The organism is Mesorhizobium sp. L-8-3 (assembly GCF_016756615.1).
GTDB lineage: Bacteria > Pseudomonadota > Alphaproteobacteria > Rhizobiales > Rhizobiaceae.
Window position 1 is genome coordinate 1362501 of the sequence record NZ_AP023262.1, and the last position, 455436, is coordinate 1817936.

General features: G+C 64.4%; 427 protein-coding genes, 4 tRNA genes, 2 rRNA genes and 24 pseudogenes. 287 read left to right on the plus strand and 170 right to left on the minus strand.

The annotated features are described in order from the left end of the window. The first annotated feature begins 278 nt into the window (after window positions 1–278). The 3 genes from JN302_RS06260 to JN302_RS06270 all read left to right on the plus strand — a co-directional run bounded on the left by JN302_RS06260 (window position 279) and on the right by JN302_RS06270 (window position 3603). Window positions 279–3158 (plus strand): 23S ribosomal RNA (locus JN302_RS06260). Window positions 3159–3338: 180 nt separating this feature from the next. Next, window positions 3339–3453, plus strand: a 5S ribosomal RNA gene (gene rrf, locus JN302_RS06265). A gap of 73 nt (window positions 3454–3526) precedes the next feature. Further along, window positions 3527–3603, plus strand: a tRNA-Met gene (locus tag JN302_RS06270). Here the strand turns inward: JN302_RS06270 and JN302_RS06275 are convergent. Further along, window positions 3560–4690, minus strand: coding sequence for a recombinase family protein (locus JN302_RS06275; protein WP_244846593.1), 1131 nt, complete (start codon window positions 4688–4690; stop codon window positions 3560–3562). The two genes, JN302_RS06270 and JN302_RS06275, sit on opposite strands and share 44 nt — an antisense overlap. On the opposite strand from JN302_RS06275, the gene JN302_RS38980 reads away from it, so the two are divergent. After that, window positions 4652–4852 carry a hypothetical protein gene (locus tag JN302_RS38980; RefSeq protein WP_244846215.1) on the plus strand — a complete coding sequence of 67 codons (201 nt, stop codon included), beginning with the start codon at window positions 4652–4654 and terminating at the stop codon, window positions 4850–4852. The genes JN302_RS06275 and JN302_RS38980 overlap by 39 nt on opposite strands. On the opposite strand, the pseudogene JN302_RS38985 reads toward JN302_RS38980, so the two are convergent. Beyond that, window positions 4853–5221 (minus strand): annotated as a pseudogene (locus tag JN302_RS38985) (recombinase family protein); the annotation flags it as partial. 506 nt (window positions 5222–5727) lie between these two features. On the opposite strand from JN302_RS38985, the gene JN302_RS06280 reads away from it, so the two are divergent. The 12 genes from JN302_RS06280 (at window position 5728) to JN302_RS06335 (ending at window position 17624) form a co-directional block, all read left to right on the plus strand. After that, window positions 5728–5804, plus strand: a tRNA-OTHER gene (locus JN302_RS06280). 587 nt (window positions 5805–6391) lie between these two features. Beyond that, window positions 6392–7468 (plus strand): alpha/beta hydrolase family protein, encoded by a 1077-nt coding sequence (locus JN302_RS06285; RefSeq protein ID WP_244846216.1) that lies wholly within the window; start codon window positions 6392–6394, stop codon window positions 7466–7468. A 22-nt stretch (window positions 7469–7490) separates the two neighbouring features. Next, window positions 7491–7799: a subunit of meta cleavage enzyme gene (locus JN302_RS06290; protein WP_202332328.1), complete on the plus strand. Its 309-nt coding sequence runs from the start codon at window positions 7491–7493 to the stop codon at window positions 7797–7799. After that, the gene (locus JN302_RS06295) at window positions 7792–8613 is read left to right on the plus strand and encodes a DODA-type extradiol aromatic ring-opening family dioxygenase (protein WP_202332329.1); all 822 of its coding nucleotides are present in this window, start codon (window positions 7792–7794) and stop codon (window positions 8611–8613) included. The genes JN302_RS06290 and JN302_RS06295 overlap by 8 nt, the downstream gene beginning before the upstream one ends. A 4-nt stretch (window positions 8614–8617) precedes the next feature. After that, window positions 8618–9754: an FAD-dependent oxidoreductase gene (locus JN302_RS06300; RefSeq protein WP_244846217.1), complete on the plus strand. Its 1137-nt coding sequence runs from the start codon at window positions 8618–8620 to the stop codon at window positions 9752–9754. Window positions 9755–9763: 9 nt separating this feature from the next. After that, the gene (locus tag JN302_RS06305; RefSeq protein WP_202332330.1) at window positions 9764–10534 is read left to right on the plus strand and encodes an alpha/beta fold hydrolase; all 771 of its coding nucleotides are present in this window, start codon (window positions 9764–9766) and stop codon (window positions 10532–10534) included. A gap of 53 nt (window positions 10535–10587) precedes the next feature. Beyond that, on the plus strand, window positions 10588–11583 hold the full coding sequence (locus JN302_RS06310) for a TRAP transporter substrate-binding protein (protein ID WP_210382588.1): 996 nt from the start codon (window positions 10588–10590) through the stop codon (window positions 11581–11583). Then, the gene (locus JN302_RS06315; RefSeq protein ID WP_202332332.1) at window positions 11570–13495 is read left to right on the plus strand and encodes a TRAP transporter large permease; all 1926 of its coding nucleotides are present in this window, start codon (window positions 11570–11572) and stop codon (window positions 13493–13495) included. Before JN302_RS06310 ends, JN302_RS06315 begins: the two co-directional genes overlap by 14 nt. A gap of 40 nt (window positions 13496–13535) precedes the next feature. Then, window positions 13536–15875, plus strand: a complete 2340-nt coding sequence (locus JN302_RS06320) for a xanthine dehydrogenase family protein molybdopterin-binding subunit (RefSeq protein WP_202332333.1) — start codon at window positions 13536–13538, stop codon at window positions 15873–15875. Further along, complete coding sequence (locus tag JN302_RS06325; protein WP_202332334.1) at window positions 15872–16345, plus strand: CoxG family protein; 474 nt, start codon at window positions 15872–15874, stop codon at window positions 16343–16345. Before JN302_RS06320 ends, JN302_RS06325 begins: the two co-directional genes overlap by 4 nt. Then, a complete protein-coding gene (locus tag JN302_RS06330) occupies window positions 16342–16836 on the plus strand; it encodes a (2Fe-2S)-binding protein (RefSeq protein WP_202332335.1) in 495 nt (164 codons plus the stop codon). The genes JN302_RS06325 and JN302_RS06330 overlap by 4 nt, the downstream gene beginning before the upstream one ends. Further along, window positions 16833–17624: an FAD binding domain-containing protein gene (locus tag JN302_RS06335; protein ID WP_202332336.1), complete on the plus strand. Its 792-nt coding sequence runs from the start codon at window positions 16833–16835 to the stop codon at window positions 17622–17624. The genes JN302_RS06330 and JN302_RS06335 overlap by 4 nt, the downstream gene beginning before the upstream one ends. 12 nt (window positions 17625–17636) lie before the next feature. Here the strand turns inward: JN302_RS06335 and JN302_RS06340 are convergent, their stop codons facing one another. After that, window positions 17637–18629, minus strand: coding sequence for a helix-turn-helix domain-containing protein (locus JN302_RS06340; RefSeq protein WP_202332337.1), 993 nt, complete (start codon window positions 18627–18629; stop codon window positions 17637–17639). Between the two features lie 140 nt (window positions 18630–18769). Between JN302_RS06340 and JN302_RS06345 the strand changes: the two genes are divergently transcribed. The 4 genes from JN302_RS06345 to JN302_RS39565 all read left to right on the plus strand — a co-directional run bounded on the left by JN302_RS06345 (window position 18770) and on the right by JN302_RS39565 (window position 21822). Then, entirely contained in the window at window positions 18770–19615 is an 846-nt protein-coding gene (locus JN302_RS06345) for a 3-keto-5-aminohexanoate cleavage protein (RefSeq protein ID WP_202332338.1), read from the plus strand. Between the two features lie 196 nt (window positions 19616–19811). Further along, entirely contained in the window at window positions 19812–20786 is a 975-nt protein-coding gene (locus JN302_RS06350) for a TRAP transporter substrate-binding protein (RefSeq protein ID WP_202332339.1), read from the plus strand. A 60-nt stretch (window positions 20787–20846) separates the two neighbouring features. Continuing rightward, window positions 20847–21614 (plus strand): SDR family NAD(P)-dependent oxidoreductase, encoded by a 768-nt coding sequence (locus JN302_RS06355; RefSeq protein ID WP_202332340.1) that lies wholly within the window; start codon window positions 20847–20849, stop codon window positions 21612–21614. Between the two features lie 85 nt (window positions 21615–21699). Beyond that, window positions 21700–21822, plus strand: a complete 123-nt coding sequence (locus JN302_RS39565; protein WP_274609257.1) for a hypothetical protein — start codon at window positions 21700–21702, stop codon at window positions 21820–21822. Between the two features lie 178 nt (window positions 21823–22000). Here JN302_RS39565 and JN302_RS06360 read toward each other — a convergent pair whose 3' ends face one another. Then, window positions 22001–22936, minus strand: a complete 936-nt coding sequence (locus tag JN302_RS06360) for a LysR family transcriptional regulator (protein WP_202332341.1) — start codon at window positions 22934–22936, stop codon at window positions 22001–22003. 185 nt (window positions 22937–23121) lie between these two features. On the opposite strand from JN302_RS06360, the gene JN302_RS06365 reads away from it, so the two are divergent. From JN302_RS06365 to JN302_RS06410, 10 genes and pseudogenes are all read left to right on the plus strand, one after another. Then, on the plus strand, window positions 23122–24282 hold the full coding sequence (locus JN302_RS06365) for an alpha/beta hydrolase family protein (protein WP_202332342.1): 1161 nt from the start codon (window positions 23122–23124) through the stop codon (window positions 24280–24282). Window positions 24283–24307: 25 nt separating this feature from the next. After that, the gene (locus tag JN302_RS06370) at window positions 24308–25249 is read left to right on the plus strand and encodes a VOC family protein (RefSeq protein WP_202332343.1); all 942 of its coding nucleotides are present in this window, start codon (window positions 24308–24310) and stop codon (window positions 25247–25249) included. A 19-nt stretch (window positions 25250–25268) separates the two neighbouring features. Further along, the gene (locus tag JN302_RS06375; RefSeq protein WP_244846218.1) at window positions 25269–25622 is read left to right on the plus strand and encodes a Rieske (2Fe-2S) protein; all 354 of its coding nucleotides are present in this window, start codon (window positions 25269–25271) and stop codon (window positions 25620–25622) included. Further along, entirely contained in the window at window positions 25619–26749 is a 1131-nt protein-coding gene (locus tag JN302_RS06380; protein ID WP_202332344.1) for an FAD-dependent oxidoreductase, read from the plus strand. The genes JN302_RS06375 and JN302_RS06380 overlap by 4 nt, the downstream gene beginning before the upstream one ends. 22 nt (window positions 26750–26771) lie before the next feature. Next, window positions 26772–27923 (plus strand): MFS transporter, encoded by a 1152-nt coding sequence (locus JN302_RS06385; RefSeq protein ID WP_202332345.1) that lies wholly within the window; start codon window positions 26772–26774, stop codon window positions 27921–27923. A 2-nt stretch (window positions 27924–27925) separates the two neighbouring features. Further along, window positions 27926–28732 (plus strand): cyclase family protein, encoded by an 807-nt coding sequence (locus JN302_RS06390; RefSeq protein WP_202334211.1) that lies wholly within the window; start codon window positions 27926–27928, stop codon window positions 28730–28732. Between the two features lie 8 nt (window positions 28733–28740). Further along, a complete protein-coding gene (locus JN302_RS06395; protein ID WP_202332346.1) occupies window positions 28741–29325 on the plus strand; it encodes a cupin domain-containing protein in 585 nt (194 codons plus the stop codon). A gap of 51 nt (window positions 29326–29376) precedes the next feature. Further along, the gene (locus JN302_RS06400) at window positions 29377–30342 is read left to right on the plus strand and encodes a fumarylacetoacetate hydrolase family protein (RefSeq protein WP_202332347.1); all 966 of its coding nucleotides are present in this window, start codon (window positions 29377–29379) and stop codon (window positions 30340–30342) included. 3 nt (window positions 30343–30345) lie between these two features. Continuing rightward, complete coding sequence (locus JN302_RS06405) at window positions 30346–31314, plus strand: NAD-dependent epimerase/dehydratase family protein (protein ID WP_202332348.1); 969 nt, start codon at window positions 30346–30348, stop codon at window positions 31312–31314. 756 nt (window positions 31315–32070) lie between these two features. After that, window positions 32071–32289: pseudogene (locus JN302_RS06410) on the plus strand (ArdC-like ssDNA-binding domain-containing protein); the annotation flags it as partial. Window positions 32290–32334: 45 nt separating this feature from the next. Here JN302_RS06410 and JN302_RS38990 read toward each other — a convergent pair. From JN302_RS38990 to JN302_RS06435, 8 genes and pseudogenes are all read right to left on the minus strand, one after another. Next, a pseudogene (locus tag JN302_RS38990) lies at window positions 32335–32494 on the minus strand (IS6 family transposase); the annotation flags it as partial. A 4-nt stretch (window positions 32495–32498) separates the two neighbouring features. Continuing rightward, entirely contained in the window at window positions 32499–32783 is a 285-nt protein-coding gene (locus JN302_RS38995) for a hypothetical protein (protein WP_244846219.1), read from the minus strand. Beyond that, a complete protein-coding gene (locus JN302_RS06415; protein WP_342215983.1) occupies window positions 32783–33685 on the minus strand; it encodes an IS4 family transposase in 903 nt (300 codons plus the stop codon). The genes JN302_RS38995 and JN302_RS06415 overlap by 1 nt, the downstream gene beginning before the upstream one ends. Window positions 33686–33904: 219 nt before the next feature. Next, a pseudogene (locus JN302_RS06420) lies at window positions 33905–34459 on the minus strand (IS6 family transposase); the annotation flags it as partial. A gap of 61 nt (window positions 34460–34520) precedes the next feature. Next, window positions 34521–34907: pseudogene (locus JN302_RS06425) on the minus strand (3,4-dihydroxy-2-butanone-4-phosphate synthase); the annotation flags it as partial. A gap of 181 nt (window positions 34908–35088) precedes the next feature. After that, window positions 35089–35568, minus strand: a complete 480-nt coding sequence (locus JN302_RS06430) for an Lrp/AsnC family transcriptional regulator (protein WP_244846220.1) — start codon at window positions 35566–35568, stop codon at window positions 35089–35091. 30 nt (window positions 35569–35598) lie between these two features. Then, window positions 35599–35658: pseudogene (locus JN302_RS39000) on the minus strand (winged helix-turn-helix transcriptional regulator); the annotation flags it as partial. A 318-nt stretch (window positions 35659–35976) separates the two neighbouring features. Beyond that, window positions 35977–37224, minus strand: a complete 1248-nt coding sequence (locus JN302_RS06435; RefSeq protein WP_202332349.1) for an IS110 family transposase — start codon at window positions 37222–37224, stop codon at window positions 35977–35979. Between the two features lie 494 nt (window positions 37225–37718). Here JN302_RS06435 and JN302_RS06440 point away from each other — a divergent pair. From JN302_RS06440 to JN302_RS06505, 14 genes and pseudogenes are all read left to right on the plus strand, one after another. After that, window positions 37719–38153 (plus strand): annotated as a pseudogene (locus JN302_RS06440) (ATP-binding protein); the annotation flags it as partial. Between the two features lie 233 nt (window positions 38154–38386). After that, window positions 38387–39153: pseudogene (locus JN302_RS06445) on the plus strand (IS5 family transposase). Window positions 39154–39340: 187 nt separating this feature from the next. Continuing rightward, window positions 39341–39706, plus strand: coding sequence for a VOC family protein (locus JN302_RS06450; RefSeq protein WP_202332350.1), 366 nt, complete (start codon window positions 39341–39343; stop codon window positions 39704–39706). Window positions 39707–39723: 17 nt separating this feature from the next. Beyond that, the gene (locus JN302_RS06455; RefSeq protein WP_244846597.1) at window positions 39724–40269 is read left to right on the plus strand and encodes a flavin reductase family protein; all 546 of its coding nucleotides are present in this window, start codon (window positions 39724–39726) and stop codon (window positions 40267–40269) included. Window positions 40270–40350: 81 nt separating this feature from the next. Continuing rightward, window positions 40351–41220, plus strand: coding sequence for a branched-chain amino acid ABC transporter permease (locus tag JN302_RS06460; protein ID WP_202332351.1), 870 nt, complete (start codon window positions 40351–40353; stop codon window positions 41218–41220). 97 nt (window positions 41221–41317) lie between these two features. After that, a complete protein-coding gene (locus JN302_RS06465; RefSeq protein ID WP_202332352.1) occupies window positions 41318–42235 on the plus strand; it encodes an ABC transporter permease subunit in 918 nt (305 codons plus the stop codon). Then, window positions 42232–42957 (plus strand): ABC transporter ATP-binding protein, encoded by a 726-nt coding sequence (locus JN302_RS06470; protein WP_202332353.1) that lies wholly within the window; start codon window positions 42232–42234, stop codon window positions 42955–42957. The genes JN302_RS06465 and JN302_RS06470 overlap by 4 nt, the downstream gene beginning before the upstream one ends. After that, window positions 42950–43669 (plus strand): ABC transporter ATP-binding protein, encoded by a 720-nt coding sequence (locus JN302_RS06475; RefSeq protein ID WP_202332354.1) that lies wholly within the window; start codon window positions 42950–42952, stop codon window positions 43667–43669. Before JN302_RS06470 ends, JN302_RS06475 begins: the two co-directional genes overlap by 8 nt. A gap of 17 nt (window positions 43670–43686) precedes the next feature. Continuing rightward, window positions 43687–44454 (plus strand): enoyl-CoA hydratase/isomerase family protein, encoded by a 768-nt coding sequence (locus JN302_RS06480; RefSeq protein ID WP_202332355.1) that lies wholly within the window; start codon window positions 43687–43689, stop codon window positions 44452–44454. A gap of 3 nt (window positions 44455–44457) precedes the next feature. Then, window positions 44458–45222: a creatininase family protein gene (locus tag JN302_RS06485; RefSeq protein ID WP_202332356.1), complete on the plus strand. Its 765-nt coding sequence runs from the start codon at window positions 44458–44460 to the stop codon at window positions 45220–45222. A gap of 236 nt (window positions 45223–45458) precedes the next feature. Then, window positions 45459–46589: an LLM class flavin-dependent oxidoreductase gene (locus tag JN302_RS06490; protein WP_202332357.1), complete on the plus strand. Its 1131-nt coding sequence runs from the start codon at window positions 45459–45461 to the stop codon at window positions 46587–46589. Between the two features lie 30 nt (window positions 46590–46619). Next, a complete protein-coding gene (locus tag JN302_RS06495; RefSeq protein ID WP_202332358.1) occupies window positions 46620–47399 on the plus strand; it encodes an enoyl-CoA hydratase/isomerase family protein in 780 nt (259 codons plus the stop codon). Window position 47400: 1 nt separating this feature from the next. Then, complete coding sequence (locus tag JN302_RS06500) at window positions 47401–49269, plus strand: AMP-dependent synthetase/ligase (protein ID WP_202332359.1); 1869 nt, start codon at window positions 47401–47403, stop codon at window positions 49267–49269. 377 nt (window positions 49270–49646) lie between these two features. Further along, entirely contained in the window at window positions 49647–50771 is a 1125-nt protein-coding gene (locus JN302_RS06505; protein ID WP_244846221.1) for an ABC transporter substrate-binding protein, read from the plus strand. A 56-nt stretch (window positions 50772–50827) separates the two neighbouring features. On the opposite strand, the gene JN302_RS06510 is transcribed toward JN302_RS06505, so the two are convergent. Together JN302_RS06510 and JN302_RS06515 are read right to left on the minus strand one after the other, a co-directional pair. Then, complete coding sequence (locus JN302_RS06510) at window positions 50828–51691, minus strand: AraC family transcriptional regulator (RefSeq protein WP_244846222.1); 864 nt, start codon at window positions 51689–51691, stop codon at window positions 50828–50830. Window positions 51692–52464: 773 nt separating this feature from the next. Continuing rightward, window positions 52465–52920 (minus strand): Lrp/AsnC family transcriptional regulator, encoded by a 456-nt coding sequence (locus JN302_RS06515; RefSeq protein ID WP_202334215.1) that lies wholly within the window; start codon window positions 52918–52920, stop codon window positions 52465–52467. Between the two features lie 136 nt (window positions 52921–53056). Here JN302_RS06515 and JN302_RS06520 point away from each other — a divergent pair, with 136 nt between their 5' ends. Next, the gene (locus tag JN302_RS06520; RefSeq protein WP_202332361.1) at window positions 53057–55537 is read left to right on the plus strand and encodes a transketolase; all 2481 of its coding nucleotides are present in this window, start codon (window positions 53057–53059) and stop codon (window positions 55535–55537) included. 478 nt (window positions 55538–56015) lie between these two features. Here JN302_RS06520 and JN302_RS06525 read toward each other — a convergent pair. After that, window positions 56016–56453: pseudogene (locus JN302_RS06525) on the minus strand (transposase); the annotation flags it as partial. On the opposite strand from JN302_RS06525, the gene JN302_RS06530 reads away from it, so the two are divergent. From JN302_RS06530 to JN302_RS06580, 11 genes are all read left to right on the plus strand, one after another. Continuing rightward, window positions 56428–56499: transfer RNA gene (locus JN302_RS06530), tRNA-Arg, on the plus strand. The pseudogene JN302_RS06525 and the gene JN302_RS06530 sit on opposite strands and share 26 nt — an antisense overlap. Before the next feature lie 336 nt (window positions 56500–56835). Then, on the plus strand, window positions 56836–57798 hold the full coding sequence (locus JN302_RS06535) for an ArdC family protein (RefSeq protein WP_202332362.1): 963 nt from the start codon (window positions 56836–56838) through the stop codon (window positions 57796–57798). Continuing rightward, complete coding sequence (locus JN302_RS06540; RefSeq protein WP_202332363.1) at window positions 57795–58199, plus strand: DUF2958 domain-containing protein; 405 nt, start codon at window positions 57795–57797, stop codon at window positions 58197–58199. Before JN302_RS06535 ends, JN302_RS06540 begins: the two co-directional genes overlap by 4 nt. Before the next feature lie 144 nt (window positions 58200–58343). After that, window positions 58344–58526, plus strand: coding sequence for a hypothetical protein (locus tag JN302_RS39005; RefSeq protein WP_244846223.1), 183 nt, complete (start codon window positions 58344–58346; stop codon window positions 58524–58526). Between the two features lie 124 nt (window positions 58527–58650). Continuing rightward, on the plus strand, window positions 58651–60816 hold the full coding sequence (locus JN302_RS06550) for a ParB/RepB/Spo0J family partition protein (protein WP_202332364.1): 2166 nt from the start codon (window positions 58651–58653) through the stop codon (window positions 60814–60816). Between the two features lie 94 nt (window positions 60817–60910). Further along, on the plus strand, window positions 60911–61384 hold the full coding sequence (locus JN302_RS06555; protein ID WP_202332365.1) for a hypothetical protein: 474 nt from the start codon (window positions 60911–60913) through the stop codon (window positions 61382–61384). 82 nt (window positions 61385–61466) lie between these two features. Next, on the plus strand, window positions 61467–61733 hold the full coding sequence (locus tag JN302_RS06560) for a DUF6117 family protein (RefSeq protein WP_202332366.1): 267 nt from the start codon (window positions 61467–61469) through the stop codon (window positions 61731–61733). 175 nt (window positions 61734–61908) lie between these two features. Continuing rightward, on the plus strand, window positions 61909–62292 hold the full coding sequence (locus JN302_RS06565) for a DUF4326 domain-containing protein (protein WP_202332367.1): 384 nt from the start codon (window positions 61909–61911) through the stop codon (window positions 62290–62292). A 9-nt stretch (window positions 62293–62301) separates the two neighbouring features. Continuing rightward, complete coding sequence (locus JN302_RS06570; protein WP_202332368.1) at window positions 62302–66675, plus strand: strawberry notch family protein; 4374 nt, start codon at window positions 62302–62304, stop codon at window positions 66673–66675. Then, window positions 66675–66980: a hypothetical protein gene (locus JN302_RS06575; protein ID WP_202332369.1), complete on the plus strand. Its 306-nt coding sequence runs from the start codon at window positions 66675–66677 to the stop codon at window positions 66978–66980. The genes JN302_RS06570 and JN302_RS06575 overlap by 1 nt, the downstream gene beginning before the upstream one ends. Then, window positions 66980–68113, plus strand: a complete 1134-nt coding sequence (locus JN302_RS06580) for a DUF7146 domain-containing protein (protein WP_202332370.1) — start codon at window positions 66980–66982, stop codon at window positions 68111–68113. Before JN302_RS06575 ends, JN302_RS06580 begins: the two co-directional genes overlap by 1 nt. Here JN302_RS06580 and JN302_RS06585 read toward each other — a convergent pair whose 3' ends face one another. The 9 genes from JN302_RS06585 to JN302_RS06625 form a co-directional block, all read right to left on the minus strand. Beyond that, window positions 68114–68362 (minus strand): DUF982 domain-containing protein, encoded by a 249-nt coding sequence (locus JN302_RS06585; protein WP_202332371.1) that lies wholly within the window; start codon window positions 68360–68362, stop codon window positions 68114–68116. Window positions 68363–68385: 23 nt separating this feature from the next. Beyond that, window positions 68386–68688, minus strand: a complete 303-nt coding sequence (locus tag JN302_RS06590; RefSeq protein WP_202332372.1) for a DUF982 domain-containing protein — start codon at window positions 68686–68688, stop codon at window positions 68386–68388. 304 nt (window positions 68689–68992) lie between these two features. After that, on the minus strand, window positions 68993–69946 hold the full coding sequence (locus tag JN302_RS06595) for an ABC transporter permease (RefSeq protein ID WP_202332373.1): 954 nt from the start codon (window positions 69944–69946) through the stop codon (window positions 68993–68995). Further along, window positions 69936–70874: an ABC transporter ATP-binding protein gene (locus JN302_RS06600; RefSeq protein ID WP_202332374.1), complete on the minus strand. Its 939-nt coding sequence runs from the start codon at window positions 70872–70874 to the stop codon at window positions 69936–69938. The genes JN302_RS06595 and JN302_RS06600 overlap by 11 nt, the downstream gene beginning before the upstream one ends. Next, on the minus strand, window positions 70871–72058 hold the full coding sequence (locus JN302_RS06605; protein ID WP_202332375.1) for a COG1470 family protein: 1188 nt from the start codon (window positions 72056–72058) through the stop codon (window positions 70871–70873). The genes JN302_RS06600 and JN302_RS06605 overlap by 4 nt, the downstream gene beginning before the upstream one ends. A 51-nt stretch (window positions 72059–72109) precedes the next feature. Further along, window positions 72110–73480, minus strand: a complete 1371-nt coding sequence (locus JN302_RS06610) for a DegQ family serine endoprotease (RefSeq protein ID WP_202332376.1) — start codon at window positions 73478–73480, stop codon at window positions 72110–72112. Between the two features lie 104 nt (window positions 73481–73584). After that, the gene (locus tag JN302_RS39010; RefSeq protein WP_244846224.1) at window positions 73585–73722 is read right to left on the minus strand and encodes a hypothetical protein; all 138 of its coding nucleotides are present in this window, start codon (window positions 73720–73722) and stop codon (window positions 73585–73587) included. 154 nt (window positions 73723–73876) lie between these two features. Then, the gene (gene groL / locus JN302_RS06620; RefSeq protein ID WP_202332378.1) at window positions 73877–75505 is read right to left on the minus strand and encodes a chaperonin GroEL; all 1629 of its coding nucleotides are present in this window, start codon (window positions 75503–75505) and stop codon (window positions 73877–73879) included. A 57-nt stretch (window positions 75506–75562) separates the two neighbouring features. Continuing rightward, the gene (locus JN302_RS06625; protein ID WP_202332379.1) at window positions 75563–75877 is read right to left on the minus strand and encodes a co-chaperone GroES; all 315 of its coding nucleotides are present in this window, start codon (window positions 75875–75877) and stop codon (window positions 75563–75565) included. Between the two features lie 342 nt (window positions 75878–76219). Here JN302_RS06625 and JN302_RS06630 point away from each other — a divergent pair, with 342 nt between their 5' ends. Then, complete coding sequence (locus JN302_RS06630; protein ID WP_244846225.1) at window positions 76220–76567, plus strand: hypothetical protein; 348 nt, start codon at window positions 76220–76222, stop codon at window positions 76565–76567. Between the two features lie 22 nt (window positions 76568–76589). Further along, the gene (locus tag JN302_RS06635; protein ID WP_202332380.1) at window positions 76590–76859 is read left to right on the plus strand and encodes an usg protein; all 270 of its coding nucleotides are present in this window, start codon (window positions 76590–76592) and stop codon (window positions 76857–76859) included. A gap of 26 nt (window positions 76860–76885) precedes the next feature. Here JN302_RS06635 and JN302_RS06640 read toward each other — a convergent pair whose 3' ends face one another. Next, window positions 76886–77101 carry a hypothetical protein gene (locus tag JN302_RS06640; RefSeq protein ID WP_202332381.1) on the minus strand — a complete coding sequence of 72 codons (216 nt, stop codon included), beginning with the start codon at window positions 77099–77101 and terminating at the stop codon, window positions 76886–76888. Window positions 77102–77295: 194 nt separating this feature from the next. Here JN302_RS06640 and JN302_RS06645 point away from each other — a divergent pair, with 194 nt between their 5' ends. The 3 genes from JN302_RS06645 to JN302_RS06655 all read left to right on the plus strand — a co-directional run bounded on the left by JN302_RS06645 (window position 77296) and on the right by JN302_RS06655 (window position 78831). Then, complete coding sequence (locus JN302_RS06645) at window positions 77296–77766, plus strand: Hsp20 family protein (protein WP_202332382.1); 471 nt, start codon at window positions 77296–77298, stop codon at window positions 77764–77766. 104 nt (window positions 77767–77870) lie between these two features. Beyond that, window positions 77871–78380, plus strand: a complete 510-nt coding sequence (locus tag JN302_RS06650) for an Hsp20/alpha crystallin family protein (protein WP_202332383.1) — start codon at window positions 77871–77873, stop codon at window positions 78378–78380. Between the two features lie 109 nt (window positions 78381–78489). Beyond that, window positions 78490–78831: an NADH dehydrogenase ubiquinone Fe-S protein 4 gene (locus JN302_RS06655; protein WP_202332384.1), complete on the plus strand. Its 342-nt coding sequence runs from the start codon at window positions 78490–78492 to the stop codon at window positions 78829–78831. 52 nt (window positions 78832–78883) lie between these two features. Here JN302_RS06655 and JN302_RS06660 read toward each other — a convergent pair whose 3' ends face one another. Both JN302_RS06660 and JN302_RS06665 read right to left on the minus strand, forming a co-directional pair. Next, complete coding sequence (locus JN302_RS06660) at window positions 78884–79246, minus strand: SPW repeat protein (protein WP_202332385.1); 363 nt, start codon at window positions 79244–79246, stop codon at window positions 78884–78886. Between the two features lie 537 nt (window positions 79247–79783). After that, window positions 79784–80272: a tyrosine-type recombinase/integrase gene (locus tag JN302_RS06665; RefSeq protein ID WP_244846227.1), complete on the minus strand. Its 489-nt coding sequence runs from the start codon at window positions 80270–80272 to the stop codon at window positions 79784–79786. Between JN302_RS06665 and JN302_RS06670 the strand changes: the two genes are divergently transcribed. Then, complete coding sequence (locus JN302_RS06670; protein WP_202332387.1) at window positions 80218–80505, plus strand: toprim domain-containing protein; 288 nt, start codon at window positions 80218–80220, stop codon at window positions 80503–80505. The two genes, JN302_RS06665 and JN302_RS06670, sit on opposite strands and share 55 nt — an antisense overlap. 352 nt (window positions 80506–80857) lie before the next feature. Then, window positions 80858–81778 carry a DUF2493 domain-containing protein gene (locus JN302_RS06675; protein ID WP_202332388.1) on the plus strand — a complete coding sequence of 307 codons (921 nt, stop codon included), beginning with the start codon at window positions 80858–80860 and terminating at the stop codon, window positions 81776–81778. 534 nt (window positions 81779–82312) lie between these two features. Here the strand turns inward: JN302_RS06675 and JN302_RS06680 are convergent. Next, window positions 82313–82711, minus strand: coding sequence for a transposase (locus JN302_RS06680; RefSeq protein ID WP_446720713.1), 399 nt, complete (start codon window positions 82709–82711; stop codon window positions 82313–82315). Between the two features lie 264 nt (window positions 82712–82975). Here JN302_RS06680 and JN302_RS06685 point away from each other — a divergent pair, with 264 nt between their 5' ends. The 8 genes from JN302_RS06685 to JN302_RS06720 all read left to right on the plus strand — a co-directional run bounded on the left by JN302_RS06685 (window position 82976) and on the right by JN302_RS06720 (window position 93450). Beyond that, on the plus strand, window positions 82976–85957 hold the full coding sequence (locus tag JN302_RS06685) for a molybdopterin-dependent oxidoreductase (protein WP_202332389.1): 2982 nt from the start codon (window positions 82976–82978) through the stop codon (window positions 85955–85957). 9 nt (window positions 85958–85966) lie between these two features. Further along, window positions 85967–86812, plus strand: a complete 846-nt coding sequence (locus JN302_RS06690) for a 4Fe-4S dicluster domain-containing protein (RefSeq protein ID WP_202332390.1) — start codon at window positions 85967–85969, stop codon at window positions 86810–86812. A 141-nt stretch (window positions 86813–86953) separates the two neighbouring features. After that, complete coding sequence (locus JN302_RS06695; RefSeq protein ID WP_202334216.1) at window positions 86954–88864, plus strand: acyl-CoA synthetase; 1911 nt, start codon at window positions 86954–86956, stop codon at window positions 88862–88864. 104 nt (window positions 88865–88968) lie between these two features. Then, a complete protein-coding gene (locus JN302_RS06700; RefSeq protein WP_202332391.1) occupies window positions 88969–89403 on the plus strand; it encodes a VOC family protein in 435 nt (144 codons plus the stop codon). Beyond that, the gene (locus JN302_RS06705) at window positions 89400–90077 is read left to right on the plus strand and encodes a VOC family protein (RefSeq protein ID WP_202332392.1); all 678 of its coding nucleotides are present in this window, start codon (window positions 89400–89402) and stop codon (window positions 90075–90077) included. Before JN302_RS06700 ends, JN302_RS06705 begins: the two co-directional genes overlap by 4 nt. 77 nt (window positions 90078–90154) lie before the next feature. After that, on the plus strand, window positions 90155–91117 hold the full coding sequence (locus tag JN302_RS06710; protein ID WP_244846229.1) for a fumarylacetoacetate hydrolase family protein: 963 nt from the start codon (window positions 90155–90157) through the stop codon (window positions 91115–91117). A 323-nt stretch (window positions 91118–91440) separates the two neighbouring features. Beyond that, a complete protein-coding gene (locus JN302_RS06715; protein WP_202332393.1) occupies window positions 91441–92181 on the plus strand; it encodes a TetR/AcrR family transcriptional regulator in 741 nt (246 codons plus the stop codon). Between the two features lie 225 nt (window positions 92182–92406). Further along, window positions 92407–93450, plus strand: coding sequence for an alcohol dehydrogenase catalytic domain-containing protein (locus tag JN302_RS06720; protein WP_274609275.1), 1044 nt, complete (start codon window positions 92407–92409; stop codon window positions 93448–93450). A 225-nt stretch (window positions 93451–93675) separates the two neighbouring features. On the opposite strand, the gene JN302_RS06725 is transcribed toward JN302_RS06720, so the two are convergent. Then, window positions 93676–94422, minus strand: coding sequence for a TetR/AcrR family transcriptional regulator (locus JN302_RS06725; protein WP_244846230.1), 747 nt, complete (start codon window positions 94420–94422; stop codon window positions 93676–93678). A 57-nt stretch (window positions 94423–94479) separates the two neighbouring features. Here JN302_RS06725 and JN302_RS06730 point away from each other — a divergent pair, with 57 nt between their 5' ends. The 8 genes and pseudogenes from JN302_RS06730 to ltrA all read left to right on the plus strand — a co-directional run bounded on the left by JN302_RS06730 (window position 94480) and on the right by ltrA (window position 106300). After that, window positions 94480–95523 (plus strand): efflux RND transporter periplasmic adaptor subunit, encoded by a 1044-nt coding sequence (locus JN302_RS06730; RefSeq protein ID WP_244846231.1) that lies wholly within the window; start codon window positions 94480–94482, stop codon window positions 95521–95523. Further along, window positions 95520–96599 carry an efflux RND transporter periplasmic adaptor subunit gene (locus tag JN302_RS06735; RefSeq protein WP_202332396.1) on the plus strand — a complete coding sequence of 360 codons (1080 nt, stop codon included), beginning with the start codon at window positions 95520–95522 and terminating at the stop codon, window positions 96597–96599. Before JN302_RS06730 ends, JN302_RS06735 begins: the two co-directional genes overlap by 4 nt. Next, complete coding sequence (locus tag JN302_RS06740) at window positions 96596–99682, plus strand: efflux RND transporter permease subunit (RefSeq protein WP_202332397.1); 3087 nt, start codon at window positions 96596–96598, stop codon at window positions 99680–99682. Before JN302_RS06735 ends, JN302_RS06740 begins: the two co-directional genes overlap by 4 nt. Before the next feature lie 206 nt (window positions 99683–99888). Continuing rightward, window positions 99889–100359 carry a hypothetical protein gene (locus JN302_RS06745; RefSeq protein WP_202332398.1) on the plus strand — a complete coding sequence of 157 codons (471 nt, stop codon included), beginning with the start codon at window positions 99889–99891 and terminating at the stop codon, window positions 100357–100359. Window positions 100360–100692: 333 nt separating this feature from the next. Further along, window positions 100693–101706, plus strand: a complete 1014-nt coding sequence (locus JN302_RS06750) for an alpha/beta hydrolase (RefSeq protein ID WP_244846232.1) — start codon at window positions 100693–100695, stop codon at window positions 101704–101706. 84 nt (window positions 101707–101790) lie between these two features. Beyond that, a pseudogene (locus JN302_RS06755) lies at window positions 101791–102691 on the plus strand (patatin-like phospholipase family protein); the annotation flags it as partial. A 1294-nt stretch (window positions 102692–103985) separates the two neighbouring features. Further along, entirely contained in the window at window positions 103986–104387 is a 402-nt protein-coding gene (locus JN302_RS06760) for a single-stranded DNA-binding protein (RefSeq protein ID WP_202332400.1), read from the plus strand. A 653-nt stretch (window positions 104388–105040) separates the two neighbouring features. Then, window positions 105041–106300 carry a group II intron reverse transcriptase/maturase gene (gene ltrA, locus JN302_RS06765; RefSeq protein ID WP_244846233.1) on the plus strand — a complete coding sequence of 420 codons (1260 nt, stop codon included), beginning with the start codon at window positions 105041–105043 and terminating at the stop codon, window positions 106298–106300. Window positions 106301–106386: 86 nt separating this feature from the next. Here ltrA and JN302_RS06770 read toward each other — a convergent pair whose 3' ends face one another. Next, complete coding sequence (locus JN302_RS06770; RefSeq protein WP_202334219.1) at window positions 106387–106635, minus strand: HU family DNA-binding protein; 249 nt, start codon at window positions 106633–106635, stop codon at window positions 106387–106389. Window positions 106636–107123: 488 nt separating this feature from the next. Between JN302_RS06770 and JN302_RS06775 the strand changes: the two genes are divergently transcribed. The 7 genes and pseudogenes from JN302_RS06775 (at window position 107124) to JN302_RS06795 (ending at window position 111248) form a co-directional block, all read left to right on the plus strand. Beyond that, the gene (locus JN302_RS06775; RefSeq protein WP_202332402.1) at window positions 107124–107291 is read left to right on the plus strand and encodes a hypothetical protein; all 168 of its coding nucleotides are present in this window, start codon (window positions 107124–107126) and stop codon (window positions 107289–107291) included. A gap of 365 nt (window positions 107292–107656) precedes the next feature. Continuing rightward, window positions 107657–107920, plus strand: coding sequence for a DNA -binding domain-containing protein (locus JN302_RS06780; RefSeq protein ID WP_202332403.1), 264 nt, complete (start codon window positions 107657–107659; stop codon window positions 107918–107920). 127 nt (window positions 107921–108047) lie between these two features. Beyond that, window positions 108048–108371: a transcriptional regulator domain-containing protein gene (locus tag JN302_RS39015; RefSeq protein ID WP_244846606.1), complete on the plus strand. Its 324-nt coding sequence runs from the start codon at window positions 108048–108050 to the stop codon at window positions 108369–108371. After that, entirely contained in the window at window positions 108292–108840 is a 549-nt protein-coding gene (locus JN302_RS06785) for a DUF2285 domain-containing protein (protein WP_244846234.1), read from the plus strand. Before JN302_RS39015 ends, JN302_RS06785 begins: the two co-directional genes overlap by 80 nt. Window positions 108841–109208: 368 nt before the next feature. Next, window positions 109209–109652 (plus strand): annotated as a pseudogene (locus JN302_RS39570) (tyrosine-type recombinase/integrase); the annotation flags it as partial. An 80-nt stretch (window positions 109653–109732) separates the two neighbouring features. Next, window positions 109733–110053 carry a tyrosine-type recombinase/integrase gene (locus JN302_RS39575; RefSeq protein ID WP_274609258.1) on the plus strand — a complete coding sequence of 107 codons (321 nt, stop codon included), beginning with the start codon at window positions 109733–109735 and terminating at the stop codon, window positions 110051–110053. A 3-nt stretch (window positions 110054–110056) separates the two neighbouring features. Continuing rightward, a pseudogene (locus JN302_RS06795) lies at window positions 110057–111248 on the plus strand (IS91 family transposase). 439 nt (window positions 111249–111687) lie between these two features. Here JN302_RS06795 and JN302_RS06800 read toward each other — a convergent pair. From JN302_RS06800 to JN302_RS06815, 5 genes and pseudogenes are all read right to left on the minus strand, one after another. Next, window positions 111688–112443, minus strand: a complete 756-nt coding sequence (locus tag JN302_RS06800) for a substrate-binding domain-containing protein (RefSeq protein ID WP_244846608.1) — start codon at window positions 112441–112443, stop codon at window positions 111688–111690. Between the two features lie 144 nt (window positions 112444–112587). After that, window positions 112588–112722, minus strand: a pseudogene (locus JN302_RS39765) (transcriptional regulator); the annotation flags it as partial. 38 nt (window positions 112723–112760) lie between these two features. Further along, entirely contained in the window at window positions 112761–114260 is a 1500-nt protein-coding gene (locus tag JN302_RS06805; protein ID WP_202332405.1) for a tripartite tricarboxylate transporter permease, read from the minus strand. 12 nt (window positions 114261–114272) lie between these two features. Beyond that, on the minus strand, window positions 114273–114692 hold the full coding sequence (locus JN302_RS06810) for a tripartite tricarboxylate transporter TctB family protein (protein WP_202332406.1): 420 nt from the start codon (window positions 114690–114692) through the stop codon (window positions 114273–114275). A 74-nt stretch (window positions 114693–114766) separates the two neighbouring features. Continuing rightward, the gene (locus JN302_RS06815) at window positions 114767–115813 is read right to left on the minus strand and encodes an ABC transporter substrate-binding protein (RefSeq protein ID WP_244846235.1); all 1047 of its coding nucleotides are present in this window, start codon (window positions 115811–115813) and stop codon (window positions 114767–114769) included. A 235-nt stretch (window positions 115814–116048) separates the two neighbouring features. Between JN302_RS06815 and araD the strand changes: the two genes are divergently transcribed. Genes araD through JN302_RS06830 form a run of 3 tightly spaced genes read left to right on the plus strand, consistent with a single transcriptional unit; the run spans window position 116049 to window position 119470 of the window. Further along, a complete protein-coding gene (gene araD / locus JN302_RS06820) occupies window positions 116049–117791 on the plus strand; it encodes an L-arabinonate dehydratase (RefSeq protein WP_202332407.1) in 1743 nt (580 codons plus the stop codon). 11 nt (window positions 117792–117802) lie between these two features. Beyond that, entirely contained in the window at window positions 117803–118732 is a 930-nt protein-coding gene (locus JN302_RS06825) for a dihydrodipicolinate synthase family protein (RefSeq protein WP_202332408.1), read from the plus strand. A gap of 27 nt (window positions 118733–118759) precedes the next feature. Beyond that, entirely contained in the window at window positions 118760–119470 is a 711-nt protein-coding gene (locus JN302_RS06830) for a ribonuclease activity regulator RraA (protein ID WP_202332409.1), read from the plus strand. Between the two features lie 394 nt (window positions 119471–119864). Here the strand turns inward: JN302_RS06830 and JN302_RS06835 are convergent. Further along, window positions 119865–120347: pseudogene (locus tag JN302_RS06835) on the minus strand (IS91 family transposase); the annotation flags it as partial. A 604-nt stretch (window positions 120348–120951) separates the two neighbouring features. Here JN302_RS06835 and JN302_RS06840 point away from each other — a divergent pair. From JN302_RS06840 to JN302_RS06865, 6 genes are all read left to right on the plus strand, one after another. After that, window positions 120952–121470: a hypothetical protein gene (locus JN302_RS06840; protein WP_202332410.1), complete on the plus strand. Its 519-nt coding sequence runs from the start codon at window positions 120952–120954 to the stop codon at window positions 121468–121470. A 106-nt stretch (window positions 121471–121576) separates the two neighbouring features. Then, window positions 121577–122452, plus strand: coding sequence for an ectoine/hydroxyectoine ABC transporter substrate-binding protein EhuB (gene ehuB, locus JN302_RS06845; RefSeq protein ID WP_244846236.1), 876 nt, complete (start codon window positions 121577–121579; stop codon window positions 122450–122452). A 9-nt stretch (window positions 122453–122461) separates the two neighbouring features. Then, entirely contained in the window at window positions 122462–123121 is a 660-nt protein-coding gene (locus tag JN302_RS06850) for an amino acid ABC transporter permease (protein WP_202332411.1), read from the plus strand. Further along, complete coding sequence (locus tag JN302_RS06855) at window positions 123111–123770, plus strand: amino acid ABC transporter permease (protein ID WP_202332412.1); 660 nt, start codon at window positions 123111–123113, stop codon at window positions 123768–123770. The genes JN302_RS06850 and JN302_RS06855 overlap by 11 nt, the downstream gene beginning before the upstream one ends. Before the next feature lie 23 nt (window positions 123771–123793). Next, entirely contained in the window at window positions 123794–124543 is a 750-nt protein-coding gene (locus JN302_RS06860; protein WP_274609259.1) for an amino acid ABC transporter ATP-binding protein, read from the plus strand. A 10-nt stretch (window positions 124544–124553) separates the two neighbouring features. After that, the gene (locus JN302_RS06865) at window positions 124554–125567 is read left to right on the plus strand and encodes a succinylglutamate desuccinylase/aspartoacylase family protein (protein WP_202332413.1); all 1014 of its coding nucleotides are present in this window, start codon (window positions 124554–124556) and stop codon (window positions 125565–125567) included. On the opposite strand, the gene JN302_RS06870 is transcribed toward JN302_RS06865, so the two are convergent. The 4 genes from JN302_RS06870 to JN302_RS39025 all read right to left on the minus strand — a co-directional run bounded on the left by JN302_RS06870 (window position 125534) and on the right by JN302_RS39025 (window position 128277). Continuing rightward, the gene (locus tag JN302_RS06870) at window positions 125534–126058 is read right to left on the minus strand and encodes a GNAT family N-acetyltransferase (protein WP_202332414.1); all 525 of its coding nucleotides are present in this window, start codon (window positions 126056–126058) and stop codon (window positions 125534–125536) included. The two genes, JN302_RS06865 and JN302_RS06870, sit on opposite strands and share 34 nt — an antisense overlap. A gap of 228 nt (window positions 126059–126286) precedes the next feature. Then, window positions 126287–126859 (minus strand): acyl-homoserine-lactone synthase, encoded by a 573-nt coding sequence (locus JN302_RS06875; RefSeq protein ID WP_244846237.1) that lies wholly within the window; start codon window positions 126857–126859, stop codon window positions 126287–126289. A 116-nt stretch (window positions 126860–126975) separates the two neighbouring features. Beyond that, window positions 126976–127704, minus strand: a complete 729-nt coding sequence (locus JN302_RS06880; protein WP_202332416.1) for a LuxR family transcriptional regulator — start codon at window positions 127702–127704, stop codon at window positions 126976–126978. Window positions 127705–127887: 183 nt separating this feature from the next. Next, entirely contained in the window at window positions 127888–128277 is a 390-nt protein-coding gene (locus JN302_RS39025) for a helix-turn-helix domain-containing protein (RefSeq protein ID WP_244846238.1), read from the minus strand. A 350-nt stretch (window positions 128278–128627) separates the two neighbouring features. Between JN302_RS39025 and JN302_RS06890 the strand changes: the two genes are divergently transcribed. Then, on the plus strand, window positions 128628–129617 hold the full coding sequence (locus JN302_RS06890; protein ID WP_244846239.1) for a pyridoxal-phosphate dependent enzyme: 990 nt from the start codon (window positions 128628–128630) through the stop codon (window positions 129615–129617). 12 nt (window positions 129618–129629) lie between these two features. Here the strand turns inward: JN302_RS06890 and JN302_RS06895 are convergent, their stop codons facing one another. After that, window positions 129630–130682: a PLP-dependent cysteine synthase family protein gene (locus JN302_RS06895; RefSeq protein WP_202334225.1), complete on the minus strand. Its 1053-nt coding sequence runs from the start codon at window positions 130680–130682 to the stop codon at window positions 129630–129632. After that, window positions 130676–131575, minus strand: a complete 900-nt coding sequence (locus JN302_RS06900; protein ID WP_244846240.1) for a GHMP family kinase ATP-binding protein — start codon at window positions 131573–131575, stop codon at window positions 130676–130678. The genes JN302_RS06895 and JN302_RS06900 overlap by 7 nt, the downstream gene beginning before the upstream one ends. Window positions 131576–132021: 446 nt before the next feature. Between JN302_RS06900 and JN302_RS06905 the strand changes: the two genes are divergently transcribed. The 24 genes from JN302_RS06905 to JN302_RS07020 all read left to right on the plus strand — a co-directional run bounded on the left by JN302_RS06905 (window position 132022) and on the right by JN302_RS07020 (window position 152807). Next, a complete protein-coding gene (locus JN302_RS06905; RefSeq protein ID WP_202332417.1) occupies window positions 132022–132294 on the plus strand; it encodes a helix-turn-helix transcriptional regulator in 273 nt (90 codons plus the stop codon). A 20-nt stretch (window positions 132295–132314) separates the two neighbouring features. After that, the gene (locus JN302_RS06910) at window positions 132315–133178 is read left to right on the plus strand and encodes a replication initiator protein A (RefSeq protein ID WP_202332418.1); all 864 of its coding nucleotides are present in this window, start codon (window positions 132315–132317) and stop codon (window positions 133176–133178) included. A gap of 403 nt (window positions 133179–133581) precedes the next feature. Beyond that, window positions 133582–134076 carry a DUF2840 domain-containing protein gene (locus JN302_RS06915; protein WP_202332419.1) on the plus strand — a complete coding sequence of 165 codons (495 nt, stop codon included), beginning with the start codon at window positions 133582–133584 and terminating at the stop codon, window positions 134074–134076. Further along, on the plus strand, window positions 134073–134633 hold the full coding sequence (locus tag JN302_RS06920) for a S26 family signal peptidase (protein ID WP_202332420.1): 561 nt from the start codon (window positions 134073–134075) through the stop codon (window positions 134631–134633). The genes JN302_RS06915 and JN302_RS06920 overlap by 4 nt, the downstream gene beginning before the upstream one ends. Window positions 134634–134668: 35 nt before the next feature. After that, window positions 134669–134995: a DUF736 domain-containing protein gene (locus JN302_RS06925; RefSeq protein ID WP_202332421.1), complete on the plus strand. Its 327-nt coding sequence runs from the start codon at window positions 134669–134671 to the stop codon at window positions 134993–134995. Window positions 134996–135298: 303 nt separating this feature from the next. Next, window positions 135299–136039 (plus strand): lytic transglycosylase domain-containing protein, encoded by a 741-nt coding sequence (locus JN302_RS06930; protein WP_342215926.1) that lies wholly within the window; start codon window positions 135299–135301, stop codon window positions 136037–136039. Next, window positions 136036–136284 carry a hypothetical protein gene (locus tag JN302_RS06935; protein WP_202332423.1) on the plus strand — a complete coding sequence of 83 codons (249 nt, stop codon included), beginning with the start codon at window positions 136036–136038 and terminating at the stop codon, window positions 136282–136284. The genes JN302_RS06930 and JN302_RS06935 overlap by 4 nt, the downstream gene beginning before the upstream one ends. After that, window positions 136281–138017: a relaxase/mobilization nuclease domain-containing protein gene (locus tag JN302_RS06940; RefSeq protein ID WP_202332424.1), complete on the plus strand. Its 1737-nt coding sequence runs from the start codon at window positions 136281–136283 to the stop codon at window positions 138015–138017. The genes JN302_RS06935 and JN302_RS06940 overlap by 4 nt, the downstream gene beginning before the upstream one ends. Before the next feature lie 111 nt (window positions 138018–138128). After that, window positions 138129–138380, plus strand: a complete 252-nt coding sequence (locus tag JN302_RS06945; protein ID WP_202332425.1) for a type II toxin-antitoxin system Phd/YefM family antitoxin — start codon at window positions 138129–138131, stop codon at window positions 138378–138380. A gap of 2 nt (window positions 138381–138382) precedes the next feature. Then, window positions 138383–138826 (plus strand): PIN domain-containing protein, encoded by a 444-nt coding sequence (locus JN302_RS06950; protein ID WP_202332426.1) that lies wholly within the window; start codon window positions 138383–138385, stop codon window positions 138824–138826. Window positions 138827–138967: 141 nt separating this feature from the next. Continuing rightward, complete coding sequence (locus JN302_RS06955; RefSeq protein ID WP_202332427.1) at window positions 138968–141007, plus strand: conjugal transfer protein TraG; 2040 nt, start codon at window positions 138968–138970, stop codon at window positions 141005–141007. Window positions 141008–141010: 3 nt separating this feature from the next. Next, on the plus strand, window positions 141011–141463 hold the full coding sequence (locus JN302_RS06960; protein WP_202332428.1) for a ribbon-helix-helix protein, CopG family: 453 nt from the start codon (window positions 141011–141013) through the stop codon (window positions 141461–141463). 295 nt (window positions 141464–141758) lie between these two features. Next, the gene (locus JN302_RS06965; protein ID WP_244846241.1) at window positions 141759–142772 is read left to right on the plus strand and encodes a LysR family transcriptional regulator; all 1014 of its coding nucleotides are present in this window, start codon (window positions 141759–141761) and stop codon (window positions 142770–142772) included. A gap of 190 nt (window positions 142773–142962) precedes the next feature. After that, the gene (trbB, locus tag JN302_RS06970) at window positions 142963–143967 is read left to right on the plus strand and encodes a P-type conjugative transfer ATPase TrbB (protein WP_202332429.1); all 1005 of its coding nucleotides are present in this window, start codon (window positions 142963–142965) and stop codon (window positions 143965–143967) included. Continuing rightward, window positions 143964–144308: a TrbC/VirB2 family protein gene (locus JN302_RS06975; RefSeq protein ID WP_202332430.1), complete on the plus strand. Its 345-nt coding sequence runs from the start codon at window positions 143964–143966 to the stop codon at window positions 144306–144308. Before trbB ends, JN302_RS06975 begins: the two co-directional genes overlap by 4 nt. A 14-nt stretch (window positions 144309–144322) precedes the next feature. Then, complete coding sequence (locus JN302_RS06980) at window positions 144323–144586, plus strand: VirB3 family type IV secretion system protein (RefSeq protein ID WP_202334228.1); 264 nt, start codon at window positions 144323–144325, stop codon at window positions 144584–144586. Between the two features lie 8 nt (window positions 144587–144594). Beyond that, entirely contained in the window at window positions 144595–147099 is a 2505-nt protein-coding gene (trbE, locus tag JN302_RS06985) for a conjugal transfer protein TrbE (RefSeq protein WP_202332431.1), read from the plus strand. After that, window positions 147096–147848 (plus strand): P-type conjugative transfer protein TrbJ, encoded by a 753-nt coding sequence (gene trbJ / locus JN302_RS06990; RefSeq protein WP_202332432.1) that lies wholly within the window; start codon window positions 147096–147098, stop codon window positions 147846–147848. The genes trbE and trbJ overlap by 4 nt, the downstream gene beginning before the upstream one ends. An 11-nt stretch (window positions 147849–147859) precedes the next feature. Next, window positions 147860–148282, plus strand: coding sequence for a putative entry exclusion protein TrbK-alt (trbK-alt, locus tag JN302_RS06995; protein ID WP_202332433.1), 423 nt, complete (start codon window positions 147860–147862; stop codon window positions 148280–148282). After that, entirely contained in the window at window positions 148279–149661 is a 1383-nt protein-coding gene (trbL, locus tag JN302_RS07000; RefSeq protein ID WP_202332434.1) for a P-type conjugative transfer protein TrbL, read from the plus strand. Before trbK-alt ends, trbL begins: the two co-directional genes overlap by 4 nt. Next, window positions 149658–150347 (plus strand): conjugal transfer protein TrbF, encoded by a 690-nt coding sequence (trbF, locus tag JN302_RS07005; protein ID WP_202332435.1) that lies wholly within the window; start codon window positions 149658–149660, stop codon window positions 150345–150347. The genes trbL and trbF overlap by 4 nt, the downstream gene beginning before the upstream one ends. Further along, window positions 150344–151387 (plus strand): P-type conjugative transfer protein TrbG, encoded by a 1044-nt coding sequence (gene trbG, locus JN302_RS07010; RefSeq protein ID WP_202332436.1) that lies wholly within the window; start codon window positions 150344–150346, stop codon window positions 151385–151387. Before trbF ends, trbG begins: the two co-directional genes overlap by 4 nt. Next, window positions 151384–152577, plus strand: a complete 1194-nt coding sequence (locus JN302_RS07015; RefSeq protein ID WP_202332437.1) for a TrbI/VirB10 family protein — start codon at window positions 151384–151386, stop codon at window positions 152575–152577. Before trbG ends, JN302_RS07015 begins: the two co-directional genes overlap by 4 nt. After that, window positions 152574–152807: a DUF2274 domain-containing protein gene (locus tag JN302_RS07020; RefSeq protein WP_202332438.1), complete on the plus strand. Its 234-nt coding sequence runs from the start codon at window positions 152574–152576 to the stop codon at window positions 152805–152807. The genes JN302_RS07015 and JN302_RS07020 overlap by 4 nt, the downstream gene beginning before the upstream one ends. Here JN302_RS07020 and JN302_RS39030 read toward each other — a convergent pair. Continuing rightward, on the minus strand, window positions 152804–153328 hold the full coding sequence (locus JN302_RS39030; protein WP_244846243.1) for a hypothetical protein: 525 nt from the start codon (window positions 153326–153328) through the stop codon (window positions 152804–152806). The two genes, JN302_RS07020 and JN302_RS39030, sit on opposite strands and share 4 nt — an antisense overlap. Here JN302_RS39030 and JN302_RS39895 point away from each other — a divergent pair. Next, the gene (locus tag JN302_RS39895; RefSeq protein ID WP_446720740.1) at window positions 153245–153496 is read left to right on the plus strand and encodes an SAVED domain-containing protein; all 252 of its coding nucleotides are present in this window, start codon (window positions 153245–153247) and stop codon (window positions 153494–153496) included. The genes JN302_RS39030 and JN302_RS39895 overlap by 84 nt on opposite strands. A 42-nt stretch (window positions 153497–153538) precedes the next feature. Next, window positions 153539–154414 (plus strand): hypothetical protein, encoded by an 876-nt coding sequence (locus JN302_RS07030; RefSeq protein WP_202332440.1) that lies wholly within the window; start codon window positions 153539–153541, stop codon window positions 154412–154414. Here the strand turns inward: JN302_RS07030 and JN302_RS07035 are convergent. Beyond that, window positions 154399–155245, minus strand: a pseudogene (locus JN302_RS07035) (methyltransferase domain-containing protein). The gene JN302_RS07030 and the pseudogene JN302_RS07035 sit on opposite strands and share 16 nt — an antisense overlap. A 111-nt stretch (window positions 155246–155356) precedes the next feature. Here JN302_RS07035 and JN302_RS07040 point away from each other — a divergent pair. The 3 genes and pseudogenes from JN302_RS07040 to JN302_RS07050 all read left to right on the plus strand — a co-directional run bounded on the left by JN302_RS07040 (window position 155357) and on the right by JN302_RS07050 (window position 158393). Next, on the plus strand, window positions 155357–156496 hold the full coding sequence (locus tag JN302_RS07040) for an ABC transporter substrate-binding protein (protein ID WP_202332441.1): 1140 nt from the start codon (window positions 155357–155359) through the stop codon (window positions 156494–156496). Next, a pseudogene (locus JN302_RS07045) lies at window positions 156497–157560 on the plus strand (FecCD family ABC transporter permease). Further along, entirely contained in the window at window positions 157554–158393 is an 840-nt protein-coding gene (locus JN302_RS07050) for an ABC transporter ATP-binding protein (protein ID WP_202332442.1), read from the plus strand. Before JN302_RS07045 ends, JN302_RS07050 begins: the two are co-directional and overlap by 7 nt. Before the next feature lie 46 nt (window positions 158394–158439). Here the strand turns inward: JN302_RS07050 and JN302_RS07055 are convergent, their stop codons facing one another. Beyond that, window positions 158440–159318, minus strand: coding sequence for a GNAT family N-acetyltransferase (locus tag JN302_RS07055; RefSeq protein WP_202332443.1), 879 nt, complete (start codon window positions 159316–159318; stop codon window positions 158440–158442). Window positions 159319–159549: 231 nt separating this feature from the next. Here JN302_RS07055 and argE point away from each other — a divergent pair, with 231 nt between their 5' ends. The 7 genes from argE to dapD all read left to right on the plus strand — a co-directional run bounded on the left by argE (window position 159550) and on the right by dapD (window position 167604). Beyond that, window positions 159550–160674 carry an acetylornithine deacetylase gene (gene argE / locus JN302_RS07060; protein ID WP_202306144.1) on the plus strand — a complete coding sequence of 375 codons (1125 nt, stop codon included), beginning with the start codon at window positions 159550–159552 and terminating at the stop codon, window positions 160672–160674. Window positions 160675–160690: 16 nt separating this feature from the next. Next, window positions 160691–161614 (plus strand): 2-hydroxyacid dehydrogenase, encoded by a 924-nt coding sequence (locus JN302_RS07065; protein WP_202306142.1) that lies wholly within the window; start codon window positions 160691–160693, stop codon window positions 161612–161614. A 13-nt stretch (window positions 161615–161627) separates the two neighbouring features. Then, window positions 161628–161984, plus strand: coding sequence for a cupin domain-containing protein (locus JN302_RS07070; RefSeq protein ID WP_202306140.1), 357 nt, complete (start codon window positions 161628–161630; stop codon window positions 161982–161984). 186 nt (window positions 161985–162170) lie between these two features. After that, window positions 162171–163214, plus strand: a complete 1044-nt coding sequence (locus tag JN302_RS07075) for a tartrate dehydrogenase (protein WP_202306138.1) — start codon at window positions 162171–162173, stop codon at window positions 163212–163214. A 19-nt stretch (window positions 163215–163233) separates the two neighbouring features. Beyond that, a complete protein-coding gene (locus JN302_RS07080; protein ID WP_202306136.1) occupies window positions 163234–164709 on the plus strand; it encodes an NAD-dependent succinate-semialdehyde dehydrogenase in 1476 nt (491 codons plus the stop codon). A 409-nt stretch (window positions 164710–165118) separates the two neighbouring features. Further along, entirely contained in the window at window positions 165119–166495 is a 1377-nt protein-coding gene (locus JN302_RS07085; protein ID WP_202306134.1) for an aspartate aminotransferase family protein, read from the plus strand. Between the two features lie 101 nt (window positions 166496–166596). Beyond that, a complete protein-coding gene (gene dapD / locus JN302_RS07090) occupies window positions 166597–167604 on the plus strand; it encodes a 2,3,4,5-tetrahydropyridine-2,6-dicarboxylate N-succinyltransferase (RefSeq protein ID WP_202306133.1) in 1008 nt (335 codons plus the stop codon). Between the two features lie 39 nt (window positions 167605–167643). Here dapD and JN302_RS07095 read toward each other — a convergent pair whose 3' ends face one another. The 4 genes from JN302_RS07095 to JN302_RS07110 form a co-directional block, all read right to left on the minus strand. Further along, window positions 167644–168132 carry an Lrp/AsnC family transcriptional regulator gene (locus tag JN302_RS07095; RefSeq protein ID WP_202306132.1) on the minus strand — a complete coding sequence of 163 codons (489 nt, stop codon included), beginning with the start codon at window positions 168130–168132 and terminating at the stop codon, window positions 167644–167646. Window positions 168133–168140: 8 nt separating this feature from the next. Beyond that, window positions 168141–169214 (minus strand): tartrate dehydrogenase, encoded by a 1074-nt coding sequence (locus tag JN302_RS07100; RefSeq protein WP_202306131.1) that lies wholly within the window; start codon window positions 169212–169214, stop codon window positions 168141–168143. Next, window positions 169196–170173 (minus strand): DMT family transporter, encoded by a 978-nt coding sequence (locus JN302_RS07105; RefSeq protein ID WP_210382589.1) that lies wholly within the window; start codon window positions 170171–170173, stop codon window positions 169196–169198. Before JN302_RS07105 ends, JN302_RS07100 begins: the two co-directional genes overlap by 19 nt. 64 nt (window positions 170174–170237) lie before the next feature. Next, window positions 170238–171563: an NAD(P)/FAD-dependent oxidoreductase gene (locus JN302_RS07110; RefSeq protein ID WP_202315026.1), complete on the minus strand. Its 1326-nt coding sequence runs from the start codon at window positions 171561–171563 to the stop codon at window positions 170238–170240. Between the two features lie 275 nt (window positions 171564–171838). On the opposite strand from JN302_RS07110, the gene JN302_RS07115 reads away from it, so the two are divergent. The 14 genes and pseudogenes from JN302_RS07115 to JN302_RS07180 form a co-directional block, all read left to right on the plus strand. Beyond that, on the plus strand, window positions 171839–172873 hold the full coding sequence (locus tag JN302_RS07115; RefSeq protein ID WP_446720714.1) for an ABC transporter substrate-binding protein: 1035 nt from the start codon (window positions 171839–171841) through the stop codon (window positions 172871–172873). 41 nt (window positions 172874–172914) lie between these two features. Beyond that, window positions 172915–173910: a FecCD family ABC transporter permease gene (locus JN302_RS07120; RefSeq protein WP_446720741.1), complete on the plus strand. Its 996-nt coding sequence runs from the start codon at window positions 172915–172917 to the stop codon at window positions 173908–173910. Next, window positions 173907–174671 (plus strand): ABC transporter ATP-binding protein, encoded by a 765-nt coding sequence (locus JN302_RS07125; protein WP_202306128.1) that lies wholly within the window; start codon window positions 173907–173909, stop codon window positions 174669–174671. Before JN302_RS07120 ends, JN302_RS07125 begins: the two co-directional genes overlap by 4 nt. A 942-nt stretch (window positions 174672–175613) precedes the next feature. Next, the gene (locus JN302_RS07130; protein WP_202332445.1) at window positions 175614–177278 is read left to right on the plus strand and encodes an ABC transporter ATP-binding protein; all 1665 of its coding nucleotides are present in this window, start codon (window positions 175614–175616) and stop codon (window positions 177276–177278) included. A 38-nt stretch (window positions 177279–177316) separates the two neighbouring features. After that, entirely contained in the window at window positions 177317–178984 is a 1668-nt protein-coding gene (locus tag JN302_RS07135) for a peptide ABC transporter substrate-binding protein (protein ID WP_202306124.1), read from the plus strand. 76 nt (window positions 178985–179060) lie between these two features. Beyond that, window positions 179061–180011 (plus strand): ABC transporter permease, encoded by a 951-nt coding sequence (locus JN302_RS07140; RefSeq protein WP_202306122.1) that lies wholly within the window; start codon window positions 179061–179063, stop codon window positions 180009–180011. Window positions 180012–180039: 28 nt separating this feature from the next. After that, window positions 180040–180918, plus strand: a complete 879-nt coding sequence (locus tag JN302_RS07145) for an ABC transporter permease (RefSeq protein WP_202306119.1) — start codon at window positions 180040–180042, stop codon at window positions 180916–180918. Window positions 180919–180976: 58 nt separating this feature from the next. Next, complete coding sequence (locus tag JN302_RS07150) at window positions 180977–182287, plus strand: NAD(P)/FAD-dependent oxidoreductase (protein WP_202315022.1); 1311 nt, start codon at window positions 180977–180979, stop codon at window positions 182285–182287. A 79-nt stretch (window positions 182288–182366) separates the two neighbouring features. Continuing rightward, window positions 182367–183791 carry a threonine synthase gene (gene thrC, locus JN302_RS07155; protein ID WP_202332446.1) on the plus strand — a complete coding sequence of 475 codons (1425 nt, stop codon included), beginning with the start codon at window positions 182367–182369 and terminating at the stop codon, window positions 183789–183791. A 30-nt stretch (window positions 183792–183821) separates the two neighbouring features. Next, window positions 183822–184793 (plus strand): homoserine kinase, encoded by a 972-nt coding sequence (locus tag JN302_RS07160; RefSeq protein ID WP_202306116.1) that lies wholly within the window; start codon window positions 183822–183824, stop codon window positions 184791–184793. Then, window positions 184784–185971, plus strand: coding sequence for a glycine C-acetyltransferase (locus JN302_RS07165; RefSeq protein ID WP_202332447.1), 1188 nt, complete (start codon window positions 184784–184786; stop codon window positions 185969–185971). Before JN302_RS07160 ends, JN302_RS07165 begins: the two co-directional genes overlap by 10 nt. An 11-nt stretch (window positions 185972–185982) precedes the next feature. Next, window positions 185983–187017: an L-threonine 3-dehydrogenase gene (gene tdh, locus JN302_RS07170; protein ID WP_202332448.1), complete on the plus strand. Its 1035-nt coding sequence runs from the start codon at window positions 185983–185985 to the stop codon at window positions 187015–187017. A gap of 200 nt (window positions 187018–187217) precedes the next feature. Further along, window positions 187218–187430: an FAD-dependent oxidoreductase gene (locus tag JN302_RS07175; RefSeq protein ID WP_202332449.1), complete on the plus strand. Its 213-nt coding sequence runs from the start codon at window positions 187218–187220 to the stop codon at window positions 187428–187430. Between the two features lie 30 nt (window positions 187431–187460). Continuing rightward, a pseudogene (locus JN302_RS07180) lies at window positions 187461–187691 on the plus strand (transposase domain-containing protein); the annotation flags it as partial. 328 nt (window positions 187692–188019) lie between these two features. Here the strand turns inward: JN302_RS07180 and JN302_RS07185 are convergent. Beyond that, the gene (locus JN302_RS07185) at window positions 188020–188907 is read right to left on the minus strand and encodes an alpha/beta fold hydrolase (protein WP_202332450.1); all 888 of its coding nucleotides are present in this window, start codon (window positions 188905–188907) and stop codon (window positions 188020–188022) included. A 99-nt stretch (window positions 188908–189006) separates the two neighbouring features. Here JN302_RS07185 and betI point away from each other — a divergent pair, with 99 nt between their 5' ends. Beyond that, window positions 189007–189612 (plus strand): choline-binding transcriptional repressor BetI, encoded by a 606-nt coding sequence (betI, locus tag JN302_RS07190; protein WP_202332451.1) that lies wholly within the window; start codon window positions 189007–189009, stop codon window positions 189610–189612. Between the two features lie 365 nt (window positions 189613–189977). Here betI and ltaE read toward each other — a convergent pair whose 3' ends face one another. The 4 genes from ltaE to JN302_RS07210 form a co-directional block, all read right to left on the minus strand. Further along, complete coding sequence (gene ltaE, locus JN302_RS07195; RefSeq protein WP_202332452.1) at window positions 189978–191012, minus strand: low-specificity L-threonine aldolase; 1035 nt, start codon at window positions 191010–191012, stop codon at window positions 189978–189980. A 73-nt stretch (window positions 191013–191085) separates the two neighbouring features. Then, entirely contained in the window at window positions 191086–192141 is a 1056-nt protein-coding gene (locus JN302_RS39770; protein ID WP_202332453.1) for a cupin domain-containing protein, read from the minus strand. Next, window positions 192141–193151 (minus strand): 4-hydroxythreonine-4-phosphate dehydrogenase PdxA, encoded by a 1011-nt coding sequence (gene pdxA / locus JN302_RS07205; protein WP_202332454.1) that lies wholly within the window; start codon window positions 193149–193151, stop codon window positions 192141–192143. Before pdxA ends, JN302_RS39770 begins: the two co-directional genes overlap by 1 nt. Beyond that, the gene (locus JN302_RS07210) at window positions 193148–194215 is read right to left on the minus strand and encodes a four-carbon acid sugar kinase family protein (RefSeq protein WP_202332455.1); all 1068 of its coding nucleotides are present in this window, start codon (window positions 194213–194215) and stop codon (window positions 193148–193150) included. The genes pdxA and JN302_RS07210 overlap by 4 nt, the downstream gene beginning before the upstream one ends. 74 nt (window positions 194216–194289) lie before the next feature. Between JN302_RS07210 and JN302_RS07215 the strand changes: the two genes are divergently transcribed. From JN302_RS07215 to JN302_RS07225, 3 genes are all read left to right on the plus strand, one after another. Then, window positions 194290–195168 carry a LysR family transcriptional regulator gene (locus JN302_RS07215; RefSeq protein ID WP_202306107.1) on the plus strand — a complete coding sequence of 293 codons (879 nt, stop codon included), beginning with the start codon at window positions 194290–194292 and terminating at the stop codon, window positions 195166–195168. A gap of 282 nt (window positions 195169–195450) precedes the next feature. Then, entirely contained in the window at window positions 195451–196659 is a 1209-nt protein-coding gene (locus JN302_RS07220; protein WP_202329080.1) for an ISAzo13 family transposase, read from the plus strand. A gap of 294 nt (window positions 196660–196953) precedes the next feature. Beyond that, window positions 196954–198276 carry an NAD(P)/FAD-dependent oxidoreductase gene (locus JN302_RS07225; protein WP_202306105.1) on the plus strand — a complete coding sequence of 441 codons (1323 nt, stop codon included), beginning with the start codon at window positions 196954–196956 and terminating at the stop codon, window positions 198274–198276. A 286-nt stretch (window positions 198277–198562) separates the two neighbouring features. On the opposite strand, the gene JN302_RS07230 is transcribed toward JN302_RS07225, so the two are convergent. Then, window positions 198563–199501 carry an ornithine cyclodeaminase family protein gene (locus JN302_RS07230; protein WP_202306103.1) on the minus strand — a complete coding sequence of 313 codons (939 nt, stop codon included), beginning with the start codon at window positions 199499–199501 and terminating at the stop codon, window positions 198563–198565. A gap of 237 nt (window positions 199502–199738) precedes the next feature. Between JN302_RS07230 and JN302_RS07235 the strand changes: the two genes are divergently transcribed. The 3 genes from JN302_RS07235 (at window position 199739) to JN302_RS07245 (ending at window position 203320) form a co-directional block, all read left to right on the plus strand. Beyond that, window positions 199739–200605 (plus strand): GNAT family N-acetyltransferase, encoded by an 867-nt coding sequence (locus tag JN302_RS07235; RefSeq protein WP_202306101.1) that lies wholly within the window; start codon window positions 199739–199741, stop codon window positions 200603–200605. Between the two features lie 20 nt (window positions 200606–200625). Then, window positions 200626–201795 (plus strand): alanine racemase, encoded by a 1170-nt coding sequence (locus tag JN302_RS07240; RefSeq protein WP_202332456.1) that lies wholly within the window; start codon window positions 200626–200628, stop codon window positions 201793–201795. A 70-nt stretch (window positions 201796–201865) separates the two neighbouring features. After that, a complete protein-coding gene (locus tag JN302_RS07245; protein WP_202332457.1) occupies window positions 201866–203320 on the plus strand; it encodes an aldehyde dehydrogenase family protein in 1455 nt (484 codons plus the stop codon). A 200-nt stretch (window positions 203321–203520) separates the two neighbouring features. Here JN302_RS07245 and JN302_RS07250 read toward each other — a convergent pair whose 3' ends face one another. The 3 genes from JN302_RS07250 to JN302_RS07260 all read right to left on the minus strand — a co-directional run bounded on the left by JN302_RS07250 (window position 203521) and on the right by JN302_RS07260 (window position 206695). Beyond that, window positions 203521–204177, minus strand: a complete 657-nt coding sequence (locus JN302_RS07250; protein WP_202332458.1) for a GntR family transcriptional regulator — start codon at window positions 204175–204177, stop codon at window positions 203521–203523. Between the two features lie 80 nt (window positions 204178–204257). Continuing rightward, the gene (locus JN302_RS07255) at window positions 204258–205628 is read right to left on the minus strand and encodes an aspartate aminotransferase family protein (protein ID WP_202332459.1); all 1371 of its coding nucleotides are present in this window, start codon (window positions 205626–205628) and stop codon (window positions 204258–204260) included. Then, window positions 205628–206695 (minus strand): phosphotransferase, encoded by a 1068-nt coding sequence (locus tag JN302_RS07260; RefSeq protein WP_202332460.1) that lies wholly within the window; start codon window positions 206693–206695, stop codon window positions 205628–205630. Before JN302_RS07260 ends, JN302_RS07255 begins: the two co-directional genes overlap by 1 nt. Window positions 206696–207243: 548 nt before the next feature. Here JN302_RS07260 and JN302_RS07265 point away from each other — a divergent pair. From JN302_RS07265 to JN302_RS07290, 6 genes are all read left to right on the plus strand, one after another. Further along, on the plus strand, window positions 207244–207933 hold the full coding sequence (locus tag JN302_RS07265) for a haloacid dehalogenase type II (protein WP_202332461.1): 690 nt from the start codon (window positions 207244–207246) through the stop codon (window positions 207931–207933). A gap of 152 nt (window positions 207934–208085) precedes the next feature. Then, entirely contained in the window at window positions 208086–208262 is a 177-nt protein-coding gene (locus tag JN302_RS07270; protein WP_202332462.1) for a hypothetical protein, read from the plus strand. A 72-nt stretch (window positions 208263–208334) separates the two neighbouring features. Continuing rightward, window positions 208335–210518 carry an FAD-dependent oxidoreductase gene (locus tag JN302_RS07275; protein WP_202332463.1) on the plus strand — a complete coding sequence of 728 codons (2184 nt, stop codon included), beginning with the start codon at window positions 208335–208337 and terminating at the stop codon, window positions 210516–210518. Window positions 210519–210857: 339 nt separating this feature from the next. Next, window positions 210858–211526 (plus strand): haloacid dehalogenase type II, encoded by a 669-nt coding sequence (locus JN302_RS07280; protein ID WP_202315021.1) that lies wholly within the window; start codon window positions 210858–210860, stop codon window positions 211524–211526. Window positions 211527–211530: 4 nt separating this feature from the next. Continuing rightward, window positions 211531–212601: a phosphotransferase enzyme family protein gene (locus tag JN302_RS07285; protein ID WP_202332464.1), complete on the plus strand. Its 1071-nt coding sequence runs from the start codon at window positions 211531–211533 to the stop codon at window positions 212599–212601. Between the two features lie 36 nt (window positions 212602–212637). Continuing rightward, window positions 212638–213966 (plus strand): aspartate aminotransferase family protein, encoded by a 1329-nt coding sequence (locus JN302_RS07290; protein WP_202306061.1) that lies wholly within the window; start codon window positions 212638–212640, stop codon window positions 213964–213966. Between the two features lie 74 nt (window positions 213967–214040). Here JN302_RS07290 and JN302_RS07295 read toward each other — a convergent pair. Continuing rightward, window positions 214041–214442, minus strand: a pseudogene (locus tag JN302_RS07295) (ornithine cyclodeaminase family protein); the annotation flags it as partial. Window positions 214443–214483: 41 nt separating this feature from the next. Here JN302_RS07295 and JN302_RS07300 point away from each other — a divergent pair. The 3 genes from JN302_RS07300 (at window position 214484) to JN302_RS07310 (ending at window position 216146) form a co-directional block, all read left to right on the plus strand. Next, a complete protein-coding gene (locus JN302_RS07300) occupies window positions 214484–214801 on the plus strand; it encodes a hypothetical protein (protein ID WP_202332466.1) in 318 nt (105 codons plus the stop codon). Window positions 214802–215238: 437 nt separating this feature from the next. Further along, a complete protein-coding gene (locus JN302_RS07305; RefSeq protein WP_202332467.1) occupies window positions 215239–215625 on the plus strand; it encodes a hypothetical protein in 387 nt (128 codons plus the stop codon). After that, window positions 215622–216146, plus strand: coding sequence for an RES family NAD+ phosphorylase (locus tag JN302_RS07310; protein ID WP_202332468.1), 525 nt, complete (start codon window positions 215622–215624; stop codon window positions 216144–216146). The genes JN302_RS07305 and JN302_RS07310 overlap by 4 nt, the downstream gene beginning before the upstream one ends. A 53-nt stretch (window positions 216147–216199) precedes the next feature. Here the strand turns inward: JN302_RS07310 and scpB are convergent, their stop codons facing one another. After that, on the minus strand, window positions 216200–216817 hold the full coding sequence (scpB, locus tag JN302_RS07315) for an SMC-Scp complex subunit ScpB (protein ID WP_244846617.1): 618 nt from the start codon (window positions 216815–216817) through the stop codon (window positions 216200–216202). A gap of 6 nt (window positions 216818–216823) precedes the next feature. Here scpB and JN302_RS07320 point away from each other — a divergent pair. The 3 genes and pseudogenes from JN302_RS07320 to JN302_RS07330 all read left to right on the plus strand — a co-directional run bounded on the left by JN302_RS07320 (window position 216824) and on the right by JN302_RS07330 (window position 219125). After that, window positions 216824–217523, plus strand: a protein-coding gene (locus JN302_RS07320) for an IS6 family transposase (protein ID WP_202332469.1) whose coding sequence is annotated in 2 segments (ribosomal slippage) — window positions 216824–217372 and window positions 217374–217523 — 699 coding nt in all. Because the reading frame shifts where the segments join, the coding sequence is not laid out codon by codon here. Between the two features lie 63 nt (window positions 217524–217586). Next, window positions 217587–217775 (plus strand): annotated as a pseudogene (locus tag JN302_RS07325) (DDE-type integrase/transposase/recombinase); the annotation flags it as partial. Between the two features lie 75 nt (window positions 217776–217850). Continuing rightward, entirely contained in the window at window positions 217851–219125 is a 1275-nt protein-coding gene (locus JN302_RS07330) for a TRAP transporter large permease (protein WP_342215986.1), read from the plus strand. Window positions 219126–219235: 110 nt separating this feature from the next. Here JN302_RS07330 and JN302_RS07335 read toward each other — a convergent pair. The 3 genes and pseudogenes from JN302_RS07335 to JN302_RS07345 all read right to left on the minus strand — a co-directional run bounded on the left by JN302_RS07335 (window position 219236) and on the right by JN302_RS07345 (window position 220756). After that, window positions 219236–219948 (minus strand): IS5 family transposase gene (locus JN302_RS07335; protein ID WP_446720715.1). Its coding sequence is split into 2 segments (ribosomal slippage): window positions 219236–219660 and window positions 219660–219948, totalling 714 coding nucleotides; the frame shifts between segments, so codons are not numbered across the junction. A 16-nt stretch (window positions 219949–219964) separates the two neighbouring features. Then, window positions 219965–220144: pseudogene (locus JN302_RS07340) on the minus strand (ISL3 family transposase); the annotation flags it as partial. Window positions 220145–220369: 225 nt separating this feature from the next. Beyond that, window positions 220370–220756: a hypothetical protein gene (locus JN302_RS07345; protein ID WP_342215927.1), complete on the minus strand. Its 387-nt coding sequence runs from the start codon at window positions 220754–220756 to the stop codon at window positions 220370–220372. 187 nt (window positions 220757–220943) lie between these two features. Between JN302_RS07345 and istA the strand changes: the two genes are divergently transcribed. Next, a complete protein-coding gene (gene istA / locus JN302_RS07350) occupies window positions 220944–222128 on the plus strand; it encodes an IS21 family transposase (RefSeq protein ID WP_446720742.1) in 1185 nt (394 codons plus the stop codon). Next, on the plus strand, window positions 222128–222985 hold the full coding sequence (gene istB, locus JN302_RS07355) for an IS21-like element helper ATPase IstB (RefSeq protein ID WP_202332471.1): 858 nt from the start codon (window positions 222128–222130) through the stop codon (window positions 222983–222985). The genes istA and istB overlap by 1 nt, the downstream gene beginning before the upstream one ends. A 329-nt stretch (window positions 222986–223314) precedes the next feature. Here istB and JN302_RS39055 read toward each other — a convergent pair. After that, window positions 223315–223995 (minus strand): annotated as a pseudogene (locus JN302_RS39055) (IS630 family transposase); the annotation flags it as partial. A 76-nt stretch (window positions 223996–224071) separates the two neighbouring features. Then, the gene (locus tag JN302_RS07370; protein ID WP_202310900.1) at window positions 224072–224380 is read right to left on the minus strand and encodes a YciI family protein; all 309 of its coding nucleotides are present in this window, start codon (window positions 224378–224380) and stop codon (window positions 224072–224074) included. A 214-nt stretch (window positions 224381–224594) separates the two neighbouring features. On the opposite strand from JN302_RS07370, the gene JN302_RS07375 reads away from it, so the two are divergent. From JN302_RS07375 to JN302_RS07400, 6 genes are all read left to right on the plus strand, one after another. After that, entirely contained in the window at window positions 224595–225791 is a 1197-nt protein-coding gene (locus tag JN302_RS07375; protein ID WP_202310902.1) for an ABC transporter substrate-binding protein, read from the plus strand. A 131-nt stretch (window positions 225792–225922) separates the two neighbouring features. After that, a complete protein-coding gene (locus JN302_RS07380) occupies window positions 225923–226798 on the plus strand; it encodes a branched-chain amino acid ABC transporter permease (protein WP_202310904.1) in 876 nt (291 codons plus the stop codon). Then, window positions 226798–229344, plus strand: coding sequence for a branched-chain amino acid ABC transporter ATP-binding protein/permease (locus JN302_RS07385; protein ID WP_202332472.1), 2547 nt, complete (start codon window positions 226798–226800; stop codon window positions 229342–229344). The genes JN302_RS07380 and JN302_RS07385 overlap by 1 nt, the downstream gene beginning before the upstream one ends. Further along, a complete protein-coding gene (locus tag JN302_RS07390) occupies window positions 229341–230672 on the plus strand; it encodes an FAD-dependent oxidoreductase (RefSeq protein ID WP_202332473.1) in 1332 nt (443 codons plus the stop codon). The genes JN302_RS07385 and JN302_RS07390 overlap by 4 nt, the downstream gene beginning before the upstream one ends. Window positions 230673–230711: 39 nt before the next feature. Beyond that, window positions 230712–231593, plus strand: a complete 882-nt coding sequence (locus JN302_RS07395) for an SDR family NAD(P)-dependent oxidoreductase (RefSeq protein WP_202332474.1) — start codon at window positions 230712–230714, stop codon at window positions 231591–231593. Beyond that, window positions 231583–232353, plus strand: coding sequence for an SDR family NAD(P)-dependent oxidoreductase (locus JN302_RS07400; RefSeq protein WP_202310911.1), 771 nt, complete (start codon window positions 231583–231585; stop codon window positions 232351–232353). The genes JN302_RS07395 and JN302_RS07400 overlap by 11 nt, the downstream gene beginning before the upstream one ends. Before the next feature lie 2 nt (window positions 232354–232355). Here the strand turns inward: JN302_RS07400 and JN302_RS07405 are convergent, their stop codons facing one another. From JN302_RS07405 to JN302_RS07415, 3 genes are read right to left on the minus strand one after another with little or no spacing between them, the layout of a single operon-like run. Then, window positions 232356–232841: a nuclear transport factor 2 family protein gene (locus tag JN302_RS07405; protein ID WP_202310912.1), complete on the minus strand. Its 486-nt coding sequence runs from the start codon at window positions 232839–232841 to the stop codon at window positions 232356–232358. A gap of 22 nt (window positions 232842–232863) precedes the next feature. After that, window positions 232864–233658, minus strand: a complete 795-nt coding sequence (locus JN302_RS07410; protein ID WP_202310913.1) for a hypothetical protein — start codon at window positions 233656–233658, stop codon at window positions 232864–232866. Then, window positions 233655–234524, minus strand: a complete 870-nt coding sequence (locus tag JN302_RS07415; RefSeq protein ID WP_202310914.1) for a CoA transferase subunit A — start codon at window positions 234522–234524, stop codon at window positions 233655–233657. The genes JN302_RS07410 and JN302_RS07415 overlap by 4 nt, the downstream gene beginning before the upstream one ends. A 163-nt stretch (window positions 234525–234687) precedes the next feature. On the opposite strand from JN302_RS07415, the gene JN302_RS07420 reads away from it, so the two are divergent. Both JN302_RS07420 and JN302_RS07425 read left to right on the plus strand, forming a co-directional pair. Further along, window positions 234688–235872 (plus strand): acyl-CoA dehydrogenase family protein, encoded by a 1185-nt coding sequence (locus JN302_RS07420; protein ID WP_202310915.1) that lies wholly within the window; start codon window positions 234688–234690, stop codon window positions 235870–235872. 4 nt (window positions 235873–235876) lie between these two features. Next, window positions 235877–236965, plus strand: a complete 1089-nt coding sequence (locus JN302_RS07425) for an acyl-CoA dehydrogenase family protein (protein ID WP_202310916.1) — start codon at window positions 235877–235879, stop codon at window positions 236963–236965. A 4-nt stretch (window positions 236966–236969) separates the two neighbouring features. On the opposite strand, the gene JN302_RS07430 is transcribed toward JN302_RS07425, so the two are convergent. The 3 genes from JN302_RS07430 to JN302_RS07440 form a co-directional block, all read right to left on the minus strand. Further along, window positions 236970–237764 carry an enoyl-CoA hydratase/isomerase family protein gene (locus tag JN302_RS07430; protein WP_202310918.1) on the minus strand — a complete coding sequence of 265 codons (795 nt, stop codon included), beginning with the start codon at window positions 237762–237764 and terminating at the stop codon, window positions 236970–236972. A gap of 42 nt (window positions 237765–237806) precedes the next feature. Next, window positions 237807–238610 carry a glucose 1-dehydrogenase gene (locus tag JN302_RS07435; RefSeq protein ID WP_202310920.1) on the minus strand — a complete coding sequence of 268 codons (804 nt, stop codon included), beginning with the start codon at window positions 238608–238610 and terminating at the stop codon, window positions 237807–237809. A gap of 62 nt (window positions 238611–238672) precedes the next feature. Continuing rightward, the gene (locus tag JN302_RS07440; protein ID WP_202310922.1) at window positions 238673–239473 is read right to left on the minus strand and encodes an enoyl-CoA hydratase/isomerase family protein; all 801 of its coding nucleotides are present in this window, start codon (window positions 239471–239473) and stop codon (window positions 238673–238675) included. A 259-nt stretch (window positions 239474–239732) separates the two neighbouring features. On the opposite strand from JN302_RS07440, the gene JN302_RS07445 reads away from it, so the two are divergent. The 8 genes from JN302_RS07445 to JN302_RS07480 all read left to right on the plus strand — a co-directional run bounded on the left by JN302_RS07445 (window position 239733) and on the right by JN302_RS07480 (window position 248491). Further along, window positions 239733–240362: a TetR/AcrR family transcriptional regulator gene (locus tag JN302_RS07445; protein ID WP_202310924.1), complete on the plus strand. Its 630-nt coding sequence runs from the start codon at window positions 239733–239735 to the stop codon at window positions 240360–240362. A 56-nt stretch (window positions 240363–240418) separates the two neighbouring features. Further along, a complete protein-coding gene (locus tag JN302_RS07450; protein WP_202332475.1) occupies window positions 240419–241531 on the plus strand; it encodes an IS630 family transposase in 1113 nt (370 codons plus the stop codon). 1 nt (window position 241532) lies between these two features. After that, window positions 241533–242261 (plus strand): SDR family oxidoreductase, encoded by a 729-nt coding sequence (locus tag JN302_RS07455; protein WP_202310928.1) that lies wholly within the window; start codon window positions 241533–241535, stop codon window positions 242259–242261. Between the two features lie 92 nt (window positions 242262–242353). Further along, window positions 242354–243571 carry an acyl-CoA dehydrogenase family protein gene (locus JN302_RS07460; RefSeq protein ID WP_202310930.1) on the plus strand — a complete coding sequence of 406 codons (1218 nt, stop codon included), beginning with the start codon at window positions 242354–242356 and terminating at the stop codon, window positions 243569–243571. A 16-nt stretch (window positions 243572–243587) separates the two neighbouring features. Then, complete coding sequence (locus tag JN302_RS07465) at window positions 243588–244649, plus strand: phosphotransferase (RefSeq protein WP_202310932.1); 1062 nt, start codon at window positions 243588–243590, stop codon at window positions 244647–244649. Window positions 244650–244661: 12 nt separating this feature from the next. Continuing rightward, window positions 244662–245843: an acetyl-CoA C-acyltransferase gene (locus JN302_RS07470; RefSeq protein ID WP_202310934.1), complete on the plus strand. Its 1182-nt coding sequence runs from the start codon at window positions 244662–244664 to the stop codon at window positions 245841–245843. Between the two features lie 14 nt (window positions 245844–245857). Further along, on the plus strand, window positions 245858–247474 hold the full coding sequence (locus tag JN302_RS07475; RefSeq protein ID WP_202310936.1) for a class I adenylate-forming enzyme family protein: 1617 nt from the start codon (window positions 245858–245860) through the stop codon (window positions 247472–247474). Window positions 247475–247477: 3 nt separating this feature from the next. Beyond that, the gene (locus tag JN302_RS07480; protein WP_202310938.1) at window positions 247478–248491 is read left to right on the plus strand and encodes an NADP-dependent oxidoreductase; all 1014 of its coding nucleotides are present in this window, start codon (window positions 247478–247480) and stop codon (window positions 248489–248491) included. A gap of 687 nt (window positions 248492–249178) precedes the next feature. Here the strand turns inward: JN302_RS07480 and JN302_RS07485 are convergent. The 3 genes from JN302_RS07485 to JN302_RS07495 all read right to left on the minus strand — a co-directional run bounded on the left by JN302_RS07485 (window position 249179) and on the right by JN302_RS07495 (window position 250500). Beyond that, window positions 249179–249412, minus strand: a complete 234-nt coding sequence (locus JN302_RS07485) for a DUF6429 family protein (RefSeq protein WP_202310939.1) — start codon at window positions 249410–249412, stop codon at window positions 249179–249181. Between the two features lie 298 nt (window positions 249413–249710). Further along, window positions 249711–249917 (minus strand): hypothetical protein, encoded by a 207-nt coding sequence (locus tag JN302_RS39060; protein ID WP_244846244.1) that lies wholly within the window; start codon window positions 249915–249917, stop codon window positions 249711–249713. A gap of 265 nt (window positions 249918–250182) precedes the next feature. Then, window positions 250183–250500, minus strand: a complete 318-nt coding sequence (locus JN302_RS07495) for an ArsR/SmtB family transcription factor (protein WP_202310941.1) — start codon at window positions 250498–250500, stop codon at window positions 250183–250185. A gap of 240 nt (window positions 250501–250740) precedes the next feature. On the opposite strand from JN302_RS07495, the pseudogene JN302_RS07500 reads away from it, so the two are divergent. Next, a pseudogene (locus JN302_RS07500) lies at window positions 250741–250952 on the plus strand (ATP-binding protein); the annotation flags it as partial. A gap of 275 nt (window positions 250953–251227) precedes the next feature. Here the strand turns inward: JN302_RS07500 and JN302_RS07505 are convergent. The 3 genes from JN302_RS07505 to JN302_RS07515 are packed head-to-tail and all read right to left on the minus strand — an operon-like array spanning window position 251228 to window position 252960. Further along, window positions 251228–251998 carry a YggS family pyridoxal phosphate-dependent enzyme gene (locus JN302_RS07505; RefSeq protein ID WP_202332476.1) on the minus strand — a complete coding sequence of 257 codons (771 nt, stop codon included), beginning with the start codon at window positions 251996–251998 and terminating at the stop codon, window positions 251228–251230. A gap of 8 nt (window positions 251999–252006) precedes the next feature. Further along, a complete protein-coding gene (locus JN302_RS07510; protein ID WP_202310943.1) occupies window positions 252007–252708 on the minus strand; it encodes a glutamine amidotransferase in 702 nt (233 codons plus the stop codon). A gap of 15 nt (window positions 252709–252723) precedes the next feature. Further along, window positions 252724–252960 carry a thioredoxin family protein gene (locus tag JN302_RS07515; RefSeq protein ID WP_202310944.1) on the minus strand — a complete coding sequence of 79 codons (237 nt, stop codon included), beginning with the start codon at window positions 252958–252960 and terminating at the stop codon, window positions 252724–252726. Window positions 252961–253073: 113 nt separating this feature from the next. Here JN302_RS07515 and pdxR point away from each other — a divergent pair, with 113 nt between their 5' ends. The 6 genes from pdxR (at window position 253074) to JN302_RS07545 (ending at window position 256997) form a co-directional block, all read left to right on the plus strand. Next, window positions 253074–254507, plus strand: a complete 1434-nt coding sequence (gene pdxR, locus JN302_RS07520; RefSeq protein ID WP_202310945.1) for a MocR-like pyridoxine biosynthesis transcription factor PdxR — start codon at window positions 253074–253076, stop codon at window positions 254505–254507. A 128-nt stretch (window positions 254508–254635) separates the two neighbouring features. Beyond that, a complete protein-coding gene (locus tag JN302_RS07525) occupies window positions 254636–254803 on the plus strand; it encodes a hypothetical protein (RefSeq protein WP_202310946.1) in 168 nt (55 codons plus the stop codon). After that, window positions 254775–255416 (plus strand): DJ-1/PfpI family protein, encoded by a 642-nt coding sequence (locus JN302_RS07530; RefSeq protein WP_244743058.1) that lies wholly within the window; start codon window positions 254775–254777, stop codon window positions 255414–255416. Before JN302_RS07525 ends, JN302_RS07530 begins: the two co-directional genes overlap by 29 nt. A gap of 56 nt (window positions 255417–255472) precedes the next feature. After that, window positions 255473–255841, plus strand: a complete 369-nt coding sequence (locus JN302_RS07535; RefSeq protein ID WP_202310947.1) for a VOC family protein — start codon at window positions 255473–255475, stop codon at window positions 255839–255841. A 41-nt stretch (window positions 255842–255882) separates the two neighbouring features. Then, a complete protein-coding gene (locus JN302_RS07540; RefSeq protein WP_202332477.1) occupies window positions 255883–256290 on the plus strand; it encodes a hypothetical protein in 408 nt (135 codons plus the stop codon). Beyond that, a complete protein-coding gene (locus tag JN302_RS07545; protein WP_202310949.1) occupies window positions 256287–256997 on the plus strand; it encodes a helix-turn-helix transcriptional regulator in 711 nt (236 codons plus the stop codon). The genes JN302_RS07540 and JN302_RS07545 overlap by 4 nt, the downstream gene beginning before the upstream one ends. A 107-nt stretch (window positions 256998–257104) precedes the next feature. Here the strand turns inward: JN302_RS07545 and JN302_RS07550 are convergent, their stop codons facing one another. Beyond that, entirely contained in the window at window positions 257105–257263 is a 159-nt protein-coding gene (locus JN302_RS07550; RefSeq protein WP_202310950.1) for a hypothetical protein, read from the minus strand. A gap of 381 nt (window positions 257264–257644) precedes the next feature. Between JN302_RS07550 and purH the strand changes: the two genes are divergently transcribed. Together purH and JN302_RS07560 are read left to right on the plus strand one after the other, a co-directional pair. Then, window positions 257645–259261: a bifunctional phosphoribosylaminoimidazolecarboxamide formyltransferase/IMP cyclohydrolase gene (gene purH / locus JN302_RS07555; RefSeq protein WP_202310951.1), complete on the plus strand. Its 1617-nt coding sequence runs from the start codon at window positions 257645–257647 to the stop codon at window positions 259259–259261. A gap of 259 nt (window positions 259262–259520) precedes the next feature. Next, a complete protein-coding gene (locus JN302_RS07560; protein WP_244846245.1) occupies window positions 259521–259949 on the plus strand; it encodes a thermonuclease family protein in 429 nt (142 codons plus the stop codon). A gap of 369 nt (window positions 259950–260318) precedes the next feature. Here JN302_RS07560 and JN302_RS07565 read toward each other — a convergent pair whose 3' ends face one another. Further along, window positions 260319–260894 carry a DUF4865 family protein gene (locus JN302_RS07565; RefSeq protein WP_202310953.1) on the minus strand — a complete coding sequence of 192 codons (576 nt, stop codon included), beginning with the start codon at window positions 260892–260894 and terminating at the stop codon, window positions 260319–260321. Between the two features lie 87 nt (window positions 260895–260981). Here JN302_RS07565 and JN302_RS07570 point away from each other — a divergent pair, with 87 nt between their 5' ends. Continuing rightward, the gene (locus tag JN302_RS07570) at window positions 260982–261839 is read left to right on the plus strand and encodes a LysR family transcriptional regulator (protein WP_202332479.1); all 858 of its coding nucleotides are present in this window, start codon (window positions 260982–260984) and stop codon (window positions 261837–261839) included. A gap of 47 nt (window positions 261840–261886) precedes the next feature. Here the strand turns inward: JN302_RS07570 and acs are convergent, their stop codons facing one another. Continuing rightward, window positions 261887–263851, minus strand: a complete 1965-nt coding sequence (acs, locus tag JN302_RS07575) for an acetate--CoA ligase (protein WP_202310954.1) — start codon at window positions 263849–263851, stop codon at window positions 261887–261889. 305 nt (window positions 263852–264156) lie between these two features. Here acs and JN302_RS07580 point away from each other — a divergent pair, with 305 nt between their 5' ends. After that, entirely contained in the window at window positions 264157–264429 is a 273-nt protein-coding gene (locus JN302_RS07580) for an usg protein (protein ID WP_202310955.1), read from the plus strand. A 142-nt stretch (window positions 264430–264571) separates the two neighbouring features. Here JN302_RS07580 and JN302_RS07585 read toward each other — a convergent pair whose 3' ends face one another. Further along, window positions 264572–265606, minus strand: coding sequence for an aldo/keto reductase (locus JN302_RS07585; RefSeq protein ID WP_202310956.1), 1035 nt, complete (start codon window positions 265604–265606; stop codon window positions 264572–264574). A 32-nt stretch (window positions 265607–265638) separates the two neighbouring features. After that, entirely contained in the window at window positions 265639–266823 is a 1185-nt protein-coding gene (locus JN302_RS07590; protein ID WP_202310957.1) for an MFS transporter, read from the minus strand. A gap of 120 nt (window positions 266824–266943) precedes the next feature. On the opposite strand from JN302_RS07590, the gene JN302_RS07595 reads away from it, so the two are divergent. Continuing rightward, on the plus strand, window positions 266944–267855 hold the full coding sequence (locus JN302_RS07595) for a LysR family transcriptional regulator (protein WP_202332480.1): 912 nt from the start codon (window positions 266944–266946) through the stop codon (window positions 267853–267855). Between the two features lie 29 nt (window positions 267856–267884). On the opposite strand, the gene JN302_RS07600 is transcribed toward JN302_RS07595, so the two are convergent. Then, window positions 267885–268547 carry a YggS family pyridoxal phosphate-dependent enzyme gene (locus JN302_RS07600; protein ID WP_202310959.1) on the minus strand — a complete coding sequence of 221 codons (663 nt, stop codon included), beginning with the start codon at window positions 268545–268547 and terminating at the stop codon, window positions 267885–267887. 159 nt (window positions 268548–268706) lie between these two features. On the opposite strand from JN302_RS07600, the gene leuS reads away from it, so the two are divergent. From leuS to JN302_RS07615, 3 genes are all read left to right on the plus strand, one after another. After that, entirely contained in the window at window positions 268707–271352 is a 2646-nt protein-coding gene (gene leuS, locus JN302_RS07605; protein ID WP_202310960.1) for a leucine--tRNA ligase, read from the plus strand. Next, entirely contained in the window at window positions 271339–271911 is a 573-nt protein-coding gene (locus tag JN302_RS07610) for an LPS assembly lipoprotein LptE (protein ID WP_202310961.1), read from the plus strand. Before leuS ends, JN302_RS07610 begins: the two co-directional genes overlap by 14 nt. A gap of 82 nt (window positions 271912–271993) precedes the next feature. After that, complete coding sequence (locus JN302_RS07615) at window positions 271994–272899, plus strand: 1-acyl-sn-glycerol-3-phosphate acyltransferase (RefSeq protein WP_202310962.1); 906 nt, start codon at window positions 271994–271996, stop codon at window positions 272897–272899. A gap of 144 nt (window positions 272900–273043) precedes the next feature. Here the strand turns inward: JN302_RS07615 and JN302_RS07620 are convergent, their stop codons facing one another. Both JN302_RS07620 and fsa read right to left on the minus strand, forming a co-directional pair. Continuing rightward, the gene (locus JN302_RS07620) at window positions 273044–273859 is read right to left on the minus strand and encodes a 2-keto-4-pentenoate hydratase (RefSeq protein WP_202310963.1); all 816 of its coding nucleotides are present in this window, start codon (window positions 273857–273859) and stop codon (window positions 273044–273046) included. Window positions 273860–273862: 3 nt separating this feature from the next. Next, entirely contained in the window at window positions 273863–274516 is a 654-nt protein-coding gene (gene fsa / locus JN302_RS07625; RefSeq protein WP_202310964.1) for a fructose-6-phosphate aldolase, read from the minus strand. A gap of 90 nt (window positions 274517–274606) precedes the next feature. Between fsa and JN302_RS07630 the strand changes: the two genes are divergently transcribed. The 10 genes from JN302_RS07630 to JN302_RS07675 all read left to right on the plus strand — a co-directional run bounded on the left by JN302_RS07630 (window position 274607) and on the right by JN302_RS07675 (window position 285982). Beyond that, entirely contained in the window at window positions 274607–276790 is a 2184-nt protein-coding gene (locus JN302_RS07630; protein WP_202332481.1) for a primosomal protein N', read from the plus strand. A gap of 78 nt (window positions 276791–276868) precedes the next feature. Continuing rightward, window positions 276869–277159: a type II toxin-antitoxin system ParD family antitoxin gene (locus tag JN302_RS07635; protein WP_202310966.1), complete on the plus strand. Its 291-nt coding sequence runs from the start codon at window positions 276869–276871 to the stop codon at window positions 277157–277159. A 430-nt stretch (window positions 277160–277589) separates the two neighbouring features. After that, window positions 277590–277985 (plus strand): AGROH133_08824 family phage infection protein, encoded by a 396-nt coding sequence (locus JN302_RS07640; protein ID WP_202310967.1) that lies wholly within the window; start codon window positions 277590–277592, stop codon window positions 277983–277985. 236 nt (window positions 277986–278221) lie between these two features. Continuing rightward, window positions 278222–278782: a F0F1 ATP synthase subunit delta gene (locus JN302_RS07645; RefSeq protein ID WP_202310968.1), complete on the plus strand. Its 561-nt coding sequence runs from the start codon at window positions 278222–278224 to the stop codon at window positions 278780–278782. Next, window positions 278782–280311, plus strand: coding sequence for a F0F1 ATP synthase subunit alpha (gene atpA, locus JN302_RS07650; protein ID WP_202310969.1), 1530 nt, complete (start codon window positions 278782–278784; stop codon window positions 280309–280311). The genes JN302_RS07645 and atpA overlap by 1 nt, the downstream gene beginning before the upstream one ends. 18 nt (window positions 280312–280329) lie before the next feature. Next, complete coding sequence (locus JN302_RS07655) at window positions 280330–281208, plus strand: F0F1 ATP synthase subunit gamma (protein WP_202310970.1); 879 nt, start codon at window positions 280330–280332, stop codon at window positions 281206–281208. Between the two features lie 61 nt (window positions 281209–281269). Further along, window positions 281270–282817, plus strand: coding sequence for a F0F1 ATP synthase subunit beta (atpD, locus tag JN302_RS07660; protein ID WP_202310971.1), 1548 nt, complete (start codon window positions 281270–281272; stop codon window positions 282815–282817). A gap of 110 nt (window positions 282818–282927) precedes the next feature. Further along, window positions 282928–283335 carry a F0F1 ATP synthase subunit epsilon gene (locus JN302_RS07665; RefSeq protein ID WP_202310972.1) on the plus strand — a complete coding sequence of 136 codons (408 nt, stop codon included), beginning with the start codon at window positions 282928–282930 and terminating at the stop codon, window positions 283333–283335. Between the two features lie 534 nt (window positions 283336–283869). After that, complete coding sequence (locus tag JN302_RS07670; protein WP_202332482.1) at window positions 283870–285015, plus strand: site-2 protease family protein; 1146 nt, start codon at window positions 283870–283872, stop codon at window positions 285013–285015. Window positions 285016–285139: 124 nt separating this feature from the next. Next, entirely contained in the window at window positions 285140–285982 is an 843-nt protein-coding gene (locus JN302_RS07675) for an aldo/keto reductase (RefSeq protein ID WP_446720743.1), read from the plus strand. Window positions 285983–286001: 19 nt separating this feature from the next. Here JN302_RS07675 and JN302_RS07680 read toward each other — a convergent pair whose 3' ends face one another. The 13 genes and pseudogenes from JN302_RS07680 to JN302_RS07735 form a co-directional block, all read right to left on the minus strand. Beyond that, complete coding sequence (locus JN302_RS07680; protein WP_202332484.1) at window positions 286002–286484, minus strand: methyltransferase family protein; 483 nt, start codon at window positions 286482–286484, stop codon at window positions 286002–286004. 92 nt (window positions 286485–286576) lie between these two features. After that, window positions 286577–287506 carry an NAD-dependent epimerase/dehydratase family protein gene (locus tag JN302_RS07685; RefSeq protein ID WP_202332485.1) on the minus strand — a complete coding sequence of 310 codons (930 nt, stop codon included), beginning with the start codon at window positions 287504–287506 and terminating at the stop codon, window positions 286577–286579. Further along, complete coding sequence (locus tag JN302_RS07690) at window positions 287503–288330, minus strand: glycosyltransferase (protein WP_202332486.1); 828 nt, start codon at window positions 288328–288330, stop codon at window positions 287503–287505. Before JN302_RS07690 ends, JN302_RS07685 begins: the two co-directional genes overlap by 4 nt. After that, window positions 288327–289547: an NAD-dependent epimerase/dehydratase family protein gene (locus tag JN302_RS07695; protein ID WP_202310979.1), complete on the minus strand. Its 1221-nt coding sequence runs from the start codon at window positions 289545–289547 to the stop codon at window positions 288327–288329. The genes JN302_RS07690 and JN302_RS07695 overlap by 4 nt, the downstream gene beginning before the upstream one ends. A 119-nt stretch (window positions 289548–289666) precedes the next feature. Continuing rightward, window positions 289667–290458, minus strand: coding sequence for an MgtC/SapB family protein (locus JN302_RS39580; RefSeq protein WP_342215987.1), 792 nt, complete (start codon window positions 290456–290458; stop codon window positions 289667–289669). A gap of 69 nt (window positions 290459–290527) precedes the next feature. After that, window positions 290528–290824: pseudogene (locus tag JN302_RS39585) on the minus strand (MgtC/SapB family protein); the annotation flags it as partial. Window positions 290825–290987: 163 nt separating this feature from the next. Then, window positions 290988–291509 carry an RNA pyrophosphohydrolase gene (locus JN302_RS07705; RefSeq protein WP_202310981.1) on the minus strand — a complete coding sequence of 174 codons (522 nt, stop codon included), beginning with the start codon at window positions 291507–291509 and terminating at the stop codon, window positions 290988–290990. Window positions 291510–291517: 8 nt separating this feature from the next. Next, the gene (locus tag JN302_RS07710) at window positions 291518–292678 is read right to left on the minus strand and encodes a divergent polysaccharide deacetylase family protein (RefSeq protein ID WP_202332487.1); all 1161 of its coding nucleotides are present in this window, start codon (window positions 292676–292678) and stop codon (window positions 291518–291520) included. A gap of 273 nt (window positions 292679–292951) precedes the next feature. Next, window positions 292952–294277: a S41 family peptidase gene (locus tag JN302_RS07715; RefSeq protein ID WP_202310983.1), complete on the minus strand. Its 1326-nt coding sequence runs from the start codon at window positions 294275–294277 to the stop codon at window positions 292952–292954. Then, window positions 294267–295589, minus strand: a complete 1323-nt coding sequence (locus JN302_RS07720; protein ID WP_202332488.1) for a murein hydrolase activator EnvC family protein — start codon at window positions 295587–295589, stop codon at window positions 294267–294269. The genes JN302_RS07715 and JN302_RS07720 overlap by 11 nt, the downstream gene beginning before the upstream one ends. A 209-nt stretch (window positions 295590–295798) precedes the next feature. Continuing rightward, entirely contained in the window at window positions 295799–296281 is a 483-nt protein-coding gene (rlmH, locus tag JN302_RS07725) for a 23S rRNA (pseudouridine(1915)-N(3))-methyltransferase RlmH (RefSeq protein WP_202332489.1), read from the minus strand. Between the two features lie 23 nt (window positions 296282–296304). Continuing rightward, the gene (gene rsfS, locus JN302_RS07730; protein ID WP_202332490.1) at window positions 296305–296676 is read right to left on the minus strand and encodes a ribosome silencing factor; all 372 of its coding nucleotides are present in this window, start codon (window positions 296674–296676) and stop codon (window positions 296305–296307) included. Window positions 296677–296897: 221 nt separating this feature from the next. Further along, window positions 296898–298250: an MFS transporter gene (locus JN302_RS07735; RefSeq protein ID WP_202332491.1), complete on the minus strand. Its 1353-nt coding sequence runs from the start codon at window positions 298248–298250 to the stop codon at window positions 296898–296900. A 107-nt stretch (window positions 298251–298357) separates the two neighbouring features. Here JN302_RS07735 and JN302_RS07740 point away from each other — a divergent pair, with 107 nt between their 5' ends. After that, the gene (locus JN302_RS07740) at window positions 298358–298759 is read left to right on the plus strand and encodes an ACT domain-containing protein (RefSeq protein WP_202332492.1); all 402 of its coding nucleotides are present in this window, start codon (window positions 298358–298360) and stop codon (window positions 298757–298759) included. Between the two features lie 351 nt (window positions 298760–299110). On the opposite strand, the gene JN302_RS07745 is transcribed toward JN302_RS07740, so the two are convergent. From JN302_RS07745 to JN302_RS07750, 3 genes are all read right to left on the minus strand, one after another. Next, window positions 299111–300145: an aspartate-semialdehyde dehydrogenase gene (locus tag JN302_RS07745; RefSeq protein ID WP_202332493.1), complete on the minus strand. Its 1035-nt coding sequence runs from the start codon at window positions 300143–300145 to the stop codon at window positions 299111–299113. Between the two features lie 115 nt (window positions 300146–300260). After that, complete coding sequence (locus JN302_RS39590) at window positions 300261–300383, minus strand: hypothetical protein (protein ID WP_274609260.1); 123 nt, start codon at window positions 300381–300383, stop codon at window positions 300261–300263. A gap of 47 nt (window positions 300384–300430) precedes the next feature. Then, window positions 300431–300943 carry a winged helix-turn-helix transcriptional regulator gene (locus tag JN302_RS07750; protein WP_202332494.1) on the minus strand — a complete coding sequence of 171 codons (513 nt, stop codon included), beginning with the start codon at window positions 300941–300943 and terminating at the stop codon, window positions 300431–300433. A gap of 102 nt (window positions 300944–301045) precedes the next feature. On the opposite strand from JN302_RS07750, the gene JN302_RS07755 reads away from it, so the two are divergent. The 7 genes from JN302_RS07755 to JN302_RS07785 all read left to right on the plus strand — a co-directional run bounded on the left by JN302_RS07755 (window position 301046) and on the right by JN302_RS07785 (window position 305382). Continuing rightward, a complete protein-coding gene (locus JN302_RS07755; protein WP_202332495.1) occupies window positions 301046–301843 on the plus strand; it encodes an SDR family NAD(P)-dependent oxidoreductase in 798 nt (265 codons plus the stop codon). A 110-nt stretch (window positions 301844–301953) separates the two neighbouring features. Beyond that, window positions 301954–302610, plus strand: coding sequence for a glutathione S-transferase family protein (locus JN302_RS07760; RefSeq protein ID WP_202332496.1), 657 nt, complete (start codon window positions 301954–301956; stop codon window positions 302608–302610). A gap of 2 nt (window positions 302611–302612) precedes the next feature. Then, the gene (locus JN302_RS07765; protein WP_202332497.1) at window positions 302613–302984 is read left to right on the plus strand and encodes an ArsR/SmtB family transcription factor; all 372 of its coding nucleotides are present in this window, start codon (window positions 302613–302615) and stop codon (window positions 302982–302984) included. Beyond that, window positions 302984–303457 (plus strand): SRPBCC family protein, encoded by a 474-nt coding sequence (locus JN302_RS07770; protein ID WP_210382591.1) that lies wholly within the window; start codon window positions 302984–302986, stop codon window positions 303455–303457. The genes JN302_RS07765 and JN302_RS07770 overlap by 1 nt, the downstream gene beginning before the upstream one ends. An 18-nt stretch (window positions 303458–303475) precedes the next feature. Further along, window positions 303476–303955, plus strand: a complete 480-nt coding sequence (locus JN302_RS07775) for an SRPBCC family protein (protein WP_202332499.1) — start codon at window positions 303476–303478, stop codon at window positions 303953–303955. A 51-nt stretch (window positions 303956–304006) separates the two neighbouring features. Then, complete coding sequence (locus tag JN302_RS07780) at window positions 304007–304753, plus strand: DUF899 domain-containing protein (protein ID WP_202311009.1); 747 nt, start codon at window positions 304007–304009, stop codon at window positions 304751–304753. 20 nt (window positions 304754–304773) lie between these two features. Next, a complete protein-coding gene (locus JN302_RS07785) occupies window positions 304774–305382 on the plus strand; it encodes a glutathione S-transferase family protein (protein WP_202311010.1) in 609 nt (202 codons plus the stop codon). A gap of 219 nt (window positions 305383–305601) precedes the next feature. Here the strand turns inward: JN302_RS07785 and JN302_RS07790 are convergent, their stop codons facing one another. After that, entirely contained in the window at window positions 305602–306438 is an 837-nt protein-coding gene (locus JN302_RS07790) for an alpha/beta fold hydrolase (RefSeq protein WP_202311011.1), read from the minus strand. After that, the gene (locus JN302_RS07795) at window positions 306435–306821 is read right to left on the minus strand and encodes a hypothetical protein (RefSeq protein ID WP_202311012.1); all 387 of its coding nucleotides are present in this window, start codon (window positions 306819–306821) and stop codon (window positions 306435–306437) included. The genes JN302_RS07790 and JN302_RS07795 overlap by 4 nt, the downstream gene beginning before the upstream one ends. 257 nt (window positions 306822–307078) lie before the next feature. On the opposite strand from JN302_RS07795, the gene JN302_RS07800 reads away from it, so the two are divergent. Beyond that, the gene (locus JN302_RS07800) at window positions 307079–307954 is read left to right on the plus strand and encodes a dioxygenase family protein (protein ID WP_202311014.1); all 876 of its coding nucleotides are present in this window, start codon (window positions 307079–307081) and stop codon (window positions 307952–307954) included. 213 nt (window positions 307955–308167) lie between these two features. After that, window positions 308168–309055 (plus strand): LysR family transcriptional regulator, encoded by an 888-nt coding sequence (locus JN302_RS07805; protein ID WP_202311016.1) that lies wholly within the window; start codon window positions 308168–308170, stop codon window positions 309053–309055. 15 nt (window positions 309056–309070) lie between these two features. Here the strand turns inward: JN302_RS07805 and JN302_RS07810 are convergent, their stop codons facing one another. From JN302_RS07810 to JN302_RS07825, 4 genes are all read right to left on the minus strand, one after another. After that, window positions 309071–310222 (minus strand): muconate cycloisomerase family protein, encoded by a 1152-nt coding sequence (locus JN302_RS07810; protein ID WP_202311018.1) that lies wholly within the window; start codon window positions 310220–310222, stop codon window positions 309071–309073. Between the two features lie 97 nt (window positions 310223–310319). Then, a complete protein-coding gene (locus tag JN302_RS07815) occupies window positions 310320–311264 on the minus strand; it encodes a LysR family transcriptional regulator (RefSeq protein WP_202332500.1) in 945 nt (314 codons plus the stop codon). Window positions 311265–311280: 16 nt separating this feature from the next. After that, window positions 311281–311763, minus strand: a complete 483-nt coding sequence (locus tag JN302_RS07820) for a flavin reductase family protein (protein ID WP_244743484.1) — start codon at window positions 311761–311763, stop codon at window positions 311281–311283. Between the two features lie 5 nt (window positions 311764–311768). Continuing rightward, the gene (locus JN302_RS07825; protein ID WP_202332501.1) at window positions 311769–312374 is read right to left on the minus strand and encodes an FAD synthetase family protein; all 606 of its coding nucleotides are present in this window, start codon (window positions 312372–312374) and stop codon (window positions 311769–311771) included. A 159-nt stretch (window positions 312375–312533) separates the two neighbouring features. Between JN302_RS07825 and JN302_RS07830 the strand changes: the two genes are divergently transcribed. From JN302_RS07830 to JN302_RS07855, 6 genes are all read left to right on the plus strand, one after another. Then, a complete protein-coding gene (locus JN302_RS07830) occupies window positions 312534–314096 on the plus strand; it encodes a 4-hydroxyphenylacetate 3-hydroxylase N-terminal domain-containing protein (protein ID WP_202332502.1) in 1563 nt (520 codons plus the stop codon). 128 nt (window positions 314097–314224) lie between these two features. Beyond that, window positions 314225–314767 (plus strand): MarR family winged helix-turn-helix transcriptional regulator, encoded by a 543-nt coding sequence (locus JN302_RS07835; RefSeq protein ID WP_202332503.1) that lies wholly within the window; start codon window positions 314225–314227, stop codon window positions 314765–314767. Between the two features lie 107 nt (window positions 314768–314874). Then, entirely contained in the window at window positions 314875–315375 is a 501-nt protein-coding gene (locus JN302_RS07840; RefSeq protein WP_202311028.1) for a PaaI family thioesterase, read from the plus strand. 127 nt (window positions 315376–315502) lie between these two features. Next, window positions 315503–316051 carry a TetR family transcriptional regulator gene (locus JN302_RS07845; RefSeq protein WP_202332504.1) on the plus strand — a complete coding sequence of 183 codons (549 nt, stop codon included), beginning with the start codon at window positions 315503–315505 and terminating at the stop codon, window positions 316049–316051. A gap of 21 nt (window positions 316052–316072) precedes the next feature. Continuing rightward, entirely contained in the window at window positions 316073–317155 is a 1083-nt protein-coding gene (locus JN302_RS07850; RefSeq protein ID WP_244846247.1) for an efflux RND transporter periplasmic adaptor subunit, read from the plus strand. Window positions 317156–317239: 84 nt separating this feature from the next. After that, the gene (locus JN302_RS07855; protein ID WP_202332506.1) at window positions 317240–320380 is read left to right on the plus strand and encodes an efflux RND transporter permease subunit; all 3141 of its coding nucleotides are present in this window, start codon (window positions 317240–317242) and stop codon (window positions 320378–320380) included. A gap of 97 nt (window positions 320381–320477) precedes the next feature. Here JN302_RS07855 and JN302_RS07860 read toward each other — a convergent pair whose 3' ends face one another. Continuing rightward, a complete protein-coding gene (locus JN302_RS07860; protein ID WP_202311032.1) occupies window positions 320478–321443 on the minus strand; it encodes a LysR family transcriptional regulator in 966 nt (321 codons plus the stop codon). Window positions 321444–321684: 241 nt separating this feature from the next. Between JN302_RS07860 and JN302_RS07865 the strand changes: the two genes are divergently transcribed. The 8 genes from JN302_RS07865 to JN302_RS07900 all read left to right on the plus strand — a co-directional run bounded on the left by JN302_RS07865 (window position 321685) and on the right by JN302_RS07900 (window position 329262). Beyond that, window positions 321685–322719, plus strand: a complete 1035-nt coding sequence (locus JN302_RS07865; RefSeq protein WP_202332507.1) for an ABC transporter substrate-binding protein — start codon at window positions 321685–321687, stop codon at window positions 322717–322719. A gap of 135 nt (window positions 322720–322854) precedes the next feature. Next, the gene (locus tag JN302_RS07870) at window positions 322855–323673 is read left to right on the plus strand and encodes an ABC transporter ATP-binding protein (protein WP_202332508.1); all 819 of its coding nucleotides are present in this window, start codon (window positions 322855–322857) and stop codon (window positions 323671–323673) included. 1 nt (window position 323674) lies between these two features. Further along, window positions 323675–324514: an ABC transporter permease gene (locus tag JN302_RS07875; protein ID WP_202332509.1), complete on the plus strand. Its 840-nt coding sequence runs from the start codon at window positions 323675–323677 to the stop codon at window positions 324512–324514. 43 nt (window positions 324515–324557) lie between these two features. Then, window positions 324558–325907 (plus strand): FAD-dependent oxidoreductase, encoded by a 1350-nt coding sequence (locus JN302_RS07880; protein ID WP_202311038.1) that lies wholly within the window; start codon window positions 324558–324560, stop codon window positions 325905–325907. A 14-nt stretch (window positions 325908–325921) separates the two neighbouring features. Then, a complete protein-coding gene (locus JN302_RS07885) occupies window positions 325922–327133 on the plus strand; it encodes a CaiB/BaiF CoA transferase family protein (protein WP_202332510.1) in 1212 nt (403 codons plus the stop codon). After that, a complete protein-coding gene (locus tag JN302_RS07890; protein WP_202332511.1) occupies window positions 327130–327906 on the plus strand; it encodes an enoyl-CoA hydratase-related protein in 777 nt (258 codons plus the stop codon). Before JN302_RS07885 ends, JN302_RS07890 begins: the two co-directional genes overlap by 4 nt. Before the next feature lie 4 nt (window positions 327907–327910). Beyond that, window positions 327911–328252 carry a ferredoxin gene (gene fdxA / locus JN302_RS07895; RefSeq protein WP_202311041.1) on the plus strand — a complete coding sequence of 114 codons (342 nt, stop codon included), beginning with the start codon at window positions 327911–327913 and terminating at the stop codon, window positions 328250–328252. A gap of 80 nt (window positions 328253–328332) precedes the next feature. Continuing rightward, window positions 328333–329262: a dihydrodipicolinate synthase family protein gene (locus tag JN302_RS07900; RefSeq protein ID WP_202332512.1), complete on the plus strand. Its 930-nt coding sequence runs from the start codon at window positions 328333–328335 to the stop codon at window positions 329260–329262. 102 nt (window positions 329263–329364) lie between these two features. On the opposite strand, the gene JN302_RS07905 is transcribed toward JN302_RS07900, so the two are convergent. Next, window positions 329365–330336, minus strand: a complete 972-nt coding sequence (locus tag JN302_RS07905) for an AraC family transcriptional regulator (RefSeq protein WP_274609279.1) — start codon at window positions 330334–330336, stop codon at window positions 329365–329367. A 176-nt stretch (window positions 330337–330512) separates the two neighbouring features. On the opposite strand from JN302_RS07905, the gene JN302_RS07910 reads away from it, so the two are divergent. Further along, entirely contained in the window at window positions 330513–331616 is a 1104-nt protein-coding gene (locus tag JN302_RS07910; protein WP_202332514.1) for a class I SAM-dependent methyltransferase, read from the plus strand. 54 nt (window positions 331617–331670) lie between these two features. Here the strand turns inward: JN302_RS07910 and JN302_RS07915 are convergent, their stop codons facing one another. Continuing rightward, window positions 331671–333716, minus strand: coding sequence for a M3 family metallopeptidase (locus tag JN302_RS07915; RefSeq protein WP_202332515.1), 2046 nt, complete (start codon window positions 333714–333716; stop codon window positions 331671–331673). A gap of 135 nt (window positions 333717–333851) precedes the next feature. On the opposite strand from JN302_RS07915, the gene JN302_RS07920 reads away from it, so the two are divergent. Further along, a complete protein-coding gene (locus tag JN302_RS07920; protein ID WP_202311046.1) occupies window positions 333852–334328 on the plus strand; it encodes a MarR family winged helix-turn-helix transcriptional regulator in 477 nt (158 codons plus the stop codon). Next, window positions 334325–335554 (plus strand): multidrug effflux MFS transporter, encoded by a 1230-nt coding sequence (locus JN302_RS07925; protein WP_202332516.1) that lies wholly within the window; start codon window positions 334325–334327, stop codon window positions 335552–335554. Before JN302_RS07920 ends, JN302_RS07925 begins: the two co-directional genes overlap by 4 nt. Window positions 335555–335669: 115 nt before the next feature. Here the strand turns inward: JN302_RS07925 and JN302_RS07930 are convergent, their stop codons facing one another. The 5 genes and pseudogenes from JN302_RS07930 to JN302_RS07950 all read right to left on the minus strand — a co-directional run bounded on the left by JN302_RS07930 (window position 335670) and on the right by JN302_RS07950 (window position 338803). Further along, window positions 335670–336314 carry a carbonic anhydrase gene (locus tag JN302_RS07930; RefSeq protein WP_202332517.1) on the minus strand — a complete coding sequence of 215 codons (645 nt, stop codon included), beginning with the start codon at window positions 336312–336314 and terminating at the stop codon, window positions 335670–335672. A gap of 74 nt (window positions 336315–336388) precedes the next feature. Beyond that, the gene (locus tag JN302_RS07935) at window positions 336389–336817 is read right to left on the minus strand and encodes an OsmC family protein (RefSeq protein WP_202332518.1); all 429 of its coding nucleotides are present in this window, start codon (window positions 336815–336817) and stop codon (window positions 336389–336391) included. 217 nt (window positions 336818–337034) lie between these two features. Then, window positions 337035–337615 (minus strand): annotated as a pseudogene (locus tag JN302_RS07940) (DUF429 domain-containing protein); the annotation flags it as partial. Window positions 337616–337668: 53 nt separating this feature from the next. Continuing rightward, window positions 337669–338553, minus strand: a complete 885-nt coding sequence (gene pdxY, locus JN302_RS07945; protein WP_202311052.1) for a pyridoxal kinase PdxY — start codon at window positions 338551–338553, stop codon at window positions 337669–337671. 7 nt (window positions 338554–338560) lie between these two features. Then, the gene (locus JN302_RS07950; RefSeq protein ID WP_202311053.1) at window positions 338561–338803 is read right to left on the minus strand and encodes a hypothetical protein; all 243 of its coding nucleotides are present in this window, start codon (window positions 338801–338803) and stop codon (window positions 338561–338563) included. A gap of 189 nt (window positions 338804–338992) precedes the next feature. Between JN302_RS07950 and JN302_RS07955 the strand changes: the two genes are divergently transcribed. The 3 genes from JN302_RS07955 (at window position 338993) to JN302_RS07965 (ending at window position 341288) form a co-directional block, all read left to right on the plus strand. Next, the gene (locus JN302_RS07955) at window positions 338993–339619 is read left to right on the plus strand and encodes a LemA family protein (RefSeq protein ID WP_202311054.1); all 627 of its coding nucleotides are present in this window, start codon (window positions 338993–338995) and stop codon (window positions 339617–339619) included. Window positions 339620–339818: 199 nt separating this feature from the next. Further along, window positions 339819–340646 (plus strand): TPM domain-containing protein, encoded by an 828-nt coding sequence (locus JN302_RS07960; RefSeq protein ID WP_244743067.1) that lies wholly within the window; start codon window positions 339819–339821, stop codon window positions 340644–340646. 3 nt (window positions 340647–340649) lie between these two features. Continuing rightward, complete coding sequence (locus JN302_RS07965) at window positions 340650–341288, plus strand: TPM domain-containing protein (RefSeq protein WP_202332520.1); 639 nt, start codon at window positions 340650–340652, stop codon at window positions 341286–341288. A gap of 150 nt (window positions 341289–341438) precedes the next feature. Here JN302_RS07965 and JN302_RS07970 read toward each other — a convergent pair whose 3' ends face one another. Together JN302_RS07970 and JN302_RS07975 are read right to left on the minus strand one after the other, a co-directional pair. Next, a complete protein-coding gene (locus tag JN302_RS07970; RefSeq protein ID WP_202311058.1) occupies window positions 341439–342113 on the minus strand; it encodes a hypothetical protein in 675 nt (224 codons plus the stop codon). Window positions 342114–342352: 239 nt separating this feature from the next. Further along, window positions 342353–343321, minus strand: a complete 969-nt coding sequence (locus JN302_RS07975) for an IS5 family transposase (RefSeq protein WP_202328731.1) — start codon at window positions 343319–343321, stop codon at window positions 342353–342355. Between the two features lie 325 nt (window positions 343322–343646). On the opposite strand from JN302_RS07975, the gene JN302_RS07980 reads away from it, so the two are divergent. Both JN302_RS07980 and ppa read left to right on the plus strand, forming a co-directional pair. Then, complete coding sequence (locus JN302_RS07980) at window positions 343647–344153, plus strand: GNAT family N-acetyltransferase (RefSeq protein WP_202311060.1); 507 nt, start codon at window positions 343647–343649, stop codon at window positions 344151–344153. A gap of 145 nt (window positions 344154–344298) precedes the next feature. Continuing rightward, window positions 344299–344832 (plus strand): inorganic diphosphatase, encoded by a 534-nt coding sequence (ppa, locus tag JN302_RS07985; protein ID WP_202311062.1) that lies wholly within the window; start codon window positions 344299–344301, stop codon window positions 344830–344832. A gap of 396 nt (window positions 344833–345228) precedes the next feature. On the opposite strand, the gene phaR is transcribed toward ppa, so the two are convergent. Next, window positions 345229–345834 (minus strand): polyhydroxyalkanoate synthesis repressor PhaR, encoded by a 606-nt coding sequence (phaR, locus tag JN302_RS07990; RefSeq protein ID WP_202311063.1) that lies wholly within the window; start codon window positions 345832–345834, stop codon window positions 345229–345231. Between the two features lie 312 nt (window positions 345835–346146). Here phaR and JN302_RS07995 point away from each other — a divergent pair, with 312 nt between their 5' ends. Next, a complete protein-coding gene (locus JN302_RS07995; protein WP_202332521.1) occupies window positions 346147–347331 on the plus strand; it encodes an acetyl-CoA C-acetyltransferase in 1185 nt (394 codons plus the stop codon). Window positions 347332–347461: 130 nt separating this feature from the next. Beyond that, window positions 347462–348184 (plus strand): beta-ketoacyl-ACP reductase, encoded by a 723-nt coding sequence (phbB, locus tag JN302_RS08000; RefSeq protein ID WP_202311065.1) that lies wholly within the window; start codon window positions 347462–347464, stop codon window positions 348182–348184. A 344-nt stretch (window positions 348185–348528) separates the two neighbouring features. Here phbB and aqpZ read toward each other — a convergent pair whose 3' ends face one another. Continuing rightward, window positions 348529–349218 (minus strand): aquaporin Z, encoded by a 690-nt coding sequence (aqpZ, locus tag JN302_RS08005; RefSeq protein WP_202311066.1) that lies wholly within the window; start codon window positions 349216–349218, stop codon window positions 348529–348531. A gap of 881 nt (window positions 349219–350099) precedes the next feature. Here aqpZ and JN302_RS08010 point away from each other — a divergent pair. The 4 genes from JN302_RS08010 (at window position 350100) to JN302_RS08025 (ending at window position 355373) form a co-directional block, all read left to right on the plus strand. Continuing rightward, complete coding sequence (locus tag JN302_RS08010; RefSeq protein WP_202332522.1) at window positions 350100–353447, plus strand: helicase-related protein; 3348 nt, start codon at window positions 350100–350102, stop codon at window positions 353445–353447. Further along, complete coding sequence (locus tag JN302_RS08015; protein ID WP_202332523.1) at window positions 353448–353831, plus strand: RNA-binding S4 domain-containing protein; 384 nt, start codon at window positions 353448–353450, stop codon at window positions 353829–353831. A gap of 257 nt (window positions 353832–354088) precedes the next feature. Next, window positions 354089–354427, plus strand: a complete 339-nt coding sequence (gene fdxA / locus JN302_RS08020) for a ferredoxin FdxA (protein ID WP_202311069.1) — start codon at window positions 354089–354091, stop codon at window positions 354425–354427. A 370-nt stretch (window positions 354428–354797) separates the two neighbouring features. Beyond that, window positions 354798–355373, plus strand: coding sequence for a CarD family transcriptional regulator (locus JN302_RS08025; protein WP_202311071.1), 576 nt, complete (start codon window positions 354798–354800; stop codon window positions 355371–355373). A gap of 81 nt (window positions 355374–355454) precedes the next feature. Here JN302_RS08025 and JN302_RS08030 read toward each other — a convergent pair whose 3' ends face one another. Continuing rightward, the gene (locus JN302_RS08030) at window positions 355455–355934 is read right to left on the minus strand and encodes an SRPBCC family protein (protein WP_202332524.1); all 480 of its coding nucleotides are present in this window, start codon (window positions 355932–355934) and stop codon (window positions 355455–355457) included. Window positions 355935–356047: 113 nt separating this feature from the next. Further along, complete coding sequence (locus JN302_RS08035; protein ID WP_202332525.1) at window positions 356048–357838, minus strand: acyl-CoA dehydrogenase; 1791 nt, start codon at window positions 357836–357838, stop codon at window positions 356048–356050. Between the two features lie 131 nt (window positions 357839–357969). Between JN302_RS08035 and JN302_RS08040 the strand changes: the two genes are divergently transcribed. After that, complete coding sequence (locus JN302_RS08040; RefSeq protein ID WP_202314599.1) at window positions 357970–358836, plus strand: RNA polymerase factor sigma-32; 867 nt, start codon at window positions 357970–357972, stop codon at window positions 358834–358836. A gap of 33 nt (window positions 358837–358869) precedes the next feature. Here the strand turns inward: JN302_RS08040 and JN302_RS08045 are convergent, their stop codons facing one another. Both JN302_RS08045 and JN302_RS08050 read right to left on the minus strand, forming a co-directional pair. Beyond that, a complete protein-coding gene (locus tag JN302_RS08045; RefSeq protein ID WP_202311077.1) occupies window positions 358870–359178 on the minus strand; it encodes a DUF1244 domain-containing protein in 309 nt (102 codons plus the stop codon). Between the two features lie 11 nt (window positions 359179–359189). Continuing rightward, entirely contained in the window at window positions 359190–359987 is a 798-nt protein-coding gene (locus JN302_RS08050) for an N-formylglutamate amidohydrolase (protein WP_202311079.1), read from the minus strand. 280 nt (window positions 359988–360267) lie between these two features. On the opposite strand from JN302_RS08050, the gene JN302_RS08055 reads away from it, so the two are divergent. From JN302_RS08055 to JN302_RS08070, 4 genes are all read left to right on the plus strand, one after another. Beyond that, complete coding sequence (locus JN302_RS08055) at window positions 360268–360720, plus strand: DUF1036 domain-containing protein (protein ID WP_342215988.1); 453 nt, start codon at window positions 360268–360270, stop codon at window positions 360718–360720. Beyond that, complete coding sequence (gene pyk / locus JN302_RS08060) at window positions 360717–362153, plus strand: pyruvate kinase (RefSeq protein WP_202311081.1); 1437 nt, start codon at window positions 360717–360719, stop codon at window positions 362151–362153. The genes JN302_RS08055 and pyk overlap by 4 nt, the downstream gene beginning before the upstream one ends. Window positions 362154–362429: 276 nt before the next feature. Beyond that, window positions 362430–363206, plus strand: coding sequence for a 3-hydroxybutyrate dehydrogenase (locus JN302_RS08065; RefSeq protein WP_202332526.1), 777 nt, complete (start codon window positions 362430–362432; stop codon window positions 363204–363206). Continuing rightward, window positions 363203–364360, plus strand: coding sequence for a patatin-like phospholipase family protein (locus JN302_RS08070; protein ID WP_202332527.1), 1158 nt, complete (start codon window positions 363203–363205; stop codon window positions 364358–364360). The genes JN302_RS08065 and JN302_RS08070 overlap by 4 nt, the downstream gene beginning before the upstream one ends. A gap of 36 nt (window positions 364361–364396) precedes the next feature. Here the strand turns inward: JN302_RS08070 and JN302_RS08075 are convergent, their stop codons facing one another. From JN302_RS08075 to JN302_RS08085, 3 genes are all read right to left on the minus strand, one after another. Then, window positions 364397–364816, minus strand: coding sequence for a PIN-like domain-containing protein (locus JN302_RS08075; protein WP_202332528.1), 420 nt, complete (start codon window positions 364814–364816; stop codon window positions 364397–364399). Then, a complete protein-coding gene (locus JN302_RS08080; protein ID WP_202332529.1) occupies window positions 364813–365505 on the minus strand; it encodes a hypothetical protein in 693 nt (230 codons plus the stop codon). The genes JN302_RS08075 and JN302_RS08080 overlap by 4 nt, the downstream gene beginning before the upstream one ends. 133 nt (window positions 365506–365638) lie before the next feature. Beyond that, window positions 365639–366235, minus strand: a complete 597-nt coding sequence (locus tag JN302_RS08085) for a TetR/AcrR family transcriptional regulator (protein ID WP_202311091.1) — start codon at window positions 366233–366235, stop codon at window positions 365639–365641. Between the two features lie 100 nt (window positions 366236–366335). Between JN302_RS08085 and JN302_RS08090 the strand changes: the two genes are divergently transcribed. From JN302_RS08090 to JN302_RS08115, 6 genes are all read left to right on the plus strand, one after another. Then, window positions 366336–366797 carry a (2Fe-2S)-binding protein gene (locus JN302_RS08090; protein WP_202311093.1) on the plus strand — a complete coding sequence of 154 codons (462 nt, stop codon included), beginning with the start codon at window positions 366336–366338 and terminating at the stop codon, window positions 366795–366797. Window positions 366798–366799: 2 nt separating this feature from the next. Further along, window positions 366800–369076 carry a xanthine dehydrogenase family protein molybdopterin-binding subunit gene (locus JN302_RS08095; protein ID WP_202332530.1) on the plus strand — a complete coding sequence of 759 codons (2277 nt, stop codon included), beginning with the start codon at window positions 366800–366802 and terminating at the stop codon, window positions 369074–369076. A 14-nt stretch (window positions 369077–369090) separates the two neighbouring features. Continuing rightward, window positions 369091–369669: a hypothetical protein gene (locus JN302_RS08100; RefSeq protein ID WP_244846249.1), complete on the plus strand. Its 579-nt coding sequence runs from the start codon at window positions 369091–369093 to the stop codon at window positions 369667–369669. Window positions 369670–369860: 191 nt separating this feature from the next. Further along, on the plus strand, window positions 369861–370991 hold the full coding sequence (locus JN302_RS08105; protein ID WP_202332532.1) for an efflux RND transporter periplasmic adaptor subunit: 1131 nt from the start codon (window positions 369861–369863) through the stop codon (window positions 370989–370991). A 3-nt stretch (window positions 370992–370994) separates the two neighbouring features. Beyond that, window positions 370995–374156, plus strand: a complete 3162-nt coding sequence (locus tag JN302_RS08110; protein WP_202311101.1) for an efflux RND transporter permease subunit — start codon at window positions 370995–370997, stop codon at window positions 374154–374156. 307 nt (window positions 374157–374463) lie between these two features. Then, on the plus strand, window positions 374464–374622 hold the full coding sequence (locus JN302_RS08115; RefSeq protein WP_202311103.1) for a DUF3309 family protein: 159 nt from the start codon (window positions 374464–374466) through the stop codon (window positions 374620–374622). Between the two features lie 15 nt (window positions 374623–374637). Here the strand turns inward: JN302_RS08115 and JN302_RS08120 are convergent, their stop codons facing one another. Beyond that, window positions 374638–375594, minus strand: a complete 957-nt coding sequence (locus JN302_RS08120) for an NmrA family NAD(P)-binding protein (protein WP_202332533.1) — start codon at window positions 375592–375594, stop codon at window positions 374638–374640. A gap of 106 nt (window positions 375595–375700) precedes the next feature. On the opposite strand from JN302_RS08120, the gene JN302_RS08125 reads away from it, so the two are divergent. After that, on the plus strand, window positions 375701–376594 hold the full coding sequence (locus JN302_RS08125) for a LysR family transcriptional regulator (protein WP_202332534.1): 894 nt from the start codon (window positions 375701–375703) through the stop codon (window positions 376592–376594). Here JN302_RS08125 and JN302_RS08130 read toward each other — a convergent pair. From JN302_RS08130 to JN302_RS08180, 11 genes are all read right to left on the minus strand, one after another. Beyond that, entirely contained in the window at window positions 376591–377757 is a 1167-nt protein-coding gene (locus tag JN302_RS08130) for an MFS transporter (RefSeq protein ID WP_202332535.1), read from the minus strand. The genes JN302_RS08125 and JN302_RS08130 overlap by 4 nt on opposite strands. Before the next feature lie 215 nt (window positions 377758–377972). Next, window positions 377973–381431: a pyruvate carboxylase gene (gene pyc, locus JN302_RS08135; RefSeq protein ID WP_202332536.1), complete on the minus strand. Its 3459-nt coding sequence runs from the start codon at window positions 381429–381431 to the stop codon at window positions 377973–377975. Window positions 381432–381681: 250 nt separating this feature from the next. Continuing rightward, window positions 381682–382797, minus strand: coding sequence for a branched-chain amino acid ABC transporter substrate-binding protein (locus JN302_RS08140; RefSeq protein WP_202332537.1), 1116 nt, complete (start codon window positions 382795–382797; stop codon window positions 381682–381684). A 150-nt stretch (window positions 382798–382947) separates the two neighbouring features. Continuing rightward, window positions 382948–383295 carry a DUF6867 family protein gene (locus JN302_RS08145; protein WP_202332538.1) on the minus strand — a complete coding sequence of 116 codons (348 nt, stop codon included), beginning with the start codon at window positions 383293–383295 and terminating at the stop codon, window positions 382948–382950. A gap of 18 nt (window positions 383296–383313) precedes the next feature. Continuing rightward, a complete protein-coding gene (locus JN302_RS08150) occupies window positions 383314–384042 on the minus strand; it encodes an ABC transporter ATP-binding protein (RefSeq protein ID WP_202332539.1) in 729 nt (242 codons plus the stop codon). Then, the gene (locus tag JN302_RS39900; protein WP_202332540.1) at window positions 384042–385790 is read right to left on the minus strand and encodes an ATP-binding cassette domain-containing protein; all 1749 of its coding nucleotides are present in this window, start codon (window positions 385788–385790) and stop codon (window positions 384042–384044) included. The genes JN302_RS08150 and JN302_RS39900 overlap by 1 nt, the downstream gene beginning before the upstream one ends. Next, window positions 385790–387178, minus strand: coding sequence for a high-affinity branched-chain amino acid ABC transporter permease LivM (gene livM, locus JN302_RS08160; RefSeq protein WP_202332541.1), 1389 nt, complete (start codon window positions 387176–387178; stop codon window positions 385790–385792). Before livM ends, JN302_RS39900 begins: the two co-directional genes overlap by 1 nt. A gap of 4 nt (window positions 387179–387182) precedes the next feature. Further along, window positions 387183–388085, minus strand: a complete 903-nt coding sequence (locus JN302_RS08165; RefSeq protein ID WP_202311127.1) for a branched-chain amino acid ABC transporter permease — start codon at window positions 388083–388085, stop codon at window positions 387183–387185. Between the two features lie 439 nt (window positions 388086–388524). Then, the gene (locus JN302_RS08170) at window positions 388525–389526 is read right to left on the minus strand and encodes a 4-hydroxyproline epimerase (RefSeq protein WP_202332542.1); all 1002 of its coding nucleotides are present in this window, start codon (window positions 389524–389526) and stop codon (window positions 388525–388527) included. Between the two features lie 178 nt (window positions 389527–389704). Then, the gene (locus tag JN302_RS08175; protein ID WP_202332543.1) at window positions 389705–390967 is read right to left on the minus strand and encodes an NAD(P)/FAD-dependent oxidoreductase; all 1263 of its coding nucleotides are present in this window, start codon (window positions 390965–390967) and stop codon (window positions 389705–389707) included. A gap of 129 nt (window positions 390968–391096) precedes the next feature. Beyond that, entirely contained in the window at window positions 391097–391990 is an 894-nt protein-coding gene (locus tag JN302_RS08180; protein WP_202332544.1) for a dihydrodipicolinate synthase family protein, read from the minus strand. 118 nt (window positions 391991–392108) lie between these two features. On the opposite strand from JN302_RS08180, the gene JN302_RS08185 reads away from it, so the two are divergent. Further along, window positions 392109–392768 carry a GntR family transcriptional regulator gene (locus tag JN302_RS08185; protein ID WP_244743074.1) on the plus strand — a complete coding sequence of 220 codons (660 nt, stop codon included), beginning with the start codon at window positions 392109–392111 and terminating at the stop codon, window positions 392766–392768. A 60-nt stretch (window positions 392769–392828) separates the two neighbouring features. Here the strand turns inward: JN302_RS08185 and JN302_RS08190 are convergent, their stop codons facing one another. From JN302_RS08190 to JN302_RS08200, 3 genes are all read right to left on the minus strand, one after another. After that, complete coding sequence (locus JN302_RS08190) at window positions 392829–393134, minus strand: hypothetical protein (RefSeq protein ID WP_202311131.1); 306 nt, start codon at window positions 393132–393134, stop codon at window positions 392829–392831. Between the two features lie 220 nt (window positions 393135–393354). Continuing rightward, on the minus strand, window positions 393355–393654 hold the full coding sequence (locus tag JN302_RS08195) for a hypothetical protein (RefSeq protein WP_202332545.1): 300 nt from the start codon (window positions 393652–393654) through the stop codon (window positions 393355–393357). A gap of 495 nt (window positions 393655–394149) precedes the next feature. Next, a complete protein-coding gene (locus JN302_RS08200) occupies window positions 394150–395646 on the minus strand; it encodes a CoA-acylating methylmalonate-semialdehyde dehydrogenase (protein ID WP_202311133.1) in 1497 nt (498 codons plus the stop codon). A 220-nt stretch (window positions 395647–395866) separates the two neighbouring features. On the opposite strand from JN302_RS08200, the gene JN302_RS08205 reads away from it, so the two are divergent. The 3 genes from JN302_RS08205 to JN302_RS08215 are packed head-to-tail and all read left to right on the plus strand — an operon-like array spanning window position 395867 to window position 397786. After that, window positions 395867–396748: a LysR family transcriptional regulator gene (locus tag JN302_RS08205; RefSeq protein WP_202311134.1), complete on the plus strand. Its 882-nt coding sequence runs from the start codon at window positions 395867–395869 to the stop codon at window positions 396746–396748. Continuing rightward, window positions 396745–397371: a transcriptional regulator gene (locus JN302_RS08210; protein WP_202332546.1), complete on the plus strand. Its 627-nt coding sequence runs from the start codon at window positions 396745–396747 to the stop codon at window positions 397369–397371. The genes JN302_RS08205 and JN302_RS08210 overlap by 4 nt, the downstream gene beginning before the upstream one ends. Before the next feature lie 28 nt (window positions 397372–397399). Next, window positions 397400–397786 (plus strand): VOC family protein, encoded by a 387-nt coding sequence (locus tag JN302_RS08215; RefSeq protein ID WP_202332547.1) that lies wholly within the window; start codon window positions 397400–397402, stop codon window positions 397784–397786. Between the two features lie 325 nt (window positions 397787–398111). On the opposite strand, the gene JN302_RS08220 is transcribed toward JN302_RS08215, so the two are convergent. The 5 genes from JN302_RS08220 to JN302_RS08240 form a co-directional block, all read right to left on the minus strand. Then, window positions 398112–399554, minus strand: coding sequence for an amidase (locus JN302_RS08220; protein ID WP_202332548.1), 1443 nt, complete (start codon window positions 399552–399554; stop codon window positions 398112–398114). Between the two features lie 224 nt (window positions 399555–399778). After that, complete coding sequence (locus JN302_RS08225) at window positions 399779–400867, minus strand: Gfo/Idh/MocA family protein (protein WP_202332549.1); 1089 nt, start codon at window positions 400865–400867, stop codon at window positions 399779–399781. 151 nt (window positions 400868–401018) lie between these two features. Next, a complete protein-coding gene (locus JN302_RS08230) occupies window positions 401019–402191 on the minus strand; it encodes an ABC transporter substrate-binding protein (RefSeq protein WP_202332550.1) in 1173 nt (390 codons plus the stop codon). Window positions 402192–402279: 88 nt separating this feature from the next. Beyond that, window positions 402280–403125, minus strand: a complete 846-nt coding sequence (locus JN302_RS08235) for an ABC transporter permease (RefSeq protein WP_202332551.1) — start codon at window positions 403123–403125, stop codon at window positions 402280–402282. A 13-nt stretch (window positions 403126–403138) separates the two neighbouring features. Further along, complete coding sequence (locus tag JN302_RS08240; protein ID WP_202332552.1) at window positions 403139–403960, minus strand: ABC transporter ATP-binding protein; 822 nt, start codon at window positions 403958–403960, stop codon at window positions 403139–403141. A 310-nt stretch (window positions 403961–404270) separates the two neighbouring features. Here JN302_RS08240 and JN302_RS08245 point away from each other — a divergent pair, with 310 nt between their 5' ends. Further along, window positions 404271–405209: a MurR/RpiR family transcriptional regulator gene (locus JN302_RS08245; protein WP_202332553.1), complete on the plus strand. Its 939-nt coding sequence runs from the start codon at window positions 404271–404273 to the stop codon at window positions 405207–405209. Between the two features lie 139 nt (window positions 405210–405348). Further along, window positions 405349–407115 carry a flavin-containing monooxygenase gene (locus JN302_RS08250; RefSeq protein ID WP_202332554.1) on the plus strand — a complete coding sequence of 589 codons (1767 nt, stop codon included), beginning with the start codon at window positions 405349–405351 and terminating at the stop codon, window positions 407113–407115. A gap of 402 nt (window positions 407116–407517) precedes the next feature. Here JN302_RS08250 and JN302_RS08255 read toward each other — a convergent pair whose 3' ends face one another. Beyond that, window positions 407518–408750, minus strand: coding sequence for an amidohydrolase/deacetylase family metallohydrolase (locus JN302_RS08255; RefSeq protein ID WP_202332555.1), 1233 nt, complete (start codon window positions 408748–408750; stop codon window positions 407518–407520). Window positions 408751–408796: 46 nt separating this feature from the next. Then, complete coding sequence (locus tag JN302_RS08260) at window positions 408797–409168, minus strand: RidA family protein (protein ID WP_202332556.1); 372 nt, start codon at window positions 409166–409168, stop codon at window positions 408797–408799. 277 nt (window positions 409169–409445) lie between these two features. On the opposite strand from JN302_RS08260, the gene JN302_RS08265 reads away from it, so the two are divergent. Next, entirely contained in the window at window positions 409446–410201 is a 756-nt protein-coding gene (locus tag JN302_RS08265) for an SDR family NAD(P)-dependent oxidoreductase (protein ID WP_202332557.1), read from the plus strand. Window positions 410202–410521: 320 nt separating this feature from the next. Here JN302_RS08265 and JN302_RS08270 read toward each other — a convergent pair whose 3' ends face one another. Then, complete coding sequence (locus tag JN302_RS08270) at window positions 410522–411775, minus strand: D-amino acid dehydrogenase (RefSeq protein ID WP_202332558.1); 1254 nt, start codon at window positions 411773–411775, stop codon at window positions 410522–410524. A 24-nt stretch (window positions 411776–411799) separates the two neighbouring features. Next, window positions 411800–413062, minus strand: coding sequence for an alanine racemase (gene alr, locus JN302_RS08275; protein ID WP_202311153.1), 1263 nt, complete (start codon window positions 413060–413062; stop codon window positions 411800–411802). A 223-nt stretch (window positions 413063–413285) separates the two neighbouring features. Here alr and JN302_RS08280 point away from each other — a divergent pair, with 223 nt between their 5' ends. The 3 genes from JN302_RS08280 (at window position 413286) to JN302_RS08290 (ending at window position 415622) form a co-directional block, all read left to right on the plus strand. Further along, a complete protein-coding gene (locus JN302_RS08280) occupies window positions 413286–414119 on the plus strand; it encodes a MerR family transcriptional regulator (RefSeq protein ID WP_202332559.1) in 834 nt (277 codons plus the stop codon). 93 nt (window positions 414120–414212) lie between these two features. Then, complete coding sequence (locus JN302_RS08285; protein WP_202311155.1) at window positions 414213–414884, plus strand: glutathione S-transferase family protein; 672 nt, start codon at window positions 414213–414215, stop codon at window positions 414882–414884. A 351-nt stretch (window positions 414885–415235) separates the two neighbouring features. Next, window positions 415236–415622: a RidA family protein gene (locus JN302_RS08290; protein WP_202311156.1), complete on the plus strand. Its 387-nt coding sequence runs from the start codon at window positions 415236–415238 to the stop codon at window positions 415620–415622. A gap of 6 nt (window positions 415623–415628) precedes the next feature. On the opposite strand, the gene JN302_RS08295 is transcribed toward JN302_RS08290, so the two are convergent. Continuing rightward, the gene (locus tag JN302_RS08295; RefSeq protein ID WP_202332560.1) at window positions 415629–416066 is read right to left on the minus strand and encodes an Lrp/AsnC family transcriptional regulator; all 438 of its coding nucleotides are present in this window, start codon (window positions 416064–416066) and stop codon (window positions 415629–415631) included. Window positions 416067–416198: 132 nt separating this feature from the next. Between JN302_RS08295 and JN302_RS08300 the strand changes: the two genes are divergently transcribed. Together JN302_RS08300 and JN302_RS08305 are read left to right on the plus strand one after the other, a co-directional pair. Beyond that, a complete protein-coding gene (locus JN302_RS08300) occupies window positions 416199–419252 on the plus strand; it encodes an aminotransferase class III-fold pyridoxal phosphate-dependent enzyme (RefSeq protein WP_202332561.1) in 3054 nt (1017 codons plus the stop codon). A gap of 265 nt (window positions 419253–419517) precedes the next feature. Continuing rightward, window positions 419518–419787, plus strand: a complete 270-nt coding sequence (locus tag JN302_RS08305) for a DUF1858 domain-containing protein (protein WP_446720716.1) — start codon at window positions 419518–419520, stop codon at window positions 419785–419787. A gap of 12 nt (window positions 419788–419799) precedes the next feature. On the opposite strand, the gene JN302_RS08310 is transcribed toward JN302_RS08305, so the two are convergent. The 10 genes from JN302_RS08310 to JN302_RS08355 all read right to left on the minus strand — a co-directional run bounded on the left by JN302_RS08310 (window position 419800) and on the right by JN302_RS08355 (window position 431855). Next, a complete protein-coding gene (locus JN302_RS08310; protein ID WP_202332562.1) occupies window positions 419800–420504 on the minus strand; it encodes a Crp/Fnr family transcriptional regulator in 705 nt (234 codons plus the stop codon). Between the two features lie 162 nt (window positions 420505–420666). Then, the gene (locus tag JN302_RS08315) at window positions 420667–421899 is read right to left on the minus strand and encodes an NnrS family protein (RefSeq protein WP_202332563.1); all 1233 of its coding nucleotides are present in this window, start codon (window positions 421897–421899) and stop codon (window positions 420667–420669) included. Between the two features lie 91 nt (window positions 421900–421990). Beyond that, on the minus strand, window positions 421991–422434 hold the full coding sequence (locus tag JN302_RS08320) for a pseudoazurin (RefSeq protein WP_202311165.1): 444 nt from the start codon (window positions 422432–422434) through the stop codon (window positions 421991–421993). 128 nt (window positions 422435–422562) lie between these two features. Beyond that, window positions 422563–423555 (minus strand): FAD:protein FMN transferase, encoded by a 993-nt coding sequence (locus JN302_RS08325; protein ID WP_202332564.1) that lies wholly within the window; start codon window positions 423553–423555, stop codon window positions 422563–422565. A 277-nt stretch (window positions 423556–423832) separates the two neighbouring features. Next, a complete protein-coding gene (locus JN302_RS08330; protein WP_202334229.1) occupies window positions 423833–424354 on the minus strand; it encodes a nitrous oxide reductase accessory protein NosL in 522 nt (173 codons plus the stop codon). Between the two features lie 17 nt (window positions 424355–424371). Then, entirely contained in the window at window positions 424372–425199 is an 828-nt protein-coding gene (locus JN302_RS08335; RefSeq protein ID WP_202332565.1) for an ABC transporter permease, read from the minus strand. After that, window positions 425196–426113, minus strand: a complete 918-nt coding sequence (locus JN302_RS08340) for an ABC transporter ATP-binding protein (protein ID WP_202332566.1) — start codon at window positions 426111–426113, stop codon at window positions 425196–425198. The genes JN302_RS08335 and JN302_RS08340 overlap by 4 nt, the downstream gene beginning before the upstream one ends. Further along, window positions 426110–427495, minus strand: a complete 1386-nt coding sequence (locus JN302_RS08345) for a nitrous oxide reductase family maturation protein NosD (protein ID WP_202332567.1) — start codon at window positions 427493–427495, stop codon at window positions 426110–426112. The genes JN302_RS08340 and JN302_RS08345 overlap by 4 nt, the downstream gene beginning before the upstream one ends. 3 nt (window positions 427496–427498) lie before the next feature. Continuing rightward, entirely contained in the window at window positions 427499–429442 is a 1944-nt protein-coding gene (gene nosZ, locus JN302_RS08350) for a TAT-dependent nitrous-oxide reductase (protein WP_202311175.1), read from the minus strand. A 25-nt stretch (window positions 429443–429467) separates the two neighbouring features. Continuing rightward, window positions 429468–431855, minus strand: coding sequence for a NosR/NirI family protein (locus JN302_RS08355; RefSeq protein WP_244846250.1), 2388 nt, complete (start codon window positions 431853–431855; stop codon window positions 429468–429470). A 138-nt stretch (window positions 431856–431993) separates the two neighbouring features. Between JN302_RS08355 and JN302_RS08360 the strand changes: the two genes are divergently transcribed. Together JN302_RS08360 and JN302_RS08365 are read left to right on the plus strand one after the other, a co-directional pair. Continuing rightward, window positions 431994–432845 carry a ferritin family protein gene (locus JN302_RS08360; protein WP_202332569.1) on the plus strand — a complete coding sequence of 284 codons (852 nt, stop codon included), beginning with the start codon at window positions 431994–431996 and terminating at the stop codon, window positions 432843–432845. Window positions 432846–433171: 326 nt separating this feature from the next. Then, the gene (locus JN302_RS08365) at window positions 433172–433603 is read left to right on the plus strand and encodes a hypothetical protein (protein WP_202332570.1); all 432 of its coding nucleotides are present in this window, start codon (window positions 433172–433174) and stop codon (window positions 433601–433603) included. Between the two features lie 55 nt (window positions 433604–433658). On the opposite strand, the gene JN302_RS39905 is transcribed toward JN302_RS08365, so the two are convergent. Further along, window positions 433659–434336 (minus strand): GIY-YIG nuclease family protein, encoded by a 678-nt coding sequence (locus tag JN302_RS39905; protein WP_446720717.1) that lies wholly within the window; start codon window positions 434334–434336, stop codon window positions 433659–433661. On the opposite strand from JN302_RS39905, the gene JN302_RS08375 reads away from it, so the two are divergent. Both JN302_RS08375 and JN302_RS08380 read left to right on the plus strand, forming a co-directional pair. Beyond that, window positions 434327–434548: an antitoxin MazE family protein gene (locus JN302_RS08375; RefSeq protein WP_244846251.1), complete on the plus strand. Its 222-nt coding sequence runs from the start codon at window positions 434327–434329 to the stop codon at window positions 434546–434548. The genes JN302_RS39905 and JN302_RS08375 overlap by 10 nt on opposite strands. Next, window positions 434545–434910 (plus strand): type II toxin-antitoxin system PemK/MazF family toxin, encoded by a 366-nt coding sequence (locus JN302_RS08380; RefSeq protein ID WP_202332573.1) that lies wholly within the window; start codon window positions 434545–434547, stop codon window positions 434908–434910. Before JN302_RS08375 ends, JN302_RS08380 begins: the two co-directional genes overlap by 4 nt. Before the next feature lie 510 nt (window positions 434911–435420). Here the strand turns inward: JN302_RS08380 and JN302_RS08385 are convergent. After that, window positions 435421–435510, minus strand: a tRNA-Ser gene (locus JN302_RS08385). A 251-nt stretch (window positions 435511–435761) separates the two neighbouring features. Between JN302_RS08385 and rplU the strand changes: the two genes are divergently transcribed. The 4 genes from rplU (at window position 435762) to JN302_RS08405 (ending at window position 437927) form a co-directional block, all read left to right on the plus strand. Next, the gene (gene rplU / locus JN302_RS08390) at window positions 435762–436202 is read left to right on the plus strand and encodes a 50S ribosomal protein L21 (RefSeq protein ID WP_202332574.1); all 441 of its coding nucleotides are present in this window, start codon (window positions 435762–435764) and stop codon (window positions 436200–436202) included. Window positions 436203–436226: 24 nt separating this feature from the next. Further along, window positions 436227–436496 (plus strand): 50S ribosomal protein L27, encoded by a 270-nt coding sequence (gene rpmA / locus JN302_RS08395; RefSeq protein ID WP_202311192.1) that lies wholly within the window; start codon window positions 436227–436229, stop codon window positions 436494–436496. Window positions 436497–436613: 117 nt separating this feature from the next. After that, the gene (locus JN302_RS08400; RefSeq protein WP_202332575.1) at window positions 436614–437159 is read left to right on the plus strand and encodes a GNAT family N-acetyltransferase; all 546 of its coding nucleotides are present in this window, start codon (window positions 436614–436616) and stop codon (window positions 437157–437159) included. Between the two features lie 177 nt (window positions 437160–437336). After that, window positions 437337–437927: a GNAT family N-acetyltransferase gene (locus JN302_RS08405; protein ID WP_202311194.1), complete on the plus strand. Its 591-nt coding sequence runs from the start codon at window positions 437337–437339 to the stop codon at window positions 437925–437927. 108 nt (window positions 437928–438035) lie between these two features. On the opposite strand, the gene JN302_RS08410 is transcribed toward JN302_RS08405, so the two are convergent. Then, the gene (locus JN302_RS08410; protein ID WP_202332576.1) at window positions 438036–438890 is read right to left on the minus strand and encodes an endonuclease/exonuclease/phosphatase family protein; all 855 of its coding nucleotides are present in this window, start codon (window positions 438888–438890) and stop codon (window positions 438036–438038) included. 279 nt (window positions 438891–439169) lie between these two features. On the opposite strand from JN302_RS08410, the gene obgE reads away from it, so the two are divergent. The 4 genes from obgE to JN302_RS08430 all read left to right on the plus strand — a co-directional run bounded on the left by obgE (window position 439170) and on the right by JN302_RS08430 (window position 443983). Beyond that, window positions 439170–440204: a GTPase ObgE gene (gene obgE / locus JN302_RS08415; protein ID WP_202311196.1), complete on the plus strand. Its 1035-nt coding sequence runs from the start codon at window positions 439170–439172 to the stop codon at window positions 440202–440204. Window positions 440205–440445: 241 nt separating this feature from the next. Continuing rightward, entirely contained in the window at window positions 440446–441588 is a 1143-nt protein-coding gene (gene proB, locus JN302_RS08420; RefSeq protein WP_202332577.1) for a glutamate 5-kinase, read from the plus strand. A gap of 3 nt (window positions 441589–441591) precedes the next feature. Continuing rightward, a complete protein-coding gene (locus JN302_RS08425; protein ID WP_202332578.1) occupies window positions 441592–442869 on the plus strand; it encodes a glutamate-5-semialdehyde dehydrogenase in 1278 nt (425 codons plus the stop codon). A 514-nt stretch (window positions 442870–443383) separates the two neighbouring features. Next, on the plus strand, window positions 443384–443983 hold the full coding sequence (locus tag JN302_RS08430) for a nicotinate-nucleotide adenylyltransferase (protein WP_202311200.1): 600 nt from the start codon (window positions 443384–443386) through the stop codon (window positions 443981–443983). Window positions 443984–444023: 40 nt separating this feature from the next. On the opposite strand, the gene JN302_RS08435 is transcribed toward JN302_RS08430, so the two are convergent. From JN302_RS08435 to JN302_RS08455, 5 genes are all read right to left on the minus strand, one after another. Then, window positions 444024–445952: a methyl-accepting chemotaxis protein gene (locus tag JN302_RS08435; protein ID WP_202332579.1), complete on the minus strand. Its 1929-nt coding sequence runs from the start codon at window positions 445950–445952 to the stop codon at window positions 444024–444026. A gap of 249 nt (window positions 445953–446201) precedes the next feature. Then, window positions 446202–448208, minus strand: coding sequence for a methyl-accepting chemotaxis protein (locus tag JN302_RS08440; RefSeq protein ID WP_202332580.1), 2007 nt, complete (start codon window positions 448206–448208; stop codon window positions 446202–446204). Window positions 448209–448589: 381 nt separating this feature from the next. Further along, window positions 448590–448952: a response regulator gene (locus tag JN302_RS08445; protein WP_202332581.1), complete on the minus strand. Its 363-nt coding sequence runs from the start codon at window positions 448950–448952 to the stop codon at window positions 448590–448592. A gap of 53 nt (window positions 448953–449005) precedes the next feature. Further along, window positions 449006–449548 carry a hypoxanthine phosphoribosyltransferase gene (gene hpt / locus JN302_RS08450; protein ID WP_202311205.1) on the minus strand — a complete coding sequence of 181 codons (543 nt, stop codon included), beginning with the start codon at window positions 449546–449548 and terminating at the stop codon, window positions 449006–449008. Window positions 449549–449656: 108 nt separating this feature from the next. Beyond that, on the minus strand, window positions 449657–450016 hold the full coding sequence (locus JN302_RS08455) for a hypothetical protein (RefSeq protein WP_202332582.1): 360 nt from the start codon (window positions 450014–450016) through the stop codon (window positions 449657–449659). Window positions 450017–450200: 184 nt separating this feature from the next. Here JN302_RS08455 and ftsE point away from each other — a divergent pair, with 184 nt between their 5' ends. The 4 genes from ftsE (at window position 450201) to JN302_RS08475 (ending at window position 453520) form a co-directional block, all read left to right on the plus strand. Continuing rightward, window positions 450201–450860 (plus strand): cell division ATP-binding protein FtsE, encoded by a 660-nt coding sequence (ftsE, locus tag JN302_RS08460; protein WP_202311207.1) that lies wholly within the window; start codon window positions 450201–450203, stop codon window positions 450858–450860. Further along, window positions 450853–451836 carry a cell division protein FtsX gene (locus JN302_RS08465; protein WP_202311208.1) on the plus strand — a complete coding sequence of 328 codons (984 nt, stop codon included), beginning with the start codon at window positions 450853–450855 and terminating at the stop codon, window positions 451834–451836. Before ftsE ends, JN302_RS08465 begins: the two co-directional genes overlap by 8 nt. A gap of 110 nt (window positions 451837–451946) precedes the next feature. Continuing rightward, window positions 451947–452684: a YdcF family protein gene (locus JN302_RS08470; protein ID WP_202332583.1), complete on the plus strand. Its 738-nt coding sequence runs from the start codon at window positions 451947–451949 to the stop codon at window positions 452682–452684. Window positions 452685–452725: 41 nt separating this feature from the next. Continuing rightward, on the plus strand, window positions 452726–453520 hold the full coding sequence (locus JN302_RS08475) for a lysophospholipid acyltransferase family protein (protein ID WP_202332584.1): 795 nt from the start codon (window positions 452726–452728) through the stop codon (window positions 453518–453520). 9 nt (window positions 453521–453529) lie between these two features. Here JN302_RS08475 and JN302_RS08480 read toward each other — a convergent pair whose 3' ends face one another. Beyond that, complete coding sequence (locus JN302_RS08480; protein ID WP_202332585.1) at window positions 453530–454057, minus strand: gamma-glutamylcyclotransferase; 528 nt, start codon at window positions 454055–454057, stop codon at window positions 453530–453532. 170 nt (window positions 454058–454227) lie between these two features. Here JN302_RS08480 and JN302_RS08485 point away from each other — a divergent pair, with 170 nt between their 5' ends. After that, the gene (locus JN302_RS08485; RefSeq protein ID WP_202311214.1) at window positions 454228–455226 is read left to right on the plus strand and encodes a DUF2125 domain-containing protein; all 999 of its coding nucleotides are present in this window, start codon (window positions 454228–454230) and stop codon (window positions 455224–455226) included. Window positions 455227–455436: the final 210 nt, after the last annotated feature.

The following is a 455436-nucleotide window of genomic DNA, read 5'->3' on the forward strand; positions in this document are numbered from 1 at the left end:
AAAGAGAAGATTTGTTCGGACTTCACGTCCCGAGCATGATCGTTGAAGCAGTGGTCTTCGGACCATTGTGGATTGGGTCGTGTGTTGACGGATGTGATGTGTCGCAAGGGACGCTCAAACCCTTGCCTATGATTGGCGGCTTAACCGCAGGCCACCGGACGGATCTCGAGAAGCTGGTCTTTTCTGCCAAACCATCGTTAGGTGACGATCTCTGCGAGATCGCACTGTGGTGACGATCCCTTCGGGATCGCACTGAGATGGATATTGGCAATGAGAACGATCAAGTGTCTTAAGGGCAATTGGTGGATGCCTTGGCATGCACAGGCGATGAAGGACGTGATACGCTGCGATAAGCTACGGGGAGGTGCGAATACCCTTTGATCCGTAGATTTCCGAATGGGGAAACCCACCTAAGATACTTGTAAAATCAGACGCGCCGGTGGCGCATCGGTGAATGGTGAATAGTAAAATGGTGAATGGTCGATTCCATTCACCATTGACCATTTTGCCATTCACTGCGTCGAAGACGCGTCCGGTTTACAAGTATCGCTGATAGGTAACTTATCCTGAATTCAATAGGGATAAAGTGGCGAACGCGGGGAACTGAAACATCTAAGTACCCGTAGGAAAGGACATCAACCGAGACTCCGCAAGTAGTGGCGAGCGAACGCGGACCAGGCCAGCGGCTTTTGTGAGACAAGCGGAACCATCTGGAAAGTTGGGCCATAGTGGGTGACAGCCCCGTACGCGTAATGCGAACAAAAGTCCTTGAGTAAGGCGGGACACGTGAAATCCTGTCTGAAATTCGGGGGACCACCCTCGAAGCCTAAGTACTCGTGCATGACCGATAGCGAACTAGTACCGTGAGGGAAAGGTGAAAAGCACCCCGACAAGGGGAGTGAAAGAGTACCTGAAACCGATTGCCTACAAACAGTGGAAGCCTGCAAGGGTGACCACGTACCTTTTGTATAATGGGTCAGCGACTTAGTGTGACGAGCAAGCTTAAACCGGTAGGTGTAGGCGCAGCGAAAGCGAGTCTGAACAGGGCGTTCAGTTCGTCGCATTAGACCCGAAACCGAGTGATCTAGCCATGAGCAGGCTGAAGGTAAGGTAACACTTACTGGAGGGCCGAACCCATAACTGTTGCAATAGTTCGGGATGACTTGTGGCTAGGGGTGAAAGGCCAATCAAACTCGGAAATAGCTGGTTCTCCGCGAAATCTATTTAGGTAGAGCGTCGACCGAATACCCCAGGGGGTAGAGCACTGGATGGGCTAGGGGTCCTTACCGGATTACCAAACCTAACCAAACTCCGAATACCTGGGAGTACTAGTCGGCAGACACACGGCGGGTGCTAACGTCCGTCGTGGAGAGGGAAACAACCCTGACCTACAGCTAAGGTCCCCAAGTTATGGCTAAGTGGGAAAGGATGTGAGGATCCCAAAACAACCAGGATGTTGGCTTAGAAGCAGCCATCATTTAAAGAAAGCGTAACAGCTCACTGGTCTAAATAAGGGTCTTTGCGCCGAAAATGTACCGGGGCTCAAGCCATACACCGAAGCTTAGGGTTTGCGAGCGATCGCAAGCGGTAGCGGAGCGTTCCGTAAGCCAGTGAAGGGAGACCCGCGAGGGCTCCTGGAGGTATCGGAAGTGCGAATGCTGACATGAGTAACGTAAGGGGAGTGAGAGACTCCCCCGCCGAAAGTCCAAGGGTTCCTGCTTAAAGTTAATCTGAGCAGGGTTAGCCGGCCCCTAAGGCGAGGCCGAAAGGCGTAGTCGATGGGAATCACGTTAATATTCGTGAGCCTGGAGGTAGTGACGGATCATTGAAGTTGTCGAGCCTTATCGGATTGGTTCGGCAGCCGCGTGGTTCCAGGAAATAGCTCCTCCTTATAGACCGTACCCGAAACCGACACGGGTGGACTGGTAGAGTATACCAAGGCGCTTGAGAGAACTATGCTGAAGGAACTCGGCAAATTGCACGCGTAACTTCGGAAGAAGCGTGACCCTTCGATGGGCAACCATCGGGGGGTGGCACAGACCAGGGGGTAGCGACTGTTTATCAAAAACACAGGGCTCTGCGAAGTCGCAAGACGACGTATAGGGTCTGACGCCTGCCCGGTGCTGGAAGGTTAAGAGGAGGGGTGCAAGCTCTGAATCGAAGCCCCAGTAAACGGCGGCCGTAACTATAACGGTCCTAAGGTAGCGAAATTCCTTGTCGGGTAAGTTCCGACCTGCACGAATGGCGTAACGACTTCCCCGCTGTCTCCAGCATAGACTCAGTGAAATTGAATTCCCCGTGAAGATGCGGGGTTCCTGCGGTTAGACGGAAAGACCCCGTGCACCTTTACTATAGCTTTACATTGGCATTCGTAGTGGCATGTGTAGGATAGGTGGTAGGCTTTGAAGCAGGGACGCCAGTTTCTGTGGAGCCACCCTTGAAATACCACCCTTATCTCTATGGATGTCTAACCGCGGCCCGTCATCCGGGTCCGGGACAATGTATGGTGGGTAGTTTGACTGGGGCGGTCGCCTCCTAAAGAGTAACGGAGGCGCGCGATGGTGGGCTCAGAACGGTCGGAAATCGTTCGCTGAGTGCAATGGCATAAGCCTGCCTGACTGCGAGACTGACAAGTCGAGCAGAGACGAAAGTCGGTCATAGTGATCCGGTGGTCCCGCGTGGAAGGGCCATCGCTCAACGGATAAAAGGTACGCCGGGGATAACAGGCTGATGACCCCCAAGAGTCCATATCGACGGGGTTGTTTGGCACCTCGATGTCGACTCATCGCATCCTGGGGCTGGAGCAGGTCCCAAGGGTATGGCTGTTCGCCATTTAAAGCGGTACGTGAGTTGGGTTCAGAACGTCGTGAGACAGTTCGGTCCCTATCTGCCGTGGGTGCAGGAATATTGACAGGATCTGTCCCTAGTACGAGAGGACCGGGATGGACGTATCTCTGGTGGACCTGTTGTGGCGCCAGCCGCATAGCAGGGTAGCTATATACGGACGGGATAACCGCTGAAGGCATCTAAGCGGGAAACCCACCTGAAAACGAGTGTTCCCTGAGAGCCGTGGAAGACCACCACGTCGATAGGCCGGGTGTGGAAGAGCAGCAATGCTTGAAGCTTACCGGTACTAATAGCTCGATCGGCTTGATCGTTCTCATTTGCCTATGTCCATCGCTATCGCGATGGTTTGTCTGCCCTCACGGCAGTCCCTTCGGGACGCCTCCGGGCGGGGCGCGGCATCAGCCGCGACGGCCGGTCGGCCTTGCGAAGCTTCGCTTCGTTGGCCGTCAAGCCCTGAAAACAAACCAGCTTCTCTTCGTGCGTTTCGCCGACCTGGTGGTCATGGCGGAGCGGCTGCACCCGATCCCATTCCGAACTCGGCCGTGAAACGCTCCAGCGCTGATGGTACTTCGTCTCAAGACGCGGGAGAGTAGGTCGCCGCCAGGTCTGCAAAACGCACGTACAGAAATCTTCTCTCTATGGAAATTCCGTAGGCGAATGCCTACATAAAGCAGGTTGACGCGGGGTGGAGCAGCCCGGTAGCTCGTCAGGCTCATAACCTGAAGGTCACAGGTTCAAATCCTGTCCCCGCAACCACCGATCCCTGCGATAGCAGGTCAGTCAAAACCCCGGCCTCCGAAAGGATGTCGGGGCTTTTCTTACCTGCAGCAAATCGCAGGATCGCCGCCAGATCACCACGCAGCACGATCTTCAGGTCATTGCCTTCGGGCATGAGCTCGATCTGGTCGACAAGAGAACGGAAAGTCAGCGCCGCCTGTGTCGTCGTCTCCTCGTTCTGGAGATTGCCGTAGAGGGCGGAAATCCGCTGATGATAGATTTCCGCCATGTTCGGATGCAGTAGGGGCGGCGGCTCCTCGGCCTGCACCAGCATCTCAGTCAGCTCGGCCTTACGCGCCTCAAGACCGTCCATCTCGCTCTTCATCGAGGGCTGGAACATACCCTCCTTGATGGCTTCGATGATGCCCCGGATCTGCTTCTCGGTCTTTTCCAACTGACGGCGCGCTGCCTCCAGGCCGGTGCTGCGCTCGACACGCCGCCGGTTCACCTCACGGGTGAACTCGGCACAGAACTCTTTGAACAGTCCCGGCTCCATCAAATGCGTGTGGAGGCCTTGCAGTACCGATTTCTCCAACGCATCACGGCGGATGTTCAGCCGGTTCTCGCAGACGCCCTTGTTGCGGGCGCCGAAGCAGCCGAGCAAGTCCTTGGAGATCATCGTATAGCCGCTGCCGCAGCAACCACATTTGACGAGGCCGGTGAACATATGCTTCGGCCGGCGACGGTCGTTCAAGGTGTTTTCGCCCGGCTCGGCCGGCGGCTGATAGGCGAGCGCCTTCTGACGCGCCTTCACCGCTTCCCACACCTCCTGATCCACGATCCGTAGCTCAGGCACATCCTGGGTGACCCATTCGCCTTCTGGGTTGAGGCGCGAGACGCGCTTGCCGGTATCAGGGTCCTTCAGATAGCGCAGGCGGTTCCAGACCAGCTTGCCGACATAGAGTTCATTGTTGAGGATGCCGACGCCGCGCTTCGGATTGCCGTGAATCGTCGTCGGCCCCCATTCCTTGCCTTGCGGGCCGGGGATTCCCTCCCGGTTCAGGGCCATGGCGATCGTGCGGGACGATTGCCCGGCGAGATAGTCTGCGAAGATGCGGCGCGCCACCGCCGCCTCCGCGTCGTTGATCTTCCGTTCGCCGCGGATCGCCTCGCCGTTCCCGTCAAACTGCTTGACGACGTCGTAGCCGAAGCACAGGCCGCCACCGGACTTCCCTTCCTCAACCCGGCCGCGCAGTCCGCGGCGCGTCTTGTCGGCAAGATCCCTTAGGTAAAGCGCGCCCATCGTTCCCTTGAGGCCAATATGCAGTTCGCTCACTTCGCCTTCCGACAGGGTGACGATGGCAATGCCGGCGAAGCGCATGCGCTTGTAAAAGCCGGCGATGTCTTCCTGATCGCGCGAGAGCCGGTCGAGCGACTCCGTGAGGACTAAGTCGAACCGGCGCTTGACGCCATCGGCGATCAGTTCCTGGATGCCGGGCCGGATCAGAGACGCGCCTGAAATTGCGCGATCCGTATAGCTGTCGACGATCTGCCAGCCTTCGCGCTCCGCGCGGGCGCGGCAGATACGAAGCTGGTCTTCGATGGAGGCGTCGCGCTGGTTGTCGGAGGAATAGCGGGCGTAGAGCGCAACCCTCATAGAACAACCTCCCTATTCCGGGAGTCGCTTCCCGGCTTTGCACTTAGCTTCGGCTTCAATGAAGTCCTTTGCTGCCTGTCGCCCGAGCATGCGGACAAGTTCGACAAGGCGCGGATCAGGCTTGTTCGGATCGTAGGTCGGCAAGCGCTGTGATGGTTCGAGAACCACCCGCACTCTCTCAACTTCTGTCCTTCTAGGCCTAGCCACAAGGTGGTCCTCGCTCTCAAGCGAACCATTCCGCTCTTGGCTAAGTCTGGGCCGGAAACCCGCCGGATTGAATGCGAAATTGAGTGCATGTCAGCGCCCTTCAGCGTATAGTGCAATCTCGTGGTGTGCCACATCGTATTCGAGCGTACCCGTCGCGGCGGGAAAAGCGAATGCCAGCGTAAGAATACTTGAAATTTGCGGCGCGCGAATCTCCTCTGAGTAATTTTTTTGAGTGCATTGATCGCTACGACCGGCCCACTACCGTGCCCCATCGTCGCGCTCCGGCCTTCCGATCAAGGGCGTCTGTCTGCTGATGAGCCTCGCCTACGGACTACGAATCTGGGGGTCAGGAGTTCGAATCTCTTCGGGCGCGCCATAATTTCAATGACTTAGCGAGGTTCCGCAGACTAAAAGGATTTTTTAGTCTGCGAAAGCGCAAAGCCGTTCGTTGGCATCCGAGGCATCGCGACCCAACTCTGGGGCCCGTTTGAATCGCACATTGCCGTTGGGGTCTAGGGACTGCCCGCTGGCCTCTGGTTCAATGACACCCTGAAGGCCCCTCAGGCTTTCGTCTGGAGGGCATCGAACCTGAATTTCTGATCCGTTACAGTCGTTTTCGCCACGTATGATGAACGACCGCTATGCGCCGCCGCAAGTCGGTCGATGAAGGCTTCACCGCAAAACTGCCGAGCAACCTGCCAACCCTGATGACCCAGAGCATCCACTAAATCAGCCTGCTCGTTGTCCCAAGGTTTCTGACCACAGGCAATCGTGCTGCTTAGGTTGCTTAGGCGAGTTCTGCGGCCAACGCGACGGCCCCAACTTCTCGGTCAGACAAGAACATCTTCTTCCTCAGGCCAGACGGTGCCGGAGCGATCCGATATTCTCGCCGTGTGTGGAGGAACGATGCTGACACGAAGTGAACATCCCGGACCCCGTTCGATTGACGACGCGAAGAAGTGGATGCTGGCGAAGCTGGAGGCCCGCGTCCACCCAATGGGGCTGACCAACGTCGCGGCAACGAAGGAGGTCATTGCGGAACTGAGAGGCCTCGACGGTGCCAATTGGGCAGCGGCATGGGTTGGAAGGGGGGACTGCTACGCGGGGGAGGCCAGGTCCGCGGAGAACCGCGGCGACGACGCGGCTGCGCGCGACGCCTGGTACCAAGCCTACGCGTTCTATTTCATGGGGCGCTTTCCGTGCCCGAACCATCCCGACAAGCTCGCCAGCTATCAAAAGGAACTCGACGCCTACCGCAGGTTTGGTCGCCATGCCGCGCCGAAGATCGAGGTGGTGAGCATCCCGTTCGCCGGGCGTGACGGCGAGGGGTCTGAGATCACCTTCTACGTGCGCATGCCCGTCGACGTCGAGAATCCGCCCGTAATTGTCATGTGGGGCGGTGTGGATGCCTGGAAGGAGGAGATGACCATCCTTACCGAAGGCATCGCGAAGCATGGTATTGCAACCATCGCGCTGGATAATGTCGGCACGGGCCAATCGCCGATCATGGCCGGACCCGATGGTGAGCGCCAGTTCATCCCATTGTTCGACTGGGTGGAACGCTGCGGCCGCTTCGATGCCGCGCGCATGGCGATCGTCGGTCGTTCCTTTGGCGGATACTGGGCTACCAAGCTCGCCCACCTGATGCCCGAACGGTTTCGTGCGGCGGTGAACTGGGGCGGTGGCGCGCACTTCATGTTCCAGCCCGACTGGGTCGAGAAATCGCGCTATCCCGACAGCTACCTGATGGAACTGGTGGAGACGCGCAGCCGGATGCTCGGCGCGACGACTGACGAGGAATACATCGAGGGCTTCCGCCAGCTATCGCTTCTCGACCAGGGGCTGCTGGACCGACCCTGCGCGCCGATGCTGCTGATCAATGGCAAGGACGACACGCAGTGTCCGATCAGGGACATCGAACTGCTGACCGAGCACGGCGATCCGAAATCGGTTCGCCTGTTCCTCGGACGCGGCCATATGGGCTTCGGCCCGGACACGGTTCCCACAATCATCCGCTGGCTCTCGCGCCAGCTCGTATGACCTACGACCTGGAGGCGCCGCAATGGCCAACTGGCAGGAAATGATGCCCAGCACCCGGGCCTATCTCATGGACAAGGTGCTCTATGAACTTCACCACAAGCCGGACCATCTCGAAGCCTACAGGCAAGACGCGGATGCCTATCTTGCGCGTTTCCGGCTACCGCCGGATCTCGCCCGCTGCATCAAGGAGAACGACGTTGCCGAGATGTACCTCAGCGGCGTCAACCCCTATCTGCTGCGCGCCCATTGCATCGGGGTGAAGATCCCCGAGGACGTGTCGCTTGCCGCCCTGCGCAGCCTTCTCGACAACGAGGACTACAACAATGGCTGAGATCACCGGCATCTACACGGCATCCCATACTCCCGTGATGCTCAACTTTCCTGACCGCATTCCGGCGCAGTTGCGCGAGGAGATCTTCGCCGCTTACAGGGCGATGGGTGCCGACTTCATGTCCGGCAAGCCCGATGCGCTCCTCGTGCTGTCGAACGACCATCTGCACAACTTCTTCCTCGACAACTTCCCGGCCTTCTGTTTCGGCTGCGCCGAAAGCTACGAGAGCCCGATCGAGCACTGGCTGCACGCCAAACGCCGCACCTTTGCCGGGGACCAGCGTTTCGGGTCATTCCTGATGCAGCGTGCACTGGAGAGCGACTTCGATCCGTCCTTCTCGATGGAGATGGTGCTGGACCATGGTTCGCTGACGCCGCTCGAGCTTGCCGGGCTGGACCCCGATCTTCCGATCGTGCCGGTGCTTATCAATTGCGTGCAGCCGCCGATGCCGACGATGCGCCGATCCTACCGGCTGGGTCAGTTCCTTGGCAAGGCGATCGCCGAATATGACGGGGTGCAACGCGTGGCGATCCTCGCCACCGGCGGCATCAGCCACGACATCGCCACGCCGCGCATGGGTATGGTCAACCAGGAATTCGACGAGACCTTCCTTGGCCTGATGGAGGCGGGCGATATCGACGGTACGATCACCTACGCAACCGATTTCGTTCACACAGCCGGCAATGGCTGCGAGGAGATCCGGATGTGGATGGCCGCGATGGGCGCGGCCAACGGCGCCCGCTATCGACGCACCTACTACAAGGCGGTGAACGACTGGTACACCGGTATCGGCATCGGTCGGTTCGAGGTCTGATCCGGTGGCGCAGGCAAACGGAAAGGGCGCTGCGTCGGCGCTGGTCATCGGAGGCGGCATCGCCGGCATGTCGGCCGCCCTGTCCCTGACTGAGGCCGGTGTAAAGGTGCGCCTGATCGACCGCGACCCCCAGTGGCGGGTTTACGGAGCGGGTATCACCATCACCGGACCGACGCTCAGGGTGATGAAGCGGCTTGGCATCCTGGAAGACGCGCTGAGGGAAGGACATGCCGCCGATGGCCTCCTCGCCTGCGACGTTGAAGGTAACGTGGTCGCCGAAATCGGCACCAATGGCGTGGATGGAGGAGAGTATCCGGGTGCCGGCGGTATCATGCGCCCCACGCTGCACGGTATTCTCGCCGCGCGCGTCCGTGCGGCTGGGATTGACGTCTTGCTGGGCCGCCGTGTCACCGAGATCGCTCCGGGGCGGCCTAAGCGCGTGATCTTCGACGATGGCACCCTTGGCAGCTACGATCTCGTCGTCGGCGCAGACGGCATTTTCTCGGACACGCGGCGGATGTTGTTTCCCGAGGTAGGTGCACCGCAATATGTGGGGCAGGTGTGCTGGCGCCTGATGACCAAGCGCGACCCGCGTATAGAACGGCGCACCTATTTCCTGGGAGGTCCGTGCAAAGTCGGCATGAATCCGGTCTCGTCGGCCGAGATGTACATGTTCTTGCTGGAGCCACAGGCTCAGTTTCAACGGGTCGCGGACGACAAGTTGCACATTCGCCTGAACGAACTGATGGAGCCGTATGGCGGGGTGGTTGGGGCAACGCGGGAGAAGTTGAGCCCGGAGTCCAACATCGTAGCGCGTCCCCTTGAGACGGTATTTGTGCCAAAGCCCTGGCATCGCGATCGCGTGTTGCTGATCGGCGATGCCGCCCACGCGACCACGCCGCAACTTGCCTCAGGCGCGGGCATGGCGATGGAAGATGGCGTCGTCCTGGGCGAATGCATCGCCTTCAGTCCCGACATAGATGAGGCACTGGCTCTATTCATGCAGCGCCGCTTCGACCGCTGTGCGCTGGTCGTGGACAAGTCGCTGACGCTCGGGCGCCTGGAGAAGAGCGGCGCGACGCCGCTGGAACAGGTGCGGGTCGTGGAAGACGCCCTGCGCCAGCTCAACCAGGCCTATTGAGGAGCGCCGATGTTCACGCACACGAATGCGCATGTGCTCCATACTATCGTTGCCGGAGATCGCAGCAACCCGCCTGTGGTTCTGCTTCATTCGCTCGGCACATCCGCGGCCTTGTGGGAAGCCCAGGCGGAGATTCTTGCCTACGACCACTTCGTCATCCGTCCCGAGTTTCGCGGGCATGGGCTTTCCGAGGAAAGCCGCGATACGCTGACGATCGAATTGCTGGCCGATGACGTGGTGGCAATTCTCAACGGCATGGGCGTCGAGAACTTCGCGCTGGCCGGCGTGTCGATCGGCGGCATGGTGGCCCAGGTCGTTGCCGCCAACGCCGCGGGACGGGTGCGGGCATTGGCAATCTTCGACAGTTCGATAGCGAGCCTCGACCCCGCCATGTGGCGAAACCGCGCCGCCAAGATCCGCGCAGACGGATTGTCCAGCATCACGGAGGCCGTGCTGTCCCGCTGGATCACGGACGAAGCGCGCGGCACGCCCGCGGCGGCGGGGCTGCGGCGCATGCTGGAATTGACCACGGACGAGGGTTACGCGGCCGGTTGCGATGCGCTGGCGGTGGCCGATTGCAGAGCCGCGACATCGGCGCTCGAACTGCCGACGGTCGTGGCGGTCGGAAGCGAAGACACCGCGACTCCGCCGGCAGCCGCCCGCGTTCTGGCTGAAGCGATACCGGGTGCGCGACTGCGCATGATTGAGGGTGCCGCGCATCTTCCGATGTTTGAGCGGTCAGATGCGGTCACGGACGTTTTGCGAGAAGCATTCGCCTGACGCGCTTGTCGGCCCGCAGGAGGCGCGCCGGTGTTCATGATTGGGAGGAAATGATGAAACCAACTGCAACAATTCTGGCCGCCGCTATCGCTTCGATCCTTTGCGGGACTGCCTGGGCGGAACCGCAAAAGATCAGACTGGCTTCGCCCGCGCCAGGCCCCGCCGCGATCAACGGGTTCTTTGCACGTTGGGCCGAAGACGTAACCGCGGCAAGCGATGCTACCCTGACGGTCGAATTCGTACCGGGCGGCGTGCTGGGTCGCGAGGGCCAGCTCCTGGACCGCGTGGCTGCCGGGCTCATCGAAATGGCGTGGGACTTCCAGGGCTATTATCCCGGTAAATATCCGCGCAGCGCGGTCGCCGAACAGCCATTCCAGTTCGAGACGGCCGAACAGGGCTCGGTCGCCCTGCAGAGGGTCTATGAGGCCGGCCTTCTGGCGGGCGAGTATGACGACGTGAAGGTAGTCGGGCTGTTCACCTTTCCCAACGCGTCGCTGATGTTGAAAGAGAGGCTGGACGACCTTGCCGGTCTCAAAGGCCGCAAGATCACGGCGCAGAATCCCACCATGCAGGCCGCGGCTGAACATCTGGGCGGGGTCGCGCTGAACCTGCCGATACCCGATTGGTATCCCTCGCTCGACAGAGGCGTTATCGACGGCGCCATCGTCACCTTTACCGCGGTTCCGGCCTTCCGGTTGAACGAGGTGATGACCGAATTCATCGATATCCGGTTGGGTGGCAATCCCGGCATGTTCGTCATGAACCGGGGCGCCTATGACGCTCTTCCGGAGAAAGCCAGGGCTGCCCTGGATGCGCATGCGGGCGAGATGTTCGCGCGCGGAATGGGCAAGTTCCTTGAGAAACTCAACGAGAAGAGCAAGGGTCTTGCGGCACAGGGAAACAACCGTGTCGTCACGCTGGACGACGCGACGGCAACCGAGTGGCAGGAGAAGGTCGCACCGCTGACCGAGGCCTGGCTTGCACGGGATCCCTCCCACGCGGCGATCCGCGATGCCTTTCTGAAGGAGGCGGGCCGTGACAGTGACTGACATCTATCGCTTGCAGCGGGTGTTTCCGACAATCGAGCAGGCCACGCGAATTCTCGCATCGGCTGGCGTACTCGTCATCATCGGTATTGCCTTCCTAACGCTGCTTGACGTCGGCTTGCGGGCTGTATTCTCGACAACGATCCGCGGATTGAACGAGATCCTGATCCTTGTGCTGGGCGTCTCCATAGCGGCCTGCCTTCCTTCCGGCTGCGCGCGGGCTGTGCATCTTGCGGTCGACATGCTCACGTCGGTCCTGCCGGGACCGGCGAGCAGGGCGCTCAGACTTTCTGCGGCCCTTCTGTTGATGCTGTTTCTGGCATTGGCCGGCGGTGAACTCTTCCGGGTCGCGGTGACCTATGATCTGCGCAACCAGGCGTCGATCATCCTCGGCGTGCAGGTGGCGCCGTTCTACTACACCATGGCAGGGCTTCTTCTTCTTTGCGTTCCGGTTCAGGCGTTGCATGTCATTGATGCCGGAGCTGCGATCGTCCGGAGCGGAGCCGCCGCGCGGTGGGTTCCGGAGCTGATACCCGCATTGATCGTCCTGGCAGTGGCTTTGGCGGTCTGGCTCGATGCGACCAACCTCCTGCCGGGTGTGTCGACTCTGCGCGGGATGCAGGCAGGGGTGGCGGCGCTCATCTTCTTCGGCCTGATGTGGGTATTGATGCTGCTGGCGGTGCCTCTGGCCGCAGCGATGGGCCTCGTCGGCTTCTTCGGTGTGGCGGTGCTCGTGGGGGTAGGACCTGCCGGCACGGTCGTTGGGAGTGAAACCGCGAAATTCCTTACCAGCGAGACGCTGGCGGTCCTGCCACTGTTTCTCCTTATGGGGAGCTTTGCGTCGGTAGCAGGTCTGTCCTCCGACATCTATCGCTTCGCATTCCAACTGTTGAAGCCGCTGCGTGGCTCGCTTGCCCACGCAACGATTGCGGGCTGCGCGGGTTTTGGTGCGCTCACGGGGTCGTCGCTCGCCACCGCTGCTACCTTCGGCAAGGTTGCGCTCCCTGAGATGCGGGCGCGCAACTACAGCCCCGCCCTGGCCGCGGGCAGCGTCGCAGCCGGGGGTACGCTGGGCAGCCTGGTTCCCCCATCGACGGCTCTCATCCTCTTCGCCCTGTTGTCCGAACAGTCGATCGGACAACTTTTCATGGCGGCGATTGGCCCGGCGATCCTCGCCATCGCTCTCTACCTCTTTGCCATTTGGGCATTGCTGCGGCTTCGGCCTGAGATAGCCCCCGCCGGCACGCGCATCGACCCGCCCGCACTGTTTGCCGCTGCGCGGTCCTGCATTGGGGCGGTCGTCCTGTTTGGTACGGTGATCGGCGGGATCTACAGCGGCATCTTCACCGACACTGAAGCAGCTTCCGTCGGCGCGGTCGGGGCATTTCTCTTTGCGTTTTTCCGCGGCCGCCTAACCGGCGACAGCCTGTGGCGGGTACTGGCCGAGACCACGACGACAATCGCGCTGATCTATACGCTCATCTTTGGCGCAGTGACCTTCTCGTTCCTGATCGCGTTTACCCAGGTTCCGGCATTGCTGTCTGCCTGGATCGTCGATCTGGGCGCCGGCCCGATAGTCGTCGTCCTGCTGCTTGTCCTCGTCTACCTCATCCTGGGAATGGTAATGGATTCCTACGCGATGATGGTGATCACAGTGCCAATCTTCCTGCCCCTGATCATCCAGATGGGGTTCGACCCGATCTGGTGGGGTGTGGTGACGGTGGTCTGCGTGGAGATGGGCATGATCACCCCGCCGTTTGGCATGAACATCTTCATGCTGAACTCCATCGACAAGAACTTGCGCCTGCCAACGATCTACCGGGGCGTGATGCCGTTCGTTCTGGTTGATCTCGTCAAGCTCGGCATTCTGATCGCGCTGCCTGCGCTCGCGCTTTGGCTGCCGGCGCGGATGTGAGCCGCCGCATGTCGACGGCGATGTCCGGAGGAGAGACAACATGAAGCAAGAGACATTCAAAGGACGCATTGAAGATGCGAGGTTCCTGACCGGAAGGGGACGATATGTCGACGACATCACCCTGCCGCGCCAGAGCTATATGGCCTTGGTGTTGTCCCCGCACGCTCATGCCGTCGTCAAGGGCATTGACGCATCCGCCGCGATGGACATGCCCGGCGTGCTCGCAGTTCTGACGGGAAGGGACGTGCTGGCCGACGGACTTGGATCAGTGCCGCCCTTCTTCATGCCGAAGCTTTGGGGCGGTCCCGATGGCTACGGCACCTTGCGGCCGATACTCGTCACCGACAAGGTTCGCTGCGTGGGCGACCGCGTCGCCATCGTCGTCGCCGAAACCAGAGATATCGCACGAATCGCGGCCGACGCCGTTGCGGTGGACTACGAGCCGCTGGCTGCGGTCACGGATGCGCGGGCCGCCTTGTCGGACGATGCACCGCGACTCTGGGACGATTGTCCGACCGGCAACCTTTCGGTCAAGCTGTCGATGGGCAATCCGGCGCTGACGGCAGACGCTTTCGCGAAGGCCGATCGGGTCATCGCCCGTCGTCTCAAGAGCCCGCGCGTCGCGCCGAGTTCGCTGGAGCCGCGCGGCTGCATCGGCTCCTACGATTGGGCCGAAGACCGCTACACGCTTTACACCAGTTCGCAGGATCCGCACGGATTCCGAAAGGTAATCGCCGGCCAGGTGCTGAAGATTGCGGAAACTAGGCTGCGCGTCATTTCGCCCGATGTCGGCGGCGGCTTCGGCCTAAAGGCTCACATGCACCCCGAGGATGCACTGGTGCTGTGGGCGTCGAAGCGCGTCGACCGGCCAGTGAAGTGGATCGCCACGCGCAGCGAGGCGCTGCTGACCGATACCCAGGGCCGCGGCCAGGAGGTCGACGCGGAGATCGCCGTAAGCGCGGAGGGCAGGGTTCTCGGCCTGCGCGCGACCGCTTGGCATAATCTGGGGGCCTACTTCTGGGGGACGGCGACGCCGCCTCTGTATTTTTCGATGCAGCTTGCGCCGAACATCTACGACATCCCCGCCGTCGACCTGACCACGCATGCGGTCTTCACAAACATCGCGCCCATGTCGGTCTATCGCGGTGCGGGCCGGCCCGAGGCTACCTACCTTATCGAGCGCATGATGGACGAGGCGGCGGCCGAACTGCACATGGACCCGGTCAGTATCCGCAAGATCAATGCGATCCGACCGGAGGCGATGCCCTATGCCACCGCGACCGGCATGACCTACGACAGCGGTCGTTTCGGCGACATGATAGACCAGGCGCGCGCCGCCGCCGACTGGGAGGGCTATCCGAAGCGCGTCGCGGCTTCCAGGGAGCGCGGACGCCTACGCGGGCGGTCGCTGATCTCCTATGTCGAGGTCGCGGGCGTGATGAACGAACGCATGGAACTGCGCTTCGAGCCGGACGGCACGCTCACCATTATCGCTGGCACGCATTCGCACGGCCAGGGTCACGCGACCACCTTCTCGGAGATGGTCTCGCAATGGCTGTCGATCCCGGTCGACGACATCCGCTACGTCCAGGGCGACACCGACAAGGTCCTGATCGGCCGCGGGACCTTCGCGGCGCGGTCATCCATGCTGGGGGGGACGGCGCTCCTGAAGGCTAAAGATCAGCTCGTTGGCAAGGCCAAGGCGATGGCGGCGCTCGTGCTTGAAGGACAGGCGGAAAACATCGAGTTCGAGGACGGGCTGCTGAAGCTGCACGGCACCAACAAATCGATCCCGCTGCGCGAGGTGGCGAAACTCCACTACCTGCCCGCCGGGCCGGTGATGGCCTTCGGGCTGGGCCTCGCCGGCGAGGGAACTTCGGCTGGCAAGCCGGGCGCTGCGCCCAACTACCCGAATGGCTGCCAAGTCTGCGAACTCGAGATCGACCCGGACAGTGGCGAGGTCATCCTCGATCGGATGATCGCCTTCGACGATGTCGGCAGGATCCTAAACGCGATGCTGTGCGAGGGCCAGATCCACGGCGGCATCGCGCAGGGGATCGGCCAGGCGCTTCTCGAGGAGGTGGCATATGACGCGGAGGGCCAGCTGACGTCAGGCAGTCTCATGGATTATTGCCTGCCGCGCGCGGAACACATGCCCTCGATCGTCTCGCGCCTCATCGAAGTCCCCTGCACGACAAATCCGCTCGGGGTGAAGGGTATCGGCGAGTCTGGCGCGATCGGGACGCCGGTGTCGATCGTCAACGCCATTGTCGATGCGCTGCGCCCGCTCGGCATCGACAACATCGACATGCCGGTGACACAGCCCCGACTGTGGGCCGCGATCCGGCAGGCGCAAGCAAAGGAGGAGGCATACCCATGAAGCTAGAAGGTTCCTTTGTGGTCACTAGGCCGGCCAGGGAGGTCTGGCTGATCCTGAATGATCCCGAAGTGCTGAGGAAGGCCATCCCGGGCTGCGAGGAACTCGTGCCCACGCCGTCCGGATACACTGCAAGGGCGGCCGTTGCCATCGGTCCCATCAAGGCGCGCTTTTCGGGGGATGTCAGGATAGAGGATCGTATCGCAAACCGATCGCTCAAGCTCGTCGGGGACGGCTCCGGCGGCATCGCGGGTTTTGTCAATGGCGAAGCGGTCGTCATGTTGTCTGACCATCCGCATGGCTGCGAGGTCAACTACTCTTCCGAGGTGAAGATCGGCGGCAAGCTGGCCCAGTTGGGCAGTCGTCTGATCGCGTCGACTTCGCGCAAGCTGGCCGAACAATTCTTCTCGAAAATCAATGAGATCGCTGCTGACCCGCGCGAGGTGGCTATCGCCGGAGGAGGCATGGCATGAGCCGCATCGAGCTGTCGGTCAATGGACGGGCGAGGAAACTCGACGTCGAAGACAAGTTGCTCCTGGTCGACATGCTGCGCGAGCGGCTGGAACTGACGGGTACGCACGTCGGTTGCGACACATCGCAATGCGGTGCGTGCGTGGTGCGACTGAACGGCGATACGGTGAAATCCTGTTCGGTGCTCGCGGCGACGCTTGATGGCGCCGAAATAACCACGATCGAGGGGGTGGCGGCCGGCAGCGACTTGCACCCCATGCAGAGGGCGTTCTCCGAATGCCATGCGCTCCAATGCGGCTATTGCACACCCGGGCTCGTGATCACCGCGATCGACATCGTCGAGAAAAGCCCCGACGGCTTGACGGCCGCGGCCGTTGTCAAGGAGCTCAAGGGCAATATCTGCCGCTGCACGGGCTATGTGAACATTGTCGCCGCGATCCTGAAAGGCGCTGCGGACATGGGCGTTCCGGTTCTCACTGAGGAGGGCGCATGATGCATCCGTTCAGGCTCTTGCGCGCCACCACCCTGGAAGAAGCGCGCTCGGCGCGTGCCGCCGAGCCGGAGTCGATGTACCTGTCAGGCGGGATGACGCTGGTCCCCTCGCTCAAGATGCATCTCCTGACTCCGACCATGCTGGTCGATCTTCGTGGCGTCGAGGAGATGACCGGGATTGCGCTGCGCGATGGGGTGCTGAGGGTGGGGGCGCTGACGACGTGGGCCGTGATGCAAAATTCCTTCACCGTCAACGAGGCGATACCCGAACTGGCACGGATGGCCGGACGGATTGCGGACCGCCATGTCCGCAACAGGGGCACCATCGGCGGGTCGATTGCAAACAACGATCCCGCGGCCGACTACACGTCAGCGGTCCTGGCGCTCGGGGCCACACTCATCACCGACCGGCGCCGCATTCTCGCGGACGAGTATTTCAGCGGTCTTTTCCAGACGGCTCTCGAAGGCGATGAGATACTGGTCGCACTGGAGTTCCAGGTCCCCGATGCTGCGGCTTATGCGAAATTCGCACATCCCGCGTCGGGGTATGCGGTTGCGGGGGTTTTCATCGCGCGTTTCGGCGACGATTGGAGGGTCACGGTGACGGGATCGGGCGAAGGTGGGGTGTTCCGTCTGCCGGTGATAGAGGCGGCGCTGGGTGCGGGGCAACGAAGTACCGATTCGATCGACCTGAGCACCGCGCCCATCATGGACGATGCCGCGTTTCCGACCGATTTCCGTCGGAACATGATCCTCAAGCTGTGCCGCGATGCGCTCGCGAGGCTCTAGGAAAGTCGGGCGTCAATCCATGTGGCCCAGCCGCTCCGCTCCGGGCTCCTGCCCCGGGAATTGGCCTCGTCGATATTCCGTCGGCGAAACGCCGTAGCGCGCTTTGAACTGCCGGCTGAAGTGAGCGGCCTCGCGAAAGCCCCACTCGAAGGCGATCGCCGATACCGGTTTGCCTTCTATCGCCGGCAAGGAGATTTCGCGGGCAATGCGGCGCAGGCGTTCATCCCAGACCCATCGCATGACGCTCTTGCCTGTCTGGGCGAATATCGAGTGAACATGCCTGACCGAAACGCCCATATGTGCGGCCACTGCGCTGCAATCCAGTTCCGGGTCGGCCAGGTTCTCGCGCATGAATGTCTTGATGCGGTCGAGCGCCACGTTGGTCGCGTTGCCGTGTTCGGGGCCTGCCGCGATGTCGGCCACCATGGAGGTCGCGAGCAGGTCAGCCAGGGTGCCCGCCATGCGGTTGACCAGATGTGGCGGACAATCTCTTGCGTAAATGAAAATCTGCTCGATGAGGTCGCGGCAGATCCTGCCCATGCCGACATCGCAGCTCAGGGCAGTCGCGGTGTAGAAGTCGCGCTCGGGAAAGACCTCCCGCCAGAAGCTCGAATCGAGATAGACGGAACGGGTCCAGATGTCGTCCGTTTCGATCCAGAACGGTTTGGAAGTATCGACGAGAAATATCTGGTTGGCGCCGACATGCGCTTCGCGGCCACCCTGCCGCACAACGGTGTTTCCCTCGACCTGATGCGAAACGAGAAACGTGTTTTGGCGGCCGGGCGGCAACTTGCCCGGCATCAACCGGGTGACGTGTGGCGTGAAACGGATGTCGGCCAAGCGAAGCCGGTCCGAAACGTAACTCTGCATGATCTCGCCGTCATAAGGGCGCGAACTTGTCGACTGCAGCTGAAACCGCGTATTCAACAGACTGTTCATCTGTCGCTGAAACTGGTTTCCGGATGCCCGGATGTTCGGCGCGGGAAGCGCCAAGGACTCGACCATCGCTCCCCTTCCTCCCTGGCAGCAGCGACCTCGCACCGGGCGAGAATAGAGGAGCGCAATGCGGGCGTCCAGCAACCGCTGCGGCATGCCTGCAATACGCCCAGGTGGGTTGAACTCCGGAAAGCCAGGGGAAAGCTGCAATGAACGAAGTCGCGATCATGGTCGCGCCGAATGGCGCGCGCCGCGTGAAGGCCGACCATCCGGCCATTCCGATAACGCCCGCGGAACTTGGCGTGACCGCGCAAGCATGCCGGCTTGCAGGGGCGGGGGCAATTCACGTTCATGTTCGCGACGAGGCGGGGCGGCATGCGCTGAACGCGACCACCTATCGGGAGGCGATCCGCATGATCATGGATCGGTGCGCGGGCGACATGGCGGTGCAGGTAACGACCGAATCCGCAGGGCTGTTCGGCATCGATGAGCAAGTAGCGCTCGCGCAGGCGCTGAAGGCCGCAAATCTGTCCTTCGCGATCCGTGAGCTTCTCGCCGGGGGACCGGGACGGGCGGTCCAATTCCTGGCCTGGGCAGCCCGGGCTGGGGTCTCGATCCAATTCATCCTCTACGATGTCGACGACATCGCGGTCTTTGCGCAGATGCATCGCAACGGGGACCTGCAGGTTGCGGGAAAGCCGCGAACCTTGCTGGTCGTCGGACGCTACGGAACGGTGCAGAACGGACGGCCGGAAGACTTCGATACGCTTTATCGAGCCTATGCGGCGGAGGGTTTGCATGAGTCCACGATATGGATGACCTGCGCCTTCGGAATTGGCGAGATGGCCTGCCTCAACCTTGCCATCGAAAGAGGCGGACACGTGCGCGTCGGCTTTGAGAACGCGATTGTTGACGCGAACGGGGTTCCTGCCCGCGACAACGCGCAACGAGTCGCAATGGTCGCGGAGCTGGCACGCGGGCATGGCCGCCCCGTCGCCTCGGCGATGCAGGCGGCCGCAATCCTGGGCATGAGGTCCTTGACCCCGCTCCTGTGATTTCAGCTGAGAGTTCTCTCCCGGATATGAGTGACTTCACCTCCAGGCAAGACGCCGCCCGCCGCAACTCTTATGCTTTTCATGGAGGAGCAAATTGGCGGGCTGGCCAATTCGCTGCGCGCCCGTAGGGCCGGTTTCACGACGCGGTCGTGCGGCACGCAAGATTGTTACATCAAATAACGTAGGAGGAGAATTGATGAGGACCATAAGCTTGAGCGCCTTGGCGCTCACGGTCATGACAGGTGTCGCCTGGGCCGAGCCCGTCAAGCTGATCTTTGCATCGCCGGCACCGGCTCCAACGCCGCTCCATGCTGCCGTGCTGGAAGGCTGGGCGAAGAAGGTGACCGAGGATTCCAACGGCACGCTCGAGGTGGAACTGGTCACCGGTGGGACGCTCGCCGCGCACGGCCAGGTCCTCGATCGCGTCAACATGGGTGTCGTTCAAATCAGATGGGACATCCAGGGCTATTATCCCGGAAAGTTTCCGAAGACCGAGGTGGTAGCGCTCCCCTTCGGCTTCGAGACCGCGGAAGCCGGGACGATGGCACTGAACAAGCTCCTCGAAGACGGTGTCATTGCCGACGAGTATCGCGACGTGAAGGTGCTCAACCTCTTCACCTTCCCGAACGGCTACATGCTGTCGACCAAGCCGATTGCGACAGTGGATGACATCAAGGGCCTAAAGGCAGCCGGCATCAATCCGTCGCGCCAGAAGATGATCTCGGCGCTCGGCGGCGTGCCGGTCTCGCTCTCCATCGTGGACTGGTATCAGGGGCTCAGCCGGGGCGTCATTGATGCCGCGCTGGAATCCTATTCGCCCTTCCGTCTCGCCGAAGTGACGTCGCACTTCGTCGAAGTTCCGATGGGCGGCAACGCGGCGATGATGTTCATGAACCGCGAGGTGTTCGAGGGCTTGCCCCCTGAAGCGCAGCAGGCGATCGAGGCGAACAGCGGTCCCGAATTCGACGGCCAGATGGGTGCCTTCTGGGACGGTGCTGCCGCTTCAGGCCGCGGCATGGTCGAAAAGGCTGGCGGAACCATCGTCAAACCGGCGGATACCGCCGCGTGGGAAACCGCTCTTCAGCCTGTCATCGACGCCTGGGTAGCCGGCACCGAGGGTGGCCAAGCAATCCTGACGTCATTCCGAGCTGCGGCTCAATCCTCCCAGTGACCGCAAGGCGGAACCGGCCCCTTGGCCGGTTCCGCCACCCTCTCAAACCTGGAGACACCCGTGGCCAGACTCGAAGGCAAGGTCGCCATTGTCACCGGCGCCGGCGGCAGCATTGGCGCGCGGACGGTTCGGCTCTTCCTTGAGGAAGGCGCGAATGTGGTTCTGGTGGATCGCAGCGCCCCCGCGCTCGAGCGGGTAGCCGCCGAATTGCCGCCCGTCATGGCCGACCGATATGTCAACGTGATCGCGGATGTGGCCGAGGTCGACGACGTTCGCCGGTATGTGACGACTGCGCTCGACAGGTTCGGCGGCATCGATATTCTCTTCAGCAATGCCGGGAATGACGGCCCCATCCTGAATGTCACGGACTATCCCGAGGAGGTATTCGACCTCATCCAGCGGGTCCACGTCCGCGGCTGCTTCCTTGCCTGCAAATATACGATCCCGCATCTGCCGCGCGGTGGACGGATCATCGTCACTTCCAGCGTGGTCGGCGTGCAGGGCGTGCCTGGCAACTGCGCCTACGTGGCAGCAAAGCATGCGCTGGTTGGCCTGATCCGGGGGATCGCGAAGGAAGTCGCTTCCAAGGGCATTACGGTCAACGGCGTCAACCCTGGTCCGGTCGACAACGATTTCATGCGGGCCGCCGAGGCATCGATGTCCAGGCTGCTCGGTGTCGATGCCGCCGAAATGTTCAACCGCAAGATCCCGATGGGCCGTCATGCCGAGCCGTCCGAGGTGGCGCGCGCGGTGCTATTCCTCGCTTCGGAAGATGCAAGCTTCACCACCGGAAGCTGCCTCATGCTCGACGGCGGCATGGCCTCCTGACGAATACTTTCTCAAATGCGCGCGTGGCTCTAGCCTCCTATCCGCCACGTATTGGCGAAGCCTTGCCAACGAGCCCGGGCGTGAAATGCAGAACGAGCAGTTGGCAGATAACGAGGTCGATCCTGCCATCGGCGCGAGTCCCGGCATTGTGGAAGTGGGTGGCGTCGGGATCCGCCAGGTGGCGTGTACCGAAACCCGGCATTGCTGAGGAGCAGGCATGCAACGATTGGACCGCCACTTACCCATCTGGCCGGACCCGCTGATCCGTTGTCTTGCCCAGGTCTTTGACCATGGTCACTCGGTTCCACATGCGGACGCCAGCACCGAGGCTGACATGGAGAAGACCGCTGCCGCGCAGAGCAGAACCGATCGTGGCACGAAGCGAGCTAGCCTGGAACCGGGGGGCTGCCGGTCTTTGAATCGATCATCCGCGCAGCCTTTTGGATAAGTCGTCGGAGCCAGAGTATGCCGGGATCCTGGCTCTTATACTGATGCCATTGGACGCACTGCTGCAACGGGACCATGGGAAGCGGCACCTCATGGCATACGATAGGAAGTGAAGTCGCAATTTGCGCGGCAATCAAGCCGTGGATGGTCGCTAGACGATCGGTGCCGACAATGAGGTGAGGCATCGCGGCAAAGCTGTAGCATGTAACCTCAATGCGCCGTGCGATCCCGCGCTCCTCGAGGAACATCATGTCGAAGCTCATTCCCCTCTCGGGCGGCATCATGCGTATATGGCCGGCCTCGAGATACTGCTCCTTTGTGAGCGGCGCTTTTCCGTAGCGCCCGTCCTTCCACGCCGCACATACGAACCCGTCCTCGAACAGTGACTCACTGGGGTGTTCGCCCGAGATGAACGCTTTGGGAGCTATGACCAAATCGGCTTCGCCACGTTCGATGGCCTTTTCCGGACGCTCAATCTGCGGCAGCAGCTGAAACTGTGCACGGGAACGCTCCAGTTCGGCGAGCGCGAGCACCTTGGGCATCAGCACGGTCATAGAGTAATCCGACAGCAATATGCTGAACTGCCTGGCGGTTTGGGACGGATCGAAGTGCACATCTGTGGAGATCGCTGCCTCGACGCGGACAATAATATCGCGAACGGAATGCCGCATGGACTCCGCCCGCGGCGTAAGCTCCAGGCTGCGGCCGACGGGAGTCAGGAGTGGATCATCGAAGTAACTTCGCAGGCGCGCCAGCGCATTGCTCATCGCGGACTGGGTGATGTTCATCTTGTCGGCAGCGCGGCTAACGTTCCGCTCAGCTAGAAGCAGATCCAGCGCGACGAGCAGGTTCAGGTCGAGGTTCTTGAATCGCATTTCGCAGGTTCTCTCTGAGGTATTTAGAGCCGAAATGTCATATATCGAATCATTCAATTTCCCAAATACACCCTCCTGACCTATGCCTGTTTAAGGGAGGAAGCACGGACAAAGGTGCAGCAATGCATGTCCGTACGGCGCAGCATTCGCGGCCACCTTCCCGCAGGCATCAAGGGAAAGTGGTTTTGTTCAGATATTTTCCGACCAACTACGTCTGGAACCTGTCGGTCGACCTTTCGATCGAGATGGGCGCGCGCATCGGCGAGATTGAGGAGATGTGCGCCCCGCTGCAGGAAGCTGCGAAAGCACCGGACGCAGCGGGCACGCAAGCGTTCCGCGAGACATGGGTGAAGATGGCCGACAAGCTCGCCGGGCTTGCGGCCGAGGACGAGGCACAGGGCCGCCTGATCTCCTCCAGCGACAAGCTGCTGCGCGCCGCCAACTACATGATCACCGCCGAACGCCTGCAGGCGCACGGTTCGGAAGGCCGCCTAGCGCTCTACAGGCGCTTCCTCGACACGTTCGCCAAGGGCCTCGCCCAGTCCGGTGCGCCAGTACGCCGGGTCGAAATCCCGTATGAGGGCACGCACCTGGCGGCCCTCTACGTCCCGGCAAGAGGCGTCGACGGGCCGCAGCCGCTGCTGGTGCAGGTCAACGGGCTCGATTCGACCAAGGAGATGAAATACTTCGTCGGCCTGCCCGAGTCGCTAGCCAGACGCGGTGTCGCCTCCCTCGTCATCGACCAGCCCGGTTCAGGCGAGGCGTTGCGCCTTGAAGGGCTGACTTCACGCTACGACAGCGAGCATTGGGCGTCGCGCGTCGTCGACTGGCTGGAGGCACAGCCGCAAGTCGACGCTAAACGCATCGGGCTCGAGGGCGTGTCGCTCGGCGGCTATTACTGCCCGCGCGCTGTCGCCTTCGAGCCGCGCTTCGCCTGCGGCGTCGCTTGGGGCGCCAACCACGACTGGCGCGATGTGCAGCAGAAGCGGCTGGAGCGCGAGGGCGATTTTCCGGTCCCGCACTACTGGAACCATGTCTGCTGGGTCTGGGGTGCCAAGGACATCGATGAATTCAAGCAGATTGCCGAGAACGTTCATCTCGACGGCATTCTCGACCGCATCCGCGTGCCGTTCCTTGTCACGCACGGCCAGAAGGACAGCCAGATCCCGCTAAAATGGGCCGAACGGACCTATGAGCAACTCGTCAACAGCCCGAAGCGCGAGCTGAAGGTTTTTACCGAACGCGAGGGCGGCGTGCAGCACGCCAGTTTCGACAATTCCGCAAATGCCGGCGCCTACATCGCCGATTGGGTGGCCGAAACGCTCGGCGGCGGGACGGCGGCTTGAACACGGATACCGAAGGAAGCACAGCATGAACATCATCGGACCCGACTACCTGGTCTTCGGCGTCGACGACCTCGTCGCCTGCTCGGAATTCCTGACGGCGTTCGGCCTCACCCCGGTGGGCGTGGACGACAAGGGCGGGCTGTTCGAGGCGCTGGACGGGACCGGGGTCATCATCCGGCACAAGAGCGACCCCGATCTGCCAGCGCCACTGCCGACGGCCACGATGTTGCGCCAGCAAGTATACGGTGCGCGCGATGCCTCCGACATCGAGGCAATCGCGGCCGAGCTGGGCAAGGACCGCAAGGTCCACAAGCTCGCCGACGGCACGATCGAGACAACGGACGATTTCGGCTTTGCGCTGAAGTTCCAGGTTACAAAGCGGCGCGAGCTGGAACTGCCGGCCGAGAAGATCAACGCCCCTGGCGCACCCGCACAGCGTGGCCCGAACGAACTCGGCGTCTGGGACGGCATGCCGGCCATGCCGCGCATGCTAAGCCACACCGTATTGTTCGTGCCGGACATCGAGATAGCCACGAGCTTCTATTGCCAGCGCCTGGGCTTCGTCATCACCGACGTCCTGAAGGGCGCCGGTCCCTTCCTGCGGCCGAAGGCCAACGACGATCACCACACGCTCTTCTTCATCCGCACACCGGAATACATGAAAGGCATCGAGCACCTGGCCTTCCATATGGGCGGGCCGACAGAGCTGATGGTCGCCGGATCCCGTTTCGTGAAGGCCGGCTACGAGAGTTTCTGGGGGCCAGGCCGCCACAAATTCGGCTCGAACTGGTTCTGGTATTTCAACAGCCCGCTCGGCACGCATTTCGAATATGACGCCGACATGGACAAGCACGACGACGAATGGGTCGCGCGCGAAGCGCCGTTCGGGCCGGAAGCCTCCCAGATGTTCCTGCTTCAGCATCGAGAGAAATGGGCGCCCGGAGGCGGGCCCAAGCCCGACCAGTGACACCGCAGGAGGAGCAACCTTGAAGCTGTGCCAGATGGACGGGGTGCCAGAGGGCGAAGCCCGCGGATTTGTGGTCGCCGGCTTCGCCCGCAAGGTCGTGGTTGTGCGCAGAGGCGGCCGGATCTTCGCGTATCTCGATTCATGTCCGCATTATGAGGGCGGGACGCCCATGGCCTGGAAAACCGACCGCTATCTGAACGGTGAAGGAACGCATCTGGCCTGCCATTCCCATGGGGCGCTCTTCGAGATCGAGACAGGTGAGTGCGTGCTTGGTCCCTGCCTCGGACAAAGACTGAAAAAAGTACCGGTCCGCATCACGCCTTTGGGCGATATCGAGGTTGTGCGGGAGCCAGCCAGGGAGGAACTTGGATGACAGTGGTTGTGCGCAACGTACTGGTGATCGGCGGCGGCTTCTCGGGAATGTCCGCTGCGATCGAACTGCGCAAGCGGGGCATCAGCGTTGACGTCGTGGAGATCGATGCTGGCTGGCGGTCTTACGGTGCCGGGATCACGCTTGGCGGCGCAACGTTCCGCGCCTTCAGGACGCTGGGCATCCTGGACGCATTTATGGAGCGTGGAAGCGCGACCGACGGGCTCGATTTGTGCGCGCCCAACGGCTCTCTGATCGCCAAGCTGCCCACGCCTCGCGTGGCAGGTCCGGACGTTCCTGGTAGCGGGGGCATCATGCGGCCCGCCCTGGCCTCCATCCTCGCGGAAACGACAAGGGCTGCCGGCGCCGACGTGTTGCTCGGCGCCACCTTCGAGACGATCGCACAAGACGACAACGGCGTAACGGTGTTGCTGACCAACGGCGACACAAAGCGCTACGACCTCGTCGTCGGGGCCGATGGCCTTTTCTCGAAGGTCCGGGAAACAGTGTTCCCGAACGCGCCGAAGCCCGCCTACACCGGCCAGTGCGTCTGGCGCGCTGTCGTGGAGCGCCCCGCCGAGATTGAGACGGCCGTTATGTGGCTCGGACCGAAGATCAAAGTCGGCATCAATCCGGTTTCTAAGACCCAAGCCTACATCTTCGCCACCGTCGACCAGCCGATCAAGCAGCGCTTACAAGAAGGCGAACATCTCGGCCTGCTCAAGAAACTGCTTGAGCCTTTCACGGCTCCCCTGATCGTCAGGCTCCGCGAAGGGCTAAACGAGAGCAACTCGATCGTCTACCGACCGCTCGAAGCGTTGATGCTGCCCAGGCCCTGGCACAAGGGCCGTGTCGTCCTGATCGGCGATGCCGTTCACGCGACCACGCCGCATCTCGCCTCGGGCGCCTGCATCGGCATCGAGGATGCCATCGTGCTGGCTGAGGAGTTGGAGCGCGCCGGCGATGTCGAGGCGGGCCTCGCTGCGTTCGAAGGCCGACGCTGGGAGCGCTGCCGGATGGTTGTCGAGAATTCGCTGCGCCTGGGCGAGATCGAGATCAACGACGGCGACAAGCAGGAGCACTCGGCGATCATGCGCGAAACGATAATGGCCCTTGCAGCGCCGATCTGAAGACGAAAGGGAGGAACCGAACATGACGACGACCGAAAAATGGCCGGGGCGCGTTGCGCTGATGGTGGCGCATTGCGCCGGCATGGTGGACCTGGTCGCGCTGCCGGTTTGGGTCGGCACACTGATCACGGCCTACGGATTCGATCCGCAACAGGCGGGTGCCCTCGCGACACTTTTCCTGGTCGGAGCAGTCATCGCCAGCGTGTTCTTCGCGCCGCAGTTCAACCGCATCAACGGCCGACTCGCGGCAACGGGCGGGTTCGCTATCGCCGCACTGGCCTTCGTTCTCGCTTCGACGCAAACCGCCTTCGGGCCGCTTGCGGCAGCGCATACCCTTGCGGGGCTCTCCGCTGGCACCGCACTCTCGTTCACGCACGGAACGATTGGACGAAGCACCAATCCGCATCGCCTCTTTGCGACTGTTGGCACCGCGCTCGGCGTCTTCGCAATCATCTTCCTCGGTGCAACACCGAACATCATCGCGGCCGTGGGCGGAGCCGCACTGTTTCAGGTATTTGCCGGCGTCATGGCGTTGGCGGCTATCGTCACTGCATTGCTTTTCCCGAAGCCGGCAAACCTCGAAATCGCCGGGACTTCTGCAGTGCCGCAGAAGATCGGGCGGGCTGTCTGGGCCGGCATCCTTGGCGTCAGCACCATGGCGCTGATCCAGGCGATGGTGTTCAGCTTCGTGCAGCAGATTGGAACGGATCGGGGCTTCGGCATGCAGGCAGTCACTGGCGTGCTGATCGCGCTCGGTTTCGTCAACCTGTTCCCGGCGCCGCTGGCGGCTATCCTCCAGAACCGCCTCAAGGCGGAGAAGGTGGTTCTGGCCGGACCGGTGGTCCAGGCAGCGATCGCGCTGCTCATCATGCTGAGCGTGAGCTTCGTCCCCTACGCGGCCGGCGCGCTGCTGTTCACGGCGGTGATGATCTTCACACACACATTCGCATTCGGCCTCCTGTCGCGGCTGGAAGGAACCGGGCGGGCGCTGGCTGCCACGCCGGCCATGCTGATGGTCGGCTCGGCAATCGGGCCGATCCTCGGCGGGACGCTGGTGAAATTCTCCGGGTATCCGGCAATAGGCATCGCGGCCTGCCTCTTCGCGCTAATAGCCGTCGGCCTATTCAGCCAGGCGCGCCTGCGCGAGGATGCCGCCCTGCAGGCCGCCGCGTGAAGATGACGACGCATCCCGCTTCTTCGCGGCGGATTGTCGACCTCTCCGTTTACTTGGAGGATGACGTGTTGTCCGATCCGCCGCCCCTCGCTCCGAGAATCGTCTACCAGGACCACAAGGAGACGATCGGCGAGTTCATGCATCTCTATCCGGGGACAACGCCCGAAGATTACTCGGATGGAGAGGCCGCCGCCGCCGAGCGTCTAGAGATCACGACGCACAACGGAACGCATCTGGATGCGCCATGGCACTACCATTCGACGATGGATGCGAGGGTGGGCGGCCCGCGGCGCTCCATGACGATCGACGAAGTGCCTCTGGTGTGGTGCTTCCAACCGGGCGTGAAACTCGACTTCCGGCGGTTCGACGACGGCTACCGCGTGATGGCCAGCGACGTCGAGGCCGAGCTGAAGCGCATCGGCCACGAACTCACGCCGCTGGAGATCGTCGTCATCAACACCCGCGCCGGTTCGCGCTACGGCCACGACGATTACGTCAATTCGGGCTGCGGTATGGGCTACGAGGCGACGATGTACCTGTTGGAGCGCGGTATCCGCGTCACCGGAACCGACGGCTGGAGCTGGGATCCGCCGACGAAATTCGTAGCTGCGCGCGTGCAGGAAACCGGCGACAAGTCGCTGATCTGGGAAGGTCACAAGGCAGGACGCGATATCGGCTATTGCCACCTCGAGAAGCTGCACAATCTTGAGAGCCTGCCGCCGACCGGCTTTACCATAGCCTGCTTCCCGCAAAAGGTGCGCGCGGGCTCCGCCGGGTCCACACGCGCCGTCGCCATCTTCGATCTGTGAGGAGCTGCATGAGTTTTCGGCCGATCCACCGCGTCGTCACCGGTCATGACGAGACAGGCAATGCGATCGTCGTGTCCGACGGACCGCTTCCTGTTGTGAAGGAACTGGCGAACATCCCCGGGACCGTGTTCCACGAGGTGTGGAGCACAGCTGGCACGCCGCCGGTGGTCGGCAATGGCGAAGACCCGACCGTCGGCGACCTCGTCCTGTCGCCGCCTGCAAACGGCACGCGGATCCGGTTCGTGGATATCCCGCCGGACAGTGAGGATTTCTTGGCGCATGGAGCGGCGAGCATGAAGGCCGCGTTCAGCGAGGTCGGCGACACGGCCGCGTCCACCGTGAAGGAGGATTCCCCGCATCCACTAATGCACCGCACCGAATCGATCGACTACGGCGTCGTCATCGAAGGCGAGATGACGCTGGTGCTCGATGACAGCGCGGTCGACCTGAAACAGGGCAGCGTCGTCATCCAGCGGGGCACCAACCACGCCTGGGCCAACCGCTCCGGAAAGCCCTGCCGGATGCTGTTCATCCTGATCGACGGGCAGTACGCGCCGGAAATCGCCAGGGCCCTGCGGGACCGCAACGCCTGACGTTGGTTCCGCCACCACGATCAATCCGAATTTCCCGCTCCGGAGGACGGAATGAAACTCGCGACACTCGACAACGGAATGCCGGACGGCCGGCTTCATCTTGTCAGCGGCGATCATGCCCGCTACGCCCCGGCGAAGGCCGCATCGACCCTGCAGGCGGCGCTGGAGAGCTGGGCGAGGGTGGAACCCCGGCTGCAAGCCGAATACGAGGCGCTGAACGCCGGCGCCGGCGCGCCGTTCGATCCCGCAAAGGCCCTGGCGCCGTTACCGCGCGCCTGGCAGTGGCTCGACGGATCGGCCTTCGATAGTCATGGCGAGCTGATGCAGAAGGTCTTCAAGCTGCCGCCGGTCGATACCGGCGGACGGCCGCTGATGTATCAGGGCGTGAGCGACCGATTCTATGCGCCGACGGACGATGTGAAATTCCCCTCCGAGGAAGACGGAATCGATTTCGAGGGCGAATTCGGCGTCATCACCGATGCGGTGCCGATGGGCACCGATGCCGCCGAGGCGAGAAAGCACATCCGCCTGGTCGTGCAGATCAATGACTGGAGCCTGCGCAAGATTGCCCCGATCGAAATGAAGACCGGCTTCGGGTGGATCCACGCCAAGCCGGCGAGTTCGATGGCGCCGGTGGCCGTTACGCCCGACGAACTGGGCGGGTATTGGCGCGACGCGCGCGTCGATCTTCCACTGCAGGTGGAATGGAACGGGAAGCGCTTCGGTGCCGCGAACGGATATGCGATGAGCGCCGGCTTTGACGAGTTAGTGGCCCATGCCGCCTATTCGCGCGATCTCGTCGCCGGAACTGTGATCGGCTCGGGAACGGTCTCTAACGAAAGCTATCGTGAGGTCGGCTCCTCCTGTATCGCCGAACGCAGAGGAATCGAGCTGATCGATCTGGGTGAGCCAAAAACCGGCTTCATGAAGTTTGGAGACATGGTGCGCATGGAAGCCATGCTTCCTGACGGCACACCGCTGTTCGGCACCGTCGATCAGAAAGTTGTCCGAGGCTAGCGGATGCGCGTCGTCATAACGGGCGCATCGGGTTTCGTCGGGCACGGTCTCGCGAGATTTCTTTGCAGCCACCCGGGTGCGCTCGGCAGGCCGATGTCAAAGCTTGTGCTCGCCGATCTCACCCCGGGCGAAACGGGCCAAGGGCGCCAGGGCTGGGATGGTGCCGAATGGCACTGTGGTGACCTGACCGACGCAGCCTATCTGAATTCACTCCTGAAAGAGCCGGTCGATTGCTTCTTTCACCTCGCGAGCGTGCCGGGCTTAGCAGCGGAAAGAAAGCCCGAACTCGGCTGGTCGGTCAATCTGTTGGGGTCGATCGCACTGATGGAGAGGCTTGCACGGCAGGGACGGGAAGGCGGTCGAGTACCTCGCGTCGTCTTCGCCAGTTCGATTGCCGTATATGGCGTGCTCGGGCCGGGCGTGGTCAACGAAGATTGCGTTCCGCGTCCGATAATCAGCTACGGCGCGCACAAATTGATGACGGAGATCTTGCTTGCCGATCTTTCCCGGCGCGGCGAGATCGACGCGCGCAGCCTGCGCCTTCCCGGCATTGTCGCGCGGCCCGTCTCCGCAAGCCGGCACGGGTCGGCCTTCATGAGCTTGCTGTTCCACAAAGCAGCTGCTCGTGAAGGCTATATCTGCCCGGTGTCTCGGGATGCGACCGCCTGGTGGATGTCACTGACCACCTGTGTCGCGAATCTGGTCTTGGCAGCTAAACTTGACGCTATCTCAATGCCGCCGTCCCGCCTCTGGCAGTTGCCGGTCCTTCACGCCAGCGTTGGAGACATCGTCGCAACGCTGGCGGACCACCTCGGCCCGGAGAGCACCTCCGGGTTCCGTTTCGTGCCCGACGTAGCCATCGAAAACCTGTTCGGCCGATTCCCGAACCTCTCGGCTCCCGGAGCGATGGCCGCAGGGTTCATCAGGGATCCCGACCCAAGCGCCCTCGTGACTAATGTTCTCAAGGGATAGCCAAGCCCACGATTATCTCGCTTCCAAACAATCTCCTTCGCGTCCGGAGGCCAGCCGTGGAGCCCATCCTGCCGAACAACGGCTCTATGTCCGCTCACGCCAATATTGAACCAAAACCTGCCAGCCGCCTTCCCCTATCTCGACATTCGCCTGCATGAGCTGCCGGATGACTACTTTTGGTGAGAGCCGACGACAATGTATTGGCAGCACAGCTTGGCCGATGAGGTCATTGGGGGGCTCCGGCGCACAGTAGGGTGTCAACGGCGATGTGGAGCTTGTAACTTTGTCGGGTACCCCCAAACCCAATCGCGAGAGGCGAAGTGGTAACATATTGATATCACGTAATAATTTTCGCGCGGTAAACTACGAATCTGGGGGTCAGGAGTTCGAATCTCTTCGGGCGCGCCATTTATCTAACGGAAATCACTTACTTTTCTGCCCTCGACGCAATGACTCCCCAGCATAGAAATCCATTTTAGTCTGGGGTTTAGTCTGGGGTTTTTCACCCTCCGGGCGCGAAGGGCATCAGCACCGACAGCGCGTGAATCCGAATTCTTTGTCGCGGGTGGCGGCGGTTGGAGGATGATCTATGGGGGAATGCCTTCCCCCTGGCCGGCGCCGCGGTCGCCGGCACACCCCCTTCTGCGGGGGGCGTCCCGCAACGCCCGCTGTAGAGTGAGAGGTCGGCCCGATTTCCCGCGACGGGTTGAGGATCGGAGGAAAGGCTTCCGGCGCCCGTCGCGGGGACATTCCCCGATGGCCAGACATGACCGCAGCGCTCGCGCCGGCTCGGACCGCACGAGCCTTTACGACGACATCACCAACAAGATCATCGCCGAACTGGAGGAAGGCCGTGTGCCCTGGGTCCAGCCCTGGGGCACGTCTGCTGCGAAGGCACCGCTCGGCCTACCGAAGAACGCCGCTACTTCCCGCAGCTACAGCGGCATCAACATCCTCATTCTCTGGGGTTGTGTCGCAAATTCTGCGTTGGGTCAGACGTCGGCTTACCCGAGACGGATTTCAGGGGGCGATTGCTTCAAACTGCTCCTTCAGCGTTGCTCTCGGATTGAAAGCGAAGCGTCCCTGCAGTTTTGCGCATCATGTGAACCATCTCGATGCCAGCCAAAGTTACGGCAGCCGATGAGAACGCCTTGAACCCCATCATCGGTCTGACCCTACGAGATTCACACATCTCGGAGGGTCCAGCCATGCTTGATTGCGTGGAATTTGGTGAGGCCTCTGAGCATGACGATGGGGCCGGGCTTTCCGTAGTATCCGGTCCATCCACCGAGCCGTGCGAAGACCCAGGCAGCGAAGGCCAATGTGCCTTTGGGATGGGGGTTTTTCTGCTTCTGGGTCTTTCCCTCAAGGCTGTGGCTGACGCGTTCGAGCACCGGTTGGTCGTCGGGATCGAAGGCGTCGCTGAGCGGCCGCTCGAGCTTGCCGTCGCGCTCGGCAACGAGTTGCATCACCGTGACGGCGGCGATGAGGGTGCTGTTACGAGCTTTTCCAGCGGCCCGCCCTCCTGCTGGCGAAGCGCCTCGATGTCAAAGCCCTTTGTCTTGGTGGTCCGAAACAGCTGCTCGATGGTCCAGCGCAGACGATAAAAGCCGATGATGCGCCGTGCATCGGCCAGATCGGTGACCTGATGTGTTGTGAGCAGCCGCCAATGCGCCGGCTCCTGGCCGTGCGGCGGATCGATTTCGCGGGCATCGACCATGCTGAGCGTGACGGTCTTCGGCAGCACCCGGGTTCCCGCCTGGGCTTTGCGGTTCCTGGGCCTTGCGATCTCGACACGGCCGAAGCGCACGCCGAGAGTGGCCGTGCGGGCCTTGCGGCCCGGAATGGCCGGCAACGCGACCGTCATCTGCCCGGCTTCGGGCCAGCTCTCGGCGGCGGCAAACAGATGGGTCCCGTCGGCCAGAAGCCGGTCCTGCGCGGCCCGTACCAGCTTCTCGACATGGTCCGGCTTGAAGGCGAAGCACTCGTAAATGTCCCCCTCGCGGTCCTCGACGACCGTCACGCAGGCCGCGCCGGCGGCCCACAGCCGGCGCGCGCTTTCGGCGCCGTCGAGCCAGCGCCGGCTGTCCTTGTCCGCGAAGTCCCGTTTGGTGCGCGTCGCCTTCACACCACCGCGGCGATCCAGAAAAAACGCATCGACAAGGCCCAACACAAAGCCGCTGGTCGCATCTGCGGCAATCAGCGGGTGCACGGAAAGGCCGATGCCTTTTTCGTCCACCCGAACAGACGTCGTGTCCTGGATCGCCAGCACATGACGGCCACGGACTTGCAAGCACGTGCGGGCCGAGGCCGTACCCAGCATCGCGCCGACCGTCACCTTCGGATTGTGCAGAAAGCGCGTGATCCGCATCTCGCCGGAGCGGCCGCCGCCCAGCGCGCGGACGCTGCTACCCCAGCCGCCCGCGGACACCAGCCGCTGGTGCAAAAAAATCCCGCATCTTTCAGCCGAGCGTCTCCGAATTCCCCAAAACCAAGGTCCATCTGCCCCTCCCTCAGCCGAATCACCGCAATAGGGAGTCAGACTTTCGCCGACACCGCAACTCGCCCCCCACGATGTGTGAATGTCGTAGGGTCTGACCCGGCGCTTGATGCGCCGATGGTCCTGCTCAATCCGGTTGTTGAGATATTGACTGCGGCGAATCCGGATCGGCTTCAGCCGTCTTGCTGTTTGATGCCGCAACCGGCTTTCGCTGTCGCATGCGATGATGGCCTCCTGATAGGTCTGGCTGCCGTCAATGACGATCCGGCCAGGACGGCCATGCCGGTGCAGCGCTTTACGCAGAAGGCGTTTTGCTGCAAGGAGATCACGCTGTTCGCTGAGCATGAACTCCACCGTATCGCCGACACTGTCGATGGCGCGGTAGAGATACATCCACTGGCCACGCACCTTGATGTAGGTTTCGTCCATATGCCACCTGCCCGACAGAGCACGCTTGCGCAGGTTGAAGCGTTCCAACAGCACTGGCGAAAAGCACCTGACCCAGCGATTGACCGTCGAATGGTCGACCGCAACGCCGCGCTCAGCCATCATCTCCTCCAGATCGCGTAAGCTCAAATTGTAAGCCAGATACCACCGAACACACAGCAGAATGACGGACTGATCGAAGTGGCGGCCTTTGAACATCATGCTAATCCCGTTTGGGCAGCCCTCATGCCATCTCAGCATTGCTGAAAAGTTTGCGACAAAGCCGGAAGATGTGGCCCGGCCGCGCGAAATCGCTCGCGCAGGAATTGGGGTTGGCGAGCGCGCGGCAGCACGAGGCGCGTTCCTCGGACGAAATGCCAGTGCCGCCGTCGGGTTTGTGGTCGATCGAGACGGTGAAGGCGGTGGCGTGGTTGGAATCGTTGGCGGTGACCATCGGGACGAGCCGCAGGCGCCGCGCCTCGTCCGGGGTGATCGGCGCGCAGACGATGTCGGACGTATGGCGGATGATGAACACCATCCTCTCGGCCGTGCACAGTGATGCCGCCACGACGAGATCGCCTTCGGCCTCACGGTCGTCGTCGTCGGTCACGACGACGACTTCGCCCTGCGCGAAAGCCTTGATGATGTCTGCAATCGAGGTCGCCATGTGACGCTCGCACTCATTTCCATGTGACGCTCGCACTCGTTTTCGGACACCGAGTGAGGCCAATCCTCTTGCCCGTTCAGCCCGGTCCGCCGGGTCAAGTCGATATCGCCAGCGGCGCCGGCGGCTACCTTGTGAGGAAGCCGCGCCAGAACAGGCCGGCGGCGTCAGGTGAGGGCCGTCGTCAGAGACCGGCCACGCTCAGTGTGCGGCAGGCGTCATTGCTTGCCGCGCCGTCGGTCCGGGCCGCTGCGTCGGGGCGCGGCTGTGCACGCTTCGCGGCCGCGTTGTTGTAGGCCTTGATCTTGACCGGGCGATTGGTGTCGATCGGCAGGACCGTTTTGTGGGAAATGCGCTTGAGGGCGAGGTTCGAGCGGATGCTGGACACGCCCGGGATACGCGAGATCTTGTTGACGATGAGGTCTTCCAGATCCTCGATGTCGGACACCATGACGCGCAGCAGATAATCGCTGTCGCCGGTCATGAGATAACATTCCATGACCTGGCCGAGCCGATCGATCGCGCGCGTGAAATTCTCGAGGCTGAGCTGGACCTGCTTCTCGAGCTTGACCTGGATGAACGCGGTCACGCCGATGCCGAGCACGGCCGGATCGAGCACCGCAATGCGCCGATCGATAACGCCGAGCTTTTCGAGGGTCTTCACCCGGGCAAGGCAGGGCGACGGAGAGAGATTGACGCGGGAAGCGAGCTCGACATTCGTTAAGTTCGCGTTCTGCTGCAGTTCGTTCAGGATTTGATATCGATCCTGTCGAGAGCCATCGTGGTCATATCGCTATCTCCCAAAGGCAAACCGTAGGTCTAGGCGCCACCGAGCCCCGGTCCCGCGCGTTAAGCCGCGTGGTGACATCCCGATGACACCTGAATGCTAATCGCACTCCCGTCTGCGGAATTTCGACAAAATGACGACTTGTATCGAAAAACAGTCAATCTCTGTTTAGCCGCCTGACTTGTCGATCTCCTGCTGTTCACGTGGTGCTGCAGCAGGCACATGAAGATCGCAAATTCGGCAATGCCGCGATTTGGACAAAGTCAGAGGACTCCCCGCAGTTTATCAAGCGGTTTGTCCGGTGATGGAAGGGTCGAAGACGGTGCCGGTCTTGAGCATGGCGCAAGCGACGTTGACGAGGCGGTCGGCGACCGATCGCAGGGCACGGGCGTGGCTGTGACCACGACTTCGCAGCGTGGTGTACTTGGCCCGGCTTCTCGGGTCGCGCTGCGTGGCCACACGCGCCCAATGGTAGATGGCGTTGGCGAGCCGGCCATGACAGGCATATCTTCGCACGATGATGCAGCTCTTGCCGGAGCGCTTGGTAACGGGCGCGACTCCTGTCAAACTGCGCAAGGCGGCGTAATCGCGTCGCTGCAGGGCATCGCAAGCCTCTGTGAGCAGCGTGGCGAGGACGATCCTTCCCACTCCCGGCAAGGATGCGAGGATCTCCACGTCATTCTGCTTGTGCTGCCCCGGCTCGCTCTCCTCGGCCGGGACGAGGCGGGCGGTCAACGCATCGAGCTGGTGGTGGGCCTGCTTGAGCTGCCGGTTGGGAAGGCGGATGCGCGCGATGAGCGTGACGATGTGGGCGCGGGCGGCTTCGGTGGTGCCGGCGGCGACCTGGATGGGCGGCTTGCGCAGCACCGCGAGCACCTGGGCGGCATCGAAGCGGCGGATGCGATGGCGCTTGAGCAGCTTGGCGACCGTCGCCGCGTGGAGGCGCGCAGCCTTGGCGGGCGTCGGCGCGGCCTCCCACAGCTCCAGCAGCCATTCCGCCCCGAGATCATCGTCGACGAGTTCGAGGAACGCCGGGAGGTAGCGCCAGAGCTGCTCGCGCAAGCGATTTGTCAGGCGATTGCGCTCGGTGCCGAGGTCGTCGCTGATGCGCGACCACTCGCGCAACTCGATGATGACGGGGTCGGTGGCCGCCAGGTCGCGGAAGCACCGCGGATCGGTGCGCAAGCCCGAGGCCATCACCGCGGCGTCGCGGCTGTCGTCCTTGGCGCCGGCCGGCGAGAAGCGGTCGCGGAAACGATCCACCTGCTTGGGATTGATCGCGTACACCCTGAAGCCACGCTCCAGCAGCGTCTCCACCACCGGCCCATGCGGCACCTCGATCGCCGTGAGGATTTGCGCGGCCTCCTGGGCACCGCTCTTGGCCAGCAGCCAGGCCACCATCTCGGCCAGCCCCTCGCCACCGTGGTCGAAGGCCCGCTCGCCTATTCGCCGGCCATCACCGTCGCTAAAGAACACATGGTGGCTCTGCGACGCCCAGTCGATGCCGGCATACCATTGTCTCTGATCAGTCATGCTTCTCCCCGTTCCAACACACGAGCCGCCGTGATCTCAGCCGATCCCTGTACTGGCGCTCGGAAGGAATGCTCCGGCGCGGACTCCCCACGGGGCATCGATCGCGGCCAATCCGGCGGGGTACATGTCCTCATCAGGTGGTCGGGCCACCGGGGCACCTGGGTTACTCCCGCCGAATCGGCTCGGTTCCGCAAGGTTACACCCCGTATTGGGCTCGTGCCGCCGGCCACGCTTCACTTCGCGCAACCCGCCGCGCCAATCCCTCAGGAACCGCATTCAAAAGGGTACAGGGGCGTTGATATCCTGCGGCCGAAGCCTCCCCAGCACGGGACCGTCCGTAGCCCAGCCTCGTAAAGTGCCCGACGCGCCTTGGATATGCTGCCGCCGGGTGGTCGGGGTCCACATGAAAGGCTCCAAACTGGCTTCGACGACCGTTTGGAATCGCATCTGAACCCGGCCATCCACTTCTACAGCCGAGTTTCAGGACGGCCGCTGAGATGAACACCCGCCTGCAGGTGGAGCATCCGGCGACCGAACTCGTCACCGGCGTCGATCTCGTCGAGCAGATGATCCACGTCGCGGCCGGCGAGAAGCCGGCGATTCAGCAGAGGGACGTGACGCTCACCGGCTGGGCGGTGGAGGTGCGCCTCTATGCTGAGAATACGCTCCGTAACTTTCCTCCGGCGATCGGCCGTCTCGTGAAATACCGCCCGCCGGTGGAAAGCCATATCGAAGGCGGCATCACCGTTCGTAACGACACCGGTGTGGAGGAGGGCGGGGAGATCTCGATCTATTGCGATCCGATGATCGCCAAGCTCGTGACCCACGCGCCCACCCGTGCCTCGGCGATCGACGCGCAGGCCAACGCGCTCGACGCCCTTTGCGTCGACGGTATCCGCCACAACATCCCCTTCCTGTCGGCGCTGATGATCGTCCGAAAATTCGGCAACCAACGTGCGAAGCAACATTATTTCGCTCATGCGAAGAGCAGAACGCCTCGCGCAGTGTCTAAGGCCTGTGATCAGTTGCGATCAATGAGGTCCGCCCGACACAGATCGGCGGCATCGATGCCGCGCCCGCGGACCTCACAGAAGCCTCCAGATTCCCAAATCACCGGAGATGTGATTCTTGAGGTGTCGGCGAATCAGGGGGCGCCGACCGGATGGCACGTCGTTATGCCTTGCGTGATGATCAATGGGAGCGCATCAGAGATTTCTTGCCTGGCCGTGAAGGTCATGTCGGCGGCACCGCCAAGGATAACCGGCTGTTCGTGGAGGCGGTCTTGTATCGCTATCGGGCCGGAATCCCGTGGCGTGACTTGCCGGAGCGGTTCGGCCACTTCCGGGTCATTCATACGCGCCATACACGCTGGAGCAAAAGCGGGGTCTGGCAGAAGGTTTTCGAACTTCTCGCCGAAGACGCCGACAATGAATACGCCATGATCGATTCGACCATCGTGCGCGCCCATCAACACAGCGCCGGCGCAAAAGGGGGGACCGGGAACGCGAAGCCATAGGGCGCAGCAAGGGTGGGCTGAGCACCAAAATCCACGCCCGTTGTGACGCCTTGGGCAATCCGACCGGCTTTCATCTGACGCCTGGCCAGAAGCATGATCTGTGCGGAGCCGATGCGCTTTTGCCTGACCTGTTCGACAAGATCACCGCCTTCATCGCCGACAAGGCATTCGATGCCAAAGAGCGTGTGCTCGATCTGCTTCAAAGCGCCGGTGTCGATATCGTCATTCCGCCGCGATCAAACCGAAAACAACCACGCCGCTACGACACAGAGCTCTACAAGGCCAGGCATCTCATCGAGAACTTCTTCGCAAAGCTCAAACAGTACCGTGCCATCGCGACCCGCTACGACAAGCGCGCAACCAACTTCCTCGGCGCCATACACCTCGCCGCGGCCGTCATTCTCCTCAACTGATCACAGGCCCTAGCCTGTACCCAAAGCCATTTGGCGCAGCATTAAATGCTGATCGATGGTGTGAGTAGAGAACTATTCGAACACTAATGCCGGCCCGGCCGCGCAACTATCATTCAATAAATACGCCAGCCAAGCGCGCAGGTCGCACCTGCCACGGCGCGGGCTGTCATGCATGGGGACCGCGAACGTGAAGCTCAAGCAAGTCTACCTGACCGCTGCCGAACCCGAGGGACTTGCCGAATTCTACGAGGCGCTCGGGCTGACGGTGCGCTTCGCCGACGCGGGCAAATGGATTCAGTTCGTTGGCGACAAGTCCACCTTCTGCGTGGCGGGCCTGTCCGAATCCGTGTCCAGACCCGCGCAGAACGCGGTCCTTGTCTTCGAGGCGGACGATCTTGAGCAGGCGGTCGCACGTGCGAAGGACAACGGGGCCGAAATCTTCGGCGAGATTCGCCACATGGGCGGCCATGGCCGGATCGCCCAGTTCAAGGATCCGCAGCGCAATACGATCCAGCTGTTCCAGGCGGCGATTGAGAGAAACCGAGCCGAGTAGCGAGGAGATTGATCATCATGAATGTCCGAGTGTCGCCAATGCCAAGTCAGGAACTTCCCGCGTTCAGCAGTGCAGAGTTTCGCAGCGCCATGCGCAACGTGCCCGGCGCGGTATCGATCGTCACCACCGGCGCGTCGCCGAACCGGCATGGCCTGACGCTGACGGCGGGTTGCTCGCTGTCGACCGATCCGTCGAGCGTTCTGGTGTGCGTCAACAAGTCTGCCGGCGGCCACGACACGATCAAGGGCACCGGATCGTTCTGCTGGAACATTCTGGCGTCTGGTCACGATGCCCTGGCGAAGCGGTTTTCGGGGCAGGACGGCAGCAAGGGCGACATCCGCTTCGACGAGGTGCTCTGGCGCAAGCTCGTGACTGGCGCGCCGAGCCTGATTGACGCGGTGTGCAGCTTCGATTGCCGCGTGACCGGCGCGTATGACGCCGGAAGCCATACGATCTTCGTCGGCGAGGTGGTCGCGCAGGCGATGAACGCCGATCTCGAACCTCTGATCTACGTGAGGGGCGATTTCGCGGTGCCGAAGCGTCCCGATCCATCACGGCACTGACATGACGCCGCACGTCTCACGCCCCCGACCGACAGCAAAGGCCGACACCATGATCCCACTCATTTGTCTCGAGGCGTGCCGATGACCTCGCTCTGGCTTAATGTTCTGGCAAGCGGTGTCCTGCTCGGTCTCGTCTACGGGCTCGTGGCGCTCGGTCTCACCATCATTTTTGGCGTGATGCGCGTGGTCAATTTCGCCCACGGCGAAATGGTCGTGTTCGGCGTCTATATTGGCTACTGGACCGTCCGGTTCTGGGACGTGCCGATCATCGTCGCAGCCGGCATCGCGGCCGTGGTGATGTTCATTTTCGGCTACCTGCTGGAGTCGCTTGTCGTTAGGCGCTTCGTCAATCGGCCGCATCATTATCAGTTCATCGTCTTCATCGGTCTTGCGCTGCTGTTCAGCGGCATTCTGTTGGTGAGCTTCGGACCGGATCCGCGTCCGACGGCTTCGACGCTCTCGTTCCGCACCGTGCAGCTCGGCGTTCTGACGCTCGATCTGGCGCGGCTTCAGGCGGCGGCGACCGCAAGCGTGCTGATCGTCCTGCTCGGCGCCTATCTCAAATTCTCCTCGTTCGGGCGCTCGCTCCGTGCTGCGGCCGACAACCGGCTGGGTGGCCTGGTCGTCGGCCTCAACATTCCGCGGGTCTATGCCGTGACCTTCGGCATCGGAACGGCCTGCGCAGGCATCGCCGGCGCACTGATCTCGCCGCTGTTCGACGCGCAGCCTTATCTCGCCGTCGATTTCACCTTGCTCGCCTTCGTGACCGTCATCGTTGGCGGCCTCGGCAGCTTCGGCGGGGCGCTGCTGGGCGGATTGACCATCGGCGTGGCGGAAGCCGTCGCGGCGCTGACGTTCAGCCCGTCGCTGAAGACGGCGCTTCCCTACGCGCTCCTTATCACCATCCTGATCTTCCGTCCGAGAGGGTTCTTCGGTGCAAAAGAAGTCTGATGGCTCGAGTGAGCTGAAACGATGGCTCGCCGGTAGCGCAGTCTTCGTGATCCTCGCCTTGGTCGGTGCCTTTTCGAACTCGTACATCATTTCCTTGATGACGATAGTTCTGCTGTTCGCCTTCATGGGGCAGTCCTGGAATCTGATGCTCGGTATCGGCGGGCTGCTGTCGATCGGCCACGCGCTGTTCGTCGGTCTCGGAGCGTATTCGGTCGCGGTTCTGTACATCCGGTTCGGCATCTCGCCGTGGGTCGGCCTGATCGTCGGCATGATCCTCGCCGGCGTCGTCGGAGCGGTGCTTGCATGGCTGAGCTTCCGCTTCGAGGTGCGTGGCATCTATTTCGCGCTGCTCACCATCGCGGCCGCAGAGTTCTCGCGCGTGATGTTCGGCGGCTGGGACTTCGTCGGCGGCATGCAGGGCATGTTCTTCCCGGCGCCGACTGGCAAGAACTCGATCGCGATGCTGAGCGGCGATACCCGCTTCTATTACTTCGTCGCGCTCGGCCTTGCGGCCCTCGGCGTCATCGGGACCGAGCTGATTTCACGCTCGTATCTCGGCTACGTCTGGCGCGCGATGCGCGATGACGATGAGGCCTCGCGCGCGCTCGGCGTGCGTACGTTCCGGCACAAGATTCTCGTGATCTCGATCTCGGCAGCCACGGCCGCGGTCGGCGGCGGCGTGCTTGCGCTGGTGCAGGGCTCGATCTTCCCGGACTCCATCATGGGCATGGGCATCTCGGTCGATGTGCTGATCGGACCGGTGGTCGGTGGTCTCGGCACCACCTTTGGCCCGCTCATCGGATCGCTCGCGGCAATTTCGCTCAACCATCTGATGAGCGCGATCGGCGACAGCCTCGGTATCCCCGGCCTGAACAACATCTCCTACGGCATCATTCTGATCCTGGTCGTCTGGGTGCTTCCGGATGGAATCTGGCCGGCGCTGATCCGGCTCTATAAGGCGATCCATCTGCCCTCTCGCGGATCCGTGCCGCAACTGACGAAGGTCGAGAAATGACCAAGCTGCTAGAAGTCAAGGGTCTGACCCGTAGGTTCGGCGGCCTGGTGGCGGTCAACAATGTCAGCTTCGGTCTCGATGCCGGCCACATCACCGCGTTGATCGGACCGAACGGCGCCGGCAAGACGACGTGCTTCAATCTCGTCACGGGCGCGCTCAAGATCAGCAGCGGAAAGGTGTTCTTCGAGGGGCGTTCGATCGAGAATTCGCCGCCCGAGAACATCTGCCGCATGGGCATCGCGCGCACCTTCCAGATCGTGCGTCCGATGCGCGACATGACGGTTCTCGAAAACGCGATGGTCGGCGCGTTCAGCTGGACCAAGAACGTAGGCGAGGCGCGCGCGACGGCTTACGAGTCGCTGGAAAGCGTCGGCCTTGCCAGCAAGGCGAACGCCACGACTGATCAGCTAACGCTGCCGGACCGCAAGATGCTGGAGGCGGCCAAGGCGCTGTCGACGCGGCCCAAACTGCTGCTGCTCGATGAGGTGATGGCCGGCCTTCGTCCCACCGAGGCCGCGGGCGTCGTCCGCGTGCTGCAGAGGCTCGCCGAAAAGGGCCTGACGATCCTTCTCGTCGAGCACGTGATGCGGATCATAATGGAAGTGGCCTCGACGGTCGTCGTCCTTCATCACGGCGCGAAAATTGCGGAAGGAAGCCCCAAGGACGTCGTTTCGGATCCGAAGGTGCTTGAGGGCTATCTGGGGACGGGCTTCCATGGTTGACGATGCACTTCTCTCGGTCGACGGGCTTTGTGTCGGCTACGACGGCTCCAACGCACTGAACGGAGTCTCGTTGCAGATTCGCAAGGGCGAGCTGATCTGCGTCGTCGGTGCCAACGGCGCGGGCAAGACCTCGCTGATCCGTTCCATCGCCGGCATCGTCCCCTCGACGAGCGGCGTCGTGAAGTTGAATGGCGTTGATATCACCGGCATGCCGCCGTGGGAGATCTGCGAGCGCGGAATCGCGCAGGTTGCGGAGGGCCGCCAGATTTTCGGAAGCCTTTCCGTCGAGGAAAATCTGCTGCTCGGCGGCGGCCTCAAGCGCTCCAAGGGGGACCAGCTCGAAACCCTCGAATCCGTCTACCAGTTGTTCGAGCGGCTTCGGGAGCGGCGGCGCCAGGTCGCCGGCACGCTGTCCGGTGGCGAGCAGCAGATGCTCGCGATCGGGCGCGCGATCATGTCGAAGCCGGAAATCGTCATGTTCGACGAGCCCTCGATCGGACTGTCGCCCGCGCTGACCGACGTGATGTTCTGCGTCGTGAAGAACCTCAACGAGCGAGGCATCACGGTGCTGCTGGTTGAGCAGAACGTCGCCACATCCCTTTCGCTGAGCAATCGAGGCTACGTGCTCGAGAACGGCACGGTCGTGCTCCAGGGGTCGAGTGACGAGCTGCTCAACAATTCCGAAGTCCAGCGCGCCTATCTCGGCATGTGAGGATCGAAAATCTTGCCATGATCAAAACCGACGATCTTCTCATCGCTCGCGACGGCGATCTCACCACGCTGACCATGAACCGGCCGCCGGCCAACGCTGTCAACACGGTTCTGATCGCCGGTCTGCGCGACACCATCCGCGAGCTGTCGACGGAAGCTTCGCCGCCGGGCATCGTCCTGACGGGGCAGGGCGACCGCTTCTTCAGCGCAGGCGGCGACATCAATGAAGTGGTCAGCGTCGAGGTCGCGGCGCCGCGGATCAGGCTGTTTCACTCGCTTCTGTGCGAGATGGAGCGGTATCCGGCACCGATCGTCTGCGCGGTGCATGGCTATGCGGTCGGCGGCGCGCTCGAATTCCTGCTGCACGCCGATTACGTCGTCGCCAACCACGAATGCAAGATCGGGTTTCCGGAAATCAACCACGGCCTCCTGCCGGTGACCAAGGGCATGCGGCAGGCGGTGCAGCGTCTCGGCCTTCGCCAGGCGCAGGCCTTGCTTTACTGGGGCGATCTGATCGGCGCCGAAAAGGCGCTCGAGATCGGCGCGATAGACGAAATCGTCGCGACCAGTGATGTGGCGGGCCGTGCCGTCGAGGTGTGCCGTCATCTGCGCGGCAAGGAACAGAAGCTGTTCGCGGCGATAAAGCGGTCACTGAACGAGACGGCGCAGATGAACGATGACGCGCTCGAGGCGACGACGGTCGAAGATCTCGGCGCCTATCTCAACGTCGACAGTTCGGCGGATACGCGGGCGCGCTTCCTGTCGAAAAGCACAAAGAAGGCCTGACCGATGACGTCAGCTTCCTCCGATCGCATCCATCTGGAGCTGATGAGCTTCGAGGACGTGGCGGCGGCACTGGCGAAGGGCGCCTCGACGGTGCTGATCCCGTGCGGCGCGGTCGAGCAGCACGGGCCGCATCTGCCGCTGTGCATGGATGCCGATCATGCAGAGGCGCTTGCGGTGACCGTGGCGCGGCGGCTCGGCGATACGCTGATCGCGCCGACCATCAAGGTCGGCTACTCGTCCCATCATCTCGCTTTCCCCGGCACCATCTCGCTTCGCGCCGAAACGCTCGGGGCGATCTATCTGGACTATTGCACCAGCCTTGCGCGGCACGGCTTCAAGCGCATGCTGCTGTTCTCGGGGCACATCGGCAACTTCCCAGTTCTGCGCGACATGCTTCCGCGCCTGAAATCTGTGGTGCCGGATGGCGTCGAGATCGAAGCTTTCGTCGATTCCATCGCGTGGATCGATACGTGGCGCGCAGCGGTGAAGGCGGCGGGCGGCGATCCGGCGGCGGTCGGCGGGCACGCCGACATCGCCGAGACCTCGCTCATGATGCGGCTGCGGCCCGACAGCGTGCAACGCGATCGCTTCGAGCGCGGTTACATCGGCGCGCTTACCGAACAGCAGCTCGAACTGATGTGGAAGAACGGAATCAAATCGGTCACGCGGAACGGCATCATCGGCGATCCGAACGGATCGACGGTTGCGATCGGCGATGCGTGTCTGACGGCGATCACCGATCTTCTGGCGCGATCGTTCGGCGGATAGCCGGACGATTTCACCGCTTGATGGGCGTCGACCAACAGGACCTGTGCGCGCGAGCGTACGCAATGGATCTGCGTGTCGTGCATGGTCTGCGGCGCTGTCTCAAAGGCGGCGGAAACGGTGCACTTTCGACAGCATAAAATTCGGAAAGTTATCCGGGGCTCAGCCTCATTCGAACGAAAATATCGCTGCGCCTGTGAAACGCTGTGACAGTTTCTGATCTCTCAGAGGATATGAAGATGGCACTTACGTTCGGGTTTTGGTCGGAGCAGGAAACCCAGGTCGGTCACAGCTATTCGCGCCGACTTCATGAGCTCGTGGACGAGGTTCGCCTCGCCGAGAAGGTCGGGTTCGACTGCGTTGCGCTCTCGGAGCAGCACGTCGCGCTCGGAGGTATTTCGAGCTCCGCTCCGGAAGTTGTCTACGGCTATCTCGCGGCTGCGACCTCGCGCGTGAAGCTGCGCTCGGCCGTGACGCTGATGCCGCAGAAGATCAACCACGCGCTGCGCTCCGCCGAGCGCCTGGCCGTCACGGACATTCTGTCCAACGGCCGCATGGAGTTCTACGGCGGTCGCGCCAACACCACGATCGCGATGCGCGCGTTCAACGTCGATCCGGCTGAGACGCTCGCGCAAATGGAAGAAGGTCTGGCGCTGCTGCGCAAGTCTATGCGCGAGGACATTTTCACGTTCGAAGGCAAGTACTACCAGATCCCGCCGCGCCAGCTCGTGCCGAAGCCGCTGCAGAAGCCGCATCCGGTGATCGGCATCGCCGCGACCAGCGAGCGCAGCCACGCCTGGGCAGGCTCCGAAGGCCTCGCCGTGATGAGCGCCACCATCTATCAGGGCTACGACGTCCTCGAGAAGATGATCAACGTCTATCGCAAAAACTGGAAGCGCGATGAGCAGGGTCCGCTCGAGCGTCCGCGCATCGGCGTTCCGCTCTTCATCGGCATCGGCAAGACCGACGAGCAGGCCAAGGCGGACTATGCCGGCCCGCTCATGCACTACGCCAAAATCTCCACCGACGCATATCCGCGCCTCGCGCAGATCGCCGACGACTACAAGTACATGGCCGACAGCGTGCCGGCGATGGAGCGTGCCGCGAACGACTGGGACTATCTGCTCAACGAGTCCGGCACGACGGTCTGCGGCAGCCCCGACACCGTGATCCGCCAGATCGAGCGTTTCCAAAAGCTCGGCGCCGACGAAGTGCTGCTGCACATGGATTCGGTCCCGCACGAAAAGATCATGGAAGCCATCGACATGGTCGGCCGCTACGTGATCCCGCACTTCAACGACAAGAACAACGTTGTGCGGCCCACAGAAGACATCCTCAACCAGATTCGCGCCATGCGCCCGCAGAAGTAAAGATCGAAAAAGAGGAAGGACGGAAACACGATGCCTGAACTCAACTACAAGTACCTCGTCGTCGAGAAGCGGCCGACCGGCGTTGCGGTCGTGACGATGAACCGCCCCGAGATCCTGAACGCGATCAACTGGGACATGCACGAAGAACTCGAGGATGTCTTCGTGAAGCTCGATCATGACAAGGCCGTCAACGCGATCGTGCTGACCGGCGCGGGTCGCGGATTCTGCTCGGGCGGAGATCAGAAATCGCTCGACAAGGGACCGCTGCCGTCGCCGACCCGCAGCGGACGCCATCTGGTCCGCAACATGCTCGAGGTCGAGGTGCCGGTCATCGCGGCGGTCAACGGCGTGGCCGTTGGACTCGGCGCGACGCTGGCGCTGTTCTGCGACGTGATCTTCGCGAGCCCGACCGCCCGTTTCGCCGACACGCATGTGAACGCCGGCGTCGTCGCCGGTGACGGCGGCGCGGTGATGTGGCCACTGCTGATGGGGCCGGTGCGCGCGAAGCACTACCTAATGACCGGCGAATTCATCTCCGCCGAGAAGGCCGCGTCCATCGGCATGATCAACGACGTGGTGACGGACCGCGACGTGCGCGAGCACGCGATCGAGTACGCCGAGATGCTTGCCAGCGGGCCGAAGGAATCGATCATCTGGACCAAGTACAGTGTCAACAAGATCATCAAGCAGTACGCGCACTTGCTGCTCGACGTCTCGGGCGCGTTGGAAATGATCACCTTCTTGTCGCCGGATCGCAAGGACGCCGTTGCCGCTTTTGCCGAGAAGCGGAAACGCTTCGCGGAGAAATAAGATGAACGTCGAATCCCTGACATCGGGAGCGCAGCTCGTCGACGTAACCATTCCGCAACTCCTAAGCGCTCGGCGAGCCGAGCGCATGGATGTGCCCGCTTATCACCAGAAGCGTCACGGCAAATGGACTGCCGTGACCTGGAAGGAATATTCGGACCGCGTCGTGAGCCTTGCGGTGGCGATGCAGAAGGCCGGGCTGGAGCGCGGCGACCGCGTCGCCATCATGGGCGACGTGGCGCAGGAATGGCTGATCGCCGACATGGCGACGATCTGCTCAGGCGCCGTGATGGTCGGCGTGTACTTCACGTCGTCATCCGAGGAAGTCGCGTACTATCTCACCGATTCGGGATCGACCTTCATTTTCGTCGGCAGCGAGGTTCAACTCGGCATCGTCATGGCGTCCGGGCAAGCCGACAAGCTGAAGAAGATCATTGTGCTCGATCCGGACTGGAAGGGCACGGGCGCGGCGGCAAACGTCGTCTCGATCAAGGACTTCTGCGGGACCGCGCCGGTCGACACCGACGCGTTTCTTAAGGAGCATAGTGCGAAGGCCAAGTCGAGCGATCTGGTCAGCATCGGATACACGTCCGGCACGACGGGTTTCCCCAAGGGCGCGATGCTCACCCACCTGTCGCTGCTCGCGGGCGCGCACTGCGTCACCACCTTCACGCCGCGCATGAAGGACTGGCACCGCGTCGTCGTGTTCCTTCCGATGTCGCATACGGTCGCACGCGCGCAGGCGACTACGCTTCCGCTGATCGTGAAGATGGTGCCGTATTTCGGCGAAACCAGCACGACCTTCGCCCAGACGATGATCGAGGTGAAGCCGACCTACTTCATGGCTCCGCCGCGTTTCTTCCAGCGGTATGCCACGCACATTCTCAGCAGGGTCCATTCGGGATCGGCGAAGCAGAAGCAGGACTACCGGTTCGCGATGAAGATCGCGCGCAAGGCGCTGGACAATCGTCAGGCCGGCGGCGAGCCCGATCCGTTCATCGCGGGACTGTTCGAGGTGTGCCGCGAGCAGATCTTCCGTCCGCTTCTAGCCGAGGTCGGCCTGGACGAACTGAAGGTCGCCTACACCTCGTCAGCGGCGATGCCGCCGGAGCTGATGTCGCTGTGGCAGCTGTGGGGGCTTCAGCTCAAGGAATGCTACGGCCAGACCGAGCTGGTCGGCGCCAATCTCGTGCAGATGGCCGAGTGGCCCGAAGCCGGCACCGTCGGCGTTCCGCTGCGCGATCCCGCGTGGGAGACGGTCGTTCTCGAAGACGGAGAAATGATCACCCGCGGTCCGGGTCTCTTCGTCGGCTACTGGAACAAGCCTGAGGAAACAAAGTCGGCGCTGCGCGACGGCTGGCTCTACACCGGCGATGTCGTCGAGGTGGGACCGACGGGCCTGTTCAAGTTGGTCGATCGCAAGAAGGAGATCATCAACACGTCGAACGGCAAGTCCGTCAGTCCGACGCAGATCGAGAACGAGATCCGGCACAGTCCGTTCATCTCCGAAGCGGCGGTCATCGGAGAGGGCAAGAAGCACCTCACCGCGCTGATCGAGGTGGACGCGACTGCAACAATGGAATGGGCGAAGTCGCGCGATTCCAAAGTTGCGACCTATGCCGATCTCGCGAATTCCGAAGTCGTCATCCGGATGATCGAGGAAGAGGTGGCCAAGGCCAATGCGCGGCTTGCGAGAGCCGAGCAGATCAAGGCTTTCCGCATTCTTCCCGAGGAACTGTCGCCCGACACCGGCGTGATGACCGCGACCCGCAAGAAGCGCCGCAAGCAGCTTCATGAGCGGTATCAGGCGCTGATCGATACGCTTTACGACGAGAGCGAAGAAAAGATGATCAGGTCCGAGATGGGCATGTGATCTGAACGATTGTGCAGTCGCGACGGGCGTGCGCCAGGGACGCTCGTCGCGGCCGCATGTGAGGGGCGTGCGCGCTGGATCATCAGAAATCGCACGGGGACAGGTGTTGGTCCAAAATGGGCGAAAGGGGGGTAGCAACGGCGAACGCGCATAAGGCGCGGTACGGGCTGGTCGGCTGGGAGGCCTTGAGTTCCGACCCCGCGTTTCGATGAAAGAATGTCCTACGAAACCGTCTCAATCGTTTGCTCGCATTGAAAGGGAGTCACATGACTAAACGTAACGGAAATGGGCTGACACGGCGCACCGTTCTCGGTACCGGCGTTGGCCTTGCGGCTGCTGGTCTCGTGTCATGGCCTGCGAAGGCGGCGCCCACCAAGGTGAAGATCGGCGCGATCATGCCGAGCAGCGGCGTGCTCGCGTTCCCCGGCCAGGCCTGCGTGCGCGGCATCGACCTCGGCGCGAAGTTCGCGCGCGAGAAGTACGGCCTCGAGATCGACATTGTTCATGCCGATACGCAGAGCCGTCCGGAAAACGGCCGCATCGCCGCCGAAAACCTGATCCGTCAAGGCTGCACCGTGCTGATCGGCGCGTGGGACTCGGGTGCGACGATTTCGGCGCTTCAGGCTTGCGAAGCGGCAAAGGTGCCGATGGTCGTGCACATCGCGAGCGCGACCCAAGTGACCTCGCAGGGCTTCACCCAGGTCTTCCGTTACTACCCGACATCGCTGGCCATCATCCGTCAGTCGCTGACCGACCTGAAGGCGCTGCTGCCGACGCTTAGCGGCGGTGCGCCAACCACCGCGGCCGTTCTGCACCTGAACAACGTCATGGGCCAGTCCAGCGCCGCGAGCATCGAGCAGGCGTGGAAAGAGGTCGAGATGCCGATCAAGCTGGTCGGATCGATCCCGTATGACGAGAAGGCCAAGGATCTGTCGGTCGAGGTCGCGAAGGCCAAGGCGACCGGCACCGAGATGCTGTTCCCGATCACCCGCGTCAACGATGCCATCATGATCACGCGCGAATGCGTAAAGCAGGGATGGGATCCGAAGATGATCTACTCGGCGAACTCGAACGGCGTCATCGACAAGGCCTATTACGACGCGCTCGGCAAATACGCCGACGGTCCGATGGTGTCGGCGCTCTACTACAATCCAAAAGCGCCCGACGCGCAGAACATTCTCGAGATGTTCGCCGCCGACTATCCGAACGACTGGCTGGACGGCAACGCCGCCTGCGCGTTCGAAGCCGTTCAGATTGCGAGCGACGCCGTCAAGCGGGCCGGCTCGTCCGAGTCCGCAGCCATCCACGGTGCGCTCAAGACGACGGACATGGATCCGGTCCTGATGTCGTCCGGCAAGATCAAGTTCGACGCGACCGGCCAGAACATGAACTGCGCGGTGGCGCTGCTCCAGGCGCAGAACGGCAAGCCGCGCGTGGTGTCCCCGAAGGGAATCGCCGAAGCGGAGCTGAAGTATCCGCTAGCTCCGTTCAGCGCCCGCTAAGGCCAGACCATCGACAGTTGCGGCGCCGGATCGATCCGGGGCCGTTTTTCTCTGGACTAGCCGAGCGGCTCGCGGCTGAGGAAGCTGGACCGCTCCGCCAGGAAGCGGCGCGGGCTCTTGCCCATGGTTTTCTTGAACATGGTGATGAAGGCGCTGGGCGTCTCGTAGCCGAGGTCGAGCGAGACCGCCTGCACCGAGGATCCCGCCGACAGGCGCTTCAGCGCAACCAGGATATGCAGCCGCTGCCGCCAGCGGCCGAACGTCATCCCGGTTTCCTTCAGAACCAGACGCGCGAAGGTGCGCTCGCTCATCGCGTAGCGCGCAGCCAGCTCCTCCACCGTGCTGCGGTCGCCCGGCTCGTTGAGCAGCGACGCCGCAAGATGCTGAAGACGGCTGTCGGCGGAGATCGGCAGGTACATCTGTTCGGTGGACATCTGCACCAGCTCGTCGAGCAGCACGCGGCCCAGCCGGCTGGTCGGACCTTCAAGAGGATAAAGCGGCGGAAACACCGCCAGCCGATGGATCAGCTCGCGCACAAGCGAAGTGATAGTGAAGGTGCAGCAGGTGCTCGGCAGCATGCTCGCCTTCGGGTCGATGAAGACGACGTAGACCTTGCCGTAGTCGGACACACAATTGCTGTGCAGGACGCCGGCGGGAATCCACACCGCGCCCTGCGGCGGCACGATCCACAGGCCGCCCGGCGTCCGGCACATGACCGAGCCGTGCGAGGCCACGAGGAGCTGGCCCTTCTTGTGGGAGTGCAGCGGAAGCTCGTCGTTGTTCTCGTTCGTTTCGATGCAGAACGAGACGATGGGCCGGTCGAACTGATCTGGATCGATCGGATCGTAGTTGATTCGAAGATCCGGCAAATCCATCCGGGCGAACCCGGGATCGAACTCGACTATGGGTGACAGGCGCATCGCATCCACTCGTGATGGCTCAGGTTGTTGTCGTCGGATCAGACCTGCACGGCGCAGTTCGCGACAGAATAGCGCGCCGAAAGATGACCGCCACGGCAAAGTCAAGGCGGTCCGACTGAAACCCTGCGGCAAAATGGCTGGCGCGCGCCGCAATCGGTGTCCAGCGAGCAGGCCGTGGCGCCGGTCTTCACGCAAAATTGCGCCGGCGCAGGATCGCGGCCACGCCAGCCATTTTCGTTTGGCGCCCCGAGCCGGCGTCGCTGCGGCGCGCCGCCGATCGCGCACGGGGTGTCCCATGCCTCACGCGCGTTTTCCGTCTGGCCCAGAATCCGCGCCTCTGCCGCCCCACATGCGGGCGATCCGGTCCGCCGCGCCCCCCGCGGGACGGGTTGTTTTGCCGGATTCGCGGTCGCGCCTGTCCAGGCCGTGCTTGCTATCGGAACGTCATGTTTTTCGGCAAGATATGCCATGCAACTCAATGCCACGAAGGATGTGCTTCTCTTGGAGTCCGATCAATGACCGTTCACATCGATCCGCCGATCAAAGCGGCCAATCGCAATCGTCCGACCCGGATCACAATGAGACCGCCGATTGGCTGGCGTCTGTCGGGTCGCTGTATCGCAACGCAGGCGCAGAGCGCGTCCGTTTCATCCTGTCGGCCTTGGACCAGCGCGCCAAGGAACTCGGCGTTCTGTCCGAAGCGCCGCCTTACTCGCCGTATCGCAACTCGATCCCTAGAGTCGCAGCCGCCCTATTCGGACGACATCGATCCGTCACTCCAGGGGCAGCACTTCCGACCGCTTGACTTGGCCGAGGGCGAAGCTCGTCTCGATAGAAGCGACGCCGTCGAGACGGGTAAGCTTCTGCTTGAGGAAGCGCTCATAGGCTTCGAGATCACGCGCGACGATGCGCATTAAATAGTCGCGCTGACCCGTCATGAGGTAACAGTCGACGACTTCCGGCCATCGCGCCACGGCCTCGGCGAAGCGGTCGAGATCCTCCTCGCGCTGGCGTTCCAGCTTGATGGAGGCGAAGGCGCTGATCGGCAGGCCGACCTTGGTCTGGTCCACAACGGCCGTGTAGCCCTTGATGATGCGGTCGCGCTCCAGATTGCGCACGCGCCGCGCACAAGGCGATTGCGACAGGCCGACTCGATCGGCCAAGTCGGCGACCGTCATCTTCCCGTCCGCCTGAAGCGCCCTGATGATCTTCTTGTCGATGGCATCCATGACGACACTTAGCTCGTTCTTCTGCACGTCAGCGGCATCGTGGTGATTTCGGCCAATTCTCCGCAATATGCAATTCGAAATTGGTCGGTCTCGCCTGCGGAAACATCCTAAGCTCGCTTCAGCGTGGAGGTTTCCGATGAGCGACGACGAGATTCTGGCCGTACTGGAAAAGAAGGTTCTGTGGCTGGCGACGTGGATGATCCACAACGCCAACCATCTGCGCGACAGCGCGGACGGCTTGAAGGTCGGCGGCCACCAAGCCTCGACAGCATCGCTCGCGACCATCATGACGGCGCTCTATTTCTCTGTCCTGCGGCCCGAGGATCGCGTCGCCGTCAAACCGCACGCCAGCCCGATCTTCCATGCGATCCAGTATCTGCTGGGAAACCAGTCGCTGGACAAGATGAAGAATTTCCGCGGCTACAAGGGCGTCCAGTCCTATCCGTCGCGCACGAAGGACATCGACGATGTCGACTTCTCGACCGGCTCGGTCGGGCTGGGCGTCGCGCAGACCCTGTTTTCCTCGCTCGTGCAGGACTACGTCCATGCCAAGGGGTGGGCCGCCGATTTGCCGGAAGGCAAGATGGTGGCGCTGATCGGCGATGCCGAAATGGACGAGGGCAACATATTCGAAGCCTTGATGGAAGGCTGGAAGCATGGCCTGCGCAACACCTGGTGGGTCGTCGACTACAACCGGCAAAGCCTGGACGCGGTGATCCGCGAGGGGTTGTGGGAGCGCTTCGACGCCATCTTCCGCAGTTTCGGCTGGGACGTCGTCGTGCTCAAGTACGGCAGCCTGCAGAAGGCTGCCTTCGCGGAGCCGGGCGGAGAACGCCTGCGCGACTGGATAGACAGTTGCCCCAACCAGCTCTATTCCGCGCTCACCTTCCAGGGCGGGGCCGCATGGCGCAAGCGCCTGATGGACGATCTCGGCGACCAGGGGCCGGTTTCGCGCCTGATCGAGAAGCGCAGCGACGCAGAACTCGCCCAACTCATGGGAAATCTCGGCGGACACGACCTGCCCTCCATCCTCGACGCATTCCGGCAGGCGCGCGAACACGACCGCCCGGTCTGCTTCATCGCCTACACGATCAAGGGCTTCGGCCTGCCGCTCGCCGGCCACAAGGACAACCACGCTGGCCTGATGACGCCGTTGCAGGTGGCGGCGCTGTGCGAGGCGATGCAGGTCCGCGAGGGGCGGGAATGGCAACCCTTCGAGGGGCTGGACATCCCGGAGGCCAAACTGCGCGCCTTCCTCGAGGCGGCGCCCTTCGTCCAAAAGGGTACGCGGCGCTACGCAGCTCCCGCGGTCGACGTGCCCGAAGAGCTCGCCTACGGCGCGCAGCCGTCCATGTCCACCCAGCAGGGTTTCGGGCTGCTGATGCACGAGATCGGCAAGTCCGAAACGCAGTTCGCACGCCGCGTCGTCACCACCTCGCCCGATGTCACGGTCTCGACTAATCTCGGCGCCTGGGTCAACCGCCGCGGCCTGTTCGCCAAGGAGCAGATGACGGACCTGTTCAAGGCGGAGAAGATCCCGTCCACCTACAACTGGACCTTCTCGCCGGATGGCCAGCACATGGAACTCGGCATCGCCGAGATGAACCTGTTCATCATGTTGTCAGCGCTCGGCCTGTCGCATTCTGTCTTCGGTGAGCGCCTGCTACCGGTCGGCACGCTCTACGACCCCTTCATCGAGCGCGGCCTCGATGCGCTCAACTATGCCTGCTACCAGGACGCGCGCTTCATGCTGGTAGCCACGCCGTCCGGAATCTCGCTGGCGCCGGAGGGAGGCGCCCACCAATCGATCGCAACTCCGCTCATCGGCATGGCGCAGGATGGCCTGGCGAGCTTCGAACCGGCGTTTGTGGACGAGCTCGCCGTGATGATGCGCTGGGCCTTCGAATACATGCAGCGCTCGGGCGACCAGAAGCCGGATGAAACGACATGGCTGCGCGACGCCACCGGCGGCTCGGTCTATCTGCGGCTTTCCACCCGCTCCATCGAGCGGCCGCGCCGGGAGATGACGCCGGCGCTGAGGCAGGACATCATTAACGGCGCCTACTGGATGCGCAAGCCCGGACCGAATGCGCAGGTGGTGGTGGCCTATACCGGCGTCATGGCGCCGGAGGCGATCGAAGCGGTGGGGCTAATGGGCGAGGACCGGCGCGACGTCGGACTGCTCGCCATCACGTCGGCCGACCGCCTCAATGCGGGCTGGACCGCGGCGCAACGCGCCCGCGAGGCCGGGCTCGCCTATGCCAGCAGCCATATCGAGCGCCTGATGGCGGATATCCCCTCGCATTGCGGCATCGTCACCGTCATCGACGGTCACCCCGCGACGCTCGCCTGGTTGGGTTCCGTCCACGGCCACCGGACGCGCTCCCTGGGCGTCGAGCATTTTGGGCAGACCGGCACGCTTGCCGACCTCTATCACCATTTCGGTATCGACGCGCAAGGGATCGTCAAAGCGGCGCAGACGCTCACGCCCGGCAGACCCGTCCGCCACCTCAGGGCGGTGTCGCCCTTGGCAGGATCGCCGGCTGGACCAGCCCGAACGCTTTGTCGTGCAGTTGGAGATCTTGAGACCGGTATCGGACAAAGGACATGCCAATAATCACCGAAATTGCGGATCTCAAGGGCGACTACAGGCGGCGGACAGGCGGCAGCGGAGAGCGGATCCTAGACTGAGCAGACATTCCACGAGAACATATCTGAGTTCAAGGAAATCCGGTTCCGGCAGCGAGGTGGCAGTGGATATATCTGACCGTATCCTTGCTCCGAAATGATCGGCCACGAGGGCCGCGCCGTGCCGTAGTAGCGAACCGGCGCAACTCCGTAGACGGGAGGATGCATCGCTTTCGGCCGGGCAGGAGGCGTTTCGATATGGCGCCGGGAGAACTCGCGCCCCGGCTACGAGCCAACCCTCAAACGCAACAATATGGCCTCGGTGAGCACGAACGTCCTCTACTTAGAAATGGTGCTCTCCCGAACGTGGAGCAGACGCTCCGCAGACTAATTACCTTCTTTAGTCTGCGGTGCTCTGTTAAGTCCTTGAAAGATTCGCGCGCCGAACGACATGAAACGGTTCTTCCTCACTTTGTGTGGCGCGATGGCAGCATTCGTGCCCTCAGCAATTCGGGGCCTGCCCTGCCGTACATTGCGCGCTTGAGGATCTTGAGGCGGTTAATCTGGCCTTCGGCCTGTCCGTTGCTCCAGGGCAGCTCAATGGCGTTGTTGACGGCATCGATGTCTCTGCGCAAAACACGGGCGAACCGCATGATCGGAACGAGTTCGGAGTCGATTGCATCGTCGATCCACGCGTCCAGTGGTGCCGATCTCTTGCTGCGAAGGATGCCGTTGAAGCGCATCGCCAGGCGTCGCATCTCGGCGAAAGCGCCAGATCCCTGCTTCAGGGCACCGACCTTCCTTGCCTGCCGCGCTGTGACCAGGCCTCGCGGCTTGATGCACAGCCCCGTGGCAACCACCTGTGAGATCGCACGGCCGGTGTCCGGATCTCGAACAGGTTCCAAACTGCGAATCTGGGGATCAGGAGTTCGAATCTCTTCGGACGCGCCACTTAACAAACGGAAATCACTTAATTTTCTGCCCTCGCCGTAATGGCTCCCCAGCATAGCAATCCATCTTAGTCTGGGGTTTTTCACCCTATGGGCACGAAGGGCATCAGCACCGACAGCGCATGAATCCGAATTCTTTGTCGTGGGTGGTGGCGGTTGGAGGATGATTTATGGGGGAATGCCTTCCCCCTGGCCGGCGCCGCGGTCGCCGACACCCCCCCTTCTGCGGGGAGCGTCCCGCAACGCCCCCTTTAGAGTGAGAGGTCGGCCCGATTTCCCGTGACGGGTTGAGGGCCGGAGGAAAGGCTTCCGGCGCCCGTCGCGGAGACAATCCCCGATGGCCAGACTTGACCGCAGCGCTCGCGCCGGTTCGGCTCGCACGAGCCTTTACGACGACATCACCAACAAGATCATCGCCGAATTGGAGGAAGGCCGTGTGCCCTGGGTCCAGCCCTGGGGCACGTCTGCTGCGAAAGCACCGCTCGGCCTGCCGAAGAACGCCGCTACTTCCCGCAGCTACAGCGGCATCAACATCCTCATTCTCTGGGGAGCCGTCACGCAACATCATTTCCCCAGTCAGGGCTGGCTCACCTTTCGCCAAGCCCTCGCGCTCGGCGGCAACGTCATGAAGGGCGAGCGCGGCACCACCGTCGTCTATGCCGACCGCTTCACGCCTGAGGACGAGAAGAAACGCGCCCGTGAGACCGGCGAGGAAGCGCAGGCGATCCCCTTCCTAAAGCGCTTCACCGTATTCAACACGGCGCAGTGCGAAAACCTGTCCGAGGAGATCGAGGCTGCCGCGCCGCCTCCGCCGTCCGGCCTAATCGAGCCGAAGGTCGAGGCGCTCATCAAAGCGACCGGCATCGACTTCCGTATTGGTGGCGATCGCGCCTACTTCGATGTCCTGAACAACTATGTTCAGGTCCCTCCGCCCCAAGCCTATTTCGAGCCGATCAACTGGCACCGTACGGTGCTCCACGAGGTCGGTCGCGCCAGCGGCCATGACACGCGTCTCGGCCGAGACCTGGGCGGTTCCTTTGGTTCGAAGCGCTATTTTGTCGAAGAGATTGTCGCCGAGCTTTCGAGCGCCTTCTGCTGCGCGACGCTTGGAATCACACCTACGGTGCGACATAGCGATTACATCGGCGCGTGGATCGACACGATGCGCGAGGATAACCGCGTCATCTTCCGGGCCGCTTCTCAGGCCAGCAAGGCAGCCGACTGGATTCTCTCCTTCCTCCCATCGGACGAGCAGCCGGCCATTGAGGACGAAACCATCATCGACAGGAGGGCGGCATGATCCTCTTAACCGACGAGCTGCGCGAGCAGCTTCTCGCCAATGGTCGCCAGCGCGATGTCGATCATGTACCGGTGGTCAAGTTCTTCAATCCGCTCGGCGATGGCATCTGGCTCGCGACCGAACTGGATGCAGACGGCGATACGCTCTACGGCCTCGCCGATATCGGCGAACCCGAGCTTGGCGGTTTTTCGCTCGAGGAGATGGCGTCGATCAGCCTGCCCTTCGGCATGGGGATCGAGCGCGACATCCTCTTCACCGGTGATTTCCCGATCTCGGTCTGGGCAGAGGCCGCGCGCCAGGCCGGCAGCATTTGCGCGGCCGAGCGCGTGCTGTACGCCGCGGCTCGCTCCAGGCGTCAATCCGAGCAAGCCGGCCCGGAGGAGCGCCATGATGAACCGTGAGCACCCGCGTGCAGCGCTCACGCGTATGGAATACTGCTTGGCGGAAACTCGTCAAAACCTCGCCCTTGTCGAGTGTCGGCCTTGCGATCGCGCGGAGGCAGAGACCATCGTCGACGCCCGAAGTCGCGGTGATATCATCGCCACATGAGCCGATGGACCGGCGCCGACGAGGCGGAATACCGACGCATCCTTGACCGCATGACCGATGCCACGCAAGCCGAGCTCGACCGCCTTCGCCGCAAGGCAGAGCGGCAGAGCGATGCCATCGATCCCCTGCGGTGCAAATATCGCATCAACGAGGAGCGGCCCTGGCTTTTCGTGTTGTGACCGTTGCGACAGACGGCTGCGCCGGAGCTACCGGCGCAGCCGAGAGTGAGAGAGGGGTTGGGATTTCCGCGACGGGTTGGAAGCGGAGAGAGTGGCTCTCGGCGTCCGTCACGGAGTAACCACCATGGCAAGAGCCGCCAAGAAGAAGCCTGCCGTCCAGATGATCGTCTTCTCGCGGGCGCGCGACATTCCCTTCGACCGCATCAGCCTGTCGGACAGCAATGTGCGCGAGACCGGCGTCGAAGCGGGCCTGGATGAGCTCACCTTCGACATCGAGCGCCGCGAGGATCTCGTGCAGGGCCTCAATGTCCGTGCCATCCTCGACCAGGACGGCAACGAGACCGGCGATTTCGAGACGCCGGCGGGCGGCCGCCGCTATCGCTCGATCGCCCGGCTCGTGAAGGCGGGCCGCTTCCCCGAGGACGGGCTCATCCCCTGCATCGTCAAGAAGGCCGACGCCAAGACCTCGGCCCTGGACGACTCGCTGGCCGAGAACGTGCATCGCCTCGCGCTGCATCCGGTCGACCAGTTCCGCGCCTTCAAGCGCATGGTCGAGGGTGGCATGACGACGGAGGAAGTCGCCAACGCCTATTTCACCACGCAGCGCTATGTCGAGCAGCGCCTGCGCCTCGCCTCGGTCTCGCCTAAGCTGCTCGACATCTATGCCGCGAACGGCATGACGCTGGCGGTGCTGGAAGCGTTCACCGCGCATCCCGACCATGCGCGCCAGGAGCAGGTCTGGGATGCAGTCAGGCAGTCTCACTTCCGCGAGCCCTGGCGCATTCGCCAGACCCTCACCGAGACGACGGTCCCGGCCTCGGACAAGCGCGCCCAGTTCGTCGGTCTCGACGCCTATGTCGCGGCCGGCGGCACGGTACTGCCGCGCTATCTGTTCGACGAGGACGATGACGGTTGGCTGGAGGACGTTTCCCTCCTCGACAGGTTGGTCAACGACAAGCTCAAGGCCGTCGCCGACGAGGTTGCTGCCGAAGGCTGGAAGTGGATCACCGTCAGCCTCGAACTTCCCTATGGCCACGACGAGGGACTTCGCCCACTCGCTGGCACCTTCGCGGAACTCACGAAGAAGGAGCGTAAGCAGCGCGAGGCACTGCGTCAGGAGCAGGAGCACCTCGAAGCCGAATACGCCAAGGCCGACGAGCTGCCCGAAGAGGTCGACCAGCGGCTGGGCGAGATCGAGAAGGAGCTCGACGCCTTCGAACGCCGTCCGGCCGTCTACGATCCAGCGGAGATCGCCATCGCCGGCGTCTTCATCTCCGTCGGTTCCGACGGCGAGTTGATCGTGTATCGCGGCTATGTTCGACCCGAGGACGAGCCGGCCGCAACCATCGACGGCGATGCGCCGGACGCTGAAGCCGATGGCCAAGACGGCGACGAGCCGGAGGCGCCGCATATCCAGCGCGCGGTCATCACCATCGGCGGTGAGCCGGCCGAGCCGCAGGAGGACGACGAGGAAGACATCATCAAGCCGCTTCCGGAGCGGCTCGTGATCGAACTGACTGCGCACCGGACGCTCGCGCTGCGCGATGTCGTTGGCAGCAATCCGCATGTCGCCCTTACCGCCCTGCTGCACAGGCTGGTGCGCGACACCTTCCGGCGGACCGGCACCTCCGGCGCCAGCCTGCAGGTGTCAGTCAACCACGTCTTCTTCCGCGAACAGGGCAAGGATCTCGGCGAGAGCCCCTATGCGAAGTCGATCGCCCAGCGGCATGAGGACTGGAAGGCAGATCTGCCGGCTGATGAGGATGCGCTGTGGGACTGGCTCGACGCGCTCGACGACGCCAGCCGCCTCGCGCTGCTCGCCCATTGCGTCAGCTACGGAGTCAACGCGCTCTACGAGCGTCCGAACCCGTTGAGCGCAACGGGCATCTCGCAGTCGGCCCTCGACCGGCGCATGGCCGAGGCTGATCGGCTGGCACGCGTCACCGGCCTCGACATGGTGGAAGCCGGCTTCCGGCCCACCGTCGAAAACTATCTCGGCCGTGTCACCAAGCCCCGCATCCTCGAAGCCGTCCGCGACGGCGCGGGTGAGCGCGCCGCCCAGCTCATCGACCATCTGAAGAAGGGTGACATGGCCAAGGAGGCCGAGCGTCTCCTGGCGGACACGGGCTGGCTGCCCGAGCCGCTGCGCCTGCTCGATGCCGAGCCGGAACATGCCGCCGACACAGATGGCGATGCCGGTGACGAGGTGCTGCCGGCCTTTCTCACGGATGACGACGAGGTGTCGGCGGATGCCCACGCCGAGCCGATCCACACGATCGCCGCCGAATAACCCAGGCGGGGCGGCTTCGGCCGCCCCGTTCATTCCCCTTCCACCTCGAGGCCCGGCAAACCGTCGGGCCGTTTTCGTTTCAGGAGATAAAACAATGTCCGCCTACAACGTCTTGGATGCGCCGCTCGGCAGCTTGGTCAGATATTTTGACGGCGCCCCGAAACCGCCCGCTCGCTTCATCAAGAAGCTCGCGGCCTGGGAACGGCGCAACGGAGTCGGCCGGCTCGTGCGCAAGGAACCGGCACGCGAGCGCCCGACCTACACGAGTCCGCCATGCTTCACCTTGCACGAGGGCAACTTCGCATCGGGCGCGGTGATCCTCGTCACCGTCATGCGCACCCATTCCGTCGATAGCGATCTCTCCTTCGAGATCGTCGAGCGCCCCGCCATCGGGATGGTTCGCGTCCTCCAGCAACTCGGCGACAACAGCGAACTGCTGCATCTCGCGCAGGATCGCGGGGCAGCCGAGCTCTGGCTGGCGAAGGCGGGATATAGCTCCGCCAGGCTGGAAGAAGTCACCGCTGACGAGGTTGGCGCCGATGTCGTCGAGGGCCGCGCGGCGGCGTGACGCCCAGAACCACGGCCCGATTCACAACCCCGCCCGGTTTCCCACAGGAGCGCCGGGCTATTTCGTTTGAGGAGAGAGAAACGTGGCTATCCCCGACTACGCTCGCACCAACTTCAACACGCTGCTGCGCGCCGCCGGCGACGGCAATCTCGCGCTGATGGAATGCGCCGACGCATTGACGGGCGAGAAACGCTACGTCATCGCTGCCGTCGGCCGTGACGGCGGCGACTACGTCTTCACGCCCTTCGGCCATCTCGCCGACGGCAACCCCTGTGACGCTTACCTGCCACCAGACCCCTACAATCCGGACGGCTTCCTGCCGAACGGCGATGACGCAGGACCGGCATGATCAGAACTCCACACTGCCGTGGCCTTCCGTCTCTGGCCTCCCGATCCGTTGCGGTTCCCCTGAATGGACGCGGCGCGGCGCCGGTCGACGGCAAGCCGTTCCCGCCGACGGCGTGACCGACGCCGCCTGACCGCGTCCCTCGCTGATCCGCCGCAACGGATCAGGAGGAAGCGGAATGTGCAAGGTTCTGAATAACCGCGTCGCCGGCGTTCCTGCCGGCGCGGCTTACATCGGCCGCGGATCGAAGTGGGGTAATCCGTTCCGGATCGGGCCGGGCGGCGACCGGGCCGCCGTCATCGCCAAGCACGAGCGCTGGCTCGCAAACCAGCATGGTCTTCTGCGTTCGCTCGACGAATTGCGCGGCCACGATCTCGTCTGCACACCGCTCGCATGCCACGGCGATCTTCTTCGCCGTCTGGCCAATGCCAGCCGCGACCAGCGCCTGGTGGCGTGGGATGAAGGCCGCGGCCTGAGAGCCCGAGGAAGGCCGGGACGGGTTCGAGCCGGTGCGGTCGAGAGAGAGCGCCGCTCAGGCTCATCCCGTTCCCGCTCTCCTTAGGCTCTTCCCATGAACATGATGTCCGCCCCCCTGGCAATAGATCCGGCCGCCGACGCGGCCGCGACGATCCCGCTCGGCGCCGAAGCCGACACCGCCGCCGCCATCCTCGCGGCCGCGCAGATCCTTCTCCCCCACATCGAGCGCGGCCAGCGCATCGACACTCCGGCGCTGCGCCACGCGATGGAAACCGCCTTCGGGGCCTCCGATGCATCGGGCGCCTGGACCTGGAAGACCGCCTATGAGGCCTGCGAGGCAGCGACGGTGCTGTTCCTGCGCAAGTTCGGCAAGGCACTGTTGCGCAAGGCCGGTTCCCCTGCTGCGAGCCTGCCGCTGCTGACGAAGATCGCCGGGCTCATGCCGACTCACACGCGCCGCTCGGCCGAGAGCGAAGCCTTCCAGCAGTTCTCGACGCCCATCCCGCTCGGCCTGGTCGCTGCGACCGCCGCCGGGATCACCCCGGCCGACCGCGTGCTGGAGCCCTCGGCCGGCACCGGCCTTCTCGCCATCCTCGCCGAGATCGCCGGCGGCACGCTCGTTCTGAACGAGCTGGCCGAGACCCGCGCCAATCTTCTCGCTTCGCTATTCCCGGCTCTCCGGGTCACGCGCTTCGATGCGGCTCAGATCGACGATCACCTCGATCCGGCCGTCATGCCGAGCGTCGTGCTGATGAACCCGCCATTCTCGGCCATGGCCAATGTGGACACCCGCATGGCCGACGCGGCATTCCGCCATGTCGCGTCGGCGCTGGCGCGCCTTGCTCCCGGCGGCCGTCTCGTCACCATCACCGGCGCGAATTTTGCGCCCGACGCCCCGGCCTGGACGTCCGCCTATGCCCGCCTGCAGGAGCGCGGCCGTGTCGTGTTCTCCGCGGCCATAGACGGCTCGGTCTACGCCAGGCACGGCACCAGTTTCCCGACACGGCTCACCGTCATCGACAAGCTGCCCGCCGACGATCCGACCGGGTTTCCGGCCGCGCTAGGCGTCGTGCCCGACGCTGCGACGCTGATGGGCTGGGTGGCCGAGCATGTTCCGGCCCGGCTGCCCGTCGATCCCGCTGTTTCGGCCCCGGTCGCTGCGACGCCCGCACCGCGCACCCTGCGCGGTTATATCGCCCGCGCCGCCAAGGCGGTCCCTGCGAAGACGCCGACCGAACCCGAAGCCGTCGATCTCGACTACGAGACCCTCGAGTGTCAGGAAGCCGGGACTGGCCACATCAGCGACGCGATCTATGAGGAGTACGCGCTCCAGGCGATCCGTATCCCCAATGCGCAGTCCCACCCGACGAGGCTGGTGCAGTCGGCGGCCATGGCATCGGTCGCTCCGCCGAAGCCGCGCTATCGGCCCCGGCTTCCGGCCAATGCCCTCGACCTCCTGTCGGGCGCCCAGCTCGAAACCGTCATCTATGCCGGCGAGGCGCATTCCGAATATCTGCCGGGATCGTGGACGGTCGACGAGGCCTTCGATGTCGTCACGGCCGCCCGCGACGATGCGAAGAACGCCGTGCGCTTCCGGCGCGGCTTCATGATTGGCGACGGCACCGGCGTCGGCAAGGGCCGCCAGTCCGCCTGCATCGTCCTCGACAACTGGATGCGAGGCCGCCGCAAGGCGGTGTGGCTGAGCCGATCGGAAACCTTGCTCGAAGACGCGCAGCGGGATTGGTCGGCGCTCGGCATGGAGCGCTTGCTCATCACGCCGCAGTCGCTTTTTGCGCAGGGCAAGCCGATCACGCTGCCCGAGGGCATCCTGTTCTCGACCTATGCCACGCTCAGAACCGACGAGCGCGGCGACAAGGTCTCCCGCGTCAGGCAGATCGTGGACTGGCTCGGCGCTGATTTCGACGGCATCATCATCCTCGACGAATGCCATGCCCTGCAGAACGCCGTCGGAGCCAAGGGCGAGCGCGGCGACATCGCGGCTTCGCAGCAGGGCCGCGCCGGATTGCGTCTTCAGCACGCGCTGCCGAACGCCCGCATCGTCTATGTCTCCGCAACCGGCGCCACCACCGTCCATAATCTCGCCTATGCCCAGCGGCTCGGTCTCTGGGGCGGCGAGGATTTTCCGTTCTCGACCCGCGCCGAGTTCGTGGAGGCGATCGAGGCCGGCGGCGTCGCGGCGATGGAGGTGCTGGCCCGTGATCTTCGCGCGCTCGGTCTCTACACGGCTCGCTCGCTCTCCTTCGACGGCGTCGAATACGAGCTGGTCGAGCACGCGCTGACGCCAGAGCAGACCCGCATCTACGACGCCTATGCCGGCGCCTTCGCCATCATCCATAACAATCTCGACGCGGCGATGGAGGCGACCAACATCACTGGTGCGACCAGTGCGACTGGCTCATCCGGCACGCTGAACCGGCAGGCGAAGTCCGCCGCTCGATCCGCCTTCGAGAGCACCAAGCAGCGCTTCTTCGGCCATCTGCTTACCTCGATGAAGACGCCGACTTTGTTGCGCTCCATCTCACGCGATCTGGAGGAAGGCCATGCCGCCGTCGTGCAGATCGTCTCCACCGGCGAAGCGCTCACCGAGCGCCGCCTTGCCGAGGTGCCGACCGAGGAGTGGAACGATCTCAGGATCGACCTCACACCGCGCGAATATGTCGGCTCGTATTTGCAGAACTCCTTCCCGGTCCAACTCTACGAGCCCTTCACCGACTCGGAAGGCAATCTGTCGTCACGGCCGGTCACGCGCGACGGCCAGCCGGTCGAGAGCCGCGAGGCCGTCGCCCGTCGCGACGCGCTGCTTGAGAAGCTGGGGAGCCTCCCCCCCGTCCCCGGCGCGCTCGACCAGATCGTCCAGCACTTTGGCACAGACATGGTGGCGGAAGTCACTGGCCGCTCTCGCCGTATCGTCAAAAAGCGGAATACCAGCAGCGTCGACCGCCTTGTCGTCGAGAACCGCGCCGGCTCGGCCAATCTCGCCGAGACCGCCGCCTTCATGGACGATCAGAAGCGCATTCTGGTCTTCTCCGATGCCGGCGGCACCGGCCGCAGCTACCATGCCGAACTTTCCGCGAAGAACACGCGGCTGCGTGTTCACTATCTCCTCGAACCCGGCTGGAAGGCCGACGCGGCCATTCAGGGGCTGGGCCGCACCCACCGCACCAACCAGGCGCAGCCGCCGCTGTTCCGGCCGATCGCCACCAATGTGAAGGCCGAGAAGCGCTTCCTCTCGACCATCGCCCGCCGCCTCGACACGCTGGGGGCGATCACGCGCGGCCAGCGCCAGACCGGCGGCCAGGGCCTGTTCCGTCCCGAAGACAATCTGGAGTCCCACTATGCTCGCGACGCGCTGCGGCAGCTTTATCTGCTGCTGGTGCGCGGCAAGGTAGAGGGCTGTTCGCTGGAGACGTTCGAGGCGTCGACCGGCCTGAAGCTGATGGATTCCACCGGTATCAAGGACGGCCTGCCGCCGATCACCACCTTCCTCAACCGTCTGCTGGCGCTGACCATGGAGCTCCAAGGCATCCTCTTCACCGCCTTCGAGCAGTTGCTCAATGCGCGGATCGAAGGAGCGATTGCCAGCGGCTCCTACGATGCCGGACTTGAAACGCTGCGCGCGGAGAGTTTCGTCGTCACCGACCGGCAGACGATCTACACCCATCCGCGCACGGGCGCGGCGACCCAACTGCTCACCATAACGCAGCGCCAGCGCAACCATCCGGTCACGTTGGCTGAAGCGCTCGATCATGTCCGGGACCGTCGTGCACGGCTGCTCATCAACGAGCGGTCGGGCCGCGCCGCCGTGCAGATCCCGGCCGCCAGCGTCATGCTCGACGACGGCGCGATCGAGCGCCGCGCTCGGCTGATCCGGCCGATGGAAGCGCACAACGTTCCGCTGAAGATGATAGCGGAGAGCCACTGGGTCGAAGCCGACCAGGTGCTGTTCTCCGAGGCCTGGAACGCCGAGCTATGCGAGGTTCCGGAATTCGCCGACAGCACCATCCATGTCGTCAGCGGCCTGCTGCTGCCGATCTGGAAGCGGCTGCCGCATGAATCCACCCGCGTCTATCGGCTCCAGACCGATCACGGCGAACGGATCATCGGCCGCAAGGTCTCGCAGGCATGGGCCGCCAACGCGACTGCGACCGGCTCGTCCTCGCTGACGCCTGATGCTGCTTTCACCGCGCTGGTGGACGGCCGGACCATCCTCGACCTCGCCGAGGGCCTTCAGCTTCGGCGCTGCCGCGTCATGGGTGCAAACCGCATCGAGCTGTCGGGCTTCACCGACACGATGCGCGAGCGGCTCACCGCCTATGGTCTCTTCCACGAGATCATCTCGTGGAAGCTCCGCATGTTCGTGCCCACGGACGCGAAGGGCCCGGAGGTTGTCGCGAAGGTGCTCGAACGCTGGCCGGTCCAGCGCATCGGCGAGCGCGAGGCCGCGTGATGGCTCGTCACGACGCCTCCGAACTGGCGATCCGTCTCGGCCGGCAGGCCGAGGCGGTGTGTCGCCACTATCTCTCCAACGGCCGCCGCCAGGGTCGCTCCTGGCTGGTCGGCGATGTTCGCAACACGAAGGGGCGCTCGATGTTCGTGCGCCTCGTCGGCCCGGAAACCGGCAAGGGCGCTGCCGGTAAGTTCACCGAATATGCTGCGCCGAGGGTTATGTTGCGGTTCCGCGATTGGGCACTGTCCTGCGGGCGATTGACGGCTTTTACGCAACATAGCGTCAGCGCGCGGGAGGTGTCGTGATGCCCCGCGACGCTTCCGAATTGGCGCGTCGTCTTGCCCGCGACGCCGAGGCGGTCTGTCGCCATTACCTGTCCAACGGCCGCCGCCAGGGCCGCTACTGGACGGTGGGCGACGTGCGCAACACACCCGGCCGATCGATGTTCGTCCGACTCATCGGGCCGGGATCCGGTCCCGGCGCCGCCGGACATTGGACCGATGCCGCCTCCGCCGAATATGGCGATCTCCTCGACGTGATCCGCGAGAGTTGCGGTCTCGTCGACTTCCGCGATGTCGTCGATGAGGCACGACGCTTTCTGAGCCTGCCGCGCGCCGGACTGCGCCTAAGGCGCCTAAGCCCAAAGCCCGATCGCACACCCGTCCCCGTTGGGTCACCGGAAGCGGCGCAGCGGCTCTTCGCCATGTCGCAGCCGATCCGCCGGACGCTCGTCGAGTCCTACCTGCGCAATCGTGGCATCAAGGCTGTTCATGATGCGGGAGCTCTGCGGTTTCATCCGCGCTGCTACTACCGGCCGGATGAGCGTTCGCCGACCGAGACCTGGCCGGCCATGATCGCCGCCGTCACCAATCTCGACGGTCGCATCACCGGGGCGCATCGGACCTGGCTCGATCCCAACGGCTTCGATGCTGTCCGCCTCGGCAAGGCTCCGATCGACACCCAAAGGAAAGCGATGGGTGGTCTCCTCGGCCATGCCGTGCGCTTTGGCGTAGCGGGCGAGGTGATGGTGGCCGGCGAAGGCATCGAGACGATGCTGTCGCTGCGTTATGCGCTGCCTGCCATGCCGATGGCTGCCGCGCTCTCGGCCAACCACCTTGCCGCCCTTCTGCTCCCGCCGGCGCTGCGTCGACTCTACATCGCCCGCGACGCCGATGCCGCGGGTGACATCGCGCTCGCGGCATTGACCGAACGGGCCGAAGAAGCAGGCATTCAGGCGCTTGCCCTGTCGTCGCGGATGGGCGACTTCAATGAGGACCTGCGCACATTCGGCCTCCGCGCGCTCCACCGGACATTGTGTATCCAGCTCGCACCCCAGGATGTCGTTCGCTTCATGGGACCGGGAGCGGTCATGCGCGACAGGAAGCTCGGCTCGCTTTCCGGTTGCCAACCGTCGACACCTAAAGACTACCCTGCCTGACTAGCGGTGCGAGGCGATCAGGCCGGCACGGTGAGCCGCTTTGAGAAACGCCTTGCGCGCCTCCTGCGAACCACGCCAGCCATCCAGCGCATCACGGCAGATGCGATAGGCAGCCCGGTAGGATCGGCCGCGCGACCATTCGGGCCACTGGTCCCGCAGGCATTCCAGCGCTTCCCAAGAACTCGCGACCTGCCGCTCGGTTGACCCCAATTTCAGATGGACTGGCTTGGAAAACACAACGTCATTCATTCTCATCTCCACCGTCAGACCCACTACCGAAATGCGGTGCGTCGAGCGTTTCCTTCTTGACGAGCAGCGACAACGCCTTGCGGATCGGGCGCCAGGAGATCGTGCTTTCGGGCGAAGGCCACAAACAAGCCGCGGGCCGTCTCAGCCTCGATTTCACCGGAAAGCGCCGCCCGGCATGCCTTGAGGGCGAACGCGTGCGCGGCGTCCCTCCTCGATTGCGGCCAATCTTCCAGCAGCGCATAGGCTTCCTGAACAGTCCCGATCTTCGCCGGATACCCCATCCCAACGAGAATGGTCACAGCGGTCTCAAACCTGGCGTGTTGCATCAGTTCCTCCTTTCCGCATGAAGTCTTGTGGGACTGCGTCCCGTCGCATTGGCGCGAGAATCGCCGGATCGGCCCATGGGCGATGCGAATGCCTGCCCATCTGCCCTTGCAACTGTGCAAAGCGGCGGCGGTACCGCCAGATGCGCCTTGACCAGTGCTTCAAGCCACGCCGCTACCGCCAGAGGCGCGCGGCCCCGCCCGTTGAGCCAAGCCCCGACCTCGGCCGATTGACGTCCGAGCGCAGCTGCCAGGTCTGCTTCCGACCATCGCAGTATCTTGAGGCATTCGCGCAGCCGCCCCTGCATCATGCTCGCACCTCCTGTCTTTGAAAGACGACATAGGCGATGGTGAAGAGCAGGATCATGGCCGCGACCAGCCCCGACAGCTGCGGCCACACGATCAGCAGGCTCTGCTGTGTCGGCAACGGCGCTCCGATGACGGCGCCCGCGAGCTGGTCGTAGAACAGCGGTCCGACCGAACGCGCCGCCGGGTCGAGCAGCATCGCGGTTACTTCCCCGTAAAGCGTCTGCGGCGACAGCCGGGCGATCGCTTGCTGCGTTTCGAACTGCGTGAGGACGGTCATCGGGTCCAAGGGATCGATTGGCGCGATGGCTCCCGCGATGAGCGGCGCGATCATGCCCCAGAACACGGTGAGCACCAGCCATACCGATAGCGCGGCGAGCGCCGACGTGGCGGGCGAGCGGATCACGGTCGAAAACACGATCGCCAGCGCCAGCCACACGCCCGCATAGGCAAGCGTCGTGACCAGATAGGCGAGGCCGCGCACGACGTCGGCGCCGGAGGGCGGCAGCCCAAGGAACAGGATGCCGAGGCCTGTCATGAGCAGCCACAGCGTCAGCAATGCGATCGCGATGACCAGCAGCCCGCCGAGGAATTTTCCGAACAGCACCGCATCGCGATAGATTGGCTGCGCCAGCAGCCTGCTCATCGTGCGGCGAGAATACTCGCCATTGACGGCGTCGAACCCCAGCGCAATCGCCACGAGGGGCAGCAGAAAACCCAAAAAGGCGGCGAAGGACGGCAACGGCTCGCGGGCGACGGTCAGGAGCTTGAGGAACAGGAAGGGATCCTCGGCTGTCGTTTCGGTAATGCGACCGATCGCGCCATACACGGCGCCGATGGCGGTGAGCATGACGAGCAGCATGATGAGATGCATGCGGGCACTGGTCATATGGTCGGCGGCTTCCTTGAGCGCCACCGTCGCCGTGCCCTTGAACGGGGAGCCCTCACGCGTCATGACCGATCTCCTTGAAGTAGCGGTTGTAGGCCTGGTCGAGGCGGGCACGGCGCAGATCAAGGTTCTTCAGCGCGCCGCCGGCCTCGACGACCAGGCGAGCGAGTTCCGGCCGCACGTCACGCTCGGCTTCGACCAGCCAGTGTCCCGGGCGTCCCGGCACGATCGACTTCACGCCATCGGTCGACATCCCTGCGCTGGCGAGATCGATGCCGTTCGCCTCGACATCGATGACGAACGCGCCGCCGCCGATCTTGGCGGCGAGCTCCTCGATGGTTCCAAAGAAACCGATCCTGCCTTTGCTGAACAGGGCGACGCGATGGCAGACGGACTGCACGACGTCGAGCATGTGCGAGGAGAGCAGGATCGTCATGCCGTCGCGGCTCATGAACTGGATCAGGTCGAGCAGTTCCTGGGTCGATTGCGGATCGAGGCCCGAGGTGGGTTCGTCCAGGATGGCGACCCGGCAGTCGCGCATCAGCAGTTCGGCGATGCCGAGGCGCTGGCGCATGCCGCGCGAATAGGTAGCGACCGGCCTGTCGCCGACGTCTGTCAAGCGAACCTTGTCGAGTGCAGCTGCGATCCGTTCCTTGGCGAGTTCCTTGGACCGCCCGGCGAGACGCGCCGTGTAGGCCAGATTCTCGCGGCCGGACATCGCGTCGTAGAAACCCACAGAGTCCGGCAAGTAACCGACCTCCCGCTTCACATCGAGCGGCTGGCGCAGCGGATCCTTGCCGAGGATGCGCACGCTCCCATCGCTCGGCTCGGTGAGGCCTAGCAGCATCAGGATCGTCGTCGTCTTGCCCGATCCGTTGGGTCCGAGCAGGCCCACGACTTCGCCTGTCTGGACGGCAAGATCGATGCCGTTTACCGCCACCGCGGCGCCGTAGCGTTTGGCGAGCCCGCGGGCTTCGATGACCGTCGTGCTCATCGCCGTCCGTACCTCATCACCGCCATACCAAGGACGAGCACGGCAGCGGCGATGACGCCGAGCCCGGCCACGCCCCACAGGGTCGACGTGTTGACCGTCACGCGGAACTGCTGCGATTCCGAAACGCTGCCGCCGCTGGCGCGAACAGCGACCATGTAGTCGCCCGCGATCGCGCGTTCGGACGGCGTGATCTTGACGTTCACCTCGCTTGTCTCGTTTGGCGCCAGCATGTCGATGCGCTCCGGCTCGAACGCGACTTTCCAGCCGGAAGGCGGGGTTGCCGAGAGCTCGATATCGGAAGCAGGAGCGCTGCCGCTGTTGGCGAGCGTGAACGGGAATCTCGCCTCCTTGCCAGCCTCTGCCTGGCCGGAGAGCCTTTCCTGCGGTCCCGTCAAAGCGACCTCAGGCTGGCCAGTCACTTCGATGCTGAGTTCTGTGCTGGCGTTAGCACCGCCCCCCGAAACCTCCATGACGACGGGATAGCTGGCGGCTGGGACCAATCGCGCCGGCGTCACTTCCAGCGTCACATTCTCGCTGGCGCCGGCCTCGATCGGCAGGCCGGTAATTTCCTCCGAGCCATAGCCGCGCTTGAAGCGCGTCTGAAAGCCTTCGGGAGCATTTGCGGCGAGGTTGAACAGCGTCTCCTCCGCGCCGTTGTTCGTCACCTCGACCTTGAAGCTGAAGCTGGACCGCGCTGTCCCTCTCAACGCGGGCAGTTCGGGCTTGAGCTCCAGTCCGCCGTCGCCTTCATCCGACAGCTTCACCACGAGGGGCAAATCGGCGGTCTCGGCGCCGTAACGCGCTTTCACATCGATCGGAAAGCTCTCGCCGGTCGTCCCCGTCGGCGGGGTCAGCTCAAGCTTGACCTCTTCCGTGGCATTGGGGGACACGATGACGGCCCCGATGTCCCGATTCCCGCCCTTGAGCGACCATGTCCAGCCATCGGGTACGCCGGAAACCTCCAGAGATGCGCGCTGCGGCGGCAGGTTGGCATTGCGCAATGTGAGCGTGATGCTCTCGGTCTCGCCGGGGCGGATCGCCAGTTCCGGATGCGGCGTGGTCAGCCAGAAGCCTCTCAGTTCCGGCGGCTCCGGTGGCTGTTCCTGCGCAAGGGCCGGAACGGGTACCAGAGCCGCCGCCAATACCGCTACGGCGGCAATCATCCATTGGACAGTTTTTCTCATCGTCTTCTCCCATCGGTCGGCGTTTTCATCAAAATGGACGGGGCGTCCTCCTTATCGGATCACCAGGAACAGTTTCGCCCCGCCACGGAACAGGTCGAGCGCGATCGTGCCGGCGGCTTCGCGAAGCGTCGAGGTCAGTTCGGCAACGGTCGAAACAGGCCGTCGGTTGACGGCGACGATCACGTCCCCGGCGCGCAGGCCCGACTGCTCCGCCGCGCTGCCCTCCTCGACGCGCGCGACGAACACATTGCCTGCCGCATCCTGAAACTGCGCGCCCTGCAGGCGGTCGGCCTCGATCCCGGAGGCTAGGCCCGGGCCTTCGGTCTCGATGCGCACGCTGGCGGATTCTCGTTTGCCCTCGCGCAGATATTCGACTTCGACTTTCGATCCGACCGGCGCGAGACCGATCCGATAGCGCAGGTCGGCCGAACCGGAAATTGTTTGCTTGTCGACAGCGACGATGACATCGCCAGCCTGCAGACCAGCATCAGCGGCAGGGGAATCCTGTTCAACGCTGCCGACCACCGCGCCGTCGGTCTCGCTGATGCCGAGCGCCTCCGCCAGATCCGGCGTCAGATCCTGGATAGCGACGCCGATCCGGCCGCGGCGCATTTCACCATGTTCGACAAGCTGCTTCATCACCGACGACGCCATTGCGATCGGCACTGCGAAGCCGATGCCGACATTGCCGCCGGCGGGAGCGATGATGGCGGTGTTGATGCCCACCAGACGGCCGTCGGCCGTCACCAGAGCGCCGCCGGAATTTCCGGGATTGATCGAGGCATCCGTCTGGATGAAGTCCTCGTAACCTTCGACATTGATGCCGCTGCGGCCAAGCGCGCTGACAATGCCGGAGGTCACGGTCTGACCGAGCCCGAAAGGATTGCCGATCGCCACCACCGCGTCGCCGACCCGCAGGGTGTCGGAATCGCCCAACGGAAGCGCCGTCAGATTGCCGACCTCGATCTTGAGCAGCGCAATGTCGGTTGCCTCGTCGCTGCCGACAAGCTCGGCCGTGAAGCGGCGGCGATCCTTCAGCGTCACCGCGATCTCGCCGGCGTTGGCGACCACATGATGGTTGGTGAGGACGTAGCCCTTGTCCGCGTCGACGATGACGCCGGATCCGGCGCTCATGCGCTGACGCTGCTGTGGCGTCTGCGGCAGGTCGAAGAAGCGACGGAAATACGGATCGTTGAAAAGCGGATTGGTTTCTGCCGGCGCCCGCGAGGTGACCGCGATGTTCACCACCGCCGGCGTGATCTCCTCGAGCACGTCGGCGAGCGGACGGGCTTCCAATGACGTCTGCGGTGCGATGGTCGCAGCCGTCACCGGCGCGACACTGCACCCCGGAAAGGAAAGGACTGTGGCGGCGACCAGAATGGCGAAAAATCGGCGCGCCCGCCTTGGCAAGCATGCGATCATCGTCGAACTCCCGAAACGTCTCCGCTCCCTGTTCCGGAAGGCGGCCATCGGGTCGGCCGCCCTCGTCCATTGTCAATTCCACCCCACGACCGGGGCGGCGGTGCTCATGCGCTCCGGTCGCTCGATGCTCCCGCGGTCGACACCTGCTGTGCGGACAGGAACATCAGCGTGGATGCCACCGTGCGGCGCTGCCAGCCGGCCGCTTCGGCCCGATCGAGCAGGCTCTCGATCCAAGGCCTCATTGCATCCCGGCACTCCTTCTCATGCGCCAGAAAATCGCTGGCCGGGTGTATCGGCGGCGCGACGGTGTTGATACTTGGCATCACATTCATGACAACCTCAAAAAGTGGACGCCGCCCGCGCCCCCCAAAAAGGAGGCGCGGGTAATTCCGATCGTCAGAAGTCCATGCCGCCGGCGGGCATTGCCGGGGACGCCGGTTCCTTCTTCGGCTTCTCGGCAACCATCGCCTCGGTGGTGACCAGGAGGCCGGCGACGGAGGCAGCATCCTGCAGCGCCGTGCGCACGACCTTGGCCGGATCGATCACGCCCTGCTTGTAGAGATCGCCGAACTCGTTGGTCTGTGCGTTCCAGCCATGCGCGAACTCTGCCTTCTCGCGCAGCTTGCCGACGATGATCGAACCCTCAGCGCCGGCGTTCTCGGCGATCTGGCGTGCTGGGGCCTCGATGGCGCGCCGCACGATCTCGACGCCGGTCCTCTGGTCGGCATTGTCGACCTGAAGATTGTCCAGTGCCTTGGCGGCCCTGAGCAGCGCCACGCCGCCGCCTGGCAAAATGCCTTCCTCGACGGCCGCCCGGGTAGCGTGCAGCGCGTCGTCAACGCGGTCCTTGCGTTCCTTGACCTCGACTTCGGTCGAGCCGCCGACGCGGATCACCGCAACGCCACCTGCGAGCTTGGCCAGCCGCTCCTGCAGCTTCTCGCGATCGTAGTCGGATGTGGTCTCCTCGATCTGCGCCTTGATCTGGCCGACCCGGCCCTCAATCTCGGCCTTGCTGCCGGCGCCGTCGACGATCGTGGTGTTTTCCTTTTCGATCACCACCTTCTTGGCGCGGCCGAGCATGTTGAGCGTGACGCTCTCCAGCTTGATGCCGAGATCCTCGCTGATCGCGGTGCCGCCGGTCAAGATGGCGATGTCCTCCAGCATGGCCTTGCGGCGATCGCCGAAGCCCGGCGCCTTGACCGCGGCGACCTTCAGACCGCCGCGCAGCTTGTTGACGACGAGCGTTGCGAGCGCCTCGCCCTCGACGTCCTCGGCGATGATCAGCAGCGGCTTGGACGACTGCACGACGGCCTCAAGGACCGGAAGCATGGCCTGGAGGTTGGAGAGCTTCTTCTCGTGGATGAGCACATAAGGCTCTTCCAGCTCGACGCGCATCTTGTCCTGGTTGGTGATGAAATAGGGCGACAGATAGCCGCGGTCGAACTGCATGCCCTCAACGACTTCGAGTTCCGTCACCGCGGTCTTGGCCTCCTCGACGGTGATCACGCCCTCATTGCCGACCTTCTCCATGGCTTCGGCGAGGAAGCGGCCGATCTCGGTGTCGCCATTGGCCGAGATGGTGCCCACCTGGGCGATCTCGTCATTCCTGGTGACCTTGCGGGCGTTCGTCTTCAGCTCCTCGACGACCGCATCGACCGCCTTGTCGATGCCGCGCTTGAGGTCCATCGGGTTCATGCCCGACGCGACAGCCTTGGCGCCTTCCTTGACGATCGCCTGGGCGAGCACGGTCGCGGTCGTGGTGCCGTCGCCGGCGATGTCGCTGGTCTTGGAGGCGACCTCGCGCACCATCTGCGCGCCCATGTTCTCGAACTTGTCTTCGAGTTCGATCTCCTTGGCGACGGTCACGCCGTCCTTGGTGATGCGCGGGGCGCCGAACGACTTGTCGATGACGACGTTGCGGCCCTTGGGCCCCAGCGTCACCTTCACCGCATTGGCGAGAATGTCGACGCCGCGCAGCATCTTTTCGCGCGCTTCGGAATGGAATTTGACTTCCTTTGCAGCCATTGGATCACTCCTTCTGTAGGCAGTTTTCTCGACTGTTTAACTGGTTTCGCGGCCCGCTCAGGCGGCCTTCTTCAGCGAGGCGCTCTGCTCGATCACGCCCATCACGTCGCTTTCCTTCATGATGAGCAGGTCCTCGCCGTCGAGCTTGATCTCGGTGCCGGACCATTTGCCGAACAGGATGCGGTCGCCGACCTTCACGTCGAGCTCGACCAGCTTGCCGCTCTCGTCACGCGCGCCGGGGCCGACGGCGACGACTTCGCCCTCGCTCGGCTTTTCCTTGGCGGTGTCGGGAATGATGATGCCGCCGGCCGTCTTTTCGTCGGCCTCGATGCGGCGGACCAGGATACGGTCGTGCAATGGACGGAACGCCATGTCGTTCTCCTTCAGGACAAACAAGATTTTGAGGTTCCTCCACACCGGACCGGCAATATCGGGCCGGTGCGGGGCGCTGCGACCCCTCAATAGGCATCGCGCGCATTTCGAGCTAGTTTGCCGATTTTTCGGTTTCAAGAGGTCAAGCGCAAAAATTTTAGCGCTCGCAAGGGGAGAGTGCTACTGCGCTGGATTCATGAAGCTATTTTCTTCCCAAGTTCCGCGACGAAGGCTCTTGAAGTTCGTCGCGCTTTCGCCAAAATCTAGCCGCGGCAGGCCAGCCAATCGAGGCTGCCCAGCCAAACGCAAGCTGAAGGAGTTTTTGGATTCGGAGGACCATCGATGGAACGAGCCATCCCGACCATTATCCCCTCGATCGCCCCAGACACTTCTGACCTATTCCTCGACCGGCTGATCCACCCCGCACGGTTCTTCAGCGGCCCTGACGACGTGCTGCGGGATGACACGCTGGACATCCACGAAAAGCGCGCCATCCTCTCATCCTGGGCATCGGACGCCTGTGCGGTCGAATCGATACCCGCGCTGCGAAAGCCGCCGGGCGCAGCTGTTCCGGTGAGTTTCGACGCCATCATGGACGCCCTGCGCAGCCTGGATGATCCCCGGCGCGATAATGTTTCTCGCCGTGCTTCGCAGGCCGACGGAGAGGCGGTCAGCAGGCTCGATGCCTGAGCGGGTTTGAGAGGAGATACGCATGGTCAGCAGGGAATTCCGGCTGCAGATGGAACGCTACGGCCTCACCACCGCCGAAATCCACTATCAGCGGCCGGACCACCCGAGCTTGCTGCAACTCTACGTCTGGCAGGAATACGACCTGGCACCCGATTTTCCCACGCTGAGGGAATTCCTGGGCTTCTGGGAGCGCGAGCTCGAAGGCGCACTGCATTCCGTCCGCGTCGCCCACAATCGATTGATCCGTCCGGCCGAATGGCGCGCCGTCAACGGCATCATCGCTATCCACTGAAACTCGGGAGCCGCCTCCGGCTCCCACTACTCCTCATCCTCCGGTGCGAGGATATCGATCAGGGACGCGACCTGTGTCCCCGGCAGGGGGCGGCCTTCGCCCATCAACGCCTCGTCACTGTTAAGCCAGGCCAACGCCTCGCGAAGGTCCTGTAGCGTTGCGCCGGTCTCGGCTACCTCGGCAATCGTCGTGTCATCCACCGGTCCGAGCAGCGACACGATCTCATCCCTCGTCAAAGACATGATCTGTCCTCCGATTGAACGGGAGGAATGAACGTCGCCACCGGGATGTTGTTCCGTATCCTGTCGGCCCTTGACGCCCCGAAAGGCAACACCCAAATCACTGACGCCGGTCGCCTGACGGGACCGGCATGTCAGGGAGCGCCGGGCTTCTTGGCGCGCCCTCGTATCTATGTTGCTCAAAGGAGGATGTAGCTATGAGAACACACCTGGACTTCTCCCCTTTCTACCGGTCGAGCATCGGCTTCGACCGCATTTTCAACCAGCTCGAAAATGCCGCCAGTCCGCAAAACGGCGACAACTGGCCGCCCTATGACATCGCCAAGATCGGCGAGGAAGCCTATCGTATTGTCGTAGCGGTCGCCGGGTTTGCCGAGAACGAGCTTTCGATCACCCATGAGCGGAACCTGCTCGTGATCGAGGGCGCGAAGGCCGACGGCGAGCAGGTTCAGTATCTCCATCACGGTCTCGCCTTGCGGCCATTCGCGCGGCGCTTCGAACTCGCCGATCATGTCAGCGTGACGGGCGCGAAGCTGGAGAACGGCCTGCTTGTCATCGATCTCAAGCGGGAGATCCCCGAGGAGATGAAGCCGCGGCGGATAGCCATCAACGCGGACACGGGCAAGAAGCCCGCGTCGAAGCGCATCGAAGGCAACGTAGCGGCCTGACATTCATCACTGCCTGTTCCTTCACCTGTTGCATGCAACAGGTGAAGGAAGCGCGTTGCTAGAGAAGAAGGAGAAACAACGAGAAGCGAAGAAAGGAAATGACCATGAGCGTACGTGATCTGATCCCTTGGAGCCGGGGCAACAATCAGGCTCCGACCATTTATCGAGGCGGCGAGATGGACCCGTTCATGTCGCTGCACCGTGATGTCAACCGGTTGTTTGACGAGGTCTTCCGCGGCTTCGATACTCCATCGTTCTTCGGCCGCATGCGGGCCGGAAACGGTGGCTGGCCGAATGTGGAGATATCGGAGACGGACAAGGAGATCCGCGTAGCAGCCGAGGTGCCGGGCCTCGAGGAGAACGACATCGAGGTGCTGCTGGAAGACGGCGTGCTGACGCTTCGTGGCGAAAAGAAGTCCGAAACCGAAGACACCGGCCGCCAGTTCAGCGAGCGTTATTATGGCCGCTTCGAACGGCGCCTGGCGCTCGGCCGCGAGGTCGAGGAGGACAAAGTCGGCGCGACATTCAAGAACGGCGTGCTGACGGTGACCTTGCCGAAGACCGCCAAGGCGCAGGCAAACGCCAAGCGGATCGCGATCAACAGCGGCAACTGACCGCCGTTGCCGGCAACTCGCCGGGCGCGTCATCAGCGTGCCCGGCGTTGTCCGTCGAGCAAGGCCATGCTGACAATGGGCTAGCGGCGATTGTCGAGAGACCAAACCCTTGGCTTGCCGAGAGTTACCACCGGCCTGCTATCCTCCAGCCCAATCCGGCGCAACTCGCGCTCCCCTGGCGCGCATCTTTCGACCCTGTCGCTCTGTCTTGACGTCGGCAAGGGTTACCCGCCGGCCGTGGCTGCTATGCTTTGAGGGGCGGACGCCGCCCTTTGTCGAGCCTTTGATGGGCTACACCGGCAGCAGCGATACGCTCACACAGGTACAGTTGCAGTTTCCCACGCTTGAATCCGCGATCAACTACGCTGAACGCCAAGGCCTGAGTTTTACCGTCCGGCGAGATGTATCGGAACGACGTGACAAAGCAGGAATACCATCAACCATGAGATGAGAGCCCGCCGCTCTGGGCGGCGGGCTCCAGGCATGAGCAAGACCGCCGTGGGCTAGGCGTGGGCATGTGGATTCTGGCGATAGTCCCAAACTGCCCATGCGGCTATTGCGGCAACGAGCACGCCGATGACGACATGGGTCCACATTGCGCTGACGTTAGCCGCGAACCCCAGCAGCCAGGGTGACGCGATCAGCCAGAGCCCCAGGACCAGACTTGCCCATTCCTCCCACTCGGCGAACACCGACAATGTCGCAACCGCGAGTGCGCCCAAGGCAATGCCAACGATCCAGGCATTCCACGTCGGTGTGGCTTCTGGCGCAAAGCCGATCACCCATGGGGAGACAAACAGGCAAACCGCGAGGAGCAGGTTTATCCAGTCCTGTAATTTCTTGCCTTCCATCAGTCCATTTGCCATGACAACCTCCACGAAGAAGTTTGTTCAGAGCACTACTGTGCGGCGTGCAGAGCACGCTTCAACATTGCACGTAGTTTGGGGCAGGCCGGTCTTCAAGTGGCGGCAAACCCGCGAGATCTAGTCTTCGTAGCGAGTGTCCTCCTGCACTGTCAACGGAAAGCGCCAAGGACTTGTGGAGTTGCGGTCACGCGGCGCGCCGAATTGAGATTCCGTTGTCGCCATGCCGCTCGCTGGGCCACACGGGCCGCAAGCCCAAGACGAAACAGGGGGTGGCTGTTTCGGATCGCCTCCCCTACTGCCAGCCGTCATCAACCGCTGTACTGCCAACGCCATCTCGTGGCCAGCGGCCCATGGACTGCGTTTCTCGCCAGATCGTTTCCAATTCCTCTTCATGGTCGTGCACTGCCGCTGTCGCTCAACTGCCGATCGCAACGCGGAATGCACCAGAGAGATTGCGACCGGCCAAGATCGATTTGGGAACGGTTTCGGCCTGGGTCAAGAGTTCATGGAGCGCGCGTGGACGCGCTCGCCGCGAACTCACAACGATTTCAGAAAGGCCATCAGATCCTTGTCCTCCTTCCATGAGCGACCGCGTGGCTGACCGACTTCGCAAAGAGCTACGGCGTTGGCTTTCAGCGTCAGGTCTATTTCGGCACAAACGTTTGTGATGCTGATCGAGACATGGCCGAGCCAGGCGCGGATGGTGTTGATGTCCACGCCGGCGAGAACGAGGTGGCAGGCCGTTGCAAGCCGGATCACATGGGGGGTTATCGCTCTGCCGGCCAGGTCCGACACCCGGGCCGCGCAACGTTCGATAAGGCGATAGGCTCCGAAGCTAAAGGGTGTTCCGAGCCTGCTGGCAAATACGGTATCGTCGCGAGCGACCGAGGATCTCGTCTTGCCAGAACTCGTTCGGTTTCCGGCCGCAGTGGGCACTGCAGGGCCTTGCCGCCCGCCTGGGTATTGGCCCCATGCCGATGCTGGCGGCGACGTCTGCCGCCCACCTCGCCGCCGTCCTGTTCCCATTGAGCCTGCGCCGGCTCTATGTCCTGCGCGACCGTGATCCGGCCGGCGATCATGCGCGTGACAGGCTCCTGGAGCGGGCGGCAGCCGTCGGGATCGAGACGGTGGTGCTGTCGCCGCGGCTCGAGGACTTCAACGAGGATCTGCGGCTCTACGGTCCTGACGCCCTCAGGACTCTGATGCGGCCCCAGCTCATTCATGAGGATGCCAGCCGTTTCATGGCCCCGGCGGCATAGGTGGAATCGGTAACGAGCGAGCGGAAGGACCGCCGATTCCGGTTCGTTTTCGCGAGGCTTCCGCGGACGTCGCAGAGACCGCGTCCCGGCCTTCTTCTTCAGCGCATCGAGCCCACAGACGGCCCGGAAAGGCAATGGCCGCGCCTTGGCTATTTTCCGCCGGCGGCCGACCACCCCACGCGACCGGTCGCGTGGGGACCCCGGATCCGCCGCCTTTGCAGCGCGAGGCAAAATAGCCGTGCCCGGCCATCGGGGCCCTCGCGCGCGAGGGCTGCCTGTCCGGCCCGCCCGTGGGCTTTCGGCGCCATGAAGGCCGCGACGGTCGCGGTCAGACGACGAAGGAGCCACGCTGATGAGAAACGAACACGAGGACGGCTTCGAGCCTGACCACGCCTCATCCCCGACCAATCACCTCATCACCGAACTCCAGCTCTATGGCTGGCGTCCCTTCCAGGACGAGCCCGATCCGAGGCCGCTGCCCGAGGGCGGCGAGGTCGCGGGAGCCGTCGCCGACATCTTCAATGCCCTCATCGCCACCCTCGGCGACACCCGGCTCGAACCCGACCTCGACGAACTGCTCTGGGGAGCCGTCAACGTCTTCCATCGCGCCACCGGCCGGATCGAGCGCGAGCTCGAGGACAACGAGCAGGCGCAGCGCCGCCTCCAGCGCGAACAGGACGGCAGCGAGGTGAAGAGCGTCGAACTGGAGCGCTTCACGGCGGAAGGCCAGACGCTGATCGAGCGGCGCGACGCCTTCGAGCTGATGCGCGACCAGGCAGCCGAGCACTTCGAACGCCACACCGGAACGGCCTGGCGGCCGCGCTCCGGCTCGATGGTCAACCATCGCAACCTGACCTCGGCGATGATCGACTCCCGGGACTTCCTTGCCGCGAAGCGCCGGACCGAGACCGAGGTGATGCTGCCCGCCGGTCCAAAGGTCGCCTTCACCGGCGGTCTCGACTTCGACGACCACCGCCTGATCTGGGCGAGGCTCGATCAGGTTCGCGCCAAGCACGCCGACATGGTGCTGCTGCATGGCGGTTCGCCCAAGGGCGCCGAACTGATCGCCGCCAAATGGGCCGACAACCGCAAGGTGCCGCACATCGCGTTCAAGCCCGACTGGGACAAGCACGGCCGCGCCGCCCCCTTCAAGCGCAACGACGCCATGCTGGACACCCTGCCGGTCGGCGTCCTTGTCTTCCCCGGAACCGGCATTCAGGAAAACCTCGCCGACAAAGCCAGGAAGCTCGGCATCCCGGTCATGAGGTTCTAGGGCAGCGCGTGAGCGCTGCCCTCCGAAGGCAGAGGTCACAGGTTCGAATCCTGTCCGGTGCGCCAAAAATCGTTCTATTTCAAAGGCTTACTTTGCCTCCAAGGGAACCTTGCCTGCCGAGTGCAAGCGCCGCGTAAGCGACAAGCGTCGGCATTTCGCTGAAATTCAAACACTGGTCCTTGATGGGGCTAGTGCGCAAACGCCTGATTTGATTGTTAGACAATGCGCCGGACACGATCGCGGCTGCTTGACCGCTGCCCAAGAGGGCAGCACTCCAGACGGTCGTTTTTGGGGCCGTGTATGGACGGCTCTCCGTTGGCAAGGGTTGTTTGAGCTTTGCAGTTGCTGGTTGATGCGGCCATGTATCCGACCTGTAGGTGCGGCTTTCATATGCCGCTAGCCATAATACCATTCGCGCGCCTCAGGTCCCGATCGAAAGCACGCACTCGAAGTGCACGGCCCCAGTGGGTTTTCCTGATCCGGCGGTATCAACCGGCTTTGTGCATTAGCTCCTGTCCGCCCTTCCCAACCTCGTCAGCGATCGCTCGCCTTGTCTCGCTTTATGCGATAGTCGGCTCCCTGTAGCGCTCGCCGCTTGTCACCAATGCCCAGACCATCCGGGGCGGTCTTGTTAGCGAGCGCAACGCCTGCGACCTTGGTCGTTCGCCGAGCCATCAACTGCACGAGCCATGGACGTCTCGTCCCGTGCCGCTCAGCATAGCGGATGACCGACATTGCGCCGACCACGAGCAACTGGCGTAGGTAGCGATTGCCGGCTTTGGAGATGCTGCCGAGCTTGCCCCCGCTCGAGTCCTGCTTGGGAACGAGCCCGATCCAGGCCGAGAGGCATCGCCCCGACTTGAATGCGTGCGGATCGGCGACGGTCGCGACGAACGCACTCGCCAGGAGCGGGCCGACGCCCGGGATCTCCATCAACCTGCTCCGCGAAAATCCCGGGTCAACTCTCAGCGGAAATCAACACCCCGATTCCACAGTCATTGACACCTACCCGCTTTAGAGTTGACTATAAGGTCATTATGAGCATATAGTCACCGATAGTGGGATGGGCTTGGAGGAGAACCATCAGATGAAGCTGCCAGCCTTGCGCGATGGCGCGATCAGGTCGTTTTTTTCCGGCGTCTACGTCGAACACTCAGACTCGCGGACCGCAACGACATGTCAGCCATAAGATCTGGGATGAATCGGCAGGTTCTCAGAGCCATCCTCTTTGCCCTGCCCAAAGTGATGAACCTCACCGCCTCCCGCGTTCCGGCTTTCGCCGAACGGTTGAAGCAGCGCGATATTGTCGCCTGGATCGGCCTCCAGGACGGCAGTATCGGCCGCATCGTGGAAATCAAAGGCGGCAGATTCCGCTCCCGTGCAGGTTCGGCGGCTGAGGCGGAAGTTGCTATGTCCTTCAAGGATGTGGCGACCGCGCTGAAACTCCTGATGCCCAATCGCAAGCAGTTGGAAATCATCCACGCGGCCAAGAACTTCAAGGTCGTGACCACGGGGCCGGACGATCTGGTGGTCTGGTTTGCGCAGACGCTCAACATGAGCGAGACTGCGGGCCTGTCCATGGGGACGCCGATGCCCGACGGTAGTCGGCGGTACACGACCTGCACCAACGGCGGTCCCCTGTTCGTTTACGTCAAGGACGGCCGGATCCTGCGGGTTACTCCCTTAGAATTCGACGGCAGCGACCCGTCCACCTGGGTGATCGAGGCCCGTGGGCGCAAGTTCAGCCCGCCCCGCCGCGCGCTGGTAGCGCCCCACGCCCTGACAATGAAATCGCTGGTCTATTCGGACAAGCGCATCCTTTATCCAATGAAGCGGGTGGATTTCGATCCCAATGGCGAGCGCAATCCCCAGAACCGCGGCAAATCCGGCTACGAGCGGATCAGTTGGGACGAGGCGCTGGACATCGTCGCCAAGGAGATCAATCGCCAGAAGCGCGCGCACGGGCCCGGCTCCATCACGTTCCCCATGTCGTCCCACCACCAGTGGGGCAATGTGGGGTATTACCTCAGCTCGCTGATGCGGTTCGCCAACCTGATCGGCTTCACCCGCGTTGCCGCCAACCCGGACAGCTGGGAAGGGTGGTACTGGGGCGCCATGCACCATTTCGGCAATTCGATGCGTGTTGGAATTCCCGCCGGCTACGGCGGAGTCGAGGATTGCCTCAAGGAAGCCGAGATGATCGTCTTCTGGTCCAGTGATCCCGAAAGCACCAATGGCGTCTATGCGGGCTTTGAGGGCACGCCGCGTCGGCTCTGGGCCAAGGAACTCGGCATCGAGTTCGTGCATATCGACCCGCATTGCAATCCGACAGCCCAGCTGCTGGGCGGACGCTGGATTCCCGTGCGACCGCAGACCGACCCGGCCCTGGCCCAGGCGATAATGTATGTCTGGGCCACGGAAGGCCTTTATGACCAGGACTACGTCGCCACCCGCACCACCGGCTTCGACGAATGGAAGGCGTACCTGCTGGGCGAGACCGATGGCGTCCCCAAGACACCGGAATGGCAGGAGGCCGAGACCGGCGTCCCTGCCAGGGACGTGCGGGCCCTGGCCCGCAAGTGGGGCGGCAAGAAGGTCTATCTTTCCGCCGGCGCGGCCGGCACCGGCTTCGGCGGGGCAGGCCGCGGCGCGAGCGGTGCGCAATGGGCGCGCTGCATGGTCATGATGATGGCGATGCAGGGCTGGGGCAAGCCTGGCATCAATTTCGGCGGCCTCCAGATCGGCGTCCCGCACGATCTGCACTTCTATTTTCCGGGCTACGCGGATGGCGGGATCTCGGGTGACCTCGCCTTTACCGGCAATGCGGTGAACAATTATCAGCGCATGCCGCACATCCTGACGATGAATCCGGTCAAGCAGATGGTGCCGCGTCAGCAACTGCCGGACGCCATCATCAACGGTGAGGCCACCGGCTATCTCTGGGACGGCATGGCCCAGGAGGCCCAGTTCGCGCCCTTCACATATCCCATGCCGGGCTATTCGCCGATCCGCATGATCTACCGTTATGGCGGATCGGCTATGAGCACAGTCACGAAATCGGGGCGCTGGGTGGAAGCCTATCGGCACGAGAGCATCGAATTTGTGGTAAACCAGTCGATCTGGATGGAGGGCGAGGCGCAGTTCGCCGATATCATCCTGCCGGCCTGCACGTCATTGGAGCGCTGGGACATCGGCGAATGGTCGAATTCCGGAGGCTACGCCCATCACGGTGTCAACGTCGTCAACCATCGCGTTGTCACCCTCCAGCACAAATGCATCGAGCCAGTGGGCGAGTCGAAATCCGACTACGACATCTTCACCGCCATCCTGTCCCGGCTGGGCCTGGGCGCGGTCTTCACCGAGGGCTGCAATGAACTCGATTGGGTCAAGCGAGTATTCGATTCTTCGGACCTGCCCGACCATATTTCCTGGAAGAAATTCTGCCGCAAGGGTTACCTTGTCGTGCCGCCCGAAAAGCCGGAGTTGCGCCAGCCTGTGGACATGCGCTGGTTCGCCGAGGGCCGTCGGAAGGATTTGCCGGAACCCGCTCCGATGCCGTCGCAATATGCCGAAGAGTTCGGCGTGGGGCTTCAGACGCCGAGTGGCAAGCTCGAATTCGTGCCCGAGATGTTCAAGCGACACACGGCGGACAATCCCGACCGTCCGGCGGTCAACCGCTACATCCCGTCCTGGGAAGGGCTGCGCAATACCGAACTGGCGGAGCGCTATCCGCTTCAGATGATCGCAACGCACAGCCGCTACAGCTTCCATACCAGCATGGACGGCAAGAACAGCGCCGTCAATCAAGTGGAAGACCACCGTGCGCAGATCGCGGGCCATCGCTTCTGGCTGCTGCGGCTGAATACGGCCGATGCAGAGGTCAGGGGCATTCGCCATCGCGACCTCGTAAAGATCTTCAACGACCGAGGAGCGATCATCTGCGCCGCCGATGTATCGCCCCTGGTGCCCGCGGGTGTCGTAAAGTCCTACGAGTCGAGCGCTGAGTTCCAACTCATCGAAATCGAAGGCGAATCGGTCGAAATCGGCGGCTGCATGAACATGCTTACCTCTGACCGGCCGCAGGCGGTCGGCACCAGCAGCATGGCTCCCAATTCCTGCCTTGTGCAAATCGAGAAGTGGCGGAACGCCGAGGCATTCAAGACGGCCCGCGCAGCGTAGGAGGAAGCCATGAGCAAGTGGAACCTGATCATCAATGTTGGCCGTTGCGAGAACTGCCACAATTGCGTCATCGCAAACCGGGACGAACATGTCGGAAACGACTTTCCAGGCTACGCGGCACCGGCCGCGGCCGTCGGCGATAGCCCCATCCGCATCCTGCGCCGCACGCAAGGCAGCGCGCCCATGGTGGAGACCACCTACCTGCCGGTGATGTGCAATCACTGCGACGACGCACCCTGCATTCGCCGTGCCGGCGACGCCATCCGCAAACGCGACGATGGCATCGTCATCATCGATCCCGTGAAATCGCGTGGCCGCAAGGACATCGTCCGCTCCTGCCCTTATGGCGCAATCGTCTGGAACGAGGAGCAACAGGTGCCACAAACATGGTTCTTCGACGCCCACCTGCTGGATCAGGGATGGGAACGGCCCCGCTGCCAGCAGAGCTGTCCGACGGATGTCTTCGAGGCGGTGAAACTTGATGACCCCGTGATGGAGAAGAAGGCAGAAACGGAAGGGCTCAAGGTGCTCAAGCCCAACCTCGCGACCAAACCTCGCGTCTGGTACCGGGGTTTGGAGAGGTGGGAGACATGCTTCGTCGGCGGCAGCGTCAGCGCCGAAATTGCCGGAGTGGTGGATTGCATCGAAGGAGCAGAGGTAACCCTTTCGCAGGGCGGCACCTGCATCGCGAGGACCGTTACCGACGGCTTCGGCGACTTTCGCTTCGGCAATCTGGCCGGAGATGGGGGCACATATCACGTCGAAGTGACCCATGCCCATGGCAGCGTCAGGCGCGCCTGCACCCTGTCCGAGAGCATCTATCTGGGAGAGTTGAGGTTGACCCGTTCCGGCTAGGTCTACGAGTGCAGAGCGGCTCCGAGAGTTCATGCTGGGGCTGCATCGACGTGTTCTTGCTCTAATGCGGAACGAGGAAAAACTCTTTGATCTGCTCACGGTCGCAGACGAGGAACGCTGGCCATTAGGAGGAAGGTGACAATGCTCGCAACAACCCCCTACGACTTCGGGCGTCCGATTGTCGCTCTGCGCGATGTCGAGGCGTTCGAGCAGGTGCCACTTTCGGAGCGCGGCTTGCCCGGCAGCACCTACGAAGTGCTGGCACGCGGCGCCGCTATAGCGCCGGATCAACCTGCGCTTTCCTTTTTTCTGCGCGCCGACGATTTCCGGGATCCCTTCGTCTGGACGCATGCAGAACTCCTCGCTGACATCACGAGAACAGCCAATGCCTTTCGGCGGCTGGGAATAGGTCGCAACGACGTTGTCGCCTTCGTGCTGCCCAACCTGCCTGAAACGCATTTCGTGATCTGGGGCGGCGAGGCGGCGGGCATCGCCTTTGCGATCAATCCACTTCTGGAAGCGGAACAGATCTCCGAGCTTCTCGTCACCGGGAAGGCAAAATGGCTCGTCACTCTGGCCCCATTTCCGGGAACCGACATCTGGCAGAAGGCGATCAAGGCCGCGGCGAATGCGCCTGACCTGCAAGGGATTCTGACCGTCAGTCTCGCCCCGTATCTCGGTAACTCCGCCGCCGACGTGCCCCAGGTCTTCGACGGGGTCGCCGTTCCGGTTCTCAGCCTGCGCCAGGAGACGGCCGGAGAACCTGGAGACCGCTTGACCTTCGCGACGCCCAAGGCTGAAGACACTTCCTCGTACCTGTGCACGGGCGGCACGACCGGGCTACCCAAGATCGCCGCGCGCACCCACTTTTCAGAAGTGTTTGATGCATGGTCGAGCCGATCCTTCATTGGCGACGCCTTCGCACCAGGCAGGACGATTTTCTGCGGTCTGCCGCTCTTCCACGTCAATGGGCAGTTGGTGACGGGGTTAGTCCCCTGGGCGCAAGGCGCACATGTCGTCATGGGGACGCACCAGGGCTATCGCGGAGAGGGAATTATTTCATCCTTCTGGGAGATCGTCGAACATTATCGCATCGTGGCCTTCTCGGGCGTTCCGACTGTGTATTCCGCACTGCTGCAGGTGCCGGTCGGCGGCCGCGATATTTCAAGCATCCGCTACGGTTTTTGCGGCGCTGCACCGATGCCCGTGGAGCTGTTTCGCAATTTCGAAAAGGCGACGGGAGTTCGCATTCTGGAGGCATACGGCCTGACGGAGGGCGCCTGCGTTTCCAGTGTCAATCCTCCCGAAGGCGAACGACGCATCGGCTCGATCGGCCTGCGCCTCCCCTACCAGAAAATGGCAGTGGTCAGACTCGACGATTCCGGCGACTTCACCGGATTCGCCGGGACGGAAGAGGTCGGCGTGCTCGCAATCCATGGGCCCAATGTCTTCGCCGGTTATATCAATCCCGAACACAACAAGGGTCTCTGGCTTGAGATCGACGGCGACCGCTGGCTGAACACCGGCGATCTCGCCCGCCAGGATACGGACGGTTACTTCTGGCTGACCGGTCGCAAGAAGGAGCTCATCATCCGGGCCGGCCACAACATCGATCCCAAGCTGATCGAAAATGCAGTGCAGGATCACCCGGCAGTGCAGCTCGCCGCAGCGGTTGGAAGACCCGATGTGCGCGCCGGGGAACTGCCGGTCCTCTATGTTCAGTTGAAGCCGGAGACGACGGCATCGGAGGCGGACCTGCTTGCTCATGCCGTCGGCCGTATTCCAGAGCGCGCTGCACATCCCAAATCGGTCCGGATTCTGGCTGCGCTGCCCATCACATCCATCGGAAAGATCTTCAAACCAGCGTTGTCGATGCTGGAGATCGAGGATGTCGTACGCAAGGAGGCAGCGTCGGTGGGCGTGAAGCTCGAATCGCTCTCGGTCGTTCAAGATGCCCGGCTCGGGTTGCTGGCGACAATTGCAACTGAGGGCGATCCGCGCCTACTCCGCGAAAAGCTGGGTCGCTACGCCTTCAAGGCGCAGTTCCTCTGAAAACTCGAGCAGAACAGGACGTCAATCATGGCGATCAATCTTGCCCGTTACGGGAACGGGCCGCCGGCACACCATTGGGCAAACTATCAGTCAGGAAACAAGTCATGAATGCTCCAGCTCGGATCCCCGTGACCAACCTTCAGCACCACGTCTTCTACGTGACCGACCTGGAGCGCTCGAAGGCCTTCTATCTCAAGCTCTTCAACCTGCAATTCTCCGCTCTCAATCATCCGGACAGCAGCGCGGCAATGCGTTTGTCGCAGCAGGAAATGCATTTCTTCTCGTTCGGCTTCCACCATCACGACATCTGCCTGGTGAAGCACCACAAGCTGACGATGGACAACAATTCCATGCTGCACTTCACGCTAGCGGTGAGGGACACCGAGGCATTCGACGATGTCAGGCGCCGTGCAGGAGAGATGGGCCTGTCGATCCGCGAAGGGCGCATGCTTGCCTCTGCGCGCCCCGTATCGCGTGCCTTTTGCGTCCAAGACCCAGACAACCACTGGATTGAGATCATTGAGGAGCTCGGCCGATGAGCAACACCGCTTTCGTTCCCCCGAACGTCTTGCCTCCATTCAAGCTACGCTTCGCTGGCCTGCTGAAGCGGAAATGGTTTCGCGAAATGGTGCTGTTGTGGCCGACGCTGACGAAGCGGCGGTTCTCCAACAAGACCGAAGACTACGGCGTCTTCAGGCCCTCGCTCGTTTCTCACATCGGGCAGCTCTCCATTTATGTGCGCGACATCGCGCGAAGCCGGGCCTGGTACGAGAACGTTGCCGGCATGATCCACAGCCGCACCTGCGAGCCCGAGCCACATCCGTTCAAGGAAGGCTGGCGCATCCGCTGCAGCTACATGAGTGCAACTGACCACGAGGAATGCCTCGTGCTTGTCGAGGAATACGACCCCTCCGGCAGAATAACCATACCCTCGGGCATGAGCTTCTTCCATTTCGCGCTCGAGGTGAAAGGGAACCAACTGGAGGATGTGCTGGCCTTTGCCAAGCAACAGCAGGCCGACGGCTTCCAGTTGAACTACGGTCCAGTCCGCCACAACAGCGAACCGCCTTTGGGCGACGGCGAAACCGGTGGCAACGTCGCCTGTTATCTCTACGACCCCGACTGGCACAATGTCGAGTTCTGCGGCGCGATGGACACGATCGAGAACTATCGCTCGCGATACGGGGACCTCAAGGGCAAGGACCGCGCTTGACCGCGCTTCGACCTTCAATCAGCGCGCTGAGCCGACATTCGGACCGCTTTCGATGTGGCCCCCTCCAAGGAAAGGAAATGAAATTGGTAGTGAAAGTGACCCGATTTACGATCAGCGGCGAACCCGTATGGGGGATTGTGGACGGAGACGAGATCGCTCCGCTTGATGGCACCTTCATATCGACCGCCGACGTCCTGCGGCTTGCTCCCGCTGAACTCAAAGCCCGGGCAGGCGTCTTGCGGTTCGCGGTCAGCTCGGCAAAGATTCTGAGCCCCGTCACAGCGCCCGCGCAGATCGTTTGCCAGGGGTTGAATTACGCCGATCACGCGGATCAGTCGGGGCATTCGCGGCCCCAAAAGAACCTGCTCTTCATGAAGGCCGGCTCCTCGCTGTCGGGAGCGTCGGATCCGATTATCCGGCCGGCTGGATGCCAGATGCTCGACTATGAGGTGGAACTCGGGCTTGTCCTGAAGCGACCTCTCAGTGCGAGCGATCACGTCACCCGGGAGAACCTCGGCGATTTCATCGGCGGACTGGTCCTGTGTAACGATGTATCCGCCCGTGATGTCATGTTCGGTGAGCCTTTCTTGCAGTGGTTCCGCGGCAAAAGCGCACGTACCTTCTGCCCTTGCGGTCCTTGGCTGGTCATGCCGGAAGCGGAAGAGGTAGCGGATCTACTCGACAGGATCGAAATCCGGCTCTGGCTGAATGACGAATTGCGGCAGGCCGCTCACACGCGGGACCTCATCTTTCGCCCGGAAACCTCCCTCAACGACATTGCATCCCTGATGGACATGTCTGCAGGCGACCTTATCCTGACCGGAACACCGGGCGGCGTGATCCTGCAAGCGACCGCTCCTCTCGGCCAAATTCTGACGACCAAGCTCTTCAAGGATTCGGAGCGGAAGGATGCGATCGTCCAGGAAGCGACCGCGCACGCACATTTCCTCACGCCGGGCGACATTATGCGAGCCGAAATGCGCACCGATGACGACGCGGTCGATTTTGGCGGGCAACTGTTTAAAGTTGTGGACGCGTGACCTCGGTGAGATCAGGACGCGCGCGCCATCACCGCCCGCACCACATGAAGGGAGTGTGACTTACTGGTCTAGCCCCTTGACCTGGAGCAGCAGCCTGGCTGGAGGCGAGGCGCAGGTGCTGCAGCGGAAGTGAGAAATGCCCATTTCCTTGGACTTTCCGGAAGAGTGACGCGTCTCTGAGGAGGGGGCCAGCTTTGCGCCCTCATGTCGGACGAAAGAATCGGCCTCGCAGATTCCCGAAAGCTGACCGTCGCGCCAAAGCGCTGGACGATTTGGTCAATATGACTTAAGGTGCAAACCCGTTCTAGGAGACATGACCATAGATGGCGAAGATCAATGCTATTCGTCGAGCTGAAATTGGGCGCGAAAAGCGCGCTCGGACTCGTGCAGAACTGGTTGCCGCGGCCAACTCGTTGTTTGCGAAGCAGGCCGTGGAATCGGTCACAGTCGATGACGTGGTTAGGGAGGCCGGCGTTGCCAAGGGCACATTCTACGTTCATTTTGATGGTTTGCAGGCATTGAGCTCGGCAGTCGCAGAGGAGCTGGTGCAGACCTTCGACGAACTGTTGCAGACTGGCCGGCTTTCCGTCGACGATCCTGCGCTTCGGGTCGCGTTCGGGAGCAGCTCATTTATCGATAAGGCCCTCAAAGATCCTCGATGGGCCAGCCTTGTCGCCAGAATGGCGGCGGCGGCCCCGGAGGGTGGCGAGCTTCTCCGCCGCAGGCTTTTCGAAGACCTGCAAAGGTTTTCCCAGGACATGACGGGCGGTACGGCATCCGCGGAGCTGAACCTGGAAATCGTCATTGGGATCATGCTCCAGCTCATGCGCGCGATCGGCGAAGGCAGACTGTCTTCGCTCGACCGTGACGCGGCCGTCAGCGCCGTACTACGTGCAATCGGCCTGAACGCTCGACAGGCCAAATCAGCCCTGGCTCGTGTGTCGGCACTTGCGGAGGGAGCGGCGCCTAATGGGCGAGCTCACCCGAATTCTCAGCCCTCTGCGCCAAGGCACAGCCTGACAGGTGCCGCCTCACAGCCAGCAGGTCGCACACTGGTCAGGTGATTGGTCGCAACTCCAATTCCGTGTGCTTATCCGGCCTTCTAGAGCACTGCGTCTCTGCGGTGACTTGCTTAGGTTCGCACCGCCAGTTCATATTGACTTTATCGTCGTTATGACTATAATGCACAATCAGTATCCAGCGGCGACCGGTGCCCGGGATGAGGATAGGCATTGATGACAACGAAATTTGTCGCTTCACGGACGGGGGCTTTTCAATGCGATGGCCCAATGAAGGCACCGGGTCTAGACATAACTTCAGGTATTGCGGCTTTGTGCCTCGGGCCCAGCACCCCAGGTGGATTCTTGGTTCGGCAATTCACGAGGCAAAGGCTAGCCGCAGACGAAATCGAGGTCGCGGTGGCCGCAGCTTCCGTCAACCCGATCGATGCGCGCCGCTCCGAAGGTTACGGCCGTAAGTTGCTATCGGTGATCGGAGCCGGCAGGTTTCCGCTGGTGCTCGGAAATGATCTTGCGGGTACGGTTACTGCGGTAGGTTCCCGTGTGGCGACCTTCAGGATCGGCGATCGAGTCTATGGAGCAAAGCCCGCTTCAGCCGAAGGAACCCACGCCAGCCACGTGCGGGTCAAGGCTGCCCACGTGCTGGCCGCTCCGGAAGGCCTTGACCTTCACGCGCTCGCTACGGTTCCCTATAGCTTCACGTCAATGTGGCTGGCTGTACGCGGTGCGGGTCTTTCCCGGGAGAACGCAGCCGGAAAAAACGTGCTGGTCCACGGTGCCGCCGGCGCACTGGGATTACTGGCAACGCAGATGCTATCAGGATGGGGCGCGAGCGTCACGGCGATTGCCCGGGAGTCCAACACCAAGGTTTGTCTTGAGGCCGGCGCCATCGAGGTGGTCGGGCGAACCGACAAGCTGTTCGTCTCCTTGGCACGCTCTTTCGACGCAACGCTCAACTTCGCCACCTGGGAAGACGATCTCGCGTTACTCGGCTGTCTGCGCGACGGTGCACTCGGTCACGCAACCACCGTGCACCCACTGTTAGGGAATTTCGACCGGCTTGGGTGGCTGCGTGGTGCGCTAAAGACAATCTCGCAAAAGCGGCTTCACCGGCGCGTGCTGCCCAAGGGCACCAACAACTACGCATGGGTCCTCTTCAAGCCGGACAAGGCAGCAATGCATGACTTGCGTCAGTTCGTCGAACACAAGCATGTCAGCCTGCCGATCGGACTGCGCAAGCCGCTCGCCGAAGTGGCCGAGGCCTTCGAGCACGTCAAGAGCGGCCGGCGCGGACGTGCTCTTGTCACGCCCTGATACCGTGACGTGGAACTGCCGGCGTTCGAAGCACCAATCACCGACGCCCGGCTTCAGATTCGTAGCGAGTCGTATACTGCACCCGATCTGACGAAAAGGCTGTTGGCGCACCCGACCCGCCGCAAGATGCCGGCCGGGTCATCGGAGGCTGGGCGTAAAACCTTTAGATCAGCGGTATGGGCGACAGGATGGGTCTAATCCCTTGTCTTTGTGCCAAGGCTATCGTCAACGCCCCGTCGCGCCGATAGACCGAAGTGCCGCCTCCACCGCCTGCCGTGTCAATTCGGTTCGGGCACCACGCTCGAGGATACCCCGCGTCACTTGCAGCCATATGCCCAGTACGATGTCGGCACCCATCTCCACGTCCCGCACGCTCACACGTCCGTGGAGGATCGCTTCGGCGAGGTCAGCTTTGAGGCTCGCACGAACACTGAGGTTAAATTCGGGGGCCGACTGCGAGGTCTGAACGACAAGACGCGCCCAGTCGGCGTCGGAAATCGCCTTTTCCAGGAATTGCGTGAACCCGAAAGACAGGCGCTCGACCGGACCCCCGATCTCGACCCTAACAGGGGTCAGCAGCTTGTCAAAGCTCTTGCTGAGCCTGGCCCCCACGGCTGCGGCCAATTCATCGATGCTCTGGAAGTGGTAGTAGAATGTGCCCTTCGCGACACCTGCTGCCTCCACCACGGCATCAACCCTGATGGCTTCACGAGGGCGCTCCGCCATCAGCATTGTGCCCGCGTCCACTATCAGCGTGCGCGTCCGTTCGCGCTTCTCGCGCCCGATCTCCGCCCTGCGCGCCCGATCAATCTTTGCCATCCGTCCTGCCTCTTTTGCATTGCACCATTGTGCCAATCTCATATTGACGATATAGTCGTTTTGACTTAGTGATGCAAATTGAAAGTGAGGCAGGCCAAATCGACCTGCAGCCGGGTCGTTCAGGCAGAACGCGCCCACACCGAAAAGAGGCATGTAATGGGATTCAGTCGATGGCGGGCAGCTGTTCGGAACACGGCAATGTTTGCCGTGATGGGCGGCGTGACCGCCTGCCAGGAACAAGCGAGCGAACTGGAGAAACCGCCGGCCGTAGTGCAGGTCGAGGCGGCGACCCTGGACGCATATGCACCGGCCCTGCGCTTGACCGGCGAAATTCGCGCGCGGGTCGAGAGCGTCCTGTCGTTTCGGGTAGCGGGCCGTATCACCGAGCGGTTGGTCAATGTCGGTGATCACGTGACAGCCGACCAGATCCTGGCCAAGCTGGATCCGCAACAGCAGGAGGCTACGGTAAGCGCCGCCGAAGCTGCGGTTCGTTCCGCCGAAGCTGTAATGCGTGAGGCAACTTCCACCTTCCAGCGCCAGAAGGCGCTGATTGCGCAGGGCTTCACGACACGGCGCGACCACGACCAGGCCGAGGAGAACTTCCGCACGGCACAAGCCTCGCTCATGGATGCGCGCGCTCAGCTAGGCACCGCCCGTGACCGTCTGTCCGACACGGTTTTGCGAGCCGGCGTCGCCGGTATCATCACGGCCCGCAACGCAGAGGTGGGGGAGGTCGTTCAGGAAGCGCAGTCTGTGTTCTCGATCGCTCAGGACGGACCGCGTGATGCCGTGTTCAATGTTAACGAGGCGGCCTTCACCCAGGAACTGGCCGATCCCGCAGTAGCGCTGACGCTGGTGTCCGATCCAACCGTGACCACGACGGGCGCGGTGCGCGAGATTTCGCCGACGGTCGACAGGGCGAGCGGCACAGTCCGGGTCAAGGTCGATATCTCGCAGCCGCCGGCAGAAATGACGCTCGGGGCCGCTGTAGTCGGCTCGGTCCGGCACCGGTCCCGCGAGCGCGTCGTCATCTCGTGGGGCGCGTTGTCTAACGGAACCGGCGGACCGGCCGTCTGGACCGTCGACCCTGGGACCAAGATGGTATCGCAAAAGCCGATCGCCATCGAGAGCTACAAGGCCGGAAAGGTCGTGGTTCGGGAAGGGCTCCAGCCTGGCGAAGTGGTCGTGGCCAGCGGCACGCAGTTCCTAAGGCCTCGGCAAGTTGTAGCGTTTGCCGAAGGAAATGTGCGATGAACCCGATCTTGACTTCCCTGACCCTCGTGGGGGCGGCTGCCCTGCTGGCCGCCTGCCAGGAAGAGCACCACGCCGAAGCTCCGGCCGAGCGACCAGTCCTGTCCGTCGTCGTGACGCCGCAGATCACGCGGACCTGGGGCTTCGCCGGAACCGTCGAGCCCCGCTACAAGTCGGACCTCGGCTTTAGAGTCCTTGGACGGATCGTCAACCGTGAGGTTGAAGTCGGCGACATCGTCAAGAAGGGGCAGCGCCTCGCTAACCTCGATCCGGTTACCTATCAACTGGCGGTGCGCTCGGCAGAGGCCGAGCTGGCCAGGGCGGTCGCCCACCTCGAAAATGCGAACGCGACCGAGGTGCGCCAGCGCACGCTGCTCCGGCAGAAGGTATCCAACCAGGCCCAGTTTGACCTCGCTAGGCAGGCGTTCGAAACGGCGCAGGCCGGGGTCACTGGCGCCAAGGCCAATCTCGACAAGGCCGAGGAGCAACTTGACTACACTGAGCTTCGCACCGACTTCGATGGCGTCGTCACCGCTGTCGCAGCAGAGCCTGGGCAGGTGGTCCAGCCAGGCCAGGCAGTCGTGTCGATTGCCCGCCCGGACATTCGCGAGGCCGTCGTCGACCTGCCGGAATCGATCGGGCGCGAAATCCCGCCGACCGCGCGCTTCGACATTGCCCTGCAGGTCGATCCGTCCGTTCGGGCCGTGGGGTCGGTGCGGGAGATCGCGCCTCAGGCCGATCCCGCCACCCGCACGCGTCGGGTCAGGATTACGCTCGACAATCCGCCTGAAAGTTTCCGCCTCGGAACAACCATCACCGCAACCATCGTCACGCAGGCGTCCACGGGCATCGACTTGCCGGCCACCGCTTTGCTGGAACGCGACGGCAAGGCGATGGTCTGGGTCGTCGATCCAGCCACCCGGACGGTCGCGACCACGGAAGTGACGATCGCGTCACGGAACGGAACCTCCATTCGCGTCCTCACTGGACTTGCCGCCGGCACGCGGGTCGTCACGGCCGGCGTGAACAGTCTGACGGCCGACCAAACGGTCAAGATCTTAGCTGGGGCCTCCCGATGAAAAGCCGCTTCAACCTGTCCGACTGGGCGATCGAGCACAGCTCGCTCGTCTGGTACTTCATGATCGCCTCCGCCATAGCCGGTGTTCTGGCATATATCAGCCTCGGGCGCGAAGAGGACCCGTCATTCACCATTAAGACCATGGTGATAGCCGCGCAGTGGCCTGGCGCCACGGTCGAAGACACCGCACGCCAGGTTACCGACCGGATCGAGAAGAAGCTCGAGGAGCTCGACTCGCTGGACTACACCCGCAGCCAGACCACGGCGGGCCAGGCCGTCGTCTATGTCCACCTGAAGGACACGGCCAAGAGCGGCGATGTACCGGGCATCTGGGTGAAAGTCCGAAACATGATCGGCGACATCAAGCGAGACCTGCCGCAGGGCGTTGCCGGTCCCTATTTCGATGACGATTTCGGCGACGTCTACGGCAACTTATACGCCCTCACCGCCGACGGAGTGACGCAGCGGCAGTTGCGTGACTATGTCGAGGACGCGCGAACCAAAGTGCTCACGGTGCCGAATGTCGGCAAGGTCAACCTCATCGGCGCGCAGGACGAGGTGATCTTTCTCGAATTCTCGACGCGTGAGATGGCCGCCCTCGGCATCAGCCAGCAGGAGGTTGTGGAGACGCTCCAGGCGCAGAACGCCATCACGCCCTCCGGCGTCATTGAGGCGGGCGCCGAGCGCATCAGCGTCCGAGTCACCGGGCAGTTCACGTCGGAGGAGGATCTGCGTGGGCTCAACCTGCGCATCAACGATCGCTTCTTCCGCCTGAGCGACATCGCCACGATCAGCCGCGGCTATGTCGATCCCGCGCAGACGCTGTTCCGGTACAAGGGCGAGCCGGCCATCGGGCTTGCCATCGGCATGAAGAACGGCGCCAACCTGCTCGAGTTCGGCGAGGCGCTGAAGGAGCAAATTGACAGGATCACGCGCGAACTGCCTATCGGCGTCGGCGTGCACCTGGTGGCCGATCAGCCCGTCGTGGTCGAAGAGGCGGTTGGCGGCTTTACCAAAGCCCTGTTCGAGGCCGTGGCGATCGTGCTGGTGGTCAGCTTCATCAGCCTTGGCATGCGCGCCGGTCTGGTCGTTGCCATCTCCATCCCGCTCGTGCTCGCCTTGACGTTCGTGGTCATGCAGTACACCGACATCTCGTTGCAGCGCATCTCGCTCGGTGCCCTCATCATCGCCCTCGGACTTCTTGTCGACGACGCGATGATCGCGGTCGAGATGATGGTGGCGCGGCTTGAGGCGGGCGACACGCTGCGCAAGGCGGCGACCGCCGTCTACACCTCGACCGCCTTCCCGATGCTCACCGGAACACTTGTCACCGTCGCGAGCTTCATCCCGGTCGGCCTCAACAGCAGCAACGCGGGCGAGTTCACCTTCACCCTGTTCGTGGTGATCGCGGCGTCGTTGCTGTTGTCGTGGATGGTCGCGGTGGTGTTCACGCCGCTGCTTGGCGTGGCGCTGCTGCCGAAGACAATGAAGAAGCATCACGACAAGCCGAGCCGGCTGGCGACGGTCTTCTCCCGTGTCCTTGACGGGGCGATGCGCTGGCGCTGGCTAACCATCGTCGTGACCGTCGCGATATTCGGCGCCTCGCTTTACGGCATGCGCTTCGTCGAGCAGCAGTTTTTCCCCTCGTCGGACCGCCCCGAACTGCTTGTCGACTTCACCCTGCCGCAGAACGCCTCTATCGTCGACACCAAAGCGCAGATGGACCGGTTCGAGGCCAAGCTCGCAGGCGATCCCGATATCGACCACTGGTCGTCCTACGTGGGCCGGAGCGCCGTGCGGTTCATTCTCTCCTTCGACCCGCAGCCGTCAAACCCATTCTACGGGCAGATCGTCATCGTCACCAAGGACATTGAGGCCCGTGACCGCCTCAGGGCCAAGATCAACACCTGGGCCCGGGAGGAATTTGCCGGTCTCGATGTCTACACGGACCTGTTGGCGATGGGCCCGCCGGCCGGACGCCCGGTGCAGTACCGACTGAGCGGCCCAGACGTCCAGAAGGTGAGAGAGCTTTCACAGGATCTCGCGGCTCTCATAGACGAGCATCCCAAGGTCAAGGACATCGGCTTCAACTGGAACGAGCCGGCACGCGTGGTCAAAGTCGCCGTGCTCCAGGACAAGGCGCGCCATCTTGGCGTGAGCTCGCAGGACATCGCCGGGGTTCTCAACGGCGTCGTTGGCGGCACGAGCATCACGCAGGTGCGTGACTCAATCTATCTGGTCGAGGTGCTGAGCCGCGCCGACGCGGCTGAGCGGAGCTCGATCGAGACGCTGCAGAACCTGCAACTGCCTGGTGAGAACGGCCAGTCCGTGCCGTTGGCCGCGGTCGCGACCTTCCGGTACGAGCTCGAGCAGCCCGTGATCTGGCGCCGCGGCCGTCTGCCAACAGTGACCGTTCGTGGGAGCATCGTCGATGCGACCCAGCCGGCCACGATCGCTCAGCAACTCGAACCCATGGTGCAGGCGTTCGCCCAAGCGCTCCCGGTCGGCTACAATGTGGCCGTCGGCGGTCCCGTGGAGGAAAGCGCAAAATCTCAGGGGCCGATCGCGGCGGTGATTCCGCTCATGCTGTTCATTATGTCGACGATCCTGATGATTCAGCTGCAGAGCTTCTCCAGACTGTTCCTGGTGGTAGCGGTGGCCCCGCTCGGGCTCATCGGCGTGGTTGCGGCAATGCTGCCGAGCGGTGCCCCTATGGGATTCGTCGCCATCCTCGGCGTGCTGGCGTTGATCGGCATCCTGATCCGCAACTCGGTGATCCTCGTCGTGCAGATCGAGGACCACCGGCGGGAAGGCTGGGATGCGTGGGAAGCTGTGGTCGATGCCACAATGCACCGGACGCGGCCGATCCTGTTAACGGCCGCGGCGGCGAGCCTGGCGCTTATCCCGATAGCCTTCGAGGTGTTCTGGGGTCCGATGGCGTTCGCCATGATGGGCGGCATTATCGTGGGCACGCTGCTTACCTTGCTGTTCTTGCCGGCGCTCTACGTTGCCTGGTTCCGCATCAAAGCACCCTCACAGGTGGTGGAAGCGCTTCCAGCGGAGGCAGTGCATGAGCCGGCATAAATCGCGCGCACACATGTTGGGCGCGGGTCCGGAGGTCAGTTCTTTGATCCGGGCCTTTGCAACGCCAGGCGAGCTTTGCCCGCAACAGCTCCGCTTGTTTCGGCGCGCTCCCAATAATCCAAGGAACAAAAATCCCTATGCCCAGCAACCTGCCGCCCCGATCAAGGCGACGGGCAAGCGTAGTGGTCAAATAGCGGACCAAGATCATGTCAATCATGCTGCAGTGGATCACGCTGGTCACCGCCTGCACAGCAATGGTCGCATCGGTAGCCGGCGCGTTCGTCAATACGCGGATCGCGAAATTGCAATTCAAGGCGAACGTGCTGTCGGTCAATCGCCAGAAATGGGTCGAAGCAATGTGTGACCTCCTCGCGAGTCTCAACTCGCAGCTCCTGGCCGTAGCGACGATACGCCAGACCCTGAATGAGCCGACCAACATCGTCATTGCGCGAGATCCCGAGCTCTACAGGCGCGTTGAGAATCTTCTGCGAACGGTCTCCAAGATTGAGCTTATGCTCAACCCGCTGGAGCACGACCATCAGCAGCTCAATGCCCTCATGAAGGAAGGGGTCGCTCAGCTCCGCTCGCCCTCGCCAGAGCAGGACGTTGAAGGTCGAGTCGATCTCATCAGCCACGATATCATCCAAATCTCTCAGACCATCCTGAAACGGGAATGAGTGCGGGTTAAGCGCGGCGAGTAGCTGAGTGTGGTCCTTGTTCGACCCAGGTGTCTGCGCTGCTGTTCCGCGCGATCTATGCCACCCGATATCCTGATCCCGTTGACAAGCATTGATATGGAGGGCGTGATGCCCTGGAAGGCTAGGCGAGGACTTCACCGCTCGCTATGGAACTGCCGCTGGCGACCCATCCCGGCGAGACACCGCGAGTTTTCTCGGCTCGTATTCTCCGCGCTGGTCGCCCTCTGCCTGGCCGTCGCTGGCTGCGCGACCCGGACGGGCAACGTCTTTCAACCCCCGAAATCGGCCGCAAGCGAAGCCAGCCGAGTGCACATGGTGGCGGCGACCACGCGCAAGGCATCGAATGAACCCGGCGGGCTTTATTCAGGGGAGCGCGGAAACACGATTTCGCTGAACAGTCTCGTCGTATCGATACCTCCCGACCGAAACCGCAAGATCGGCAAGATCCAGTGGCCTTCGCGCATGCCGCCGAATCCAGAAAGAGAGTTCGCGGTCTTAAAGGTTGGCAAGGTCGTGTCCGAGAAGCAGGCGCATGAGTGGTTCCGCAAGAATCGGAACACCAAGCGACAGGTGCTCATCTTTGTGCATGGCTACAACAACAGCTACGCCGACGCCGTCTTTCGTCTCGCCCAAATCGTTCACGACTCCGGCGCCGATGCTGCGCCGATCCTCTTTGCATGGCCGTCGCGGGGCCGCGCTTTCGACTACCTCTACGACAAGGAAAGCGCCAATTTCTCGCGGCGGGCCCTGGAGGACCTTATCCTTCAAACGACACGTAGCCCTGATGTCGCAGACGTAACGGTTCTCGCCCATTCGATGGGAACATGGCTCGCGGCCGAGGCGCTGCGCGGCGTTGCCATGCGCGAGGGATCAATCCCGGCCAAGGTCAAAACCGTCGTGCTTGCATCCCCCGACATCGATATCGACGTATTTCGTCGCCAGTTCATAGAGATGGGACCGAAGCGGCCGCTCTTTGCGATCCTGACGTCGACGCACGACAGGGCGCTCGGCCTGTCGCGCATGCTGTCGGGGGGCGTAAGGCGGGTCGGCGGAACAGATCTCAAGCCCTACGCAGCTGTGCTGGCTCAGATGGGCGTTCGGGTCATCGACACCAGCGCTATCGCGTCGAACGATCCACTCGGCCATACGACCTTTGCCGACGATCCCGAAATCGTGCGTCTGCTCGGGCGTCACCTGGCTGGGCAGTCCATGGAGGGCACCAAGGGAAGCGTCGTCGGGCAAATGGGCGGCTCGGCGCAGGAGGCATTGAGACGGGACCTCTCGCCGAGGACCGGCGAACTTGTGGACGGCCGGGTCTTGTATTGAACCCCTTCCACGTCTCTCCAAGCTTCGAACGCACCGCTGGGCTCATCCCAAACTTTAGCAACTACGTCCAAGAAGGACCACCAGATGAACGTTCATTCTCAGAAGGATATCAGACTGGCGGAACGGCGCCTGCCGTTCGAATGTATTGCTCTCGTATTGCAGGGCGGGGGCGCGCTTGGGGCTTATCAGGCCGGCGTCTACGAAGCTCTCGCCGAAGCCGAGATTCATCCGGACTGGGTCGCCGGAGTTTCAATTGGGGCGATCAACTCGGCAATCATCGCTGGCAACGAACCAGCCGAAAGGGTTGCGAAGCTGCGCAGCTTCTGGCGCGAGATCACAGCAAACCCGTTGCTCGACTGGGCTGCCGCAACTCATTCATTCGCTCCGAAAGGCAATCTGCCGCGCGCACTCTTCAATCAGTTCAGCGCGGGCTGTGCGGTCGTCGCTGGCGCCCCTGGCTTTTTCAGTCCGCGTCGTTTGCTCCCTGGCTCTATCACGACGGGTCCCTTGAGGGCACGAGTTTCTACGAGACCAATCAACTGAAGAGCACTCTTGAGAGGCTTGTCGACTTCGACCGGATCAATGCCGGCGGGATGCGCTTCAGCGTCGGTGCCGTGAACGTGCGCACCGGAAATTCTGTCTACTTCGACAATGAAAAACACACGATCCGCCCTAAGCACGTGATCGCCAGCGGATCCCTTCCGCCCGGCTTCCCGCGGTCGAGATCGAGGGTGAATTCTATTGGGATGGCGGCCTTATCTCAAACACGCCGCTACAATGGGTTGTCGAGCACGGGCCGCGGCAGGACGCGATCGCCTTCCAGGTGGACCTTTGGAGTGCGCGAGGCGAACTCCCTCGCAATCTGGCCGATGTGGCGGCGCGGCAGAAGGAAATCCAGTATTCAAGCCGCACACGTGCACAGGTTGACCAGTTCAAGCAGTATCAGCGTGCCCGACACGCACTTGCGAGCCTTCTTGAAAATTTAGTTCGTTTGGTCAGCTTCGCCATGCGTGGGCATCTCCTTGAAAGATTCCGCGCGCAAGCAAATCGTAAGCACGGCAGGGTAGGGTTTCGGCTGCCCCGTCGTAGCCGCGGGACTTATTATCGAATTCAAATTTATTTTGCGATTTCAGTAGCATAGCGCGCAATCGGATAGAATCGGATAGTTTCGGCGAAACCGACTATTCATTCTCCGAAGGCATCCTTCAAACGTGCCGACTCGCGAGACGAACGGAGTGGCGGCTCATCCTGTTCGCTGACATGAACAATCTACGTCGGAACGCATCGTCCCATTTGAGCGGACCGCCATTAGCAGGATTATCATCGGGCCACGGATCACGCCGCACGACAAAACGGCCATATGGAACGCTGCCACGGCACGGCCACCTCATATTCCGGTCTGCGAGCGCGTCATAGACCGCGTTGTCGCTCGCCAAGAGATGCCTGGCTACGACAAGATCCAGGACGTGCGCCAGCTCGAATACTGGTTCCCACATTTGCGCGGGTCGTTTGGGTAGCTCGGTTTTATGCGGACCCAAACGCCACTGCATCGCCGCGAAGGTCGGCTTTCGCAACAATGCCGCCCGGCGACGCGGAAATCCTGCCGCCGCCTGGAGCATGAAAGGCCCGGCCGCATGCGCCAATCTTGATCCCTTTCACGCTGCGGACGCAGCCATCCACGACAAGGCCGATACGCTCCCTGTTCGATCGGTCCAACCCGAAAGCGGAGGCGTCGTCGCTGTCGGATCGCTCTTGGTCGAACAGCACCCAACGTCTTCATCATTGCCCTGCTCTCGTGATGTCCGGCTGAACGCACGAGGATCTTCATTCTCTCCGCATGCAGAGCCGCGCACGCAGCCCTTGAAACGGGATGGGCGCTTTGCATCCTGTCCAAGGTCGCCGCTTTTGCTGTCCCGAACCCTTCCACAGCTGACCGGAGAACTGGAGGCCGGGCGCGGTAGGGAGCGGATCGCGTGACCGGTGGGGCCTCGAACCCATGCCTGATGCTCGCGCTGGCAAGGACAATGGGCTGCGCTCGTCTCCGAAGCGCTTCGCCGCAGGACGACCCCCTCCGACTGACTGATCTCCTAAGCCCGTTCGGTTTCTGCCCGCAACCCGCGCGGCTCCGGACCGAGTTGTCGCGCAAGCGCGACTGCCCGCCCCACTCCGGGCCTTGCGGGTCAAGCTGACGCGCGCGTCAGTGCAGGCATCTCCCGCCGGTCTTGGCCGGGTCTCGTCGGAGGGAATGGTCCCTCGGACGGAAGCAACGGAGACCTAAAATGCAGAACATCGTCATTCTTGCCGGCAACATCGGCCAGGACCCCGAAACCGTCACCACCGCCAGCGACACCCGCATCACCCGCTTCACGCTGGCCACCTCGCGCCCCCGCTACGCGGACGGCAAGGTTCTTCGGGACAACGACGGCTACCGGGTGCAGGACACCGAATGGCACCGCATCACCTGCTTCAACGGCCTCGCCAAGACGGTCCAACAGTATTGCGAGAAGGGAATGAAGGTGCTGGTCCGCGGGCGCATCCACTACACGAAATGGACCGACAAGGATGGCGTCGAACGCTACTCGACGGAGATCATCGCCGAGACGGTCGACTTCCTCAGCCGCGCCCGGGACGCCGACAGCAAGGGCGACAACCGCCCGGATGACGACGAGATCCCCTTCTGACGGGGCTCGAAAGCCCGGCGGCGCAAGCCGCCGGGCCTTCTTCTTGGTGCGCCAGGCATGGCGCGTAGCGCCGTGACTGGCGCTGTCTCGATCGCTGTGGTTGCGGTTGAGGTGACTTGGAGGTGAAAGTCCTCTGCGGGCCCTGGTGATGGGAACCGCTAGCCGAACAGCAAGGGCGTCGTCGCGAGGCGGGGTCTGAAGGAAGCTGTAGGCAAGGTGCCGGCCTGACGAACAGGAAGCGCATATGAGGCGTCCGCATCCGGGCAAGGGGGCCAAGTTACCCGAAGCCCAATATCACCCGGAGGGTGCGGCCGTATATGCGCCAGGTAGATGGCACGAAGGTCACGCGTCTTACCCTGGGAGCCTGCCGACCTGCCCCTGGTTTCAGGTGTGCTACCGGCGTCGCGAGACGTCGGGACGGGGCGGCAGGAGTCAGCAGAGGCCGTAGTAGCCGGACCGACGGCGAAGGGCCGAACATGGAGTGCCGGACGGAGGCCGGTCTTTCGATGGTGGGAACAGACGCAGAAGACGGGGCTGAGACGCTCCGCGCCCATGCCGAGAGTGGCGGCCGGAAGCCGCCAGGGCAGGCATTGGGTGCCTCAAACACCACGGCAGGACCGCTACCCTCTCGACCGGAGGCAGACGAGCGACTGATGGAGGTGATCGTCAGCCGCGAGAACATGATGGCGGCCTATGGCCCGGTGGTGGCGAACAAGGGCGCGCCGGGCATCGACAAGATGACGGTCGCGCAACTGAAGCCTTACCTCGCGGCACACTGGCCGCGCATCAAGGAAGAGCTGCTGGCGGATCGTTACAGGCCGGCGCCGGTGCGCGGGGTGGAAATCCCCAAGCCCGGCGGCAAGGGAATGCGCCAATTGGGCATCCCGACGGTGCTGGACCGGCTCATCCAGCAGGCGATGCATCAGGTGCTGATGCCGATCTTCGACCCGGACTTCTCCGCTTCCTCCTACGGCTTCCGGCCGGGGCGGAGCGCCCACGACGCGGTCCTGGCCGCCCGGTCGCATGTGGCCGGCGGCCGCCGCTTCGTGGTCGACCTCGATCTGGAGAAGTTCTTCGACCGCGTGAACCACGATGTCTTGATGGCACGCGTGGCACGCAAGGTTGCGGACAAGCGGGTGCTGCGGCTGATCCGCCGCTACCTGCAGGCCGGGCTGATGACGGGCGGGATCGCGACGGTGCGCAGCGAAGGCACGCCGCAAGGCGGCCCGCTGTCGCCGCTGCTGTCGAACATCCTGCTCGACGACCTCGACAAGGAACTGGAGCGGCGCGATCATGCCTTCTGCCGCTACGCCGACGACTGCAATGTCTATGTGCGGTCGCGGCGTGCCGGCGAGCGGATCATGGCCTCGCTCACCCGCTTCCTCGCCGAGCGGCTGAAGCTCACGGTCAACGGGGTCAAGAGCGCCGTGGACCGACCGTGGAAGCGCACCTTCCTCGGCTACACCATGACCGGCCACAAGACACCGCGTCTTCTGATCGCGGGATCGAGCGTGGCGCGGCTGCGGGACAAGCTGAGGGCTGCGTTCCGCGCCGGGCGCGGTCGTGCCCTTGGCGCCACCGTCAAGGACTTCGCCCCTATCCTGCGCGGCTGGATCGCCTATTTCCGGCTGACCGAAGGAAAAGGGATTCTCGAGGAACTGGACGGCTGGCTGCGGCGCAAACTGCGCTGCATCCTGTGGCGGCAATGGAAACGACCGGCCACACGGTTCATGCGGCTGATGCAGCGCGGTCTGACGGAGCAACGTGCGCGTGACTCGGCCACCAACGGCCGTGGCCCCTGGTGGAACGCCGGGGCCAGCCACATGAACGATGCCTTCCGCAAGGCTTTCTTCGACCAGCTCGGGCTGATCTCGCTCCAACAGGAACTTCGACGCCTGATTTACACTTCATGAACCGCCGTGTACGGAACCGTACGCACGGTGGTGTGGTAGGAGGGACGCCGCAAGGCTCCCTCCTACCCGATTTCGCCAGAGGGGGTTTAGCCGTTCAGCGCATCCTTGACCGCCTTGGCCGGCGTGAAGGTCAGCTTCCTGGAAGCAGCGATCTTGATCGTCGCGCCGGTCGCGGGATTGCGGCCCTCGCGTGCCGGTGTCTCTTTTACCTTGAACTTGCCGAAGCCGGCGATACTGGTCTCGGCGCCGCTCGTGGCCGCATCGGAAATCAGCTTGAAGACTCTGTCGACGATGGTCTTGGCCTGAGCCTTGCTAATTCCCTGGTCGTCCGCGATCTTGCGATCTCGCTTGCGGTCGTCATGGGGCGATCCTCTCCTTGTCTGGCTGCTCCTGTTCCGTTTGACCGCGAAGTTTCGCGAATTGGTAGCCTGGAAATCGCGCTGGCTACGCACATCTCCCGGTTTTCCCGCGCTTTCGAGGCGATAGACCTTCAATGACGGCGTCAGCCGCCGCGGGTCGCGCCGAGAGCGTCCAACGCGATAGCCCGTTGAGCGCGGAAGCAGCCGATCAAGACCATCATTGAGTCCGAGCGCTCCGGCAGCGCATCCACGGCATGTCCGGCTCAGGTTTGTCGGAAGCACATCCGCTCTTTGAGGCTGACCTTGGTTTCAATCACGGCCTCCACGGTCAACCCTGAAGGGTCGGACTATGCAAAGCATGCCGCCGCCGAGGACGAGCCTCAGCGGTGACCGCGGCCGTGGCCGAAACACGTGGGCGCCTGTCGAGCGGGAAGTCCTCCCGCCTCAAAACAGGAGCCGGAAAAATGTCTTTCCCCGATGCGCATGCCTTCGCCTTCAGCCTCGCCGCCACGCTGATGGTCTCGATCGTCATCTTCCGCGCCGGCGACGGAACCCTTTCGGTCGTGCCCGCCCCGGAATTCGAAGGCGACGACGACGAGATCGTTACCGAGATAGATCTTTTCGCCCCTTGAGGGCGAGGGAGCTTCGGCATCCTGATCAACCCGCAGGGAACGACGCCAAATGCCTCCGCCAAGCTTCCGAGAACATTGACGCTCGCCGATGCCTTGCCGCTCAACCGAGCCGACATATCGAGCGTTCAGCCTGCGAACCGGTGCTTGAAGCCCGATCCGTCTCGACTATCCACAAGACGCCGCCCCTCGTGGCAGCCGCGGCGACGCGTGACCGACATGAAATGCTGCGACTGTGGGAACAGTTATCGTCATTTGGCTATGACAGCATTCCCAGAATGTCACATGCCAATCGCGACCAAAGTATTGCGCCTCGATCATGTTGGGTGTTGGTGACCTGCAAGCGCGAAGACTTCGAGATCACGTCGATGACCAAACCTGCCTTCCAGGACAGCCCCCCGCTGACCGACCGGGTCAACGCCTATGATGAGGCTCACCTGACGACCTACCTCCGTCTGCTCGACGCAGCCGAGGAAGGCGCTGACTGGCGCGAGGTGGTGCGCATCGTTTTCGGTCTCGATCCCGCCGTCGATCCGGATCGCGCCAGGCGTATCCACGACACGCACCTTGCTCGCGCGCGCTGGATGACAGACACCGGTTACCGCCATTTGCTTGACACGCGAATGCAGTAGCCGGCTGCGGTTTGCGGTTGTTCTTTTGCCGGCTTCGCCACATTCCAACTATCTGGCTTGGCCGTGCTCCAGCTACGCCAATACTCGAATGATCCCGAAGGCAACTACCGGCGGAGAGGATTTCGAGATGGAGCCATCGCACGATTGGCGATCACCGCACTACGAAGAACAGCTGAGCCGGCTCGACCGCGGTGGCGTTTCGTTCGAGTTCCTTCGCCGTAACCACAGCTACCGCGCAGACTACAAGTTGGCGCTGGAGGAAATCGCTTCAGACAGGGCAAGGAAGGACGCGGCAATCGGGCGTCTGTCCCGCCGCTGGGGGTTGCAGTTTCCCAGCCGACCCTTATGTCTCCGCTCACACCGCTGCGCCCTTGTGGCGACCACAGCTCTTTCCTGCCACTGTCATCGTCACCGCCGCACCGGAAGGCTTTGGTGCGCCCCCGCTTCCTGACCCGCTTGCATCGTCTTCCAGCGGATCGGCCGCCGACGGCCTGCACGCCATCATGGCGGACGACCATGGCGATCATCGCATCTGGTTTCCGCACGGCGAGCAACCTGCCGGTACCGCATTCCTCATCCCGCGCGACGGGCATTTTCTGTGGCGCATCCGCAGCGCGCTACGCCTCCACCGCCTGCTCGGCAGCCAGCCTTCCGGCCAATGGCCCCGCGAGCAGCGTCTGACCCGCTTTCAGATTTACCGAGCATCCCTCATGCTGCGTGCTTGGGATGGTGTGGAGTCGGGAGCATCGCGACGCCGCGTCGCGAGCATTATCCTCAATCCGGATGTCGCCTCCATGCGCGCGCTCGACTGGAAGAATGCATCCGAACGCCGTCGCCTTGCCCGTATCCTGAAAGGCGCCCGAGAAACCATCGACGGTGGGTATCTGCGCTGGCTTCTCCCGCGATCGCGACGGTCGTGAATCCTGCTCAAGCGGCCGTGCTGGTGCAGACCAAAAGTCAAGTAGGGGTCGCCTGTTGGAACTCCTCCGCGACCCCTCAGCGCGAACGGCTGAGACGGTGTGGGTAGCGGAATGGCCGATTTCGGACGGATACGCCGCGAAAACTACCCCTCACCGGATCAACGAGCTCCGGCGGCTTTGCGCCCCCATGCACGAACCCGCTGCGCGGGAGGGGTGCCACGTTCTGACGCGACAGGCGACGCCTTGAGCGGGTGAAGGCAGTGATCTGACCATGGAGTTCCCTTCAACGAGAGGAACTCGCCATGGCTACCCCGTCGACCGATGCACCCGTCTCGCCGCTTCGCCAGCGCATGCAGCAGGACATGCTGATGCGAGGCCTGGGGCCACATACCCGACAGGACTACATTCGCCATGTTCGGGGCTTTGCCGCCTTTCTCGGCCGCTCGCCCGACACCGCGACATCGGAGGATATCCGCCGCTTCCAGCTGGATCAGCATGAGAACGGCGTGGGACCTGCGACCATCAACGGCGCGGTCTCAGCGCTGCGGTTCCTGTTTCTGGTGACACTGCAGCGCCGGGATCTGTCCCGCGCACTGGTGATCACCCGCTATCACCGCAAGCTGCCGGATGTGCTCAGCGTTGAGGAAGCGGCGAGACTGCTCGAAGCCGCACCAGGCCTCAAGTACAAGGCCGCCCTCGGTGTTGCGTATGGCGCAGGCCTGCGCGTGTCCGAGGTCGCGCATCTCAAGGTCGATGATGTCGACTCTACGCGCATCCTCCTTCGTGTCGAGCAAGGTAAGGGCCGTAAGGACCGCAACGCGATGCTCTCGCCGCAGCTCCTGGAACTGCTGCGGCTGTGGTGGCGCGGCGCGAAGGCAGGCGACGCGGAGTCATGCTTCCGCATGGCTGGCTGTTCCCCGGCCGCAGCCGCACCGATCCGATCTCATCGCGGCAACTGCATCGCGCCGTTCAGGAAGCCGCCGAAGTCGCCGGTATCCGCAAGCGCGTCAGCCCGCACACGCTGCGTCACAGCTTCGCCACCCACCTGCTCGAACAGGACGTCGATATTCGCGTCATCCAGGTGCTACTCGGTCACAGCAAGCTGGACACGACTGCGCTCTACACCAAGGTCTCTACCCGGACGATCCACGCTGTCGCCGGACCGCTCGACCGGGTGATGGCGCTGATGGAGGGCAAGACGCCCCCGGACTGAGTCGTGTGCCCCTCGATCGAGGTCGCCGACATCTTCCGCGCAGCAGGGCCTGCCTACCGGGTCGCCCATGCCGGGCACCTGAGCCTCATCCAGCTCAAGGTCATGTCGGCGATCGAGCAGTGCCGTACTGCCGCGCTTGGCGGTCACATCGAGGCCTGCGAGGACTGCGGCCAGTGGCGGATCGCCTACAACTCTTGCCGAACCCGGCACTGCCCGAAGTGCCAGGGCGCGGCAGCAAGGACATGGCTGGCCGAGCGCGAGGCCGACCTGCTGCTGGTCGGCTACTTCCACGTCGTGTTCACGCTGCCGACCGAGGTCGCCGACATGGCGTTCCACAACAAGGCGCTCGTCTACGACCTGCTGTTCAGGGCGGCGGCGGAGGCGATGATGACGATCGCTGCCGATCCGAAGCATCTCGGCGCGCGCATCGGCATCACCGCCGTCCTCCACACATGGAGCTCAGCGATGTCTCACCATCCGCATGTCCACATGATCGTGCCGACGGCGGCATCGCGCCTGGCGGAAGCCGCTGGGTTTCGTCGCGTCTGAGCTTCCTTCTTCCGGTCCGGGTACTGGACAAGCTGTTCCGCCGGCTGTTCCTCACCCGGCTGATCGCCCTCCACGACGCCGGCCGGCTCAGCTTCTTCGGGTCGATGGCGCACCTCGCCGAGCGGCGGGCATTCCTGCACTACCTTGCTCAGGTCAGAAAGAAGCGATGGGTGGTCTACGCCAAGGCTCCCTTTGCCGGACCGGAGGCGGTGCTCGCCTACCTGGCGCGCTACACCCACAGGGTCGCGATCTCGAACAGCCGCCTGATCGCCTTCAATGAGACCGGCATCACCTTCCGCTACAAGGACTACCGCCGCAACGGCGAGGACCGGCAGCAGATCATGACGCTCGCGACCGACGAGTTCATCCGCCGCTTCCTGCTTCATGTCCTGCCGCGAGGCTTCCATCGCATCCGCCACTACGGCCTGCTCGCCGGCTCTGCCCGCAAGGACAGCCTCGCGCTCGCCCGCGAACTCCTGGATGTCGCCGCGCCGACCGACCCTGGCGACTCCGAAGAACCGGACGACTTCCGCCCACCATGCCCTTGCTGCGGCGGACGCATGATCGTCTCGAGACGTTCGAACGCTGGAAGCAGCCGCGCGGACCGCCGCACGCAACCGCGACGAACCGGGAGGGTTGGCCATGACCCGGCATGGCATGGTCAAGGCATCAGCCGCAGGCGCTGCGCCTCCGGCAACGGACCCACGCGCGTCCATGGTGACTATCGCCGCCGACAGGATAGCGACGAGCCGTGTGCCGGGCCGGCTAAGCCGAGCCAAGGCGCGAGGAGACCGCCTGTCCGCACCCACTTCCGCGCTACACAGCACCAGTCGCGCCATCGCCGACATCTGCCGCAGTTCGAAATCCCCATAGCCATCGACTGTGGCCCGCGGGTTCCTGCATGAGGGGCTTTCGTACGCCTGCCGGCATCCGAAACCCTTCACCATATCGGTCATGCCAACGGTCTCGCCCTCATGATAAAAGCTGACATCAAATGACGTCACCACGCCAGACACACTTGGGTCTAGAAACGTTCAATTCAGCCGTACCGAGATACAGCAAATCTCGACATATGCCTGTCCCCGTTATGCAGACCCTCGCCGAATGATATCAAACCCGATGTCGATCACATTCTCTACCCGTTGCTGGCCGCGGAAGCGAGAGAGGATGGTTTCGGCGGCGGCTGCCCCGAGCGCCTCTCTGTCGACGCGCACGGTGGTCAGGGCAGGCTCCACGGCGGCGGCATAGTCCTGGTCGCCGAAGCCGATAACCGCGACGTCGCCTGGCACGGCCAGCCCGCGCGCATGAGCTTCGACCAGAACTCCATGCGCGAGCAGATCCGAACTGCAGAACACGACGCCGTCCGAAAATCCGCTCTGCAGCAGGCGGGAAAGCCCGGTGCGGCCGTTTGCCAGGGTCGCCGGTGCGTCGAATGCCGCCTTGACAACGGGCTGACCGCTGCTGCGCTCGAAATGTTCCGCGAATGCCTGCTGGCGCCGGCGGGCCCGCTCGTCGCCGGCGGACAAACAAGCCGCGCGCCTATAGCCCGCTTTGGCCGCGAAGTCGGCCGCAGCGCGGGCCGCCTCGACATGTGAGAAGCCAACACAGATGTCGATCGGCGTCGAGCTGATGTCCCAGACCTCGACGACCGGCACGCTTGCCGCCAGCAACATACGTCGCGCTTGAACGGAGTGGTGAACCCCCGTGAGCAGTACGGCGTCTGGCCGACGCGACAGGTGGGTCGCGATAAATGCCTCCTCGTCGCCGAGATCGAAACCAGTCTCCGACAGGAGTATCTGGTAGCCACGCGCCCGCATGCGCTCGTTGAAGGCGGCGATCATCGAGGCATAGACGATGTTCGAGATCGACGGAACAAGTGCCGAAACCAGCATGCTCCTCTGTGAGGCCAGCGCTCCGGCGATCGCATTTGGGACGAAGCCGGTAACGCGGATCGCCTCGTGGATGCGCCTGAGTGTCTCCGAAGAAACCTTCGACGGTTCGGAAAGCGCGCGCGAAACCGTGACCTGCGAGACGCCGGCCATGCGGCCCACCGTTTCCATGGTTACCGCTCCCGAAGGACGTCGGCGTTTGGCGCGTGTCGAGGTCTCTTCCATAGCCATGTGAAATCTATTTCGCCGGTCGGCCCAGAACGCAAGGTTCAGGCTCGAAGCCTTTCCGCACGCTGCCGCCTGCCGATCGCCACCGATACGGCGATCGACGCCGCGATCAGCACCCACAGCACCACGGCGATCCAGCTCTTGGTGAAGAAGATCGTCAGGTCGCCGAACGACTCGAGGCTCTTGACGAAATAGATCTCCGCCGACGGTCCCAGGATGAAGCCGATGATGAACGGGGCCACTTCCAGCCCGAGCTTGACGCCGATCCAGCCGGCGACGCCGAAGAACAGCAGCGTCCAGACGTCGAACATGATCCCGTAGTTGATCGTATAGGCGCCGATCACGCACATCATCAGGATCACGGGGTAGAGGATCGCCTTCGGCACCGCCACCGCCAGCGAGAACCAGCGGATCGCGTAGTACATCATCACGAACGTCACGAGATTGGCGAGCAGCATCGCCGCGATCATCGCGTTCCAGGTGTCGGGATGCTGGCCGATGAACAGCGGCCCGACCTGGATGCCCTGAAGTGCGAATGCGCCGATCAGCAGCGCCGTGGTCGAATCGCCGGGTATGCCGAGCGACAAGAGCGGCACCAGCGCGCCGCCGGTCAGCGCGTTGTTGCTCGTCTCCGAGGCGATGACGCCGGCCGGCTCGCCCTTGCCGAAGGTTTCGGGATGCGACGAACTGGTCTTCGCCGCCGTATAGGCGAGGATCGACGCCGCCGATCCGCCAATCCCCGGCAGAATTCCGACGAAGGTGCCGATGCCCGACGAGCGGATCAGGTTGAGCGTCTGGCCGCGGAATATCGACCACGAGAATTTCGAACGGCCTCCCGATTCCAGGTCGCCGACCGACGGCCCCTTCGGCATGCCGATTTCCGCTTCCTCCAGGATGGTCGTCAGCCCGAACAGCGCGATCAGCACCGGCAGCAGCGCGAAACCGCCGTAGAGGACGTCCTCCAAGCCGGGTGGTATCAGACGGAAGTGACCATTGCCGCCGTCGGTGACGTCGTAAACCCCGATGAGGCTGACGAAGATGCCGAGGAAGCCAGAGAAGATGCCTAGCAGCATGTCGCTGGACAGCGCGCCCATCACGGTCAGAGCGAACAGGATAATCAGGAACTTCTCGACGTAGGAGAAGCGGATTGCGAAGTCGGCCAGCCACGGCGTGAAGAGGTATAGCGCGGCAAGCGAGATCAGCCCGCCGATCAGCGAGCCGATGATGGCGATGCGCATCGCCTGCTCGCCCTTGCCCTGCCGCGCCATCTGGAAGCCGTCGAAGGTCGTCGCCACCGACGATGGCGTGCCTGGCATGCCGATTAGGATCGCCGGAACCACGCCGCCCGAGATGCCGCCGACATAGAGGCCGATCAGCAGTGCGAGGCCGTTCTCCAGCCCGAGCGAATAGGTCATCGGCAGGCAGACGGCCACCGCCATCGTCGCGGTCAGGCCGGGGATCACGCCGAAGACGATGCCGATCGCCGTGCCGCCGGCAAGCAGCAGCACGAACAGCGGTGTTACGAAACCGAACAGTTCCATGGGTTCTCGCGGTCAGGGCAGCGTCAGGAAGAAGACATGGGCGAACACCCACCACACCAGAACGGGCGCCGCGACCGCCACGACGGTCAGTACCGTCACCGACGTATTCGTCCGCTCCCGCAGGTAAAGGAGCCCGGAAAGCGCCACGAACGGGATCGAGCAGAGCAGGAAGCCCATGCCGGTGTTCGGCCAGAGGTCGCCGACCGGAACCATGAGAAGGAAATAGACCAGCGTCAGCACGATCGTTCCGAGGAATCGCGGCTTGTCCATCTCCGACAGCGTCTGCGACCAGAACTGACCGGCGCCGGCGATCGTCCGCCAGCGCGTGACGAGGATGGCCAGCCCGAGCGCGAGCAGTACGGCGCCGATCAGCGTCGGGAAGACCAGGTGCGACGACTGGAAGTCGATCGTCATCTTCGTCAGGTCGCTCATCACGGTATCCTCCCGTCCGTCGGAGTGCGTCCGGCCCGCTTTTTCAGGCCAGACGCAGGGTCATGTCAGGCAGTTTAGCCCTTCAGGTCCTTGATGATAGCCGCAGCCGTGTCGCGCTTCGCGGCCAGGTGCGCCTTCGCCTCGGCTTGCGACAGGAAGTTCGGGATGAAGAACGAGGCGGTCTGCCGCTTCTGGATTTCACCGGCGGCATAGATCTCCTTCAGCGCCCCGTCGATCTCGGCGGCGATGCCGGCGTCCATCTCCTTGTTGAACAGGAGGAAGAACTCCTTGTCGAAGGTGAAGTCCTTGCTGCCGTCGAGGGTCACGCTAGTCTGTGGGCTGGCGAACTTCAGCATGTCGGCGCGGCTGGTCCCGCCCATGCCTGCCTCCGGCGCCTGCTCGAGGGTCTGCGGACGCGCCGTGATCCAGACGAAGCGCATCGCCGTGCGGTCATCCTCCGGCAGCTGCGTGAACTGCTCGTTGGCCTGGATCGAACCGTTGATCACATCGGCCAGGTCGTCCCACATCGCCTGGTTCTTGTCGGCCTGCGAGCCGGTGTTGACCGGCACGATGTTCGCCTCGGATCCCGCCTGACGCACCTTGGCGGCGTTGCGCATGCCGGTGAAACCGATCTCCGAGACACCGCCCGGCTGGATGGCGACGCGCACCTTCTCGCCCTTCGCGGCCGCCGCGAAGATGTCCTCCATCGACTGGTAAGCGGACTTCTTCGGCACGAGGAAGCAGTCGCCAGGGTTGATCGCGACGGTCGGCCCGATCGCGAAATCGGTGAAGGCATCGGGGATGCCAGGCACGCCGTAAAGATAGGACAGGTAGATCTGGTCGTGGTGCAGCATGATCGTCGTGCCGCGCGAGTCGCGTCCGGTCGCGTTCAGCGCCTCGTTGGTGCCGACCGGGTCGACGCGGATGTTGACGCCGAGCTTCTGCGCCAGCGCCTCGGCTACGATCGACGAGTTCTGGTAGGTGTCGCCGCCGGTCGAGGTGGAGCCGATGACCATGCGTACGTTGCGTGGCACGCTCTGCGCGCGCGCCACGAACGGACTGGCGATCGCGACGGCCGCGCCAGCGCCGGTCGCGAGAAGGGATCTGCGGGTAAGTTTCATTGAGTCCTCCCTTGCCGCGCACAGCGCGGGCGCGAATTAAGGGCCGCCGGCAATCTCCTCTCGCCGTTCGTCCCGCTCCTGCGCGATGTTAGCGCATACATTCTTCTGCACGATAGCAAATGCCTCTGTCAACCAGCATTGGCTGCTTGCATTCGATCAGCGAGAACAAAGTCGTCCAACAAATTGACATCGGCTTATGTTATCGCATACATCGCAAGCTGTCCTGGAGGTTGAAATGGCAGACGAAGGCGACAAGCCTGAACGACCGTTGCGCTCCGCGCGCTGGTTCGCGCCCGACGACCTGCGCAGCTTCGGCCACCGTTCGCGCCTCATGCAGCTCGGTTATGCGGAGGAGGATTTTCGCGGCAAGCCGGTGATCGGCGTGCTCAACACATGGTCGGAGCTGAACTCCTGCCATTCGCACTTCCGCGAGCGAGCCCAGGACGTGAAGCGCGGTGTCGCGCAGGCCGGCGGTCTCGCTGTCGAGCTGCCGGCTCAGTCGGTCGACGAAAGTTTCACCAAGCCAACCTCGATGCTCTACCGCAACATGCTGGCGATGGAGACGGAGGAGATGATCCGCTCGCATCCTCTCGACGGCGTCGTGCTGATGGGCGGTTGCGACAAGACCACGCCGGGCCTCGTCATGGGCGCGATCAGCGCCGGCGTCCCGATGCTTTACCTGCCCGCCGGCCCCATGCTGCGCGGCAACTACGCCGGCAAGGCGCTGGGATCGGGCTCCGACGCCTGGAAGTTCTGGGACGAGCGTCGCGCCGGAAACATCTCCGATGCCGAGTGGATAGGCATCCAGGGTGGCATCGCGCGCTCGGCTGGGACCTGCATGACGATGGGCACCGCATCGACCATGACGGCGATCGCCGAGGCGATGGGCCTCTGCCTCCCCGGCGCGTCCTCGATCCCCGCCGTCGATTCGGGACACCAGCGCATGGCCGCCGACTGTGGCCGCCGCATCGTCGGAATGGTTCGAGAGGGCCTGACGCCCGACCGCATCGTCACTGACGCGGCGGTGCGCAACGCGGCCATCGTCGCCATGGCGACAGGGTGTTCGACCAACGCGGTCGTCCACCTGATCGCGATGGCGCGCCGCGCCGGCGTGGAACTCACTCTCGACGACCTCGACGCGCTTGGCCGCACCACGCCGCTCGTCGCCAACGTCCGCCCGGCCGGCCAGGACTATTTGATGGAGGATTTCTATTACGCCGGCGGCCTGCGCGCGCTGATGGCGCAGATCGCCGAGCGCCTCGACCTGTCGGCGATGACCGTTACGGGCAAGCCGCTCGGCGAGAACCTCGAAGGCGCCCGCGTCTTCAACGACGACGTTATCCGGCCGCTTTCAAACCCCGTCTATCATGAGGGATCGCTGGCCGTCCTACGCGGCAATCTGTGCCCGGACGGCGCCGTCATCAAGCCGGCCGCATGCGATCCGCGCTTCCACGTCCACGAAGGACCGGCGCTGGTCTTCGACAGCTATCCCGAGATGAAGAAGGCGATCGACGACGAGACCCTCGACGTTACGCCCGACCATATCCTCGTGCTGCGCAACGCCGGTCCGCAGGGCGGGCCGGGATTCCCCGAATGGGGCATGCTGCCGATCCCCAAGGCGCTGATCCGCAAGGGTCATCGCGACATGCTGCGCATTTCGGACGCGAGGATGTCCGGAACCTCGTATGGGGCCTGCGTGCTCCACGTCGCGCCCGAGACCTATGTCGGCGGCCCGCTGGCGCTTCTGCGGACCGGCGACATCGTGCGGCTCGACCTTCCGGCTCGCCGCCTCGACATGCTGGTGGATGAAGCCGAACTCGCACGGCGACGCGAGGAATGGACGCCGCCCGCTCCGCGCTTTGAGCGTGGCTGGGGCTGGATGTTCTCCAAGCATGTGACTCAAGCTGACAAGGGTTGCGATTTCGATTTCCTGGAGCGCGGCTTTGGCGCCGCCGCCGGCGAACCAGACATCTTTTGAGGATACCCGACATGCCCCTGACCCTCGAGCAAGCGCTAACGGGCATCTCCGGCATCCTGGTCACGCCTTACGACGGCAACGGCGACATCGCGCCCGAGCGCCTCGCGCCGATCGTCGATCGCGCTCTCGCGGCCGGGCTGCACATGCCGGTCGTCAACGGCAACACAGGCGAGTTCTACGCTTTGACCACCGACGAGGCCGAGACCATGGTCCGCGAGGTGGTCGGGATGGTCGACGGCCGCGCGCCGGTGCTCGCCGGCGTTGGGCGCGGCGTCCGCGATGCCGTCCGTGTCGCGCGCGTGGCGCGCGATGCCGGCGCGAGCGCGCTGATGGTTCACCAGCCGCCAGACGCCTTCGTCGCGCCGCGCGGGCTGATCGACTATTTGCGCACTGTGGCGGATGCGTCCGGCGGCTTGCCGATGATGCTTTACCTGCGCAACGACGCGATCGGCACGAAAGCCATCGCGGAACTCTGCGCCCTGCCGGAAGTGCGCGGCGTGAAGTGGGCGACGCCCAATCCGCAAAAGCTCGCCGATGCGCGCGCCGCCTGCGATCCCTCGATCGTCTGGGTCGGCGGCCTTGCCGAGGTGTGGGCGCTGGTCTTTTACGCCGTCGGCGCACGAGGCTTCACCTCGGGGTTGATCAACGTCTGGCCGGAACGCAGCGTCGCAATCCATGCCGCGCTTGAGGCGGGCGATTTTGCGGCGGCAAACGCCCTCATCGACGGCATGCGCGTGTTCGAGGAGATACGAGCCGAGGAAATGGGCGGAACCAACGTCACCGGCGTCAAGGCGGCGCTGATCGCGCAAGGGCTGGACTGCGGTCCCACCCGTCCGCCGTCTGCCTGGCCGCTCACCGAGGCGCAACAGACGCGCCTCGACGCCTTCATCGCCGCAAACGGCATCGGCGCAGCGGCAGTCCGCACCGCGGGCTTCGCCTGAAGCCTTCAAACTCATACGGGGAACATCATGGACGAAGCACTGCGTGAAAAACTCAAGGGCATCTCGGTCGCGACGCTTGCCACTGCGCTGTTCAAGCGCGGCCTGCGCAACCAGGTGATCCAGGGCGTCCAACCTGTTGGCCGCAAGGGCCGCAACATGGTCGGTCCCGCCTTCACCCTGCGCTACATTCCGGCGCGCGAGGACCGCAACCAGCTCTCCGAGTTTCGTAAGCCCAGCCATCCCCAGCGCGTCGCCATCGAAACCTGCCCGCCGGGTCACGTGCTCGTCATGGACAGCCGCAAGGATCCGCGCGCGGCTTCCGCCGGCGACATCCTAATCACCCGGTTGATGGTGCGCGGCGTCGAAGGCGTCGTCACCGACGGCGGCTTCCGCGATGCGGCGACCATCGGCGAACTGGCCATTCCGGCCTACCACACCCGGCCGTCGAGCCCCACCAACCTGACGCTGCACGAGGCCCTCGATCTCGACGTGCCGATAGGCTGCGGTGACGTCGCCGTCTTCCCCGGCGACATCATCGTCGGCGACGACGACTGCGTGATCGTCATTCCGCAAGCGATCGCCGCCGAGGTGACAGACGAGGCCGTCGAGATGACCGCCTACGAGGACTTCGTCGTGGAGCGGGTCAAGGAGGGAACGCCGATCATCGGCCTCTATCCCTGCACCAAGGACGAACATGCCGAAGCCTTCAAGGTCTGGCGGGCCGAACACGGCCGGTAGGTGTTGCCGTAGCTGATCGGGGTGGTCGATCGAGATTAGCCTCCTTCAAAGTCGGCTATTCGATTTCAACCCCCGAAAGCAGACTGTCCGGAGACGTGAAGAGTTTCGGGCGCCGGCAGGCGTACGAAAGTCCCCGAGGAAGGAACCCGCGGGCCACAGGTCGATGGCTATGGGGATTTCCGTTTTTGGCTGGTGTCGAGGATGACGTGACCGCTTTCGCGAAGCACCAGGATGGATCCGGCGGGACCGCTTCGTTGCGCCTCCGCGCGGTATTGTCGGCTTGGTGGGCAGCCGGACGCGACCCCGTCAGCATCGGGGGTCACCATGGACGCGCGTGGGTCTGATGCCGAAGGCTGAGAGCCTGCGGCTGAAGGCTGGAGCAGGCCATGCCGGGTCATGGGGCCGTCTCCCGGTTCGTCGTCGTCGCGTCCGGCGGCCCACGCAGCTGCCTCCTTCGTAACCGAACACCTCAAGCACGATCATGCGGCCGCCACAGCAGGGGCATGGCGGGCGGAAGTCGTTCGGTTCTTTCGGGCCGTCGTCAGCCGACGGTGCGGCGACGTTCAACAGTTCGCGAGCCAGTGCGAGACTGGCCTTGCGGGCGGAGCCGGCGAGCAGCCCATAGTGGCGGATGCGATGGAAGCCACGCGGCAGGACATGAAGCAGGAAGCGGCGGATGAACTCGTCGGTGGCGAGCGTGATGACCTGCTGGCGATCGGCGCCGTCGCGACGATAGTCCTTGTAGCGGAAGGTTGACGCCGCTCTCGTCGAACCGGATAAGACGACGGTTCGAGATCGCCACCCGGTGGGTGTAGCGGGACAGGTAGGCTAGCACCGCTTCCGGACCGGCGAAGGGAGCCTTGGCATAGACGACCCAGCGCTTGCTCTCAACCGCAGACGCCCTCCCGCGCAGCGAGTTCGTTCACCGGCCCCATACTGGTCGCTCGTAGTCTCGCGCTTAGCGTCGGCGGTTTGTGCGTTGCCGACGCATAGGCGCTTTGCGCGACAGTTAGCCGCCTTCCTGATTTCGCAGTGCTTGAGCCATTTGCGATCACTGGAATGCCTCTCGCCTCTCAAGGCGAACGGCTCAGGCTTCTGAGGTTCTGGCTTCAGCCGATGCCTTCGCTAGACTTCCTTGCCGGCGCTAGCCCGTTCTCGACCAACCGGCGAACAGCTTCCGCCCGTGTCGGAAGATCAGGCTGACTGCGTCGCCATTCGTCGATCCGCGTGAGAAGTTCGCTTGAGAGACGCAGTTCAAAGCGTTCGGTTTTCAACTCTGGGGAGTTGGAAGCGTTTGACAATTGCAATTCCCGTGATGTACGGTATGTACGTAAGTTCCGGTCACCTGCGGCCGCCTAACGTGCGCCAACACGCTAGACGACCTGACCATAACCAAGCTGTGTGGAGCTCGGATCATGGCTGATTCCGACAATACCACGACTTTGCCTTTCGTCACCCGTCGACGGAAGAGGCGAATTGTCGTGTTCAACCATTCCGTGCCGGCCGCGAAGGCTGAGGCGCGCGAGGCAATCGAGCGCGCCGAGCCGGAACGGGCCATCGTGGTGGCACGGCTGTGGCGCGATGCCCAGGCAAGATCCCTGTCGCTCTGCCGGCGACAGCAGCGGCTGGAAACCGAACGCATGCGCGCGGTCCGCTCTTCTGCTCTGTCGGGGTCGGGTGCTCCAGCAATGACCCGTGATCAGGCAGAGGCAGAAGCCGCGCGGTGGCAGCGGATCGATGGCGATCCCGACTATGCCCAGGCAAGGGAGGCCGAAGCGCAGGCCGCGCAGGTGGCGGAGGAGCTGCTGGAGAAGCTTGCCCGCACGCCGGCGCAATCCCTCGAAGGTGTCATCGCCAAGCTGGATGTCGTGCTGCGGGAGGCGAAGACGCATGATGCGTCGAGCGGCTTCCCCTGGCCGCAGCTCCGGTCGGCGCTGGCGGATTTGCGGCGTTTGAAGGCTGAAGCGGAAGGCGGCTCGCCTTCCGGGGTGAACATTTAGGGCAGCGCCTTTCCGCCTTCGCTGGGCGGATATGGCCACAGTTAGCGCGGCAGAGACGCCAAAGGCACCGCCGCCTCCACACGACAAACCACAATGGGAGAAGAGAATGAACCGCAGATTGCGCGCGCTAAACCTCGTGTCGGGTTTTGTCCTGATGCTTTTCGGGCTGGTTGGGGCCAGCGATCTTGCCCTCGCGGAAACGACAAAAGAACGCATCCTGCGCGAGGGCAAGATCGTCATCGGCATTCACAACCGATCGCCCTGGGGCTTTCGCGACGAGAAGACAGGCGAGGTCACTGGCTGGCATCCCGATCTTCTCAAAGCCGCCTTCGCCGATCTGGGCGTCAAGAACCTCGAGTTCCAGGTGACCGAGTTCGGAGCCCTTATCCCGGGCCTGCTCGCGGGTCGTTTTGACGCCGTGGCATCGGGGCTCTCGATCACGCCTGAACGCTGCAAGCAGGTCGCCTTCGGCGCGCCGGATCTCCAGGCCCCGGACGCGGCCATCGTTCTGGCCGGCAATCCCAGGAAGATCTATGGCTATGCCGACATTGCCGCCCAGGAAGACATCATCATGGGTGCCGGCCGCGGCAGCGTCGTCACCACCAACGCCAAGGCAGCCGGCGTGCCCGAGAGCCGCATGCTGCTGTTTCCGGATATCGAATCCAATCTCTCCGCGCTGCGTGCCGGCCGCATAGACACAGCACTCATGGCGTCGGCGACGGTCATCGGTCTTCTGGCCGGGAAGGGCTCGGACGGCCTCGAACGCGCGGCGCCGTTTGACGTAGGTGAAGCGCATACCAACTTCGCGGCGATCGCCTTCCGAAAGGACGATGTCGATCTGCGCGCGACCTACGATGAACAGCTGACCAAGCTGAAGGGCACCGAGGCCTTCGCCGCGATCATGAAGAAATACGGCTTCGGCGATCCGGAAGCGGTGCCGCCAGGTATCACCGCCGCCGACCTCTGCAACAGACAGCCATAGGGGGCGCCAATGAGCCTGCTCGACATCTGGCTGGGCATTCTCCAAGGGCTCGGGACAACGGCCGCCGTCACCGCCTACGGCCTCGTCTTTGCCGTTCCGTTCGCGCTTGTGTTTGGCGTTGCCCAATATCTGACGCGCGGCGCCGCGCGACTGCTGGTCACCAGCGTCATCGAGTTCTGGCGCAGCTCAGCCGTCATCATCCTACTGTTCGTCTTCTACTACGCGCTGCCTGTCGTCGGCGTCACCTTGTCGGCCCTGACGGTGAGCGCCATGGTTCTTGGCCTCAACGCCGGCGGCTATGCCAGTCAGGCGGTGCGTGCCGGTCTTCAGGCGCTCCCGTCCGGCCAGAAGGAGGCCGCTGCGGCCCTGGGTCTCTCGCGTCCGGCAATCCTCCTCCTGATCGAACTGCCACAGGGGCTGATCGCGATGAGCCCGACCTTCGTCAACACCCTGATCCAGCTGGTGAAGGCGACGGCGCTGGTGTCCCTCGTGACGCTGACCGACATGACGTTCCGCGCCAAGGAAATCGCGCAGGTCGAATACAATCCTGTCGCGATCTACACGGCGCTGCTGCTTGCCTTTTTTGTCGTCTGTTACCCGATCGCCCTGGCCGGACGCTGGCTGGAAGCACGTGTGGCCGCACCCGGGAGCCGCTCCGGTGGGATTTGATCTGAACTTCGCTCTCTCCACCGTGCCGACGATTCTCGGTGCGGTCGGCACGACCCTTTGCGTGGCGTTCGTCAGCTGCATTGGCGCCGCCGCAATCGGCTTTCTCTTCGAGATGGTGCGCCGCGTCGGTGGCGTCGCCGGCCTCACGGTCGGCTTCGTGATCGACTTCATCCGGTCGACACCCGTGCTGGCCTGGCTCTATTTTCTCTACTTCGTCCTCCCCTTCTATGGCATTCGCCTCGGCTCGATGACGGTCGGCGTCATGGGCCTCAGCCTCTATTACAGCGGCTATCTGGCAGAGGTCTTCAAGGCGGGCATCGACGCCATCCCGAAAGGCCAGCCGGAAGCAGCCCATGCGCTGTCCCTCAGCCGGCGCGATGCCGTCATCTACGTGATCGCGCCGCAGATGCTGCGCAACATCGCGGCTCCGCTCGGCAACTACTTCGTCTCGATCCTCAAGGCGACGCCTTACCTGGCGGTGCTGGCGGTCCCCGAAATGCTGGGACGCGCCTTCGTTATCGCCTCGGAAACCTATCGCTACACCGAGCCGCTGGTCGTGGCCGGCCTCATCTTCCTGGTGCTCGCATTGGCCATTTCCCATGGCGTCAAGCGCCTGGAACGGCGCCTGCTTGCAGTCGGCGCACGATAAATCACTGAAACTCAGGGCAGGGCATGAGCACGCAATCGGACTCCATCGTCGATATCGAAGGCCTCAACAAATGGTTCGGCGCGCTGCAGGTGCTGAACGACATCAATCTCACAGTCGCAAGCGGTTCGCGCGTCGTCGTCTGCGGGCCGTCGGGCTCAGGCAAATCGACCCTCATCCGCTGCATCAATGGGTTGGAAAGGTATCAAAAGGGGGAACTGCGCCTTGCCGGAACGACACTCGGCCTCAATGCCAGGGAGACGGCCGCCGCGCGCCGGCAGACCGGCATGGTGTTCCAGAGCTTCAACCTGTTTCCACATCTGACGGTGCTGTCCAACTGCACGCTGGCGCTGCGTCGCGTCGCCGGCAAGAGCCGTGGCGAGGCGGAAGATATCGCCATGGCCCATTTGGAAAAGGTCAGGATACCGGAGAAGGCCATGTCCTATCCGGGCCAGCTTTCCGGCGGGCAGCAGCAGCGCGTGGCGATTGCCCGCGCTCTCTGCCTCAACCCACGCATCATGCTTTTCGACGAACCGACCTCGGCGCTCGATCCGGAGATGATCAAGGAGGTTCTCGATGTCATGGTCGCGCTGGCCCGCGACGGCATGACGATGGTTTGCGTCACCCACGAGATGGGCTTCGCTCGTGAAGTCGCCGATCAGGTCGTCTTCATGGATGGCGGACGCATCCTCGATCGCGCACCCGCGCGCGACTTCTTCGGCGTATCAGGGCATCCCCGCTCACGCCTTTTCCTGGAAACGATCCTGAAGCACTGAGAGAGCATCAATGACGGATTACACGCAGGTTTGGACGCCGCTGGACTTTACGGCGGATGGAAAGCAATGCGACTGGCTGCGCGTGCCCTATTCGACGGACTTGTCGGGTTATGGCGTGGTTCCGGTTCCGATCGTGTGCATCAGGAACGGGGCAGGCCCAACGGCCCTGCTGATGGCCGGCAGCCATGGCGACGAATATGAGGGACAGGTCGCGCTTGCCGCGCTGGCGCGTGAAATCGACCCGGCCGATGTGAGGGGCCGGATCATCATCCTGCCCGCGCTCAACGCTCCTGCTGTCGAGGCCGGCCGGCGCGTCTCGCCGCTGGATGCGGGCAACCTCAACCGGTCCTTTCCAGGCGATCCCGTTGGCGGGCCGACCGCGATGATCGCGCATTACGTCACCACCGTGCTTCTCGCCATGGCAGACCTTGCCATAGATCTGCACGCAGGCGGACGATCATGCGATTATCTGCCGTGCGCCCTGATCAGAAGCGGGGGAACCGAGAAGGAGCTACGGGAGCTTGCCGACCTTGCGGTCGCGTTCGGCGCTCCGGTCACCTCGATCAGCGACGGTTCCGGCGGCGGCGGCAGGACCACATTCTCGGCAGTCGGGCTGGGCCTTGGGGTGCCCGTGCTCACCGCCGAACTCGGCGGCCGCGCCGCCCTGTCGCGGGAGGGCTTGGCGATCGCGGAACGCGGGCTGCTGCGTGTCCTGCAACGCTATGGCATATTGTCGGGTACATCAGCCGATCCTGCCTCGCCGACCCGCTTCATGCGTGTTCGGGGCAGGGGGGCCTTCATCTATGCGATGCGCAAGGGGCTCTTTGAACCGGCGGCCGAGCTGGGGGCGGCCGTCGAAGCCGGGCAGCTTGCCGGTGTCATCCATTCCATCGATCGGCCGTGGCAGGCACCGGAGTCGGTCGTTTTCACCGAAGACGGGATGGTTGCCTGCCGGCGTGCGCCGATGCTGACCGAACCGGGGGATTGCCTCTACAAGCTCCTCGTCGACGTCGACCCCGGCTGATCGCCGCAAAGTCGCCCGATCGGCGCGATCATGATCCTTTGGCGGCCGATCCGCCCTTCGACGATGCGTCCCGTTGGCGTCAATCCGCAGGCCAGGTTCAAGTGGAAGGCCGCGAGATTGGCGACGTTCACGCTCGACATGACATGTGTGACGGCCGGCCGCTCCCGGGCGATCCACTGTGCGGCGAGACGGATCGCCGCCTTGCCGTGACCGCGACCCTGGAAGCGCGTGTCGATCCGCAGATTGTTGAGCGTCATGCAGCCTCTTTCTGCCCAGACGGGCAGGGCGGCGTCTTCGCGCGCAACGATGAAACCCACGACCCTGTCGCCGTCGGCGAGCGCAAAAGGAGTCTGGCGTGGCGGCGAGGCTCGTAACTGGTCGAAGACTTCGCCGATGGTGCCACCGGAAAAGGCCTCCTTCTCGGGGTCGACTGCAATGCCGGCGACAAGTGCCTCGTCGTCAAATCCGATCACACGCAACGAGATTGCCATTTTGATCCACTCCGGACGGTCAAACCCGTGATCAGTCTTGCGCCCATTCGGCCGGCCGAGCCTGACGGAATTTCGGGATTGCTGACGGCGCTGCCAATCGCGCGCGAAGGCGTACCCGACCGACTGGACTGTGCGGACGACATCATGGCCGATGGTCGCAGCCAGATGCTTCCGCAACTCGCGACAAGCGCATCGTCGCCGCAGCCAACGCGACGCAAGCGCGAGCAGTTACTCAGGCGCCGCAGCGTCTGCCAGGATCGGCCCACGGATGTCATAGGCCCGGCGCGTGCTTGCGATCGCTTCCGGCGTGACATCGATCAAAAGCGCGACGATGTCGCCGTCTTCGTGCTGCAGGATATCTCCCAGTTCAGCGATGCTCCACCCAAGGGCGCGCAGGCGCTTCGGCCAGAACGATTCACACACGACGCTGATCTGGCGAATGCCAAGTTTGCAGGCAACCTCCAACAGGCCGCATAAGACGACGCCGGCAATCGGAGAGGACCTGCCACGGCTGCGCAGGGCGGGACTGATGAAGAAGCGCGTCCATTCGAAGATGTCCTGCGCCCGCGGCGGCCCTGCGGGCGCGAGGCCCGGAAACACATCGCCGAGCAGGTGGGGTTGCAGCGTCGGAACAAGACGAGACCCGCCGACGATCTTGCCGACGCTATCGAGCGCCAGCAGGTAGACGGCGTGCTCGGTGTCGAACGCATCCATCTCGATATTGATGGGACGCGCCACCGCACGCCATTGTCGTCGTTTCACGTAGATGTCATAGCGGATGCGGAAGTAGCGCTCCAGCAAGACTCTATACTGCTTTCTGTTGGCCCAAGTGACCACATGAATTCGAACCATGACGCCTCCCGGCGCCAAAGGTAGGTCACCGCCCCCGGACTCCGTATCCCGGAATTCCGGTATTGCTAGATCTGAATTTCATTCCGGCGCAACGCCTTTACGATAGCGTGCGCAACATTAATGGCGTCGAGCTTGTCGCGGATGTTGCGCTGATGGCTCTCGACCGTGTTCGGCGTCACCCCGAGGATGCATGATATGTCGTCTGTCGACTTGCCTTGCGCGCTCCATTGCAGCAGTTCGCGCTCCCGTGGGGTCAATGGCGGACTCTCCACGTCATCCGAGTTGCTCTCCAAGCCGCCCACTTTGCGAAACAAGTGGACACAGAGCGTTTCGATCAGAGGCATCGCGCCGGGCGGTACCTCGATCCGATCGCTCGCAGCCGTCACCACGGCCGGGCCGGCAAGCGGGACATGGATGGGAACACAAATTCCATCCGTCATGCCGAATTCAGCTGCCTCGTCCATGACAAGACGGCCACGCGATGTCAAACCTCCACTGCGCAGCTGATGCCAGAAGAACGGCTCCGCAGTGAGGCGGCTGCGTGCGGCGCAAGGATCGTGGAGGAAGTGCCCTTCGGACTCGTAGCGGGTGAACCATTCCCTCGGCCATCCGTCATGCAGGATCGCACGATGCCATTCGCTGTCGTGAGGAACTGGCAATCCGGTGATCAGAAAACTGTGCAGGCCATAGCGGTCAAGAACCCCCTGAAAAATATCGAGTGCGCGCTCAGATGAGCATGCGGCGTCGATCTCGGATATCGTCGCGAAAAGCTCCAAAACGGCAGCGTTGTTCATCGATAGACTTCGGCAGGTCTTGCAATGTCAACTTCAACCTAAGCGTGTTCCGCGACCGGCTTCAATGCCGTGGGCGTTGATTGTCTAACGTAGGAGTCAAAGCCGGCTCACTATTTCCGGCCGTCGTGGTGTAGATCGGAAATTCTGGGTTCAGTCCGGTGTGCCACGCGCCGACCGCTTGGTTCAACGTCCAAGGCGACGCTCCGGCGCACTTGCCGTGATCAGATCCTGAGGTTCAACGTCCAACGCCTTCGCAAGGATTTCCAGCGTATCCAGCGTAGCGTTGCGCCGTCCGGCTTCCACACTGCTGATATAGGCTCGCGTGCGCCCCGAGACGAAAGACAGCTGCTCCTGCGACAGCTTTCTTTCCCTACGGAGCCGCTGCACGTTCAGACCAAACACAGCGCGAAGTTTCATCGCGCGAAAGGTGCAGCGATGAGCACTGTAGTGCGACACACTATAGTGCACATTCCGCGTTGACAGGGACATCGCCACCTGTTTGAACCGACTGGCGACAGAACGATCCTGCACCGAGGAATTGCGATGGCCGGCCAACCTCTTAGCAAGTTTCAAGCACACGCTTCGTATCCGACTTCCCATCGACATAAGCCGGAGAACCATCAGCCTGAAAGGCGCGCGGTGCCGGGGGCGGCTGCCTTCGTCGGGCTTGTCTGCATCCGCTGCGGCGCTTCCTATCCGACCACCATGGACATCGATTCCAGAGGCTGTCCGGCTTGCCACGAAACCGCGCCAGCCAACCTCAAGCCAACCTATGCCTCGCCCCCCGATCCGCGCTCGATCGCGGCGAATGCGCCGCGATCATTGTGGCGCTATGCCCATACCTTGCCATGCTCGGCGGAGGACGCCGTTTCGCTTGGGGAGGGCAGACGCCTTTTGTTGAAGCGACCCGGATCGGTCGGACGTTGGAAGTCCCGAAGCTCTTCATCAAGGACGAGGGCCGAAACCCGACCTGGTCGCATAAGGACCGGTTTTCGACGGTTGCGGTGTCGGTGGCGCGGGCACAGGGGGCAAAGGTGGTGGCGACGGCCTCGTCCGGCAATGCCGGGGCCTCGCTGGCGGCCTACGCCGCGCGCGCGGGGCTGCGCTGTGTTGTCACCACGTTTGGCGGATCGGCCAATGCGATGCTGGCGCAAATCAGGAAATACGGTGCCACCGCTCTGCCGCTCGCCAACAAGATGGATCGCTGGACCCTGCTTGCCGAAGCCGCGACACGCTATGGCTGGTTCATCGCGTCGCCCTATAGCGCACCGGTCGTCGGCAGCCACGCCCTCGGCATCGAGGGTTACAAGACCATCGCTTACGAAATCGTCGAGCAGTCGGGCGGCGTCGCGCCCGACTGGTGTGTTTTGCCCGTCTGCTACGGTGATGCGCTGTCTGGCGTCTGGGCGGGATTTCAGGAACTGTATGCGCAAGGCGCGATCCCGCGACTGCCCAGAATGGTGGCAGCCGAGGTGCATGGGTCGCTGGCGCACGCCCTTGTCACCGGTGGCGACAGGCTCGAAGAACGCGGCATGGCATTCGAAAGCCTTGCCGTCTCGATCGGCGCGCCGCGCAGCGCCTACCAGGCCCTGAAAGCGCTGCGCGAGTCTTGCGGCCGCGCCGTACCGGTGAGCAATGACGGTCTTGTGGAAATGCAGGAGCGTCTTGCCCGCGACGAAGGAATTTTCGCCGAGCTGGCGTCGGTTACGCCACTTCTGGCGATTGCACGACTGCGAGGAGAAGGCGTCATTGCCGCGAAAGATCGCGTCGTGGCAGTCGCCACCGCCAGCGGTTTGAAGGATCTTGATCGATCGGTCGGCAACCCGACGGATGACACGATATTTCGATCGACGGGTGATGCATGGGATTGGCTGGACCGCAATGCCGCCACGCTGCTGGTTCGGCAAAGATAGGGGCCCCAAGGATTAGTCAGAGAGACCCTCATTCTTGAATTCGGCGTGGACGATCTGGTCAAGGCTCCGTCTCGCCCATGTGAACCGCGTCCAGTCGGCCTCGGACCCAGGCTCGATGGTCGCGAGCTCTCGCGGTTCGGAAGGCGATAGACAGGGCCAGCCCGGTAACGAGGCAAGCCAAGCGTCATCGAAGACCGTTTCCGCGTAGCGGTGCCCCTCGTCTGGCATGATGATCGCGACCCGGGCGCCGGGACGAGCGCTCGCGACCCATCTGCCAACGAGGATGGCGGCGCCGCTGGTGGGGCCCTGGAAAATGCCATGATCACGCAACAGACGACGAGCCTCGCCGAAGGCCGGATATGCACCGACCCAGTGAACCTCATCAATAAGGTCGTGCCGGAGATTGCCGGGTAAGATGCTGTTGCCGAGACCGCGCAACAGACGCTTCCCGGCGGGTTGTCCAAAAAGGATGCTGCGGTGAGTATCGACCGCGATGACAACGAGATGCGGAAAGACCGCGCGCAGAAAGGTTCCCGTCCCGCACAGCGAGCCGCCGCTCCCGACACAGCCAACAAGACAATCGATCTTGCCGACCGTCCGCACCAGCTGCTCGGCCAGCCGTGCATAGGCGAGCGCGTTTCCTGGATTGTCATATTGCCGTGGCCAGAAGCAGTCGGGCTCCTCGCGGCGAATGTGCTCGAGCTTCTGCAGACGCCTCATCTGATCACCATTGCCATCAGGGTCCTCGGTGATGATCATCTGCACGCCTAAGCCATCGAGGCGCGCCCTATACTTCGCATCGATGAGGCTTGAGGCCGAGACCAGCGTGAGCCGGTATCCGCGTGCCGCCGCCAGCAGCGCGAGAGCCATGCCGAATGTGCCGGATGTCGTCTCGACGACGCGCATCCCCGTCTTGAGTGCGCCATCGGCGGCGGCGCGATCCAGAATGTAGCGTGCCGGCATGAGCTTCATCAGCGGGAAGGCGGCCGCGACCAGATTGGAAGACAGCGCGGCCATGCGCGGGGTCTCCAGCGCGTGGAAATAGTCTTCGTCCAAAGCTACCATTTTGCGCCATCGTCGTTGATCTGGTGAAACTCGACGTCGCAAAAACCGGATCTCTGTACCGATGTCGCAACGCTGTCCGCGCGCTGCCGCAAATTCTTGCCGGCGCGGTCGAACAGGATGCCGAGCAATGAGCCGCTATGTGCTACCTGGACGCCGCAGGCGGCAGCGCCTTCCGCGATCTCGATGACACGTTCGAGATGTTGCTTGGGCAGGTGTCGCTGGCTGAGCAGCGCGCTGGCGGTCGCCGCACGTCCGAGGCAGTTCGGATCCTGATAGCGGACCGCATAGGCGATCAGTCCGCGCAGGACACGGAACTGCTGGATCTCCGTACTATCATAGCGTGCCGGCGGCAGACGGAGAGTGTCAATCGGCAGTCCACCACTCGACTTGAAGCCGACCAACAGCAAGGGCGGCAACGAGCCGCCGAAATCCTCCAGGACGATACCCTCACGCTGCGCGAAGAGGACGGCGTGCCCATCGAAGGCGATGGCGTCGCTGGCCTGTTCGGCGGCGACTGCCAGTTGGCTGATACGAGAGGGCTGCAGCCGGGCAGTGTGGGCTGCCGCCACAGCGCGAATGGCGGCGACGACATCCGCGGTGGAGGAGCCGTAGCCATGACCGATCGGAATGTCGCTCTCTATATGGAGGACGCCCCCTTCAGCCACGTCCAGATGGTCCAGCGTCTTGCGGGCAGCCAAGCCCGCCTTGGTCTTGTCGCCGGGATGCACGGTGAGGGCGGTTGTAGCCTTGCAGGTGAACGTCGCTCTCGATCCCAATTTGGCGACCGGGAGGGTGACCAGGCCGCGATGGAGTTGCCCGTTCCGGTCTTCGAACACCCCTTGCAGCAGTTCTCCATGGTGACCCATTGCCGACCCGATCCCGATCCTCGGCACCGGTTCTCCACTCGGGGCCGCTTTCGAGACTGAAGCCACGGTCCACTCCCTGCGATTCCCATCTGGGGCAATGTTGGCTCTGGCGGTGCCGATCCGACGTCATCAAATTCCGGCATTGACCAAAGCGGGCCGCCGCGGCGCGGGCCTCTTGCTCGGTCGACGAAACCCAGATGCCGCGGCGTCCTGTCGGCCATGCCTCCAGGCAGAGGCAAGGATCTCTGCTGTTTGTGGTGTAGGCCCCGACACGGCCCCCACATCGATACTTGGCACCGGCGTCATCCGTAGCCAATCGCATGAATAGGCTGCCTGTAGCGTCTGCATATGCCATTGACAGGGGGACACTTTCCCTGGACGCCTCTATTTTCGTCACTCCTCCAGACCGAAGCTTCTTCGCCATCGTCGCATCTGACCCGCCGCACTGACGGCGGCTGCGACGGAGGCATTCAATGCAAGGAAAAGCCGACAGCAATTGGCCACGCTTCGTACGGACGCCCGAGGCCGCGCGCCTTCTCGACCTTTCGCCCCGTACGCTGGAAAAGCATCGTTGCGACGGCACGGGGCCGATCTTTCACAAGCTCGGCGGCCGCGTCGTCTACGCCGTTTCCGACCTGCATGCCTGGGTCGCGGCCAGTGCCCGCCGGTCCACCTCCGAGGCGGTTCCCAACAGCCGTAGCTCCGACACCCCACCGGCTGGCCGCGTCGCCGTTGCAACGCGCTGATTGTCGCGGTGTCCGTCGCCATGTCCGCGCGTCGCACATATCAGGGCCAGCAGCTCGAGCTCTTCCGGGCGCGCTCTGGCGACATCGCCGCCCGCGACGCGCAGGACCTCATGTCCTGGCCCTTCTTCTCCCTCGCCAAGTCCCGCCGCGTGACGCCGATCGACTTCCGCATGGGCGATGTGTCGATCCGCGTCGAGGCAACGGCCGAGCACGGCATGGCGACCATCTGGGACGCCGACGTGCTGATCTGGGCCGCCTCGCAGATCGTCGATGCCCGCGATCGCGGCCTCTCCACCTCGCGCTTCATGGCCGCCACGCCCTACGAAATCCTCGCCTTCATCGGACGTTCGGACACCGGTCTCAACTACGACCGGCTGAAGGCCGCGCTCGACCGCCTGCAATCGACGACGATCGTCACTTCGATCCGCCAGCCATCCGAACGGCGGCGGCATCGCTTCTCCTGGATCGCCGAATGGAAGGAGCGTCTCGACACCCAGGGCCGGTCGCTCGGCATCGAACTCATCCTGCCGGACTGGTTCTATGCTGGCGTCCTCGACGACGCGCTGATCCTCACCATCGACCATGATTATTTCGAGCTGAAGGGTGGCCTCGAACGCTGGCTCTACCGGCTCGTGCGCAAACACGGCGGCCGCCAGACCTGGGGCTGGAGCTTCGACGTTCCGCATCTCCATCTGAAGTCCGGCAGCCTGTCGCCACTCAGGCGTTTCCGCTTCGAGCTGCGGGCCATCGTCAGGCGCCAGCCGCTGCCCGGCTACAGCCTTGAGCTCGTGGACGATCCGGACGGCCGCCAGCGCCTGACCTTCCGTCCAACGGAGAGGGATCTGATCATCGCGCCCCGGAAACGGGCGGGAGGTGGACGATGAACGCCCGCTTGCCGATCGGCTTCCTCCGCAATTGTGGATGGGATGTGGACGGACCCGAACTATCGGGAACGCCGACTCCCGACTTTCCGGGAACGCGAATCCCGTACCATCGGGAACGCAAACGCCTCGCAACCCTCGGAATCGACAGGTGGATTCCGGCCCCTCTAACTTCCCTAACCAAATCCTTCGGATTCTTGCTAACGCCTGCAGCCAGAACGCGAGCATGTGGATGCGCCGTTTTTCGCGAACCGGCGCCATGTTTCGCGAACGATGATGGCGTCCCCGAAGCCTGCCGGCCCTCAAGCCATCGCTGCTGTTTCTCCCGCGAGATCGATGCTGTCGTGGCCGGGCGCGCACCGGCGCGCATCGCATCCGTGCTGTCCTTCAGGGAAGGGGCACGGCCATGACGGCGGACATCCGCATCGCCGGCCGGCCAGCCGACCTCACGCTGGTCGAACTGACCTGGCGCAAGAGGAAGATCGAGCACCGGATACGCTTCGGCCGGATCGCCGAAGAGCATCGCCTCGACCGCCATCGCCGTGTCGTCGCCTTCTCGCCGGGCAGCATCTTTGCCTTCGTGCGATGGGCCGGAAACGAATACGGCACGGTCATCTCGCGCATCGACATCGTGCGCGCCGTCGCCGCCGGTGAGCCGCTCCAGACGCTGCCCTTCGTGCGGCCAGGCGGCGACATCCTGTTGCGCCTGGTCGGCTGGCGACACGTCGAGATGGTGTTGCAGGCGATCGACGCGATCGAAGCACTCGGCGTCGATCCGGCCGAAGTCTCGCCGGAGCACTGGCGGCACGTCGCCAATCGCATCGCCGTCAACGAACCGTTCCGGGCCTACACGCTCGTGCAGCATCGTGCCTGGCTGCGCCGCCGCGAGGTGCTGTCATGACCGCATGCCGTCCGACGCTTCTCACCATGCTCGCCGGCACGGCGCTGATCGCAGCGTCCGTCTGGAGTCGGCCCGACATCCGCTTCATCTGGAATGCGTCCGCCAGCGTGCCGGTCGGCCTCTACCGCATCGTCCCGGTAACGCGGATCGAGGTCAATGATCTTGGCGTCGTCGTGCCGCCTCCCGAACTCGCGGCCTTCCTCAACGAGCGTGGCTACCTGCCGCGTGGCTTGCCGCTCGTCAAGCGCGTGCTCGCGCTCGGCGGGATTGAGATTTGCCGGAACGGCAACACCGTCATCGCCTATGGCGCGACCTATGGCGCGGCTCGCGACCGCGACACGCGCGGCCGCACGCTGCCCGCCTGGCAGGGCTGCCGGACGCTTCGCGACGGCGAAGCTTTCTTCATGAACTGGGACAGTGCCGACAGCTTCGACAGCCGCTATTTCGGGCCGCTTCCCCTCTCCACCGTCGTCGGCCGGGCGGTTCCCGTCTGGACCACCGACGATCCTCATCCGGCCGCGGAATCCTTCCGCGTGCCGGTCTCCGACGAGCCGTGACGGCTCGCGTCTCCAGCCACGAAAGGACAGATGGAATGGCTCAGATCGGAACCTTCACCCGCAATGACGACGGCTTTTTCGGTCGCGTCCGCACGCTCACCCTCGATGTCGAGGTGACCATCCTTCCCGCGGAAGGTTCGGACGCCGAAAACACGCCCGAACATCGCGTCTTCATGGACGGCATGGAGGTCGGCGCGGCCTGGAACCGCACCGGCGACAAGGCCGGCAGCTACCTGTCGCTGTCCATCGACGATCCGTCCTTTCCCGAGCCGATCCGTGCCCGACTGTTCGAGTCCGACACCAGGAAGGACACATGGACCCTGCACTGGACGCGCCGGAAGAAGAACGACGGCGAGGCGTGACAGCTCATGCGTGGCAAACGTTCCCACCAATCTTCAGGCTCAATCCCCTTGATCGATCGAGCGCCGGTCAATCCCCTCGACCCGATTGCCTATCAGGCGGCCGTCGCGCGCAGCGGAGGTCAAGGGCGGCGGCCTGATTTCCGGATGTTGGACACGTCGTCCGACGATGCCCGTCCGGAAAATGTCGGCCACCGGCGAAGCCTTGCCCTTGGCTGGAGCGAGCACGATGGCAGGATGATGGCGCATCGGGACGGCGGTGCATGCGCTGCCGTCCCGTCCATCATCGCGGTGAGGATTGCATGTATGATGATCCTCGTGATGGTGGCTTCCGCGTCGGCCGAACAACCTCGCGGCGACCCGGCAGCGGCCATCGCCTCGACGCCAGGCAGCCCGCCTGGCCACTCGCCATCCGTCGCATCATCGACTAATCCATGGGCTGCACATATCGCGGAAGCGGCGAAGCGCTTCGACATTTCCGAGCGCTGGATACGGTCGGTCATGGTCGTCGAAAGCGTCAATGATCCGGCCGCTCTCTCGCCCAAGGGTGCGATCGGCCTGATGCAGGTCATGCCCGCGACATGGGACGAACTGCGGGCCAAGCATCGTCTCGGCAGCGATCCCTGGCAGCCGCGCGACAACATCCTCGCGGGCGCGGCCTATCTGCGCGAGATGCATGACCGCTACGGCTCGGTCGCTGCGATGCTAGCCGCCTACAATGCCGGCCCGGCGCGCTACGATGCTCATCTGGCGACAGGCCGCGCGCTGCCGGCCGAGACGATCGACTACGTCGCGAAGATCTTGGCCGTTATCGACGGCACGGTCTCTGTCGCACGTTCCGCCGGCAGCTCATCGCGACCGACCTGGTCTCGCGCGCCACTCTTCGTTGCGCGCTCGACTGTTCGTATCGGAGACGATCCGGAAGCCACCGATCTTCCTTCCGATCACCCTTCGGAGCGACCTGCGATCGTCGACCTTTCCGCGCTCGTGCCGCTATCCGATAGCCTCTTCGTGCGCATGCCGGAAGCGGCAGGAGAAACGCGATGATCATCGTGGTTTCTCGCGTTGCAGAGTGCGCAATCGCAAGCGTTGCAGGACGCTGCAAGGCAGCCGGAAACGACCGTTTAGGAAGGCAAGATAAAAAGCCGCACATCGCGGCTTGGACGGTCGGTTGTTTTGCTTGCGCTTTTTGGAGTTTTCCGCACATCGCGGGGCATGAGCGCGAGGCGCGCTTGCTCGAATTATCGAGCAATTTCAGTGCGGATCGCACCTCGCGGGCTCGAACGCAATGAGCCGCGACGACGATTTCCGCGTTCGGCCTGGCCGCATCCGCTCATCGAAGGCGCAGCGGGCAAAGCCCTTTGTCGCCCAGGCGCTGGCGGCCGCCCGCAAGGCCGGCGGCCGCGTCTCGCGCTCTGGCAAGATCACCTCCGGGCGCGGCCCGCATTTTGCGCGAGGCCGCACAGCGAGCATTCGCGCCAATCGCCTCATCACCAGCCGCACGCGCCTCTGCACCGTCAAGGCGCTCGTCATACGCAACAGGGGCGAGCGCGGCCCTCTCGCCCGGCATCTCAATTATCTGCGGCGCGACGGCGTCACCCGTGACGGCGAGCGGGCGAAGATGTTCGGCCCGGCGACCGACGACGCCGACGCGAAGGAGTTTACCGAGCGCTGCAAGGATGACCGCCACCACTTCCGCTTCATCGTCTCGCCGGACGACGCCGTCGACATGGGAGATCTGAAGCGCTTCACCCGCGAGCTGATGGCGCAGGCCGAAAAGGATCTCGGCACCAGGCTCGACTGGGTCGCCGTCGATCACTGGAACACCGACAATCCGCATGTCCACGTCATCGTGCGTGGCCGCACCGAAGACGGCCAGGACCTCGTCATCGACCGCGACTATATCAAGAGCGGGATGCGCGACCGGGCGCAGGATCTCGTTACGCTGGAGCTCGGACCCCGCACCGATCTCGACATCAGCCGCGCGCTCGATGGCCAGATCGAGGCCGAGCGCTGGACGCAGCTCGACCGCCAGCTTGCCCGCGACGCCAACGAGTATGGCGTCATCGACGTTGCGCCGTCTCCCAATCGCCAGCCCGACGACTGCCTGACGCAGAAGGTCGGGCGGTTGCGCCATCTCGAACGGCTCGGCCTTGCTGAGGCCATCGGTCCCGGCCAATGGATCATCTTCGACGAGGCCGAGGCGACGCTGCGCGAGCTCGGCCAGCGCGGCGACATCACCAAGCGCATGCACCGGGCCTTGTCGGACCAGGGCATCGATCGCGGCGCGGTCGATTATGTGCTCGACGGGGAGGCGCATAGCCAGCCCGTCATCGGCCGGCTGGTCGACCGTGGCCTGGACGACGAGTTGCGCGGCACGGCTTACGCCGTCGTCGACGGCATCGACGGCCGCACGCATCACATCAAGCTTCCCGACATCGAAGCGGCCGGTGACAGCGCGCCGGGCTCCATTGTCGAGCTACGCAGCTTTGACGATGCAAAGGGCGAGCGCCGTGTCGCACTCGCCGTCCGCTCAGACCTCTCGATCGAGGCACAGGCCAAGGCAGACGGCGCCGCCTGGCTCGACCGCCAGCTCATCGCCCGCGATCCGCTCGATACCGGCGGCGGCTTCGGCCTGGAGGTGAAGCAGACGATGGAAGCCCGCACCGAGCACCTGATCGAGGAAGGTCTCGCGCGGCGCGAAGGCCAGCGCATCGTCTTCGCCCGCAACCTGCTCGTCACGCTTCGCCAGCGCGAGCTCGACGCGCTCGGCCAGAAGCTCGCCGGCGAGATGAACATGCCGTTCCAGCAAGCCGCCGCCGGTGACTATGTCGCCGGCACCTATCGCCAGCGCTTCGCGCTCTCCTCCGGCCGCTTCGCCATGATCGACGACGGGCTCGGCTTCAAGCTCGTGCCCTGGACACCGTCGATCGAGAAGCATATCGGTCAGCATATCTCCGGCGTCGCCCGCGGCGATGGTGGCGTGGACTGGTCCTTCGGGCGCAAGCGCGGGCTCGGACTGTGAGCGCCGGCTTTCCAGCGGCTACCGCCTGGGGGCGATCCGGCCGTTCGACACTTGCAATGATCTAGGGAGGCAATATATGACTATTGGTAGTCATATATTGGAAATGGTGCCATGAAGGAACTCCAGCTCAAGGATGCCAAGGCGACGCTTTCAGCCGTGGTCGATCAGGCCGTGGCCGGCGAGCCGACCGTCATCACCAGGCACGGCCGCAAGGAAGCCGTTCTCGTCTCCTTCGAGGAGTGGGAGCGGGTCTCCAAGGTGCCGAGCTTCGCCGATCTGCTGCTCGCCTTTCCGGGTGAACCGGCCGACATCCCGGAGCGGTCGCGCAAGCCCGCGCGCGCCCTGCGCGACACCGGCCTCTGACCTTGTATCTGCTCGACACCAACGTCGTCTCGGCCGATGCCCCGGCCAAGCGTCAGGTCGGCCCCGAGGCTTTTGCGGCATGGGTGCGTGAACATGGCGACCAGCTCTACATCTCGACCGTGACCATCGCCGAGATCGAGGCCGGCATTGCGCGAGCCGATCGGATTGGCGCCACCACCAAGGCCGAGCGCCTGCGCCGCTGGCTCGCGGCTGTCGAGCATTTCTACGCCGGGCGCATCCTGCCGTTCGATGTCGAGGCTGCCCGCTACGCCGGCGCCATCCTCGACAGGGCGCGAGCGCATGATCCCGGTTTCGAGGACATCGCCATTGCAGCTACCGCCGCGGCGCGCGGGCTCACGGTGCTCACGGCGAATGAGCGCCACTTCACACCGCTCGGCGTGCCGCTCGCCAATCCACTGAAGCAATTGCCTCCGACCAGCGACTGACGCGACGAGCCGGCGCGACGGGCAAGTATTCTCCGCAGTCCCTTCGCTGCGCTACGACCGGCCGGCTAAATCCGGTTGAACCTCGCGCTTTCGTTGCCCTTCCTCGACATTTTCAGTTGTCGCAGCGAGGTCAGCGCAGCCGTGTCGTCCACCCGAGTCTCCTGGGGGCAGGTCATCGTCGTGTTCACGATAGTGCTTGTCGCGGTCTGGGGTGCGACGCAGTGGACCGCGTGGCGGCTCGGCTTCCAGGCGCAACTCGGCTCGCCCTGGTTCGAGGTAGCCGGACTTCCCCTCTATCCGCCGCCGGCCTTCTTCTGGTGGTGGTACTTCTTCGATGCCTATGCTCCGCATATCTTCGTGGAGGGCGGCGCTATCGCGGCCTCCGGTGGCCTGATTGCCATTGTGGTCGCGGTTCTGATGTCGATCTACCGGGCGCGCGAAGCCAAAGACGTGCGCACCTTCGGCTCCGCTCGCTGGGCCGAGCCCGAGGAGATTGAGACAGCACACCTGCTCGGCGACGATGGCGTGGTGCTCGGCCGCTATGAGGATGACTATCTCCGCCATGACGGCGCCGAGCATGTGCTGTGCTTCGCGCCGACGCGCTCCGGGAAGGGCGTCGGTCTTGTCGTGCCGACCCTGCTCACCTGGCCGGGCTCGGCCATCGTCCATGACATCAAGGGTGAGAACTGGGAATTGACCGCCGGCCTGCGCTCCCGCTTCGGCCGCGTGCTGCTGTTCGACCCGACCAACGGGAAATCTGCCGCCTACAATCCGCTGCTCGAGGTCAGGCGCGGCGAATGGGAGGTGCGCGACGTGCAGAACGTCGCCGACGTGCTCGTCGATCCCGAAGGCTCGCTGGAGAAGCGGAATCACTGGGAGAAAACCTCGCACTCGCTCCTGGTCGGCGCGATCCTGCACGTCCTCTATGCCGAGATGGACAAGACGCTCGCCGGCGTCGCCGCCTTCCTCTCCGATCCGCGCCGGCCGATCGAGTCAACATTGTCCGCCATGATGACCACGCCGCACCTCGGCGAGAAAGGGCCACATCCCGTCATCGCCAGTGCGGCCCGCGAGTTGCTCAACAAATCCGACAACGAGCGCTCCGGCGTGCTCTCGACGGCGATGAGCTTCCTCGGCCTCTATCGCGATCCTATCGTTGCCGCGGTCACCAGCCGCTGCGATTGGCGCATCGCCGACATCGTCGCCGAAGAGAAGCCGACCACGCTCTACCTCGTGGTACCGCCCTCCGACATCTCCCGCACCAAGCCGCTCGTGCGCCTGGTGCTCAACCAGATCGGACGCCGCCTCACCGAGGACCTACACGCCAAGGACCGCCGCCACCGCGTATTGATGATGCTCGATGAGTTCCCCGCGCTCGGCCGGCTCGACTTCTTCGAGTCGGCGCTCGCCTTCATGGCTGGCTACGGCATCAAGGCATTCGTGATCGCGCAGTCGCTCAATCAGATCGAGAAGGCCTATGGCGCCAACAACAGCGTGCTCGACAATTGCCATGTCCGCGTCAGCTTCGCGACCAATGACGAGCGCACGGCCAAGCGTGTTTCGGATTCGCTCGGCACAGCGACCGAAATGCGCGCCATGCAGAACTATGCCGGCCACCGGCTGGCGCCATGGCTCTCCCACCTCATGGTGTCGCGCTCGGAGACCGCGCGGCCATTGCTCACTCCGGGCGAGGTCATGCAACTTCCGCCCGACGACGAGATCGTCATGGTCGCCGGCATCCCACCGATCCGGGCGAAGAAGGCGCGCTACTTTGAGGACGCACGCTTCAAGGAGCGGCTGCTGCCGGTGCCGGAGAATTCCAACGCGGGCTTTTCGCCCAAGCCCGATGACTGGTCGACGTTGAAAACTGTTGCGGTGCCCGTTCCCGCCAACACCGGCGGCTCGCCTCTCGTGGCGTCCACGCAGGCGGCCACGGCGCAGCAGAGCGCCCTCGCCGCGAAACATGATGATGATCCGGCAAATGCCGGTCTGCGCCGCGAGCCCGGCCTCGAGCCGCACAAGGACATCGCGCCCGAGAAAGAGCCGCTAGCAGCCAATGAATTCGATCCGGATGGTGATGAGCCGGAGCGTGAATCCGCCACCAACCGTGCCTTGGTGCGCAACATGCGCCAGATGGCGCGTCGGATATCGATGAATCCCGGCGACGGCATGGAGCTCTGAACCATGCCGCGAGCACGCGACAGTGATGACCGTCCCGACAAGAAGAAGCGGCTCTCTGTCTATCTCGATCCCGAGTTGATGCGGCTGCTGGCCGACTTCGCCGATCGTCGTGAGCAATCCCGCTCCTTGGTCGCCGAGGCCGCTATCGCCTCCTTCCTGTCCCCTGATGCCGACGAGCGCCAGGAGGCGACAATTGCCAAGCGGCTCGACCGGATCGACCGCACCATCCAGCGGCTCGAACGCGACATCGGTATCGCCAACGAAGCCTTCGCGATCTTCATCCGCTCCTGGTTGACCTCGACCGCATCTCTTCCTGAAGCGGCACAGGCTTCCGCCCGCGCCAAGGGCGGCGAACGCTATGACAGGTTCCTGGAAGCTCTCGGTCGTCGTCTCGCCAAGGGGCCAAAGCTCAGGCAGGAAGTGCCCGAGGATGCCGAGCCTGAGGCAAACACTTAGTGAGTTCTAACGACCTTCGTTGGTCCCTTGGTAACTCTCCCACGAGCATTAGCTCCTGGTCTGCGCTTTGGAATAGCCTATCCTAAGAGCATCTGATGTCTGGCATGCTCCATGCGGCGGACATTCGCAGGTGCTCTTCGAGCGCTCTCCACCTGGGTCACAATGCCTTCGACTGCAGGATGCGCCGGAATAGTGAAGTCGGTGAACGCGGCACGTTCCCGACGCATTGTCGGTTTCCCACGCATCGTGGTCTTTGACGTCGCGAACCGCCGCTCAGAGTCAATACCGGAATGTAATGACGGCGGCGAGCGACGAAACCGAGGTGTGTTGCGAGCGAGCTTGTCGTAACGGGTGGCGATCTTCCGGAAATCCTTCATCCACCAGAATACCTCTTACGGGCCCGCCAACCAGGAGGGAACAATTGGACCTGCGCCACCTTCGCTATGTTGTCTCGAGCGCGCGCAACGGCAGCTTCAGCGCCGCCGCGCATGAATTCAACGTCCGCCAGCCTATCGTCAGCAAGCGCATCAAACAGGTCGAGGACGAACTCGGCGTGCCGCTGTTTGACCGCTCCACATCGGGTGCACGGCTGACCCCGGCGGGGGAGGCGTTCGTGGTCGATGCGCGCCGCATAGTCGATGATGTCGAACGGCTCACAGCACGGGCGAAGGCGAATGGAGCCGGCAAGCTGGGGCGTGTCGTCGTCGGCTTTTACAAATCGCTTTCCTCCGGTGGCTTCCGGGTCGCTCTCGACGATTTCCGCGAACGCTATCCCGAGATCGCGGTGGAGCTGATCGAGACGCCGTTCATCGAGTTGACGGCCGGCGTGCTTTCGGGTGCGATCGATACGGCGATCATCCTCGGCGATGTAGGGAAGTGCGAGGTGCTCGAGTCGATCGCACTATGGTCCGAACATCTCGTCGTTGCGCTGCCGGAAGGCCACCGCCTCGCTGGCCAGTCCGTCATCTACTGGCCGGAACTGAAAGGCGAGCGCTTTCTGATCAGCCATCATGATCCCGGCCCGGACATCCGCAACATTCTGCTGCGCAACCTGGCAGCACCTTCCGATCATCCGGAAATCATCTCACGACGTCTTAGCCGCGAAAGCATCCTGAGTGAAGTGGCCGCAGGCCAGGGTATCGCGCTCCAATGCGAGTCCGCGGTCGGCCTCACGAGCCTCGGCGTTGTCTTTCGACCAGTCCACAATGGCCATGGCGCGACGCGGCTCGGCTATATCGCCTGCTGGAAACCGGACAACAAGAATCCAGTGCTGAATACCTTTATCGAAGCATTGAGGCGCCGGAGATGATTCGCGAAGGCGGCGCTAACTCAGCAGGATGAGTCGGTTCGGCATTCCGAGAGCCGCAAGTATTTTTTCGTTCACCTACGATCCATTGCGAAACCCGCAAGAATAGTGTTGCGGCCCCACAATTCGTGTCTTTCTTGATTGTCCCCGTCGCTATCCGCCGCGTCTCGCGGATGGCAGATCGGGGGTCTGCATGGCAGCTCAGCATCGTGACAGGGAAGCGGTATCGCGTGGCGCGCGAATGTTGCGCACCGTACTTGGCCCTGCGATCGCGGCTTACCTCGAAGACCCTTCGATCGTCGAGGTGATGCTGAACCCGGACGGACGGCTATGGGTCGACCGTCTGCGTGAAGGCCTGGTCGCCACCGAGGACATCCTGATTCCGGCCGACGGCGAACGCATCGTGCGCCTGGTCGCCCATCATGTCGGCGCCGAGGTGCATCCGGGCAGCCCTCGCGTCTCGGCCGAGCTGCCGGAAACGGGAGAGCGCTTCGAAGGCCTGCTGCCCCCGGTCGTCATGGCGGCGACCTTCGCCATCCGCAAACCGGCCGTCGCCGTGTTCACGCTCGGCGACTATGTCGCCGCCGGCATCATGACCCAGCCCCAAGCCGATGTTTTGCGTCTCGCGGTTGAGAAGCGGAAGAACATCCTGGTCGCTGGTGGCACCTCGACCGGCAAGACCACGCTCACCAACGCATTGCTCGCCGAGGTCGCGAAGACCTCGGATCGCGTTGTCCTGATCGAGGATACGCGCGAGCTGCAATGCGCCGCGGCCAATCTGGTCGCGTTGCGCACTAAGGACGGCGTCGCCTCGCTTTCCGATCTCGTGAAATCGTCGCTGCGCCTGCGGCCGGATCGCATCCCCGTCGGCGAGGTTCGCGGCGCGGAGGCCATCGATCTCCTCAAGGCTTGGGGGACAGGTCATCCCGGCGGCATCGGCACCATCCACGCCAACACCGCGGTCGGAGCTCTGCGTCGGCTCGAGCAACTCGTGCAGGAAGTCGTCGTTACGGTCCCTCGGGCGCTCATCGCAGACACCATTGATCTGATCGCCGTTCTATCCGGCCGCGGGTCCGCCCGCCGCCTTGCAGAGATCGCTCTTGTCGAGGGTCTCGATCCCGCGACCGGCGACTACCGCACCCTCAAAGCATCTCTCTCGTCCCAACCGCAGCCTCTCTCGAAAGGGGATCAGGAATGAAGCCGTCTGTTTTGTTTGTCGTCCGCCGCGCCCGCGATTGTTTTGTGCAAGCGGCCGCGCTCGCTTCCGTCGCCATACTGGTCGCCGCTCCCGCCCGAGCCTCGGGCTCGTCCATGCCCTGGGAGGAGCCGCTGCAGAAGATCCTCGAATCCATCGAGGGGCCGGTCGCCAAGATCGTCGCAGTGATCATTATCATCGCCACCGGACTGGCGCTCGCTTTCGGCGACACCAGTGGCGGGTTCCGCAAGCTGATCCAGATCGTGTTCGGCCTCTCGATCGCCTTCGCCGCCAGCTCCTTCTTCCTGTCGTTCTTCTCCTTCGGCGGCGGGGCGCTCGTCTGATGCCCGGACAGATGATGGAGGACGAGGTCCGTGGTTTCTTCGCGCCGGTGCATCGCGCGCTGACCGAGCCGATCCTGCTCGGCGGCGCCCCGCGCTCGGTCGCCATCCTCAACGGCACGCTCGCCGGCGCCGTCGGTCTCGGCCTGCGCCTCTGGATAGTCGGTCTGGCGATCTGGGCGATCGGCCACTTCGCCGCCGTCTGGGCCGCGAAGCGCGATGCGCAGTTCGTCGACGTCGTGCGTCGGCACCTGCGCTACCCCGCACATATGGGCGTGTGAGGTTTGTCATGATGAACCTCTCCGAATATCGCAAGCGTTCCGCAGGCCTCGCCGACTTCCTGCCCTGGGCAGCACTCGTCGCGCCCGGCGTCGTCTTGAACAAGGACGGTTCGTTCCAGCGCACCGCGCGTTTCCGCGGTCCCGACCTCGACAGCGCCACGCCTGCCGAGCTGGTCGTCAGTACGGCACGTCTCAACAATGCGCTGCGCCGCCTCGGCTCCGGCTGGGCGATCTTCGTCGAGGCGCAGCGCAATCCCGCCACGGACTATCCGGAAAGCCGCTTTCCGGACTCGGCCTCGGCGCTGCTCGACATCGAGCGCCGCGAGCAGTTCGAGGACAGCGGCGTCCTCTTCGAGTCGAGCTACTTCCTCACCTTCGTCTGGCTGCCGCCGGCCGAGGAAGCCTCGCGCGTGGAGAGCTGGCTCTATGAAGGCCGCGACAGGACCGGCGTCGATGCCTGGGAGCTGCTGACGGGTTTCGTCGATCGCTCCGACCGCGTGCTCAACCTTGTCGAAGGTTTTGTCCCGGAAGCCGACTGGCTCAACGATGCCGAGACGCTGACCTACCTGCATTCCACGATTTCCACCAAGCGACATCGCGTGCGCGTGCCCGAGACGCCGATGCACCTGGATGCACTGCTCGCCAACCAGCCTTTGACCGGCGGCCTCGAACCGCGCCTCGGCGCGTTTCATCTGCGCACGCTTACTGTCATCGGATTCCCGACGACGACGTTCCCTGGAATCCTCGACGACCTCAACCGCCTGGCCTTCCTGTATCGCTGGTCGACGCGGGCGATCATGCTCGACAAGACCGACGCGACGCGCCTCGTCACCAAGATCAGGCGCCAATGGTTCGCCAAGCGGAAGTCCATTGCCGCGATCCTGAAGGAAGTCCTCACCAACGAGCAATCGGTGCTCGTCGATTCCGACGCCGCCAACAAGGCGGCCGATGCGGACGCTGCCTTGCAGGATCTCGGCTCCGATCAGGTCGGCGAAGCCTATGTCACCGCCACCGTCACCGTCTGGGATGCCGACCCTTCGATCGCCGACGAGAAGCTGCGCCTGGTCGAGAAGGTCATCCAGTCGCGCGATTTCACTGCGATCGTCGAGGGCGTCAACGCGATCGAAGCCTGGCTCGGCTCTATTCCCGGGCAAGTCTACGCCAATGTTCGTCAGCCACCCATCAGCACGCTTAATCTGGCGCATATGATCCCGCTCTCGGCCGTCTGGGCCGGGCCGGCGAAGGATGAGCATTTCGACGCGCCGCCGCTGTTCTACGCCAAGACGGAAGGATCGACGCCGTTCCGCTTCGCGCTGCATGTCGGCGACGTCGGCCATCTCATGCTGATCGGCCCGACCGGCGCCGGCAAGAGCGTGCTGCTGGCGCTGATGGCGCTCCAGTTCCGGCGTTATCAGGGGTCCCAGGTCTTCGTCTTCGACTTCGGCGGCTCGATCCGCGCCTCGACACTCGCGATGGGCGGCGACTGGCAGGATCTCGGCGGCGCGCTCTCCGACGCTGCCGCCTCGCCCTCGGTCTCGCTCCAGCCGCTCGCCGGCATCCACCACACGCCCGAACGCGCCTGGGCGGCCGACTGGCTGGTCGACCTGCTTGTCCGCGAAGGCGTGACCATCACGCCGGAGGTGAAGGAGCATATCTGGTCGGCGCTGACCTCTCTCGCCTCCGCGCCCGTCGAGGAACGCACCATCACCGGCCTGACGGTGCTGCTGCAGTCCTCGGCCCTGAAGCAGGCGCTTCGCCCTTACTGCGTCGGCGGCGCGCATGGCCGGCTGCTCGATGCCGAGGCCGAACAGCTCGGCGAGACATCCATGCAGGCCTTCGAGACCGAGGGGCTGGTCGGCACCAAAGCCGCGCCCGCCGTGCTCGCCTATCTCTTCCACCGGATCGAGGCCCGCTTCGACGGCCGCCCGACGCTGCTCATCATCGACGAGGGCTGGCGTGCGCTCGATGACGGCGACTTCGCCGGCAAGATCAAGGAATGGCTGAAGACACTGCGCAAAAAGAATGTCAGCGTCGTCTTCTCTTCGCAGTCGCTCGCCGACATCGAGGCATCGCCGATCGCGCCTGTCCTGGTCGAGAGCTGCCCGACCCGCATCTTCCTCGCCAATGAGCGCGCGATCGAGCCGCAAATCGCTTCCGTCTATCGGCAGTTCGGCCTCAACGACCGCCAGATCGAGATAGTCGCCCGTGCCACGCCCAAGCGCGACTATTACTGCCAGACGCGGCGCGGCAACCGCCTGTTCGAGCTCGGCCTGGGCCATGTCGCGCTCGCGCTCTGCGCCGCTTCCGACAAGGCCGCCCACGCCCTGATCGACGAGCTCATCCGCGACGGCGCGCGGCCCTACTTCCTCGAGGCCTGGCTCACCGCCAATGACCTCGCCTGGGCCGCCGACCTCATTCCCAACCTCACCAAGGTCATCGACCAGTCCGCGCCAGCAGCCGCGAAGGTCTCCGGCATCACAGATCCGTCACCCGAAGAGGAGGTTTCGTCATGAACCAGAGAATTCCGCATCCTCGCCTGCGCCGCTTACTTCTCGCCAGCACCATGGCCATCGGCATCGCACTTTCGTCCGCGCCGGCATCTGCGTGGAAGATCGTCTACGATCCGTCCAACTATGCACAGAACGTGCTGACCGCGGCGCGCACGCTGGAGCAGATCAACAACCAGATCACCTCGCTTGCCAACGAGGCGCAAATTCTCGTCAACCAGGCGAAGAATCTGGCCAGCCTGCCGACCTCGATGCTCTCGCAGATCGAGGGCAACTTCTCCGAGATGAAGAAGCTGATGGGCGAGGCCCAGAAGCTCGCCTACAGCGTCCAGGACATCGAGCAGCAGTTCGCCTCGACTTACCAGGATTTCACCGGCGATAAGACCGGCGCGGAGCTCGTCGAGGGAGCCCGCCAGCGCTGGCAGCAGTCGCTCTCGGCCTATGAGCATTCGCTGAAGGCCGGGGCCACCGTCGTCGCCAACATCGAAGGCACCCGCTCACAGACCAGTTCGCTGGTCGGCGCCTCAAAATCGGCGGTCGGCGTGCTGCAGGCGACCCAGGCCGGCAACGAGCTTCTCGCCGTGCAGGCGAGCCAGATGGCGGACCTCACCGCCATGCTGGCCGCGCAGGGCCGCGCCGAGGCGCTGGAGCAGTCGCGGCGTGCCGCCGCGCAGGAGCAGGCCCGAGAGCAGTTCAGCCGCTTCATGAAGGGCAATGGCTACATTCCATCCACCGTCAAGATGTTCAACGACTGAGGCGGCCGATCATGGACTTGAAGATCGCCGCTCGGATGGTTGCCGTTCTCGCTCTTGGCGCCGCCATCACTGCCGCCGTCATGGCGCTGCGCGGAGATGGCCCAGAGAACGGTACGGAGGATACCCCCGCCCAAAGCCTCCATCATCCGGGCGGCGAGCCTGAGCGCAATGAGCTCGCCCGTTGCCGCGATCTCGGCATGTCGGCCGCCGGCGATGCCATCTGCCGCAAGGCATGGGCCGAGAACCGCCGCCGCTTCTTCGGCACGCGCGCGATTGAGCGATCGTCTTCGCCGAAGCCCGAGCGCTTTGGCGCCGCTCCGCAGCCCGCAGGTGACGCGACGGACAAGCCTCCGAGCGGCAAGGCCACAGACCGTTTGCCCTCCGCCACGTCTGATGTGACCGATGCGGATGACGAAGGGGCGCCGACGCCATGAACAACACCGGCGTCATCGATCGTTTCCTCGCGACCTTCACCGCCTACATCGATTCCGGCTTCGGTCTCCTCGGCGGCGAGGTCGCCTTCCTCACCTCCACCCTGATCGTCATCGACATCACGCTCGCCGGCCTGTTCTGGGCCTGGGGCGCCGACGAGGACGTGCTCCAGCGGCTCGTGAAGAAGACGCTCTATATCGGCCTGTTCGCCTTCATCATCGGCAACTTCAACAATCTTGCCGGCATCGTGTTCAGGTCCTTCAGCGGGCTCGGCCTGAAGGCGGGCGGTTCGTCGCTCTCAGCGTCCGAGCTGCTTCAGCCCGGCCGCGTCGCCCAGGTCGGCATCGACGCCGGCGATCCCATCCTGAAGGCCGCCGGCGAGCTTATGGGCTACATCTCCTTCTTCGAGAACTTCGTGCAGATCATGGTGCTGATGATCGCCTGGCTGATCGTTCTCGTCGCCTTCTTCATCCTGGCGGTGCAGATCTTCGTCACGCTCATCGAGTTCAAGCTGACGACGCTCGCCGGCTTCATCCTCATTCCTTTCGCGCTCTTCAACAAGACCGCCTTCCTTGCCGAGAAGGTGCTCGGCAACATTGTCGCCTCCGGCGTCAAGATCCTCGTGCTCGCCGTCATCGTCGGTATCGGTTCCGGCCTGTTTGACGAGTTCACCTCCGGCTTCTCGGCCGAGCCGACGATCACCGATGCGCTTGCACTGGTTCTCGGCGCGCTGTCGCTGATGGGCTTGTCGATCTTCGGCCCCGGTATCGCGACCGGCCTCGTCTCCGGTGCACCGCAGCTCGGCGCGGGTGCCGCCGTCGGCACCGGCCTCGGCGTTGCCGGTATGGGAGCCGCCGGTTACATGGGAGCTCGTGCTGGTCTCAGCGGCGCGGCCGGAGCGATCGGAGCCGGTGGGCGCATGAGTGCGGCCGCTGCCCGTGGTGGTGTGCACCTCGCCGGCAGCGCATCGACCGCTTACGGCCTCGCCGCCTCGACCTCTGGGCAGACCGGAATGGGAGTGGTGGCGACCGGCCTCGGTGGTGTCGCCAAGGCCAGCGCGGGCGCGGCCTCCCAGTCGGTCAGGCATACCATGTCGCGTGCCGCAGACTCCCTCCGCTCCAGCCGCACGGCGGGCCGTACCACCGCATGGACGGCGACCGGCGGCCAGTCTCCCGTCGCCGGCATGCCGGAGACGGCGAACGACGCCGCATCAGCGTCCGCGGGTGTTTCCACGTCCTTAGGACCACCAGCCTGGGCCAACCGCATGAAGCGCGGCCAGGCCGTCAGCCACGGCGTGACCGCAGCTGCCCACGCCATCCGCTCCGGCGATCACGGCGGCGGCTCCATGTCCGTTTCCCTCGATCAGGATGACCGCCGATGAATCTCTTCAAGCGACCTACCGTGCGCTATGCGCGCACGCCCGAACACGAAACCCCTTACCAGCGCGCCGCACAGGTCTGGGACGAGCGCATCGGCTCCGCCCGCGTGCAGGCAAAGAACTGGCGGTTGATGGCCTTCGCCTCCCTGGTGCTCGCCGGCGGCTTCGCCACCGCGCTCGTCTGGCAATCGACCCAAGGCACGGTCGTACCCTGGGTGGTCCAGGTGGACAGGTTCGGCGAGGCACAGGCCGTAGCCTCGGCCATCGCCGACTACCGGCCCACCGATCCGCAGATCGCATGGCACCTCGCTCGCTTCATCGAGCAGGTCAGGAGCATCCCCGCCGATCCGGTCATTGTGCGGCAGAACTGGCTGCGCGCCTATGAATACACCACCGATCGCGGGGCCATCGCCCTCAATGACCACGCGAGGTCGAACGACCCGTTCGCGAAGGTCGGCAAGCAGCAGGTCGCTGTCGAGATCTCGAGCGTGATCCGCGCTTCGCCGGACTCGTTCCGCATCGCCTGGACCGAGCGCCGCTACGAGAACGGCCAGATCGCCGGCACCGAGCGTTGGACCGCGATCCTGACCGTGGTGATCCAGCCTCCGCGAACGCCCGAGAAGCTCAGGGTCAATCCGCTCGGTGTCTACGTCAACGCAATCAACTGGTCGAAGGAGCTGGGGTCATGAAGGGGGCAATTCAAACACACGTAGGACGGAAGGGCCGATATCGCTCAACAGTGCTGGCCGCTCTCTTTTCCGCATGCGCGGTCGCCGGTTGTGCCAGCAAATACACGCCGCCCGAAATCGACTATGACGATGCCGCTCCCGCGGTCCTGACTGCCGATCCGGTTGGTCCCGTCAAGGTGGTCGAGCTTCCGAAACCACTGCCGCTGCCCGGCCAGTTGAAGCCGGTCGATGGCGGCAAGGCCAAGCCCGAGCCGACCGACCCGAAGGCCCGTATCGCGCAGGCAAACGAGGCGGCCCGCATGCAGCCCGTCCGCAACGGCTTCATCAACGCCGTGCAGGTCTATCCCTTTTCGGCCGGAGCGCTCTATCAGGTCTATGCCGCGCCCGGTCAGGTCACGGATATCGCTTTGCAGCCCGGCGAGCAGCTCGTCGGCTCCGGTCCGGTCGCCGCCGGCGATACCGTGCGCTGGATCGTTGGCGATACCGAGAGCGGCGCCGGTGATCGCCGCCAAGTCCATATCCTGGTCAAGCCGACGCGGCCCGACCTTCAGACCAACCTCGTCATCAACACCAACCTGCGCACCTATCACATGGAGCTGCGCTCGACTGAGAAGACCTACATGGCCTCGGTCTCCTGGCAGTATCCGCAGGACCAGTTGATCGCGCTGCGCCGCCAGAATGCCCGTGCCGCCGAGGTCCAGCCGGTCGCGAGCGGTATCGACATTTCGAAGCTCAACTTTCGCTATCGCATAGAAGGCGATAGCGCACCGTGGAAGCCGCTGCGCGCCTTCGACGACGGCGCCAAGGTCTATATCGAATTCCCGTCCGGCATCGGCCAGGGCGAGATGCCGCCGCTCTTCGTTATCGGCCCCGCCGGCGATTCCGAATTGGTCAATTACAGGGTGCGCCAGAACTACTATGTTGTCGATCGCCTCTTCGCCGCCGCCGAGCTGAGGCTTGGCGACAAGAACTCCGCGAAGCGGGTTCGCATCGTCCGGACCGACGTCAGGCCGGCGCGCAGCGCGGGGCTGTTCCGATGACTGGGAGGCCGGATATCAAGGCCGAGCTACGCCTACGGCCCGAAGCGCCGAAGGTCACGCGGCTGTCGCGCAAGGTGCTGATGGGCTTAAGCGGCGTCAGCGCCGTCGCCATCCTCGGCGCGCTCGTCTGGGCACTCGATTCCAACCGTCGCGGCAACCAGCCCTCGACCGAGCTCTACGGCACCGACAACCGCACTCCCGCCGACGGCCTCGCCAGCCTGCCGAAGGACTATATCGGCATCCCGAAACTCGGCCCGCCGCTGCCGGGAGATCTCGGCCGGCCGATCCTCAGCGCGCAGGAGGAAGGCAAGCCTGTCGTCGCGCCAAACCTCCAGACGCCGCGCGCCGATCCCGAAGAACAGCGCCGGCTTGCCGAGATCGAGGCGGCCCGTGTCGCGGCATTGTTCACCAGCAGCCGCGGCGAGCGGCCGGTGGACGCGCAGCCTGCAAGGCCCAGCACGATCGATCCGGCGACCGGCTTAACGCTCCCGGCCGAGCCTCCGCCGCTCGATCCGGGCTCCGCCCAGAACATGCAGGATCGCAAGCTCGCCTTCGTCAATGCCGCCGCCGACCGCCGCACCGTCAGTTCGGATCGCGTGCAAGAAAAGGCGTCGCCCTATGTCGTGCAAGCCGGCACCATCATTGCCGCCGCCCTCATCACCGGCATCAAATCCGACCTGCCCGGCCAGATCACCGCCCAGGTTACCGAGCATGTCTACGACAGCCCGACCGGATCGCATCTGCTCATCCCGCAGGGCGCGCGCCTGATCGGTCAATACGACAGCCAGGTCGCCTTCGGCCAATCGCGCGTGCTGCTGGTCTGGGACCGCATCATCATGCCCAATGGCACCTCCATCGTGCTGGAGCGGCTCCAGGGCGCCGACACCCAGGGCTATTCCGGCCTCGAGGACGAGGTGGACTATCACTGGGGTCAGCTCTTCAAAGCGGCGCTGCTCGCCACGCTGCTCGGGGTCGGCACCGAGATCGGCTCGAGCAACAACGAAAGCGAAATCGCCAAGGCCATCCGTGAGAGCGCCCAGGACACCGCCTCCGATGTCGGACAGCAGATCGTCCGCCGCCAGCTCAACATCCAGCCGACCCTCACCATCCGGCCGGGCTTCCCGGTCCGGGTCATCGTCAATCGGGATTTGGTGATGCAGCCCTATGGGGCCACGAAGGAGCGGTCATGACCAAGCTCAAGCTCTCCGCTATCCCCGACGACAAGCCGGTCAAGCTCACCGTCGAGCTGCCGGCTGCCGTTCATCGCGATCTTGTCGCCTACGCCGCGATCCTTGCCAGGACCAATGGCGATGCTGTGCCACCCGATCCGGTCAAGCTCGTCGCGCCCATGCTCCAAAGATTCATGGCGACGGACAAAGGCTTCGGCAAAGCGAAGCGGGGGAGCAACCGAAGTGTTTAACCGGCGTGTCCGGCGTTCTGTCTCGTAACGAGGCCAGCCAGCACGTCATAAGTGTCGGTTTCCGAAACCTCATCAGGTTCTGGCGTGGCTGGCGCCCCATCAAAGAGCAGGAGGGAGATCGACAGGCCCAGGCGCTGCGAAAATATCGTCAACTCGCGGACGGGCTCGCTACTACGTTGGAACCCCCAGATATTTGCTTCCAGGGAAATCGGGGTCTCGGCATTCCCCCTCTGAGCGTCTGGTCCACGGGCAGCGATCGAAAGCGTTGGAATTTCCATCCCGCTTGTAATGAATATCCCCGATCTAAGGGCTCGTTCGCTGGCTCGTCCCCAAAGGGCAAACCCGTCACGGGCAACAACCATCGCCGCTCGCTGATCTGTGAAGTCGATCCATTTGCGCACGGCGGCCAGCAGAGAAACGCCGTAGCGATTGGTGACATGGTTCAAAAGCGACCGGGTGATCTCCCTGCCGCTCACTTGCTGGCGATCCTCCTGGGCAACCTGGGCATCCGTCGCATCCATCTTTTTCTGGCAGCCCAGGACAGCGTCGTCTTTCGTTTCGGATGCCTGTACGACAAGCGTAACCTCCCCGAATTGATCGTGTACCAATACCAAAGGGAAGCAAGCCCGCCTTACCGGTGGGGTGTTCTTATGCCCGTCAGCGGACGCCTCAAGCCTGAGATCACCTGATATGAGATCCCCATTGGCCTGAGAGATGATCGGCGAACATCCTTGAATGAGCGCGAGGTATCTGAACTCTGGAAGCAAGCTATTCTGGCAAAGCTCTATGAGCGGCAACCACGCCCTGTTGACGTCGCGGTCGATGACGCGAATGCCACCGTAAAGGCGGCCGTTCCAGACGAGAACGAACTGTTCGATGCCATTGTGGATGACCGACGACGCGACGGCTTGATCACGCACAGCAAACAGCGCGCGCCGGAAGGAATGGTCTTCGACGCGAAATTGACGGCTACGGGGATCAAGCACTACGAGAAAACCTATCTCTCGGCCGCGCCACGCAATGCGCCCATTCTCGCCGCGTTGAATCGGATACGCGACATTTTGATCGGCGTCGCGACCGGCGTGCCAAGAATTCTGCAGGTCGACGCGGACTACCGCACGCTGTTCGGGGAGCTGAGCGACCAACTCGCCGCTCAGGGCATAGAGAACCCAGTTCCGTTTTCCGATCTTTGGCAGTGGTATGGGCGTTGGAGCAGCGGCGACCTTCCAAGCTATCCGTCACGCCGCCAATTCATTGCCGAGTTGATCGATCCCCTTACTGCTCAGCTGCGCTCCGGACGGGCGCCAGCCATCGTTGCTCATACGGGCTGGAGTCTTGTCGATCAGCAGATCGGCATTGCGCGCAAGAAGCTGGAAATCGCCAAGACGGAGGTTGAATATCAGAGCGTTGGACTCGTCTGCCGTGAGGCCCTTCTTTCCTTAGCCAAGGAAGTCTTCGTGGCCGCACGACATCCGATCCTCGACGGAAAGGCCGTTGGTCCTTCCGACTTCAAGAGGATGGCGGTAGTTTCTGTCCTTCGACCAGCGGGCAGCTCCGACGGCCCTATGCGCAAAATCTCGTTGACCAGCTTTCAGGATTGCAACTGACGGCCTCCGTGAAGGAGAGCTTCCGTCCGACGACCCGAAGCAAATGCCTGCTTGGTCGCGCATATCGCGTAGCGATGCTGCGTGGCGCGTTCCAGTCCTTTGAGGAGGCTCATGTGCGGCGCCTGCGCGCGATGAATCGCGCGGAGCCCAGTGGCGATCACGGGCACCTCGAAGCCCGCTTCCACGAGAAGCGCGCAGACCTCGTCCGCTTTGGCGCCATTCGAAAATTGCGGACGCGCAAGGATGCTACTATGACGCTCCGCCATCGCTTGATCCAGCCCACGGGCCGGCTCCGCCGTCCCGCCCCGAAGCCTTTCCACAAGCCTGCGCAGGCGAGCCGCGCAGGTCTCGGTGACGAAATCGCCGTCGACGATCAGCAGCAGCCCGCCCGGCTTCAGCAGCGAGAACCATTCGGCGAATGCCGCGCGCGGGTCGACTAGCGTCCAGACCAGGTGACGGGTGACGAGGACGTCGTAGCTTTCCATTTCCTTGAGCGTGCGTTCGGCATCGCCGAGCAGAAAGCGGATGCCGCTCACGCGCTGGGCAGCCTTCGCGCGTCCCTTGGCGAGCATTGTTTCCGACCAATCCAGACCCGTGACCACGTAGCCCAGATCGTGCATGAGGTGGGATACGACGCCCGTTCCGCAGGCGAGATCGAGCGCGCGACGCCCTTTCCCCTGCCCCAGATGCTTGAGAATCAGGGGCGTGCCAGGCCCGGCGCTCCCGTTCCGAGAAGATCTCGTGCCCGACCGAGAGGTCGAAGGTCCCCGCGCGTGCCGACCAGTAGTCGCGTATCTCGTCCCGCAGCGAAAAATTGGCCCCGCCCGTCATTCCGAATCCCTGTCGTGGCGCCAGTCTGGAATGGCTCTGAAAGATATTTCTTGAGAGATGAAGTCATCTTTTATAAGCGGTCTATCGCAATCCATTTCAAAGGAGGGCGCGATGAATTTCGGAAGGATCGCAGCAGGGACGATGGCGGCCGCTATCGTGATCTTGTCAATGACGCTGGCCGCAAAGGCTGAGATGGTGAAAGTGACCGACGTCACGGGCCGCGAGGTCGAGGTGAACGTTCCGGTCGAACGGGTGATCCTGGGTGAAGGCCGGCAGGTCTATCTCGTCGCGGCGCTCGACACCGAGGATCCGTTCAAGCGCATCGTCGGCTGGCGCGAGGACTTCAGCCAGGCCGATCCGGACAACTACGCGGCCTATCTCGAGAAATTTCCTGGGATGGCGAAGATTCCCACCTTCGGCGGTTTCAAGGACGGCACCTTCGATGTCGAGCAGGCGGTGTCGCTCAAGCCCGACGTCATCCTGATGAACATCGAGTCGAAACAGGCGACCGAGGACGCGAAATATATCGAGAAGCTCGCCGCCGCCGGGATTCCGCTGGTCTATGTCGATTTCCGCGAGCGCCCATTCACCAACACCGAGCCCAGCATGCGTCTATTCGGCAAGCTGTTCGGCAAGGAGCAGCGCGCCGAGGAGTTCATCGCCTTTCGTGCCGCCGAGATCGCGCGCGTCACCGATGTCGCCGGGAACGCCAACTCCCCCCCGCCCAAGGTCTTCATCGAGCGGGCCGGCGGCTATTCGGAAGATTGCTGCATGAGCTTCGGCGACGACAATTTCGGGAAGTTCGTCGAGATGGCCGGGGCGACAACATCGCCAAGGACATCATCCCCGGCACGTTCGGCACGCTCAATCCCGAACAGATCATCGCCTCGAACCTGGATCAGGTCATCGTCACCGGCGGCTGGTGGAAAGCCTATGTGCCGGGCGGCGCCTGGGTCGGGCGTCGGCCCCGGCCGCGACCGGGCCGAAGCGCTGCGCAAGCTGAAGGCGCTGACCGACCGGCCGGCGCTGACCGGCGTGAAGGCCGTCGAGAACGGCGAGGTGCATGCCAACTGGCATCAGTTCTACAACAGCCCCTACCAGTTCGTCGCCAACCAGCAGATGGCAAAGTGGCTGCATCCGGGTCTTTTCGCCGATCTCGACCCCGAGGCGACCTTCAGGAAGCTGCACGAGAAGTTCCTGCCCGTCACCTACAGGCCGGGCCACTGGGTTTCGCTGACTGATGTCGATTGAATCGACAGCCATCGGCCCACGCTCGATCGCACCGAGGGGCGCGGGCGCTACCGCGCCCTCGTCTGGCGTCGGCAGTTGTTCCTTGCCGGCCTTTGCGCCGCGCTGCTCTTCAGCCTCTGCGTCGACCTCGCGGTCGGTCCAGCCCGCTACGGACTCGGCGAGGTTGTGCGGGCGCTTCTTGCCCCTGATACGGTGCCGCAGCAGGTGCGCGTGGTGCTCTGGGAAATCCGCATGCCGGTGGCGCTGATGGCCATTGTCGTGGGAGCTGCGCTCGCGGTGGCCGGCGCACAGATGCAGACAATCCTCTACAACCCGCTGGCGAGCCCCTTCACGCTCGGCATATCCGCCGCCGCGAGTTTTTGGCGCGGCACTTGCACTGGCGTTCGGCGTGAGGCTCATCCCTGCCGCGGTCGAGTATGTAGTGCCGATCAACGCCTTCGTGATGGCGATGCTCGCCGCCTTCCTCATTCACATGCTGAGCGTCAAGCGCGGCGTGAGCGTGGAGACCATCGTGCTGCTCGGCATCGCGCTGGTCTTCACCTTTAACGCGCTGCTCGCGCTCGTCCAGTTTTTCACATCGGCGGAGACGCTGGCGGCCGTCGTCTTCTGGTCCATGGGCAGCCTCACCAAGGCCGCCCAAGCTTGCTGTCACTACTTTCATTCTCCTGGCTGTCCTGCCCATTCTCGCGCGGCGCGCCTGGGCGCTGACTGCGCTGAGGCTCGGTGAGGACAAGGCGGCCAGCTTCGGCGTCAAGGTCGGCCGCTTGCGGCTCGAGACGCTGATTCTGGTGAGCCTTCTCGCCGCCATCCCGGTCGCCTTCGTCGGCACCATAGGTTTTATCGGCCTTGTCGGCCCGCACATCGCTCGGATGGTCATCGGCGAGGACCAGCGTTTCTTCCTGCCGGCCTCGGCCTTGTCGGGTGCGCTCATCCTGTCAGCCAGGTCGGTCGTCAGCAAGGCGCTCATCCCGGGGACTGTCTTCCCGATCGGGATCGTCACTTCGCTGATCGGCATCCCGTTCTTCATCTCACTCATCCTGTCCAGCACGAGGCGCTCATGGTGACGATCCGGCTCGAGGCGCTCGGCGCGCGCTACGGCAAGAGCCTCAGGCTTCAGGATGTGACCACGCCAGCGTTCGAGGGCGGAGACATCGTGGCCGTGATCGGCCCGAACGCGGCCGGCAAGTCGACGCTCTTCCGGCGCATCTCCGGGCTTCTGCACGGACCGGGAACCGTGCACGTCGACGGCGCGTCCCGCGGCAAGAATGCCATCTGCTACATGCCGCAGGACACGTCCGCCAACGCGGTGCTCACCGTCTATGAGTCGGTGCTGCTCGCCCGCAAGCAGGGAATGGGCTGGTCTGTGAGCGACGATGATCTGGCTTGCATCGACGAGATCTTGGCGGCGCTCGGCATCGCCAAAATCGCGTTCCGCAACATCGGCGAGCTTTCCGGCGGCCAGCGGCAACTCGCCAGCCTGGCGCAGACGCTGGTGCGCGAGCCGGAGATTCTGTTGATGGACGAACCGACATCGGCACTCGATCTGTCGCGGCAGGTGGAAGTGCTCGGCCTCATGCGGGAGCTTGCTCGGGCGCGCGGCATGGTCGTGCTGATCGCCTTGCACGACCTCAATCACGCCCTGCGCTTCAGCGACCAGGCGATGGTGATCGCGGACGGTCGGCTGGTCGCATGCGGGTCATCGCCGGACGTCATCACATCCGATCTGCTGCGGGACGTTTATCACGTTGACGCGCGCATCGAGCCGTGCTCGCGCGGCCTCGGCCACGTCATCGTGGATGGCGTGGCTGATGGGCGGCGGACGGTCGTTATGTCGGCAGCGGACACCGAATCCGAGATTAGCAAGAGATTCGAAGCGGCGGCCGTTCCGGCCGCATGACGGCAACTGCATTACGCCGCTTGAGGCGGCGGACATGAACTTGCATTCAGCTCAACGCGTGGCCGGCCAATCCATAAACCCACGGCCCATTGTCTTCCCGGTTCAGGAACCGGCGGCCTTTGGACATTGTCGTCACGGTCTCGGCAATGCCAAGTCCGCTCTGCTGAAGAAACTCGGCAAACACGCCATCCCTCTCGCGCGTATCGACGCGCGTGAATCGACCTGCCAGCTTCTTCAGATGGACGGCTGTGAGATGCACAGCATCATGGTCGTTTCGGGCTACAACGGGGCCAATCACGTAGCCGCGCCCGAACTCGCGGCGCATGGAATAGCCGACAACCTCGCCGCCTCGGCTCAATACGGAAACTGACGCATTCGCCGAAAGCAACGCGAGCACCCTGGACCGATCGCTCCCAAACGCGCGCGCATCGAGCGCGCTGATTTCAGAGAGCCTGTCGCTGGGGAGTTCACTCAGCTCGCCGTCCAGCGGGGGCAGTGGCGGGAGTATTTGTGGGGCCACCTCTTGGCGCATGTTGACGATCGCCTCGCTGGTGAAGCCGAGCGAAACATACAGAGGATAGGCGACGTGGGTGGCGTTCAGTGCCAGGTTGCGCGCGCCGCACTGCTCGAGAACCTGGTCCATGAGCCATCGACCGCCTCCCTGCGCCTGGGCGCGAGGCGTCGTAATCACGAGCCCGATGGTGGCGAAGTCGTCGCCCTGAGGGAACCACATCGCGCTTCCGAAAACGCGCCCGATGCCGTCGACGGCAACGATGCCGCGCCCGACGCGACGCAGGAGCTCCCAATCCTTGGGGCGATGCGGCCAGCGAACGGAGATGGACAGAGCGTGCAGGAGGTCGACATCGACATCATTGATGTCGCGGGCGACCAGTTCGAAGGATTTCAGGCGCACCGATTTCTGCATGTCAGCTCATCCGCTCTGTCACCGCGCACCAATCCACCATCGCCACACCGATTGCAACTGCGCAGCGAGTGTCCGTTGCCGCAGGTTTGCACGGAAACGCCAGCAGATTTCACCGACTGAAGGCGCGTTTTCGCAATCTTCGGCCAAAGCACGGCGCGATTCGGCAGGGAATACTCCTGCTCGCGGTTACGCTGGTCCTATCCGCCGTATTGCGCAAGCAGAGTGGCCGCCATGAACGTGGAAGAGATTCTCGCGAGGCTGATCGCATTTCCTACTGTCGTGGGCACGCCCAATGGCGCGATCGTCGATTGGATCAGCGACTACTGTCGGTCGGCTAGAGCGGAGGTGACGGTTCTGCCGGGACCCGAAGGCGACCGCTCCAACCTTTTTGTCACGATCGGTCCGCGCGAGCGTCGAGGCCATGTCATCTCCGGACACATGGACGTCGTGCCGGCCGGTGAGCCGGAATGGAGTTCGGATCCGTTCGTCCTGCGTCGCGATGGCGGCAGGCTCTACGGCCGTGGAACCACCGACATGAAGGGTTTTCTCGCCTGCGCTTTGGCGGCGCTCCCGGCGCTTGCGGCCATGGACCTGCGGCAGCCCATCCATCTGGCCTTCTCCTACGACGAAGAGGCGGGATGCCGTGGCGTGCCGCATCTCATTGCGGCGTTGCCGAGCCTGTGCGAGAAGCCGCTCGGCGCGATTATCGGTGAGCCGAGCCGAATGCAGCCTGTGTTGGCGCACAAAGGCAAAATCGCCGCACGGCTCGAGGTGATCGGCCGATCCGGCCATTCGTCGCGCCCCGATCTCGGGCTCAATGCCGTACACGCCATGGCCGGCGTTATCACGTACGCCGTGGCCTACGGTCAGTCCCTCGCCGACGGGCCGCTCGATGGCAATTTCGAGCCCCCGTATTCTTCCTTGCAGGTCGGCGTCATCGCCGGTGGACAGGCCGTCAACATCATCCCTGACCGCTGCACTGCCGATATCGAGGTGCGTGCCGTGCCGGGTGTTTCCCCGACTTCGCTGCTCGAGCCGGTGAGGGCCCGGCTTTTCGCCCTGCGCGACAGTGGCTTCGATGTGGTGTGGCACGAGTTGAGCGCCTATCCCGCCCTTGCGCCCGTGAACAGGGGTGAACTGGCGGCCACGCTCAAGCAATTGACCGGGCAGGAGCCGCTCACGGCGGTCAGCTATGGAACTGAGGCTGGGCTTTACCAGCAGGCCGGCATCGACGCGATCATTTGCGGCCCGGGCGAGATCGGGCGGGCCCATCGCCCGAACGAGTACATCGAGCTCGGCGAACTCGCGGCCTGCCGAAAGATGATCGAGGATCTCGGCGCACGACTTGCGGCGTGACTGAAGGGCGATTTCGATGGCGTTTCTCTTCAATTCCGATGCGGCACGCGGCGCCGTCTTCCGCGAGGTCTTCGCGCGGGAGCTGCCGGATGTGGAGTTCTTCCATTGCAGCGAAGAGGTTGACCCCGAGAAGATCCGGTATCTCATCACCTGGACCGTACCGGACGACATATCACGCTTCCGCAAGCTGGAAGTGCTGTTTTCCATCGGGGCGGGCGTCGATCAGTTCAAGGCGGATATCGTGCCCGGCCACGTGAAATTGGTTCGCATGGTCGAGGACGGCATCATCCGCATGATGCAGGAATACGTCGCTCTCGGCGTGCTGGCGCTTCATCGCGACTTGCCCGCCTATCTCGGCCAGCAGAGAAGGCAGGTCTGGAAGGGCATTCCTGCCCGTCAGGCCCACGAATGCCGAGTTGGCTTTCTGGGGATCGGCATGCTGGCACAGGCTGCCATTGAGCACCTGAAGCCGTTCCGGTTTCCGCTGGCCGGGTGGAGCCGCAGCGAAAGGCGGATCGATGGCGTTACTTGCTTCCATGGCGAGGAGCAATTGAGCGGCTTCTTGAGCCAAACGGACATTCTCGTCTGTCTGCTGCCGCTGACGCAACGAACACGCGGCATGCTCGATGCGCAGCTCTTCTCCCAGCTTCCCGTCGGAGCGCGTCTGCTGCATGTCGGCCGCGGCCCGCAACTCGAGCAGGGCGCGCTGATCGAGGCCCTTGACAGCGACCGCCTTGCGGCGGCGATGCTCGACGTCACCGATCCTGAGCCGCTGCCGGAAGACCATCCGCTGTGGTCGCATCCTAAGGTGATGATCACCCCGCACATCGCGTCCGTGACCCAGCCGCATACGGCGGCGCAGTCGGTCGTCGAAAACATCCGGCGTCACCTCGCCGGGAAAGAACTGATCGGCGTCGTCGATCGGACACTCGGCTACTAACAGGAAACCTCACATGTCACTTCTGATCACGATCGACACGAATCCTTCCTTCGCTCCCAAAGAGTCATTGCCATTGCCGGAGCGCCTCATTTGCGGCGCTCCATCCTTCAAGAGCTGGCCGCAGGATGCCTCGAAAGGCGAGAAGGTTCTGAGCGGTGTTTGGGAAGCGACGCCCGGCGTCACGCATTCGATCAAGGGCACCACCTACGAGTTCTGCCACATCCTTTCGGGCGTGATCGAAATCGAGGAGAAGGGCGGAGAGACCAAGACCTACCGCGCCGGCGACAGTTTCGTCATGAAGCCGGGCTTTGTCGGCGTCTGGCGCACTATCGAGACCGTGCGCAAGATCTACGTCGTCGTGAATGACTAAGTTCGACGGTCGACTTCCGAATGGAGCGCGAAGCGACCGCAGAATAATCGACTTTCCAAGTCCCGCCCGACGAGATTCAACGCCGTCCGGCGGGTCATCCTCGACGAAAAATGCAACGCGCGGTCGACTATCCTCTCACCGATCGAGAATCCAAGAAGCGTGTTTATCGACCTCCAGGTGCCGTCTATGAAAACCTACACGATAGCACTCGTCCCCGGCGACGGCATCGGCAAGGATGTGACCGAGGCGGCATGGCAGGTGCTGCAGACGGCGGCAAAGCGGGGCGGGTTCGCCCTTGAGGGTACAAGCTTTCCGTGGTCCTGCGTCTACTACCTGGAAACCGGAACGATGATGCCGCCCGACGGCATCGAGACACTCCGGAAGTTCGAGGCGATCCTCCTAGGTGCTGTAGGATGGCCCGCTGAAGTGCCCGATTCAGTATCGCTCCATGGACTGCTGCTGCCCATCCGGAAAACCTTCACGCAATATGCCAACATCAGGCCGCACAGGCTGCTGCCAGGCGTTCAGGGTCCCCTCCGCTCGGAGGGTTTCGACATACTCTGCATCCGCGAGAACACCGAAGGTGAATATTCCGGCGCCGGCGGCCGCGTTCACTCCGGTACGGCCGACGAGGTCGCGATCGAGACGGCGATCTTCACGCGTACGGGCGTCGAACGGATACTCCGGTTCGGTTTCGAACAGGCGCGGGGCCGCCGCAAGAAGCTCGCGTCGGTCACCAAATCCAATGCACAGAAACACTCCATGGTGTTCTGGGATGAGGTCACGCGCGAGGTGGCGAAGGACTATCCCGACGTCGAGGTCTCGCCCTACCACATCGACGCCATAGCCGCCCGCATGGTGCTTGCGCCGGAAAGCCTCGATGTGGTCGTCGCCTCGAACCTGTTCGGCGACATCCTCACGGATATTGGCGCGGCCATCCAGGGCGGGCTGGGTTACGCCGCATCTGCCAACATCAACCCCGATCGCAGCGCGCCTTCGATGTTCGAGCCGGTTCACGGTTCGGCGCCCGATATCGCGCATCTCGGCATCGCCAATCCGATCGCCGCGATCTGGTCCGGCGCGATGATGCTCGACCATCTGGGCGAGGGGGAGGCGGCGGCCGAAGTGATGTCGGCAATCGAATCCGTGACCGCGCGGGGCATCGGGACGGTCGCTGGCAATGACAACACGGAAACAATCACGCGCGCAGTGGTAGCGGCATTGAGCTGAAAGGGCAGAGGAAAAGACCATGAATGCGATGACGAACATTGGCGTCCTGAAGGATGCGGACCTGTTCCGCCAGCGCGCATTGATAGGCGACGTCTGGCAACATGCTCACAGCAAGGCGGCGGTCGACGTGATCGATCCTGCCAGTCTTGAAGTGCTGGGCACGATCCCCGACATGGGCCGGGACGAGACCCGTGCTGCCATCGACGCGGCCGCCGAGGCGTTCAAGGGCTGGAAGGTGCGCACCCACGCGGAACGTGCCGCACTTCTCGAACGCTGGCACGACCTGATGCTGGAGAACGAAGAGGATCTCGCGCTTCTCCTGACGTTGGAACAAGGCAAGCCTCTGGGTGAAGCGCGCGCCGAGATCCGTTATGGCGCGTCATTTGTCAAATGGTTCGCCGAGGAAGCACGGCGGATCGGCGGATCGACCATTCCGTCGCCCACGGCCGATCGCCGCATTCTGGTGTTGAAGGAGGCGGTCGGGGTCTGCGCCATCATCACGCCGTGGAACTTCCCGAACGCGATGATTACGCGCAAGGTGGCGCCCGCTCTGGCGGCCGGCTGCACAGTCGTCATCAAGCCGTCGGAGTTCACGCCCTTCTCGGCGCTGGCGCTCGGCGTTCTGGCCGAACGGGCCGGCATCCCGGCAGGTGTGATCAACATCGTCACCGGCATGCCGACCGAGATCGGCAACGAACTGATGGCCAATGAGACGGTGCGCAAGATCTCGTTTACCGGCTCGACCCGGGTTGGCGCGCTGCTGATGAAGGGCGCTGCCGACAGCATCAAGCGGCTCAGCCTTGAACTCGGCGGCAATGCCCCGTTCATCGTCTTCGATGACGCCGATCTCGACGTGGCGGTGGACGCCGCAATCGCGTCGAAGTTCCGCAATGGCGGCCAGACCTGCGTCTGCGCCAACCGCATTCTTGTGCAGTCGGGCATCTATGACGCGTTTGCCGCAAAGCTCGCCGACAGGGTCACCACGATGAAGGTTGGCCGCGGAACGGAGGCCGGCGTGGAGGTCGGACCGATGATCAACCGCGCCGCAATCGAGAAAATCGAACGTCACGTTGCCGACGCGTTGGACAAGGGCGCGCGGATCATCGCCCGGAGCGAGGCGGTTGCCGAGGGCTCGCAATATGCGCGGCCCGTCGTTCTGGGCGAGGCGACGACCGAGATGCTTCTGGCGTCCGAAGAGACCTTCGGTCCCGTGGCACCGCTCTTCCGTTTCGAGACAGAAGAGGAAGCGATCGCGATCGCCAACGGCACGCCGTTCGGTCTTTCCGCCTATTTCTTCACCGAGAATCTCAAGCGGTCGTGGCGCGTCGCGGAAGCGCTGGAGTTCGGCATGATTGGTCTCAACACGGGCCTGATCTCGACCGAAGTCGCACCTTTCGGGGGGGTAAAGCAGTCAGGCCTGGGGCGCGAGGGCTCGCAACTCGGGATCGAGGAGTATCTCGAAGCCAAGACACTGCACGTCGGCGGTCTGAACTAGCTCAAGCCAACGTCTGAAGGCGCAAGGGCGATCCTGGAGCGAAAACGTGGCCGTTTTCGAACCGCCCCCGACCACGGAGCTAACCTCATTGCATAGCGTGTTTAGCAGAGCGTTGCGCCGGTCTTTCACTCGTCTCTGACGCGAGCGCTTGCAACGTGGCGGCCGGTCGTCCTGCTGCGGCAGAAGATGCGGCGCAATCGGTGAAGGATAGCGAAAACGGACGGAGCAAGGCCCCCAGTCGGGAGGAACTGCTGTCCTTGATGGCCTAACGTAGGCACCTGAGCACACGGGGCGGAAATTACAGCATGGCCGAAGCGGCACGTCGCGGATGGCCGGAAAGACAAGGGCGCTGCGCCTCGCCGGACCTACGCGCTCGTCAGTCAGGCACTCGGTTGATTTGGAGGAAGAAATGCTTGCGAATTCGCTGATCGAACTCGATCGCGCGCACCTGGTTCACCCGGTGGCGTCCTATCGCAGCCATGAGGCAATGGGCGTGCGAGTGCTGAAGTCGGCCACGGGCGTGACGCTGACCGACGCGACGGGGCACAGCCTGCTCGACGGGTTTGCTGGCCTGTGGTGCGTAAACGCCGGCTACGGACAGGAGAGCATCGTCGAGGCGGCATTAAAGCAGTTGCGCGAGCTGCCCTACGCGACTGGCTATTTCGGGCTGGGATCAGAGCCGGCCATTCGCCTCGCCGCGAGGCTTGCCGAGCTGGCGCCGGGCGATCTCAATCATATCTACTTCACGCTCGGCGGCTCCGATGCGGTCGACAGCACCATCCGGTTCATCCGCTACTACCATCATGCCATGGGAACGCCGTGGAAAGACCAGTTCATTTCGGTCGAATACGGCTACCATGGATCGTCGACGGCAGGATCCGGCCTGACCGCGCTTCCAGTCTTTCACGCCGGCTTCGGCGTCCCTTACGACTGGCAGCACAAGATTCCGTCCCACTATCCATATCGCAATCCAGTCGGTCCCGATCCGCAGGCGATCATCGATGCGTCGGTCGCCGCCCTGCGGGCCAGGATCTCTGAAATCGGCGTCGACCGCGTCGCCGCATTCTATGTGGAGCCGATCCAGGGATCGGGCGGTGTGCTCGTTCCGCCGGCGGGCTGGTTGAAGGCCATGCGCGCCGTCTGCAAGGAGAACGACGTCCTTTTCGTTGTCGACGAGGTCATCACCGGCTTCGGGCGGACTGGTCCGCTCTTCGCGTGTGAAGAGGACGACGTCGTCCCCGACCTCATGACCACGGCGAAGGGCCTGACCTCGGGCTATGCGCCGATGGGCGCCGTTTTCATGTCCGATCACGTTTACAACACGATCGCGGATGGTGCCGGCAGGGCGCTGGTCGGCCATGGTTACACCTATTCCGCCCATCCCGTGAGCGCAGCGGTCGCACTCGAATGCCTGCGCCTCTACGAGGAGGGCCTGCTGGAGAACGGGCGAAAGGCCGGAAAGCGCCTTATGGAAGGCCTGCGCTCGCTTGCCAATCACCCGCTGGTCGGCGACGTACGTGGTCGCGGCATGCTGGCAGCGGTCGAACTGGTGACCGACAAGGAGCGCAAGACGCCCTTGCCTCCGGAAGCCGATCCCGCGCGCCGCAACTTTGACCGCGCATGGCAGAACGGCCTCGTGATCCGCGCTTTCGGCAATGGCGTCCTGGGCTACGCCCCGCCGCTCTGCTGCACTGACGAAGAGATTGACGGAATTATCGAACGCACCCGTTTGACGCTCGATCAGACGCTTGAAGACAAGGACGTGCGGGCGGCGATGAAAGGGTGAAATGCTGCATGTGCCGCTAGAGTAGATCTTGTGGCTTCGGTAATACGTCGGCGGCAGGTGAAATGCATCGACCGCACTGCTAAACTCGAATGTAGCCCGCGATGGGGCGTAGATATCCAGGTGACGCGAGAGTGGCCAGTTTAGAAGTGACGAGCGCCGACGGGTACGGTCTGGCTACAGTTGCGGATAATGGCATGGTCCTCGACACCTGGTTCCCGAAACCCCGACTTGGCAAGCCATCTGGTCCATCGACGTCACTCGTTTTGACGGCTGAACAGGCCAACGTCGCGTTCGGCTCGAGTGCGGCGGGTTGTTTTCTTTCCGATCCGCGCCGTGCGGTCTCTGTGATCCCGGTCAAGACTGTCATTGAGGATTTGGCTCAACCTCCACGTGATCCCCATGATGTCTATCTGCGCCTTCATCTGCTAAGTCATCGTCTGATCCGGCCCCATGGAGCCAATCTGGAGGGGATATTTGGCTTGCTGGCAAATGTTGCATGGACATCCTTTGGACCATGCCTGCCTGAGCAAATTGAAGAACTGCGCTGGGCAACTCGCTCATCCTCCGCCACTTTGGAGGTGCGTAGTATCGACAAATTGCCACGCATGACTGACTACGTCGTGCCGGAGGGCGTCCGGATCGCCGATGCGAGCCGTGTTCGACTAGGTGCCTATCTGGGGCGAGGAACAACTGTACTTCATGAGGGTTTCTGCAACTTCAATGCTGGAACTCTCGGTTCTTCAATGGTGGAGGGACGGATCAGCGCGGGCGTTGTAGTCGGCGATGGCACGGATATCGGCGGCGGGGCGTCGATCATGGGCACACTTTCCGGTGGCGGCAAGCAGGTCGTGTCTATTGGGAAGCGCTGCTTGCTCGGAGCCAATTCCGGCACAGGTATCGCGCTTGGTGACGACTGCGTGGTTGAGGCCGGTTGCTACGTGACGGCAGGCACTCTCGTTCGGCAGGTTTCGGGGGAAGTCGTAAAAGCCGTCGCGCTATCCGGTAAGCCAAACATTCTCTTCCGGCGCCATTCCCAGAGCGGCGCAGTAGAGGCGATTCCACGCAACAGGTCCTGGGGAAGTCTAAACCCCGCGCTACATGCCAGCTAGCTCAGCCGAGGCCTACCGAAGCTATCGCATCAAGAGCGATCAGCCGCTTCCTCTTTGGTCGAATATGGCGTCGAGCGGAAGGTGAGACTTCACGATGGGCGACTTCAGAACGACAAAGCTGAAGTACTTGTCGATCCCGATATCCATTTCGAGCAAGCGTTCCATGATTGTCTGATACTCGGTTATTCCCGCCGTGATGAACTTGACGAGATAATCGTAGCCGCCGGAGACCAGATGGCATTCGATGACGGAATCGATCTTCTCGACCGTCGTGAGAAACCGCGCGAAGTCGTTCTGGCGATGGTTCCTGAGCGTGATCTCGGTGAAAACTGTCAGGGTTTGCCCAAGCTTCGAGACATCGATCTGGGCGGAGTAGCCAGTGATGAAGCCTTCGGCCTGAAGCTTCTTGACCCGCATCAGACAAGGGCTTGGTGATAGATGCACCAGGTCGGCGAGTTCTACGTTGGATATGCGACCGTTCTTCTGCAATTCCGCCAGGATCTTAATATCGATATTGTCGAGCTTCATCGGAGACCTCAAACGTTCGAGCCGTGGATCGCCCGGCACACAGCATCGGTCACCTCCTGCGTGGTGGCATCGCCGCCCACGTCCGGCGTCAGCACTCCTTCGGCCGTCACGGCTTCCACGGCCCGCATCAATCGGGCGGCTGCTTCATCCTCGCCCAGGTGCTCTAGCATCTGGGCGGCGGTCCAGAATGTGGCGATAGGATTGGCAATCGCAGTGCCGGCAATATCGAATGCAGAGCCATGGATGGGCTCGAACATCGAGGGATAACGCCGCTCGGGATCAATATTGGCTGTCGGCGCCACGCCGAGGCTGCCCGCAAGGGCGCCGGCAAGGTCGGACAGAATATCCGCGTGGAGATTGGTAGCGACGATAGTATCGAGGCTCTGCGGCTTAAGTGCCATGCGCACTGTCATAGCATCAACCAACATCTTGTCCCACGCGACATCGGGGAACTCCCGCGCCACCTCGGCGGCGATTTCGTCCCACATTACCATGCCGTGTCGTTGGGCGTTCGATTTGGTGACGACGGTCAAGAGCTTTCGCGGCCGCAACTGGGCGAGCCGGAACGCGTAGCGCATGATGCGCGTGACACCGGCGCGGGTGAAGATTGCGACCTCGGTCCCGACCTCCTCAGGTAGGCCCCGGTGAGCTCGCCCGCCGTGGCCGGAGTATTCCCCCTCGGAATTCTCGCGTACGATCACCCAATCCAGATCGCCGGGGCCGACGCCGGCGAGCGGCGAGGAAATCCCAGGCAGGATCCTGGTCGGCCGCACATTCGCGTATTGGTCGAAGCCCTGGCAGATCGGCAGCCTCAAACCCCAGAGCGTGATGTCGTCGGGCACATCCGGAGCGCCGACGGCGCCGAAGAAAATCGCATCAAAACTTTTCAGTTGCGCCACCCCGTCTTCGGGCATCATGCGGCCGCGGGTCTTGTAGTAGTCCGAGCCCCAGTCGAAGTGCTCGACGCGAAGCTTGAAGTCGCCGCAGCGTTGCTCGAGTGCCTCGAGTACCTGGAGGCCGGCAGCTATGACTTCCGTGCCGATCCCATCGGCTGGGATGGCGGCTATGTTGTATTCGCGCATAAAGACGACTCCGTGGTCTCTGAAGTAGGCACGCTACGTGAGGGCGATCCGCGACGGAGAAGAATCACCATCGCTGTCACGAGGAAGGCGGCGCCGATTATCGCGGCAAAACTCAGCGTTTCGCCAAAGATCGCAACGGCGAGCGTAGTCGCTGCCAGAGGCTCGACAAGGGCAAGAACACTAGCGGACGTCGCCGGCGTGCTGCGTATTCCTCGAAAATAGAACAGGTAGGCGAGGGCAGTCGGCACGAACCCGATATAGAGGAGGATAGCCCATCCCGATGCCGACCAAGCGAAGGCATCGGCGCCGGAAGCGAATGCAAATGGCGCAACGATGATGGCGCCGCTTCCGAACCCCACGACAATGATTTTGCCCGGATCGTGTTTCGCCAGACTCCGGCTGACCAGGACGAATGCGGCATAGGCCAAGGCCGCGATGGCCGCGTAGAGCATGCCGGTCATGTTGCCTTCGTCGGAAGGCAAACCGACAAGCAGACCTGCTCCGATCAAACCGAGGCTTAGTGCCACTCCAAGGCGACGGGTGACAGTCTCGCCGAGAAGAGATACTGCCCCCAGGCCGACCAGTAGCGGACCCGAGCAAATCGTGATCAGGGCTGCCAGAGCAGCACCGATTTCAGGTACTGCGGCGAAGAAGAACACTTGGTAGACCGCTATCGAGCCTCCAAGAGCAAGGACGAGGAGAAGATCACGGCCGGGAAAATGGAAAGTCGCTACACCGAGCCTCAACCAGCACCAGACCACCAGAGGAGGAACGGCCAAGGCGAGGCGGAGGAACCCGACAACGAGTGGCGGAACATCGTCGATGCCGTAGAGCATCTTGGACGCGATGCCAGCCGTCCCCCAAAGCATCGCTGCCAACGCAACAAGACTTGGCCCGACCTTGCGGCCGGCTTGGGAAGCTCCTCTATTTGCAATCTCGTCACCCGATAATGACGACAACATTATTCTCCCGCGTTGGCGCCAATCACCATCAGTTGCGCGCCGTGGCACCAACTCACTCTTGTCAAAATTCGGCGACCTTGCCCCATGCAGCGGTCTTCAGGCGCTCTGGCCGGTACGGACGCGGATCGACGATCGGTTCGCAGCCTGTGATGATGTCGGCAATCAAGTGCCCGGCGCCTGGACCGATCCCGAAGCCATGACCGCTGAAGCCGGCGGCCAATATGAAGCCTGGAACGCCTTCGACCTCACCGATGACCGGGATGCCGTCGGGCGTGCTGTCGATGTAGCCGGCCCATGCATCGGCGATGGTAACGCGTCGAAACTCGGGGATCAGCTCGCAGGCGCGCCGATAGGTGAGATTGATCTGACGCAAGTCCGGCCGCGGATCGAGTATCCGGGTCCGTTCCATGGGTGTCACCTGTTCAGGCCCCCACTGGGCAAGCGTTTCATGACCCTGCCGCCAGCCCTCAAGGCCGCCGGGTTTCAAACTGCGCCAGCGGCGGGCAAACATGGGCACGAATTCTTGTGAAAACCGCAACTGTTGCGGTGTCGGGTCGACGCGCGCCCGCCCGCTGATCGCCAGCGTGTATCCGCCGTTGCCGCGGCGCGTAAACGCGATCCCGGAGGTATAGAGGGCGGCGGGCAAACACTCCACTCCGGGTGCGGTTGCCAGTATCGAAGAGCGCACGGAAGCTTGCGGGAAGCGAATGCCGAGCTGGTGGCAGAAGGAGGAAGCCCATGCGCCGCCGGCCATGACGACGGCCTTGGTGCGGATTGTCCCCGCTTCAGTCACCACACCGCTGACCCGGCCTGCACTAAGCTCAATGGTCCGCGCGGCGCATTGCTGGTGCACGCTGCCGCCGGCGGCCATGATTCCGCGTGCGGCGACGGGCACTGCCCGCGAAGTGTCGGCGGTTCCGTCGGTAGGCGAGAGCACTCCGCCTTTCCACGGGCGCCCGGTCGCCTTGCCCCGTTCGGTCGCTTCCTCCGCAGTTAACATGTGCGTGGTGACGCCGACCGTCTTCGCGAAGTCGCGCCACTTCGCCCAGCCGGCCAGCTCGCTCTCATCCTGCGAGAGATAAAAGAGTCCGCAGCGGCGAAAACCCGTGTCCTCACCTGTCTCCTGCGCCACCTTCTCCCAGAGATCGAGGCTCTTCGTCGCCATGGATAGTTCGCGCGCGTCGCGGTTTTGCTGGCGGCACCAACCCCAATTGCGGCTGGACTGCTCGGCGGCCACGCGTCCCTTCTCCAGCAGGGCTACGCTGACGCCGCGGCGCGCGAGATAATACGCCGTAAACACGCCCACCACGCCGCCGCCGATGACGACGACGTCTGCCTCGCGAGGCAGGGATGGGCTGGACTCGATGTGCATGAGCGGCGCGGGCATGGACTGAGCTCCGGTATTTTGAACCATCCTAGTCTGCTACCCCCAGAAGCAGGCTGCGGAGTTTGTGCTTGGACAGAATATCCTGCCGTTGGACGCCTATAGGACGGGCAATTGTTGCGCGAAAAGCCCGGCCATTACCCCCAGCCAGGCGGCGGCTGCGGGACCGCCCACACGCCTCTCGATGAGAGAAAGTTGTTGACTGAGACTCTCTTGAAGTCCCTCCGGTGCTCGGCTAGGGAAACCTGACTTTCTTACTCTACAAATGGAAGCCTCCCATGTTGACCAGAACCGCCTTCGCCGCGACCGGCGTTGCCGCCGTCCTCTCTTGCTCGGCCGCACTGGCTGAGGCGACGACCTACCCCCTGACGATCGAGAACTGCGGCCAGCACGTCACTTTCACCAAGGCGCCCGAACGCGCAGTTGCGCTTGGCCACAACAGCGCCGAGATCCTGTTCATGTTGGGGCTGGAGGACAAGATGGTCGGGACCGCCTTCTGGCCGAACCGGGTTCTTCCGGGATTCGAGCCGGCCTACGACAAGGTCGAGGTCCTGACGGTCGAGTTTCCCACGCTGGAAGCGATTCTGGCGAAGAAGCCCGACTTCATCCCGGCAATGCTGGTGACGCTGTTGGGCCCGGACAGCAAGATCGCCAAGCGCGAGGATTTCGAAAAGCTGGGGATCCCGACCTATCTGTCGCCGACCGCGTGCTCCGTTGTGACCGATACCGAAAATGCCAATAACAGCAAGTCGACCAGCGTCTATGGCCTGCGCAAGCAGTTGTGGAACCTGGACCTGCTCTACCAGGAGATCGAGGATCTCGCGAAGATCTACGACGTGCAGGATCGTGGGCAGGCGCGGATCGCGGATTTCAAGAAGCGCGAGGCCAAACTGCGCGCGGAGTTCGCCAAGAACGAGGACCTGACCTTCCTGTTCTGGTTCTCTTCGCCATCGCCGTCTGACGACGCCTATCTGACCGGTGGCAATGGCCCCTCGGCCTACATTGCCGATCTCCTTGGCGGCTCGAACGCCTTGAAAACCGAGGCGGAGTGGCCGGCGCTGGGATGGGAAGGCATCATGGCCACCAATCCCACGGTGATCGTCGCCGCGCAGGTGGATCGCAAGCGTTGGGGTCTGGACGAGTCGGCAAACAAGATCGCTTTCCTCACCACCGATCCAGCCGTCAGCCAGATGGAAGCGGTCAAGGCAGGCCGGATCGCCATGATCACCGGGGCCGCGATGAACCCCTCGGTCCACACGCTTTATGGCGCTGAGCTGTTGGCCGAACAGATCAAGGCGTTTGATCTGAAGTGACTATCGCGGACGAAAATAAGGCCGGGGCAGGCTGGCTCGCCCTGGTCCTCGGCCTTGCCCTGATCGTACTCGCCTTCGCTGTCGCCCTCGCGGCGGCCATCGGCGATTATCGGATCGGTCTTGGGACGGTGTTCCTGGCCGTGACCAACGGGTTGGGGCTGACGGCTGCGGATATTCCACCCATCGAGCAGAGCGTCGTCTGGGACCTGCGGCTGAGCCGCGCCCTTGTCGCGGCGCTGGCTGGGGCGGGACTGGCCATCAGCGGCGCGATCCTCCAGGCTCTGTTGCGCAATGCGCTGGCCGAGCCTTTTGTTCTGGGCATCTCCGCCGGGGCCTCGACCGGGGCAGTGGCGGTGATCGTGCTGGGCATCGGGGCGGGCAGCCTGTCGCTGTCGATGGGCGCCTTTGCGGGAGCCTTCGGGGCCTTTGCCCTCGTGGCGATCCTGTCGAACGGGGCGACGAGCGGACCCAACCACACGATCCTGGCCGGTGTCGCCGCCTCGCAGCTGTTCAACGCGATCACCTCCTACATCGTCACCACATCGGGCAACGCCCAGCAGGCACGGGACGTGATGTTCTGGCTGCTGGGCAGCTTCGGTGGCGTGCGCTGGCCGGACTTCCAGCTTCTGATCGTGGTTGTGTTCGTCGGACTTGCGATCTGCCTCCTGATGGCGCGGTCGCTCGATGCCTTCACCTTTGGCGACGAGGATGCCGCCGCCCTCGGCGTGCCCGTCGCGCGGGTCCGGCTGATCCTGTTCGGCGTCACCGCGATGGTAACCGCCACCATCGTCAGCATGGTGGGCACGATCGGCTTTGTCGGCCTCGTGGTGCCCCATGCCACCCGCTACATCGTCGGACCGATGCACCTGCGGCTACTGCCTGCCTGCGCGGCGGTGGGGGCAGTGTTCATGGTGCTGGCCGATATAGCCTCGCGCGTGGTGGCCGAACAGCAGACGATCCCCATCGGCGTGGTGACCGCGCTTGTGGGCGTGCCCTTCTTCGCCATAATCCTGTATCGCGCAAGGCCGCAGCCATGACCGTGATCGCGCAGAATCTCGTCTGGGGCGTGCGGCGCAAGACCATCGTGGCCAATGTGTCGCTGGCCTTGGCCGAAGGCGAGACGCTGGGCCTGATCGGTCCGAACGGCTCGGGAAAGTCCTCGCTTCTACGGCTACTCGCCGGGCTGAAGGCGCCGCAATCGGGCCGGGTAGAAATCCTCGGGCGGGACATCGCCCATGTGCCGCGCCGCGCCCTCGCCAGGCAGGTCGCCTTCGTCCAGCAGAACGCCGCAACCGATACGAACCTTTCCGTTCGCGAGGTCGTGCGGCTGGGCCGAACACCGCATCGCAGCGCGCTGTCGGGGTGGTCCGCGGCGGATGAGGCAGCAGTGTCCGCCGCATTGGCCCGCGTCGACATGGTCGACCGGCGCGCGCAGGCCTGGCAGACCCTGTCAGGCGGCGAACGTCAGCGCGTCCATATCGCGCGCGCCCTCGCACAATCGCCCAGCGTCATGTTTCTCGACGAGCCGACAAACCACCTCGACATTCACCACCAGATCGAAATCCTGCGCATGGTTCGGAATATCGGCCTGACCAGCATTGTCGCGCTCCACGACCTTAACCTTGCCGCCATGTTTTGCGACCGGATTGTCGTGTTGCATACCGGAGCCGTTGTCGCCAGCGGACTACCCCAGGCGGTGCTGACCGAAACCCTTCTGCGCGACATCTTCCGGGTAGAAGCAGAAATCTGCACCTATACGCAATCTGGCCGGCCGCATATCCGCTTCAAAGCCGGTTGACGGGTGGCGGCGCTTTTCGCGGGGCAACAAGACGGTCCCCCCTTTTTGGCCACGTCGCCCGTAGCCTTGAAGGGAGCCTGTCGGACTGTTTCATGCTGCAACCGCTAAACCTGCATCGCGGTCACCGCACAATCAGTACCAGATAGGTAGCACTGCAACCGCATTGCCGTGCGTGAAGACACCGACCACGCCTCCGCCGATGACGACGCCTCTGCCTCCCGAGACAGGGTTGGTACCCCCAGCTGCGAGCTGCGAAGTTTGTGCCTGGACAGAACATCCTGCCGTTAGCCATCTATAGGACGGGCATTTGTTGCGCGAAAAAGCTCCCACTCACCCGCCCAAGCAGGAGTACACTTCGTGCTGTCGCGTCATCTGCATGACTTTTTCGGAGCGTGGCTCGTAGCTGTCGGCCTCTGTCCGATTATCCCTGGCCGACATTGCGATGGGGCGCGCTGATACCAACCGCTCGATGGCGTTGCCATGCAGGCAGCGCGTGCTAACCGGATGAATGACATGGCGGTCTGATCCCGGGCTTCCGCGCTGGAAACAGGTGCAGAGTGAAATGCCGATCTGGCAGTTTTTTTTAGAAGTTCCTGCCGCGCAAGGGCCATTTTTCAGCGACTCTGCGGAACCAGAACAGTCAGACTGGCTGAAAGAACGGAGCAACCCTTCCTGACGGCGGGGTAAGCTCCAGAGGACTTCCGATAGGCGGGCTTTGTCCCTCGGAGAGTTCTCCAAGAAATGGGAACAGTGTCCGCTCTGCGGGCTGAAACTCGGCAAGGGAGCCGCCAGGATGAATAGGATTCATCTTTCGCAGCCGCACGGCAGCAAGCGCCGAAATGGTCGGACGATGGCCACTTGGGTGACGTGCTTCCGCTCAAACGGCGATGATGCGGTCCGAGCCAGGGTGGACCCACTCCGTTGAAAAGGGAGGTGATCGCGATGGTCGCAAGCATCCAGGCTGTAGCCCCCCACGATGTGGCGCTTTCGGTGCGCGACCTGACCGTTACCTTGCCGCAAGGCATGGAACGGACCCATGCGGTCGAGAACATCTCTTTCGATCTGATGCGCGGCCAGATCCTGTGCATCATCGGCGAATCCGGATCGGGAAAGTCTGTCACCGCCAATGCGATCATGGGGCTATTGCCTCGGGTGATCCGCGTCTCCTCGGGCGCCATCCAACTGGATGGGATGAACATCATCGGCATGTCGTCGGACAAACTGCGCAGCCTGCGCGGCCGCGTCGTGTCGATGATCTTTCAGGACCCGCTCTCGGCGCTCAATCCGCTGATGACCGTGGGAGCACAGATCGACGAGGTCATGGCGGCGCATGGCGTCGGCACGCCGAAGTCCCGCCGCAGTCGCGCTCTCGAACTGCTGACCGAAGTGGGGCTGCCTGACCCGGAACTCATGTACCACCAGTATCCGTTCCGACTTTCTGGAGGGCAACGGCAGCGGGTTATGATCGCCATGGCGCTGGCGCTCGAACCCACCATCCTGATCGCGGATGAGCCGACGACAGCGCTCGACGTGACCACCCAGGCACAAATTCTGGAACTGATCCGCGACATTCAGCGCCGCAAGGGAATGAGCGTCATGTTCATCACCCATGACTTCGGGGTGGTGGCGGAAATCGCCGACAGCGTCGTGGTGATGGAGAAGGGCCACATCGTCGAGCAGGGCATCGCCCAACAGGTCCTCAAGTCGCCCAGCCATCCCTATACGAAGCGGCTTATCGCCGCTGTGCCGCACCTGACCGGTGAGGATCGCGTGCCTCTGCAGGTGGCCGACAGGGAGCCCATCCTGAAGGTCGCGGGGCTGGCGAAGACCTACCGCAGCGGCAGCGCGCTGTTCGGCTCACAGCGGATCGTGCCTGCCGTGAAAGAGGTTTCTTTCGATCTGTTGCCGGGGCGCACGCTGGGCGTCGTTGGCGAGAGCGGTTCCGGCAAATCGTCGCTGGGCCGGCTTCTGATCAAGCTGCTGGACAGCGACGGCGGCGGAATAGTGTTTCAGGGGCAGGATATCGCAAAGCTCTCGGAAGCCGAGTTCCGCCAACTGCGCCCGCGGATTCAGATGATTTTCCAGGACCCCTTCGCCTCGCTCAATCCGCGTTCGACTATCGGCCACGTCCTGACTGTAGGCCCGGTCGCGCACGGCACGCCCTATGCACGAGCACGTGAAGAGGCGAAGCAACTGCTCGCGCATGTTGGGCTCGATGCCGGCGCCTTCGACCGCTATCCGCACGAATTTTCCGGCGGGCAGCGCCAGCGCATAGGCATCGCCCGGGCGCTGATGTTTAAGCCGAAGTTGCTGATCGCCGACGAGGCCGTGTCGGCGCTCGACGTGTCGATCCAGGCGCAGATCCTGAAGCTGCTGGACCAGATCCAGCGGGAGACCGGCGTATCGATGATCTTCATCACCCACGATCTGCGCGTCGCCAGCCAGATCTGCGACGAAATCGCGGTGATGCAGAAAGGGCGGATCGTTGAACGCGGACCACCCTCGCAGATCTTCCTCGACCCGCAATCAGCCTACACGCGTGAGCTGGTGGCGGCGATTCCTGGAGAGCAGCTTGGAGCTACCCGCCCGGTTGCAGCAAACGGATAAGAGCCACGGCGGATACCGCCAGAACAAGGGGAATTCCAATGACCGAGCGTTCAAACACCAAAGCAAACTACTCGCGGCGCGATGCTTTGCGCTTGCTGGCGATAGGTGGGGCCGCGGGCCTTGTCGCACCAAATCTGCTGGGCAAGCCCGCCTTCGCCCAGAACCCTCCGGCGAGCCCAACCGGCCGCGTCGTCGTCGGTCTCTCGCAGGAACCGACCGTCTTCAATCCACTGATGGTGCATATCGAGGTCGATGACGGCGTGAACTTCTCGATGTTCGACGCGCTGTTCCGCATCGATCCGAAAGGCGTCATCCAGCCCAACCTTGCAGTCGAAGTGCCGACCCAAAAGAACGGCGGCATTTCGGAAGACGGCCTGACATGGCGCGTGCGCCTGCGCGACGACGTCCGCTGGCATGACGGCAAGCCCTTCACGGCCGACGACGTGAAATTCACGCTCGAACTCATCACCAAGCCGGATTTCAAGGCCTGGCGCACCGCGGGACACTCGCTCGTCCGTGACGTTACCGTCGTCTCGCCGACCGAGATCACCTGGCGGATGGAGGAGGCCTTCGCGCCCTATCTGTCGTTCCTGACGGAGACGTTCATTGTCCCGAAGCATCTCCTGGAGAAGGAGGCCGATCCCAACACCGCCGCCTTCAATCAGGCTCCGGTCGGCACCGGTGCGTTCAAATGGGGCCAGCGCATCGCCGGCGACCGCCTCGAACTGGTCGCCAATCCTGACTATTTCGGCGATGGCCCCTACATCGAGCAGCTTATCTTCAAGTACATTCCCGACATGACGGTGCTGTACACGCAGTTCCGCAGCGGCGACATCGACATCGTCGGGCAGGCCTACATCACTCCAGACAATTATGAGGAAGCCCGCAACCTTCCCGACCGCGTCGTTACGCTCGTCCCCAAGGCATCGGTGGAGTCCATCTACCTCAATCAGGACCGGCCGCAGTTTAAGGACCCCGCGGTCCGCGAGGCCCTGTATGCGGCGATCGACCGCAGGGCGATCATCGACGCCCTGAACTACGGGGTGCCGCGCGAAACCGAGACATTCATGCCGACGCAGTCCTATTTCTTCAATGCGGACCTGCCCAAGCATGAGTTCAACCTCGATCGCGCCCGCAAGCTCCTTGACGATGCCGGCTGGGTGCCCGGCGCCGACGGCATCCGCGCCAAGGATGGAGTGCGGCTTTCCTTCAAGAATTCCACCACCTCCGGCGCCCATCTGCGTGAGCAGGCGCAGCAATTCATTCAGCAGACCTATGCCGAGATCGGCGTCGAGATGCTGATCGAGAACCTGCCTCCCGCGGTGATGTGGGGAGATTTCTGGGTGCAGTCCCAGTTCGACACCGCGATGGTCGGCATCACCTATCTGATCGGCTCCGACCCCGACGTTACCAATCGGTTCCACAGCAAGGCGATCGTCGCCAAGGGTGGCAACGGCTCGAACAACGCGCAGTACTCCAACCCCGAGGTCGATGCGCTTCTTGAAGAAGGCAGCCGCACCTTCGATCCGGAGAAGCGGCGCGAAATCTACCTGAAGGTGCAGGAGATCGTCCGCCGCGATCTGCCATTCCTTCCGTTGTTCGCGAACACAACGGTCTACGGAATCAAGAAGGGCATCGAAGGTTTCGTTGCCAACGCAAACACCCGCACCGAATCCTGGCACGCCGCAGGCTGGTACTGGGCCTGACCGAATGTCGGCCGCCCGGGGCTGATTGCTCCGGGCGGCGGCAACGTTTTGCCGCCTGTTCCGGAAGGAGGAAACCATGGCCGCGTTCCTGCTCAACCGCTTCATGCAGAGCATCGTGCTGCTGGTGATCGTTTCGATCATCGGGTTTCTCGTGCTCAACCTCATTCCCGGCGGGCCGATGTCGCAATACGCCCTCGATCCGGGAATGACGCAGGAAGACTTGGACCGGCTTGCCGAACAGCTCGGCCTGAATCGACCCTTTTGGGTTCAGTATCTGGAGTGGGCCTGGCGGCTGCTGCAGGGGGACTGGGGAACTTCGTTCCGTGACGGCAATCCGGTAACGACAGTCATCGGCAGGCACATCTGGGCGACCTTCCTGCTGATGGGATCCTCCACCGCCATAGCGATCGCCGTCGGAACCTGGATCGGCATACGCGGCGCGACTCGCCGCTACTCGGCCTTCGACTACCTGGCGACCGTTGGCGCGATGGTTGCCCTTTCGATCCCGACCTTCTGGTTCGGTCTGATCGGCATCTACGTCTTCTCCCTGGAGCTTGGCTGGCTCCCGGCGGGCAACATGTACACGATCGGCGACGGCTCCGTTCTGAACTACCTGCACCACCTCATCATGCCGTCGATCGTTCTGGCGCTTGTGCACATCGCAATCTGGAGTCGTTTCATGCGTTCCTCCACCCTTGACGCGATGAGCCAGGAATTCGTGAAGACCGCCCGCGCCAAGGGCGTGAGCGAACGGCGGGTCATCCTGAAGCACGTCGTCGGCAACGCGCTCTTGCCCATGATCACTTTGGCCGGCGTCCAGCTTCCTTCGATCTTGACGGGGGCGCTGGTCACGGAAACCGTCTTTACGTGGCCGGGGATGGGAAGGCTGTTCCTCGATAGCCTCGGCTACAGCGACTATCCGGTCGTAATGGGCCTGCTGATGTTCTCGGCCATTCTCACCATCGCCGGCAATCTCATCGCGGATATCGTGGTCGCATTGGTCGATCCGCGCATCCGTCTGGCTTAGCCCGCCGCCAACAGTAGGAGGCCATGACATGACCGCCATCGCCGCAGTAACGGAGCACAGCCATTGGTGGGACAGTCGCGTCATGCGCCGCTTCCTCGGCCATCGACTGGCGCTGCTCGGGCTGGTGATGATCAGCCTGCTGACACTTGCCTGCGTCGTCGGGCCTCACCTGCTGCCGTACGACTCGCTGTATATCGATCTGCGTGCGCGCTTCGCTCCGCCCTTCACCGGCGATCACTATCTGGGCACCGATCCTTTGGGTCGCGACATCGCGGCAAGATTGTTCATGGCCGGCAGGACGTCGCTCCTCGTGGGTGTCTCCGCGATGGTGCTCTCGATACTCGTCGGGACGATCGTGGGCGTGATCGCGGGCTATCGAGGCGGGTGGGTCGGCGCATCGCTGATGCGCACGGTCGACGGCTTCCTGTCGTTCCCTTCAATCTTCCTGCTGTTGGCCCTGGCGGCCGCTCTGAAACCCAGCGCGTCGATGATCACCGTCGTCATCGCGCTGACAAGCTGGATGGAGGTCGCCCGCATCGTCGACGCCGAGGTGCGTTCGCTGCGCGAGCGCGAGTTCGTGCTGGCTGGACGGATGCTGGGATTGAGCAGGACCTACATCATGTTCCGCGAGATACTCCCCAACGCCATGGGCCCTATCATCGTCGCCGCCACGCTTACCGTCGCCCGCGCTATTCTCATGGAGTCCTACATCAGCTTTCTCGGCTATGGCATCCAGCCGCCTCTGCCGAGTTGGGGCAACATGCTCAACGGCGCGCAGCAGTATCTGGCGAGCGCCCCGTGGCTGGCGATCATTCCCGGAGCGGCCATCACCATCGCGGTGACCAGCTTCAACTTCATCGGCGACGGCCTGCGCGACGCGCTCGACGTGAGGGACGATCGTGTCTGATCTCGTCAGCGCGCGCGGCACACCGTCGATCGTCAACACGCAGCAGAAAGCTGTTCAGGTGCAACAGCCAAAAGTCGCTGCCAAGAACACGCCCTACTGGTGGGAGGCCGCGCCCGTCAGGCCGCTGCCGCCGCAGCCTTTGGCCAAGACTCTGGATGTGGCGATCGTCGGCGCGGGCTATGCCGGCCTCTCCGCCGGAATGACGCTGGCGCGCGAGGGACGTTCGGTTGCGGCCTTCGATGCGATGATGCCGGGCGAAGGGGCCTCGTCGCGCAACGGCGGCGTGACCAGCGGCACGATCCGGCCGGACTACGCCACGATCGCCAGGCGCTTCGGCGAGGACAAGGCGATCGCCATCGAGCAGGAGGGCAAGCGCGCGCGAGAGTTCCTCTACGACTTCATCAAGACCGAGGGGCTCGACTGCGACTTCCGGCTGGTCGGCAACTTCAAGGGCGCGCTCGGATACAACCATTACGACGCCATGGCCCACGGCGCCGAGAGGCTGGCCAGGGTGCTGGGGATCGAGTCCTACGCCGTTCCTCATGCCGAGCAGCAAAGCTATATCGGGACCGACTTCTACCGCGGCGGCACGGTGCGCATGGACATTGGCGGGCTGCATCCGGCCAAGTTCCATGCCGAACTCTTGCGCGTGGCGCTGGCCTCGGGTCTGACCGTGCACGCGAACACGCCGGTCACCGCGATTACGCGCGACGGCAACGGGTTCAGCGTCAAGACTTCGGCCGGCACGGTGCAGGCGCGGCAGGTTCTGGTTTGCTCCAACGGCTATACCGATGACGCAGCACCCTTCCTGCGCCGCCGCTTGGTGCCGGTTCGCGCGCGCATCATCGCGACGGAGGAACTGTCGCCTGACCTGATGGCCCGGCTGATGCCGAAGCTGATGATGATGGGTGAGAACCGCCAACTGGGTTTCTACTACCGGCCTTCGCCGGACGGAAAGCGCATCCTCTTGGGTGGACGCGACAGTTCGCGCGCGGGCGATCCAGCGGAACCAACGATCCGCCTGCGCAACGGCCTGGTCGAGATCTTCCCGGAACTGGAAGACGTTCGCCTGTCGCACAGCTGGTTTGGAAACGTGGCGATGAACCGCGACATGATCCCCCGCATCTTCGAGAAGGACGGCCTGCTCTATGCGTCCGGCTTTTGCGGTTCCGGCGTCGTCTGGGCGCCTTGGGTCGGCATGCACGCGGCGCACAAGCTCATGGGCCATGTCGACAAGGCACGTTCGGCTTTTGACTTCCGTGCGCCAGCGGCGGTGCCGTTCTTCAACGGCAACGCCTGGTTCATGCCCGCGATCATCAAGGGTTATGCACTGCAGGACAAGATCGCCTGGTTGCGCGCCCGGCGCTGAGAAGACGAAAGGTCGGTCAGCCCGACGCAAGCTGTCGTGACGATAGCCACATAGCTGCGTCCACAAGGAAGAGTTTCCGATGCACTACATATCCACACGGGGCCATCCCGAGCGCAAGGCGTTTTGCGAGATCCTGCTCGAAGGTCTCGCGCCGGACGGCGGGTTGTATGTGCCCGAGGCCTACCCGCAGGTGGACGGCATCATGCTGAGCCGTTGGAGTGGCCTGTCCTACCCGGACCTTGCCTTCGAAATCCTGTCGCTCTACGTCGACGATATTCCGCCCGTGGACCTGAAGACGATATGTGAAAAGACCTACACGGCGCAGATCTTTGGATCCCGCGAGATAGCACCCGTGCGGCCACTTGAGACGGGAGTCTACGTTCTGGAGCTGTCGAACGGCCCCACGCTGGCGTTCAAGGACATGGCGATGCAGTTGCTCGGCAATCTGCTCGAGTACGAGCTGGCGCGTCGGGGCGAGGAACTCAACATTCTTGGCGCCACCAGCGGCGACACGGGGAGCGCGGCCGCATACGCGATGCGCGGCAAGAACGGTGTGCGGGTCTTCATGATGTCGCCGCATGGTCGGATGAGCGCTTTTCAGCAGGCTCAGATGTTCAGCCTTCAGGACGACAACATCCACAACCTCGCCATCGAAGGTGTGTTCGACGATTGTCAGGACATCGTGAAAGCTGTGTCCGGCGATGCTGACTTCAAGCGGCGTCACCGGATCGGAGCCGTCAATTCGATCAATTGGGCCCGGCTGATGGCTCAGGTGGTGTATTACTTCCACTGCTACTTTCAAGTCGCCAGGAACGGCGGCACCCGTGTCGCCTTCACCGTTCCGTCGGGCAATTTCGGCAATGTCTGCGCCGGCCATGTCGCGCGGATGATGGGACTTCCGATATCCAGTCTCGTCGTGGCGACGAACGAGAACGATGTTCTGGATGAGTTCTTCCGCACCGGTGTCTATCGCGTGCGCGGGCGTGCCGACACGTTCGAGACCTCGAGCCCGTCCATGGACATTTCCAAGGCGTCGAATCTCGAGCGGTTCGTATTCGACCTGATCGGCCGCGACGCGAGGCGGACGAAATCGCTGTTCGGTGATCAGCTGCGCCAATGCGGGTCCTTCGATCTCAGCGGGGATCCCGCATTCTCCCAGGGCGCGGATCGTTTTGGCTTTTGCAGCGGCAGGAGCATCCATGCCGACCGACTGGCCACGATCCGTGACACTTGGGAGCGTTCCGGCACGCTCATCGATCCGCACACGGCCGATGGCCTGAAGGTGGCACGCGAGCACGCCGATTCGCAAACGCCGATGATCGTGCTCGAGACCGCGCTGCCGGTGAAATTTGCCGAAACCATCCGGGAAGCTCTGGGTCGCGAGCCGAACCGTCCGCGGCGGTTCAACGGCCTGGAAGACCTGCCGAAACGGTTCAAAGTCCTTCCCGTCGATGCGCAAGCCGTCAAGAGCTACATCTCCGAGACCCTGCAGGGCGCAGGCTAGAGAAAACGCCGCGTCGGGAGCTGTTTGTCCATGGCCGTGTACACAGAACTCTCGGACGACGAGGTCGCGGCGTTCTTTCGGGCGCTGGGACTGGGCAGGCCGCGTTCCGTTCGCGGCATCACGAGCGGGATCGAAAACACCAACTATTTCGTCGACACCGACACCGGCGCCTATGTGCTCACGCTGTTCGAGCGGCTCATGAGCGGGCAATTGCCGTACTATCTCCATCTCATGAAGCATCTCGCGGCGCGGGGTATGCCGGTTCCGAACCCGGTCGCCAACGGCGGTGGCGAAATCCTTCACGCGCTGAAGGGCCGGCCTGCCGTCGTCGTCGACCGGCTTGAGGGCGAGAGCGTGACAGCTCCGGGCGACGCGCATTGCCACGCGATCGGCGAATTCCTGGCGCAGATGCACGTGGCCGGGCGCGACTACCCGCGGCATCAGGACAATCCGCGAGGTCTCTCCTGGTGGGACGAAGTGGCGCCGGTGGTCTGCCGCTTCATGTCCGATGCGCAGCGCTCGCTGTTCGCGAGTGAGCTGGCTTTCCAGAAGGAGTTGGCGGCCTCGGCATCCTACGCGTACCTTCCCAGAGGGCCAGTTCACGCCGATCTTTTTCGCGACAACGCATTGTTTGTCGGCGAGCGCCTGACGGGCGTTTTCGATTTCTATTTCGCGGGCTGCGACGCGCTTCTGTTCGATATCGCTGTGTGCCTGAACGACTGGTGCGTCGATGGTTGCACCAGTCGCCAGCACGAATCGCGAGCCGCCGCATTGCTAGCCGGCTATGAATCGGTGCGCGTTCTTGCTCCGGCCGAACACAGATTGCTTCCGGCAATGCAGCGGGCCGGAGCATTTCGCTTCTGGCTTTCGCGTCTCTGGGATCTGCACCTGCCTCGCGAGGCCGCGCTGCTCAATGCACACGATCCCAGCCACTTCGAGCGCATCCTTCGCGGGCTTTGTGGAGAGAACACAACACGGGAGTTAGAGGCATCATGGCGATGACCTTGGAAGGCCACATTCGAGAACTTCTTTCACAGATGGAGGCGGACGGCCTCTACAAGTCCGAGCGCGTCATCACCTCTCCTCAGTCCGCCGAGATCGAGGTCGGCGGCAGGAAACTGCTCAATTTCTGCGCCAACAACTATCTCGGGCTTGCAGATAGCGTGGACTTGCAGGCGGCTGCGAAGGCCGCGCTCGACCGTTATGGTTATGGCATGGCCTCGGTGCGCTTCATCTGCGGCACCCAAGAGGAGCACAAACAGCTCGAGACGAAGATATCCAGCTTCCTTGGCATGGAGGACACGATCCTCTACGGCTCGTGCTTCGATGCCAATGGAGGCCTGTTCGAGACGCTGCTTGGCGAGGAAGACGCGATCATCTCCGACGCACTCAACCATGCCTCGATCATCGACGGCGTGCGGCTGTCGAAGGCCAAGCGCCTTCGCTACGCCAACAACGACATGGGTGCCTTGGAGGAAGAACTGAAGAAAGCCGAGGGAAGCCGCTTCAAACTCATCGCCACGGACGGCGTCTTCTCGATGGACGGCATCATCGCGAACCTCAAGGGTGTGTGCGACCTCGCCGAAAAATACGAGGCGATGGTGATGGTGGACGACAGCCACGCGGTCGGTTTTGTCGGAAAACATGGCCGCGGTTCGGCCGAGCATTGCGGCGTCGAGGGCAGGGTAGACATCATCACTGGAACGTTGGGCAAGGCTTTGGGTGGCGCTTCAGGCGGCTATACAAGCGCCAGCAAGCCGGTGGTGGAGTGGCTGCGCCAGCGTTCGCGGCCCTATCTCTTTTCCAACACGCTGATGCCGGCGATCGCTGCGGCGTCGCTCGAGGTCTTCGACATTATCGAGAGGGGTGACGCGCTGCGGAAGCGGCTCTACCAGAATGCAGAGCGGTTTCGCTCGGGCATGACCAAGCTTGGCTTCACGTTGGCGGGCGCCGATCACCCGATCATCCCGGTGATGATCGGAGATGCGGCGCTGGCGTCGCGCATGGCGGAAATGATGCTTGAGCGCGGCATCTATGTGATCGGCTTCTCTTTCCCCGTGGTGCCGAAGGGTCAGGCGCGCATCCGTACCCAGATGTCCGCCGCCCACTCCACCGCCGACATCGACCGCGCGGTGACGGTGTTCGGCGAGGTGGGCAAGGAACTCGGCATCATTTCCTGAGGAACGACAATATGTCCAACATGATGCGGGCCCTCGTTAAGGCAAAGGCCGAACCCGGCATATGGATGGAGCCCGTGCCGATCCCCGAGATCGGCCCGAACGACGTGCTGATCAAGGTGAAAAAGTCGGCCATCTGCGGCACCGACGTGCATATCTACAACTGGGACCAATGGGCGCAGAAAACCGTGCCCGTGCCGATGGTGACCGGCCATGAATTCGTCGGCGAAGTCGCCGATTTCGGCAAGGCGGTGACGGAATACCGCATCGGCCAGCGCGTCTCGGGCGAGGGGCACATCGTCTGCGGCCACTGCCGCAACTGCCGCGCGGGCAGGGGCCATCTCTGCCGCAACACGCTTGGCGTCGGCGTAAACCGGCCGGGGGCTTTCGCCGAGTACCTCGCCATTCCGCAGCACAATGTCGTGCCGATCCCCGACGATATTCCCGACGAGGTCGCGGCAATCTTCGATCCGCTCGGCAACGCCGTCCATACCGCGCTCTCCTTCGATCTTGTGGGCGAGGATGTGCTGGTCACCGGCGCCGGGCCGATCGGAATCATGGGCGCGCTGGTGGCGCAGGCGGTCGGGGCCCGCAAGGTGGTGATCACCGACATCAACCCTTCCAGGCTCGAACTGGCGCGGAAGATGAAGATCCATCACGTCGTCGATGCCTCCAGGGAAAAGCTGCGAGAGGTGATGCGCGAGGAGGGCATGACCGAAGGTTTCGACGTCGGTCTCGAAATGTCAGGCTCCGCCGCAGCATTCCGCGACATGATCGACACGATGAACAATGGCGGCAAGATCGCCATCCTCGGCATCGCGCCGACCGGCTTCGAAATCGACTGGAACAAGGTCATTTTCAAGATGCTGACGCTGAAGGGCATCTACGGCCGCGAGATGTTCGAGACCTGGTACAAGATGATCGCGCTCGTACAGGGGCCGCTCGACGTCTCCGGGCTGATCACTCATCGCATCGGCATCGACGATTTTCAGACCGGCTTCGACGCGATGCGCAGCGGCAATTCCGGCAAGGTGGTGATGGATTGGTGAATGCAGCGCTTGGCCTCCTCTAGGGTTCGCCCCCGGTGGCAGGAACGCCCGGCCGCCGCGCGATTTTCGAATTCCGGGGGACGATGACGTCGCTTTGTCATGAGGGGCACCGAATCCAGACTCGATCGCCATCTGGAGCGCCCGCCGCTGACAGCGCGCAGTCGTGTTGAGGCATTCTGCTACGGACTGGGTAAGCAGGAATGAAGACTCAAATAGTGGTAGTTGGCGGTGGGGCTGGAGGTCTCGAACTCGTGCGGCGGCTCGGAGCATGGCTCGGCCGTAAGGATTTCGACATTATTCTTGTGGAGCGGAACCACACCCATGTCTGGAAACCGCTCCTCCATGAGGTCGCGGCCGGTTCACTCGATGCAAATCTTGATGAAGTCGGCTATCGCAGCCACGGGCATCGTTGAGGCTACCGTTTCTTCTACGGGTCTTTGGAGGCCATCGATCGGAAGAACGCGCTCTTCGCGGGGCACGACGCCGGAGCCGAGAACTGGGCAACCATCGCCTCGCTCATCGAAACCTGCAAACTCAATGCCGTCGATCCGCTGGCCTATTTGACCGCGACGCTCACCGCCATCGTCAACGGTCACAGGCAGAGTTGCATCGATGAGCTTTTGCCGTGGAATTATTTGGACGAACAAACGGCTGAAGTCTGCTGTTGGCCCTAAGCAGCCGTCACGCAACGCTTCACCTCGTAGGCCGAACCGCTCCCCGGTTCAGAATCTGATTTCGCCATGCGCTTGGTGTGACGCCGAGAAGCGATGCTAATACGCGCGCGAATGTTGGGAGCTTGTGAAACTGCATGGTACGATAGCGGACACCTGTTTAATGCGACGGCTTGCCACAGACGCCCTGTTCTCCCCGACTTAGGAAAAGCCGGCATGCGGCGCGATACCATGCTCACCTGGAGGGGCTAATCACGCGCGTCGGGCACCTTCGAAGGAGAGCAGTCCCAGCAATGGGCTGAGACTGCGGCACAGTTCATTCGATCCGACTTCACTTCGTCAGAAAAGAAGCTATGAGGGCAGCAGCTTTCTCGGGCGTTTCCCAAAACATATTATGGCCCGCCCCTTTGAACGCTTCAAACCTTGCTTGTGGAAATGCTGCTTTGAGCTTTTCTTGATGAGAAGAGTCAAACAACTGATCCTGATCGCCCCAGAGAATCATCATAGGAGCTTTGATCAACGATGCTGTTTTTGACAGGTCGCCTGTGGTTGTACCCCAAAGAACACCTTTCCAGACTTGTATCGGAACAGCGGCACTCTCCTCGCGCTCTGGCTTTATGAACGCGTCATCGACCGGATTGGGGTTCCAGTACCAGTCCATCATGAACTTTCCATTTGGATCGATGGGGGGCTGGAGCGGAGTAATATTGTCCCATAGCCAGCTGCCAGGTCCGCCGCCAGTGTTGACGGTCGAGGAAATCAGCACGACCTTTTCTATCTTTTCCGGATGTTGCGCCGCCAACATTTGTGCCGTCAGCGAACCCAGCGAATGCCCAACGACGCTGATGCGATCGATTTTCATCGCTTCCAAGAATAGGAACGTGTCGTTGGCGAAATCGGCATAGGTGTAACAGCAGTCAGGAGCGCTGGACTTCCCGTGGCCACGAAGATCGATTGCATAGATGTGGAAATTCTTCAAATAAGGTGCGATTAGCGACCAACTGCGTGAGTTGTCCGTGTAGCCATGAATGAGCAGAAGAGGCTGGCCATCGGTGTTGCCCATTTCAGAGTACGCCAGAGTGACGCCATTTGACAGGCTTACCGTCTTTTTTGCTGCTGCCCAGTCAGTCTGGGAAGGCACCGGAACTTCCGCTGTGTGCCCATATCCCGCGCTCAGCGCCAAGCCGATGGCTGCGAGAAGCATGATACCCAGTTTCATATTTCCCCCTCCGTTTTCCCGGCGACCAAAAGATTGACCGCGCAGTCAATAGTTGAACTATCGGTCTCCTTTGTCAATAATCATCTATGGGGGTGATACATGGCACTTACAAAAATCAGCGAGATAAGACGTCGGGAGTTGCGTCGCGCAGCCGTTGAAGTCATGCGGCGCGAGGGGGCCGCGGGGACTACATTGGAAAAGGTCGCCCAGGAAGCGGGTGCATCCAAGGGCATCCTTCTTCACTATTTCCGAAACAAGCAGGAGCTTTTCGAAGAAGCGATGCGCGAGGCAAATGCCGGCCTGCGTGATGACGTCGTCAGCCGTCTCAAGAGAGCACGCTCACCGATCGAGCGCATTTGGGCAATCGTGGAGGCAAACCTCGGCGAGCACGTTTTCAAGTCGCCGAACGGCCATGCATGGCTTTCGCTGTGTGCGGAGGTTCCGCGCGAGCCGCAGTTGGCGCGCCTGCAAAGCATTTTCCATTCGCGAATGCACTCGAATCTAATGTCCGGTTTCCGCTCTTTGGTTTCCCCCTCCGACGCGGAGAGCTTATCATTGTCAATGTCGGCATTGATCGACGGACTGTGGGTTCGCCTCGGAATTGGTGATCAGAGCTTGACGTCGAAGATCGCCCTGTCGCTAGCTCGCGACATGCTGGCCAATGCGTTGCCGAATATCGTCATACCAGGCGCGGTCGAGTATTGAGGCTGCAGGTAGCCGCGACGAGGGTCGCCTATTGGCGCATTCTTGCCATCAATGTCGTAGTGGCATTTTTCGGAATGCCCAATCGAGCTTGGTCAATGTGCGAGGAAAACATCGCTTACGATCTACATGTCCCTGTACCGCATGCACTTGATGGCCATCCACGGCTGGGCCAAGGGACTTGCGCTCATCCTGGTCGGTCACGTCAACCGTGTCGTCCGTCCGCGCCTCAAGCTGCATTGACATTGCTTAGGCGCGGACGCGCTACGGCACGGGATCGAAGGGTGCCGCTTCGGTCTGCATTTCAACTCGCCTGAGCGACGCCCCGCGTGGTATTGCATTCCGCCATCGTGTGACTTTGGGACGTTTCATCTCCGACTCTCAGCGACCTCGCGCACCGCTGCGATTGCCTCGTCAACGGCGACACGATCGACATCGAGATGGGTGACCCAGCGCATGCGTCCACCCGGCCAGAAACTGGCCGCTATGCCGCGATCAGGCAATGCTTCGGATAGCCGGGTCGCCAGATCGGGCGCGAGATCCACAAACACCATGTTGGACTGCGGCGGTGTCACCGTCAGTCCCTTGGTTCCCGAAAATCCATCCGCGAGTGCCCTGGCGTTGGCGTGATCCTCGGCCAGACGTTCGACATGATGGTCGAGCGCATGCAGGCCCGCCGCTGCAACTATTCCTGCCTGCCGCATGCCCCCGCCGAGCATCTTGCGCCAACGGCGCGCTCGGGCGATCAGCGCGGCCTTCCCGACCAGCACCGAGCCAAGCGGCGCTCCCAGCCCCTTCGAGAGGCATACCGACACGCTGTCGAAGCCCTTTGCCAAACGGCCGACATCGACGCCAAGTCCCACAGCCGCGTTGAACACCCGCGCGCCGTCAAGGTGGGTGGCGAGACCCCGATCCCGCGCGAAGCCGACCACCTCGTCCTGATACTCCGGCCGAAGTATCCGCCCGACAAACGTATTCTCGATCGTCACCAGTCGTGTGACAGCAAAATGGGGGTCGTCGGCCTTAACCGCCGCGTGAAGATCCCCGATGCGGATCGTACCATCGGCACGGACCGGCAACGGTTGTGGCTGAACCGAACCGAGTACGGCGGCGCCCCCCGCTTCCCACAGATAGGTGTGAGCTTCGTTTCCGCAGAGGTACTCCTCGCCGCGCTGGCAATGGCACATGATCGCCGCGAGATTGGCCATGGTCCCGGTCGGCAGCAGCAGGCCTGCTTCCTTGCCGAACATGGCGGCAAGGCGCGTCTCCAGCGCTTTCACTGTGAAATCATCGCCCAAGACATCGTCACCCACCTCGGCGGCTGCCATCGCCGCGCGCATCTGGGGGGTAGGTCGGGTGACAGTATCGGACCGGAAGTCGAGACGGATGGTTTTGGATCGCATGGCCCGAGGTCCTATGGAGGTAGTATTGGGTGCCGCCTTGTGACGGCGTAGTTCACTGACTTTGCGCTGTGCTTCAGCCGCGGCCGAGTTCGGTCACCGTTCGCTCGTTCCTTGTCGTGCCGGTATTGAGCGTAGTACTCGGTTCGAGCATCACGACCTCGCACGTATCGTCCAAAGCCACCGGGCAATGCTCGACGCCATGCGGGACCACGATGAACTCCCCTTCCTCGATAATCTCGTCCCGATCGCGGAACTTCATCAGCAAGCGACCCTTGTGCACGAGGAACAGTTCATCCTCGCTCTTATGGAAGTGCCAGACGAACTCGCCGGAGAACTTCGCCAGCTTTATCTGCATGTCGTTGATCTGACCGGCGATCCTCGGGGACCACGTGTCATTGAAGCGTCCAAACGCGCTGGTCAGGTTCTTCTTCTGGAAAGGCGAGATGTGCCGGTTGAGCGTGGCGACGTCGCGCAGGATCGCAGCGAGCTGGCTCGACACATCCTTTTCCGGCGCCGGGTATTTGCCGTCCAGCGCGGCGGTACCGATCGTGAAGCCGGCGGCGCCGGCGTCCTTGACCACTGCGATCCGCTCGGGCGTGTCGATCGAGCCGGCGACGTAGACCGGTTTGGACACGGCCGCGCAGACCTGCCTGATGAGGGTCGGGACGTCTTCCCTGGAGCGATAGGCAAGCAGGTCGAGACCATGCACCCCGTCGCGCGCGGTCAGCGCCTTGGCGCTCTCGACAATCTCCCCGATCGTGCCTTCGAGCACGCTCGGGTGACCGCTGATGCGCCCGGGGAAGGGGAAGTATTGCAGGCTGCTGCCGGTAACGATCGGCAGAACGTCGTCAACGCGCGTACCGCCCAGCAGGATGTCGACGCCGATCTCGACCGCGGCCTTTGCGGAGACGATCTCGCTCTCCCGGTCGAGCGAGACGACTTCGAGATAGGAGGTTGCGCCGCCGGCCTTGATGGCTTGATTGAGCGACTTCAGCTGGTCGATCGGCAAGCCGATGTCCTTGAAGCCGATATGGCGTACGCCGAGCCTCAAGGCGGTCTGAAGTTGTTTCGACGCGTCCTCGACCGTGCGGTCGTTGCGCGTGAGCATGAAGATGAAGCGGAGGCCCATCAGACTACCCTTTCACGTTCTTGGGACTTGGTTTGCGCAGCAACGAGCCGCCGGGCGTAAGCGATTGCGGTCTCCAGACTGGTGGAATCGGCAACGCCCTGACCCGCGATATCGAACGCCGTGCCATGGTCGGGGCTTGTGCGGACGAACGGTAGGCCAAGGGTGATGTTCACGCCCTTTTCGAGCCCGAGATATTTCACAGGGATCAGGCCCTGGTCGTGATATTGGGCCACTACGACATCGAAGCGACCCTTGCGGGCCTGCATGTAGACGGTGTCGCCGGGCCAAGGACCGCTGGCATCGATGCCCTCGGCGCGCGCCGCCTCGATCGCAGGCCGGATAATCCGGATTTCTTCGTCACCAAATAGACCGCCTTCACCGGCATGGGGATTGAGCCCCGCGACCGCGATGCGCGGAGCCGCGATGCCGAGGGCCTTGCCGCCGTCATGCGCCAGCCGGATCGCCGCCATCTGGGCGTCGAAATCCGCCTCGTCGATCGCGTTGCGCAGCGACGTGTGGATGGTAACGAGAACCGTGCGGATGTCGTCATTGGCCAGCATCATCGCAACGCGCTTCGCGCCGCCATAGTCGGCCAGAATCTCGGTATGTCCGGGATAGCGGATGCCCGCGCATCCCATCGCTTCCTTGTTGATCGGCGCGGTTACGATGCCGCTGACGGTGCCGGCCTTAGCCGCGGAGATCGCGGCTATGATTGCGTCGAAGGAAGCCTGGCCGGAAATGGCGTTAACGACCCCAAGCGGCGGCAACTCCAGGATTTGGGTCGTTTCGACAACCTCGAGGGACCGAGGCTCGAAGCGTGCTTCCTCGGGTCCGGTGACCTGCCCAACCGTTAGGTCAAGGCCAAGACGACGGACGATGTCCTCCATCACGACGCGGCTGCCGAACACGACGGCCCGCTGGTTTCCCCGGGCCAATGCGTTGGCCACGATCTCCGGACCGATGCCGGAGGCGTCGCCCATCGTTATGGCAAGAGGAGCAGATTGGGTCATGGCAAGGCCTGTGCTGGTGTCGCGGCGTTCTGGCGGAGCTCGGCGATTGCGCGCCGCAGCGTGTCGCCGTCACCGAAGCCGCCCGCCTTCATGCCGATAAGAAGCTCGCGCCCGTCCCCAAGGAAAGCGCGGCCCAGCGGAAAGCCTGGCTCGAACTCCCGCAGGATCTCGAAGGCGCGGATCTCCAGGAGGTCGAGAACGGCTTCCACGGTATCTCCGCCTGTGGCAATCACGACATCAAACGGCTGGCGGCGCAGTCGTTCGGCCGCGTCCCGGGCGATACCCTGCAGGACGGATAAGGGCTCATCCAGGCGCCGGGCCGGAGCCCGAAGCACGGTGACCCGAGCCTGCGTGGCAACCTGATTGGCCTGGCGGTGGCTGAGCGAGTTGGCGCTGCCGATCACGACGAGAATGTCACCAGCGGCGGACGCGACCGGATTGGATGCTGCCGCGGCCGGCGCGAAGCGTTTCGCCAGCGCCATCGCCATGCCGGGAGAACCTGCCCAGAGGATCGATTCCGCTTCAGGGAGAGCGGCGATCTCTCTGTCGAGATCGCACTGTGTGGTCGCATTGATGATGACGACGTTGTCGATGCAGGCAGGAATAAGCTCAACCAGACGCGAGTAACGCGCCGGATGAACGGGGTCGCGACCATAGCCGGTTTCCGCGACCGGCACGCCGTCCACCAGCTGAACACCGCTGACGGTGGTGCGCCCCGCGGTGGGGAACGCGGGAGCAAAGACAAGCGTCTTGCGACCGCTCGCCCTGAACGCCGCTTCCAGTTCCGCCGTTATATGTCCGCGCAGCGTGGAGTCCACGGTCTTGTACAGGATTTGGCGGGAGGCGAGCCGTGCGGCAAGGCCCGCGGAGAGTTCCGCCGCTGCCGAGGCGTCGACGGACCGCGACCCGCTGTCGACGGCGACGATCGTCCCTTCCACCGCCGGTAAGCGGCCCCTGCCTACCACTGCTCGTAGGCCACGCTCGACAAACGGGCCGGCGCCATCCGCGGCGCTGGTCAGGTCGTCGGCGAGGATGCCGATCGTAGGCTGGCTATTGGTTCGCATGGAACAATTATGCAGACGCGGCGCCTCTTAAAAAGCGATAGTTTCTACACGGAAGCGGTGATAAAAATTCACCGATGAAGCGGTCCGACATACCCTCGCTGGACGATCTTCGGGCGTTCGAGACGACGGCTCGTCTCGGCTCCGTTCGGCTGGCCGCAGACAGTCTCGCCCTGACCCATGGCGCCGTCAGCCGTCGGGTCGCCAAATTGTCCGACGATCTCGGATTCAGGCTGTTCGAGAAAAGCGGTCGGGGCTTGCGCCTCACGGCGGCAGGGGAGACGCTCAACCTTACGCTTGGCCGGTTCTTCACGGAGCTGGCGACAACCATCGAAAATCTGCGCGCCGCCAACGCTCGCCAGGACGTGCTGGTGCTTTCCTGCGAGCCCTCGGTCGCGATGCGTTGGCTCATTCCGCGACTGGCGAGCTTTCAGAGCGCGCATCCCGATATCGCGCTGCATCTCTCGGTAGGCGGCGGCCCGGTGGAGTTTCGTCGCGACCGGATCGATCTGGCCATTCGACGGCTCGATTTCGCGCTGCCAGAGGCCTCGCATGTCCAGCGCCTTTTTCCAGAAAAGGTTGGACCGGTGATGAGCCCTCAACTCGCGCCGGCCTTTGCCTCGGGGGAGTATATCGCGCTGGGTTCAAAGACCCGGCCGGACGCCTGGTCACAATGGCTCGCCGTCCACCCATCGGTGCGGCGCCCCACGGAAATCCGCTTCTATGACCACCACTTCCTGATCGTTGAGGCCGCATCGGCGGGGCTTGGCGCTGCCCTCAGTCCCCTGGTCCTCGCAACCGACGACATAGAGAGAGGGCGGCTCGTCGCACCGGCCGGTTTCGATCCCGATGGAAGCCATTACGGGCTCATCTGGACGGGAGAAGCCGAATTGTCTGGAAAGGCCCACGCGCTTGCCCGATGGCTGGAAGCCCAATGCAGGCTTTCGTTCGAGTGAGGCCTACATTCGATGTCGGCAAGCGGCCCGGCGCGCGGCCTAGCCGCGGGTCGCCGCTGCCCTGATCAGCGGGTCGGTCGTGTAAGGGCCCCGCGGCGCAACGCCGGTGTCTTCCAAGATCACCAGACGATCTTCCAGTTTGGTCTCGACCAGCTCCGCCGGGATCGCATTGGTTAGGACAGCTGCAACGATAATTGAATCGGTCGGTTGTCTCGACCTGCGGCGGTGTGACTCACCCGGCAGGGATTCCCTGCCGGAGCGAGGCGCGCTAGCGGTAGCGACATGATCGACCGGCGCGGGATCCAGCAGCGGTGGGAGGCGGACGGCTCGAAGCGCGACGAGCGCGGCCGGCGCGTGTTCGCCGCGAGCGAGGCGCGCGCGGCGGGCCGGGGTGGGCTGGCGGCGGTCTCGGAGATCACAGGGCTGGCCCGCTCGACGATCGGGCGCGGGCTGAAAGACCTCGACGCGGCGCCGCCGCGCGGTCGGGTGCGCCGGGAAGGCGGCGGCCCGCGGCCGTTGACGGCGCGCGATCCGACGCTGCTTGCCGACCTTGAGCGCCTCGTTGAGCCGGCGACCTTGGGTGATCCGGAGCGGCCTCTGTTGTGGGTGTCGAAGAGCCTGGACAAGCTGGCGCGCGCGCTTGGCGACATGGGCCATGCGATCAGCCCCAACAGCGTGCGCAAGCTGCTTGTCAAGCTCGGCTTCTCGCGCCAGCTTAACCGCAAGACGGATGAAGGCGCGCACCATCCCGACCGCGATGCCCAGTTCGCGCACATCAACGCCAAGGTGGTCGCCGCGCAGGCGGCCGGTGAGCCCGTCATCTCCGTCGATACAAAGAAGAAAGAGCTCGTCGGCGCCTTCAAGAATGGCGGCAGCGACTATCGCCCGAAGGGCGACCCGCAGCGCGTCAAGGTGCACGACTTCGTCGACAAGACGCTTGGCAAGGTCGTCCCCTACGGCGTCTACGACGTGGCCGCCAACGAGGGCTGGGTCAGCGTCGGCATCACCGCCGACACCGCCGAGTTCGCGGTCCACTCGATCCGCACGTGGCTCGAGCGCATGGGCCGCCAGCGCTATCCCTCGGCCGGCGCGCTGACGATCACCGCCGACTGCGGCGGCTCCAACGGGGCGCGCGTGCGGCTGTGGAAGGTGGAACTGCAGAAGCTCGCCGACGAGACCGGGCTTGTCGTCCACGTCCATCACTATCCGCCGGGCACGTCGAAGTGGAACAAGATCGAGCACCGACTGTTCTGCCACATCACCCAGAATTGGCGCGGCCGTCCGTTGACGGATCGCCTCGCCGTGGTCGAGTTGATCGGCGCGACCACGACCAAGACCGGGCTCAAGGTCGAGTGCGCGCTCGACGCCACCACCTATGAGAAGGGCGTGAAGGTCTCGGCTGCCGAGATGGCGACCCTCGATATCACCGGCGACCAGTTCCATCCAGAATGGAATTACACAATCAAACCGCGGCGGTCGGCCATAGCGTAGCGGTTATCGTTGCAGCTGTCCTTAGTGTCGTCTTGCCTGTTCCGGCGCTCCCGACACTGAGCCGATCCACGATCCTCAAGCTCGATCCAAACGGACTCGCGAGCAGGTTGCGCCGCGCTGTGCCGAACTGGAATTCGGTGGGGCTTGAGCAGATCCTATCGATCAAGCGATCAAAAATCCGCACATCTGGCGAAGTCCTCGATGATTTCGGCACATTCTTCCGAGCGCACGATGCGATGAAGGGCTGATCGGAACTTTGCTTCCGCATTCCTGGCAGCCGAGGTTGGTTGGAACATGTCGCCCCGAGTCGAACGCATTCACAGTGATGAGCGTCTCCCGGCCGAGGCGGACGTCGTCATCGTCGGCGGCGGCATCCTCGGCTCCACGGCCGCCTACTTTCTGGCGAAGCGTGGCCTTTCCGTGGCTCTGCTCGAGAAGGGCCACGTCGCATGTGAACAATCGAGCCGAAACTGGGGTTGGTGCCGCCAGCAGAACCGCGACCGGCGCGAACTGCCGCTCTCGGTGATCTCCCTGCGACTGTGGGACGAGCTGACGCGCGATATCAATCGGGACCTTGGATTTCGACGCTGCGGTCTCCTCTTTGCGACTCACGACGAGGCTGTGCTCGCCGGCTGGGAAAAGTGGCGCGAGATCGCCAGGGAGTACGACGTCGAAACCCGCAGTCTCAGCCGGGCGGAGGTGGCCGAGCGCGTCCCCGAAGCGCGCGATAAATGGGTCGGCGGGATCTATTCGGAACGGGACGGTAAGGCCGAGCCTGCGCTCGCCGCGCCGGCTATCGCCGAGGGCGCCAGAGTTCTGGGCGCCACGATCCACCAGGAATGCGCCGCGCGGGCGCTCGACTTGGCCAATGGCAAAATCGCGGGCGTGCACACGGAGAAGGGCTACATCAGAACCAGCGCCGTGCTGTGCGCCGCTGGCGCCTGGTCTTCGCGCTTCCTGAGGCCGCTCGGGATCAGTTTCCCCCAAGCGAGTATCCGGCAGACCGCGCTGCGTTCCACCCCGACAATCAACATAGGCGAGGCAATCTCCACACCCTACTGCACAATCACGCGCCGACTGGACGGAAGCTATACACTTGCCATCAGCGGCAAGGCGAACCTCGAAATCACGCCCCGGGCTATCCGGTATAGCCGGGAATTCATGCCGCAGTTCTTCCGTCGCCTGAAGAATGTCAGGCTCGGCATTGGCCAATCGTTCTTTTCGGGGCCGGATTCATTGTCCGCCCTTTTGGCAAGCGACGATCGGATATTCGAACAAAGTCGGGTGCTGGATCCCCCACCCTTGAAATGGCTGGTAAGCCAAGTGGTGGAGAGTGTCCGCAAGACCTTCCCCCAACTGGCCGACATAAGGATCGATAGCGCCTGGGGTGGTTTCGTCGATTGCACGCCGGACGCAGTGCCCGTGGTGTCGCAGGTCGACGGGGTGAAAGGCCTCGTCCTCGCGGCGGGCTGTTCGGGCCACGGCTTCGGTTTAGGCCCGGGGCTTGGCTATCTGGCCGCGGAGCTTGTCGTAAACGACACGCCTTGCGTCGATCCTACACCGTTCCGCCTGTCGCGTCTGGTTGACGGCTCGAAGCTGGACATCGCGGCTATCTGAAGATCAGCCGGAAGTCAGACCTGACGCGCACCAAGCCAAGGTGTCAGCGGTCGGGTGAGCGGAATCCCCACGTTCCCCCGCCAAGTCCGCGGTACATAAGCGCAAGGTGGCAGGAGTTGCACCAGGCGACGGCTCGTCTCGGCTCCGCCCGACTGGCCGCGGACAGACTCGCCTTGCAACCGACGACATCCGGGAAAGCTCACGTTCTTGCGCGATGGCTGGAAGCCCAATGCAGGCTTTCGTTCGAGTGAGGCCTACACTCGATATCGGGCGGCCCGGCCCACGGCTAGCGGCGGGACACCTTTGCGCTGATCAGCGCGTCGGCCATGTAGAGATCCTGCAGGGAGATGCCGGAACTGTCGAAGACGGTGATTTCGTCTTCGAGGCGGCGTCCAGGTACACGGCCCTCAATGACGTCGCCGATTGGCGTCACGGTAAGCGTGCCCGCCTCGATCTCCGCGCGAGCGTGCTGAAAGTCGCCAATCCGGAGGGACTGTGAGGGCAGGTCGCAGAACAGGCTTGCCATCGACAGCAGTTGGCCCGGCAATTCCTGCTTGCCGGGCGCATCCGATCCCATGCTGACGACATGGGTTCCGGGTTCCACCCACGCGGCATCGAACAGAGGTTCGCGTGAGGGGGTCGCCGTCACCACGATGTCGGCCGCGCGCACGGCTTCTTCGGCCGATACGGCGCGCGCCTCGAGGCCCCTTTCGCCGATCTGGCCGACAAAAGCATCGCGTCGCGCCGAAGGCCGTGCCACGACCAGCACGGTTTCGATCGGTCGGATGCGAGTCAGCGCCGCGACCTCGAAACTCGCCTGGTTGCCCGCGCCGAAGATCGCCAGAACCTTGGCGTCCTGCCGGGCGAGAAGGTCGGCCGCAACCGCGTCGGCTGCAGCCGTTCGGTAGGCGTTGACCTTGCCGGCCTCGATCACGGCGCGGAGCCGACCTGTCTGCTGATCCAGCAGCACTATGGTGGAGTTGTGGCGCGGAAGGCCCCGCGCCGGGTTGCCGGACCAGAAGGAGCCGATCTTCACGCCTGTCAGGTTGTCCGACCACCCGGACTTGATCGAGAACGTGTTGGTCGCTTCCCGCGAGCGCCCCAGAACCGCCGGAAAGACACCGCTGTGCCCGGATGCCGCGGCCACGAGAGCCGCCCGCGTCGCCTCGAAAGCAAGTTCGTGGGTGACGAGGGCGGCAGACTCTTCCTCACTGATGTAGATCATCTGGACTACCTCCCTGGCATTGATGACTGTGCGGGCGTGGCGGGGATCGTCGAGCGAGCAAGGCGGAGACCATATAAGACGCCGCACATACCTCGCCCGAATTGCGCGGTCCGGTATGCCGAAGAATCGTCCAAAACGAACAATCGCGCTGATCTCTACGGGAAAAACAGCATCGAAATCTGCGCGCGGGGCGCCACCTTGAGCTTCGATCTCTGGATGAATGAAGGCTGCTTGCGCATGGCCGTTGGGCTCAAAATGGACATTGTCGGCGATCCGGCCGAACTGACCGCTTTCGAGCCGCGCCATGTGCCCGGCGCGCTGAAGCTGTCGCAGGAAATGGGCTGGCCTTACCGCAGCGAGGACTGGGAGTTTGCCGCCAGGGTCGGCGAGGGCCTTGTCCTCGAGCGCGCGGGCGAGGTGATCGGCTCTGCAATGTGGTGGAACTACGGGCAGGCCTATGCTTCGGCCGGGATGATCATCGTTACCCGCTCCGCGCAAGGTGGTGGCAACGGCTCGCGGCTCTTCAACGGTTTGCTCCAGGCGACTGAGGGTCGCAACGTGCTGCTCAATTCGACCGAAGAGGGGCTGCCTCTCTACAAGCGGCGCGGCTTCACCGTCTGGGGTGCCGTCCTACAGCATCAAGGCCCGCTGAACGTCGCCGTGCCGGCGAAGTCCCGCGACGATGTTCGACCTGCAACGGTCTCCGACCTTTCGGCGATCCAGGCTTTCGACGAACGCTCCACCGGCATGCCGCGAGGGCCGATGGTGGCCGCGCTTGCCGAAGTGGGCGAGGTGGTGGTGATAGACCGCGGTGGAAGGATCGCCGGTTACGCCATCGCAAGGAAGTTCGGGCGCGGCTACGTGGTCGGCCCTGTTGCCGCCGAAAGCCCTGAAGACGCGCAACTCCTGATCCTTGATCGGCTTTCCAGGCTCCACGGCCAGTTCGTGCGCATCGACGTCTATGCCGAACATGGATTGGGCGACTGGCTGCAAAGCCTGGGCCTTGTCAGGGTCGGCGGAGCCACCGCCATGATCAAGGGGCGGCAGCCAACGCCCGATGGCGCGGCCCGCATGTATGCCTTGGCGAACCAGTCCTTCGGCTAGTGATGAGGAACATCGGGAAGATGGCAACGAACGCGGAATTGCTGAAACCGATCCAGAAGGTTGACGGCCTTGTCACGCCGGCGCTGCTGCTGGATCGCGCAAAGCTCGATCGCAACATAATGCGTCTCGCCGATCGCGCCAGGAAGCTGGGCGTTGTCCTGCGGCCGCACATGAAGACGGCCAAGAGCATCGACGTGGCCCAACGGGCGTTCCCCACTGAACCCGGCCCGATCACGGTGTCGACCATCGCCGAGGCGGAATACTTCGCCCGCCACGGCTATAGCGACATGACCTATGCGGTCGGCTTGTCGCCGGCCTCGGCACTTCGTGCGGCGGAGCTTTGCCGCCGCACCGGCATCGACCTGAAGCTGCTGCTCGATACCGTTGAGCAGGCCGATGCCCTGGCCGATGTGCGCCAGGCCACGGGCATCACGCCGTCCGTGCTCATCGAACTGGATTGCGACGACCATCGCGGCGGATTGAAGCCGGACGATCCCAAGCTCATTGAGGTGGCCGGCAGGGTCGTCGCGGCGGGCGCCAACTTCGCGGGCGTCCTCGCCCATGCGGGCGAATCCTATGGCTTGAGCTCGCCCGATGCGCTGGTAAAAGCGGCTGAGGCCGAGCGCCTAGCCACGGTGCGCGCCGCCGAAATCCTGCGGGCTCATGGTCATGCGTGCCCGATTGTCAGCCTCGGATCGACACCGACCGCGCATTTTGCCGAGAATCTGGAAGGTGTGACGGAGCTACGCGCGGGGGTCTATATGTTCTTCGACCTCGTCCAGCACGGGGTGGGGGTCTGTGCAGTGGACGATCTCGCGATTTCGGTGCTGGCCACGGTCATCGGTGTCAAGCCGGAAAAGGGCTGGGTGCTGGTCGATGCGGGATGGATGGCGCTATCGCGCGATCGTGGCACCGCGAGCCAGCAGGTGGATCAGGGCTACGGCATGGTCTGCGACGAGGCAGGACAGGTGCTCGAAGACGTGATCGTCGCCCAGGCCAGCCAGGAGCACGGCATCCTTGCGATCCGCAACGGCTCCGGCAAGACGATGCCCAACCTCCCGGTCGGCGCGCGGGTACGCATCCTGCCCAACCACGCCTGCGCGATGGCCGGCCAGCACGACTTTTACAGCGTCGTCAATGGAGCGAGCCCAGAAATCGAGGCGCGGTGGGAGCGGATCCGTGGCTGGTAGGGGCTCCGATCTCCACGCCCTGGATCCTGCCGATCCTCGGTGCCTACTACCGCATGAAGGACTTGGTGACATGATGACGCCCCTCGAGCATTTGTCCCGCAACGGCCGCTTGGACAAGTTCTTCATCGGCGGCGAATGGCGCGCGCCGAGCGGCGCCGCCGAGGGCGTCGTGGTCAATCCGGCGACGGAGGCGGTCGTCGCCCGGTTCCCGCTCGGGAACGGCGCGGACGTGGACGCGGCTGTTGACGCGGCGCGCCGGGCGTTCGCCAGATGGAGCCGGACCAAGCCGGAATACCGCGCCGATTTGCTCGATCGCTTGCAGGCGCTGCTCGAGGCGCGTGGCGAACTGATCGCACAGTGCCTGACCCTCGAAATGGGCGCGGCGATCGGTTATGCGCGCTCGGCGCAGGTTCCGCTCGCGGTCGCCCATGTGAAGACCGCCCGTGATGTCCTGAAGTCCTTCGCCTTCGTCGAGCAGCGCGGCCACACGGCCGTCACGCGAGAAGCGATCGGTGTGTGCGCGTTGATCACGCCCTGGAACTGGCCGCTCTACCAGATCACCGCCAAGGTCGCGCCGGCGCTCGCCGCGGGCTGCGCGGTCGTCCTGAAGCCGAGCGAGCTTTCGCCTTTGAGCGCCCTGCTGTTTGCCGAGGCGATCGAGGAAGCCGGGTTCCCTGCCGGTGTCTTCAACCTGGTGAATGGCGACGGGGCAGGCGTCGGCGCCGCTCTCGCCTCCCATCCGGATGTGGACATGATATCCATCACCGGGTCTACCCGCGCCGGTATCGCTGTGGCAGAGGCAGCGGCGCCGACGGTCAAGCGCGTGGCACAGGAGTTGGGCGGCAAGTCGCCGAACGTGATCCTGCCCGATGCCGATCTCGACCGCGCCGTTGCGCTGGGCGTGGCTGCCGGCTTCCGCAATCTCGGCCAGTCGTGCAGCGCGCCGACGCGCATGATCGTGCCGCGGGCCTTGCTCTCGCAGGTCGAGTCGACCGCCGAACGCGCCGCGGACGAGATCGTCGTCGGCGATCCTCTCGCGGAGACCACCACACACGGCGCAATCGCCAACCGTGCCCAGTTCGACCGTATTCAAACCATGATCGGCGTCGGCATCTCGGAAGGCGCGAAGCTTCTCACCGGCGGACAGGGTCGTCCAAGCGGCCTGAATGTCGGGCTCTACATCAAGCCGACGATTTTTTCCGAGGTGCGCACGGGGATGCGTATTGCCCAGGAGGAAATCTTCGGCCCGGTGCTTTGCATCATCCCATACGAGACGGTGGAGGAGGCCGTCACCATTGCCAACGACAGCGTCTATGGCCTCGGCGCGCATGTGCAGGGCAGAGATATGGACCGTGCCAAAGACGTCGCCTCGCGGATCCGCGCCGGTCAGGTGCATCTCAACTACCCGGTCTGGGACCCGCACGCGCCGTTTGGCGGTTTCAAGCAATCAGGAAACGGACGCGAATACGGTCTCGAGGGCATGTTGGAGTATCTCGAGGTCAAATCCATCCTCGGCTATTTCTAGGCTCCTGCATCGGCAGAAACGATGGCCCTTAATGCTCCCTGGCCGTCCGGTTTTACGGTATGCTTGATGTTTGGGAGCAACGCTGACCCTGCCACGGTTTAGGAAGTCCGGTTGGGCAGTCACCCAGACCGTTGGTTATGGAAGGCGGGACAAAGTTCTGTTAGCCATTTCTGCGCCGTGATGAGTGTAGGGAGCGATGGTCAGCGTTGATCGAGCAATTTGATCTGGAGATCTTCCCAGTGCTCCGTGAAGGCCTCCCGGGCGGTGTCGAAGTGGCGGCTTTTCAGGCTGCTAATAAGCCGATCGTGCTCCAGCGCCATTTCCTTAGCGGTGCCGTAAAAAGCCTGCCGCTGGACGAGAAGAAGCTCGATCTCCCCCTCAAGGTGCGAATAGGCTCGCTTCAGGCGGGCGCTCCCGCTCGCTGCGATGATGGCGCGATGGAAGTCGCGGTCCGCAGTCACCAGCGCCGACTTGTCTGAGGACAGGGTCGAGGCATGCATGACCTCGACCGCCTCGAGCGCCAGGGGCGGAATGACTCCGGTCAGCACGATCAAACGGATGGCTTCGCCCTCTATGGCGCCGCGCACCCGTGTGATGTCGACAATGTCGTCCGGTCCGAATTCGGGCAGCATGAAGCCTCGGTTCGGGATCTGACGTAGCAAGCCCTGTGTGACGAGCAACTGGGCCGCCGCACGGAACGTGTGCCGTGAGGTCGAGTGCTCTTCGCACATCCTGGCGTCGCGGAGAAATTCGCCAGGCTGGAAAGCTCCCGACAGGATGCGGCGTCGCAAGTCCTGCGCCAGGATATCTACAGCGCTAACGGGGACGTTGGCGTCAAGGTCGTGGACTTGCTTCATGGGCCTGGTTGTTAATGGTGTTGCGCGTGCAGTTGCGTCAGGTGCCGCAGCGCCAGCAAAGGATCCTAATGCATCCGCTCCTAGGTCTGCACCGCCCGCAGCGCATTGTCGACACCTTCGAGCAGACGCCCCACGTTGGACGACGTGAAGACAAGCGGGGGCCTGATCTTGAGAATATGGGCGTCTGCCCCTGTCGCGGAGATGAGAATGCGCTGGTCGCGCAGAGCATTGACGGCCGCGAGCGCGCGATCCATGTCGGGTATCTTGCCGTCGCGGTCCTTGACGAGTTCGACGGCGAAATAGAGGCCTGCCCCACGCACATCACCGACGAATTCGTATTTGTTCTGCAGGTCGTGGAGACCGTCGAGGATTTCACCGCCAACCTTGGTCGCGTTTTCCATCAAACCCTCTTCGAGGATCGTGTCGAGCACGGCGTGCGCGGCGGCGATAGCGACGGAATTGCCACCGAACGTGTTGAAGTAACGCATGCTGGCCCCGAACTCGGCTACGAGTTCGCGCCGGACCACCAGGCCCGCTACGGGATAGCCGTTGCCCATGGGCTTCCCAAGGGTGACGATATCCGGATCGACCCCATGTCGGGCGTGTCCCCAAAGGCGGGTGCCGGTCCGGCCGAAACCGGATTGCACTTCGTCGGCGATAAACAGGCCTCCGGCCCTGCGGACGACTTCCGCCACCGGCGCCAGCACGTCCGTGGGCTCGACATAGAGACCATCGGAGGAGAAGACGGAGTCGGCGATGAACGCCGCCAGGCCGTCGCCATGCCTTTCGAGGTCGGCAATCTGCCGCGCGACATCCTCCGCCATCCGCCGGCCGATTTCCGCGACAGGCAGGCGGTAGGAGTCTGGGGCAGCGACCGTTCGAACGTAGGGATCCAGCGCCGATTTCTTGCCGAGCGACGGCGAGATTGCCGCCACCGCGCCGCTATTGCCGTGATAGGCCTCGGCCGTGACGATGACGCCGTTCCTGCGGGTGTGATAGCGCGCGATGCGCAAGGCGAGATCGTTGGCCTCGGAGCCAGTGCAGGTGAACATCGCGCATCCGGTCCGGCCGAGTTCGCCACCCAAGGTATTGATCAGGACTTCGGCATAGTTCAGCAGGGGTTCCTGCATGTAACGCGTGTGGGTGCAGAGGACTTCGAGCTGCTTTTGGATAGCCCCGACGACGCGTGGATGAGCGTGACCCAGCGATACGACGTTGTTGTAGGCGTCGAGATATTCGTTGCCATGCTTGTCATAGAGGAAGACGCCCTTGGCGCGGGAAATCTCGACCGGGGTCCTGTAGAACAGCCGATAGGCAGGCCCCAGCAGCCTTTGCCGCCTGGCCACATGCGCCGCGTCATCATTCGAGAGGTGAGCCGCTTCCGCAGGGTTGAAGCCATTCGCCATGTCGCCACGGAAGCCCTTGGGCAGGGTGGTTGCTTGTTTCGGCATTACGGTTCCTCTCGGGTAAGAAGGTCTGATATCTGCGTGGTCGACAACGAATTGAACCATTCCAGGTGCGCCCAGCCCGCCTCGGTGTTGCGCAGGATGTAGCGGCTGTTCTCAGGGAAGAGCTCGGCGCGCCAGCAGGTCAGCAGGGCGCGGACCGCAAGGCGACCCTGTGCCAGGAAAGGAATGAGTCGCAGCTCCTCGTCCGTCAGGTCAGCGTGTCGGAGATAGCCGCGCAGGACGTCACGCGGTTCGTCGAAGAGGTCCCGCCGGTTTCCGACGGCTTTGGGCATCTGGTTCATCAATGCCGTAGAGACATCGACGGCAATGGCCGTGCGAACCGCATCGCCGAAGTCGATGACGCCTGTCAGGAAATTCGAACTGGCAGGGTCGACGACCAGGTTCGACGTGTTGAAGTCGTTGTGGAGCACCTGCCGCCGACACAGGTCGAGCCTCGGCTTGATCTCTGCAAAGCGCTCCAGCGCACGGATGGTCCAGGCGCGCTTGCCGCCCGCCGGGACGAAGTCCAGCAGATCGGACAAATCGAGCAGATGGGTGACGTCCCATGCCAGGGTTCGACTGTCCGCAGGGTGGGAAAAATCGGCCATGGCGTGGCGTAGTTTTGCCAGGACTTCGCCGATCCGCTCCCGCTGCGGGGCGGTGGACGTCGCCCGGTCGAGCGGCGTGCCGGCCAGAAAGGTGATGAGCCGCACCACACGCCGTTCACCGGCGCTGGTCGTGACGATGGGCAAAGCCGCGCCGTCGACGTCGCGGTGCGCACGGGGAACGGGCAGATCCGGAGCTCGCCCCGCGATATGGCGCAAGAGCGCGACCTGGAAATCGAGCTCCTCCAGACGCTCGGAAGGATGAGCGATCTTCAGCACGAACTTCCCATGGTCCGCGCAGCCGAGGAGAAACGTGTCGTCTTTCTCGGTCTCAAAACGCGTGGCCGAGCCGCGAATACTATAAAGGCGTGCAGCGATTACTTCAGCCTCCGCCGCGCCGACGGGATGGCAGGCTTCGGAAAGCTCCGACGCGCGGGCTGGCTTGGTCTGTTGAGAGTAACCCATTTTCCACTCAGTTCAGGTGCCGCCGAAACGGGTTCGACGCTACGTTGCTTTGCCGATTTTGTACAACAATTTTTGGGCCTGTTCAATACATGAACGTCCCTTCGACATGAAGGACAGGGAAGGCGCGACCCATTTGGATTGCCATCCGGGCACGTCGCCGACCTTAGTAGCGCCCGAGAATCGACAAATGATAAGAGGCTTTAGCTCACAACCGAGCCAGCGGCCCTTCCGTGCCACGGGGCATGAACCCGCGCCTGCGTCATCAATGTCGATGCGCTGATGGAGGCTGAATGTTTCCAACCTTATTGTTGTACAATATTCAATCTGAAGCGCGAGGCGAAGGCGGGGCGAGCGGTTACCCGCCTGAGGAGAGCCGCCGTCCCGGGCTTGTGCGTGGCAGGGCGACAGATTGTGCCTAAGGAGCGGCCAAATTCAGTACAATGCACTTCAAGCGGCGAACGTTCGGAAAATTATGCTCCACTGTTCGCACAATTATAGCGTTCCGTGAGCGGCCAGTCGGGGTCGTCAAAATGAAAGGAGCGCACGCCATGACCAAATTTAGGCCAAAGTATATCACCTTCGACTGCTATGGCACGCTGACCAATTTCGACATGGCTGGTGCGGCGCGGCGTGTGTATGCCGAGCGCCTTTCTACTGAGGCCATGGCCAATTTCGTCGAGGCTTTCAGGGGCTATCGCCTGGACGAGGTCCTGGGCGCATGGAAGCCCTTCGGTGAAGTGGTGCACAATGCCGTTGAACGCAGCTGCAAGCGCATCGGTATCCAGTTCAAGCCCGAAGACGCGCAACGCATCAACGACGAAGTGCCGACCTGGGGCCCGCACCCGGACGTCCCGGCAGGACTCTCCAGGGTGGCCAAGGAAATCCCGCTGGTGATCCTGTCGAATTCGATGAACAACCTGATCATGTCGAATGTCGAAAAGCTCGGTGCGCCCTTTCACACCGTCATCACCGCCGAAGAGGTTGGCGCCTACAAGCCGCTGATAAAGGGCTTTGAGTATATGCTCGACAAGCTCGGCTGCGGTCCCGAAGACATCACTCACGTGTCCTCCTCTTTCCGCTACGACCTGATGCCGGCCTATGATCTGGGGATCAAGAGCAAGGTCTGGGTCAACCGCGGTCATGAACCCGCCAATCCGTTCTATGAATATACCGAGATCAAGGATATTGGCGGACTAGCCGCCGCCGTTGGCTTGGAACCCGCCCTGGAACGCGCCTGAAAAACTAGCGTTCTGGCACTGCTGCTACGATGAGATGGGGGGCGGTTCATTCGCCCCTTCTCTTTATAGTTGGAAGGGGAGCAAGCATGGCCTTTTGATGACCCTTCCGCACGAGAGACCTGCTGGCGTTAGGGTGTCAATCGGCGTGCAAAATGTGCACGCCGATTGACACACAAGCTGATAGGGCAAGCCGACGAGGCACGTTCAGCCTCGACTTCCGCCCGCCCTCGGCCGTGCCGTTCTATCGCGCCAATCCGTGGTTTATTCCGGCGATCATCAAGGGCTGCGCCCTGCAGGACAAGTTCCTCTGGTGGCGCGCGCGCCGCTGAGAAGGCGGAGCAGCCGCCATACGTCGCCGAGGCCCCGCCGGACGATCTTGGCTACAAGGACGAACGAGACAGATGGGTGAGACGATGATCGGATCCGTCGTTAAGCTGATCCGCTACCCGGTAAGCTCTCTCGCAGGCGAAGAACTCAAGCGAGCCACGCTTGCATTGTCCGGAATTGCTGGCGATCGCCGGTTCGGATTCTTCGAGCGGGATACCGGCCACCAGATTTACCCCGCACGCGACGGCCGCTGGAATGCCGCGCCCCAAATTCATGCGCGACTTAGGGAGGAGCTAGAACTGTCGACCGACGGCCAGTCCTGGCTGCCGGCCGACGATCCCGAAATCACGTCGCGCATCGAGGCAGTTTTCGGCCAGGCGGTAGAACTTCATGCTTATGGGCCGCATCGCTCGCCGCGATACAGCATGTCGCCGCTGCATATCCTCAGCCTCCAGTCTCTCGATCACCTGCGCCGGATCATTCCGGCGAGCCTGATCGACTACCGCCGCTTTCGCCCCAACATCCTGGTAGATCTTCCGGACGACGCCGCTGAGCTTCCGGAATACGCGCTGTTGGGAAGGGAGTTCACCATTGGGGGCGTTCGCGTGCGCGGGACACGCCCCTGTGGCCGCTGCGGTTTCACGACCCTCGCGATGGGAGACCTTCCTGAGGATCCCGCCATTCTCAGAGCGCTGGTGAAGCGGTACGAGCGAAATTTCGGGATCTATTGCGATGTATTGGAGGGAGGCGATGTAGCGCAAGGCGATGTCCTGACAGGTCAAGAGGTCAGCCGCGGTATCGACCCCGTGCTGATCGTGGGGGCGGGACAGGCCGGCGCCATGGCGGCGCGCGCGCTACGGCGCTTGGGCTATACCGGCGCCATCCGCCTCTACGGTGCCGAGCGCCATGCGCCCTACGAACGACCGCCGCTGTCCAAGCGTTTGGCGACAGCAAATCGCGAAACTCATGTTCCGATCCTATCCGCCGCCGAAGCCGAAGGTTTGGGGATATCGCTCCACCTTGGTACCACGGTCGAGGCTCTCGATCTTCCGCGGCGCCGGGTCGAGACCTCCGACGGCACTGAGACCAGCTTCGGCACGCTGATACTGGCAACCGGCGGCGCGGCCCGGCGGCTGCCCGATCTCGACCGGGGACACGGACGGGTGCATGTCCTGCGGACACTCGAAGATGCGGCGCGCATCGCAGGCATTTTGCTTCCCGAAACACGGCTTTTTGTCTTCGGCGGCGGCTGGATCGGCATGGAGGCCGCTGCAATTGCCCGGCAGTCGGGCGCCAAGGTCACGCTCTTCGCCCCGTCAAAGCGGCTTGCGCCTCGGATACTTCCACCCGAAATCTCTCAACGACTGGAGGACTTGCTCGGCGACAACGGCGTCCTCCTGCGGTTTGGGGTTGACCCCAGCTTCCGGGAAATGGAAGGCGCCGTCCGCTGCAGTATCGGCAGCCAGGTACAGGAGGCCGATCATCTCATCGTTGCGATCGGCATGGTGCCGCTGGACGGCATTGCCCGCAGAGCGGGCCTGGCGTGCGACGACGGTATTCTCACGGATGAGAATGGAGCGACGGAAATCGACGGGGTCTACGCCATCGGCGACGTCGCCCGCCATCCTATGGGACGCATCGAGAGCTGGCAGAACGCCAACGTCCAGGCAGAACGAGCTGCCCGCCATGTGCTCGGGATGGAACAGTCTGCACGGGAACCTGCCTATTTTTGGTCGGATCAATTCGGCCATAGGCTTCAGATCGTTGGCATGCCCGACCCGCGGGCGCCTCTCGTCGCCGAGGGCGACGGTTTCTGGGATTATGGCAGCTTCGTCGTTGCTCTTGATCGGCCGGAACTGATCCACCGGATGATGCGCCGTTTGGCCGACGATCCGGTCGCTGCTCCCCTCGCGGCTGCAGTGCCCAATGTGCCGAGAACCGAACACCACCTCTGCGCTTCAGCCGACATCCCGGAAGGCGCGCTCGTGCAGATTGAACACCCGGCAAAGCGTGTGCTTGCGGTCACTCGCCAGCAGGGGCAGTGTCATGCGATGGACGATCGCTGCCCCCATTCGGTGGCTTCGCTCTCGAAGGGGTTCGTGGATGACGGACACATCGTCTGTCCGTTGCATTTCGCGGAGTTCGGGTTGAGCGACGGCGTGCCGCGCAACGCACCAGCCGGGTGCGAACATCTGGTCGTGCACCCGGTGGCCGAGAGAGACGGGCATATATACGTCCTTCTTCCGAACGCGACCTGAACGGATAGCGGATAGATGTATGTCAAAGTCCGGCTACCAGGCAAATGAGGCTGTGATCGAGGCACGCTTCGGCTGGCGCCTTCAGCACTGAGCGAGTCAGGGTCGAAAAGTCCCGAACGCGAGGCTCAAGGTGACAGGCTGGCCAAATGGGCACGCTCGACCAAGTTTGGCAAGGCGACGCCTGAGCGACCGCGGACACCGGAAACAGAGCCCAAAAGGTCGTGCTAAGTTTGCGGTTGAGCGGAGAGCCTCCTGCTGAAAGTCGATGCATTGCGGCAGATTCTGCCAACCGGCAGCGGCTATCCTTCAACCACAGGCAGACCACAGGGGTTCAAGGACATGAATCGTTTCCGGCCGAAATACGTGACTTTCGATTGCCACGGCACGCTGATCAACTTTCAAATGGCGGAAGCCGCACGGGACCTGCACGGCCAGCTTCTGGACGGGCCGCGCATGGATGAATTCATCAAAAATTTCCAAGGCTACCGCATCGACGAGGTGATGCAGGCATGGAAGCCTTATGCCGAGGTTGTCCACAACGCCTTCGAGCGCGCCTGCCGCCGCAACAATGTCCCGTTCCGAGCCGAAGACGCCGAAACGATCTACAACCGTATCCCAACTTGGGGACCGCATCCTGACGTCCCCGAGGGTCTGGCCAAGCTGGCGAAGGAAATTCCGCTGGTCACGTTGACCAACTCGATGAATGCCCAGATTCCGTCGAATGTGGCGAAGCTCGGCGCGCCTTTTCATGCCGTTTTGACTGCCGAAGACGCGGGCGCCTACAAGCCGCATTTCAAGGCTTTCGAATACATGTTCGACACGCTGGGTTGCGGCCCGGAGGACATAACCCACGTTTCCTCGTCCTTCCGCCATGACCTGATGTCCGCCTATGACCTGGACATCAAGAGCAAGGTCTGGGTCAATCGTGGCCACGAACCAGCCAATCCGTACTACGAGTACGTCGAAATCCGTGACGTGTCACAGTTGCCGGGCGTTTTTGGGATCTGACAGCATGGATGCGGCGCGCGACCGTTTGTCCGGCGCGGCAGCCGGTTTTCCCGCTGCCGCCGCGATGCTGGCCATGCGGCCGGATCCTTCCGAACCGGACATGTCGGCGGCGCTGCTGAAGCGCCACTACGGATTGACGGGGTCGGTCGCAACATTGTCCTTCGAGGTGGAGCGCACGGCTAAAGTCAACCTGCCGGAAGGCCGCGGGCTGATCCTCAAGACTTCGACAAGGCCGGAAGCGCTTGACAGCTTCCGTTTCCAAACCGGCGTCATGGCTGGACTGCAAGGGGCTGCGGGCTTCGCCGCACCCCAGGTGATCCGCACCAGCAGCGGCGCCCTGATGTTCGAGGAGGAGGGTGTGTGCGGCTACGTGCAGTCACGGATCGAGGGCGATCCGTTGCACAAGGCAACGACCACCCCGGATATGCTTCTCCAAACAGGGCGCGCTCTGGCTCACCTCGACCTGGCGCTTGCGCAAGTCGATGTGCACGCGGTCGATCGCCCCGTTCTTTGGCACATCGGGTGCTGGTCGCGGTTGACGGAATTCGAGCAATATCTACCCTCGGGCAGCGTTGCAGACAACGTCCGCGCCGCAATGGCGGAGTATGTGGCGCGTATCGAACCGCAGATCGCTGATCTGGCGTGGCAAGTCACTCACAACGATCCCAGCCCACACAATATGATGGTGACTGGTCAGGGGATCGCCTTCATCGATTTTGGCGATGGCTGCTGGAGCCCCAGGATTCAAGACCTGGCGATCGCGGCAGGTCACATGGTAACGGACCCGGCCTTGCCGCTCGGAGGGGCGGAACGCCTGATTGCTGGCTATGCCTCCGTTATCCCGCTTTCGGCACTGGAGGCGAGGCTGCTCGTCGGACTGATGAAGGCGCGGCAAAGCGCGCTGATACTGGTCAATTATTGGCGCTCGCATCTCTTTCCCGCCGACGCCCAGTATATCAAGAAGAACGTCGCACGCGCCGAGCGCGGTCTTTCCATCCTAGCGCCTCTCGATATGGCCGCCGGCGAAGCGGCGGTCCTGGCGGCGACGTCGTCGCCGCAACCAATAGAAACGTGAATCGACCGGAACACTCTTTCAGATAGGCAGAAGCACATGTCCACGGATCTCATGCCTAATCGCTACAGACCCGGCGAATCTGACCTTCCCGAGCGCGAGGCCGAGTTGATTGCCCGCCGGGACAGTGTTCTCGGGGCCTCCTACCGGCTTCAGTACTGCCGGCCTGTGCACTTCGTTCGCGCGGAGGGTATGTGGCTCTACGACCCGGACGGGCGGGCCTATCTCGACTTCTACAACAATGTGCCGTCGCTCGGCCATTGCCACCCGGAAGTGAATGCCGCGATGGCTGAGCAGGCGACTCGAATCAGCGCCAACACGCGCTATCTCGAGGCAAGGCTGATCGACTATGCGGAACGCTTGGTCGAGACGTTCCCAAACGAGCTCGACCGGGTGGTCTTCACCTGCACGGGTAGCGAGTCCAACGATCTGGCCTTGCGGATTGCGCGATTTGCCAGCGGCAACGAAGGCGTGATCGTTTCTTCCTATGCGTATCACGGCACGAGCGCGTCGGTCGCAGCGGTTTCGCCGAACCTCGGCGATGCCGTCAAGCTCAGCCCATTCGTGCGCATGGTATCGCTGCCGGGGCCAGCGGGCGTGCCCGACACCCAGGCCGGTGACTATTTCGAAGCGCAGGTGCGTTCGGCCATTCTGGATCTGAACCGTCGTGGCATCGGCGTTGCGGCCCTGCTCTTTGACAGCATCTTTTCCAGCGATGGCGTGTGGGTCGATCCGCCAGGTTTCATTGCCCGGGGCGTTGAGGCGGTGCGGGAGGCGGGTGGCCTCGTCATTGCCGACGAGGTTCAGCCGGGCTTTGGACGAACCGGCGCCCATATGTGGGGTTTCGAGCAGCACGGAATCGTTCCGGATCTGGTTACCCTCGGCAAGCCGATGGGCAACGGGTTCCCGATCGGTGCCGTCGTTGGCCGCAGGGACCCCATGGAGCGCTTTGGTGCCACGGCGCGCTACTCCAACACGTTCGCCGGCAATACGGTTGGTATCGCGACCGCCAACGCCGTGCTGACGATCCTGCAGCGAGACCGCATCCCCCAGAATGCGCTTGCCATGGGCCGGCGCATCCGGGCCGGGCTGGAGGAGGTCTCAAGGCGGCATGATGCAGTCCGTGGAATTCGACACGCCGGTCTGTTCGTTGGGGTCGACATCGGCGCGGAGGGTACGCCAGCGGCAGGCCGACGTGTCATGGCTTTGGATGTGGTCAACGCGATGCGTGACGACGGCGTCCTCATCAGCACCACGGGGGCAAACGAGGACACGCTCAAGGTGCGCCCTCCGCTGGTCTGCCGGGCCGAGCACGTCGATCTCTTCCTTGCCTCCCTCGAGCGCGCCCTCGTCAAGGTGCGAGGCTAGGCCCGACACTCTTGAGGCAGTTGGCGATGGGTTCGCTTGCTGCCCCGGTAGCTCCAGAGGGGCGCGTGTGCGCGCTAGCCAATCGCGCCGCGGCCCGACTTTGCTTTGATCAGCGCGTCGGCCATGTAGAGGTCCTGCAGCGAAATGCCGGAGCTGTCGAAGACGGTGATCTGCTCTTCCGAGCGGCGTCCCGGCGCACGGCCCTCAATGACGTCGCCGATTGGCGTCACGTGGAGCGTTCCTGCCTCGATTTCGTGGCGCACGTGCTGAAAGTCGCCGATCTGGACGGACTGTGAAGCCAAGTCGCAGAACAGGATTGCCTTCGAGTACAATTTGGTCGGCACTTCGTGCTTGCCGGGCGCATCCGAACCCATGCTGACGACGTGTGTGCCGTCACGCACCCAATCGGACTGAAACAGTGGCTCCCGCGAGGGGGTAGCGGCGACCACGATGTCCGCCTGACGCACGGCGTCTTCGGCCGAGACAGCGCACTAGCCCGGCGGAGTACGAGTATCGTGTGAAGAACCTTTATGGCCGGTTGCGCGACACCTATGAGCGTGTGGTGGAAGAAGTGATCTTCCGCAATATCGTCCAACGTGGCACGGATGTCATCCAGACCCAGCTGCTGCGCTACGTTCGCCTCTCAGACGCGCTGGCAGTCCGTTTCCACGAAGGCATGACGCGCGCAAACACTCACAGCCATGACAACCCGCCGCCGACACTGTGGCCGTTCCCCTTCCTGATAAGTTTGCCCAGCATCTTCGCGAGCTGGAGTCCCTGGTTGCTGATCTTAAGACGGAAAGCGACGCGGCAGAGGCGGATCACCCACAGATGAAACCCAAGAAATAGCGCCTTAATCCTGAGAGAAGCAGGTAAGCGACTCTAATGACCGATACCGTCGTATCGCTGCAATATCTTTAACACCGGCTTAACAACTCTTCTGCGTGACCGCGCAACACATGAGTTGCTTAATCCGATCGAGCGGGCGACATGTGGATTCGAGGCTTCGCCTCAGCTATGCATACTCGATGGACGACAGATCCTGTTTATGAATTCCAGTATCAACCATCTTCCGTCGCCAAAGCAACGGTTGATGGACACGGTTGATGGCCACGGTTGATGGCCGCGATGCTCGAAACCGAACCCTACATGGCGTTTGTGAGGGTAAGACGCCTGTTGACGCCGAAATCGGTAGAGGGCGTCAGTCCTCTGTTCACTTGCTATGCGTTGGATTGTGCATATATTGTGCGTATGAGAGGTCGGAGATTTGTCATGACCCGCGCACAGCTCGCACAATCGAAAGTGGTTTCAGGCTTCGTCGACAGCCTGCAGGAGCCGCGCACGCCCTACATCTCGCCGAAGCGCCTGTCGCAGGCGCTTGGCGTGAAGGTGGCCAACCTGGCCCAGCTGACCGGTGTCCACCGCAACACACTGCGCAATCCGTCATCGGAGCGCCTGCAGGGCCGGATGCGCGAGATGGTCAAGGTGATTTCGGCCGCGACGGAGCTCACCGGCGACGTCGACAAGGCGATCTACTGGTATCGCAACGAACCGATCGCCGACTATGGCCATCGCACGGCGGCCGAGCTCGTCGCCGACGGCCAGGTCGAGGCGGTTCTGGCCTTCATCCGGGATCTCGAGAACGGGGCGCGCGGGTGAAGGTCGCCCAAATCGGTCCCGACGAGATCTTCCATCGCTACCTGACACCCAAATGGGCTTTCCTGCCTACCAGTGGCGCAGGAGCGGCGACAGACGGCGGGCGCTTCAATCGGCCCAGCGTCGAAGCACTCTATCTGTCCCGTTCGACCCAGACGGCTCTCGATGAATACAGGCAGGGCGCCAGCATCACCCCGCCAGCCACCCTTGCCGCCTACAAGATCACCCTCGCCGAAGTAGCCGACCTTTCGCAGGGATTCGACCCGGACATCTGGGACGGCGCCTGGCAAGAATGGGATTGTGCCTGGCGCCAGATCGCCCGCATCGAGAGGAAAATCCCGCCCTCGTGGAAGCTCGCGGATCTGGTCATCACTGCAGGGCTGCGCGGCATCCTGTTTCCGTCGCTGCGTCATGCCGGCGGCACCAATCTGGTGATCTTTCCGGCCAATCTTGTCGACGGCGATCATGTCGCGGTTCATGATCCCGATCACCGGCTGCCGCACGACCAGTCGTCCTGGCCCTGAGTTGCTAGCTGCCGTAAGCAACCGTTTTTCGATCGGTTCAAAGCGCCTCATCCTCAACGACGCCTGTCGTTGGCTCGCCCTCTTCGCCGTCGCCCCCCCCCCCCCCCCCGGCCAAGGCCGGCCGGTATATCCCCGGCGAGCAGCTTCTCCTTCGACAGCAGGCCGGCGTCTTCGAGCGCCTCGAAATCCGGCAGCTGGCGCAGCGTGTCGAGCCCGAACTGCGAGAGGAAGGTCTTCGTCGTCACATAGGTGTAGGGCGCGCCCGGCTGTGGGCTGCGCGGCCCCGAGGCGATCAATTCCTGCGCGCGCAGCACGCCGATCAGGTCGCGCGACACCTCCTTGCCGAAGAAGGACGACAGCTCGCCACGCGTAATCGGCTGGAAATAAGCAATGCACATCAAGACAAGAGCCTCCGACTGCGACAGCTCTTTTGATCCCTCGGCGTGCCCTGCGGCCGTGCCGAAAGCACCGCGGATGACGTCGGAAAAGGCTTTTTTGGTCCGGTGCTGCCAGCCGCCGGCGACCGCGACCAGCTCGTAGGGGCGACCGGCGAGTTCGGTGCGGATGTCGTCGATGACCAGCTCGAGATTGCAGTTCTTCCCCACCACTCGCGGTTCTGTCGCAAACTTTTCAGCAATGCAGAGATGGCATGAGGGCGGTCCAATCGGGATCAGCAGATGTTCAAAGGCCGCCACTTCGATCAGTCCGTCATTCTGTTGTGCATCCGCTGGTACCTGGCCTACAACCTGAGCCTACGCGACTTGGAGGAAATGATGGGCGAGCGTGGCGTCGTGGTTGACCATTCCACCGTCAATCGCTGGGTCAGGCGCTTTTCGCCGATGTTGCTGGAGCGCTTCAACCTGCGCAAGCGTGCTCTGTCGGGCAGGTGGCATATGGATGAAACCTACATCAAAGTTCGCGGCCAGTGGATGTACCTCTACCGGGCCATCGATAGTGTCGGCGACACGGTGGAGTTCATGCTTAGCGAACAACGTGATCTCCTTGCGGCCAAGCGCTTTATGCGCAAGGCGTTGCACCGACATGGCCGCCCCGACCGAATTGTCATCGACGGCAGCCAGACCAATCAGGAGGCGATCGCGGCTTGTGACGGCGAAAGCCGCTTGCGGGATCGATCAGCCAGAAACTTGAAGCCAATCCGGATACCCCGCAGTCAATATCTCAACAACCGGATCGAACAGGACCATCGGCGCATCAAGCGCCGGGTCAAGACCCATGATGGGGTTCAAGGCGTTCTCATCGGCTGCAGCCACTTTGGCTGGTATCGAGATGGTTCACATGATGCGCAAGCGGCAGGGACGTTTCGCCTTCAACCCGAGAGCAATGCTGAAGGAGCAATTCGAGACAATCGCCGCCTGAAATCCGCCCCACGATAGGCCGCTCTCTGACCGGTTCCAGCATTTGCGACAGAACCTCTGGTAGAGCCAATACATGAACAACCGGATCGAGCAGGATCATCGGCGTATCAAGCGCCGGATCCGCCCGATGCTCGGCTTAGCGACGATATTGTCCGGCATCGAAATGGTTCACATGATGCGCAAACGTCAGGCGAGGTATGCCTATGATCCGGCCCCATCGCTTGCCAAGCAGTTCAGCATTCTCGCTGCCTGAGGACACAAAGGGGCTTTCCTGCGTTTCCGATTCGAGTTTGCGACGGAACCAGCCGGCAGCCTCCTGGTCGGGACGATCCTTTTCCTCATGGCCATGCGCATGCCGGTGGCCTTCGCCTTCCTCGCCGCCAATCTGGTCGGCGCGCTGGTCTTCATCGGTGGGGAGGTCTCGGTCTTGCAGCTCGTCGCCAACGCCACGACGTCGGTGACCACCTTCACGCTCGTGCCGGTTCCTCTCTTCCTGCTGATGGGAGAACTCTTCTTCCACCCCGGTGTGGCGCTTCGCGTGTTCGATGCGATCGACCGGTTGCTGGGGCGCGTCCCCGGACGGCTTTCCTATCTCACCGTGGGCGGAGGGACGCTTTTTGCAGCGTTATCGGGCTCGAGCATCGCCAATATCGCGATGCTGGGATCGACATTGCTGCCACAGATGCAGGTCCGCCACTACAAGCCGATTCTTTCCATGGGGCCGATCATCGCGACGGGCGGCTTGGCGATCATGTTCCCGCCGTCCGCGCTCGGCGTCCTGCTCGGCAGCATCGCGCAGGTCGATATCGGCAAGCTTTTGATCGCCGGGATCGTTCCCGGGCTCCTCCTGGCATCGGCCTATGTCGGCATCATCGCCTACGCAGTCTGGCGCGATCCCGAAGCGGCGCCGCACTATGACGTCGAACCGGCGCCGCTTGGCGCAAAGTTGCGCCTTCTCGCGACAAACGTCCTGCCCATGGCGGGCGTCATCTTCATGGTCGTCGGGCTGATAATTCTAGGCATCGCCACGCCTTCCGAGGCAGCGGCCTTTGGTGTTCTCGGCGTGCTCATGCTGGCGGCCGCCTTCCGCTCCCTCACATGGGAAAGCATAAGCAAATCGGTGCTTGGAACGGTCAGGGTGACCGGCATGGTCTTCCTGATCATCGTCGGCGCGTCGACCTTCAGCCAGATCCTCGCCCTGTCGGGAGCATCCGGCGGCCTGATCGGATGGGCGACGTCGCTGTCGCTTCATCCACTCTGGGTGCTCGCCGGCATGCTGCTGATCGCGCTCGTGCTCGGGATGCTGATGGAATCGGTGTCGATCATCATGCTTGTCGGGCCGATATTCTTTCCGTTGGCGGCCGGTCTAGGCTTCGACACCATCTGGCTGGCGATCCTCATCCTGCTGATGCTGGAAATCAGCCTCGCGACCCCGCCCTTCGGGATAGGGCTTTTCGTTCTGGCTGGCGTTGCGCCGCGCGGCGTGACGCTCGCAGACGTGGTCCACGCCTCGGTGCCCTATATCGCGGCAGCGCTCCTGGTCGCCTGCCTGCTGATCGCGGTGCCCGAACTCGTGACGGCCCTGCCCGACCTCATGCGGTAGCTTTCGGTTGGCGCGCCTTCGGCATCGCGAACTGCGAACTGCGCGCGGTGTTCAAGGAGACCGGTGATTTCTGTGGGGTCGAATAAGGGTTGCTAAACTAGGGCCTGTGATCAGTTGAGGAGAATGACGGCTGCGGCGAGGAGTATGGCGTCGAGGAAGTTGGTTGCGCGCTTGTCGTAGCGGGTTGCGATGGCACGATACTGTTTGAGCTTTGCGAAGAAGTTCTCGATGAGATGCCTGGCCTTGTAGAGCTCTGTGTCGTAGCGGCGTGGTTGTTTTCGATTTGACCGCGGCGGAATGACGATCTCGACACCGGCGCCTTGAAGCAGATCGAGCACACGCTCTTTGGCATCGAATGCCTTGTCGGCGATGAAGGCGGTGATCTTGTCGAACAGGTCAGGCAAAAGCGCATCGGCTCCGCACAGATCATGCTTCTGGCCAGGCGTCAGATGAAAGCCGGTCGGGTTGCCCAAGGCGTCACAACGGGCGTGGATTTTGGTGCTCAGCCCACCCTTGCTGCGCCCTATGGCTTCGCGTTCCCGGTCCCCCCTTTTGCGCCGGCGCTGTGTTGATGGGCGCGGACGATGATCAAATCGATCATGGCGTATTCATTGTCGGCGTCTTCGGCGAGAAGTTCGAAAACCTTCTGCCAGACCCCGCTTTTGCTCCAGCGTGTATGGCGCGTATGAATGGCCAGGAAGTGACCGAACCGCTCCGGCAAGTCCCGCCACGGGATCCTCGCCCGATAGCGATACAAGACCGCCTCCACGAACAGCCGGTTATCCTTGGCGGTGCCGCCGACATGACCTTCACGGCCAAGCAAGAAATCTGGCTCTTCCTCACTTTGTGTGGCGCGGTGGCAGCATTCGTGCCCTCAGCAATTCGGGGCCTGCCCTGCCGTACATTGCGCGCTTGAGGGCCTTGAGGCGGTTAATCTGGCCTTCGGCCTGTCCGTTGCCCCGGGGCAGTTCGATGGCGTTGTTGACGGCATCGATGTCTCTGCGCAAGACACGGGCGAACCGCATGATCGGAATGAGTTCGGATTCGATTGCATCGTCGATTTTTCCCGAGGCTTTGGCGACGGTCGAGATGTTCCGCGAATTCGCCAAGCTCATGCCCGGCGCGCCGTTGCTCGCCAACATGAGCGAGTTCGACTGTCCGCTGGTCAGCTGCTTAGGCGGCCGCCTTCATCGCCTCCTCAGGCAGCACCGGTAGCGTGGCCACCTTCGCCTGACGAAGCCAGCTCAGGTCCGGCCCCTCGGCCTTGCCCTTCGCACTGTCGACGATGACCTTCGAGATGCGCCCTGCTGCTTACGCAAATGATCGCGTAGCAGGCTGTCGCGCGTGATGTAGCCGGCATTCACGCCGGGCAGCGAGTGGTTCATCAACAGGTGGATGTCCAGTTCCGACGCGCCGGCCGCCTGCGCCAGCGTCCGGTAGCTCTGGCGCAAATCATTGCCCCACTTCGACAGAACGTGCCGCTCCTCCTTGTGCTCGATCAGGTGCCCGCTATCACTGATTGCGCTGAACCAGGTCCATCGCTGGGTCGAGATCAATCGGGTCAGAGCGTAGAATCGGCAGTTTGCTATGTTGCTTGATGGGTGTGCGGTGATCGGCGTGTCGCGCGCCATGGAAAATTGCCCCCTCGGCGTCACGAGGAATTGCCCCCTCCTTGGACAACCGAGGAGAGATCGAATGAGCGAGGAACGAATCACGGAAAGCCTGTCGTGGAGAGATCCACGGGGGCAGGTGATGAAGACGCCGGACGATGTGGCGGAGATGTTGCGCCTGAGGGCGTGCGGGTGGGGTGTGAAGCGGATCGCGCGGCAGCTTGGCTGCAGCCATCACACGGTGAAGGCCTACGTGGCGGCGGACGGCGTGAAGCCTTTCAGTCGGCTGAGCGGGCAAAACGGCTCGACGGCCTTGAGGGCTGGCTGCGCGAGAGGTTCATTCGGCATCGCGGCAATGCGGATGTGGTGCGCCAGGACCTGCTGTCCGAGAAGGGGTTGGCGGTCAGCCGGCGAACGCTGCAGCGGGCGGTGCAGTGTCACCGTCAGGCGCAGAAGGCCGAGGCGCTGGCGACGACGCGGTTCGAGACGCCGCCGGGCCGACAGCTGCAGATCGACTTCGGCGAGCGTCTGGTCGAGATCGGCGGCGCCAAGATCAGCATTCATGTTCGTGGCAACGCTGGGGCATTCGCGACGGCTGCATGTGCGTGCGTTCCGGGCCGAGAAGCAGGAGCACTGGTTCGGCGGGCTGGAGCGCGCGTTCACGAGTTTCGGCGGCGTGCCGGAGGAAGTGCTGATGGACAATCCGCGCGCACTGGTGGTTCGGCATGACGCGGTGAGCCGGTCGGTTCAGTTCAACGACAAGCTGATTGCGTTCGCGAAGCATTGGGGCTTTTGTCCTCGCGCCTGCGCGCCGTATCGGGCGCGCACGAAGGGCAAGACGGAGAGCGGCGTCGGCTACGTGAAGAAGAATGCGATCGCGGGGCATTGCTTCGCGAGCTGGGAAGCGTTCGAGGCGCATCTGGGTAGGTGGGAGCGTGAGGTGGCGAACGTGCGCATCCACGGCACGACCGGCGAGGCGCCGACCGCCCGCTTCGAGCGTGACGAGGCGCACCGGTTGAAGCCGCTCGGCGGACGGGCGGGGTTCGGATCGTTGCGTGAGCTGACTCGCATCGTCGGCAACGATTGCGCAGTCGAGATCGACACCAACAGCTACTCGGTGCCGTGGCGGCTGATCGGCGAGCGGGTGGCGGTGACGGTGGCGGCCGGTGAGGTGCGCATCCGCCATGGCGCGCGCGAGGTTGCGGTCCACAAGCAATCGCAGGGGCGCCGCCTGCGGGTCGTCGATCCCGCCCACCTCGACGGTGTTGCCGGTCGCGATGGCGCCGTCCGCCGAGTGCAGATCGGATCACCGACCTTGCCGACGTCGTCCCCACCGCCCTCGTTGTTGCGTCCTCTTGCCGAATACGAAGCAGCGATCGGAGGGAGCTTCTGATGGCACGCGGAAAGAAAGCAACCGAAGCGCCGACCGATCCGCACGAGGCCATGCTGGCGCGATTGCAGCTGACCGGCATCCGCGACCAGCTCGACAGCCTGCTCGACGAGGCGGCGCGCGCGGACCTGTCGGCGCGTGAGACGCTGATCCTGCTGTGCGAGCGCGAGATCGCGCGCAAGGATCACCGCCGTATCGAGATGGGGCTGAAGCTCGCACACTTTCCGGCGGTGAAGGAGCTTGCGGGCTTCGACTTCGAGGCACAGCCGTCGATCGATCCCAAGCAGATCCGCGACCTGGCCGCGTCCCGCTGGATCGCCAACGGTGAGAACGTGCTGCTGCTCGGCCCGCCGGGCGTCGGCAAGACGCACCTGTCGATCGCGCTCGGGCGGGAGGCGATCCTGGCCGGATACACGGTGCAGTTCACGACGGCGACGACGCTGGCCGCCGGCCTCGCCAAGGCGCATGGCGAGCGGCGCCTGGACGAGAAACTGCTGGCGCTGTCGAAGCCGAAGCTGCTGATCGTCGACGAGCTCGGCTACCTGCCGCTCGAACCCGATGCGGCGCACCTGTTCTTCCAGCTGGTCAGCCGGCGCTACGAAGCCGGCGCCATGTTGATCACCTCGAACCGCAGCGTTGCCGAATGGGGCACCGTGTTCGCCGACCCGGTGGTCGCCACCGCGATCCTCGACCGGCTCTTGCATCACAGCCATGTACTGACCATCCGCGGCGACAGCTACCGGCTCCGCGCCAAGCGAAAGAGCGGCCTCATCAAGCCGCCCGCCGGTGACGGGCCTCCGGTCGGCTCCGCCTCCCTCCGTCCCGCCACCGGCGGAACCAACCTTCAACCGAGATCATGAACCCAACGGTGGGGGCAGTTCTTCATGACGCAAAGGGGGCAGTTCCGGATGGCGTTTGACAGGCGGCAATAGCGGGCAATCGGCGGCAAATGGCGGGCCATGAACGTAGGAAATGGGCACTTCAGTTTCACTATTCCTCTCTGAGGCTGCCGGCACTCGCAGAAACCACAATCTTGTTCGACCGGGTTTGTTGACGAAGTCCCGTCAGCCAGGATCTTCGAGTAGATATCTTCAACGTGCAGGGCTGACGACGACGCCCACACTTCCGCATACGGAAGGCAGCTTTGCGCCCCCATTGTCGTCAGTCAAAGAGCTGGAGCAGATTCGTCTTAATCCGGGTCATATCCGGCGGCCTCGAAGTGGCGCCGGCATGCTCGGTGGTGAAGGCTGAGAGGCAGTCGGCGGCGGCCGACCAGAGTTCGTCGGCGGTTCTGGTAGCGGCGTTCCTCAGGAGGGCCTTGAGCTTCGAGAAAGCCATCTCGATCGGGTTGAAGTCCGGCGAGTAGGGCGGCAGGAACAGGAGCCGCGCCCCGACCCTCTCGATGGCCTCGCGCACGCCGCTGATCTTGTGGGGCGGCAAATTGTCCATGACCACGATATCGCCGGGGCGAAACTCGTGTGCGAGAACCTGCTCGGCATAGGCTGGGAACCGCAGCGCCGTTTATCGGGCCGTCGAGCAGCATCGGTACCGCCATGCCGGACAGCCGCGGGCCGGCGGTGAAGGTGGTCGTCTTCCAATGGCCGTATGGAACGACCGCCCGACAGTGTTCGCCGCATGAAGCACGGCCGCGCAGCCGGGCCATCTTCGTGGATGCCGCGGTCTCGTCGATGAAGATCAGTCCCTCGGGATCGAGATCGAGTTGGCCGTCGAACCAGACCATGCGGCGGCGAAGGACGTCCGCGCGCTGCTGCTCGACGACGTGCGCCGTCTTTTTTTTCGTGATGCCGCGCCGGTCGAGGAACAGCCACACCGTCGAGGGCGCAGCCCGCATGCCGCGCTCGGCGGAAATGACGGCGACTGACCTGCCGCCTGATCGGTTCTCCGGAGGGAGATGAGACCAAACTGCGAAAGTGCCGGGAACCTCGTCAAGTCGGCCAATCGCGCTTTTCAAGTAGATTGTAGGCTGGAGACCACTCGACGACGCGCATCGTTTCATAGACGCCGTTGACATAGAATGGCTCGTTGCGCACCCACTCCCACACTTCGGCTTCCGACCCGGCCTCAAACACGTAGATGGTGCCGCACTGGTTGCCATGCGCGTCCCGCATCGCGCCCGTCATCCGGATCGGTGCGACATTGTCGAGGACGAAGCGGCGGTGCTCGGGGCGGTGCCGGTCGCGCAGGTGCATCGAGTGGGGCGGATGGTCGAAGCCGATTGCAGCAAAATGTGGCATGGGTTTCTATCCCAATCGCTTGGTCTTGGCCGGTGTGCGAACCGCCGCGGGGATGCCGGAACCGACCGTCGATGCTCGAGAGCCTTACTGTATAAAAAGCCGTCCGTCCAGTCGGTCATATATTTATCGAGCGTCCGAGCTTGACGCCCGCACCGGACTGGAATAATTAATAGACCGTCTGGTTGGTCTAATAACAACCACAGGGGAGGATTTGATGACATACCTGAATTCCTTCAGGTCGCTCGCGCTTGCCACGGCGCTTGGCCTCGGCATTTCGATGAGCCCGGCCGCGGCCGAGGAGGCGCCCGGCGTCACCGCCGACAGTGTGAAGGTCGGCAGCTGGATCGCGCTGACAGGCCCGGTTGCGGTCTACGGAGTGCCGATCCGCGCCGGCGCGGATGCCCTCATCAACGCCGTCAACGATGCCGGCGGCGTCGGCGGGCGGAAGATCGAATGGCTCGTCGAGGACAGCGCCTACAATCCACAGCAGACCATCGCCATAGCCCGCAAGCTGATCACCAGCGACAACATTCTTGCCGCCGTCATTCCGCACGGCACGGCGCAGACCGCCGCAACGTTCCCGTTCGCAGTCGCAGAGCACAAACTGCCCATGCTGTTGCCTTATGGCGGCGCGCTCGACTGGTATCAGCCGACACCGACACCGGGCCTCCTGGGTCTGCACGTCCTCTACGAGGATCAGGCCAACGCGCTGGGCCGCTGGGCGGTCCAGGACGGTCACAAGAAGATCCTGGGAGTCTTCGGCGCCGCGGCCGCGTTCGAGAACGTCGTCAACAATGTCGAGCCGGGTGCGAAGGCGGTTGACGCCGGCGCGACCGTGGAAAAGCTTGCCGTCAAGATCGGCACCACGGACTACGGCCCGATCGCGCGCGGCATCATCAACAAGAATCCGGAAGCGATCGTCTCGATCCAGCTGCTTCAGGAAGTCGCCTTGCTCTCGAAAGCGTTGCGCCAGGCCGGATCGAACGTTCAACTCTACACCTACGCACCGAATGTCGCCAACGCCACGATCGAACTCGGCGGCGAGTATGTCGAAGGCCTGAAAGCGGCCTCGCTGACGACGTCTCCCTTCGCCGACACGCCTGCGGCGCAGGAATATCGCGACCGCCTGGCGAAATATTTCCCCGACCAGAAGCCGGATTTCGTCTCCTTCCTCGGCTATGGCGCGGCGAAGATCTTCGTCGAGGGGCTGTCGAAGGCCAAGGAGCCCTTGACGCGTGCATCCCTCATCGAAGGTTTCCATGAGCTCAAGGCGTATGACTCTGGCGTGTTCCCGCCGGTGACCTTTTCGTCCGACAAGCCGCTCGGCGGGCATTTCCTCAACCCGATGACCATCAAGGCGGGCAAGTGGGAATCTGCGGGCGATGCAATCGACACGGACTCGTTCAAATAGGCGCAACGGCGGAGGACGCCGGGCATCGGGCCCGGCGGTTCCGGACGGAAATCTGGCGGCGGCGAAACGCGGTCGCCAGTACGGTCACCACCACATAAGCTCCGGCTGAGACAATTTCCCTGGAGGGTTCTTTGGGCGACCTGATCTCTGTAGTCGTGTCGGGGATGGCGAACGGTTCGGCCTATGCGCTTCTTGCGCTCGGCATCGTCATCATCTTTCGCTCTACCGATACGGTGAACTTTGCCATTGGCGACATGGGCACGGTGTCCGTGTTCGTGGCGCTGTCAGCCATCACGGCCGGCGTTCCGGTAGCGCTGGCCTTCCTGCTCGCCATCGTCGTTGCCGGCGTGCTCGGCACGGTGTCGGAGCGCGTGCTGATCAGGCCGCTCGGCCATGGGCATCATGTTCTGTTCGTCGCGCTGGTGGTCACGATCGGGCTGGGGCTCGTACTGCAGGCTGCCATGGGGGCATTCTGGGGCCATGAGGCGCGTGCCTTCCCGCCGCTGGTCGACGGCTGGATCAACGTGTTCAGCGTCCCGATCTCGCTCAACAAGATAGCGGCGTCCGTGGTCGCGCTGATCGCGATGGGCTTCGTCGCCTGGTTTTTCGGCTACATGCCGTTCGGCATCGCCATGCGCGCCAGCGCGGAGGATCCGCTTGCCGCGCGCATGCTCGGTTTCAAGACGGGGCGGATCGCCACGATCGCCTGGTTCCTTGGCTGCGCACTCGCCGCAATCGCCATGCTGTTCCTGGCGGCCGAATCCTCGCTCAATCCCTATATCGCCCATGCCCCCCTGTTCCGCGCCTTCGCCGGGGTCTTCCTCGGCGGCATGACCAGCATGCCGGGAGCGGTGCTGGGCGGCTTCATCATCGGGGTGCTCGACAACGTGGCCGGCACATACATTTCGGCCAACTACCGCGACACGATCGTGTTCGCCGTGATCGTCGCCGTGCTGTTCATCCGGCCGGCCGGCTTCATGGGGGTGCTGCGCAAGGAGCGTGTGTGATGGCCGGCAAAGCGACTAGGTCGAGCCGGCTCCTGCGCCTCGCTGCGATCTTTCTCGTCGGCATCGCCGCCTGGGCGGCGACCGGCCCGCTGAAGCTCACGGGCGAATACTATACCTTCCTCATCGTCGTGATCAGTTATCTCGCCGTCGTGACGATGGCAGTGTCGATGCTGGCCGGCTTCTGCGGCATCTGGCCGATCGGCCACACCGCCTTCACCGCGATCGGTGCCTATATGGCGGTCAATCTCGGCATGGAAGGCGTGCCGATGGAAGCGATCATCGTCATCTCGATCATCGTCGCCGGTGCAGTCGGATACGTGCTCGGCATGGCGGCGGGCCGTTTCTCCGTCCTTTATTTCGGGCTCTTGACCCTGGCGCTAAGCCTGACGGCCTTCGAACTGATCGGCCACTGGAACCAGTTCACCGGGGGTGAGCAGGGCATCGCTGTGCCGCCCATCCCATCGATCCTTTATCAGGGCAATATCGGGCTGTCCCAGGCTGCCGGCTTCTGCATCATCATCGCCACGCTCGCCTTCTTCGCCGTCGATCTGATAGTCCAGGGCCCGATCGGACGCCGCTGGCTGGCCGTGAAGAGCCAGCGCACCGCCGCGATGGCCGTCGGCTTCGTTCCGCCGCGCGAGAATGCCATCGCCTTCGCCATCAGCGCTGCGCTTGGGGCGGTCTCGGGTGTGTCGATGGCTGTGGCGATGAGCTATCTCGACCCAGAGGCCTTCTCGCTCAATGCCGGCGTGCAGATGCTGGTTTCGACCGTGGTGGGCGGTACCGGTTCGCTGATCGGGGCGGTGTTCGGCGCGGCCTTCATCGTGCTGGTTCCCGAATTCGCCCGCGGCACCAACAATGTCGCCCCCTTCGTCTATGGGATTACCATGGTGGGCGTCCTCCTCTTCCTGCGCCGGGGCGTCGTGCCATCGCTGATCGAGATGATCGCCCCCCGCCAGCGCCGCGGCGACCGGGAGCTCGAACTGTCGATCGGGCAGGCGCACGACCTGGCCGCGCTCGTCGCGGACGTCCTTCCGGTCTCGGGCCTGGCGCTTTCGGTCGATGGCCTGAGCGTGCAGTTCGGCGGCGTGAAGGCCCTGCAGGACGTCTCGCTTGAGGTTCCGTCCGGCAACGTCGTCGGTCTGATCGGCCCGAACGGGTCGGGCAAGACCACCTTGCTTAACGTGCTCTCGGGTTTCTATACCGCCACGACGGTGCGCGGCATCAAGCTCGGGGAGAGCGACCTCCTGGCGCTGTCTCCGTGGCAGCGGATGCAGGCCGGCTTCGGCCGCACCTTCCAACACGCCGAACTCTTCTCCGAACTGACCATCGGCGACATGCTGCGCGTCGTCGCCAGACAGGGGGTGTCGGCGCGGCGCAATGCGGGCGCGAAGCTCGTCGATCCGGACGTGGTCGCCGAGCGCATCATCTCCGGCCTCGGACTTGAGCAGGTCGCCGACAGCTATCCGCGCGAGTTGCCGTTCGGCATCCAAAAAGTCTCCGATATTGCGCGTGCGATAGCCGGTGGCGCCGGGTTCCTCGCCATGGACGAACCGTTCTCCGGCCTCGACACCGAAGAGAGCACCAAGCTGCGTCAGATGCTGCGCGAGCTGAAGGCAGCGGGGCTTACGATCCTGATCATCGATCACGCGGTGCACGAGATCTTTGACTTGGCCGACAACATCGTCGTGCTCGACTTCGGATGCGTCATCGCGCGCGGCAAACCGGAGGACATCCGCAACGATCCGAAGGTGCGCGAAGCCTATTTCGGCCTGACCGAGACAGCGGGCGTTCCCCTCGACAAGGCCGCGCGCGTCGAAGTCCCTGCGGCGCTACCGGTCCTGTCGGCGCAGGACGTACTGCACCGCTACGGCGGCGTGTTGGCGCTCGACAAGGTTTCGGTCGACATCGGCAGGGGCAGTTTCGTCTCCGTCCTCGGGGCGAACGGTGCCGGCAAGTCGACGCTGGCAATGATCCTGTCAGGCTTGATCCATCCCAGTGCCGGCAAGGTCGCCGCCAATGGCGCGCCGCTCAACGGCAGCGCGCGCGAACAGCGCATCAGCCTGGTCCCGGAGGGCCGCCGGCTCTTCGGGCAACTGTCGGTGCGCGAGAACCTGCTGCTGGGCGGCTATGCGGCGGGTGCCTCGCGCGAGGAGATCGCCACCCGCGTGAAGGCCGTGGCCGAGGGCCTGCCGAAGGCGGTGCGCGACGATCTCGGCCGCGCGGCCGCCACGCTGTCGGGCGGAGAGCAGCAGATGCTCGCCATCGGGCGGGCGCTGATGGCCGAGCCGCAGACGCTGATCATCGACGAGCCCTCCATGGGTCTTGCTCCAATCCTGATCAAGCAGGTCTACGAGCAGCTGGCCGAACTGCACGGCAAGGGCGTGACCATCCTGCTGATGGAGCAGATGGCGACGAATGCGGTGCGCCATTCAGACCGCATGATCATTCTCGACCGTGGCCGGGTCGTCTATTCCGGCCCGCCGACGGGTGACGAGGCCAATGCTGCGCTGGTCAGCGGCTACATCGGAAAGGAAGCGCATTGAATACGCGCGAATGCCTGGACTGCGACCTCGTCGTGGTCGGCGGCGGGATGGCGGGCATGACGGCTGCCGCCCGCGCTGCGGGCAAGGGTGCGAAGGTCGTCGTCATCGAGAAGGCGGCGGACATCGGCGGTTCGGCCGCCTTGTCCGGCGGCTACGTCTGGACCGCCACGTCGCTGGCGCAGATGAACCTGCACGACGATGGGGACCCGCGACTTCACGCCGTGATCATCGAGGAATATCCGGAAGTGCTTGCCTGGATGCGCGCGCGGGGCATCTCCATGCGGCCGCCCCAGAAGGTGCTCTACGGCCGCGGCTGTCAGATCGACATGCAGGACCATCTGCGCAAGGCGGTCACCGAGGTTGAGGCGGCCGGCGGCATCGTCGTGCGCGACACGGACACGCGCGAAATCCTTCGCGAAAACGGTGGCGTTGCCGGCGTCGTTACCGTCCATGCCGACGGCGAGACCGAACTGCGCGCCGCCAGCGTTCTCATTGCGACCGGCGGATTTCAGGGGGATCCGGAGCTGCGCGCCCGGCACATACACCCGGCCGCGCGGGTCATGGGCCTCCGCTCCAACCTCACGAGCAGCGGAGCCGGCCTGTCGCTTGGCATCGCCGCCGGCGGCGCGTGGGCCGGACCCAATACGGGCTATTACGGCCATCTGGTCGCAACTCCGGTGCCGTTCCGAACCGATTCCGATTTCGTCAAATACACGCAGTACCATTCGATCCACGGCGTGCTGCTCAACTGCGCCGGGAAACGCTTCGTCGACGAAAGCGATGACGACCACGCCAGTTCGCAGCTGACGCTGCGCCAGCCGGGCGCCAGCGCGCTGTTGGTCTGGGATCAGCGCGTGCAGGATGATCATGCGGTCGTGCCGCCCGTCGCGGGCGCGGAGCCGCTCGACCGCTTCCAGATCGCCATCGACGCCGGCGCGCGCGGCGGCAGGGCGGTGACGCTCGAGGAGATCGCCGGCATCGCCGACAGGCTCGGCTTCGACGGCGCGGCCTGCGTCGCGGGGCTCAGCGCCTTCAACCGGCAGATGAGTGCCGAGCCCGAGCGCGCCGTGCCGCCGCGCGAGGCGCACGACCGTCCGCTCGACCGTGCGCCCTACTACGTGCTGGAGGTCGTGTCGGCGATCACCTTCACCTTCGGCGGCCTGCTGGCGGACGCCAAGGCGCGTGTGCTCGATCCGTTCGGCGAGCCGATCGGGGGTCTCTACGTTGCGGGCGCGGATGTCGGCAACGTTTTCCGCCGCGGCTACAGCGGCGGACTGGCACTTGCCTCGACATTCGCATTTCGCGCAATGCGCACGGCCGGGTACTAAGGCGCAAGCCTCCACGCCTCGGCCTTCAGGAGATCGGCGATGATAGAGTTTCAAGGCAAGGTCGCGGTCGTGACCGGTGCGGCCAGCGGTATCGGGCGCGGGCTCGCTCTGCGCTTCGCCCGGGAAGGGATGCGGCTTGTGCTGGCCGACATCGAAAAAGCACCCCTGGAAACACTGGCCGAAAAGCTGCGTGCGGACGGCAACGAGGTCGAGACGCTGGTGGCCGACGTCTCCAGCGGCGAGGCGGTGGAAGCGCTCGCGGTCCGCGCCTATGACGCGTTCGGCGCCGCACATGTCGTCTGCAACAATGCCGGCATCGTTCCGGCGGGCCGCTATCGGCCTGTGTGGGAGTTCTCGGTCGAGGACTGGCGGTGGGCAATCGACGTCAACCTGATGGGCGTCGTCCACGGCATCCGCAGCTTCGTGCCGCGCATGCGTGCGGCGGGCGGGTGGGGCCACATCGTCAACACGATCTCGGTGGCCGGGCTCTATGGCGGGGCCGGTTCGCCGGTCTACGGGGCGTCGAAGCACGCCGCGTTGCGGGCGACGGAGGCCCTGTATTCATCGCTGGCGGAGGAGGGCTCGCCCATCGGCGTGACCGCGCTCTGTCCCGGTGTGGTCAGAACCGCTATCGGCACGTCGGAGCGTAATCGCCCGGCCGGCTTACGGCCGAAGAGCGAGCGGTCGGACGAGATCGCGGCGATGCAGGCGGCGTCCGACGCCGTCACCGCCAGAGGGCTCGATCCCGATGCCGTCGCCGCGATGGTCATCGAGGCGATGATCCGTCGGCAGTTCTATCTGGTCACGACAACGGCGTTTGACTGCGCAATCCGCGTCCGCATGGAAGACATGCTGGAGCGCCGAAACCCGACGCCGGTGGATCTGCTGGCGCTTGCCACGGGCGACGTGAATGGCCGGTGACGAGATCATGCCGTGTGGGCGGTTTGGTGGCCGGATCGTGCTCGTGACGGGCGCCGCAAAGGGGATTGGCGCCGCCACAGCGCGCGCTTTCGCAAGCGAGGGCGCGACCGTCGTGCTGTGCGACATCGACGAGGCTGCGTTGAAGGACACCGTCGATGCCCTGGCCGGAAGCGGCCACTGCGGGATACGGCTCGACGTGACCTCCGAGGCGGACTGGATCGCCGCGCTGAGCGAGGTCGAGAGCGCGTTCGGCAAGCTCGACGTGCTGGTGAACAATGCCGGCTGGGGCGAGTTGCGCAGCCTGTTCGACACGAGTTTCGAACAATGGCGCAGGGTGATCGCGATCAACCTCGACAGCGTCTTTCTCGGAACCCGTAACGCCATGCCGCTGCTCGAGAAGTCGGGCAAGGGTTCGATCGTCAACATGTCCTCGATCCGCGGCCTGGTGGCCGGCGTCGGCTCCGGACCCTACAGCGCTGCCAAGGCCGGCGTGCACCTGCTGACGAAAGCGACCGCGATCGAATGCGCGGCAGCCGGCAAGCCGGTGCGGGCCAATTCGATCCATCCCGGCTTCGTTGACACGCCGCTGTCGAAGCAGACCGGCGAGGAGGCGCGCAACGCACGTCGTAGCACCGTGCCGCAGGGGCGGCTGGCCGAGCCGGAGGAAATCGCAGCCGGCATCCTGTTCCTCGCCTCCGATGCCGCAAGCTATGTCAACGGGACTGAACTGGTCATCGACGGCGGCTTCACCGCCGTCTGACCTCAAGTCTTCGTCCTGTGCGCTTGCAGACCATGGCCGGCCTGCAGCGCGGCCAGCTGCTCGGCACCGACGAGAGCGGCGGAGACGTCGCGCCGGGAAAAGAGCCAGCCCCGGACGGGATGCCTGCGGAATTCGGATTGGTACTGGACGAGGAACGGAGGGGCTTCCAGCGGGCCAGGCTCGCGGTCACGCCAGCCGCGGGCGCGGTAGGCGATCGTGTAGCAGAAGCCGGTCGCCCTCCCCTCGTCGAGCGCCTGGACGATGACATTGGTCACCAGATGCCGGCAGACCAGATCCTGCTCGCGCGCCTCGAGCCAGGCGAGAATGCTCTTTGGCCCCTCATAAGCGCGGCCGAGCATGTTGAGCACGGCATCTTCCGTCCACATTGCGAGGAAGCTCTCGTGCTCGTAGGCGTCGAGCAGGTTTGCGTATGAATAGGTCAGCTTCTCGCAGGCGCGCTCGGCCAGCATCCGATTGAGATCGTCCATCGTGTCCTCTCCTGAGGCGATATCAGCGCGGTACGCGATCGCGGCCGACCAGATCGGCTTCGGCCTCGTAGATGCGCTGGAATGCGTCGAGCAACTGGGGGCGGTCGCTGATGAAATCGAGGTCGCGCAGGCCAAGCGGGTCAATGTCGGGTAGAAGCGCGCGCGCCGCGTCGGGCATGTCCTCGATCGGCATCAGTCCGTCCGAGACGATGAAGTCGAAACCGGTTCTTTCGCGCAGGCCGTCGATATCGATCTCAGCTGCGATCTCTTCCAGCGTCCAGGCGCCGGCTTCGTGCGACCAGCGCATCACGCAGAGTTCGGTGAACAGGAGCGAGGGCGTGTCGCGGGTAGCCGCGCAGGTTGAGACGAAATCGACCTTCTCGACCAACTGCCGCGCCGAATGGACCGGCAGGACGAAATGGACCGCACGCGCGTCAGGCAAGCCGCGGGTGCCGCCGAAAGCCACCTTTGGCAGGGATGGATCGCCGAGGCCGGAAAGATTGGCGTTGGCCCGGCCGTCGACCTGCGCCGGCGTGGCGAGGAGCGCATGCGGTTCGGACTGCGTGTCGAACACGCCGGGAAGCGTCACGCGGGCGTGGGGCCTCTTGTTGAACAGCCAGGGGCGGGCATTCAGGGACAGAATGCCTGCCGGGTCGTAGGCGCCGCCATGCCCCCACAGGCTGAGGCGGCAGCCCAGAAGCTGCTGGGCGAGACGCACGCCGAGCGTCGCCGACGAGGAGGCCGTGAATGCGGTCCCTGCCGGAAGGTGCCTGGCGTGACGGGCGATCGTCCAGGACAGGCGGTCGGCGCGGCTCATGGTTCATCTCCCGCACGTTCGAGCCGGGACAAGGCGATGGCCGACAAATCGGCCGCGCTTGCGCCGGCGGCGGATGCTTCGACGTAGCGTCGCATTGTCGGAAAATCGAGCATGTAGTTCGGCAGGCAGCTTCCCGGCAGCGCGCCTCCGGGCGCGAGGACGACCGCGTCGACGACCGCGCCGATCAGGTGCACGTCGCGATGGCGACGTTCAAGTTCCGCGTCGTCGATCAACCGTTCGGCGGATACGACAACCCGTTTCGCCGCCCGCGCGAGGATGGGATCGAGATAGATGTCGCCTTCGGCGATCGCCCAGCCTTCGGGATGGACCGCTTCGGCATGCAGGATGGCGAGATCGAAGGCCGGTGCGCGGACGGCGAAGGCCTGTTCCGTGCCGAAAAGGGCGGGGGCGGGGGCAATATGGGGATTGACCCTGAGCAGGTCGGTCGCCGGATCCAGGGGAACGACTGCATAGGGGGCCTTTTCGGCGGCGGCACGCCAGGCCGCGAGCTGCGTCCACTCCGACCATTCCTCGAAGTCGACGCCGCCGGATTGCCGCGCCGTCCGGAACAGGGGCGCAAGGCCGAAATGGTCGAGCCCGACATGACAAGCGCAGATCCGCGCCACCTTGCCGGCCGCCAGCAGTACTTCGACGTCCAGCCCACCGGCGAAGGTTTCGAGCGTCAGCCCGCGCACCGGCGAGGCGGCGATTTCGCGCACCAGCGCCATCGGCTTGCGATCCAGGCCGAAGCCGCCGAGTCCGATGCACATGCCGTCCCGCAGAAACGGGCGCAGCGCGCTCGAGGCGTCGGTCAGCTTGCCGAGCGCCGCACGGTCTTTTGTCAGGTTGCCGGTGTCGTCCGCCACGCAATGCTCCGGATGGTTTCCTCGCCCACGGTCTCTTTGCGCCTTTGCCGCTGCCGTGTCGAATACTCTTAGGGACAAATCCGTCACTCGTAAAGATAATGCAACCGACTGGACGGTTGAATATTATTCGAATAGGATCGAGGTGCTGCGACGGGAGGACGGAGTGCGCTTTCCACTGACAGACGATGAAGAGGCGTTCCGCGCAAGCGTGAGCGATTTCTGCGCGCGGGCTCTGCCCCGTTCGCTCAAGGAAAGGGTCGAGGCGGGCGTCGATCTCGATCGCGCCGACTATGTCGGCTGGCAGCAGACACTCGCGGCGGGCGGTTTGCTGTGCGGTGCCTGGCCGAAATCCCACGGCGGCAAGGGTTGGAGCGCGCTCCAGTCCTATCTCTTCGACGAGGAATGCTCGCTGGCCGGGGCGCCCTGGCTGCTACCCTTCGGCGTCAACTATCTCGGGCCGGTGCTGTGCGAATTCGGCAATGAGGAGCAGAAGCGGCGCTACCTTCCCGGTATCCTCGACGCCAGCACCTTCTGGTGCCAGGGCTATTCCGAACCCGATGCGGGCTCCGATCTCGCCTCCCTGAAGACCCGCGCGGTGCGCGACGGCGACCACTATGTCGTCAACGGGCGCAAGATCTGGACGACGATGGCGCATTGGGCCGACCGTATCTTCTGCCTCGTGCGCACGCGGGCCGAAGGCAAGCCTCAGGCGGGTATCTCCTTCCTGCTGATCGACATGAAGGCGCCGGGCGTCACCGTGCGGCCAATCGTGTCGATGGAGGGACGCCATCACCTGAACGAAGTCATTTTCGAGGAGGTGCGCGTGCCTGTCGCGGACCGCGTCGGCGAGGAGAATGCCGGCTGGACAATCGCGAAATTCCTGCTCGGCAACGAGCGGTTGCTGGTGGCCGAGATCGGCAAGCAGAAACGCACGCTGCGGCTGATCCGCGAGGGGCTCGACCATCTGCGCGAAAGCGGTGCGCCGCTGTCCGGCAGGACCTGGGTGCGCGAGCGACTGGCCGAACTCGAAGCGCGGCTGATGGCGCTGGAGTGGACGGCGCTGCGCATCGTGCGCACCGCCGACGGCGGCCCGACGCCGGCTTCCGTCAGTATGCTGAAGATACGCGGCTCCGAACTGGAACAGGCATTGACCGAATTTGCGATGGACGTGCTGGGCCCCGCCGGCCCGCGCTACGACCCGCATATGAAGGCGGGCGACGCCGACCCGGCGGAGGTGAGACGCAACGGGGTGGTCGCGCGGCTGCTCGCGGCACGGGCGGCTACCATCTATGGCGGCTCTAACGAGGTCCAGCGCGGCATCATCGGCCGCAGCCTGCTGGGAGTATGACGACGTGCAGGGTCTGATCTCGAGCGAACAGGACATTTTCGGCGGGTCGGTCAAGCGCTTCGCCGAGCAGGAATATGGTATCGGCCCGTCGCCGCACCGGCTGGCATTCGACCGTGCGCGGCTGCGCCGGCTGGGCGAACTCGGCGTCCTGTCGCTCGCCATTCCGGAGGAAATGGGGGGCATCGGAGGAGCGGTCGAGGCGATGGTCGCACTGGCGGCGCTGGCTCCGTCCCTTGCGCCCGAACCGATCGTTGCAAGTTCGATTCACGCCGCGGCACTCATCGCCGAAGCGGCTCCTTCCGACTTAGCGGCGCCCCTGCTGCAACGCATTGCCGAGGGACAAGCCGTCGCTGCCGTCGCTGACTTGGAAGCTGCGGCGCGCTACGATCGGGCGGCAATCACGATGACGGCCGTCGCCAAAGACGGCTCCTACCTGCTGGACGGCGTCAAGCCGATGGTGCCGTTCGGGGCCGAGGCGGATGTGCTTGTCGTCAGCGCCATCGTCGACGGCGAACCGGCCCTGTTTCTTGTCGATCCGAGGAGCGATGGGGTCACGCGATCGCCACGGCCGCGGATCGACGCTATGCCGGCGGTCGACATCGTGCTGTCGGGTTGTGCAGTGCCCTCTGCGTCGCGTCTGCAGAACGCTCCCGTGCTCCCTGCGCTGGAACGCGCCGCCGACCTCGCCACGGCGGCGCAGATTGCCGAGATGGTCGGCCTGATGGATGCCCTGATCGCCGCGACCGTCGACTATGCCCGCACCCGCAAACAGTTCGGCGTGGCGATCGGCAGCTTCCAGGCGATCCAGCACCGCATGGCCGATATGTGGATCGCCTGCGAGGAGGCCCGCTCGCTGGCAGCGGCGGCGGCGCTGGCCTGCGCTTCAGGCGAACCAGGGCGTGCGCGCACGGTGTCGGCGGCCATGATCACTGCCTGCGACGCGGCGCATCGGGTCGGCAACGAAGCGATCCAGATACACGGCGGCATCGGCATGACCGACGAGTTGGTCGTGAGCCACTGGTACAGGCGCCTGTGGGCGCTGCGCCAGGAGGGCGGCGACCGCCACAGGCACCTCGAGCGACTGGCGAACTGAGGATCTATCGGCGACCAAAGGCAGGACGCCGCCCCTCGCGGAAGGCGGCGACCGCCTCGCGATGGTCGGGCAGCATGCTGGAGGCGACCTCATAGCCGAGTGAAGCTTCGAGGACGGAATCGGCGAGCTGCCTGAGACCGATGTTGACCGACATCTTCGTCCAGCGGATCGCGTGCTGCGCGCCACGGAGAAGCTTATCCGCGAAGCGGGCCACTTCCTCGTCGAGCTTGTCGGACGGCACGACGATGTTGACGAGGCCGATCGCCTCCGCCCGCTCGGCGCCGATCAGGTCGCCGGTCATGAGAAACTGCTTGGCGCGGGAATAGCCGACGAGTTGAGGCCAGATTACCGCGCCGCCATCGCCGGCCACCAGTCCGACGCGGACGTGCGGGTCGCCGATGCGTGCATTCCTGTCGGCGATCACCACGTCGCAGAACAGGGCAAGGGTCGCACCGAGGCCGATCGCGTCGCCGTTCATCCGGCAGATGATGGGCTTGTCGAGATCGAGCAGCGAATGGATGATCCGCCGGCCCTCTATGCCGATGCCGGCCATGCCGCCCGGCGTGTCGAGCAGTGTCTGCATCCAGTTGATGTCGCCTCCGGCGCAGAAGGCCTTGCCGGCGCCGGTCAGCACCACGACATCGGTCTCGTCGTCCTGGCCGACATCGATGAAAATGGTCGACAACTCGGCATGCATCCTGGCGGTGACTGCGTTGAGCGCTGCGGGATTGCTCAGTGTCAGGGTCAGCTTGCGCCCTTCGCGGCTCACTTCGATGGCCTCGTATCGGTCGTAGTTCATGATCCCTCCCGGTCATGTTCCGCCGGCGGGTGGCCGACCTGTTCAGGTGAGTGTCAGGCCGCCGTCGATGACGAGCGTCTGGCCAGTCACGTAGCTTGCGCCATCCGAGGCCAGGAAGGCCACCGCGGCGGCGAGCTCGCTCGGATCGCCCAGCCGCTTCATCGGAATGTCGGTGCGCATCTGCTCCACGATGTCGTCCGGCACGGTCAACGTCAGACCCGAGCGCATCTGGCCCGGCGCGATGGCGTTAACGCGTATGCCGCGGTGCGCCCATTGCGCGGCGAGGTCCCGCGTCAGGTGGATGAGCGCCGCCTTTGTCGTCGTGTAGGGCACGATCTGGGCCCGCTCGGGCGTGAATGATGTCAGTCCCCCGGTCGAGGCGACAAAGATGATCGCGCCCTTGCCCTGCTGGATCATCAGCCTGGCTGCCTCGCGGGCCGCGATGAAGGCGCCGGTCAGGTTCACGTCGACGATTTTGTTCCAGCCGGAGAGCGGAATCGTCTCGGGTGCGCCGGACCATGAGGCGCCGGCATTGTTGACCAGGATGTCCAGCCGTCCGAAGCGCTCCTGCACCGCCGCGACCGCGGCCTTGACCTGCGCTTCGTCGGAGATGTCGCAGGCGAGCGCGACGGTCTCGACTCCGAACGTCGCCGCGATGTCGTCCGCCAGAGCCTGGCACTGGTTCAGTTTGCGGGCCGCCAGGACGATGCTGGCACCCTGGTCCGCAAGCGCCGCCGCCATCGCGCGGGCAAGTTCTCCGTGTCCGCCAAGGATGAGCGCCGTGCGCCCCTTCAGCGAGGCAAGGCCCGCCAAGAAGCCGGGCCTGAATTCGTCACCGTCCGCCATTGCCGTTCCTCGAAAAAGCGGCCCCGCGCAGATATGGCGCGGGGCCTACGGGAGGAAGGGTTCTACCTGCCGATCCACGTCGGCTGACGCTTCTCCAGGAACGCGCTCACGCCTTCCTTGGCGTCCGCCGACTGGTGGACGACGTTGCAGGTCATGGTCTCGAGCGTAATCAGCGATTCCGTATCGGCGTCGAGGCCGCGGTTGATCGCTTCCTTGGTCATCCACATGCAGAACGGGCTCTTGTCGATCAGCGGTTCGCAGAACTTCTCGATCAGCGCGTCGAATTGATCCGGCTCCGAAACATCGTTGACCAGGCCCCATTCGATCGCCTCGGTTCCGCTGAGCAGCTTGCCGGTCAGCATCAGCTCCTTGGACTTGCGCAGACCGATATAGCGCGGCAGGCGATAGATCGGGCCGGCGCCGCCGAACAGCGCACGGCGAATATGGAAATCGCCGATGCGCGCCGTGGTGGTGGCAAGTGCGAAATCGCACGAGATCATAAGCTCGAATCCGCCGGCGACGGCGTAGCCCTCGACCGCGGCGATGGTCGGCTTCTTCATGTTGAAGAAGTGATTGTAAGTGCGGGCCGACTGCTGCGCGAGATCGAGCGAGTCGACGGTGGTGTGCAGGGCGGGGCCGACCAGCTGGCCCAGGTCGGCACCAGCGCAAAAGGTGTTGCCGCGTCCGCGGAAGACGACGACCCTGACGCTCTTGTCCGCTTCGGCCCGGCGGCCGAACTCGCCAAGCAGGTCGAGCACGCGGGGGCTCACGCAATTCTTCACATGCGGGCGGTTGATCCAGATCGTGGCGACAGGACCTTTCACCTCATACTGGACGACATCCTCGGTAACAATCTGGTTCATTTTCCTCTCCTGTGCGTTCCTTGGCGCCTGCTTCGAGGGTCCGAATTAGGCGGAGTTATATGATCGACTGACTAGTCGGTCTATGAATGCCGACAAAGAGACTCGTTGTCAAGTGCGCAGGACGGCAATGATACGTACGGAGACACGCCCGGATTAATTCGACTTTCTGGACGGTTTATAATTTCCCTGTTATCTGTCGGGGTGAAAAGAAGGGAAGGCAGTGTCGGTGAACGATTCAAGCCAAGATCGGGACGGGACGATGATGACCGAAAAGCCGGCGCCGCGAAAACGTGGGCCCAAGGTCGACATCGAACTCACCCGCCAGAGGCGGAGCGACATCGTGCGCGAAGCAGCGCATCTTTTCGACCGGGTCGGCTATCACGGCGTCAACATGGAGATGATCGCGGAAGCGGCCGGCCTGAAGAAGCCGACACTCTACCACTATGTCACGGGCAAGGACGAGATCCTGTTCAACATGCAGGAGTCCATGATCGTGCGCATGCGCGAGAACATGGCCGAACGCGTGCGCGAGGGGCAGGACTGCCTGGCGATCCTGCGGGGCGTTTACGAGGACATATTCACCCAGATGCGGGACTCCCCGGGCACGGTGCGCTCGTTCTTCGAGCATCAGCGCGAAATGAGCGAGGAACAGCAGGCCAAGATCCGCAAGGAAAGGCAGGACTATACCGCACTCGTGATGAAGGTCCTGTCCGATGGAATGGACGCCGGTGTGCTTGTTCGCGGTGATGTGCGGCTGACCGCCCTGTGCTTCTTCGGCATCTGCAACTGGGCTTACCAGTGGTATCGGCCGTCGCGGGACCCCGATCCGGAACTCGTGGCGAGGCAGTGCTTCGAGATCTTCGCGCGCGGCATCGCGGTGCAGCGCTAGTGTTCAGGCGCTAACAAATGATTCCCTTCGGGCCGCAAATCAGTCAGTGTGCGGCCATGAGGAACGACATCTGCATTTACGTGAGCCCGGCGGACCGGGCTCGGCTCGAGCGGCTTGTGGCGAATCGCAACACGTCGCGCAAGGCGGCCTGGCGGGCCGAGATCGTGCTGGCGACGGCGGACGGGCTCGGCACGATGGCGATCATGCGGCGCACGGGGAAGTCGAAGCCCGCCGTGTGGCGCTGGCAAGAGCGTTACATCGAGGCCGGCGTCGACGGGCTGTTGCGCGACAAGACGCGGCCGGCGCGCAAGAAGCCGCTCTCGGCGGAGGTGAAGCTCGCCGTGCTGACCAAGACGGCGCAGGAGCGGCCGCCGGGCGGCGGCACGCACTGGAGCGCGCGGACGATGGCCAGGACGGTCGGCATCAGCCACAGGAGCGTGCAGCGCATCTGGGCGGAGGCGGGCTTGAAGCCGCACCTGGTGACCACGTTCAAGCTGTCGAATGATCCGAAGTTCGCCGAAAAGGTGACCGACGTCGTCGGCCTCTATCTCAACCCGCCGGACAAGGCGCTGGTGTTCTGCGTGGACGAGAAGAGCCAGATCCAGGCGCTCGACCGCACCCAGCCCGGCCTGCCGATGAAGAAAGGCCGCGCCGGCACGATGACCCACGACTACAAGCGCCACGGCACGACCACGCTGTTCGCCGCGCTCGACGTGAAGACTGGCGCGGTGATCGGAGAATGCCAGCCCAAGCATCGGGCCAAGGAGTTCATCCGTTTCCTGAGAACCATCGACCGCAACACACCCAAGTCCTTGGACGTGCACCTGATCGTCGACAACTACTCCACCCACAAGACCCAGGCGGTGAAGGACTGGCTCGCCAAGCATCCGCGCTTCAAGCTGCACTTCATCCCCACGTCGTCGTCCTGGCTCAACCAGGTGGAGCGCTTCTTCGCCGAGATCACGAGGAAGCGCATCCGGCGCGGCGTCTTCACGAGCGTCGCCCAGCTCGAGACCGCTATCTGCGACTATCTCGACGCGCACAACGCCGACCCGAAGCCCTTCGTGTGGACCAAGAGCGCCGATGTCATCCTCGCCAAAGTCCACCGCGCCCGCGCTGCTCTTGACGCCGCCAAGAGCAGGAACCAAGCGTTGGAGTCGGAACACTAGCATGCTGCTCAAGGACAAGATCGTACTCGTGACAGGCGCCTCGGGCGCCCTGGGCAGCGCGATCGTGGCGGCGGTGCGGGAACAGGGTGGGACGCCGTTCGCCACCGATCTCAAACCGGACGGCTCGATCGACGCCGCGCACGACGTCACGTCCGAAGCCAGCTGGAGCGAGGTATGCGCTGAGATCGACAGGCGGCACGGCCGGCTCGACGGACTCGTCAACAATGCCGGCATCATTCATGTCGGCAATGTCGAGACGACGGACCTTGCCGCGTTCCGCAATGTGATGTCGGTCAATGTCGACGGCCTGTTTCTCGGCTGCAAGCTGGCCTGGCCGCTCCTGCGCAAGAGCACCGCCGCGTCGATCGTCAATGTCAGTTCGACGGGCGGGCTGGTCGGAAGTGCCGACCACATCGCCTACACGGCGTCGAAGGGTGCCGTCAGGATCCTGTCCAAATCGGTCGCCTTGCACGGAGCCCGCTTCGACCCGGTGATCCGGTGCAACTCGCTTCACCCCAGCCTGATGGCCGGCAACATGGCCGACACGATCGTTGCAGACATCAGAAACCCGGCCCTGACGGCGGAGAGCGTCGCGGCGGCCCGCAACCCCATGCGCCGGCTGGCGCTGACGTCAGAAGTGGCGGGCGCGGCGGTCTTCCTGCTGTCTTCACTGTCCGGTTTCGTCACCGGCAGTGAGCTGGTCAGCGACGGCGGACTGACGGCCATCTGACATAAATTATAAACAACCGACTAGACGGTTGCCTTTTTATTGCGTAGGAATCTCCCCGATCATTGGTTGCGATTACGGGGGAGGCCCAGTCGATGTTCGAGTTCTCCGAACGGTCCCTAGACCTGCAAAGGCGCGTCAAGGCGTTTATGGAGGAGCACGTCTATCCGGCCGAGAGCGTCTACAAGGCGCAGCAGGCGGAACTCGCGGACCGCTGGGACAGTCCCGCCATCATGGACGAGCTCAAGCGGCGCGCGAAGGAAGAAGGGTTGTGGAACCTGTTCCTGCCGGAGAGCCATGACGGCGCCGGCCTGACCAACCTGGAATATGCGCCGCTGTGCGAGATCATGGGGCGTTCCTACATCGGCCCGGAGGTCTTCAACTGCTCGGCGCCTGACACCGGCAACATGGAAGTGCTGGAGCGCTACGGCACGGACGAGCACAAGGAGCGGTGGCTCAAGCCGCTGCTGGACGGCGAGATTCGTTCCGCCTTCTCGATGACCGAGCCCGCCGTCGCGTCTTCCGACGCCACGAACATCAGCCTTTCCTGCGTTCGCGATGGCGATCACTACGTGCTCAACGGGCGCAAGTGGTGGACGTCCGGCGCCGGCGACAACCGCACCAAGATCCTCATCGTCATGTGCAAGTCCAACCCGGACGCCGCGCGCCACCAGCAGCATTCCGTGATCCTGGTGCCGAAGGACACTCCGGGCGTGCGCCTGATCCGCTCGCTGAAAGTGTTCGGATACGAGCACATTCCCTGCGGCCATTTCGAGATCGAGTACAAGGACGTGCGGGTGCCTGTCGGGAACATGCTGCTCGGCGAGGGACGGGGCTTCGAAATCGCGCAGGGCCGTCTCGGCCCCGGCCGCATCCACCACTGCATGCGGATGATCGGCGTGGCCGAGCGGGGACTCGAATCAATGATCGCCCGCGCCCGCCAGCGTGTCGCCTTCGGCAAGCCGCTGGCGGACCAGGGAATGGTGCGCGAGGCGATCGGCCTGTCGCGCATCGAGATCGACCAGGTGCGTCTGCTCACGCTGCACGCGGCGAACATGATGGACAAGGTTGGCAACAAGGCCGCCCGCAGCGAGATCGCCCAGATCAAGGTCGCGGCGCCGAACATGGCCTTCCGCGTGCTCGACCGCGCGATACAGGTGCATGGCGCCGCCGGCGTCAGCGAGGATTTCGGTCTCGCCGACGCGTGGACGTTTGCCCGCGCGGTCCGGCTGACCGACGGTCCGGACGAGGTGCATCTCGCCGCGATCGCCAAAATGGAACTCGGGCGTGACCTTCCGGCAAAGCCGTGGTGAACGGGCGGCACGCAAGATGAGCCTCGCCGACGAAACGACTCCAATCCGCAGCGGCCATGAGTTCGAGGTCGCGCGTCTGCTCGACTACCTGGCGCCGCACATTCCCCAACAGCAGGGCGCAGCGAGCGTCACACAGTTTCGCGGCGGCCAGTCGAATCCGACCTTCCTGATCCAGTCGGATGACCGCGTCTGGGTGCTGCGCAAGAAGCCGCCGGGCGTGCTGCTGCCATCGGCGCACCAGGTCGAGCGCGAGTACCAGGTGATGAAGGCGCTGGCCGGAACGGACGTTCCCGTGCCGCGCATGATCGTCCTGTGCGAGGACGCGTCCGTCATAGGCACACCCTTCTACGTGATGGAAGGCATCGAAGGCCGGGTGATCCGCGACCTGACGCTGCCCGGTCTGTCGCCGGGCCAACGCCGCGCCGTCTACGACGTCCAGGCCGAGACCCTGGCCAGACTGCACACGGTCGACTGGCGGGCCGTCGGCCTCGAGGGCTTCGGCAAACCGACCGGTTACGTCTCCCGCCAGGTCGCGCGCTGGACCAAGCAGTACGAGGTGACGCGGACCCACGAGATCGCCTCGATGGACAAGGTGATGCCGTGGCTCGCCCGCAACATCCCCGAAGGCGACGAGGCGGCGATCGCGCATGGCGACTTCCGGCTGGAGAACATGATCCTGCACCCAACCGAGCCCAAGGTGCTGGCGGTGCTCGACTGGGAACTGGCGACGATCGGCCACCCGCTGCCCGACCTAGCCTACAATTGCCTGCCGTACCGCGTCGATCCGGATTTCCCCGGTATCGGCGGCCTGCGCGACCTGGACTATGTGGCGACGGGCATCCCGAGCGAAGCCGACTATGTCGCCACCTATTGTGCCGCGGCTGGGCGCAAGGGCATCGACCATTGGCACTACTATCTGGCCTTCTCGCTGTTTCGCACGGCGGCCATCCTGCAGGGCGTCTACAGCAGGGCGCTTCAGGGGACCGCCTCGAACGCCAATGCGCTCGAGGTCGGCAAGCTCGCCGCGCAGGCGGCGGACATGGCCTGGGAACAGACCCGTCTCGACGGGCGCAACTAAGGGACTTGAATCATGCCAGCCGCCGTCATCGTATCCACCGCCCGCACTCCTATCGGCCGCGCCTATCGCGGAGCCTTCAACGCTACCTCAGCGCCCTCGCTTGCGGCGCATGCGATCGGCCATGCAATCCAACGCGCGGGGATAGCGCCGGACGAGGTGGAGGACGTCGTCCTCGGCTGTGCGCAGCAGCAGGGTACCAGCGGCTTCAACGTCGCCCGGCAGGCATTGATCCGGGCGGGATGGCCGGTCCAGGTGGCCGGTACGACCGTCGATCGCCAGTGCGGGTCGGGGCTGCAGGCGATCGCAAACGCCGCGCGTGCCATTGCGCTCGACGGCGTTCCCATCGCGGTCGCCGGCGGCGTGGAATCGATCAGCCTGGTGCAGAACGAGCACTACAATCTCTTCCGCTGGAATGATGAGGACATCCTGCGCGACAAGCCCGCGCTCTACATGCAAATGATCGACACCGCCGAGACCGTCGCGGCGCGCTACGGGATCTCGCGCGAACGACAGGACGCCTACAGCCTCGCCAGCCAGAAGCGCACGGCCGATGCGCAGGCGGCTGGCCGTTTCGACGCCGAGATTGTCCCGATGCAGGCGACGATGTCGGTCGCCGACAAGGCGACAGGAGCCGTGAGCCAGCGCGAGACCGTTCTGTCGAAGGATGAAGGCAACCGCCCTGACACCACGGCCGAGAGCCTTGCCGGGCTCAAGACGGTGCGCCAGGACGGCACCATCACGGCGGGCAATGCCAGCCAGCTGTCGGACGGCGCCAGCGCCTGCGTGCTGATGAGCGAGGCGGAGGCGGAGCGCCGCGGCGCCGAGCCGCTCGGCGTCTTCCGCGGTCTGGCGGTCGCCGGCTGCGAGCCGGACGAGATGGGCATCGGGCCGGTCTTCGCCGTACCGCGCCTGCTCGAACGGCATGGCCTGACGATCGATGACATCGGCATCTGGGAGCTGAACGAGGCGTTTGCGGTGCAGGTCCTCTACTGTCGCGACCGGCTCGGCATTCCCGACGAACTGCTCAATGTCGACGGCGGCGCGATCTCGATCGGCCATCCGTACGGCATGAGCGGCGCCCGGATGGCGGGTCATGTGCTGATCGAAGGCAAGCGCCGCGGGGCGCGCTACGGCGTCGTCACCATGTGCATCGGCGGCGGAATGGGGGCTGCCGGTCTGTTCGAGATATTGTAGCGAGAGGCGCAGCGATGACCACGCAGGCCGACACGACCGAACTCTCAGGCGAGCCCGACTGGTACGCGGAGGGCTCATGGCGTTCCGAACCATTGTGGGCGAGCTTTGTCTCCGCCGCGCAGGGGCCGGGCCGAGCCGCCACGGTGCGGGAAGGCGACCATGTCCTGACATTGCCCGAACTCCTGGCGCGTGCGCAGCGCATAGCCGGAGGCCTTGCTGCGGCAGGCGTCCGGCCGGGTGCCGCCGTCATCGTCCAAGCGCGCAATTCGATCGATGCCTTTGCCTCGCTGCTTGCCTGCTATTCCCAAGGCTTCGTCTCGATTCCGCTGCCGCCGATGTTCTCGCCCGCGCAGATCTGCGCCGTGGCCGACAGCGCTGCGGCGGAGGCGCTGATCCTGCTTGAGGACAACACCGGCCCGACGATCACGCACGTGCTCGCCAATTCGCCAACGGTGAAAGCGGCCTTCGTCGTGGATGCCGATAGCGCGGGCGATCATGCCAAAGTTCGTCCGTGGACGAACTGTCTCGCCGCTGCGCCCCTGGCCGCAAATCCGCCGTCGCCCGACGCGGACGCGATCGTGCTCTACTCCTCGGGTTCGACCGGGGCGCCGAAGGGCGTCGTCCACAGCGGGAATTCGCTGCGCTTCGCGGCCGAGGCACTGGCCAGGTTCCACAAGGTCGGCCCTTCGGACCGGGTGCTCGTCGCCCTGGAGTTCGGCTTCGTCGGCGGCACCGTGCTGGGCGCGATGCTGGCCTTCCTCGCCGGGGCTTCCACCGTGCTCATGCGCAAATGGGATGTCGAAACCTGCCTCTCCATCATCGAGCGCGAACGCATCACCTACACGCTGCTGATGCCGACACACTGCTACGACGCGCTGATCCGGGACGACCTCGACAGCTTCGATCTCAGCTCGCTCAGCCGCGCGATCCTGGCGGGCGCAAGCGCCGATCAGCGGCGCAAGGCGGCAGGCCTGTTCTGCGGCGTGCCGCTCCCGATGTACGGCATGTCGGAATCGATGGGACATTGCACGTGCGCACCCGGCGACGCCGACTCCGGCCTGTTCGGCTCGGACGGCCGCACGCTGCCGGGAACCGAGATGAAAGTGCTCGACGAACATGGCCGGCCGGTTGGGCCGGGCGAGGTCGGCAACGTCTTCCTGCGGGGGCCCAACCGCCTGCGGCGATATCAGGCGCGACCCGATCTCACGGCGCGGGCAATCGATCCGGAGGGCTGGTTCGCGACCGGCGACCGCGGCCGGCTCGACGGGGGCGGCTTCCTGACCTTCGTCGCGCGCGCGTCCGAGATGATCCGGCGCGGTGGCATCATGATCCAGCCGGCGGAGATCGAACTGGCGCTGGGCACGCATCCGGCGATCGCGGAACTCTCCGTCGTCGGCGTCCCGGACGACCGGCTGGGCGAGCGGGTCTGCGCCTGCGCGCGGCTGAAGCCCGGCCATGCGCTCGATCTAGAGGAAATTCGCGCGCATCTGCAGAGAGCTGGCCTGCCACGCTATCAGTGGCCGGAGTTCCTGCTGCTGTTCGAAGCTTTCCCGCGCACGCCGTCGCTAAAAGTGCGCCGTGCCGACCTAGCCGCCGAGGCGCGGTCCCGCCTTGTGGCCGAGAAAGACTGACCGATGAATATCGCGGCCGTGCGATCTGCGACGCACGTCAGGCTTGCCGCGAGGCCTCTGGGTCAGCCGAGGCGCGAGGATTTTCATATCGCCACAGCCCCTATCGCTATTCCAAACGAGGGCGAGATCCTTGTGGAGACGACCTATCTTTCGCTCGATCCGGCGTTGCGGCCTCGCATGAACGAGGTCTCGGCCTACGCCGGGGCCGTTCCGCTCAACGCCACTATCCCGTCGCCGGCCTTGGGTGTGGTGCTGGAATCGCGCAGTCCGCTGCACCGGCCCGGCGACCATGTGTTCGGCATGTTCGGCTGGCAGAGCCATGCCACCGTGCAGGGTTCGGAGGCGCGGCGCATCGATCCGGAACGCGCGGCGCTGCCGCGGTGGCTGAGTCTGCTCGGTCTATCATCCTTCACCGCCTATGTCGGCCTGGTCGAACTGGGCCGCCCAAAGCCGGGCGAGACAGTGGTGGTTTCGGCCGCGGCCGGCGCGACCGGGGCCGCGGTTGGCCAGATCGCAAAGATCCTGGGCGCTCGTGCGGTCGGTATAGCCGGGGGAGCCGCAAAATGTCGCGCCGTCGTCGATGCCTATGGTTTCGATGCATGCGTCGACTACAAGGCGGCGGATTTCCTGGAGCAGCTCGATGCCGCATGTCCTGACGGGGTAGATGTCGGCTTCGAGAATGTGGGCGGCGACATCCTGCGCGCCGTCTACGACCGCATGAATCAGGACGGGCGCGTGATCGTCTGCGGTCTGGTCTCGGAATACAGCCGCGACGACGGCTTCCTGCCTGGTCCCAGCCTCTGGCCCGCCGTCTACAAATCGCTGCGGATCGAAGGCTTCCGGGCTTCCCGCTATTTCGACCGGATTCCGGAGTTCGTGTGCAAGGCGCTGGAATGGTCGCAAGCTGGCCTGTTCACGCACTGCGAACATATCACCGAGGGGATCGAGAACGCTCCCCAAGCCTTCATCGACATGTTGGCCGGGCGCCATTTCGGCAAGGCGATGGTCAAGATCTGAGTCACATATCTCACGGCTTCGAGAGTTCGTTGTTTGGCAAGAGCAAACGCAGGGTCGCGTGCGAGAAGAAGGTCAGGCAAGGCAGAGAAGCCCTGCGGCCGCGTCTGGATGCCACAAACCCCCATGGCCCACGATGGGCCGCGCGCGGTCGAACAAGCCCTCGAAGTCCTTCGTCTTCCAGGTGGCTATCCGCGAGGATCGACGATCCCAAGCAGCGTCCCATAGGCGCGATGGGTGGGTTTTACCACAACCGCGGGCACTCGCCGCACAAGGGGGTGTGAGCTGCTGAGGATTGACGGGCACGAGTGAGGTATCAGTGCCCATTTCTGGTCTGAAATGGCGGAGCGGGAGGGATTCGAACTGGACTTACGTCGAAAAGCTAGGCCGCTAACCGCGGAACAGCCACCTCAACCAATCGCAGGAATCGGGTGTTGCGAGTCCCCGCAACCAAACCGATCGCAAACGGCCCGCCTTCCCGGCGGGCCGTTTGCGTTTGAACTGGTCGATAGGTGTTCCTGCGGTAAGCCTACGGTGGCGCGCTCGCGGAACGTCGCACCATCGTCCCGTCGACGGTTTCGCAGCGGATTGTCGAATCGCGGAAAAGGTGTAGCGCACCCGGTCCCGATCGGACAGGAAGCACGGCAAGGCAAGGCACAGGTCCTGCCTGCGACGCTGCCCGCCAAGCGCTTATGGCGCCGGCCGCGTGAACAGCATGCGGAACAACTCCTCCGAACGCCGCAGGCCTTCGTCGGTCAGAACCACCGACTTCGCCTTGTTTGCCGGATTCATGATCAACCCCTTCTCGTACAAGCGATCCAGGACGTCCCAATCCAGCCCCCTCCAGGCGCGCCTGTCATCATGCAACGTCAACCAAAGCAGACCCAGGGCCGCATCATCGATTCTGTCGTTGTCGATCTCCATGCAAACCCTCTACGCGAAAAGCGGTGCCGCCCGCAGCCCTCGCCGGATGTTCGCCCAAATCCTGGCAACTCGGCAGCGCAGAATATTCCAGCAGCCCAGGCCATACCAGCGGTCGATGAAATCGGCCGCCGGAGGCGACGAAGGTGCGTTCGCGCCCCTTTGGCTCGAAAGCCGGGCAGGCAGGATGGGCCACATGTCCCGGAACGAGCGCTGAGAATCATCCGGGCGCGGCCGGATAGGCCAAGCCTGGTCCTGGACGCGGCATGTCAGCTCAGCGTCCTCGCGTCATCCCTGTCGATCAACTGTTTTCTGCCGCTGCATGGTAAGCCGCCAGCAGGTTGCCCCAGCCGCGTTCGGACTCGAAGACTTCGCGCGCCGTCCCGGCCTCCTCGCCCATGTTTTCGAGGAGCCGGTGCTCGAGGTCGACCCGAGTGCTCTCGCCGCCGAGCGCGGTGAAGCGAACATCGACCTCCGTCAACAGATTGGGATCGAACTGCCAGTTCATGCCGATCCGCCAGGCAAGAAGCACCCGCGTCGGAGGCTCCCTGCCAGCACCTCGCCCCACTGGCACTCGCTGCCGTCCTCGCCGATCTCATACCAGCGCCCGCCGGTCCTCTGCTCCATGATCGCGTTCTTGATCGGCGACTTTCCGATCGAATGCGTGGCCGGCCACTATCGGCCGAACCCTGCGGTGAACACATCGAAGGCGCGCGCGATCGGCGCGTCGACCGTCACGGATTTCTTCACAGGCGCCGGCTTGATCACGACAGTCATGGCTTCTCCTCCTGAGTCAGGTTGATTTCCCGTTGGAAGGCTTCCAGGGCATCGCCCCACATGCGGTCGATCCATGCACGCATCAGCCCAAGTCCATGCGGGTCGAGGTGATAGATATTGCTGGCCCCGCGCGCCTCGGCCCGAACGAGGGTGGCTTCCCGGAGCACCTTGAGGTGCTGCGAGACTGCCGGCTGCGACACCGGCAGCAGGTGGGTCAGTTCCGCGACCGAACGCGGTCTCTCTGCGAGCAGTTCAAAAACCCTGCGCCTTGTGGGGTCGGCCAGCGCCACCATGCCTGCATAATCATAATTCATAGCTTATGATAAGCACATACTTATTATGTGCGCAAGGCGTATATGAGAGTCCTGATATATGTATGGTTCCCGCGCGGAAATATACCGAGCCAGGGGATTGATATATCAGAACCGGGCCGCATATCCTCGCCCGACGCGGGGCGCTTCCGCCCTATCGCGGCTTCCTTCCCTGCTCGACTCTTTTGCGATCTTTTGGCCGCCACGGCCTCGAAGGGACGCGTCATGTCGAGCGCCGCGCACCTCCTGGAAATCATCGAGGACCGGTACGAGAGGCGGTCCACCATCGTCACCAGCCAGGTGCCCGTCGATCACTGGTACGACATGATCGACATCCGACCATTGCCGATGCCATTCTCGACCGCCTCGTGCACAACGCTTACCGCATCGAACTCAGCGGCGAGGGCATGCGAAAGCGGCGCTCCGCGACCACTGCGGAAACGACCCTGGCTTGACCGCGAACTGCGTTCCGGCCAAAACTCCAAACGGCCCATAGGCACGCCGACTGTCCGGCTTCAGATCGGAATCACCGTCCAGCATCACTGGAATACGCGCTCAGCCCAAGGCTTTCTATTTCCAGTCAGTGGACAGCGTCCAAGCCGATCAAAGGAAGCAGAAGGAGCGGTGGAGCCGGGCACCCGCCGGAATGGCCAATGAGCCGTGATCGCGCGCCCCGCGCAGGCTGGGCCGCTCGTCCGTTCTGACCGCGCCGCGCACCTGCCCCGGTCCGTCAGGCCTTGACGACCGCCGGAAAGGCATCGGGCCAGTAGTGGGAGTCCGGCAGCTGCCTCGCCCCGAACACCGCCTGGCCCACACGCACGGTCGTCGCGCCCTCCTCGATGGCAATCTCGAAATCCCCGGACATGCCCATGGAGAGTTCGGCGAGCGCCCCACTCTGCGGCGCGTCCTGCCGGGCCCGGTCGCGGACGGCGCGCAGCACACGAAAACAGCGGCGCACCTCATCCAAGTCAGGCGTGAAGCGCGCCAGCGTCATGAAGCCGCGTGGGCGAAGCGCGTCGAAGCGGGCGAGATCGGAAAGGAAGCCCGGTACCTCTTCCGGCGCGAGGCCGTATTTGCTGGCCTCGCCGGACGTGTTCACCTGAACCAGAACGTCGAGCCCGCGGCCGAGATGCTGCAGGCGCTTCTCCAGCGCCACGGCGAGCGACAGCCGGTCGAGCGACTGTACCTCGTCGGAAAAACGCAGCACGTCCTTGACCTTGTTGCTCTGCAGATGGCCGATCATGCTCCAGCGGACGCGCTCGCCGGCGAGCGCTTCGGCCTTGCCCCATCCTTCCTGGACCTTGTTCTCGCCGAGATCCCGCTGGCCGGCGGCAATCGCTTCGCGCACCCGCTCGGGCGGCACGGTCTTGGTCACGAGGACCAGCCGCACCGCGTCGGGAGTGCGGCCTGAGCGCGCCGCCGCATCGCCGATCCGGCCACGCAGCCTGGTCAGATTGTCGGCAATGCTGCTCATGGCTTTATTTCCGTCGTCCTTCCGCATCGCCCGTTTCAGGCATCCAGCCCTTCGAGCCATTCCGTGAACATGGCGCGCGCCGCCTTGCGCAGCGCGGGACCGAAACGGGCCGCATCGGCGCGGATGGTGCGTGGGTCGATGCCTGATGCCGCAAGCTCGGCCGCGTGGCCGATCAGCCAGCGCTCCAGGCCCGTGCAAGCCTGCGCCTCGGCATGGAACTGCAGGGCAAGTACGTTTGGGCCCAGCGCGAAGGCCTGGTTCGCACAGGCAGCCGTCGCCGCGAGATGAGACGCTCCGTCGGGGATGGCGAAGGCATCGCCGTGCCAGTGCAGCACCGCGGTGCCTTCGAGATGCCGAAGCGGACCGGCGCTACCCGCCGCCGTCAGGGCAAGCTCCGAAAAGCCGATTTCCTTGAGGCTGGTGGGCGCCACCCGGGCGCCGAGCGCCGCGGCGATCAGCTGGGCGCCCAGGCAGATGCCGAAGGTCGGGCGTCCGGCGGCGAGCCGCATTGCCAGCATGTCCTTCTCGAGGTCGAGGAAAGGATAGGCGTCGGCGTCATAGACCCCGACCGGGCCGCCAAGCACCACGAGCAGGTCCGGCCTCAGCGGATCGATGGCCGACAGATCGACCACGCCGACGTCGTGATAAAGAAGCTTGTAGCCTGCCCCGGCCAGGACCGCCTCAAGCGTGCCGAGATCCTCGAAATGGACGTGCCTGATCGCTACCGCCGTCTTCATCGCTCGCCCCTGCCGTCAGCGCAGCGCCGACAGGTCCGCCCCGTGATTGATGTGATAGAAATTGCCGTCGATCACGAAGGCCGGAACCGACCTGACGCCGGCCGCCTGCGCCTCGGCGATGCGTGTCTTGTCCTGCCCGAGATGGACCACATCGACATCGTAGAATTTGCTGTCCAGTGCGGTGGCAAAACGGCGTTCCGCATCGACGCAGACGGCACAACCAGCATGGTGGAAGACGGCTTTCTCGGCCATTTCAAATCCTCCTTGGGTTTTCCGCGGCGGGCTTGCCGCGGCACAGGCAACATGCGATAGCCCTTCGCCGGCTGGTCCAAAAGGTCCGGTTTCGCCAAACGAGGTAGGCCGGTTTGATCAGGGGCAATGCCATCGCGATCGAGCTGAAGGGAGACGGCAGGCAGGCCGTGTTCCTCGAGCTCGCCGCCGCGATCGTGACCGAAATCGAGCGGGGCCGGCTGAAGCCGGGCGATCCGCTCCCCGGGACGCGTGGGCTGGCGAGAAGCCTTGGTCTCAATCGCAATACGGTGGACGCCGCCTATCACGAGCTTCTCATGCAAGGTTGGCTGGTCGCCGAACCGTCGCGTGGCACCTTCGTCGCGCATGACCTGCCCGAGCTGAGCGCGGCTGCGGGGCGCGGGCGCCGCGCGGTCCCAGTGGAAACAAGGGCCACGACGCCGAGGCCGACGATCAACTTCTGCGACGGGTCGCCCGATCCGAGGCTGCTTCCATCGGCGGATCTCGCCCGGGCGTTTCGTCGGGCGCTCGCCGCACCGGCTTTCCTCGCAGCCGGGTCCTATGGCGATGTCAGGGGCAGCCCTGCGCTCCGGCAGGCCCTGGCCGGCTATCTTGGGGATGAGCGCGGGCTCGTCATCTCGGCCGACGAGGTGCTGGTCACGCGCGGCAGCCAGATGGCGCTCTTTCTCGCGGCCAGTGCCGCCCTGGAGCCCGGGCAGACGATCGCCGTCGAAGTCCCGGGCTATCCGCTGGCCTGGGCGGCATTCCGCGCCGCCGGGGCACGGATCGTCGGAATTCCGGTCGACGGCGGCGGCCTCGATATCGGGCGGCTGTCGGAGCTTGCGCTGAGTGAGCCGGGGCTGAAGGCCGTCTACGCCACGCCGCATCACCAGTATCCGACCACGGTGACGCTCGGCGCCGGCCGTCGGCTGAAGCTGATGGAGATCGCCCGTCGCCATGGCCTCACCGTCATCGAGGACGACTATGACCACGAATACCGCTTCGACGGTCGTCCCGTCCTGCCGCTCGCCGCACGTGCGGACCAGGAGCTTCGCGTGGTCTATGTCGGCTCGCTTTCCAAATTGCTCGCACCAGGCATAAGGGTCGGCTACGCGGTGGCGAGCGGTGCCCTCCTGCAGCGCATGGCGGATCGGCGCGAGGCGATCGACCGGCAGGGCGACCAGCCGCTGGAACAGGCGCTCGCCGCGCTGATCGAGGATGGAACGATGCGCCGGCATGCGCGCAAGGCGCGGCGCATCTATGCCGAGCGGCGGGCCTGTCTGGCCGGGCTGCTGACGGAGGCGCTCGGCGACAAGGTGTCCTTCACAGTTCCCGCCGGCGGTCTGGCGCTCTGGCTGCGGCTGGAGCAAGGCCTGAGCGCCGAGAGCTGGGCGGGCAAGGCTGCAGCGCTCGGCCTCTCCGTCATGCCGGGCATCCGCTTCGCTCTCGATCCGGCCAATCCGCCGGAAGCCTTCCGCGTCGGTTTCGGCAGCCTGAACGCAACTGAGCTGAAGCACGCCGTCGAGCTGCTCGCAAGCGCCTGTCCCTGAGCCGCGTCTCCCGAAGGAGTGCAGCGGTTCCGGGAAATGACATGGGCGCGCGGGGCCTGTCAGCTCCTGACAGACTGCTGTCAGGAGCGGTGTGCGATAGTGCTGCCGTAACGTCAGGGAGACTTGTCATGAACGCTTTGAATCCGATCGGGATCGCCCGCGACTATTTCCACCGGATAAGGCGGATGCGCGAGGAGATTCGCACCGAGCAGCTCATCAGCTCGCTGCCCAGGGAAATCCGCAAAGACATCGGCTGGCCAGACGCCTATGCCGCCCGTCGCGCACGGCGCGCCTGAGCGGAACGGGATGCCGGCCATGGCGTCGAAGACAATCGGCTTCGTCTTCATCGATCGCTTCGCCGATTGGGAATACGGTCTGCTGGCCGCGTCCGCGGTCGAGTGGTTCGGCGCCAGCACCCTTTCGCTTTCGCCTTCCGGAGAGCAGGTGGTGTCGGCGAGCGGTTTCCGCCTCGTCCCGGACCTGTGTCTCGATGCCGGCGAGAATCGCGATCTCGACGCAATCGCGGTGGTGGGCTCCGAACTGTGGCCGACCGCCGAGGCGCCCGACATATCGGCGCTTATCAAGGCCGTCGTCGCGCGCGGCGGAGTCGTCGGCGGTATCTGTGCCGGCACCCTGCCGCTGGCGCGCGCCGGCCTGTTCGCCGCGGCCCGCCACACCAGCAACGGTCGTTCCTGGCTACTGGAGAAGCTACCGGGCTATGCGGGCGCCGCGCTATACCAGGACGTGCCGCATGCCGTCGCCGACAGGAACGTGGTGTCTGCGCCCGGTTCCGCACCTGGAACCTTTGCGCATCGATATCTTGAGACGCTGTTTCCGGAAGAAGAAGCGCAGCTCGCGCACATGCCGACCATCTTTGCCAGGGAGTACGTCTCCCGCCAATCCTCCTGACAGAATGCTGTCAGGAGAATCATGCGACAGATGCAGTCCGAAGAGGAGACCATGCGATGACGTCATACGTGCCCGCCCGCGCATCGGCCTGGTTCGAGATACCGGTGCGCGACCTCGATCGGGCGCGCGCGTTCTACGGCGCCGTGCTGCAGACCGAGATCCCCGTCATCGAGGGTGATCCCAATCCGATCGCCATCTTTCCGAGCGAGGACGAGAAACTGGCCGGTCATCTCTATCCGGGCAAGCCGGCCGGGGACGGGACGGGGCCCACGGTCCACCTTTTCGTCGCCGCGCCGCTCGAGAGCGCCATGGAACGCGTGAAGGAGAATGGCGGCCAGGTGGTTTCGCCGATCCTTGCTGTGCCTTCAGGCAGTTTCGTCTATTGTATCGACCCCGACGGCAACAGCTTCGGGTTGTTCGTCTGAGCGGCGGAGCCGGATTCCGGCCGAAGTCGAAGGCTTGGACCATGAAAAGCTGGACCGAAAAGTTCAACGCGCCGGCCCGTGTAGAGATCAAGCCGGTGCCGATGAGCATCGCCGGCATGAAGGCGGGCGAGATCATGCTCGTGCCCACGCCGAAACTGGTCGACGAGTTCATGCGCTCCATTCCGCGGGGTAGCCATGTCGACGTCAAGGCCATGCGCAAGATGCTGGCCGAGCGTCACGATACCGAGGTGACCTGCCCGATCTACACCGGCTACCATCTGCGGACCGTCGCGGAGGCCGCGCATGAGGCTCTTGAGCGCGGCGCGCCTCTCGAAGATATCACGCCATTCTGGCGCGTGCTCGACGCCGCCACACCGACAACCGGGCGTCTCTCCTTCGGTGCCGAGTTCGTGCATCAGAGACGCCGTGAAGAGGGCCTGCCCGCATGAGACGCGCCGACCGGCTGTTCCAGATCGTCCAGCATCTGCGTGGCGGGCGCCTCGTCACTGCGCAGAAGCTCGGTGTGTGGTTGGAGGTTTCCGAACGCACGATCTATCGCGACATCGCCGATCTCCAATCCACCGGAGTGCCGATCGATGGCGAAGCGGGCGTAGGCTACATGATGAGGGAGGGTTTCGACCTTCCGCCGCTTATGTTCACAAGGGATGAGATCGTCGCCCTGGTCGCCGGCGCCCGCATGGTGCGCGCTTTCGGAGGGGCTGCAATGGCGCGCGCCGCCGAGGAGGCGCTGGTCAAGATCGGCGCGGTCCTGCCGGACGCCGAGAAGGACCGTATCGCCCGCACCGAGATCCACACGCCGATGTGGGTGGTGACCGACGCCGATCGCGAGGCCATCGACCTGATCGAACGGGCCGTCGAGAAACGCGACGTGCTGGAACTCGACTACAGCGACGAGGCAGGGCGCGGCACGGCCCGCGAGGTGCGGCCGCTCGGCCTGTGGTTCTGGGGTAAGGTCTGGACGCTGATCGCCTGGTGCGAAATGCGTAATGATTTCCGGGCCTTCCGCATCGACCGCATCGGTTCGGTCAAATGCGCCGGACGCACCTTCCGCCCGGAGCGCGGCAAGATGCTCGCGGACTATTATCGCAGCCTAGAGCGGGGCGAGGGGCCTGATCAGGCGCAGCGCCGCACCTAGCGTTGCGCCCTTCCTATCCTGCGAGGCCGGGCGACCCTTCGCCGGTCGGGAGAGAAGCGCACAGTCGACACGACCTCCGGCCGTTGGTGTGAGGGGCGGCACGACGGTCAAAGGTTGGAACCTATCGCATCACTTCTTGCTGCCCCGCCTGCTTTTCCATTGACGACAGGGCCGGCCTCGCCGATTTTCTGACGGATCATTTCAACTTCGAAAAGTGCGTCCGGCCAGTCCGTTGAAGTTCGTTTGACGGCGACGAGTATCATCATTCGTCGATGGCTCGCGCGCCGCCGAAAAACAGGCTTGTCCTGTAAATTCCCAGTTTTTTACAGGACGACGCGGGTCTGTCAGTCCGGGTATCGCATTATCGCGTCTTTAAAACGAGGCATGAATGCGCCGTGGTGAACCACGGGGAAAGCGATCCGAACACGATGCGGTGGCGTTGGAAAGGCTCAATCTGGCGGCGCATTCAAAATGCCCTTGGCTTTCTCCGTTTCGCTTCGGCCGTTCATGTGTTAGGCCGCGCGCGAAGGCTGGAGCGTGGCGTGTTCATCGGAGAGCACAATGGGCGCTCCAGCGGTTTGAAGCCACGCATCGCGCCTTCCGAACCCTGGTTCTCGGGCCGATACGGTATATAGGGGAACTCCGCCATGGCGGTCGCATCGAAGAACATTCCCGCGCCCGATCTCGTTCCGGTCCGCCGTGCGCTTCTGTCGGTCTCCGACAAGACCGGCCTCGTCGAATTTGCTGCCGCTCTTTCTCATGCCGGCGTCGAGTTGGTCTCCACCGGCGGCACGGCGAAGGCGATCGCCGCGGCCGGCATTGCGGTGAGCGACGTGTCGGAACTGACGGGTTTTCCGGAGATCATGGACGGCAGGGTCAAGACGCTGCATCCTTCCGTCCATGGCGCTTTGCTCGGGGTACGGGGCGACCCCGACCATGTCGCGGCCATGAACGAGCACGGCATCGCGCCGATCGACCTCGTGATCGTCAATCTCTATCCCTTCGAGGAGGTGCGCCATTCGGGCGCCGACTATGCCTCGGTCGTCGAAAACATCGATATCGGCGGGCCGGCCATGCTGCGCGCCGCCGCCAAGAACCATGCCTATGTCGCGGTCGTCACCGATCCCGAGGACTATGCGTCCGTCGTCAACGCGCTGGAGATGAACTTCGGCAGCCTGTCGCTCGACTTCCGCAAGAGGCTGGCGGCCAAGGCCTTTGCCCGCACCGCCGCTTATGACGCGGCGATATCGGGCTGGTTCGCCGAGGCGCTCGACGTCGAGCACCCGACCTGGCGGGCCTTCGCGGGCAAGCTGGACAATGTCATGCGTTATGGTGAGAACCCGCACCAGCAGGCGGGTTTCTATGTCACGGGCGAGAAGCGGCCGGGCGTTGCCACGGCCAGGCAATTGCAGGGCAAGCAACTCTCCTACAACAACATCAACGACACCGACGCCGCCTACGAACTCGTGGGTGAGTTCGATCCCTCGGCGGCCGCCGCGGTCGCGATCATCAAGCATGCCAATCCCTGCGGCGTCGCCGAAGGCGAATCGCTGGTGGAGGCCTACCGGAAGGCGCTGCGCTGCGACCCGGTCTCGGCCTTCGGGGGCATCGTCGCCGTCAACCGCCTGCTCGACGCCGAGGCTGCCGAAGAGATCGTGAAGGTCTTCACCGAAGTCATCATCGCGCCGGAGGCGAGCGAGGAAGCGCAGGCGATCATCGCCGCGAAGAAGAACCTGCGCCTCCTCCTCACCGGCGGCCTGCCCGATCCGCGCGCTCCCGGCATGACGGTGAAGTCGGTGGCCGGCGGGCTCCTCGTGCAGTCGCGCGACAATGCCGTGGTCGATGGTATCGACCTCAAGGTGGTTACGCGCCGGGCACCGACTGCGGCCGAGATGGCCGACCTGAAGTTCGCCTTCCGCGTGGCCAAGCATGTCAAGTCGAACGCCATCGTCTACGCCAAAGGCGGCGCGACCGTCGGCATCGGCGCCGGTCAGATGAGCCGCGTCGATTCCTCGCGCATCGCAGCGCGCAAGGCGGACGACGCCACCAAGGCGGCGGGTCTCGGCGAGTCCCTCGCAAAGGAATCCGTCGTCGCTTCCGACGCCTTCTTCCCCTTCGCTGACGGGCTGTTGTCGGCGATCGAGGCCGGCGCGACGGCAGTCATCCAGCCCGGCGGCTCGATGCGCGACGACGAGGTGATCGCGGCAGCGGACGAACACGGCATCGCCATGGTCTTCACCGGAGTCCGCCACTTCCGGCATTGAAGGCATGGCTCTTCGGAGCGCGCAGCCGTTTGATGATGAAGAGCTCAATCCAGAACCCGCGCCGGGTCGCGTGAATCCCGTTCCTGACGGAGCTCTTTGAGCAGCGGGCCGCCCGACATTCGCAACGCGCTTTGAAGCACCGCGGAATGGTCGCTGCGGGATGGTGAGCTGCGGTTCCACTCGCAGCATTGCCTGATCCGTCATATAGGAATAAAATCCTTGAATGGCGGCGAACACGCGGCGGCTGGAGACGAGAAGAATGGTCGCTGCGGCGGCCGCCCTCGTCGCGTTACACGTCCCGGCCGAGGCTGCGCGGCGCAGGCCGTTCCCGGGACCGGTCGAGGCCACCGTCATCGAGGTCATCGACGGTGACACCTTCCTGGCGGAAGCGCATGTCTGGCCGGGCCATTCCGTGACGGTGAATATCCGCATCCGCGGCATCGACGCGCCGGAGATGAAGGCCCGCTGCAGCAAGGAACGTGAGGCGGCACTGCTGGCCCGCGACGAACTCAACGCTCTGATCACTGGCGCATCGATCCGGCTCAGCAATATCGGCGGCGCCAAATATTACGGGCGCGTTCTGGCGGACGTCGCGACGCAGGATGGTCTCTCCGTCGGCCCGGCCCTGCTCGCCCGGGCGCTGGTGCGCCCCTATAGCGGCGGCAAGCGCGGCGGCTGGTGCCGCTGACCGCGATTGCTGCTGCGGGTCGCGTGCCCGATATGTCGCCGGTTCGATCCCGGGAAAGAGAAAGGCCGCCGCTTCATTCCCGAAGCCGGCGGCCTTTCCGTGTTTTCGTCCGTGGCGCGGCCGTCAGCCGTGATCTGCCTCGATCACTGACCGCGCGTCATGCTCTGTTTCAGGAAGGCTGCTTCCCGAAAGGGCAATCCGCTGAGGCCACGTTCTGGAAAACGAAATCACTCGACATCGGATCACCTCCTTTCGATCTGTTGGACACACCAGCAACTTGGGATGTCCGAGCGTCTTGCGCAAGACCAAAAGACACGGCTGCAACGGTGACCCTTCCATTGTTCGGGTGGAACGTCGGATCGATTTCGTTCACGCGGCCGCAAGCAAAGCCGGCATGCCCGGCTTCGCCAGATGCAGGACCTCATGGACAAGGCCGTTTCCCGGCCGATCGACGGCCTGGGCCGACAGCAGGAAACGTGACAGCCGCCATGACGAGAAATCGATCGCGGTGATGGCGGCGAATGTGCCGGCGCGACGCGCAAGGGCCATGTTACGCTCGCCTTCGGCGTGCCTGACGGCGGCAATATCCGCTCCGGCATCGATCGGCAGGTCCTCGCGGTGCAGCGCCGAAGCCTCGCAAGCGCGGCCGAGATGCAGGGCGAACGGAAGCCAGGTCTCGATCGCGGGGCGCCCGAACGTCCCGGTCACCGCCTTGAAACGATCGTCGGCGATGAAGTCGACCGCGGCCTCGTCCTCGAGCCAGAGATAAAGCGAGGCATAACTGTTGCCGACCGCGCCACGATTGCCGCGCTCCTGTGCGAGGAACACCTTGAAGCCCAGGCCTTTCGTATCGTCCCACGTCTTGCCGAGCAGACCGGCACGTTCGCGGATGCGGCCCATCTCGTAATCGGCAGGCAGCCGGTGGGTGTATTGCATCATGAACATCGGAACCTCCATCGCTGGACGAAGCATTGCCGAGTGCCATGAATTATGAAAGCATATGACTGGATATATCAGAAATAAGAAATTGGAATGATTGGCCCGGCGCTCGACATCGATACCGTCCGTGCATTCGTCCTGGTCGCCGATCTCCGCAGCTTCACGCGCGCGGCCGAAGCCATGGAGACGTCGCAGGCCGCGGTCAGCCTGAAGCTCAAGCGGCTGGAGGAGCGGCTCGACTGCCGGCTGCTTGAACGTACGCCGCGCCAGGTCCGCCTCTCCGGCCATGGCGGCGTGTTCCTGCCGGCCGCGCGGCAACTGCTTGACACGCATGACCGCGCCCTGACGGGCCTTGCCGGCAGGCCGCCGGCAAGGCTGAAGCTCGGGATCAGCGACCATGTCGCCGGGCCGGAACTGCCTTCTCTGCTCGGCCGGATGAACGCCCATGATCCGACGTTGGTCCTGGAGATCAGGGTGGCTGCGTCGAACGAGCTCATCGGCCTTCACGACCGCGGCGATCTCGACGCCGTCATCGTCAGGCGCGGCGACGGACGGGCGGACGGCGAGAAGCTGCTCGCCGAGCCGTTCGGCTGGTATGCCTCGCCGGCGTTCCGGCACATGCCGGGCGAGCCCCTGCGGCTTGCGTCGCTGGCGGCGCCCTGCGGCATAAGGGCGATGGCACTGAACGCCCTCGACGGCGCCGGCCTCGCCTGGACGGAGGTCTTCGTCGGCGGCGGTGTGCTGGCACTGGGGGCGGCCGTCACGGCCGGCCTCGCCGTGGCCGCTTTGGCGCGGCGGGTCGCGCCGCCAGGATCGGTTGAGGTGGGAGCCGAATTCGGCCTGCCGCTTTTGCCTGAAGTCGACATCATGCTGCATGCCCGACTGGCCGACCGACGATCGCGCGACATGGTGAAGACGCTGTCGGCCGCCTTCCGGAGCCTTGCGGCATGAAAGCAACAACCGGCCGGCGCCGATAGGCAGCCGGCCGGCGGATGTCGTCAGGCGGCGGCCGCCTTCTTGTTCTGACGGTTGGCGACGAGGTCGTCGACCACGGCCGGATCGGCGAGGGTCGAGGTGTCGCCCAGCGAGCCGAAATCGTCCTCGGCGATCTTTCTCAGGATGCGGCGCATGATCTTGCCCGAGCGTGTCTTCGGCAGGCCGGGCGCGAACTGGATCTTGTCGGGCGCGGCGATCGCGCCGATCTCCTTGCGGACATGGGCGATCAGCTCCTTGCGCAATTCTTCCGACCATTTGACGCCGGACATCAGCGTGACATAGCAATAGATGCCCTGGCCCTTGACGTCGTGCGGATAGCCCACCACGGCGGCCTCCGACACCTTGTCATGGCTGACGAGGGCGGATTCCACTTCGGCCGTGCCCATGCGATGGCCCGACACGTTGATGACGTCGTCGACGCGGCCGGTGATCCAGTAGTAGCCGTCCTCGTCGCGTCGGCAGCCGTCGCCGGTGAAGTATTTGCCCCTGTAGGTCGAGAAATAGGTCTGCACAAAGCGCTGATGGTCGCCATAGACCGTGCGCATCTGGCCCGGCCAGGAGTCGACAATGCAGAGATTGCCGTCGGCGGCACCGTCCAGCACCTTGCCGTCATTGTCGACCAGCTGCGGCTTCACGCCGAAGAACGGCCGCGTGGCCGAGCCCGCCTTCAGATCGGTGGCGCCGGGCAGCGGGGTGATCAGGATGCCGCCGGTCTCGGTCTGCCACCAGGTGTCGACGATGGGGCATTTCTTCTCGCCGACGACGTTGAAATACCATTCCCAGGCTTCCGGGTTGATCGGCTCGCCCACCGTGCCCAGCACGCGAAGGCTCTTGCGCGAGGTCTTCTTCACATGCTGGTCGCCGACGCCCATCAGCGCGCGGATTGCGGTCGGGGCCGTGTAGAAGATGTTGACCTTGTGCTTGTCGATCACCTCCCAGAAGCGGGCGGGCGACGGATAGTTCGGCACGCCTTCGAACATCAGGGTGGTGGCGCCGTTTGCGAGCGGCCCGTAGAGGATGTAGCTGTGGCCGGTCACCCATCCGACATCGGCCGTGCACCAGTAGATGTCTCCATCGCGGTAGTCGAAGACATATTGGTGCGTCATCGAGGCATAGACCAGATAGCCGCCCGTCGTGTGCAGCACGCCCTTGGGCTTGCCGGTCGAGCCCGAGGTGTAGAGGATGAACAGCGGGTCCTCCGCCTTCATCTTCTCGGGTTTGCAGTCCGCTTTCACGCTGGCCACCTCGTCGTGGTACCAGAGATCGCGGCCCGGAGCCCACGCGACCTTGCCGCCAGTGCGGCGCACCACGAGCACGTTCTTGACCAACCAGCCCATCTTCGCCGCGATGTCGATGGCCTTGTCGGTGTTCTCCTTGAGCGGGATCGGCCGGCCGCCGCGCAGGCCCTCGTCGGCGGTGATCACGAAGGTCGACTGGCAGTCCTCTATGCGCCCGGCGAGCGAATCCGGCGAGAAACCGCCAAAGACGACGGAATGCACGGCGCCGATGCGGGAGCAGGCAAGCATCGCGTAGGCCGTCTCGGGGATCATCGGCATGTAGATGGTGACGCGGTCGCCTTTCTTGACCCCGTGCTTCTTCAGCACATTGGCCAGGCGGCACACATGCTCATGGAGCTCCTTGTAGGTGATCTTCTTGTCGTCATAAGGGTTGTCGCCTTCCCATATGATGGCGGTCTGGTCGCCGCGTTTCTTGAGATGGCGGTCGATGCAGTTCTGGGAGACGTTGAGCTGGCCGTCCTCGAACCATTTGATCGAGACCTTGCCGTCGAAGGAGGTGTTCTTGACCTTGGTGTAGGGCTTGATCCAGTCGATGCGCTTGCCGTGCTTGCCCCAGAACTTGTCCGGGTTCTTGATGCTGTCGGCATACCATTTCAGATAGGTCTCATTGTCGATCAGCGCGTCTTTCTTCCAAGCCGGCTGGACACGGTGGACACGAACCTCGGACATCTGTTTTCTCCCCGGAATCGCCCGGGCCGTTGCAGCCCGGCTGCGCCGTTCGGCGGCGCGTCGGGGCGCATTATTATCAATTCGCGCCCGGTCACAATATTAGACGTTCGATTCGGCGTGGCGGGATGACGCAGGGTCTGCCCGCGGTTCATCAAGGGTGGTGTCAGCACTCAGCGGGCGCTGCTGCTGGCAAGATGTTGTTTTCAAAGGCGAAACCTATTGCCAAACAAGGCGTTTCAATAGACGATTAACAATCGCGGCGCACACTTCCATCGGGAGGAAGGACCGAGCGCCGGAGGAACGCGATGCCTGACAAGCGCGAGATCGAGCTGATGCTCGAAGGGTATGGGCTGACGACGGCCAGGATTCTCTACCATTTTCCTGACCACCCCCATCTGCTGCAGACCTTTGTGTGGCAGGACTACGATCTGGCGCCGAAGTTCCCTGCGCTGATCGGCTTCATCGAATTCTGGAAGGCCAAGCTGGAGGGCCCGCTCCATTCAGTGACCTACACGCACCGCCGGCTGATCGCTCCCAATGAGTGGCGCAAGGTCGACGGCGAGTTCGTCCTGCACTGAGGCGGCCACGGCGCGCCTTCGCGCGCCGTGAACTTGATCGATCCTTCGCCACATCCCGGATGTTCCGGCGGCGGCCCGATCACGGCATCGAGCCGGAAGCGGGTGAGGCCGCGTTGCTCCGAAATCGCGAGCGTCTTGAGTTCTACACGGCCGGCGGGTTGAGCCGCGCAAAGCCCTCCTGCCGGCGGTAGGGGAAGTAGGGATAAGGCGCCGTCACCGTGCTTGCCGCATCGAGTCGGGCAATCTGATCAGGGGTAAGCGACCAGCCGACGGCGCCGAGGTTCTGCCGGAGTTGCGTCTCGTCGCGCGCGCCGATGATCACCGAGGAGACGGTCGGCCTCTGGAGAAGCCAGTTGATCGCGATCTGCGGGACGGCCCTGCCGGTTTCCGCCGCAATCGCATCCAGCACATCGACCACGTCGAACAGCAAGGCCTCGTCGACGGGCGGACCGAAATCGGCGGTCTGGTGAAGGCGGCTCCCCTTGGGCAGTTCCTGACCCCGGCGCAGCCTGCCTGTCAGGCGACCCCAGCCGAGGGGACTCCATACGAGTGCGCCGACACCCTGGTCGAGGCCCAGCGGCATCAGTTCCCATTCGTAGTCGCGGCCGACCAGGGAATAATAGACCTGGTTCGCGACGTAACGCGGATAGCCGTGGCGCTCCGCTGCTGCGAGCGACTTCATCAACTGCCAGCCTGAGAAGTTGGAGACGCCTGTGTAACGCAGCTTGCCTGATGAGACGAGGTCGCCGAGGGTCGACAGAACCTCCTCGACCGCAGTTCCGGCGTCGAAGGCATGCAGTTGCAAAAGGTCGATGTAGTCGGTGCCGAGCCGCCGCAGCGCGTCCTCGACAGCGCGGATCAGGCGGGAGCGGGAGGAGCCGGCGTCGTTGGGGCCATCGCCCATCGGCAGTGAGGTCTTGGTCGAGATCAGCACTGCGTCGCGCCGGCCCTTGATGGCCTGGCCGAGCACTTCCTCGGAAGCGCCGTTCGAATAGACGTCCGCCGTGTCGAAGAGGTTGACGCCGGCTTCGAGGCAGATGTCGATCAGACGGCGGGCTTCGCTGGCGTCGGTGTTGCCCCAGGCGCCGAACAGCGGGCCGGTTCCGCCGAAGGTTCCCGCGCCGAAGCTGAGAACGGGGACTTTCAGACCGGATGCGCCAAGACGTCGATATTCCATGATTGAGTTCCTTCTTCGGTTGGGAGGCGGATTCAGGGGCATGAGACCGCGGGCGCCGCGACGACGGAGCCGCGCTCGAGGCGAAGCGTGAGCGAGGCCAAAGCGAGGCTGAGGAGCGGGGCGACCGCGGCAATCAACGGGACCGCGCCGAGGCCCGGGCCGTGGTCGATGACGAGGCCGCCGAGCAGGGCACCGGCCGCATTGCCGAGATTGAAGGCGGCGATGTTCAGGCTGGAGGCGAGCGCCTGGCCGGCGCCCGCGGCCTTCTCCAGCACCCAGATCTGGAGCGGCGGAACCGTTGCGAAGCCGGCTGCGCCAAGCAGGCCGACGAAGACCACGGCTGCGACGCGGTCATGCATGGCGACGGTCATGCCGGCCAGCACGACTGCGAGCATGCCCAGGCTCCCGAGCAGTGTCGGCACGAGCCGGCGATCGGCCAGCCTGCCGCCGACGAGATTGCCGGCGACGAGGCCAGCGCCGAAGACCAGCAGGATCGGCGAGACGGCAGCCGCGGGGAAGCCGGCGATCTCGGTCAGCATCGGCGCGATATAGGTGAAGGCGGCAAACACGCCGACCCAGCTCAGCACGGTGGTCGAGAGGCCGAGAAGCACCTGCGGGCGTGACAGCACCGCCAGGTCCGAACGCCAGTTGCCCCCTTCCTCGGCTCTCGCGGTGCCGCGCGGCACGAAGAGGGCGATCACGGCCACGGCTACCAGGCCGACGGCGGTGACGGCCCAGAAGGTCGACCGCCAGCCATGGGCCTGGCCGAGCCAGGTGCCGAGCGGAACGCCGAGTATGTTGGCGACGGTCAGGCCGGTGAACATGACGGCGATCGCCGAGGCGCGCTTGTCGGCCGGAACGAGGCTCGTCGCCACGACGGAGCCGACGCCGAAGAACGTGCCGTGGGCAAAGGCGGTCAGCACCCGCGCTGCCATCAGCGGCCAATAGCCGGGGGCCAGCGCACAGGCCAGGTTACCCAGGGTGAAGACCAGCATCAGCACGATCAGCGTGGTCTTGCGCGGCCAGCGCGCGGTGGCCACCGTCATCAGCGGCGCGCCGACCACGACGCCCAGCGCATAGCCTGATATCAGCATGCCGGCGGCGGGGATCGAGACGCCGAGATCGGCGCCGACCTCGATCAGCAATCCCATGATGACGAATTCGGTGACGCCGATGCCGAAGGCGCCGGCGGTGAGGGCATAGAGGGCGAGAGGCATGGACGGTCCCCGTGATTGGCTGTGCGCTCCGCTCGTCGCGGTCCGGGCCTCAAGATCGGCATGCGGGGTGGCCGGCAACACCCTTGCGGCGCTCACATGATTTATGAGATCAATTCACGAATGGCGCGCCTCGACATCAACCGCTCCGGCGAGATCGAAGTCTTCGTCCGCGTGGTGGACCGGGGCACCTTGTCCGCAGCGGCCGAGACGCTCGACATGACGCCCTCGGCGGTCAGCAAGCTGATCGGCCGTCTTGAAGACAGGCTCGGCGCGCGCCTGCTCAACCGCACGACCCGCAAGTTGCGGCTGACCCCGGAGGGCGCCGCCTTCTACGAAAGCGGCGTGCGCATCCTGGGCGAGATCGAGGCGGCCGAACGCGAAGCGGCGGCCGGCGCGGTGCCGCGCGGCCGGCTGCGGGTGAACTGCAACGTGCCTTTCGGTCAGCATTATCTGATGCCGCTGATCCCGGCCTTCCTTGCGGCGCATCCCGAGATCGCGGTCGACATCTCGCTCACCGACAGGGTGGTCGATCTCCTGGAGGAACGGGCCGACGTCGCGATCCGGGCCGGCCCGTTGCGCGATTCGCGCCTGGTCGCGCGGAAACTATGGCAGAGCCGGATGGTGCTGGTCGCCGCGCCCGCTTATCTGGAGAAGCGCGGGGCTCCGCATTCGCCGGTAGATCTGGCGGGTCACAACTGCCTCGATTTCTGCTTTTCGCGGCTGATCGAAGGCTGGCCGTTCCGAGAGGCCGATGGGAGGGCCCTGGTTTTCCATCCGCAAGGCAACGCGCTTGTCAGCGACGGCGAGGCGATGCGGCTCGCCGCACTGTCAGGCCTGGGTCTCGCCCGGCTGTCGCGTTTCCATATCGCGCGCGACATCGCCGCGGGGTCGCTGGTTCCGGTGCTGGAGGAATTCAACCCCGGCGACGAGGAAGCGCTCCATGCCATCTATGTCGGCCAGGGAGGGCATCTGCCGGCCCGCGTGCGCGCCTTCCTCGATTTCCTCGCCGCGCATGTCAATGCACCGGGATAGGGGATGGAGTGCCCGGCTGCGCCAGGCGCTCAGCGGGCACCGAAGATCGCCGTGCCGACACGCACGCTGGTGGCGCCGAAGGCGATGGCCGTCTGATAGTCGCCGGACATTCCCATCGACAGCCGCTCCACGCCGGCCTCGCGCGCGAGATTTTCGAGCAGCGCAAAATGCGGTCCGGGGTTGTCCTCGAAGGGCGGTAGGCACATCAGTCCGTCTACGGCAAGGCCATGGACCTCGCGGCAGCGCCTGACGAAAGCGACCGCCTCGCGCGGGTCGACGCCGGCCTTCTGCGGCTCGGAGCCGGTATTGACCTGCACATAGAGCCGCGGCGCCTTGCTCTGCCGGCGAATTTCCCTGGCGAGTTCGGCAGCGATCTTCTCCCGGTCGACAGTCTCCACGACGTCGAAGAGCGCAACCGCCTCCTTCGCCTTGTTGGATTGCAGCGGTCCGATAAGGTGGAGTTCGACATCGGCGAATTCGGCCTTGAGCGCCGGCCATTTGCCCTGAGCCTCCTGCACCCGGTTCTCGCCGAAGACGCGCTGGCCCGCCTCGAGCACCGGGCGGATGGCGTCGGCGTCGAAAGTCTTGGAGACGGCGACCAGCGTCACCGAGCCGGCCGCGCGGCTGGCCTCGCGTTCGGCGGCTGCGATATTGTCCCTGACCTGCCCCAGCCGCGTCACTGCGTCGTTCATGCCCTGATCCTGCCGTCTTGCCATGCGTGATTTTGGCGCCGGAGACGCCCTTTCGGTTGACGGGTCCGGTAATCCATGGTGAAGACCCCAACCGAGCTCTCGACCGCGCGGCGCGCGCCTAGCGGTTTTTCCGCATGTCTTTTAAGTGAAAATCCGGGCATGGCAACCGAACGATACAATCCCCGCGCTTCCGAACCCCGATGGCAGAAAGCCTGGGCCGAGGCGAAGCTGTTCGAAACCCGGAACGACGATCCGCGCCCGAAATACTACGTGCTCGAGATGTTCCCCTATCCGTCGGGGCGCATCCATATGGGCCATGTCCGCAACTACACCATGGGCGACGTGGTAGCGCGCTTTCGCCGCGCCAATGGCTACAACGTGCTCCATCCGATGGGCTGGGATGCCTTCGGCCTGCCGGCGGAGAACGCGGCGCGCGACAACAAGGTCAATCCGCGCGACTGGACCCATGCCAACATCGACACGATGAAGGGCCAGCTCAAGACAATGGGCCTGTCGCTCGACTGGGCACGCGAATTCGCCACCTGCGACCCCGGCTACTATCGCCACCAGCAGAAGATGTTCCTGGATTTCTGGAAGGCCGGACTGGTCGAACGCAAGTCGGCCAAGGTCAACTGGGACCCGGTCGACATGACCGTTCTGGCCAACGAGCAGGTGATCGACGGCCGCGGCTGGCGTTCCGGCGCCCTGGTCGAACAGCGCGACCTGACGCAGTGGTTCTTCAAGATCACCGCGATGTCGCAGGACCTGCTCGACAGCCTGGACACGCTGGATCGCTGGCCCGAAAAGGTCCGCATCATGCAGCAGAACTGGATCGGCCGGTCGGAAGGCCTGCTGATCCGCTGGCCGCTGGCCGAAGGGACCGCACCCGCCGGCGAGACCGAGCTGGAAGTCTACACGACGCGCCCCGACACGATCTTCGGGGCGTCCTTCATGGCGATCGCGGCCGACCATCCTCTGGCCAGGAAAGCGGCCGAGGACAACCCCGGGCTCGCCGCCTTCATCGACGAGGTCCGCCATATGGGCACCTCGGTCGCGGCGCTCGAAACGGCCGAGAAGAAGGGCTTCGACACCGGCATCAGGGTCGTGCACCCGTTCGACCCCGATTGGACGCTGCCCGTCTACGTCGCGAATTTCGTGCTGATGGACTATGGCACGGGCGCCATCTTCGGCTGCCCGTCAGGCGACCAGCGCGACCTCGACTTCGCCAACAGATACGGCCTGCCGGTGGTGCCGGTGGTGATGCCGGAAGGAGCCGACGCGAGGACCTTCCAGATTACCGAGGAGGCCTATGTCGACGACGGCGTGATGATCAATTCGCGCTTCCTCGACGGCATGAAGCCCGGCGATGCCTTCGACGATGTCGCCACGCGGCTCTCCGGCGTCGCGATCGGCGGGCGGCCGATGGGCGAACGCAAGGTGCAGTTCCGGCTGCGCGACTGGCTGATCTCGCGCCAGCGCTACTGGGGCTGCCCGATCCCGGTGATACATTGCGAGGCCTGCGGGGCGGTTCCGGTGCCGCAGGGTGCGCTGCCCGTGGTGCTGCCGACCGACGTCAGCTTCGACCGGCCGGGCAATCCGCTCGATCATCATCCGACCTGGAAGCATGTCGATTGCCCGCAATGCGGCAAGCCGGCGCGGCGCGATACCGACACGATGGACACATTCGTCGATTCGTCCTGGTATTTCGCTCGCTTCACCGATCCGTGGAACGAGACGGCGCCGACGACGTCGGCCTATGTCGACGGTCCGAACGGCTGGCTGCCGGTCAACCAGTATATCGGCGGGATCGAGCACGCGATCCTGCACCTGCTCTATTCGCGCTTCTTCACCCGAGCCATGAAGGCCACCGGCCACCTCAATCAGGTGACGGAACCGTTCGAGGGCCTGTTCACGCAGGGCATGGTCGTGCATGAGACCTATCGCCTGGGTACCGGGGCCAATGCGAACTGGGTGACGCCCGCCGAGGTCAGGATCGCTGAGACCGACGGCAGGCGGCAGGCTTCGCTGATCTCCGACGGATCGCCGGTCGAGATCGGGCCGATCGAGAAGATGTCGAAGTCGAAGAAGAATGTCGTCGATCCCGACGACATCATCGCCAGCTACGGCGCCGACACGGCACGCTGGTTCATGCTGTCCGATTCGCCGCCCGACCGCGACGTCATCTGGACGGAAGCCGGCGTGGAGGGCGCTCACCGCTTCGTCCAGCGCGTCTGGCGCCTGGTCTCCGAAGCGGCGCCGCGGCTGAAGGACGTCACGGCGCGAACTGCGACCGACGGCGAGGCCGCTGCCATCTCCAAGGCTGCGCACAAGGCGCTGAAGGCCGTTGGCGACGACATCGGCAAGCTCTCCTTCAACAAGGCGGTCGCGCGCGTCTACGAGCTGGTCAACACGTTGCAGGCGCCGCTCACGGCCCTCGGCGAGGACAAGGGCGACCAGGCGACGCTGCCGGCGCTCCGCGAGGCCGTCGAGATCCTGCTCGCTCTTTTCGCGCCGATGATGCCGCATCTGGCCGAGGAATGCTGGGCCGCCCTCGGCGGCGAAGACCTCGCGGCGAACCGGCGCTGGCCCGATTTCGATCCGGCGCTTACCGTCGACAACGAGATCACGCTGCCGGTCCAGGTGAACGGCAAGAAGCGCGGGGATTTGACAATTGCCCGCGACGCGGATCAAGCTGCGGTCGAAAAAGCGGCATTGGCTCTCGACGTCGTGCAGAAGGCGCTCGAGGGCAAGCCGCCGCGCAAGGTCATCGTCGTCCCGCAGAGGATCGTGAATGTCGTCGCCTGAGCGAGGGGGAAATCCGGTGAACGTCAGATTCGCCAGACTTGGCGTCGGGCTCGGCCTTTTGCTGTCCGTGGCGGCCGTCTCGGCCTGTACCGTGCGGCCGCTCTACTCCAACGCTCCGGCCACGACCAGCGGCACGGCCTCGATGGCGGCCGAACTGTCGTCGATCTCGATCAAGCCGGTATCGACCAGATATGCTCAGGAAGTGCGCAACAATCTGATCTTCCTGTTCAACGGAGGCGCCGGGCAACCGTCCTCGCCGGCCTACACGCTCGATCTGAACGTTGCGCGCAGGGTCGAGGTCGCGGCCACGACCCAGGTCACCACCGTCGACGACGAGCCGACCGCCTCGACGGTGACGTTGATCGGCAGCTATTCGCTGAAGAAGGCGGGCACGGGCGAGGTGGTCGCTACCGGCCGACGGCAGATCATGTCGTCCTATGACGTGCCGCGCCAGGAGTTCGCCGCCTTGCGCGCACTACGTGACGCGGAGAACCGGTCGTCGCGCGAGCTGGCGGAGTTGCTGCGCATGTCGATCGCGCAGGACATCGCCAGCAAGTGATGCGTCCAGGCGGGTCGCTCATGTTTGTCCGGCTGTGACGCGATGATCGTTCGCCGGATGAAGCGGCAGGGAGCTTGACCTCATGGATCCGAGGACCAGACCCGCCGCGATGGGGATGCCGGCCCGAATCGCCGCGGCCGGCAGCCGCCACATCGTCGACCAGCTGATCGACGAACGTTCCGTCGAGCTATCGCGGCATGCCTGGTGGCCGTTGGTGAAGCCGTTTCTGATGCGGTTCTTCCACTACAACCAGGCTGTGCGCATGTGCGACGACGTCGCCGGCATGTCGGGCTGGGACGCCTTCAGCTATCTGAGCACGCTTCTGGCGCTGAAGATCGACATGCGCGGCGGCGAGAACCTGCCCGCGAAAGGCGGCTTCATCCTGGCTCCCAGCCATCCGACCGGCATCGCAGACGGCATTGCGGTGTTCGACGCGCTGAAGCACATCCGGCCCGACATGGCGATTTTCGCCAATCGCGACGCGCTGCGAGCGGCGCCGGGCTTCCGCGACATGATCATCCCCGTCGAATGGCGGCAGGGCGAAAAGAGCCACGCCAAGAGCCGCGACACGCTGGAGATGACCGCCAAGGCTTTTGCGGCGCAAAAGGCCGTGGTGCTCTTCCCCGCGGGACGCATCGCCTACTGGAACGAGGACCGGCTGACCGAGAGGCCATGGCAGGGCTCGATCGTCGCCCTCGCTCGCCGCTACAACTTTCCGATCGTGCCGGCCAGCATCTCGTCGCGCAATTCGGGCCTGTTCTATCTGCTGTCGAAATATTCGACGGATCTCCGGGATATCACCATCTTCCACGAGTTCCTCAACAAGAAGGGGCGGCCCTTCTCGATCGTCGTCGGCAGGCCGATCCCGGCGGAGGCCCTCGCCGGTGATGTGGCCGAGGTCGCCGCGCGCTTGCAGGAGCACACGGTTCACGCCCTGGCGCGGGACCCGCAGGCAGAGTTCGCGGCTTTCCCGGTGCCGGCCAAGTAGCCTCGGCGACCCACTTCCGCATCGCCCCGAAAATCGTCCTCGATTTTCGGAAAGCGCGATGCGTGGATTCAAAGAGTTGAAGCGTCCTTTGCGCGTCCGAATGGACGCGCGGCGCTCTGGCCCGAACTTTACCCGGCCGGGGTCTCAGGCGATCTCGACGGCGAGGCCGGGCAGATCGAAGTCCTCGATTTCGGTCGACCATTTCTCGCCCGGCGCCACGGGAAAGGCCCGCGTCACGGTGCCCGTGGTCACCAGTTCGCCCTTGCGCAATGGCGGGCCGAGGGGATCCCCGGCAAGGACACCGGCCAGATGACCGAGCGCCTGGATGGGGCCGTCGAGCACGTTGGAGCCGATGCCGCGATCGACGGCAGTCCCGTTCCGGGAAAGGGTGACCGCGAGGCCGGCCAGGGCGGCCGTCAGGCCGGGTCTTTCGCCTTCCCGCACCGACCGTCGGGGCCCGACGAAGAGCGCGCCGTGCAAACCGCCGTCGGCGATGCAGTCGGCCACGCCGAATCGCCAGCCGGGGAAGATCGACTGAACGATCTCGAAACCATGGGCGACCCAGTCGATCGCGCCGGCAATGTCGTCGAGGGTCATATCCGATGTCACGTCCCGGCCGAGGCCGAGCACGATCTCGGGCTCGATGCGCGGCTCGGGAAGATGCGACACCCGGATCCGAGTGCCGGTGGCGATGTCGTGCTGCGTGCGATCGTAGACGTCGCCCCAGATAGGCTCGTAGACGCCGTATTCCGCCCAGATGTTGCGATTGGTGAAGCCGATCTTGCGGCCGATCGCTCTTTCGCCGCGCGCGACGCGCAGGTCGCGCAGAGCGCTCGCGACGCCATAGGCGGCCGCGCTGTCGAAGCCGCCGATGCGGGCCGTCAGCGGCTCGACCTGGCGCCCGGCGTCGAGGGTCGCCAGTATCTCGGCGGCGATATCGCCAGTGCCGCCGGCTGCCACGGATCAGCCGATCTTCTGGCCGGTCTTGGCCCAGTCGGCCAGGAACATTTCGAGGCCCCTGTCGGTCAGCGGGTGCTTGACCAGGGCCTTCAGCGTCGCCGGCGGGACGGTCGCCACATCGGCGCCGATCAGCGCGGCCTGCTTGACATGATTCACCGTGCGGATCGAGGCGGCCAGGATCTCGGTCCGGAAGTCGTAATTGTCGTAGATCGTGCGGATCTCGGAAATCAGCTCCATGCCGTCGATCCCGATGTCGTCGATGCGGCCGATGAAGGGCGAGATGAAGGTGGCGCCGGCCTTGGCAGCCAGCAACGCCTGGTTGGCCGAAAAGCAGAGCGTGACGTTGACCTTGTGGCCGTCCGAGGTCAGCGCCTTGCAGGCCTTGAGGCCGTCGAGCGTCAGCGGCAGCTTGATGCAGATATTGTCGGCGATCCTGGCGAGCACCGCGGCCTCGCGCATCATGTCGGCATATTCGGTGCCGGTCACCTCGGCCGAGACCGGCCCTGAGACGATGTCGCAGATCTCCTTGGTCACTTCCTTGATGTCGCGTCCCGATTTCAGGATGAGCGACGGGTTCGTGGTCACGCCGTCGAGCAGGCCGAGATCGTTGAGCTCGCGGATCTCCTTCACGTCGGCGGTGTCGACAAAGAATTTCATGACGGTCTCCTTGGATGACGGATCGACGGCAACGGGCCATCTCCCTTTGGGACTTTGCTCTAGAACAAGTTCGGGGCAAGGTCACGCCCGATGAAGGAAGATTCGCCGAAAAGCCGGGCAGCGCCGGTGCTCGTGCCGATGCCGGCCGAGCGGCCCTACACCTATGCCGTGCCCGACGGCATGACGGTGGTGCCGGGTTCGGTCGTCCGGGTGCCGCTCGGCCCGCGGGAGGTCGCCGGCATCGTCTGGGACGGGCCGGGCGAGGCGGTCGACCCCAGGAAGCTGAGGCCGATCGCCCAGGTCTTCGACTGTCCGCCGATCGACGAGGCGTCGCGTCGCTTCGTCGACTGGATCGCGGCCTACACGCTGGCCGCGCCCGGTATGGTGGCGCGCATGTTCCTGCGCGCGCCGGAGGCATTCGATCCGGAACCGTGGACGGAAGGGCTGCGGCCGACGGGCTCCCGGCCGGAGCGGCTGACGGCAGCGCGCGAGCGCGTGATGGAGATCGCCGGCGAAGGCGTGGCCTGGACCCGATCGGGCCTTGCCCATGCCGCCGGCGTGTCGCTCGGCGTCGTCGACGGGCTGCGCGAGCAGGGGGTCTTCGAGACCACCTGGATCCCGCCCCGGCCGGTGGTGGCACCCCCCGATCCGTCATTTTCCCGGCCCGATCTGACGGCCGACCAGCAGGCGGCCGGCGACGCGCTGCGCGAAGCCGTCGACAAGGGCGGCTTCGGCGTCACCCTGCTCGACGGCGTCACCGGTTCGGGCAAGACGGAGGTCTATTTCGAGGCGGTCGCCGCGGCCATCGCGAAGGGCCGGCAGGTGCTGATCCTGCTGCCGGAGATCGCGCTCACCCAGGCCTTCCTCGAACGCTTCCACGACCGGTTCGGCGCGCGGCCGGCCGAGTGGCACTCGGATCTGCCCCCGCGCATGCGCGAAAAGGTCTGGCGCCAGGTGGCCGAAGGCTCGGTCAGGGTGGTGGCCGGCGCCCGCTCCGCGCTGTTCCTGCCGTTCCATGACCTCGGACTGATCGTCGTGGACGAGGAGCACGACCCCGCCTACAAGCAGGAGGACCGCGTCTTCTACAGCGCCCGCGACATGGCGGTGGTGCGCGGCCGGCTCGGCGGCTTTCCCGTCGTGCTCGCCTCCGCGACCCCATCGCTCGAGAGCCGTGTCAACGCCCAGCAGGGCAGATATGCCCGGGTCGTGCTGCCGGGTCGCTATGCCGAAGCAGCCTTGCCCGACATCAAGGCGATCGACATGCGCCGGGCGCCGCCGGCGCGCGGCGGCTTCCTGTCGCCCGTTCTGATCGACCAGGTCCGGGCGACGCTGACGCGCGGCGAGCAGTCGCTGCTCTTCCTCAACCGGCGCGGCTATGCCCCGCTGACGCTCTGCCGCGTCTGCGGCCACCGCTTCGGCTGCCCGGTCTGCTCGTCCTGGCTGGTCGAGCACCGCTTCCGCGGACAGCTCGTCTGCCACCACTGCGGGCACAACGAAAAACGTCCGGATGCCTGTCCCGAATGCGGGACTTTCGATCATCTGGTTGCCTGCGGCCCCGGCGTGGAGCGGATCGCCGAAGAGATCGACGGCCATTTTCCGGAGGCCCGCACCATCGTGCTTTCCTCCGACATGCTGGGCGGGGTGAAGCGGCTGCGGCTCGAGCTGGAGGCGATCGCGAACGGCGAAGCCGATATCGTCATCGGCACCCAACTCGTCGCCAAGGGCCATAATTTCCCCGGGATGACGCTGGTCGGCGTCGTCGATGCCGATCTCGGCCTCGCCAATGGCGATCCGAGGGCGGCGGAGCGCACCTTCCAGCTCCTGTCGCAGGTCACTGGCCGCGCCGGCCGCACCGGCAGGAAGAGCGTCGGCCTGCTGCAGACCTACCAGCCCGACCATCCGGTGATGCGGGCGATCGTCTCGGGCGATGCGGAAGCCTTCTACGAGCGCGAGACGATCGAGCGGGAGCGCGCGCATCTGCCACCCTTCGGTCGGCTGGCAGGCATCATCGTCAGCGCCGCCACCAGGCCCGAGGCCGAGACCCATGCGCGCCACCTACGCCGGGCAGCGCCTCATGTCGCCGGCATCGACATCCTCGGCCCGGCCGAGGCGCCGCTGGCGCTGGTCGGCGGGCGCCACCGCTTCCGGCTCCTGGTCCATGGCGAGCGGCGCTCGGATATGCAGGGCTTTGTCCGCAAGCTTCTGGTCGACGGCGCGAGGCCGCGCGGCTCGGTCAGGGTGCAGGTCGATATCGACCCGCAGAGCTTTCTCTGAAGCGATTGGCAAATTTTGAGAAACAGGGGTCTCACGGCTACATTCTCTTGTGCGACGGAGCAGGCGAAGATGCCGACAATGAATGTGAGCCTGACTGCCGAAATGGTGGAGTTCGTCGAGGGCGAAGTCTCCAGCGGCGACTATGTTTCCGCGAGCGAGGTGGTACGCGACGCGATCAGGTTGATGCGCCGTGAAAAGGAGCGAGAGGAAGCGAAGTTCAGGCTCCTCCGCGAAGAGATCGACCGCGGATACGAGCAGTCGGAGCGCGGTGAATTCTCCAGCCGCACGGTCGACGGGATTGCCGAGTCGGTTCTAAATCGGCGAAGCAATCGAAGGTCCGGCTCACCAGGGAAGCCGATCGTGACATAGAGCGAATACTCGCCGAGACCCTTCGTCTTTTCGGCGAAAATCAGGTGCGTCGTTATGCCGGCATCATCGATGCAGGGATTTCCATGCAGGGATTTCCATGCTCCGGGAGAATCCCGCGCGGCCGTCCTCTCGGGATCGGAGTGAGATCAGAGCAGGGGTTCGTTCCTTTCACCTGCAATTCGCAGCGCGCCGCCGAGATGGCGCGTCTCACATCGTCTACTACCGTGTCCCCGGTCGCGCTGACGATCCCGAACTGGCGATCCTTCGGGTCCTCGCTGACGCCATGGAACCGACACGCAGGATCGCCGCGGCGCTGCGCGGGGAAGCTTGATCTGGCGGAGACGCTCGGCACATCTTTTCGGTCTGGCGCCGTTCTCGCGCCCGGCTAAGATGCACCCCCGATGGCGCTGATTCTGCAGGGGGGACTTCGATGGAATTCGCGTTTCCGTGGCCGCTGAGCCAGGGCGAGTGGCTGGCCTGGGCGTCGGCGGCGGTCACTGTTCTGTTCGGGCTCCTGCTCCTGTTCGCGCCGGGAATCTCGCTCCGCGTCCTCCGGCTGCAGCCGACGGCGGAACATCCGGAGGCGATTGCCGGGGCCCGCGCCACCATGTCCGGCTTCTATCTCGGCACGGGCCTGTGCTGTATCCTGCTCGCCCAGCCGCTGCTCTACATGGCGCTCGGCTTCTCCTGGCTGCTGACGGGTTTCGGGCGGATCATTTCGATGCTGTCGGACCGCGGCAACACCGCCTACAATTGGTCTGCGGTCGTTGTCGAACTGGTGCTCGCGGCCCTTCCGCTCGGCTTCGCCTTCGGCTTTCTGCCGTGAATCACCGCGTCGCCGCGTCGACCCCGCGCGGACTGCGACAAAACTGCCGGAAAAGCCTGTTAGAGATCGTGTTGCGGTCGTAAGAAGCCTGTGCTAGACGGCAATCGACTTTCGGCCTGGGGACGCCGTAAATGCACCCTTGCGGCCGGCAAAATGCAATAAGGTCAAAGATTTAGCTAGAGTACCCGACTCGCGCCAAAAATCTTGCGGCCTGTCAGACAGAGAAAAGACGGTCCGTGGCCCAGTCAACCTCGCCCATCTCCGGTGTCGCCGAGCGCTATGCCGCTTCTTTGTTCGACCTCGCCGCCGAGGCGAAGTCCGTACCGGCCGTGGAGGCCGACCTTGGCAGGTTCGAGGCGCTTCTGGAGGGCAGCGAGGATCTGCAGCGGCTGATCAAGAGCCCCGTATTCTCCGCCGACGACCAGGCCCGCGCCATCGCGGCGGTCCTGGAGAAGGCCGGGATCGGTGGGCTCGCCGGCAATTTCCTGCGTGTCGTCGCCAGGAACCGTCGCCTCTTCGCCATTCCCGGAATGATCAAGGCCTTCCGCCGCATCGCCGCAGAACGTCGCGGCGAAGTCGCGGCCGAAGTCACCTCGGCGCATGCGCTTTCCGCCGCCCAGGAGACCGAGCTCAAGGCCGCGCTCAAAAGCGTTGCCGGCAAGGATGTCGCAATCACCGTCACGGTCGATCCGTCCCTGCTCGGTGGCCTTATCGTCAAGATGGGCTCGCGCCAGATCGACACGTCGCTCAAAACCAAACTCAATTCGCTTAAGCTTGCACTGAAAGAGGTCGGCTGATGGATATCCGCGCAGCGGAAATTTCCGCAATTCTGAAAGACCAGATCAAGAACTTCGGCAAGGAAGCCGAGGTCTCGGAAGTCGGTCAGGTTCTTTCCGTCGGCGACGGCATCGCCCGCGTCTACGGTCTGGACAATGTCCAGGCCGGTGAGATGGTCGAGTTCCCCGGTGGCATCCGCGGCATGGCGCTCAACCTCGAGAGCGACAATGTCGGCGTCGTCATCTTCGGCGCCGACCGCGACATCAAGGAAGGCGACACCGTCAAGCGCACCGGCGCCATCGTCGACGTGCCGGTCGGTCCGGCCCTTCTGGGTCGCGTCGTCGACGCCCTCGGCAATCCGATCGACGGCAAGGGCCCGATCAAGGCGACCGAGCGCAAGCGCGTCGACGTCAAGGCCCCCGGCATCATCCCCAGGAAGTCGGTTCACGAGCCGATGTCGACCGGCCTCAAGGCCATCGATGCCCTGATCCCGGTCGGCCGCGGCCAGCGCGAACTGGTGATCGGCGACCGCCAGACCGGCAAGACCGCCATCATCCTCGACACGATCCTGAACCAGAAGGCCATCCACGAGAGCGGCCCGGAGAAGGAGAAGCTCTACTGCGTCTACGTCGCCGTCGGCCAGAAGCGCTCGACCGTCGCGCAGTTCGTGAAGGTGCTCGAGGAGCGCGGCGCGCTCGACTATTCGATCATCATCGCCGCCACCGCTTCCGATCCGGCGCCGATGCAGTTCCTGGCGCCGTTCGCCGGCTGCACCATGGGCGAGTACTTCCGCGACAACGGCCAGCATGCCCTCATCGCCTATGACGATCTGTCGAAGCAGGCCGTCGCCTACCGCCAGATGTCGCTGCTGCTGCGCCGCCCGCCGGGCCGCGAAGCCTATCCCGGCGACGTGTTCTACCTGCATTCCCGCCTGCTCGAGCGCGCGGCGAAGATGAACGATGACAACGGCGCCGGTTCGCTGACCGCCCTGCCAATCATCGAGACGCAGGCCAATGACGTGTCGGCCTACATCCCGACAAACGTGATCTCGATCACGGACGGCCAGATCTTCCTCGAGACCAACCTGTTCTTCCAGGGCATCCGCCCGGCCGTGAACGTCGGTCTCTCGGTGTCGCGCGTCGGCTCGTCGGCGCAGGTCAAGGCGATGAAGCAGGTCGCCGGCTCGATCAAGGGCGAGCTCGCGCAGTACCGCGAAATGGCGGCCTTCGCGCAGTTCGGCTCGGACCTCGACGCCGCGACGCAGCGCCTGCTCAACCGCGGCGCCCGCCTGACCGAGCTCCTGAAGCAGCCGCAATTCTCGCCGCTCAAGACGGAAGAGCAGGTCGCGGTGATCTTTGCCGGCGTCAACGGCTATCTCGACAAACTCGCCCTCAACCAGGTGCAGAAGTTCGAGCAGGGTCTGCTCGCGCATCTGCGCTCGGAAGGCAAGGACGTGCTCGAAGGCATCCGTGCCGAGAAGGCGCTGTCCGACGATCTCCGGGCCAAGCTCAAGGCGCAGATCGACGCCTTCGCCAAGAATTTCGCCTGAGGGAAGTAGGTTCGGGGCATGGCTTCGCTAAAAGACCTCCGCAACCGCATCGCCTCGGTCAAGGCGACGCAGAAGATCACCAAGGCGATGCAGATGGTCGCCGCGGCGAAGCTGCGCCGCGCCCAGGAAGCGGCGGAGGCGGCACGCCCCTATTCGCAGCGCATGGGTGCGGTTCTGGCCAACATCACCCAGGCGGTCGGCGGCGGTGGCGATGCGCCGGCGCTGATGACCGGGACCGGCCGGGACGACGTGCATCTGCTCGTCGTCTGCACGGCCGAGCGCGGCCTCTGCGGCGGCTTCAACAGCCAGATCGCGCGTTTTGCACGCGATCATATCCGCAAGCTGCAGGCAGCCGGCAAGACGGTGAAGATCATTGCCGTGGGCAAGAAGGGCTACGATATCCTTCGCCGCGACTATGCCGCGCTGGTCATCGACCGGATCGAGCTGCGCGAAGTGAAGACGCTGGGCTTCGTCAATGCCGACGCCATCGCCAAGAAGGTGATCGCGCTGTTCGACGACGGCCAGTTCGATGTCTGCACGCTGTTCTACTCGGAGTTCAAGTCGGTGATCTCGCAGATCCCGACGGCGCAGCAGATCATTCCGGCCGCGTCGGCCGCCAATGGCGGCACCGGCGAGGCCGGCGCCGTCTACGAATACGAGCCGGAGCCGGGCGAGATCCTCTCCGACCTCATCCCGCGCAATATCGCCGTCCAGATTTTCCGCGCGCTGCTCGAGAATGCCGCCGGCGAGATGGGCGCCAAGATGAGCGCGATGGACAATGCGACGCGCAACGCCGGCGACATGATCAACAAGCTGTCGATCACCTACAACCGCCAGCGCCAGGCGCAGATCACCAAGGAACTGATCGAGATCATTTCGGGCGCGGAAGCGCTCTAGGCACGGCCGCCGCTTTGCGGCGCGGCACGTGAGAAACCAGATAGGCAAAGGGTAACGAGAGATGGCGAAAGCAGCGACCCCGAAGAAGGCTCCCGCAGCCGCGGCTGCGGCGGCGAAGGAACCCGCAGTGAAGAAGGCGGCTCCCGCCAGGGCTGCCGCGGCGAAGGCACCCACGACGGCGGCAAAGGCCTCCGGTGCGGTCGGCAAGGTGCGCCAGGTCATCGGCGCCGTCGTCGACGTGCAGTTCGAGGATCACCTGCCAGCGATCCTGAATGCGCTCGAGACCGACAATCGCGGCAGCCGGCTGGTTCTGGAGGTCGCGCAGCATCTCGGCGAGAACACGGTGCGCACGATCGCCATGGACTCCACCGATGGTCTCGTCCGCGGGCAGTCGGTCACCGACACCGGGGCGCCGATCTCGGTTCCGGTCGGTCCTGAAATGCTCGGCCGCATCATCAACGTCATCGGCGAGCCCGTCGACGAGGCAGGTCCGCTCACCGCGACGGAACAGCGTGCCATCCATCAGCCGGCTCCGGACTATGTCGACCAGTCGACCGAGGCTCAGATCCTGATCACTGGTATCAAGGTTCTCGACCTGCTGGCTCCTTACGCCAAGGGCGGGAAGATCGGCCTGTTCGGTGGAGCCGGCGTCGGCAAGACCGTGATCATCCAGGAACTGATCAACAACATCGCCAAGGCGCATGGCGGCTTCTCGGTGTTCGCCGGCGTCGGCGAACGCACACGCGAAGGCAACGATCTCTATCACGAGTTCATCGAATCGGGTGTCAACAAGAAGGGCGGCGGCGAAGGCTCCAAGGCCGCCCTTGTCTACGGCCAGATGAACGAGCCGCCGGGCGCTCGCGCCCGTGTCGGCCTCACCGGCCTGACCGTTGCGGAATATTTCCGCGACCAGGGCCAGGACGTGCTGTTCTTCGTCGACAATATCTTCCGCTTCACCCAGGCGGGTTCCGAAGTGTCGGCGCTGCTCGGCCGCATTCCCTCGGCGGTGGGCTACCAGCCGACGCTCGCGACCGACATGGGCGCCCTGCAGGAGCGCATCACCACCACGACCAAAGGCTCGATCACTTCGGTCCAGGCCATCTACGTGCCGGCCGACGACCTGACCGACCCGGCGCCGGCGACATCCTTCGCTCACCTCGACGCAACGACGGTGCTCAACCGAGCCATCGCGGAAAAGGGCATCTATCCGGCGGTTGATCCGCTCGATTCGACGTCGCGCATGCTCGATCCGATGATCGTCGGCGAGGAGCATTACCAGGTCGCTCGCCAGGTGCAGTCGATCCTCCAGCGCTACAAGTCGCTGCAGGACATCATCGCGATCCTGGGCATGGACGAACTGTCCGAAGAGGACAAGATGACGGTTGCCCGCGCCCGCAAGATCGAGCGCTTCCTGTCGCAGCCCTTCTTCGTCGCCGAAGTCTTCACCGGCTCGCCGGGCAAGCTCGTCGACCTGGCTGACACGATCAAGGGCTTCAAGGGCCTCTGCAACGGCGACTACGACCACCTGCCGGAAGCGGCTTTCTACATGGTCGGCACCATCGAGGAAGCCGTCGAGAAGGCGCAGCGCCTGGCCGCCGAGGCGGCCTGAGTGCAAAGCGAATAACGAATAGGGAGTAGCGAATAGGGGAATTGCGGAACTGAGCGAGGTTGCCTGTTCAACTGTTCGCTGTTCGCTATTCGCCGCTCGCTAGATGCGAAATGGCTGAAGCTTTCAAATTCGAACTGGTCTCGCCGGAGCGTTTGCTCGTCTCGCAAGACGTCGAGTCGGTCGTCATCCCGGGCGCCGAAGGCGAGATGACGGTCATGGCGAACCATGCGCCTGTCATGACCACGGTGAAGCCCGGTGTGGTGACGGTCAAGCCGGCAGCGGGCGGGGAAGAGCGTTATGTGGTGTTCGGCGGTTTCGCCGACATCCTGCCTTCGGGCTGCACGCTGCTCGCCGAATCCGCCGTGTCCGTGCGGGACATCGACCGCAACGACCTCGCCCGTCGCATCCAGGAGGCGAGGGAAGACGTCGTCGATGCGAAGGATGACCAGGCGCGGACCAAGGCCGAGCAGTTCCTCGGCCAGCTGACGACGCTCGAAGGCGCTATCCTGCCCGCCTGAGCTTTGCAGACATAGAAGTAGAGAAAAGCCGGGCGTCGACCCGGCTTTTTTTGAGGGTCGTCGTCCGATCGTACAGAGGGTCATGCTGTTTCGACCCCCTGCAAGGTACTCTTGCGGCTCGTCCGGTCTCCTCAACGAGGGGAGGCGGGAGGTTTGCCGCGCCTTTCCCTTGATGGAGGGGATTGAAACCAGGCGCGGAGACCAACGGCCTTGCAGACGGGAGACCCGCGCCGACCCGCCGGCATGTCTGACATGGGGTTGAATAGGCCGATACCGCTGCCTCCGAGCGCATGGCAATTGTCTGAGTCAAGTCAAGCCGCCGGCTCTTTCGAATGCTCGTCACAGTGAGCAATGGGTCACACAGGCGGCCCGCTCTTTCAGCCGCGCGGAGTGTGCCGCACGCAATCGCCAACTGTCGCGATCAGGCCGTCGGACGGTAGTGGAATGATGAGTCGGGCGCTTGCCATGGTTTCGAGCTATGGTTCTTGACGACCGAAACGCATTTCTGTGCGATGAGATGAATGGAGGCTGGGTATGGGCTGGTCCTTGAACCTCGGCACGATTGCGGGCACGACGCTGCGCGTCCACGTCTTGTTCCTGTTGCTCCTGGTGTGGGTGTGGATCATGCACTTCACCATCGGCGGAGCCTGGGCGGCCTGGGAAGGCGTCCTTTTCGTGATCGCCGTCTTCGCTTGCGTTGTGTTGCATGAGTTCGGCCACACTGCCGCGGCGCGTTACTACGGAATAAGAACGCCCGACATCACATTGCTCCCGATCGGGGGAGTTGCGCGCCTGGAGCGCATACCGGAAAAGCCTGTCGAGGAGATCGTCGTTGCCCTGGCGGGGCCGCTGGTCAACATCGTGATCGCCGCCTTGATCTTCGTCTATCTGGGGCGATGGTCGACCGCGGAGGAACTCGTCTTGATCGAGGACCCGCGGCTCGACTTCCTGGCCCGCCTCGCCGCCATCAACGTGTTCCTGGCCCTGTTCAATCTTATTCCTGCCTTTCCAATGGATGGCGGCAGGGTGCTGAGGGCAGTGATGGCGATTTTCATGCCATGGTGGCGAGCGACGCAGATCGCCGCCACCATCGGGCAAGGCCTCGCTTTTGTCTTCGGCTTCCTTGGCCTGTTTTACAACCCGCTGCTGATCCTGATCGCGGTCTTCGTTTATCTCGCTGCGGCTGCCGAGGCACAGAACGCGCAGCTGCGCGACGTTGCATCAAGCCTGCTTGTGCGGGACGTCATGGTCACCGATTTCGCGACCCTCGAACGTTCTGCGACCATCGAGGAGGCGGTGGAGAAGCTGCTGGCGACGACGCAGCACGAATTCCCCGTCGTCGGCGAGGACGGACGTTTCGCCGGCCTGTTGACTCGCAACGATATCGTCAAGGCGCTGAAGGAGAGCGGCGCGTCCGCATCCGTCGTTGGCGGCATGCGGTCCGACATTCCCGTGGTCGACGGGCAGCAAAGCCTGCGTGCCTGCCTGCGGTTGATGCAGGGGAAGGGCGCGCCAGCCGTGGCGGTGACAGCCCGGGACGATCGGCTCGTTGGCCTGATGACCTTCGAAACTCTTGGCGAAATGCTGATGGTCCGTTCGGCGCTTGCGGATGGCTTTCGCTTCGGACGTCTGCGCCGCGAGGGGCTCCGGACGAAAGGACGTCACGCCCGGGAAACATAGTTCGGGCCGGCGAGTTCCGGAACGACACGCTCGACGGCGGCGACGGTAACGACATGCTCGATCCGGCGGATTTGCATCCGCGCTCAGGCGCTCTACGATCGTGAAACAAGCAATCCGCGAAGGGATGGATGCAATGAAGGTCGTCACGCTCCAGGCAGGCGAGGTGGTTCCCCGTCTCGGCCAGGGCACCTGGAATATGGGCGAGGATCCGCGTCGCCGCGCCGAAGAGGTGGCCGCCCTGCAACTCGGCCTCGACCTCGGCATGACCCTTGTCGACACCGCGGAGATGTATGCTTCCGGGGGCGCCGAAGCGATCGTCGCGGAGGCCATGGCCGGGAGGCGGCAGGAGGTCTTCATCGTCAGCAAGGTGCTGCCGACCAATGCGACGCGGCGGGGTGTCCAAAAAGCCTGCGAGGCAAGTCTCGAAAGATTGCGAACCGAGGTCATCGACCTCTATCTGCTGCACTGGCGCGGCGCGGTGCCGCTATCGGAAACCATCGAGGCTTTCGAGGAGCTGAAGTCGGCCGGCAAGATACGGCATTGGGGCGTCAGCAACTTCGACACGGACGACATGGAAGAACTGCTGCGCCTCCCGGCCGGTGCGGCGGTGCAGACGAACCAGGTCCTCTACAACCTCACACGACGCGGTATCGATTACGACCTGCTGCCCTGGTCCAACCGTCGCCGCATCCCGGTCATGGCCTACTCGCCGGTGGAGCAGGGCAGGCTCGGCAACGAGAGGCGGCTCGAGGCGATGGCACGACGCCTGGGCGCCACTGCCGCGCAGGTCGCCTTGGCCTGGTTGTTGCGCCAGGACGGCGTGATCGCCATCCCCAAGGCCAGCCGTCCGCAGCATGTCAGGGACAACCGGGCGGCACTCGACCTCGAACTGACGGCTGAGGATCTGGCTGAACTCGACCGCGCCTTTCCGCCTCCACGGGGCAAGCGGCCGCTGGAAATGATATGAAGGCCTGCGCGTGAGATGGTCATAGCCACCTGCGGACGCTTTGCTTGTAGCCGAGATAGGCGTCGCCGAACTTGCGCGCGAGATAGATCTCTTCGCGCGCCACCACGCCATGGCGGATCACCAGATAGAACGGCACCAGCAGGATCAGATGCCATAGGCTGTCGAAGCCGATGGAGACACCGACGAGGCCGATGAACATGGCGACATAGATCGGATTGCGGCTGTAGCGATACGGGCCATCGGATACGATGCTGGTCGTCGGTACGCTTGTCGGGACCGCCGTTCCTGCCCGGCGAAAGGTCGAGGCGGCAAAGATCAGCAGCGCGAGGCCGGCGAGGAAGACGAGGCCGCCGACCCAGCCGGCCGGCATTGCGGCCGGCAGAAACGGCAGCGGATAAAGCCACTGAAGAACGAGCCCCGCCACGACTGCCAGCGCCATGGCGATCGGTGGGCGCACGATCGGCCCGGATGTGTCGTGGAGATTGCCGCTCGCCTCGCTCATGCTGTCGCCAAGCCGTGATCGGATCTTGCCGGAGATCATAGCACATGAAGTGCCTCGATGTGGAAGCCTTGGCGCGGGCGGTGGGATACGGTTCAGGGGCCCTGCAACAACACCAGGCGCTCATGTTCCGTGACCAGCCCCACTACCGTTTCCCGAAGTAACCGATGGCCGCCCGGCCGCCATCCCAAGGCTTGCAGCCTGTCGGTCGCCATGACGCCCAGCGAAGAGGCGTCCGCCCTGACAGGCAAGGCATGCGGCGATCCCGTTCTTTCTTTGACGATGGCGAGCAGGTCGTGCCGGTCCACCACTATGTCGGAGACGTTGAAGAGCTTCCCGGACATCGTTTTGGCGGCCACCGTGAGCATCAGCTCGACCGCGGCGGCCACATCCTCGCCATGGACTTCCGTGCCGGCTCGAGGCTCTATGGGTTTGCCCGCGAGATAGTCGCCGAGCAGTGCGGACCATTTATGCTCCCGGCCCGGTCCCGCCGGACCGTAGACGCCGGTGATGCGCAGCGATGCCGTAGCGAATTCGGGCGTTGTCAGCCGGCCCAGGGCCGACTCGGCGGCGAGCTTGGCCTTGCCGTAGAGCGTGTCGGGGGCGCAGGCCAGGTCCTCGTGCAGAGGAGCACCAGGCGCCTCCCCGCCATAGGCGGCGCGGCTGGACAGGAAAATGGTCCGCGCCACGCCGGCACGCCGGGCCGCATCGAACAGGGCGACCGAACCCTCATGGTTTCGTCGCCAGAAGCCGTCGGGATCGCCGCCCTCGCCGCCCCTGTACTTTCCCGGCAGATGATCGAAGGCTGCGTGGACGAAGAAATCCATCCCGTCGAATGCCTGGAATTGATCGCGGTCGGGGTCGAGGGCTCCCTCGAGGAAGCGTACGGGATTGCTGAAGAAGCCTTTCGGCGGAGACGTGCGGCCTAGCACAATGACGTCGTGGCCGGCCGCAGCGAGATGCTCGACGATGAACCGTCCGACCAGGCCGGTGCCGCCCGATACCAATGTCGCCGGCCGTCTCATCCCCGCGCGGCCGGGGCGGGCAGGGCGGCGATGTCGGGGATAGGCCCGCCGTCGTGAAAGGCCTGCCACAGTGCGATCAACGGGCCGAGCCTGTCGGCCTTGGGATGGTTCTTCTCCCAGGGCTTTTCATACTGGTAGTGAAGCACCGCGATCGACTTCCAGTCCCACAGTTCGGGCAGGTTGAACCAGACATATTGAAGCATGTTGCAGAACACGGGCAGGCCGTGCCAGTCGGGAAAGAAGGCCTGCAGGAAGGTCTGGTCGGTCCGCGGCCAGAAGGCATCGGGCCGGTCGAGACGGGCGAGCATGCCGGCAAAGGTCTCATGCGACGGCTTTGCGACGAATACGCCTGAATTCAGCCGGTGGAAGTCGGCCAGGCTCTCATAGACGTTCGGAGCGGCCGAGAACTCAGGGTAGGAGAACAGCCGGTCTATGTTGCGCAGCACGATCGCATCGGCGTCGATGAAGACGATCTTCTCAAATTCGACATGCTGCCACAGGCGAAGCTTGGCGAAATTGTCGAGCGGTGTATGGAATTCAGGCTTTCGTCCCTTGGTGAAGGGCGCATTGGCATGAAGCCTGGCCCGCGCATGCCGCTCGTTGAACGCCTCCGACGTCGGCAGCAGCTCCGCCTCGCACAGGCGTGCGCCCAGCGCGGAGAGCGGCGCGAGGTCGCGGGCAGCAACGCCACCTGTATACAGCACGAGGATGTCCGCTTCGGTGCCGGTCAGGCGCAGTGAGCGGACCAGCGCGAGCGCGCCCCTCGCATAGTCGGCATTGGTGACCAGCGTCGCATAGGCGCGGCCCGCCGAGACCTTGGTCACGAGACGCTCTTCAGCCGCTTGCCCTCGGGGTCGCGTTCCAGCGTCGGGGCGATGTCCTTCGTCCAGGCGGACACGGCCGGAATGCGGCTCCGGTCGACGCGATAGGCATATTTCTTCGCTACGTCGATGACTTCCGAGAGCAGGCCCTTTTCCAGCGTGATCGGTTCCAGGCCGAGCTCCCTGAACTGGTCGTTGCGTACGACGAGTTCGTTCTCGACCGCCTCCTTGCGCGGATTGGGCAGATGCGCGATGCGTGCGCCCGTGATCTCGGAAACGATCCTGGCCAGGTCGCGGACGCGGTGCGTCTCCGTCATCTGGTTGAAGATCTTCACCTTGTCGCCGCGCTTGGGCGGATTGTCGAGCGCGAGCTCGATGCAGCGGACCGAATCCTGGATATGTATGAAGGCGCGGGTCTGTCCGCCGGTGCCGTGCACTGTGAGGGGATGGCCGATCGCCGCCTGGATGAGGAAGCGGTTGAGCACCGTGCCGTAGTCGCCGTCATAGTCGAACCGGTTGATGAGCTGCAGGTGCTGCCGCGTCTCTTGCGTGTGCGTGCCCCAGACGATGCCCTGGTGCAGGTCGGTGATGCGCACGCCGTCGTTCTTCGCATAGAATTGGAAGAGCAGCTGATCGAGGCATTTGGTCATGTGGTAGATCGAGCCGGGATTAGCCGGATAAAGGATGTCCTGGCTCGCCGTCTCGCCGGTCAGCGTTTCGATGCCGACTGACAGGTAGCCCTCCGGGATGGCCGCCCCGATCGTCGAATAGCCGTAGACGCCCATTGTGCCGAGGTGGACGAGATGGGCATCCTGATCGAGCTCGACCAGCGCGTTGAGCAGGTTGTGGGTGGCGTTGACGTTGTTGTTGACCGTATAGTTCTTGTGCCGGTCGCTTTTCATCGAATAGGGCGCGGCGCGCTGTTCGGCGAAATGGATGACCGCGTCCGGCCGATGGTCGGCCAGCCAGCGTTTGAGCACCTCATAGTCGCGCGCGAGGTCGATCAGGTGGAAATGGATGCGCCGCCCGGTCTCCAGATGCCAGATGCGGGTGCGTTCCTGGATGGAATCCATCGGCGTCAGCGACTGTACGCCGAGTTCGGTGTCGATCCAGCGGCGCGACAAATTGTCGAGAATATGGATCTCGTGGCCGCGCGCCGAAAGATGCAAGGCCGTCGGCCATCCGATGAAGCCGTCGCCGCCCAGAATTGCAAGCCGCATCGAATCGCTCCCTCGCTGGTAAGACGCATTTGCCGCACATCTAGTTTGACAGCAATTTCAAAGCGAGATGCGACTGGATCGATCACAAAAGGTTTCCAGTCGACACATAAGTAGGGCAGTCACGCCACGGCGGACAGCCAGAAGACGGCCGCGCCGGCGACGAGCGAGACGGGCAGCGCCAGCGCCACCTGGATTGCGAAGGCGCGGCTGCCGAAGGCGATCGCGTAGGCGGCTTTCGCCATCGTGTTGGAGGCCACGGCGATGCCGATCGCCGCGGCGGCCACCGTCGTCGACAGCGTGTCCAGCATGCCCGCGACCGTCACGGTCACCGCATCGACGTCGGCCAGACCCGACAAGGTGGAGACCACCAGCACGCCGCTCTCGCCATACCATGCAGCGGCAGCGCGCGCGATGAAGGCGACGGCGACGAGCACCAACGCCATGGTGACGACGGAATCGAGATCGAACGGGTTTTTTGGTTTGTGTTCCTGATGCTCCGTCGCGTCCTTGCGGGCGAGCAGGCCGGCATAGGCGATCATCACCAAAGCGGCAGCCAGTAGGGCCGGTACGAGAAGCTTCATCAACGGGGCAGCCAGCAGGCCGACCAGGAAGGCGGTCCTGATACAGGAGACGGCCGAGGCCGCGAGCGTGCCCGCCGCCAACGTAGGGGCATCGGCGCCGTCGGCCGCGCGGCGGGCATTGGTGAGCGTGGTTCCGGTCGAGGAGACCAGGCCGCCCACCGCTCCGGCCACCAGCTCGCCGCGCGCGCTTCCCAGCATCTTCACCGCGATGTAGCCGCAGAAGGAGATGGCGGCCAGCATGATGACCAGTATCCAGGTCCTTGCCGGCGAAATGCCGCCGAACGGACCGATCGGATCGGAAGGAACCAGCGGCAGGATGACGAAGGTCATGGCGAGCAGGATGATCGCCGCGCGCAGCTCGTCCCAGGAGAGCCGGCGCACGAAGCCGTGCAGCGCTTCGCGGCTAGCGAGCACGGCGACCAGCACGACACCGCCCGCAGATGCCAGGCCAATGTCGCCGACGACCGCGACGACGCCGAGCGCGAAGGTCAGCATGGCGGCGACCACCGATGTGACGCTGAAGTCGTTCTCGGCGACCTGTTCGCGATACTGGAAGACGGCGAAAACCGAGGAGAAGGCAATGAAGACGCCGACCACGGTGATCGCCGCCGCGGGGCCCGACTGCGGGAACGCGTGCGCGATCAGTCCGGTGACGCCGCCCAGCATGCCGATGAGGATGTAGGTCCTCAGCCCGGCCGTGCGTCCCCCCGCTCCGGCGTCGCGTTCACGTCAATGGCGTTCGGCGCCGACCAGGGCGCCGATCGCGATCGCCAGACCGAGCCGCTCGAAGATTTCGATGTCCATGAGCGGACCTTATCGGCCGAATTGCTCAAAGCGGTCAATCGCGACAATAAGCGGGTCACGCCAGATGCCGGAAGGCGGCGACCACTTCTTCATAGACTTTGCGCTTGAACGGCACGATCAATTCGGGCAGCTCGGCCATAGGCTTCCACGCCCAGGCGTCGAATTCCGGTTCGTGGCCGCCCGGAGGCGGCTGGATGGAGATCTCGCTGTCGTCGCCCTCGAAGCGGAAGGCGAACCATCTCTGCGCCTGACCGCGGAATTTTCCCTTGAGCGCGATGCCCAGGACCTCGCGGGGCAGATCGTATTTGATCCACTCCGGCGCCTCGGCGAGCAGTGAGACGGAGCGGATCCCGGTCTCTTCATAGAGTTCGCGGCGGGCCGCCGGCAGGGGCTCCTCGCCCTTGTCGATACCGCCCTGCGGCATCTGCCAGAGCTGCGTGCTGCCGGCGAACTCGCTGTCCGACGCGGCGATGCGCCTGCCGGCCCAGACGAGCCCGTCGCGATTGAGCACCATGATGCCCACGCACGGGCGGTAGGGCAGGGTTTCGGGGTTGATCGTCCGGTTCTTCTTGGCCATGATTTCCGTTATCCGCGCTCGGGATCGCTGGCAACAGCAGAGACCGGGACGATCTCGATGCCGCGACGCTTCGCCTCTTCCACCCAACTTGCGACGGCATCGACGGTCGCGTCGAAGGCGGAGCCGGTGCCGACGGCATAACCCTTGGCGCGGGCGATGCGCTCCAACTCGTCGAGCTTCTTCAGGATATCGCCGCGCTCCCGGGCGGCGTCGATTGCCGTGTCGCCGGCCACGAAGGGCACGCCCGACTTCAGGGCGAGCTCGGCCGCCGTGCTGCGGGCCGAGGAGCCGTCGTCGAGATAAAGCAGGCCGCGCCTGCCGAGTTCCTCCATGAGGGGCGCCATGGCGTCGGCGTCGGCCGAGAAGCGCGCGCCCATGTAGTTCATCACCCCGGTGTAATTGGTGATGCGCGACAGCGACCAGCGCAGGGCCTCGACGTTCTCGGCCGGGCTGGCCGCGACCGTCAAAGTGTTGCGGCCGGGATCGACATTCGGATAGTCGAACGGCTCCAGCGGCACCTGCATGACGATTTCGTGGCCGCGCTGGCGCGCAGCCTGCATCCAGCGGCCGAGGCTGTTGCCCTGCGAGGCGAAGGCGAGCGTCACCTCGGGAGGCAGCTTTTCGATCGCCTCCATCGTCCCCGTCTGGGAAACGCCAAGGCCGCCGATCACGATGGCGACGCGGGCGCCGCGGGCGCCCGACCACGGCCGGGCATAGACATCGAAAGGCCGCCGCCCGTCGGCGGAGCGGATCGGCAGCGGGCCTATGGCCGACGCCTCGATGAGCGCTTTGTCGGGCAGATGGGCCACCCTGAGATTCTGCCCGATCGCCGATGGATCGCGGAAGACGACGACATTGCCGCCCGAGCGCGGCGTTTCGGGGTCTACGCGGATGATTGCAGGGCTTCCGTCGGTCGGGGCCTGCTTGGAGGGCGCGGGATGGGCCCGGGCAATGTCGGACGCAGGGGCGGGCTCCGGAGCCGCCGCGACGACAGGCGTGCGGAAGGGCCTTTCGCGCAGGGCGACAAGGCTGGAGGCCGCCACGATGACGACAGCCGCCAGGACCAGCCCGACGCCGCCTTTCGTCACCTTGAAGAGGCGCCGGCCTTGCTGCCGCGCCTTGGCCGACTGCCCGAGCGGGCTGTCGAGGGAATTGTTCGCTGGCGACATCGCGCCCCCCTGCCGCGAACCGGTTTCCGAAGCATGTCTCCCGAAAGTGTGCTGCCGTTTCGGGAAAAAGACATGCGCCAAATCTAGACCCTAAAGCGCGTCGCGACCCTTCGGATTCGCTTTGCACGCTTTAGCTGTTTGTTCTTGCGCATGTCTTTGTCCCCGAAACCGGTTCCCGCATCAGGGAGACATGCTTTGGAATCGAGACTGCCGGAATCGGACGACCCCGGCAGTCGAGCAACGATGACACGGCGGCCGGTCGGCCGCCCGTCGCTACTGGTCGAGCACGGCCTGGTCCGGATTCGGCGGGAAGGCCGCATCCGTCTTGGCGCCGCGCAGCAGGTCGAGCGCGTGGCCGAGCTGGAGGTCGTCCTTCGGATCCGGCGGCACGTAGGCGGCAGAGCCCGAGCCCTGATCGCTCTCTTCGACGCCCTTGATGTGACCCTTCAGATCGGACTCGCCGCGCGACACGTCGCGACCCTGCAACTCCGGCGGCAGCGGCTGCTCGATCTTGATGTCGGGGGTGATGCCCTTGCCCTGGATCGACTTGCCCGACGGCGTGTAATAGAGCGCGGTGGTGAGCCGCAGGGCACCGTTCTCGGCGAGCGGGATGATGGTCTGGACCGAGCCCTTGCCGAAGGACTGGGTGCCGAGCACGGTGGCCCGGCGCTGATCCTGCAACGCGCCCGCGACGATCTCGGACGCGCTGGCCGAGCCGCCGTTGATCAGCACGATGATCGGCTTGCCGTCGGTCAGGTCGCCGGCGCGCGCGTCGAACCGCGTGATGTCCTTCGGGTCGCGTCCACGCGTCGAGACGATCTCGCCCCGGTCGAGGAAGTCGTCGGAGACCGCCACGGCCTGGTCGAGCAGGCCGCCCGGATTGAGGCGCAGGTCGAGCACATAGCCCCTGAGCTTGTCGGCCGGAATCTGCTTCTTGATCGTCTCGATCGCAGTGCGCAGATCGTCGTCCGTCTTTTCGGTGAAGGACGTGATCTTCATGTAGCCGACATCGTTCTCGACGCGGAACTTGACCGCCTTCACCTTGATGACGTCGCGCACGATGGTCAGCTTGATCGGCTTGTCGGCCCCTTCGCGCAGGATCGTGAGCTCGATCGGCGTGTTGACCAGGCCGCGCATCTTGTCGACCGCCTCGCTGAGGGTGAGGCCGCGCACCTCCTCGCCGTCGATCGCCGAGATGAAGTCGCCGGCAAGCACGCCTGCGCGGGCCGCGGGCGTGTCGTCGATCGGCGTGATCACCTTGACGAGCTCGTTCTCCATCGTCACCTCGATGCCGAGGCCGCCGAACTCGCCCTTGGTCTGGACGCGCATGTCCTTGGCGGCATCGGGATTGAGATAGGAGGAATGCGGATCGAGCGAGGTGAGCATGCCGTTGATGGCGTTCTCGACCAGGGATTTCTCGTCCGGCGGGGTGACGTACTGGCTGCGCACGCGCTCGAAAATATCGCCGAAAATGGCCAGCTGCCGGTAGGTCTCGGACCCTGCCGCATTCGCCGTCGTACCCACCGCCCCGTGGACCAGGCTCATGGCCGAGGCACCCATCAGCGCTCCGGCAAGCAGAAGCGACACCTTACGAATCATTTCCTGTCCTTCCAGAAAGACGCTCCGACCACCACGGTGCCGGATCGACGGGTTTTCCATCCTTGCGGAACTCAATATAGAGTTCCGGCGCGGTATTGCCATTCTCGAAAGCCGCAGCGCTCGCCACCCTGGCTTCCCCCATGGTGCCCACCGGCTCGCCCGCCAGGACGGACTGACCCAGCGACACGCTGATTCTGCCCATTCCCGCCAAGACGACATGATAGCCGTCGCCGGCGTTCAGGATCAAGAGTTGACCATAGGAGCGGAACGGACCGGCATAAAGCACGCTGCCATCGGCGGGCGCGGTGACGATGGCGCCCGATTGTGTCGCAAGCATGTCGCCCCGCATCACCGCGCCGTTACCGTCACCCTTGCCGAAACGGCGGCTGAAACGGCCGGCCGCGGGCAGCGCCAGCTTTCCCTGCATCAGCGAGAACGGCGCTGTCTCGATCAGCCGGTTGGCCTCCGGCACCGGCAGGGCGGCGAGCGTCGCCTCGCGCGCCTTGCGTGCTTCCTCGGCGCGGCGCGCCTTCTCCTCGGCCGAACGGGTGGCGGCGATATCCTTCTCGAGGGATGCGATGAGATCCTGCAGATTCCGGGACTTTGCGGCGAGCCGTTCGGATTTCTGCCGCTCTTCGTCGAGCGCCGCCTCGGACTTCTGCTGGAGCGTCTGCTTCTCCAGCAGGAGCAGGTTGAGCCGCTGCTGCTCGGCGACCTGCTCGCCGATCGTGGCGCTCAGCCGGTCGCGCTCGGCTTCGATCGTCGCGGCGATCCGGGCGAGTTCCTTGAGATCGTTCAGCAGCACGGTCGTCTCCGCGCGCAGTTCCGGCACCACCGCGCCGAGCAGGATGGCGCTGCGCACGGAGGAGAGCGCGTCCTCGGGCTTGACGAGCAGGGCCGGCGGCGGGTTCAGGCCCATGCGCTGCAGCGCTCCCAGCACCTCAGCCAGCACGTCGCGCCGCGCGCTGAGCGAAAGTTGGATCTCCTCCTGCTGCCCCTTGAGCCCGGCCAGGCGGTCGGTGATGTCCTCGACGTCCTGGGAGAGCTTCTTTTCGGTCTTGGCGGTCTGGATCAGGGCGGCCGTCAGGCTCGCATGGTCCTTGCGCATATCGGCGATCTCGGCAGACAGCCGGTCGAGCCGTTCCTTGGACAGCGCGACCTCGCGCGAGACGCGCTCATATTCCGCCTGGCTCTCGGCCTGACGGGCCTCCATCTCCGCGGCGCCGTCGGCTTCCTGGCCGAAGGCCGGCGGCGCCGCCAGCGCCGCGACGAGCAGGAGGAGCCGCGCCACCGCGCCTGATTTGGACAACATAGCGCTCACCGTGCCAACCGGATCATGAAGCCTCGACCTTAGAATCGGGTCGTTAACGAATCATCAACCATAACATCGGCGTTGCCCGACCGCCCACGGAGGAGCTAAGCGCGGCATCGTGTCGAAATGCCGGCGCGGATCTTCGCCGGACGTATCATGCCCGCGGTCGACAAGATCGGCAGCAGGAGCGCTCTTCTGGCCCATCGGTTTCAGGCACGATGATAGGGGTGGCCGGAAAGGATGGTCGCGGCGCGATAGAGCTGCTCGGCGAGCATGACGCGCACCAGCTGATGCGGCCAGGTCGCGGCGCCGAAGGAAATCACCAGCTCGGCGGTGTCGCGCAGGGCCGGATCGTGCCCGTCGGCCCCGCCGATGGCGAAGACGAGGCTCTTGTGGCCGCCGTCGCGAAGGGTGGCGATCTTCTGCGCCAGGGCTTCGGAGGAAATGTTCCTGCCGCGCTCGTCGAGCAGGATAAGCGTGGCGCCCGGCGCGAGCTGGGTGCGCAGACGCTCGGCTTCCTCACGCTTGCGCTCGGCCACGCTCCGCGCGCGGCTTTCCGGCACTTCGGAAACGCCCGGGAATTCCAGCCCGACGGCCGGCCCGCTCTTGGCGAAACGGTCGAAAAAGCGGTCCGCCAGTTCCTTTTCGGGGCCGGCCTTCATCCGGCCCACGGCGTGTACCGCAATACGCATGTCCAGACCTCAGGCGGAAGCGCTCAGTGGAGCGTCTCTTCCTCGAGGTCCGGTGCCAGCCACATCTTCTCCAGATTGTAGAACTCACGGACTTCCGGACGGAAGACATGGACGATGATGTCGCCCGAATCGATCAGGACCCAGTCGGCGCTGGCCAGGCCCTCGACGCGGGCATTGCCGAAGCCGCCATCCTTCAGCGCCTTGAGCAGATTGTCCGCCACGGCGGCGACATGGCGGTGCGACCGGCCCGACGCGACGACCATGAAGTCGCCGAGGCTCGATTTACCCTGGATGTCGATGGGGACGATGTTTTCGGCCTTGGAGTCTTCGAGACTGGCAAGAACCGTCTTGAGGGCGCGGGACACGAAGTCGTTCATCCCGGCCGGCGAAGGCACGATATCGGCCTTCTTCCGTAGTGCTGTTCTCAGTGTCTTTCCTTTCGCGACAAGAACAACCAAATCACCCGACGAAGCAGGCGATACAATATAGATAGTCAGAGTTGGGTAACAGTTTCAAGACGCCTGCGACCGGCCAAATGTTCGATATGGACCGCCGCAGCCGACCTATGGTCGACGGCTTCCCGGGGGGCTCTACCTCCACGGAGGGAGGCGATCGGTCAATTCCGCAGGTTCGGCATTCCTGCCGCCGCCTCCCCGAATGCCGGTTCCGGATCCACCGCGCCGTGATGGTCGGCCGGGCCCTCGGACGGGAAGGCGAGATCAGCGGCCAGAGGCGCCTGCGCCGACATCGGCGCGAAGGGAGAGGGGATCTCCGGCTGCGCCGCCGGCGATTGTGTGAGCCGCCAGACGACGAAGGCGCAGAAGGTGGCGGCGATGGCGACCGCGACATACATGAAGGCTTCGGTGCCGAAGGCAGCCGTCAACGCCGTCGCGGCGCCCTGGATCAGGAAGCCGGACAAGGACCACGCGAACAGCATCGTGCTCGAAAGCGCGACCAGATCCTCCTTGCCGGCGCGGTCGCCGGCATGGGCGCTGGCGATCGAGTAGATCGATTCCGTGGCGCCGCTCCAGATCATGAAGATCAGGACGACCGTAAGGAAAGGGGCGCCGATGGTCAGGCTGGCTGCCAGGCCGGCCAGCGTCACCACGGCCGAGGCGGCGACCAGGACGTAGCGGCGGTCGGTTCGGTCGGAGAGCCAGCCGAAGGGAAGCTGGATGAGGATGGTGCCGAGTTGCATCGACAGCAGCAGGACGGACACTTCGTTCTTGGTGAACCCGCTGTCCGTGGCATAGATCGGCGCGAAGCCGGCGACCATCATCGAAAGCCCGCCGACGGCAAGCATGCCGGCGAGACCGACCGGGGAGATGCGCCAGGCCTGGGCAATGGCGATGGAGGCGGATTCCGGCGCCGGCGGCGGCCGCAGGCTGGTCAGCCCGACCGGAATGATCGACAGGGCGGCGAAGCAGACCGCGACGATCGGCGCGGCCGGCGTGTCGATCGGGATGAAGCTCAGCGTTAGGGAGCCGAGGCCGAGCCCCACGATGTAGCAGATGTAGAAGATCGCCATGACGCGGCCGCGGATGGCGTTTCCCACGGCGTCGTTCAGCCAGCTCTGCGCGACGATGAAGAGACCGCAGATCGCGAAGCCGTAGAGCGCGCGCGAGGCCATCCAGAGCACCGGATATGTACCCGCGGCAAGGGCGGCATTGGACAGGATGATCATCGCCGAGACGGTCATGTAGGCGCGGGCATGGCCGACGCGTCGCACCATGGCGCCGGTCAGGAAGCAGCCGAGCATTCCCCCGGCCGACAGCCCCGTCAGGATCAGCCCCGCCCAGATCGGCGGAAGCCCTTCCGCGCCCAACCGCACGGGTACATAGGCGAAAAGCAGACCGTTGCCGACCGCCACCAGCGTCACCGAGACGATGACGCTGGTTATGGCGACAAGCGATGCGGGCGCCTCGCCTGCGCCTGTGTCTTCCCGAGGCTTTTCGCGTAATGTGGTCATGCGGCGGAGCTTCGCCGGCAGTGCGGCGACATGAAGCTGCAAAAGCGACATCGGCGCGCGCTGGACCACAGGGAAGAAGCCGGTGGTATGACCTGCGAGGAACGGGAATGCAGGGTGAAACGGATCTGGCCGTTCTGATCGGCGGCATGAAGCCACGGCTGCGCAACGGGGTCTATGTCTTTGCCACCCTGCCGCCGGGCCAGCCGGCGCCGCCCACGGTCGAACCCGTGATGGTCTTCCGGGAGGCCGAAGGCTGTACATTCATCCTGACAGAAGGGGACGCCGCAAAGCTGGGGCTCGACGTGACCTTCCGATGCCGCATGATCACGCTCGAGATCCACTCCGCGCTGGAAGCAGTCGGTTTCCTGGCGGCGATCACGACGCGGCTGGCGGCGTCAGGGATGGGCGTCAACCCGGTCTCGGCCTTCTATCACGACCATCTCTTCGTGCCGGCGGACCGTGCCGAGGAAGCGGTCGCGCTGCTGGAAGAGATGGCGCGGGAGGCGTGAGTGCTGCTCGCTTGCCGCTGGGTTACCCCTCATCCGACCTCGCTGCGCGAGGTCACCTTCTCCCACAAGGGGAGAAGGCCGGAGCCTGGCTTGGCCGGCTCTGCAAATCGTCAACGCCTGCGATTGGCCGAGACGCTGCTGCAGGGTGTTTCCTTCTCCCGTTGTGGGCCCCTTGTGGGAGAAGGTGGCCGCGCGCAGCGCGGTCGGATGAGGGGTACTCCACGATCCGCCAATGTCGACGATCAAGCCCGCGACCGCGGGCCGCCGGTCGTCCGGCGCGCCCGCGCAGGGCCAGCCGCCGTCAGGCGGCGGAACGGCCCGTGAGCGATGCAATACCGCCCTTGAGCGACATCAAGCCGCCTGGCGCTTGGGCTGGATCAGCCCGCGCTCGACCAGGAGTTCGGCGATCTGCACGGCGTTGAGAGCGGCGCCCTTGCGCAGATTGTCCGACACCACCCACATGGCGAGGCCGTTTTCGACGGTCGAATCCTCACGGATGCGGGAGATGTAGGTGGCGTCCTCGCCGGCAGATTCGAGCGGCGTGATGTAGCCGCCGTCCTCGCGCTTGTCGATGACGAGGCAGCCGGGCGCCTCGCGCAGGATTTCGCGCGCCTCGTCGGCCGTGATCGGCTTCTCGAACTCGATGTTGACGGCTTCCGAGTGGCCGATGAAGACCGGGACACGCACGCAGGTGGCGGTCAGCTTGATCTTGGGGTCGAGCATCTTCTTGGTCTCGGCCACCATCTTCCATTCTTCCTTGGTGAAGCCGTCCTCCATGAAGACGTCGATATGGGGGATCACGTTGAAGGCGATGCGCTTGGTGAACTTCTTGGCCTCGACCGGATCGGCGACGAAGACGGCGCGGGTCTGGGTGAACAGCTCGTCCATGCCCTCCTTGCCGGCGCCGGACACCGACTGGTAGGTGGCCACCACGATGCGCTTGATGGTGGCGCGCTCATGCAGCGGCTTCATGGCCACGACGAGCTGCGCGGTCGAGCAGTTCGGATTGGCGATGATGTTCTTGCGGGAGAACTGGGTGATCGCGTCGGCGTTGACCTCGGGCACGATCAGCGGCACATCGGCGTCGTAGCGCCAGGCCGTGGAATTGTCGATGACGACGCAGCCCTGCTTGCCGATCTTCGGCGACCATTCCTTGGAGACGTTGCCGCCGGCCGACATCAGGCAGATGTCGGTGTCGGAGAAGTCGTAGCCGTCGAGCGCCTTCACCTTGAGGGTGCGGTCGCCATAGGACACTTCGGTGCCCACCGAGCGGCGCGAGGCGAGCGGCACGACCTCGTCGGCCGGGAAACCGCGCTCCTCCAGAATGTTGAGCATTTCGCGGCCCACATTGCCCGTGGCGCCGGCGATCGCAACCTTGAAACCCATGGCTTTCATCTCCTGTTCCCTCTCCGCTCGTTTCGCTTCGGGAACACCGCCGGCCGATGCGGGTTCTCGCTCCCCCGGCCTGACCCGGGGAGAGAGGGCGAGCTGGCCAAGGGATTCAGACGGTTTTGGTCGTCGTTTTTTTGGCCGGGGTTTTGGTCGAACGGAGACGCGCACGATCGCTCTCTCCGGCATGGCCGGGGAAATCGACTGCAAAAAGCGCCATCAAAAGGCCGCGCATGGAGGTCTCCGTATCGACCGCGCCTTTTACGCGGTTTCCCGCAATAGTCAATCGAGCGATCGTGCCGCAGCCTGCCTGGCCACCACCGCTTCGTAGGCGGCCTGCAGGGTGGCGCGCACGGACGGTTCGCCTGCGCCGGCGGCGATACCGAGATGCTCCTGGCGCAGTTCGGCCATGAAGCGGTCCCAGAGCGGCTGTCCGCCTTCCTCGAGGAGCTGCGCCCGGATGCTGAGTTCGGGTGTGGCCGGCAGCCACCTGCGGCCCCAGGCGCCGAGTTGGGCAAAGACCGGAACCAGCGAGATCGCCATCTCCGTCAGGCTGTAGATGGCCTTCTGCTTGTGCGTCGGATCGTCCGCCCTGGTGAGCAGGCCGAGCTCGACCAGCGACTTCATCCGGTCGGCGAGGATGTTGGACGAGATGCCTTCCTCGGATCGCAGCAATTCGCGGAAATGCCGTTTCCCGCCGAAGATCATATCGCGCAGGATCAGCAGGCTCCATTTGTCGCCGAACACTTCGAGCGAGAGATTGATCGGGCATCCCGAGCGATGTGTCGCGTCCATTCCGCTACCTCGAAAAACCGGTTGCAAATCCGTATCAGTGATCATATGGTGCAACTAGTTTCATATTGCTATCAGTCTGTCGAAGCAAGCCGGAGGACGCAGATGCTGCTCCAGAACAAGACGGCCATTGTCTATGGCGGCGGCGGAGCGATTGGCGGCGCCGCCGCCAGAGCGTTTGCCCGGGAAGGGGCAAAGGTCTTTCTGGCCGGACGCAGCCTTGAAAAGCTGGAGGCAGTGGCCTGCGACATCGCGCGATTCGGCGGAGCGGCTGCCACGGCCGTGGTGGATGCGCTCGACGCGCAATCGGTCGAACGCCATGCCGAGGCCGTCGCGGAAGCCGCGGGCGCAATTGACGTGGCGCTGAATGCGGTCGGGATTTTCCATGTGCAGGGACAACCATTTGCGGAACTCTCGGTCGAGGACTTCATGCTTCCGATCGAAGCCTACACGCGGACGGTCTTCATCACCGCAAAGGCGGCGTCCCGCTTCATGGCCCGCAAGGGCTCCGGCGTCTTCATGATGATATCGACGCCGGGCGCGCGCCTGGCGGGCACCGGCTATCTCGGCTACGGCACGGCCTGCGCCGCGAAGGAGGGCATGGCCAGGCTGCTCGCCGCGGAGCTGGCGCCCGTCGGCGTCCGTGTGGTCTGCCTGCGGCCGCACGCCATTCCCGAAGCCTCCGCGAGAGGATCGCATAGCGAGAAGGTCTTTCGGCCGATAGCCGAGCGGGCCGGCCTCACCGTCGGCGAGATGCTTGAGGGAGCCGCGGAGGGCACGCTGCTCAAGCGCCTTCCCACCTTGGAGCAGGTGGCCGAAACGGCTGCCTTCATGGCGTCGGACCGGGCCGGCGCGATGACCGCCGTCGTTGCCAACCTGACTTGCGGCGCCGTGGTCGATTAACCCGGACAGTTACTGAAGCTATGACTTAACCATTGACCCCAATGGCCCGGTACTATAGTTAAGTGATGGCTTCACAATTGATGCCGAAACAAGGCGAGTTCGGAAAAACGATGTCCCTGACGCTCCATTTCCATCCGCTGGCTTCGTTCTGCTGGAAGGCTTTGATCGCCTTCTACGAGAACGGTACGCCGTTCGAGCCCGTCATCGTCGATCTCGGCGATCCCGTCTGCCGCGCCGCGTTCCTCAAGCTGACGCCGGTCGGCAAGATGCCGGTGCTGCGCGACGAGGCCCGCGACATGACCGTGCCGGAATCGACCATCGTCATCGAGTATCTCGACCGCCTCTATCCGGGGCGGGTGCGACTGATGCCGGACGACCCCGAGCTTGCATTGCAGGTACGGCTCGCCGACCGCTTCTATGATTTCTATGTGCACGAGCCGATGCAAAGGTTCGTCGCGGATTATCTGCGGCCGGCAGACCGCAGGGATCCTTACGGGGTCGACCAGGCGCGCGCCCAGATCGAAAGCTCCTGCGCGATCATCGATGCCGACATGGCGACGAAGCCCTGGGCGGTCGGCGATGCGTTCACGCTCGCCGATTGCGCGGCATTCCCCGCGCTCTTCTACGCCGACAAGGTTTCGCCGCTCCGCGAGCGCTTCCCCCATGTCAGAGCCTATCTCGACCGGCTGTCGCGGCGCCCGTCGGTGGCACGTGTGCTCGAAGAGGCGCAGCCCTATTTCCACCTCTTCCCGGTCAAGGAGGCCTGATCATGTATCATGATCCGGCCCAGATCGATCGGATGTTCCAGGCTTTGGCCGATCCGGCGCGGCGCATCATGGTCGAGCGGCTGAGCCTTGGCCCGGCTTCGGTGAGCCAGCTCGCGGAGCCGCTCGACATGTCGCTTTCGGCGGTCATGCAGCATCTGCAGATCCTGGAGACCAGCGGGCTGGTCCACAGCGAGAAGGTCGGGCGCGTGCGCACCTGCCGGATCGAGCCGCTGGCGCTCGGCACCGTCGAGCGCTGGGTCAGCGACAGGCGGGCGATCTGGGAGCGCCGCTTCGACCGGCTCGGCCAGTTCCTGGCAGAGAATCCCGGGGAGCCCGACCAGGGTCCGGCGCAATCGAAACCAGGGAGAGAATGATGACCAAGCGATCCGTCCATCCCGCCACCATCGTGCTCGAACGCGCCTACGAGGCTTCGCCGGAGCGGGTCTTCGCGGCGTGGTCCACGCCGGAGGCGCTTCTGCGCTGGGGATCGCCCGGCGACGACTGGGAGATGAGCTACGAGCGGTTCGAGTTCCGGGAAGGCGGAGGCGATCTCTGCCGCTTCGGCCCGAAGGGCGGCGAAGTCTATGTCAACGAGACCCGCTATTTCGACATCGTACCCAACGAACGCATCGTTTCGGCCGGTTCGATGTCGTCGGCGGGCAAACGCCTCTTCGCCGGCATGCTGACCGTGGAGTTCCACCCCTCCGGCTCCGGTTGCCGGATGGTGATGACCGAGCAGGGCGTGTTCCTCGACGGCTACGACCGGCCGGAGAACCATGAAGCGGGTTGGAACCACATGCTCGACCAGCTCGGCGACGAGCTGAAGCGCGGCCGCGCAGCCGCCTGAGCCACAGGGAGAAAGCAAATGACCGAACTCGCCAAGCCTCCCGTCAACCACGCCACGCTCGTCATCGAACGCGGCTACGAGGCGTCGCCCGCCCGCCTGTTCGCGGCATTTGCGAATCCTGTCGCCCGCATGCGCTGGGGCGTGCCGTCGAGCAATGTCGAGCTCGTCTACGACGAGGCGGATTTCCGCGTGGGCGGGCTGGACCGCAGCCGATGCGGCCCGCGCGGCAATCTGATCTATCACGTCGAGGCGCGTTACCACGACATCATCCCGGGACAACGCATCGTCTACTCGGAAGTCGTCCGCCAGGGAGAGTATCCGCTGTCCTTCGCGCTGATCACAGTCGACTTCGAGGCGACGGCAGGCGGCAGCCGGCTGGTCCTCACCGACCAGGTGGCCGCCTATGGCGGCGCAAGCATGGTCGACGGCCACAGGGCAGGCCTCGAAGGCGCCCTCGACAACCTCACCCTGGAGCTCGAACGCGACGTGGCGGCCTGATCGCCGCGATGCGATCGGCGACGATCGAACAAACGAAGGAAGGAGAATGTCATGACGTTGCCCGATATCGTTTCCCGCGAAGAATGGCTGGCCGCACGCAAGGCCCTGCTCGCCAAGGAAAAGGAGATGACGCGCGCCCGCGACGCGCTCAATGTCGAGCGCCGCATGCTGCCGATGGTCAGGATCGAAAAGGACTATGTCTTCGAAGGCTCCGCCGGCAAGGCCTCCCTTCTCGACCTGTTCGAAGGCCGGCGCCAGCTGATCCTCGGCCATTTCATGTTCGATCCGCGCTGGGAAAACGGCTGCCCCGGCTGTTCGGCCGGCGCGGACGAGATTTCGGACGGGCTGCTGGCGCATCTTCACAAGCGCGATACGACCTATGCCGCCGTCTCGCGCGCGCCGATCGCCAAGATCGAAGCCTACAAGGCAAAGAAGGGCTGGACCTTCCCCTGGTACTCGTCCTTCGGCAGCGACTTCAATTACGACTTCGACGTCACCATCGACGAGCGCGTGAAGCCGGCGGTCTACAACTACAAGACCAGAAAGCAGCACGAGGCTGCCGGAACCGGATATTATTTCGAGGGCGAGCCACCCCTCGAACAGCCCGGCACCAGCATCTTCCTGCGCGACGGCGACACGATCTATCACACCTATTCCACCTTCGGACGCGGCGCGGAGATGTTTGGAGGCTCCTACTACTGGCTGGATTTGACCGCGCTCGGGCGCCAGGAGCAATGGGAAGAGCCGAAGGGTCGCGCCGACCTGGTGCGAGAGGCCTCGCCGACTTTCGAGAATTGAACGCGTACCGGGAGGAAAGCATGAAACTCTACCAAAGCATCGGCCCGAATTCCTATCGCGTGCGCATCTTCATGGCCGAGAAGGGCATAGAGCTGCCCTCCGTTCAGATCGACTTCGCCAGGATGGAGCACAAGGCTCCGGAGTTCCTGAAGCTGAATTCGCTCGGCCAGGTTCCCGTGCTCGAGCTCGACGACGGCACCGTCATCACCGAGAGCATCGCCATCTGCCGATACCTCGAAGCGCTCCACCCTGAGCCGCCGCTGTTCGGCGCCGATGCGGTCAGCCAGGGAAAAATAGAAATGTGGAACAGACGCATGGAGCAGGAGGTGTTCGCGACCATCGGCAATGTCGCCCTCCACACCGACCCGTTTTTCAAGGAACGCTTGACCCAGGTGCCGGCCTTTGCCGAGGCTCAACGGGCTGACGTACCTCGCAAATGGGCCTGGCTCGACCGTGAGCTGGCCGACGGCCGGCCCTACATCGCCGGCGACGCCTTCTCGACCGCCGACATCATCGGCATGGTCGCGTCATGGCTCGGCGACGTGTTCGGAATGGTCATTCCTGATGGCCTCGACAATGTGGGCGCCTGGGACCGGCGGATGCGAGCGCGGCCGAGCTGGAACGCGTAGCCCTCAGCTGATGGAGGCGACAGGGCGGGACGGTTCCGCCCCCGTCGATGGCGCGCTGCAGCAGTGTTTCCCGCCGTTGATGGAGGCGAGCATCTCAGCGAGGTGCCATTTGTCGGCAATGAACCTCTGGATCCGCGGCGGGTGTGACGAGGGTATTCTCGTCCGGGAACGGCGGTGGCCCCGCGCCATGCGATTTCCTCATGGCGGGGGCCGCTGCGCTTAGCCCATGCGCTTCAATGCGTCAGCGAAATAGGGCCGGAAGGCCTGCGGGTGCTCGGACATCGGAAAATGCCCCAGCTCCGGCATGATCGTCAGTGTCGCACCGGCAATGGCATCAGCGGTGCGTCGCGCATCATGCGGCGTGCAGGTAAGGTCATAAGCCCCGACCAGCAGATGCACCGGCGTGCCGCTGGTGTCGATCAGATGCAGGCGCTCGATCAGGCTTGGGTCCTGCGTGTAGAAGGACAGGTCGCCGCGGAACACGCCGGGCCCAGACTGCATGAACATCCATAGTGTGGCCCAGCGGTTCTGGGCCGGTGCGTGCGGGGTGATGTTGGCCGAGACGAGGGCCGCTCCCATCTCGCCGCCATGGGCGTCAGGCCGATGGAACCAGTCGATATCGTACCAGGCGGGCTGGAAATCCGAGGCCTCGATGGCGATGAAGCCCGAGAAGCGCTCGGGGCGAAGTGCTGCGATCTGAAGCGCGATGCGCCCGCCCATCGAACAGCCGGCGAGGATAGGCTTGTCCAGCGAAAGGGCATCGGCCACCGCCAGCACGGTTTCGATATAGGATTCGGTGGTCAGCAGATATTCTTCCGTCTCGAAACCTTGCGGAGGCAGCGACTTGCCATGCCACGGCATGTCGAAGGCGATGAAGCGGTGCGAGCCGGTCAGGTCGGCATCGTTGAGGATATGCTGCCACTGGCGGGTGTCGGCGCCAGCCGTGTGCAGGCACAGAACCGGGCGGCCTTCGCCGGCCATCTCGACATAGATGCGCTGGGCGCGTCCGGCGACGGTGACATTGATATAGCGTCCGGTGATCGGTTCGAACCTCATGCCGGTCGTTCCTCATTGCCTTGAAGGCGGCCAAGCGCCATGAATTCCTTGAAGAAGCGCAGGTTCTTCACCAGCGTCAGGATGTCCCCGTCGATACGGCCGCGCCCGATCTTCACCAGCCCGAAAATGTCGTGGAACCCGGGTTTGGGGAGCGGTTCCCAGAAAGCTTCAAGTGCCGCCCTGTCGGTGCGCAACGCAAAGCGCCACGGCGTCCTGGTCGAGGGGCCAGGCGTGACCGACACCAGGCGCCCGTCGCGGAATTCAAGATAGAACGACTGGTCTTCGACCTCGATGAGGACGGTTTCGCAAAAGAGCCTTCCGAGGCGAAGGAGATGCGGCGTGGCGTTAAGCCGCTGCTGCATCGTCAACAGGGTTTCCAGCATGTGTCTTTATCCTCCGGCCGGCATCGACCTCGGCCGGCATCGACCTCTCCGAGGCGACGCGGCATCATCCCATCAAGGACAGGGAGCCTCCCTTGGCAATGCCGGCCGGGGTATGCCCTCATACCGCCAGGAGAAAGGGCAAAGAGGGGTATCGAGCGATACCGGCCGGGGCATTGGCGAGGCCGCGCGGGGCGTGGATAGTCGGGACAGTTCAGGGAGCAGGGAAAGCTCCCGATGGCATACCCGGGAGGAAAGGCATGCGCAACGTAACCATCGAAAACGTCACCGACGCCGTGATCGGGTCGCTGGGCCGGCACGGCGAAATCTCGCCGCGCCAGCGCGAGATCATGGCATCTCTGCTCAGGCATCTGCACGGCTTCTGCCGTGATGTGAAGCTGCAGCACCACGAGTTCCTGCAGGCCTGCGACTTCCTGGCCCGTGCGGGCAAGGTCTGCGACGACAAGCGGCAGGAGTTCATCCTTCTGGGTGACATCCTCGGCGTCGAGGTGCTGGTCGACATGCTCTCCAACCCGATCGACGGCAGTGAGAGCGAGTCCACCGTGCTCGGGCCGTTCTATCGCGAAAATCCGCCGGTCCTGCCCAAGGGAGCGTCGACCGTACAAAAGCATTTCGACGACGAAGAAAGCGTTCTGGTCGAGGGCTATGTGCGCGACACTGATGGCAAGCCGCTGGCCGGCGTCACGCTCGACATCTGGGAGGACGCGCCGAACGGCCTTTACGAGAACCACGATCCCGACCAGCCCGAATACAATCTGCGTGGCCGCTTCGAGACGGACGAGGATGGCCATTTCGCGCTGGGCGCGGTGCGGCCGGTTCCCTATCCGATCCCGGACAACGAGACGGCGGGCGAACTGATCCGCTACATGGGCCACCATCCCAACCGACCGGGGCACCTTCACTTCATCCTCGCCAAGGACGGATACCGCACACTGGTCAGCCAGATATTCGACGCCGACAGCCCGTGGCTGGACGAGGACTCGGTGTTCGCGGTGAAGAACAGCCTTGTCGCCAGGTTCGAGCCCGGCCGGCCCGGCGACGATACCGATCTCCACGTCCGCTTCGACTTCACGCTGAAGCCGCAGGCGGAAGAGAAGATGCTCGCGGCCGAATAGACTTCATCTCCCAAGCAATGATGCCGCGCCCTCCGGGGCGCGGCTTTTTCGTGTGCGCCAGTCACGGCGCGCAGAGCCGCGACTGGCCGCCGTCCGGGCCGCTGTGTGGCTGGGGCGACGCCGCAAGGCCCCCTTACCCGATCGTTGCCTGTCATGAGCGCGGCGCTTGCCATATGGGTGGCCCTTCGTCAGCTTGGAGCCGGGAGGACGCCGATGAACCTGAAGCAGATCGAATATTTCATCGCCCTTGCCGAGGAGCTGCATTTCGGCCGCGCCGCCGAGCGGCTCGGCATGGCGCAGCCGCCGCTTTCACGCCAGATCCAGCAGATCGAGAGTGATCTCGGTGCCCAACTCATCAATCGCGGCCGCAATGCCATTTCGCTCACCCAGGCCGGCGAACGCTTCTATGAGCGCGCCTCGGCCCTGGTGGCGGAACTGAACGACATCAGGCTGGAGATCCGGCGCATCGGGCAGGGGGCCGAGGGGCGGCTGCGCATCGGTTTCGTAGGCTCCGCCACCTACGGCATGCTGCCGACCATCCTGAAGTCCTTCCGGGCTTCATACCCGGAGGTGAACCTGTCGCTGGCGCCGATGAACAATGCACAGCTCCAGCGCTCGCTGGTCCGGCGCGACATCGACATCGCCATTGCACGGCCGGCCTTGAACGACAGCGAGATCGTCACCCGTAAGCTTATGGAAGAGCCACTCGTGCTGGCAGCACCGGACGCGTTGATCACGACGCCCGGACCGGTGTCGCTGCCCGATCTCGGCCAGCCGGCCTACATCCTCTATCCCGAATATCCGCGCCCTTCATTTGCCGATATCGTCATTGCCGCCTGCGAGAGCGTGGGCGCGGACACGGCACGGCGGGTCTTCACCATGGATTTCCAGACGGCCATCGCGCTGGTGTCGGTGGGCGAAGGGGTTGCGCTGGTGCCCGCTTCGGTGGGCACTACCCAGCGCAACGGCGTGCGCTATCACGAGATCGCGGGGCTGACCGTGCGGACCGGAATTTCCGTCAATCACCGCGTCGACGAGCAGGGCATCCACGTCCACAATTTCGTGACGCTGGCGCAGAAAGTGGCGCGCAAGGTCGTCTGAGGAGGCGGCTCGGGATCAGGCGGTGCTGACCGCCATCCGCGAGCTGGAGCGGTCACGGCGATAGAACCTGATCTTGTCGGGATCGGGAGCAGTGCCGATGCCCGGTCCGTCGGGCACGGTAACGGAAAAGTCGCCATAGCACAGAGGTTCGGCGAGGATTTCCTCGGTGAGCAGCAGGGGGCCGAACAGTTCCGTCCCCCAGGCCAGTTCCGGCACCGTGGCGAAAAGCTGAACGGCAGCCGCCGTTCCAAGCCCGCTTTCCAGCATGGTGCCGCCATAGAGCCCGATGCCTGCGGCGCGTGCGATGGCGATGACCTCGGCGGCCGGCATCAGCCCGCCCGACTGGCAGACCTTGACGGCGAAGACGTCGGCGGCACGCTCAGCGGCTACGCGCATGGCGTCGGCGGGACCCTGGAGCACTTCGTCGGCCATGATGGCGATCTCGTAGCCGTGGGTGAGCGCGCGCAGACCGTCAAGGCGTTCGCGCGGCACCGGCTGCTCGACCAGCACGCAGCCGATCTCCTGCAAACCCTTCACCCCGTAGCGGGCCTCGGTCAGGCTCCACGCCTGGTTGACGTCGACGCGGATCGTGCCGCGGTCGCCGACCGCTCGGGCAATCGCCGCGACATGGGCGAGGTCGTCCTTCACCTTGCGCTTGCCGATCTTCAGCTTGAAATCGCGATGGCGGCGCTCGGAAAGCATACGCTCGGCCTCGGCGATGTCGGTCTCGCTGTTGCCGGAGGCGAGCGTCCATGCCACGGACAGCCGGTCGTGGATGCGGCCTCCGAAGAGTTGCGCGACCGGAACGCCGAGCCGGCGAGCGAGCCCGTCCCAGAGAGCGGTTTCCACCGCCGCGCGGGCCGCATGGTTGCCCTTGACCGCCCGCGCCATCAGCCCGAATGCGGCGGAGATGCGGTCGGCATCCTTTCCGAGCAGGACCGGGGCGATATAGGTGTCGATGGCGAGCTTGATGCTCTCCACACTTTCGGGACCGTAGGACAGGCCGCCGATGGAGGCGCCTTCGCCCCAGCTTTCCGATCCGTCGGAGAAACGGACATGCACCAGCACAACGGACTGGGTCATCATCGTCGTCATCGACAGCACGTGGCCGCGCACGGTCGGCACGTCGATGATGATGCTTTCGATCTGGTCGATGGTGGTGGTCACGTCACGCTCGTTTCTTCGATGCAGTCTCCGGTGGAGTTTTGAGGCGGAGCGGCCAATTGTCCAATACTCGGCAGGTCTGGCGCGATACCGCACTGCATCATGCCGCCACCTGTCCGTTGGCGACGCTGCGCGCGAAGCAGCGGGCGAAATCAAGGAACTTGAAAACCTGCGGGCTCTGGTTGTCGCTGCGGGCGCAGATCGACAGGCGGGTGCGGGCCTGTTCGTCGCTCAGATGGCAGAAGCTGACGCCTGGTCGGTGCGCGGCCTCGCAGCATGCCGGTACGATCGATATGCCTTCGCCCACCGCCACCAGGCTGATTGCGGTCTGGTAGTCCGGCGCCCACACGATTTCCGGCGGCTGAAAGCCGGCTCCGGCGCACAGGCTGAGCACCATGTCCGCGAAACAAGGGCGCGGCTTGCGCGGAAAGAGCACGAAAGGCCGATCCTTCAACGCCGCGAGGCGGATGGAGCAGCCAAGTTCCTTCGCCGCACCTTCATGCACCGCGGCAACAAGCGGCTCCTCGACGAAGAGCTGCTGGCGCAAGGTGGCGTCATCGAGGCTCGGCCGCACCAGCGCCACGTCGATAGCGCGGGTGATAAGTTGCTCGTGGGACTCGGCGTTGTTCATGGCGCTGAGCCTGAGGTCCACTTCCGGATAGGCGGAGCGGAAGCGCTTGATGAGCGTCGGGAACGGGCCGTGCGTGGCCGAGCCGACGAAGGACACGCGCAGCACGCCGGAACCACCCTTGCCGATCAGTCGCACATCGCGAACGGCGCGGTCGAGCTGCTCGGCGATATAGCTCGCCCGCGTCTTCAAAAGGTCGCCGGCTTGCGTGAGCGCGATCTGGCTGCGGCTGCGGTCGAAAAGCTGCACATCGAGGTCGCGTTCGAGTTGCGCGATCATGCGCGACAGCGGCGGCTGGGCGAGGCCCAGCCGGTCGGCGGCGCGGCCGAAATGCAGCTCGCGTGCAACGGCGAGAAAATAGCGCAGCCGCCTGATATCGAAGGGCTGCGCCGTGTTCGCGCCGTCTTCGGCGCTCATCGGACCCTCTCCATGATCATGCCACCTCCGGCAGGCTGGCGAAGCGCCCGCCATGAAAGACGAGCGGCCGCGCCTGCGGGTCGCGGCGCATGGAATGGACATGGCCGATGACGATGACATGGTCGCCGGCCGCCACTTCGCTGTGCACGTCGGCCACGAAGATCGAGGCGGCATCGCCGATAACCGGCAGGCCGGCGAGTTCGGCAAAGGGCGCGGGCCCATCGAGGCGGGGTCTGCCGGCAAAATGCCAGGCGATGTCCTCCATCCCTTCGCGCAGGACGCTGACGGCGAAGGCGCCTGCGGCGCGCAATCTTGGGAGCATTCTGGCCGTGCCGGCAATGGAGATGGCGATAAGCGGCGGGTCGAGCGAGATCGACATGAAGGCGTTGGCTGTCATGGCATGGTCGCCTTGCCCGCAACGCGTGGAGATGACGGTGACGCCGGTGCTGAAACCGCCGCAGGCGTTCCGGAATTCGCGAGCGTCGAGAACGGAGGCCATCGTGGTCACGTCAACACCTCCAGGTCGAGGGGAGAAAGGGGTTGGACGGCAGCTTCCTGCACAAGGGCAAAGGCACTGGGCAAAAGGCCGAGCAGGGCGCGCGCCGCACCGACCTGGCCGCTGGCACGCAGGCCGCGTATGCGGGTGGAGGATATGCGCTCGCCTTCAGGGCAGGTCACGCCGTCGGCGATGATTACCCGGAAATGCGCGGCAAGCAGCGCCAGATCGCCGCTGCGTCCGCGCCCGAAGCGGAAATCCTCGCCGACATGGACCTCTTGAACATCGAGTTCGGCCAGGTCGTCGAGGAAGGCTTCGGCCGGGCGGGCCGCATAGTCGGGGGTGAAGCTGGCCACATGCACCCGGTCGACACCGAGCGCATAGAGACGCGATACCCTCTCCGCAAGCGTGCAGATCGGCCGTCCGCGCCCGAACGCCACCTTGGGCAAGGGGTCGAAGGTCTGGACGAGAGCCGCCATGTCCTGCGAGTGCGCCCGGCGCAACATGGCGCCGATCACTGCCTGATGGCCGAGATGGACACCATCGAAAGCGCCGATGGCGATGCAGGCGCCCGCAGCGCGCCTTCGTGCGTTGAGCGATGGCGGTGTTCGCATCCGGACTCCTCCTTCCCGACGCCGGCGTATGGTCGCCGAATACGCTCAAGCTGGCGAAGGAAGCGGCACGCGGCAATGCCCGCGCAGGTAAGGCACGATACCTTATCGGAAGGACAAGATGATGGGACAGTTCCTGCCGATCCAGCACGGGAGGACACCTTGGACCAGATCAACCCTACAGCCGCCCCCACCATCGACGCCTATGCGGGCAACGAGTTCCTCGAAAGCATCCGCGACGGCCGCGAGATCTACATCTATGGCGAGCGCGTCAAGGACGTGACCACCCATCCCGCGTTCCGCAATTCGGCGCGAATGGTGGCGCGCTGGTACGACCGCTTCCATGACAACGCGGCCGAAATCGGCGTGCCCTGCGACAACGGATCGGGCAAGGTGACGCATCCGTTCTTCCTCGGCTCGCGCAGTTCAGACGATCTCGTAAAGGCGAAGCAGGCGATCATGGATCTGCAGCAGCCCGCCTTCGGGTGGATGGGCCGCTCGCCGGACTACAAGGCGAGCTTTCTCGGCACGCTGGGCGCCAATTCCGCCTTTTATGGCGAGTATGCCCAGAACGCCCGCAACTGGTACAACCGCACCCAGGAGCGGCTCGACTACTGGAACCATGCCATCGTCAACCCGCCGATCGACCGCGACCGCCCGATCGAGGAGGTCGCGGATGTCTACATGCATGTCGAGCGCGAGACGGACGCGGGCGTGGTCGTGTCGGGCGCCAAGGTCGTCGCCACCGGCTCGGCGCTGACCCACTACAATTTCATCGCCCACTACGGCATTCCAATCAAGGACAAGAAGTTCGCCTTGATCTTCACCGTCCCGATGGATGCCGAGGGCGTGAAGCTCATCGCCCGCCAGTCCTATGAGGCGCAGGCCGCGGTAATGGGCAGCCCGTTCGACTATCCGCTGTCGAGCCGGCTCGACGAGAACGATTCCATCCTTGTCTTCGACAAGGTGCTGGTTCCGTGGGAGAACATTTTCATCTACGGCGACACGGAAAAGGTGAACGCCTTCTTCCCGGCTTCCGGTTTCGTGCCGCGCTTCACGCTGCATGGCGTATCGCGTTTCGCGGTGAAGCTCGACTTCATCGCCGGCCTGTTCTCGATGGCCGTCGAAGCGACCGGCTCCTCCACATTCCGCGGCGTGCAGGCGGCAGTGGGCGAAGCGCTGGCATGGCGCAATACCTTCCACGGCCTTGCCGACGCCATGGTCAAGTCGCCGATCCCCTGGCAGGGCACGGATGGCTACAATTTGCCCAACATGAACTACGGCCTCGCCTATCGGGTACTCGCGCCGCTTGCCTATCCGAAGATCAAGGAACTGATCGAGCAGAACGTCGCTTCCGGTCTCATCTACCTGCCATCCTCGGTGGCGGATTTCGAAAGCCCGGCGATCCGCCCCTATCTCGACCGCTTCGTGCGCGGCTCCAATGGCTATGCGGCAATCGATCGGGTTAAGCTGCTGAAGCTTCTGTGGGACGCCATCGGCTCGGAATTCGGCGCGCGCCACGAACTCTACGAGCGCAATTATGCCGGCAATCAGGACAACCTGCGCATCGAGACGCTGCTGGCCGCGCAGGCGACGGGCGAACTGGAAATGCTCCAGGACATGGCGCGGCGCTGCATGGCAGAATACGACCTCTCCGGCTGGGTAGCCAAGGATCTCGTCAATCCGGGCGATGTCTCGGCCCTGCGCAGGCTGGCCACGATGTGAGCGGCTGCCCGCCGCCGGGACCCGGCGGCGGGCATTCTCCCAAGCAGAATTTCGTTGGCAAGCCAACGAATCGCCTGCTTGGATTCTTCTTTTGCCGCAGGTTCTCGCCGCAAAACCGCGGAACACTTTTGCCGAATCTGCTCAGGTTGCAAGTGAGTGACATCATCAGCTTGTCAGGCGAAGCGTTTTGTTGTACATACACAGTCATGGACGGCACACCGCTACATGAACTGACGCTGATCGGGGCGGCCTGCCTCGGGCGTGCGGCGCGCCGGACGGCCAATCTGGTGACGCGCGCGTACAACCAGCATCTGGCGTCGCTCGGCATCGAGGTCACGCAGTTCACCATCCTGTGCACCATCGCGCTCGCCAAGGCGAAGTCGGCTTCGGAACTGGCCGAGATGGTGGGCGTCGAACGCTCGACGCTGGCGCGCAATCTCGACAGGCTTGTCGCCGCCGACCTCGTCGCCGCCGAAAAAGGCGACGGCCGGCGCGTTACGCATCGGCTGACGGACAAGGGCCTGGACATGGTGGCGGCGGCGCTGCCCTTGTGGCGCGACGCGCAGAACGATCTCCTGGCGCGACTGCCCGCCGACAAGGACGACGATATCCGCGAGGATTTCAAACTGCTGCGCCGCGCCGCGCGGGGCGTCCTGGCGCCAGCCTCCTGAACAGCCATGCGCAACCAAGCCAAGGCTCCGCTCCGTTTATTTATGTGTATATACAACGCTGGTCGCGCGGCCGGCGTCACCCGTCGCAACCCTCCGGAGCTCTCGTCATGACCCTCGCCGAACGCAAACTCGTCGCTCGACCGCTGCCGCGCGAAGGCATAGCGGGCCTTACGGGAAAGGAGACCCTCGCCAGGGTGATGCGGGGCGAATTGCCGGCTCCGCCCTTCGCGCCGACCACGCTGATCGATCTCGCCGAGGTGGACGAAGGGCGCGTGGTCTTCACCGGCCGGCCGGACTTCGCCTTCCTCAACCCGATGGGCACGGTGCATGGCGGCTGGATTGCCACGATCCTGGACAGCGCCATGGGCTGCGCGGTCCATTCGACGCTGAGACCGGGCCAGCTCTATACGACGACGTCAATGACCATCAACTATGTGCGGGCGCTCGCGGCCGATGCCGGCGAGGTGCGCTGCGAGGCCGTGGCGGTCCATTCGGGATCGAGGATGGCGAGCAGCGAGGGCCGGCTCGTCGATTCCAGGGGACGCCTGATCGCCCATGGCAGCGAGACCTGCATGATCCTGGATGCCGGAACGAACACGGTGACGTGATCGAGGGGATGTTGCGCTGCGATGCTGATGAGTGATAAAAAACGAAAATCGTCAATCGTCAGAGCGCGCGGTCGTTCGCATGAACATCAGGGCACGAGTCTCTCCGGAGGAAACCCGTCTTCGCATCATGGAGACCGCCGAAGAGCATTTCCGCCGCGTCGGCTATGCCAAGACGGCGGTGGCGGACATCGCGGCCGCGCTCGCCATGTCGCCGGCCAATGTCTACCGGTTCTTTCCATCGAAAAGCGCGATCAGGGACGCGATCTGCCACAAGCTCCTCGGGCAGGAGCATGCGATGATCGAGGAGATCATCGCCTCGCCGGAGCCGGCGGCAATCCGGCTCGAGCGGATCATTCTCGGCATCAACCGCTACAACAGGGCGCAGTTCGTGCGCGAGAAGCGTCTGCACGACATGGTCGAAGTCGCAATGGCAGAGAACTGGGAAGCCATCCAGGCCCATTGCGACAAGATCAAAGGCTACTACGCTGCGGTGATCGCCGAGGGTATCGCCAGCGGTGAGTTTGCCGCGCTCGATCCGGTCACGACCGCCGAGTCCGTCTTCATGCTCTGCGCGAGCCTTTGCCATCCGACGCTCGTGGCCCAGAACAACCACGAGAACGCCGAGAACGAGGCCCGTCGCACGGTCTCGCTCATCCTTCGTTCCCTGCGTCCCTGATCCCGCTTCGAGGATATGGTCATGCGTTTCGCACCCGCTCTCCTGCCGATGATGGCCCTGGCGCTGGCCGCCTGCACCGAGGGCAAGTCCGAGGTCAAGGACGAGCCGCCGACGCGGCCGGTCCTGGCGCGGCAGATCCACTACGAGACCGCTGTGCGTGAGCGCAGCTTCGTTGCCACCGTGCGTCCGCGCATCGAGAGCGATCTTGCCTTCCGGGTCACCGGGAAGGTGGCCCGCCGACTGGTCGAGGTCGGCGAAACGGTGAAAGCCGATCAGGTGCTCGCCATGCTCGACGAGAGCGATCTTCAACTCCAGCTCGATCAGGCCGAAGCCGAGCTGCGGGCCGCAAGAGGCAGCCAGGCGCAGGCCCGGGCCGATCTCAGGCGCGGCGAGGTGTTGCGAAAGGACGGCTGGTCCACCGATGCCAATCTCGAAAAGCAGCGCGCGGCGGCCGACGAGGCCGATGCGCGGGTCCTGCGGGCCGAACGCGCCGTGTCGCTGGCCGGCAATGCACTCGCCTATGCCAGCCTGCGCGCCGACGCCGACGGTGTCGTGACCGCAACGGCCGTGGAGCCGGGCCAGGTGGTCGCCGCCGGCCAAACGGCGGTCCGCGTGGCGCGGCTGGAGGAGAAGGAAGCCGTCGTCGCCGTTCCCGAGGCGCTCGTCGGCCGGCTCCCCAAGGGCGAAGTGAAGGTAAGCCTGTGGTCGCAGCCGGACCGTTTCTACGCCGCGCGGCTGCGTGAACTTTCGCCGGGAGCCGATCCTGCCACGCGTACCTATCAGGCGCGCTTCACTATCCTGCGCGCCGGGGACGATGTCCGTTTCGGCATGACCGCCACCGTCATCCTCAGCGACCCGGCAGCCGGTCAGGTCGCACGCGTGCCGCTTTCGGCCGTCCTCGACGAAGGCAAGGGGCCGGCGCTGTTCGTCGTCGACAGGCAGACCGGCGAGCTCGCGCAAAAGCCCGTCGAGGTGGCCGGCTACGAGGCGCGCGACGTTCTGGTGAAGGGCGGCGTGGCCGAAGGCGAATGGGTCGTGGCCCTCGGCACGCAGAAGCTCGACACCGCGCAGAAGGTGCGGGTTGTCGACAGCCTGCAATTCTGATCCGGCGAAACCGACCGCAATACGACACTCCCGAGCCGCCGCGAACAGGCGGCGCGGGAAGTACGAGATCGTGAGGATCCCGCGATGAGCCGTTTCAATCTCTCCGCCTGGGCCGTCCGGCACCCGCCGCTCGTCCTGTTCATGATCCTGATCCTGGCGGCCGCCGGCATCTTCGCCTATCTGAAGCTCGGCCGCGCCGAGGATCCGGACTTCACGATCAAGGTCGCCGTCGTCACGACGATCTGGCCGGGCGCCACCGCGCAGGAAATGCAGGACCAGGTCGCGGATCCGATCGAGAAGAAACTGCAGGAACTGCCTTATTTCAACAAGGTCACGACCTATTCGAAGCCGTCCTTCACGGCGATGCAGGTCGAATTCAGGGATTCCACGCCGCCCCGCGAGGTGCCGGAACTGTTCTACCAGCTGCGCAAGAAGCTGGACGACATCCGTGCGGACCTGCCTCAGGGTCTGATAGGCCCCAATGTCAACGACGAATATGGCGACGTCGATTCCATCCTCTACATGCTGACGGCCGACGGCGCCGACTTCGCGCAGCTGAAGCGCGTGGCCGAGACCATGCGGCAGCGGCTGCTCAAGGTGGACAATGTCGCCAAGGTCAACCTCTACGGCGTGCAGGACGAGAAGATCTTCGTCGAATTCAGCCACGCCAAGCTGGCGACGCTCGGGATTTCGCCGCAGGCGATCTTCGATTCCCTTGCCAGGCAGAATTCCGTGACCCCGGCCGGCACGGTCGAGACGAACGCGCAGCGTGTGCCCCTGCGCGTCACCGGGGCCGTCGACAGCGTCAAGGCGGTGGCAGATACGCCCGTCGAATCGGGGGGCTCGAGCTTCCGCCTTGGCGACATCGCCACCGTGACGCGCGGTTTCGAGGACCCGCCGACCTACCTCGTGCATCAACGCGGCAAGCCGGCGCTGGGCATCGGCATCGTCATGGCAGGCGGCGCCAATATCCTGAAACTCGGCGAAGATGTGGAAGCCGCGGTGAAACGGATCGAGGCGGCCCTGCCGCAGGGCATCGATCTCGAGCAGATCGCCGACCAGCCGCATGTCGTCGACCATGCCATCGACGAATTCACCAAGTCCTTCGCCGAAGCTTTGGGCATCGTGCTGCTGGTGAGTTTCATCTCGCTCGGCTGGCGCACCGGCATCGTCGTGGCGCTGTCGGTCCCGCTGGTGCTCGCAATTACCTTCATCGTGATGAGCATCATCGATCTCGACCTGCACCGGATCTCGCTCGGTGCGCTCATCATCGCGCTCGGCCTGCTCGTCGACGACGCCATCATCGCGGTGGAGATGATGGTCGTGAAAATGGAGCAGGGCTGGGACCGCATGCGGGCCGCCTCCTTCGCCTGGACCTCGACCGCCTTCCCGATGCTGACCGGCACGCTGGTGACGGCGGCCGGCTTCCTGCCGGTCGGCTTCGCCAATTCCGCCGTCGGCGAATATGCCGGCGGCATCTTCTGGGTCGTCGGGATCGCGTTGATCGCCAGCTGGTTCGTGGCGGTGGTGTTCACGCCCTATCTCGGCGTGAAGCTTCTGCCTGATTTCGCCAGGACCGCCGCGGCGCATCACGATCCGCACGAGATCTACGAGACGCGGTCCTACAATGCCTTGCGCCGGCTGATCGACTGGTGCGTTCGCCATCGCGTCATCGTGGTCCTGGCCACGGTCGCCGTCTTCGTCAGCGCCGTGGTCGGCTTCGGCCGGGTGCCGCAGCAGTTCTTTCCGCTTTCCGAACGGCCCGAATTGTTCTTCCAGATGCGCCTGCCCGAAGGGACTTCGATCGGTGCGACCACCGAGACCGCGCGCAAGGCGGAGGCGATGGTCGATGGCGACAAGGACGTGACCACCTACACCACCTATATCGGCCAGGGTTCGCCGCGCTTCTGGCTCGGCCTCAACCCGCAACTGCCGAACGAGGCCTTCGCCGAAATCGTTATCGTCTCGCAGGATGTGGAGGCACGCGAGCGCATCAAGGCACGGCTGGAGAAGGAACTGGCTGAAGGCGCCCTGCCGGAAGCACGCGTGCGTGTCGACCGCTTCAATTTCGGACCGCCGGTCGGTTTCCCCGTCCAGTTCCGCGTGGTCGGACCGGACGCGATGGAGGTCCGCCGCATCGCCTATGACGTGCGCGAGATCATGCGCGCCAACAAGAACGCCATCGACCCGCATCTCGACTGGAACGAGCGCATGGCGTCGATCCGTCTCGATATCGACCAGGACCGCGCCCGCGCGCTCGGCCTAACGCCGCAGGACGTCGCCCAGACGCTGCAGACCCTGATCTCGGGCTACGGCGTCACCAATGTCCGCGACGGAACCGAGAAGGTCGAAGTCGTGGCGCGCGCCGTTCCCGGCGAACGCCTCGAACTCGGCCAGATCGGCGACCTCACCATCCTGTCGCCGAACGGCAACGCGGTGCCCTTGTCCCAGGTTGCGCGCATCGTGCCGGATGCCGAGGAATCGATCCTGTGGAGGCGCAACCGCGACATGTCGATCACTGTGCGCGCCGACGTCGTCGACGGGGTGCAGCCGCCCGATGTCACCAACCAGATCTGGCCACGGCTGGAGGAACTGCGCGACGGGCTCGAGCCGGGATATCGCCTCGAGGTCGGCGGCGCGATCGAGGAGTCGGAGAAGGGCAACAGCTCCATTTTCGCCGTCTTCCCGCTGATGCTGGTCGCGATGCTGACGATCCTGATGATCCAGCTTCAGAGCTTCTCGCGGCTGGTCCTGGTGCTGCTCACCGCTCCGCTGGGACTGATCGGCGCCTCGCTCGCCTTGAACATGTCAGGCATGCCGTTCGGCTTCGTCGCCCTTCTCGGCCTGATCGCGCTGGCCGGAATGATCATGCGCAACGCGGTGATCCTGGTCGATCAGATCGAGGCGGATGTGCGCGACGGGGGCCACAGGCTGCGCGACGCCATCGTCGAGGCGACCGTCCGGAGGGCGCGGCCCGTCATCCTGACCGCGCTCGCCGCGATACTGGCCATGATCCCGTTGACCCGAAGTGCCTTCTGGGGGCCGATGGCCTACACCATCATGGGCGGATTGTTCGTCGCGACCTTCCTGACGCTCCTGTCCCTGCCGGCGCTTTACGCCTTGTGGTTCCGGGGCCGCATCAAGGCCGAGGAGCAGGTGCCCGCGAATGAGCCGGTGGAGCCGATCGAGGCGGAACGAGCGCCGCTGGCGCTGGCCGCCGAGTGAGCATCACGCTTGCTGGCGGCCGGGCATTTCCGTCACAAGTCGAAGGTCTTGTCCGGATGAAGCGACTCCTCGAACCGCTTGCTGATCCGGATATGCTCTAACGCGAAGCCGTCCAGGCCTTGATGTCCTCCTCAAGACTTGCGAATTCCTGGATCAGGCTCGCGCTCAGCGCCCGCACCGGCGGGGCGGACTGGCGGTCGCGATGGATGAGCACGCCGATCTCGCTCAGCGAGAGATCGGGCTCGGTGAGCGGCACATGGACGAGTTCGCCCGCCTTCAGCTCGTTGATGAAGCCGGCCGGCGTGAAGAAGCCGATGCCGAGGCCGGCGCGCATCATCTCCTTCGTCATCGGCAGGGAGTTGGTCAGCGCGGTCGCCTTGAACTGAGCGCCGCTGTGGGTGAACTCGGCCTCGGCGGCCGCGTTCAGGATCCAGGGGTCGCTGAGCATGATGACCGGATGGGCGGCGCATTCCGTCAGGCTGAGTTCCTTCCGGCTCGCCAAGGGATGATCGGGGCGCATGATGGCGCCGAGCCGCATCTTGATGCGCGCGACGACATTGTAGCCGCGATAGCGGCGGTCGATGAACAGGATCGCGATGTCGGGGCGGCGTGCCCGCATCTCCTCGGCATGTTCCTGCGGCGTGGCGTCGATGATGCGGTAGGTGATGTTCGGATGCCGCTGCGACGTCGCGACGATGGCGTTCGGCAGGATGCGCACGATCGGCGCCGGAATGGATACGATCCGCACCTCGCCATGGACGTTTCCTGACAGGGTCGCGATCTCTCCGCAGACATTCTGCCAGCCGGCCAGCGTCTCGCGGGCGTGGCGGATGAGATAGTCGCCCGCTGCCGTCGGACGAACGCCGTTGCCGACGCGCTCGAAGAGCGGCGTCCCCAGTTCGGCCTCCAGCTTCAGGATCTGCCGGTTCACGGCCGATGAAGCAACATTGAGCACGCTCGCGGCGCGCCGGATCGAGCCGAGCCTGGCGACCTGATCGATGTAGCGCAGCACCGCGGCGTGCATGTCATCCCCCTGTTCTCCAACCAGGTGAAGCGTGGCCACGGCCACGCTTCACCTGTTGGCTTTTTTCTGTCGCAGGCTCTTGTCGGAAAACCGTGGGACAGTTTTCCGAAGCCTGCTCGGGTGATGCCGATTTGGCATCGGCTATGTCGAAACTCTATGCTTCTCGACAGCACCCAAGCAAACGTAAACTCGCCTCCGGTTTCGAAAGATTGGCCGAAGACGCCCGCGAGACCGATGGGATTCCAGGAACGGTCTCACACTCGAACAGGGGAACAGGGACATGACCAATTTCATCATGACACGGCGCAGCCTGCTCAGGAGCGGCGCAGCCGCGGCGAGTGCCTTGGCGCTGCCGGCGATCGTGTCGAGCCGGGGGCTCGCCGCATCGGGCACGCGCGCCGTCAACATGCAGCTTGGCTGGCTTGCCGGCGGCAATCAGCTCGGCGAGGTCGTCGCCAGGCATCTGGGCTATTTCGAGGAAGAGAAGATCGATTTCGCCATCCAGCCCGGCGGACCGAATATCGACGGCGTCGCCATCGTCGCTTCGGGCCGCTACGAGATCGGCCAGGTGTCGTCGAGCCCGTCGCTGATGCTCGCCGCCTCCCAGGGCATTCCGGTGAAATCCTTCGCCGTCAGCGTGCAGGAGCACCCTTACGCATTCTTCTCGCTGGCATCGAAGCCGATCAGCGCGCCGAAAGACATGATCGGCAAGAAGATCGGCATCCAGGCGACGGGCAAGGTGCTGCTGTCGGCGCTTTTGAAGAAGCACGACATTCCCGAGGGCGACGTCGAGGTGGTCGTCATCGGCGCCGACATGACGCCGCTGGTCTCGGGCCAGGTCGACGCGGTCACCGGCTGGCTCACCAACACGACGGCGCTCGCCGCGCTCGGCGACGACAAGGTGGTCATGAAGCTCTGGGACAACGGCGTGCAGCTCTACGCCAACCCCTATTATGCGACCACGGCCATGATCGAGGAAGAGCCGGAGATGCTGGCGGGCTTCCTGCGCGCAGCGGCCAAGGGCTGGCAATATGCCCATGACAACCGCGAGGCGGCGGTCGACCTCCTGCTCAAGGACTACCCGAATCTCGTCAAGGCCGACGAGGTCAAGGCGGTGGATGTGCTGCTTGCCCATATGTTCACCGCGGCCACCGCGAAGAATGGCTGGGGCACCTTCGATCCCGCGGTCTGGGAAGCGCAGATCAGCCTCTACGACGAGCTGAAGCAATTCTCCGCCGGGGCGCCGAAGCTGGACGACGTGATCACGACGTCTATCCTCGACGCCACCGCCGACGCCCGCCCGAAGATCGGCTGAGCGACATCGGCCGTCCTGCGACGGCGGCCGTCGGAGGCCGCCGAAACGCAAGCCGGAGCCGTTCCGTCACGATAGGCTGCGCCCCGCCGGACCCGTCCGTGGCGGGCCGTGACGTCCAATGGGAGAACTTTCGACATGGCTGTTGCCGCAATCGACCATCAAAGGCGTGTCGAGCGCCTGCCCGAGCCGGAGGAACTCGCAGTGGAGCTGGAGCGGGTCTCGGTCCGCTTCACCACCGACCGCGGCACGATCACCGCGCTGGAAGGCATCGACCTGACCGTGCCCAAGGGCGGCTTCCTGACGCTGCTCGGACCGTCGGGCTGCGGCAAGTCCACCTTGCTGCGGGTCGTGGCCGACATCATCCAGCCGACCAGCGGCAGCGCCCGGGTGTTCGGCGGCCGCCCGGCCGAGGCGCGCTCCCGGCGCGACATCGGCTTCGTCTTCCAGGATGCCGCGCTGCTGCCCTGGCGGACCGTCATCGACAACGTCACCCTGCCGCTCGAAGTGGGCGGGGGAGCCCCGGCCGGACGCGGTCGCGATCCGCATGAGCTGCTCGATCTCGTCGGCCTCGCCGGGTGGGAGAACGCCTTCCCGCACGAGCTGTCGGGCGGCATGCGCCAGCGCGTGTCGATCGCCAGGGCGCTGGTGTCCGGCCCGCGGCTCCTGTTCATGGACGAGCCTTTCGGCGCGCTCGACGAGATCACCCGCGACCGGCTGAACGAGGAGCTGCTGGCAGTGTGGGAACGCACCGGCACCACCATCCTGTTCGTCACCCATTCGATTTACGAGGCCGCCTTCCTCGGCCAGGAGGTGCTGCTGCTTGCGGCGCGGCCCGGACGGATGCGCGAACGCGTGCCCGTCGACCTGCCGATGCCGCGCAAGATCGCCATGCGCGAAACCCCCGAATTCGTCGCCCTCGTCTCACATCTGAGACGCGTCCTGGAGACCTGCTGACATGTCCGTTTCCACCGCCGAAAGCTCGAACGGCGCCTTCACCGAGGACGGCCACGCCCAAGCGATCTACCTCGCAGCGAAACGCCGCCTCCTGTGGCGCCGCAGGCTGCTTCCCGTCGCCGCCTTCCTGTCCCTCGTGGTCTTGTGGGAGATCGCGGTCCTGATCTTCGACATAAAACCCTTCATCGCGCCTGCGCCCAGCGCCATCTTCGCCGTGCTGGTGAGCAAGTTCCCGATGCTGCTGTCCAATCTCATGCCGACCGCCATCGAGGCGGTCGCCGGTTTCGTGATCGGCAATCTCGCGGCCATCTCGATCGCCACCGCCTTCGCCTACAAGGAAACGCTGGAGGAAGCCTTCTTCCCGATCGCGGTGATGATCAACACCATCCCCGTCGTCGCGAAGGCGCCGATCCTGGTGCTGCTGCTCGGCAACGGCATGGAGCCGAAGATCGCGATCGCGGCGCTCATCTGCTTCTTCCCCACTCTGGTCAACATGACCCGAGGCTTGCGCGACGTGAACAAGCAGCAGCTCGAACTGATGCATGTCCTGTCCGCGTCGCCGCGCGAAGTGTTCCTCAAGGTGCGGATGAAGAATGCGTTGCCCTACCTGTTCTCTGCGCTGAAGATCGCCGCCTCGACGGCCGTGATCGGCGCCATCGTCGGCGAGTGGATCGGCTCGACGGTGGGCATCGGCGCGCTGATCATCCAGGCGACCTACAATTTCGACTCGCCTCTGCTCTACGCCACCATCGTCGTCGGCTCCGTCTTCTCGGCGAGCTTCTTCGCCGTCATCTCCTGGGCCGAGCGTCATTTCCTCAAATGGAACGTCGGCACGCGCTGAGCGCAGCCCCACACCGCCAAATCAGATTTCAGGGAGACCCCACATGTCCGTTCAAACGATCGACGAAGCCGGCGGCAAGGTGCCGGTGGTGGCCGAATCCGACCTCGTCGTGGTCGGCGGCGGGCCGGCCGGCATCGCCGCCGCCGTGGCCGGCGCCCGCAACGGCCTTTCCGTGACGCTGCTCGAGCGCTACGCCTATCTCGGCGGGCTGGCCTCGGGCGGCATGGTGCTGGTGCTCGACGATATGTGCAACGGCAACGAGGTTTCCGTGCGGGGCCTCTGCTCGGAGCTGATCGATCGCATGACGACGATGGGCCTGTGCGTGACGCCGCCGGAGGCCGACTGGATCGCCGACGAGGCGAAGTTCCGGCAATGGGCGCGCTGGGGCGTCTACAACTTCCATTCGCATCAGAAGCCGCAGCCGATCTGCTACGCATCGGCCTTCGACCCCGACGGCTTCAAGCGGGCCTCCAACGACATGGTCGCCGAGGCCGGCGTCAATCTGCGCCTGCACAGCTGGTTCTCGCGGGCGATCGTCGAGGACGGCGTCGTCAAGGGCGTGGTCTGCGAGACGAAGGCCGGCCGCCAGGCCGTGCTCGGCAAGGTCGTGGTTGATGCGACGGGGGACCTCGATGTTGCGGCCTCGGCCGGCGCGCCCTACAGCAAGGGGTCCTTCATCGTCACCACCGTGTTCCGCCTGGGCGGCATAGACACGGAAGAGGCCGAGCGCTTCGAATATGAGGAGCCGGAGGCCTTCGCCGCTGTCGACCGCGAAGCCAAGCGCATCATGGGCGGATCGTGGGAGCGTTGGTGGCTGAAGACGCCGCTTCCCGGCGTGGTGTGGTGCAACTGCCCTCATATGGCCGGGTTCGACGGCACCTCGGTCGAGGACCTGACACGCGCGGATGCCCACGGGCGCGAACGGATCGCCGCACTGGTCGACTATGCGCGCGCCAGAGTGCCCGGTTTCGCCAACGCTTTCGTCATCGACGTCGCGCCGCAACTCGGCATCCGCACCTCTCGCCTGCTCGAAGGCGTCCATGTCATGAGCAAGGAGGACGTCGCGTCGCGCCGTCATTTCGCCGACAGCGTGGCGCGCGGCCGGGACTATTATTATCCCTATCGCTCGCTGCTGCCCAGGAATGTCGGGCAGCTCTTGGTCGCCGGCCGGCACTATTCCTCGACCGCCGCCGCGCAGCGCATCTCGCGCGAGATTCCGCCCTGCATGGCGATGGGCGAGGCGGTCGGCGTCGCCGCGGCGGTCTCCCTCTCCCAGGGGGTGACGGTCGACAAGGTCGACATAGCGAAGGTACAGCACCTGCTGCGCGAGCAGGGCGCCGATCCCGGCGACCGACCGGCGTCCAACGCATCCTTCTCGATCGCCGCAGAATGACAGGAGCAGCCATCATGCCTTCAGCCGCAACCCAGCCGCTTTCAGGGGTCAAGGTCATCGACTTCACGCAGGTCATGCTCGGCCCCTGCTGCACCCAGGTGCTGGCCGACTATGGCGCCGACGTCATCAAGATCGAGCGGCCGGGGGCGGGGGACCTCTCCCGCACCTCGATCGCCGACGATCCCGACGGACACAACAATCCGGTGTTCCGCAGCCTCAACCGCAACAAGCGGTCGATCGCGCTCGACCTGCGCAAGGAAGGGGCGAAGGAGGTCATCTACAATCTGGTGCGCTCGGCCGATGTCGTGGTCAACAATTTCCGCGCCGGCGTGATGGAACGCATGGGCTTCGGCCACGACCGGCTCAGCGAGATCAACCCGCGCATCATCTCGGCCTTCGGTTCGGGCTTCGGCCCGTCGGGGCCGCTGTCGCACAAGGGCGGGCAGGACATCCTGGCCCAGGCCCTGTCGGGCGTGATGGCGCGGCGCGCCGACCCCTCGGTGCCGATGAGCATCTATCCGACGGCGCTTGCCGACTATTCGGCAGGCATGCATCTGGTCCAGGCGATCCTGCTCGCGCTGCTGCAGCGCGAAAAGACCGGCCGCGGCCAGCCAGTGTCGGTCTCGCTGTTCGAATCCATGCTGGCCATGCAGATGCAGGAAGCGGCCATGTGGCTGCAGCGCCGCAAGGACCTCAACTGGGCCTCCTTCCCGCTCACCGGCGTCTTCGAGACGACGGACGGTGCGGTGGTTCTGGTCGGCGCCTTCAAGACCAATCCGCTGCGCGACATTTCGGCCGCGCTCGGCCTGCCCGACCTTTCGCTCGAGGAGCGTTTCTCCAGCTTCGCGCGGCAGATGGAGAGCAAGGCCGAGCTGCAGGCGATGTTCCGCGAGCGCTTCGCCTCCGACACGACAGAGCATTGGCTCGCCCGGCTGGAAGAACAGGACCTGCTCTGCGCGCCCGTGCTGACGCTTGCCCAGGCGCTGGAACACGGCCAGACCGAAGCGAACGGATCGGTGATCGACCCGGCCGGCGACGGCAAGGCCCTGCTTCTGGGCTCGCCGCTCACCATGGGAGAGGGTGCCTTCGAGGTCCGTCACGCGCCGCCGGCACTCGGCGCCGATGGGCGCGCCGTGCTGGAGGAGGCGGGTTACGCGCCCGGCGAGATCGACGCGCTGATCGCCTCGGGCGTGCTTTCCGGCGAACGCCGAAGCGAGGCGGCATGAACGTCTCCTTCATCGTCAAGGACCATGTGGCGCGGGTCACGATCGACCGCCCGGACCGGATGAATGCCGTCGATCTCGCCACCGAGGCCGAGCTCGTGCGCATCTGGGAGGCGATCGAGAAGGATCGCGACGTCAGGGTGGTCGTACTCACCGGCGCGGGCGACCGTGCCTTCTGCACCGGCGCCGACATGAAGGGCGGCGGCGGTCTCTCCGGCCTCGAATACTGGGCGGCACCACGCCCCGGCGGCTTCGGCGGCATCGCGCTCCGCGACACGCTGGACGTGCCGGTGATTGCCCGCGTCAATGGCCACGCGCTCGGCGGTGGCATGGAGATGGTGCTGGGCTGCGACATCGTGGTGGCGTCTGACAAAGCGAGCTTCGGCCTGCCGGAGCCGCGGGTGGGACGGCTGGCGCTCGACGGCGGCATCGCGCTGCTCACCCGGCGCATCCCGCATGTTCACGCCATGGGGCTGCTGCTTTCCGGCAGGCGCATCCCGGCGGGCGAGGCCCATGCGCTCGGCCTGGTGAACGAGGTCGTCGGGCATGAGGCGCTCGACGAGGCCGTCGACCGCTGGGTCGCCGACATCCTGGCCTGCGCGCCGCTGTCGGTGCGGGCGATCAAGGCGATGGTGCGGGCCGGCGAAGGCATGAGCGCGGCACAGGCGCAGATGCTGCGGCTGCCGCAGCTCGTCGAGGCGCTGCAGTCGCAGGACCAGGACGAGGGCGTGGCGGCCTTCCGGGAGAAGCGCCCGCCCAATTGGCAAGGGCGCTGAACCGATGGTTTATGTGATCGCATCGACCTGCATCGACGTGAAGGACGGCGCCTGCCAGGACGTCTGTCCGGTCGAATGCATCTATGAAGGCGGCCGGATGATGTACATCCATCCCGTGGAATGCATAAGCTGCGGGTTGTGCCTCTCCATCTGCCCCGTCGATGCGATCTGGTCCGAGGACGAGCTGCCGCCCCACGAGCAGCGCTTCCAGAGGATCAACGAAGAGTTCTTCGGGCCCGGCGTCACCGGCTGGGGCGAGCCGGGCGGAGCGACGGCGACCTACCGGACCGAACTCGACCACGCCGAAGTTGCCGCCGCCCCGCGCCGCGAGACGGCGACGACCTGAAACCGGGATTTTGAGCCTTCGCATCGTGCCTTCCGAAATTCGATCCCGATTTTCGGGCCGATGCCAAATCGGAGCCTGACATGACCATGCTGAAGGGCGTCATCGCCGCAGCGGCGACGCCGTTGACCGACAATCTGTCGATCGATCTCGACGGCCTTGTCAGTCACTGCGCCCATCTCCTGGAGGCGGGTGGCTGCGACGGCATCAACCTCCTGGGAACGACGGGCGAGGCGACGTCCTTTTCCGTGGAGCAGCGCGTCGCCGCGATGCGCGCCGTCGCCTCGTCGGGCCTGCCGCTTTCGCGCTTCATGGTCGGTACGGGGGCTGCGGCCTTCGAGGACGCCTGCCGCCTGACGGCTGAGGCAAAGGTGCTCGGCTTCGCCGGCGCTTTGCTCCTGCCGCCCTTCTATTACAAGGGTATCGGCGCCGATGCCCTCGTGGACTACGTGACCGCCGTCGTCGATCGCGTCGGGCGTGACGGCCTGCCGCTCTATCTCTACCATTTCCCCGGCAATTCCGGCGTCCCCTATACGCCCGATGCCGTCATCAGGCTGCGCGACCGCTTCCCCGATGCGCTCAAGGGCCTGAAAGACAGCACCGGCGATCTCGATTATTCGGGCGGGCTCGCCAGGGCGCTGACCGGCTTCGACGTCTTCCCGAGCGCGGAAGCCGCGATCGGCCGGGCGGCCGAACTCGGCCTCGCCGGCTGCATCTCGGCAACCGCCAATGTCACGGGACCGTTCGCCCAGGCCGCCTTCACCGGGAAGACGCAGGCGGAGCGGGAAGCGGGCCTCGCCGAGGCGGTGCGCATCCGCGCCGAGATCGCGAAGTTCCCGCTGGTGGCGGCAGTCAAGGAAACCCTGGCGTTGATCTCGGGCAATGCGAACTGGCGTCGCATGATGCCGCCGCTCACTGCGTTGAGCGAGGCCGAAAGGGAGGCGCTGGTCAAAGACCTGGCGTCGACCGCCTTGCTTGGTTCAGGGGCTGCAGCCCTGTCCAAAGCGGGCTGAGATCGGGCGCGTCAGGGTCTGATCGTTCGACAGGACAGGCCGCTGGCGAGGCTTCCGCGGGCGCACTTTCTCTTCGCGTCCTGCCTCTTCGCGTCCTGCGGGTCAGTTTCGACAGGCGTCACGCCATTCTCTCGGCGAGACACCCGCGATCCTCTTGAAGCTTCGGCTGAAGACGGCTTCGGATTCGTACCCGATATCGCGCCCTACTGCCGAAACCTTGGCGTTCCCGTCGGCAAGCAGCCGGGCTGCGAGCTGCATGCGCCAGCGGACAAGATACCGCATCGGCGCCCAGCCGACCAGGCTGGCGAAGCGGGCCGCAAGGACGGAGCGCGATACCCCGGCCTCCCGCGCCAGTTCTTCCAGGCTCCAGTCGCGCGCCGGATCGTCGTGAAGCATCGCGATAGCCCGGCCGACCGCGGGGTCGCGCAATGCGGCAAGCCAGCCGCTCTGGTCCGGCGGCAACGTCTCGAGATAGCGTCTGATGACCTCGACAAACATGAGTTCGCTGAGGCGAAGGCGGATGCACTCTGCCCCCGCCCGCGGATGGGGCGGCTCGGCCAGCGTCATGTCGATCAGCCGATCCAGGAGGTCGTCCGCCGGATGGGTCACGCGCGCGATACGCATCAGCCTGGGCAGGGCGCCCAGAAGGGGATTGAATGGTCCCGCGTCGCAACCGAGAAAGCCGCATACATATTTCGTGAGCGTCGCGCCGCCGCCGCCCTCGGAGACCACGAACGGCAGCCGGCCTGCCGCCATCGCGCGAAAGAAATCGAGCGAGTCCTCCGACGTCAGGCCCGATCTTTCGTTTCGCGTTCCGCGCATTGCGTAGCGGTCTCCCTGTGGAATCACCAATATGTCGCCTTCGGCGAATTCCGTCGGCGAACCACCGCCGACGCTGATCCAGCCCGATCCCCTGGTGATGATGTGGTAGGAAACGACATGCCGGGACCGTGGCAGGATGGTGTGGGCGAACAGGCCAGCCTCCGGAACTTCCACGCTCCAGGGAGAAGAAGCATCGACCCGAAAAAACAGTGCGCCGGTGAGCTTTATCGCGCGCAGCACGTCCGAGAGCACATCCTTGCCCGGTTCGACGGACGACGAACCAGCTATGGGTTCGGGCGGCCCGGCATGAAAGGACGCGGGGTCAAGCGATCGAGACGCAGGGTCATGGAACGTACCCATGACCAAGTCTACAACGTGCGGAACAGCATATCCACCGAGCAGCTCCGAACGGATGAAGGATGACCGTCATGGCCGCCTATTGTTTCTTCGATGTGCGTGAGATCACCGACCAGGCCAAGGTCGATCAATATCTTACGGGAGTCTTCGCTACGGTTGAACAATATGGGGGACGCTATCTGGTGCTGGGCGGCAAATCTAATCTCGTCGAAGGAGACTGGCAGCCGGTCTATCCGGTCATCGTGGAGTTTTCCGACAGAGAACAGGCGCAACGTTGGTATTGGTCGCGCGAATACGAGCCTTTGAAGGCGCTTCGCCTGGCCGGAACCCGATCCAACGCCGTTTTCCTCGAAGGGGTGATCCCCAGGGCGGACGCCGCGACGATCGAACGAAGGGAATCGAAGTCACCGGCCGAGATCTATGACGCGCTGTTCGTTCCGGCGCTGTTCCGGCGATGGGGACCTGTCGTTGCCGACGCGGCGCAGATCGCTGGAGGCCAGCAGGTACTCGATGTCGCCTGCGGAACGGGGGTACTGGCACTCGCAGCACTCGACTGCGTCGGGCCGCAGGGCAAGGTTCTCGGGATCGACGCAAACCCTGATATGCTCAGCGTCGCACGCCGCAAGAGCGACCGCATCGACTGGCGCGACGCGCGAGCCGAGGCGCTTCCATTTCCCGATGCGCGCTTCGATGCAGTCGTCAGTCAGTTCGGCCTGATGTTCTTCGACGACCGCGTCGCCGGCCTGCGCGAAATGATGCGCGTGCTGAAGCCGGGCGGCCGGCTCGCTGTCGCGGTTTGCGATGCGCTCGAGCGCTCGCCGGGCTACGCCGCAGTGGCGGCGCTGCTGGAACGGCTGTTCGGAGATGGGGTCGCGAATGCTTTCCGTGCCCCGTTCGTGCTTGGCGACCCCGAACTGCTCTACACGATCTGCGCGAAAGCGGGCGTGGCGAATGCCAGCGTGAAGCGACACCATGGAATGGTCCGCTTTGCCTCGATCGAGTCGCTCATCTCCACCGAAAGAGCATGTGTGTGGACGCTCGGCGGATTGCTCGACCAGGCCCAGTTCGAGCAGCTGGTCGACGAGGCCGAGGAAGCGCTCCAAGGCTTCGTTTCTGCGAATGGCGATGTTGCCTTCGACATGCCGGCGCTCATAATCACGGCAACCAAGAACTGACCGGGGCCACGAGCCGCGCAGAGCAGGTCGTCGGCGCGGCGGGTCGATGCGCCGTTACGCCAGGCCGCGCTTCACCATCATCGCTTCGGGCGAGGGCATCTTGCCGCGGAAGGCCAGATAGAGCTCTTCCGGGTCCTTCGACCCGCCCGCGGCGTAGATATGCTGCTTGAGCTTGGCTGCCATATCCGGGTTGAACGGATCGCCCGTTTCCTCGAAGGCGGCGAAGGCGTCGGCGTCGAGCACTTCCGACCACATGTAGGAATAGTAGCCGGCCGAATAGCCGTCGCCCGAGAACACATGGCTGAAATGCGGCGTGCGGTGGCGCATGGCGATCGCGTCGGGCATGCCGAGCTTTTCGAGCGTCTCGGCCTCGAAGGCCAGCGGATCGGCCGGCGCGTCGGATCTCGCATGATAGGCCATGTCGACCAGCGCCGAGGAGGTGAATTCGACGGTGGCGAAGCCGGCGTCGAAATTGCGGGCGGCCAGCATCTTGTCGATGAGAACCTTCGGCATCGGTTGGCCGGTCTTCTCGTGGAGAGCGTGTTTCTCCAGCACTTGAGGCACGGTCAGCCAGTGCTCGTAGAGCTGTGAGGGCAGTTCGACGAAGTCGCGGCTGACGGACGTACCCGAGACCGATGGCCAGGTCACGTCGCTCAGCATGCCGTGGAGCGCATGGCCGAATTCGTGGAACAGCGTCTTCGCCTCGTCGACGGAGAGCAGCGCTGCCGCGCCCGCCGGCGGCTTGGCGAAATTCATGACGTTGTAGATGACGGGCTTCGCCCCCTTGCCGAGCCGGTAGCCGGACTCCAGTCCGCTCATCCAGGCGCCGGATCGCTTCGAGGGGCGGGCGAAGTAGTCGGCCAGGAACGTGCCGAGCGTCGAACCGTCAGGGTGTTTCACTTCGAAGACACGCACGTCAGGGTGCCAGGCGGCGATCCCCTTCTTCTCCTCGAAGCTGATACCGAACAGCCGCGTCGCGACGTCGAAGCAGGCGGCGATGACACGTTCGAGCTGCAGATAGGGCTTCAGCTCGGCTTCGTCGAAGTCGTATTTCTCGGCGCGCAGCCTCTCCTGGTAGAAGCGCCAGTCCCAGGCGGCGAAGGGCTCGTTGCTGCCGGCCGCGGCGGCGAGGCGCCGCAGTTCGGCCTGGTCGGCTGCCGCCTTCGCGCGTGCCTTGTCCCATACCGGATCGAGCAGGCCGAACACGGCCTCCGGTTTCTTGGCCATGGTGTCATCGAGCTTCAGGGCGGCGAAGCTGTCGTAACCCAGCAGCCGTGCCTTTTCCGCGCGCAGCTCGAGCGTCCGCTTCACCACTTCGCCATTGTCGGTGGCGCCGCCGTTCTGTCCGCGCCGGGTGAAGGCCTTGAACGCCTTCTCGCGCAGGTCGCGCCGTTCCGAGAAGGTGGTGAAGGGCTCATAGATCGAGCGCGACAGGGTGACGGCGTATTTGCCGGCCTGGCCGCGCGTTTCGGCGGCCTCGGCCATCGCGCTCTTCAGGAAGTCAGGCAGACCCGCGAGGTCGCCCTCTTCGAGGAAAAGCGCCCAGTCCTTCTCGTCGGCGAGCACGTTCTGGCCGAAACGGGCGCCGAGACCGGCGAGGTCCTCGTTGATCGCGGCCAGCCGCTCCTTGCCGGCGGCGTCGAGCCGGGCGCCGGAGCGGACGAAACCTTTCCAGGTCTGCTCGAGCACCCGGAGCGTCTCGGCATCGAGATCGAGTGTTGCGCGCGCCTGATAGAGCGCGTCGATGCGCGCGAACAGCGCCGCATTCATCGAGATGCCGGAATAATGCCGCGCCATCTTCGGTGCGACCTCACGCTCCAGCGCCTGGATGGTGTCATTGGTGTGCGCGCCGGCGAGGCACCAGAAGATCGCCGATACATGGCCGAGCGCTTCGCCGGCAAGTTCCATTGCGGCGAGCGTGTTGTCGATGGTCGCAGGCTGCGGGCTGGCGGCGATGGCGTCGATTTCGGCCTGATGTGCCACAAGTGCCGCGTCGAAGACCGTGCCGAAGGCATCGTCCGAAACAGCGGAGAAATCAGGCAGGCCGAGCGGGCCGGTCCAGAGCGTCAGGGGATGGCTGCCGAGGTCGATCGTGGTCATGGAGGTCTTTTCCGGATGCTGGTCGGCGGGAAGGGCTTCGCAACCATTTAGGAGCGCCGACGGCGTCGCGCAATCGCCTTGACGGTTTTGAGTTTAGACAATAAGTAGAACTTATAATAAGTAAGGCTTAGTAAAATGCCGCAGCGCATCGACCCCGACAGTTTCGGTTTCCTCGTCACCGACGTGCAGCGCCTCGTTCGCGCCGAGCTCGACCGGCGCATCGGAGAGGCCGGGCTCGGCCTGACGCCGGGCGAGGGCCGAACCCTGTCGCATGCGGCGCGCGCAGGCGCGGTGCGCCAGACCGTGCTTGCCGAGCGAATGGGCGTGGAGGCGATGACGCTGAGCACGGCGCTGGACCGCCTGGAAGCCCATGGCCTGATCGAACGACAACCAGACCCTGCCGACCGGCGTGCCAAGCAGGTCCACGTCACCGAGTCCGGCCAGGACATGCTGGCCCGAATCCAGCCCATTGCCGCCGGGATGCGGGCGGATGCCTCGAAGGGCGTCGCGCAGGCCGACTGGCAGCGTTTCCTGGACACGCTGAAGATCGTGCGCGCCAACCTTACCGAAGCGCGGCTGGAAGGTGCGCGCAGGGAAAGTGCGGCCGCATGAACATGCAGCTCTCCGCGCCGCTGGCGCCTTTGATGAGCGAGCGCCGCGTCGGCCTGCTGGGCGCCATGCTGGCCGCCATCGGCCCGGTTTCCATGGCGCTGTTCACGCCGGCGATGCCTGAGCTGGTGCACGCCTTCGGTACGACGGAAGCGGCGGTGAAGATGACGCTGTCGCTTTATTTCGCCGGCTTCGCCATCGCCCAGCTCGTCTGCGGACCCCTGTCGGACGGTTTCGGCCGCAAGCCGGTGACCTTTGCCTTCCTCGGCATCTATCTCGTCGCCTCGCTGCTCGCGCTTCTTGCCCCTGACATCGAGCTCCTGATCGCGGCACGCTTCCTGCAAGGCGTCGGCGCCGCGGTCGGCATCGCTATTTCCCGCGCCATGGTGCGCGACCTCTTCACGCGTGAGAGTTCGGCGCGGATCATGAACCTGATCGGCCTGATCCTGGGCATCGGCCCGGCTGTGTCACCGACGCTCGGCGGCATCACCATGGAGATCGCCGGCTGGCACGCGATCTTCCTCGTGATGTTCGCGGCAGCGGTCATCATGATGCTCATCATCCACCTGCGCATGGTCGAGACCGTCCAGCGCGACCTGTCGCGCATCCGGCCCAAGGCCCTGGCGAAATCCTACCGCAGCCTGCTGACCTCGCCCTATTTCGTGCTGGCGAGCCTGATCACCGCGGGTTCCGTAGGCGCGATCTATACGCAGGCGACGGTGCTGCCTTTCATATTGATGGACCGGGTCGGCCTGACACCGACCCAGTTCGGCCTGGGCATGCTGATGCAGTCGGGCATGTTCCTGATCGGCTCGCTCGCCGTGCGCCAACTGCTGTCCACCGTCAGCGCCTTCCGGCTCGTGCCGGTCGGGCTCGGCATGGTGGTGATCGGCGACGCGGCCCTGGTGGCTGGTCTGCATCTCCACGAACCAACCTTCCTGCTGGTCATGGGACCTGTAGGGTTCCTCGCCTTCGGCATTGCCTTCATCATGCCGGCCATGACGACGGCGGCATTGGCGCCCTTCCCGCACATGGCCGGAGCGGCAGCGTCGATGAACGGATTCTTCCAGATGGGCGGCGGGCTGGTCGGCGGCATGGTCTGTGCCCTGATCGCCGAGCCGGTGACGGCAATGGCGATGGTGATCCCGGCCATGGGGTTGATCGCGGTCCTGTCATGGCTGGCCTGGAGCCGGCTTCCGGAGCCGGCGATGGGCCAGCCCAAGGCTTAAAGCATGTCTCCCGAAAGTGTGCCGCGGTTGCGGGATAAAGACATGCGCAAAATCAAGTACCTACAGCGGGTCGCGTGAATCCTTTCACGCGACCCGCTGTAGATCGAGACGTCGATCAGTCGAAGTCGGGCCGTTCGAAATCTCCGCTATCGCGGTTCATCACCCACAACTCGCCGGTCGAAATGTCGAACCAGGCTCCGCTGATCGTGAGTTTCCCCTTGGTCTCGAGGATCTTTACGCAAGGGAAGGTCTTGAGATTGGCGATGGAATAGCGGATCGAAATGCGCTCCAGCGCCGTCTGGCGCTCGCCCGGCGTCATCAGCGCGTTGCCCGATACGGTCTCGGCCGCCGGGGCGACGAGGCTCATCCACTTGCCGATGAAGTCGCCGGGCGAAAGCGGCGCCGCTTCCGTATTGAGAGCGGCGCGGATGCCACCGCAGCGGCCGTGCCCCATGACCACGATGTTGCGGACCTTGAGGCTCTGCACGGCGAATTCGAGCGCGGCCGAAGTCGAATGGAACTCGCCGTCGGGCGAATAGGGCGGCACCAGATTGGCGACATTGCGGACCACGAACAGTTCGCCCGGCCCGGCGTCGAAGATCGCCTCGGGTGCCGCGCGGGAATCGCAGCAGGCGATCACCATCGTCTCGGGCGACTGGCCTTCGCGGGCGAGCGAACGATATCGGCCGCTTTCGGCGACGTATCGTCCGCGCATGAAGTTTCGATAGCCGGTGAGCAGGTGGTCGGGCAGGTGTGACATGGACCTTTCCTACCGGCAATCGGTTCCGACGATCAATGCGCAATTACGCATGGCACGGCGTGGGTCGCGCGAGATCAACTCGCCGCAGCCGTGTCGACGACCTCGAAATCATGGGTGAGCGTGGCGGTCTTGGCCATCATCGCCGATGCCGAGCAGTATTTTTCGACCGACAGGTCGATCGCACGCTTCACCTTGGCCTCCGACAGGTTGCGGCCCTTGACCACGAAATGCATGTGGATGCGGGTGAAGACCTTCGGGTCGGTCTCGGCGCGGTCGGCATCCAGCTCGACCACGCAGTCCTCGACCGCCTCGCGTCCCTTTTCCAGGATGTGGACGACGTCGAAGGCGGAGCAGCCGCCGGTGCCGATCAGCACAAGCTCCATCGGGCTCGGGCCGGGCTTCGGTCCGCCCTCTCCATGCGCGGTTCCGAACACGAGCTTGTGGCCGGTGCCGGATTCACCGACGAAGGTCCGGTCCTCGACCCATTTCACGCGCGCTTTCATGGAGGTGATCCTTTCGTTTCGCGATCGATCATCTAATCGATCGCGGACGGAAAAACCACCGGCCACGATGTCGCCGGAAGCCGGATCTCGCGCCGTCAGCGTCAGGTCCATTGGGTCAGGTCCATATCGCTATCGGGTTGCCGAGGCGATCGTTCCCGGGTGGGTCGGGAAAGCTCACAGCCTCGCCGCGGATGAAGCGCTCGGCCACCAGCATCACCGCGGCGGCGTCGAGCAGGTCGTCCTCGCCAGCGCCGCGCGGCGGCGGTCGGTCGAGGAAGGTGCGATCGTGACCGCTGCGCGCCAGCAGCGCTTTGCGCTCCTCCATCCCTGGCGGGTTGATCCGGCCCTTGATCTTCTTCGGCAGCGCCATGGCCTCGCCGCCGTTCAACCGCCAGAAGGCGGCCTCCGGATGGGATTCGATGATGCGGCCGCGCAGCTCCTGCCGGGCCAGCAGCAGGCGGTCGAGTTCGCGGATCTTGGAGAAGATGCCGAAGGCCTGGATCGACACGCCGCACGGCGGTTCGGAGGTCTCACGCGCGACACGGCTGGCCAGACGATGCGTCTCGTACCAGCGCTCGACCGTCGTGAATCCCTCGTCCGCGGCATAGACGGCCGCCCGCGAGGGGATCGAGAACACGCTCGACTGGCGCTCGCCGAGGAATCGCCGAACAAGCGTCTCGGGCCCGGCAGGCCGATCGGCATATCGACGGCGATCGCGGCATCGCCGGGAAGCATCGCGATCAGGGCCTCGAAGCTGCCGACGACACAAGCATAGGCTGCGCGTCCCGGCTCTCGCACGACGGCGATCCAACCGGCCTTGCACCCGTCGACCCCGGCGGCGATCCGATCGCTCAAGCGCGCCGGTCCCTGCTGGGGTGGGTAAGATGCCGCAGGTGCACCATGGCCATGGGATGCGACAGGCTCTGGGCGTCCGTTTCGAGTGTGAGCTCGTCGGCGCCGCGTTTTGCCGTGCGCGCCAGGATCTCGAACACGGCCGCGGTCGTCGACTGCAAAGCCTTGCCCGCCGGCGAGCCCCGCAGGAGGCGCGCCAGGAACACGGCTCCCGTGAGGTCGCCGAGACCGTTGGGCGGACGATCGATGCTGCGATGCTCGGCCAGTAGCGCTTCGCTGGATGTGAGCAGCAGGTTGCCGGTGCCGCCCGACATCAGCGATGGCGCCGAGGTGACCAGAACCATGCGCGGACCGGCATGCAGGGCGGCGGCGATCACCGAGCGCAGGTCGGGGAGCTTCGTCCCGGTCATCCATTCCAGCTCGTAGCGATTGGGGGTCGCGACATCGGCCAGCGGCATCAGCTCGTCGCGCAGCGCTACGGCCGTGGCTTCGGGAACATAGAGCCCGCCGAGATCGCCCATCACGGGGTCGCAGACATAGAGCGCCTGCGGATTCCTGGCCTTGACGGTTCGGACCAGCGAGGCGACCGCCCCGGCCTGCTCTGGGTCGCCCAGATAGCCCGAAAGCACGGCCGCCACTTCGCCGAGCCAGGGCGCGCGTTCCAGATCCTTCATCAGCGCGGCGAATTGTTCGGGCTCGGGCACGATCCGGGTCGCGCGCCCATGGCCGGGATGCCAGGGCAGGATGACGGTCGGCACGGCCCAGACCGGGAAGCCCAGAGTCTCCAGCGCGAAGACGGCCGCCCGGTTGCCGACCGAGCCGCGCGCGACATGGCTGGAGATGACGATGACGGCCCGCGGCGCGTCGGCTTGCTCTTCGCTCATTCGCTGCTCATCCGCGCAAGAGATAAAGAACCAGCCATACAAACAGGCCGAGCGTGATGACAAGCCCGAGCACGCGCCCGATGCGTGTTCCCCAGAGCTCGATACGGTCCTCCTGGTCGGCGTCCTGTGCGGCCAGACGGGCGCCCGTCCGGCGCGCTGCGCCGCCCAGCAGTCCGGACGCATCGGCCTCGCGTTCGACACGATCGAGAATCTGCCGGGATTCGGCCAGCCGCTCGCGGTCGTCGGCCATGCGCGATCCATCCCTCTTCGCTGCGTCGCAGGACACCCATGCAATCTAGCGCGTTCGACGGGCCTGTCACAGTCCCGATGATCGAGCCGCCATCTTCTCGTCCGAAGGTTGCGGCGGCCGGGATGTTCCCATATCGCGAGATTCTGGCTATCGTCGCGGCGCAGACGGTCACGACACGAGGGGTTCTCCATGTTTGCTCGATCCGCTTCACGGCCCGTCGCCTTGCTGCCGGCCGTGCTGCTTCTGTTGCTGCCTTTGCTGTCGGGCTGCGGCTACAACACCATTCCGACCGCCGAGGAAAAGGCCAAGGCCGCCTGGAGCGAGGTGCTCAACCAGTATCAGCGTCGTGCCGACCTGATCCCCAACCTGGTCGAGACCGTGAAGGGCTATGCCGCCCATGAGAAGGACACGCTGGATGCGGTTGTCGCGGCCCGAGCCAAGGCCACGCAGGTGACCGTCACGCCGGCCACATTGTCCGACCCTGACGCTTTCAAGGCGTTCCAGGAGAACCAGGCCGGGCTCACCGGTGCCCTGTCTCGGCTGCTCGCCGTGGTCGAGAACTATCCCGATCTCAAGGCGAACCAGAATTTCCTCGGCCTGCAGGCACAGCTCGAAGGCACAGAGAACCGCATAGCGGTCGCCCGCCGCGACTATATAGACGCCGTGCGGGAATATAATCTGACACTGAAGACCTTCCCGTCGATCGTCTGGGCGATCCTCTGGTTCACCAACAACGAGCCGTTCGAGAACTTCACTGTCGCCGAGGACAAGCTTCAGGCGCCGAAGGTCGATTTCGGCACAAAGCAGGGCGGCTGAGGGCGCGCTTCAGCATCCTTCGCGAGCGCAGGGATTCTTGATGCCGGCTGCTTCCTCCCTCCCACGGCAAGCCTGTCTTCGCCGGCGACTAAGCAGATTCCGGAAAAGTGTCCCACGGTTTTCCGACAAGAATCTGCGACAAAGCAAAGGCCTAAGCAGACCATTCGTTGGCTTGCCAAGGAATGTCTGCTTAGAGGGGTTGTCCGCGGAAACGGCGGGCATCGCCTGCGCCATTCTCCTGCTGCTTTTCCTGCCGTTCGCCGCCATCGCCGACGATCTGCCCGCTCTCACAGGCCGGGTGGTCGACGATGCCGGCCTGATCGATGCGGCGACATCGGAAGCGCTGACCCGGAAGCTCGCGGATTTCGAAACGAAGTCATCCGACCAGATCGTCGTCGCAACCGTGCCGACCACAGGCGGCGAAGCGATAGAGCCCTATGCCAACCGCCTGTTCCGTGCCTGGAAGCTGGGCCAGGCCGGCGAGGACAACGGCATCCTGCTGCTCGTTGCGCGCGACGACCGCAAGATGCGCATCGAAGTCGGCTACGGACTGGAAGGCACGCTCACGGACCTGCATTCGAAGCTGATCATCGAGAACACCATGGTGCCGGCCTTCAGGGCCGGCGACTTCCCGGGCGGGATCTCCGGCGCCGTCGACGACATCATCATGGTGCTCGAAGGCAACGGAGCGGAACTTCAGGCCCGTGCCGAACGCAACCAGGCGACCGGCCCGGATTTCGTCGACCTGCCGGTCCTCATCTTCATCGCCATCTGGGCCACGCTGTTTTTCGGCGGCCTGGCCATGGCCTTCCTGCCGCCGATGTTCGGCCGCAAGATCGGCCCGGGTCGCTATCGCTGGCTCGGCATGGACTTCGACTACAACCAGCGCGGCGGCTCCGGCGGCGGCTACTCCGGGGGAGGAGGCTGGTCGTCGGGAAGCTCATCGGGGGGCTGGTCCTCCGGCGGGGGTGGATTTTCGGGCGGCGGCGGGTCGTCCGGCGGCGGCGGCGCGTCCGGGAGCTGGTAGGCGATGACGACGCGATCGATGACGCAGAAGGAACATGCCCTGATCGCTGCCGCGGTGCGGGAGGCGGAGGCGCGGACATCAGGCGAGATCTACTGCGTGGTGGCGCGGGCGAGCGACAGCTATCTGTTCCCCGCGGCCTTCTTCGTGACGGTCGCCATCGTCACGCTCAGCCTCTTCGTGTCGCTGGCGCTGCACCATTGGTGGTTCGACGTCAGGCCGGCGACGCTGGCGCTTGCGCAACTGCTCGCCATCGCCTGCGCGCTGGTCGTGCTCTGGTTCTTTCCCGCCCTGCGTATCCGGCTTGTGCCGAAGCGGCTGCAGTTCCGGCGCGCCCACGAGAACGCGCTCAAGCAGTTCTTCGCCCGCAATGTGCACATCACCACGGCACTCACCGGCGTGCTGCTTTTCGTGTCGCTCGCCGAACACTATGCCGAGGTCGTGGCCGACGCCGGCATCAACCGGCGGGTCGACCAGGTCGCCTGGAACGATGTAGTCGCGATGCTCCTCGACCATGCCCGGCGCGGCGATCTCGCCAACGGTTTCGTCGCAGCGGTCGGGAGCGTCGGCTCGCTCCTGGCGCAGCATTTTCCCGTCGGCGAGGCGGACTTCAACGAGCTCGACGATCACGTCGTCGAGCTCTGAACCATGCCTCCGTGCCGATCCAGTCTACAGCATGCCGCGCGAAAAAGGATTAACGCGACACTCTGTAGATACCTGACCTTGCGCATGTCTTTATCCCGAAACCGCGGCACACTTTCGGGAGACATGCTTCAGAACCCAGGAAACGCGACGTCAGACGGTGAACGACGTCTTGAACTGGTTGAGCGATTGGGACATCTTCTTGTTCTGATAGGAGTTTATGTTGTTTCCCCCGATATAGACCGAGCCGGTGAAGGGGTGTTCCCACTGTCCGCCACCCATGGTCGACACGCTGCCGCATGAGAACTGTATGAGCCCCATCGATCCGTCCGAAACGAGGCTGCAGTGACCGATCGACTGTGAATTCATGTAGCCCGCGCAATCCTTGCATACGGGCTTGCCGATGCACATGATGAAGACGCGGTCTTCCATATTGTATTTGCTGATCCCGAGCTGGGAAAAATGTCTCAGGATCGCCATTTCGGCGTGGAGTCCCGTTTGATTGTTCGTGATGGTCTCGATGACGATGATGGGACCGATGACACGAACGAGCGCCTGTGCGATGATATCGGCAAATTGGTCCGTGGACCCTTTCTTGCAGATGACCGCATAGGGAAAGTCATGTATCTTCGTGATGCCGACGGAGATCGTCGTCTGGCTCAGTTCTTTCGTATTCTTCAGTGTATTGGACAGCTCTTGTACCTTGCTGTCATTTGCGAGAGAGAAGAGTATATTTGTGGTGACGCCGGATAGTTTGTTCGCGGATTCGTCATCTCCCAGCTTGCGGCGCTCCTTCGTCTTGTTCAGAACGTCCTGCCACGTTTTCATGGATACCCCCTCGGATGTCTTGTTGGACAATTGCCGGAGCCTGGCGCACGACAATAGATAAGGAGTGCTTTTCTAAAGTTGGGGCGTCCCGCCCTTAGACGTTCTTCGCCCGTATGTGGCGGGCATCAGCGGCCCGTCGCCGCCGATCCGCGCAACTTTCTCCAGCCTATCGGCTCAGTTTCTGCTCACTTGCTCCCGATTTTGCCCTCGATTTCCTGATTTTGGACGCAGCCTTCCCCTCAGGCCGTGCCGGCCTTGACGAGAACGAGCGCCCGTTTGGCATTTATCGCGCAGGCGACAAGCTGCAGATGGCAGTGGTTGCGCGCCAGGCCGAGATAGCGAACCCGGGCCATGCCGTACCAGTTCTTCATCGTCGCGTTGGTCCGCTCGATGCCGGCCCGCACGCTGGCGGCGACCTTGTTCATCCACTTCTGCCAATTCGGCTGCTGCTTGCCCCGCTTGGCCTTGTAGGCAATCCGGTCCTTGATGCCTCGATCCGCCAGTTCGTCGCGCAGCGCCTGACTGTCATAGGCCTTGTCGGCGTAATAGGCCTCTTCGTCACCTTGAATGAGCACAGCGCCCATCTGGCTGTCATGCAGATCGGCCGAGCTCATCTCCGCCTGGCGTATCAGCCCGCTCTCCGCGTCGCCGGCGAGATGGGCCTTGTAGCCGAAATAGGTCTTGCCGTGCTTGTGCGTGAAGCCTGCATCCGGATCGCGCGCCGACACCTGGCCCTTCTCGTAGTCGGGCCTGGCCACCGCCGCCGAGATGATGGTGGCGTCAACCAGCGTGCCGCGCCTTACCAGAAGACCGCGCCCTTCCAACTGCCGGTTCAATTCGGCAAGCAGCTTATCTTGAAGCGCCAGTTCGACCAGCCTCTGGCGGAAGCGCCAGATCGACATGTGGTCCGGTGTCTTTTGATCGAGCGGAAACCCACAGAAGCGGCGGAACGACAGCCGGTCGGCCACCGCTTCTTCCGCCGCCGGATCGGACAGGCCGTACCATTGCTGCAAGAGCGCAATCTTGAACATTGCTATCGGCGGGTAGCCGGGCGCCCCCAGAGCATCGTTATGGATTTCCCGGAACAGCACCTCGAAAGCCGACCAATCGATCAACTTCTGCACTTCTTCCAGAAACTTGTTACCCCTGCTCACGTCACGCACCAATGCATCGGCGAGTGAAGGTTGCGCCAAGTTACGACGAGACATAGCCGAATCAATCCTAACTTTTCTCTATTGAATCATAGAGTTGGGACTTTTGAAAAGCGCTCATAAGAAAGCCGGCGCCGTCGATGTCTTTGGCAGTCGAATATTTCTGCTCCTGCGGCCCAAGTGGCGGCGTGGCGTTGTCCGGCGCGGGCAGAGGCTTCCGCACCGCGCTGCTTTGCGGCCCATTTCCCTGAAGCCCAATTCGGGTCTTCACCTTTGGAACGCGTCGGATGCGCCGCATGATTTTGCAGGAGGGTGTATCGGCAGGAGGAGCCATATCGATCGCTTGCGCAGCGGCGGGCGAAGCAGCTATGGTTAAAGGGTTATGACCACGCTCTCGATCGATATCCGAAAGGCAGAGCCAGGCGACGCGTCCGCGATCGCCGATGTGCATCATGAGGCATGGCGCGGCGCCTATGCCGGGATCATCCCGCACCGCGCGCTGAACGCCATGATCAATCGCCGCGGCCGCGACTGGTGGGCGAATGCGATACGCCGCGCCGCGTCGGTTCTGGTCCTGGAGATCGGCGGCGAGATCGCCGGTTATGCCACGATCGGTCGAAACCGCGCCCGCGAGCTCAGGCAGGAGGGCGAGATCTACGAGCTCTATCTGAAGCCCGAATATCAGGGCATCGGGCTGGGCACCCGTCTATTCGGCGCGGCCCGCCAGAGGCTGCGCGATCACGGGCTTCGAGGCCTCGTGGTCTGGGCGCTCGAGGAGAATGTCGGCGCGCTCGATTTCTATGCCGGCGCCGGCGGACGCGACGTGGCCGAGGGCGTCGAGGTCTTCGACCACAAGGCGCTGCGCAAGGTCGCTTTCGTCTGGGATTGAAAACTGCTGCCGGATCCGGCCGACGGATGCGGCGTCTTGTCGCCTCGAACGCCCTTCACGAATAGCAACGCCGGCTGCCGATTTTCGTGCATTGCACAATGGCGCTCGGGACGCTATCGGTCCGCCCGAAACGAGGGACATAGCCATGCGCATCGATGCGATCAGTGCCGGCAAGAATCCGCCGGAAGATATCAACGTCATCATCGAGGTTCCGGTCGGCGGCGAGCCGATCAAATACGAGATGGACAAGGAAGCCGGCACGCTGATCGTCGATCGCTTCCTCTACACCCCGATGCGCTATCCCGGCAATTACGGCTTCGTGCCGCACACTTTGTCGGGCGACGGCGATCCGATCGACGTCCTCGTGTGCAACACGCGCGCTCTTATGCCGGGCTGCGTCATCAATGTCCGGCCGATCGGCGTGCTAATCATGGAAGACAATGCCGGCGAGGACGAAAAAGTCATCGCTGTGCCCTCGCCGCATCTGACCCGGCGCTACGAGAACGTCGTCGAATACACCCAACTGCCCGAGATCACCCGCGAGCAGGTGCAGCATTTCTTCGAGCACTACAAGGATCTGGAACCCGGCAAGTGGGTCAAGATCGGCGGCTGGCACGACGCCGCCTATGCCAGGAAGATGATCGTCGAGGCGATCGAGCGGGCGAAGAAGTCGAAGTAATCGGCGGTCTGGGCTGCGAGCGCCTCCGCGTTCGGGAACCCCGGCGCCGGCCCCTCATCCGCCTGCCGGCACCTTCTCCCCGCAAGCGGGGAGATGACAGCATGCCGCAGCGACAGTTCTCATTCTGCACCCTTGGCGGTTGGCGAAGCCGTCGAAGCCATCGGTCTTCTCCCCGCTTGCGGGGAGAAGGTGCCGGCAGGCGGATGAGGGGCAGCGCCGTCTTTCCAACACGAAGGCAGCGTTCCGCTACGCGAACCGCGCCCCTGCCGGGTCCCCGCTGCTTCGCAGCGCCCCGGCGTTCGCTCGCCCGGCGGCCCGGCCCTTCGCTCTCGCTCAGGGCGTTCGAAGCTCGAAAAGCCAAGCAATTGGCTTTTCGTCCGCTACGCGGACCACTTCTCACCCCATCGAATCGATCTTGCGCTGCATGGCGGCGATCTGCTCCTTGAGTTCCTGGAGTTCGTTCGCCTTTTCGGGCGCGTCCTTCTTCGGCGCCTCGGCCGGCGCCGCGCCGCCCGGCACACCCGCGGGCGGGAATGGCGTGAACATACGCATGGCGTTCTGGAACATCTCGATGTTGCGCCGCGTCTGCTCCTCGATCGCCTTCATCGGCGTCAGCTTCATGACGTCGATCGGGCTCTTGCCGAACGCCGACTTCATCTGCTCGCGCAGGCGTTCCTGCTCCTTCGCGAAGGCGATCATCGACTGCTCGAGGAAGCTCGGCACGATCATCTGCATCTGGTCGCCGTAGAAGGCGATGAGCTGCCGCAGGAACGGGATCGGCAGCATGTTCTGGCCGTCCTTGTTCTCCAGCTCGAAGATGATCTGCGTCAGCACCGGGTGGGTGATGTCCTCGCCCGTCTTGGCGTCCTGGACCGTGAAGTCCTCGCCCCTCTTGACCATCTCGGCGAGGTCCTCGAGCGTCACATAGGTGCTCGTGCCCGTATTGTAGAGGCGCCGGTTCGCGTATTTCTTGATGACAACCGGTTCGTCTTTGGCGGGCATTTCCATCCTCCCGGAAGCGGCGATGCTTTCGCAAGCCGCGGCTGCGATCACCTTTTCCGATCAGGATATGCGCAAAGAGCATGCAATTCCAAGCGGTTTGTGCGCTGCGGAACCGCTATGCCGCAGCGCGGCCCGAAAAATGCTGCGCAGCATGAGTGCAGCATGAGCGCAGCAAAGGTGCAGCATGGCCGGGCATCGCGGGCTCGCCGCCGATTTCCGGTTTGACTCGGGTTCGGGAAAGGGCAAGAAACAGGATGAAGAGACCGTCGCCCCGCCTTCATTCAAGTCTGGCATTCAAGTCTGGAGATGAACATGTCCGCGTCCAATGCAATCGTGGTGGCCAGCGCTGCCCGCACCCCGGTCGGCTCCTTCAATGGCTCCTTCGCCAACACGCCCGCTCATGAACTCGGCGTGGTCGTGGTCAAGGAAGTGCTCGGCCGCGCCGGCGTCGACGCCAGCGAAGTCGACGAAGTGATCCTCGGCCAGGTACTCACGGCTGGCCAGGGCCAGAACCCGGCGCGACAGGCCGCCATCGGCGCCGGCATTCCCAAGGAGGCGTCCGCCTGGGGCGTCAATCAGGTCTGCGGCTCGGGCCTGCGCGCGATCGCGCTTGGCATGCAGCAGATCGCGACCGGCGACGCCAGGGTCATCATTGCCGGCGGCCAGGAATCCATGTCGCTCTCCCCGCACTGCCAGCATCTTCGCGCCGGCACCAAGATGGGCGACCTGAAGCTGATCGACACCATGATCAAGGATGGCCTGTGGGATGCCTTCAACGGCTATCATATGGGCAACACGGCCGAGAACGTTGCCCGGCAGTTCCAGATCACCCGCGACGACCAGGATGCCTTCGCGCTGGCCTCGCAAAACAAGGCCGAGGCCGCGCAGAAGGCCGGCCGGTTCAAGGACGAGATCGTCGCCGTCACCGTCAAGGGCAGGAAGGGCGATACCATCGTCGACCAGGACGAGTATATCCGCCACGGCGCGACCCTCGACGCAATGCAGAAGCTCAGGCCCGCCTTCGACAAGGACGGCACCGTGACCGCCGCCAACGCCTCCGGTCTCAATGACGGCGCCGCAGCCGCGCTGCTGATGACCGAGGCCGAGGCAGCCCGCCGCGGCATCGCCCCGCTGGCGCGCATCGTCTCCTGGGCGACCGCCGGCGTCGACCCGCAGGTCATGGGAACCGGCCCGATCCCGGCTTCCAGGAAGGCGCTGGAGAAGGCCGGCTGGTCGGTCGGCGATCTCGATCTCGTCGAGGCGAACGAAGCCTTCGCGGCCCAGGCCTGCGCCGTCAACAAGGGGCTCGGCTGGAACCCCGACATCGTCAACGTCAACGGCGGCGCCATCGCCATCGGGCATCCGATCGGCGCGTCCGGCGCCCGCATCTTCAACACGCTCGTCCATGAGATGAAGCGCCGGGGCGCGAAGAAGGGCCTCGCCACGCTGTGCATCGGCGGCGGCATGGGCGTGGCGATGTGCGTCGAAGCACTCTGACCCGGTGAATCGAGAAATGGTGAATGGGCTTACGTTAGGGAAGGTCGATCGGCTTCTCCTGATACTTGCGTGACGCCCATTCGCCATTCACTATTCCGCCATTGAACTTTGCTTCCTGGGAGGAGGAACCATGGCAAGAACGGCAATCGTCACCGGCGGCTCGCGCGGCATCGGCGCGGCCATCTCCATCGCCCTCAGGGACGCCGGCTACAAGGTCGCCGCCAATTATGCCGGCAACGATGAGGCGGCCCAGAAGTTCAAGGCCGAGACCGGCATTCCGGTCTACAAATGGTCGGTGGCCGACTACGACGCCTGCGCGGCCGGCATCGCCAAGGTCGAAGCCGATCTCGGCCCGATCGACATCCTCGTCAACAATGCCGGCATCACCCGCGACGCGCCTTTCCACAAGATGACGCGCGAGCAGTGGAACGAGGTGATCGGCACCAATCTGAACGGCGTCTTCAACATGACGCATCCCTTGTGGAACGGCATGCGGGAGCGCAAGTTCGGCCGCATCGTCACCATTTCCTCGATCAACGGCCAGAAGGGGCAGTTCGGCCAGGCGAATTATTCCGCCTCCAAAGCCGGCGATCTCGGCTTCACGAAGGCGCTCGCCCAGGAAGGGGCGCGCGTCGGCATCACGGTCAATGCCGTCTGCCCGGGATACATCGCCACCGACATGGTGATGGCGGTGCCGGAGAAGGTGCGCGAATCGATCATCGCCCAGATTCCGGTAGGGCGGTTGGGCGAAGCGGCCGAGATCGCGCGCTGCGTGGTTTTCCTGGCCTCCGACGACGCCGGCTTCGTCACGGGATCGACGATCACCGCCAATGGCGGCCAGTATTTCGCCTGACCAGTATTTCGCCTGACCGGTATTTCGCCTGACCGGCGGGCCTGGACGCTGGCGCATCCAGGCAGCCTCGATCAATTCTCGATGACCCCCGGCGTTCGCGGTTGACCGCGGCGCCGGGTTCAGCGATTTTCCGACACATCATTTCACTGTCGAGGTCTTGCGGCCTGCTCTCGCCAGCGAAGCCTTTCTGCTGCACCGTCCGCGATCCGATCATGCCCAGACGGGCTCTGGCCCGACGCCGATGGCGTGAAGCCCGAAAACCGGCCTCGTCCTGCAAAAATCCAGTTCTTTACAGGACGCGCGCCTTTTTCATCGACCATCGCGCCGCCGCGCTTCGGGCTTCATCAGTCGTCCCCGAGTGCTGCCTTGTGCACGATACCGGCAATCGCGGCGCCGACGATTGGCGCGACCCAGAACAGCCAGAGCTGCTGCAGGGCCCAGCCGCCGACGAACAGCGCCTGGCTGGTCGAGCGGGCGGGATTGACCGAGGTGTTGGTGACCGGGATCGAGATCAGGTGGATCAGGGTCAGCGCGAGGCCGATGGCGATCGGGGCGAATCCTGTCGGCACGCGGCCGTGGGTGGCCCCCAGGATGATCATGAGGAACATGAAGGTAAGCACGACCTCGATGACCAGAGCCGATGCGAGCGAATAGCCGCCCGGCGAGTGTTCGCCATAGCCGTTGGCGGCGAAGCCGCCGATGGTGGTGAAGTCGGCCTTTCCGGTGACGATGACATAAAGCACCGCCGCCGCCACGATGGCGCCGATCAGCTGGACGATCACATAGGGAATGAGGTCTTTCGCCGGGAAGCGGCCGGCGACCATCAGGCCGACCGAGACGGCGGGGTTGAAATGGCCGCCGGAGATGCCGCCGAAGGCGTATGCGCCGGTCAGCACGGTCAGGCCGAAGGCCAGCGCCACGCCGAGCAGGCCGATGCCCAGATCCGGAAATGCGGCTGCCAGCACGGCGCTGCCGCAGCCGCCGAAGACCAGCCAGAACGTGCCGAGGAATTCGGCGACAAGTTTCTTCGACATGGTAGATCCCTCCTCGTACCAAGTGTCTTGTCGAACATGACAACCCAACTCCCGCGTGAAGCGCAACGCAAGATGGCAAAAGCTTCCCTATCGGCAAGTCATAGGCTTTTTGATAACCCGGCGGCCGAGCTGTCCCGAAACGGGGCAAGCCGGTTAACGCCAGCCAGCGCGACGGAAACAAACATCGGCCGCATGGCTGCCGCAATCGGTCATCGGCAGCGCCCGGCCACAACATCTAGCGGTGAACAGACAGGGAACGCCGCGCGATCAGCGATTCGTCGCTGATTCGTTCCGGCTTTGGCCCGATCGTTAACGCGAGAGCGCGCCCGTGGCGTCGCTCCGGTTAGGCTCTGCTTAGGAAAAGTGAAGAATTTCATAATCTTGCCCGATGGAGTGATCGGATGCGCCGGCCGCCGGCCGCAAAAGTTAACGGGTGCCATGGCGTTCTTCATGAAGCGTCGGAAATCCGGAACGACGGATTCAGCATCTGGTTGGAATCCCTCGTCCAGGGGCCACATCTAGCCGTGAACAAAAGATGAATCTTCCGGAGTCAGCGATTCGTCGCTGATTCGTTCCAGACTCGTTCCAAAGCTTAATCTGTGTTGTATCGATCGGCGTCGCGGCGGGCCGGGTCTCCGGCGTGAGGCGGCAGAAAATCCGACGATTTTGCCTGTTGCAGCCGGCTTCAGTTCCTATATGTCTGCCCATCCAAGGCGGCCTGCCTTTGCGCAGCGGATCGGGGATCCTCGCCTCTACCGCATCGGCTCGAAAATCGTGCTCGATTTCCGGCAAGCGCGACGCGTAGATTCAAAGTAGAGAGCGCCCGTGTGCGTCCAGATGGACACGCGGGGGGCTCCAGCCGAAAGGCCCGAAGAAGCTTCATGAACATCCAGCCGAAACCGAATGCTCCGCTCGTGCTGTCGGGCCGTGACGTCACTGCCGTGCTCGGGCCGACCAATACGGGCAAGACCCATCTCGCCATCGAACGTATGGTCGCCCATGAGAGCGGCCTGATCGGCCTGCCGCTGAGGCTCCTGGCGCGCGAGGTCTATGGCCGGGTCTGCGAGAAGGTCGGCGCGAACAAGGTCGCCCTGATCACCGGCGAGGAGAAGATCGTGCCGGCTGGCGCGCGCTATTCCGTCTGCACGGTCGAGGCGATGCCGCGCGAAACGGATGCGGCCTTCGTCGCCATCGACGAGGTGCAGCTCGCCGGCGATCTCGAGCGCGGCCACATCTTCACCGATCGCATCCTGCATCTGCGCGGCCGCCAGGAGACCCTGCTGCTCGGCGCTGCCACCATGCGCGGCATACTGGAGCGCCTGCTCAAGGGCGTGTCGCTGGTCACGCGGCCGCGGCTGTCGCATCTGGCCTATGCCGGTTCGAAGAAGCTGACGCGCCTGCCGCGCCGCTCGGCGATCGTCGCCTTCTCCGCCGACGAGGTCTATGCGATCGCCGAGCTGATCCGCCGTCAGCGCGGCGGTGCGGCCGTGGTGCTCGGCGCCTTGTCGCCGCGCACCCGCAACGCCCAGGTCGCCCTCTACCAGAATGGCGATGTCGACTATCTGGTGGCAACCGATGCGATCGGCATGGGGCTCAATCTCGATCTCGACCACGTCGCCTTCGCCCAGAACCGCAAGTTCGACGGCTATCAGTATCGCGACCTGAGTGCAGCCGAGCTCGGCCAGATCGCCGGCCGCGCGGGCCGCCATCTGCGCGACGGCACCTTCGGCGTCACCGGCCAGGTCGATCCGCTCGGCGACGAACTGGTGGAGAAGATCGAGAGCCACAATTTCGATCCGGTGAAGGTGCTGCAGTGGCGCACGGCAGTCTTCGATTATGCGAGCCTCGATGCCCTGAAGCGCTCGATCGAGACGACGGCGCCGGTCGAGGGACTGACGCGCGCGCTGCCGGCCGTCGACCAGCAGGCGCTCGACCAATTGTCGCGCGATCCCGAGATCCGCGACCTGGCGCACGGCACCGCCAGGGTGGCGCTGTTGTGGGAAGCCTGCGCCCTGCCGGACTATCGCAAGATCGCGCCTGCGCAGCATGCCGACCTCATCGGCTCGATCTATCTCGACCTCGTCCGCACCGGCCATGTCGACGAGAACTACATGGCCGAGCAGGTGCGCCGCGCAGACTCCACCGACGGCGACATCGACGCCCTGTCCCACCGGATTGCCCAGATCAGGACCTGGACTTTTGTCTCCAATCGGCCTGGCTGGCTGGCCGATCCGGCACACTGGCAGGAAAAAACGCGCGAGATCGAGGACAGATTGTCGGATGCCCTGCATGACCGGTTGACGAAACGCTTCGTAGACCGCAGGACATCCGTGCTCATGAGGCGCCTGAGAGAGAATAGCATGTTGGAAGCAGAGATCAGCCCTGCCGGGACGGTGACCGTGGAGGGTCATCACGTCGGCGAACTGCAGGGATTCCGCTTCACCGCCGACCAGAGCGCCGGCGGCGAGGATGCCAAGGCCGTGCGCGCCGCCGCGCAGAAGGCGCTCGCCACGGAGTTCGAGGCGCGCGCGGAAAAGTTCGCGATCGCGCCGAACGGCGACATCGCGCTTGCCTCGGACGGCATATTGCGATGGATCGGCGCGCCGATCGGCACGCTGGTGGCCGGCGAGGATCCGTTGCGGCCGCGCGTCATCCTCCTGGCCGACGATCAACTCACCGGCCCCGCGCGCGACAAGGTCGCGGCGCGGGCCGATCGTTTCGTCAACTACCAGATCGACACGCTGCTGAAGCCGCTGATCGACCTGAAGGGCGCCGAACACATCCCTGGCATCGGCAAGGGCATCGCCTTCCGCCTGGTCGAGGAACTCGGCCTGATCAACCGCCGCGATATCGCGGAAGACGTGAAGTCGCTGGACCAGGACGGCCGCGCCGCGCTGCGCAAGCTTGGCGTTCGCTTCGGCGCCTACCACGTCTTTGCGCCGGCGCTGCTCAAGCCCGGCCCGGCCAGCCTGGTGACGCTGCTCTGGGCGCTGAAGAACGACGGCAAGGACAAGGCAGGCTTCGGCGACATCGTCCATGCCCTGGCCGCGGGTCGCACCTCCGTCGTGGTCAACCAGAGTTTCGATCGGGCTTTCTACAAGCTTGCCGGCTTCCGCATCCTCGGCCGTCGCGCCGTGCGCGTCGACATATTGGAAAGGCTAGCGGACCTGATCCGTCCGGCGCTCGCCTGGCGGGCCGGCATCGGGGCCCGTCCCGACGGCGCCTGGGACGGCAACGCTTTCCTCGTAACCCCGCCCATGATGTCGATCCTCGGCGCCACCGCCGACGACATGGAGGAGATCCTGAAGGGTCTTGGCTATCGCGGCGAACCGAAACCCGCGGCCGAGGTGAAGGCGAGGCTCGCCGAGATCGACGAGGCAGCGAAGGCGGCAGCCCTTGCCAAGGCTGCGGCCCAGGCTGCTGCAGCGGCAGCAGCGGAAGCCGCCCCGGCTCAGACCGAGGCGGTTGAAGCGGAAGTCACCGAGAGGGCCGTAGACGAGACCGTAGACGCGGCCGTCTCAGGTGAGGCCGAGGCCCCTGAGGACGTCTCTGCTGCTGCCGACACGTCTTCCGCCGAGGAAAGCGGGCAAGCCGCGGAAGCTATGTCTGTCGAGCCGCAGGCCGCTGCGGAAGCGCCCGTTGCGGAAGTCGTAACGACCGAAGCCGAGATCGCCCCGGCCTCGGCTGCCGGCGGTTCCCAGGCGGCCGACGAGCCCGCTGCGCAGGCTGAAGCCGGTGTGGCGGCTGCCGGCGACGGGGGCAAGGCCGACGAGGCCACCGCGACCACCGAAGCCGCCGCGGAGGAGGCGAAGCCGATCATGCTCTGGCGCCAGGCGCGATTCGAGCAGCGCCCGCGCCACCGCCATCACCCGCGCGGCAAGGAGGGTCAGCGCCATGGCGGGCCGCGTCACAGCGCGCCCGGCGAGCGCCATGAGCGTACGAGCGACGGCGGACCGGGCGGCAAGCAGCGCTTCGAGAAGAAGTTCGCCGGCAAGCCCGGCAACGGGCCCGACGGGGGCGATCGACCGGAGCGAAGCGACAGGAGCGGCGACCAGCGAAGCGACAGGAATCGCGACCAGCGGCGCGACCGGGATCGCGACCAGCGCAAGGGCGGCGAGGGGCAGAAGCAACGCTTCCAGCCGCGGCCGCGCGAGGAGCGCGCCCCGCGCTTCGACCCGGATTCGCCCTTCGCCAAGCTCGCCGCCCTGCGCGACCAGCTCAAGAAATAGATGGACGGCGGGCGGCAGCGGCTCGACAAATGGCTGTTCTTCGCGCGCGTCGTGAAATCGCGATCGCTCGCAGCCAAGCTGGTCCAGTCGGGCCGCGTCCGGGTCAACCGTGACAAGGCCGAGCAGGCGGCGCATCCGGTCAGGCCGGGCGATGTTCTTACGATCACGCTCGACCGGCGCATTCTCGTGCTGAAGGTGCTCGCCGGCGGCGTCCGCCGCGGGCCGGCCGAGGAGGCGCGCACCCTCTATGAAGACCTGACGCCGCCGCCGGCGCCGCGCGATGCAGCCCTGCCCGACGCGCTGCCGCCCTTGCGCGATGCGGGCAGCGGCCGACCCACCAAGAAGGAACGTCGCGAGACCGACCGCTTCCGCTCCGGCGAGTAGATACCAGGCATGCCCCCCAAAGCGTGCAGCGGTCTCGGGAAAAGGGCATGCGCTGATCAGGAACCTGCAGTTGCGTGTCGTTTGAACCGTCCTCCAGGCGATACGCCGCAGGCGGAAAATGCGCCCGTCCGGGCTGGCCCGAAAATCGGTTCCTCGCGGGCGCGACTGCGCGCAATGGCCGCCCTTGCCATGGTCCGTCAAAGGGTCTACCTCACGAACGCAACCAGTAGAATACGGGACCTCCCGGAGCCGCCTCCATGACCTATGTCGTCACCGACAACTGCATCAAATGCAAATATATGGACTGCATAGAGGTGTGTCCGGTCGACTGTTTCTACGAAGGCGAAAACATGCTCGTCATCCATCCGGACGAGTGCATCGACTGCGGCGTGTGCGAACCCGAATGCCCGGCCGACGCGATCAAGCCGGACACCGAGCCCGGGCTCGACGACTGGCTCAAGATCAATGCCCAGTATTCCGAGGCCTGGCCGAACATCACCTCCAAGAAGGAGCCGCCGGCCGACGCCAAGGAGTTCGACGGTATCGAGGGCAAGTTCGAGAAATTCTTCTCTCCCGAGCCCGGCGAAGGGGACTGATCTTCGCCCGGAAATTGTAACCGGCTTGATCAATTTCGTCCGAATTGTCACCTTGCTCAGCCGCATTGACAACGGCCGATTCTTCGCGTGTGCAGCAAATTGTTGATTCTGTCGACTTTTTGTGCTATCCGTAAAAAACATGCCGGTGACACAACGTCGATTGATGGCGAACGCCTCAAATCATTGAAAGGTGATGCACACACTCCGGACCAGGCGAACTGGGCCAGGCGGGTATGATTTGTACCTGTGCCGCGGCTCGGCTTATTCCGGATGTGAGACCTGTTGTGCGGCAATCTAAGGCCCGCCATGTCGGCGGCCATGTCAAGTCTGGCCGGCGATTCCGCCGGCAGCGCAAAGGAGTGCAGGGCGTATGGCAACCCCCCAGAAGAAGACAGCGGCGACGCGTCACGGATTCAAGACCGGCGAGTTCATCGTGTATCCGGCGCATGGCGTCGGCCAGATCGTATCGATCGATGAACAGGAGGTCGCGGGCCACAAGCTGGAACTCTTCGTCATCGACTTCCAGAAGGACAAGATGCGTCTCAAGGTGCCGGTGGCCAAGGCCACGTCGATCGGCATGCGCAAGCTGTCCGAGACCGACTATGTCGATCGCGCGCTGAAGGTCGTGCAGGGCCGCGCCCGCGTGAAGCGCACCATGTGGTCGCGCCGCGCCCAGGAATATGACGCCAAGATCAATTCCGGCGATCTGATATCGATCTCGGAAGTGGTGCGCGACCTCTACCGCGCCGAGAACCAGCCCGAGCAGTCCTATTCCGAGCGCCAGCTCTACGAGGCGGCTCTCGACCGCATGGCGCGTGAGATCGCTGCCGTGAACAAGATGTCGGAGACCGAAGCCGTGCGCCTCATCGAGGCCAATCTGGCCAAGGGGCCGAAGCGCGGAGCCAAGGCCGACAACGAAGAGGCCGAGCAGGAAGAGGCGGCCTGAGCCGGCATTCCGTCACGATACCGAAGAGCCCGGCCGTCGCGCCGGGTTTTTCTTTGAAGCATGTCTTCCGAAAGCTGGTACCTACGCAGACGTGCCGCTGCCTGGGCCGCCGAGCCGGGCGAGCAGCCCCGCCAGATTGTCGAAAGCGCCGCTCCAGCCCTGTTCGTGATCGGCGCGCTCGTGCTCGCCGAGCAGTCCGGAATGGGTCATCACCTTCAGCGTGTCGCTGCCTTGCGCGGAAAGCTCGACCCGGACGATAGTCTCGATGCCGGCCATGCCGTGGCCTTTCTCCCAGATACAGCTGAGGACAAGAAGCTCGGGCGCACGCATCTCGAGGTAGCGGCCTGCCACCTCGTAGCCCACCCCCTCGGGTGACTGCATCTCGATCCGGAAGCCACCGCCGATCCGGGCATCCGCATGGGCCGTCCGGACAGTGTAGCCATGCGGGCACATCCACCGGCGCAGCAGCTCCGCGCGGGTGAAGGTCTCGAACACCAGCGACGGCGGCGCGCGGAAGGTCCGGCGCATGTCGAGCAGGAAATCTGCCTTGCGGATTCGCATGGTCTCTCTGCTTGCGTGTCGTTCCCGTCGAAAATCGCAACACAGTGGATTCTCGATCTCCGGACCTTGATGCTACAGGGCGTCCCTTGCGTGTCCAAGCGGACCAGCAGAGGCTAGAACCAGGCCGGCCGCATCGACAGCGTCGTATCGTCGAGGCTGTCGAGCAGGGCCCGCTGGGTACGCGCCTTCGGCAGCTCGTAGGTGAAGAAGTAGCGGCAGGCGGCGAGCTTGCCCTGCAGGAAATCCGCGTCTCCTTCGCCGGCTGCGAGCTTGCGCGATGCCGTCACCGCCTGCCTGAGCCACATCCAGGCGATCGCGACGTGACCCGTCATGTCGAGATAGGCGGTGGCGTTGGCCAGCGCCAGTCGCGGGTTCTCGGCCAGTGCGGCGGCGAGCTTGCCCGTCGTCGCCACGGTCTCCGAGAGGTGCGCGGCGAGATCCGCCGCATGGGCGCGCAAGGCATCGGTCGCATTCGCCGCGGCCACATCGGACATGACGCGGGCGGCAAAGACGCGCATGCCGTCGCCGCCCGCCTGCACCACCTTGCGGCCGAGCAGATCCATGCCCTGGATGCCGTGCGTGCCTTCATGGATCGGGTTGAGGCGGTTGTCCCGATAGAGCCGCTCGACGGGATAGTCGCGGGTGTAGCCGTAGCCGCCGAGCACCTGGATCGCGTGCTTGTTGGCTTCGAGGCAGAACTCCGATGGCCAGGACTTCGCGATCGGCGTCAACAGGTCGAGCAGCAGCTCTGTCTCGCGGCGCTTCGTCTCGTCGGTTTCGGTGCGGATCGTGTCGACAAGCAGGGCCGCCTGGAGAAGGAGCGCGAACGCGCCTTCGACCGCCGCCTTCTGGGCGAGCAGCAGGCGCCTGATGTCGGCATGCTCGATGATGGCGATTTGCGGGCTGGCGGCGTCCTTGCCGTCGGGGTGGCGGCCCTGCGGCCGTTCCCGGGCATAAGCGAGCGATGCGCGGTAGCCGGCTGCGCCGAGTGCCGTCGCACCGAGGCCGACGCCGATGCGGGCCTCGTTCATCATCTGGAACATGTAGGCGAGCCCCTTGTTCTCCTCGCCGACCAGATAGCCGGTGCAGGGCGTGCCCTCTCCGAAGTTGAGCAGCGTGTTGGTCGTGCCGCGATAACCCATCTTGTGGTTGAGGCCGGCCAGCGCGACCCCGTTGCGAGGTCCCCGGCTGCCGTCGTCGGCGACCAGATATTTCGGCACGATGAACAGCGAGATGCCTTTCACCCCGGGCAGGCTGCCGGGGATCCTGGCGAGCACCATGTGGACGATGTTCTCGGAGATCTCCTGGTCTCCGCCCGAGATCCACATCTTGCGTCCGGTCAGCCGCCAGCTTCCGTCGGCCTGCCGTTCGGCGCGGGTGGTGATGTCGGAGAGCGACGAGCCCGCCTGCGGCTCCGAAAGGCACATGGTGCCGAAGAACCGGCCTTCGACCATTGGCCTCAGGAACCGCTCCTTCTGCTCCGCGGTGCCGAAGGCGGCGATCAGATTGGCCGCGCCGACGGTGAGGAACGGGTAGCCGGCGGTGCCGACATTGGCCATGGAGAAGATGAAGGCGCAGGCGCTGCGCACGGTTTCGGGCATCTGCGCGCCGCCCCATTCATGGTCGAAGCCCGCACCGAAGAAGCCCGCCTCGCGGTAGGCGGCGAGCGCTTCGCCGACGCGCCCGTCCATGACCACCTTTCCGTCGACGAAGCGCGGCTCGTTCTCGTCGAGGGCGGCGGCGTGGGGCAGGAAATGGTCGAATGCGATGCGCTCGGCGGTATCGAGCGCGGCCTCGATCGCCGCGCGGTCATAGTCGGCGAAGCGCGCCGCGGCAGCGAGTTCCTCTGCCCTGACCACGTCGAAAAGCTGGAAGGCGAGATCGGTCCGGTCGACGCTGATCATGGAACATTTCCTCATCCGGTACGTTGATGGTTCTGGACGGCGGGCCGGAGTTTAGCCGCTCGACGCACCCTATGCCTATCACGGTCCGTTGCGGACCGGGATTCGTGAACGGCCATCTTGTGGAGCGCATGATGACGGACGAGTCGGCGAGACGGACGATGATCCGGGCGGCGATGAAGGCGCCCTATCTGGAGCGCGATGAAGAACTGGCGCTGGCTATCCGCTGGCGCAAGGATCACGACCAGGAAGCGCTCCACCGCATCACCACCGCCCATATGCGGCTCGTCATCTCGATGGCGGCGCGATTCCGGAATTTCGGGCTGTCGATGGGCGATCTCATCCAGGAAGGTCATGTCGGTCTTCTGGAGGCTGCGGCACGTTTCGAGCCGGAGCGCGAGGTGCGCTTTTCCACCTATGCCACATGGTGGATCCGCGCCTCCATCCAGGATTACATACTGCGTAACTGGTCGATCGTTCGCGGCGGCACGAGTTCGGCGCAGAAGGCCCTGTTCTTCAATTTGAGGCGGTTGCGCGCGCGCCTGGCGCAAGGATCCGACCCGCTGTCGAGCGCGGCAGCCTATCGGGAGATCTCGCTTGCGCTCGGCGTGCCCGAGGCGGATGTCGCGCTGATGGATTCCAGGCTGTCCGGTCCCGACGCCTCGCTCAACGCCCCGATCGCCGAAGAGGGCAGCGGCGCTTCGGACCGTCTCGACTTCCTCATCTCGGATGAGCCGCTTCCGGACGAGATCGTCGGCGACGCCATCGACGACGAGCGCCGCAGCGATTGGCTGAACAGCGCGCTCTGCGTGCTCAATCCGCGCGAGCTCAAGATCATCCGCGAGCGGCGCCTGTGCGACGAGGGCGCCACGCTGGAGGCGCTCGGCGAGACGCTGGGAATCTCCAAGGAGCGTGTTCGCCAGATCGAGAACCGTGCGCTCGAAAAGCTCAAGGTCGCGCTGGTCAAGGCCAATCCGGCCTTCGAATCGCAGGCCGCGTGACCGGCTGCCGTCGTCGTAGACAGAACGTCGGGTCTAATGGTCCTTCGGCCGGTTGGCCTCGAAGGCCGTCTTCTTGGCGTCGGAGGCTTCCGTCTGGTGGCGCGCCTGCCATTCGGCATAGGGCATGCCGTAGATGATCTCGCGCGATTCCTCCTTGCTCATGTCGAGGCCGGCCGCGTTGGCGGCGTCGCGATACCAGTTCGACAGGCAGTTGCGGCAGAAGCCGGCGAGGTTCATCAGGTCGATGTTCTGGACGTCGGCGCGATTGCGCAGATGCGCGACCAGCGTGCGGAAGGCGGCCGCCTCGAAATCACGCCTCTGCTCGTCGGTGAGTTCGCTCATTCCAATCTCCTTCACACTGGCCCGGTGCGGGAGCCGTAGCGCCTGACCTCATGTATATCGGGGCGACGGTTGATCGCGTCAACGATCGGCGCGAGCCGCTCGGCCCAGCGCGTGGCCTGATGCTCGTCGGCGATCAGATCCTGCCTGATCTCGACCAGCGCATGGGCGAAGCCGTTGACGATGGCGTGCCTGAACATGGTGTCGCCGCGCAAGGCGCCGTCATAGGGCTCGTTGTCGCCGACGACGAGGTCCGGATCCTGCGACAACTGGTCGATCAGCGGCAGCGGCGCGCGCGGATCGAGGTCCCACAGCACGCCGACATGCCAGGGGCGCACGAAGCCCTGCATCACCGGCGTAAAGGAATGGATGGACATGACGAAGGGCGCATGGCCGGAATCATGCGCGGCCGAGGCGGTGACCGCCGCGACCGCATCGTGATAGGGCCGGTAGAAGCGCTCGAGCCGTCTTTCGCGCTCCTCCGGCGCCATCGGATAGTTTCCCGGCACGACGGTGCCGTCATAGAGCTGGCGAATCAGCGTCGGGTCGTCCTCGCCGCGGTTGGGGTCGATGAGCAGCCGCGAGAAATTGGCGATCACGGCCGGCGCGTCCAGCAGAGCGGCAAGCCGCCGCGTGACATGCTCGACGCCGATGTCATAGGCGATGTGGCGGTCGAACTCCCCGGCCGGCAGGCCAAGATCGCCATATTCCTCGGGCAGGTCGCGCCGCGCGTGATCCGCGATCAGCACGAGGCCACGCTTTCGGGAGCCCTCGACGACCTCGAAGGGAGCAAAGACTGCGGAGCGTGTCATGCGGGTCGAATTGTCCCCTGTTCGTCCATTTCGGCGTGGGACCCGTCATTTCACGGCGGTGTCGGGGTTGCAATGCCGTTGTTTGGCCAATCTTTTTACTGAAATGACCAAAAGGGTGACGAACTCGTCCGGCGGTCGCGTTCTAAATCGATTGGGTTCCGCAGCGGGCGCGCGTTGACATGCGCCCGGACTTTGCCGAAAAGGGGCGTCAACGATGCCGATTTCACTGTCGAGGGGCTTCAGGATGATATTCGCCGGCAGGCTGCGCCTTCGCCACCTGATGGCCGCGCTCTTGCTTTTGCCGGGTATCCCCATCGTCGCGGCCGTTGCGTCTTCCCCGGCCCTGGCGGACTTTCGGGTCTGCAATGCCACCCAGAACCTCATCGGCGTGTCGATCGGCTATCGCGCCAAGGCCGGCTGGGTCACCGAAGGCTGGTGGCATGTCGAAGGATCGACCTGCAAGACCCTGATCGAGGGGCCTTTGTCATCACGCTATTATTATCTGTATGCAGAGGATGCCGAGCGCGGTGGGCGCTGGGACGGGCCGATCAACATGTGCGTCGCCGAGAAGGAGTTCAAGATCGCCGGCGTCAGCGACTGCGTCGCCCGCGGCTTCCAGCGCGCAGGATTCCAGGAATACGACACGGGCGAGCAGGCGAGCTGGATGGTGCAGCTGACCGATCAGCCCGCAACCGGCGGCGCACCGGCCGTCACGGGAACAGGAACTCAATGAGACGCAGCCGAAAGGTCAAGATCCTCGCAACGCTCGGCCCGGCTTCTTCCGACGAGGCCATGATCCGAAAGCTCTTCGAAGCAGGCGCCGACGTCTTCCGGATCAATATGAGCCATACCGACCACGAGCTGATGCGCACGCTGGTCGGACGCATCCGCGCGGTCGAGCAGGCGGTCGGCCGTCCGATCGGCATCCTGGCCGATCTGCAGGGCCCGAAGCTCAGGGTCGGCAAGTTCGCCAGGGGCAGGGAAGAGCTGAAGCCAGGCCAGACATTCACGCTCGACGACAATCCCGAACCCGGCAATGCCGAGCGCGTCCATCTCCCGCATCCCGAGATCCTGAAATCGGTGGAGCCGGGCGACCGGCTGCTGATCGACGACGGCCGGCTGCATCTGGTGGCGGAAGAGACCGACGGAAAGTCTATCGTGACGCGGGTCGTCACCGGCACCAGGATCTCCGACAAGAAGGGCGTCAGCCTGCCCGACACGGAACTGCCGCTCGGTGCGCTCACCGAGAAGGATCGGCGCGATCTCGACGCGGTGCTCGCGACCGGGGTCGACTGGGTGGCGCTGTCCTTCATCCAGCGGCCGGAGGACCTCGCCGAGGCGCGCAAGATCGCGCGCGGCCGTGCCGCACTGATGTCGAAGATCGAGAAGCCGCAGGCGGTCGCCCGGTTGGCCGAGATCATCGAGCTGTCCGACGCCATCATGGTGGCGCGTGGCGATCTCGGCGTCGAAATGCCGGTGGAAGCCGTGCCCGGCATCCAGAAGCAGATCACGCGCGCCGCGCGCCGCGCCGGCAAGCCGGTCGTGGTGGCCACGCAGATGCTGGAATCGATGATCAGCGCGCCGGTGCCGACCCGTGCCGAGGTCTCGGACGTGTCGATCGCGGTCTTCGAGGGTGCCGACGCCATCATGCTTTCGGCCGAATCGGCAGCCGGCGAGTATCCTATCGAGGCCGTCGGCATGATGAACAGGATCGCCGAACGCGTGGAGCAGGACCCGGTCTATCTCGGCATCATCAACGCCCAGCGCTCGGAGCCGGAGGCGACCGGCGCCGATGCGATCTCGGCCGCCGCGCGCCAGATCGCCGAGACGCTGAAGCTTTCCGCGATCGTCACCTACACGGCATCGGGTACGACCGGCCTGCGCGCCGCCCGCGAAAGGCCGCAGGTGCCGATCATCGCGCTGTCGCCGATCCTGGAGACGGCGCGGCGCCTGTCGCTGCTTTGGGGGACGCATTGCGTGGTGACCGAGGACGCCACCGACCTCGACGACATGGTCGATCGCGCCTGCCGCATCGCGTTTGCCGAGGAGTTCGGCCAGCCGGGCGACCGGGTCATCATCACCGCGGGCGTGCCGCTGCGCACGCCGGGCGCGACCAATATGCTGCGCATCGCCTATATCGGCTCCGACGGGCTGGGCGCGCTTTAAAGCATGTCTCCCGAAAGTGGGTACCGGTTTCGGGGACAAAGACATGCGTCAAACCAAAGACCTACAGCGAGCGTGAATCCGTTTTCACGCAACACGCTGTAGGGCCGCTCGCCGATCGGAAGTCCCCAATCGACGCCGGCAGGCTCGATCAGGCCTGGCCGGCGTTTCACTTTTGCTCGACTGCGCAAGCGCGATCGTGAGACCGGGTTCGCAATTCTGCTGCAATGCAGTATCTATGCTGCAACGCAATATCCGAGGGAATTGAAAGGATACCCGATGACCAGGACAGCAATCGTCACAGGCTCGACCTCCGGCATCGGCCTCGCCATCGCCCACAGGCTGGCGGCACAAGGCTGCAACGTGGTCGTCAACTCCTTCTCCGATACGGCCGAGGATCACGCCGCCGCCGAGTCGATCGCTGCCAGGCATGGTGTGCGCGCCGCCTATATCAAGGCCGACATGTCGAAGCCGGCGGAATGCCGCGCCCTGATCGCCGCGGCGGCCGAACGTTTCGGGACGGCCGACATCCTGGTCAACAATGCCGGCATCCAGCATGTCGCGCCGGTTGAGGCGTTTCCGGTCGAGAAATGGGACGCCATCATCTCCATCAACCTCTCTTCGGCCTTCCATACGACGGCGGCCGCGATCCCGTTGATGAAGGCCGCCGGCTGGGGCCGGATCGTCAACATCGCCTCGGCCCACGGGCTGGTCGCCTCGCCCTTCAAATCGGCTTATGTCTCGGCCAAGCACGGCATCATGGGCTTCACCAAGACGGTGGCGCTCGAGATCGCGCGCGACGGGATCACCTGCAACGCGGTATGCCCCGGCTATGTGCTCACCCCGCTGGTCGAAGCGCAGATCCCCGACCAGATGAAGGCGCACGACATGGATCGCGAGACCGTGATCCGCGAGGTGATGCTCGAGAAGCAGCCGACCAAGGAGTTCGTGACGGTCGAGCAGATCGCTGCGACGGTGTCGTTCCTCTGCTCGGAGGACGCCGCCCAGATCAACGGCACCCATATCTCGGTCGACGGCGGTTGGACCGCGGAATGACGATAGCCCCCGCCAAGGACTCGTGGCCGGCCGATGTCGTCGAAGCGGCGTCGCGCAAGCCGATCAACATTGCGTTGCAAGGCGGCGGCTCGCACGGCGCCTTTTCGTGGGGGGTGCTCGACCGCCTGCTCGAGGACGGGCGCCTGGATTTCAGGGCGATCTCAGGCACCAGCGCCGGCGCGATGAACGCGGTGGCGCTCGCCGACGGGCTGGTTCGCGGCGGCCGCGACGGCGCCCGGCGCAAGCTCGACGACTTCTGGCGCGCGGTCGGCCGGACAGGCCGGTTCAGCCCCGTCCAGCGCACGCCGTGGGACGTGTTGTGGGGCAACTGGTCGGTCGAGAACACGCCGGGCTATTTCTGGTTCGATGCGATGTCGCGGCTGTTCTCGCCCTATGCGGCCAATCCCTTCAACGTCAATCCGCTACGCGATGTCGTCGAGACCGAGATCGACTTCGACAATGTCCGCGGCTGCCATGACATCAAGCTGTTCCTGTCGGCCACCAATGTCGAGACCGGCCAGTTGCGGGTCTTCGAGACAGGAGAAATCAACGCGGACGTGGTCATGGCTTCGGCCTGCCTGCCGCAGATCTTCCAGGCGGTCCGCATCGACGGCGCGCCTTATTGGGACGGCGGCTATGGCGGCAATCCGGCGCTTTATCCGTTCTTCTACGCCAGCGCGGTCGAGGATGTGCTGCTGGTCCAGATCAATCCTGTTTTCCGCGAGGGTGTGCCCAAGACCGTCAACGAGATCCAGAACCGGGTCGACGAAATCACCTTCAATGCGGGGCTGCTGCGCGAGTTCCGCGCCATCGCCTTCGTCAAGGAACTGATCCGCAGCGGAAAGATCGGCCACGACGACTATCGCGACATCCGCATGCATCGCATCGACGCCGACGAGGCGTTCAAGGATCTCAGCGCTTCGTCCAAGGTGAATGCCGAGTGGGCCTTCCTTGAATATCTGCGCGACCTCGGCCGCTCGGCCGCAGATGACTGGCTGGAAGAGCATTTCGACAAGGTCGGAAAAGAGCCGACGCTCGACCTCTCCGATATGCTGGTGCCGGGTATGACGCCGAAACGAAGCACCGCACCGGGACATCGGGTCCGCGAATTCCTCGCGCGGAGGAGAAGGCCGGCTGCCGTCCGGCAGGCGTGAACCGGGACTTGGTACCCTGTTTCGACCGCCCACCACTCAGACGGATAGCTGCCGCAGCTTCGTCTGCCTGCCGATGGGAACTTCATGCATTGACGGCGCGGCGACGAGGCGAATTACCTGAGAAATATCCGGCCATCGCCACACGATCGTCGCTGCGACTTGATGAAGAGGCGTTTTTTGATAGGCGGCTGCAAGGATGAATCCATGCAAGCCCGCAGAACGCAGTGCCGCCCTCTCAGCCGGATTTCTCAAGACACGCGCGTCACCGGAAATGAACATCCCTTCGTCGGGAGAGCGACGGAGAAGATCTATCCATTCCAGATCGGCAGAGTGGCGTCCGTTCGACAGCCCCGGTACGTCCTTGATGTGGTAAGCGGCGTGGCCAAAATGCTGGATGAAGCCATGCAGGGTCGTTGCGAGTACCGGTGACGTGCAGTTGTCGAAAAGGACGTTCACGCAGCCAGCTTCTGTTCCATCGATGTTTCGAACTCGACGGCCCTACGCACTGAGGCTTCGGAGACCTCGAACGCCGTGGCTGCTCCCTGAACACCTTCTGTTTTTGCGGCGGCTGCCAGGACGGCGGTCGGGACGCTCGACGCTGCGTCGATCGGTTGACCAAAGGAGCGAGCCGGATCCACCACTACATTCAGGCGACGGCCGCCAGGCCACCACAGAAAGGGCGCACCGTGATCATCGAAGTCTACCGTCTTCAGGATGGGATTGATGATATCGTTGAATTCATACTGCCGCCTGAAGAGGTTCAGCAGACGCTCGCGTTCACGTCCGTCCGGGTCGGTCTCAATGACCCTGAGAAATATCTCCCGTCCGTCGGTCCGAAAGTGGTTCGTGGAGAGCGGATGATCGCTGCCCAGAATGTCGCGCGCCAGTTGGATTGCCATACGTAGGCGAAGCGCAGGCACGCCTGCTCGGATGAAGGCGTCGACAACGCGCACTTCCATGAGGTCCCGGAAGCCGAGGAACACACGGTCGTCGAGCGTGACTTCAGGTCGCCAAAGAGGCTCGTACGCCTGCTCCCCGATCCTATGACCACGAAGCCAACGCGTGATCCTTGCAGCCGGGATGTGCAACAGCCGGCCGGCCTCCGATGGCGTGTAGACTCCCATGCCGATCAGTTCGTCACTCATGAGAGAAATCTCCCGTTCCACGGGCATAGAGTCATCGACCATTGCCGGTGTCAATCGGGATTGCGGGAGAGAGCAAGAGGCAAGAGCCGGAGAGTTCTTCACCGGCGGGGCCAGTCAGATTCCACCGCGGGCGTCAGGCCCGCAGAGCCAGTTCGATCACGGTGACCAGCCCGCGCGCCGCTTGCCGTTGCTCGTCGGGGTCGCTGGTGCGCATCTTCATGCCTTCCAGCCCGTCGAGCAGCAGTTCGGCGAGGGTCTGCGCCGAAAGCCCTCGCGCTGCGAGATCGGTTCCGGTGCGCGCGGCCTCCGCGGCGGTTGCCTCGGCGAGCAGGCCGACCAGCCTCTCCCTCCAGGCGCCCATCAACTCGCCGGCGAGGCTGTTCTTCATATCGAGGATCTCGGCGCCATGCGGCGACTGGGCGAAGGGCTGCATCATGCCGATCAGCGACTTGTCGATCGCCGCCACGACACGCTCGCCGAAAGGAGCCTCCACGGCAAGTTCGGCCTGCGCGGTCGCGATCGACTGGTCGAACAGCATCGTCGCGATCGCCCGATAGATATCCGACTTGTTCTTGAACAGGAGATAGAGCGCCGGCCGGGATACCTCCGCCGCGCGGGCAATGTCGTCCATCGTGGTCCGCGCGAAGCCGTAGGCAAGAAACATCCGCATCGCGCCCTCTATGATGCGGGCGCGTTTGGGATCTGCGGTGAATTCGGCTTCCGGCGTCATGTCTGATGTCCCTCCTCTCTCTCTTGACAAAATGACGGAATTTGTCAAGATGTCTTAGCTGCATAAGCCAGCGCCATGGACGACAACGGAGGGTATCCCCATGCGCCTGACCGTAAACGGGAAGGACATCGACATCGAGGCCGATCCCGACATGCCGCTCCTTTGGGCACTGCGCGATCTGGCCAACATCAAGGGTCCCAAGTTCGGCTGCGGCATCGCCGCCTGCGGCGCCTGCACAGTGCTGGTCGACGGCACGCCGATACGCTCCTGCTCGCTGCCGGTCGGCGCGGTCGAGGGCGAGATCACGACGATCGAAGGCCTGGCCGCCGACGGCAAGCTGCATCCGGTCCAGCAGGCCTGGCTGGAAGACCAGGTCGCGCAATGTGGCTATTGCCAGGCCGGCCAGATTATGAGCGCGGTGGCGCTGCTCGACGAAATCGACAACCCCACGGACGCCGACATCGACAATGCGATGGGCGGCAATCTCTGCCGCTGCGGCACCTATCCCCGCATCCGGGCGGCCATCAAGAAAGCGGCCGCCCTCAAACTCGCGAGGGCCTAACCATGGCAAGCCTTGGAACAATCGCTCGCCGTACTTTCCTGATCGGGGGCGCCGCGATCGCCGGCGGCGTGGCGGTCGGCTATTACTATTATCGCAGGCCCTATCCGAACCCCCTCGAAGGCGAACTCGCCGACGGTGAGGCGACCTTCAATCCCTATGTGAAGATCGCCGACGACAACACCATCACCGTCGTCGCGCCGCGGGCGGAGATGGGGCAGGGCATCTCGACGTCGCTCGCGGCTCTCGTCGCGGAGGAACTCGACGTCGATCTCGCCCAGGTCAGGGTCGAGCACGGCCCGGCCTCATGGGCCTATTACAATTCCGAAATGCTGGCCGAGGGCGGCCCCTTCGCCTTCTACGAGGAGGGCATCGCCGCCGAGACGATGCGCGATGTGATGGGCGCGGTTGGCAAGATCCTCGGCTTCCAGGGCACCGGTGGCTCGGCCTCGATGCGCGACGGTTTCGACAAGATGCGGCAGGCGGGTGCTGCCGCGCGGCTCATGCTGGTCGCCGCCGCGGCCGACAGGCTCGGTGTCCCGGCGGTCGATCTCGAGACGTCCAAGGGAGTGATCAGCCATCCGGCGACGGGAAGGTCGGTCACCTATGGCGAGGTCGCGGTCGCAGCCGGGGCCGCCTCCCCGCCTTCGACGGTCACGCTGCGTCATAAGGCCGAATGGAAGCTGCTCGGCAAGCCGCAGATGCGCCAGGACATGCTGGCCAAGGTGACTGGGGCGCCGATCTTCGGCGTCGACGTCGACCTGCCCGAAATGCTCTATGGCACGGTGAAGATGAGCCCGCGTTTCTGGGCCAGGCCGGTCAAGGCCGATCTGTCCAAGGCAGAGAAGATGCCTGGCGTCGTCAAGATCGTGCCCATCGACACCACCTACGGCTCGGGCTTCGGTGTGATCGCCGAGAACAGCTGGGCCGCCTTCAAGGCGGCCGAGGCGATCGAGGTCGAATGGGGCGCCGCCGAATATCCGCCCGACAGCGCAGCCATCGAAAAGGCACTGCAGGATGCGCTCGCCGCCGGCGGCGGTTCGGCGCTGCGCGACGACGGTGACGTCGACACCGCCTTCGCCGACGCGCCCCGCGAAAGGATCGTCGAGGCGGATTACGCGGTCCCCTATCTTGCCCACGCCTGCATGGAGCCGATGAACGCCACGGCGCGGCTGAAGGACGGCGTGCTCGACATATGGTCGCCGAACCAGATGCCGACCATCACGCGCCAGCTCTGCGCCGGCCTCGCCGGCGTCGCACAGGACAAGACGAACGTCCATACGACCTATCTGGGCGGCGGTTTCGGCCGACGCGGCGAGATGGACTATTCGATGTTCGCCACGCTGCTCGCCAGTGAGGCCGCGGGCCGCCCCGTCAAGGTGGTCTGGACCCGCGAGGAGGACATCCGCCATGACGTCTATCGACCGGCTGCAGCCGGACGGTTCCAGGCGCGGCTCGGCGAGGATGGATTGCCCGTTGCGATCGATATGAGGATTGCCTCGCCCTCGACGATTGCCAGCACGCTGCGCCGCACCTTCCCGTCGCTTCCCGCCGCGGGGCCGGACAAGACGATCACGGAAGGATCGCACGATCAGCCCTATACGGTCCCCAACTATAGGGTCACCGCGATCCCCGCCGCCGTCTCGGTGCCGGTCGGCTTCTGGCGTTCCGTCGGCAACTCCTACAACGGCTTTTTCCATGAAAGCTTCATGGACGAGATCGCCGCATCAGGCAAAATCGACCCTGTCGAGATGCGCCGCAAGCTGATGGCCGATTACCCGGCCGCGGTGAAGGTGGTCGACAAGGTTGCCGAGATGGCGAAATGGGGCGAGCCTTTGCCGGCCGGCAAGGCCAGGGGTTTCGCCTTTACCCTCTCCTTCGGAAGCTGGGTTGGCGAGATCGTCCAGGTCGCCGACACGCCTGAGGGCATCCGCATCGAGAAGGTGTGGATCGCCGCCGATGTCGGCACCGCCATCGATCCCGGCATCATCGAGGCGCAGCTCACGTCAGGGGCGGTCTTCGGCCTGTCGGCCGCGGTCGGCCAGGAGATCACCTTCGCCGACGGCATGGTCGAGCAGTCGAACTTCCACGACTTCGACGCCATGCGCATCTTCCAATGCCCGACTTTCGAGGTCGCGATCCTGGAGAACTATCACCGGATGGGTGGCGTCGGCGAAGTCGGCACGCCGCCGGCGGCCCCGGCGCTGGCCAACGCCGTCTTCGCGCTCACCGGCAAGCGCATCCGCCGGCTGCCGCTCAACAAGGAAGTCGGCTTCGCATGACAGGGGGCAACAGATTGCTGACATCTGCTGCCATGCTGGTCACGCTCGCCGCAGGCGCGAGCGGGCAGGAAGCGCCGGCAACTGCCGCCGATCCTGCCCGAGGCCTCGAGGAATGGGAGAAGATCCATGCGGTCTTCTCGCATCCGCGTTGCGCCAACTGCCATGTTGAAGATGAGCATCCGCGCTGGTCCGGGCCGGAGTTTCCGGTTGCGCAACATCACGGCTTCAATGTCGGGCGCGGCGCCGACGGTTCCGGCCTCGGCAATGCCGGGCAGCGTTGCACGACATGCCATTTCGACAGCAATTCCAGCGCGTTGCATGGACCGCCCGGTGTCGAGGGGTGGCATCTCGCGCCTGCTGAGATGGTCTGGTGGCAGAAGTCGTCGGCCGAGATCTGCGCCCAGATCAAGGATCCCGAGCGCAATGGCGGGCGCACGCTGGAAGAGGTCGCGACGCATGTCCGGGACGACAAGCTCGTCGCCTGGGGCTGGGCGCCTGGGCCCGGTCGTGAGGCGGCGCCGGGCTCGGCGCAGGAAACCTACGAAGCGATCCGTAACTGGAGCGCGGCGGGAGCGCCTTGTCCCGGCGGCTGATGTCGTTCTGGGGCAGTCGTGGGGCGAAGTGCTTTTCCGACTATTTTGCAGGTTGACTTTGCTGTAGAAGACGCACGCTCCGCGGGAATGCGGGCATCAGATAATTGAATTCGACCGGGCGCGATCCCATATCGAGCGTCGCGCTCGGAGGATGGAGCGGTCGGGCCGCGACCGCCAACGGAAAGCGACGCATGTCGAGAATCAGGTACCACAAGTTTGCGGCCCTGGCCGTGACGATCGGTTTCGCCACCTGGATTGCCACGGGTGAATTCTCGTCAGTGGGCAGCGCCCAGTCCGAGGCCGGCGCGAAACCGGCGGCGGAGGAAGCCAAGGCACCCGCCCGCACGGTCGCAGTCGTGACGCCGCCACGGCTCCGGCACGCCCGCGCGATCCGTATTTCCGGACAGACCGAAGCCGATCAACGCGCGGCGCTCGCCGTGCGCAGCGGCGGCATCATCGACGAACTGCCGGTCAGGCAGGGCGACCGCGTCAAGGCCGGCGACCTGATCCTGCGTCTTGCCGACGAGGAAAAGGCAGCCGCCGTCGACATGGCCAAGGCCGTGCTCGGCCAGCGCCAGGCCGAATGGGAAGCCGCCGAGCGGCTCCACAAGGCCGGCAGCACGCCGAAGCTGCAGCTCGAGCTCGCGCGCTCCCAGCTCGCCACGGCCAAGTCGCAGCTTGAAGCCATGGTCGCCGATCTCGCCCGCAACGAGGTTCGCGCGCCATTCGACGGGCTGGTCGACCGCGTCGACGTCGAGCGGGGCGCCATGATCATGCAGGGCACCGAGGTTGCCACCATCATCAGCCTCGACCCGGTCATCGGCGTCGGCGAGGTGAGCGAGCGCGACCTGCAGTTCCTGCGCAAGGGCGAGGAAGCCGAGGTTCGGCTGGTCAATGGCGAGACCGTCAAAGGCACACTGCGCTACATCAGCCGCGACGCGTCGGCCGCCACACGCACCTTCCGCGTCGAGGTGGCGATCCCCAATCCCGACAAGGCCATACCGGCGGGCATGACAGCGGAGGTCATCCTGCGCTCCGAGCCCGTCGATGCGGTGGCGCTGCCGCGTTCCGTGGTGACGCTGAGCGCTGCCGGCGACCTCGGCATCCGGGCGGTCGGCATGGACAACAAGGTCGCCTTTTATCCGATCGACCTGATCGACGACACGCCCAAGGGGCTGGTGCTCGGCGGCATTCCGGCCGATGCGCGTATCATCGTCGCCGGTCAGGATCTGGTGACGGAGGGCGACATCGTGAACCCCGTCGTGGCTGATCCGGACACGATCAAGCGGCTGGTGGGCGACGTCAGCGGCGGGGCACTCTAGCCCATGGATATCGTCCGTCTCGCAATCCGGAACGCTCGCCTCACGCTTTCGATCATGGTGTTCTTCCTGATCGCCGGTGCGCTCGCGTATCAGTCGATCCCCAAGGAAGCAGAGCCGGACATCCAGATTCCGATCATCTATGTCAGCCTGACCTACCAGGGCATCTCGCCGGAAGATTCCGAGCGGCTTTTGCTGCGGCCCGTCGAGACGCGCATGAAGAGCCTTTCCAACGTCAAGGAAATGCGCTCGTCGGCCTATCAGGGCGGCGGCTTCGTGCTGGTCGAGTTCAATGCCGGCGCCGATCTCTCGACGGCACTGGAAGATGTGCGCGCCAAGGTCCAGGATGCCAAGCGCGACCTGCCCCAGGACGCTGACGAACCGACCGTAAACGAGGTCAATCTGTCGGAGTTTCCGGTGCTGGTTGTGACGCTGGCCGGCAACGTGCCCGAGCGTGCGTTGACGGCCGCAGCGCGCGAACTGCGCGACCGCATCGAGGAAGTGCCGGGCGTGCTGGAGGCAGACCTGCAGGGCGCCCGCGACGATCTCGTCGAGGTCATCATCGATCCGGTGAGGCTGTCGTCCTACGGCTTGAGGCTCGACCAGCTCATCCAGGGCGTCGTCGCCGGCAACAGCCTGGTCGCCGCAGGCAACATCGAAGGCTCCGAAGGGCGCTACGCGGTCAAGGTGCCGTCGCTGATCGAGACGCCGGAAGACGTCGCCAACCTGCCCGTCGTGGCCACGCCCAGTGCGGTCGTGCGCGCGCGCGACATCTCCACCATCCGCGCTACCTACAAAGATGCCGAGACGGTCACCCGGCTCGACGGCAAGCCGGCCATTGCTATCGAGGTGAAGAAGCGCACCGGCGCCAATCTGGTCGAGACGGTCGACGCCGTGAAGGCCGCCGCGGGCGAGTTCGCCAAGCGGCTTCCCGAGGGTACCGTCGTATCCTACAGCCAGGACAAGTCGACGACCATCCGCCAACTGCTCGGCGACCTGCAGAACCATGTGATGATCGCGGTCATCCTAGTTTTCATCGTCATCCTCTATTCGCTGTCGGGCCGGGCCTCGATGCTGATCGGGCTCGCCATCCCGACTTCCTTCCTGCTCGGCATATTGATGCTGTCCATGGCCGGCTTCACGGTGAACATCGTGGTGCTGTTCAGCCTGATCCTCGCGGTCGGCATGCTGGTGGACGATGCCATCATCGTCACTGAGTTCGCCGAAAGGCGCATGTCGGAGGGCATGGACAGGAAGGAAGCCTATGCGCTTGCCGCAAATCGCATGGCCGGCCCGGTGATCGCGGCGACCATGACGCGCGTGGCCGCCTTCTCGCCGCTGCTGTTCTGGCCGGGCATCGTCGGCGAGTTCATGAAATACATGCCGATCACGCTGATCGTGACGCTGTCGGCATCGATGCTCTACGCCCTTGTCTTCACCCCGACGCTGGGTGCGATCTTCGGCAAGGCGCATCCCGAGCCCGAGCATCGCGACGGCTGGTACATGGCCACCGTCAAGGCCGCCGTCCGTTTCCCCAAGACCGTGCTGCTGCTCACTGTCGGCCTGCTGGTCGGCGTGCAGGTCGCCTATTCCAAATACGGTGCCGGCCTCGAATTCTTCCCCAATGTGGAGCCGGAATACGGCCTGCTCTACGTCCATGCCCGCGGCAATCTTTCGCTGGCCGAGATGGACCTTGCGACCGGGCTCGCCGAGGAGCGGATCCTCGGCTGGCCAGGCGTGAAATCGGTCTACACCCGCGCCGGCAAGGCAACTGGCAGCGCCAACAACGTTGCCGAGGATGTGGTCGGCGTCATCCAGTACGAGTTCATCGACTGGCGCCAGCGCAAGCCCGCCCATGAGGTGCTCGACGAGCTTCGTGTGGCCATGGCCGGCATCCCGGGGGTCGATATCGAGGTGCTGGTGCCCGAAGCCGGGCCGCCGACCGGCAAGGCCATCCAGGTCCGCCTTTCCGCGGCCGATCCCGAAGGCCTGAACGAGAAGGCCAAGGAGGTCGCCGCGCAGCTCGCCGCGATTCCGGGCGTCATCGACATCGCCGACGGCCTGCCGCCGCCCGGCATCGACTGGGCGCTGGAGGTCGACCGCGGCAAGGCCGCCCAATACGGCATCAGCCCGTTCGCGGTCGGCAGCGTGGTGCAGCTCGTCACGACCGGGCTGAAGCTCTCCGACTACAGGCCCGCCGGCGCCGACGACGCCGTCGACATCAGGCTGCGCCTGCCCGAGGACCGCCGCACGCTGGCGACGCTCGACCAGCTGCGCGTCGAGACCGCTGAGGGGTCCGTTCCGATCTCGAATTTCGTCAATCGCAAGCCGGAGCCCCGCGTCGGCGTCCTCAACCGCATCGACGGCCAGCGGACCATCGTGGTGCAGGCCAACATCGCCAGCGGCTTCCAGCCGGCGGCGGTGCAGGCCCAGGTCAACGAGATGATGGCCAAGCAGGATCTCGGCGCCATCCGCTGGAAGCTCGCCGGCGAAGACGAGGAGAGCAAAGCTGCCCAGGACTTCCTGTCGAAAGCCTTCGGCGCGGCGATCTTCCTGATCTTCATCGTGCTGCTCGCGCAGTTCAACAAGTTCACCAGCGTGTGGCTGGTGCTGTCCTGCGTGGTCATGTCCACGATCGGCGTTTTCCTGGGCCTGCTGATCACCGGGCAGCCCTTCGGCGTGGTGATGTCCGGTATCGGCGTCATCGCGCTGGCCGGCGTCGTGGTGAACAACAACATCGTGCTGATCGACACCTATGACAGGCTGCGCGAGGAAGGCTGGGGCAAGCTCGACGCCGTGCTGCAGACCTGCCGCGAGCGTGCGCGACCGGTCGTGCTGACCGCGCTGTCGGCTATCCTCGGCGTGCTGCCGATCGCTTTTGGCCTCGGCCTGGAGATCTTCCATCACGAGACCACGATCAATGCGCCGTCGACGCAATGGTGGATCTCGCTCTCATCGGCGATCGTGTTCGGCCTGTCCTTCGCGACGCTGCTGACGCTGGTGGTGACGCCGGCGATGCTGATGGTGTTCACCCGTGAAAAGCACCGCAAGGGCGAAAGGAGCTGGTGGGGCCGGCTGTTCCGTCGCGGCAAGCAAGCCAAGGAGACCGCGCCGGCAGCAGCGGAGCCCGGTGCCCCGGCGGAAGCGTTCCCGAAGGCTGCGGAGTAAAAGAGGCCCCAGCACGACCGGCGCGGCGACCGATTATCGAGCCGCTCTTCGAAGCCTGGGTGGCCACCTCCACCACAACAGCAGCAAAAAGGAAAGGGCGACGTGCGGCAATGACGCCGCCCTAGACCGCCGAGGGGCGGCCATCGAGAAGATGTCGCCTGCCGGCTCAGCTTCCCGCCCTGTTGCGAGGCCGGCTGATGGCTGTCTCGCTATAGCTGCACCTTCCTCGAAATTCTCGGAACGATAGCGGAACAAAGCGTGGGCTTGGGCATTGCTCGTCCAATGCGAAACCTTTCAGGGGATTTCCATGACGCTCACGACACTTCTGATCATCATCCTGATCCTTCTCCTGCTCGGTGCTTTTCCGGCATGGCCCTACTCGCGCGGCTGGGGCTACGGCCCCTCGGGCATCCTTGGCGTCGTGCTCGTCGTATTGCTGATCCTCGTCCTGATGGGGCGTATCTGAACCGAATGCCGGCTCTCACGCCGCCATGCGGCGGCCATGGTCCAGATCGAGGTCGGCGATCGCCTGGCGCAGCGCGTCGACAGGGTCCGTGACGGTCAGATCTCCGACCAGCCGCTGAAGCTTGCCGCCGTCGAGCGAATGCGGGGTGCGCCAGAGATAAGACATTCTGACCACCTCGCGCATCATCGGGCTGAAGAGACCGGCCGCGCGCAAGGCGATCCACGGCACGGTGGCTGACCTCAGGCGCCGGCCGACGGCGGCCTCGGTCGCCGCCTTCATCTCGTTGCCCGACAAAGTGTGGCCGGCAAAGTGGAAGCGCTCGAATGTGCCCAGTTCCCGACGCTTGCCGGCGAGCGCGACGAAGGCGCGGCCGAGGTCGGGCAGATAGGCGAAGGCATGGGGAATGTCCATCGGGCCGCCCCAGGTGAAGATGTTCTTCCCGAGCCGCGCCAGTATGATGAGGTCGAGCCAGCTCTGCGGTTTCGTGCCGCCGTAGAAGTCGCCCGCCCGAAGCACGACCGTGCGTACCCCGTTCTGTTCGGCTTCCCTGCGGAACAGGGCCTCCATGGCGATGCGGATTTCGGCCTTCTCGGTCGAGGCGATCTCGGGCGCTTCCTCGGTCGTGCCGACGGATATGTCGTAGCCGAAATTGTAGACGTTGCCTGGCAGCATATGGGTCGCGCCCACGGCCTTTGCCGCGGCAATCACATTCTCGGCCATGGGCATGACCTTCTCGGTCCACTCCGTGTAGAGCGGGTTGAGCGCGTTGACGATCACGTCGGCGCCTCTGCAGGCCTCGATCAGGGAGGCCCTGTCGAAGGCGTCGGCCCGGACGGGTTCGACGCCGGGCGCGATCACCGATGTCTTGGCATTGCGAGCCACTCCCTTCACACGCCAGCCGTCGGCGGTGAAGGCACGCGCGGCCGCATCGCCGACCCGGCCAGCAGCGCCCAGAACGACAACGGATTCCATGTCTCGTCTCCATCACGGTGTTTTCGACGGAGCCAGCATCGGCCAATTGCGAATGAATGGAAATTCCATATGATTGACGCGATGATATTCAAGATTGAATAGACCCGTGACCGACCTCGACTGGAACCTCATCAGGAGCTTTGTCGCTGTCGCCGAAGCCGGCAGCCTGTCGGCGGCGGCGCGCAGACTGTCCACGAGCCAGCCGACGCTCGGGCGCCATGTTGCGGAGCTGGAGGCGGCGCTTGGCGTGGTGCTGTTCCGGCGCGGCCGCGGCGGCTATGAGCTCACAGAGAGCGGCGCGGCGCTCCTGGAGCGCGGGCGCGAGGTCGGAGCTCGGGCCGCGGCCTTTTCGCGGCTGGCGCTGGGCACGACGGAAGCCGTTGCGGGCACGGTGCGCATCGCGGCGAGCGAGATCGTCGCGGCCTATGTGCTGCCGCCGATGCTCGCGCGGCTGGCGGTCGAGGAGCCGGAGATCGAAGTGGAGCTCGTCGCCTCCAACCAGGTCGAGAATCTCCTGCGCCGCGATGCAGATATCGCCGTGCGCATGGTGAAGCCGACCCAGAGCGAACTTGTCGCCCGCAAGATCGCCGATCTGCCGCTGACGGCTTGCGCCGCGAGATCCTACATCGCGCGCCGGGGGCGGCCGGAACGGGCCGACGACCTCCTCTCCCACGATCTCATCGGATATGATCGCGCCGACGATATCATCCGGGAGTTCGGACGTCTCGGCGTCACGATCGACCGGCACGCCTTCCGCTTGCGGACCGACAACCAGATCGTGCTGTGGGAGGCGGTCAAGGCGGGCAACGGCATCGGTTTCGCGCAGCGGTCGCTCGCCGCGGCCGAGCCGCTGGTCGAGATCGTGCTGCCGGATCTGCCGCTGCCGGATCTGCCGATGTGGCTCGCCATGCATCGCGACGTGCGCACCAGCCCGCGCATCCGGCGTCTCGCCGATTTCCTGTATGAGGAACTGAAGCGCTATGCGGCTGGAAATTTCTAACCTTTGAAATCCGCCGTGTGCACAAGCCGGCCCATCAGGCAGACCACGATCAGCAGGCCCGACAGCGTGATGAAGACGGGCGAGAAGCCGCCGGCATGTTCGGCGGCGAAGCCGATCGCCGAGGGCGCGAGCAGGATGCCCGAATAGCCCATTGTCGTCACCACGCTCATGCCGACGCTCGAGGCCATGCCCGGCTGGTTGCCGCCGGCGGAGAAGATGATCGGCACGACATTGGCGATGCCGAGGCCGCAGACCGCGAAGGCGGCAACCGCGAGCATGGGCCAGGGCGACAAGGCCGCGACCAGCATGCCCGACGCCGCGACGAGACTCGATATGCGCAGCGTGTTGACAGCGCCGAAGCGGTTGCGCACGCCGTCGCCGGCAAATCGCATCAGCGCCATGGCGCCGGAGAAGAACGCATAGGCGAGGCCGGCGGTGGCGAGGTCGGTTCCGAGCTCCTGCTTCATGTAAAGCGCGGCCCAGTCGAGCACTGCGCCCTCCGGCACCATGCTGAACAGCGCCATCAGGCCGACCAGATAGACCGTCGCGGTCTTCGGCAGCGCGAATGTGTGATGCTCGTGGGCGACCGGCTTGTCCTCGGTGACGACATGGCGGGCAGCGACCGCGAGGATGGCGGCCGCGATCAGGCTGACGACCGCCGCGTGGGGCAGGGACCCGTAGCTCTGGATGGCGAAGCCGCCAAGTCCGCCGCCGGCGAAGCCACCGAGGCTCCAGAAACCGTGAGAGGATGACATGACGGCCCGGGAGAGCTTCTTCTCCACGGCCACCGCGTTGGCGTTCATAGCGACGTCCATTGCGCCGATCGAGCCGCCGAAAACGAGCATGGCGAGGGCGGCCACGGGCACGTTCGGGGCAAGCACGACAAGGAGCAGCGCGACGACGACGACGCAGCCGAAACCCAGCGTCACGTTGCGCGAGCCGTGACGAGACATCAGGTAGCCGGAAACGGGCATGGCGATCAGCGCGCCCATTCCGAACAGCAGGATCAGCAACCCCAGCGTGAATTCGCTGATCTGGAGCCGCGTCAGGAATACGGGAATCTGCGGGGCCCAGCTGCCCGTGACGAATCCGTTCACGAAGAACATCGCCGCGACGGCCCACCGGCCGCGAGCGGCCGAAGCAAGTCTGATCGAAGCGTCCATGAGGATATCCCGGTTGCGGGCGGCGAGACTAAATCGGTTTAGCGTTCAGTCAAGGCGCCCGGCAGGCGTGCCATTGGGCCACGGAGCCGGTGATTCATGTCCGTGGTTTCGATGCGCTCGCAGCTTTCCCACGCGGACATGGGATCCGCGAGGGGAAAGCAGCGCCGGTGCGATCCGCCGGAAATGCGGCAGGAGAAAGACCTGTTCTCCGTCCGCTACCCGTAAACCACCAGCAGATCCTTGGCGTCGATCTGGTCGCCGGCACGCACCAGGACCTCGGCGATCGTGCCGTCGCGCTCGGCATGGAGCGCCGTCTCCATCTTCATGGCCTCGATCGACAGCAGCACGTCGCCCGCCTTCACGGCCTGGCCGCCGGCGACGGCGAGCGTCGACACGACGCCCGGCATCGGCGCACCGACATGGGCCTCGTTGCCAGCCTCCGCCTTGCGCCTGATCTTGGCGGAGGAGCCGCCATGCGCCCGGTCGGGCACCTTCACGCGGCGGGGCTGGCCGTTCAGTTCGAAGAAGACCGTGACCATGCCCTTCTCGTCGACGTCGCCGACCGCCAGGCAGCGGATGACCAGGGTCTTGCCGCGCTCGATGTCGACGAAGATTTCATCCTCGGGCTTCATGCCGTAGAAATAGACCGGGGTCGGCAACACGCTGACCGGGCCGTAGGTTTCCTGGGCGCCGGTGAAATCGGTGAAGACCCTCGGATACATCAGCCAGGAAGCGAATTCGAACTCGGAAAGCGACCTGCCAAGCTTTCCTTCGATCTCCCTGCGCGCCTTTGGGAGGTCGGCTGGTTTCAGCAGCGATCCGGGCCTGGCGGTGATCGGCTTTTCGCCCTTCAGCACCTTCTTCTGCAGCTTCGCCGGCCAGCCTCCCGGCGACTGGCCGAGATCGCCGCGCAGCATCGAGACAACGGAGTCGGGGAAGGCGATGTCCCGCGCAGGGTTTTCGACATCGGCGACCGACAGGTCCTGGCTCACCATCATCAGCGCCATGTCACCCACGACCTTGGAGGAGGGGGTGACCTTGACGATGTCGCCGAACATCAGGTTCACATCGTGATAGGCCTGCGCAACCTCGTGCCAGCGCGTCTCAAGTCCCAGGGAGCGCGCCTGCTCCTTGAGATTGGTGAACTGTCCGCCCGGCATCTCGTGAAGGTAGACTTCCGAGGCCGGTCCCTTGAGGTCGCTCTCGAAGGCGGCATACTGGTTGCGTACCGCCTCCCAGTAGAAGGAGATCTTGCGGATCCATTCGGGATCGAGGCCGGGATCGCGATCCGACCCCTTCAGCGCCTCGACCAGCGAGCCCAGGCAGGGTTGCGAGGTGTTGCCGGACAGCGCGTCCATGGCCGCGTCGATGGCGTCGACGCCGCTCTCGACCGCCGCCAGCACGGTGGCGGCCGACACGCCCGACGTGTCGTGCGTGTGGAAATGGATCGGCAGGTCGGTCGCTTCACGAAGCGCCTTGAACAGCACGCGGGCGGCCGCCGGCTTGAGGAGACCGGCCATGTCCTTGACCGCGATGATGTTGGCCCCCGCCTTCTCGAGCTCTCCGGCCAGCTCGACATAATAGCCGAGGTCGTATTTGGCGCGCGCCGGATCGAGGATGTTGCCGGTGTAGCAGATCGCCGCCTCGCACAGCTTGCCTTCGGCGCGTACGGCATCCATCGCCACCCGCATGTTCTCGACCCAGTTCAGGCAGTCGAAGACGCGGAAGAGATCGACGCCGGCCGCGGCGGCCTGGGCGACGAAATGCTCCACCACATTGTCGGGATAGTTGGTGTAGCCGACACCGTTGGCGCCGCGCAGCAGCATCTGCAGCACCAGGTTGGGCGCCGCCTCGCGGATCCGCGCCAACCGCTCCCACGGGTCCTCGGTAAGGAAGCGCATGGCGACGTCGAAGGTGGCGCCGCCCCAGCATTCCAGCGAGAGCAGTTGCGGCAGCGCGCGCGCATAGGTGCCGGCGATGCGGGCGATGTCGAAGGTGCGCATGCGGGTGGCGAGCAGCGACTGGTGACCGTCGCGCATCGTGGTGTCGGTCACGAGCACCTGCTGTTGGTCGCGCATCCAGGAGGCGAATTTCTCCGGTCCCAGCGCGTCCAGCCGCTGCTTGGTGCCGTCGGGGATCGGCGCGGTGTACCAGGGGATGACGGGAGCCGCGGCATCGGGGTTTGGCGCGGGCCTTCCGCGCGTCTCCGGATGGCCGTTCACGGTGACGTCGGCAAGATAGTTGAGCAGCTTCGTGGCGCGGTCCTGGCGCTTCACCTGGGCGAACAGTTCCGGTGTCGAGTCGATGAACCTCGTCGTGTAGGAATTGTCGCGGAAGGCAGGGTGCGTGATGATCGCTTCGAGGAAGGTGAGGTTGGTCGCCACGCCGCGGATGCGGAATTCGCGCAGTGCGCGATGCATGCGAGCGATGCCTTCTTCGGCGGTCGGAGCCCAGGCCGTGACCTTCTCCAGCAGCGGATCGTAATAGCGCGTGATCACCGCGCCGGAATAGGCGGTGCCGCCGTCGAGCCTGATGCCGAAACCAGTCGCACCGCGATAGGCGGTGATGCGGCCATAGTCGGGAATGAAGTTCTGCTCGGGGTCTTCCGTGGTGATGCGGCACTGCAGCGCGTGACCGTTGAGGCGGATGTCCTGCTGCGCCGGCACGCCCGATTCCGGCGTGCCGATGGCGAAGCCGTCGAGGATGTGGATCTGCGCCTTGACGATGTCGATGCCGGTCACCTGCTCGGTCACAGTATGCTCGACCTGGATGCGCGGATTGACCTCGATGAAATAGAACTCGCCGGTGTCGGCATCCATCAGGAACTCGACCGTCCCGGCGCCGACGTAGTCGGTGGCGCGCGCGATCTTCAACGCATGGCCGCAAAGCTCGGCGCGCCTGGCATCGTCGAGATAGGGCGCCGGGGCCCGCTCGACGACCTTCTGGTTGCGGCGCTGGATCGAGCAGTCGCGCTCGAACAGATGCACGGCGTTGCCGTGCGTGTCGCCCAGCACCTGGACCTCGACATGGCGCGCCCGTTCGACCAGTTTCTCCAGATAGACCTCGTCCTTGCCGAAGGCGGCCTTGGCCTCGCGCTTCGCCTCGGTCACCTCGCGCGCCAGGTCGGCCTCGCCGCGGATGGCGCGCATGCCGCGTCCGCCGCCGCCCCAGGACGCCTTGAGCATCACCGGATAGCCGATCCCGGCCGCCATCCCGGCCACAAGCTTCATGTCGTCCGGGAGCGGGTCGGTCGCCGGCACCACCGGAACGCCGACCTCGATCGCCAGGTTGCGCGCGGCTACCTTGTTGCCGAGCCGGCGCATGGTCTCGGGCTTCGGGCCGATGAAGATGATGCCGTTGGCGGCACAGGCTTCTGCGAACTCAGGGCTTTCGGAGAGAAGGCCGTAGCCGGGATGGATGGCGTCAGCGCCCGACAGCATGGCCACCCGGATCACCTCGTCGATCGACAGATAGCTCTCGATCGGGCCGAGATCGCGGGCAAGATGCGGGCCGCGGCCGACCTGATAGGATTCGTCGGCCTTGAAGCGATGCAGCGAATATTTGTCCTCTTCTGCCCAGATGGCGACGGTCTTGATGCCGAGTTCGTTCGCGGCACGGAAGACGCGGATCGCGATCTCGGAACGGTTGGCGACGAGGATTTTGCTGATCGGCAAGGAAAAGGCTCCAGGTACCAATGCAGGTATCGGAAAAGTGCCCCACGGCTTTCCGACAAGACCCGCGGCAAGAGAAGAGGCCAGGCAGGTGGAGCGGGGCGAGGCCACGCAAGCCTGCTTGGCGTCAGGGACAGCGCATGATTAGCCGGAAAATGCTGCAGTGCAAACGAATTAAGCCGGGCGATCCGCCCACAAAGAGAATGCCCGGCGCGGATACGCCGGGCATCTTGGTCAGCCGCGCTGGATCGGCTTATTTCTCGAAGTAGCTGTACTTGCCGTCGTCACCCTTCTTCCATTCATACATGACGTAGTCCGGACGGGTGATGTCGCCCTTGGCGTCGAAGCCGAGCTCGCCGATGGCGGTCTTGAATGGCCCCTTGGCCTTCATGGCTTCCGCGACTTTCTGCGGGTCGGTGTCGCCGGCGGCCTTGGCGCCATCGGCGATAGCCTGCAGCGCGGCATAGGCGTAGAGCGTGTAGGCTTCGGGTTCGAAGCCGGCCGCGCGGAACTTCTCCACGATATCCTTCGCGGCCGGATTCTTGCGCGGATCCGGTGCGAAGGTCATCAGTGTGCCGTTGACGGCGTCGCCGGCGATGGAAGCGAGCTCGTTCGAGACAATGCCGTCGCCCGACATGAAGGTCGCCTTCAGGCCCTGATCGGCGAGCTGGCGCATCATCAGGCCGGCTTCGGTGTGCAGGCCGCCGTAATAGACGACCGACACGCCGGCTTCCTTCATCTTGGCGATCAGGGCCGAGAAGTCCTTGTCGCCGATATTGATGCCTTCATACATGGCTTCGGTGACGCCGGCGCCGTTGAGCGCCTTCTTGGTCTCGTCGGCGAGGCCCTGGCCGTAAGGCGTCTTGTCGTGGATGACCGCGACCTTGGCGTCCTTGAAGTTCTCCGCCAGGTAGGCACCGGCCACGGCGCCCTGCTGGTCGTCGCGGCCGCAGGTGCGGAAGGTGTTCCACAGGCCGCGTTCGGTGAAGGTCGGGTTGGTCGAGGCCGGCGTGATCTGGAAGATGCCGTTTTCGGCATAGACCTCGGATGCCGGGATCGACACGCCCGAGTTGAAATGGCCGACCACGAACTTCACGCCGTCGGCGACGAATTTGTTGGCCACCGAGATGCCCTGCTTCGGGTCGGAGACGTCGTCGCCGATCACCACCTTGATCTGCTCGCCGTTGATGCCGCCGGCCGCATTGATGTCGGCGGCGGCCTGCTCGGCGCCCTTCTGCAGCTGCGCGCCGAAGGCGGCGTTCGGCCCGGTGATCGGGCCGGCGACACCGACCATGATGTCGGCCCACGCGCTGCCGCCGAACGCTACCAGCGCCGTCAGCGCAACCGCGGACAACAGTGACTTCTTCATTGATAACTCCCATTGGCTGAGTGGGCGTGGATGACACTTTCAGCGATGCCCACCCTATCGCAGAAGTGGTAAGTTTGCCGATTTTCAGGCAGTTGTCACGTCCGATTCATCTTGGCGGAATCGGACGCGATTCTTGGTGGCTGGTTCCCGTCAACCCTTTGTCTTCCAGCTCAGCAACGAGGCTCTTTCATAGAGCCAGTGATATTGCGTCACCATCTGGTTGGTGCGTGTGAAGCGATAGCCAAGCGTGCCGATGACAAGCAGCACGATCGTATCGACGATGTAGAACTGTGCCGTGAACATGGTGCCTTCGAACAAGGCGTGATGGATGAAGCGCACCGCGATGCCGAGCACCAGGAGGTAGACCACGAGCGCCCGATAGGGGCGCCATGTCTGGGCGCAGGCCCGCCCCGTCATCCACGCGGCCCCGCCCCCCAGGATACAGGTGACGAAGACGAACTGCCAGAAGGATGCTTCCTCGTAGAGAATACCCTGCATGTTCCACATTCCTCCGGATCAGTGACGCCCGCCCTCGAGATAGGCCGCGCGCACTTCGGGATCGGCCAGGAGATCCTTGCCGGTGCCGCTCATGGTCACCTTGCCATTGACCATGACGTAGCCGCGATTGGCGAGCTTAAGGGCGCCAAAGGCGTTCTGCTCGACCAGGAACACGGTGAGCCCCTGAGACCGGTTGAGTTCCTTGATGGCGTCGAAGATCTGCTTGACGATCAGCGGCGCGAGGCCGAGCGACGGCTCGTCGAGCAAAAGCAGCTTCGGCCGCGCCATCAGCGCCCGGCCGATCGACAGCATCTGCTGCTCGCCGCCCGAAAGCGTGCCGCCGCGCTGCGAGATGCGTTCCTTGAGCCTGGGAAAAAGCGCGAAGATCTTCTCGGCGTCCTCGTCGAAATATTTGAGGTTGTCGAGGCTGGCGCCCATCTGCAGGTTCTCCAGCACCGTCATGCGCGGGAAAATGCGCCGTCCCTCGGGCGACTGGGCGATTCTGAGCCGCGCGATCTCATGGGTCGGCAGCTGGGTGATGTCGGAGCCCGCGAAGGTGATGGTGCCGGAACGCGCCCGCGGACTGCCGAAGATGGTCATCATCAGCGTCGACTTGCCGGCGCCGTTGGCGCCGATGAGCGCAACGATCTCGCCCTGCTCGACGCTGACATCGACACCGCTCAGGGCGCGGATGTTGCCGTAGTAGGTCTCGACGCCCCTGACGCTGAGAAGTGGGCCTGCGGCCATTATTTGCGTCCCCCGCGTTTCGCGGCCCCGGCCGGAGCCTTCGCCAGTTTCTTCGCCTGGCCGACCCAGTCTTCGCGCGCTATGCGGCCGTCGAAGGCGAGATAAGCCTCGGCCGCGGCGATATCGGCCTTCTTCCAGGCAGCGATCTGGTCGAAATGGAAGATGCCGTGCTCATTGAGCTTCTTCGCGTTGACCGGCCCGATACCCTTGATGAGCAGCAGATCGTCGGGCCTTCCGCCGCGCGGCGCCGGCAGCCTGTTGGAGACCGCGGCCGGGGCCACGGGCCCGGCCGATGCCGCCTTTCGCGGCGACGGCTTGGACCCGGCTGTGGCCTTCGGCGCGGACCTGGCGGTTGTTGTCGGTGCCTCGGGCGCGGCTTTGGCAGCGGGCGCCCGGGTCGCCTTTGCCTGCGGCTTGGCTGCAACGGGTTTCGGCGCCGCGGTGGCTTTTGTGTCCGGCGTCTTCGGCGCCGGGGCGACCTTCGCCCGGGCCGGCTTCTCGGCGCTCTCGGGAGCCTTGGCTTTCGCCGCCTGTTTCGAAGCGGCTGCGGCTTTCGGCGCCCCCTCGGTCGCCACGGTCGCCTTCGGCGTCGATGAGGGCTGCGCGGCCGATGTCTTCGCCGCCGGAGCGTTCCCGGGGGTCTTCTCTTTCGCAGCCCGTTTGGGCGCCGCCGTCTTTGGTGCGCTGGCTGTCTTCGCGGCCTCGGCCGCCTTCGCCTCGGCCTGCCGTTTGGCATGTTCCTCGGCAAGTTCCGCCCGCGAGGCCCCTGGCGAGACCTTCACGAATTCGCCCTGCGGGTCGGCGTGGCCGATCGTGTCGGAAACCGCGCCGGCCAACATCGACGACGACGCGCTCGGCCCATGCGCGGGATCCGGCTCGACGTCGAGCTCCTGGATCACGTGCTCGTCGCCGACCTCGGTCAGCACTTCGGTGATCTCCTCGTCGTCGACGCCGAGATAGGCGGCGATGACGCGCGGGTCGTGCTTCACGGAGTCGGGGTCGCCGTCGGAGATCTTGCGCCCGTATTCCAGCACGACGATATGGTCGGAGATTTGCATGACCACCGACATGTCGTGCTCGATCAGCAGGATCGAGGTGCCGGTGGTGTCCTTGATGTCGTTGAGCAGCGCGTTGAGCGCCAGCGATTCACGCGGGTTGAGGCCGGCGGCGGGCTCGTCGAGACAGAGCAGCTCCGGCCCCGTGCACATGGCGCGCGCAATCTCCAGGCGCCGCTGCGCGCCATAGGGCAGGTCGCCCGCGGCATCGTCGGCGCGATCGATCAGCTGCGCTTTCTCCAGCCAGAACTGGGCGAGCTCGACCGATTCACGCGAGGCCTTCTTGTAGCCGCCGATGCCGAGCAGGCCGAGTACCGTGAAGCCCGACGCCTTCATCAGCATGTTGTGCTGCGCCACGAGAAGGTTCTCGAGCAGCGTCATGCCGGAGAACAGGCGGATGTTCTGGAAGGTTCGCGCGACCTTCGCGTGCGCGGTGATCTGAAAGTCGGGCATGCGCTCCAGCAGGAACTGCCCGCCGTCGCGGCCGGTCAGCGTGATCATGCCCTCGCTCGGCTTGTAGAAGCCGGTGATGCAGTTGAAGACCGTGGTCTTGCCGGCGCCGTTGGGGCCGATCAGCGCGGTGATCTCGCCGCGCTTGGCCTCGAAGGACAGGTCTCCAATGGCGATCAGGCCGCCGAACTTCATCGACAGATGATCGACCTTGAGGATCGGGTGCGTCGTCGTCGTGTCCATCAGCCGTGGCCTTCCTTGGTGAAGGAGCTCGAGACCGCCTTGCGCTTGTGCAGGAACGCGGTCGGTTCGCGGCTGCCGACGAAGCCGCGCGGCTTCCAGATCATGACGATCACCATGGCGAGGCCGAACAGCAGCATGCGGTAGAGCTCGGGCGTGAAACCCTGGCCGAAGATGATCTTCAGGAATTCCATCTCGCGCAGGATCTCGGTGCCGCCGACCATCACCACCGCCGCGACTGCGATGCCCGGCAGCGAGCCCATGCCGCCCAGGACTACGATGGCCAGGATGATCGCCGATTCCAGGAACACGAAGGACTCGGGGCTGACGAAACCCTGCCGGGCAGCGAAGAAGGCCCCCGCGAAGCCGCCGAACATCGCGCCGATGGCGAAGGCGGTCAGCTTGGTGTTGGTGGTGTTGATGCCGAGCGAGCGGCAGGCGATCTCGTCCTCGCGCAGCGCTTCCCAGGCGCGGCCAACCGGCATGCGGCGCAGCCGGATAGTCACGAATGCCGTCAGCAGCGCCAGCGCCAGGATCAGGTAGTAGAGGAAGATCTTGTAATAGGCACCCGACTGGGCGATGCCGAACACCTTGGCGACATAGTTGGGGTCGGAGACGTTGAAGGTGAAGAGGCCGAAGAAGCTCACTTTCGGCACGCCGGAGATGCCGGCCGAGCCGTTGGTGACCTCGCGCCAGTTGATCAGCACCAGGCGGATGATCTCGCCGAAGGCGAGCGTCACGATCGCCAGATAGTCGCCGCGCAGCCTGAGCACGGGGAAGCCGAGGATGACGCCCCAGAACGCCGCCATGATGCCGGCGGCCGGCAGCAGGATCCAGAACGACCAGCCGAAATGGGTGCCGAGCAGCGCATAGGCATAGGCGCCGACGGCGTAGAAGGCGACATAGCCGAGGTCGAGCAGGCCGGCGAGGCCGACCACGATATTGAGGCCCCAGGCCAGCATCACATAGATGAGAATCTGGATGCCGAAATTGTCGACCCACTTCAGCGATCCCTGGAAGCCGACGAGCGATACGACGACCACCGGGTAGAGGAGGAGGGCGACGATGGCGAGCTTGCTGAAGTTACGGCTTACGAAGCCCGGCTCGGCCACGACGGCGGGCGCCGCGGCCCGCCGGGCCTTGGCGCGGGCGATCGCCGGCTGCACGAAGGCGATGGCGACGAAGCGGCCGACCATGACCAGGCCGACCACGATCGCGAGCAGTCCCCAGCGCTGGACCAGGATGAGCTCGTTGCGGATGTTCTGGTCGGTCTTCAGCCCGACGAGGAGCACGAACAGGCCGAAGGCAATGGCGCCGGCATAGATGGCCTCGCGGACCGCGCGGGCATAGAGGTTGGCGGTGTCGGCGCGGGCGTCCGTTATGGCGACCATGGCGTCAGACCTTTTCGACTTCAGGCCGGCCGAGGATGCCGGAGGGCAGGAAGATCAGCACGATCGCGAGGATCGAGAAGGCCGCGACATCCTTGTAGTCGATGGAGAAATAGGCCGACCACATGCTCTCGATGAAGCCGATCAACAGACCGCCAAGCACCGCTCCGGGGATCGAGCCGATGCCGCCGAGCACTGCGGCGGTGAATGCCTTCACACCCGGAACGAAGCCGTCCGAGAAGACCACCACGCCATAGTACATCAGGAACAGCGTCCCGGCGACGGCCGCGAGAGACGCGCCCATGATAAAGGTGATGGAGATCGTGCGGTCGACGTCGATGCCGAGCAGCGCCGCCATCTTGCGGTCCTGTTCGCAAGCGCGTTGCGCGCGGCCGAGGGCCGTCCTGTTGACCAGATACCAGAACACCGCCAGGAGCGCGGCGGTAACCACCACGATGATGATCTGCTTCAGCGAAATGGTGATGCCGCCGATGCTGTAGGTCTGCGAGACCATCGGCGGGATGGGCTTGTTGCGCGGGCCCTGCGTGACCTGCACGAAGTTCGACAGCACGATCGACATGCCGATCGCGGTGATCAGCGGCGCGAGGCGGAACGAACCGCGCAGCGGCCGGTAGGCAACCTTCTCGATCGTCCAGTTGTAGAGGCTGGTCAGAAGCATCGCCACGATCATCATGATCAGCAGCGCGATCGCCACCGGAACAGCGTAGAACAGGCTGACGAGGATGAGGAAGACGATCAGGGCGATGAAGGCGCCGATCATGAAGACGTCGCCATGGGCGAAGTTGATCATGCCGATGATGCCGTAGACCATCGTGTAGCCGATCGCGATCAGCCCATAGATCGATCCCAGCGTCAGCCCGTTGATAAGCTGCTGGACGAAGTATTCCATGTGTAGGCCGCTCCCCTGGGAATGTCGCCTCGCGGTCGCATTCCTTTCGTAATTTCTCCTAGTCCTAAAGTCTCGAGCCCGGATTGCAACGTCAAATTTGCTCGATGGACGCGTTCCCAAGCGTCAAGGCCGGCCTTGTGTTTTGCGTCTTCCGGCTCTTGGACTATCGCGGAAGCTAGCATTGGCCCAACGCAATGTCCTTGACGAATGGGTCGGTTTTTCGGCGCGAATTCGAAGATTTCGCTTCGCATCGGGCCATCAGTGGGGAAAGTTTGCGCAAGGCAAGCGATTGCCCTCGCCGCTATGTCTAGACATTAATGCCAACGGCACTGGATCTGACATATCCGGGCCCGGTGAATGCTGGCGCAATCGCCGGCGCGGCCCCTCCGGGCCGCCTGGCTTCGCGCCAACGGGCATCTTATCGACCGATGGCATTATACTATTTGACTACGAAGCCGTGCGCGAAGGGATCGCGGTCGTCGATGAAGATCGTGTTGTAGCCGGTCATGCGTGCCCAGCCGCCGATCGAGGGGACGATGGCGGACCTGCCGGCGACCGTCGTCTCGCTTTCGACGCGGCCCTTGAACAGCGAGCCGATGATCGATTCGTGCACGAAATCGTCGCCGGTCTTCAGCCGCCCCTTGGCATGGAGCTGCGCCATGCGCGCCGAGGTGCCGGTGCCGCACGGCGAGCGGTCGATCGCCTTGTCGCCGTAGAACACGGCGTTGCGCGCATGGGCCTGCGGATCGAGCGGCTTGCCGGTCCAAAGCATATGCGACAGGCGGTTGATGGCGGGATTCCCGGGATGGACGAAGGAGTATTTCTCGTTGAGCCGCTCGCGCACTATCGGGCTCCAGGCGATCAGGTCGCCGGCCGAGTGATCGGCCATGTCGCGATAGTTCTCCTGTGGTTCGACGATGGCGTAGAAATTGCCGCCATAGGCGACGTCGACGCTGATCTCGCCGAGCACGGGGCAGTCGACGGTCAGCCCTTCCGCGTAGAGGAAGGACGGCACGTTGGTGATGCGCACTTCCTCGACATATTCGCCGACCTGGCTGTATTCCGCGACGACGAGGCCGGCGGGCGTGTCGAGGCGCAGGACGCCCGGCGTCTTCGGCTTCACCAGGCCGTTCTCGATGGCCATGGTCACCGTGCCGATCGTGCCGTGGCCGCACATGGGCAGGCAGCCCGACGTCTCGATGAACAGAATCGCGACGTCGCAATCGGGCCGGGTCGGCGGATAGAGGATCGAGCCGGACATGACGTCGTGGCCGCGCGGCTCGAACATCAGGCCGGTGCGGATCCAGTCGAACTCGGCGAGGAAGTGGGCGCGGCGCTCCATCATGCTGGAGCCGGCGAGCAGCGGCCCGCCACCGGCGACGAGCCGGACCGGATTGCCACAGGTATGCCCGTCGATACAGGTAAAGGTGTGACGCGCCATGATGCCTCGATGCCTCTTATATCAGTATGCCTGGATGCCGGCACCCAGGCCAGGTGGATGCCCACGCATTCGCATTGCCTCAATCGCCGGCGCCCTTTTGCTGCCCGGCTCTTCGCGCCGACGGCGTGGCGCAATCGCGCACTCCGACTGCCTTGCCGATCGTCGGCAGTCGGTCGCTCTATCGGCCATGGAAGCGTTGCGGATCGAACGGCGACAAATCCATCGGCGGAGTCTGCCCCATCACGAGATCGCGGATCAATCGCCCCGTCGCTGCTGCCTGCGTCAAACCGAGATGGCCATGGCCGAAGGCGTAGAGCACCTTGGCGTCGTTGCGCGAGTAGCCGATCACGGGAAGGGAATCGGGCAGCGACGGGCGAAAGCCCATCCACTCGCGTCCGCCTCTTGCATCAAGTCCGGGCAGGAAGCGTTGAGCCTTTGCCAGCATGGCCTTCGAGCGGGCGAAATTGGGCGGCCGGTCGAGGCCGCCGAACTCGACGGCGCCGCCGACGCGCAGGCCCGTGTCGAGCGGGGTGATGACGAAGCCGTGGCCCGAGAAGATGAGCTGACGCCTGACGTCGAACGCCTTCTTCGGCAGGGTCGTGTTGTAGCCGCGTTCCGTCTCGAGCGGAATGCGGTCACCGAAATGACGGGCCAGCCGATGCGACCATGCGCCGGCGGCGATCACCAGCCGCCGGGTCGTGAGCGTGCGGCCCTCGCGAAGCTGGACGAGCACGCGATCGTCCTTCGCCTGCATGGCCAGGCCAACGTCGCCCCGCATGAAGGTCGCGCCGTTCCGTTCAGCGTAACTCCAGATCGCCTGGCCGAAAAGCTTCGGGTCGCCTACCGTCTTCCAATGGGGCACGAAGGTGCCGCGCGAGAAGGTTCCGGCGAGACCGGGCTGGTAGTCCGGCAGCTCATGCGTTTCCAGGTGACGATAGGAAATGCCGAAGCGGTCGCGCACGGCCCAGCCTGGAAGCGACGACCGGAACTCGGCCTCGCTTTCATAGAGCTCCAGCGAGCCGTCCTCGCGCAGCATGCCGCGCGTGGCCGAGCGGTCCAAGAGGTCCATCCATTCGACCTCGGCGAGCCTCATCAGCGCGGCCTGCGCGCCGAGGCTCCGTTCATAGGACGCATTCGATCCGGCCCGCCAGAAACGGAACAGCCAGGGCAGCAGCTTCGGCAGATAAGCGGGGGGAATGGATAGCGGCCCGAGCGGATCGGCGAGCCATTTCGGCACCTGTCCGATCATGCCCTTGTGGGCGAGCGGCAGTACGTCGGAGAAGGCGAAGGCTGCGGCATTGCCGGAACTGGTCTCCTCGCAGATGCCGGCGCGGTCGATGACCGTGACCTTGTGGCCGGCCTCGGCGAGAAAGGCGGCGGCGCCGATGCCGACGATGCCGGCGCCGATGACGATGATGTCGGGATGGCTATCGGTTGTCATGCGCGTTGCGTGGCCGTCGCCGCCCCCTCGCCCGGCCTTGATGGAGCCTGTCCTGCGGCAAGCCCGAGGACAGGCTCCACGCAGGCCGGGTGAGGGGGCATGAGAGGCGCTCCGTCGATTGCTAACCGGTCAGAAGCGCGGCAGTTCCGGACGAACGGCGAGCGCGTCCTTGATGACCTTCTCCACCTTGGCCCGGCGCTCGCCCGCCAGCGGCTGGCGCGGCATGCGCACGCGGTCGTTGGAGCCCAGCGCGTGCACTTCCGCCAGCTTGATGTTCTGGACGAGATAGGTCGAGACGTCGAGGTCGAGCAGCGGCCGGAACCAGCGATAGATCGAAAGCGCCTCCTCGCGGCGGCCCTGCTTCATGAGCTGGTAGATCGCGACCGTCTCGCGCGGGAAGGCGGTGACCAGGCCGGCGACCCAGCCGATGGCGCCGACGGACAGGGCCTCGAAGGCGAGGTTGTCGACGCCGGTGAACAGGTCGTAGCGGTCGCCGAGCCGGTTGATGATCTCGGTCGAGCGACGGATGTCGTCGGACGATTCCTTCACGGCGACGAAGCGCTTGTCGGCGGCGAGCTCCTCCATGAGGTCGACGGTGACGTCGACGCGATAGGCGAGCCGGTTGGAGTAGATCATGACGGGCAGGTCGCCGGCTTCGGCGACGGCGCGGAGGGTGGCCACCGTCTCCTGCTCGTTGGTGTGGTAGATCGGGCTCGGCACGACCATGAGGCCGTCGGCCCCGGCCTTGGCCGCCCGCCTGGCGAGCGCGGCCGCATCGCGCGTTGCGGCTTCGTTGACGGTGACCAGAATGGGCTTGCCGGCGGCGACCCTGCGTGCGGTTGCAAAAACCTCAAGCTTCTCGTCATGCGAGAGCATCGGCCCTTCGCCGAGCGAGCCGCAGACGATGATGCCGTCGCAGCCCGCATCCATCATCAGGCCGAAGCAGCGCTCCATCTCGGCATGGTCGAGTTGGTCGTCCATGGTGAACTTGGTCGTGACTGCGGGGAATACACCGGCCCACATGATTGCTCTCCTTCTGATATATTGCTGATATATCTCATTGCACAGACTGTTGTCAAGCGTCGGCGTCGGCTGGTATAGGGCCTGATATATCAATCGAGTGTCGCGTGGACTAAGCAGCTTGGCCGACGAAATTCCAACGAGCGCCTTCGAGCCTGTGGCGGCGAAAGCCTATCGCGCGCTGGAGCGCATGATCGTCACGCTTGAGCTGGCACCTGGCAGTGTCGCGACCGAGGGAGCGCTCATCGAGCGCATCGGGCTCGGCCGGACGCCGGTGCGCGAGGCGCTTCAGCGGCTCGCCTGGGAGGGGCTGGTCGACATCCGTCCGCGCGCCGGACTTGCCATCGCGCCGCTCCATGCGAGCGATTGGCTGCGTGTGATCGATGCCCGCCGCGGGCTCGAGATCGTGCTCGCCCGTTCCGCTGCCCGCTTCGTGCGGCGCGAGGCGGCGGGTGATTTCCAGCGCGCCGCGCTCGCCATGCACAATGCCGTCGTCGCGGGTGACGTTATCGCCTTTCTGGAGGCCGACAAGGCGCTCGACGAGGTGATGGCGCGCGCGGCCGACAATCCCTTCGCGGCGCGCATGGCCGCGCCGCTCCAGACCCATAGCCGCAGGTTCTGGTTCCGCTACAAGGCCGAGACCGGTCTTGCGGAATCCGCCGAGCTGCATGTCGCGCTGATCCGGGCCATCGTGGAGGGCGACGAGAACTCCGCCGCCCTCAAGGCGGAGCATCTGATGGCGCTGCTGCGCCTCCACGCGGAGGTCGCGGCCGGGCGGTGAGGCCAGAGCGGCCGGACGCGCGAACGGGTATCCGCATTCGGGTCCGATCCCCGGCGATGATCAGGCATCGTCCCCCGGGGCCGGGAGTGTGGTCTGCCATCCCTGGCCGATCGCCAGGATACAGGCCCTGCCTGACACGTCGGTCATGACGACCGTCCAACTGCCGTCGGGCGCGGTGTAGAGTTCGACAACCACGGTGTCGCTGACGATACCGTACCCGAACTGCCGCTGGTGAAGCCTCGCGGAAAGGCTGTCGACCAGGGCTGTACGATCGAGGCAGATCACTTGCGCATGAGCGGCGGAAGGAGATACGACGGCCACCGCCACTGCGAAGCCGATCCATCTTGTCAATGAAAAACGTGCCATAAGGCACCTCCTTTGCCATCACGCTCCGGCAAAGCGAGGCACTATCCGGCGTCCTCACCCCACCGAAACGATCCAGGCCGGTGTCGACGTCTTCATTCCCGTCGCTCCTTCCATTTCCGGTCTGACAATCGGGAACAATGTTCCCTTTATGTTCCTATATATGGTGTTGCGCCCGGCAAACCGCAAGAGCCGCGTGAACCGGGCGCCGATGGACGCTCGCTCAGCCATCGGGAAGCCGAGCGACAACAGCGGCGTTGTCCCATCCTTCGCCCGCCGAAACGACGCAACTGTTTCCGTCCGTGTCGGACGCGATGATGGTCCACGTGCCCGCCTCCGAAACGAAGACCTCGACGACGGTCTTGGCGTCGACGACGCCGATCGCCTGCGGCTTCTCGCGGTATTGTTCGGCGAGGCTCCTGGCGAGCGCGTCACGCGGGCCGCAGGTCGGAGCCTGGGCGAAGGCCGCTCCCGACGACAGTACCGCGGCGGCGGTCATGAAAATCAAGGGTGCGCGTGTCATATCGACATCTCCCTGCGGCGCTGCGTTGCTGGCTGTCGGCCGATGCCGACAAACGCTAATCCGGTCCGCTCGGCGCATGTTCCATCACGAAAGATTTAGCTGGAACACATCGGCTCTACGGCACGAACGGAAACGGCCCAGGCGAAGGCCCAGGCCGTTGAGGAAATCAACCAGATCGAAATTCAGTTCATCGTCGGAATGACGAACTCCGTCGTCCTTGATGCCCCCGCCGCGCGCCCGCAGCCGCCTTGCGGCGAGGACGCGCAACCGAGGAAGCGTCGGGTGTTAGTTCATCGTCGGAATGACGAACTCCGCCCCGTCCTTGATGCCCCCGCTGCGCGCCCGCAGCCGCCTTGCGGCGAGGACACGCAACCGAGGAAGCGTCGGGCGTTAGTTCATCGTCGGAATGACGAACTCCGCCCCGTCCTTGATGCCCCCGCCGCGCGCCCGCAGCCGCCTTGCGGCGAGGACACGCAACCGAGGAAGCGTCGGGCGTTAGTTCATCGTCGGAATGACGAACTCCGCCCCGTCCTTGATGCCCGACGGCCAGCGCGAGGTGACCGTCTTGGTCTTGGTGTAGAAGCGGAAGGCATCCGAGCCATGCTGGTTGAGGTCGCCGAAGCCCGAACCCTTCCAGCCGCCGAAGGTGTAGTAGGCGATCGGCACCGGGATCGGCACGTTGACGCCGACCATGCCGACCTGGACGCGGCTGGCGAAGTCACGCGCGGCATCGCCGTCGCGGGTGAAGATGGCGACGCCGTTGCCATATTCGTGCTCGTTGGCGAGCTTGATGGCGTTTTCGTAGGTCGGGGCGCGCACGACCGAGAGCACTGGGCCGAAAATCTCTTCCTTGTAGATGCGCATGTCAGGCGTCACTTCGTCGAACAGGCAGCCGCCCATATAGAAGCCGTTCTCGTAGCCCTGCATGGTGAAGCCGCGTCCGTCGACGACGAGTTTGGCGCCTTCCTTGACGCCGAGATCGACGTAACCCTTCACGCGCTCCAGCGCCTGCCGGGTTACCAGCGGTCCGAAGTCGGCCGAGGAATCGGTCGACGGTCCGACCTTCAGGCTCTCGACGCGAGGAACGAGCCGCTCGACGAGCCGGTCCGCCGTCTCCTTGCCGACGGGGACGGCCACCGAGATCGCCATGCAGCGCTCACCGGCCGAGCCGTAGCCGGCGCCGATGAGGGCGTCGACGGTCTGGTCCATGTCGGCGTCGGGCATGATGATCATGTGGTTCTTGGCGCCGCCGAAGCACTGCACGCGCTTTCCGGCGGCACAGCCGCGGCTGTAGATGTAGTGCGCGATCGGGGTCGAGCCGACGAAGCCTACGGCCTTGATGTCGGGATCGTCGAGGATGGCGTCGACCACTTCCTTGTCGCCGTTGACGACATTGAGCACGCCAGCCGGAAGGCCGGCCTCGAGGAACAGCTCGGCGATCCTCAGCGGCACGCCGGGATCGCGCTCCGACGGCTTAAGGATGAAGGCGTTGCCGCAGGCGATCGCCGGAGCGATCTTCCACAGCGGGATCATCGCCGGGAAGTTGAAGGGGGTGATGCCGGCCACGACGCCGAGCGGCTGGCGCATGGAGTAGACGTCGATGCCAGGGCCGGCGCCGTCGGTGAACTCGCCCTTCATCATATGCGGTGCGCCGATGCAGACTTCGACGACTTCGAGGCCGCGCTGGATGTCGCCCTTGGCGTCGGCGATTGTCTTGCCGTGCTCGCGGGCCAGCAACTCGGCGAGCTCGTCATATTCGCGATTGACCAGTTCCAGGAACTTCATGAGCACGCGTACCCGGCGCTGCGGATTGGTCGCCGCCCAGGCCGGCTGTGCCGCCTTGGCATTCTCGACCGCCGCCCTGAGCTCCGCTGCGGAAGCGAGCGCGACCGTGCCGCGCACCGAGCCGTCCATCGGCTGCATGACGTCTTGGCTGCGGCCGCTGGTGCCGGCGACGCGCTTGCCGCCGATGAAATGACCGTATTCGACCATCGTTTCTCTCCCTGATTGGCTGACTTGCCCGGTTCGAGGCTGGCTTCATTGTCTGCCTTCGCGCGACGCTTGGCAACGCGAGGGGAATCGCATCCGTTGTGCGGAAAATATAGGACCGGAAGACTCTGTGCATCATTTGTCGCAAATGGTAGCTTGCGGTGCTCCTGGTTTGCGCGGGGCTCGGCGAACCAGTTCCGAGGATGGACGGGAGGCTTCCAACATGAATTGGGATGACGTCCGCGTCTTCCTTGCCGTTGCCCGTTCCGGACAGATACTCGGCGCGTCGCGTCGCCTCGAACTCAACCATGCCACGGTCTCGAGGCGCATCGCGGCGCTGGAACAGGCGCTGAAGGCGAAGCTGTTCCGCCGCCTCACAACCGGCAGCGAGCTCACGCCGGCGGGCGAGAGATTCCTTTCGGTGGCCGAGCGCATGGAAGCCGACATGATCGCGGCGCGGGCCGAGATTACCGGTGAAGGCGACGATATTTCGGGGACGGTGCGGATCGGCGCGCCCGACGGCTTCGGCGTGACCTTCCTGGCGCCGAGGCTCGGCGCGCTGACCGCCCAGCATCGCGACCTGACCATCCAGCTCGTGCCGGTGCCGCGCTCCTTCTCGTTGTCGCGGCGCGAGGCCGACATCGCGATCACCGTCGAGCGGCCGCTCGAAGGCCGGCTGGTCGCGGCCAAGCTGGTCGACTATTCGCTCCGCCTCTACGCCTCCCGCGGTTACGCCGCGGCGCACGGCCTGCCGCGCGACGCGGCCGAACTCGGCCAGCATCGTCTCGTCGGCTATGTGCCCGACCTCGTCATCAGCCCGTCGCTCGACTATGCCGCCGAATTCAGCCCGTCCTGGAATGCCGGGTTCGGCATCTCGTCGGCCCTCGGCCAGGTGGAGGCGGTGCGCTCGGGTGCGGGCATCGGCATCCTGCACGCCTTCATCGCCCGCATGCATGACGAGTTGGTGCCGGTGTCGGCGATACCGCCCATACGCCGGGCCTACTGGCTGGTCTATCACGAGAGCGTGCGACCCATGCGCCGCGTCCAGCTTGTCGCGGCCTTCATCGGCAAGGCGGTGGAGCGTGAACGGGCGCTGTTCATATGACGGCCTCGCTGCAGTCGCTGCGCCGGCCCTATGCCGAACTGCTGCGCCAGGCGAAGCTCAGTGCGCGAAGGGCCGACGAGGCCGAGGACCTGCTGCAGACGATCCTTCTCGCGGCCCTGGAAGCGGGACGCACGGACCTCTCCGACATCGGGAACCGGCGCTGGCTCGAAGGGGCCCTGCGCAAGCGCGCCGCTTTCGATGCCCGTTCGGCGATCAGGCACCGGCGACGCGAAACGCTTTGCGCGCCGGCAGCAACTGTCGAACCGGCCGAACGGGACGTTCTGCCGACCCGCTTCGTGGCGCAGCTTCCTGCGGCGCTGCGCACCACCGCGCTGCTCGCTCTGACCGGCCACAACAGGCAGGAGATCGCCTGGCTCCAGAACCTCTCGGATCCGGCCCTGCGGCAACGCATCGCCGACATCAAGCGGCGCTGGCGTGCCGCCGGCGGTCATCGCTTCGAGGAGATTCCCGGCCTCGCCGGAGCGCTGGCTTTCGGCCGCATCCGGCGATCCCTGCTCAAGCTGGTGCGCCGCGAAGGGGCCTTCCTTGCCAGTCATGATCCCGACGGGCATATTTTTGTCATCGGCCGCTCACGAAATCCGGTTCCACGGCAACAGGAGTAATGTGCAACCGCCAACAAGGAGTAGGCACATGTTCGGCAAGAGCCGCATAGGAAACATCTGCTACTATGTCTCCGACATCGACAGGACCGAAGCCTTCTATCGCGACGTGCTCGGCCTGGAGGTCGAGCGCATGGAGGATGACGAGGCCGGCGCCTGGCTGATCGCCAGAACCGCCAACGAGGTCGACCTGATCTTCTTCAAGATGGAATCGCGTCCCGGCAATTCGCCTGTTGTCGTCTTCGACCTGGCCGACGGCGGTATCGACGACGTCGTCGCAGGCCTTGCCGCCAAGGGTGCTACCATCGTCACCCCGGTGAGCCACGCTCCCGGGGGATGGTCGTCCGAAATCGTCGATCCGGACGGCCACACGATCTCGATGTATCAGACGGCCGGGGCGCCGCGGTCGCTGAAGTAGTCTGGACGCCGCATGAAACGTCGCAGGCTCGCGCCTGATGCCGGCCTCTTCCGGGGTGCGTCCTTCGAGGCTCGCCCTCGCCGGGTATGCGCTTTCCCGGCGACGCTTTGCGGGCTCGCACCTCAGGATGAGGACCCGTGGTGCCATATCCTCGTCCGACCTCGGTGCTTCCCGGTTGTGCGGCGCCGGCGCCACAGGGCCTCACCCTGGGGTGCAGGCCCGCAGGGAACTGACTGTTGGCGGACCTACCTTCGCGGGCGAGCCTCGAAGGGACGCATCCGAGAAGATGCCGGCATCACTGGCGGCGCCAACCTGCGATCGTCTCCTACGCGCTCACCGGCGGGCGGCGGTCTTTCCACGGCATCTGCTGCTCGAGCTGCACGGATGCCGCCAGCACTGTCGCCTCGTCGCCGTAGCGGCCGACCATCTGCACGCCGACCGGGATGCCGTCCGCCGTCCAGTGCAGCGGCAGCGATATGGCGGGCTGGCCAGAGATGTTGAAGGGGAAGGCGAAGACGGAGTCTGTCCATTTCGCATTGTAGCGGTCGAGATCGGTTTCCGACATGTCGTAGTAGCCGACCGGGCGCGGCAGCTGCGTGAGCGTCGGCGTGACGAATAGATCGTATGGTGCGAGGTCGCCGGCGATGGCGCGGCTCAACTGACGGATCTGCTCGACATCGGCGATGTGGGCGATGCCGCCGGTTGCGCGGCCGCGCTCGATGATCGCCCAGGTCACCGGCTCGACGTCGTTCTTCGTGACCGGCCGCCCGACGAACTGCTCGGACGCGGCGAACATCGCTGCGGTCTGGACACAGGTCATGTCGGTATAGGTCTTCCAGGCCGCATTGGCGTCGAGCGCCATGTCGTGCTCCTCGACCTCGTGGCCCAGCGCCTCGAGCGCCTTCGCCGCGGCGAGCACGGCGGCCTTGGGCTCGGTGCCGACCGGCGTGCCGTTGGGCGGGGTGACCGTGTAGCCGATGCGCAGCTTCTTCGGCGCCTTGGCCGAGAGGGAAAGCCAGCTCTCACCAGGTGTCGGCGGTGTGTAGGGGTCGCCCGGCAGGGCGCCCGCCAATGCATCGAGATAGGCGGCGGTGTCGCGCACTGTGCGCGAGCAGCACAGGAAATAGGCGCCGCCGTACCAGAAGTCGCCGAAAGGGGCGAGCGTGACCCGTCCGCGCGAGGGCTTCAGCCCGACGACGCCGCAGCACGATGCCGGGATGCGAATGGACCCCGCACCGTCGCTCGCCTCGCCGATCGGCACCATCCGCGCGGCGACCGCCGCCGCCGTGCCGCCGCTCGACCCGCCGGCGGTGATGTCGGCCTTCCAGGGGTTGCGTGTCGCCCCATAGAGCTTCGGCTCGGTGGAGATCGACCAGCCGTTCTCCGGCGCGTTCGATTTGCCGACCAGATTGAGGCCGGCCGCCTTCATGCGCCGCACGGCCTCGGTGTCGAAGGTCGCGACGAAGTCCTTGAAATAGACCGAGGCGTTGGTGTTGGGCGCGCCGGTCCAGGACGACGCCAGTTCCTTCAGCAGGAAGGGCACCCCGGCCAGAGGAGCGTCGCGGTCGATCGTGGCGGCCGCGGCGCGCCCCATGTCGTAGAGGCGGTGGATGACCGCGTTGAGGCTGGGGTTCAGCCGGTCGATCAGTGTGGCGGCGGCCTCGACGAGTTCGGCCGGCGAAACCTCCTTGCGCCTCACGAGGCCGGCAAGGCCGAGCGCATCGGACTCGGCATAGGTCTTCAGCAAGCTGTCGGTGACGGTGGCCATGGTCTTCTCTCCTCCTGCCGCATTGCTCCGAAAATCGTTCCCGATCTTCGGAGAGCACGATGCGTCGACCCAAAATGTCAGAGCGCTTGTCGCGCGTCCCTATCGATGCGTTCCAGCAGCGGTCGTGCCTGAGGCACGGCCTGACGCTTCCTCCCGCCTTGCCGTTCGTGAACGGAACTGATCACACCCGGCCGCAACCGCGCTGATGCAGCCGGGGGCTTGTGTCAGGCCAGATCGATGGCGCGCCGCTCTTCGATGCTTTGCTCGGCGGCGAGCACGATGCGCAGGCTGTTCACCGCGGCATCCATCGATTCCGACAGATCGAGGTCCTCGCGGATGGCGCGCAGGAAGAATTGCTGCTCGCGATCGCACAGCTCCTGGTGGCCGGGCTCGTCCTCCATGCTGAAGATCTCGTCCGGCTTGGCGAAGTTCTTGTCCGCATCGACCTTGGCGTGGTGGATCTTGATGGCATCGGTCTTGGTGTGGCGGTCGATGTCGGCTGAGTCGGACACTTCGTCCGCGTCCTTGGCAGCACTTTCCGACTGGCCGGCGACGATCGAGACCGCGCCCTCGGGGCCGACCACATCCTTCACGAAATAGGCGATCTCGCTCATCATCGGGCCCCATCCGGCCTCGTACCAGCCGACCGATCCGTCGTCGAAGGTGACGTGCAGATGGCCGTAATTCTGCTTGGCTGCCTCGGGCCAGAGCTTCGCGCCGATGCCGTGCACCCGCACGGGCCTGGCCCCCGTCAGCTGGCACATGACGTCGACATAGTGGACGCCGCAATCGACGATGGGGATCAGCGAATCGATCAGGTTCTTGTGCCAGTGCCAGGCCGGGCCGCTGCTCTGCTGGTTGAGGTTGAGGCGCATCACCAGCGGCTTGCCAAGCGTCTTGCCCATTTCGATGAACTTTATCCAGGACGGGTGGACGCGCAGGATATAGCCGAGCACCAGCTTGCGGTTCCTGGCGCGCGCAGCCGCGACCACCTTCTCGGCATCCTCGATGTTGGTGGCGAGCGGCTTTTCCATGAAGACATGGCAGCCGGCGTCGATCGCCTTCAGCGCATATTCGGCATGGGTGTTGGGCCAGCTGTTGATGGAGACGGCGTCGGGTCTGGCCTCCTTCAAGGCCTCGTCGAAATCCTCATAGAGCGGATAGCCGGAAAGCTCCGCCGGGATCTTCTTGCTCTTGATGGAGCGGCTCATCAAGCCGACGATCTCGAACCCGTCGAGCCGGTGATAGGCGCTGGCGTGCGAGGCCCCCATATTGCCGAGGCCGACCACGAGGACTTTTACCTTGTCGGACAATCTTTCCTCCTGATTGCTGCAATTGCAGTCACGACAACGTCAGGCCGGCCCAACGTCGCCTCTTTCATGTGGCGGATGCGCACGGCGCCGGTCGCTGCGGTCATGGGCCGGGCGAACGGCAAGGGCCGTCCGCCCGGGATGCATTCCTGTCTCAGACGGCGTCGTCGAACATATGCGCCTTGATGTTCTCGACATCGAGCGCGGTGAAGCCTTCCGAGAGCTGGTAGCCGTCGGCGTCGGCCTTCACCTTGGCCTTGTCGAAATCGTTGGCCGGCGCGATCAGATCGTTGGTGCAGACATCCTCGGCTTTCACCGGATTGGTGATCTGGCCGATCTTGTGGATCTCGTCGAAGAAGCCCTGCCAGCTCGCCATGTCGTGCCAGCCCCAGCCGTCGCGCTTGTCCATGTCGCCGCGGAAGACGTTGATCTGCTGCAGGATAGACGTGGTGCCGAGCTGCGGTCCGAGATTCTTGGCGAGCGTGGGGAACTGCTCGAACACGGCTTCGACTGCGGCGCGCGGGTTCTGGTAGCCGAATTCGAGGCCCATGGCCCAGCCGCGCAGATATTTCTCGAGAAAGGCCTTGCGGTCGGGATCTTCGAGGTCGGCGGTCCGCACGACGAAGGTGTTGGCCGGCAGCTTCGATTTCTGCACGCCGAGCCAGTAGTCGAATTTGAGGCCGGTCGCGATCCATTCGGCGCGCAGCCCCTCCCAGGACAAAGCGGCATCGCCCTGGCCGCCGGCAAGCGCGGTGCCCCAGGTCGGCCAGCCGGCCTCGACATATTTCACCTTCTTGATGTCGACGCCCTGGGAGGCGAGCAGCGGATCTGTGATCGACTGCCAGGCGGCGGAGCCGAGCAGCACCGTCTTGCCCTCCAGCGCCTTCAGGTCGCTCGAGCCCTCACCCTTGCGGAAGGCGAAGCTGAAGGTGTCGCGTGCGCCCATGTGGAACACCGACGTCAGCTTCATGCCGTTCTGGATGGCGAAGGAGAACACGCCGGGCGACGGGAAGCCCATATCGGCCTGGCCGACATCGACGAATTTCACCGTGGCGGTGCCGTCCGAGGGGCCGGGCTGCATGTCGGTGGCGAGGTCGCCGAAATAGCCCATCTTCTTGGCGGCCCAATAGGGATAGTCGTCGAGCACTTCCAGCGTGCCGCGCGGCGAGATCCAGGTGAACTTCTCATAGACCGCGGCTTGCGCCCGGGAGAGATAACCCGAGGCGCCGAGCGCGGTTGCGGTTACCAGGCCTCCGCCGGTGACCTGCAGGAAATAGCGGCGGTTCATTCCGGCTGTTAGGCCGGCCTTGATGGAGCTTTCGTTCATGGCATTCCCTTCTTGTTGACGGATGTCGCGCCCCGGCGTGCAAATCACTCCGCTCTCGCGCCAGCCTCCCGGAGGCGCGTCCTGCTGGTCACGCCTCCCAGCTCGCCCACTTCTTCCCGATGAGGAAGAAAAGCACATAGATAAGGATGCCGAGGATCGAGAGGATCAGCACCACGGCGAAGAACTGCGGCATCTGGATCATCGACGAATAGGTGGTGAGCCGGTTGCCGAGGCCGAAGCCGCCGCCGACCATCTCCGCGCCCACCGCCGTCAGCAGCCCGAAGATCGCGCCGATCATCAGGCCGACCAGGATCATCGGCAGCGCCATCGGCGCCCTGATCTTCCAGAAGATCTGCAGCGTGCTGGCGCCATAGGAGCGGGCGAGCGCGATCTTGGCGCTGTCGACCCGGCGGAAACCGGTGGCGGCGTTGATCATCACCATCGGGCCGGCGGCGAGCGCGACGGCGATGATGCGCGGCGTGTAGCCGAAGCCGAAGCGCAGGATGAGCAGCGGCACAAGCGCCAGCATCGGCGTCGTCACCAGCAGCAAAATATAGGGCGCGACGATCTTCTCCACGAAGGGGAACTGCGTCACGACCGCCGCCAGCACCAGCCCGACCAGCGCGCCGATAGCGAATCCCGACAGAAGCTCGACCAGCGTGTGGCCGAGATGGGGAAGGATCAGCGGGAACTCGGTGACCAGGGCCTCGGCGATCAAGCTCGGCGGCGGCATGATATATTGCGGCACCTCGAAGAAGCGCAGCGCGAATTCGAGACCGCCGATCACCACCACCGCGACAGCCAGGATCGCGGCGACCTCGCGAGCCGAATTGACGCCCGGTCCGGTAGAGAAGGCGGAAAGATTGGTCAGGCTGACGTCGTGGCCGTCGCCCGCCTTGGTCTTGTGGAACTCCGGAATAGCGTCGCTGCTCATCGCCTGGAATTCCTCAATTCACCGTCTCGACCTGGTCGAGTCGACGCGCCCCGGAAGGGCTCGTGCGCCCGCCGACGATATCCATCTTGATCGCATTGGTGAGGTCGAAGACCTCTTTGGTGGCCATGATCTCCATCGAGCGCGGCCTCGGGAACGGCACCTCGTATTCCCTGGCCACGCGGCCCGGCCGCGGCGAAAGCACCACGACCCGGTCGGAGAGGAAGATCGCCTCCTCGATGCTGTGCGTGATGAAGACGATCGTCGTGGGCCGGTCGAGCCAGATCTCCTCGACCAGCCGGTTCATCTCGTCGCGGGTGAAGCTGTCCAGCGCGCCGAACGGCTCGTCCATCAAGAGGACGGAAGGCTTGAGCGACAAAGCGCGCACGATCGCGGCGCGCTGCTGCATGCCGCCGGAGAGCTCGCGCGGGAACTTGCCGCCGAAGCCGTCGAGGCCGACCCGTTCGAGGAGATGGGCGATCCAGTCGCGATCGGGCCGGGTGCCCTTGATCTCGAAGGGGAAATTGATGTTGGCGTCGAGGTTGCGCCACGGCAGGAGGTTGGCCTCCTGGAAGACGATGCCGATGTCCGGATGCGGGCCGTCGATGCGCTTGCCGTCGAGCGCGATCTCTCCGGCGCTCAGCCCGTGCAGGCCGGACATCGACCAGAGCAGCGTGGTCTTGCCGCAGCCGGAGGGGCCGACGATCGACACGATCTCGTTGGCCCGGACATCCAGGCTGCAGCCTTCCAGCGCCGTCAGGTCGCCGGACGCCGTGTGGTAGACTTTCGTCGCCGCACGGACGGCAAGCTTGGGGACTGTTCCATCGCCCGCGTTCATACTCCCCCCTGGAGATTGCGCGACAATCCAGCGGATCGCTCCTCCCGCCAAAATCAGTCTGTAACTATCCTACTTTTCTGTCAAGGAGCGACCGGCCAGCCAGGTCGAGCTATCGCGCGATGTACCCATCAATCATTTGAAAAACATGTCTTTTTCGATTCTTGAAAATCATGTAGCTTTCCTACATAGTTTGACCGGCCATATCGTGAGCGCCGCTTGCCCCGGCGTACCGGTCGGCTGGGACGCGGAGGTCCGGACAATGCTAAGGGAATGCGGTGGATCGACCGACGGCAAAGGATGAAACTTCTTCATGAGCGAGGCTGACGAGGGACGGCGCAGCGCCGAGGACTATGAGACGCCGGGTCATGGCGGGCGCATCCCCGACATCATCTCGCTGGTGAAGGATTCCTATGCGGACCTGCGGCCGGCCGAGCGCCGCGTGGCCGATGTCGTTCTCGACGACGTGAAATTCGCGGTCGACGCCTCCAATGCCGCACTCGCCGAAAAGGCCGGCGTCAGCGAGCCGACCGTCACACGCTTCTGCCGCGCCATCGGATGCGACGGGGTGCGCGACTTCAAGCTCAAGCTCGCGCAGAGCCTCGTCGTCGGGCAGCTCTATCTGAGCAAGCCGCCCGCGCCGAGCCCCGACAACGGCATGCCGTTCTGGGGCGCCGTCTTCGGCGAAGCGCGCAGGGCGCTCGACGAGGCGGAGCGGCAGCTCGATCCGGCCGAGCTCGCCGAGGCCTCGGAGCTCATTGCCAAGGCGCGCCAGGTCACCGTGTTCGGCCTCGGCGGATCCTCCTCGGCGCTGGCGCAGGAGACCCAGTACCGGCTGTTCCGCTACGGCGTCACCGTCAGCGCCCACAGCGACCCCTATCTCATGCGCATGACGGCATCGACGCTGAAGCCGAACGACCTCGTCATCGCGATCTCGGCGACGGGGCGCACACGCGAGGTGATCGAGGCGGTCGAGCTCGCCAAGCACTATCGCGCCAATGCCATCTGCGTTACGGCGCCCGACACGGACCTTTCGCGCATCTGCGACGTCAGGCTGACGGTCGCCGTTCCCGAATATCCCGATACGCTCAAGCCGACTGCCTCACGCTTCGCCTTCCTGGCTGTCATCGATCTCATGGCGGTCGCCGCCGGCTACAGGCTCGACGCACCGGCCCGCGAGACGCTGCGCCGGATAAAATACACGATCCAGCTCCACCGCGCGGGCAAGGAGATGGAACCCCTCGGGGACTGATACCGATGGCCGGCGCGGCCTCAGCGGGTCGCCCGGCTTCACGCCTGCGGGCGTGGCCTGGTTGCGCGCACCAACGGTCGAGACAACTGGAACGAAATCTCTGGCCGCGGTGCGGCCGTGCGAATGAAGAGGGGGAGACATGTCCGACACCGCACCGACCAGACAGGCGAGCGCCTGGCTCGCAGCCTTCGCCGCCGCGCTCGATGCGCGCGACACGGCAGCGGCAGCGGATCTCTTCCTCGACGACTGCTACTGGCGCGACCTGCTCGCCTTCACCTGGAACATTCGAACCATGGAAGGCCAGGCGGCCATCATCGAGATGCTGAAGGCGACGCTGGACGGGAGACGGCCCTCCGCCTGGAGCCTTTCCCGCGAGGCGACCGTGGAGAACAGCGGCGTCGAGGCGGGGTTCACCTTCGAGACTGCGGTGGCGCGCGGCGAGGGGATTCTCAGGCTTCGCGACGGCAAATGCCGCACGCTGTTCACAGCGGTAAGCGAGCTCAAGGGGCATGAGGAAAAGAAAGGCGCCGGGCGGCCGCTCGGCGTCAGGCACGGAGCCGACCGCGGCCGGGAAACCTGGTCGGAGCGCCGTCGTCGCGAGGAGGCCGCGCTCGGCTCGACCGAGCAGCCCTACTGCCTGATCGTCGGCGGCGGCCAGGGCGGCCTGGCGCTCGGCGCAAGGCTGCGGCAGCTCGGCGTGCCGGCCATCATCTTGGAGAAGAATGCCCGCGCCGGCGATTCCTGGCGCAACCGCTATCGTTCGCTCGTGCTGCACGATCCGGTCTGGTACGACCATCTGCCCTATATGCCCTTTCCCGAGCATTGGCCGGTCTTCACGCCCAAGGACAAGATGGGCGACTGGCTGGAAATGTATGCGCGGGTGATGGAGCTCAATTGCTGGACCTCGTCCACCTGCCTTTCCGCCGCCTATGACGATGGCGAGAAGAGCTGGACCGTCGAGGTCGACCGCGCCGGCGAACGCGTGGTGCTGAAGCCGAAACATCTCGTCTTTGCCACTGGGGCCTATGGACCGCCGAGGATGATCGACCTGCCAGGCGCCGACGTTTTCGAGGGCGAGCTCCTGCATTCCAGCCAGTATGCCGACGGGCGGCGTTTCCGCGGCAAAGCCTGTGCCGTCATCGGCGCGGCGAGCTCGGGCCACGACGTCAGCGTCGACCTCTGGGAGAGCGGCGCCGACGTCACCATGATCCAGCGCTCGCCGACGACCGTGGTGAAGTCGGACACGCTGATGGAGCTGGGCTTCGAGATCTATTCCGAGCAGGCGCTCGCCCGCGGCATCGGCACCGACAAGGCTGATATGATGGTCGCCTCGACGCCCTTCGCCTTGCTTCCTGAAAGCCAGAAAGCGCTCTACGACAGGATCAGGGTTCGCGACGCCGACTTCTACGACCGCCTGCGCCAATCCGGCTTCGCTATCGATTTCGGTGACGACGAGACCGGGCTGATGATGAAGGCTTACCGGACGGGATCTGGCTACTATATCGATGTCGGCGCTTCGGAACTGATCATCGCCGGCGAGATTACGGTGCGCAGCGGCGTGGCCGTCGAGCGGCTGACGCCGAAGGGTATCCAGTTCGACGACGGCTCCGAACTCGCGGCCGACGTGATCATCTCTTGCACGGGCTACCAGTCGATGCACGAGACGGTGGCGGCGATCGTTTCGCGCGAGGTGGCCGACAAGGTCGGGCCGTGCTGGGGCCTCGGCTCGGGCGTGCGCAACGATCCCGGCCCGTGGCTGGGCGAACTGCGCAACATGTGGAAGCCGACGGCGCAGGACGCGCTCTGGTTCCAAGGCGGCAACCTCGCGCTGTCACGCTTCTATTCGAAATTCGTCGCCCTGCAGCTCAAGGCGCGCATGGAGGGGATTGCTACTCCGGTTTATTGATCGGGGGGCATGAGCGTGGTGCGTCCTTCGAGGCTCGCCCTCGCAGGGGCTGCGTCTCTTGAGGCGACGTGTTGCGGGCTCGCGCCTCAGGATGAGGAAAGTTGGCGCTACCTAAACACGGTGCTTGGGCTCGAAGAGCTGGGTCCTAGACACTGGGATGACGGAGACGCGGGGGATGACGGAGACCCGGGCGATTATTCTCCTCCGGGGACTCCGGTGCAGCGAGCCTCATGCCGGCCCTTCCGAAGGCTGCATCAAGACATCTTCGAGCCTATGCACCGTTAATAGGTAGCGCCGACCTTCCTCATCCTGAGGTGCGAGCCCGCAATATGTCACCGCGAAAGGCGCATCCTTTGAGAGGGCGAGCCTCGAAGGACGCACCCCGCCAAGATGCCGGCCCGGTCACCTCTGCCCGCCGCAGCCGAAATGATTGCAGACCACGTCGACATGGGTGCGGTGAGCCTGCGGCTCGTAGCGTTCCGCCTCCGCGCCGGCCGCTTCGTTCGGCCACCAGACGCCGCCGGCGACGATGCCGTCGGACGTCAGCCTCTCCTTGGCCACCAGCTTGGCGCCGCCCGAATCGACGAAGCTGAAGCGGCCCGGCTGCAGCCGCAGCACCGCGACGTCGGCAGGCGCGCCGACCGCGAGCCGGCCGAGTTCCGGCCGGGCGATCACTTCGGCCGGGCGCTGGGTCGCGGCGCGGATGATATCCGTGAAGGGCATGCCGAGCGCCAGCAGCTTCGACATGCACACGAGAATGTCGAAGGCCGGGCCGTCGACGCAGTAGAGATGGACGTCGCTGCTGATGACATCGGGGGCCAGTCCGTCGCGCAGCATCGCCCGCGCCACCTCGAAATCGAACGAACCCATGCCGTGGCCGATGTCGAAGACGACGCCGCGCTCGCGCGCCAGGCGCATGTCGGGGCGCACGGCGCCCGATGCGAAGACCGGCGCATTGGGGAACGGGCGGAAGCAATGGGTGAGGATGTCGCCCCGGCGCAGCCGGGGCAGCACTTCCGAGCGTCCGGGAGGCGGCTCGTCGATATGGGCCATCAGCGGCAGTCCCACCCTGTCGGCCGCCTCGAGCGCGAGGTCGACCGGGGCGATGCCGCTGGTACCGCCGGCGATGCGGCCGGAGCGGACCTTGACGCCGACGACCACGTCCTCATGGGCGCGCACCGCCGCCACCACCTCACGCGGATCGCATAGCCTCAGGTCGCCGCATTCGCCGACCATGACCGTGCGCGAGAAACCGAAGATGCCGGCGAAGGAGATGTTCATATAGGCCAGAATGCGGACCTTCGACCGTTCCATGACATGGCGGCGGAAGCCGAGGAAGTTGCCGGCGCCGGCGCTGCCTGCGTCGATGAATGTGGTCGTTCCGCTCCTGGCGGCCAGCCGGTCGGCGTCGACGCCGAGCGAGGTGCCGCCCCAATAGACGTGGCTGTGAAGGTCGATCAGCCCCGGCGTCACGACGGCGCCGCAGGCATCGATCACGCGCGCCGCGCAGTCTGGCGGGATATCGGCATCGATGGCGGCGACGCGAGTGCCGGAGATTGCGACGTCGCGCGGCGCGTCGAGGCCGGAGGCGGGGTCGACGACACGCCCGCCCTTCAGGAGGAGTTCATACTGCATGGCCCGGTTTCCTCCCTCATAATGTCGGCGGCGGCTGTGCCGCGTCTCAGGCCCGGAGCGGCTTGTAGGCGACCGCCTCGATCTCGATCCTGATGTCGATCATCAGCCGTGACTCGACGGTCGTGCGCGCCGGCGGGTTGTCTGGAAAATATCTGGCATAGACGGCGTTGAAGGCGCCGAAGTCGCGCGCGTCCTCCAGGATGACGGTGGTCTTCACGATGTCGTCCATCGTGCAGCCGGCGAGCGACAGCGTGGCCGCGACATTGTCGAGCACCTGTTCGGTCTGCTCGATGATGCCGCCTTTCACCACGACCCCGTTGCCATCGACAGGAACCTGGCCGGAGACATAGACGAAATCGCCTGCCCTCACCGCCGGCGACAGCGGCACGTGGGAGGTTCCGAAACACTGCCTGGGCACGGTCTGCCTCCTCTCGAACACTCGATCCTGTGTCGTGGGGCGTATCGCCGGAAACCGCCGAGGCCGGCATCGTCTTCGACGCCGATCCCCACGGTCCCCTCTCTCGGCTGCAGCCCCTCGCGCCTTTCCCTTGCCGGCAATCTATGTCAGTTCGAGGCGCCCGTCATGGTGCATTGTTGGAAAGCAACAAATTTTTGATCGCCATGTTGCTTTATTACACGGCCACCAGCATCCTGTATCGGCGGCGACCCGGCGGCGCAGCAGGGGAGGAACGGGCATGATCGATTTCGGCGGGCAAAGCGTGATCGTCACCGGTGCCGGCGGCGGAGTGGGAAGCGCGCTCGTCAAGGTGCTGGCGGATTGCGGAGCGCGTGTGGTGGCCTGTGATCGGAAAGGCGTGGACCTCTCGGCCGACGGCATCGCCGAGGCCAGCCACTTCGACCTTCTCGAGGACGCCGCCGTCGCCGATTTCGCCGCGCGGACCCTCAGCGCGGGCGTGCCCGCCGCCGTGATCTCCAATGCCGGCTGGACGCGCGCCGAGACGCTGGCCGCCGTGACGCCGGAGGCGCTCGATCGCGAGGTCGACCTGAATTTCCGAAGTGCCGCACTCCTGTCGCAGGCCTTCCTGCCCGCCATGCGCAACCAGCCGTCGGGCGCTGCCTTCGTCTTCGTGACGTCGGTCAATGCGATGTTCCATTGCGGCAACCCCGCCTATTCCGCGGCGAAGGCCGCGTTGACCGCCTGGATGCGGGCGATCGCGACTGAGGAAGGACGCAACGGCATCCGGGCCAATGCCGTGGTTCCCGGCTCGATCCGGACCGGCGCCTGGGACCATCGCATCGCCCAGAAGCCGGAGATCCTTGGCGCCGTCAGCGGTCTCTATCCGCTCGGCCGGCTGGTGGAGCCGGCGGAGGTCGCCAGGGCGGCGGCGTTCCTCGCTTCGCCTGCGGCAAGCGGGATCACCGGCGCTGCGCTTACCGTCGATGCCGGGCTGACGGCAGGCAATCTTCCGTTCCTGGAGCAGATTTCCTGAACACGCGGCACTCCAGGGTGTCGTCCAAATAGCCAAATCGCTTCGACCAGAATTGGCGAGGGGATGGCGGTGCGGCCGCACCCGGGTTGCCCCCCACTGTCTGCCGGACATCTCTCCCCGCAACCGGGGAGAGAGAGGCTTGCTCCCCGGATTTCGCCAATCGGAAACCTCAGCCATCGGAGAAGGCGCGGACCCGATCCGCTCTCTCCCCGGCTGCGGAGGTGAGCAGCCGGGACGCTGCGAAGCGGCGGGGACCCGGCCGGGCGTCCGGCAGGACGGTGAGGGCGACACAGGGCGAAGCGGTCATTTTCCGATGCCTGCTAACCGTATCGCGACATGGCCAGGGCGCGGACATCGATATCGGGCGCCTTGCCCGACATGATGTCGGCGATGACGCGGCCCGAGCCGCAGGCCATGGTCCAGCCCAGCGTTCCGTGCCCGGTGTTGAGATAGAGATTGGCGTATCTTGTGCCGCCGATGATCGGCGGGCCATCCGGCGTCATCGGCCGCAAGCCGCACCAGAACGAGGCTTTCGACAGGTCGGCGCCGCGCGGGAAGAGGTCGCCGACGGAATAGGTGAGAGTGTCGCGCCGCGCGTCGTGGAGCCTGAGGTCGTAGCCGGAGACCTCCGCGGTGCCGCCGGCCCGGACGCGGGTGCCGAGCCGGGTGATCGCGACCTTGTAGGTCTCGTCCATGACGGTCGAGACCGGCGCGGCCTCGGCGTCCGATATCGGCGCGGTGATGGAATAGCCCTTCACGGGGTAGACGGGGATGGACAGCCCGAGCGGCCGGAGCATGACAGGCGAATAGCTGCCCAGCGCCACCAGATAGGCGTCGGCGGTGAGCGGTCCCGCGCTGCTCTTCACGCCCGTTATGCGCGCGCCGTCCGCCTCGATCCGCTCGATCGTCGTGTCGTAGAGAAAGGTGACGCCACGGCCGGCGGCACGGGCCGCCAGACGCTCTGTGAACATGCGGCAGTCGCCGGTCTCGTCTTCGGGCAGGCGCAGGCCGCCGACGAACTTTTCCTTGACGCCGGCGAGCGCCGGCTCCGCGGCGATGCAGCCGGCCGGGTCGAGAAGCTCGAAGGGTACGCCGAACTTCTTCAGCACCTCGATGTCGCCGGCCGTGCCGTCGAACTGCGCCTGCGTGCGGAAGAGTTGCAGCGTGCCCTGGCTCCGCTCGTCATAGCTTATGCAAGTGGCGGCGCGCAGCTCGCGCAGCCGGTCGCGGCTGTATTCGGCGATCGGCACCATGCGCGCCTTGTTGACGGCGTAGCGGGCGGCCGTGCAATTCCCCAGCATCTTGAGCAGCCAGATCCACATATGGGGATCCCCGCGCGGCCTCACGACGAGCGGCCCGTGCCGCATCAACAGCCATTTGATCGCCTTCACCGGGATGCCCGGCCCGGCCCATGGCGAGGAGTAACCCGGCGATACCTCGCCGGCATTGGCAAAGCTCGTCTCAAGTCCAGCTCCCTTCTGCCGGTCGACGACGGTCACCTCATGGCCCGCCTCGGCCAGGTAATGTGCGCTGGTCGTTCCGATTACGCCGCTGCCGAGAACCAGGATCTTCATGGGTCGTCCCCCGGATGCGTGGTGTCAGTCGTCCAGATAGCGGCGGTGGAAGCGGTGGCCGAGGCCGGTCAGGATCTCGTAGCCGATGGTTCCGGCGAGCCGAGCCGCATCGTCGACCGCCTGGTGCTCGCCGATCAGTTCGACCAGGTCGCCGGCAGCGAGTGCGCCTGATGGCAAGGCCGAGATGTCGAGGATGATGCTGTCCATCGAGACGCGGCCGGCGAAGGGCAGGCGGACGCCTTTGTAAAACGCGCCGGCCGCCGCGTGGCGGGGCCAGCCGTCGGCATAGCCGAGCGAGATCGTGGCCGCTCGCATTGGGCCCTCGGTCCTGTGGATATGGCCGTAGCCGACGCCGGTTCCACCGGGCAGCTCCCGCGTCTGGATCACCCTGGCCGCGAGCCGGACTACCGGTCGCATCGGGTTCGGCTTGCCCGGGGTCGGATTGATGCCGTAAAGCGCGGCGCCCGGCCGGGCAAGATCGAAATGATAGGCCGTCCCGAGGAAGATCGCCGAGGAATTGGCGAGCGACCAGGGTGCGGTGGGAAACATCGCCGCCAGCCGCTCGAAAGTGAGCCTCTGCGCCTCGTTGGCCGGGCTGGCCGGCTCGTCGGCGCAGGCGAGATGGCTCATCACCAGTCTGAGCTCGATGCCATCAAGCGTGCCGGGATCGCTGGACGCGACGTTAACCTCGCGGGGCGACATGCCCAGCCTGGCCATGCCGCTGTCGATCTGCAGCGCCGCGGGCAGCTTTGTCCCACGTCGCGCCGCCAGACGACGCCAGGCGGTGAGCTGTTCCAGGCTGTTGACGACCGGCGCGAGATTACGGGCGGCGCAATCGGGCTCGGCGCCGGGCGGTAGTCCGTTGAGGACGTAGATGTCGGGCCCGGCACCGAGGAACCCGCGTAGAACGAGGCCTTCCTCGACATGCGCGACGAAGAAGGTCCGGCAGCCTTCCCGCGCAAGCGCGGGGGCGACTTCGGCCGCGCCGAGCCCGTAGGCGTCGGCTTTGACGACACCGGCGCATCGCGTCGCGCCGCCCACCCTGGCTGCGAGCCGACGATAGTTTTCCCTGATCGCGCCGAGGTCGATGGTGAGGATCGCTCCGGCATTGGCCGCGCCTGTCCGCGTCGCGGGCGTGCCGCCCGCGCCCGTTCCGGAGCTCTCGGTGCTTTCGGTCGCAGCGTCGGAAAACGTCTTCAGCTCAGCCGTCCCTCGATTGGCCCATTGGTAGCCCCGTGCGTCGACGCGCGCAATGGCGAGGGACGACCTAGACCCCCTCGCGTCCATCGGGACGCGCAGCGGCGAAAATCCGACGCCTGCTACCCGACCTGGAATGCCCGCTCCGACCCGTTGCCGTCATTGGCGTCGACCATGACAAATGGCTCGGTTGAGCCCATTGCCGTCTTGCGACATGCCATGAATGACATCCTGCATTTGGCAAGCGCTTGACTTTGACCCCGCGTCAAGCCCGCATGAAACAATCCGAAGCAAGATTTGCGAGGATGTTGCCATGTTCAGGATCGGCGAATTTGCCCAGATCGCGCAGGTGTCCACCCGCCAGTTGCGGTTCTACGACCAGTTGGAGTTGCTGCGCCCCGAACACACCGACCAGCAAAGCGGCTACCGCTATTATGCGATCCGCCAGTTGCCGCGGCTCAACGCAATCCTTGCGCTGAAGGATCTTGGCTTGACGCTCGAACAGATCGGCTCGCTGCTCGAGGAGGCCGTTTCGCCCGAAGCGCTACGCGGGATGCTGCTGCTCAAGAAGACGGAAACCGAACAGGCGATCCAGGTTGAGAAACAAAGGCTGCGGCATATCGAGAGCCGCATCGCCCAGATCGACCGGCAAGGCGGCTCGGCCGGCTACGATGTCGTAGCCAAATCGCTGCCGTCCCAGCCGATCCTCGCCACGCATCATAGCGTCGCCGGTTTCGAGGAGGCCGGCCCGCTGGTGGCCGCGGTGGCGGCGGCGGGCCAGGCCGGGCTGCGCCCCTCCAGCCGGGGCAATCTGGTAGTACTGGCGCGCAACGACCCGGATTCCGACCGGCTGGATCTCACCATAGGCTACCTGCTGCCACGTGCCCGCGAGCGCGGACTGACCGTCGACGGGTTCACCTTCTCGCCTCAGAACCTGCCGGCGATCAAGACCGCGGCGACCGTGGTGCGCCAGGGCACGAACCCGGAAAGCCATGCCGCATTCGGCGCCATCGGTACTTGGATCGAAGCCAATGGCTATTCGATTACCGGCCCAAGCCGCGAAATCTTCCTGGAACCGGTGCTCAAACCGCCGGGCTTCGAAAAGGCGCTGGTAGAAATCCAGTTCCCGGTCGCCGCCACCGCCTGAACCCGCAATCCGCTTTTTGCCGAACACCCGCGTCTGCCGCCGGGACGCGCGCGGGCGGCCATGTACATCTTCCCGACACGAAAGGACCAAGCCATGAAACTCTACGGCGTTCCACTTTCCGTACATACCCGCAAGGTCCAATTGGCCCTGCGCGCCAAGGGAATCGACCACGACCTCAATGTGGTCATTCCGATCATGCCGGACACCCTGCCCGAAAACTGGGCCCGGCTCAGCCCGACCGGTCTCATCCCCGTGATCGAGGACGGCGATTTCACCCTGCCCGACAGCGGCGCGATCATTCAGTATCTGGATGCGAAATACTCCGAGACGCCCGTTACCCCGGCCGACCCTCGATTGCGCGGCCGCGCCATATGGTTCGAGGCCTATATGGGCGCCTTCTTCCGCGATGTGATGCACCCGCTCTTTCACCAGCGCGTGGTTGCGCCCATGCGGGGCGGAACACCGGACACTGCCGTGACGGACAACGCGCTGTCCAACGTCGCGCCCCGCTACTTCCAGTATCTGGAAGGCGAGATCAGCGGCAGGTGGCTGGTCGGGGAAACAGCAACCATCGCCGACATTTCCGTCGGCGCGAACCTGGTGCTGTTTCACTATCTGGGCGAATCCATATCCGCCGGTCGTTATCCGGCACTGTCGGGCTATTTCAGGCAGCTCCTGACAACCCCTGCATTTGTCGAGCAGTTGGAGGCCGAGGCCCCCTTCACCGAGCGGATGGGATTTTCCCAGGCCGGTCTTGCCGCGTAAGGCCATCAGGGCCGGGCGTTCGCGCCCGGCCGACTTTCGCAATCCCAACGGGCGATAGACCGCGTAGCGGTGAGAGTGGTGAAGCCACCGAAATCGCGCCCATTGCTCAACACCGATGTCAGGAACGTCCGCATCGCAGCTACTCGGCCTGATCGCAGCGGGCGACGGCCCTCCACCCTGGAGCGGGCCTACGCCTTCAGTGCAAGACGTCAGAGTTGGACCGCCAAGCAGGCTTGCGTGGCTCGCCCACGCTTCACCTGCTCAGTCTTCTCTTGTCGGAACCCCGTGGGATACTTTGCCGAAACCTGCCGGCCGCGGCCTGCCAGGAACGATCATTCATAGGAGACAGGAATGCTGAGACATCTGACCCCCGCCGGGCTGCGCGCCCCATTCGCCCGCTACAGCCATGGCGTCGCTGTCGCCGCCGGCAGCCGCCTGCTGTTCTGCTCGGGGCAGCTCGGCATATCGGCCGACGACGTCGTTCCCGACGATGCCGGCGCCCAGGCCGAGCTTTGCTTCGCCAGCATTGCGCGCATACTGGAGGAGGACGGCATGTCGCTCGCCGACGTCGTGCGCATCAATGCCTTCGTCACCGATCGCGCTTGCATGAAGCCCTATATGGAGGTGCGGGACAGGCTGTTCGCCGAACCGGCGCCCGCCTCGACGCTCATGATCGTGTCGGGCTTCACGCGCCCCGAGTTCAAGGTGGAGGTCGAGGTCATCGCCGCGAAGGCGTGACAACCTTCAGCTCGTCCGGTCGATATCCCGGCGCAGCACGATCAGCGTCGTCAGATCCTCCACGCCCGGATGGCTGGCGATGGCGTCGCGCATCGTGTTCAGCCGGTCGATCGACGGCACCTCGACCTCCACGACGAGGTCGAGCTGGCCGCTCACCGACGAGACCCGCCGGACTTCCGCATGTCGGGCGAGTTGGTCGAGAATGCCGATCGAGGGCGTGCGCACCAGCGTGACCAGCAAGAGGGCGGCGACGAGGCCCTCGTCCATCTGGCCGATATCGGCGCGGTAGCCACGGATAACGCCGCTCTTTTCCAACTGCGCCACGCGCTCGGTGGTCGCGCTGCGCGAAAGCCCGATGCGCGCAGCAAGCGCCTTCAGCGGAATGCGCGCCTCCTTCGACAGTATGGCGAGGATGTCGCGGTCCTTGGCGTCCAGTTCCCGCATGAAGAATGCCTTTTCGTTTTCCGATAATATGCCGGTTCTGCCAGCCACAATGCCTGACGAACCGGCATTATGCCGGATGCCCGATTTTTCAACCCGTGCCAAGTTTGCATAAGACAACAAATGCGGATGCCGATGACCGACGTTACCCACCCCGCGCCCTCCTTCTCGACCGACGAGGCCCAGGCCCTGGCCCTGCGGCATTTCGGTCTGGACGGCATGGCGAGCCCGCTCGACAGCGAGCGCGACCAGAATTTCCGCCTGGCCGTCGGCGACGAGGCCTGGATCCTGAAGATCGTGAACGCCAGCGAGCCCGATGTCGAAAGCGCGTTCCAGACGGCCTTGCTCGACCATCTCGCCCGCACCGCGCCCGGCCTCGCCGCGCCGCGTCTGAGGAAGACGCTCGGCGGTGCCGTGCTCGGCGAAGTCGCCGGCCCGTCGGGCGCGCGTCATGCCTTGCGCCTCGTTTCCTGGCTGCCCGGACAACCGCTGGCAGAAACAACACGGGGACCGGCACTTTTCGAGAGCCTCGGCGCAATGCTGGGCAGGCTCGACCGCGCCCTGCAGGGCTTCATCCATCCGGGCGCTCTGCGCAGCTTCGACTGGGACATAAGGCGGGCAGGCGATTCACGCTCTCGCCTCCATTTCATCCGCGACGAAGCCGATCGCGCCCTGCTCGTCCGCTTCCTCGATCGTTTCGACACGACCGTGGCGCCGCGCCTGCCCGGGCTGCGCGCCCAGGTCATCCACAACGATGCCAATGACTGGAATGTGCTGGTCGATCCGGACCGGCCGGACCGTGTGTCCGGGCTGATCGATTTCGGCGATGCGCTGCACGCCCCTCTGATCGCCGAAGTGGCGGTTGCGGCGGCCTATGCCATGCTCGACGTCGAGGATCCGATCGGCGCCGCCGCGCGGCTCGCCGCCGGTTTCCATGCGGAGTATCCGCTGCAGGAGGAAGAACTCGACTTGCTCTTCGACCTCGTCGCCATGCGGCTGATGATCAGCGTCACCATGTCGGCTGCCCGTGGCGACAGGACCGCCGACAACCCCTATCTCGCTGTCAGCGAGGCGCCGGCCTGGCGGCTGCTTCGGCGCCTGGACGCGATGAAGCCCGGTTTCGCCACTGCGATCCTGCGCCATGCCTGCGGCTTCGACGCCGCCCCCGGCGCCAAGGCGATCATCCGCTGGATCGCCGAGAACCGCCGCGGTTTCGCGCCTGTACTCGATAAGCATCCCGCGACGCTCGCCAAGGCGCTCGTGCCCTATGGCGATTCCGACCATCCGATGACGGTGGCGTCCGCCGGCGAGCGGCCGCAGGAAGCCGGCGCGTGGTGGGACGCCTATTGCACCGGGAACGGCATAATGCTGGGCATCGGACCCTGGGGCGAGGCGCGCAGCGTCTATACCAGCGACATCTTCCGCTCGCGTTTCATCGAGGGGACGCGCCGCGACCGCCATCTCGGCCTGGACCTGTTCATGCCTGAAGGCACCCGGGTCCGCACGCCGCTCGCAGCAAAGGTGAAAAGCGTCGAGATCGAGAAAGACCCGCTGGGTTATGGCTGCATGGTGGCGCTCGACCATGCGCCCGAAGGCTGCCCGCCCTTCACCACGCTCTGGGGCCATCTCGCCCATGAGACGATATCCAGGCTGAAGCCGGGCGACCGGCTGGAGGCCGGCGCGTTGGTCGGCGAGATGGGCCCGCCGGCCGAGAATGGCGGCTGGGCGCCGCATCTCCATTTCCAGATCTCGACCGATCCGGGGCTTGCCGCGCGAGACATTCTCGGCGTCGGCGAGGCGCGCTACCTTGACGTCTGGCGGGAGTTGTTCCCCGACGCCGCCGACCTCGCCGGCATCCCGGGTGAGGCCTTCAAGCAGACCGGCAGGACACGCACGGAAATCGTCGAGGCGCGCAGGGCGACGCTCTTGCCCAATCTCTCGATCTCCTATTCCGAGCCGATCAAATTCGTGCGTGGCGAAGGCGTATGGCTGATCGACGAACGCGGCCGTGCCTATCTCGACTGCTTCAACAATGTCTGCCATCTCGGCCATGCCCACCCCGACGTCGCCGAGGCGATCGCCCTCCAGGCGCGCAAGCTCAACACCAACACGCGCTATCTGCACGACGCCATCGTCATCTATGCCGAGCGGCTGACGGCGACCTTGCCTGATGGACTGACCGTCGCCTCCTTCGCCTGCTCCGGCAGCGAGGCGAACAGCCTGGCGCTGCGCATGGCGCGCACCGCGACCGGCCGCGACGAGGCGATCGTTCTCGACTGGGCCTATCACGGCACCACGCAGGAACTGATCGACCTCAGCCCCTATAAATACAAACGCAAGGGCGGCAAGGGACGGAAGCCCAATGTGTTCGAGGCGACAATCCCCGACGCCTATCGCGCGCCGCGGGAATGGCCCGCCGAGGAGATCGCGAAACGCTTCGCCGAAAACGTCGCCGAAAAGATCGCCGAGATGGCGGGGCAGGGCCGCGGGCCAGGCTTCTTCATCGCCGAATCGATCCCCAGCGTCGCTGGCCAGGTGTTCCTGCCGGAGGGTTATCTCCAGGAAGTTTATGCCATGGTGCGCGCCGCCGGCGGCGTGTGCATCGCCGACGAGGTGCAGGTCGGCTTCGGCCGCGTCGGCAGCCACTGGTGGGCTTTCGAGACGCAGGGCGTCGCGCCTGATATCGTCACCATGGGCAAGCCGATCGGCAACGGCCATCCGATGGCGGCGGTGGTGACGACCCGCGAGGTTGCCGACGCTTTCGACAACGGCATGGAATATTTCAACACATTCGGGGGAAACCCTGTCTCCTGCGCTGCCGGCCTCGCCGTGCTCGACGTGATCGAGCGCGATGGCCTGCGCGACAATGCGGCCGAGATCGGCGCCTATCTGGTGACGCGTTTCCGGCAGATGCAGGCGCGTTACGAGGTGATCGGCGACGTGCGCGGCATGGGGCTTTTCCTCGGCATCGAGCTGGTGAGAGACCGCGCGGCGAAGACGCCGGCGACGGCGCTGGCGCGCCGCGTCAATGACGGCGCGCGCGCCCGCGGCGTGCTGATCGGCACCGAGGGGCCGCACGACAATGTGCTCAAGATGCGTCCGCCGATGATCTTCAGCCGGGCCGATGCCGATCATCTGGTCGACGTGCTCGACGAGACGTTCAGGGACGTCCTGGCTTCAGGCGGGTAGCCGCACGCAATCCCGGCGCCGGCAGCGGCCTCAGGACCGCAAGCGGCATCGACGCGCGCTGGATCGCCGGTGGGCTGATGTACGCCCCGCTGCTTCGGTGACGGAGGGCCTGACGGGGCCGTTTCGGCACAGCTCCGCCACTCTCGGTCGTGTTGCGCCGAGTTTGCCATTGCGCAACGAAGGTCCACCGCTGAGCGCTTAGATATGTTCGCTACCGTTGGAGCGCCGCGCGTCCGTTCGGACGCGCAACGGACGTTCCGACACCTTGAATCGACGCATCGTGCATTCCGAAGATCGAAACGATTCTCGGGCCGATGCGGTAGCGGTGGCGATCATGGACCTTTTCAGTGACGATATGACCGTGGACGAGGTGATGCGCAGATGGCCGTCGACCATCCGTGTCTTTCTTCGCCACGGCATGCTGTGCGTCGGCTGCCCCATCGCCTCGTTCCACACGATCCCGGACGCTGCGCGAGAGCACGGGCTGGATGAAGTCGAACTACGCCGCGAACTGGAAAGTGCGGTTTCTTCCTGAGCGACCGGCTCGTCAAGCCTTGGGCGTGCGGCCTTCCGCGAGCATCAGCAGCCGATGCGGCTCGACCACCGTCACCTTCTGCCGGCCGCTCTTGACCAGTCCCTTTTCCTCCCATGCGGCGAGAAGGCGGCTCACCGTGTGCAGCGTCGTCCCCGTCATCTCCGCTATGTCCTGCCGGCTGATCGGGAAGTCGATCAGGAGGCCGTCGTCGGTCTGTTTCCCGGTCTGCTTCACCAGCTTGAGCAATGCGTGCGCCACGCGCTGGTCCACCTGTTCGGTCGACATCTGGACAACGCGGGCATGAGCATCCTGCAACCGCTCGCCGACGGTCTTGTACGCATTGGCGATGAAGCTGGGATAGGTGGCGGCGAACTCAGCCCAGAGCTGGCTGGGCCATGCCAGGAGCACGCAGTCGATCGCGGCAATGGCGTTTGCCGGATAGGTGGTCCGGCCGAGGGCATGGGCGATGCCCATCAACTCGCCGGGGCTTATGTAACGAACGATGACTTCCTGGCCGTCCGGGGTGATCTTGACAACACGGACATGGCCATCCAGCAGCAGGAAGAAGGAATGCGCCTCCTGCTCGTATTCGAACACGGCCTGGCCTTTCGCGACACGCAGCGAACGGGCTTGACCCACCATACGGTCGAGCTCGGCCGGTCCCAGCCCCTGGAACAACGGCATGCCTGATATCAGCGAGCGGTCGAGACGGCTCATATCGGGAATCCCCAGCTTCCCGAATGTCCGTAACCTCCGCCGCGCCCGATTGCAAAGCAAACGATGTCGCGCGCCGAGCTTGCGCGACGGAGATGCCTGATACCAGCAGGCGTGGACCACGCGGTCGGACGCTCCGCCGGTCGGTCTTGTCGACCGGCGATATCAAGCCCGCTTCGTCATCAGTCGGGCAAGAACGTCCCGGCCCTCGTCTTCCCCGACCCGCAGGCGTGGTCGAAGCAGCATCCCGCCGAAGAGCAGGGCATAACCCAGGAAGGCTAGCGCCCAGGCCGCGCCGGACAGGTGCAGCAAGGCCGTCTCTCCGGGATGGAAGGCCGCATATATGCGCAGGACGGCTGCAGCCAAGATAGCAGCAAAGATCGCGCATCCGTCCGCGCCGGCGCGCAGTTCCCGGCCGGTGTGGCCAAGCGTGGCGCGCACCATGACGCTCAGCGTCATGCATCCGATCGCCCCGACACCCAGGGCATGAAGTCCGGCGGCGGCCGGCACGGCCTGCGGGAAGATGCTGGCCAGGCCGGTGAGCAAAAGGCCGATCGGAACGAAGGCATAGGACAGATGCAGGACCAGGACGAGCGGATCCCTGACGGTGCGGTCGCCTGCCCATCGCGCCAGCCTTGCCGCGTTGATAAGAGCGGCCGCGACCAGCGCCGTCCCTGTGGCGGGGTGATCGGGGACGACGGTCCAGGCCGTGAGCGCGAGTGCGGACAGGAGGATCGTCGCGGTATCGAAACGCGAGAAGGGCACCGGCAGACGGCCGGGATTGGCGCGCACGAGCCAGTTGCGGGTGAAGCTCGGCGTGATGCGCCCGCCGATGATCATGATCAGCAGGACGATGGCGCCGATGGCGAGGCGACGGCTGATATCCGAGACACCGTTGAAATGGGCCTCGAGATGGAACAGGAGATTGGCGGCGAACAGCACCGAGACCGGCGCCAGGACCTTGAGGTTGCGCCAGTTGCGGCCCGCCGCGATCTCGACGGCCGCCGCGCCGGCAACCGCGATCAGGAAGGCGCCGTCGACGGCCATGGCGGCGGTCCAGCCGATCGTGGCCGAAAAGAAGATGGCGAATCGCCCGGCGAGCCAGAGCAGCACGAGCATAACCAGCGGCGCCCCCTGGACCGGCAGGCGCCCCGTCCAGTTGGGGATGGCTGTGAGGAGGAAGCCGGTTATCACCGCGCCGGCATAGCCGAACAGCATTTCGTGGATGTGCCAGTCCACCGGAGCGAACAGGCTCGCCGTGTCGACCGTCCCGTAGAACAGCGGCAGCCAGAACAGGATCGTGACGCCGGCATAAAGCGCGCCCAGGAGGAAGAAGGGGCGGAAGCCGTAGGAAAGGATTGCCGGATAGTTGCCCGGCCTCGTGCGCGGGATTGCCATCTCAGATGCCCTGGATGCAAGGAGGTTGAAACAGCTGGTGATCAGGGCTGCCGGGCGGCATTGCCACCCGGCAGGGTCGAGCCTGGCGCGCTCAACTACCCGCTGGAACCTTGGCAAGCAGATCGCCAAACACGGCCTTCGCCTTGCCGGGCTGCTTGACCTTCCTGGCTTCTTCCAGGTTCACGGGCTTGCCGGCGACGATCAGCGCCACCATGCCCATGCCGTAATGCGGCACGCATTTGACGCCGTAGACGCCTTCCTTGTCGATGGTGATGGTTATGGGCTTGCCGATCTCACCCTTGAAGGGCTGCGCTCCTTCTGGAAGCATGCCTTTGATGCTTGCAGCATCGTGCCCCTTGTCGGTGGGAACGAAGGTCACCGTGTCGCCCGGGGCGGCTTCGATGTATTCCGGCTCGAAGACCATGACGCCACGCTCACCCTTGTTGAGCATCTGGACCTGATGGTCGGCCGCATAGGCGGTGCCGGCCGCCAGCAGGGCGGCTATTGTCGTCGTGGCGATGAATGCGCGTCTCATATTCTTGCCTTTCGTTTTGCAACGGCCGAGCCGTTGCATGGCTTTTACCGCCGGTCCCGCCGGTCGACTTTGAGCCAGCGCAAACTTGTGGTGAATGTCGCCTCGTCGACGCGGGCCTTCGCCCTCATTCAGAACCTGATAGGGGTCAGCCGCCCGTCATGCGACAAAAGATGTGCCTCGACATCCGCCCTGTCGCGGACAACCGACGTGATGCCGTCCACGTCCATCAGGCTGAAGGCGGTCGACAGCGCGTCGGCAAGCGTCGCCTCGCCGGCGACGACCGTGACACTCGCGTAGCGCTGCGGCGTCGTGCCGCTGCGCGGATCGATGATGTGGCTGAACCTGCCGCCTTCATCGAAGCGAAAGCCGAACGGGCTCGACGTCGCGACGGCGCGGTCTTCCACGTCCAGCACGTCGACGACGGTATCCGGGCGCATGGGAACGGCGATGCCGACACGCCAGGGCCTGCCGCCCGGCGCGGTGCCGATCGCGCGGCTTTCGCCCATATCAACCATGGAGCGCTCGATGCCTGCGGCCCTCAGCATTTCGACCACGCGATCGGTGACATAGCCCTGCGCGATGCCATTGAGCGTCAGCGCCGACCCGGGAACCGGCAGTTCGATCCGGTCCCGAGACCAGGCCAGCCTGTCGAGGCCGACCAGGCCGAGGCGCTCGCGAACGATCCCGGCGGCCGGTCCGGAAGCGGAAGCGCCCGGTTCGGAGAAGTGGGCTCGATAGGCGTCCCAAAGCGGCTGCACGGTGGGATCGAACGCCCCTTGCGTGAGAGCCCAGACCTCGCGGCATGCCTGCAGTATATCAACGAGTTCCGGTGCCGGCGCGACGGCAAACCGCTGCCGGTTGAGAAGCGTCAGATCGGAATCCTCCCGGTAGAGGCTGAATATCCGCTCCAGCCGTCTGACCTCGGCGACCACCGCATCCACCAGCCTCGACGCCATCCCACGGTCGCGATGGTGGATCACGAGCGAAGCCTGAGCGCCCATGGCCTGACCCTGCCAGGTCACCGCCTGCGGTGCCGCCATGCCGCGAAACGGAAGCAATGCCATGCCGGCGGCGGCCGCGCTGATGCCGATGAAGCGGCGGCGTGAGATGCAGGAGTTCATGGCGATCCTCTCATACTAGTGGCACTGGATGTTGGCACATCCAGTGGGCGTGGATGCTGACGCATCCACGCGGCCTCAATCGCCGGCGCGGCCCCTCCGGGCCGATTAGAGCGCCGCGCGTCTTTTGGACGCGCAAAGGACGCTCTAACACTTTGCGTCGGCGCATCGTGCTTTCCGAAAATCGAGGACGATTTTCGGGCCGAAGCGGCGGCTTTCGCGCCAACCGGCGCGGCGCGCGGTCGCGCGCTCCAACAGTCGATCTCATCGACTGTTGGTATCAATTGACCTCGCCGCCGGCGATCGTGGACACCTCGTCGCCCGCCGCCTGCGGTTCCAATATGTAATCGCGGGGGACCTCGTCGAAGCGGACGACCTCGCCGCCATGGTCCCTCGCGAAATCGGCTGCCTTCCGCTCGTCCGAGAAGGGCACCGCCTCGACGGTTCCCATGCCGCCGATACGGTCGCTGCCGACGACGAAGAAGGCCTGCCTGGCGTCGACCCAGTTGTCTGCCCCCGGGTCCTCCCAACTTGCCGCCCTGGCCATGTCGGAGACGTATATGGCTCTTATGGCCTTGGGTTCTTCCGGCAAGAGGGTGAAGGCGATTGTGTCGCGGACGGAGGAGAACCAGATCGGCTCGTCATATCTGGCGAGGATGATCTGGCCTTTCGGCCCGGGATGCTCGATCACGTTCATGCCGCAATAGCGGCCCATCGCATCCTCCGTCATGGCGAATGGCGCCGGCGCGTTCTCCGTCTCCGGCTCGCATGCGCCGAGCGCAAGCAGCCCGGCCAGCATCATGATGGCAAATCGTGGGATCACAGCTCCCTCCTTGAAAAGACGAGCGCCGCCAGCGCCATCGGCCCGGCAATCCACGCCGCGAGCGCAGCAATCAGTGCGCCCGGCCCCAGCGCGGCATGCTCGACCACGCCTGCCATGCCCGATGCGGCGGCGATGTCGGCCGAGCCGGTGAGATTGAGAAGCCGGTAGGCGTCGGTGGGATTGAGCAAAAGCAATGCGTCGAGCACGCCACCGGCGACGAAGCGCCCCTGGTCGGCGACCAGCACGCCGAGCAGCGCCATGTCGTAGATGACGACGAAGACAAGCCAGATGCCGATGGCGATGCCGCCGGCGGTCTCGCGGCTGCGCACTTGTGCGCTGACCAGGTAGCCGATGGCCACGAAGACGGCGCCGAGCAGGACGGAGGAAGCCGTCATCACCGCGAAGGCATTCCACCCTCCGCCCTCCGCCCTTCCGGCCGCCAGCAGGGCAAGCGCGGCGAGCCCATAGCCGACACAGGTGGCGAAGGCGAGTATCGCGATATGGCCCAGGAACTTGCCGATGAGCACCTGCCGCCGCCCGACCGGATAGCTCAGAAGCAGCGTCATCGTGCCCCGCTCGATCTCGCCGACGATGGCATCGTGGGAGATGAGCAGCGCAATCAGCGGCACGATGAAGATGGTGAGGCTCGCGAGGCTGATCACCACCACGTCGAGAGCGCCTGCTCCCACGCTGCCGGTGGGTGCGCTGCCAAGGAAGGCGAGGGTGAGCGCGAGAACGGCCAGCAGCGCCGTGGCGGCGAGCACCCATCGGTTGCGCAGGGCCTCGCGGATCTCCTTGGACGCCAGCAACAGGATCGTCTTCATGTCGACGCTCTCCCCGCGAGGAAATGGGCATAGAGTTCGTCGAGGCCGGGCGGCACCATGTCGAGGTCCTCGAAGGGAGCGTCCGCGCCGGCGGTGCGGCGCAGGAAGGCGGCCTTGTCCTCCGGCGTGGCGTCGATCTCGACGATGTGGCCGTTGATCTGCCGCAGCCGGGGAGAGGACCCCATCCACGCCCTCAGCCGCTCTGCGCCGCCGTCCGCCGCCTTCAGGCGGATCCTGGTCGGCAGCCGCGCGATGTGACGCAGTTCGTCGAGCGACCCGTCGGCGATCTTGCGCCCCTCATTCAGGATGACGACGCGGCTGGCATTGCCTTCCAGCTCGTTCAACGCGTGGGACGACAGGAGCACGGTTGCTCCCGATGACTGCATCTCGCGCAGGATGCGGTAGAACTGCTGGCGCAGTTCCGGATCGAGCCCCGTTGTCGGCTCGTCCAGCAGCAGCACCGCCGGCGTGCCGATCATGGCCTGGGCGAGCCCCAGCCGCTGGCGCATGCCCTTGGAATAGGTGCCGACGCGGCGGTCCGCCGCATGGGAGAGGCCGAGCTGCTCAAGGAGGGCGTCTTCGGCGCGCCTCTTCCCACCCTTCAGCTGGACGTAGAATCGCAGCACCTCGCGGCCTGTCAGGGCCGGATTGAAGGATACGTTCTCGGGCAGGTATCCGAGGCGACGGCGCACGGCGGCGTCGCCGGCGGCCGGATCCTCGCCGAGCACAGAGACGGAGCCGGCGCTGGGTCGCGCCAGGCCGAGCATGAGCTTGATCAGCGTGGTCTTGCCGGCGCCGTTGTGCCCGACGAGCGCGATCACCTCGCCGGGGCCGGCGGAGAAGGAGACGCCGTCCACCGCCTTGAGCCGGCCGAAGTGCCGGCTGACCGATTTCAGTTCGACATTGGGGCTCATGGCCGCTCCGTTGCCCGCGCGCCGGCGGGCTTCATCAGGGGATGGCTGTCGACCACGCCGCCCGGGAAAACCGCCGGGAAGCGCGCCTGCGCCCAGCGGATAACCTGCACGGCCGGGCTGTTGACCAGCACCTTCGCCGCCGGCGCCTCCCACAGCACCTTGTCGATCATGTCGTTGGGCCGGTACGGGTTGTCGGCAATGCCGTCGCCGTCGAGGTCGAAGGCGGGATTGTCGCTCCAGTAGTTGCCGCGGCCGCCGCTCGACCAGTCGAGCGAGCGCGTGCCGACATATTTGACCTGGTTCCGATTGCGGACGAAGGCGTTGCCGCTCATGGCGTTGCCCTCGGAGCCGGCGGTGAAATGCACGCCGATCTCGCAACCTTCGAAGAGGTTCCCGCTGAAATGGTTCTTGTTGGCGTTGTAGATGAAGACGCATTTTTCCGGCCCGATGCGCATTCCGCGTCGCGCCGGCGCCGGCCGTTCGGCACCGCTCGCGGTCGGCAAGTCGGGGTCCCGGACACGCTGTCCATTGCTGGTCCAGCGGCCTGCCGGCTGCGGGCGGCCGCGCACCACATTGCCGCGGATCTCGGAGCCGTTGGCGTAGTTGAAGAGCAGCCCGTTGTCGCGGTCGCCATCTGACAGGTTGTCGGTCACTTCGAGCCGGCTGGAGTACATGATCGCGTAGCCGACGATGTTGCCGAACGAGCTGTTGTCGGCGATCACGCTGTCGTTGGTGTACATGTAGTGGATGGCGAAGCGCAGGTCGCGGAAGACGTTGCCCCTGAATTCGTTGCGCTTGCTGGAGTTGGCGAATATTCCGTCGCGGCCGAAGCTGATCTCGTTGTCGAGGACCTTCGCGCCGGGCGCGTTCCACACGGAGACGCCGTTTCCGGACCGGCTCGTGCGCCCGTCGCGCAGGCCTTCGATCCGGTTCTTGCGTGCGATCGCGTCGCGCGCGCCATGCAGATAGATGCCGTAGAGATTGCCTGATATCGTGTTGTTCTCGATCAGCACGCCCGATGCCGCCTCTGTCGCGAAGACCCCGGCATCCATGGCATCGAGATCCATGCCCGATCCTTCGATGGCAAGGCCGCGGACGATCGTATCCGCGGCCGCGACGGTGACGACGCTGCCATGACCGCCGCCCTTGAGCACTGCGCCCGGCTCGCCTTCGAGGGTCAGCGGCCTGGCGATCACCACCGGCCCCGGATGCTCGCCGGCCGCCAGCCTCACCACGTCTCCCGGGGCGGCGGCGTCGACCACCGCCTGCAAGGGTTGCGCGCCGGGCAGGACGACGATCTCAGCCGCGCCGGCCAGGCGCAGGGGAACGGCGGCGATGAACGCCGCCATTCCCATCGTGGCTATGTCAAGGGGACGGACCATGCCCTAGACGCCCTGCGGCTCTACGAACATGCGGCCCTTCATCTCCATGTGCATGGCATGGCAGAACCACGAGCAGTAGTACCAGTAGACGCCGGGCTTGCTCGCAGTGAACGTCACCGAAGCCGTGGCCTGGGGCGCGACTTCCATGTTGATGCCGTAGTTGACGATGGCGAAACCATGGGTCAGGTCCTCCACCTCGTCGATGTTGGTGATGTAGACGGTGACTTCGTCGCCCTGCTTGACGCTGAAGCTCTCCAGCCCGAAGGCCGGCGCCGAGGAGGTCATGTAGACACGCACCTTGTTGCCGTCGCGGATGACTTCGCTGTCGATCATCAGGTCGATATTGTCCGCCGCGGCCTGCTTGACGGCATCCTCGAAGAACGGGTCGGCGCGATCCCATACATTGACTGGATTGATCTTCGAGCGGTGGACGAGCGTCGCGTCATGCGGCTCGGCGAAGCTCGGACCGTCATGCATCAGCACCATCTGGTCGCCCGAAATGTCGATCAGCTGATCGTTCTCCGGCTTCAGCGGGCCGACATTGAGGTAGCGGTCCTTGGAGAACTTGTTGAGCGAGATCAGCCACTTGCCGTCCGCATCCTTGGTCTGGCCCATGGAGCTGTGGTTGTGGCCCGGCTGATAGTGGACGTCGAGCTTCTGGCGGATCGGATCGACGGCCTCGCCGGCGAAGGAGCGCTTGGCGTCTTCGATGCTCCATTTGCAGATCTGGCTGTCGATGAAGAGGGTGGTGTAGGCGTTGCCGCGGCCATCGAAGGCCGTGTGCAACGGTCCGAGCCCCAGTTCCGGCTCGGCCACCACAGTGTCGCGCGGCTCGATCTTGTCGTCGAACAGATCGTCGAACCTGGTCACGTCGAACACCGTTACGGTGGGTGACAGCTTGCCGTTGGCCACCACATGGATTCCATCGGGCGCGGTGTTGATGCCGTGCGGGCTGTTCGCCACCGGCACATAGCGCGTGTATGGAGAGCCATGGCGACCGTCGATGACGGGCACGCCGCCCATCTCCTTGACGTCGCCTTTCTTCACCGCCTCCTCGATGCGCTGGAGGTTGAAGATGACGATCCAGTCCTGTTCCTTGGCCATCATCTCGGCGAGGTTGAGGCCCTCCTCGGAATTGTAGCAGGTGGCGAAGGCATATTTGCCCTGGTAGTCGGCATCGACATTGTCGAGATTGCCGTCCACCATGACCTGCCAGGCGACCTTCATCGTCTCGCCGTCCACGGCGGTGAAGATCGAATGATAGCCGGTCTTGTCGTCGAGGATCTTGCCGTCATTGGGGATCGGCACGCGGTCCTCGCCGTTGCAGAACACGTAGCCCGTCCTGGGGTACTTCTGCACGCGCAGGCCGTGGACCGTATGCTGGTTCGGCAACTGGATGATCTTGTCGCACTTCATCACGTCGAGCCGGATGCGGGCGACGCGGGTATTGGCCTTGTCGTTGACGAAGAGATAGCGCCCGTCATAGGTGCCGTCGGTGAACGACGGATGCGGGTGGTGAAGGTCGCCATTGTGGTAGACGCCGCCGAGATCCTTCAGCAATTCCTGCGTTTCGGGAAGCAGCCCTTCGGTCAGCACCTTGCGGCTTTCATTGGTCTGGCCCCAGCCGGTGGCGCTGCACCGGTTGAAGACCGGTATGCGCATCAGCTCGCGCATGGAGGGCGCGCCGACGATGCGGACCTCGCCCGTCTGGCCGCTGGAGAAGAACACGTAGTATTCGTCCAGCTCGCCGGGCTTGACCTCGGCATGCTGCGCGCCGGCAGCACCTTGCGCGGCGGCCGGCGAAACGAGGCCTCCGGTCAACGACAGGCCCGTGCCGACGCCGGCCGCTCCCGCCGCGGCGATCGCCGCCGTCGTTCCCAGCAATTGGCGCCTGCTGAGGATCGCCCTGTGTTCGTGCTCATCGCGTTCCTGATTTTCCTGCGACATGGTCCGTCTCCTTCTGATTGGCCTGTCAGCCTGTTGCTTCGGTGTCTTTGTTCGGGGCCGTGGTCGCTGTCGCAACCGTGGTCGCTGTTGCAACCGTGGTCGCTGTCGCGGCCGTGATCGGCACGCCCTTGTGCGTGATGACCGGCGGGCGTGCGGGTCCCTTGCCCGGGGCACGTGTGGCCGGCGCCTTTGTCACAGGCGAGGACAGCGCCTGGAACTTCTCCCGCTTCAGCCGCACCTGGATCATGTGCGGGCAGCGATGATCGTCGTGATAAAGTTCCTGGCAGTGCATGCAGTAGATGCACTCGTTGACGTTGATCTGCCCTTCGGGATGGATTGCCGCGACGGGGCACTCCTTGGCGCAGCGCTGGCAGGGCGAGCCGCATTCGGGATAGCGCTTGAGCCATTCGAACATGCGGATGCGGCCGGGGATGGCGAGGGCGGCGCCCAGCGGGCACAGATAGCGGCAATAGAAGCGCTCGATGAAGAGCCCGGCTGCCAGCAGCGTCAGCGCGAAGATCAGGAAAGGCCATTCGCGGCCGAATTTCAGGATGATCGCCGTCTTGAACGGCTCTACCTCCGCATAGGTTTCGGCCAGGGCGACGGAGTAGAACGACAGGCCGAAGAGGCCGAGGAAGATGATGTATTTGACCGGCCACAGCCGCTCATGCAGGCCGAAGGGCAGCTTGACCTGCGGGACCTTGAGCCATTGCGCCAGGTTGTTGGTCAGCTCCTGCAGCGCGCCGAACGGGCAGAGCCAGCCGCAGAACGGACCCCTGCCCCAGAACAGCAGGCCGGCCGCCACCGCCGCCCACAGGATGAAGATCAGCGGGGCGGAGAGGAAGAACTCCCAGTTGAAGCCCGTGATCAGCGAATTGGTGAAGGTCAGCACGTTGACCACGGAAAGCTGGGCATTGGCGTACCAGCCGAGCCAGACCAGCGTGAACAGCAGGTAGCCCCGCCGCACCCATGCGAACAGGCGCGGCCTGCGCACCAGCCAGTTCTGGAAGAAGAAGATGGCGGTGAGCACGAGCAGCGCAACGACGGTGATGCCGATCTCGACCGTGTTGAGCTTCCATATCTTCACCCACAATGGGTCGCTATCCGTGAAGCCCTGCTCCGACGGCTCGTTCGCCGCGTCGGGTTGGGGAACTGCCTGCGACACCTCTGCCGGGATCGCCTTCAGGTAGCGCGCCGGCAGTGCGTAGCCGAGATTGAAGGGCAGCGTGGCCTTGTCGCGCGCGCCGTAGCTGCGCTGGACGAGCAGCTGCAGATCCCACGGCTCGGAAAGATCGAGCGCAAATTCTTCCGGCACCTGGAACAGCGCGATCTCGCGCAGGCGCGGCGCGCCCTCGGCCGCGAGATCGCCGAGGCGCGTATGGTTGCGGTCACGGAAGCGGACGCCCTGCCCGTCCTGGAGCAGCTCGATGCGGTCGAAGATGCCGCCGCGGACATAACCCGAGCCCTTGAAGGAGTAGGCGCCGTCTCCGGCGACCAGGATCGCCTGCCGGCCCGGCTTGAGTGATTTCAGCAACCTCTCATAGGCGGCATCGCCCAGCAGGCTGCGGCCGATGGTGGGCACGCTGACCGGCGCGACATAGAGTTCGATGAAAGGGTCGTCGGGATTGCCTGTCTCCGGCCGTGCGGCCGCCTTGGCAAGGCCTGCGTCGGCAAAGGCCCTGGTCACCTCGCCGACGGTTAGCCGAAGGCTGCGCACCGAACCGTCGCCGACCAGTGTGTTCCAGTCGCGGACATCAGACACGGCCATGTCGACGGTGCGAGCGGCGACCGCGGGGGTGGGCGTAGCGGCCGCGTCGGTGCCTCCCAGGCGCCCGCTGCGGATCAGCCGCACGGCCGAGCGTACCACGCTGTCGCCCATCACCAGGACCGTCACCGTCGCGCCGCTGACGATGTCCACCTGCGGAGGCTGCTCCTTGCCGGAGGCCACGCGTCCGAGATCCTTGCCGATCAGCGAGTTCAGCCCCGCAACGACCTTTTCCTGCGGAATGCCGATGAGAACGATCGGCTCCTTGTGCTCGACCAGCTTGATGCCGCGGATGACGCCCTGCGGATCGATGCCGACAAGGATGTGGATCGGCTTGCCGGAATAACCGACGGCACTTGTGTAGTCCGTATTGAGATAGGCGTGGCCGACCGTCCTGCCCGCGGACAGCAGCGGCGCCAATGGCGGGCTTCCCGCGATCTCGCCATAGGCTTCCGCACCCTGGATCAGCTCGTCCGGCCTGACATTCGCGAGGAAATCCTGCAGGCTTCCGGCGGCGTGGCCCGGCACCGTCCAGACCGCGAGACATGCAAGCGCCGCAAGAAGGCGCAGGCAGGCGGCAAGCGTTTCCGCAATGATGCGGAAGGCACCACTCGCTCCGGTCCGCCGTATTGAAATGCGCGCGGGCATCTGCACCTTTCTCCAGGCCATTCGAATGCGGCCTGCCGCGCAACATGTCGCCGGTTTCGGCCCGCACTTCTTTGATCGAGCGCAAACAAGTCCGGTGAAGGTGCCTGTACTGTCGCCATGAACCGGAGGAGCGATCCGATGCCGCGTCTGAAATCCGAACCGTCGAGGCCCATCCGTTCGATGGAGGAGCTTCTGGCCGTTGCCATGGCGATGGAGAAGGACTCCGCCGACCGCTATGCCGGCCTTGCCGGACGCATGCGCGCCGCCGGCCGCCCGGAACTGGCCGATGTCTTCGAGCAACTGGTTGCCGAGGAGACCGGCCACATGGATATGGTGGCCGCCTGGTCGAAACAGATCGGCCTTCGGCCCGAGGTCCTCCACGCCGGCCCCGCGCCGGAGGGCGTCTTCGACGACGAAGGCATCGGCCTTGTCTCACCCGAACTGGTGGAGGCCTACCGTTCGCTCGCCATTGCCGTGCGCAACGAGGAGCGCGCCTTCGCCTTCTGGTCCTATGTCGCCGCGCAGAATGCGTCGCCGGAGATCCGGCAGGCCGCGGAACGGATGGCGCGCGAGGAACTGGAACATGCCAAGACGCTCAGGCGCGCGCGGCGAAAGGCCTTCTTCGCAGGCCGCCATGCAGGCGCGACGGTTCGCGAACCCCATGACCTGGCAGAACTGGAGCTCGAGGTCTGCCGGAAACTGGAGCAGCGCGCCGACGAGCACCAGGGAGCAAGCGACTATCGCGCTCTCGCCCTCGAGGCGCGCAAGCTTTCGCTCGACCTCGCATCGGATCCGCTCCAGGATCCCGCGCCCGTCGGCTTGCCGCCGCCGCGCTCATTGGATGCGCTCTGCGAATGGCTGGTCGACTTCTACATCGAGGCCGGCGAGACGTTGCCTTCGCAGGCCGCCCGGGAGCGGGCGCAAGCCCTCGCGACGACCGCCGTCAGGCGCCTCGCAACCGTCCGTCACCTCGAAGAAGGGCGCGAGTGATCCAAGGCGACGCTGCCGATGCCGCTGGTGACCACGCCCGCCAGGCCATTGGTGGGGTAGCCACGCGCCCCGCGTGGATGGCGTGAGACCGCCGACCTCCCGCAGGAAGGCTCCGGATTATCTCTTGTGCGGCCTTGATCCTGGTCAAGGCGCCAACAGCTCCCCGGATTACGCTGCGAACCAGCCGTTCATACCGCGGGCCAGAAAGCAGGGACGAACAGCTGGCGCGTCGGCGCCGATTTGGGGTTCGTCGCGGCGATCACCCAAAGGGAGGGCATGGGGCGGTCGGTTTTGAGCGTTGCTCGAGCAGTTGGAAGGAGAAACCAATGCAGGGCTTTGCAGCATTTTTCCAGGCCGTGCGCGACACATGGCATCGTTATTCATGCCCCGAAAATGATCGAAGTGGCCCTGGCAGACGCGGGCCGGTTGCGAGGAAAACGCCGGATGATCTCGGCGCCTGGAGAAGCGAGTTCCGGCTGCCAGCGGGAAATGGTGGGTCGGAGCTGCGCTTGTACCGCATGATGGAGGCATTCCGCGTCAATGGCGGTGAGCTGGAGCAAGACTATCCAAGGATGCTGCGCGACGCCGAGATCGCCTGCATGCGATGCCGTTCGAAGAGACGCTGCTTCCGCGAGCTGGAGGCAGGGACTGCTGCGAAAAACGCGGAGCACTTCTGCCCCAACGCCGACCTTCTCATGATCTTTGCCGACGAGCGGAACGACCCGCTGTGCGGCCCGGCCGGAGGGCGGCGGCAATAACCTTGAACGGCCCTACTGGTCGAGCGCGCGACCGGCTCGCTCGTGAAGCTCGACATCACCACCCCGGACGGCCGGGCGTTCGGGCCTGATGAGACGGTGATCCTGAGGGTGCCGGAGGGGGAGTAGGCTCACCCCGGCTCATGCCGGCCAATAGATCCGCTTGAGAGGCAGAAGCTGCTGTGTCTCGATGTCCAGCCGGTCGTAGTTTTCTATGCCGCGAGCGGCATGCCCGGAAGGGGCGCTTCATCGAAAGGTTGGCCCTCCTTCGCTGAAGCTTCGGAGGGCATGCTGCTTCGAATGAGAGCTGTGTGCCAAATCCTGCGTAGCGCGTCAGCGCGAAGCAGGATGGCCTACCACAGGCGCCTGCTTGCGAGGCATGACCCGAACCGGATTTGAGATATCGTTCGAAGGCGATCGCCTTGGCCTGATCCGCGAAAGCGATGTAGGTCGTCAGGCGCCATGGCTTGAATTTCGAGGTGTGAAGGGACTTGCCGGCATTGTGCTCTTCGAGGCGTCGCCTCAGATCGGTGGTCAGCCCGACATAGCGTTGGCCTTGCACCGAGAGGCTCTCGATAAGGTAGACGTAGTGCATGGGATAAGCCCTCCTTCGCTGAGGCTTCGGAGGGCATCCTGCTTCGAATGGGAGCTGTGTGCCAAATCCTGCGTAGCGCCCTCCTTCGCTAAATGCTAGGTTACATGTAACTGAAATTGCGGAGGCCGGTAGTGTCGGCATCGAAGTCCAAGCCTGTTCGGGAGAAGGTGCGCGAACATCGCGAGCGGCTGCGCGCACAGGGGCTGCGTCCAATCCAGATCTGGGTGCCGGACGTGCGTTCACCTTCCTTCCGGACGCAAGCTCATCGCCAGTCGCAGGCTGTCGCTGCCAGCGCTTACGCGCGCGAAGATCAAGCCTTCATCGACGCCGTGTCCGACTGGGGCGATGAATGAGGCGCGGTGAGGTCTGGACCGTCACCGGGGGCAGGAACTATGCGGGCAAGCCACGCCCTGCCGTCATCGTGCAGGACGACAGTTTCGACGCCACCGACTCCATCACGCTCTGCGCCTTTACCACCGACCCGACCGAAGCACCGCTGTTCCGCCTCGTCGTGGAGCCGAACGAGCGCAACGGCCTGCGCTCCACCTGCCGCCTGATGGTGGACAAGATCACCACTGTCCCCAAGGCCAGGCTGGGCGCTCAGGTCGGGCGGCTCGATCACGAGGACATGGTGCGCCTCAATCAGGCCATGACCGTGTTTCTCGGCATGGCCGTGACACCAAGGGCCCGAAAGGGGAAGCAGGCTGACGTTTGAGGCTTCATCCCGTCCGGCCCTCCTTCGCTGAAGCTTCGGAGGGCATCCTGCTTCGAATGAGAGCTGTGTGCCAAATCCTGCGAAGCGCGCCCCTTCGGTAAGGCTTCGGAGGGCGCATCAACGGGGGCGCCAAATCCTGCGAAGCGTGCAGCGCGAAGCAGGATGAGGCTCTCGATAAGATAGACGCCCTCCTTCGCTGAAGCTTCGGAGGGCATCCTGCTTCGAATGGGAGCTGTTTGCCAAATCCTGCGAAGCGCGCAGCGCGAAGCAGGATGAAGGCTGATGCCAATCCTGCTATCGAAAAGCCCTCCTTCGCTGAAGCTTCGGAGGGCATCCTGCTTCGAATGAGAGCTGTGTGCCAAATCCTACGAAGCGCGCAGCGCGAAGCAGGAGAAGGCTGATGCCAATCCTGCTATCGATAAGCCCTCCTTCGCTGAAGCTTCGGAGGGCATCCTGCTTCGAATGAGAGCTGTGTGCCAAATCCTGCGAAGCGCGCAGCGCGAAGCAGGATGGCGGAGAGGGGGGGATTCGAACCCCCGATACCCTTGCGAGTATGCCGCATTTCGAGTGCGGTGCATTCAACCACTCTGCCACCTCTCCGCGGGGCGTGGTCCGCCGTTGCCGGCGCGGCGCACTAGATAACGGGTGGGCGCACGCACCGCAAGGCCCCATCGAAGCGATTTTCGAGCCTTTGCCTTGACTTGGCGTCATCGGCGCGTTAGGGACAGCCAGCATCCGGCGTGGGGTCTCTCCGCGCCGGATGTCGTTTGAACCCGCAACAGACTGACAAAAAGACGGCCGGACCGCTTCATGCGGACCACAAAGGCCGACCGAACAGCGAAAGGCAAGAAATGTTCGCAGTCATCAAAACGGGCGGCAAGCAGTATCGCGTCGCCGCCAACGACCTGCTCAAGGTCGAGAAGGTCGCCGGCAATGCCGGTGACATCGTGGAATTCGTCGAAGTCCTCGCCGTCGGCGAAGGCGACAATGTCGAGATCGGCGCGCCCTTCGTGGCCGGCGCCGTCGTCACGGCCGAAGTCGTCGAGCAGGGCAAGGCGCGCACGGTGATCGCGTTCAAGAAGCGCCGTCGCCAGAATTCGCGCCGCGCCCGTGGCAACCGCCAACTGCACACCGCGGTCCGGATATCGGAGATCCTGACCGGCGGGGCCAAGCCTTCCAAGGCGGCCGCGGCGAAGAAGGAAGACGTGGCCGAGGCTTCCGCCGAGGCCGAGAATAAGCCCGCCAGGAAGGCCGCGCCGAAAAAGGCTGCAGCCGCGGCGGAATCAGAGTAAGAACGGGACTGAAGGAGAACACCGATGGCACATAAGAAAGCTGGCGGTTCGTCGCGCAACGGTCGCGATTCCGAGTCCAAGCGTCTTGGCGTGAAGAAGTTCGGCGGCGAGAAGGTGCTCGCCGGCAACATCCTCGTGCGTCAACGTGGCACCAAGTGGCATCCCGGCACCAATGTCGGCCTTGGCAAGGACCATACGCTTTTTGCACTCGAAGCCGGCGCGGTGGCCTTCCGTAAGAAAGCCAACGGCCGAACCTACGTGTCGGTAAACCCGATTACTGAAGCAGCGGAGTAGCCGGTCCCGCACCACAACACCGGCGCCCATCTCGGGAACCGGTGTCCGGCAGAATCCGGAAAAGGATCAGGGGAGATGGGCAACCATCTCCCCTTTTTCGCATCTGGAGGACGGCCAATGCATATTCTGGTTACGAGGCGGCTGACGCTGAGACCGCCGATCGCGTTCGATGCCGAGGACATCGCGCTGTGGCTTTCCAACCGGGCCGTTGCGCGCATGCTGGCCCGCGTGCCTTTCCCCTACGCCCAGGCCGACGCCGAGGAGTGGATCGCCGGCCTCGCCGACGATCCGGACGCGATGGTCTACACCATCCACCGCCAGCGGCTGATCGGCATCGTCTCCATCGAGGGCGCCGGGCCGGAGCCGGAACTCGGCTACTGGCTTGCCGAACCCTGGCACGGCCGCGGCTTCGTCAGCGAGGCCGCCCGCGCGCTGATCGGCCATGCCTTCGCCACGCGCGACATCGCAGCCGTCAGGTCCTCGGCCTTCGTCGACAATCCGGCCTCGCAGCGGGTCCAGCAGAAGCTGGGCTTCAGCGTCTGCGGCGGCGGCAATGCCTGGTCGGTCCCGCGCAACGAGATGGTCGCGATCGTCAAGACCCGGCTGACGCGCGCCGCCTTCGAAGGCAATGCGCATGTCCGGCCGGCGGCCCATGCAGCCTGACGCGTCAGCAGAACTGTACCAACGGTCGACCATTCGACCGTTGGAGCGCGCGACTGCGTGGCCCACGCCCGTTGGCGCGAAAGCCAAGCGGCCCGGATGGGCCGCGCCGGCGACTGAGGCCGCCTGGATGCGACTGCATCCAGGCCCATTGATGGTACGCAAATCGAGGAGATTGCGATGATCAAGGAAACGGACGACGATTTCGAGGGCGAAAGTACCACCATAGATTGCCCGGTTCTGGTCACCGAGCGCCTGGTGCTGCGGCCGCCGCACGACCACGACATCCAGGAACTGGCCGAGCTCGCCGGCAACCGGCGCGTCGCGGAGATGCTGTCGCGCATGCCCCATCCCTATGGCGAGGCCGAAGCGCGGGCCTTCATCGCCATGTCCCGGCAGAGGAAGGCCGGCTGCGTCTATGCCGTGACGCTCGCCGACACCGGCGCCTTCGTCGGCTGCGCCGGCCTCAACGCCACCGAGCGCGGGCTCGAGATCGGATACTGGATCGGCGAACCCTACTGGAAGCGCGGCTATGCGACGGAAGCCGCGCATGCCCTGGTCGACCTCGCTTTCCGCGCGACCAACATCGCGGAACTGCACGTCTCATGCCGCGTCATCAATCCCGCCTCGCGGCGCGTCATCCACAAATGCGGCTTCCAGTATGCCGGCCAGGGCATGCTCAACTCGCTGGTGGCCGGCCAGGTGCCGGTCGAACGCTATCGGCTGGATCGGAAGACGTGGGTGAGTTTGAGGAGTTGGGGGAAATTGTAGAAGGAGCGAATAGCGAGTAGCCAGTAGCGAATAGGGAAAGAGGCTGGCACCGGATATGGGCCGCAGACCTTTCTTCCCCTATTCGCTATTGGCTATTCGCTACTCGCTCTATCCCATCTCCACCCACACCGGAAAATGATCCGAACCCTGTGCTTCCGCGTCGATCCAGGAACGGCTGATGCGGTGGGCGAGGTCGGCCGAGACGAAGCAGTAGTCGAGGCGGCCGCGGCGCTCCGGCCTTTGCGTGTCGATCCAGCTCACTTCGCCGTTTGGGCCCTCGATACGGGAGGCGTCGACGGGGTGATGGGCCACGATGCGCCGGCCCTCGGCATAGTCGGCCTCGCCCGCCATCAGCCCATATTCCGGTGAATCCGGCGTCATGTTGAAATCGCCGAGCAGCACGAAATCCTCGGGATGCGGCAGCTCTTCTTCGCCATATTCGGCGGCACCAGTGATCGCGCCTCCTTCCATCGGATAGGCGAAGATCCGTTTCTTGAGATCGGCGATCTGGAGCATCCGCTCCTCGTGATTGATATGGTCGAGATGCACGTCATAGATCCTGAGGGGCCCGAGCGGCGTGACGATCAGCGCCTCCAGTGCCGCGCGCTGGAAGTTGGCGCGGTCGAAACTGCGGCTGCGGGGCAGGAGAAGATTGCGCGTGGCGAGGATCGGCCAGCGGCTGAGGACCATGTTGCCGAACTGCCGGCGGCGCGTCACAGCGCGTCCGTCGACGATCGACGAACCGCCGTCGATTTCCATGGCCGCGGCGAATGCGGCGAAATGGCCGGGCAGGCGGTCTTTCATCAACGCGACGAGATCGGCGCCGCCATTCTGGGCGAGCCCGCGCGACACCTCCTGCAGGGCGATGATGTCGGCATCCGCCACGCTTGCCGCGATCCGGTCGGGGTCGAAGACGCCGTCGCGGCCCATGCCGTATTGGATATTGTAGCTCACCAGCTTCATATGCTTCTCCCGCACTTGCGTTCCGATAATGTTGCCGCCGGGTACTTCGCGGCAACCTGTCGCCTGCGACTTTCTTCGGGGCAAACGGTCGCAATCCAGGAGCGTCCTTTGGAGGCGCCAAGGGCATTCAGCCACCCGGGCACCATGTCGCTCGAGGATCGATCCCGCCTTCGGGCCGATGCCCTGGCGCTGCCGCGCGAAGCATTGTCGGCAAGACAGTTCAATCCGGCGCGGAAATAGTCTAGAGCAGGGGCCGTTTCACGGCAGATTGACCAGAAGATGAAGTTCCTCGATCAGGCAAAAGTCTACATCCGCTCCGGCGACGGGGGCGCCGGCTCGGTGTCGTTCCGCCGCGAGAAATTCATCGAGTTCGGCGGGCCGGACGGTGGCGACGGTGGTCGTGGCGGCGACGTCTGGGCCGAGGCTGTCGATGGGCTCAACACACTGATCGACTATCGCTACCAGCAGCATTTCCGGGCCAAGACCGGCGTGCACGGCATGGGCCGCAACCGGACCGGCGCCAAGGGTGCGGACGTCACGCTCAAAGTGCCGGCCGGCACGCAGATCTACGAGGAAGACAACGAGACGCTGATCTGCGACCTCACCGAGGTCGGACAGCGTTTCCGCCTCGCGGCCGGCGGCAATGGCGGCTTCGGCAACCAGCATTTCAAGACGTCGACCAACCAGGCGCCGCGCCGCGCCAATCCCGGCCTGCCGGGCGACGAGCGCACGATCTGGCTTCGCCTGAAGCTCATCGCCGATGCCGGCCTGGTCGGTTTGCCCAACGCCGGCAAGTCGACCTTTCTGGCGGCGGTGACGGCGGCCAAGCCGAAGATCGCCGACTATCCCTTCACGACGCTGCATCCCGGCCTCGGCGTGGCGCGCATCGACGCGCGCGAATTCGTGCTCGCCGACATTCCCGGCCTGATCGAGGGCGCGCATGAGGGCGTGGGCATCGGCGACCGCTTCCTCGGCCATGTCGAGCGCACACGCGTGCTGCTGCACCTCGTTTCCGCCCAGGAGGAAAATCCCGGGAAAGCCTACAAGACAGTGCGCGGCGAACTCGAAGCCTATGGCCACGGACTGGCCGAGAAACCGGAGATCGTCGCGCTTTGCCAGATCGACACGCTCGACGCCGCCACCCGCAAGAAGAAGGTCGCGGCGCTGAAGCGCGCGGCCGGCCGCGCGCCCTTCCTGCTGTCGGCCGTCACCGGCGAGGGTGTCGAAGCGGTGCTGCGCACGCTGGCGGGCGAGATCCACGGAGCCAGGGAGGCCGAAGCGCCGGCCGAACCGGACGCGCGGTGGGCAAGGTAGGCAATGAAATGATGATGGCGCTCCACGTTGCCCCCCTCTGTCCTGCCGGACATCTCCCCCACAAGGGGGGAGATCGGCCGGCCGCTTGCCTTTCGCCAATCTGCGACGCTGCAGAACGGACGCCTTCGCCGATGACAGCCGATCTCCCCCCTTGTGGGGGAGATGTCCGGCAGGACAGAGGGGGGCAACGTAGGGTGCGAACTTTCGAGTGTTTCTGCGACGACAATACTGGACTGCACTCATGACGCAGTCGCTCCAGAACTACCGCCGCATCACGGTCAAGATCGGCTCGGCCCTGCTGGTCGACCGCTCTACCGGACTCAAGCGCGAGTGGCTGGCCTCGCTGGTCGACGATGTGGAGGCGCTCACATCAGCCGGGGCGGATGTGCTTGTCGTCTCCTCGGGCGCTATCGCGCTCGGCCGCACCATTCTTGGCCTCGGCAAGCGGGCGCTGAAGCTCGAGGAGAGCCAGGCCGCCGCCGCCGTCGGACAGATCGCACTTGCCGGAGCGTGGTCGGACGAACTCGGGCGCAAGGGGCTGAAATCGGGCCAGGTCCTGGTGACCCTCGGCGACACGGAAGAGCGGCGCCGCTATCTCAACGCACGCGCCACGATATCGACGCTCCTGAAAATGCGCGCCGTTCCCGTCATCAACGAGAACGACACGGTGGCGACGACAGAGATCCGCTACGGCGACAACGACCGGCTCGCCGCCCGCGTCGCCACGATGATGGGCGCGGACCTCCTGGTGCTGCTTTCCGACATAGACGGGCTCTATACGGCGCCGCCGGCGCTCGACCCCTCGGCGGCGTTCATCCCCGTCGTCGACCGCATCACGCCCGAGATCGAGGCCATGGCCGGCGGCGCGGCGTCCGAACTGTCGCGCGGCGGCATGCGCACCAAGCTCGACGCCGGCAAGATCGCGACCACGGCCGGCACGGCCATGGTCATCACGCTGGGCAGCCGGCTGAACCCGCTGTCGGCGATCGACCGCGGCGAGCGCGCCACTTTCTTCCGGCCGAGCGCCAGTCCGGTCAAGGGCTACAAGACCTGGATCGCCGGACAGCTCGAACCGGCCGGGCGGCTGGTGGTCGATGCCGGCGCGGTGGGTGCGCTGCTGTCGGGCAAGTCGCTGCTGCCGGCCGGCGTGAAGCAGGTTGCCGGCAGCTTCTCGCGAGGCGATACGGTCGCCATTCTCGGCCCGGAAGGCCGCGAGATCGCGCGCGGGCTGGTTGCCTATGATGCGGCGGATGCCGTAAGGATCGCAGGATTGAAGACCGCCGAGATCGCGACAGTGCTCGGCTACGAAGCGCGGTCGGCAATGGTGCACCGCGACGACCTGGTCGTCAGCCGGCCGGCCGAGCCGATGCGGGTGGAGGGATAGGCCATGCTCGACAAGCACGCCGCGGACGTCGTTCAACTGATGGCCGGGATCGGCCGCGCTGCGCGCGCCGCCGCGCGACCGCTGGCGATCGCCCCGACATCGGCCAAGAATGCGGCCCTCGACGCCATGGCCGATGCGATCCTGCGCAACGAAGCGGCGATCCTGGAAGCCAATGCCATCGACATGACGAACGGCGTTGAGGCGGGTCTCGCCGGCTCCTTCCTCGACCGGCTGAAGCTTACGCCTGCCCGCATCCGCGACATGGCCGAAGGCATCCGCGCCATCGCCGCGCTGGAGGATCCGGTCGGCCGGGTCATAGTCGCCTGGCAGCGGCCGAATGGGCTCGAGATCGAGCGCGTGCGCACCCCGCTCGGCGTGATCGGGGTGATCTACGAGAGCCGTCCGAACGTGACGGCCGATGCCGGCGCGCTCTGCCTCAAGGCCGGCAACGCGGTCATCCTGCGCGGCGGCTCGGATTCGGCCAATTCCTCGGCCGCGATCCATGCCTGCCTCGTCGAAGGCTTGAAGGCGGCGGGATTGCCGGAAGCGGCGATCCAACTCGTGCCCGTCACCGATCGCGCCGCCGTCGGCGAGATGCTGAAGGGCCTCGACGGCAATCTCGACGTCATCGTGCCGCGCGGCGGCAAGAGCCTCGTCGGCCGGGTGCAGACCGAGGCGAGGGTGCCCGTCTTCGCCCATCTCGAAGGCATCTGCCATCTCTACATCGATCGTTCGGCCGAACTCGACATGGCCGTGACGATCGCCGTCAACGCCAAGATGCGCCGCACCGGTATCTGCGGCTCGGCAGAGACGCTGCTGGTCGACCGAGCCGTCGCTGCGACCCATCTCGTGCCGGTGCTCGACGCGCTCGCCGCGGCCGGCTGCGAAATCCGCGGCAGCGAAGAGGTCGTCGCCGCGTTTCCTGCGGCGAAGCCGGCCACGGAGGCGGACTGGCGGACCGAATATCTCGATGCCATCATCTCGGCGAAGCTGGTCGACGGCGTGGCCGGCGCGATCGACCATATCGAGACCTATTCGTCCCACCACACCGAGGCGATCGTCGCGGAGGATCAGGCGGCGGCCGAACGCTTCTTCAACGAGATCGATTCGGCGATCCTTTTGCACAATGCCTCGACGCAGTTCGCCGACGGCGGCGAGTTCGGCATGGGCGCGGAGATCGGCATCGCCACCGGCAAGATGCACGCACGCGGGCCGGTGGGCGTCGAGCAACTGACGTCGTTCAAATATCGCGTGCGCGGGTCGGGGCAGACGCGGCCGTGATCGGTCTTCGTGCGGTCTCTGTTCGAGATCGGCCAGCTTCGCCCACCAAATCATATCCGCGGTCGATGAGATCGACCGTGGGAGCGCGCAACATCGTGGCCCATGCCCGCTGGCGCGAAAGCCCGAGGACAGGCTCGGCGCGGTCGGATGAGACCCACCGCCGGTCACCGGGCGCCATCATGGATGAAAGTGCGGCGTGTCTTCGCACCCCTCTCTGTCCTGCCGGACATCTCCCCCACAAGGGGGGAGATAGGCCGGCCGCTTGGATTTCGCCAATCGTCAACCTCGCAGGACGAGTGCCGTCATCGATGACTGCCGGTCTCCCCCCTTGTGGGGGAGATGTCCGGCAGGACAGAGAGGGGTATCAGGCGAAACCCTATCCGACTGAAATCAAAAGGCTTTCCGCCCTATTTTCATGGCAGGGGCCATTGCCAAAATGTCAGCGCGGTAGGCGCAATCAATTTTGAGCGACGGCGCATCGTCTTTCACCGGGGTCCATGCGCGGTATCTCAAGATGCCGCACGCGCCGCGCGGCCGGGCGGTTGGGTTGTTCGGCGGCTCCTTCAATCCGCCGCATGGCGGCCATGCGCTGGCAGCGGAGATTGCACTGCGTCGCCTCAGGCTCGACCAGCTCTGGTGGATCGTCACCCCCGGCAATCCGCTGAAGAGCAAAAGGGAGCTTGCGCCGCTCGCCGAGCGCATCCGCTGGTCCGAGACGATCGCGCGGGATCCGCGCATCAAGGTCACCGCCTTCGAGGCGGCGCATCATGTCCGCTATACGGCCGACACGCTGGCCCTCGTGAAGGCCCGCAACCCCGGCGTCGATTTCGTGTGGATCATGGGCGCCGACAGCCTGCGCGACTTCCATCGGTGGCAGCGCTGGCGCGACATCGTGATGACCTTCCCGATCGCCGTGATCGACCGGCCGGGCGCGACGCTGTCATTCCTCTCGTCGGTGGTGGCCAAGACTTTCGACTATGCGCGCATCGACGAGCTCGAAGCGCCCCGCCTCGCCCGCGCCAGGGCGCCGGCCTGGACCTTCATCCACGGGCCGAGGTCGTCCCTGTCCTCGACTGCGATAAGGAAGGCGGCCGAAGAGGCCGCCTCCCGCTGATTCGCTGTTCGGCGGTCGACGAGATCGACCGCCGGTGCCATCAGAACTCTTCCCAGCCGTCGGGGTCGGCCTGCGGCGCGAGTGCCGCAGATCCCCTGCCGGTCGAGACCGTCTTCAGCGCGGCGACGGGCCTCGCGGCGGGCTGCATCCTTGCGACCGGCTGAGCCTGTGCGGGGCGCGCCGCGTCGGCGCCAAGCGTGAACTTCGCCACGAGCCGCGACAACTGGCCCGCCTCCTGGGCCAGCGAGTGACTGGCGGCGGTCGACTGTTCCACCATGGCGGCGTTCTGCTGGGTCACCTGGTCCATCTGGTTGATGGCGACGTTCACCTCGCCGAGCGCGGTGGACTGCTCATGCGCGGAGGACGCGATCTCGGCGACCAGCGTGCTCATCTCCGTCACCTGGGCCGCGATATGCTGCAGCACGGTGCCGGTCTGGCCGACGAGGCCGACGCCCTGCTCGACCTGCTGGGTCGAGGTCGAGATCAGCGACTTGATCTCCTTGGCGGCTTCGGCCGAACGCTGCGCGAGCGCCCGGACTTCCGAGGCGACCACGGCGAAACCCTTACCGGCCTCGCCGGCGCGGGCGGCCTCGACGCCGGCATTGAGCGCCAGGAGGTTGGTCTGGAAGGCGATCTCGTCGATGACGCCGATGATCTGCGAGATCTGGTCGGACGACTTCTCGATCTGGGCCATGGCCGATATCGCCTCGCGGACGACCTCACCGGATTTCTCGGCGCCTTCACGCGCCTCGCCGGTGACGCGGGCCGCCTGGCGGGCGCCTTCGGCCGTCTTCCTGACCGTGCCGGTGACCTCGGCGAGGGCGGCCGCGGTCTCCTCGAGGCTTGCCGCCTGCTGCTCGGTACGGCGCGACAGGTCGTCGGCCGCCTGGCTGATCTCGCTGGTGCCGGTGGTCATGGCGCCGACGGCGCCATGGATGGTCGCCATGGTCGCCTGCAGCTCTGCGATCGCGCGGTTGAAGTCGGTCTTGAGCTGCTCGGCCTTCGGCGCGAAGGCCTCGGTGATACGGTAGGAGAGGTCGCCCTCGGCGAGCCGCGACAGGCCGGCGGCCAGGGAGGATATCGCGACGCGGTCTTGTTCCGTCTCGCGCGCCTTCTCCTCCTCGCTGCGGGCGCGATCGGCGTCGGCCCCGGCGCGTGTCTCGACCGCCTCGGCCTCCAGCCGCACCTTGGCGATCTGGGCGTCCTTGAACACCTGGACGGCCCCGGCCATCTGGCCGATCTCGTCGCGGCGTCCGGTCGCCGGCACCTCGGTCGAATGGTCCCCGGTGGCGAGCCTGCCCATGGCCGAAGTCAGGGCGTTGATCGGCTGGGTGACGCTGCGGACCGAAAGGAAGGCGGCCGCCAGGGAAACCAGCACGCCCAGCAGCAGAGCGCCGCCGGAAACCGTGGCATTGCTCCAGAACATGGCCGAAAGATCGTCACTGTAGACACCCGTGCCGACGATCCAGCCCCACGGCGCGAAACCGGCCACGTGGGAATATTTCAGCACCGGCTCCTCGAATCCCGGCTTCGGCCAGTAATAATCGACGAATCCCTTGCCCTGCGCCTTGACGATCGCGACCATCTCGGCGAACAGCGGCTTGCCATGGGCATCCTCCATCGCGGATTGATCGGTGCCGTCCATTTCCGGCTTGATAGGATGCATGATCATCTTCTGGTTCATGTCGTTGATCCAGAAGTAGCCGTTGCCCTGATAGCGCATCGGCTTGATCGCCGCCATAGCGCGCGCCTGCGCCTCTTCGCGACTGATGGTGCCGGCGGCTTCGAGCTTGTGGTAGGCGTCGAAGATGCTCACCGCATTCTCGTTCATCGCGGACAGCATTGCCTTGCGTTCGTCGACGAGGCTGTGATGGGCCTCGAACACATTGAATACTACGACGCACGCTGTTATCGCGAGCGTCAGCGCGACCAGCAAATACAGCCTGGTCGAAATGCGGAAAGATTTCATGGAAGCCCCCTCGAATTCCGATCGATCGGTGTCTGGGGCGTATGGCGAACGGTACCACGACGAGGATCGGAAAGTTCCGACCCGCTTTCTGGTGAATCACGTGGTGCTGTCGGCCTGCCCGCCCAAGGCAACCTTCGCCACCGATCTTGCTTCAGTTCGGTAAAGGTTCAATTAAATGCCGGAGAATTCCGCCCGCTCAAAAAGCGAGCGGCCCGCCTGAAGCGGGCCGCCGGATCCTTTGCAGAATGCTCAGAACTCTTCCCAGCCGTCGGGGTCCGCCTGCGGCGCGAGTGCCGCAGATCCCCTTCCGGTCGAGACAGTCTTCAGCGCGGCGACGGGCTTCGCGGCGGGCTGCATCCTTGCGACCGGCTGAGCCTGTGCGGGGCGCGCCGCGTCGGCGCCAAGCGTGAACTTCGCCACGAGCCGCGACAACTGGCCCGCCTCCTGGGCCAGCGAGTGACTGGCGGCGGTCGACTGTTCCACCATGGCGGCGTTCTGCTGGGTCACCTGGTCCATCTGGTTGATGGCGACGTTCACCTCGCCGAGCGCGGTGGACTGCTCATGCGCGGAGGACGCGATCTCGGCGACCAGCGTGCTCATCTCCGTCACCTGGGCCGCGATATGCTGCAGCACGGTGCCGGTCTGGCCGACGAGGCCGACGCCCTGCTCGACCTGCTGGGTCGAGGTCGAGATCAGCGACTTGATCTCCTTGGCGGCTTCGGCCGAACGCTGCGCGAGCGCCCGGACTTCCGAGGCGACCACGGCGAAACCCTTACCGGCCTCGCCGGCGCGGGCGGCCTCGACGCCGGCATTGAGCGCCAGGAGGTTGGTCTGGAAGGCGATCTCGTCGATGACGCCGATGATCTGCGAGATCTGCTCGGACGACTTCTCGATCTGGGCCATGGCCGATATCGCCTCGCGGACGACTTCGCCGGACTTCTCGGCGCCTTCGCGCGCCTCGCCGGTGACGCGGGCGGCCTGGCGGGCGCCCTCGGCCGTCTTCCTGACCGTGCCGGTGACCTCTGCGAGGGCGGCCGCGGTCTCCTCGAGGCTTGCCGCCTGCTGCTCGGTACGGCGCGACAGGTCGTCGGCGGCCTGGCTGATCTCGCTGGTGCCGGTGGTCATGGCGCCGACGGCGCCATGGATGGTCGCCATGGTCGCCTGCAGCTCTGCGATCGCGCGGTTGAAGTCGGTCTTGAGCTGCTCGGCCTTCGGCGCGAAGGCCTCGGTGATACGGTAGGAGAGGTCGCCCTCGGCGAGCCGCGACAGGCCGGCGGCCAGAGCCGACACCGCGACGCGGTCCTCGGCCGCCTCGCGCGCCTTCTCCGCCTCGCTGCGGGCGCGATCGGCGTCGGCCCCGGCGCGTGTCTCGACCGCCTCGGCCTCCAGCCGCACCTTGGCGATCTGGGCGTCCTTGAACACCTGGACGGCCCCGGCCATCTGGCCGATCTCGTCGCGGCGTCCGGTCGCCGGCACCTCGGTCGCATTGTCGCCGGCAGCCAGGCGGCCCATGGCGGCTGTGAGCGCGTTGATCGGCGCGGCGATCAGGCGGGTGAGAAGCCACCATACGCCGGCTGCGATGAGCAGCGCAGCCACCAGGCCGACATAGAGGGCGACGGAAGCGCGGTCGACCTCGACCTGCTGCTGTACCGAGGACGCCTGGTTGGCCGTCGTCCCCAGTTCGATGACGCTGTCGAGCGCGTCCTCGATGGGCGCGATCAGCGCGTCGGCCGGGCCGTCGGGGCCGACCATCCTGACCGCCTGGTCGCGGGTCATCGGATCCGCTGCCAGCTTCTGCCCGGCGGCGATCACGTCCTTCTGGTAGATCGCCAGCGCTTGCTCCGCCTTGTCGGCGAGCGCAAGGATCTCGGCATCGTCGGCCCGCAAGGTCCGAAGCGCGGCGAGTTCCTTCTTCAGCGTGTTCCCATGCTTCTCGATGCGGCTGACGTAATAGGCGTCGCCCGACAGGAGCAGGCCGCGATAGGAGTTCTCGACCCGCGCCAGCGCCATGCGCGCCAGAAGCGCGGTTCCGGCCGTCGCCTTCGATTCTTCGGCGGCATGCTGCGCCTGGGAGATCGTCGACATGTTCCAGAGCGCCGCGCCGCTCATGGCTCCGATCGTGGCGATGAGTGCGAAGAAGGCGAGTGCCAGCTTTCGCGAGATTTTCAGATTGGTGAGCACAGAACTTCCCCAGCTCATCGTTGCCGGTCGGCCCTCATGGCCGGCCGGAGCCGGTGGTTGCGGGAAGGCCTTCATGGCCGGCCCGATCCGGAATGCCCAAGCGGCTCCGCCCGCGGTCAAGACCGGGGAACCCTCCATGGCGTGACGATGGAACGGGGATCGGTGTTGTCGGTGCGGTCGCCCGAAGCGACGGTCACCGAACACTTGCTTGGTTTCGGTAAAGCTTTGATTAATCGCGCCGCGCCGTGCGGCTCTTATGTGAGATTTGCTTGATAGCCTGAACGCAGCGCTTTTACGGCGTTGCCTTTCAACTGCCATCCGAATTCTATTCTTCGTAGCAATCTCGAAGAGTACAACCTTGCGCGGGAGAGCCCATTCCTGCTGTGATGGAAGCCCGTCTTCGCGGGGCACAAATACCGCCGAGCGGTCAGGTCGAGCGCTGCTGGAGACGCGAACTCAGGCGATGGCGCGGGCGACCCCCTGCCGGATCTCGGCGAGCGAGAAAGGCTTCTGCACCACGTCGAGCACGATCGCCGACAGTTCGGCGGCGCGCTCGCGTTGCTCGGCATAGCCGGTCATGAGCAGGATCTTCAGTCCGGGATAGGCCCCGGCCGCCTTCTTGGCCATTTCGATCCCGTCCATCACGGGCATGCGGATGTCGGAGAGCACGAGATCGTAGCCGCCGGCATGGGCGGTGATTCGGTCGAGCCCGACCTCGCCGTCCTCGGCGGTGTCGACGCTGTGGCCGGCCGCGGCGAGCGCGCGTGCGGTGAAGGAGCGGACGGAGTCGTCGTCCTCGACGATCAGGATTCTTGCCATGGCGGGATATTTCCCGCGAAGTCTTGACGTTTCCTGAACATCGGGGCGATGCGTCAGGCGTCGCCCTTCACCACGCCGACGAACGGCAGTTCGCGGAACGCGTGCGCCACGTCCATGCCGTAACCGACGACGAAATAGTCGGGACATTGGAAGCCGGTGAAATCGGCGTCGAGCTCGGTCTGGCGCCGCGTATATTTGTCGAGCAGCACCGCGATCGACACGCTCCTGGCGCCGCGCGACAGCATCAGCTCGCGCGTGAATTTCAGCGTCTTGCCCGATTCCAGGATGTCGTCGATCAGAAGCACGTCGCGCCCCTGCACTTCATTGTCGATGTCGCGCAGCACCCTGACCTCGCCGCTGGTCGTGCCGGCACCGTAGCTCGAGATGAAGATGAACTCGACCTCGGGCGAAAGCCCGGTGTCGTGCATGGCGCGGATAAGGTCGGCCGCAAAGATGAAGGAGCCTTTGAGGATCGCGATGACCAGAAGGTCGTGGTAGTCGCGCTTCCCTATCTCCTCGGCGAGCTCGAGATTGCGGCGGGCGATCTCGGAGGCGCTGAACAGCACCTCGATTTCCTTGCCTCGTACCACCGGCATCGCGTTCTCCTTGGACCGTGGTCAATCTGGGTCATGTCATTCGCCGGGGACGGATCCGGCCAGACCTGCCGCATAGGCCGTCCGGCCGGACGATGCAATGCGGATTGATCATGGCCGGAACACGGCCGAGGCGAATTCCGCGGGGACGAGCGCGTGGCCGCCCGAGATCCAGAACGCGGCGGCGGCAAGCGTCACGACGCCGAGCAGGAAGAACGGCCCGCCGCCACCGGCCCGTTCGGTTGTCGGCCTGGCGCTGCGCAGCACATCCAAGCCCCGGGACGGCGAAACGGCCGCTTGCCCCGCGGTCGTGGCGCGATCCCCGGTGCGGCCGACGGAGACGACGGGCGCGAACCGGGCATCGATGATATCGGCACTGCGTTCCGGGCGGGCACGCAGGTCGGGCGCGGCGGTACTCGGCGCCGTCATGATTTCGCCCGAAACCGGGCGTGCGTTCCAATGGTCGGCCATATGGCCCGTCATCCTGTTGTCAGGACATGCTCTCATCGGCAGGACGTAGCCCGAAATGGTTAACGTTTCCCGATCGGAAGCTCCCGAGCGGCCCGAAATTAACCAATGGTTAACCATGCGGGCCGATGGTCCAAACATGACCGGGCCGCTTTGCGGCGCCGGGAAACGTCAAGGCTGTAGCAACGTGATCCGCTTCGAGAATGTCGGCCTCAGATACGGAATGGGTCCGGAAATCCTCCGTGACATTTCCTTCCAGATTCCCGAGCGCTCGTTCCAGTTCCTGAGCGGACCGTCGGGCGCCGGCAAGACGACGCTGCTCAGGCTGCTGTTCCTGGCACTGAAGCCGACGCGGGGGCTGATCACGGTCTTCGGCAAGGATCGTTCGCGCATTTCCCGGCAGGATCTGCCGCTGATCCGTCGGCGCATCGGCGTCGTGTTCCAGGATTTCCGGCTGCTCGATCACATGACCACCTATGAGAACGTCTCGCTGCCTCTGCGCGTGCGCGGCCGCGAGGAGGTCAGCTACCGCAACGACGTGGTCGAACTGCTGAGATGGGTAGGTCTCGGCGAACGCATGCATGTGCTGCCCCCCGTGCTTTCCGGCGGCGAGAAACAGCGCGCCGCGATTGCCCGGGCGCTGATCGAGCAGCCGGAGATCCTCCTGGCTGATGAGCCGACAGGCAATGTCGATCCGCCGCTGGCGCGCCGGCTGCTGCGCCTGTTCCTCGAGCTCAACAGGCTGGGAACCGCCGTCGTCATCGCCACCCACGACGTCGGCCTGATGGAGCAGGTCGACGCCCGCCGCATGATCCTTTCCGGCGGGAGGCTCGACATCTATGACTGAACGCGTCGAGATCCCGCAGCAAGCGGAGCTGTCGGTCGCGAATGTACCGCAGCCCCCTCGCCGCAAGGCCGCGCCGATCGTGCCGGAGCACAATGTCGCCGGCCGCGCGCTGGTGCTTGTTATCGCCATCATGACCTTCCTCTCCTGCCTGACGCTCGGCGCGGTGACGCTGGTGCGCGACACGGCGGCGGTGTGGGAGAACCAGATCGCGCGCGAGGCGACGATCCAGATCAAGCCGGCCGACGGGCTCGACATGGACGCCGCACTTCAGGCCGCGGCGCGCATCGCCTCGGGTTTCGCCGGCGTCAAGAGCACCAGCATCGTCGACCGCGCCGCGACCGCTCGTCTCCTGGAGCCGTGGCTCGGTTCCGGCCTCGACATCGATGAATTGCCGGTGCCGCGCCTCGTCATCGTAACGATCGACGAGGACAATCCGCCCGATTTCGCCGCCATGCGGGCGATGCTGGCGCCGGAACTGCCCACCGCGGCGCTCGACGACCACCGCACCTGGGTCGACCGGCTGGTCGCAATGGCGCGCACCACGGTGACGATCGGCATGACGGTGCTGGTGCTGATGCTGGCAGCGACCGTGCTCACGGTGGTGTTCGCCACGCGCGGCGCCATGGCGGGCAACGGCCATATCATCGAGGTCCTGCATTTCGTCGGCGCCGAGGCGGGCTTCATCGCCTCGGAGTTCCGCCGTCACTTCCTGGTCACCGGCATGAAGGGCGCCGCGGCGGGCGGCCTGGCCGCGGTCGTGGTCTTCATCGCCTTTTCCTTCTGGTCGTCGATGAATCTCGCGACGCCGGAGGCGGATCAGGCGACTGCGCTCTTCGGCAATTTCGCCATCGGCGCAGCGGGCTATGCGGGCGTGGCGCTGATCGTTCTGGTCATCGCCGGCCTGACCGCCGCTACCTCGCACTTCACCGTCGTTGCCTATCTGAACCACATGGAGGGCGGCCGACCGGAGACATGACGGCATGTCCCGGAAAGTTGATCACGAATCATGTCAAATTGTAATGCATTTTGGCTGAAAACGGTAAATCTTCCTATCCAGCGCCGCATTTGGCGGTTAACCATCACGTCATGAAGGGGAAGGACATATCCGACCGGGCCACGCCCGGAGAGGGTATCGGGGCGCAGCCCGGAGAGGCGCGCGACGGTCGGGTTTTCTCCGCATTCAAGCTTCCGGCACTCAAGCTTTCGGTCGGGGCGATTCTTCTCGTGGGGCTCGTCTTCGCCGGCGGTTTCGGCCTGTTCGCTACCCATATCAGCGGCATGTCCACGCCCGACGATCCCGAGAGAGCCGACGCCATCATCGTGCTCACCGGCGGGCAGTCGCGCATCGATGCCGCCGTCAGTCTGTTGAAATCGGGCAAGGGCAAGCGGCTGCTGATCAGCGGCGTCCATCCGGCGGCCGATCTCGGGGACCTGCAGGCGGCGACCGGCGGCGACAAGAAGCTGTTCTCCTGCTGCGTCGACATCGACCATGCCGCGCTCGACACGATCGGCAATGCCGAGGAGAGCGCCAAATGGGTGTCGAGCCACGCCTACAGCCGCGTGATCCTCGTCACCAACAACTACCACATGCCGCGCAGCCTGCTCGAGATGCGGCGTTATCTTTCCAATGCGGACCTTCTTCCCTACCCGGTGGTCAACCACCGGCTCGACGGGGGCGGCTGGATGACGAAGCCGGCGGCGTTGCGCGTGCTGTTCACCGAATACACCAAATACATCGCCGCGCTGGCGCGGGGGGTCATGCCGTTGCGCAGCGTGGCCGAACCGGTCACGGTCGTCGACGCGCAGGCTACCGCAGGGGGCTGAGCCACTGTTCCTTTTTGCGGGCTTGGTGTAACCAGCGGCCGATGCTCTATCTCCGCTCGCTGGCGTTCAACGTCGCCTTTTACCTCAACCTGATCGTCCAGATGATATTCTGGACGCCCTATTATTTCCTGGCGGAGCGCCGGCGGGCCTGGTACGTGCCGAAAATCTGGGTGCGCACCAGCCTGTGGCTGCACGCGAAGCTGGCCGGTGCCCGGACCGAGATCCAGGGGGTCGACAACCTCCCCGAGGGCTCCTACATCCTCGCGCCGAAGCACCAGTCCTTCTGGGACACGATCGCGTTCCTGCCGCATGTCCCCGATGCGCTCTACATCCTGAAGCGCGAGCTGACCTGGATACCGTTCTTCGGCTGGTACATTATGAAGATGCGCATGATCCCGGTTGATCGCGGCAGCCGCTCCAAGGCGCTGAAGGCTGTTGTGGCTGCGACCCGGCAGGAGCTGGCCCGCAACCCGCGCCAGCTGATCATCTATCCCGAAGGCACACGCCGCCCGCCGGGCGCGGAGCCGGCCTACAAATGGGGTATCGTCGAGCTCTATTTCCGCCTGGGCGTGCCGGTGGTGCCGGTCGCCCATGCCGCCGGGCTCTATTGGCCTCGCCGCAAGTTCCTGCGCTATCCCGGCACCATCAAGGCGCGTTTCCTGCCGCCGATCCCGCCGGGCCTCGGCAAGGAAGAGTTCATGGAGCGGCTGATCCGGGAGACCGAAGCCGGCTGCGACGAGCTGCTGGTCGAGGCCGCGACCGGGCCGAACCCGCCGCCGCTGCCCGAGACGGCGCGGAAGCGGTTGCAGGATCTCGGCGTGCAGCCGAAGAATTGAGTTCCCGGCCTATTCGTGCCCGCCGCCGATCTGGGAGGCCACATCCTCGAGCCAGTGGTCGCGGATGCCGAGCGCGCGCAGATGGGCGAGGGTGGAATGCACATAGTCTTCGTTCACCCCGGACTGGCCGGCCGCTCCCGTGACGACGGCGGCGGCTTCGGCGGCATGCAGGTTGCCGGCATATTGCCGGTGCCCGCGATCGACGACGTAGCACACGGCCGTCACCGTCTCGCCGCCGTCGAGCCTCACCGGCAGCGTGCGCTCCGAATAGACATTGGTGACCAACTCGCGCTCGCGCAGATAGCCGATCACCTCGTCGCGCAATTCGCCGGGCACGCGGAACGCCAGCCCGACGCAGGAGCCGCCGCGATCGAGGCCGAGCACGAGGCCGGGCCGCTCGGGCGTGCCGCGATGGACCCAGGAATAGACGCAGAGCGAACGCCGGAACCCGTGCAGGCGGGCGCGTCGCGTTTCGACATGGGCGAAACCCGGGCGCCAGATCAGCGAGCCGTAGCCAAAAACCCAAAAATCGCCCATATCGCCAAGCCACATCCAGACGCGGCAAACGGGCCGCAGGCCTGCCGCTGCGGTCCGAAAGTCGGAAGCGATTTTCGGGACATGCCGCGCAGATCGAGATTTCAGAGCGTGCCCGCGCATCCGTCCGGAAGCGCGGGGCACGCAAGCCAACGGTTAGCGAGAGCCGCCACATGACGTCAAGCGATACGAAGAAGCCGAGCTACTCCAGGCGCATAATGTGGTTGGCCGTGTTCGTGGTGGTGCTGTTCGGCGGTTACAGCGCCGGCTGGTTCTATATGGCGGACCGGCTGGAGGCGGAGGCCGCAAGGGCCGTAGCGGACCTCAACAAGGACGGCGTGACAGCTGAATGCGCCAATCTCAACGTGCGCGGCTTCCCGTTCCGCATCGGCCTCTATTGCGACAGCCTGGGCTACGAGGACGGCGGCCGGAGCCTGTTCGCGGCTGCCGGCAGCCTGCGCTCGGCCGCCCAGGTCTACCAGCCGAGCAAGGCCGTGGCCGAGCTTGACGGCCCGCTCCGTGTGTCGGCGCCCGGCATCGCGCCGCTCTGGCTCGACTGGGACAGCCTGCGCGCCAGCGTGAGGATAGCAACCCCATTGCCGGAACGTGTCTCGGTCGCGACCGACGGCCTGTCCGGAATGACCGATCCCGAGGAGGGCGATCCTGTGTCGCTGTTCAGCGCGGGCAAGGCGGAGATGCATCTGCGGCCGAACGGGACCGATGTGGACTGGGCCGGGAATTTCACGGAGCTGGAGATCGACCCAGGGATCGCCGGCGGCCGCACCTTGCCGATGCTCAACGGCAGCGGCGATGTCACACTCAAGGACGGCGTCGCGCTGATCCGGTCCGGCGCGCGAGGCCTGCGTGGGCGCTCGGCCGAAATCCGCAATCTCGATCTCTCGTCGGGCGAAGGTGGCGTGTCGGTGAGCGGACCGATCTCGGTGGCGGCGGACGGACTGATCGACGCCTCGCTGACGATCAGGCTGCGCAACCCTCCGGCCGTCTCGGCCCTGCTTGTCGGCGCCTTTCCGGAAGCCAGGTCCCAGATCGAATCGGCCATGGCCGGCCTCGCTCTGCTCGGTCGCGAGCCGTCCCTGCCGCTCAGGATCGTCAGGGGCAAGGCGACGCTCGGCTTCATCCCGCTCGGCGACCTGCCGCCAGTGGCGCGGTGATCATAGGTTCAAGCGAAGACAGTCAGCTGTCGTCGCGTTGCATTACCCCTCATCCGACCTCGCTTCGCGAGGCCACCTCCTCCCACAGGGGGCTAGCGTGTGCACACAAGTGGTTCGTTGTGCTGTCAAGAGGGATTTGTGGTGATCGTGGCTTGAAGCCGTTGAATCGTTTGTGATTCTGTATCTGCCGTTGTTGATTCGGGAGACATC

Bases quoted from the DNA above. Each gene is read 5' to 3' on its own strand.
- JN302_RS06285 (WP_244846216.1), top strand. From the start codon at position 6,392: ATGCTGGCGAAGCTGGAGGCCCGCGTCCACCCAATGGGGCTGACCAAC.
- JN302_RS06290 (WP_202332328.1), top strand. From the start codon at position 7,491: ATGGCCAACTGGCAGGAAATGATGCCCAGCACCCGGGCCTATCTCATG.
- JN302_RS06295 (WP_202332329.1), top strand. From the start codon at position 7,792: ATGGCTGAGATCACCGGCATCTACACGGCATCCCATACTCCCGTGATG.
- JN302_RS06305 (WP_202332330.1), top strand. From the start codon at position 9,764: ATGTTCACGCACACGAATGCGCATGTGCTCCATACTATCGTTGCCGGA.
- JN302_RS06310 (WP_210382588.1), top strand. From the start codon at position 10,588: ATGAAACCAACTGCAACAATTCTGGCCGCCGCTATCGCTTCGATCCTT.
- JN302_RS06320 (WP_202332333.1), top strand. From the start codon at position 13,536: ATGAAGCAAGAGACATTCAAAGGACGCATTGAAGATGCGAGGTTCCTG.
- JN302_RS06325 (WP_202332334.1), top strand. From the start codon at position 15,872: ATGAAGCTAGAAGGTTCCTTTGTGGTCACTAGGCCGGCCAGGGAGGTC.
- JN302_RS06330 (WP_202332335.1), top strand. From the start codon at position 16,342: ATGAGCCGCATCGAGCTGTCGGTCAATGGACGGGCGAGGAAACTCGAC.
- JN302_RS06335 (WP_202332336.1), top strand. From the start codon at position 16,833: ATGATGCATCCGTTCAGGCTCTTGCGCGCCACCACCCTGGAAGAAGCG.
- JN302_RS06340 (WP_202332337.1), bottom strand. From the start codon at position 18,629: ATGGTCGAGTCCTTGGCGCTTCCCGCGCCGAACATCCGGGCATCCGGA.
- JN302_RS06345 (WP_202332338.1), top strand. From the start codon at position 18,770: ATGAACGAAGTCGCGATCATGGTCGCGCCGAATGGCGCGCGCCGCGTG.
- JN302_RS06350 (WP_202332339.1), top strand. From the start codon at position 19,812: ATGAGGACCATAAGCTTGAGCGCCTTGGCGCTCACGGTCATGACAGGT.
- JN302_RS39565 (WP_274609257.1), top strand. From the start codon at position 21,700: ATGCAGAACGAGCAGTTGGCAGATAACGAGGTCGATCCTGCCATCGGC.
- JN302_RS06360 (WP_202332341.1), bottom strand. From the start codon at position 22,936: ATGCGATTCAAGAACCTCGACCTGAACCTGCTCGTCGCGCTGGATCTG.
- JN302_RS06370 (WP_202332343.1), top strand. From the start codon at position 24,308: ATGAACATCATCGGACCCGACTACCTGGTCTTCGGCGTCGACGACCTC.
- JN302_RS06380 (WP_202332344.1), top strand. From the start codon at position 25,619: ATGACAGTGGTTGTGCGCAACGTACTGGTGATCGGCGGCGGCTTCTCG.
- JN302_RS06385 (WP_202332345.1), top strand. From the start codon at position 26,772: ATGACGACGACCGAAAAATGGCCGGGGCGCGTTGCGCTGATGGTGGCG.
- JN302_RS06390 (WP_202334211.1), top strand. From the start codon at position 27,926: ATGACGACGCATCCCGCTTCTTCGCGGCGGATTGTCGACCTCTCCGTT.
- JN302_RS06395 (WP_202332346.1), top strand. From the start codon at position 28,741: ATGAGTTTTCGGCCGATCCACCGCGTCGTCACCGGTCATGACGAGACA.
- JN302_RS06400 (WP_202332347.1), top strand. From the start codon at position 29,377: ATGAAACTCGCGACACTCGACAACGGAATGCCGGACGGCCGGCTTCAT.
- JN302_RS06405 (WP_202332348.1), top strand. From the start codon at position 30,346: ATGCGCGTCGTCATAACGGGCGCATCGGGTTTCGTCGGGCACGGTCTC.
- JN302_RS38995 (WP_244846219.1), bottom strand. From the start codon at position 32,783: ATGCAACTCGTTGCCGAGCGCGACGGCAAGCTCGAGCGGCCGCTCAGC.
- JN302_RS06415 (WP_342215983.1), bottom strand. From the start codon at position 33,685: ATGCGGATCACGCGCTTTCTGCACAATCCGAAGGTGACGGTCGGCGCG.
- JN302_RS06435 (WP_202332349.1), bottom strand. From the start codon at position 37,224: ATGACTGATCAGAGACAATGGTATGCCGGCATCGACTGGGCGTCGCAG.
- JN302_RS06455 (WP_244846597.1), top strand. From the start codon at position 39,724: ATGAATGTCCGAGTGTCGCCAATGCCAAGTCAGGAACTTCCCGCGTTC.
- JN302_RS06460 (WP_202332351.1), top strand. From the start codon at position 40,351: ATGACCTCGCTCTGGCTTAATGTTCTGGCAAGCGGTGTCCTGCTCGGT.
- JN302_RS06465 (WP_202332352.1), top strand. From the start codon at position 41,318: ATGACGATAGTTCTGCTGTTCGCCTTCATGGGGCAGTCCTGGAATCTG.
- JN302_RS06470 (WP_202332353.1), top strand. From the start codon at position 42,232: ATGACCAAGCTGCTAGAAGTCAAGGGTCTGACCCGTAGGTTCGGCGGC.
- JN302_RS06475 (WP_202332354.1), top strand. From the start codon at position 42,950: ATGGTTGACGATGCACTTCTCTCGGTCGACGGGCTTTGTGTCGGCTAC.
- JN302_RS06480 (WP_202332355.1), top strand. From the start codon at position 43,687: ATGATCAAAACCGACGATCTTCTCATCGCTCGCGACGGCGATCTCACC.
- JN302_RS06485 (WP_202332356.1), top strand. From the start codon at position 44,458: ATGACGTCAGCTTCCTCCGATCGCATCCATCTGGAGCTGATGAGCTTC.
- JN302_RS06490 (WP_202332357.1), top strand. From the start codon at position 45,459: ATGGCACTTACGTTCGGGTTTTGGTCGGAGCAGGAAACCCAGGTCGGT.
- JN302_RS06495 (WP_202332358.1), top strand. From the start codon at position 46,620: ATGCCTGAACTCAACTACAAGTACCTCGTCGTCGAGAAGCGGCCGACC.
- JN302_RS06500 (WP_202332359.1), top strand. From the start codon at position 47,401: ATGAACGTCGAATCCCTGACATCGGGAGCGCAGCTCGTCGACGTAACC.
- JN302_RS06510 (WP_244846222.1), bottom strand. From the start codon at position 51,691: ATGCGCCTGTCACCCATAGTCGAGTTCGATCCCGGGTTCGCCCGGATG.
- JN302_RS06515 (WP_202334215.1), bottom strand. From the start codon at position 52,920: ATGGATGCCATCGACAAGAAGATCATCAGGGCGCTTCAGGCGGACGGG.
- JN302_RS06520 (WP_202332361.1), top strand. From the start codon at position 53,057: ATGAGCGACGACGAGATTCTGGCCGTACTGGAAAAGAAGGTTCTGTGG.
- JN302_RS06535 (WP_202332362.1), top strand. From the start codon at position 56,836: ATGGCCAGACTTGACCGCAGCGCTCGCGCCGGTTCGGCTCGCACGAGC.
- JN302_RS06540 (WP_202332363.1), top strand. From the start codon at position 57,795: ATGATCCTCTTAACCGACGAGCTGCGCGAGCAGCTTCTCGCCAATGGT.
- JN302_RS39005 (WP_244846223.1), top strand. From the start codon at position 58,344: ATGAGCCGATGGACCGGCGCCGACGAGGCGGAATACCGACGCATCCTT.
- JN302_RS06550 (WP_202332364.1), top strand. From the start codon at position 58,651: ATGGCAAGAGCCGCCAAGAAGAAGCCTGCCGTCCAGATGATCGTCTTC.
- JN302_RS06555 (WP_202332365.1), top strand. From the start codon at position 60,911: ATGTCCGCCTACAACGTCTTGGATGCGCCGCTCGGCAGCTTGGTCAGA.
- JN302_RS06565 (WP_202332367.1), top strand. From the start codon at position 61,909: ATGTGCAAGGTTCTGAATAACCGCGTCGCCGGCGTTCCTGCCGGCGCG.
- JN302_RS06570 (WP_202332368.1), top strand. From the start codon at position 62,302: ATGAACATGATGTCCGCCCCCCTGGCAATAGATCCGGCCGCCGACGCG.
- JN302_RS06575 (WP_202332369.1), top strand. From the start codon at position 66,675: ATGGCTCGTCACGACGCCTCCGAACTGGCGATCCGTCTCGGCCGGCAG.
- JN302_RS06580 (WP_202332370.1), top strand. From the start codon at position 66,980: ATGCCCCGCGACGCTTCCGAATTGGCGCGTCGTCTTGCCCGCGACGCC.
- JN302_RS06585 (WP_202332371.1), bottom strand. From the start codon at position 68,362: ATGAATGACGTTGTGTTTTCCAAGCCAGTCCATCTGAAATTGGGGTCA.
- JN302_RS06590 (WP_202332372.1), bottom strand. From the start codon at position 68,688: ATGCAACACGCCAGGTTTGAGACCGCTGTGACCATTCTCGTTGGGATG.
- JN302_RS06595 (WP_202332373.1), bottom strand. From the start codon at position 69,946: ATGACGCGTGAGGGCTCCCCGTTCAAGGGCACGGCGACGGTGGCGCTC.
- JN302_RS06600 (WP_202332374.1), bottom strand. From the start codon at position 70,874: ATGAGCACGACGGTCATCGAAGCCCGCGGGCTCGCCAAACGCTACGGC.
- JN302_RS06605 (WP_202332375.1), bottom strand. From the start codon at position 72,058: ATGAGAAAAACTGTCCAATGGATGATTGCCGCCGTAGCGGTATTGGCG.
- JN302_RS06610 (WP_202332376.1), bottom strand. From the start codon at position 73,480: ATGATCGCATGCTTGCCAAGGCGGGCGCGCCGATTTTTCGCCATTCTG.
- JN302_RS39010 (WP_244846224.1), bottom strand. From the start codon at position 73,722: ATGAGGCCTTGGATCGAGAGCCTGCTCGATCGGGCCGAAGCGGCCGGC.
- groL (WP_202332378.1), bottom strand. From the start codon at position 75,505: ATGGCTGCAAAGGAAGTCAAATTCCATTCCGAAGCGCGCGAAAAGATG.
- JN302_RS06625 (WP_202332379.1), bottom strand. From the start codon at position 75,877: ATGGCGTTCCGTCCATTGCACGACCGTATCCTGGTCCGCCGCATCGAG.
- JN302_RS06630 (WP_244846225.1), top strand. From the start codon at position 76,220: ATGGAACGAGCCATCCCGACCATTATCCCCTCGATCGCCCCAGACACT.
- JN302_RS06635 (WP_202332380.1), top strand. From the start codon at position 76,590: ATGGTCAGCAGGGAATTCCGGCTGCAGATGGAACGCTACGGCCTCACC.
- JN302_RS06640 (WP_202332381.1), bottom strand. From the start codon at position 77,101: ATGTCTTTGACGAGGGATGAGATCGTGTCGCTGCTCGGACCGGTGGAT.
- JN302_RS06645 (WP_202332382.1), top strand. From the start codon at position 77,296: ATGAGAACACACCTGGACTTCTCCCCTTTCTACCGGTCGAGCATCGGC.
- JN302_RS06650 (WP_202332383.1), top strand. From the start codon at position 77,871: ATGAGCGTACGTGATCTGATCCCTTGGAGCCGGGGCAACAATCAGGCT.
- JN302_RS06660 (WP_202332385.1), bottom strand. From the start codon at position 79,246: ATGGCAAATGGACTGATGGAAGGCAAGAAATTACAGGACTGGATAAAC.
- JN302_RS06670 (WP_202332387.1), top strand. From the start codon at position 80,218: ATGCCGATGCTGGCGGCGACGTCTGCCGCCCACCTCGCCGCCGTCCTG.
- JN302_RS06665 (WP_244846227.1), bottom strand. From the start codon at position 80,272: ATGGGAACAGGACGGCGGCGAGGTGGGCGGCAGACGTCGCCGCCAGCA.
- JN302_RS06675 (WP_202332388.1), top strand. From the start codon at position 80,858: ATGAGAAACGAACACGAGGACGGCTTCGAGCCTGACCACGCCTCATCC.
- JN302_RS06680 (WP_446720713.1), bottom strand. From the start codon at position 82,711: ATGGAGATCCCGGGCGTCGGCCCGCTCCTGGCGAGTGCGTTCGTCGCG.
- JN302_RS06685 (WP_202332389.1), top strand. From the start codon at position 82,976: ATGAATCGGCAGGTTCTCAGAGCCATCCTCTTTGCCCTGCCCAAAGTG.
- JN302_RS06690 (WP_202332390.1), top strand. From the start codon at position 85,967: ATGAGCAAGTGGAACCTGATCATCAATGTTGGCCGTTGCGAGAACTGC.
- JN302_RS06695 (WP_202334216.1), top strand. From the start codon at position 86,954: ATGCTCGCAACAACCCCCTACGACTTCGGGCGTCCGATTGTCGCTCTG.
- JN302_RS06700 (WP_202332391.1), top strand. From the start codon at position 88,969: ATGAATGCTCCAGCTCGGATCCCCGTGACCAACCTTCAGCACCACGTC.
- JN302_RS06705 (WP_202332392.1), top strand. From the start codon at position 89,400: ATGAGCAACACCGCTTTCGTTCCCCCGAACGTCTTGCCTCCATTCAAG.
- JN302_RS06710 (WP_244846229.1), top strand. From the start codon at position 90,155: ATGAAATTGGTAGTGAAAGTGACCCGATTTACGATCAGCGGCGAACCC.
- JN302_RS06715 (WP_202332393.1), top strand. From the start codon at position 91,441: ATGGCGAAGATCAATGCTATTCGTCGAGCTGAAATTGGGCGCGAAAAG.
- JN302_RS06720 (WP_274609275.1), top strand. From the start codon at position 92,407: ATGAAGGCACCGGGTCTAGACATAACTTCAGGTATTGCGGCTTTGTGC.
- JN302_RS06725 (WP_244846230.1), bottom strand. From the start codon at position 94,422: ATGCCTCTTTTCGGTGTGGGCGCGTTCTGCCTGAACGACCCGGCTGCA.
- JN302_RS06730 (WP_244846231.1), top strand. From the start codon at position 94,480: ATGGGCGGCGTGACCGCCTGCCAGGAACAAGCGAGCGAACTGGAGAAA.
- JN302_RS06735 (WP_202332396.1), top strand. From the start codon at position 95,520: ATGAACCCGATCTTGACTTCCCTGACCCTCGTGGGGGCGGCTGCCCTG.
- JN302_RS06740 (WP_202332397.1), top strand. From the start codon at position 96,596: ATGAAAAGCCGCTTCAACCTGTCCGACTGGGCGATCGAGCACAGCTCG.
- JN302_RS06745 (WP_202332398.1), top strand. From the start codon at position 99,889: ATGTCAATCATGCTGCAGTGGATCACGCTGGTCACCGCCTGCACAGCA.
- JN302_RS06750 (WP_244846232.1), top strand. From the start codon at position 100,693: ATGGTGGCGGCGACCACGCGCAAGGCATCGAATGAACCCGGCGGGCTT.
- JN302_RS06760 (WP_202332400.1), top strand. From the start codon at position 103,986: ATGCAGAACATCGTCATTCTTGCCGGCAACATCGGCCAGGACCCCGAA.
- ltrA (WP_244846233.1), top strand. From the start codon at position 105,041: ATGGAGGTGATCGTCAGCCGCGAGAACATGATGGCGGCCTATGGCCCG.
- JN302_RS06775 (WP_202332402.1), top strand. From the start codon at position 107,124: ATGTCTTTCCCCGATGCGCATGCCTTCGCCTTCAGCCTCGCCGCCACG.
- JN302_RS06780 (WP_202332403.1), top strand. From the start codon at position 107,657: ATGACCAAACCTGCCTTCCAGGACAGCCCCCCGCTGACCGACCGGGTC.
- JN302_RS39015 (WP_244846606.1), top strand. From the start codon at position 108,048: ATGGAGCCATCGCACGATTGGCGATCACCGCACTACGAAGAACAGCTG.
- JN302_RS39575 (WP_274609258.1), top strand. From the start codon at position 109,733: ATGCTTCCGCATGGCTGGCTGTTCCCCGGCCGCAGCCGCACCGATCCG.
- JN302_RS06800 (WP_244846608.1), bottom strand. From the start codon at position 112,443: ATGATCGCCGCCTTCAACGAGCGCATGCGGGCGCGTGGCTACCAGATA.
- JN302_RS06805 (WP_202332405.1), bottom strand. From the start codon at position 114,260: ATGGAACTGTTCGGTTTCGTAACACCGCTGTTCGTGCTGCTGCTTGCC.
- JN302_RS06810 (WP_202332406.1), bottom strand. From the start codon at position 114,692: ATGAGCGACCTGACGAAGATGACGATCGACTTCCAGTCGTCGCACCTG.
- JN302_RS06815 (WP_244846235.1), bottom strand. From the start codon at position 115,813: ATGAAACTTACCCGCAGATCCCTTCTCGCGACCGGCGCTGGCGCGGCC.
- araD (WP_202332407.1), top strand. From the start codon at position 116,049: ATGGCAGACGAAGGCGACAAGCCTGAACGACCGTTGCGCTCCGCGCGC.
- JN302_RS06825 (WP_202332408.1), top strand. From the start codon at position 117,803: ATGCCCCTGACCCTCGAGCAAGCGCTAACGGGCATCTCCGGCATCCTG.
- JN302_RS06830 (WP_202332409.1), top strand. From the start codon at position 118,760: ATGGACGAAGCACTGCGTGAAAAACTCAAGGGCATCTCGGTCGCGACG.
- ehuB (WP_244846236.1), top strand. From the start codon at position 121,577: ATGAACCGCAGATTGCGCGCGCTAAACCTCGTGTCGGGTTTTGTCCTG.
- JN302_RS06850 (WP_202332411.1), top strand. From the start codon at position 122,462: ATGAGCCTGCTCGACATCTGGCTGGGCATTCTCCAAGGGCTCGGGACA.
- JN302_RS06860 (WP_274609259.1), top strand. From the start codon at position 123,794: ATGAGCACGCAATCGGACTCCATCGTCGATATCGAAGGCCTCAACAAA.
- JN302_RS06865 (WP_202332413.1), top strand. From the start codon at position 124,554: ATGACGGATTACACGCAGGTTTGGACGCCGCTGGACTTTACGGCGGAT.
- JN302_RS06870 (WP_202332414.1), bottom strand. From the start codon at position 126,058: ATGGCAATCTCGTTGCGTGTGATCGGATTTGACGACGAGGCACTTGTC.
- JN302_RS06880 (WP_202332416.1), bottom strand. From the start codon at position 127,704: ATGAACAACGCTGCCGTTTTGGAGCTTTTCGCGACGATATCCGAGATC.
- JN302_RS06895 (WP_202334225.1), bottom strand. From the start codon at position 130,682: ATGGTAGCTTTGGACGAAGACTATTTCCACGCGCTGGAGACCCCGCGC.
- JN302_RS06905 (WP_202332417.1), top strand. From the start codon at position 132,022: ATGCAAGGAAAAGCCGACAGCAATTGGCCACGCTTCGTACGGACGCCC.
- JN302_RS06910 (WP_202332418.1), top strand. From the start codon at position 132,315: ATGTCCGCGCGTCGCACATATCAGGGCCAGCAGCTCGAGCTCTTCCGG.
- JN302_RS06915 (WP_202332419.1), top strand. From the start codon at position 133,582: ATGACGGCGGACATCCGCATCGCCGGCCGGCCAGCCGACCTCACGCTG.
- JN302_RS06920 (WP_202332420.1), top strand. From the start codon at position 134,073: ATGACCGCATGCCGTCCGACGCTTCTCACCATGCTCGCCGGCACGGCG.
- JN302_RS06925 (WP_202332421.1), top strand. From the start codon at position 134,669: ATGGCTCAGATCGGAACCTTCACCCGCAATGACGACGGCTTTTTCGGT.
- JN302_RS06930 (WP_342215926.1), top strand. From the start codon at position 135,299: ATGATGATCCTCGTGATGGTGGCTTCCGCGTCGGCCGAACAACCTCGC.
- JN302_RS06935 (WP_202332423.1), top strand. From the start codon at position 136,036: ATGATCATCGTGGTTTCTCGCGTTGCAGAGTGCGCAATCGCAAGCGTT.
- JN302_RS06940 (WP_202332424.1), top strand. From the start codon at position 136,281: ATGAGCCGCGACGACGATTTCCGCGTTCGGCCTGGCCGCATCCGCTCA.
- JN302_RS06945 (WP_202332425.1), top strand. From the start codon at position 138,129: ATGAAGGAACTCCAGCTCAAGGATGCCAAGGCGACGCTTTCAGCCGTG.
- JN302_RS06960 (WP_202332428.1), top strand. From the start codon at position 141,011: ATGCCGCGAGCACGCGACAGTGATGACCGTCCCGACAAGAAGAAGCGG.
- JN302_RS06965 (WP_244846241.1), top strand. From the start codon at position 141,759: ATGACGGCGGCGAGCGACGAAACCGAGGTGTGTTGCGAGCGAGCTTGT.
- trbB (WP_202332429.1), top strand. From the start codon at position 142,963: ATGGCAGCTCAGCATCGTGACAGGGAAGCGGTATCGCGTGGCGCGCGA.
- JN302_RS06975 (WP_202332430.1), top strand. From the start codon at position 143,964: ATGAAGCCGTCTGTTTTGTTTGTCGTCCGCCGCGCCCGCGATTGTTTT.
- JN302_RS06980 (WP_202334228.1), top strand. From the start codon at position 144,323: ATGGAGGACGAGGTCCGTGGTTTCTTCGCGCCGGTGCATCGCGCGCTG.
- trbE (WP_202332431.1), top strand. From the start codon at position 144,595: ATGATGAACCTCTCCGAATATCGCAAGCGTTCCGCAGGCCTCGCCGAC.
- trbJ (WP_202332432.1), top strand. From the start codon at position 147,096: ATGAACCAGAGAATTCCGCATCCTCGCCTGCGCCGCTTACTTCTCGCC.
- trbK-alt (WP_202332433.1), top strand. From the start codon at position 147,860: ATGGACTTGAAGATCGCCGCTCGGATGGTTGCCGTTCTCGCTCTTGGC.
- trbL (WP_202332434.1), top strand. From the start codon at position 148,279: ATGAACAACACCGGCGTCATCGATCGTTTCCTCGCGACCTTCACCGCC.
- trbF (WP_202332435.1), top strand. From the start codon at position 149,658: ATGAATCTCTTCAAGCGACCTACCGTGCGCTATGCGCGCACGCCCGAA.
- trbG (WP_202332436.1), top strand. From the start codon at position 150,344: ATGAAGGGGGCAATTCAAACACACGTAGGACGGAAGGGCCGATATCGC.
- JN302_RS07015 (WP_202332437.1), top strand. From the start codon at position 151,384: ATGACTGGGAGGCCGGATATCAAGGCCGAGCTACGCCTACGGCCCGAA.
- JN302_RS07020 (WP_202332438.1), top strand. From the start codon at position 152,574: ATGACCAAGCTCAAGCTCTCCGCTATCCCCGACGACAAGCCGGTCAAG.
- JN302_RS39895 (WP_446720740.1), top strand. From the start codon at position 153,245: ATGGTTCAAAAGCGACCGGGTGATCTCCCTGCCGCTCACTTGCTGGCG.
- JN302_RS39030 (WP_244846243.1), bottom strand. From the start codon at position 153,328: ATGGATGCGACGGATGCCCAGGTTGCCCAGGAGGATCGCCAGCAAGTG.
- JN302_RS07040 (WP_202332441.1), top strand. From the start codon at position 155,357: ATGAATTTCGGAAGGATCGCAGCAGGGACGATGGCGGCCGCTATCGTG.
- JN302_RS07050 (WP_202332442.1), top strand. From the start codon at position 157,554: ATGGTGACGATCCGGCTCGAGGCGCTCGGCGCGCGCTACGGCAAGAGC.
- JN302_RS07055 (WP_202332443.1), bottom strand. From the start codon at position 159,318: ATGCAGAAATCGGTGCGCCTGAAATCCTTCGAACTGGTCGCCCGCGAC.
- argE (WP_202306144.1), top strand. From the start codon at position 159,550: ATGAACGTGGAAGAGATTCTCGCGAGGCTGATCGCATTTCCTACTGTC.
- JN302_RS07065 (WP_202306142.1), top strand. From the start codon at position 160,691: ATGGCGTTTCTCTTCAATTCCGATGCGGCACGCGGCGCCGTCTTCCGC.
- JN302_RS07070 (WP_202306140.1), top strand. From the start codon at position 161,628: ATGTCACTTCTGATCACGATCGACACGAATCCTTCCTTCGCTCCCAAA.
- JN302_RS07075 (WP_202306138.1), top strand. From the start codon at position 162,171: ATGAAAACCTACACGATAGCACTCGTCCCCGGCGACGGCATCGGCAAG.
- JN302_RS07080 (WP_202306136.1), top strand. From the start codon at position 163,234: ATGAATGCGATGACGAACATTGGCGTCCTGAAGGATGCGGACCTGTTC.
- JN302_RS07085 (WP_202306134.1), top strand. From the start codon at position 165,119: ATGCTTGCGAATTCGCTGATCGAACTCGATCGCGCGCACCTGGTTCAC.
- dapD (WP_202306133.1), top strand. From the start codon at position 166,597: ATGGGGCGTAGATATCCAGGTGACGCGAGAGTGGCCAGTTTAGAAGTG.
- JN302_RS07095 (WP_202306132.1), bottom strand. From the start codon at position 168,132: ATGAAGCTCGACAATATCGATATTAAGATCCTGGCGGAATTGCAGAAG.
- JN302_RS07100 (WP_202306131.1), bottom strand. From the start codon at position 169,214: ATGCGCGAATACAACATAGCCGCCATCCCAGCCGATGGGATCGGCACG.
- JN302_RS07110 (WP_202315026.1), bottom strand. From the start codon at position 171,563: ATGCCCGCGCCGCTCATGCACATCGAGTCCAGCCCATCCCTGCCTCGC.
- JN302_RS07115 (WP_446720714.1), top strand. From the start codon at position 171,839: ATGTTGACCAGAACCGCCTTCGCCGCGACCGGCGTTGCCGCCGTCCTC.
- JN302_RS07125 (WP_202306128.1), top strand. From the start codon at position 173,907: ATGACCGTGATCGCGCAGAATCTCGTCTGGGGCGTGCGGCGCAAGACC.
- JN302_RS07130 (WP_202332445.1), top strand. From the start codon at position 175,614: ATGGTCGCAAGCATCCAGGCTGTAGCCCCCCACGATGTGGCGCTTTCG.
- JN302_RS07135 (WP_202306124.1), top strand. From the start codon at position 177,317: ATGACCGAGCGTTCAAACACCAAAGCAAACTACTCGCGGCGCGATGCT.
- JN302_RS07140 (WP_202306122.1), top strand. From the start codon at position 179,061: ATGGCCGCGTTCCTGCTCAACCGCTTCATGCAGAGCATCGTGCTGCTG.
- JN302_RS07145 (WP_202306119.1), top strand. From the start codon at position 180,040: ATGACCGCCATCGCCGCAGTAACGGAGCACAGCCATTGGTGGGACAGT.
- thrC (WP_202332446.1), top strand. From the start codon at position 182,367: ATGCACTACATATCCACACGGGGCCATCCCGAGCGCAAGGCGTTTTGC.
- JN302_RS07160 (WP_202306116.1), top strand. From the start codon at position 183,822: ATGGCCGTGTACACAGAACTCTCGGACGACGAGGTCGCGGCGTTCTTT.
- JN302_RS07165 (WP_202332447.1), top strand. From the start codon at position 184,784: ATGGCGATGACCTTGGAAGGCCACATTCGAGAACTTCTTTCACAGATG.
- tdh (WP_202332448.1), top strand. From the start codon at position 185,983: ATGTCCAACATGATGCGGGCCCTCGTTAAGGCAAAGGCCGAACCCGGC.
- JN302_RS07175 (WP_202332449.1), top strand. From the start codon at position 187,218: ATGAAGACTCAAATAGTGGTAGTTGGCGGTGGGGCTGGAGGTCTCGAA.
- JN302_RS07185 (WP_202332450.1), bottom strand. From the start codon at position 188,907: ATGAAACTGGGTATCATGCTTCTCGCAGCCATCGGCTTGGCGCTGAGC.
- betI (WP_202332451.1), top strand. From the start codon at position 189,007: ATGGCACTTACAAAAATCAGCGAGATAAGACGTCGGGAGTTGCGTCGC.
- ltaE (WP_202332452.1), bottom strand. From the start codon at position 191,012: ATGCGATCCAAAACCATCCGTCTCGACTTCCGGTCCGATACTGTCACC.
- JN302_RS39770 (WP_202332453.1), bottom strand. From the start codon at position 192,141: ATGGGCCTCCGCTTCATCTTCATGCTCACGCGCAACGACCGCACGGTC.
- pdxA (WP_202332454.1), bottom strand. From the start codon at position 193,151: ATGACCCAATCTGCTCCTCTTGCCATAACGATGGGCGACGCCTCCGGC.
- JN302_RS07210 (WP_202332455.1), bottom strand. From the start codon at position 194,215: ATGCGAACCAATAGCCAGCCTACGATCGGCATCCTCGCCGACGACCTG.
- JN302_RS07215 (WP_202306107.1), top strand. From the start codon at position 194,290: ATGAAGCGGTCCGACATACCCTCGCTGGACGATCTTCGGGCGTTCGAG.
- JN302_RS07220 (WP_202329080.1), top strand. From the start codon at position 195,451: ATGATCGACCGGCGCGGGATCCAGCAGCGGTGGGAGGCGGACGGCTCG.
- JN302_RS07225 (WP_202306105.1), top strand. From the start codon at position 196,954: ATGTCGCCCCGAGTCGAACGCATTCACAGTGATGAGCGTCTCCCGGCC.
- JN302_RS07230 (WP_202306103.1), bottom strand. From the start codon at position 199,501: ATGATCTACATCAGTGAGGAAGAGTCTGCCGCCCTCGTCACCCACGAA.
- JN302_RS07235 (WP_202306101.1), top strand. From the start codon at position 199,739: ATGGCCGTTGGGCTCAAAATGGACATTGTCGGCGATCCGGCCGAACTG.
- JN302_RS07240 (WP_202332456.1), top strand. From the start codon at position 200,626: ATGGCAACGAACGCGGAATTGCTGAAACCGATCCAGAAGGTTGACGGC.
- JN302_RS07245 (WP_202332457.1), top strand. From the start codon at position 201,866: ATGATGACGCCCCTCGAGCATTTGTCCCGCAACGGCCGCTTGGACAAG.
- JN302_RS07250 (WP_202332458.1), bottom strand. From the start codon at position 204,177: ATGAAGCAAGTCCACGACCTTGACGCCAACGTCCCCGTTAGCGCTGTA.
- JN302_RS07255 (WP_202332459.1), bottom strand. From the start codon at position 205,628: ATGCCGAAACAAGCAACCACCCTGCCCAAGGGCTTCCGTGGCGACATG.
- JN302_RS07260 (WP_202332460.1), bottom strand. From the start codon at position 206,695: ATGGGTTACTCTCAACAGACCAAGCCAGCCCGCGCGTCGGAGCTTTCC.
- JN302_RS07265 (WP_202332461.1), top strand. From the start codon at position 207,244: ATGACCAAATTTAGGCCAAAGTATATCACCTTCGACTGCTATGGCACG.
- JN302_RS07270 (WP_202332462.1), top strand. From the start codon at position 208,086: ATGTGCACGCCGATTGACACACAAGCTGATAGGGCAAGCCGACGAGGC.
- JN302_RS07275 (WP_202332463.1), top strand. From the start codon at position 208,335: ATGGGTGAGACGATGATCGGATCCGTCGTTAAGCTGATCCGCTACCCG.
- JN302_RS07280 (WP_202315021.1), top strand. From the start codon at position 210,858: ATGAATCGTTTCCGGCCGAAATACGTGACTTTCGATTGCCACGGCACG.
- JN302_RS07285 (WP_202332464.1), top strand. From the start codon at position 211,531: ATGGATGCGGCGCGCGACCGTTTGTCCGGCGCGGCAGCCGGTTTTCCC.
- JN302_RS07290 (WP_202306061.1), top strand. From the start codon at position 212,638: ATGTCCACGGATCTCATGCCTAATCGCTACAGACCCGGCGAATCTGAC.
- JN302_RS07305 (WP_202332467.1), top strand. From the start codon at position 215,239: ATGACCCGCGCACAGCTCGCACAATCGAAAGTGGTTTCAGGCTTCGTC.
- JN302_RS07345 (WP_342215927.1), bottom strand. From the start codon at position 220,756: ATGGCGCGCGACACGCCGATCACCGCACACCCATCAAGCAACATAGCA.
- istB (WP_202332471.1), top strand. From the start codon at position 222,128: ATGGCACGCGGAAAGAAAGCAACCGAAGCGCCGACCGATCCGCACGAG.
- JN302_RS07370 (WP_202310900.1), bottom strand. From the start codon at position 224,380: ATGCCACATTTTGCTGCAATCGGCTTCGACCATCCGCCCCACTCGATG.
- JN302_RS07375 (WP_202310902.1), top strand. From the start codon at position 224,595: ATGACATACCTGAATTCCTTCAGGTCGCTCGCGCTTGCCACGGCGCTT.
- JN302_RS07385 (WP_202332472.1), top strand. From the start codon at position 226,798: ATGGCCGGCAAAGCGACTAGGTCGAGCCGGCTCCTGCGCCTCGCTGCG.
- JN302_RS07395 (WP_202332474.1), top strand. From the start codon at position 230,712: ATGATAGAGTTTCAAGGCAAGGTCGCGGTCGTGACCGGTGCGGCCAGC.
- JN302_RS07400 (WP_202310911.1), top strand. From the start codon at position 231,583: ATGGCCGGTGACGAGATCATGCCGTGTGGGCGGTTTGGTGGCCGGATC.
- JN302_RS07405 (WP_202310912.1), bottom strand. From the start codon at position 232,841: ATGGACGATCTCAATCGGATGCTGGCCGAGCGCGCCTGCGAGAAGCTG.
- JN302_RS07410 (WP_202310913.1), bottom strand. From the start codon at position 233,658: ATGAGCCGCGCCGACCGCCTGTCCTGGACGATCGCCCGTCACGCCAGG.
- JN302_RS07430 (WP_202310918.1), bottom strand. From the start codon at position 237,764: ATGAACTACGACCGATACGAGGCCATCGAAGTGAGCCGCGAAGGGCGC.
- JN302_RS07435 (WP_202310920.1), bottom strand. From the start codon at position 238,610: ATGGCGGACGGTGACGAATTCAGGCCCGGCTTCTTGGCGGGCCTTGCC.
- JN302_RS07440 (WP_202310922.1), bottom strand. From the start codon at position 239,473: ATGAACCAGATTGTTACCGAGGATGTCGTCCAGTATGAGGTGAAAGGT.
- JN302_RS07445 (WP_202310924.1), top strand. From the start codon at position 239,733: ATGATGACCGAAAAGCCGGCGCCGCGAAAACGTGGGCCCAAGGTCGAC.
- JN302_RS07450 (WP_202332475.1), top strand. From the start codon at position 240,419: ATGAGGAACGACATCTGCATTTACGTGAGCCCGGCGGACCGGGCTCGG.
- JN302_RS07455 (WP_202310928.1), top strand. From the start codon at position 241,533: ATGCTGCTCAAGGACAAGATCGTACTCGTGACAGGCGCCTCGGGCGCC.
- JN302_RS07460 (WP_202310930.1), top strand. From the start codon at position 242,354: ATGTTCGAGTTCTCCGAACGGTCCCTAGACCTGCAAAGGCGCGTCAAG.
- JN302_RS07465 (WP_202310932.1), top strand. From the start codon at position 243,588: ATGAGCCTCGCCGACGAAACGACTCCAATCCGCAGCGGCCATGAGTTC.
- JN302_RS07470 (WP_202310934.1), top strand. From the start codon at position 244,662: ATGCCAGCCGCCGTCATCGTATCCACCGCCCGCACTCCTATCGGCCGC.
- JN302_RS07475 (WP_202310936.1), top strand. From the start codon at position 245,858: ATGACCACGCAGGCCGACACGACCGAACTCTCAGGCGAGCCCGACTGG.
- JN302_RS07480 (WP_202310938.1), top strand. From the start codon at position 247,478: ATGAATATCGCGGCCGTGCGATCTGCGACGCACGTCAGGCTTGCCGCG.
- JN302_RS07485 (WP_202310939.1), bottom strand. From the start codon at position 249,412: ATGGAGATCGACAACGACAGAATCGATGATGCGGCCCTGGGTCTGCTT.
- JN302_RS39060 (WP_244846244.1), bottom strand. From the start codon at position 249,917: ATGAACTGGCAGTTCGATCCCAATCTGTTGACGGAGGTCGATGTTCGC.
- JN302_RS07495 (WP_202310941.1), bottom strand. From the start codon at position 250,500: ATGAATTATGATTATGCAGGCATGGTGGCGCTGGCCGACCCCACAAGG.
- JN302_RS07505 (WP_202332476.1), bottom strand. From the start codon at position 251,998: ATGCGGAAGGACGACGGAAATAAAGCCATGAGCAGCATTGCCGACAAT.
- JN302_RS07510 (WP_202310943.1), bottom strand. From the start codon at position 252,708: ATGAAGACGGCGGTAGCGATCAGGCACGTCCATTTCGAGGATCTCGGC.
- JN302_RS07515 (WP_202310944.1), bottom strand. From the start codon at position 252,960: ATGGCCGAGAAAGCCGTCTTCCACCATGCTGGTTGTGCCGTCTGCGTC.
- JN302_RS07525 (WP_202310946.1), top strand. From the start codon at position 254,636: ATGAACGCTTTGAATCCGATCGGGATCGCCCGCGACTATTTCCACCGG.
- JN302_RS07530 (WP_244743058.1), top strand. From the start codon at position 254,775: ATGCCGCCCGTCGCGCACGGCGCGCCTGAGCGGAACGGGATGCCGGCC.
- JN302_RS07535 (WP_202310947.1), top strand. From the start codon at position 255,473: ATGACGTCATACGTGCCCGCCCGCGCATCGGCCTGGTTCGAGATACCG.
- JN302_RS07540 (WP_202332477.1), top strand. From the start codon at position 255,883: ATGAAAAGCTGGACCGAAAAGTTCAACGCGCCGGCCCGTGTAGAGATC.
- JN302_RS07545 (WP_202310949.1), top strand. From the start codon at position 256,287: ATGAGACGCGCCGACCGGCTGTTCCAGATCGTCCAGCATCTGCGTGGC.
- JN302_RS07550 (WP_202310950.1), bottom strand. From the start codon at position 257,263: ATGATGATACTCGTCGCCGTCAAACGAACTTCAACGGACTGGCCGGAC.
- purH (WP_202310951.1), top strand. From the start codon at position 257,645: ATGGCGGTCGCATCGAAGAACATTCCCGCGCCCGATCTCGTTCCGGTC.
- JN302_RS07560 (WP_244846245.1), top strand. From the start codon at position 259,521: ATGGTCGCTGCGGCGGCCGCCCTCGTCGCGTTACACGTCCCGGCCGAG.
- JN302_RS07565 (WP_202310953.1), bottom strand. From the start codon at position 260,894: ATGTTCATGATGCAATACACCCACCGGCTGCCTGCCGATTACGAGATG.
- JN302_RS07570 (WP_202332479.1), top strand. From the start codon at position 260,982: ATGATTGGCCCGGCGCTCGACATCGATACCGTCCGTGCATTCGTCCTG.
- acs (WP_202310954.1), bottom strand. From the start codon at position 263,851: ATGTCCGAGGTTCGTGTCCACCGTGTCCAGCCGGCTTGGAAGAAAGAC.
- JN302_RS07580 (WP_202310955.1), top strand. From the start codon at position 264,157: ATGCCTGACAAGCGCGAGATCGAGCTGATGCTCGAAGGGTATGGGCTG.
- JN302_RS07585 (WP_202310956.1), bottom strand. From the start codon at position 265,606: ATGGAATATCGACGTCTTGGCGCATCCGGTCTGAAAGTCCCCGTTCTC.
- JN302_RS07590 (WP_202310957.1), bottom strand. From the start codon at position 266,823: ATGCCTCTCGCCCTCTATGCCCTCACCGCCGGCGCCTTCGGCATCGGC.
- JN302_RS07595 (WP_202332480.1), top strand. From the start codon at position 266,944: ATGGCGCGCCTCGACATCAACCGCTCCGGCGAGATCGAAGTCTTCGTC.
- JN302_RS07600 (WP_202310959.1), bottom strand. From the start codon at position 268,547: ATGAACGACGCAGTGACGCGGCTGGGGCAGGTCAGGGACAATATCGCA.
- leuS (WP_202310960.1), top strand. From the start codon at position 268,707: ATGGCAACCGAACGATACAATCCCCGCGCTTCCGAACCCCGATGGCAG.
- JN302_RS07610 (WP_202310961.1), top strand. From the start codon at position 271,339: ATGTCGTCGCCTGAGCGAGGGGGAAATCCGGTGAACGTCAGATTCGCC.
- JN302_RS07615 (WP_202310962.1), top strand. From the start codon at position 271,994: ATGGATCCGAGGACCAGACCCGCCGCGATGGGGATGCCGGCCCGAATC.
- fsa (WP_202310964.1), bottom strand. From the start codon at position 274,516: ATGAAATTCTTTGTCGACACCGCCGACGTGAAGGAGATCCGCGAGCTC.
- JN302_RS07630 (WP_202332481.1), top strand. From the start codon at position 274,607: ATGAAGGAAGATTCGCCGAAAAGCCGGGCAGCGCCGGTGCTCGTGCCG.
- JN302_RS07635 (WP_202310966.1), top strand. From the start codon at position 276,869: ATGAATGTGAGCCTGACTGCCGAAATGGTGGAGTTCGTCGAGGGCGAA.
- JN302_RS07640 (WP_202310967.1), top strand. From the start codon at position 277,590: ATGGAATTCGCGTTTCCGTGGCCGCTGAGCCAGGGCGAGTGGCTGGCC.
- atpA (WP_202310969.1), top strand. From the start codon at position 278,782: ATGGATATCCGCGCAGCGGAAATTTCCGCAATTCTGAAAGACCAGATC.
- JN302_RS07655 (WP_202310970.1), top strand. From the start codon at position 280,330: ATGGCTTCGCTAAAAGACCTCCGCAACCGCATCGCCTCGGTCAAGGCG.
- atpD (WP_202310971.1), top strand. From the start codon at position 281,270: ATGGCGAAAGCAGCGACCCCGAAGAAGGCTCCCGCAGCCGCGGCTGCG.
- JN302_RS07665 (WP_202310972.1), top strand. From the start codon at position 282,928: ATGGCTGAAGCTTTCAAATTCGAACTGGTCTCGCCGGAGCGTTTGCTC.
- JN302_RS07670 (WP_202332482.1), top strand. From the start codon at position 283,870: ATGGGCTGGTCCTTGAACCTCGGCACGATTGCGGGCACGACGCTGCGC.
- JN302_RS07675 (WP_446720743.1), top strand. From the start codon at position 285,140: ATGGATGCAATGAAGGTCGTCACGCTCCAGGCAGGCGAGGTGGTTCCC.
- JN302_RS07680 (WP_202332484.1), bottom strand. From the start codon at position 286,484: ATGAGCGAGGCGAGCGGCAATCTCCACGACACATCCGGGCCGATCGTG.
- JN302_RS07685 (WP_202332485.1), bottom strand. From the start codon at position 287,506: ATGAGACGGCCGGCGACATTGGTATCGGGCGGCACCGGCCTGGTCGGA.
- JN302_RS07695 (WP_202310979.1), bottom strand. From the start codon at position 289,547: ATGCGGCTTGCAATTCTGGGCGGCGACGGCTTCATCGGATGGCCGACG.
- JN302_RS39580 (WP_342215987.1), bottom strand. From the start codon at position 290,458: ATGACCTTCGTCATCCTGCCGCTGGTTCCTTCCGATCCGATCGGTCCG.
- JN302_RS07705 (WP_202310981.1), bottom strand. From the start codon at position 291,509: ATGGCCAAGAAGAACCGGACGATCAACCCCGAAACCCTGCCCTACCGC.
- JN302_RS07710 (WP_202332487.1), bottom strand. From the start codon at position 292,678: ATGTCGCCAGCGAACAATTCCCTCGACAGCCCGCTCGGGCAGTCGGCC.
- JN302_RS07715 (WP_202310983.1), bottom strand. From the start codon at position 294,277: ATGATTCGTAAGGTGTCGCTTCTGCTTGCCGGAGCGCTGATGGGTGCC.
- JN302_RS07720 (WP_202332488.1), bottom strand. From the start codon at position 295,589: ATGTTGTCCAAATCAGGCGCGGTGGCGCGGCTCCTCCTGCTCGTCGCG.
- rlmH (WP_202332489.1), bottom strand. From the start codon at position 296,281: ATGCGTATTGCGGTACACGCCGTGGGCCGGATGAAGGCCGGCCCCGAA.
- JN302_RS07735 (WP_202332491.1), bottom strand. From the start codon at position 298,250: ATGACCACATTACGCGAAAAGCCTCGGGAAGACACAGGCGCAGGCGAG.
- JN302_RS07740 (WP_202332492.1), top strand. From the start codon at position 298,358: ATGCAGGGTGAAACGGATCTGGCCGTTCTGATCGGCGGCATGAAGCCA.
- JN302_RS07745 (WP_202332493.1), bottom strand. From the start codon at position 300,145: ATGGGTTTCAAGGTTGCGATCGCCGGCGCCACGGGCAATGTGGGCCGC.
- JN302_RS39590 (WP_274609260.1), bottom strand. From the start codon at position 300,383: ATGCGCGGCCTTTTGATGGCGCTTTTTGCAGTCGATTTCCCCGGCCAT.
- JN302_RS07750 (WP_202332494.1), bottom strand. From the start codon at position 300,943: ATGGACGCGACACATCGCTCGGGATGCCCGATCAATCTCTCGCTCGAA.
- JN302_RS07755 (WP_202332495.1), top strand. From the start codon at position 301,046: ATGCTGCTCCAGAACAAGACGGCCATTGTCTATGGCGGCGGCGGAGCG.
- JN302_RS07760 (WP_202332496.1), top strand. From the start codon at position 301,954: ATGTCCCTGACGCTCCATTTCCATCCGCTGGCTTCGTTCTGCTGGAAG.
- JN302_RS07765 (WP_202332497.1), top strand. From the start codon at position 302,613: ATGTATCATGATCCGGCCCAGATCGATCGGATGTTCCAGGCTTTGGCC.
- JN302_RS07770 (WP_210382591.1), top strand. From the start codon at position 302,984: ATGACCAAGCGATCCGTCCATCCCGCCACCATCGTGCTCGAACGCGCC.
- JN302_RS07775 (WP_202332499.1), top strand. From the start codon at position 303,476: ATGACCGAACTCGCCAAGCCTCCCGTCAACCACGCCACGCTCGTCATC.
- JN302_RS07780 (WP_202311009.1), top strand. From the start codon at position 304,007: ATGACGTTGCCCGATATCGTTTCCCGCGAAGAATGGCTGGCCGCACGC.
- JN302_RS07785 (WP_202311010.1), top strand. From the start codon at position 304,774: ATGAAACTCTACCAAAGCATCGGCCCGAATTCCTATCGCGTGCGCATC.
- JN302_RS07790 (WP_202311011.1), bottom strand. From the start codon at position 306,438: ATGAGGTTCGAACCGATCACCGGACGCTATATCAATGTCACCGTCGCC.
- JN302_RS07795 (WP_202311012.1), bottom strand. From the start codon at position 306,821: ATGCTGGAAACCCTGTTGACGATGCAGCAGCGGCTTAACGCCACGCCG.
- JN302_RS07800 (WP_202311014.1), top strand. From the start codon at position 307,079: ATGCGCAACGTAACCATCGAAAACGTCACCGACGCCGTGATCGGGTCG.
- JN302_RS07805 (WP_202311016.1), top strand. From the start codon at position 308,168: ATGAACCTGAAGCAGATCGAATATTTCATCGCCCTTGCCGAGGAGCTG.
- JN302_RS07815 (WP_202332500.1), bottom strand. From the start codon at position 311,264: ATGAGCGCCGAAGACGGCGCGAACACGGCGCAGCCCTTCGATATCAGG.
- JN302_RS07820 (WP_244743484.1), bottom strand. From the start codon at position 311,763: ATGGCCTCCGTTCTCGACGCTCGCGAATTCCGGAACGCCTGCGGCGGT.
- JN302_RS07825 (WP_202332501.1), bottom strand. From the start codon at position 312,374: ATGCGAACACCGCCATCGCTCAACGCACGAAGGCGCGCTGCGGGCGCC.
- JN302_RS07840 (WP_202311028.1), top strand. From the start codon at position 314,875: ATGACCCTCGCCGAACGCAAACTCGTCGCTCGACCGCTGCCGCGCGAA.
- JN302_RS07845 (WP_202332504.1), top strand. From the start codon at position 315,503: ATGGAGACCGCCGAAGAGCATTTCCGCCGCGTCGGCTATGCCAAGACG.
- JN302_RS07850 (WP_244846247.1), top strand. From the start codon at position 316,073: ATGCGTTTCGCACCCGCTCTCCTGCCGATGATGGCCCTGGCGCTGGCC.
- JN302_RS07855 (WP_202332506.1), top strand. From the start codon at position 317,240: ATGAGCCGTTTCAATCTCTCCGCCTGGGCCGTCCGGCACCCGCCGCTC.
- JN302_RS07865 (WP_202332507.1), top strand. From the start codon at position 321,685: ATGACCAATTTCATCATGACACGGCGCAGCCTGCTCAGGAGCGGCGCA.
- JN302_RS07870 (WP_202332508.1), top strand. From the start codon at position 322,855: ATGGCTGTTGCCGCAATCGACCATCAAAGGCGTGTCGAGCGCCTGCCC.
- JN302_RS07875 (WP_202332509.1), top strand. From the start codon at position 323,675: ATGTCCGTTTCCACCGCCGAAAGCTCGAACGGCGCCTTCACCGAGGAC.
- JN302_RS07880 (WP_202311038.1), top strand. From the start codon at position 324,558: ATGTCCGTTCAAACGATCGACGAAGCCGGCGGCAAGGTGCCGGTGGTG.
- JN302_RS07885 (WP_202332510.1), top strand. From the start codon at position 325,922: ATGCCTTCAGCCGCAACCCAGCCGCTTTCAGGGGTCAAGGTCATCGAC.
- JN302_RS07890 (WP_202332511.1), top strand. From the start codon at position 327,130: ATGAACGTCTCCTTCATCGTCAAGGACCATGTGGCGCGGGTCACGATC.
- fdxA (WP_202311041.1), top strand. From the start codon at position 327,911: ATGGTTTATGTGATCGCATCGACCTGCATCGACGTGAAGGACGGCGCC.
- JN302_RS07900 (WP_202332512.1), top strand. From the start codon at position 328,333: ATGACCATGCTGAAGGGCGTCATCGCCGCAGCGGCGACGCCGTTGACC.
- JN302_RS07910 (WP_202332514.1), top strand. From the start codon at position 330,513: ATGGCCGCCTATTGTTTCTTCGATGTGCGTGAGATCACCGACCAGGCC.
- JN302_RS07915 (WP_202332515.1), bottom strand. From the start codon at position 333,716: ATGACCACGATCGACCTCGGCAGCCATCCCCTGACGCTCTGGACCGGC.
- JN302_RS07920 (WP_202311046.1), top strand. From the start codon at position 333,852: ATGCCGCAGCGCATCGACCCCGACAGTTTCGGTTTCCTCGTCACCGAC.
- JN302_RS07925 (WP_202332516.1), top strand. From the start codon at position 334,325: ATGAACATGCAGCTCTCCGCGCCGCTGGCGCCTTTGATGAGCGAGCGC.
- JN302_RS07930 (WP_202332517.1), bottom strand. From the start codon at position 336,314: ATGTCACACCTGCCCGACCACCTGCTCACCGGCTATCGAAACTTCATG.
- JN302_RS07935 (WP_202332518.1), bottom strand. From the start codon at position 336,817: ATGAAAGCGCGCGTGAAATGGGTCGAGGACCGGACCTTCGTCGGTGAA.
- pdxY (WP_202311052.1), bottom strand. From the start codon at position 338,553: ATGAGCGAAGAGCAAGCCGACGCGCCGCGGGCCGTCATCGTCATCTCC.
- JN302_RS07950 (WP_202311053.1), bottom strand. From the start codon at position 338,803: ATGGCCGACGACCGCGAGCGGCTGGCCGAATCCCGGCAGATTCTCGAT.
- JN302_RS07955 (WP_202311054.1), top strand. From the start codon at position 338,993: ATGTTTGCTCGATCCGCTTCACGGCCCGTCGCCTTGCTGCCGGCCGTG.
- JN302_RS07965 (WP_202332520.1), top strand. From the start codon at position 340,650: ATGACGACGCGATCGATGACGCAGAAGGAACATGCCCTGATCGCTGCC.
- JN302_RS07970 (WP_202311058.1), bottom strand. From the start codon at position 342,113: ATGAAAACGTGGCAGGACGTTCTGAACAAGACGAAGGAGCGCCGCAAG.
- JN302_RS07975 (WP_202328731.1), bottom strand. From the start codon at position 343,321: ATGTCTCGTCGTAACTTGGCGCAACCTTCACTCGCCGATGCATTGGTG.
- JN302_RS07980 (WP_202311060.1), top strand. From the start codon at position 343,647: ATGACCACGCTCTCGATCGATATCCGAAAGGCAGAGCCAGGCGACGCG.
- ppa (WP_202311062.1), top strand. From the start codon at position 344,299: ATGCGCATCGATGCGATCAGTGCCGGCAAGAATCCGCCGGAAGATATC.
- phaR (WP_202311063.1), bottom strand. From the start codon at position 345,834: ATGCCCGCCAAAGACGAACCGGTTGTCATCAAGAAATACGCGAACCGG.
- JN302_RS07995 (WP_202332521.1), top strand. From the start codon at position 346,147: ATGTCCGCGTCCAATGCAATCGTGGTGGCCAGCGCTGCCCGCACCCCG.
- phbB (WP_202311065.1), top strand. From the start codon at position 347,462: ATGGCAAGAACGGCAATCGTCACCGGCGGCTCGCGCGGCATCGGCGCG.
- aqpZ (WP_202311066.1), bottom strand. From the start codon at position 349,218: ATGTCGAAGAAACTTGTCGCCGAATTCCTCGGCACGTTCTGGCTGGTC.
- JN302_RS08010 (WP_202332522.1), top strand. From the start codon at position 350,100: ATGAACATCCAGCCGAAACCGAATGCTCCGCTCGTGCTGTCGGGCCGT.
- JN302_RS08015 (WP_202332523.1), top strand. From the start codon at position 353,448: ATGGACGGCGGGCGGCAGCGGCTCGACAAATGGCTGTTCTTCGCGCGC.
- fdxA (WP_202311069.1), top strand. From the start codon at position 354,089: ATGACCTATGTCGTCACCGACAACTGCATCAAATGCAAATATATGGAC.
- JN302_RS08025 (WP_202311071.1), top strand. From the start codon at position 354,798: ATGGCAACCCCCCAGAAGAAGACAGCGGCGACGCGTCACGGATTCAAG.
- JN302_RS08030 (WP_202332524.1), bottom strand. From the start codon at position 355,934: ATGCGAATCCGCAAGGCAGATTTCCTGCTCGACATGCGCCGGACCTTC.
- JN302_RS08035 (WP_202332525.1), bottom strand. From the start codon at position 357,838: ATGATCAGCGTCGACCGGACCGATCTCGCCTTCCAGCTTTTCGACGTG.
- JN302_RS08040 (WP_202314599.1), top strand. From the start codon at position 357,970: ATGACGGACGAGTCGGCGAGACGGACGATGATCCGGGCGGCGATGAAG.
- JN302_RS08045 (WP_202311077.1), bottom strand. From the start codon at position 359,178: ATGAGCGAACTCACCGACGAGCAGAGGCGTGATTTCGAGGCGGCCGCC.
- JN302_RS08050 (WP_202311079.1), bottom strand. From the start codon at position 359,987: ATGACACGCTCCGCAGTCTTTGCTCCCTTCGAGGTCGTCGAGGGCTCC.
- JN302_RS08055 (WP_342215988.1), top strand. From the start codon at position 360,268: ATGGCCGCGCTCTTGCTTTTGCCGGGTATCCCCATCGTCGCGGCCGTT.
- pyk (WP_202311081.1), top strand. From the start codon at position 360,717: ATGAGACGCAGCCGAAAGGTCAAGATCCTCGCAACGCTCGGCCCGGCT.
- JN302_RS08065 (WP_202332526.1), top strand. From the start codon at position 362,430: ATGACCAGGACAGCAATCGTCACAGGCTCGACCTCCGGCATCGGCCTC.
- JN302_RS08070 (WP_202332527.1), top strand. From the start codon at position 363,203: ATGACGATAGCCCCCGCCAAGGACTCGTGGCCGGCCGATGTCGTCGAA.
- JN302_RS08080 (WP_202332529.1), bottom strand. From the start codon at position 365,505: ATGAGTGACGAACTGATCGGCATGGGAGTCTACACGCCATCGGAGGCC.
- JN302_RS08085 (WP_202311091.1), bottom strand. From the start codon at position 366,235: ATGACGCCGGAAGCCGAATTCACCGCAGATCCCAAACGCGCCCGCATC.
- JN302_RS08090 (WP_202311093.1), top strand. From the start codon at position 366,336: ATGCGCCTGACCGTAAACGGGAAGGACATCGACATCGAGGCCGATCCC.
- JN302_RS08095 (WP_202332530.1), top strand. From the start codon at position 366,800: ATGGCAAGCCTTGGAACAATCGCTCGCCGTACTTTCCTGATCGGGGGC.
- JN302_RS08105 (WP_202332532.1), top strand. From the start codon at position 369,861: ATGTCGAGAATCAGGTACCACAAGTTTGCGGCCCTGGCCGTGACGATC.
- JN302_RS08110 (WP_202311101.1), top strand. From the start codon at position 370,995: ATGGATATCGTCCGTCTCGCAATCCGGAACGCTCGCCTCACGCTTTCG.
- JN302_RS08115 (WP_202311103.1), top strand. From the start codon at position 374,464: ATGACGCTCACGACACTTCTGATCATCATCCTGATCCTTCTCCTGCTC.
- JN302_RS08120 (WP_202332533.1), bottom strand. From the start codon at position 375,594: ATGGAATCCGTTGTCGTTCTGGGCGCTGCTGGCCGGGTCGGCGATGCG.
- JN302_RS08130 (WP_202332535.1), bottom strand. From the start codon at position 377,757: ATGGACGCTTCGATCAGACTTGCTTCGGCCGCTCGCGGCCGGTGGGCC.
- JN302_RS08140 (WP_202332537.1), bottom strand. From the start codon at position 382,797: ATGAAGAAGTCACTGTTGTCCGCGGTTGCGCTGACGGCGCTGGTAGCG.
- JN302_RS08145 (WP_202332538.1), bottom strand. From the start codon at position 383,295: ATGCAGGGTATTCTCTACGAGGAAGCATCCTTCTGGCAGTTCGTCTTC.
- JN302_RS08150 (WP_202332539.1), bottom strand. From the start codon at position 384,042: ATGGCCGCAGGCCCACTTCTCAGCGTCAGGGGCGTCGAGACCTACTAC.
- JN302_RS39900 (WP_202332540.1), bottom strand. From the start codon at position 385,790: ATGGACACGACGACGACGCACCCGATCCTCAAGGTCGATCATCTGTCG.
- livM (WP_202332541.1), bottom strand. From the start codon at position 387,178: ATGGTCGCCATAACGGACGCCCGCGCCGACACCGCCAACCTCTATGCC.
- JN302_RS08165 (WP_202311127.1), bottom strand. From the start codon at position 388,085: ATGGAATACTTCGTCCAGCAGCTTATCAACGGGCTGACGCTGGGATCG.
- JN302_RS08170 (WP_202332542.1), bottom strand. From the start codon at position 389,526: ATGGCGCGTCACACCTTTACCTGTATCGACGGGCATACCTGTGGCAAT.
- JN302_RS08175 (WP_202332543.1), bottom strand. From the start codon at position 390,967: ATGACAACCGATAGCCATCCCGACATCATCGTCATCGGCGCCGGCATC.
- JN302_RS08180 (WP_202332544.1), bottom strand. From the start codon at position 391,990: ATGTGGGCCGGTGTATTCCCCGCAGTCACGACCAAGTTCACCATGGAC.
- JN302_RS08190 (WP_202311131.1), bottom strand. From the start codon at position 393,134: ATGGCACGTTTTTCATTGACAAGATGGATCGGCTTCGCAGTGGCGGTG.
- JN302_RS08195 (WP_202332545.1), bottom strand. From the start codon at position 393,654: ATGACACGCGCACCCTTGATTTTCATGACCGCCGCCGCGGTACTGTCG.
- JN302_RS08200 (WP_202311133.1), bottom strand. From the start codon at position 395,646: ATGGTCGAATACGGTCATTTCATCGGCGGCAAGCGCGTCGCCGGCACC.
- JN302_RS08205 (WP_202311134.1), top strand. From the start codon at position 395,867: ATGAATTGGGATGACGTCCGCGTCTTCCTTGCCGTTGCCCGTTCCGGA.
- JN302_RS08210 (WP_202332546.1), top strand. From the start codon at position 396,745: ATGACGGCCTCGCTGCAGTCGCTGCGCCGGCCCTATGCCGAACTGCTG.
- JN302_RS08215 (WP_202332547.1), top strand. From the start codon at position 397,400: ATGTTCGGCAAGAGCCGCATAGGAAACATCTGCTACTATGTCTCCGAC.
- JN302_RS08220 (WP_202332548.1), bottom strand. From the start codon at position 399,554: ATGGCCACCGTCACCGACAGCTTGCTGAAGACCTATGCCGAGTCCGAT.
- JN302_RS08230 (WP_202332550.1), bottom strand. From the start codon at position 402,191: ATGAACGAAAGCTCCATCAAGGCCGGCCTAACAGCCGGAATGAACCGC.
- JN302_RS08235 (WP_202332551.1), bottom strand. From the start codon at position 403,125: ATGAGCAGCGACGCTATTCCGGAGTTCCACAAGACCAAGGCGGGCGAC.
- JN302_RS08240 (WP_202332552.1), bottom strand. From the start codon at position 403,960: ATGAACGCGGGCGATGGAACAGTCCCCAAGCTTGCCGTCCGTGCGGCG.
- JN302_RS08245 (WP_202332553.1), top strand. From the start codon at position 404,271: ATGAGCGAGGCTGACGAGGGACGGCGCAGCGCCGAGGACTATGAGACG.
- JN302_RS08250 (WP_202332554.1), top strand. From the start codon at position 405,349: ATGTCCGACACCGCACCGACCAGACAGGCGAGCGCCTGGCTCGCAGCC.
- JN302_RS08255 (WP_202332555.1), bottom strand. From the start codon at position 408,750: ATGCAGTATGAACTCCTCCTGAAGGGCGGGCGTGTCGTCGACCCCGCC.
- JN302_RS08265 (WP_202332557.1), top strand. From the start codon at position 409,446: ATGATCGATTTCGGCGGGCAAAGCGTGATCGTCACCGGTGCCGGCGGC.
- JN302_RS08270 (WP_202332558.1), bottom strand. From the start codon at position 411,775: ATGAAGATCCTGGTTCTCGGCAGCGGCGTAATCGGAACGACCAGCGCA.
- alr (WP_202311153.1), bottom strand. From the start codon at position 413,062: ATGGACGCGAGGGGGTCTAGGTCGTCCCTCGCCATTGCGCGCGTCGAC.
- JN302_RS08280 (WP_202332559.1), top strand. From the start codon at position 413,286: ATGTTCAGGATCGGCGAATTTGCCCAGATCGCGCAGGTGTCCACCCGC.
- JN302_RS08285 (WP_202311155.1), top strand. From the start codon at position 414,213: ATGAAACTCTACGGCGTTCCACTTTCCGTACATACCCGCAAGGTCCAA.
- JN302_RS08290 (WP_202311156.1), top strand. From the start codon at position 415,236: ATGCTGAGACATCTGACCCCCGCCGGGCTGCGCGCCCCATTCGCCCGC.
- JN302_RS08295 (WP_202332560.1), bottom strand. From the start codon at position 416,066: ATGCGGGAACTGGACGCCAAGGACCGCGACATCCTCGCCATACTGTCG.
- JN302_RS08300 (WP_202332561.1), top strand. From the start codon at position 416,199: ATGACCGACGTTACCCACCCCGCGCCCTCCTTCTCGACCGACGAGGCC.
- JN302_RS08310 (WP_202332562.1), bottom strand. From the start codon at position 420,504: ATGAGCCGTCTCGACCGCTCGCTGATATCAGGCATGCCGTTGTTCCAG.
- JN302_RS08315 (WP_202332563.1), bottom strand. From the start codon at position 421,899: ATGGCAATCCCGCGCACGAGGCCGGGCAACTATCCGGCAATCCTTTCC.
- JN302_RS08320 (WP_202311165.1), bottom strand. From the start codon at position 422,434: ATGAGACGCGCATTCATCGCCACGACGACAATAGCCGCCCTGCTGGCG.
- JN302_RS08325 (WP_202332564.1), bottom strand. From the start codon at position 423,555: ATGAACTCCTGCATCTCACGCCGCCGCTTCATCGGCATCAGCGCGGCC.
- JN302_RS08330 (WP_202334229.1), bottom strand. From the start codon at position 424,354: ATGATGCTGGCCGGGCTGCTTGCGCTCGGCGCATGCGAGCCGGAGACG.
- JN302_RS08335 (WP_202332565.1), bottom strand. From the start codon at position 425,199: ATGAAGACGATCCTGTTGCTGGCGTCCAAGGAGATCCGCGAGGCCCTG.
- JN302_RS08340 (WP_202332566.1), bottom strand. From the start codon at position 426,113: ATGAGCCCCAATGTCGAACTGAAATCGGTCAGCCGGCACTTCGGCCGG.
- JN302_RS08345 (WP_202332567.1), bottom strand. From the start codon at position 427,495: ATGGTCCGTCCCCTTGACATAGCCACGATGGGAATGGCGGCGTTCATC.
- nosZ (WP_202311175.1), bottom strand. From the start codon at position 429,442: ATGTCGCAGGAAAATCAGGAACGCGATGAGCACGAACACAGGGCGATC.
- JN302_RS08355 (WP_244846250.1), bottom strand. From the start codon at position 431,855: ATGCCCGCGCGCATTTCAATACGGCGGACCGGAGCGAGTGGTGCCTTC.
- JN302_RS08360 (WP_202332569.1), top strand. From the start codon at position 431,994: ATGCCGCGTCTGAAATCCGAACCGTCGAGGCCCATCCGTTCGATGGAG.
- JN302_RS08365 (WP_202332570.1), top strand. From the start codon at position 433,172: ATGCAGGGCTTTGCAGCATTTTTCCAGGCCGTGCGCGACACATGGCAT.
- JN302_RS39905 (WP_446720717.1), bottom strand. From the start codon at position 434,336: ATGCCGACACTACCGGCCTCCGCAATTTCAGTTACATGTAACCTAGCA.
- JN302_RS08380 (WP_202332573.1), top strand. From the start codon at position 434,545: ATGAGGCGCGGTGAGGTCTGGACCGTCACCGGGGGCAGGAACTATGCG.
- rplU (WP_202332574.1), top strand. From the start codon at position 435,762: ATGTTCGCAGTCATCAAAACGGGCGGCAAGCAGTATCGCGTCGCCGCC.
- rpmA (WP_202311192.1), top strand. From the start codon at position 436,227: ATGGCACATAAGAAAGCTGGCGGTTCGTCGCGCAACGGTCGCGATTCC.
- JN302_RS08400 (WP_202332575.1), top strand. From the start codon at position 436,614: ATGCATATTCTGGTTACGAGGCGGCTGACGCTGAGACCGCCGATCGCG.
- JN302_RS08405 (WP_202311194.1), top strand. From the start codon at position 437,337: ATGATCAAGGAAACGGACGACGATTTCGAGGGCGAAAGTACCACCATA.
- JN302_RS08410 (WP_202332576.1), bottom strand. From the start codon at position 438,890: ATGAAGCTGGTGAGCTACAATATCCAATACGGCATGGGCCGCGACGGC.
- obgE (WP_202311196.1), top strand. From the start codon at position 439,170: ATGAAGTTCCTCGATCAGGCAAAAGTCTACATCCGCTCCGGCGACGGG.
- proB (WP_202332577.1), top strand. From the start codon at position 440,446: ATGACGCAGTCGCTCCAGAACTACCGCCGCATCACGGTCAAGATCGGC.
- JN302_RS08425 (WP_202332578.1), top strand. From the start codon at position 441,592: ATGCTCGACAAGCACGCCGCGGACGTCGTTCAACTGATGGCCGGGATC.
- JN302_RS08430 (WP_202311200.1), top strand. From the start codon at position 443,384: ATGCCGCACGCGCCGCGCGGCCGGGCGGTTGGGTTGTTCGGCGGCTCC.
- JN302_RS08435 (WP_202332579.1), bottom strand. From the start codon at position 445,952: ATGAAATCTTTCCGCATTTCGACCAGGCTGTATTTGCTGGTCGCGCTG.
- JN302_RS08440 (WP_202332580.1), bottom strand. From the start codon at position 448,208: ATGAAGGCCTTCCCGCAACCACCGGCTCCGGCCGGCCATGAGGGCCGA.
- JN302_RS08445 (WP_202332581.1), bottom strand. From the start codon at position 448,952: ATGGCAAGAATCCTGATCGTCGAGGACGACGACTCCGTCCGCTCCTTC.
- hpt (WP_202311205.1), bottom strand. From the start codon at position 449,548: ATGCCGGTGGTACGAGGCAAGGAAATCGAGGTGCTGTTCAGCGCCTCC.
- JN302_RS08455 (WP_202332582.1), bottom strand. From the start codon at position 450,016: ATGGCCGACCATTGGAACGCACGCCCGGTTTCGGGCGAAATCATGACG.
- JN302_RS08465 (WP_202311208.1), top strand. From the start codon at position 450,853: ATGACTGAACGCGTCGAGATCCCGCAGCAAGCGGAGCTGTCGGTCGCG.
- JN302_RS08470 (WP_202332583.1), top strand. From the start codon at position 451,947: ATGAAGGGGAAGGACATATCCGACCGGGCCACGCCCGGAGAGGGTATC.
- JN302_RS08475 (WP_202332584.1), top strand. From the start codon at position 452,726: ATGCTCTATCTCCGCTCGCTGGCGTTCAACGTCGCCTTTTACCTCAAC.
- JN302_RS08480 (WP_202332585.1), bottom strand. From the start codon at position 454,057: ATGGGCGATTTTTGGGTTTTTGGCTACGGCTCGCTGATCTGGCGCCCG.
- JN302_RS08485 (WP_202311214.1), top strand. From the start codon at position 454,228: ATGACGTCAAGCGATACGAAGAAGCCGAGCTACTCCAGGCGCATAATG.